This is a genomic window from Allomesorhizobium aridi (genome assembly GCF_043769475.1).
Classification (GTDB): domain Bacteria; phylum Pseudomonadota; class Alphaproteobacteria; order Rhizobiales; family Rhizobiaceae; genus Allomesorhizobium.
Map to the genome: position 1 here is coordinate 1,933,765 of NZ_CP171729.1, position 455,143 is coordinate 2,388,907.

The 455,143-nt window shown below is 62.9% G+C and carries 409 protein-coding genes, 4 tRNA genes and 40 pseudogenes (2 of these 453 running past the window's edge); 201 read left to right on the plus strand and 252 right to left on the minus strand.

Going from position 1 to position 455,143, the window contains the following annotated elements; all coding sequences use genetic code 11:
• From dnaE to ACG873_RS11535, 4 genes and pseudogenes are all read right to left on the minus strand, one after another.
• A pseudogene (dnaE, locus tag ACG873_RS11520) lies at positions 1 to 3,365 on the minus strand (DNA polymerase III subunit alpha); it reaches 135 nt to the left of the window's first position.
• Between the two features lie 153 nt (positions 3,366 to 3,518).
• Positions 3,519 to 4,187, minus strand: coding sequence for an HAD hydrolase-like protein (locus ACG873_RS11525; RefSeq protein ID WP_394891852.1), 669 nt, complete (start codon positions 4,185 to 4,187; stop codon positions 3,519 to 3,521).
• Between the two features lies 1 nt (position 4,188).
• Positions 4,189 to 6,201 (minus strand): acetyl-CoA carboxylase biotin carboxylase subunit, encoded by a 2,013-nt coding sequence (locus ACG873_RS11530; RefSeq protein ID WP_394891853.1) that lies wholly within the window; start codon positions 6,199 to 6,201, stop codon positions 4,189 to 4,191.
• Positions 6,202 to 6,289: 88 nt separating this feature from the next.
• A complete protein-coding gene (locus tag ACG873_RS11535) occupies positions 6,290 to 6,724 on the minus strand; it encodes an ion channel (RefSeq protein ID WP_394891854.1) in 435 nt (144 codons plus the stop codon).
• 120 nt (positions 6,725 to 6,844) lie between these two features.
• Between ACG873_RS11535 and ACG873_RS11540 the strand changes: the two genes are divergently transcribed.
• The 4 genes from ACG873_RS11540 (at position 6,845) to ACG873_RS11555 (ending at position 11,416) form a co-directional block, all read left to right on the plus strand.
• A complete protein-coding gene (locus ACG873_RS11540) occupies positions 6,845 to 7,972 on the plus strand; it encodes an S-(hydroxymethyl)glutathione dehydrogenase/class III alcohol dehydrogenase (protein ID WP_394891855.1) in 1,128 nt (375 codons plus the stop codon).
• Between the two features lie 45 nt (positions 7,973 to 8,017).
• Positions 8,018 to 8,776, plus strand: coding sequence for a hypothetical protein (locus tag ACG873_RS11545; RefSeq protein ID WP_394891856.1), 759 nt, complete (start codon positions 8,018 to 8,020; stop codon positions 8,774 to 8,776).
• A gap of 44 nt (positions 8,777 to 8,820) precedes the next feature.
• Positions 8,821 to 9,843 carry a methionine synthase gene (locus ACG873_RS11550; protein WP_394891858.1) on the plus strand — a complete coding sequence of 341 codons (1,023 nt, stop codon included), beginning with the start codon at positions 8,821 to 8,823 and terminating at the stop codon, positions 9,841 to 9,843.
• Between the two features lie 616 nt (positions 9,844 to 10,459).
• The gene (locus ACG873_RS11555) at positions 10,460 to 11,416 is read left to right on the plus strand and encodes a transglycosylase SLT domain-containing protein (RefSeq protein WP_394891860.1); all 957 of its coding nucleotides are present in this window, start codon (positions 10,460 to 10,462) and stop codon (positions 11,414 to 11,416) included.
• Between the two features lie 199 nt (positions 11,417 to 11,615).
• Here ACG873_RS11555 and ACG873_RS11560 read toward each other — a convergent pair whose 3' ends face one another.
• The 13 genes from ACG873_RS11560 to ACG873_RS11620 form a co-directional block, all read right to left on the minus strand.
• A complete protein-coding gene (locus ACG873_RS11560) occupies positions 11,616 to 11,888 on the minus strand; it encodes a hypothetical protein (RefSeq protein ID WP_394891861.1) in 273 nt (90 codons plus the stop codon).
• Positions 11,889 to 12,212: 324 nt separating this feature from the next.
• Positions 12,213 to 12,941, minus strand: coding sequence for a hypothetical protein (locus tag ACG873_RS11565; protein ID WP_394891862.1), 729 nt, complete (start codon positions 12,939 to 12,941; stop codon positions 12,213 to 12,215).
• Positions 12,942 to 13,239: 298 nt separating this feature from the next.
• Entirely contained in the window at positions 13,240 to 17,058 is a 3,819-nt protein-coding gene (locus tag ACG873_RS11570; RefSeq protein ID WP_394891863.1) for a vitamin B12-dependent ribonucleotide reductase, read from the minus strand.
• 615 nt (positions 17,059 to 17,673) lie between these two features.
• Positions 17,674 to 18,615: an alpha/beta fold hydrolase gene (locus ACG873_RS11575; RefSeq protein ID WP_394891864.1), complete on the minus strand. Its 942-nt coding sequence runs from the start codon at positions 18,613 to 18,615 to the stop codon at positions 17,674 to 17,676.
• 111 nt (positions 18,616 to 18,726) lie between these two features.
• Positions 18,727 to 20,178 (minus strand): PAS domain S-box protein, encoded by a 1,452-nt coding sequence (locus ACG873_RS11580; protein WP_394891866.1) that lies wholly within the window; start codon positions 20,176 to 20,178, stop codon positions 18,727 to 18,729.
• Positions 20,179 to 20,454: 276 nt separating this feature from the next.
• Positions 20,455 to 25,053 carry a translocation/assembly module TamB domain-containing protein gene (locus tag ACG873_RS11585; protein ID WP_394891868.1) on the minus strand — a complete coding sequence of 1,533 codons (4,599 nt, stop codon included), beginning with the start codon at positions 25,051 to 25,053 and terminating at the stop codon, positions 20,455 to 20,457.
• A complete protein-coding gene (locus ACG873_RS11590) occupies positions 25,050 to 27,032 on the minus strand; it encodes an autotransporter assembly complex protein TamA (protein WP_394891870.1) in 1,983 nt (660 codons plus the stop codon). The genes ACG873_RS11585 and ACG873_RS11590 overlap by 4 nt, the downstream gene beginning before the upstream one ends.
• Before the next feature lie 98 nt (positions 27,033 to 27,130).
• A complete protein-coding gene (locus ACG873_RS11595; protein ID WP_394891871.1) occupies positions 27,131 to 29,458 on the minus strand; it encodes a membrane-bound PQQ-dependent dehydrogenase, glucose/quinate/shikimate family in 2,328 nt (775 codons plus the stop codon).
• Between the two features lie 483 nt (positions 29,459 to 29,941).
• Positions 29,942 to 30,931: an SDR family oxidoreductase gene (locus tag ACG873_RS11600; protein ID WP_394891873.1), complete on the minus strand. Its 990-nt coding sequence runs from the start codon at positions 30,929 to 30,931 to the stop codon at positions 29,942 to 29,944.
• Positions 30,932 to 31,222: 291 nt separating this feature from the next.
• Positions 31,223 to 32,734, minus strand: coding sequence for an aldehyde dehydrogenase family protein (locus ACG873_RS11605; RefSeq protein ID WP_394891875.1), 1,512 nt, complete (start codon positions 32,732 to 32,734; stop codon positions 31,223 to 31,225).
• Between the two features lie 134 nt (positions 32,735 to 32,868).
• Positions 32,869 to 33,921 (minus strand): aldo/keto reductase, encoded by a 1,053-nt coding sequence (locus tag ACG873_RS11610; RefSeq protein WP_394891877.1) that lies wholly within the window; start codon positions 33,919 to 33,921, stop codon positions 32,869 to 32,871.
• 120 nt (positions 33,922 to 34,041) lie between these two features.
• Positions 34,042 to 34,491: a hypothetical protein gene (locus ACG873_RS11615; RefSeq protein ID WP_394891879.1), complete on the minus strand. Its 450-nt coding sequence runs from the start codon at positions 34,489 to 34,491 to the stop codon at positions 34,042 to 34,044.
• Positions 34,492 to 34,659: 168 nt separating this feature from the next.
• Entirely contained in the window at positions 34,660 to 35,166 is a 507-nt protein-coding gene (locus ACG873_RS11620; protein WP_394891881.1) for a DUF1993 domain-containing protein, read from the minus strand.
• 125 nt (positions 35,167 to 35,291) lie between these two features.
• Here ACG873_RS11620 and ACG873_RS11625 point away from each other — a divergent pair, with 125 nt between their 5' ends.
• Together ACG873_RS11625 and ACG873_RS11630 are read left to right on the plus strand one after the other, a co-directional pair.
• On the plus strand, positions 35,292 to 36,338 hold the full coding sequence (locus ACG873_RS11625) for a DUF1176 domain-containing protein (RefSeq protein ID WP_394891883.1): 1,047 nt from the start codon (positions 35,292 to 35,294) through the stop codon (positions 36,336 to 36,338).
• 52 nt (positions 36,339 to 36,390) lie between these two features.
• The gene (locus tag ACG873_RS11630; protein WP_394891885.1) at positions 36,391 to 36,738 is read left to right on the plus strand and encodes a GFA family protein; all 348 of its coding nucleotides are present in this window, start codon (positions 36,391 to 36,393) and stop codon (positions 36,736 to 36,738) included.
• 3 nt (positions 36,739 to 36,741) lie between these two features.
• Here the strand turns inward: ACG873_RS11630 and ACG873_RS11635 are convergent, their stop codons facing one another.
• The 8 genes from ACG873_RS11635 to ACG873_RS11670 form a co-directional block, all read right to left on the minus strand.
• Positions 36,742 to 37,623 (minus strand): alpha/beta hydrolase, encoded by an 882-nt coding sequence (locus ACG873_RS11635; protein WP_394891887.1) that lies wholly within the window; start codon positions 37,621 to 37,623, stop codon positions 36,742 to 36,744.
• Between the two features lie 82 nt (positions 37,624 to 37,705).
• A complete protein-coding gene (locus ACG873_RS11640) occupies positions 37,706 to 39,313 on the minus strand; it encodes an NTP transferase domain-containing protein (RefSeq protein WP_394891889.1) in 1,608 nt (535 codons plus the stop codon).
• Positions 39,310 to 40,017, minus strand: a complete 708-nt coding sequence (locus ACG873_RS11645; protein ID WP_394891891.1) for an XdhC family protein — start codon at positions 40,015 to 40,017, stop codon at positions 39,310 to 39,312. Before ACG873_RS11645 ends, ACG873_RS11640 begins: the two co-directional genes overlap by 4 nt.
• 4 nt (positions 40,018 to 40,021) lie before the next feature.
• Complete coding sequence (locus ACG873_RS11650; protein WP_394891892.1) at positions 40,022 to 40,360, minus strand: XdhC family protein; 339 nt, start codon at positions 40,358 to 40,360, stop codon at positions 40,022 to 40,024.
• Positions 40,357 to 41,637, minus strand: a complete 1,281-nt coding sequence (locus tag ACG873_RS11655; RefSeq protein WP_394891894.1) for a vWA domain-containing protein — start codon at positions 41,635 to 41,637, stop codon at positions 40,357 to 40,359. Before ACG873_RS11655 ends, ACG873_RS11650 begins: the two co-directional genes overlap by 4 nt.
• Complete coding sequence (locus ACG873_RS11660; RefSeq protein WP_394891896.1) at positions 41,638 to 42,567, minus strand: AAA family ATPase; 930 nt, start codon at positions 42,565 to 42,567, stop codon at positions 41,638 to 41,640.
• 41 nt (positions 42,568 to 42,608) lie between these two features.
• On the minus strand, positions 42,609 to 43,103 hold the full coding sequence (locus ACG873_RS11665) for a flavin reductase (protein WP_394891898.1): 495 nt from the start codon (positions 43,101 to 43,103) through the stop codon (positions 42,609 to 42,611).
• A gap of 76 nt (positions 43,104 to 43,179) precedes the next feature.
• Positions 43,180 to 43,518 carry an antibiotic biosynthesis monooxygenase family protein gene (locus tag ACG873_RS11670; RefSeq protein WP_394891899.1) on the minus strand — a complete coding sequence of 113 codons (339 nt, stop codon included), beginning with the start codon at positions 43,516 to 43,518 and terminating at the stop codon, positions 43,180 to 43,182.
• 184 nt (positions 43,519 to 43,702) lie between these two features.
• Between ACG873_RS11670 and ACG873_RS11675 the strand changes: the two genes are divergently transcribed.
• Together ACG873_RS11675 and ACG873_RS11680 are read left to right on the plus strand one after the other, a co-directional pair.
• Positions 43,703 to 44,770 carry a branched-chain amino acid ABC transporter substrate-binding protein gene (locus ACG873_RS11675; RefSeq protein WP_394891902.1) on the plus strand — a complete coding sequence of 356 codons (1,068 nt, stop codon included), beginning with the start codon at positions 43,703 to 43,705 and terminating at the stop codon, positions 44,768 to 44,770.
• Positions 44,770 to 45,773, plus strand: a pseudogene (locus ACG873_RS11680) (P1 family peptidase). Before ACG873_RS11675 ends, ACG873_RS11680 begins: the two are co-directional and overlap by 1 nt.
• Positions 45,774 to 45,782: 9 nt before the next feature.
• Here ACG873_RS11680 and ACG873_RS11685 read toward each other — a convergent pair.
• A complete protein-coding gene (locus ACG873_RS11685) occupies positions 45,783 to 46,034 on the minus strand; it encodes a DUF2171 domain-containing protein (RefSeq protein ID WP_394891903.1) in 252 nt (83 codons plus the stop codon).
• Positions 46,035 to 46,402: 368 nt separating this feature from the next.
• Positions 46,403 to 46,705, minus strand: a complete 303-nt coding sequence (locus ACG873_RS11690) for a hypothetical protein (RefSeq protein WP_394891905.1) — start codon at positions 46,703 to 46,705, stop codon at positions 46,403 to 46,405.
• Between the two features lie 174 nt (positions 46,706 to 46,879).
• Between ACG873_RS11690 and ACG873_RS11695 the strand changes: the two genes are divergently transcribed.
• From ACG873_RS11695 to ACG873_RS11710, 4 genes are all read left to right on the plus strand, one after another.
• On the plus strand, positions 46,880 to 47,596 hold the full coding sequence (locus tag ACG873_RS11695; RefSeq protein ID WP_394891907.1) for a DUF2259 domain-containing protein: 717 nt from the start codon (positions 46,880 to 46,882) through the stop codon (positions 47,594 to 47,596).
• Positions 47,593 to 48,132 carry a hypothetical protein gene (locus ACG873_RS11700; protein WP_394891909.1) on the plus strand — a complete coding sequence of 180 codons (540 nt, stop codon included), beginning with the start codon at positions 47,593 to 47,595 and terminating at the stop codon, positions 48,130 to 48,132. The genes ACG873_RS11695 and ACG873_RS11700 overlap by 4 nt, the downstream gene beginning before the upstream one ends.
• Before the next feature lie 61 nt (positions 48,133 to 48,193).
• Complete coding sequence (purB, locus tag ACG873_RS11705; RefSeq protein ID WP_394891910.1) at positions 48,194 to 49,501, plus strand: adenylosuccinate lyase; 1,308 nt, start codon at positions 48,194 to 48,196, stop codon at positions 49,499 to 49,501.
• A 66-nt stretch (positions 49,502 to 49,567) separates the two neighbouring features.
• Complete coding sequence (locus tag ACG873_RS11710; RefSeq protein ID WP_394891912.1) at positions 49,568 to 49,744, plus strand: hypothetical protein; 177 nt, start codon at positions 49,568 to 49,570, stop codon at positions 49,742 to 49,744.
• Positions 49,745 to 49,758: 14 nt separating this feature from the next.
• Here ACG873_RS11710 and ACG873_RS11715 read toward each other — a convergent pair whose 3' ends face one another.
• A complete protein-coding gene (locus tag ACG873_RS11715) occupies positions 49,759 to 50,571 on the minus strand; it encodes a VOC family protein (RefSeq protein WP_394891913.1) in 813 nt (270 codons plus the stop codon).
• A 164-nt stretch (positions 50,572 to 50,735) separates the two neighbouring features.
• Between ACG873_RS11715 and ACG873_RS11720 the strand changes: the two genes are divergently transcribed.
• Both ACG873_RS11720 and ACG873_RS11725 read left to right on the plus strand, forming a co-directional pair.
• Positions 50,736 to 51,284: an RBBP9/YdeN family alpha/beta hydrolase gene (locus ACG873_RS11720; protein WP_394893462.1), complete on the plus strand. Its 549-nt coding sequence runs from the start codon at positions 50,736 to 50,738 to the stop codon at positions 51,282 to 51,284.
• A gap of 274 nt (positions 51,285 to 51,558) precedes the next feature.
• The gene (locus ACG873_RS11725; protein ID WP_394893464.1) at positions 51,559 to 51,816 is read left to right on the plus strand and encodes a YjhX family toxin; all 258 of its coding nucleotides are present in this window, start codon (positions 51,559 to 51,561) and stop codon (positions 51,814 to 51,816) included.
• 42 nt (positions 51,817 to 51,858) lie between these two features.
• Here the strand turns inward: ACG873_RS11725 and ACG873_RS11730 are convergent, their stop codons facing one another.
• Positions 51,859 to 52,290 (minus strand): CBS domain-containing protein, encoded by a 432-nt coding sequence (locus tag ACG873_RS11730; protein ID WP_394891915.1) that lies wholly within the window; start codon positions 52,288 to 52,290, stop codon positions 51,859 to 51,861.
• A 120-nt stretch (positions 52,291 to 52,410) separates the two neighbouring features.
• On the minus strand, positions 52,411 to 53,142 hold the full coding sequence (locus tag ACG873_RS11735) for a rhomboid family intramembrane serine protease (protein ID WP_394891917.1): 732 nt from the start codon (positions 53,140 to 53,142) through the stop codon (positions 52,411 to 52,413).
• Positions 53,143 to 53,496: 354 nt separating this feature from the next.
• Here ACG873_RS11735 and ACG873_RS11740 point away from each other — a divergent pair, with 354 nt between their 5' ends.
• From ACG873_RS11740 to ACG873_RS11750, 3 genes are all read left to right on the plus strand, one after another.
• Entirely contained in the window at positions 53,497 to 54,135 is a 639-nt protein-coding gene (locus tag ACG873_RS11740) for a PAS domain-containing protein (protein WP_394891919.1), read from the plus strand.
• A gap of 114 nt (positions 54,136 to 54,249) precedes the next feature.
• A complete protein-coding gene (locus ACG873_RS11745; protein WP_394891920.1) occupies positions 54,250 to 54,864 on the plus strand; it encodes a PilZ domain-containing protein in 615 nt (204 codons plus the stop codon).
• A 272-nt stretch (positions 54,865 to 55,136) separates the two neighbouring features.
• A complete protein-coding gene (locus ACG873_RS11750; protein WP_394891921.1) occupies positions 55,137 to 55,742 on the plus strand; it encodes a transglutaminase-like cysteine peptidase in 606 nt (201 codons plus the stop codon).
• Between the two features lie 122 nt (positions 55,743 to 55,864).
• Here ACG873_RS11750 and ACG873_RS11755 read toward each other — a convergent pair whose 3' ends face one another.
• The 4 genes from ACG873_RS11755 to ACG873_RS11770 form a co-directional block, all read right to left on the minus strand.
• Positions 55,865 to 56,392, minus strand: a complete 528-nt coding sequence (locus tag ACG873_RS11755; protein WP_394891922.1) for a gamma carbonic anhydrase family protein — start codon at positions 56,390 to 56,392, stop codon at positions 55,865 to 55,867.
• Positions 56,393 to 56,500: 108 nt separating this feature from the next.
• Entirely contained in the window at positions 56,501 to 56,647 is a 147-nt protein-coding gene (locus ACG873_RS11760; RefSeq protein ID WP_394891923.1) for a hypothetical protein, read from the minus strand.
• Positions 56,648 to 56,650: 3 nt separating this feature from the next.
• Positions 56,651 to 58,528, minus strand: coding sequence for a beta strand repeat-containing protein (locus ACG873_RS11765; RefSeq protein WP_394891925.1), 1,878 nt, complete (start codon positions 58,526 to 58,528; stop codon positions 56,651 to 56,653).
• Positions 58,529 to 59,028: 500 nt separating this feature from the next.
• Positions 59,029 to 61,206 (minus strand): calcium-binding protein, encoded by a 2,178-nt coding sequence (locus ACG873_RS11770; RefSeq protein ID WP_394891926.1) that lies wholly within the window; start codon positions 61,204 to 61,206, stop codon positions 59,029 to 59,031.
• Between the two features lie 308 nt (positions 61,207 to 61,514).
• Here ACG873_RS11770 and ACG873_RS11775 point away from each other — a divergent pair, with 308 nt between their 5' ends.
• Positions 61,515 to 62,246, plus strand: coding sequence for a hypothetical protein (locus ACG873_RS11775; protein ID WP_394891928.1), 732 nt, complete (start codon positions 61,515 to 61,517; stop codon positions 62,244 to 62,246).
• A gap of 15 nt (positions 62,247 to 62,261) precedes the next feature.
• Here ACG873_RS11775 and ACG873_RS11780 read toward each other — a convergent pair whose 3' ends face one another.
• Both ACG873_RS11780 and cysE read right to left on the minus strand, forming a co-directional pair.
• Complete coding sequence (locus ACG873_RS11780; protein ID WP_394891930.1) at positions 62,262 to 62,465, minus strand: DUF3126 family protein; 204 nt, start codon at positions 62,463 to 62,465, stop codon at positions 62,262 to 62,264.
• Between the two features lie 135 nt (positions 62,466 to 62,600).
• Positions 62,601 to 63,449 (minus strand): serine O-acetyltransferase, encoded by an 849-nt coding sequence (gene cysE / locus ACG873_RS11785; protein ID WP_394891931.1) that lies wholly within the window; start codon positions 63,447 to 63,449, stop codon positions 62,601 to 62,603.
• 364 nt (positions 63,450 to 63,813) lie between these two features.
• Here cysE and ACG873_RS11790 point away from each other — a divergent pair, with 364 nt between their 5' ends.
• On the plus strand, positions 63,814 to 64,185 hold the full coding sequence (locus ACG873_RS11790; RefSeq protein ID WP_394891933.1) for an SPW repeat domain-containing protein: 372 nt from the start codon (positions 63,814 to 63,816) through the stop codon (positions 64,183 to 64,185).
• A gap of 152 nt (positions 64,186 to 64,337) precedes the next feature.
• On the opposite strand, the gene ACG873_RS11795 is transcribed toward ACG873_RS11790, so the two are convergent.
• From ACG873_RS11795 to ACG873_RS11805, 3 genes are read right to left on the minus strand one after another with little or no spacing between them, the layout of a single operon-like run.
• Entirely contained in the window at positions 64,338 to 65,102 is a 765-nt protein-coding gene (locus tag ACG873_RS11795) for an alpha/beta fold hydrolase (protein WP_394891935.1), read from the minus strand.
• A 36-nt stretch (positions 65,103 to 65,138) separates the two neighbouring features.
• Positions 65,139 to 65,642 carry a DUF192 domain-containing protein gene (locus ACG873_RS11800; protein WP_394891936.1) on the minus strand — a complete coding sequence of 168 codons (504 nt, stop codon included), beginning with the start codon at positions 65,640 to 65,642 and terminating at the stop codon, positions 65,139 to 65,141.
• 20 nt (positions 65,643 to 65,662) lie between these two features.
• Entirely contained in the window at positions 65,663 to 66,259 is a 597-nt protein-coding gene (locus ACG873_RS11805; protein ID WP_394891938.1) for a cold-shock protein, read from the minus strand.
• 227 nt (positions 66,260 to 66,486) lie between these two features.
• Between ACG873_RS11805 and ACG873_RS11810 the strand changes: the two genes are divergently transcribed.
• The 4 genes from ACG873_RS11810 to ACG873_RS11825 all read left to right on the plus strand — a co-directional run bounded on the left by ACG873_RS11810 (position 66,487) and on the right by ACG873_RS11825 (position 69,806).
• Complete coding sequence (locus tag ACG873_RS11810) at positions 66,487 to 66,927, plus strand: VOC family protein (RefSeq protein WP_394891939.1); 441 nt, start codon at positions 66,487 to 66,489, stop codon at positions 66,925 to 66,927.
• A gap of 150 nt (positions 66,928 to 67,077) precedes the next feature.
• Complete coding sequence (locus ACG873_RS11815; protein WP_394891941.1) at positions 67,078 to 68,610, plus strand: acyl-CoA carboxylase subunit beta; 1,533 nt, start codon at positions 67,078 to 67,080, stop codon at positions 68,608 to 68,610.
• 107 nt (positions 68,611 to 68,717) lie between these two features.
• The gene (locus ACG873_RS11820) at positions 68,718 to 69,209 is read left to right on the plus strand and encodes a Gmad2 immunoglobulin-like domain-containing protein (RefSeq protein WP_394891943.1); all 492 of its coding nucleotides are present in this window, start codon (positions 68,718 to 68,720) and stop codon (positions 69,207 to 69,209) included.
• A gap of 165 nt (positions 69,210 to 69,374) precedes the next feature.
• Positions 69,375 to 69,806, plus strand: a complete 432-nt coding sequence (locus ACG873_RS11825) for a hypothetical protein (protein ID WP_394891945.1) — start codon at positions 69,375 to 69,377, stop codon at positions 69,804 to 69,806.
• Positions 69,807 to 69,994: 188 nt separating this feature from the next.
• On the opposite strand, the gene ACG873_RS11830 is transcribed toward ACG873_RS11825, so the two are convergent.
• From ACG873_RS11830 to cckA, 5 genes are all read right to left on the minus strand, one after another.
• A complete protein-coding gene (locus tag ACG873_RS11830) occupies positions 69,995 to 70,171 on the minus strand; it encodes a hypothetical protein (protein WP_008838014.1) in 177 nt (58 codons plus the stop codon).
• Between the two features lie 213 nt (positions 70,172 to 70,384).
• Complete coding sequence (locus tag ACG873_RS11835; protein WP_394893466.1) at positions 70,385 to 70,633, minus strand: ParB N-terminal domain-containing protein; 249 nt, start codon at positions 70,631 to 70,633, stop codon at positions 70,385 to 70,387.
• Positions 70,634 to 70,765: 132 nt separating this feature from the next.
• Positions 70,766 to 71,176 (minus strand): nuclear transport factor 2 family protein, encoded by a 411-nt coding sequence (locus ACG873_RS11840; protein ID WP_394891947.1) that lies wholly within the window; start codon positions 71,174 to 71,176, stop codon positions 70,766 to 70,768.
• A 63-nt stretch (positions 71,177 to 71,239) separates the two neighbouring features.
• Positions 71,240 to 71,953: a DeoD-type purine-nucleoside phosphorylase gene (locus ACG873_RS11845; protein ID WP_394891949.1), complete on the minus strand. Its 714-nt coding sequence runs from the start codon at positions 71,951 to 71,953 to the stop codon at positions 71,240 to 71,242.
• Positions 71,954 to 71,991: 38 nt separating this feature from the next.
• Positions 71,992 to 74,601 carry a cell cycle histidine kinase CckA gene (cckA, locus tag ACG873_RS11850; RefSeq protein ID WP_394891951.1) on the minus strand — a complete coding sequence of 870 codons (2,610 nt, stop codon included), beginning with the start codon at positions 74,599 to 74,601 and terminating at the stop codon, positions 71,992 to 71,994.
• Positions 74,602 to 74,923: 322 nt separating this feature from the next.
• On the opposite strand from cckA, the gene ACG873_RS11855 reads away from it, so the two are divergent.
• Positions 74,924 to 75,697 (plus strand): hypothetical protein, encoded by a 774-nt coding sequence (locus tag ACG873_RS11855; protein ID WP_394891952.1) that lies wholly within the window; start codon positions 74,924 to 74,926, stop codon positions 75,695 to 75,697.
• Between the two features lie 105 nt (positions 75,698 to 75,802).
• Here ACG873_RS11855 and dksA read toward each other — a convergent pair whose 3' ends face one another.
• Positions 75,803 to 76,219, minus strand: a complete 417-nt coding sequence (gene dksA / locus ACG873_RS11860) for an RNA polymerase-binding protein DksA (RefSeq protein WP_008838010.1) — start codon at positions 76,217 to 76,219, stop codon at positions 75,803 to 75,805.
• Positions 76,220 to 76,493: 274 nt separating this feature from the next.
• Here dksA and ACG873_RS11865 point away from each other — a divergent pair, with 274 nt between their 5' ends.
• The 4 genes from ACG873_RS11865 to ACG873_RS11880 all read left to right on the plus strand — a co-directional run bounded on the left by ACG873_RS11865 (position 76,494) and on the right by ACG873_RS11880 (position 80,275).
• Positions 76,494 to 77,015: a SixA phosphatase family protein gene (locus ACG873_RS11865; RefSeq protein ID WP_394891953.1), complete on the plus strand. Its 522-nt coding sequence runs from the start codon at positions 76,494 to 76,496 to the stop codon at positions 77,013 to 77,015.
• Between the two features lie 73 nt (positions 77,016 to 77,088).
• The gene (locus tag ACG873_RS11870; RefSeq protein ID WP_394891955.1) at positions 77,089 to 78,546 is read left to right on the plus strand and encodes a YcjX family protein; all 1,458 of its coding nucleotides are present in this window, start codon (positions 77,089 to 77,091) and stop codon (positions 78,544 to 78,546) included.
• Complete coding sequence (locus ACG873_RS11875; protein ID WP_394891956.1) at positions 78,543 to 79,619, plus strand: YcjF family protein; 1,077 nt, start codon at positions 78,543 to 78,545, stop codon at positions 79,617 to 79,619. Before ACG873_RS11870 ends, ACG873_RS11875 begins: the two co-directional genes overlap by 4 nt.
• Before the next feature lie 125 nt (positions 79,620 to 79,744).
• Positions 79,745 to 80,275, plus strand: coding sequence for a hypothetical protein (locus ACG873_RS11880; protein ID WP_394893467.1), 531 nt, complete (start codon positions 79,745 to 79,747; stop codon positions 80,273 to 80,275).
• A gap of 87 nt (positions 80,276 to 80,362) precedes the next feature.
• Here ACG873_RS11880 and ACG873_RS11885 read toward each other — a convergent pair whose 3' ends face one another.
• Positions 80,363 to 80,794 (minus strand): HIT family protein, encoded by a 432-nt coding sequence (locus ACG873_RS11885; protein ID WP_394891957.1) that lies wholly within the window; start codon positions 80,792 to 80,794, stop codon positions 80,363 to 80,365.
• A gap of 219 nt (positions 80,795 to 81,013) precedes the next feature.
• Between ACG873_RS11885 and ACG873_RS11890 the strand changes: the two genes are divergently transcribed.
• The 5 genes and pseudogenes from ACG873_RS11890 to ACG873_RS11910 all read left to right on the plus strand — a co-directional run bounded on the left by ACG873_RS11890 (position 81,014) and on the right by ACG873_RS11910 (position 85,518).
• The gene (locus ACG873_RS11890) at positions 81,014 to 82,165 is read left to right on the plus strand and encodes a tetratricopeptide repeat protein (protein WP_394891959.1); all 1,152 of its coding nucleotides are present in this window, start codon (positions 81,014 to 81,016) and stop codon (positions 82,163 to 82,165) included.
• A 122-nt stretch (positions 82,166 to 82,287) separates the two neighbouring features.
• Positions 82,288 to 82,476: a hypothetical protein gene (locus ACG873_RS11895; RefSeq protein WP_394891961.1), complete on the plus strand. Its 189-nt coding sequence runs from the start codon at positions 82,288 to 82,290 to the stop codon at positions 82,474 to 82,476.
• Positions 82,477 to 82,642: 166 nt separating this feature from the next.
• Positions 82,643 to 82,912, plus strand: a complete 270-nt coding sequence (locus ACG873_RS11900) for a methyltransferase family protein (RefSeq protein ID WP_394891962.1) — start codon at positions 82,643 to 82,645, stop codon at positions 82,910 to 82,912.
• 221 nt (positions 82,913 to 83,133) lie between these two features.
• Positions 83,134 to 84,973 (plus strand): annotated as a pseudogene (locus ACG873_RS11905) (monovalent cation:proton antiporter-2 (CPA2) family protein).
• Complete coding sequence (locus tag ACG873_RS11910) at positions 84,970 to 85,518, plus strand: DUF924 family protein (protein WP_394891964.1); 549 nt, start codon at positions 84,970 to 84,972, stop codon at positions 85,516 to 85,518. The pseudogene ACG873_RS11905 and the gene ACG873_RS11910 overlap by 4 nt, the downstream one beginning before the upstream one ends.
• Here the strand turns inward: ACG873_RS11910 and folK are convergent.
• Positions 85,515 to 86,030: a 2-amino-4-hydroxy-6-hydroxymethyldihydropteridine diphosphokinase gene (folK, locus tag ACG873_RS11915; RefSeq protein ID WP_394891965.1), complete on the minus strand. Its 516-nt coding sequence runs from the start codon at positions 86,028 to 86,030 to the stop codon at positions 85,515 to 85,517. The genes ACG873_RS11910 and folK overlap by 4 nt on opposite strands.
• Before the next feature lie 112 nt (positions 86,031 to 86,142).
• Here folK and ACG873_RS11920 point away from each other — a divergent pair, with 112 nt between their 5' ends.
• Complete coding sequence (locus ACG873_RS11920) at positions 86,143 to 86,760, plus strand: DUF922 domain-containing Zn-dependent protease (protein ID WP_394891967.1); 618 nt, start codon at positions 86,143 to 86,145, stop codon at positions 86,758 to 86,760.
• Between the two features lie 121 nt (positions 86,761 to 86,881).
• Here ACG873_RS11920 and ACG873_RS11925 read toward each other — a convergent pair whose 3' ends face one another.
• The 3 genes and pseudogenes from ACG873_RS11925 to ACG873_RS11935 form a co-directional block, all read right to left on the minus strand.
• Complete coding sequence (locus tag ACG873_RS11925) at positions 86,882 to 87,910, minus strand: NAD(P)/FAD-dependent oxidoreductase (RefSeq protein ID WP_394891968.1); 1,029 nt, start codon at positions 87,908 to 87,910, stop codon at positions 86,882 to 86,884.
• A 33-nt stretch (positions 87,911 to 87,943) separates the two neighbouring features.
• Positions 87,944 to 88,264: a 2Fe-2S iron-sulfur cluster-binding protein gene (locus ACG873_RS11930; RefSeq protein WP_394891969.1), complete on the minus strand. Its 321-nt coding sequence runs from the start codon at positions 88,262 to 88,264 to the stop codon at positions 87,944 to 87,946.
• A gap of 117 nt (positions 88,265 to 88,381) precedes the next feature.
• Positions 88,382 to 88,749, minus strand: a pseudogene (locus ACG873_RS11935) (Hpt domain-containing protein).
• Positions 88,750 to 89,044: 295 nt separating this feature from the next.
• Here ACG873_RS11935 and ACG873_RS11940 point away from each other — a divergent pair.
• A pseudogene (locus ACG873_RS11940) lies at positions 89,045 to 95,336 on the plus strand (kinesin).
• Positions 95,337 to 95,400: 64 nt separating this feature from the next.
• On the opposite strand, the gene ACG873_RS11945 reads toward ACG873_RS11940, so the two are convergent.
• The 4 genes from ACG873_RS11945 to ACG873_RS11960 all read right to left on the minus strand — a co-directional run bounded on the left by ACG873_RS11945 (position 95,401) and on the right by ACG873_RS11960 (position 99,650).
• The gene (locus ACG873_RS11945; RefSeq protein ID WP_394893469.1) at positions 95,401 to 95,979 is read right to left on the minus strand and encodes an ABC-type transport auxiliary lipoprotein family protein; all 579 of its coding nucleotides are present in this window, start codon (positions 95,977 to 95,979) and stop codon (positions 95,401 to 95,403) included.
• Positions 95,980 to 96,259: 280 nt separating this feature from the next.
• Positions 96,260 to 97,633 carry an MlaD family protein gene (locus ACG873_RS11950; RefSeq protein WP_394891971.1) on the minus strand — a complete coding sequence of 458 codons (1,374 nt, stop codon included), beginning with the start codon at positions 97,631 to 97,633 and terminating at the stop codon, positions 96,260 to 96,262.
• A gap of 15 nt (positions 97,634 to 97,648) precedes the next feature.
• Positions 97,649 to 98,467 carry an ABC transporter ATP-binding protein gene (locus ACG873_RS11955; protein WP_394891972.1) on the minus strand — a complete coding sequence of 273 codons (819 nt, stop codon included), beginning with the start codon at positions 98,465 to 98,467 and terminating at the stop codon, positions 97,649 to 97,651.
• Position 98,468: 1 nt separating this feature from the next.
• Positions 98,469 to 99,650 (minus strand): ABC transporter permease, encoded by a 1,182-nt coding sequence (locus ACG873_RS11960; RefSeq protein ID WP_394891973.1) that lies wholly within the window; start codon positions 99,648 to 99,650, stop codon positions 98,469 to 98,471.
• Positions 99,651 to 99,726: 76 nt separating this feature from the next.
• Between ACG873_RS11960 and dgcA the strand changes: the two genes are divergently transcribed.
• Positions 99,727 to 100,710: an N-acetyl-D-Glu racemase DgcA gene (gene dgcA, locus ACG873_RS11965; RefSeq protein WP_394891974.1), complete on the plus strand. Its 984-nt coding sequence runs from the start codon at positions 99,727 to 99,729 to the stop codon at positions 100,708 to 100,710.
• Here dgcA and ACG873_RS11970 read toward each other — a convergent pair.
• From ACG873_RS11970 to ACG873_RS11990, 5 genes and pseudogenes are all read right to left on the minus strand, one after another.
• On the minus strand, positions 100,681 to 101,895 hold the full coding sequence (locus ACG873_RS11970) for an MFS transporter (protein ID WP_394891975.1): 1,215 nt from the start codon (positions 101,893 to 101,895) through the stop codon (positions 100,681 to 100,683). The two genes, dgcA and ACG873_RS11970, sit on opposite strands and share 30 nt — an antisense overlap.
• Positions 101,896 to 102,044: 149 nt before the next feature.
• Complete coding sequence (locus ACG873_RS11975) at positions 102,045 to 102,500, minus strand: carboxymuconolactone decarboxylase family protein (RefSeq protein ID WP_394891976.1); 456 nt, start codon at positions 102,498 to 102,500, stop codon at positions 102,045 to 102,047.
• A gap of 121 nt (positions 102,501 to 102,621) precedes the next feature.
• A complete protein-coding gene (locus ACG873_RS11980; RefSeq protein WP_394891978.1) occupies positions 102,622 to 103,068 on the minus strand; it encodes an SRPBCC family protein in 447 nt (148 codons plus the stop codon).
• A gap of 115 nt (positions 103,069 to 103,183) precedes the next feature.
• Positions 103,184 to 103,508: pseudogene (locus ACG873_RS11985) on the minus strand (ArsR/SmtB family transcription factor).
• 113 nt (positions 103,509 to 103,621) lie between these two features.
• Entirely contained in the window at positions 103,622 to 104,446 is an 825-nt protein-coding gene (locus tag ACG873_RS11990; RefSeq protein WP_394891980.1) for a UDP-2,3-diacylglucosamine diphosphatase, read from the minus strand.
• A gap of 124 nt (positions 104,447 to 104,570) precedes the next feature.
• Here ACG873_RS11990 and ACG873_RS11995 point away from each other — a divergent pair, with 124 nt between their 5' ends.
• The 3 genes from ACG873_RS11995 to ACG873_RS12005 all read left to right on the plus strand — a co-directional run bounded on the left by ACG873_RS11995 (position 104,571) and on the right by ACG873_RS12005 (position 109,019).
• The gene (locus tag ACG873_RS11995) at positions 104,571 to 105,350 is read left to right on the plus strand and encodes an SDR family oxidoreductase (RefSeq protein ID WP_394891981.1); all 780 of its coding nucleotides are present in this window, start codon (positions 104,571 to 104,573) and stop codon (positions 105,348 to 105,350) included.
• Between the two features lie 106 nt (positions 105,351 to 105,456).
• Positions 105,457 to 107,781, plus strand: coding sequence for an NADP-dependent malic enzyme (locus ACG873_RS12000; protein WP_394891983.1), 2,325 nt, complete (start codon positions 105,457 to 105,459; stop codon positions 107,779 to 107,781).
• Positions 107,782 to 107,879: 98 nt separating this feature from the next.
• Positions 107,880 to 109,019 carry a DUF2865 domain-containing protein gene (locus ACG873_RS12005; protein ID WP_394891985.1) on the plus strand — a complete coding sequence of 380 codons (1,140 nt, stop codon included), beginning with the start codon at positions 107,880 to 107,882 and terminating at the stop codon, positions 109,017 to 109,019.
• Here ACG873_RS12005 and gltX read toward each other — a convergent pair.
• Positions 108,937 to 110,311 (minus strand): annotated as a pseudogene (gene gltX / locus ACG873_RS12010) (glutamate--tRNA ligase). The gene ACG873_RS12005 and the pseudogene gltX overlap by 83 nt on opposite strands.
• A gap of 154 nt (positions 110,312 to 110,465) precedes the next feature.
• Between gltX and ACG873_RS12015 the strand changes: the two are divergent.
• A complete protein-coding gene (locus ACG873_RS12015) occupies positions 110,466 to 110,795 on the plus strand; it encodes a DUF6176 family protein (RefSeq protein ID WP_394891987.1) in 330 nt (109 codons plus the stop codon).
• A 62-nt stretch (positions 110,796 to 110,857) separates the two neighbouring features.
• On the opposite strand, the gene ACG873_RS12020 is transcribed toward ACG873_RS12015, so the two are convergent.
• Entirely contained in the window at positions 110,858 to 112,660 is a 1,803-nt protein-coding gene (locus ACG873_RS12020; RefSeq protein ID WP_394891989.1) for an ABC transporter ATP-binding protein, read from the minus strand.
• Between the two features lie 360 nt (positions 112,661 to 113,020).
• Positions 113,021 to 114,247: an MFS transporter gene (locus ACG873_RS12025; protein ID WP_394891991.1), complete on the minus strand. Its 1,227-nt coding sequence runs from the start codon at positions 114,245 to 114,247 to the stop codon at positions 113,021 to 113,023.
• A gap of 233 nt (positions 114,248 to 114,480) precedes the next feature.
• Between ACG873_RS12025 and ACG873_RS12030 the strand changes: the two genes are divergently transcribed.
• Positions 114,481 to 115,164 (plus strand): O-methyltransferase, encoded by a 684-nt coding sequence (locus ACG873_RS12030; RefSeq protein ID WP_394891992.1) that lies wholly within the window; start codon positions 114,481 to 114,483, stop codon positions 115,162 to 115,164.
• A 15-nt stretch (positions 115,165 to 115,179) separates the two neighbouring features.
• Complete coding sequence (locus ACG873_RS12035; RefSeq protein WP_394891993.1) at positions 115,180 to 115,395, plus strand: hypothetical protein; 216 nt, start codon at positions 115,180 to 115,182, stop codon at positions 115,393 to 115,395.
• A gap of 6 nt (positions 115,396 to 115,401) precedes the next feature.
• Here the strand turns inward: ACG873_RS12035 and ACG873_RS12040 are convergent, their stop codons facing one another.
• From ACG873_RS12040 to ACG873_RS12060, 5 genes are all read right to left on the minus strand, one after another.
• On the minus strand, positions 115,402 to 117,081 hold the full coding sequence (locus ACG873_RS12040) for an NAD+ synthase (RefSeq protein WP_394891994.1): 1,680 nt from the start codon (positions 117,079 to 117,081) through the stop codon (positions 115,402 to 115,404).
• 87 nt (positions 117,082 to 117,168) lie between these two features.
• Positions 117,169 to 117,882, minus strand: coding sequence for a DNA-3-methyladenine glycosylase I (locus tag ACG873_RS12045; protein ID WP_394891995.1), 714 nt, complete (start codon positions 117,880 to 117,882; stop codon positions 117,169 to 117,171).
• A 173-nt stretch (positions 117,883 to 118,055) separates the two neighbouring features.
• Positions 118,056 to 118,535, minus strand: a complete 480-nt coding sequence (locus ACG873_RS12050; protein WP_394891997.1) for a hemerythrin domain-containing protein — start codon at positions 118,533 to 118,535, stop codon at positions 118,056 to 118,058.
• Between the two features lie 43 nt (positions 118,536 to 118,578).
• Entirely contained in the window at positions 118,579 to 118,938 is a 360-nt protein-coding gene (locus ACG873_RS12055) for a diacylglycerol kinase (protein ID WP_394891998.1), read from the minus strand.
• Between the two features lie 113 nt (positions 118,939 to 119,051).
• Entirely contained in the window at positions 119,052 to 119,435 is a 384-nt protein-coding gene (locus ACG873_RS12060) for a GFA family protein (RefSeq protein WP_394892000.1), read from the minus strand.
• A 315-nt stretch (positions 119,436 to 119,750) separates the two neighbouring features.
• Here ACG873_RS12060 and ACG873_RS12065 point away from each other — a divergent pair, with 315 nt between their 5' ends.
• Positions 119,751 to 120,821: a GGDEF domain-containing protein gene (locus ACG873_RS12065; RefSeq protein ID WP_394892002.1), complete on the plus strand. Its 1,071-nt coding sequence runs from the start codon at positions 119,751 to 119,753 to the stop codon at positions 120,819 to 120,821.
• 38 nt (positions 120,822 to 120,859) lie between these two features.
• Here the strand turns inward: ACG873_RS12065 and ACG873_RS12070 are convergent, their stop codons facing one another.
• The 5 genes from ACG873_RS12070 to rpiA form a co-directional block, all read right to left on the minus strand.
• A complete protein-coding gene (locus tag ACG873_RS12070; protein ID WP_394892003.1) occupies positions 120,860 to 122,233 on the minus strand; it encodes a class II 3-deoxy-7-phosphoheptulonate synthase in 1,374 nt (457 codons plus the stop codon).
• A 254-nt stretch (positions 122,234 to 122,487) separates the two neighbouring features.
• Positions 122,488 to 122,913 (minus strand): YybH family protein, encoded by a 426-nt coding sequence (locus tag ACG873_RS12075; RefSeq protein ID WP_394892005.1) that lies wholly within the window; start codon positions 122,911 to 122,913, stop codon positions 122,488 to 122,490.
• Between the two features lie 382 nt (positions 122,914 to 123,295).
• On the minus strand, positions 123,296 to 124,687 hold the full coding sequence (gene gor, locus ACG873_RS12080; protein WP_394892006.1) for a glutathione-disulfide reductase: 1,392 nt from the start codon (positions 124,685 to 124,687) through the stop codon (positions 123,296 to 123,298).
• A 151-nt stretch (positions 124,688 to 124,838) separates the two neighbouring features.
• Positions 124,839 to 125,426: a DUF2059 domain-containing protein gene (locus tag ACG873_RS12085; protein WP_394892008.1), complete on the minus strand. Its 588-nt coding sequence runs from the start codon at positions 125,424 to 125,426 to the stop codon at positions 124,839 to 124,841.
• An 18-nt stretch (positions 125,427 to 125,444) separates the two neighbouring features.
• Positions 125,445 to 126,134, minus strand: a complete 690-nt coding sequence (gene rpiA / locus ACG873_RS12090; protein ID WP_394893470.1) for a ribose-5-phosphate isomerase RpiA — start codon at positions 126,132 to 126,134, stop codon at positions 125,445 to 125,447.
• Between the two features lie 147 nt (positions 126,135 to 126,281).
• On the opposite strand from rpiA, the gene ACG873_RS12095 reads away from it, so the two are divergent.
• The 6 genes from ACG873_RS12095 (at position 126,282) to ACG873_RS12120 (ending at position 131,168) form a co-directional block, all read left to right on the plus strand.
• Complete coding sequence (locus ACG873_RS12095) at positions 126,282 to 126,965, plus strand: phosphoglycolate phosphatase (protein ID WP_394892009.1); 684 nt, start codon at positions 126,282 to 126,284, stop codon at positions 126,963 to 126,965.
• 118 nt (positions 126,966 to 127,083) lie between these two features.
• A tRNA-Val gene (locus ACG873_RS12100) sits at positions 127,084 to 127,158 on the plus strand.
• Between the two features lie 235 nt (positions 127,159 to 127,393).
• Positions 127,394 to 127,852, plus strand: coding sequence for a (2Fe-2S)-binding protein (locus tag ACG873_RS12105; protein ID WP_394892011.1), 459 nt, complete (start codon positions 127,394 to 127,396; stop codon positions 127,850 to 127,852).
• Between the two features lie 2 nt (positions 127,853 to 127,854).
• A complete protein-coding gene (locus ACG873_RS12110; protein ID WP_394892012.1) occupies positions 127,855 to 130,053 on the plus strand; it encodes a xanthine dehydrogenase family protein molybdopterin-binding subunit in 2,199 nt (732 codons plus the stop codon).
• Between the two features lie 275 nt (positions 130,054 to 130,328).
• Positions 130,329 to 130,577 (plus strand): glycine zipper domain-containing protein, encoded by a 249-nt coding sequence (locus ACG873_RS12115; protein ID WP_394892013.1) that lies wholly within the window; start codon positions 130,329 to 130,331, stop codon positions 130,575 to 130,577.
• A gap of 351 nt (positions 130,578 to 130,928) precedes the next feature.
• Positions 130,929 to 131,168, plus strand: a complete 240-nt coding sequence (locus tag ACG873_RS12120) for a hypothetical protein (protein WP_394892014.1) — start codon at positions 130,929 to 130,931, stop codon at positions 131,166 to 131,168.
• 74 nt (positions 131,169 to 131,242) lie between these two features.
• On the opposite strand, the gene ACG873_RS12125 is transcribed toward ACG873_RS12120, so the two are convergent.
• Both ACG873_RS12125 and lon read right to left on the minus strand, forming a co-directional pair.
• Positions 131,243 to 131,515, minus strand: a complete 273-nt coding sequence (locus tag ACG873_RS12125; RefSeq protein ID WP_008836638.1) for an HU family DNA-binding protein — start codon at positions 131,513 to 131,515, stop codon at positions 131,243 to 131,245.
• Positions 131,516 to 131,713: 198 nt separating this feature from the next.
• Entirely contained in the window at positions 131,714 to 134,128 is a 2,415-nt protein-coding gene (gene lon, locus ACG873_RS12130) for an endopeptidase La (RefSeq protein ID WP_394892015.1), read from the minus strand.
• A gap of 282 nt (positions 134,129 to 134,410) precedes the next feature.
• Here lon and ACG873_RS12135 point away from each other — a divergent pair, with 282 nt between their 5' ends.
• On the plus strand, positions 134,411 to 135,721 hold the full coding sequence (locus ACG873_RS12135; RefSeq protein ID WP_394892017.1) for a DUF1513 domain-containing protein: 1,311 nt from the start codon (positions 134,411 to 134,413) through the stop codon (positions 135,719 to 135,721).
• Positions 135,722 to 135,942: 221 nt separating this feature from the next.
• Here the strand turns inward: ACG873_RS12135 and clpX are convergent, their stop codons facing one another.
• From clpX to ACG873_RS12150, 3 genes are all read right to left on the minus strand, one after another.
• A complete protein-coding gene (clpX, locus tag ACG873_RS12140; protein ID WP_165025388.1) occupies positions 135,943 to 137,211 on the minus strand; it encodes an ATP-dependent Clp protease ATP-binding subunit ClpX in 1,269 nt (422 codons plus the stop codon).
• A gap of 292 nt (positions 137,212 to 137,503) precedes the next feature.
• Positions 137,504 to 138,136, minus strand: coding sequence for an ATP-dependent Clp protease proteolytic subunit (locus tag ACG873_RS12145; protein WP_394892019.1), 633 nt, complete (start codon positions 138,134 to 138,136; stop codon positions 137,504 to 137,506).
• A 145-nt stretch (positions 138,137 to 138,281) separates the two neighbouring features.
• Positions 138,282 to 139,385: an NAD(P)/FAD-dependent oxidoreductase gene (locus tag ACG873_RS12150; protein WP_394892020.1), complete on the minus strand. Its 1,104-nt coding sequence runs from the start codon at positions 139,383 to 139,385 to the stop codon at positions 138,282 to 138,284.
• A 161-nt stretch (positions 139,386 to 139,546) separates the two neighbouring features.
• On the opposite strand from ACG873_RS12150, the gene ACG873_RS12155 reads away from it, so the two are divergent.
• Positions 139,547 to 139,954 (plus strand): GFA family protein, encoded by a 408-nt coding sequence (locus ACG873_RS12155; protein WP_394892022.1) that lies wholly within the window; start codon positions 139,547 to 139,549, stop codon positions 139,952 to 139,954.
• Positions 139,955 to 139,984: 30 nt separating this feature from the next.
• Here the strand turns inward: ACG873_RS12155 and ACG873_RS12160 are convergent, their stop codons facing one another.
• Complete coding sequence (locus ACG873_RS12160) at positions 139,985 to 140,731, minus strand: sulfite exporter TauE/SafE family protein (RefSeq protein ID WP_394892024.1); 747 nt, start codon at positions 140,729 to 140,731, stop codon at positions 139,985 to 139,987.
• Between the two features lie 105 nt (positions 140,732 to 140,836).
• Between ACG873_RS12160 and ACG873_RS12165 the strand changes: the two genes are divergently transcribed.
• A complete protein-coding gene (locus tag ACG873_RS12165) occupies positions 140,837 to 142,093 on the plus strand; it encodes a cytochrome P450 (RefSeq protein ID WP_394892025.1) in 1,257 nt (418 codons plus the stop codon).
• Positions 142,094 to 142,102: 9 nt separating this feature from the next.
• Here ACG873_RS12165 and ACG873_RS12170 read toward each other — a convergent pair whose 3' ends face one another.
• The 6 genes from ACG873_RS12170 to ACG873_RS12195 all read right to left on the minus strand — a co-directional run bounded on the left by ACG873_RS12170 (position 142,103) and on the right by ACG873_RS12195 (position 146,702).
• Positions 142,103 to 143,038 carry a DUF5996 family protein gene (locus ACG873_RS12170; RefSeq protein ID WP_394892026.1) on the minus strand — a complete coding sequence of 312 codons (936 nt, stop codon included), beginning with the start codon at positions 143,036 to 143,038 and terminating at the stop codon, positions 142,103 to 142,105.
• 16 nt (positions 143,039 to 143,054) lie between these two features.
• A complete protein-coding gene (locus ACG873_RS12175; protein WP_394892028.1) occupies positions 143,055 to 143,405 on the minus strand; it encodes a cupin domain-containing protein in 351 nt (116 codons plus the stop codon).
• 3 nt (positions 143,406 to 143,408) lie between these two features.
• Positions 143,409 to 144,695 carry an O-acetylhomoserine aminocarboxypropyltransferase gene (locus ACG873_RS12180; RefSeq protein WP_394892030.1) on the minus strand — a complete coding sequence of 429 codons (1,287 nt, stop codon included), beginning with the start codon at positions 144,693 to 144,695 and terminating at the stop codon, positions 143,409 to 143,411.
• A 250-nt stretch (positions 144,696 to 144,945) separates the two neighbouring features.
• Complete coding sequence (locus ACG873_RS12185; protein WP_394892032.1) at positions 144,946 to 145,467, minus strand: CoA-binding protein; 522 nt, start codon at positions 145,465 to 145,467, stop codon at positions 144,946 to 144,948.
• The gene (locus tag ACG873_RS12190) at positions 145,464 to 145,883 is read right to left on the minus strand and encodes a VOC family protein (RefSeq protein WP_394892034.1); all 420 of its coding nucleotides are present in this window, start codon (positions 145,881 to 145,883) and stop codon (positions 145,464 to 145,466) included. Before ACG873_RS12190 ends, ACG873_RS12185 begins: the two co-directional genes overlap by 4 nt.
• Entirely contained in the window at positions 145,884 to 146,702 is an 819-nt protein-coding gene (locus ACG873_RS12195; protein ID WP_394892036.1) for an enoyl-CoA hydratase, read from the minus strand.
• A gap of 163 nt (positions 146,703 to 146,865) precedes the next feature.
• On the opposite strand from ACG873_RS12195, the gene ACG873_RS12200 reads away from it, so the two are divergent.
• The 4 genes from ACG873_RS12200 (at position 146,866) to rpsI (ending at position 149,248) form a co-directional block, all read left to right on the plus strand.
• Entirely contained in the window at positions 146,866 to 147,315 is a 450-nt protein-coding gene (locus tag ACG873_RS12200; RefSeq protein WP_394892037.1) for a PaaI family thioesterase, read from the plus strand.
• Between the two features lie 81 nt (positions 147,316 to 147,396).
• Positions 147,397 to 148,053: a LysE family translocator gene (locus ACG873_RS12205; protein ID WP_394892039.1), complete on the plus strand. Its 657-nt coding sequence runs from the start codon at positions 147,397 to 147,399 to the stop codon at positions 148,051 to 148,053.
• A 252-nt stretch (positions 148,054 to 148,305) separates the two neighbouring features.
• Positions 148,306 to 148,770, plus strand: coding sequence for a 50S ribosomal protein L13 (gene rplM / locus ACG873_RS12210; protein WP_394892041.1), 465 nt, complete (start codon positions 148,306 to 148,308; stop codon positions 148,768 to 148,770).
• A gap of 1 nt (position 148,771) precedes the next feature.
• A complete protein-coding gene (gene rpsI / locus ACG873_RS12215; protein ID WP_394892043.1) occupies positions 148,772 to 149,248 on the plus strand; it encodes a 30S ribosomal protein S9 in 477 nt (158 codons plus the stop codon).
• A 79-nt stretch (positions 149,249 to 149,327) separates the two neighbouring features.
• Here rpsI and ACG873_RS12220 read toward each other — a convergent pair whose 3' ends face one another.
• The gene (locus tag ACG873_RS12220; RefSeq protein WP_394892044.1) at positions 149,328 to 150,365 is read right to left on the minus strand and encodes a glycerophosphodiester phosphodiesterase family protein; all 1,038 of its coding nucleotides are present in this window, start codon (positions 150,363 to 150,365) and stop codon (positions 149,328 to 149,330) included.
• 181 nt (positions 150,366 to 150,546) lie between these two features.
• On the opposite strand from ACG873_RS12220, the gene speB reads away from it, so the two are divergent.
• Together speB and argC are read left to right on the plus strand one after the other, a co-directional pair.
• Positions 150,547 to 151,548 (plus strand): agmatinase, encoded by a 1,002-nt coding sequence (speB, locus tag ACG873_RS12225; protein ID WP_394892045.1) that lies wholly within the window; start codon positions 150,547 to 150,549, stop codon positions 151,546 to 151,548.
• Between the two features lie 20 nt (positions 151,549 to 151,568).
• The gene (gene argC / locus ACG873_RS12230) at positions 151,569 to 152,507 is read left to right on the plus strand and encodes an N-acetyl-gamma-glutamyl-phosphate reductase (protein ID WP_394892047.1); all 939 of its coding nucleotides are present in this window, start codon (positions 151,569 to 151,571) and stop codon (positions 152,505 to 152,507) included.
• Between the two features lie 39 nt (positions 152,508 to 152,546).
• Here the strand turns inward: argC and ACG873_RS12235 are convergent, their stop codons facing one another.
• From ACG873_RS12235 to gcl, 3 genes are read right to left on the minus strand one after another with little or no spacing between them, the layout of a single operon-like run.
• On the minus strand, positions 152,547 to 153,431 hold the full coding sequence (locus ACG873_RS12235) for a 2-hydroxy-3-oxopropionate reductase (protein WP_394892048.1): 885 nt from the start codon (positions 153,429 to 153,431) through the stop codon (positions 152,547 to 152,549).
• Between the two features lie 19 nt (positions 153,432 to 153,450).
• Positions 153,451 to 154,251 carry a hydroxypyruvate isomerase gene (gene hyi / locus ACG873_RS12240; protein ID WP_394892050.1) on the minus strand — a complete coding sequence of 267 codons (801 nt, stop codon included), beginning with the start codon at positions 154,249 to 154,251 and terminating at the stop codon, positions 153,451 to 153,453.
• Between the two features lie 16 nt (positions 154,252 to 154,267).
• Positions 154,268 to 156,049, minus strand: a complete 1,782-nt coding sequence (gene gcl / locus ACG873_RS12245; RefSeq protein WP_394892052.1) for a glyoxylate carboligase — start codon at positions 156,047 to 156,049, stop codon at positions 154,268 to 154,270.
• Between the two features lie 184 nt (positions 156,050 to 156,233).
• Here gcl and bhcR point away from each other — a divergent pair, with 184 nt between their 5' ends.
• On the plus strand, positions 156,234 to 157,070 hold the full coding sequence (gene bhcR / locus ACG873_RS12250) for an HTH-type transcriptional regulator BhcR (protein WP_394892053.1): 837 nt from the start codon (positions 156,234 to 156,236) through the stop codon (positions 157,068 to 157,070).
• A 61-nt stretch (positions 157,071 to 157,131) separates the two neighbouring features.
• Here bhcR and ACG873_RS12255 read toward each other — a convergent pair whose 3' ends face one another.
• Together ACG873_RS12255 and ACG873_RS12260 are read right to left on the minus strand one after the other, a co-directional pair.
• Positions 157,132 to 157,452 (minus strand): BA14K family protein, encoded by a 321-nt coding sequence (locus ACG873_RS12255; protein ID WP_394892055.1) that lies wholly within the window; start codon positions 157,450 to 157,452, stop codon positions 157,132 to 157,134.
• Between the two features lie 93 nt (positions 157,453 to 157,545).
• Positions 157,546 to 157,728, minus strand: a complete 183-nt coding sequence (locus ACG873_RS12260) for a hypothetical protein (RefSeq protein ID WP_394892056.1) — start codon at positions 157,726 to 157,728, stop codon at positions 157,546 to 157,548.
• A 166-nt stretch (positions 157,729 to 157,894) separates the two neighbouring features.
• Here ACG873_RS12260 and ACG873_RS12265 point away from each other — a divergent pair.
• Positions 157,895 to 157,970: transfer RNA gene (locus tag ACG873_RS12265), tRNA-Thr, on the plus strand.
• A 136-nt stretch (positions 157,971 to 158,106) separates the two neighbouring features.
• Here the strand turns inward: ACG873_RS12265 and ACG873_RS12270 are convergent.
• The 6 genes and pseudogenes from ACG873_RS12270 to ACG873_RS12295 all read right to left on the minus strand — a co-directional run bounded on the left by ACG873_RS12270 (position 158,107) and on the right by ACG873_RS12295 (position 165,426).
• Complete coding sequence (locus ACG873_RS12270; RefSeq protein ID WP_394892057.1) at positions 158,107 to 158,370, minus strand: tyrosine-type recombinase/integrase; 264 nt, start codon at positions 158,368 to 158,370, stop codon at positions 158,107 to 158,109.
• A gap of 101 nt (positions 158,371 to 158,471) precedes the next feature.
• A pseudogene (locus tag ACG873_RS12275) lies at positions 158,472 to 159,449 on the minus strand (transposase); the annotation flags it as partial.
• Between the two features lie 369 nt (positions 159,450 to 159,818).
• The gene (locus ACG873_RS12280; protein WP_394892059.1) at positions 159,819 to 160,433 is read right to left on the minus strand and encodes a TetR/AcrR family transcriptional regulator; all 615 of its coding nucleotides are present in this window, start codon (positions 160,431 to 160,433) and stop codon (positions 159,819 to 159,821) included.
• Positions 160,434 to 160,578: 145 nt separating this feature from the next.
• Positions 160,579 to 163,698 (minus strand): efflux RND transporter permease subunit, encoded by a 3,120-nt coding sequence (locus tag ACG873_RS12285; protein WP_394892061.1) that lies wholly within the window; start codon positions 163,696 to 163,698, stop codon positions 160,579 to 160,581.
• 116 nt (positions 163,699 to 163,814) lie between these two features.
• Positions 163,815 to 164,273 carry a nuclear transport factor 2 family protein gene (locus ACG873_RS12290; protein ID WP_394892063.1) on the minus strand — a complete coding sequence of 153 codons (459 nt, stop codon included), beginning with the start codon at positions 164,271 to 164,273 and terminating at the stop codon, positions 163,815 to 163,817.
• A gap of 43 nt (positions 164,274 to 164,316) precedes the next feature.
• Positions 164,317 to 165,426, minus strand: a complete 1,110-nt coding sequence (locus tag ACG873_RS12295; RefSeq protein ID WP_394893472.1) for an efflux RND transporter periplasmic adaptor subunit — start codon at positions 165,424 to 165,426, stop codon at positions 164,317 to 164,319.
• 86 nt (positions 165,427 to 165,512) lie between these two features.
• On the opposite strand from ACG873_RS12295, the gene ACG873_RS12300 reads away from it, so the two are divergent.
• The 6 genes from ACG873_RS12300 to ACG873_RS12325 all read left to right on the plus strand — a co-directional run bounded on the left by ACG873_RS12300 (position 165,513) and on the right by ACG873_RS12325 (position 170,456).
• On the plus strand, positions 165,513 to 166,091 hold the full coding sequence (locus ACG873_RS12300) for a TetR/AcrR family transcriptional regulator (RefSeq protein WP_394892064.1): 579 nt from the start codon (positions 165,513 to 165,515) through the stop codon (positions 166,089 to 166,091).
• Between the two features lie 46 nt (positions 166,092 to 166,137).
• Positions 166,138 to 167,406 (plus strand): beta-ketoacyl-ACP synthase II, encoded by a 1,269-nt coding sequence (gene fabF, locus ACG873_RS12305; protein ID WP_394892066.1) that lies wholly within the window; start codon positions 166,138 to 166,140, stop codon positions 167,404 to 167,406.
• A 57-nt stretch (positions 167,407 to 167,463) separates the two neighbouring features.
• Positions 167,464 to 168,279 (plus strand): oxidoreductase, encoded by an 816-nt coding sequence (locus ACG873_RS12310; RefSeq protein WP_394892067.1) that lies wholly within the window; start codon positions 167,464 to 167,466, stop codon positions 168,277 to 168,279.
• A 443-nt stretch (positions 168,280 to 168,722) separates the two neighbouring features.
• Positions 168,723 to 169,502: a hypothetical protein gene (locus ACG873_RS12315; protein WP_394892068.1), complete on the plus strand. Its 780-nt coding sequence runs from the start codon at positions 168,723 to 168,725 to the stop codon at positions 169,500 to 169,502.
• 16 nt (positions 169,503 to 169,518) lie between these two features.
• Entirely contained in the window at positions 169,519 to 170,013 is a 495-nt protein-coding gene (locus ACG873_RS12320) for an adenylate/guanylate cyclase domain-containing protein (protein ID WP_394892070.1), read from the plus strand.
• Complete coding sequence (locus ACG873_RS12325) at positions 169,980 to 170,456, plus strand: adenylate/guanylate cyclase domain-containing protein (RefSeq protein ID WP_394892071.1); 477 nt, start codon at positions 169,980 to 169,982, stop codon at positions 170,454 to 170,456. The genes ACG873_RS12320 and ACG873_RS12325 overlap by 34 nt, the downstream gene beginning before the upstream one ends.
• Before the next feature lie 444 nt (positions 170,457 to 170,900).
• Here ACG873_RS12325 and ACG873_RS12330 read toward each other — a convergent pair.
• Positions 170,901 to 171,905 (minus strand): annotated as a pseudogene (locus ACG873_RS12330) (IS110 family transposase); the annotation flags it as partial.
• A 253-nt stretch (positions 171,906 to 172,158) separates the two neighbouring features.
• Positions 172,159 to 172,819: pseudogene (locus ACG873_RS12335) on the minus strand (TetR/AcrR family transcriptional regulator).
• A gap of 134 nt (positions 172,820 to 172,953) precedes the next feature.
• Here ACG873_RS12335 and ACG873_RS12340 point away from each other — a divergent pair.
• From ACG873_RS12340 to ACG873_RS12365, 6 genes and pseudogenes are all read left to right on the plus strand, one after another.
• The gene (locus tag ACG873_RS12340) at positions 172,954 to 173,865 is read left to right on the plus strand and encodes a shikimate dehydrogenase (protein WP_394892073.1); all 912 of its coding nucleotides are present in this window, start codon (positions 172,954 to 172,956) and stop codon (positions 173,863 to 173,865) included.
• Positions 173,866 to 174,005: 140 nt separating this feature from the next.
• Entirely contained in the window at positions 174,006 to 174,992 is a 987-nt protein-coding gene (locus tag ACG873_RS12345) for a substrate-binding domain-containing protein (protein WP_394892075.1), read from the plus strand.
• Positions 174,993 to 175,191: 199 nt separating this feature from the next.
• Positions 175,192 to 175,410 (plus strand): annotated as a pseudogene (locus ACG873_RS12350) (TRAP transporter small permease); the annotation flags it as partial.
• Positions 175,411 to 175,590: 180 nt separating this feature from the next.
• Complete coding sequence (locus tag ACG873_RS12355) at positions 175,591 to 176,892, plus strand: TRAP transporter large permease (protein WP_394893474.1); 1,302 nt, start codon at positions 175,591 to 175,593, stop codon at positions 176,890 to 176,892.
• Between the two features lies 1 nt (position 176,893).
• The gene (locus ACG873_RS12360; protein WP_394892076.1) at positions 176,894 to 177,328 is read left to right on the plus strand and encodes a type II 3-dehydroquinate dehydratase; all 435 of its coding nucleotides are present in this window, start codon (positions 176,894 to 176,896) and stop codon (positions 177,326 to 177,328) included.
• Positions 177,329 to 177,579: 251 nt separating this feature from the next.
• On the plus strand, positions 177,580 to 177,816 hold the full coding sequence (locus tag ACG873_RS12365) for a hypothetical protein (protein WP_394892077.1): 237 nt from the start codon (positions 177,580 to 177,582) through the stop codon (positions 177,814 to 177,816).
• Between the two features lie 192 nt (positions 177,817 to 178,008).
• On the opposite strand, the gene ACG873_RS12370 is transcribed toward ACG873_RS12365, so the two are convergent.
• A complete protein-coding gene (locus tag ACG873_RS12370) occupies positions 178,009 to 178,392 on the minus strand; it encodes a hypothetical protein (RefSeq protein ID WP_394892079.1) in 384 nt (127 codons plus the stop codon).
• 166 nt (positions 178,393 to 178,558) lie between these two features.
• Complete coding sequence (locus tag ACG873_RS12375) at positions 178,559 to 178,966, minus strand: GFA family protein (protein WP_394892081.1); 408 nt, start codon at positions 178,964 to 178,966, stop codon at positions 178,559 to 178,561.
• Between the two features lie 132 nt (positions 178,967 to 179,098).
• Between ACG873_RS12375 and ACG873_RS12380 the strand changes: the two genes are divergently transcribed.
• A complete protein-coding gene (locus tag ACG873_RS12380; protein WP_394892082.1) occupies positions 179,099 to 179,872 on the plus strand; it encodes an NAD kinase in 774 nt (257 codons plus the stop codon).
• 256 nt (positions 179,873 to 180,128) lie between these two features.
• Complete coding sequence (locus tag ACG873_RS12385) at positions 180,129 to 181,700, plus strand: DEAD/DEAH box helicase (RefSeq protein WP_394892084.1); 1,572 nt, start codon at positions 180,129 to 180,131, stop codon at positions 181,698 to 181,700.
• Between the two features lie 98 nt (positions 181,701 to 181,798).
• On the opposite strand, the gene ACG873_RS12390 is transcribed toward ACG873_RS12385, so the two are convergent.
• From ACG873_RS12390 to ACG873_RS12415, 6 genes and pseudogenes are all read right to left on the minus strand, one after another.
• A complete protein-coding gene (locus tag ACG873_RS12390; RefSeq protein ID WP_394892085.1) occupies positions 181,799 to 182,455 on the minus strand; it encodes an OmpA family protein in 657 nt (218 codons plus the stop codon).
• A 111-nt stretch (positions 182,456 to 182,566) separates the two neighbouring features.
• Positions 182,567 to 182,935 carry a GFA family protein gene (locus ACG873_RS12395; protein WP_394892086.1) on the minus strand — a complete coding sequence of 123 codons (369 nt, stop codon included), beginning with the start codon at positions 182,933 to 182,935 and terminating at the stop codon, positions 182,567 to 182,569.
• A gap of 86 nt (positions 182,936 to 183,021) precedes the next feature.
• Positions 183,022 to 183,369: a hypothetical protein gene (locus tag ACG873_RS12400; protein WP_394892087.1), complete on the minus strand. Its 348-nt coding sequence runs from the start codon at positions 183,367 to 183,369 to the stop codon at positions 183,022 to 183,024.
• A gap of 200 nt (positions 183,370 to 183,569) precedes the next feature.
• Positions 183,570 to 184,701 (minus strand): peptide chain release factor 2 gene (gene prfB, locus ACG873_RS12405; RefSeq protein WP_394892089.1). Its coding sequence is split into 2 segments (ribosomal slippage): positions 183,570 to 184,634 and positions 184,636 to 184,701, totalling 1,131 coding nucleotides; the frame shifts between segments, so codons are not numbered across the junction.
• Positions 184,702 to 184,824: 123 nt separating this feature from the next.
• A complete protein-coding gene (locus ACG873_RS12410; RefSeq protein ID WP_394892091.1) occupies positions 184,825 to 187,260 on the minus strand; it encodes a penicillin-binding protein 1A in 2,436 nt (811 codons plus the stop codon).
• A gap of 217 nt (positions 187,261 to 187,477) precedes the next feature.
• A pseudogene (locus ACG873_RS12415) lies at positions 187,478 to 188,660 on the minus strand (N-acetylmuramoyl-L-alanine amidase).
• Between the two features lie 715 nt (positions 188,661 to 189,375).
• On the opposite strand from ACG873_RS12415, the gene ACG873_RS12420 reads away from it, so the two are divergent.
• The gene (locus tag ACG873_RS12420; RefSeq protein ID WP_394892092.1) at positions 189,376 to 192,189 is read left to right on the plus strand and encodes a ribonuclease E/G; all 2,814 of its coding nucleotides are present in this window, start codon (positions 189,376 to 189,378) and stop codon (positions 192,187 to 192,189) included.
• Between the two features lie 74 nt (positions 192,190 to 192,263).
• Here ACG873_RS12420 and ACG873_RS12425 read toward each other — a convergent pair whose 3' ends face one another.
• Together ACG873_RS12425 and ACG873_RS12430 are read right to left on the minus strand one after the other, a co-directional pair.
• Positions 192,264 to 193,193 carry a glutaminase gene (locus ACG873_RS12425; RefSeq protein WP_394892094.1) on the minus strand — a complete coding sequence of 310 codons (930 nt, stop codon included), beginning with the start codon at positions 193,191 to 193,193 and terminating at the stop codon, positions 192,264 to 192,266.
• Positions 193,194 to 193,204: 11 nt separating this feature from the next.
• A pseudogene (locus tag ACG873_RS12430) lies at positions 193,205 to 194,352 on the minus strand (pyridoxal phosphate-dependent aminotransferase).
• 136 nt (positions 194,353 to 194,488) lie between these two features.
• Between ACG873_RS12430 and ACG873_RS12435 the strand changes: the two are divergent.
• The 6 genes from ACG873_RS12435 to aat all read left to right on the plus strand — a co-directional run bounded on the left by ACG873_RS12435 (position 194,489) and on the right by aat (position 199,808).
• Positions 194,489 to 195,889, plus strand: a complete 1,401-nt coding sequence (locus ACG873_RS12435; protein ID WP_394892095.1) for a M48 family metalloprotease — start codon at positions 194,489 to 194,491, stop codon at positions 195,887 to 195,889.
• A 53-nt stretch (positions 195,890 to 195,942) separates the two neighbouring features.
• Positions 195,943 to 196,761: a DsbA family protein gene (locus ACG873_RS12440; protein ID WP_394893475.1), complete on the plus strand. Its 819-nt coding sequence runs from the start codon at positions 195,943 to 195,945 to the stop codon at positions 196,759 to 196,761.
• A 130-nt stretch (positions 196,762 to 196,891) separates the two neighbouring features.
• On the plus strand, positions 196,892 to 197,326 hold the full coding sequence (gene aroQ / locus ACG873_RS12445; RefSeq protein WP_394892096.1) for a type II 3-dehydroquinate dehydratase: 435 nt from the start codon (positions 196,892 to 196,894) through the stop codon (positions 197,324 to 197,326).
• A 29-nt stretch (positions 197,327 to 197,355) separates the two neighbouring features.
• Entirely contained in the window at positions 197,356 to 197,820 is a 465-nt protein-coding gene (gene accB, locus ACG873_RS12450) for an acetyl-CoA carboxylase biotin carboxyl carrier protein (protein ID WP_394892098.1), read from the plus strand.
• A 17-nt stretch (positions 197,821 to 197,837) separates the two neighbouring features.
• Entirely contained in the window at positions 197,838 to 199,181 is a 1,344-nt protein-coding gene (gene accC / locus ACG873_RS12455; protein WP_394892100.1) for an acetyl-CoA carboxylase biotin carboxylase subunit, read from the plus strand.
• A gap of 9 nt (positions 199,182 to 199,190) precedes the next feature.
• A complete protein-coding gene (gene aat / locus ACG873_RS12460; protein ID WP_394892102.1) occupies positions 199,191 to 199,808 on the plus strand; it encodes a leucyl/phenylalanyl-tRNA--protein transferase in 618 nt (205 codons plus the stop codon).
• Between the two features lie 26 nt (positions 199,809 to 199,834).
• Here the strand turns inward: aat and ACG873_RS12465 are convergent, their stop codons facing one another.
• The 3 genes from ACG873_RS12465 to ACG873_RS12475 form a co-directional block, all read right to left on the minus strand.
• A complete protein-coding gene (locus tag ACG873_RS12465; protein ID WP_394892103.1) occupies positions 199,835 to 200,065 on the minus strand; it encodes a hypothetical protein in 231 nt (76 codons plus the stop codon).
• 202 nt (positions 200,066 to 200,267) lie between these two features.
• The gene (locus tag ACG873_RS12470; protein WP_394892105.1) at positions 200,268 to 200,711 is read right to left on the minus strand and encodes a DUF2155 domain-containing protein; all 444 of its coding nucleotides are present in this window, start codon (positions 200,709 to 200,711) and stop codon (positions 200,268 to 200,270) included.
• A 105-nt stretch (positions 200,712 to 200,816) separates the two neighbouring features.
• Entirely contained in the window at positions 200,817 to 201,215 is a 399-nt protein-coding gene (locus ACG873_RS12475; protein ID WP_394892106.1) for an NADH:ubiquinone oxidoreductase subunit NDUFA12, read from the minus strand.
• 159 nt (positions 201,216 to 201,374) lie between these two features.
• On the opposite strand from ACG873_RS12475, the gene ACG873_RS12480 reads away from it, so the two are divergent.
• Positions 201,375 to 201,860 carry a hypothetical protein gene (locus ACG873_RS12480; RefSeq protein ID WP_394892107.1) on the plus strand — a complete coding sequence of 162 codons (486 nt, stop codon included), beginning with the start codon at positions 201,375 to 201,377 and terminating at the stop codon, positions 201,858 to 201,860.
• A gap of 16 nt (positions 201,861 to 201,876) precedes the next feature.
• On the opposite strand, the gene ACG873_RS12485 is transcribed toward ACG873_RS12480, so the two are convergent.
• The 4 genes from ACG873_RS12485 to ACG873_RS12500 all read right to left on the minus strand — a co-directional run bounded on the left by ACG873_RS12485 (position 201,877) and on the right by ACG873_RS12500 (position 205,172).
• Positions 201,877 to 202,368 carry a GNAT family N-acetyltransferase gene (locus ACG873_RS12485; RefSeq protein ID WP_394892109.1) on the minus strand — a complete coding sequence of 164 codons (492 nt, stop codon included), beginning with the start codon at positions 202,366 to 202,368 and terminating at the stop codon, positions 201,877 to 201,879.
• A 2-nt stretch (positions 202,369 to 202,370) separates the two neighbouring features.
• The gene (gene gatB / locus ACG873_RS12490; RefSeq protein WP_394892110.1) at positions 202,371 to 203,873 is read right to left on the minus strand and encodes an Asp-tRNA(Asn)/Glu-tRNA(Gln) amidotransferase subunit GatB; all 1,503 of its coding nucleotides are present in this window, start codon (positions 203,871 to 203,873) and stop codon (positions 202,371 to 202,373) included.
• Positions 203,874 to 203,973: 100 nt separating this feature from the next.
• The gene (locus ACG873_RS12495) at positions 203,974 to 204,744 is read right to left on the minus strand and encodes an HpcH/HpaI aldolase family protein (RefSeq protein ID WP_394892112.1); all 771 of its coding nucleotides are present in this window, start codon (positions 204,742 to 204,744) and stop codon (positions 203,974 to 203,976) included.
• A 107-nt stretch (positions 204,745 to 204,851) separates the two neighbouring features.
• Positions 204,852 to 205,172, minus strand: a complete 321-nt coding sequence (locus ACG873_RS12500) for a DUF1476 domain-containing protein (protein ID WP_394892114.1) — start codon at positions 205,170 to 205,172, stop codon at positions 204,852 to 204,854.
• A 272-nt stretch (positions 205,173 to 205,444) separates the two neighbouring features.
• On the opposite strand from ACG873_RS12500, the gene purC reads away from it, so the two are divergent.
• The 9 genes from purC to ACG873_RS12545 all read left to right on the plus strand — a co-directional run bounded on the left by purC (position 205,445) and on the right by ACG873_RS12545 (position 212,226).
• Positions 205,445 to 206,239 (plus strand): phosphoribosylaminoimidazolesuccinocarboxamide synthase, encoded by a 795-nt coding sequence (gene purC / locus ACG873_RS12505; protein ID WP_394892115.1) that lies wholly within the window; start codon positions 205,445 to 205,447, stop codon positions 206,237 to 206,239.
• 37 nt (positions 206,240 to 206,276) lie between these two features.
• Positions 206,277 to 206,519, plus strand: coding sequence for a phosphoribosylformylglycinamidine synthase subunit PurS (purS, locus tag ACG873_RS12510; RefSeq protein WP_394893477.1), 243 nt, complete (start codon positions 206,277 to 206,279; stop codon positions 206,517 to 206,519).
• A 19-nt stretch (positions 206,520 to 206,538) separates the two neighbouring features.
• Complete coding sequence (locus ACG873_RS12515) at positions 206,539 to 206,796, plus strand: hypothetical protein (protein ID WP_394892117.1); 258 nt, start codon at positions 206,539 to 206,541, stop codon at positions 206,794 to 206,796.
• Positions 206,793 to 207,479, plus strand: coding sequence for a phosphoribosylformylglycinamidine synthase subunit PurQ (gene purQ, locus ACG873_RS12520; protein WP_394892119.1), 687 nt, complete (start codon positions 206,793 to 206,795; stop codon positions 207,477 to 207,479). The genes ACG873_RS12515 and purQ overlap by 4 nt, the downstream gene beginning before the upstream one ends.
• A gap of 38 nt (positions 207,480 to 207,517) precedes the next feature.
• Positions 207,518 to 207,922, plus strand: coding sequence for a hypothetical protein (locus ACG873_RS12525; RefSeq protein WP_394892121.1), 405 nt, complete (start codon positions 207,518 to 207,520; stop codon positions 207,920 to 207,922).
• Positions 207,923 to 207,990: 68 nt separating this feature from the next.
• Entirely contained in the window at positions 207,991 to 210,216 is a 2,226-nt protein-coding gene (gene purL, locus ACG873_RS12530) for a phosphoribosylformylglycinamidine synthase subunit PurL (RefSeq protein ID WP_394892123.1), read from the plus strand.
• A 15-nt stretch (positions 210,217 to 210,231) separates the two neighbouring features.
• Positions 210,232 to 210,465, plus strand: a complete 234-nt coding sequence (locus tag ACG873_RS12535; protein ID WP_008836596.1) for a BolA/IbaG family iron-sulfur metabolism protein — start codon at positions 210,232 to 210,234, stop codon at positions 210,463 to 210,465.
• Between the two features lie 63 nt (positions 210,466 to 210,528).
• Entirely contained in the window at positions 210,529 to 210,864 is a 336-nt protein-coding gene (grxD, locus tag ACG873_RS12540) for a Grx4 family monothiol glutaredoxin (RefSeq protein ID WP_394892124.1), read from the plus strand.
• A gap of 108 nt (positions 210,865 to 210,972) precedes the next feature.
• Positions 210,973 to 212,226 carry a multidrug effflux MFS transporter gene (locus tag ACG873_RS12545; RefSeq protein WP_394892125.1) on the plus strand — a complete coding sequence of 418 codons (1,254 nt, stop codon included), beginning with the start codon at positions 210,973 to 210,975 and terminating at the stop codon, positions 212,224 to 212,226.
• Positions 212,227 to 212,228: 2 nt separating this feature from the next.
• Here ACG873_RS12545 and ttcA read toward each other — a convergent pair whose 3' ends face one another.
• From ttcA to ACG873_RS12565, 4 genes are all read right to left on the minus strand, one after another.
• On the minus strand, positions 212,229 to 213,086 hold the full coding sequence (ttcA, locus tag ACG873_RS12550; protein ID WP_394892126.1) for a tRNA 2-thiocytidine(32) synthetase TtcA: 858 nt from the start codon (positions 213,084 to 213,086) through the stop codon (positions 212,229 to 212,231).
• A gap of 109 nt (positions 213,087 to 213,195) precedes the next feature.
• A complete protein-coding gene (rpsD, locus tag ACG873_RS12555) occupies positions 213,196 to 213,813 on the minus strand; it encodes a 30S ribosomal protein S4 (RefSeq protein WP_394892127.1) in 618 nt (205 codons plus the stop codon).
• A gap of 291 nt (positions 213,814 to 214,104) precedes the next feature.
• Positions 214,105 to 214,812 carry a 2OG-Fe(II) oxygenase gene (locus ACG873_RS12560; protein WP_394892129.1) on the minus strand — a complete coding sequence of 236 codons (708 nt, stop codon included), beginning with the start codon at positions 214,810 to 214,812 and terminating at the stop codon, positions 214,105 to 214,107.
• Positions 214,813 to 214,902: 90 nt separating this feature from the next.
• On the minus strand, positions 214,903 to 215,316 hold the full coding sequence (locus ACG873_RS12565) for a winged helix-turn-helix transcriptional regulator (RefSeq protein WP_394892131.1): 414 nt from the start codon (positions 215,314 to 215,316) through the stop codon (positions 214,903 to 214,905).
• Between the two features lie 146 nt (positions 215,317 to 215,462).
• Here ACG873_RS12565 and ACG873_RS12570 point away from each other — a divergent pair, with 146 nt between their 5' ends.
• Positions 215,463 to 216,101 (plus strand): NAD(P)-dependent oxidoreductase, encoded by a 639-nt coding sequence (locus tag ACG873_RS12570; protein WP_394892133.1) that lies wholly within the window; start codon positions 215,463 to 215,465, stop codon positions 216,099 to 216,101.
• 19 nt (positions 216,102 to 216,120) lie between these two features.
• Here ACG873_RS12570 and ACG873_RS12575 read toward each other — a convergent pair whose 3' ends face one another.
• The 3 genes from ACG873_RS12575 to ACG873_RS12585 all read right to left on the minus strand — a co-directional run bounded on the left by ACG873_RS12575 (position 216,121) and on the right by ACG873_RS12585 (position 218,031).
• Positions 216,121 to 216,312 (minus strand): DUF3008 family protein, encoded by a 192-nt coding sequence (locus tag ACG873_RS12575; RefSeq protein WP_394892134.1) that lies wholly within the window; start codon positions 216,310 to 216,312, stop codon positions 216,121 to 216,123.
• 68 nt (positions 216,313 to 216,380) lie between these two features.
• Positions 216,381 to 217,181: a glutamate racemase gene (murI, locus tag ACG873_RS12580; RefSeq protein WP_394892136.1), complete on the minus strand. Its 801-nt coding sequence runs from the start codon at positions 217,179 to 217,181 to the stop codon at positions 216,381 to 216,383.
• Positions 217,174 to 218,031 (minus strand): RNA methyltransferase, encoded by an 858-nt coding sequence (locus ACG873_RS12585; protein ID WP_394892137.1) that lies wholly within the window; start codon positions 218,029 to 218,031, stop codon positions 217,174 to 217,176. Before ACG873_RS12585 ends, murI begins: the two co-directional genes overlap by 8 nt.
• Positions 218,032 to 218,209: 178 nt before the next feature.
• Here ACG873_RS12585 and ACG873_RS12590 point away from each other — a divergent pair.
• Positions 218,210 to 218,344: pseudogene (locus ACG873_RS12590) on the plus strand (RNA methyltransferase); the annotation flags it as partial.
• 226 nt (positions 218,345 to 218,570) lie between these two features.
• Positions 218,571 to 219,782, plus strand: a complete 1,212-nt coding sequence (locus ACG873_RS12595; RefSeq protein WP_394892138.1) for an NADP-dependent isocitrate dehydrogenase — start codon at positions 218,571 to 218,573, stop codon at positions 219,780 to 219,782.
• Between the two features lie 149 nt (positions 219,783 to 219,931).
• On the opposite strand, the gene ACG873_RS12600 is transcribed toward ACG873_RS12595, so the two are convergent.
• Positions 219,932 to 220,849, minus strand: a complete 918-nt coding sequence (locus ACG873_RS12600) for a pseudouridine-5'-phosphate glycosidase (protein WP_394892139.1) — start codon at positions 220,847 to 220,849, stop codon at positions 219,932 to 219,934.
• Positions 220,839 to 221,804 (minus strand): carbohydrate kinase family protein, encoded by a 966-nt coding sequence (locus ACG873_RS12605; RefSeq protein WP_394892141.1) that lies wholly within the window; start codon positions 221,802 to 221,804, stop codon positions 220,839 to 220,841. Before ACG873_RS12605 ends, ACG873_RS12600 begins: the two co-directional genes overlap by 11 nt.
• A 279-nt stretch (positions 221,805 to 222,083) precedes the next feature.
• Between ACG873_RS12605 and recA the strand changes: the two genes are divergently transcribed.
• Positions 222,084 to 223,172 carry a recombinase RecA gene (gene recA, locus ACG873_RS12610; RefSeq protein ID WP_165025445.1) on the plus strand — a complete coding sequence of 363 codons (1,089 nt, stop codon included), beginning with the start codon at positions 222,084 to 222,086 and terminating at the stop codon, positions 223,170 to 223,172.
• Positions 223,173 to 223,356: 184 nt separating this feature from the next.
• Positions 223,357 to 226,023: an alanine--tRNA ligase gene (gene alaS / locus ACG873_RS12615; RefSeq protein WP_394892143.1), complete on the plus strand. Its 2,667-nt coding sequence runs from the start codon at positions 223,357 to 223,359 to the stop codon at positions 226,021 to 226,023.
• 20 nt (positions 226,024 to 226,043) lie between these two features.
• Here the strand turns inward: alaS and ACG873_RS12620 are convergent.
• A pseudogene (locus ACG873_RS12620) lies at positions 226,044 to 226,368 on the minus strand (TfoX/Sxy family protein).
• Between the two features lie 100 nt (positions 226,369 to 226,468).
• On the opposite strand from ACG873_RS12620, the gene ACG873_RS12625 reads away from it, so the two are divergent.
• A complete protein-coding gene (locus ACG873_RS12625; protein WP_394892145.1) occupies positions 226,469 to 226,966 on the plus strand; it encodes a GFA family protein in 498 nt (165 codons plus the stop codon).
• Positions 226,967 to 227,186: 220 nt separating this feature from the next.
• Here ACG873_RS12625 and sufA read toward each other — a convergent pair whose 3' ends face one another.
• The gene (gene sufA, locus ACG873_RS12630; RefSeq protein WP_394892146.1) at positions 227,187 to 227,567 is read right to left on the minus strand and encodes a Fe-S cluster assembly scaffold SufA; all 381 of its coding nucleotides are present in this window, start codon (positions 227,565 to 227,567) and stop codon (positions 227,187 to 227,189) included.
• Between the two features lie 171 nt (positions 227,568 to 227,738).
• Between sufA and ACG873_RS12635 the strand changes: the two genes are divergently transcribed.
• Positions 227,739 to 228,044: a DUF1236 domain-containing protein gene (locus tag ACG873_RS12635; protein ID WP_394892147.1), complete on the plus strand. Its 306-nt coding sequence runs from the start codon at positions 227,739 to 227,741 to the stop codon at positions 228,042 to 228,044.
• Positions 228,045 to 228,093: 49 nt separating this feature from the next.
• Here ACG873_RS12635 and ACG873_RS12640 read toward each other — a convergent pair whose 3' ends face one another.
• The 3 genes and pseudogenes from ACG873_RS12640 to sufD all read right to left on the minus strand — a co-directional run bounded on the left by ACG873_RS12640 (position 228,094) and on the right by sufD (position 230,922).
• A complete protein-coding gene (locus ACG873_RS12640) occupies positions 228,094 to 228,477 on the minus strand; it encodes an SUF system Fe-S cluster assembly protein (RefSeq protein WP_394892148.1) in 384 nt (127 codons plus the stop codon).
• Positions 228,477 to 229,715: a cysteine desulfurase gene (locus ACG873_RS12645; protein WP_394892149.1), complete on the minus strand. Its 1,239-nt coding sequence runs from the start codon at positions 229,713 to 229,715 to the stop codon at positions 228,477 to 228,479. The genes ACG873_RS12640 and ACG873_RS12645 overlap by 1 nt, the downstream gene beginning before the upstream one ends.
• A 36-nt stretch (positions 229,716 to 229,751) precedes the next feature.
• Positions 229,752 to 230,922: pseudogene (gene sufD, locus ACG873_RS12650) on the minus strand (Fe-S cluster assembly protein SufD).
• On the opposite strand from sufD, the gene ACG873_RS12655 reads away from it, so the two are divergent.
• Complete coding sequence (locus ACG873_RS12655; RefSeq protein WP_394893850.1) at positions 230,888 to 231,061, plus strand: hypothetical protein; 174 nt, start codon at positions 230,888 to 230,890, stop codon at positions 231,059 to 231,061. The pseudogene sufD and the gene ACG873_RS12655 sit on opposite strands and share 35 nt — an antisense overlap.
• Here the strand turns inward: ACG873_RS12655 and sufC are convergent.
• The 3 genes and pseudogenes from sufC to ACG873_RS12670 form a co-directional block, all read right to left on the minus strand.
• On the minus strand, positions 231,031 to 231,786 hold the full coding sequence (gene sufC / locus ACG873_RS12660) for a Fe-S cluster assembly ATPase SufC (protein WP_394892151.1): 756 nt from the start codon (positions 231,784 to 231,786) through the stop codon (positions 231,031 to 231,033). The two genes, ACG873_RS12655 and sufC, sit on opposite strands and share 31 nt — an antisense overlap.
• Positions 231,787 to 231,860: 74 nt before the next feature.
• Positions 231,861 to 233,379 (minus strand): annotated as a pseudogene (gene sufB, locus ACG873_RS12665) (Fe-S cluster assembly protein SufB).
• Positions 233,380 to 233,548: 169 nt separating this feature from the next.
• A complete protein-coding gene (locus ACG873_RS12670) occupies positions 233,549 to 234,712 on the minus strand; it encodes a cysteine desulfurase family protein (protein WP_394892153.1) in 1,164 nt (387 codons plus the stop codon).
• Positions 234,713 to 234,938: 226 nt separating this feature from the next.
• Between ACG873_RS12670 and ACG873_RS12675 the strand changes: the two genes are divergently transcribed.
• Positions 234,939 to 235,613, plus strand: a complete 675-nt coding sequence (locus ACG873_RS12675; protein WP_394892154.1) for an alpha/beta hydrolase — start codon at positions 234,939 to 234,941, stop codon at positions 235,611 to 235,613.
• Between the two features lie 154 nt (positions 235,614 to 235,767).
• Positions 235,768 to 235,953: pseudogene (locus tag ACG873_RS12680) on the plus strand (YegP family protein); the annotation flags it as partial.
• 204 nt (positions 235,954 to 236,157) lie between these two features.
• On the opposite strand, the gene ACG873_RS12685 reads toward ACG873_RS12680, so the two are convergent.
• Entirely contained in the window at positions 236,158 to 237,285 is a 1,128-nt protein-coding gene (locus ACG873_RS12685) for an anhydro-N-acetylmuramic acid kinase (protein ID WP_394893479.1), read from the minus strand.
• A 106-nt stretch (positions 237,286 to 237,391) separates the two neighbouring features.
• Here ACG873_RS12685 and tyrS point away from each other — a divergent pair, with 106 nt between their 5' ends.
• Complete coding sequence (gene tyrS, locus ACG873_RS12690) at positions 237,392 to 238,645, plus strand: tyrosine--tRNA ligase (RefSeq protein ID WP_394892156.1); 1,254 nt, start codon at positions 237,392 to 237,394, stop codon at positions 238,643 to 238,645.
• 156 nt (positions 238,646 to 238,801) lie between these two features.
• Here tyrS and ACG873_RS12695 read toward each other — a convergent pair whose 3' ends face one another.
• Positions 238,802 to 242,212 carry an AsmA-like C-terminal region-containing protein gene (locus ACG873_RS12695; RefSeq protein WP_394892157.1) on the minus strand — a complete coding sequence of 1,137 codons (3,411 nt, stop codon included), beginning with the start codon at positions 242,210 to 242,212 and terminating at the stop codon, positions 238,802 to 238,804.
• Positions 242,213 to 242,306: 94 nt separating this feature from the next.
• Here ACG873_RS12695 and ACG873_RS12700 point away from each other — a divergent pair, with 94 nt between their 5' ends.
• Both ACG873_RS12700 and ACG873_RS12705 read left to right on the plus strand, forming a co-directional pair.
• A complete protein-coding gene (locus ACG873_RS12700; RefSeq protein WP_394892159.1) occupies positions 242,307 to 242,774 on the plus strand; it encodes a peroxiredoxin in 468 nt (155 codons plus the stop codon).
• A gap of 285 nt (positions 242,775 to 243,059) precedes the next feature.
• Positions 243,060 to 244,373, plus strand: coding sequence for a M23 family metallopeptidase (locus ACG873_RS12705; RefSeq protein ID WP_394892160.1), 1,314 nt, complete (start codon positions 243,060 to 243,062; stop codon positions 244,371 to 244,373).
• A gap of 151 nt (positions 244,374 to 244,524) precedes the next feature.
• On the opposite strand, the gene ACG873_RS12710 is transcribed toward ACG873_RS12705, so the two are convergent.
• Positions 244,525 to 244,683, minus strand: a complete 159-nt coding sequence (locus ACG873_RS12710) for a hypothetical protein (RefSeq protein WP_394892161.1) — start codon at positions 244,681 to 244,683, stop codon at positions 244,525 to 244,527.
• Between the two features lie 481 nt (positions 244,684 to 245,164).
• Positions 245,165 to 245,241: transfer RNA gene (locus ACG873_RS12715), tRNA-Asp, on the minus strand.
• A gap of 202 nt (positions 245,242 to 245,443) precedes the next feature.
• Here ACG873_RS12715 and ACG873_RS12720 point away from each other — a divergent pair.
• Positions 245,444 to 245,519 (plus strand) — tRNA-Val (locus tag ACG873_RS12720).
• A gap of 255 nt (positions 245,520 to 245,774) precedes the next feature.
• On the opposite strand, the gene ACG873_RS12725 is transcribed toward ACG873_RS12720, so the two are convergent.
• The 4 genes from ACG873_RS12725 to ACG873_RS12740 all read right to left on the minus strand — a co-directional run bounded on the left by ACG873_RS12725 (position 245,775) and on the right by ACG873_RS12740 (position 249,622).
• Positions 245,775 to 245,978 (minus strand): hypothetical protein, encoded by a 204-nt coding sequence (locus ACG873_RS12725; protein ID WP_394892163.1) that lies wholly within the window; start codon positions 245,976 to 245,978, stop codon positions 245,775 to 245,777.
• Positions 245,979 to 246,273: 295 nt separating this feature from the next.
• Positions 246,274 to 248,136 carry a L,D-transpeptidase family protein gene (locus ACG873_RS12730; protein WP_394892165.1) on the minus strand — a complete coding sequence of 621 codons (1,863 nt, stop codon included), beginning with the start codon at positions 248,134 to 248,136 and terminating at the stop codon, positions 246,274 to 246,276.
• Between the two features lie 196 nt (positions 248,137 to 248,332).
• Positions 248,333 to 248,692, minus strand: coding sequence for a hypothetical protein (locus ACG873_RS12735; protein WP_394892167.1), 360 nt, complete (start codon positions 248,690 to 248,692; stop codon positions 248,333 to 248,335).
• A gap of 24 nt (positions 248,693 to 248,716) precedes the next feature.
• Positions 248,717 to 249,622 (minus strand): alpha/beta hydrolase, encoded by a 906-nt coding sequence (locus ACG873_RS12740; RefSeq protein WP_394892168.1) that lies wholly within the window; start codon positions 249,620 to 249,622, stop codon positions 248,717 to 248,719.
• Positions 249,623 to 249,669: 47 nt separating this feature from the next.
• Between ACG873_RS12740 and ACG873_RS12745 the strand changes: the two genes are divergently transcribed.
• Positions 249,670 to 250,122 carry a MarR family winged helix-turn-helix transcriptional regulator gene (locus tag ACG873_RS12745; RefSeq protein WP_394892170.1) on the plus strand — a complete coding sequence of 151 codons (453 nt, stop codon included), beginning with the start codon at positions 249,670 to 249,672 and terminating at the stop codon, positions 250,120 to 250,122.
• A gap of 10 nt (positions 250,123 to 250,132) precedes the next feature.
• Here ACG873_RS12745 and ACG873_RS12750 read toward each other — a convergent pair whose 3' ends face one another.
• Positions 250,133 to 250,744: a pyridoxamine 5'-phosphate oxidase family protein gene (locus ACG873_RS12750; RefSeq protein ID WP_394892172.1), complete on the minus strand. Its 612-nt coding sequence runs from the start codon at positions 250,742 to 250,744 to the stop codon at positions 250,133 to 250,135.
• 55 nt (positions 250,745 to 250,799) lie between these two features.
• Entirely contained in the window at positions 250,800 to 251,150 is a 351-nt protein-coding gene (locus ACG873_RS12755) for a gamma-butyrobetaine hydroxylase-like domain-containing protein (RefSeq protein ID WP_394893481.1), read from the minus strand.
• A 211-nt stretch (positions 251,151 to 251,361) separates the two neighbouring features.
• On the opposite strand from ACG873_RS12755, the gene moaA reads away from it, so the two are divergent.
• From moaA to ACG873_RS12810, 11 genes are all read left to right on the plus strand, one after another.
• Complete coding sequence (gene moaA, locus ACG873_RS12760) at positions 251,362 to 252,357, plus strand: GTP 3',8-cyclase MoaA (RefSeq protein WP_394892173.1); 996 nt, start codon at positions 251,362 to 251,364, stop codon at positions 252,355 to 252,357.
• A gap of 118 nt (positions 252,358 to 252,475) precedes the next feature.
• Positions 252,476 to 252,832, plus strand: a complete 357-nt coding sequence (locus ACG873_RS12765) for a hypothetical protein (RefSeq protein WP_394892175.1) — start codon at positions 252,476 to 252,478, stop codon at positions 252,830 to 252,832.
• A gap of 136 nt (positions 252,833 to 252,968) precedes the next feature.
• Entirely contained in the window at positions 252,969 to 253,889 is a 921-nt protein-coding gene (locus ACG873_RS12770; RefSeq protein WP_394892176.1) for a DMT family transporter, read from the plus strand.
• A gap of 2 nt (positions 253,890 to 253,891) precedes the next feature.
• Positions 253,892 to 255,097: a multidrug effflux MFS transporter gene (locus ACG873_RS12775; RefSeq protein ID WP_394892178.1), complete on the plus strand. Its 1,206-nt coding sequence runs from the start codon at positions 253,892 to 253,894 to the stop codon at positions 255,095 to 255,097.
• Positions 255,098 to 255,152: 55 nt separating this feature from the next.
• Positions 255,153 to 255,731: a molybdenum cofactor guanylyltransferase MobA gene (gene mobA, locus ACG873_RS12780; RefSeq protein ID WP_394893482.1), complete on the plus strand. Its 579-nt coding sequence runs from the start codon at positions 255,153 to 255,155 to the stop codon at positions 255,729 to 255,731.
• The gene (gene mobB, locus ACG873_RS12785; protein WP_394892179.1) at positions 255,728 to 256,240 is read left to right on the plus strand and encodes a molybdopterin-guanine dinucleotide biosynthesis protein B; all 513 of its coding nucleotides are present in this window, start codon (positions 255,728 to 255,730) and stop codon (positions 256,238 to 256,240) included. Before mobA ends, mobB begins: the two co-directional genes overlap by 4 nt.
• Positions 256,241 to 256,773: 533 nt before the next feature.
• The gene (locus ACG873_RS12790) at positions 256,774 to 257,469 is read left to right on the plus strand and encodes an ABC transporter substrate-binding protein (protein ID WP_394893483.1); all 696 of its coding nucleotides are present in this window, start codon (positions 256,774 to 256,776) and stop codon (positions 257,467 to 257,469) included.
• Between the two features lie 74 nt (positions 257,470 to 257,543).
• A complete protein-coding gene (locus ACG873_RS12795; protein ID WP_394892181.1) occupies positions 257,544 to 258,257 on the plus strand; it encodes an ABC transporter permease in 714 nt (237 codons plus the stop codon).
• 1 nt (position 258,258) lies between these two features.
• On the plus strand, positions 258,259 to 259,080 hold the full coding sequence (locus ACG873_RS12800) for an ABC transporter permease (RefSeq protein WP_394892182.1): 822 nt from the start codon (positions 258,259 to 258,261) through the stop codon (positions 259,078 to 259,080).
• 58 nt (positions 259,081 to 259,138) lie between these two features.
• A complete protein-coding gene (locus ACG873_RS12805) occupies positions 259,139 to 260,008 on the plus strand; it encodes an NAD(P)-dependent oxidoreductase (protein WP_394892183.1) in 870 nt (289 codons plus the stop codon).
• A 2-nt stretch (positions 260,009 to 260,010) separates the two neighbouring features.
• Positions 260,011 to 260,715 carry a DNA alkylation repair protein gene (locus ACG873_RS12810; protein ID WP_394892184.1) on the plus strand — a complete coding sequence of 235 codons (705 nt, stop codon included), beginning with the start codon at positions 260,011 to 260,013 and terminating at the stop codon, positions 260,713 to 260,715.
• Positions 260,716 to 260,724: 9 nt separating this feature from the next.
• Here the strand turns inward: ACG873_RS12810 and ACG873_RS12815 are convergent, their stop codons facing one another.
• From ACG873_RS12815 to ACG873_RS12830, 4 genes are all read right to left on the minus strand, one after another.
• On the minus strand, positions 260,725 to 261,225 hold the full coding sequence (locus ACG873_RS12815) for an Lrp/AsnC family transcriptional regulator (protein WP_394892185.1): 501 nt from the start codon (positions 261,223 to 261,225) through the stop codon (positions 260,725 to 260,727).
• 108 nt (positions 261,226 to 261,333) lie between these two features.
• Positions 261,334 to 262,014, minus strand: coding sequence for a uracil-DNA glycosylase family protein (locus ACG873_RS12820; RefSeq protein ID WP_394892187.1), 681 nt, complete (start codon positions 262,012 to 262,014; stop codon positions 261,334 to 261,336).
• Positions 261,954 to 262,565 (minus strand): glutathione S-transferase, encoded by a 612-nt coding sequence (locus tag ACG873_RS12825; protein WP_394892189.1) that lies wholly within the window; start codon positions 262,563 to 262,565, stop codon positions 261,954 to 261,956. Before ACG873_RS12825 ends, ACG873_RS12820 begins: the two co-directional genes overlap by 61 nt.
• Complete coding sequence (locus ACG873_RS12830) at positions 262,562 to 263,233, minus strand: thermonuclease family protein (RefSeq protein WP_394892191.1); 672 nt, start codon at positions 263,231 to 263,233, stop codon at positions 262,562 to 262,564. Before ACG873_RS12830 ends, ACG873_RS12825 begins: the two co-directional genes overlap by 4 nt.
• Positions 263,234 to 263,308: 75 nt before the next feature.
• Between ACG873_RS12830 and ACG873_RS12835 the strand changes: the two genes are divergently transcribed.
• Entirely contained in the window at positions 263,309 to 264,835 is a 1,527-nt protein-coding gene (locus tag ACG873_RS12835; protein ID WP_394892193.1) for a sensor histidine kinase, read from the plus strand.
• 17 nt (positions 264,836 to 264,852) lie between these two features.
• Here the strand turns inward: ACG873_RS12835 and ACG873_RS12840 are convergent, their stop codons facing one another.
• Entirely contained in the window at positions 264,853 to 265,839 is a 987-nt protein-coding gene (locus ACG873_RS12840; RefSeq protein WP_394892194.1) for a nicotinate-nucleotide--dimethylbenzimidazole phosphoribosyltransferase, read from the minus strand.
• Between the two features lie 125 nt (positions 265,840 to 265,964).
• On the opposite strand from ACG873_RS12840, the pseudogene ACG873_RS12845 reads away from it, so the two are divergent.
• Together ACG873_RS12845 and ACG873_RS12850 are read left to right on the plus strand one after the other, a co-directional pair.
• Positions 265,965 to 266,199: pseudogene (locus tag ACG873_RS12845) on the plus strand (DUF1289 domain-containing protein).
• 10 nt (positions 266,200 to 266,209) lie between these two features.
• A pseudogene (locus ACG873_RS12850) lies at positions 266,210 to 266,918 on the plus strand (TIGR02281 family clan AA aspartic protease).
• 41 nt (positions 266,919 to 266,959) lie between these two features.
• Here the strand turns inward: ACG873_RS12850 and ACG873_RS12855 are convergent.
• Together ACG873_RS12855 and dusA are read right to left on the minus strand one after the other, a co-directional pair.
• Positions 266,960 to 267,790, minus strand: a complete 831-nt coding sequence (locus ACG873_RS12855; protein ID WP_394892196.1) for a sulfite exporter TauE/SafE family protein — start codon at positions 267,788 to 267,790, stop codon at positions 266,960 to 266,962.
• A gap of 76 nt (positions 267,791 to 267,866) precedes the next feature.
• On the minus strand, positions 267,867 to 268,844 hold the full coding sequence (gene dusA / locus ACG873_RS12860; protein ID WP_394892197.1) for a tRNA dihydrouridine(20/20a) synthase DusA: 978 nt from the start codon (positions 268,842 to 268,844) through the stop codon (positions 267,867 to 267,869).
• 117 nt (positions 268,845 to 268,961) lie between these two features.
• Here dusA and ACG873_RS12865 point away from each other — a divergent pair, with 117 nt between their 5' ends.
• A complete protein-coding gene (locus tag ACG873_RS12865) occupies positions 268,962 to 269,243 on the plus strand; it encodes a pyocin activator PrtN family protein (RefSeq protein ID WP_394892199.1) in 282 nt (93 codons plus the stop codon).
• 116 nt (positions 269,244 to 269,359) lie between these two features.
• Here the strand turns inward: ACG873_RS12865 and ACG873_RS12870 are convergent, their stop codons facing one another.
• Positions 269,360 to 270,004 (minus strand): hypothetical protein, encoded by a 645-nt coding sequence (locus tag ACG873_RS12870; RefSeq protein WP_394892201.1) that lies wholly within the window; start codon positions 270,002 to 270,004, stop codon positions 269,360 to 269,362.
• Positions 270,005 to 270,119: 115 nt separating this feature from the next.
• On the opposite strand from ACG873_RS12870, the gene ACG873_RS12875 reads away from it, so the two are divergent.
• From ACG873_RS12875 to ACG873_RS12890, 4 genes are all read left to right on the plus strand, one after another.
• Positions 270,120 to 270,885 (plus strand): IS5 family transposase gene (locus ACG873_RS12875; RefSeq protein ID WP_394892203.1). Its coding sequence is split into 2 segments (ribosomal slippage): positions 270,120 to 270,460 and positions 270,459 to 270,885, totalling 768 coding nucleotides; the frame shifts between segments, so codons are not numbered across the junction.
• A 92-nt stretch (positions 270,886 to 270,977) separates the two neighbouring features.
• The gene (locus tag ACG873_RS12880) at positions 270,978 to 272,012 is read left to right on the plus strand and encodes an IS110 family transposase (RefSeq protein ID WP_394892204.1); all 1,035 of its coding nucleotides are present in this window, start codon (positions 270,978 to 270,980) and stop codon (positions 272,010 to 272,012) included.
• Between the two features lie 1,415 nt (positions 272,013 to 273,427).
• On the plus strand, positions 273,428 to 273,694 hold the full coding sequence (locus ACG873_RS12885; protein WP_394892205.1) for a hypothetical protein: 267 nt from the start codon (positions 273,428 to 273,430) through the stop codon (positions 273,692 to 273,694).
• Positions 273,695 to 274,741: 1,047 nt separating this feature from the next.
• On the plus strand, positions 274,742 to 275,194 hold the full coding sequence (locus ACG873_RS12890) for a DUF421 domain-containing protein (protein WP_394892207.1): 453 nt from the start codon (positions 274,742 to 274,744) through the stop codon (positions 275,192 to 275,194).
• 306 nt (positions 275,195 to 275,500) lie between these two features.
• On the opposite strand, the gene ACG873_RS12895 is transcribed toward ACG873_RS12890, so the two are convergent.
• From ACG873_RS12895 to ACG873_RS12920, 6 genes are all read right to left on the minus strand, one after another.
• A complete protein-coding gene (locus ACG873_RS12895) occupies positions 275,501 to 275,833 on the minus strand; it encodes a hypothetical protein (RefSeq protein WP_394892208.1) in 333 nt (110 codons plus the stop codon).
• A gap of 262 nt (positions 275,834 to 276,095) precedes the next feature.
• Positions 276,096 to 276,605 carry a ferritin-like domain-containing protein gene (locus ACG873_RS12900; protein WP_394892209.1) on the minus strand — a complete coding sequence of 170 codons (510 nt, stop codon included), beginning with the start codon at positions 276,603 to 276,605 and terminating at the stop codon, positions 276,096 to 276,098.
• Between the two features lie 143 nt (positions 276,606 to 276,748).
• Complete coding sequence (locus ACG873_RS12905; RefSeq protein ID WP_394892210.1) at positions 276,749 to 276,946, minus strand: hypothetical protein; 198 nt, start codon at positions 276,944 to 276,946, stop codon at positions 276,749 to 276,751.
• Positions 276,943 to 277,614: an SOS response-associated peptidase gene (locus ACG873_RS12910; protein WP_394892211.1), complete on the minus strand. Its 672-nt coding sequence runs from the start codon at positions 277,612 to 277,614 to the stop codon at positions 276,943 to 276,945. The genes ACG873_RS12905 and ACG873_RS12910 overlap by 4 nt, the downstream gene beginning before the upstream one ends.
• A gap of 362 nt (positions 277,615 to 277,976) precedes the next feature.
• Positions 277,977 to 278,198: a hypothetical protein gene (locus tag ACG873_RS12915; protein WP_394892212.1), complete on the minus strand. Its 222-nt coding sequence runs from the start codon at positions 278,196 to 278,198 to the stop codon at positions 277,977 to 277,979.
• Positions 278,199 to 278,206: 8 nt separating this feature from the next.
• A complete protein-coding gene (locus ACG873_RS12920) occupies positions 278,207 to 278,419 on the minus strand; it encodes a hypothetical protein (RefSeq protein ID WP_394892213.1) in 213 nt (70 codons plus the stop codon).
• 436 nt (positions 278,420 to 278,855) lie between these two features.
• Between ACG873_RS12920 and ACG873_RS12925 the strand changes: the two genes are divergently transcribed.
• From ACG873_RS12925 to ACG873_RS12940, 4 genes and pseudogenes are all read left to right on the plus strand, one after another.
• Positions 278,856 to 279,359: a deoxynucleoside kinase gene (locus tag ACG873_RS12925; protein WP_394892214.1), complete on the plus strand. Its 504-nt coding sequence runs from the start codon at positions 278,856 to 278,858 to the stop codon at positions 279,357 to 279,359.
• 252 nt (positions 279,360 to 279,611) lie between these two features.
• Positions 279,612 to 280,124 carry a hypothetical protein gene (locus ACG873_RS12930; RefSeq protein ID WP_394892215.1) on the plus strand — a complete coding sequence of 171 codons (513 nt, stop codon included), beginning with the start codon at positions 279,612 to 279,614 and terminating at the stop codon, positions 280,122 to 280,124.
• A complete protein-coding gene (locus tag ACG873_RS12935; RefSeq protein WP_394893485.1) occupies positions 280,067 to 280,321 on the plus strand; it encodes a hypothetical protein in 255 nt (84 codons plus the stop codon). Before ACG873_RS12930 ends, ACG873_RS12935 begins: the two co-directional genes overlap by 58 nt.
• Positions 280,322 to 280,450: 129 nt before the next feature.
• A pseudogene (locus tag ACG873_RS12940) lies at positions 280,451 to 281,531 on the plus strand (mechanosensitive ion channel family protein).
• A 6-nt stretch (positions 281,532 to 281,537) separates the two neighbouring features.
• Here the strand turns inward: ACG873_RS12940 and ACG873_RS12945 are convergent.
• The 3 genes and pseudogenes from ACG873_RS12945 to ACG873_RS12955 all read right to left on the minus strand — a co-directional run bounded on the left by ACG873_RS12945 (position 281,538) and on the right by ACG873_RS12955 (position 283,703).
• Positions 281,538 to 281,930 (minus strand): hypothetical protein, encoded by a 393-nt coding sequence (locus ACG873_RS12945; protein WP_394892217.1) that lies wholly within the window; start codon positions 281,928 to 281,930, stop codon positions 281,538 to 281,540.
• Positions 281,927 to 283,251 (minus strand): annotated as a pseudogene (locus ACG873_RS12950) (recombinase family protein). The gene ACG873_RS12945 and the pseudogene ACG873_RS12950 overlap by 4 nt, the downstream one beginning before the upstream one ends.
• Before the next feature lie 2 nt (positions 283,252 to 283,253).
• Complete coding sequence (locus ACG873_RS12955; RefSeq protein ID WP_394892218.1) at positions 283,254 to 283,703, minus strand: DUF2924 domain-containing protein; 450 nt, start codon at positions 283,701 to 283,703, stop codon at positions 283,254 to 283,256.
• 358 nt (positions 283,704 to 284,061) lie between these two features.
• On the opposite strand from ACG873_RS12955, the gene ACG873_RS12960 reads away from it, so the two are divergent.
• The 3 genes and pseudogenes from ACG873_RS12960 to ACG873_RS12970 all read left to right on the plus strand — a co-directional run bounded on the left by ACG873_RS12960 (position 284,062) and on the right by ACG873_RS12970 (position 287,207).
• Positions 284,062 to 284,304, plus strand: a complete 243-nt coding sequence (locus ACG873_RS12960; protein WP_394892220.1) for a helix-turn-helix transcriptional regulator — start codon at positions 284,062 to 284,064, stop codon at positions 284,302 to 284,304.
• Positions 284,305 to 284,335: 31 nt separating this feature from the next.
• A complete protein-coding gene (locus ACG873_RS12965; RefSeq protein WP_394892222.1) occupies positions 284,336 to 285,502 on the plus strand; it encodes a bifunctional DNA primase/polymerase in 1,167 nt (388 codons plus the stop codon).
• 249 nt (positions 285,503 to 285,751) lie between these two features.
• Positions 285,752 to 287,207: pseudogene (locus ACG873_RS12970) on the plus strand (TrkH family potassium uptake protein).
• A gap of 247 nt (positions 287,208 to 287,454) precedes the next feature.
• On the opposite strand, the gene ACG873_RS12975 reads toward ACG873_RS12970, so the two are convergent.
• From ACG873_RS12975 to ACG873_RS12985, 3 genes are all read right to left on the minus strand, one after another.
• Positions 287,455 to 287,922, minus strand: a complete 468-nt coding sequence (locus tag ACG873_RS12975; protein WP_394892224.1) for an EF-hand domain-containing protein — start codon at positions 287,920 to 287,922, stop codon at positions 287,455 to 287,457.
• A 147-nt stretch (positions 287,923 to 288,069) separates the two neighbouring features.
• On the minus strand, positions 288,070 to 289,194 hold the full coding sequence (locus ACG873_RS12980; RefSeq protein ID WP_394892226.1) for a phospholipase D-like domain-containing protein: 1,125 nt from the start codon (positions 289,192 to 289,194) through the stop codon (positions 288,070 to 288,072).
• Positions 289,195 to 289,206: 12 nt separating this feature from the next.
• Positions 289,207 to 289,347: a hypothetical protein gene (locus ACG873_RS12985; protein ID WP_394892227.1), complete on the minus strand. Its 141-nt coding sequence runs from the start codon at positions 289,345 to 289,347 to the stop codon at positions 289,207 to 289,209.
• A 473-nt stretch (positions 289,348 to 289,820) separates the two neighbouring features.
• Here ACG873_RS12985 and ACG873_RS12990 point away from each other — a divergent pair, with 473 nt between their 5' ends.
• The 4 genes from ACG873_RS12990 to ACG873_RS13005 all read left to right on the plus strand — a co-directional run bounded on the left by ACG873_RS12990 (position 289,821) and on the right by ACG873_RS13005 (position 292,492).
• Complete coding sequence (locus ACG873_RS12990; protein ID WP_394892228.1) at positions 289,821 to 290,975, plus strand: site-specific DNA-methyltransferase; 1,155 nt, start codon at positions 289,821 to 289,823, stop codon at positions 290,973 to 290,975.
• A 1-nt stretch (position 290,976) separates the two neighbouring features.
• The gene (locus ACG873_RS12995; RefSeq protein WP_394892229.1) at positions 290,977 to 291,420 is read left to right on the plus strand and encodes a hypothetical protein; all 444 of its coding nucleotides are present in this window, start codon (positions 290,977 to 290,979) and stop codon (positions 291,418 to 291,420) included.
• Positions 291,417 to 291,764: a hypothetical protein gene (locus tag ACG873_RS13000; RefSeq protein ID WP_394892231.1), complete on the plus strand. Its 348-nt coding sequence runs from the start codon at positions 291,417 to 291,419 to the stop codon at positions 291,762 to 291,764. The genes ACG873_RS12995 and ACG873_RS13000 overlap by 4 nt, the downstream gene beginning before the upstream one ends.
• 368 nt (positions 291,765 to 292,132) lie before the next feature.
• Positions 292,133 to 292,492, plus strand: a complete 360-nt coding sequence (locus ACG873_RS13005) for a phage terminase small subunit P27 family (RefSeq protein WP_394892233.1) — start codon at positions 292,133 to 292,135, stop codon at positions 292,490 to 292,492.
• An 81-nt stretch (positions 292,493 to 292,573) separates the two neighbouring features.
• On the opposite strand, the pseudogene ACG873_RS13010 reads toward ACG873_RS13005, so the two are convergent.
• Together ACG873_RS13010 and ACG873_RS13015 are read right to left on the minus strand one after the other, a co-directional pair.
• Positions 292,574 to 294,342, minus strand: a pseudogene (locus tag ACG873_RS13010) (adenylate/guanylate cyclase domain-containing protein).
• Between the two features lie 448 nt (positions 294,343 to 294,790).
• Positions 294,791 to 295,501, minus strand: a complete 711-nt coding sequence (locus ACG873_RS13015; protein WP_394892234.1) for a thermonuclease family protein — start codon at positions 295,499 to 295,501, stop codon at positions 294,791 to 294,793.
• A 296-nt stretch (positions 295,502 to 295,797) separates the two neighbouring features.
• Here ACG873_RS13015 and ACG873_RS13020 point away from each other — a divergent pair, with 296 nt between their 5' ends.
• Complete coding sequence (locus ACG873_RS13020; protein ID WP_394892235.1) at positions 295,798 to 296,484, plus strand: recombinase family protein; 687 nt, start codon at positions 295,798 to 295,800, stop codon at positions 296,482 to 296,484.
• 473 nt (positions 296,485 to 296,957) lie between these two features.
• Here ACG873_RS13020 and ACG873_RS13025 read toward each other — a convergent pair whose 3' ends face one another.
• From ACG873_RS13025 to ACG873_RS13045, 5 genes and pseudogenes are all read right to left on the minus strand, one after another.
• On the minus strand, positions 296,958 to 297,266 hold the full coding sequence (locus tag ACG873_RS13025) for a cyclic nucleotide-binding domain-containing protein (protein WP_394892237.1): 309 nt from the start codon (positions 297,264 to 297,266) through the stop codon (positions 296,958 to 296,960).
• Between the two features lie 82 nt (positions 297,267 to 297,348).
• Positions 297,349 to 299,565, minus strand: coding sequence for an EAL domain-containing protein (locus ACG873_RS13030; protein ID WP_394892238.1), 2,217 nt, complete (start codon positions 299,563 to 299,565; stop codon positions 297,349 to 297,351).
• 146 nt (positions 299,566 to 299,711) lie between these two features.
• Positions 299,712 to 299,894 (minus strand): annotated as a pseudogene (locus ACG873_RS13035) (transposase); the annotation flags it as partial.
• A gap of 124 nt (positions 299,895 to 300,018) precedes the next feature.
• On the minus strand, positions 300,019 to 300,843 hold the full coding sequence (locus tag ACG873_RS13040; RefSeq protein WP_394892240.1) for an IS5 family transposase: 825 nt from the start codon (positions 300,841 to 300,843) through the stop codon (positions 300,019 to 300,021).
• A 110-nt stretch (positions 300,844 to 300,953) separates the two neighbouring features.
• On the minus strand, positions 300,954 to 301,778 hold the full coding sequence (locus ACG873_RS13045; RefSeq protein ID WP_394885740.1) for an IS5 family transposase: 825 nt from the start codon (positions 301,776 to 301,778) through the stop codon (positions 300,954 to 300,956).
• Positions 301,779 to 302,625: 847 nt separating this feature from the next.
• On the opposite strand from ACG873_RS13045, the gene ACG873_RS13050 reads away from it, so the two are divergent.
• From ACG873_RS13050 to ACG873_RS13070, 5 genes and pseudogenes are all read left to right on the plus strand, one after another.
• Complete coding sequence (locus ACG873_RS13050; RefSeq protein WP_394892241.1) at positions 302,626 to 303,153, plus strand: DUF982 domain-containing protein; 528 nt, start codon at positions 302,626 to 302,628, stop codon at positions 303,151 to 303,153.
• 245 nt (positions 303,154 to 303,398) lie between these two features.
• Complete coding sequence (locus ACG873_RS13055) at positions 303,399 to 304,058, plus strand: DUF982 domain-containing protein (protein WP_394892242.1); 660 nt, start codon at positions 303,399 to 303,401, stop codon at positions 304,056 to 304,058.
• Positions 304,059 to 306,323: 2,265 nt separating this feature from the next.
• A pseudogene (locus ACG873_RS13060) lies at positions 306,324 to 306,686 on the plus strand (hypothetical protein); the annotation flags it as partial.
• Between the two features lie 195 nt (positions 306,687 to 306,881).
• Complete coding sequence (locus ACG873_RS13065; protein WP_394893486.1) at positions 306,882 to 308,111, plus strand: calcium-binding protein; 1,230 nt, start codon at positions 306,882 to 306,884, stop codon at positions 308,109 to 308,111.
• Positions 308,112 to 308,218: 107 nt separating this feature from the next.
• A pseudogene (locus ACG873_RS13070) lies at positions 308,219 to 308,453 on the plus strand (DUF6429 family protein).
• Here the strand turns inward: ACG873_RS13070 and tnpC (ACG873_RS13075) are convergent.
• From tnpC (ACG873_RS13075) to tnpA (ACG873_RS13085), 3 genes are all read right to left on the minus strand, one after another.
• On the minus strand, positions 308,434 to 310,023 hold the full coding sequence (gene tnpC, locus ACG873_RS13075; protein ID WP_394888994.1) for an IS66 family transposase: 1,590 nt from the start codon (positions 310,021 to 310,023) through the stop codon (positions 308,434 to 308,436). The pseudogene ACG873_RS13070 and the gene tnpC (ACG873_RS13075) sit on opposite strands and share 20 nt — an antisense overlap.
• Positions 310,024 to 310,120: 97 nt before the next feature.
• Complete coding sequence (gene tnpB, locus ACG873_RS13080) at positions 310,121 to 310,468, minus strand: IS66 family insertion sequence element accessory protein TnpB (RefSeq protein ID WP_394892243.1); 348 nt, start codon at positions 310,466 to 310,468, stop codon at positions 310,121 to 310,123.
• Positions 310,465 to 310,848 (minus strand): IS66-like element accessory protein TnpA, encoded by a 384-nt coding sequence (tnpA, locus tag ACG873_RS13085; protein ID WP_394893487.1) that lies wholly within the window; start codon positions 310,846 to 310,848, stop codon positions 310,465 to 310,467. The genes tnpB (ACG873_RS13080) and tnpA (ACG873_RS13085) overlap by 4 nt, the downstream gene beginning before the upstream one ends.
• 615 nt (positions 310,849 to 311,463) lie before the next feature.
• Between tnpA (ACG873_RS13085) and ACG873_RS13090 the strand changes: the two genes are divergently transcribed.
• From ACG873_RS13090 to ACG873_RS13130, 9 genes are all read left to right on the plus strand, one after another.
• On the plus strand, positions 311,464 to 311,757 hold the full coding sequence (locus tag ACG873_RS13090) for a hypothetical protein (RefSeq protein WP_394892245.1): 294 nt from the start codon (positions 311,464 to 311,466) through the stop codon (positions 311,755 to 311,757).
• 70 nt (positions 311,758 to 311,827) lie between these two features.
• Entirely contained in the window at positions 311,828 to 312,841 is a 1,014-nt protein-coding gene (locus ACG873_RS13095) for an N-acetylneuraminate synthase family protein (protein ID WP_394892246.1), read from the plus strand.
• Positions 312,838 to 313,995 (plus strand): UDP-N-acetylglucosamine 2-epimerase, encoded by a 1,158-nt coding sequence (gene neuC, locus ACG873_RS13100; protein ID WP_394892247.1) that lies wholly within the window; start codon positions 312,838 to 312,840, stop codon positions 313,993 to 313,995. Before ACG873_RS13095 ends, neuC begins: the two co-directional genes overlap by 4 nt.
• The gene (locus ACG873_RS13105; RefSeq protein WP_394892249.1) at positions 313,982 to 314,689 is read left to right on the plus strand and encodes a cytidylyltransferase domain-containing protein; all 708 of its coding nucleotides are present in this window, start codon (positions 313,982 to 313,984) and stop codon (positions 314,687 to 314,689) included. Before neuC ends, ACG873_RS13105 begins: the two co-directional genes overlap by 14 nt.
• A complete protein-coding gene (locus tag ACG873_RS13110) occupies positions 314,686 to 315,651 on the plus strand; it encodes an NAD(P)-dependent oxidoreductase (RefSeq protein ID WP_394892250.1) in 966 nt (321 codons plus the stop codon). The genes ACG873_RS13105 and ACG873_RS13110 overlap by 4 nt, the downstream gene beginning before the upstream one ends.
• Positions 315,648 to 316,499 (plus strand): class I SAM-dependent methyltransferase, encoded by an 852-nt coding sequence (locus tag ACG873_RS13115; protein WP_394892251.1) that lies wholly within the window; start codon positions 315,648 to 315,650, stop codon positions 316,497 to 316,499. The genes ACG873_RS13110 and ACG873_RS13115 overlap by 4 nt, the downstream gene beginning before the upstream one ends.
• A 7-nt stretch (positions 316,500 to 316,506) precedes the next feature.
• The gene (locus ACG873_RS13120) at positions 316,507 to 317,886 is read left to right on the plus strand and encodes a surface carbohydrate biosynthesis protein (protein ID WP_394892253.1); all 1,380 of its coding nucleotides are present in this window, start codon (positions 316,507 to 316,509) and stop codon (positions 317,884 to 317,886) included.
• Between the two features lie 110 nt (positions 317,887 to 317,996).
• Positions 317,997 to 318,149 carry a hypothetical protein gene (locus tag ACG873_RS13125; protein ID WP_394892254.1) on the plus strand — a complete coding sequence of 51 codons (153 nt, stop codon included), beginning with the start codon at positions 317,997 to 317,999 and terminating at the stop codon, positions 318,147 to 318,149.
• Between the two features lie 837 nt (positions 318,150 to 318,986).
• Positions 318,987 to 319,268: a hypothetical protein gene (locus ACG873_RS13130; RefSeq protein ID WP_394892256.1), complete on the plus strand. Its 282-nt coding sequence runs from the start codon at positions 318,987 to 318,989 to the stop codon at positions 319,266 to 319,268.
• 84 nt (positions 319,269 to 319,352) lie between these two features.
• Here the strand turns inward: ACG873_RS13130 and ACG873_RS13135 are convergent, their stop codons facing one another.
• The 4 genes from ACG873_RS13135 to ACG873_RS13150 all read right to left on the minus strand — a co-directional run bounded on the left by ACG873_RS13135 (position 319,353) and on the right by ACG873_RS13150 (position 322,409).
• A complete protein-coding gene (locus ACG873_RS13135) occupies positions 319,353 to 319,574 on the minus strand; it encodes a DUF982 domain-containing protein (RefSeq protein WP_394893488.1) in 222 nt (73 codons plus the stop codon).
• A gap of 541 nt (positions 319,575 to 320,115) precedes the next feature.
• Positions 320,116 to 320,385 (minus strand): YMGG-like glycine zipper-containing protein, encoded by a 270-nt coding sequence (locus ACG873_RS13140; protein WP_394892257.1) that lies wholly within the window; start codon positions 320,383 to 320,385, stop codon positions 320,116 to 320,118.
• A gap of 744 nt (positions 320,386 to 321,129) precedes the next feature.
• Positions 321,130 to 321,519, minus strand: a complete 390-nt coding sequence (locus ACG873_RS13145; RefSeq protein ID WP_394892258.1) for a hypothetical protein — start codon at positions 321,517 to 321,519, stop codon at positions 321,130 to 321,132.
• Positions 321,516 to 322,409: an FCD domain-containing protein gene (locus tag ACG873_RS13150; protein ID WP_394892259.1), complete on the minus strand. Its 894-nt coding sequence runs from the start codon at positions 322,407 to 322,409 to the stop codon at positions 321,516 to 321,518. Before ACG873_RS13150 ends, ACG873_RS13145 begins: the two co-directional genes overlap by 4 nt.
• 108 nt (positions 322,410 to 322,517) lie before the next feature.
• On the opposite strand from ACG873_RS13150, the gene ACG873_RS13155 reads away from it, so the two are divergent.
• Together ACG873_RS13155 and ACG873_RS13160 are read left to right on the plus strand one after the other, a co-directional pair.
• Complete coding sequence (locus ACG873_RS13155; protein WP_394892260.1) at positions 322,518 to 323,663, plus strand: C45 family autoproteolytic acyltransferase/hydolase; 1,146 nt, start codon at positions 322,518 to 322,520, stop codon at positions 323,661 to 323,663.
• A gap of 52 nt (positions 323,664 to 323,715) precedes the next feature.
• Positions 323,716 to 325,263 (plus strand): ABC transporter substrate-binding protein, encoded by a 1,548-nt coding sequence (locus ACG873_RS13160; RefSeq protein ID WP_394892262.1) that lies wholly within the window; start codon positions 323,716 to 323,718, stop codon positions 325,261 to 325,263.
• A 4-nt stretch (positions 325,264 to 325,267) separates the two neighbouring features.
• Here the strand turns inward: ACG873_RS13160 and ACG873_RS13165 are convergent, their stop codons facing one another.
• The gene (locus tag ACG873_RS13165; protein ID WP_394892263.1) at positions 325,268 to 325,939 is read right to left on the minus strand and encodes a GntR family transcriptional regulator; all 672 of its coding nucleotides are present in this window, start codon (positions 325,937 to 325,939) and stop codon (positions 325,268 to 325,270) included.
• A 197-nt stretch (positions 325,940 to 326,136) separates the two neighbouring features.
• On the opposite strand from ACG873_RS13165, the gene ACG873_RS13170 reads away from it, so the two are divergent.
• The 6 genes and pseudogenes from ACG873_RS13170 (at position 326,137) to ACG873_RS13195 (ending at position 332,777) form a co-directional block, all read left to right on the plus strand.
• On the plus strand, positions 326,137 to 327,006 hold the full coding sequence (locus tag ACG873_RS13170; RefSeq protein WP_394892265.1) for an alpha/beta hydrolase: 870 nt from the start codon (positions 326,137 to 326,139) through the stop codon (positions 327,004 to 327,006).
• 70 nt (positions 327,007 to 327,076) lie between these two features.
• Positions 327,077 to 328,627 carry an ABC transporter substrate-binding protein gene (locus tag ACG873_RS13175; protein WP_394892267.1) on the plus strand — a complete coding sequence of 517 codons (1,551 nt, stop codon included), beginning with the start codon at positions 327,077 to 327,079 and terminating at the stop codon, positions 328,625 to 328,627.
• Positions 328,628 to 328,660: 33 nt separating this feature from the next.
• A pseudogene (locus ACG873_RS13180) lies at positions 328,661 to 329,606 on the plus strand (ABC transporter permease).
• A complete protein-coding gene (locus ACG873_RS13185; protein WP_394892269.1) occupies positions 329,603 to 330,418 on the plus strand; it encodes an ABC transporter permease in 816 nt (271 codons plus the stop codon). Before ACG873_RS13180 ends, ACG873_RS13185 begins: the two are co-directional and overlap by 4 nt.
• Positions 330,418 to 332,145, plus strand: coding sequence for an ABC transporter ATP-binding protein (locus tag ACG873_RS13190; protein WP_394893490.1), 1,728 nt, complete (start codon positions 330,418 to 330,420; stop codon positions 332,143 to 332,145). The genes ACG873_RS13185 and ACG873_RS13190 overlap by 1 nt, the downstream gene beginning before the upstream one ends.
• 422 nt (positions 332,146 to 332,567) lie before the next feature.
• Positions 332,568 to 332,777 carry a hypothetical protein gene (locus ACG873_RS13195; protein ID WP_394892271.1) on the plus strand — a complete coding sequence of 70 codons (210 nt, stop codon included), beginning with the start codon at positions 332,568 to 332,570 and terminating at the stop codon, positions 332,775 to 332,777.
• A gap of 685 nt (positions 332,778 to 333,462) precedes the next feature.
• Here ACG873_RS13195 and ACG873_RS13200 read toward each other — a convergent pair.
• Positions 333,463 to 333,855 (minus strand): VOC family protein, encoded by a 393-nt coding sequence (locus ACG873_RS13200; RefSeq protein ID WP_394892273.1) that lies wholly within the window; start codon positions 333,853 to 333,855, stop codon positions 333,463 to 333,465.
• 598 nt (positions 333,856 to 334,453) lie between these two features.
• Complete coding sequence (locus ACG873_RS13205) at positions 334,454 to 334,654, minus strand: hypothetical protein (RefSeq protein WP_394892275.1); 201 nt, start codon at positions 334,652 to 334,654, stop codon at positions 334,454 to 334,456.
• Between the two features lie 16 nt (positions 334,655 to 334,670).
• Between ACG873_RS13205 and ACG873_RS13210 the strand changes: the two genes are divergently transcribed.
• Complete coding sequence (locus tag ACG873_RS13210; protein ID WP_394892277.1) at positions 334,671 to 335,243, plus strand: alpha/beta fold hydrolase; 573 nt, start codon at positions 334,671 to 334,673, stop codon at positions 335,241 to 335,243.
• A 157-nt stretch (positions 335,244 to 335,400) separates the two neighbouring features.
• The gene (locus tag ACG873_RS13215; protein ID WP_394892278.1) at positions 335,401 to 335,883 is read left to right on the plus strand and encodes a transposase; all 483 of its coding nucleotides are present in this window, start codon (positions 335,401 to 335,403) and stop codon (positions 335,881 to 335,883) included.
• 179 nt (positions 335,884 to 336,062) lie between these two features.
• On the opposite strand, the gene ACG873_RS13220 is transcribed toward ACG873_RS13215, so the two are convergent.
• The gene (locus tag ACG873_RS13220; RefSeq protein WP_394892279.1) at positions 336,063 to 336,296 is read right to left on the minus strand and encodes a hypothetical protein; all 234 of its coding nucleotides are present in this window, start codon (positions 336,294 to 336,296) and stop codon (positions 336,063 to 336,065) included.
• Positions 336,297 to 336,541: 245 nt separating this feature from the next.
• On the opposite strand from ACG873_RS13220, the gene ACG873_RS13225 reads away from it, so the two are divergent.
• Entirely contained in the window at positions 336,542 to 336,793 is a 252-nt protein-coding gene (locus ACG873_RS13225; RefSeq protein ID WP_394892280.1) for a hypothetical protein, read from the plus strand.
• A gap of 287 nt (positions 336,794 to 337,080) precedes the next feature.
• Here ACG873_RS13225 and ACG873_RS13230 read toward each other — a convergent pair whose 3' ends face one another.
• The 7 genes and pseudogenes from ACG873_RS13230 to ACG873_RS13260 all read right to left on the minus strand — a co-directional run bounded on the left by ACG873_RS13230 (position 337,081) and on the right by ACG873_RS13260 (position 343,778).
• Positions 337,081 to 337,665 (minus strand): peptidase S14, encoded by a 585-nt coding sequence (locus ACG873_RS13230; RefSeq protein WP_394892282.1) that lies wholly within the window; start codon positions 337,663 to 337,665, stop codon positions 337,081 to 337,083.
• A 423-nt stretch (positions 337,666 to 338,088) separates the two neighbouring features.
• A complete protein-coding gene (locus ACG873_RS13235) occupies positions 338,089 to 339,123 on the minus strand; it encodes an IS110 family transposase (protein WP_394892284.1) in 1,035 nt (344 codons plus the stop codon).
• A gap of 92 nt (positions 339,124 to 339,215) precedes the next feature.
• Positions 339,216 to 339,981 (minus strand): IS5 family transposase gene (locus ACG873_RS13240; RefSeq protein WP_394892203.1). Its coding sequence is split into 2 segments (ribosomal slippage): positions 339,216 to 339,642 and positions 339,641 to 339,981, totalling 768 coding nucleotides; the frame shifts between segments, so codons are not numbered across the junction.
• Between the two features lie 68 nt (positions 339,982 to 340,049).
• Positions 340,050 to 341,002, minus strand: a pseudogene (locus ACG873_RS13245) (IS481 family transposase).
• Positions 340,989 to 341,630: a DUF4334 domain-containing protein gene (locus ACG873_RS13250; RefSeq protein WP_394892285.1), complete on the minus strand. Its 642-nt coding sequence runs from the start codon at positions 341,628 to 341,630 to the stop codon at positions 340,989 to 340,991. Before ACG873_RS13250 ends, ACG873_RS13245 begins: the two are co-directional and overlap by 14 nt.
• Positions 341,631 to 341,697: 67 nt before the next feature.
• The gene (locus tag ACG873_RS13255) at positions 341,698 to 343,248 is read right to left on the minus strand and encodes an FAD-dependent oxidoreductase (RefSeq protein ID WP_394893491.1); all 1,551 of its coding nucleotides are present in this window, start codon (positions 343,246 to 343,248) and stop codon (positions 341,698 to 341,700) included.
• Positions 343,245 to 343,778: a hypothetical protein gene (locus tag ACG873_RS13260; RefSeq protein WP_394892286.1), complete on the minus strand. Its 534-nt coding sequence runs from the start codon at positions 343,776 to 343,778 to the stop codon at positions 343,245 to 343,247. The genes ACG873_RS13255 and ACG873_RS13260 overlap by 4 nt, the downstream gene beginning before the upstream one ends.
• A 571-nt stretch (positions 343,779 to 344,349) precedes the next feature.
• On the opposite strand from ACG873_RS13260, the gene ACG873_RS13265 reads away from it, so the two are divergent.
• A complete protein-coding gene (locus ACG873_RS13265; RefSeq protein WP_394892287.1) occupies positions 344,350 to 344,826 on the plus strand; it encodes a hypothetical protein in 477 nt (158 codons plus the stop codon).
• A gap of 120 nt (positions 344,827 to 344,946) precedes the next feature.
• On the opposite strand, the gene ACG873_RS13270 is transcribed toward ACG873_RS13265, so the two are convergent.
• Positions 344,947 to 345,768: an SIR2 family NAD-dependent protein deacylase gene (locus ACG873_RS13270; protein ID WP_394892289.1), complete on the minus strand. Its 822-nt coding sequence runs from the start codon at positions 345,766 to 345,768 to the stop codon at positions 344,947 to 344,949.
• Between the two features lie 566 nt (positions 345,769 to 346,334).
• Between ACG873_RS13270 and ACG873_RS13275 the strand changes: the two genes are divergently transcribed.
• On the plus strand, positions 346,335 to 346,808 hold the full coding sequence (locus tag ACG873_RS13275) for a hypothetical protein (RefSeq protein WP_394892290.1): 474 nt from the start codon (positions 346,335 to 346,337) through the stop codon (positions 346,806 to 346,808).
• A gap of 323 nt (positions 346,809 to 347,131) precedes the next feature.
• Positions 347,132 to 348,416, plus strand: a pseudogene (locus ACG873_RS13280) (cystathionine gamma-synthase family protein).
• Positions 348,417 to 348,508: 92 nt separating this feature from the next.
• On the opposite strand, the gene ACG873_RS13285 reads toward ACG873_RS13280, so the two are convergent.
• Positions 348,509 to 349,186, minus strand: a complete 678-nt coding sequence (locus ACG873_RS13285) for a Crp/Fnr family transcriptional regulator (protein ID WP_394892291.1) — start codon at positions 349,184 to 349,186, stop codon at positions 348,509 to 348,511.
• Between the two features lie 35 nt (positions 349,187 to 349,221).
• Here ACG873_RS13285 and ACG873_RS13290 point away from each other — a divergent pair.
• Positions 349,222 to 349,383, plus strand: a pseudogene (locus ACG873_RS13290) (SMP-30/gluconolactonase/LRE family protein); the annotation flags it as partial.
• A 104-nt stretch (positions 349,384 to 349,487) separates the two neighbouring features.
• Here the strand turns inward: ACG873_RS13290 and ACG873_RS13295 are convergent.
• From ACG873_RS13295 to ACG873_RS13325, 7 genes and pseudogenes are all read right to left on the minus strand, one after another.
• A pseudogene (locus ACG873_RS13295) lies at positions 349,488 to 350,212 on the minus strand (SDR family oxidoreductase).
• A gap of 325 nt (positions 350,213 to 350,537) precedes the next feature.
• On the minus strand, positions 350,538 to 351,545 hold the full coding sequence (locus ACG873_RS13300) for an ABC transporter ATP-binding protein (RefSeq protein ID WP_394893493.1): 1,008 nt from the start codon (positions 351,543 to 351,545) through the stop codon (positions 350,538 to 350,540).
• Positions 351,546 to 351,612: 67 nt separating this feature from the next.
• Positions 351,613 to 352,666: pseudogene (locus ACG873_RS13305) on the minus strand (NAD(P)-dependent alcohol dehydrogenase).
• A 4-nt stretch (positions 352,667 to 352,670) separates the two neighbouring features.
• Positions 352,671 to 352,922: a DUF2160 family membrane protein gene (locus tag ACG873_RS13310; RefSeq protein ID WP_394892293.1), complete on the minus strand. Its 252-nt coding sequence runs from the start codon at positions 352,920 to 352,922 to the stop codon at positions 352,671 to 352,673.
• 4 nt (positions 352,923 to 352,926) lie between these two features.
• Positions 352,927 to 353,763: a carbohydrate ABC transporter permease gene (locus ACG873_RS13315; RefSeq protein WP_394892295.1), complete on the minus strand. Its 837-nt coding sequence runs from the start codon at positions 353,761 to 353,763 to the stop codon at positions 352,927 to 352,929.
• Between the two features lie 4 nt (positions 353,764 to 353,767).
• The gene (locus ACG873_RS13320; protein ID WP_394893495.1) at positions 353,768 to 354,646 is read right to left on the minus strand and encodes a carbohydrate ABC transporter permease; all 879 of its coding nucleotides are present in this window, start codon (positions 354,644 to 354,646) and stop codon (positions 353,768 to 353,770) included.
• Between the two features lie 115 nt (positions 354,647 to 354,761).
• Positions 354,762 to 356,213: an extracellular solute-binding protein gene (locus tag ACG873_RS13325; protein WP_394892297.1), complete on the minus strand. Its 1,452-nt coding sequence runs from the start codon at positions 356,211 to 356,213 to the stop codon at positions 354,762 to 354,764.
• 205 nt (positions 356,214 to 356,418) lie between these two features.
• On the opposite strand from ACG873_RS13325, the gene ACG873_RS13330 reads away from it, so the two are divergent.
• The 7 genes from ACG873_RS13330 to ACG873_RS13360 all read left to right on the plus strand — a co-directional run bounded on the left by ACG873_RS13330 (position 356,419) and on the right by ACG873_RS13360 (position 363,686).
• The gene (locus ACG873_RS13330) at positions 356,419 to 357,384 is read left to right on the plus strand and encodes a sugar-binding transcriptional regulator (RefSeq protein WP_394892299.1); all 966 of its coding nucleotides are present in this window, start codon (positions 356,419 to 356,421) and stop codon (positions 357,382 to 357,384) included.
• A 292-nt stretch (positions 357,385 to 357,676) separates the two neighbouring features.
• Positions 357,677 to 358,561 carry a sugar phosphate isomerase/epimerase family protein gene (locus ACG873_RS13335; RefSeq protein ID WP_394892300.1) on the plus strand — a complete coding sequence of 295 codons (885 nt, stop codon included), beginning with the start codon at positions 357,677 to 357,679 and terminating at the stop codon, positions 358,559 to 358,561.
• 57 nt (positions 358,562 to 358,618) lie between these two features.
• On the plus strand, positions 358,619 to 359,833 hold the full coding sequence (locus tag ACG873_RS13340) for an ROK family transcriptional regulator (protein WP_394892302.1): 1,215 nt from the start codon (positions 358,619 to 358,621) through the stop codon (positions 359,831 to 359,833).
• Positions 359,834 to 359,885: 52 nt separating this feature from the next.
• Positions 359,886 to 360,869 (plus strand): sugar kinase, encoded by a 984-nt coding sequence (locus ACG873_RS13345; protein WP_394892304.1) that lies wholly within the window; start codon positions 359,886 to 359,888, stop codon positions 360,867 to 360,869.
• Positions 360,869 to 362,137, plus strand: a complete 1,269-nt coding sequence (locus ACG873_RS13350; RefSeq protein ID WP_394892306.1) for a D-tagatose-bisphosphate aldolase, class II, non-catalytic subunit — start codon at positions 360,869 to 360,871, stop codon at positions 362,135 to 362,137. Before ACG873_RS13345 ends, ACG873_RS13350 begins: the two co-directional genes overlap by 1 nt.
• Positions 362,138 to 362,172: 35 nt before the next feature.
• Positions 362,173 to 362,901 carry an SDR family oxidoreductase gene (locus ACG873_RS13355; RefSeq protein WP_394892307.1) on the plus strand — a complete coding sequence of 243 codons (729 nt, stop codon included), beginning with the start codon at positions 362,173 to 362,175 and terminating at the stop codon, positions 362,899 to 362,901.
• An 11-nt stretch (positions 362,902 to 362,912) separates the two neighbouring features.
• Positions 362,913 to 363,686, plus strand: a complete 774-nt coding sequence (locus ACG873_RS13360; protein ID WP_394892309.1) for an SDR family NAD(P)-dependent oxidoreductase — start codon at positions 362,913 to 362,915, stop codon at positions 363,684 to 363,686.
• Positions 363,687 to 363,778: 92 nt separating this feature from the next.
• Here the strand turns inward: ACG873_RS13360 and ACG873_RS13365 are convergent, their stop codons facing one another.
• From ACG873_RS13365 to ACG873_RS13395, 7 genes and pseudogenes are all read right to left on the minus strand, one after another.
• A complete protein-coding gene (locus tag ACG873_RS13365; RefSeq protein WP_394892310.1) occupies positions 363,779 to 364,867 on the minus strand; it encodes a GMC family oxidoreductase in 1,089 nt (362 codons plus the stop codon).
• A gap of 32 nt (positions 364,868 to 364,899) precedes the next feature.
• A pseudogene (locus tag ACG873_RS13370) lies at positions 364,900 to 365,544 on the minus strand (GMC family oxidoreductase N-terminal domain-containing protein); the annotation flags it as partial.
• 17 nt (positions 365,545 to 365,561) lie between these two features.
• Positions 365,562 to 366,293: pseudogene (locus ACG873_RS13375) on the minus strand (SDR family oxidoreductase).
• 137 nt (positions 366,294 to 366,430) lie between these two features.
• Positions 366,431 to 367,123 (minus strand): ribulose-phosphate 3-epimerase, encoded by a 693-nt coding sequence (locus ACG873_RS13380; RefSeq protein WP_394892311.1) that lies wholly within the window; start codon positions 367,121 to 367,123, stop codon positions 366,431 to 366,433.
• A complete protein-coding gene (locus tag ACG873_RS13385) occupies positions 367,120 to 367,935 on the minus strand; it encodes an alpha/beta fold hydrolase (RefSeq protein ID WP_394892313.1) in 816 nt (271 codons plus the stop codon). The genes ACG873_RS13380 and ACG873_RS13385 overlap by 4 nt, the downstream gene beginning before the upstream one ends.
• Entirely contained in the window at positions 367,932 to 368,753 is an 822-nt protein-coding gene (locus tag ACG873_RS13390) for a sugar phosphate isomerase/epimerase family protein (RefSeq protein ID WP_394892315.1), read from the minus strand. The genes ACG873_RS13385 and ACG873_RS13390 overlap by 4 nt, the downstream gene beginning before the upstream one ends.
• Entirely contained in the window at positions 368,753 to 369,829 is a 1,077-nt protein-coding gene (locus ACG873_RS13395) for a Gfo/Idh/MocA family protein (RefSeq protein WP_394892316.1), read from the minus strand. The genes ACG873_RS13390 and ACG873_RS13395 overlap by 1 nt, the downstream gene beginning before the upstream one ends.
• Positions 369,830 to 370,195: 366 nt before the next feature.
• Between ACG873_RS13395 and ACG873_RS13400 the strand changes: the two are divergent.
• A pseudogene (locus ACG873_RS13400) lies at positions 370,196 to 371,216 on the plus strand (LacI family DNA-binding transcriptional regulator).
• 7 nt (positions 371,217 to 371,223) lie between these two features.
• Here the strand turns inward: ACG873_RS13400 and ACG873_RS13405 are convergent.
• The 4 genes from ACG873_RS13405 to ACG873_RS13420 form a co-directional block, all read right to left on the minus strand.
• Positions 371,224 to 371,973, minus strand: coding sequence for an ATP-binding cassette domain-containing protein (locus ACG873_RS13405; protein ID WP_394892317.1), 750 nt, complete (start codon positions 371,971 to 371,973; stop codon positions 371,224 to 371,226).
• Positions 371,966 to 373,030 (minus strand): ABC transporter permease subunit, encoded by a 1,065-nt coding sequence (locus tag ACG873_RS13410; RefSeq protein WP_394892318.1) that lies wholly within the window; start codon positions 373,028 to 373,030, stop codon positions 371,966 to 371,968. Before ACG873_RS13410 ends, ACG873_RS13405 begins: the two co-directional genes overlap by 8 nt.
• Before the next feature lie 100 nt (positions 373,031 to 373,130).
• Complete coding sequence (locus ACG873_RS13415) at positions 373,131 to 374,123, minus strand: ABC transporter substrate-binding protein (protein ID WP_394892319.1); 993 nt, start codon at positions 374,121 to 374,123, stop codon at positions 373,131 to 373,133.
• Positions 374,124 to 374,449: 326 nt separating this feature from the next.
• A complete protein-coding gene (locus tag ACG873_RS13420) occupies positions 374,450 to 375,307 on the minus strand; it encodes a sugar-binding transcriptional regulator (protein WP_394893497.1) in 858 nt (285 codons plus the stop codon).
• A 197-nt stretch (positions 375,308 to 375,504) separates the two neighbouring features.
• Here ACG873_RS13420 and ACG873_RS13425 point away from each other — a divergent pair, with 197 nt between their 5' ends.
• Both ACG873_RS13425 and ACG873_RS13430 read left to right on the plus strand, forming a co-directional pair.
• Positions 375,505 to 376,419, plus strand: coding sequence for a tagatose-bisphosphate aldolase (locus ACG873_RS13425; RefSeq protein WP_394892321.1), 915 nt, complete (start codon positions 375,505 to 375,507; stop codon positions 376,417 to 376,419).
• Between the two features lie 10 nt (positions 376,420 to 376,429).
• A complete protein-coding gene (locus ACG873_RS13430; RefSeq protein ID WP_394892322.1) occupies positions 376,430 to 377,851 on the plus strand; it encodes an ROK family protein in 1,422 nt (473 codons plus the stop codon).
• Here the strand turns inward: ACG873_RS13430 and ACG873_RS13435 are convergent.
• Positions 377,834 to 379,141 (minus strand): AGE family epimerase/isomerase, encoded by a 1,308-nt coding sequence (locus tag ACG873_RS13435; protein WP_394892324.1) that lies wholly within the window; start codon positions 379,139 to 379,141, stop codon positions 377,834 to 377,836. The genes ACG873_RS13430 and ACG873_RS13435 overlap by 18 nt on opposite strands.
• 560 nt (positions 379,142 to 379,701) lie before the next feature.
• Between ACG873_RS13435 and ACG873_RS13440 the strand changes: the two are divergent.
• From ACG873_RS13440 to tnpC (ACG873_RS13485), 10 genes and pseudogenes are all read left to right on the plus strand, one after another.
• Positions 379,702 to 381,559: pseudogene (locus ACG873_RS13440) on the plus strand (TPR end-of-group domain-containing protein).
• Positions 381,560 to 382,927: 1,368 nt separating this feature from the next.
• Complete coding sequence (locus ACG873_RS13445; protein ID WP_394892326.1) at positions 382,928 to 384,010, plus strand: substrate-binding domain-containing protein; 1,083 nt, start codon at positions 382,928 to 382,930, stop codon at positions 384,008 to 384,010.
• An 83-nt stretch (positions 384,011 to 384,093) separates the two neighbouring features.
• Positions 384,094 to 386,349 carry an ABC transporter permease gene (locus tag ACG873_RS13450; RefSeq protein WP_394892327.1) on the plus strand — a complete coding sequence of 752 codons (2,256 nt, stop codon included), beginning with the start codon at positions 384,094 to 384,096 and terminating at the stop codon, positions 386,347 to 386,349.
• Positions 386,342 to 387,124 carry an ATP-binding cassette domain-containing protein gene (locus ACG873_RS13455; protein ID WP_394892329.1) on the plus strand — a complete coding sequence of 261 codons (783 nt, stop codon included), beginning with the start codon at positions 386,342 to 386,344 and terminating at the stop codon, positions 387,122 to 387,124. Before ACG873_RS13450 ends, ACG873_RS13455 begins: the two co-directional genes overlap by 8 nt.
• 2,057 nt (positions 387,125 to 389,181) lie before the next feature.
• Positions 389,182 to 389,298 (plus strand): annotated as a pseudogene (locus ACG873_RS13460) (MucR family transcriptional regulator); the annotation flags it as partial.
• Between the two features lie 286 nt (positions 389,299 to 389,584).
• A complete protein-coding gene (locus ACG873_RS13465) occupies positions 389,585 to 389,905 on the plus strand; it encodes a DUF1476 domain-containing protein (RefSeq protein WP_394892331.1) in 321 nt (106 codons plus the stop codon).
• Between the two features lie 99 nt (positions 389,906 to 390,004).
• Positions 390,005 to 390,310 (plus strand): hypothetical protein, encoded by a 306-nt coding sequence (locus ACG873_RS13470; protein ID WP_394892333.1) that lies wholly within the window; start codon positions 390,005 to 390,007, stop codon positions 390,308 to 390,310.
• Positions 390,311 to 390,562: 252 nt separating this feature from the next.
• Positions 390,563 to 390,946, plus strand: coding sequence for an IS66-like element accessory protein TnpA (gene tnpA, locus ACG873_RS13475; protein WP_394893487.1), 384 nt, complete (start codon positions 390,563 to 390,565; stop codon positions 390,944 to 390,946).
• Complete coding sequence (tnpB, locus tag ACG873_RS13480; RefSeq protein ID WP_394892243.1) at positions 390,943 to 391,290, plus strand: IS66 family insertion sequence element accessory protein TnpB; 348 nt, start codon at positions 390,943 to 390,945, stop codon at positions 391,288 to 391,290. Before tnpA (ACG873_RS13475) ends, tnpB (ACG873_RS13480) begins: the two co-directional genes overlap by 4 nt.
• A gap of 97 nt (positions 391,291 to 391,387) precedes the next feature.
• A complete protein-coding gene (gene tnpC / locus ACG873_RS13485; protein WP_394888994.1) occupies positions 391,388 to 392,977 on the plus strand; it encodes an IS66 family transposase in 1,590 nt (529 codons plus the stop codon).
• Here the strand turns inward: tnpC (ACG873_RS13485) and ACG873_RS13490 are convergent.
• Both ACG873_RS13490 and ACG873_RS13495 read right to left on the minus strand, forming a co-directional pair.
• The gene (locus ACG873_RS13490) at positions 392,958 to 393,191 is read right to left on the minus strand and encodes a DUF6429 family protein (RefSeq protein WP_292592689.1); all 234 of its coding nucleotides are present in this window, start codon (positions 393,189 to 393,191) and stop codon (positions 392,958 to 392,960) included. The two genes, tnpC (ACG873_RS13485) and ACG873_RS13490, sit on opposite strands and share 20 nt — an antisense overlap.
• Before the next feature lie 928 nt (positions 393,192 to 394,119).
• Positions 394,120 to 394,563 (minus strand): SRPBCC family protein, encoded by a 444-nt coding sequence (locus ACG873_RS13495; protein ID WP_394892334.1) that lies wholly within the window; start codon positions 394,561 to 394,563, stop codon positions 394,120 to 394,122.
• A gap of 153 nt (positions 394,564 to 394,716) precedes the next feature.
• Here ACG873_RS13495 and ACG873_RS13500 point away from each other — a divergent pair, with 153 nt between their 5' ends.
• Positions 394,717 to 395,829: an adenylate/guanylate cyclase domain-containing protein gene (locus ACG873_RS13500; protein ID WP_394892335.1), complete on the plus strand. Its 1,113-nt coding sequence runs from the start codon at positions 394,717 to 394,719 to the stop codon at positions 395,827 to 395,829.
• Here ACG873_RS13500 and ACG873_RS13505 read toward each other — a convergent pair.
• The 23 genes and pseudogenes from ACG873_RS13505 to ACG873_RS13615 form a co-directional block, all read right to left on the minus strand.
• Entirely contained in the window at positions 395,810 to 397,645 is a 1,836-nt protein-coding gene (locus ACG873_RS13505; protein ID WP_394892337.1) for a dipeptide ABC transporter ATP-binding protein, read from the minus strand. The two genes, ACG873_RS13500 and ACG873_RS13505, sit on opposite strands and share 20 nt — an antisense overlap.
• Positions 397,642 to 398,586 (minus strand): acetamidase/formamidase family protein, encoded by a 945-nt coding sequence (locus ACG873_RS13510; RefSeq protein WP_394892339.1) that lies wholly within the window; start codon positions 398,584 to 398,586, stop codon positions 397,642 to 397,644. Before ACG873_RS13510 ends, ACG873_RS13505 begins: the two co-directional genes overlap by 4 nt.
• Positions 398,587 to 398,597: 11 nt before the next feature.
• Complete coding sequence (locus tag ACG873_RS13515) at positions 398,598 to 400,220, minus strand: ABC transporter substrate-binding protein (protein ID WP_394892341.1); 1,623 nt, start codon at positions 400,218 to 400,220, stop codon at positions 398,598 to 398,600.
• Between the two features lie 36 nt (positions 400,221 to 400,256).
• Positions 400,257 to 401,177, minus strand: coding sequence for an ABC transporter permease (locus ACG873_RS13520; RefSeq protein ID WP_394892342.1), 921 nt, complete (start codon positions 401,175 to 401,177; stop codon positions 400,257 to 400,259).
• Complete coding sequence (locus tag ACG873_RS13525; RefSeq protein ID WP_394892343.1) at positions 401,177 to 402,079, minus strand: ABC transporter permease; 903 nt, start codon at positions 402,077 to 402,079, stop codon at positions 401,177 to 401,179. The genes ACG873_RS13520 and ACG873_RS13525 overlap by 1 nt, the downstream gene beginning before the upstream one ends.
• Positions 402,057 to 402,656 carry an ANTAR domain-containing response regulator gene (locus ACG873_RS13530; RefSeq protein WP_394892345.1) on the minus strand — a complete coding sequence of 200 codons (600 nt, stop codon included), beginning with the start codon at positions 402,654 to 402,656 and terminating at the stop codon, positions 402,057 to 402,059. Before ACG873_RS13530 ends, ACG873_RS13525 begins: the two co-directional genes overlap by 23 nt.
• Entirely contained in the window at positions 402,653 to 403,765 is a 1,113-nt protein-coding gene (locus ACG873_RS13535; RefSeq protein WP_394892347.1) for a transporter substrate-binding protein, read from the minus strand. Before ACG873_RS13535 ends, ACG873_RS13530 begins: the two co-directional genes overlap by 4 nt.
• A 245-nt stretch (positions 403,766 to 404,010) precedes the next feature.
• Positions 404,011 to 405,642 carry an FGGY-family carbohydrate kinase gene (locus ACG873_RS13540; protein WP_394892349.1) on the minus strand — a complete coding sequence of 544 codons (1,632 nt, stop codon included), beginning with the start codon at positions 405,640 to 405,642 and terminating at the stop codon, positions 404,011 to 404,013.
• Positions 405,643 to 405,705: 63 nt separating this feature from the next.
• The gene (locus ACG873_RS13545) at positions 405,706 to 406,434 is read right to left on the minus strand and encodes an SDR family oxidoreductase (RefSeq protein ID WP_394892351.1); all 729 of its coding nucleotides are present in this window, start codon (positions 406,432 to 406,434) and stop codon (positions 405,706 to 405,708) included.
• 24 nt (positions 406,435 to 406,458) lie between these two features.
• A complete protein-coding gene (locus tag ACG873_RS13550) occupies positions 406,459 to 407,718 on the minus strand; it encodes a sugar ABC transporter permease (RefSeq protein WP_394892352.1) in 1,260 nt (419 codons plus the stop codon).
• Positions 407,715 to 408,530: an ATP-binding cassette domain-containing protein gene (locus ACG873_RS13555; protein WP_394892354.1), complete on the minus strand. Its 816-nt coding sequence runs from the start codon at positions 408,528 to 408,530 to the stop codon at positions 407,715 to 407,717. The genes ACG873_RS13550 and ACG873_RS13555 overlap by 4 nt, the downstream gene beginning before the upstream one ends.
• A gap of 83 nt (positions 408,531 to 408,613) precedes the next feature.
• A pseudogene (locus tag ACG873_RS13560) lies at positions 408,614 to 409,683 on the minus strand (sugar ABC transporter substrate-binding protein).
• A gap of 216 nt (positions 409,684 to 409,899) precedes the next feature.
• The gene (locus ACG873_RS13565) at positions 409,900 to 410,784 is read right to left on the minus strand and encodes an AraC family transcriptional regulator (protein WP_394892355.1); all 885 of its coding nucleotides are present in this window, start codon (positions 410,782 to 410,784) and stop codon (positions 409,900 to 409,902) included.
• A gap of 215 nt (positions 410,785 to 410,999) precedes the next feature.
• Complete coding sequence (locus ACG873_RS13570) at positions 411,000 to 411,830, minus strand: SMP-30/gluconolactonase/LRE family protein (RefSeq protein WP_394892357.1); 831 nt, start codon at positions 411,828 to 411,830, stop codon at positions 411,000 to 411,002.
• A gap of 26 nt (positions 411,831 to 411,856) precedes the next feature.
• On the minus strand, positions 411,857 to 412,876 hold the full coding sequence (locus ACG873_RS13575) for a hypothetical protein (protein ID WP_394892359.1): 1,020 nt from the start codon (positions 412,874 to 412,876) through the stop codon (positions 411,857 to 411,859).
• On the minus strand, positions 412,873 to 413,010 hold the full coding sequence (locus ACG873_RS13580; RefSeq protein WP_394892360.1) for a hypothetical protein: 138 nt from the start codon (positions 413,008 to 413,010) through the stop codon (positions 412,873 to 412,875). The genes ACG873_RS13575 and ACG873_RS13580 overlap by 4 nt, the downstream gene beginning before the upstream one ends.
• Before the next feature lie 3 nt (positions 413,011 to 413,013).
• On the minus strand, positions 413,014 to 414,219 hold the full coding sequence (locus tag ACG873_RS13585; protein WP_394892362.1) for a CaiB/BaiF CoA transferase family protein: 1,206 nt from the start codon (positions 414,217 to 414,219) through the stop codon (positions 413,014 to 413,016).
• Positions 414,220 to 414,251: 32 nt separating this feature from the next.
• A complete protein-coding gene (locus ACG873_RS13590; protein WP_394892363.1) occupies positions 414,252 to 415,037 on the minus strand; it encodes an SDR family NAD(P)-dependent oxidoreductase in 786 nt (261 codons plus the stop codon).
• 16 nt (positions 415,038 to 415,053) lie between these two features.
• Positions 415,054 to 416,049: an ABC transporter permease gene (locus tag ACG873_RS13595; protein WP_394892365.1), complete on the minus strand. Its 996-nt coding sequence runs from the start codon at positions 416,047 to 416,049 to the stop codon at positions 415,054 to 415,056.
• Positions 416,033 to 416,653: an ATP-binding cassette domain-containing protein gene (locus tag ACG873_RS13600; protein ID WP_394892367.1), complete on the minus strand. Its 621-nt coding sequence runs from the start codon at positions 416,651 to 416,653 to the stop codon at positions 416,033 to 416,035. Before ACG873_RS13600 ends, ACG873_RS13595 begins: the two co-directional genes overlap by 17 nt.
• Positions 416,553 to 417,563: a sugar ABC transporter ATP-binding protein gene (locus ACG873_RS13605; RefSeq protein WP_394892369.1), complete on the minus strand. Its 1,011-nt coding sequence runs from the start codon at positions 417,561 to 417,563 to the stop codon at positions 416,553 to 416,555. The genes ACG873_RS13600 and ACG873_RS13605 overlap by 101 nt, the downstream gene beginning before the upstream one ends.
• Complete coding sequence (locus tag ACG873_RS13610) at positions 417,553 to 418,533, minus strand: ABC transporter permease (protein WP_394892371.1); 981 nt, start codon at positions 418,531 to 418,533, stop codon at positions 417,553 to 417,555. The genes ACG873_RS13605 and ACG873_RS13610 overlap by 11 nt, the downstream gene beginning before the upstream one ends.
• Positions 418,534 to 418,611: 78 nt before the next feature.
• The gene (locus tag ACG873_RS13615) at positions 418,612 to 419,637 is read right to left on the minus strand and encodes a sugar ABC transporter substrate-binding protein (RefSeq protein ID WP_394892373.1); all 1,026 of its coding nucleotides are present in this window, start codon (positions 419,635 to 419,637) and stop codon (positions 418,612 to 418,614) included.
• Positions 419,638 to 419,800: 163 nt separating this feature from the next.
• On the opposite strand from ACG873_RS13615, the gene ACG873_RS13620 reads away from it, so the two are divergent.
• The gene (locus tag ACG873_RS13620; protein ID WP_394892374.1) at positions 419,801 to 420,487 is read left to right on the plus strand and encodes a GntR family transcriptional regulator; all 687 of its coding nucleotides are present in this window, start codon (positions 419,801 to 419,803) and stop codon (positions 420,485 to 420,487) included.
• A gap of 22 nt (positions 420,488 to 420,509) precedes the next feature.
• Here the strand turns inward: ACG873_RS13620 and ACG873_RS13625 are convergent, their stop codons facing one another.
• The 3 genes from ACG873_RS13625 to ACG873_RS13635 are packed head-to-tail and all read right to left on the minus strand — an operon-like array spanning position 420,510 to position 424,288.
• Positions 420,510 to 422,270, minus strand: coding sequence for a CoA-transferase (locus ACG873_RS13625; protein WP_394892376.1), 1,761 nt, complete (start codon positions 422,268 to 422,270; stop codon positions 420,510 to 420,512).
• Between the two features lie 3 nt (positions 422,271 to 422,273).
• Positions 422,274 to 423,122 carry an IclR family transcriptional regulator gene (locus ACG873_RS13630; RefSeq protein ID WP_394892378.1) on the minus strand — a complete coding sequence of 283 codons (849 nt, stop codon included), beginning with the start codon at positions 423,120 to 423,122 and terminating at the stop codon, positions 422,274 to 422,276.
• 2 nt (positions 423,123 to 423,124) lie between these two features.
• Entirely contained in the window at positions 423,125 to 424,288 is a 1,164-nt protein-coding gene (locus tag ACG873_RS13635; protein ID WP_394892380.1) for an ABC transporter substrate-binding protein, read from the minus strand.
• Between the two features lie 125 nt (positions 424,289 to 424,413).
• Between ACG873_RS13635 and ACG873_RS13640 the strand changes: the two genes are divergently transcribed.
• The gene (locus ACG873_RS13640; protein ID WP_394892382.1) at positions 424,414 to 425,196 is read left to right on the plus strand and encodes an SDR family NAD(P)-dependent oxidoreductase; all 783 of its coding nucleotides are present in this window, start codon (positions 424,414 to 424,416) and stop codon (positions 425,194 to 425,196) included.
• Between the two features lie 97 nt (positions 425,197 to 425,293).
• On the opposite strand, the gene ACG873_RS13645 is transcribed toward ACG873_RS13640, so the two are convergent.
• From ACG873_RS13645 to ACG873_RS13665, 5 genes are all read right to left on the minus strand, one after another.
• Positions 425,294 to 426,067 carry an SDR family oxidoreductase gene (locus ACG873_RS13645; protein ID WP_394892384.1) on the minus strand — a complete coding sequence of 258 codons (774 nt, stop codon included), beginning with the start codon at positions 426,065 to 426,067 and terminating at the stop codon, positions 425,294 to 425,296.
• A complete protein-coding gene (locus tag ACG873_RS13650) occupies positions 426,064 to 427,059 on the minus strand; it encodes an ABC transporter permease (RefSeq protein ID WP_394892386.1) in 996 nt (331 codons plus the stop codon). The genes ACG873_RS13645 and ACG873_RS13650 overlap by 4 nt, the downstream gene beginning before the upstream one ends.
• 69 nt (positions 427,060 to 427,128) lie before the next feature.
• Positions 427,129 to 428,169: a sugar ABC transporter substrate-binding protein gene (locus tag ACG873_RS13655; protein WP_394892387.1), complete on the minus strand. Its 1,041-nt coding sequence runs from the start codon at positions 428,167 to 428,169 to the stop codon at positions 427,129 to 427,131.
• A gap of 28 nt (positions 428,170 to 428,197) precedes the next feature.
• A complete protein-coding gene (locus ACG873_RS13660) occupies positions 428,198 to 428,974 on the minus strand; it encodes an ATP-binding cassette domain-containing protein (protein WP_394892389.1) in 777 nt (258 codons plus the stop codon).
• Positions 428,971 to 430,131 (minus strand): ROK family transcriptional regulator, encoded by a 1,161-nt coding sequence (locus ACG873_RS13665; protein ID WP_394892390.1) that lies wholly within the window; start codon positions 430,129 to 430,131, stop codon positions 428,971 to 428,973. Before ACG873_RS13665 ends, ACG873_RS13660 begins: the two co-directional genes overlap by 4 nt.
• Before the next feature lie 260 nt (positions 430,132 to 430,391).
• On the opposite strand from ACG873_RS13665, the gene ACG873_RS13670 reads away from it, so the two are divergent.
• Positions 430,392 to 431,498: an alanine racemase gene (locus tag ACG873_RS13670; RefSeq protein ID WP_394892392.1), complete on the plus strand. Its 1,107-nt coding sequence runs from the start codon at positions 430,392 to 430,394 to the stop codon at positions 431,496 to 431,498.
• 85 nt (positions 431,499 to 431,583) lie between these two features.
• Positions 431,584 to 431,950, plus strand: a pseudogene (locus ACG873_RS13675) (RidA family protein).
• Here the strand turns inward: ACG873_RS13675 and ACG873_RS13680 are convergent.
• The 7 genes from ACG873_RS13680 to ehuB all read right to left on the minus strand — a co-directional run bounded on the left by ACG873_RS13680 (position 431,932) and on the right by ehuB (position 436,936).
• Positions 431,932 to 432,360, minus strand: a complete 429-nt coding sequence (locus tag ACG873_RS13680; protein ID WP_394892393.1) for a diacylglycerol kinase — start codon at positions 432,358 to 432,360, stop codon at positions 431,932 to 431,934. The pseudogene ACG873_RS13675 and the gene ACG873_RS13680 overlap by 19 nt on opposite strands.
• 52 nt (positions 432,361 to 432,412) lie before the next feature.
• On the minus strand, positions 432,413 to 432,844 hold the full coding sequence (locus ACG873_RS13685; RefSeq protein ID WP_394893499.1) for a nuclear transport factor 2 family protein: 432 nt from the start codon (positions 432,842 to 432,844) through the stop codon (positions 432,413 to 432,415).
• Positions 432,845 to 433,119: 275 nt separating this feature from the next.
• Positions 433,120 to 433,761, minus strand: a complete 642-nt coding sequence (locus ACG873_RS13690; RefSeq protein ID WP_394892394.1) for a GntR family transcriptional regulator — start codon at positions 433,759 to 433,761, stop codon at positions 433,120 to 433,122.
• A gap of 93 nt (positions 433,762 to 433,854) precedes the next feature.
• Positions 433,855 to 434,634: an ectoine/hydroxyectoine ABC transporter ATP-binding protein EhuA gene (ehuA, locus tag ACG873_RS13695; RefSeq protein ID WP_394892396.1), complete on the minus strand. Its 780-nt coding sequence runs from the start codon at positions 434,632 to 434,634 to the stop codon at positions 433,855 to 433,857.
• Positions 434,631 to 435,290, minus strand: coding sequence for an ectoine/hydroxyectoine ABC transporter permease subunit EhuD (gene ehuD, locus ACG873_RS13700; protein WP_394892398.1), 660 nt, complete (start codon positions 435,288 to 435,290; stop codon positions 434,631 to 434,633). Before ehuD ends, ehuA begins: the two co-directional genes overlap by 4 nt.
• Positions 435,287 to 436,015: an ectoine/hydroxyectoine ABC transporter permease subunit EhuC gene (gene ehuC, locus ACG873_RS13705; RefSeq protein WP_394892400.1), complete on the minus strand. Its 729-nt coding sequence runs from the start codon at positions 436,013 to 436,015 to the stop codon at positions 435,287 to 435,289. The genes ehuD and ehuC overlap by 4 nt, the downstream gene beginning before the upstream one ends.
• 51 nt (positions 436,016 to 436,066) lie before the next feature.
• Positions 436,067 to 436,936 carry an ectoine/hydroxyectoine ABC transporter substrate-binding protein EhuB gene (gene ehuB / locus ACG873_RS13710; RefSeq protein WP_394892401.1) on the minus strand — a complete coding sequence of 290 codons (870 nt, stop codon included), beginning with the start codon at positions 436,934 to 436,936 and terminating at the stop codon, positions 436,067 to 436,069.
• A 231-nt stretch (positions 436,937 to 437,167) separates the two neighbouring features.
• Here ehuB and ACG873_RS13715 point away from each other — a divergent pair, with 231 nt between their 5' ends.
• From ACG873_RS13715 to ACG873_RS13745, 7 genes are read left to right on the plus strand one after another with little or no spacing between them, the layout of a single operon-like run.
• Positions 437,168 to 438,349: a M24 family metallopeptidase gene (locus tag ACG873_RS13715; protein ID WP_394892403.1), complete on the plus strand. Its 1,182-nt coding sequence runs from the start codon at positions 437,168 to 437,170 to the stop codon at positions 438,347 to 438,349.
• A gap of 37 nt (positions 438,350 to 438,386) precedes the next feature.
• Entirely contained in the window at positions 438,387 to 439,370 is a 984-nt protein-coding gene (locus ACG873_RS13720) for a M24 family metallopeptidase (protein WP_394892405.1), read from the plus strand.
• On the plus strand, positions 439,367 to 439,534 hold the full coding sequence (locus ACG873_RS13725; protein ID WP_394892406.1) for a hypothetical protein: 168 nt from the start codon (positions 439,367 to 439,369) through the stop codon (positions 439,532 to 439,534). The genes ACG873_RS13720 and ACG873_RS13725 overlap by 4 nt, the downstream gene beginning before the upstream one ends.
• A 9-nt stretch (positions 439,535 to 439,543) precedes the next feature.
• Complete coding sequence (locus tag ACG873_RS13730; RefSeq protein ID WP_394892407.1) at positions 439,544 to 440,800, plus strand: sarcosine oxidase subunit beta family protein; 1,257 nt, start codon at positions 439,544 to 439,546, stop codon at positions 440,798 to 440,800.
• A 12-nt stretch (positions 440,801 to 440,812) separates the two neighbouring features.
• Complete coding sequence (locus tag ACG873_RS13735) at positions 440,813 to 441,079, plus strand: sarcosine oxidase subunit delta (protein WP_394892408.1); 267 nt, start codon at positions 440,813 to 440,815, stop codon at positions 441,077 to 441,079.
• Positions 441,076 to 444,015 (plus strand): sarcosine oxidase subunit alpha family protein, encoded by a 2,940-nt coding sequence (locus tag ACG873_RS13740; RefSeq protein WP_394892410.1) that lies wholly within the window; start codon positions 441,076 to 441,078, stop codon positions 444,013 to 444,015. Before ACG873_RS13735 ends, ACG873_RS13740 begins: the two co-directional genes overlap by 4 nt.
• A complete protein-coding gene (locus ACG873_RS13745; RefSeq protein WP_394892412.1) occupies positions 444,008 to 444,517 on the plus strand; it encodes a sarcosine oxidase subunit gamma in 510 nt (169 codons plus the stop codon). The genes ACG873_RS13740 and ACG873_RS13745 overlap by 8 nt, the downstream gene beginning before the upstream one ends.
• A 29-nt stretch (positions 444,518 to 444,546) precedes the next feature.
• Here the strand turns inward: ACG873_RS13745 and ACG873_RS13750 are convergent, their stop codons facing one another.
• Positions 444,547 to 448,158, minus strand: a complete 3,612-nt coding sequence (locus ACG873_RS13750; RefSeq protein ID WP_394892413.1) for a hydantoinase B/oxoprolinase family protein — start codon at positions 448,156 to 448,158, stop codon at positions 444,547 to 444,549.
• Positions 448,159 to 448,394: 236 nt separating this feature from the next.
• Here ACG873_RS13750 and ACG873_RS13755 point away from each other — a divergent pair, with 236 nt between their 5' ends.
• Positions 448,395 to 448,904: a winged helix DNA-binding protein gene (locus tag ACG873_RS13755; protein WP_394893500.1), complete on the plus strand. Its 510-nt coding sequence runs from the start codon at positions 448,395 to 448,397 to the stop codon at positions 448,902 to 448,904.
• 36 nt (positions 448,905 to 448,940) lie between these two features.
• Here ACG873_RS13755 and ACG873_RS13760 read toward each other — a convergent pair whose 3' ends face one another.
• The 3 genes from ACG873_RS13760 to ACG873_RS13770 all read right to left on the minus strand — a co-directional run bounded on the left by ACG873_RS13760 (position 448,941) and on the right by ACG873_RS13770 (position 452,840).
• Positions 448,941 to 449,738, minus strand: coding sequence for an FAD binding domain-containing protein (locus ACG873_RS13760; protein WP_394892414.1), 798 nt, complete (start codon positions 449,736 to 449,738; stop codon positions 448,941 to 448,943).
• A 121-nt stretch (positions 449,739 to 449,859) separates the two neighbouring features.
• The gene (locus tag ACG873_RS13765) at positions 449,860 to 452,214 is read right to left on the minus strand and encodes a xanthine dehydrogenase family protein molybdopterin-binding subunit (RefSeq protein WP_394892416.1); all 2,355 of its coding nucleotides are present in this window, start codon (positions 452,212 to 452,214) and stop codon (positions 449,860 to 449,862) included.
• A gap of 137 nt (positions 452,215 to 452,351) precedes the next feature.
• Complete coding sequence (locus tag ACG873_RS13770) at positions 452,352 to 452,840, minus strand: (2Fe-2S)-binding protein (RefSeq protein ID WP_394893502.1); 489 nt, start codon at positions 452,838 to 452,840, stop codon at positions 452,352 to 452,354.
• A 214-nt stretch (positions 452,841 to 453,054) separates the two neighbouring features.
• Here ACG873_RS13770 and ACG873_RS13775 point away from each other — a divergent pair, with 214 nt between their 5' ends.
• Both ACG873_RS13775 and ACG873_RS13780 read left to right on the plus strand, forming a co-directional pair.
• On the plus strand, positions 453,055 to 454,275 hold the full coding sequence (locus ACG873_RS13775; RefSeq protein WP_394892417.1) for an FIST N-terminal domain-containing protein: 1,221 nt from the start codon (positions 453,055 to 453,057) through the stop codon (positions 454,273 to 454,275).
• 5 nt (positions 454,276 to 454,280) lie between these two features.
• A protein-coding gene (locus tag ACG873_RS13780) for a hybrid sensor histidine kinase/response regulator (protein ID WP_394892419.1) crosses the window boundary here: on the plus strand, positions 454,281 to 455,143 show its 5' portion. It continues 478 nt past the right edge of the window; only the first 863 of its 1,341 coding nucleotides appear in the window; its start codon is at positions 454,281 to 454,283; its stop codon lies beyond the right edge, outside the window.

Below are 455,143 nucleotides of genomic sequence, written 5' to 3' on the forward strand. Positions count from 1 at the left end.
TTGGCCGTCGCCCTTGACCGTCAATTGCGACTGCAGCGCCGGCACCGGGCGGTCGTCGCGGACGAAAATGCGCAGCGCCTTCTGGACGCGGCTCGCCTCGTCCTCCAGCGAATGCACGGTCTGAATGCGCAGATTGATGCCTTCCGGGCGGTCCTCGGCGGCGACGGTGATGACCACCGAGCGGCCGGCCTCCAGCAGGTCGCGATATTGCGCCAGCCCCTCCGAAAACAACACCGCCTCGTATTGGCCGGTGGTGTCGGAGAGCGCCACCACGCCCATCTTGTTGCCGGTGCGGGTCTTTCGCTCCTGCCTGGAGGTGACGGTGCCGGCGAGCCGGCCGGCGGAGGCACCGCGCTTCACGGCCAGCGAGAAATCGGCGTAGTTCTGCACCCGCATCCGCTCCAGCACCGCCTTGTACTCGTCGAGCGGATGGGCCGAGAGGTAGAAGCCGACGACCTGGAATTCGCGGTGCAGGCGGTCGGCGGGGAGCCACGCGTCGGCCGCGGGCAGGATGAGCGTCTCCGACTGGCCGGCGAGCGAGACGCCGAAAATGTCGGCCTGGCCGGATGCGGCGTTTTCCTGGGCGCGGGCGGCGAGGCCCATCATGCGCTCGACGCCCGCCATCATGGCAGCGCGCTCATGGCCGAAGCAATCGAGCGCACCGGCGGTGATCAGGCTTTCGAAGACGCGCTTGCCGACAATCTTCGGGTCGATGCGCTCGCAGAAATCGGCGAGGCTGGCGAAGGGCTTTTCGCGGCGCTTTTCGACAATGTGCTCGACCGCCGCCTCGCCGACGCCCTTCAAGGCCGCCAGCGCATAGAAGATGCGGTTTTCCTCGACCTCGAAATCGCCGAACGAGGTCATCACCGAGGGCGGCACGACGTCTATGCCCATGCGCATCGCGTCCTGGCGGAAATCGGCCAGCTTGTCAGTGTTGCCCATGTCGAGCGTCATCGACGCGGCCAGGAACTCGACCGGATAATGCGCCTTCATGTAGGCGGTCTGATAGGAGACCACCGCATAGGCGGCGGCGTGCGACTTGTTGAAGCCGTAGTCGGCGAATTTTGCCAGGAGGTCGAAGATGAAGTCGGCCTGCGGCTTGGCCAGGCCTTTTTCCATCGCGCCTGAGACGAAGCGGGCGCGCTGCTGGTCCATCTCGGAGCGGATTTTTTTGCCCATGGCGCGGCGCAGCAGGTCGGCTTCGCCAAGCGAATATCCGGCAAGCTCCTGCGCGATCTGCATGACCTGTTCCTGGTAGACGATGACGCCCTGGGTTTCCTTGACCAGATGGTCGATCATCGGGTGGATGGAGGCGATCTCCTCCTCGCCATGCTTTCTGGCGTTGTAGGTCGGGATGTTCTCCATCGGGCCGGGGCGGTAGAGCGCCACCAGCGCGATGATGTCCTCGATGCGATCGGGCTTCATGCCGATCAGCGCCTTGCGCATGCCGGCCGATTCCACCTGGAAGATGCCGACCGTCTCGCCGCGCGACAGCATGGCGTAGGTCTTTTCGTCGTCGAGCGGGAGCTTTGCCAGGTCGATCTCGACGCCGCGGCGGCGCAGCATCTTCACCGTGGTTTCGAGCACGGTGAGCGTCTTCAGGCCCAAAAGTCGAACTTTACCAGGCCGGCATCCTCGACCAGCTTCATGTTGAACTGGGTGACCGGCATGTCGGAGCGCGGGTCGCGGTACATCGGCACCAGTTCCGACAGCGGCCGGTCACCGATGACGATGCCGGCGGCGTGGGTGGAGGCGTGGCGGTAGAGGCCTTCCAGCTTCTGCGCCATGTCGAGCAGGGTCTGGACGATCGGCTCCTTCTCCGCCTCCTCGGCGAAGCGCGGCTCGTTGGCGACCGCTTCGGCGAGTTTTACGGGATTGGCCGGGTTCTGCGGCACCATCTTGCAGAGGCGGTCGACCTGGCCGTAGGGCATTTGTAGTACGCGACCTACGTCGCGCAGGACTGCGCGCGCCTGCAGCGTGCCGAAGGTGATGATCTGGCCGACCTGATCGCGGCCGTATTTGCCCTGGACGTAGCGGATCACCTCCTCGCGGCGGTCCTGGCAGAAATCGATGTCGAAGTCGGGCATCGAGACGCGGTCGGGATTGAGGAACCGCTCGAACAGCAGCGAGAAGCGCAGCGGGTCGATGTCGGTGATGGTGAGCGCGTAGGCGACGAGCGAGCCGGCGCCCGAGCCGCGGCCTGGGCCGACGGGTATGCCTTGCGCCTTCGCCCATTTGATGAAGTCGGCGACGATGAGGAAGTAGCCGGGGAATTTCATGCGCTCGATGATGCCGAGCTCGAATTCCAGCCGCTCGCGGTACTGCTCCTCGGTGTAACCGGGCGTCAAACCCGCGGTCTCGAAGCGCATTGCAAGGCCCTCGCGGGCCTGGCGGCGCAGTTCGTCGGCCTCGGCCTTGAGTGCTGCGGTCGGGTCGGCTTCGTCGCCGCCGGTGAAGCGAGGCAGGATCGGCGCGCGCTTTTTCGGGTAGTAGGAGCAGCGCATGGCGATCTCGACCGTATTGTCGATCGCTTCAGGCAGATCGGCAAAAAGCTCCGCCATCTCCTTCTGGCTCTTCAAAAAATTGTCCGGCGATAGCCGCCGCCGCTCGTCCGATGCGATGACCGCACCCTCGGCGATGGCGATCAGCGCGTCATGCGCCTCATAGTCCTCGCGGGCGGGGAAAAACGCCTCGTTGGTGGCGACCAGCGGCAGAGCGAGACGGTAGGCGAGATCGACGGTCGCCGCCTCGAGTGCGCGGTCGTAGCCCGAGACGCGCTCGAGTTCGACATAGAGCCGGTCGGAAAACAGCGAGATCAGCGATTGCAGCCGGCTTTCGGCGAGATCGGCATGGCCGGCCTTGAGCGCCGAGCCGATCGGCCCGCGCGGGCCGCCGGTGAGGCAGATCAGCCCGTCCGACATGCCGGCCAGCCATTCGGTGGTGATCTGGACGGGCTCGCCGGGCGGCGTGTCGAGATAGGCGCGGCTGACCAGGCGCACCAGATTGCCGTAGCCGATCTCGGTCGCGGCGATGAGCACGACGGGATAGAGGTCCGGCCCCTGGCGGCGGTGGCCGTTGCCGCGCGAGGCTTCGCTGGTCTCGCCGACGAAAAGCAGGTCCGCCTGGCAGCCTATGATGGGCTGGATGCCTTCTTTGACAGTCTTCTGGGCGAATTCGAGCGCGCCGAACAGATTGTTGGTGTCGGTGATGGCGATGGCCGGTGCGCTGTCCTTGACGGCGTGGCCGACGATCTTGCCGATCGGCAGTGCGCCTTCGAGCAGCGAATAGGCGGAATGGACACGCAGATGAATGAACGCGCGGCTCGCCGGAGCCGGCGCTGCCGTCCTGGCCATCGCCTCCCGCATCAGCGGATCGCGTGGAAGTCTCTCATCCGCCATGGTTTTTTGCCGCTCGAAGGACTCAGGGAAAGGTGAGATGTATTGTCCGGGAACGCATCGCGCCAGTCCAGCCTGAATGGACGCCGGCCACAGGCTTTTGGATGGACCGGACATTTCAGATCACAACAGCGCGGCGATCGATCCCCGCAGCTCGGCCGGGCTGGCGATGATGCGGGCCGCGCCGGCGGTCTCGAGTTCCTGCCGGTCGCCATAGCCCCAGAGCACGCCGATGGCCAAGACGCCGTTGGCGTTGGCGCCGGCCACATCGTGCGAGCGGTCGCCGATCATCACGGTGCGGCGGGCGTCGAGAGCTTCGACGGCGAGTATATGGGAGATGAGTTCGGCCTTTACGGAGTTTTGGCCGTCCAGTTCGGAGCCGTGGACCACGCTGAAATAGCGGCGCAGATCGAAATGGTCGATGATTTCGCCGGCATAGGTCTTCAGCTTCGAGGTCGCGACCGCCAGGAAGAAGCTGTCGGCGACGAGTTCGGCCAACACATCCGGGATGCCTTCGATCAGCGTGTTCTCGAATTTGCCGATTGCCGAATAGCGCTCGCGGTAGAGCCGGACGGCTTCTCCGATCACCGCGGCGTCCTCGGTTTCGAGCAGCACGGCAAAGGAGGACTGGATCGGCGGGCCGATGCACCAGCGCAGATCATCCGCCGCAGGCGCGGTGCGGCCGAGCTTTTCCAGCGCATAGCCGAGCGACCGGGTGATGCCGACGAACGGGTCCGTCAGGGTTCCGTCGAGGTCGAAAAGAACGGCCTGGCGTCCCGGCGATGCGTCCATCCTATATAAACTCCATGATGACGGCGTCGACAGCCAGGCTGTCGCCTGGTTTTGCGTTTATCCTGGCGATGGTCAGGTCGCGCTCGGCGCGCAGCACGTTTTCCATCTTCATTGCCTCGACGACGGCCAGCATTTCGCCGGCCTTCACTTCCTGCGCCTCGGCGACGAGGATCGAGACGACCAGCCCGGGCATCGGACAGAGCAGCAGCTTCGATGTGTCCGGCGCAATCTTCGCCGGCATCAGCCGGTCGAGCTCGGCGGTGCGCGGGCGCATCACACGAGCCGTCGCCGCCATGCCCTTCCAGGCGATGCGGACACCGTTCTCGACCGGGCGTATCTGCGCCGTGACCTGCCGACCGCCGACCGTTCCGCGCCAGACCGGATCGCCTGGCCGCCAGTCCGACGCCACCGTCAGCGGAGCCCCCTCCTCCACCGAGATGTCGATCTCGATCGGGATCGACACCATGCCTTCTCCGAGCGCAATGCTCAGATATTCATTGCCGAGGCGGACCACCCAGTCGGGCTTCAGCGCCCCGGAATGCGGCGCCAGCCTGCCCGACAACCGATCGAGCCGGTCGCGGCGCAGAAGCTCGACGGCTGTCGCGACCGCCGCCAGCACCGCCTTCTCGCCGGTATCCGGAACGATCGCCGCAAAACCGTCCGGGTATTCCTCGGCGATGAATGCCGTCGAAATACGGCCCTCGCGCCAGCGCGGATGCCGCATCAGTGCGGCAAGGAACGGGATGTTGTGCTCGATGCCGTCGACGACGAATTCGTCGAGCGCCTCGGACATGGCATCGATGGCCTGCAGCCGGTCAGGCGCCCAGGTGCAGAGTTTTGCGATCATCGGATCGTAATGCATCGAAATCTCGGAGCCTTCGGTGACGCCGGTGTCGTTGCGAATGACGATTCCGCCGGTTCTCCCCTCCTCCGGCGGGCGGTAGCGCGTCAGGCGGCCGATGGACGGCAGGAAGTTGCGATAAGGGTCTTCGGCATAGAGCCGGCTTTCGACCGCCCAGCCGGTCATTTTCACGTCGCTTTGCCTGATCGCCAGCTTCTCGCCTGCTGCGATCCGGATCATCTGCTCGACCAGATCGACGCCGGTGACCAGCTCCGTCACCGGATGCTCGACCTGCAAACGCGTATTCATTTCAAGGAAATAGAAGTTTTTCTCCGCGTCGACGATGAACTCAACCGTGCCCGCGCTCTGATAGTCGACAGCCTTTGCCAGCGCGACCGACTGCTCGCCCATGGCCTTGCGCGTCCTCGCGTCGAGGAAGGGCGACGGCGCTTCCTCGACAACCTTCTGGTTGCGGCGCTGGATCGAGCATTCACGCTCGCCGAGATAGATGCAATTGCCGTGCGCATCGCCCAGAACCTGGATTTCGATGTGGCGCGGGTCGACGATGAACTTTTCTATGAAAACACGGTCGTCGCCGAACGAGCTCTTGGCTTCGTTTTTGGATGACTGGAAGCCGTCGCGCACCTCGCGCTTCGACCAGGCGATGCGCATGCCCTTGCCGCCGCCGCCGGCCGAGGCCTTGATCATGACGGGATAGCCGATCTCGCCAGCGATCTTTTCGGCATGGGCGGCGTCCTCGATGACGCCGAGAAAGCCCGGCACGGTGGAGACCTTGGCCCCGTTGGCAAACTTCTTCGATTCGATCTTGTCGCCCATGGCCCGGATCGCCTTGGGTTTCGGGCCGATGAAAACGATGCCCTCCGCTTCCAGCGCCTCGCAGAAGGACGCGCGCTCCGACAGGAAGCCATAGCCGGGGTGCACCGCTTCCGCGCCGGTCGTCTTGCAAGCTTCGATAATCTTCTCCGGCACAAGATAACTTTGCGATGCAGCCGCCGGCCCGATATGAACCGCCTCGTCGGCCATCTCGACATGGATCGCCTCGCGATCGGCGTCGGAATAGACGGCGACCGTGGCTATGCCCATTTTCTTCGCAGTCTTGATGACGCGGCAGGCGATCTCGCCGCGATTGGCGATCAGGATTTTCTTAAACATGCGAGCGGCGTCCCTCCCGGCGTAGCGCTCCGTTCTATGGGCTATCCGGGAATGTCTCAAGCGCCCGAAACGTCATGCTTCGCGCCGCTCAAAAATGCATGTCGCGCTCGAACGGGCCGAAGCGTATGCTGGAAGCGACCATATAGGCCGCCGACCAGCCGACTATGAGAAAGCCCGTGACGCCTTCCATTGCTGCGAGCAGGCGCCATTCCAGAGCCGGAGGGACATCGCCGAAGCCGATTGTCGCGAAGGAGGAAGTGGAGAAGTAGAACGCAGTTTCGAAATCGGGAAATGCGCCGATACCGATCATGCAGGCCGCCCAGACGGCGATCTCGACGCTCAGCAGCAGGAACAGGCCCATCGCCAGCAGGAACATCGCCATTAGCTTGGCCCAGCGCCGCTCTCGCACCGAACTGCGCTCGATGATCTTCGTCATCAGATGGGTGAGCCCGATGAGTCCTACCGCATGAACGAGGAAGGTAACCGCATTGAGTAGCGCCGCCATGAGGAGATTTGCCGCCATGCCGATGCATACTATGGCGACAGGGCCGCGGCTATGCCGAAAAGTAGGGGTTCGCGGCGCTTGATCGGCCGGTGAAAAGCTGAAAGTTTGCGGCCGAATTCGGGATGGAGGAACAAGACGATGAAAACACGCGCCGCTGTGGCCGTTGGGGCCGGAAAACCGCTGGAGATCATGGAAGTCGACCTGGAGGGGCCGCGCGACGGCGAGGTTCTGGTCGAGATCAAGGCGACCGGCATCTGCCACACCGATGAGTTCACGCTGTCGGGCGCGGACCCGGAAGGCATCTTTCCGGCGATTTTGGGCCATGAGGGCGCCGGCGTGGTGGTCGATGTCGGCCGCGGCGTGACAAGCCTGAAGAAGGGCGACCACGTCATCCCGCTCTACACGCCGGAATGCCGGCAATGCCCGTCCTGCCTGTCCAGGAAGACGAACCTCTGCACGGCCATCCGCGCGACCCAGGGCCAGGGCTTGATGCCGGACGGCACCAGCCGGTTTTCGGTCGGCGGCGAAAAGATCTTTCATTATATGGGCTGCTCGACCTTCTCCAACTTCACGGTCCTACCCGAAATCGCGCTTGCAAAAGTTAATCCCGACGCGCCCTTCGACAAGATCTGCTACATCGGCTGCGGCGTGACCACCGGCATCGGCGCGGTGATCAACACGGCCAAGGTCGAGATCGGCGCGACGGCGGTGGTGTTCGGGCTGGGCGGCATCGGGCTGAACGTCCTGCAGGGGCTGAAGCTCGCCGGCGCCGACATGATCATCGGCGTCGACATCAACAACGACCGCAAGGCATGGGGCGAACGCTTCGGCATGACGCATTTCGTCAATCCGAAGGAGATCGACGGCGATATCGTGCCTTACCTCGTCAACTTGACCAAGCGCGGCGCCGACCAGATCGGCGGGGCCGACTACACGTTCGACTGCACCGGCAACGTGAAGGTGATGCGCCAGGCGTTGGAGGCGAGCCATCGCGGCTGGGGCAAGTCCGTCGTCATCGGGGTCGCCGGCGCAGGCCAGGAGATCGCGACGCGGCCGTTCCAGCTTGTCACAGGGCGAACCTGGATGGGCACCGCATTCGGCGGCGCGCGCGGCCGCACCGACGTGCCGAAGATCGTCGACTGGTATATGGAAGGGAAGATCCAGATCGATCCGATGATCACCCACACAATGCCGCTCGACGACATCAACAAGGGTTTTGACTTGATGCACAAAGGCGAGAGCATCAGGAGCGTGGTCATCTACTGACGCCAGAACCCGGAGGCTTAGAGATGCGGATTTCCAGACTTTTTTTTGCCTGCCGTGCTGGCATCCGCGCTCCTGCTGGCGGCGTGCGGCGAGGAGCAGGCAGCCGATACCGCCCAGCAGACCGAGGAAGGCGCGCCCGAACAGCCTGAACCTGCACCCGGCACGGCCGAGGACGTTGGACGCGAACTGCGCGAAGCCGGCGAGGCGCTGCGCGAAGGGGCGGAGAATCTGGCCGAACAGGGCCGCGAAGCGTTGAAAGATGCCGGCCCGGCGCTGGAGCGCGCCGGCGAGATCGCCAGGGACATCGGCCAAAGCGTCGAGGAGATCATCAAGCAGGCGCAGGAGGACTTCGATAGCGCGGTCACTGAACTGGAGAAGCGGATCGACGAAGCAGCCGGTACGCCGGCCGCTCCGACCGGCGACCCCGGTGCCGTGCTGCCGCCGCCCGACCAGTTGAACGCCGACACCCGCGCCGCCGCGCGCGCACGCCCGGCCGGCATCGGCCCCGACTATGTCGGCGTGTGGGCGGCGGATGCCGCCTCCTGCGCGCGGATCGATGTCGAGCCGGTCCAGCTTTTCGCCGTTATCACGCCGACGACGATCCGCCGCTACGAAAGCGTCTGCAATTTCGCTGCCCAAGATATGAAGGACGGCGAAGCCACCGTGGATGCGTCCTGCATTGCCGAGGGCAATACCGAGGAGCGGCAGATCCGGTTCGCCATGCAGGACGAAAACGCCCTGCGCATTTCCACGCCTGGCGCCGACGGCGAGGTTCAGTTCGTTCGTTGCCACCTACGGCAATAGCCAGCTTCGCCACGCCGGACGGAGCGCATCGAGGGGAGAGAGCAATGTTGTTTCCACCGACGATCGCCGGCAGCCTGCCAAAACCGGGATGGCTGGCCGAGACCGAAAAACTGTGGCCGAAATGGAAGCTGGAGGGCGAAGAACTCGACAGCGCCAAGCGCGACGCGGCGCTGATCTGGATCAAGGAGCAGGAGGACGCGGGCATCGAGACCGTGTCGGATGGTGAGCAGTTCCGCACGCATTTCGTGCACGGCTTCCTCGAGACGGTGGAAGGCATAGACTGGACGCTGATGACCAAGATGGGCATCCGCAACAACCGCTACGAGGCGGATGTTCCGACGGTGACCGGCAAGCTGCGGCGTAGCGGCCCGGTGCATGGCGACCAGGCCGCGTTCTGCCGCGGGCACACGCAAAAGCGCCTGAAATTCACCCTGCCCGGCCCCATGACCATCTGCGATACGCTGGCCGACGCGCATTACGGCCGGCGGGCCGACATGGCGATGGCTTTTGCGGAAATTTTGAACGAGGAGGCGCTGGAACTCGAAGCGGCGGGCGTCGACGTGATCCAGTTCGACGAGCCGGCCTTCAATGTGTTTATGGCCGAGGTGAACGACTGGGGCATCGCCGCGCTGGAACGGGCTGCGCGAGGACTGCGCTGCGCGACGGCGGTGCATATCTGCTATGGCTACGGCATAGAGGCCAATCTGAAGTGGAAGGAGACGCTGGGCTCGGAATGGCGGCAATATGAGGCGATATTTCCCGCCATCAACGCGTCCTCAATCCGCCAGGTCTCGCTGGAATGCGCCAATTCGCGCGTGCCGATCTCGCTGATTTCGCTGCTGCCCGACAAGGAACTGCTGGTCGGCGTGATCGACGTGGCGTCGAACCTGGTCGAGACGCCCGAACAGGTGGCCGCGACCATCGGCGAAGCGCTGGGATATGCCGACGCCGAGCGCATCCAGCCCTGTACCAATTGCGGGATGGCGCCGCTGTCGCGCGATGTCGCTGCCGGAAAGCTGCGCGCGTTAGGCGCCGGCGCGGCGCTGGCCAGGAACCTTCAGCCGTAGAGCGTTACGGTTTCAGAACCGATGGCTATAGCAGGAGCACGCCAGGTGTTGGACGGAACGCAACGCCCGAATGGTCTTCCATGCCCCATAGTCCCATCCCCGCCGCAGAAAGCTTCGCCCGCTCGATGTGGCGCGAGCTAACCGAGGCGGGGACCGGCTGGGGTGCGGATATGGAATGAACCGAATCGCCGACGCCGAATGCGAATAGGCAGTGAACGTTCCGAGAAATGTTCTGCTCGCAACCGGGAATTTTCTCAAGCAATGCATCGATTATGCCGCGCCCGATAAATCATATTGTCGTAGATTGTAACCTGTTTCGCCGCACTGTGGCCATTGTACCGCCACGAACCATGACTACTTAGAGGGCGCACCGACCGTTCTTCTTGTCCTTTTCGACGTTGACGGCTCAACGTTGGAAATAGACCTGCTCCAAGGCAACTGGGCAGCGACAGGGAACGGGAGGGGGACCTTGGCGTCACTCCAAAAAACACGTGAATTCTTTGCTTGCGGGGGCGCTCTCCTTTCGGGGAGCGGACAGCCTCTGCCGAAAATGATCGCGGGGCTTTGCCTGGCGGCGACAGTGGCGATCTTACCACGACCACTCCATGCAGGGGCAATGCCCGCGGGAGTTACCGAGGCCGCGCTTTCCGCGGCCGTTCCATCTCCTTTGTTGGATTTCCCCTCTGCCGTTCCCGAGTTCGACATCATCGATCCGGACGCCACGGCTCCCCAACGCAAGGAAGTCAAGGGCACGCTGGCCGACGCCCTGAAGGGCACCGTCTCCATTCTTTCGGAAGGCGCGGAACAGATCGTCACCGGCCTGTCTGTGCATGAGTTCGGCGAGTACGAGGTGTCGCAGCACATCGCCAGCGAAATCCTGCGCGCCGCCACGGACACCCGATTTCCTGCCGACACCCTTTTCGCGATCGCCGAAAAGGAGTCGTCCTTCGACATCAACAACCGCCCGTCCAAGGGGTCGGCGCTCGGCCTCATGCAGTTCCTCGACCAGAGCTGGCTCGAGGCCGTGAAGAAGTACGGCGAGGAATTCGGCCTGGGCAAAGAAGCGGAGATGATCCTGACCCGCCCCGACGGCGAGCGCGAACACCATTACGTCGACGACGAGACCGAAGAGGACCGTATCCTTGAGCTCAGGCGCGATCCCTATTTGTCGGCGGTGCTTGCCGCCAAGAACCTGCTCGCGGCCAAGGAACGCATCGAAGCCCGCCTCGAGACGGCCATGGATGAGCGGGATCTTTACCTCCCCCATTTCCTTGGCACGAACGGCGCAGCAAAGCTCCTGTCGAGCGCCGAGGAGAAGCCCGATGCCAAGGCCAGCAAATTCTTCCCCAAGGCGGCGCGGTTCAACGGCTCGATGTTCAAGGCCAAGGGCAAGCAGCTCACCGTTGGCCAGTTTCACCAGCGCATGCGCTCCTTCATAGAAGCCCGCATCGGCAAATACAGCGATGTCGAAACCCGCGTGAAAGCGGCTGCCCTGGCGCCCTGGACGGCAGCCGACATCGAGAACCTCGTCTACGGTTTGGGCGAGCGGCTGGCGGGGGCGGTGCGGCGGTAAGAAAGCGCGCCGAAGAACGGCCGAAGTGCCGCACGAATTTACTCGGTCTGCGACACCGTCATCGCTGTGTTCGCGATGGTGATTTGCAGCCGTGGGGATGACGATCTCCCTTCTCCCCTTGAGGGAGAAGGTGGTGGCTTCTGCTGCCTAATGCCGAAATCCTGCGCTCAGAACTTCGCCCCAGCCGCCGTCGATCTTGCTACCCCCGCCCTAGCGATTTGCCATGAGCCTCAAACGTGCGATCGAGTGCGGATAGCTGTCGATAGAGTTCGTCCAGCATGTCATCCACGACATCCATCTTCTCGCTGGCCAGGGCAAAAATCTCCTGCGAGGCTCCCCGGACCTTGGGGTCCGAAACATCGCCCATGATCAGATCGATACCGTCATAACGATAGCGCGCGTGGGCGAGTGCATCTTTGATGTCGATCACCTGCTTGCGGAGTGGATCGAGCACATCTGCCAGATCGACCATTGCTGCATCTCCAAATGGCGGGCCTTTGCGTTAATTTATCACGGACCGCTCGTACAAGGGACCTCAGTCCTCACGATGCCATGGAAATGACCGCCTTGCTTCCTCCTTCGGCCCACCCATCCAATGTTTCGATCATCGCCGTCCGGAACATTCAGATGGAGCCACCTTCAGGCCGGCTTGCTTGATGATACTATTCAGCGTCCCCGGTGCAATTTCACGGCGGCCACTTTCGCCTCCAAGCACAGAAGGCGGAGAAAGACGTCCGCGCTAGGATGGCAATCGCGCGGACGACCTTTTCTTATATGAGACGGAGCGTCAGATTCCCTAGGAACGTCTTCTGCTAACTGCCTCCTCCACAATCAATCGCGCCCGAATAGCTTGCCAACGATCCGAAATTTCTTGACACGAAGCGGTTAAGAGCTTCCTGCGTTGGCGGAAACTGCTCGGCGCAGAAAACATCTTCTGCGCAAAAACGTCTACTACAAAACACAAATCTGAACGGGCCTCTCCCGAGCCTGGAAAGCTCACGTCCGCATACCAATGCAGAAGCGCTCCTTGCAGCGCAGCCGTTTCCGTAGTCAACGGCAGAGTTTTGGAGATGTAGGGTTTAATCAAACCAAACGCCATCTCCCTTTTTCCCGACTGAGGTAACTTGATTGAGTTTGTCGGTCTAATACTTACCGATACACCATTAAGAATAAGTTTTGGCTGACTGTCAGAAACGCAGATTAGTTTGCCGATGTCGGGCAATTTGGCGAAGCTCATTGTGCGACAGAGCTCGATTGCGTCATGGGCCGTAAGAAGTCTTTGTTCATCATGCGACGACGCTGGCTGACGAGACAGCAAGGCCGAATCGAGTTGTGACAATCGATTATCGTCCTTTCCTCGGCTCTCAATAAAATACATCATTGCCCGCTCGATCTCATTGTACCGAGTATCGATAAGGAAATTTTTGGGTTTAATAATATCCTCAATGATAGCTGTTCGCCGGGTGGAGCGGGCGAAGCAATATTCTACCAGTTTGTTAGCGCTAATTTGCGGTTCTGATTTCATGGAGGCTTAGCCTTTCGAGAGGCGTTTGAGTTGCACTAGACGCCACAGCCTTCTAGACTCCGATTGCCGAATCTCCCTATAGTTTCCCTTGTCAGAAGGAGGGGAGATCTAGGTCTCTTCGTCCCGCGTGGGCTTCGGCTCATTCGCGGTATCCAAAGCCGATCCGAGAGGGTCGGCTTTGGTGTTTAAGGGGCATCGCATAAAGATATCTTTATCTGTTTCTCTTTTGTTCCCTTTAGTATTTCGGCCCGATCTTGCGACCGGGCCGAATGTTTAAATCATTGATTTGTTTAGCTTCTCACGAGCACCCTGACGTCGCCCCGCATGTATCGCACTTCTCACAGGTCCCATTCCGCACCATCGTGAAGTTGTGGCACTCGGAGCATTCGTTGCCGGTGTAGCCCTGCATCAGCGATTGCTGGCGGCGCTGGGAGGCGAGTTTTTTCGCCTCGGCGGCGGCTTCGGCTGCCGTGTCGGTGAACAGCGCCGAGGCCGGCGAGGCTTCGTCCTCCACGGCTTCTTCCGTCAGTTCCCTCGCCCGTTCCTCATAGTCGCGCTTGAAGGCGGTCGCCCCTTCGCTGACCAGCGCGGGCTTGACCGCCAGGCCGGCATTGGCCGAGGCCGATGACAGCGCCCGCACATTGGAGCCGGAGAAGGCGACCGGGGCCGAACGCACCGGCTGGCCGGTTCCGCCCTGCCCGCCGGCAAAGCCCTTCGGGTCGGGGCCCGCAACGCCTTGGCCGGAGACGACCTTGAGCGGCGAGGCGCCGCGGGTCAGGCCCTTGGAAAAGGGCAAGGCCCGGCCTTCCGAAATGCCGCGGCCAAGTGCGGTCTTGTCGAAGTCGGACTGGTCGACATGGGCGAGGTCGTGGCGGTCGAGATAGGAGACGGCGAGCTCGCGGAACACGTAGTCGAGGATCGAGGTGGCGTTCTTGATCGCGTCGTTGCCCTGGACCATGCCGGCCGGCTCGAACTTGGTGAAGGTGAAGGCGTCGACATATTCGTCGAGCGGCACGCCGTATTGCAGGCCGATCGAGATGGCGATGGCGAAATTGTTCATCATCGCCCGGAAGGCCGCGCCCTCCTTGTGCATGTCGATGAATATCTCGCCGAGCCGGCCGTCGTCGAACTCGCCGGTCCTGAGATAGACCTTGTGGCCGCCGATCACCGCTTTCTGGGTGTAACCCTTGCGGCGGTTCGGTAGCTTTTCGCGGTCGCGCGAAACGCGCTCGATGATGCGCTCGACGATTTTCTCGGTGACGGTGACGGCGCGGGCGGCGGCCGGCGAGGTGATCAGTTCCTCGACGATGTCGTCCTCATCCTCCTCGTCGTCAGCGATCAGCGAGGCGTTGAGCGGCTGCGAAAGCTTCGAGCCGTCGCGGTAGAGCGCGTTGGCCTTGAGCGCCAGCTTCCACGATAGCATGTAGGCGCTCTTGCAATCCTCGACGGTCGCCTCGTTGGGCATGTTGATGGTTTTCGAGATCGCGCCCGAAATGAAGGGCTGGGCCGCCGCCATCATCTTGATGTGGCTCTCGACCGAGAGGTAGCGCTTGCCGATCTTGCCGCACGGATTGGCGCAGTCGAATACCGGCAGGTGCTCGTCCTTCAGGAAGGGCGCGCCCTCCAGCGTCATCGCTCCGCAGATGTGGATGTTGGCGGCCTCGATTTCTTTCCGGGAGAAGCCCAGTGCAGGCAGTATCTCGAAGGAGAAATCGTTGAGCTGCTCGTCGGTGAAGCCGAACGTCTCCTTCACCCAGTCGGCGCCGAGCGTCCACTGGTTGAAGACGAATTTGATGTCGAAGGCCTGGCCAAGCGCTGCATTGACCGCCGCGATCTTCTCGTCGGTAAAACCCTTGGCGCGCAGCGAGCCGGGATTGATGCCGGGAGCCTGGTTCAGATTGCCGTGGCCGACCGCGTAGGCCTCGATCTCGGCGATCTGCGCTTCGGTATAGCCGAGCGTGCGCAGGGCTTCCGGCACGGCGCGGTTGATGATCTTGAAATAGCCGCCGCCGGCGAGTTTTTTGAACTTCACCAATGCGAAGTCGGGCTCGATGCCGGTGGTGTCGCAGTCCATGACCAGGCCGATCGTGCCGGTCGGCGCGATCACGGTCGCCTGCGCATTGCGAAAACCGTGCTCCTCGCCGAGTTCGATGGCGCGGTCCCAGGCGGCGCGGGCGTGGCTGATCAGCTCGGCCTGCGGGCAATCGGAGGCGACCAGCGGCACCGGCGCGACGGAGAGCTTTTCGTAGCCGTCGCGGTCGCCATAGGCGGCGCGGCGGTGATTGCGCATGACGCGCAGCATGTTGTCGGCGTTGCGGTCGTAGTCGCGGAAGGCGCCGAGTTCGGACGCCATTTCGGCCGAGGTCGCATAGGCGACGCCGGTCATGATGGCGGTCAGCGCGCCGCCGATGGCGCGGCCCTCGGCCGAATCATAGGGGATGCCGGAGGTCATCAGGAGGCCGCCGATATTGGCGAAGCCGAGGCCGAGCGTCCGGTATTCATAGGAGAGCTTTGCGATCTCCTTGGACGGGAACTGCGCCATCATCACCGAGATTTCGAGCACGATGGTCCAGAGGCGCACGGTGTGCTCGTACGCCGCGATGTCGATGTTGCCGCCATGCTGGCGGTAGGGCAGAAGGTTGATGGAGGCCAGATTGCAGGCCGTATCGTCGAGGAACATGTATTCCGAGCACGGGTTCGACGCGCGGATCGCGCCGGCCGACGCGCAGGTGTGCCAGTCGTTCATCGTCGTGTTGAAGTGCAGGCCGGGATCGGCCGAGGCCCAGGCGGCGTGACCGATTTTTTCCCAGAGTTCCCGCGCGGGCAGCGTCTTCATGACCTTGCCGTCCTTGCGGGCAAGCAGGTTCCATTCGCCGTCATTCTCGACCGCGCGCAAAAAATCGTCCTTCAACGAGACCGAATTGTTGGAGTTCTGGCCCGAAACCGTGAGGTACGCCTCCGAATCCCAGTCGGTATCGTAGGTCTTGAAGTCTATTCGTGTGTAGCCCTGCTTGGCGAACTGGATGACGCGCTTGACGTAGTTCTCCGGCACCGAATTCCGCTTCGCCGCCTTGATCTCGCGCTTCAGCGCCGGGTTCTTCAGCGGATCGAAGCAATCGCCATTGTCGGCCTCGCAATTGATGCAGGCCTTCATGATGGCCGCGAGGTGCTGCTTGACGATTTTCGAGCCGGTGACGAGCGAGGCGACCTTCTGCTCCTCGTTGACCTTCCAGTCGATGTACGCCTCGATGTCGGGGTGGTCGACGTCGACGACCACCATCTTGGCGGCGCGGCGCGTGGTGCCGCCCGACTTGATCGCGCCCGCGGCGCGGTCGCCGATCTTCAGGAAGCTCATCAGGCCGGACGAGCGGCCGCCGCCGGAGAGCTTCTCGCCCTCGCCGCGCAGGTAGGAGAAATTGGAGCCGGTGCCGGAGCCGTATTTGAACAGGCGCGCCTCGCGCACCCACAGATCCATGATGCCGCCCTCGTTGACGAGGTCGTCGGCGACCGACTGGATGAAGCAGGCATGCGGCTGCGGGTGCTCGTAGGCCGATTTCGACTTGGTCAGCTTGCCGGTGAACGGATCGACGTAGAAATGCCCCTGGCCGGGGCCGTCGATGCCGTAGGCCCAGTGCAGGCCGGTGTTGAACCACTGCGGGGAGTTGGGCGCGACGCGCTGGGTGGCGAGCATGTAGGACAGTTCGTCCTTGAAGGCGCGGGCGTCGTCCTCGCTCTTGAAGTAGCCGCCCTTCCAGCCCCAGTAGGTCCAGGTGCCGGCGAGGCGGTCGAAAACCTGGCGGGCGTCGGTCTCGGAGCCGTAGCGATCCTTCTCCGGCAATTCGGCGAGTGCGGCCTCGTCTGGCACCGAGCGCCACAGGAAGGAGGGAACGTCGTTCTCCTCGACCTTCTTCAGGCGCGCCGGCACGCCGGCCTTGCGGAAATATTTTTGCGCCAGGATATCGGCGGCGACCTGCGAGAACTGCGCCGGCACGTCGATGTTGTCGAGGCGGAAGACGACGGAGCCGTCCGGATTCTTGATCTCCGAAAGCGCCTTGCGGAATTCGATGTCCGCGTAGGCCGATTGCCCGTCCCTGGTGAAACGCCGCTCGATGCGCATTGGTCCGTCCTCAGTCCCTATATATAGCACCTATCCACGGGAAACCCTCGCGGTTTCCGCATGAAGGCGCGTGTCCTTCAAATGCCGGCCTCTTGCGAGGCCGGAAGCTCGCGATCTCCGGCTTTCGCCGTGGCCGTCCCGGCCGAAAACTTTCGGCGTCGGGCGGCCCGGGCAAAGCCCGGAGCTTTCGCCCCGGCACCGGATGATGATTCTCTGGTGAGAGATCGCCACTCTATCTGGTGCCGAAGCGTCGCTGCAAACGCTAAATATAGTGTTAACAGCCTAATTAATCCAGTGCCGCACAAATGTCCCACGCAACAAAAATGCCGCGAAAATCCCATGCGTCAACCCGCCGACTGAACGGGCTGGTCCGCCAAAACGCAGGGGAAATCCGGGAAAAAGACCGGTGCTGTCACTCGCCGGCCGCGCCCTCAACAGGAGCGCTGATCCATAAAAGGCGACTCGTTTCCGTCCGTCAAGGATTCGTTTCTGTAACTTTTATGACCCCAACATCTTGTGTGCCGGCTATGTGGATATCGGGGATAGGAGACGCCAAAAAAGACGCGGCGCCGGGCAAGCCGGGCGCCGCGTCCTGATCCGGCGTCGATGGACTGGCTACTTCTCCGCCTCGACCTGCTGGGCCCAGCTCTTGACCGCCGTCTCGCCGTTCAGGAACGGAAGCACGGTCCCGGCCAGTTCGGGCGCAAAGAACATATCGTAATGGGTGCGGTTCGGGATGATCGCCAGCCGGTTCTGCGGCAGGTTCTCACGCATCCAGCCGGCATCCTTCAATCCGCCGCCGAGCAGCTGGTAGAATTTTATCACATGCTCGGGCCGGTACATGTCGCTGTCGCCGAACACCAGCATGACCGGCATCTTCAGCTTTTCGACGTCGGCAGACCAGTCGTAGGGCTTGCGCATCAGATTGCCCATCTGATCGAGCAGCTTCGGAAATTCATCGGGCTTCGGGGCGACGGCGACGTAGGACTGGTACATCGGCGTCTCCTTCATCATGTCGGCCATTGCCGCGCCGACCTGGACCTGCTGCGCCTTGATCTCGGGATAGAAGCCCTCGTCGGAGTAGCCGGCTGAAACGATCGCCAGCCGGCGGACCCTGTCGGGATGCTGGACCGCAAGGCGGAAAGCGGCCCCGCCACCGAACGAATAACCGAGCGCGTCGATCTTTTCGTAGCCGAGTTCGCTCAGCACCACCGCCAGATCGTCGCCGATGTCGACCAGGTCAATGTCTCGCCCGCCAAGGGCAGTGCGTCCATGGCCATGGAGATCGACCGCTATCACCTGCCGATGCTCGGAAAGCGCGGGCAGCATCGGCCCGAACATGTTGATGGAGCCCAGCCCGCCATGGAGCAGCAGCAGCGGCTCGCCCTCGCCGTGGATCTCGTAATAATAATCGACGCCATTGGCGGCGATACGGCCGCTCTTGACCGGCTCCGACGCGGCTTCGGCTTTCGTCGCCTCTTCCGCGCGGAGGATGGACGGCGCGGCGAGCAGGGCTGCCGCGGAGGCAAAAAGGGCAATCAGCGTGGACTTGATCATGTCGGTCTCCTCGGATTTGCAGGCCGGCTCGATCGTGGCTGCCTGTCTACATCCCAAGGACGAGCGGAATCAGCTCATTCCGACATGGATGGAGAAGAAAGTTTTGGAGCGTCAGACCTTCGCGAGCGCTTCGGCGGCCAGTTCCGGAACACGATCGTCCGCGTCGCCCGTCGCCTCGAGATAGGTCATCGGGGTTCGCAGCGTCCACAAAATGCCGTTGGGGAGACGGGTGAGCGCACCTTTGCCGCCAAGTGCCGCCGGCGTCACCTTTTCCAGCACGATCCTGCCAAATCCATGTTCCGAAACCTCGGGGACCGCAGGGCCGTCAACCTCGGTCCAGAGGAGGCAGAAGTTTTTCTTTCCGTCCGTGCCGGCTTCGATTTTCCATTCGACGGTAATACGCCCGCCCGGCGCGGAAAGGACGCCGTATTTGGACGAATTCGTCGCAAGTTCGTGGAATGCGATGCCGAGATACTGGACGGCGTTCGGCTGCAGCACGATCGATGGGCCCGACATCGTGATGCAGTCCTCGTTGCCGAACGGCTTCACTTGCGCCAGGAGCAGTTCGAACACGGTCGCGCCGCGCCATTCGGCCAGCACCAGAAGATCGTGCGAGCGGGCCAGCGCCATGATGCGATCCCGCACCTGATTCTCGAATTCGAACGAATCGCGGGAGCGCTTGCTGGTTTCCCGGATCATCGAGAGAATCACCGCATACTGGTTCTTCACCCGGTGGTTGACCTCGCGCATGAGCATCAGGATGCGGTGCTGGCTTTCCTTCCGCTCGGTGATGTCGCGCGCGATCTTGGAGGCGCCGACCACCCGTCCGGCATGATCCTTGACCGGCGAGACCGAGAGCGAGATGTGAACCAGGGATCCATCCTTGCGGACCCGGACGGTTTCATAATGGTCGACGCGGTCGCCCTTGCGGATGCGCTCGATTATGCTCGGCTCCTCATTGCACCGGTCCTCCGGGATCAGCATGGTGATACGGCGGCCGATCGCTTCCTGCTCCGTATAGCCGAAGAGCCGTTCGGCTCCCTTGTTCCAGCTCGCGATGACGCCGTCGAGATCCTTGCTGATGATGGCGTCCTCGGACGATTCGACGATCGCGGAAAGCCGCATCTCGATTTCTTCCCGCTGCTTCTGGCCGCTGATATCGACCAGCATGTTCAGCGCGCCTGTCATCTTCCCGTCTGCGTCGCGCAGTAGCGTGGGAAAGGGCAGGAAGGGAACGCGCGTCCCATCCGGCCGTTCGGCTATGGCCGAGCCACCCCTGACGTCGCGCCCTTCCCGCAACGACACCGCCATGGGGCAATCCTCGTGCTTCATCGGCCTGCCGTCCGGCCAGAAAAGCTTCCAGGAGCCGCACCATTCGTCCTTGCCGAGTTGCGGACGATGGCCCCACAGAGCTGCCGCGGCCTCATTGTAGAAAGTGATCTTTCCCGATGCGTCAGTGATGTAGACTGCCGCCGGCAATGCCTGCAGCACGTCATAGCCGTGAGGCTCCGGTATTTGCAGCGCCCCACGCGCGGCGACCGTGTCGGGTTGCAGGATGTTCAAAAAAATCCCCGTGAGCCGCGGCCATGGCGTAGGCAAGGCACTCGAAAAGTGGGGTGGATGGTCAGCAATTGGGTCCCCGATCAGCCCGGATTCCCAAACCGCATAGAAGACAAGTTCGGGCATCCGACGCGGCCTTTGAACGCGGCGAGCGGAGGATGGTTCCTTAGCCGGAGGGATTTTTTTCAGGGGCCGATAAATATTGGCGGCGTGATCTCGCCCGAACAGCCGATAGCTTTTCGATAGCCTGCCGTCGTTCGGAATGGGCCCGCAGCCAGTCTAGTAGTCCTTCTCGTAGAATATGCCGACGCCGGAATCGCCGCCGGCCCCGACGGAGCCGCGCGCCTTCAGATTGTCGGTGATGTCGAGGTTGATGGTGGCGCGTGTCGATCCGCGGGCGCCCGCTTCGACGCCGAGATAGATGTTGTCCTGAATGTAGCGACCCGCTCGCAAGGCGGGGTTGCCCTGGCTGTCGGTGACGATGTCGATATCGTCCAGGCCCGTGGCGGAACGCAGGCTGCCGAGCAGCGATGTGTTGCCGCCGCCGGCGAGTTCGGCGGCCGCAGCGGCAAGCTGCGCGATCTGGAAAGGCGACAATTCATTGATGCCGCGGTTGAAGATCAGCCGCGCCAGCACCTCGTCCTCGGGCAATTGCGGCTCCGAGGAAAAACTGATGTCGGGATCGGAGACACGGCCGCTGACCGTGACGAACACGGTGATGTCGTTGCCGCTAGAGCGCGCCACGAAGTTGATGAACGGATCGAGGTCGCCGACCAGCGTCACTGTGCCTTCGTCGAAGGTGATGCGCTGGCCGAGAATGGAAAGCCGGCCCCGGATCAGGTTGAAGCCGCCGACCGGCTGGATGTCGGTCGCCGGACCGGTCAGGCGCACCGTGCCGCCGAGTTCGGCGTCAAGCCCGCGCCCGCGCACGAAAATGCGGGTGGGCGCGCTGACAGCGATGTTCAGCCTGACCACACTCGGGCGCGCGGTGGGCGTCGGCGTGCCGTCGCCTGCCCTCGCCCGGCGCAGCGTCACAGCCACCGGTTTCGGTGGGTCGATGTGGGTGACGTCAATGGCAGCCGCTCCGCCGCCCAGGCTTTCCGGCACGGTGATCTCGGCGCGCTCGACCGCGATGTCGCCCGCAACGAGCGGATCGCGGGTCAGCGGACCGGTCAGCGCCAGGCTGCCGCTCAACGTCGCCACGACGAGGCTGCCGTCGGCATAACGCGCCTGGTTGAGATTGATCCTGATGTCGGCGGGGAAGCCGGCTTGCGCATTGGTGGAGACCGAACCCGAAGCCGTGATCGTGCCGCCGGCAGCGATCGCCGCCGACGCGTTGCGGATGGTCACCCGGTCGCCGTCGATCGCCGCCGACACCGCGATATTGCGCAGCCGGATGTTGGTTTGCGGGTCGATGAATTGCGCGCCCGAGGTCGAGACCGTGCCGCGGATGGCGGGCTGGCGCAGGCTTCCGGAAATGGTCGCGGCAAGCGACACCGTGCCCGAGGCCTGGGCGCCGCGCTCCGCCAGGAAGCGGTTGGCGAGCGACAGCGGCGCCTGGCCGTCGACGGAAACCGAGACGCCAGTTCCCGAAAGCGGCAGCCGCCCATTGGCGGTGAGCGAAAGCCCCTGCGGGCCGCTCACGCGCGCGGAGGACAGCGTCACCACATCGTTGGCGAAGCTGCCGGACGCGGTCGCTTCGAGCGGTGACAGTCCGGCGGCGTCGAGCGCGGAGGCGCGCAACCCGGCGCCGCGCAATTCGAACGATGCCGCGGGCCGGGCGAGCGGCCCCGTCACGCGTGCCGTACCCGACAGGCTGCCGCCGAGATTGCGGCCGGGAGCGGCGACGTTGAGAACAGCCAGCGGGAAGGCGTTGAGCGCAACGTCGAGCGCCAGCGCTCCTCCGGCCAGCGGCACGCCGCCCCTGACGGTGGCGCGAAGCCCTTCCGGGCTGGTGATCGCGGCATCGACATTGAGCCTTTCGGCGGTCGATGTGCCCGTAGCGTCCAGGCTGACCGTGCGCAGCCCGGCTTCGCGCAGCGCGGCGGCCGCGATCGACCTGCCCTGCACATTGAACCGGATGTCCGGTCTGGCGCGCGTGCCGCCAATCGTTGCCGTGCCGTCGATGGTGCCTCCCAGCGCCAGGTCGGGACGGATCGTGTTGGCGATCGCCAGCGGCAATGCGGCGATCGTGACGGAAAGATCGAGGCTTTGCGAGATCGTGCCTCGCGCGCTGACGCGCCCGCCTCCGACGTCGAAGGCGAGATTGCCGACGGTAATATCCTGTCCCCTGACCTCGAGCACAGCCGGCTCGACAAGCCGTGCCGCAAGCCCGCCTTGCGCCAGTTCGACTGTCTGGAGGCCGAGCCGCCAGCCGCCATCGACGGGCGACAGCGCGCCCGACGCCGCCGCGGTGGTGCCATTGTCGAGCGTCGCGTCGCCGGAGAAATTGGTGGTCGCGCCGCTGCTTTCGGCGGTAGCGGAAAGTCGCGCCACGTCTATGCCGGCCGCGGTGACGTCGGTTGCCTGCAGCGAGCCGTTGGCGACCGGCACGTTGAAGAGGTCGGCGATGCTCGCCTGAAGATCGGCCCGGCCGAGCCTGACCGTATCGGCGACGAGATTTTCGGCGTTCGCCTTTATCGTGGCGTTCTGCCGATCCTGGTCGGGCGTGAGTGTAACATCGGCGTTTACCGCGCCGGTCGCCTGCACCAGCAGCAGCGCGGCAGCAGTCGAAATATCGGCGGAGGCGAGTTTCAGCGCGCCATCGAACAGGCCCGCAGGGTTCTGGGTGACGTCGCCGGTAATCCGCGTGCCGCCGGCGGAAAAATCCAGCGCGCTCAGCCGGCGGCCGCTTTCGTTCAGCGCAACGCCGCTCGAAAGCTGCACGCGGGTTCCGTCGAGGAAAGCGTTGCCGGTCACCTGGCCGTCGACATCGCCTTCCCGCAGCGTGCCTTCGAAGCCGAGCACCGCCTCGCGCAAAGCCTTGCCGACCAGCGAGCCTTCGGCCACCTCAGCCCCGAAGGTGAGGCCGATCAGCCCGTCGGAGCCTGATGCGCGGCCCCTGGCCGTCAGGCGGCCGGTGGCGTCCTCGGACACAAGCGCCAGATCGGTCAGAGCCAGGTCGAAGTCGAAATCGGCCGCACCCGTGGCGAAACTGCCGTCCGCAGTCATCGAAACCTGATCGTTGAAGATGCGCAGCCCGTCGGCGACGAGCCCGGTTTCGCCGCGCGCGACGCGGCCAGTAATGCGCGTCTCACCCTGCAGCAGATTGTCGGCAGCGGGGCTGTCGATCGTCAGTCCGGTGGCGACGCCGTCCACGGTCAGGTCGAAACCGCCGGTGACCGGCTCCACGCTGCCGGAGGCGTCGAGATCGAGCCCGCCCGACACATCGCGTCCGGCAAGCTGCGAGAACGGCGCAATGCTCGTCGCTTCGACGCCAATGTTGCCGCGAAACGCCAGTTCGGCGATGTCGCCGGAGAGCGACACATTGAGGCCGTTGCCGGAAAGCAGCGCCCTGGCGAGTTTTACGGGGCCGCCTGCCCGCCAGTCGCCTTCGATGTCGAGGTTGAGCGTCTCGCCGAGCGCTTCGGCGATGTCTGCCCGCGTCGCGGTGATGCCGGTAACGTCGCCGTCGACTGCGAAAGTGATCCGGCGGTCCGCCGGCTGGCTGATGTTCTCGGCCACTCCGTTCGCTGTCAGCGCGATGTTTTGCGCGGCAAAGGTGTCGGTGGCCAGGTCGGCGACGGTCAGCGATCCGGTCCAGTTCTCGCTCGCGCCCTCGCCGAACGAGATCGTCAACGCGGCGCGATCGACCGTGGTCTGGCCGCCGGGAACGGGCAGAACGACGCGCTCGGCGGTTTGATTGTCGACCGAGGCATCGAGTGTCAGCCTCTGCAGGAAATTGTCGGTGGTGGTTTCGGCCGCCGCCGTAAGGCTCAGCGCGCCGCTGACCAGATCCAGGCTCTCGAGCGCGAGCCCGCCGCCGGTCTTGAACACGCCGTCGGCCACAAGCGTCGTCTCGGCACCGAAGAATTCGCGGAAGCGCGGCGGGATCAATCGCGCGATCGGCCCTTCGACATTGGCGGCGAAACCCAGCCCGCCCGATTGCTGGCGCAGCCTCGTCGTGCCGGTCAGAACGCGTTGGGCGTCCGCGTCGAGCGTCAGCGCGAGGTCGAGTTCCTCCAGCGGCCCCTCCCCCGCCAAAGTCAGCGCCATCGGCGGCCGGCCCTCGATGTTGAGCACATTGGCGACGATGCCGTTTGCAGGCTCGGTCAGGGAAAGGTCGAGGTCGAGCACCTGGGTGTCGTTGCGATAGACTGCGGTCAGCCCGAGTTGTCCGCCCGGTCCGTCCAGGCGTGTGATGTCAAGCGCGGTGTCGAGCGAGCCGCCGGCAAGCTGGAGCCGGCCGGTGACCGCCAGTTGCGAGGCGAGCCCGAAGACGTCCGCGCCGAATGTGACGCGCGGGACTTCGAGAGCGCCCAAAGTGACGGAAAGCGGCAGGTCCGGCACGCGGAAGGATCCCGCCTCGGGCGGGGGCAGGCCTTCTTCCGGCACGGGCCGGCGCAGCACGTCGATGCTGTCTGCCGCAAGCGTCTGGATGTTGAGGCGTCCGAGCAGCAGCGCCGAGCGGGTCCAGACGATGCGCGCATTGGCGATCCGCAGCCATATGCCCTGGCGGTCGGCGATGGTGATCTCGCTGATCGTCGCGTTTGACGACAGCACGCCCTGGATGCCTCTGATCCTGATTTGGCGGTTGGGCGTCGAAAGCTGATCCTCGACGAAGCCGATGAAATAGGAACGGTCTTCCTGCTCCGTGTCCTGCGCGAAAACCGGCAGCGCGAAGAGAAAGAATGCGATGGTCAGGATGATGCGGGTCAAAACGCTTGTCCTATTCCAACGTAGAAGGCCAGATCCGGGTCGTCCGGGCCAGGATCGAGCGGCATTGCGAGATCGAGCCTGATCGGGCCGAGCCCGGTGATATAGCGCAGGCCGGCGCCGACGCCGATCTTGAGATCCTCGGAAAACTCCGGAAACGAATCGGCATCGACATAACCGGCGTCGGCGAAAGCGACGACGCCGATGGTATCGGTGACGCGAGCGCGCAGTTCGGCCGAACCTTCGATCAGCGAGCGCCCGCCGGATACATCTCCATCCGGAGACGGAATGCCGATGCTGCGATAGGCATAACCGCGCACGGAACCGCCACCACCGGCGAAGAACAGCTTGTCCGGCGCGGTTTCTTCGACGGGCGGGCCGACGACCGAGCCGAGCTTCAGGCGTCCTGCGGCAACGATGCGGTTGTCTTCGCCGAAACCGTAATAGGCGCGCCCCTCGACTGTGGCGCGGAGCGCCGCGTTGCCGTATTCGAACTCGTAGAATGGGTCGGCCATCACTTCGAGGTAATAACCTTCGGTGGCGTTGGTCGCATTGTCGCGCCGGTCGAGTGTCAGGCCGCCGAGGAACCCTGCCATGGTGAAGGTGCGTTCTCCGAAATCGTCGTCGAATTTTGCATGCTCGCCATAGCCGAACAGGCTGGCCGAGAGGTGTTCGGAAAACAGGTGCTTGAACCCCGCCTGCGCGGTGACGGCGGTGCGCGTATAGGGATCCAGCACCTCGCGGTCGCCGATCAGCGAGGCGATGAAATCGGTGTCGGGCGTGTAGACGCCCGGCTTGGTGAAGGTTGCGGCAAGGCGATAGGTGAAGTCGGCTGGATCGAAACCGCCGCCCTCGCCTGCATCGTTGCCGATGCCGGCCACCCTGGCGTCGAAGCGCAGGCTTTCGGCCCGGCCGAACAGGTTGCGGTGCAGCCAGAAGGCTTCGAAACCTGCCCCGTCGAGCGTGGAATAACTTGCGCCGACGCCGAACCGTCTCGGCAATCTTTCCTGCACGATGACGCTGATCGGCAGCAGGCCGTCGTCGCGGATAGCGTCCGCCTCCTCTATGCGCTGGGCGCGAAACACGTCGAGCTTGGCGAGCCGCGTATTGGCCCGCTTGATATCGTCGGGATCGTATTCCTGGCCGAGCGGAAGATCGGTCATGTAGGCGACGAAAGCCGGGTCCATGCGCTCGGTGCCCTGGACCGATACCGGTCCGTAGGCAGCCCTGCGCCCGGGATCGACTTCGAGCGTCGCATCGACCAGATTGACGGCGTGCGCCGCTTCCACACGGCGTTCGACGGTTTTCGCCTTGGCGTGCCCCTGCTGCCGCCATGCCTCGATCGACAGGTTTTCGGCCTGCAGGATGACGCCGGAGAGCGCGACCTTGCCCGGCGAGAAGCCCCGCCTTTCCGGCGCCTCGACCTCGTCGTCCGGATCGACGGGCGGCGGCGCGCGATTGACGATGCTGGTCTGGCCGAAATGGAAAAGCGGTCCGGGATCGATTGCTACCCGTACTGCGGCGGGATCGGGCAATTCGGTGTCGGGCGGCAGATCGGCGGCTTCGCGCCCATCGACCAGGATGCTGATCGAACCGCCATAGCGGCCCAGCGCATAGAGTGCGGCGAGGATGCGGCGATAATCGCCGCGCGCCTTGGCCAGGAGACCGGCGGCGCCGGATGCCGGCTTCTCGCGATCCTGCCACAAAGTGGAAGCGCCCTTGAGCGCGGCTTCGACGTCGTCGTCTTCGGCAACTGGCGAGACGGCGAAATCAACCGAATAGCGCTGCGGCTCGCCGATTACGTCCTCGGCCTCGTCGGTCTTCGGCTCGAAAATCTTTATGCCAAACAGTTCGAACGCCGAAGCGGGTTCGGCAATCGCCACGGCGACAACGCAAACTGCCGCGATTGCCCGCAGGCGACTAGAACACAAACCCAGCACAGGCGTCCTCGATGCAGTCCCCACCGCCTCGCGCGGAACCATAACGGTATCGGCGCGGCTGCGCACCCATAAATATTGGCAAGGCAAAGCACTAGCGGCAGGCGTGACCAATCCGCATCAGCCGTATCGGTGCGAAAAGCTCAGCTCGCGGGCAGAGCATAGGCGATTATGGCGTCGCCGGCAGCAGTGCCGGTAGAGCCGTGGCCGCCGGCGACGACAACGACATACTGCCGGCCATCGGAGCCCTGAAAGGTCATCGGCGTCGCCTGGCCGCCGGCCGGCAGCCGCTCCCGCCACAGTTCCCGACCGTCGCTCACGTCGAAAGCGCGGACAAAGTAGTCGAGTGTGCCGCTGTGGAAACCGACGCCGCCCGCGGTGACGATCGGACCGCCGATGCCCGGAACGCCCATCTCGAAGGGCAGCGGCAATGGCGAAAGATCGCGCACGGTGCCGTTGCGGTGCTGCCAGATCACCTCGCCGGTGTTGAGGTCGGCGGCGGCGACGTAGCCCCATGGCGGCGCTTGGCACGGCAGGCCGATCGGCGACCAGAAGGGCCTCATCATTGCGGCGAACGGCGCGCCGAAATTCTCGTTGAAGCCGGGTTCGCTTTCCGAGACGTAGCTGGTGGTGTCGTCGGCTCGCGGGATCAGCTTGACGATGAAGGCCAGGTAGACCGGAGTGGCGAAGACGATCTGCCGGACCGGATCGACAGCCACGCCTCCCCAATTGAAAGTGCCGAAATTGCCGGGATAGACGATCGAACCTCTCGTCGAAGGCGGCGTGTAGCGGCCTTCATAGTTGAGGCTGCGGAAGCGGATACGGCAGTAGAGCTGGTCGACCGGCGTCGCGCCCCACATGTCCTTCTCGCGCAGGGGCTCGGGCTTGAAGCTGAGCGCCGATGTCGGCTGCGTCGGCGCGGTGAAGTCGCCTTCCACCGCACCCTGAGGCGCCGGTTCCTCGGTCACCGGCAGCAGCGGCTCGCCCGTGCGGCGGTCGAGCACGTAGATGTCGCCCTGTTTCGTGGCCTGGACCAGCGCCGGAACCGTCTCGCCATCCCTCGCGAGATCGACGAGTTGCGGCTGCGACGGCGTGTCCATGTCCCAAAGGTCGTGGTGCACGGCCTGGAATACCCAGCGGACCTGTCCGGTCCGCAGATCGAGCGCCGTTACCGAGGATGAGAACCGTTCGGTCTCGGGGGTCCGGTCGCCGCCATACTGGTCCGGTGGGGCGTTGCCCATCGGGGCATAGACCATGTCTAGCTGCTCGTCGACGCTGAGCAGCGACCAGGCATTGGGCGAGTTGCCCACATACGGCAGGCCGGCCGCGATCGGCGCTGTCTCGTCGGGATTGCCGCTGTCGAAATTCCAGACCAACGCGCCCGTGGCGACGTCGAAGGCGCGGATGACGCCGGAAGGCTCGGTGGTCGAGACGTTGTCGTTGACGGCCCCGCCGACGATGACGAGACCGCCGGCAACGACCGGCGGCGACGTCGAATAATACGAGCCGGGATAGAAGTTGGGCATGTTCAGGGCAAGGTTGACGGCGCCGTTGTCGCCGAAACCGGTACAGACGCTCCCCGTCTTCGCGTCGAGCGCGATCAGCCTTGCATCGGCCGTCGGCAGGAGGACGCGGCTGGCGCAAACGGAGCCGGCAGCTGCGCCTTCGACCGCAACATACGACAGACCGCGGCAGGTCTGGTGCTGGCGCTGCTTGTTGACGCCGACCTGCGGATCGTAGCGCCACACCTCGCTGCCGGTCAGCGGATCGAGCGCGATCGCGATCTGGTGCGGCGTGCAGACGTAGAGCAGGCCGTCGACCAGCGTCGGCGTGACTTCGTAGGTCGTCTCCTCGGGATCGTCTTCGACGCGCACGTCGCCCGTGTGATATTCCCACACCTTCTGCAAGCCCGCCACGTTGGCGGGCGTGATCGCGGTCAGCGGCGAATAATGGCTGCCGCCAGGCGTGCGGCCGTAGGCGTGCCACTCGGCCGGCACCACGGTCGCCTCGCTCGGCGGCAGGGTCGCAGCCTCCGCCTCGGGGACAGTGCCCGCGATCTGGTGCACGTCGATCGTCATGGAATAGACGGCGACGGCAACGGAGGCGAGGATCGCCGCAACGAGCGCGAGAGCCGATACGCCCCAGGCCTTGCCGCTCCGCCTTGCGAGAGGGCGCCTGACCCAGGGCGTGAGCATCAGCAGCCCCAGCACAATGAGAAGGCCGCCGCGCGGCGCAAGCTGCCACCAGTCGAAACCGACCTCGTAGATCGCCCAGCCGAGCGATCCGGCAATGACGAGGGCATAGACCAGAAGGCCTGTCGGCCTGCCAAGAAGGAGGAGCAGCCCCGCGACGAGCAGGCCGGCGGCGGCCATCACATAATATGGGGAACCGCCGAGGGCCAGGAGCCAGACCCCTCCAAAGCCGACGACGAGCCCGAGCAGCACAAGTATGACCGCCATAACGGTTTTCATGCGGGAAACCCCTGCTTTACGGCCAAACTTCCACAACGAGAGATTGTTCCGGCCGGGCACCGCGGAGCGATTCTCCCTTCTCCCGCCGCCCGCTGTCAGCATCTGTCAGGAATGTTTTCCCAAGCTTTGTCCACACCCTCGCCTGATGCCCGCATACTCCATCCCGGCAGCTTGCTGGTGGGAACGGGTGTGCACGACCGGCATCCAGGCAAGTGTGGCGCCGGAGATGATCCCCGCATGGTCGTGCGGGGCGCTCCGGCCCCGGGTCGAACCTGTGCGCCCGCGCCTTGTCCCAGAATACCGGGACAGGGCATGGGCCGGGAGCGGCAAGGGGAGAAAACGCCGGCGGCGCATGGCAGCGCGTCACTAAATTAAATTGATTAGGCGTCGCTGCCATGCGCCGCTTCCCACACCCCGGCTTCGAGAAGAAGCGCGGGAACGTATCCGCGCGCCCGCGACTAACTATCCAACAGGCAGAGTGTGTCAGTAGCCGCCGATGATCGGCAAAATCTCCCCGGTGATGTAGCTGGAGCAATGCGAGGAGGCGAGGAATACGTAGGCTGGCGCGATCTCCTCGGGTTGGGCCGGGCGCTTCATCGGCGTGTCTGCGCCGAATTTCGACACGTCCTCGGCTTCCTTTTCGGAAGGATTGAGCGGCGTCCACACCGGCCCGGGCGCGATCGCGTTGACGCGAATGCCTCGTGGCACCAGTTGCGCCGCCAGCGCCCGCGAAAACGCGTGGATGCCGCCCTTGGTCATCGAGTAGTCGAGCAGTTGCTTGCTGCCCGTTATGCCGACGACCGAACCCGTGTTGATAATGGCGGAGCCTGGCTTCATGTGCTCCACCGCGGCCTGAGCCATGTGGAAGTAGCTGTAGAGATTGGTCTTCACCGTCGTGTCGAAATGTTCGGGCGTCAGGTCCTCGAACTTCGCCGCATGGACCTGGAAGGCGGCGTTGTTGACCAGAATGTCGAGGCCGCCGAGTTCATTAACCGTCTGCCTGACTGCCGCCCGGCAGGCTTCCCGGGTCGAGATGTCGCCGGGGATCAGGATGCAGCGTTTGCCTTCGGCCTCGACTGCCTTTTTGGTGGCCTTGGCGTCTTCATGCTCGTCGAGATAGCTGATCGCGACGCTGGCGCCCTCGCGGGCGAACAGGACCGCCACCGAACGGCCAATGCCGCTGTCGCCGCCGGTGATCAGGGCGACTTTGCCGTCGAGCTTGCGCGAGCCGATGTAGTATGGCGCATCGTACATCGGCGCGGGATCAAGCCGCGCTTCAGAGCCCGGTTTGAGCTGATGCTGCTTGGGAAAGGGCGGCTCGGGATAACGCCGCGCGCCGGCCTGCATGGCGCCCTGCGACTCTCCACCGGAACGCTTCTTCGCCTCGTCGGCGGCGTCGATGCCGCCCTGGATTTCGCGCTGCTTTTCGGAGGCTTCCGCCGCCTTTGGCGGCGTCTTGGGGTTTTTGTCCATGGTTCCGCTCGCTGTGTGGGGTCAGTGTGCGTGCCTAACGCCCGAGCGGCGAAACTGTTCTCCGGAAAGAACGCAAAAGGCCCGACGCGTGGAAGCGCGCCGGGCCTGGGCATCAGGATAGGGGACGGTTGCTGAGATTCAGGTCAGGCCGAGTCGGAATCGAAGAGGGCGCGCAGCGACCAAAATGGTGGGTTTCGAGAACCGGAGCGCAGCGGACGTTCGGTCCGTGAGCACCGGAAGCGCAGAAAGCCGCCATTTGCAGGCCGGCATCACCTGAATCTCAGTAACCCGTCAATCGATGTCGAAGGAAACGCCTTGGGCGAGCGGCAGCGCCTTGGAATAGTTCACCGTGTTGGTGGCGCGGCGCATATAGGCTTTCCAAGCATCGGAACCGGATTCTCGGCCGCCGCCGGTTTCCTTCTCGCCGCCGAAAGCGCCGCCGATCTCGGCGCCCGAAGTGCCGATATTGACGTTGGCGATGCCGCAGTCCGAACCATCGGCGCTCAGGAAGCGTTCGGCCTCGCGCATGTCGAGCGTGAAGATCGACGAGGAAAGTCCTGCGCCGACTGCATTATGCTTGGCCAGCACCTCGTCGAAATCGGAATATTTCATCACGTAGAGGATCGGTGCGAAGGTCTCTTCCGTGACGGGGCCGGTCTGGTCCGGCATTTCGACAAGCGCCGGCCGGACATAGAAGGCCGCGGCATCGCCGGTGTCGATCCGGCTTCCGCCAGTGACTTTGCCGCCCTCGGCCCGGGCGCGTTCGATCGCCTTTTCCATGCCGCGGAAGGCAGCTTCGTCGATCAGCGGCCCAACCAGCGCGTTCGAGGTCAGCGGATTGCCGACCGACACGCTTTCGTAGGCCTTCTTCAGCCGCTGGACGAGCGCGTCGTAGATGCTCTCATGCACGAAAAGCCGGCGCAGCGTCGTGCAGCGCTGGCCGGCCGTGCCCATGGCGCCGAAGGCGATGGCGCGCAGCGCCATGTCGAGATCGGCCGAGGGGCAGACGATGCCGGCATTGTTGCCGCCGAGTTCGAGGATGGCGCGGGCGAAGCGCTTGGCCAGGCGCGGGCCGACATCGCGGCCCATGCGGGTCGAGCCCGTGGCAGAAACGAGCTGCACCTTCGGATGGTCGACCAGCACTTCGCCGGCGGCACGGTCGCCGATCAGAAGTTGGGCCAGGCCTTCCGGCGCATCGCCGAACCGCGCCATTGCGCGCTTCAGTATGGCGTCGCAGGCAAGTGCCGTCAGCGGCGTCTTCTCCGAGGGTTTCCAGACAACGGCATTGCCGCAGACCAGCGCAAGCGCCGAATTCCACGACCAGACGGCCACGGGGAAGTTGAACGCCGAAATCACGCCGACCACGCCGAGCGGATGCCATGTCTCCATCATGCGGTGGCCGGGGCGCTCGGTGGCGATCGTCAGACCGTAGAGCTGGCGCGAAAGGCCGACCGCGAAATCGCAGATGTCGATCATCTCCTGAACCTCGCCCAGGCCTTCGGACGGGATTTTGCCGGCCTCGATCGAGACCAGCCGGCCAAGCTCGGCCTTGTGGGCGCGCAATTCCTCGCCGAGCAGCCGCACCAGTTCGCCGCGACGCGGCGCCGGCACCAGCCGCCAAACGCGGAAGGCCGCATCGGCCTGTTCGATGATGCGGGCCGCCTCGGCAGGCGAAACCGACCGGACATCGGCGATCTTCTCGCCGGTGATCGGGCTTTTGGCTGGAAGGTCGCCGCCGGTGAAGCTCTCCTTCGAAACGCCGAGGCTGGTCAGCAGTTCGGCGGTCTCTTGTGCGATTGTCATCGTGAAATCTCTTCTTGCTGTCGCGATTTGGCTCGCGCGGGCTGGAATTCGCCCGCCGCGAGCGTCAGATGGCGCTTGTTAGTTCATTTGCGCGCCGCCGTGAACTCACCAGCGCGCGCAATCCGTCGCGCCAATCAGGGGCACGGATTGCCGGTGCGTTGGTGGATCGCGTCGACTGCCTGCTGCATCTCGCCGGTCCAGTGCACTTCCGCCGCATCGAGCGCCATGTTGAGCTGCGGGATGCTGGTCGCGCCGATGATATTCGAGGTCACGAAAGGCCGGCTGGTTACGAAAGCGTTGGCGAACAGCGCCGGCTCCAAGCCGAAGCTGCGGGCGAGTTCATTGTATTCGAGCTGTACTTCCGCCGCGTTGGGCGTCTCGTAGCGCTGGCCGCGGTTGAAAAGCTGCGAACGCGACCCCTCAGGCCGCGCGCCATGGTCGTATTTGCCGGTGAGATAGCCCTGCGCCAGCGGCGAATAGGGAAGCAGCGACACCTCCTCGCGGCCGCAGACCTCGGCCAGATTGACCTCGAAGGTGCGGTTGACGAGGTTGTAGGCGTTCTGCAGGCTCGCGACGCGTGGCCCCACGCCCCTGTCGCTTTCCGCGACGAACCGCATGACGCCCCACGAGCTTTCGTTGGACAGGCCGAAATGGCGGATTTTTCCCGCCGTCACCAATTCGGCGAATACAGCCAGCGTTTCGGCAACAGGCGTTTCGTCCTCGTCGCGCGGCGCCGGCCAGTTGCCGACCCGTGTCGGGTTCGATCCCCACGGGATCTGCCGCTCCGGGAAATGGATCTGGTAAAGGTCGATATAATCGGTCTGGAGCCTGGCGAGCGATTTTTCTACCGCGTCGAATATGTCGGTCCGCACCAGCTTCGACGGGCGGCCGCCGCGAAACCAATCATTGGCCGTGCGCCCGACCACCTTGGAAGCGACGATCACGTCCGCCCGGTTGCGGCGCGCTTTCATCCAGTTGCCGATAAAGGTTTCGGTCCGCCCCTGCGTCTCGGGTTTGGGCGGGATGGGGTAAAGCTCGGCGGTATCGAGGAAATTGACGCCGCGCTCGAAGGCGAGGTCCATCTGGGCGTGGCCTTCGGCCTCGGTGTTCTGCTGGCCCCAGGTCATCGTTCCGAGGCAAATTTTGGAAACATGAAGATCGGTGCGTCCAATACGGCGCTGTTGCATGGTTTGAAATCTCCGGCGGGAAAATGGTTTGGGCGGCAAAGCGCGGGTGAGGTCCGCATCATAACCACCACCTCGCAACCCGCCAAGGGCCGGCGATGCAACAGTTCTTCGTCCGGCGGATCAGCGCTTGGCTGCGGCTCGCCTTTTGGCGTCGTCGATCAGCATGTTGGCGACCTGCATGCGCACCATGGCGCGCTGGCGCAGATGCGGCGCGACGCGGTCGGGATGGTTCTTGAAGGCGAAGCTGCGGCGCAAACGGCTGAAATCGGCAGCCGCCTTGGCCGCGTCGAGGCCAAGCTCGACGGCGATGGCGGCAGGCTCGATCGACGGCAGGCTTTCGGCCGGCGCCGCGACTTCCGCCAGAAGCGGCTCGGCAGCGGCGAGAAGCGCCGCCAGTTCCGTCTCGAACTCCTGGTTCGTCCGGCGATATTCGGCGGCCGCTTCGTCGCTGGAAACCTTGATCCGGCCTGAATGCAGTTCGTCCGCGACCGACAGATAGTCGAACGGGATCGACGGCGGGCGCGCGGCCTCTTCGGCAGGCGGCTTGGCGACGAAGAGATCGTCCAGCACCGAGGCGAAATCCCGGTTTGCACCTGTTCCGATGACAGCCTCCCTCGCCTTTCGACAGATCGTCCCGCTTCACCGTTAGGGCAAGGCGGTTAAAAATCACCCCGAAACATGCGGAGGAATTTACCGGCTGAGCGGCGACCGGCGCAAACGCCGGCCGCGCTGCCCGGATCAGATCGCGCCGATGAAATCGGTCTTGCCCAGCGGCACGCCATTGTGGCGCAGGATGGCGTAAGCGGCGACGACATGAAAATAGAAGTTCGGCATGCCGAAGTTGAGAAGGTATTGCTGGCCGGTGAACGTCACCGGGCCACCCCGCAGCCGCATCTCGACGGGCCTTTCCTCGGATCCGTCTATGTCGGCGGGCGCGAAGCTTTCGAGATAGCGCACCGTTTTCGCGATCCGTTCCTGAAGTTCGGCGAAGGACGCTTCATTGTCCTCGTAGCTCGGAATCTCGCGGCCAGCCAGGCGAGAAGCGATGCCCTTGGCGTTGTCGCTGGCGATCTGGACCTGTTGCGTCAGCGTGAGCATGTCGGGCGCAAGCCGCGCGGAAAGGAATACCTTAGGGTCGATCTTGCGCGCGGTGGCGTTTTCCTCCGCCTTGGCAAGCACTTGCGACAGCGCGTTCAGCCGGTTCACAAGAACTGGAATCGAAGCCTGGTACATTGAAATCGTCATATGAGAATATCCCTCGGACGGCCGGAATGGCCCCGTCCGCAGATAGGGATCCGGCAGAGCATCTTTCAAGCGCCATCGGCTCGCCCAAATCCGTGATAGCCTGTATTTGTCGATGGAGATTCCCGATGAGGAAAACAATTCTTGCCGCAGCCATGTCCGTGTCGGTGGCTGGCGTCGTCTCCCCCTTGAATGCCCGCGCCGCCGAACCGGACTATCTCGACGACCGGTCCGACGCGGAAGCGGTCTTGAAATCCTTTTACAACGCCATCAACCGCCGCGAATTCTCCCGCGCCTGGTCCTATTTCGGCGAAACCAAGCCGTCGGCGAATTTCGAGAGCTTCGTCGCCGGCTTCGAGGACACGAAATCGGTGCGCGTCATGACGGGCGAACCGGGCGCCGAGGGCGCAGCCGGCAGCACTTACTTCAACGTTCCGGTTGCGATAGCAGCGACCGGCGCGGACGATACCGAGCGGGTCTTTGCCGGCTGCTACACGGCGCGTCTCGCAAATCCGCAGATTCAGGAGCCGCCTTTCACAGGGTTGCATCTCGAGCGCGGCGACCTGAAGCCAACCGATAAGCCTGTCGAAGAGGCGCTCCCTAAACAATGCGGCGAGGGACCGCCGCCTCCGGAACGCGACGCCGAACTCGAGCAGGCGAAGAGGGCTTTCGCTGCAAGCCATGGCGAGGAATGCACTTCACCGGGCAGCGATGCGCAACCCGCCGAGCCGGAGCGCTACGTCATCAAATTCCACAGCACCGCCGATCCCGACGAAGAGCAGGAGGCGCGGCTGTTCCGTTTCTTTTGCGAGTTGGGCGCCTACAACGAAGGCCACTTCTATTACCAGGCCGACGTCATCAGCGGCGTCAGGGAAATCCATTTTGCGACACCCGAACTCCAGATCCAGTACGTAAACGGCGACAGCGAAGGAAAAATCGAGGCCATAAACATCATCGGCTATCGAAGCGAAGGCGAACTCATCAATTCGTCCTACGAAGAATCGACGAAGACCATCACATCCAACGAAAAATGGCGCGGCGTGGGCGATGCCTCCTCGACCGGAACATGGCTGTTCCGGGACGGCGAGTTCAGTCTCGTCCAGTACGATGTCGATGCGACCTACGACGGCGAGATCAATCCGGAAACCATACTGGATTACAATACCGCGCCTTAGGTCCGCCCACGCGTCCCACTTGCCGGCCTCCATCGTTCCAGGGAGAAAACGCATGCTCTACAAAGGCAGTTGCCATTGCGGCGATATCGCATTCGAGGTCGAGGGCGAACTTTCGGCGGTTGTGGCGTGCAATTGCTCGATCTGCTCCCGCAAGGGAGCGCTGCTGTGGGCGGTGCCGCGCGACAAGCTGCGCCTGACCGGCTCCGGAAACGGCATGGGAACCTACGTGTTCAACAAGCATGCCATCGAGCACCGCTTTTGCCGGATTTGCGGCATCCATCCATTCGCCGAGGATGCGGCATCCGCGGGCGAGCCTACGGCCTACGTCAATATCCGCTGCCTCGAAGAGATCGATCTGGCCTCCGTACCGGTGATCGACTTCGACGGCCGGTCGATGTGAAGGTCAGCGCGCCGACAGCATCCAGTTCAGCGTTTCGCGCCAGTCGGTCATACGGATCGGCGTGCCGTGCGTGCCCGTCTCGAACCGCACGAAGCGGGCTGGATAGTTCGGCGACTTCGCCTTGATCGAGCGGAAGAAGGCTTCCTGCTTCTCGACGGGAAAGACGGTGTCGCGGCTGCCGTGGCCGAAGAACACCGGCACGTTTTTGCGAAAGGCGAGACTGGCCAGAAAGCCGTCGTACCCGTGCGAGCCGAGGAGCAGAAGGCCGGCGAGTTGCGGCCCGACCGCCTTGTCGCTCGCCAGGTTCCAGCACAGCGCGCCGCCCATCGAGCCGCAGGCGACGAAGACTTTCGCTCCGGGCGACTGCGCCTTGTAGTGGGCGATCAGGGCGGCGATTTCCGCCTGACCCTTCTCGCCAAAATCGGAAAAATCCGGCGACAGATAGAGCCCGCCATTTCGGACCATCAGGTTCTTGATGCGGTTGAAATTGCCGCCGAAGCTGAAGTCGTCGACGCCCTGCTTCCGGCTGCCGCCTTGCCCGTGCAGGTAGATGGTGATGAACTTCGCGCCCGCGCCCTTTCCGACCGCGACGTGGCGGATTTTGCCCGTATCGGTCCTCAGCACCAGATCCTGCTGCAGCTTGCGCACGCCGGTCGAGACATATTTGGCGCGCGCCTGCCGCTCAGGGACTTGGTCGCGGCCGTTGATGTCGCGCATCTCGTCATAGTCGACAACCGTGTATGGCCCTTTTTGCGACAGGATGCTCGGATAGGCGAACAGCTCGTCCTTGAACGGTTTCAGGGTTTCGGCTGAGGCTAGCGACGGAAGGGCGGACAGGAGGAGAACTAAGACAATGCGGCAAAACCGGATGTAGGATTTTTGCACGCCTGCTCCTCGATTCGGCGGTCCGATGGACCTCCTTGTCGTCAAACAATTTGTCAACAGCAAGATGGTTTTGACGGACAGCTCAGTCCTGCAGGACGCCGCCGGCGTTTTCAAGCGCATCCCTGGTGTCGACATCGATACCTGCGCCTTCACCGATTTCGACATCGACGACGTTCAAACCTTCCGCCTCGACCAGATGGCGCGCACCGGTATCGCCCTCAAGCAACGAGACCGCGTGGAACAGCGATCGCGGCAGGATCACTGGATTGCCCCGCTTGCCATTGTGCACGGCCCTGACAACCGCCGCGCCGCCTGATTTCTCGAACGCGCCGATTAGGTGATCGAAATCACCGGTCGAGACGCCCGGCATGTCGGCGAGCACGATCATGGCGCCGGCTACGTCCGCCGATAGGCTAGCCACGCCCCGCTTCAGCGAGCCGGAAAGCCCGGAGACGAAATCCGGATTGTGGACGATCTTCACCTCGAGGTCGGACAGCGCGGCGCTGATGCGGTCGGCCTGGTGGCCGGTGACGACGGTCACGCCTGCTCGCGACGCCAGCGCCCGCTCGGCCGAGCGGCGGACTAGCGGCTGGCCCTCAAACAGCGCCAGCAGCTTGTTCGGCCCGCCCATGCGGCTCGACCGGCCGGCGGCGAGCAGCACGATCTCGACCGTCGGCTTGACTGGTGCGGCTGGCGCTTCGCGCGGCTGCGGCCGGGTCGGGATCTCCATCAGGAGCCCGCCGACGCCCAGCCCGGCAATATCCGCCGCCGTCACGTCAAGGCCCGCGATCAGGCGGTCGAGCACCCAGTCGAAGCCGTTTTCCTTGGGGCTGCGAGCGCAACCCGGCGCGCCGAGCATCGGCTTTCCGCCGAGCCTGCCCAGAACCAGCAGATTTCCCGGATCGACCGGCATACCGGTGCGGACGACTTCGCCGCCGGCAGCGCGGATGGCCGCGGGAATGACATCGTCGAAATCGCTGACCGCCGATGCGCCGAAGACGACCACGAGGTCGCAATTCTCCGCCAGCTTGGCGATGGCCGACGCCACCGCGTCAGTGTCATGCGGCGTCCGCTGCTCCTCGACAACCCGGCTTTGCGAACGCGCCAGACGCGCCTCGGTGATGCGCGTGGTCTTGGCGAGCACGCTATCCTTGATGCCGGGCAGCACGGTCTGGACGATGCCGACCTTCTTTGGGGTGAAGGGATGGACGGCGAAGATCTCGCCCCGTCCGCAAAGCCCGGTCACAGCCTCGACCGTTTCGCGAGGGACCGCGAACGGGATAATCTTCACGGTCGCAACCATCTGGCCCTGCTCGACCGCCGCGAAGTTCGCCAGCGTGGCGATGGTGACGGCTGGATCGACGGCGTTGATCGCATCGATCATCGCTGCGTCGACGGTGAACACGCCGGCCTCGCGCGCGTGGAGATTGACACGGCCGGTGGATGGCGGCCTGGCCTCGACGCCGTGAAAAAGCATGCCGCCGGCGATCATCGCCGCCGCCTCGTCTTCGCCGAGATCGTTCGGCGCAAGCACCGCCGCGACCACTTCGGCTACGCCCGCCGCCTTGAGCGCCGCGACATCGTCCCCGGTCAGCACATGCGCCTTGCGCAGGCGCCGGCCGGCGAGCTGGATCGAATGCGCCAGCACCGCGCCTTCCGCGTTCTCGATCGGAACAGGACCGAACCTCACGCCGCTTCGCCCTTGGCGGCTGCCGCCCCGCGCGAGCGGAACGCCTGGATCACTTGCGCCAGCACGGCCACCGCGATCTCCGAAGGGCTGGCCGCGCCGATATCGATGCCGATCGGCGCGTGGATTCCTGCGATCTCGTCAGCCGTCGCGCCGGCCGCCAGCAGGCGCTCGACCCGCTTCGCATGGGTTTTGCGGCTGCCGAGAGCGCCGACATAGAAGCAGTTGGCGTCGAGCGCCGCCTTCAGCGCAAAATCGTCGATCTTGGGATCATGGGTGAGCGCGGCAAGCGCGGTGTAGCCGTCGAGGGGTCGCGCGGCGAGAACGTCCTGCGGCCATTCAGGATGAAGCGTTACGTCAGGAAACCGATCCTTCGTGGCGAAGGCGGTTCTTGGGTCGATGATCTCGAGCGGATAGCCGGCGACGCGCGCCATCGGCGCCAGCGCCTGACTGATATGCACGGCACCGATCACCACCAGGCGCGGCTGCGGCAGATGCGCGTTGAGGAAGAACGTCCGCCCGTCGACCTCGACCGAGCCGGAGCTTCCAGACCGGAATGCCCTGGCGACCGCCTCGCCGAGCCCGCCTGCAACAACATCGCCCTCACGTACGATCCGGTCGCTACCATCGCTAAGGTCGGTGACCAGGATGGCTGCGCGCCGCGCCCGGCGCTCCTCGTTCAATTTTTTCAGCGAAACAGGATTCATGCTCTCAGCCTAACCGCTCAACGTAGACCTTTATGCGCCCGCCGCATGACAGCCCGACCTGCCAAGCGGTTTCGTCGGCGACGCCGAACTCCAGCATCCTCGGCTTGCCAGTCTCGATTACGTCGGCGGCTTCCGCGACCACCGCGCCTTCGACGCAGCCGCCCGAAACCGAGCCGTGGAAGTTGCCGTCGGCGTCGATGACGAGATGGCTGCCGGCCGGACGCGGAGCGGAACCCCAGGTCTCGACGACGGTAGCGATTGCCACCTCCTTGCCGTCCTGCAACCAGCCCTCTGCGATCACCAGTGGGTCGCGGCTTTCGTCGAGATGAGCGAGATCGTTCATGGTCGATCCTCCGTGAGAAGAATATGTTGCGCCGCGCGCGGCCTGCCAATAGCCAGCCATCGGCGCGGGTCGACGTCACGGCTCGATGCCTTGTCGAGCGAGGCGCAAAGGTCGGCCAGCGCGTTCAGATTGTGGACCGCGCGAAACTCGTCGACATGCGGCAGCATGGCCCTGACGCCACGGGCGCGCGGCTCGAAGCCGTCGAAGCGCAACAGCGGGTTCAGCCAGATCAGCCGGCGGCAGGATTTTCTCAGCCGCTCCATTTCCTCGCTGAGGCCGGCGACGTCGTCGCGCTCGAGCCCGTCGGTGATAAGGAGCACGACCGCCCCCTGCCCCAGCACGCGGCGCGACCACAGCCGGTTGAACTCATGCAGCGTGTCGCCGATGCGGGTGCCGCCCGACCAGTCCTTCACCGCCGCCGAGGCCTCGGCGAGTGCCTCGTCGGGATCGCGATGGCGCATCTGGCGCGTCAGGTTGGTGAGGCGCGTGCCGAAGACGAATGTATGCACGCGCCGCCGCTTCTCGGTCAGCGCATGCAGGAAATGCAGGAATATCCGCGTATACTGGCTCATCGATCCGGAAATGTCGGCCAGCACAACCAGCGGCGGGTGGATTTCCCGCCGCGTGCGGAATTTCGGCAGGATCAGCGCGCCGCCGGTGCGGGCTGCGGAACGCATCATAGCGCGCGGATCTATGGTGCGGCCGCGCTGGTCGAGCTTGAAGCGCCGCGTCGCCACCATCTCGAAAGGCAGCGTGAGTGCGCCTATGGCGCGCTTGGCGTCGCCAATCTCGGCAGCGCTCATCTGGGCAAAATCCTTGCCGCGCAGCACCTCGTTGCCGGAGAAGGTGAAGCGCGCGTCGACTTCGATCTCGGGAATTTCGCGCGGCGGCTGGTTCTTCCGGTGGCCTTCGAACATCGCGTCATTGACACGGCTTTCGGCGGCCCGCGGTTTTTCCCGTTCGCGCTCTGCGGGAACGACCGGCAAAAACATCGCCAACATCTTTTCGATCAGTTCGCGCGATTTCCAGAACAGCCGGAACGCCTCGTCGAAGGTGGCGTGATCCTCATGCCGGGTGACCAGCACGGCATGCAGCGTCCAGTAGAAATCCTCGCGGGTTCCGATGCCCGCAGCCAGCACCGCCTCGATCGCGTCCTTCACCGAAGCCGGCCCGACCCGCATGCCGGCCTTGCGCAGCGTGCGGGCGAAATAGACGATATTGTCGGCGATGCGGCCTTCCGGCCTTGCCGATATCGGAACTGACTCGAAGCTTTCCATCTACTCCGCCGCCGAGAGTTCCGCCTTCACTTCATGGAGAAGGCGGCGGCCCTCGCCCTGTTCGATGCGGGCGATGTCGTCCTGATATTTCAACAGCACGCCGATCGTGTCGGAGACGGTCTCGGGATCGAGCGCTATCTTGTCGAGTTCGGTGAGCGCGCCGGCCCAGTCGATGGTCTCGGCGACACCCGGCACCTTGAAGAGATCGATCTCGCGCAGCTTCTGAATGAAGGCGACGACCTCCGCCGAAAGGCGCTGGTTGGCCTGCGGCACCTTGCGCCGCACGATCTCCAGTTCACGTGTCGCGTCGGGGTAGTCGACCCAATGATAGAGGCAGCGCCGCTTCAGCGCGTCGTGGATCTCGCGCGTCCGATTGGTGGTGATGATGACGATCGGCGGCTCCTCGGCCTTGATCGTGCCGAGTTCCGGCACGGTCACCTGGAAATCCGAAAGAATTTCCAGCAGGAACGCCTCGAAGGCCTCGTCGGTACGGTCGAGTTCGTCGATGAGGAACACCGGGGCAGCGCCCGCCTCGCCGGTCAGCGCTTCCAGCACCGGCCTGCGGATCAGGTATTTCTCGGAGAAGACGTTCCGCTCCATGTCGCTGCGCACCACCGAACCCGCCGCCTCCTCCATGCGGATTTCGATCATCTGGGCGGCGTAGTTCCACTCATAGACCGCTGAGGATACGTCGAGCCCCTCGTAGCACTGCAGGCGGATGAGCTTGCGGCCGAGCGCCTGGGCGAGAACCTTGGCGATCTCGGTCTTGCCGACGCCTGCCTCGCCCTCCAGGAAGAGCGGCCGCTTCATGCGCAAGGAGAGGAACAGGACGGTCGCCAGAGAACGGTCGGCGACATAATCCGCGCCCGCCAGCATGTCGAGCGTCTCGTCGATCGTCTGCGGCGCGGGACGCGGTTGCAACTCGCTCATTCGACCTCCGGAATGCAGGGCGGGCGCTCGGGACCAAACCCCTAAAGCGCGCGGTAGCCCCTGTTGAAATAGATCAGCGGTTCGAGCGTATCGCCGATGCGCAGACCTGTCACCTTGCCAAAAAGCACCCTATGGGTGGCATGATCCTTGGTGTCGACCAGTTCGCAGTCGAAGACGGCGAGCGCGTCCATCAGCGTCGGTGCGCCCGACGCGATCGTGTCCCAGCGCGCCAGGGCAAAGCGCTCCTGGGGCGGCAGACCGCTAAGGCCCGAAAACGCGACTGCCAGCGGCTGCTGCTCGGCGCGAAGCGTGTTCAGCGCGAAATTGCCATTCTTCAGGAAGGCATCGTTGTTGGGATTTTCGCGGTTGACGCAGACCAGGATCGTCGGCGGCGCATCGGAGACCGAGCAGGTGGCGATCACGGTCGCGCCGCGCTTGCCGGCCGGGCCGTCGGTGGTCACCACATGGACAGCGCCGGCGAAGTTAGCCATCGCGTCGCGATAGGCCTGCGGCCCGATGTCGTTTTTCTTCAGCACCGGCGATTTCCCGTGATTTGCATTGCCCGCTATATATGGGCATGAAGCGCGCGCCACAAGCGAGCCCGGCAAGCCGCTAAATGTCCAGCCGGGTGTAGTTGGCGATGTCGGTCTTGATACCTAGCCGCGAGAACATTTCCTGGCGATCGAAGCCGATATCCGCGTGCAGCTTCGCCACCGCCGCCGACACGCGGCCAATTGCATCCTGGCTCGACCATTCAACGAAGGTCACGATGTTGAACTCGCCCGGGCCGGATTGCTGCTCGAGGATGAAGTCTCGCACGAAGCCGTCCTGGCCCCGCAACAACGCATGGGTCGTCGCTACCCGGCCCAGGAACTCGTCCCGGCCGTGCTCCGGGACGACGAACTTGTCGACCCGATAGAGCGGCCCGCCATTCGGCTTTTCTTCTACCATCTCATTCTCCTTACCAACCCCGTTTTGCGCGGCATGACAAAACCAGTCTGCAACCTCAACTATGCTTTAGGTCAAGGGCCATTCTCGTCTTCAATCTCACGAGTTGCGCGGGAAGCGGCCACCCTTTACCAGTGGCGGCAACACAGGCGGCCCTGGAGCCGCCGGACGGAGGACGTCGAGCGACATGCGACTTGGCACAAGCTGCCTGGCGGGGATAGCCGGCCTGTTGCTGGCCGCACAGGCGCATGCCCAGGAGCCACAACTCGGCATTTCAGCACCGCTCAGCGGCCCGTCGGCAATTCTCGGCGCACAGGTCCTGGAAGGCGCATCCGCGGCTGCCGATGCAGCAGAACTGGAAATCGCCGACGATGCCTGCACCGGCGAAGGCGGCGCGAGCGCAGCACGCCAGTTCGTCGAGGCGAAGGTGCGGGTTGTCGTCGGCTTCCTGTGCACGGAAGCGATCGAGGCGGCGCTGCCCATCCTCAAGCAGGCGGGCATTCCTGTCATCACCGTGGGCATCAGAACCGACAGCCTGACGGACAACCGTGAAAAGACCGGTTGGCCGGTTTTCCGGCTGGGGCCGCGCGCCGGCGGCGAGAACACAGCCGCCGCCGCCATCCTGCCGAAGCTCTGGCGCGACAAGCTTTTCGCCATCATCGACGACGGCACGATCTATGGCCGCGAGCTTGCCGAAAGCGTCCGGGCAGCCGCCGAGCAATCCGCCCTCAAGCCGGTCTTCACCGACAATTTCCGGCCGCAGATGGACAACCAGGTCGGCCTGATCGGGCGTCTGCGCAAGGCTGGCGCGACACATGTCTTCGTCGGCGGCGACCGTGACGACATCGCGATCATGGCGCGCGACGCGGCCGCCACTGGCGCCGACATGATCTTTGCCGGCGGCGAGGCGCTGCGCGCAGCATCCGGCGAAGTGCCGCTTGCCGAAGGAACCCTCATGATCGGCCTGCCGGAATGGTCTGAAATCGCCGACAGGAGGGCGCTCGCGGTCTTCAGGGAGCGGCAAACAGCGCCCTACGGCTATGTCCTGCCATCATTCGCGGCGGTCGAAATCGCCCGCGCCGCCCTCGCATCTGCGGATGCTGCCGGCAAGCCCTTGCCGGAGATCCTGGCGGAGCGGGAATTCAAGACGGCGATCGGACCTATCCGCTTCGACGACAAGGGCGACCTCGCCGACAACCCTTATCGCGCCTTCCGCTATGACGGCACGCGCTTCATTCCATTGGGAGATGACTGATGTTCCGGTCTGGCCCGCGCAACCTGATCACCGATGTCGACGGCTTGCTGGTCGGCAATGCAGACGACGCGCGGCTGAAATCGGGCGTCACGGCAGTCATCTGCGAGGAACCGGCGGTTGCCAGCTACCAGATACTCGGCGGCGCACCGGGCACGCGCGAAACCGACCTGCTCGAGCCGCACAATTCCGTTCAAGCAATCAACGCGGTGGTTCTCTCCGGCGGCTCCGCCTTCGGGCTCGACGCAGCCTCGGGCGTCCAGGCGGCGTTGCGCGAACAGGAATCGGCTTTGAGGTGGGCGGATACCGCGTTCCGATCGTTCCGAGCGCAATCCTGTTCGACCTTCGCAACGGCGGCGACAAGAACTGGGGCCGCTACCCGCCCTATCGCGAACTCGGCTACGATGCCGTGCAGGCGGCAAGCCGCGATTTTTCGATCGGCACGGCCGGCGCCGGAACCGGAGCGCTGTCGGCCGGCCTGAAAGGCGGCCTCGGCTCGGCTTCGGTCGTGCTCGACAACGGCATCACCATCGGGGCGCTCGCAGCAGTCAATCCGATTGGCTCGGTGACGGTGGGGCGCAGCCGCCATTTCTGGGCTGCTCCTTTCGAGATCGGCAATGAGTTCGGCGGCCTCGGCTATCCCTCGCCGGTGCCGGAGAACGCCAGGAAAGTCCTGCTGAAATTTCGCGACATGAACGCGACCGGAAATACCACGATCGCCGTCATCGCAACCGACGCGATACTGACCAAGGCCGAGGCCAAGCGCCTCGCCATCGCCGCGCATGACGGCTTCGTCCGCGCCATCTGGCCGACGCACACGCCGGCGGACGGCGACCTTGTCTTCGCGCTGGCGACCGGGCGCAGCGGCAAAATGGTCGAACTGGACGACGCGATCGACCTCTATGCCGCCGCCGGCGCGACAATGGCGCGCGCCATCGCGCGGGCGGTTTATGCTGCAATGCCCGCCGAGGGCGATCTGTTTCCGGTATGGTCGTCCCGCCGCTGAGCAGGGCGGTTACATTGGGCGCGCTTCTCCCTCGAAGGTGACGGCCACGTCGGCATTGGCCGACAGGCGCACCTTGTTGCCCTCCACCTCCGCCACGAGGCTCCCCGGTATGAAGTGGTGATGCCCCTTGTGGGAGCCTTCGCCGCTGTCCTTGCGCGTCAGCTTGATACGCTGGCCTTCGACCTTGTCCACCGTGCCGATATGGACGCCATCGGCGCCGATCACTTCCATATGCTCGCGAATGCCGCTCATGTCAGCCATGGTCTGCCTCCTTCGTTTCTGGCCTGACGCCCTAACGGCCTGCGGCAGGATTGGATGCATTGCGTTCGTGAACGCGACGGTAGGGTTCGCCCATGACATTCCTGATATTGCGGCGACCCTGATCGGGCGCGCTTCTCCCTCGAAGGTGACCGCGACGTCGGCATTGGCGGACAAGCGCACCTTGTCGCCCCTCCAGTTCCGTGGCGTCCTTCATGGGAGCCCTCGCCGCCGTCCTTGCGGGTCAGCTTGATGCTGCAGCCACTCCGCCTGCTCGCCCCGCTCCGGCGTAGCGTCCAGTGGCACTGTCAACCTGGCCTCGAACGCCCCGCTCGCATGCCTCACCGACAGGATTACGTGATCGGGTGCCTTTACTCCACCAGCTCGGCCAGGCGGGGGCAAAGGTTCGGATCCCTGGTCTGGATGGCGGCGAGCAGGTCAGCTCGCCTCATCTTCAGCACGCAGTCGCATCTCTCCTCGTCCCGCTGGAAGGTCTGCGTCAGGAAGCGGGCGACCTCCCAGTGCGGCCTCTTGTCCCGCTCCCGGCTCTGCATATGGGACAGGTCGGCCACCAGCTTGGTGGCCTGCTCGCAGGACGTGAGCTCGAGCGGACCAGTGGCGTGCGCGTTGAAGGCGAAGCCCAGCATCATGCACAGTGTCAGCAGTCCTTTCATGTTACTCTCCCATGGTTGGTCCGCCGCTCGTAGAACTCCGGCCGCTCATATCGGCCATTGGCTGCCTCCTTCACCTGACCTTAACGGCCGGCGGCAGGAGTTGGATGCATCGCATTCATGAACGCGACGTTAGGGTTCACCAGTGATATTCTGGCGATGGCCCGCGGAGAAACCATGCGAACCGCCCTTGCCCTGCTTATTCTTCTGGCGGCCGCGCCGGCCTCGCTTGCGGGCGATGTCGCCGAACTCGAAATTTTGGGCTTCAGCGATGACGGCTCGGTCTTCGCCTTCGAGGAATATGGCGTCCTCGACGGCTCCGGCTTCCCCTATTCCAACCGTTACTACATCGATGTCGACAGCGATGAGTTCCTGCCGGCAACGCCGATCCGGGTGCGTCTCGATGACGAATACGCCACGATCGAGGAAGCGCGACGGCAATCGCGCCAGCGCGGCGAGAAGATCGTCGGCCAGTCGGCGCTCGCCGCCAACCGGGGCTTCACCGCCGGCTCCAACGCTGTGACCGAATTGTCGGCCGATCCCCACCGTATGCTGGTCAATCCGCGGCCGATCTTTTATCCGGTAGACGAGCCGCTGGAATTCCGGCTGGAACGCGTGCCGCTCAACGGCACGGAACGGTGCCAAAGCCACGGCGAGGTCAACGGCTTCCGCCTTCTGCGCATGGACGCCTCGGAAGGCGGGCGGACGCAGGTGCTGCACGAGGACAAGTCGATCCCGCAGAGTCGCGACTGCCCCTACGACTACGGCATAGGCGCGGTGCAGACCTTCTACCACGACGGCGGTCTGTCCGCTTACGCCGTGATCATATCGGTCAGCGGGTACGGTTTCGAAGGCCCGAATTTCCGCTGGCTTGCGGTTACGGGGCGGTGGTGACCCTGCCGGCCAACAGCGCTGCCCATGGTCGTGCCGGCAGCAGCGCGTTTTCGGCACGGCTGCGTCGCGCCGTGCCTTCTATCGGCACAGCTCTAGCCGGAGCGGTGATGTGGGGGCTGGCGATGGGCGCCAGCGCCTATGCAAACCTGCTTCTCGGAGCGTGGGAGACGCCGGCCAAGCTCCAGTTCGTCGCCGCGCTGTTTGCTGTGAGCGGCGCTGTGGCGTTTCCGCCGGGGCTGTTCCTCGCCCGGCTCTTCTCCCAAGGGCGGCGTGCCGAAGCGTCCTTCGCCGCCGCGTTCATTTCCTTCGCCGTCGCCACCATGGCGATGACCGCCGCGCTCTACGCATTGCAATACCGCCTCTACTATTCGGCATGGCACGCCGAGACCTTCTCGGTCACCTGGGCGTTCCAGCTTGTCTTCACGGCGCTCGCCGCGCTTTACCAGTTCGCGGTGCTTGGCGTGCGGCTGTTCTTTCCGCTCGGTTTCGCGGCGCTGTTTGCCGTCGCCATCTGGTTCACGCGCCGTCCACGTTGAGCATTGCGGCCGCCTCTGTTAGGACGCGGCAGGATTTGCCTCAAACTGAACTGGACCCGAGATGATCCCTCGCTATTCGCGGCCGGAAATGGTCGCCATCTGGTCGCCGGAAACCCGCTTCCGCATCTGGTTCGAGATCGAGGCGCATGCCTGCGACGCGCTCGCCGAACTCGGCGTGATCCCGAAGGAAGCCGCCAGGACGATCTGGGAAAAGGGCGGCGCCGCCAAATTCGACGTCGAGCGCATCGACGAGATCGAGCGCGTCACCAAGCACGACGTCATCGCGTTCCTCACTCACCTCGCCGAGTTCGTCGGACCCGATTCGCGCTTCATCCACCAAGGCATGACCTCGTCGGACGTGCTCGACACCTGCTTCAGCGTGCAGCTCGCCAGGGCGAGCGACATTCTGCTTGCCGACATCGACCAGCTTCTGGCCGCATTGAAGCGCCGCGCCTTCGAGCACAAGGACACGGTCACCATCGGGCGCAGCCACGGCATTCACGCCGAGCCGACGACGTTCGGCATCAAACTGGCGCTTGCCTATGCCGAGTTCTCGCGCTGCCGCGAGCGGCTGGTGCATGCGCGGGAAGAAATCGCCACCTGCGCGATCTCGGGCGCTGTCGGCACTTTCGCCAATATCGATCCGCGCGTGGAAGAGCATGTCGCGGCAAAGCTCGGGCTGAAGCCGGAGCCGGTGTCGACGCAGGTCATTCCCCGCGACCGGCACGCAATGTTTTTCGCTACGCTTGGCGTGATCGCCTCCTCGATCGAACGGCTGGCGACGGAAATCCGGCACCTCCAGCGCACCGAAGTGCTCGAAGCGGAGGAGTATTTCTCGCCGGGCCAGAAAGGCTCGTCGGCGATGCCGCACAAGCGAAATCCGGTGCTGACCGAAAACCTGACCGGACTGGCGCGGATGGTGCGGTCTTTCGCGATGCCGGCCATGGAGAACGTGGCGCTGTGGCACGAGCGCGACATTTCGCACTCCTCGGTCGAGCGCATGATCGGCCCCGACGCGACGATCACGCTCGATTTCGCGCTGGCGCGGCTCACCGGCGTCATCGACAAGCTGGTCGTCTATCCCGAAAACATGCTCAAGAACATGAACAAGTTCCGCGGCCTGGTGCATTCGCAGCGCGTGCTGCTGGCGCTGACGCAGGCCGGCGTCTCGCGCGAGGACGCCTACCGTCTGGTGCAGCGAAACGCCATGAAGGTTTGGGACCACGGCGCTGATTTCCTTGAGGAACTCCTGGCCGACAGCGAAGTGACCGCCGCCCTCCCGGAAAGCGAGATCCGCGAGAAATTCGACCTCGGCTACCACACCAAGCACGTCGACACGATCTTTAGGCGGGTGTTCGGGCAGGCCTGATCCGGAACCCGCCGCCATCGTCCAACGTTGTGCATCCGGTTCCAATCAGGATGGACGGCAGTGAGAATGGCCGATCGCAACATGACCACGGCAGACAGCAAGATGGTGTGGTTCGCCGCCGGCGCGCTGGCGATGGCCGCTCTGGTCGCTTTATTTCTCTACGCGGACGGGTATTTCGACCGATCCGACAGCATCGAACTGAAGATCCAGGTGCCCGAGAACGGGATCATCGAGGGTCAGTAGCGCTCGCTGCCCCATCATACCTCGTTCGGCGCCACCCGGATGACCGTACCCCAAGGATCCTCCAGCGACTTTTCCGTCGAAGTTTTCGACGAACGCATCTCGATCCACGCAAGCCCTGCACGGCCCGGATCGCGCTTGCCGGCTCCGGCGCTCTGCCAACGGTTCGCGCCGATATGGTGGTGGTAGCCCCCGGAAGACAGGAACACGGCATCTGCACCGTATCGCGCCACGGTATCGAAGCCGAATTCGTCATGCCACCACGCTTCGGCCGCGACCGGATCGCCGACGCGCAAGTGAACATGGCCGATCACGCTGTTTTCCGGCGCGCGCCGCCAGCCTGCGTCGCCCGCCGGAATCGCCGCGACAAGGCCTTCAATATCGAGCCTCACCGTTGCCATCTCGATGGACGAGCCGCGCCATTTCCAGGTGTCCTTCGGCCGGTCTGCATAGATCTCGATGCCGTTTCCTTCCGGGTCGTTCAGATACAGCGCCTCGCTGACAAGGTGATCCGATGCGCCGCTAATCGGAATGAGCTTTTCTATCGCGTGTCTTACCCAACGGCCGAGGTCGGCGCGGGTCGGCAGCAGGAAGGCCGTGTGGAAAAGTCCGGCGCTGCGCGGATCGTCGGGCTTCGCGGCCGGGTCGGCCTCGATGTCGAGCAATGGCCGGCCGCCGGCGCCGAGCGTGATCGCTCCGCCGTCGCGCGACAGTTCCTCGAGTCCGACGACGTCGCGGTAGTATTTGGACAGCTCCTCGGCGTCGCGCGCCTTGAGCCCGACCCGGGCAACGCTGACCGGGGTGGTGGCGGCAAACGGAATTTCTGACATGTCGGGCTCCTTGGCGGCCGAAAATCAACTTGCGCCGAACATCGGCATGCACGCGGCATCGCGCAAGCGCGGTGGGAGCGAACACGCTGTTCATCATAGCGATGCGATTGCTGCGCGTCCGCAAAAGGTTGCGCGCGCGGCGCAGCGTGGCTACATGGCGCGCCATGAAGGTCAAGGACACAGACATACTGATCGTTCCCGGCTACACCAATTCGGGGCCGGAACACTGGCAGAGCCGCTGGGAAGCGAAACTCTCGACGGCAAGGCGCGTGGAGCAGGCGGAATGGTCGAAGCCGGTTCGCGAGGACTGGACCGCACAGGTGGCAAAGGCCGTCAACGAGGCCGAGAAGCCGGTGGTCTTCATCGCCCACTCGCTCGGCGTCGCCACCGTCATCCAGGCCATGCCGCAGTTCAGGAAGCCCATCGCCGGTGCGTTTCTGGTGGCGCCGCCCGACGTCGCCAATCCGGCCATCAGGCCAAGGCACCTGATGACCTTCGGCCCCTACCCGCGCGAGCCGCTGCCCTTCCCGTCGATCGTGGTTTCGAGCAGCAACGATCCGTTCTGCCCGATCGAGGTCGCCGAGGATATCGCCTCAGCCTGGGGCTCGCAGTTCATCCACGCGGGTGAGGCCGAGCACATCAATGCCGAAGCCGGCTACGGGCCATGGCCCGAGGGCACGATGGCCTTCGCAAACTTCCTGACCAGGCTTTAGAGCCGCGCGTCCCTTCGAACGCGCAAAGGACGCGCTAGGACTTGAATCTACGCCGGTTCCCGGACCGCAGCGCGAGCCGCCCGTTGCTCGGGCGGGCGCGGTCCGCTATATGGCGAGCATCCCATGGAGTGTGGATGTCTACTTCCGCTCAGACCCGCTGAAGCCTTGAGCTTCTACTAGAAGCCAGGGCATGAAAACCGAAACCGCCGTGCCGCTCATTCGGCTGCGGCTTTTTGTGTTGGCCGCGAGGCCAGGTTTTCCGGAATTCCACAACATGGACATATCGCGCAGCGAACAGCGCATCCTGCACCTGCTTGCACAGGGCGGGCGCATCGAAATCGAAAAAGACGACAGGAAACGCATCGAGACGATCCACTGCCTGACCCGCGACGGCTGGCAATATCCCGGATTCGATCTCGACCTGTTCAGGAAACTGAAGCGGAAGAAGGCAATCGCCTCTTCCGAAGGCAGCCCCTACCGCATCACGCGGCGCGGGCTGCGGCTCGTCCGCTCCGAACTCGACAACAGATAGGCGCAGGCGCCGCCGGCTTCTCACAGGCCGGCGGCGCCTGGTTCAAGCCGTGGCGATATAGGCGCGTATCTCGGCGGCTTCGCGCTCGACGTCCTCGATGCGGCGCTTGACCACGTCGCCGATGGAAATGATGCCGTCCAGCATGCCGTTCTTTTCGACCGGCAGATGGCGGAAGCGGCCCTTGGTCATGATTTCCATGACCTCGTTCACCGTATGCTGTTCGTTGCAGATTTTCACTTTCGGCGTCATCACCGTACGCACCGCATGGTCGAGAGCATCGGCGCCCTCCTTGGCCAGGCAGCGAACGATGTCGCGCTCGGAGAGGATGCCGACGATCTTGCGGTCGCCATTGGTGATGACCAGGGCGCCGATGCGGTGCTCGGCAAGAAGCCTTATCGCATCCGACAATTTCTCGTTCGGCCCGAACGTGAACACGTCATGGCCTTTCTCTTCGAGAATAGCCTTCACAGTCATGGCGTTGCTCCTCCTCTTCGCAGGCGGCGACGGGGCGCCGGCCGCGCCCTCGCTCCGCCAGAGACGCATCGTGCCTCCCGGACATCGCCTTTTCAAGCGGGAAGCGCAGGCGGCCGTGCGTTACGGGTTACGCGGCGGCGCGCGGTCGAACAGGCGGATGCCGAAGAAGCCGGCGAGGAAGCCCCCTATGTGCGCTTCCCACGCGATGCGATCTTCGACGCCGGGCGCGAAGCCCACCAGTCCGGAAACCAGATTGACGGCCATCCAGATGACGAGGAAAGTCAGCACCCCGCGCATCCGCAACACGAGCGGTACGGGAAGGGGCTCACCGGCGAAGGCCGCCCGCCCTTCCGAGCGGTCGATGCGGAAACCGAACCGCGCTGCGGCGCCCATCATCCCCGAAATGGCGCCCGACGCGCCGACCAGCGGCGACGAATCGAGCGGGTGGAACATGTAGTGGAGCCCGGCCGCCGCCAATCCGGTGGCAGCCCAGAATGCCGCGAAGCGGGCGGCGCCCAGCCGATTGGCCAGCGGCGAGCCGAACGCGGCGAGCCAGATCATGTTGATCGCCAGATGCGCGAAGCCGCCATGCAGGAAGGCGTAGGTGAACGGGCTGGAGAACGCATAAAAATCGATGTCGAACTGCCCGGAATAGCGGATCGGAATGAAGGCCGTGCGCACCAGAAGCGCGAGATCCTGCTCGACATCGAGCGCATAGAGCCGGATCAGATGGACGCCAGCGCATATCCCGATCGCGGCAAGCACGACGCCGGGTAGATTGAACGCCGGCTCCCGGCGCTTCGGCGCGCCATCCTGATCGTCTTCGCTAGGCTCGGGCGGCGATTGGCTCATGCTGCGTTCCAGGGGAATCTGAACGTCACTTAGGACAAGGCCGACCGAATCACAAAAGAAAAGCCGCCCAGGGTTTCCCCTGGACGGCTGGTCGAGCCCCTGCTCTCCCCACAAAACTTTGACTGAAGTGCTGCCGGCCGCTGCGAAGCGACCGCTCCGGAGTGATTTCAATGTGTCACAGGGCGCCCGGCCGGACAATCTAAACCATTGGTTAACCTTAACGTCCCCGACCCGTTAACAACTGACAACCGGACTGGCACGCAACCTGCTCCACCCCGCATGTAAGACCATCAGACAACGCCCCTCTGTTCGCCGATGGGACACCGGACAGCAGATCGCGCGGAGCGGAGAAGCATGAAACAGAATGGATCGATCAACCTGTTCCAATACTGGAACCGATTGCGCAACGGACGCCCGGCGCCCAAACGGACCGAGATCGAACCGGCCGACATCAAGTCGCTCCTGGCCGATACCTTCATTCTCGAGAAGGACACGCGCGGGGAAGCCGTCTTCCGGCTGGCCGGCACCCGACTGTGCGCGGTTTACGGCCGCGAATTGAAGGGGTTCTCGTTTCCTTCGCTGTGGCGCGCCTCGGATCAGCGGCTGATCGCAAAGCTTGCGCACGGCGTGTTCCAGTCGAAAACGGTCGTAGTCATGTCCTATGACGGGCTCAGCCGGAACGGGCGATCCACGTCTTTCGAACTGCTGCTTCTGCCGCTCGACGGCGGCATCGAAAGCCCGCGTTCGCTAGGCGTCATTTCCCCGACAGACAAGCCGTTCTGGCTGGGCGCCGACCCTGTCGTCGATGCGGTTCTCGAATCGGTGCGCGTCGTCGATCCGGACCTCGAGCCCATGTACCTGAAGAATCGGCCCGCGGTCACCGTGCCTTCGCTGGAGCCGAGCTACGCCGCCCTGTCGGGATCGGATTCCCCGACCAGCTCGGCACGTCGCATCCGTCACCTCGTCCTGCTTCCGGGCGGCCGTGAGGGCTAGGGAATTTTACCGGGTACTGGTTGTAGCTTACCCGTTATTAACCTCTTTTGTTGTATTTTCACGCCATATTCCTGAATAAGCGCGAATGAAAATTCGAGCGGGATTGAGGCAGTGATGAGGTTAGCGGCCATAGACTATCCGCCAGCGAGGGCGGAGAGGCGCAATTTTCAGCGCGTCAAAGTCAAGATCTATGGCCGTTACATGCTTGAGGACCGCACCGAGCATCCATGCCTCGTTTTCGACATGTCGCCCGGCAACGTCTCCCTCCGCTGCGAACGCCTCGGCAGGCCGGGCGAGAAGATCATCGCCTATATCGACCATATCGGCCGTGTCGAGGGGGTTCTGACCCGAACGCTGCAGGACGGCTTCGCCATGACGGTGATCGCGTCCGACCGCAAGAAAGACAAGCTTGCAGCGCAGCTGACCTGGCTCGCCAACAAGCATGAACTCGACCTGCCCGAGGACCGCCGCCACGAACGCGTCGCTCCGCGCAATCCCCTGAGCTCGCTGCATCTCACCGACGGCCGCCAATATCCGTGCCGCATCATAGACCTGTCGCTGTCGGGCGCCGCGCTCGAAATCGACGTGAAGCCGGCGCTTGGCATCCAGGTCGTACTAGGCACGATGCGCGGCCAGGTCGTGCGGCATTTCGAAGACGGCATCGCCATCGAGTTCGCGGTCGTCCAGCGGCCCGAAACACTGGACTCCGAATTCAACGCTCCACGCTGATCCGCGCTGCAAAGCAAAATCGGAGCCGGCCATCAGGCCGGCTTTCGCTTTTCAGCCCTCAGGCGTCGCCTCGCCAAGCTGCTCTTGCGCGCTCAGGCGCAGCGTCGAGTGAGCGTTCGTTGCAATTTTAGTTTAATTTCTCTCTTGTTTTATTATTATTCGATTTAAACATAGATAGAATTACATCTTGATTTTACTCAACATGTACTTCGTCTTTTTGCGTGAAGTAAATCCACCTGTGGCAGTGTCTCCTCAAACGGGGACATACCACAATGACAAGAACGACGGGGACATCGTTGCTGTTTGCGGCTATCGCCGGGCTGGCCGCAATGACGGGAACGGCCAGTGCTGCGCAGCCCTTCATGCAGACAGCTGGCCGCACCACGCAGCCGGTGGGACACTATGAGCTCTGCCAGCGCCAGCCCGACGAATGCCGGCAGAAGTCGGCGAACAAGGCGCCGGTCGAACTCACCCGCAGCCTCTGGGCGGCGATGGTCGAGATCAACAATGTGGTCAATACGATGGTCATGCCGCGTACGGACATGGAGATGTGGGGCCGCGAGGAAGTCTGGTCCTATCCCGACGGCATCGGCGATTGCGAAGACTACGCGCTCGAAAAGCGCCGCCAGCTGATGGCGCTCGGCGTACCGGCGGGCGACCTGCTCTTGACGGTCGTGCGCCAGCCGAGCGGCGCCGGCCATGCCGTCCTCACTATGCGCACAAGCCGCGGCGAATTCGTCCTTGATAACCTTGAACCGCGCCTGCTGGCGTGGAGCGACACCGAATACACCTTCCTGAAGCGTCAGTCGGAGCGCAACTCTGGCCTCTGGGTGCAGATCGACGACGGCCGCGCCGACGCGGTCGCCAGCGTGCGCTAAAGGCAAGGTCAGCCAAAACCCGGTCGAGTCCCCACCCTCCCCGTCCCCACGACCGGGTCAGGAGCCGGCCCAGTCCCCGGGCCGGCTCCGCTTCTCTCGAGGCGGCTGCCCCGAGCGCCAAGTCAAACCGGCTTCAGCCCGGCCTTGAAGCGGCGGCCGTTGGCGACATAGTGCTCCGCCGAAGCGCGCAGCCGGCCTGCGGCCTCCGCGTCAAGCATCCGCACCGCCTTGGCCGGCGAGCCGACAATCAGCGAATTGTCGGGAAATTCCTTGCCTTCCGTCACCAGCGCGCCGGCGCCGATCAGGCAGTTCCTGCCGATGCGAGCGCCATTCAGCACGATGGCGCCCATGCCCACCAGGCTGTTTTCGCCTATGCTGCAACCATGCAGGATAGCCCGGTGGCCGATTGTGCAGCCCTCTCCGACCGTCAGCGGAAATCCCGGGTCGGTGTGCATGACGACGTGTTCCTGCACGTTTGAGCCGGCGCCGATAACGATCGGCTCGTTGTCGCCGCGGATCACGACGCCGAACCAGACGCCTGCGTCACGGCCAAGTCGGACATCGCCGATGACCGTCGCATCGGGCGCGATCCAGTTGCTGCTCTCGTCCTCGAACCGTGGGCTGATATTGTCGATGGCGTAAAGCGGCATTGTCTTTCCAGGCCGGTTGTTGAGACGATGGGAGCCGCTCCAGAGCGTTCCCATCGTTGTTCTGATTAATCCGCCTGGCGAGATTTTGCCAGCCGGACCTTTCGTCGGTCAAACGATGAAGAAATCGGCGTTGGTAAGCGCCAACCCGGAAGCGAGGTCGGCGAACAGGTAGTTGCCGCCAGCGGCGTTGCCGTTGCTGTCGTACCAAAGCCTGCCGATGTCGGTCTCGTAGATGATGCGACCGTCGGCGTCCAAATCTCAGACGACGAGAAAGTCAGCGTTGGTGACCCCCAGGCCGCTGTCGAGGTCCGCTACCAGGACGTTGCCGCCGGCGCCATTGCCGTTCGAGTCGTAGTAGATCTGGCCGTTGGCGCTGTTGTAGATGATGCGGTCGTCGGCATCCTGCGCCAGGCCCGTAGCATTCGAGCGGAACGCATTGGCCGAGAGCACGCCTGTGCCGAGAGACGTGAAGATCGCATCGTCCAGCTGGATCGTGTCGTCGACGGGCTTGAAGTCGGTGATCGTGTCAATGTTCGTTGCACCGAGCGCCGTGTTGAAGACGAAGGTGTCGTTGCCGTGGCCGCCCGTCAGGGTGTCGGCGCCTTGGCGGCCATTGATCCCGTTGTTGGCGCCGTTGCCGACGATGGTGTTGGCGAGGCTGTTGCCTGTCGTGTTGATGTTGCCCGAGCCGGAGAGCCGGATCACCTCGACGAACTGGTCGACAAAAGCCTTGGACACGGTGGTGTAGACGGTGTCGGTGCCTGCGCCGTTGGCTTCGATCGTTTTGTCGAGCATGTTGTCGACATAATAGGTGTCGTTGCCCAATCCACCTTCCATGACATCAATGCCGCCGCGCCCGTCAATGGCGTTGTTGCCGCTATTGCCGGTAATGGTGTTGTCAAGGTTGTTGCCGATGGCGCTGATCGAGCCTGTGCCCAAAAGCACAATGTTCTCGACGAACTGCGATGCGACCGAGAAGCCGACGCTGGTCCGCACGGTGTCCGTGCCGGTTCCCGCGCCGTTCGCCTCGACAACCTTGTCGCCGATGTTGTCGACGTAATAGGTGTCGTTGCCATTGCCGCCGATCATGGTGTCCGCGCCGACGCCGCCGTCAAGCGTGTCGTTGTCGTCGCCGCCGTCGAGCGTATTTTTGCCGGCGCCGCTGCGCAGCGTGTCGTTGCCCGCGTCACCCAGGATCGTGCCCGTGACCAGGCCGGCCACGCCGTTGTAGATGTCGTTGCCGGCGCCGAGATTGACCGCCGTTCCGAAGGTGCCGGTTATCGATCCGTTGTTGTTGACGGTCGTCGCGCCCCCGAAGTCATCGAGCCCGATGACGCCGGCGACTGCGCCGTTGACGGTGACGGTGGTGGTCCCGGTGCCATAGTTACCGACGAAGATGCCGGTGCTGTTAGCACTGCTGATGGTGCCATTGACAGTTGCAGCGAGATCGCCTCCGAGGTTGATTTGCGCGAAAATTCCGCGGGAGTTGGCGAAAATCGATCCGGTGACGTTGATAGTGACGTCGCCAGCGGAGCTAAAGGCTAACAAGCCGTCCAGGCCGGCAAAGGTCGTGCCGTTGAGGTTGGCGAGGATATTCCCCGAGCCGCTTTGAAGGACGATGGCCTCGTAGAGGCCGCCGAGGCTGTTGCTGATGGTGGTTCCGGCAGCCTGGGTCAACGTGAGGGGGCCGGTTTCGGCCCCGATTTGCACCGCCCGTCCGACGTTTGCCGTGATGTTGTTGTTGAGCGTCGCGCTGACGCTGCCTGCGCCGTTGTTGGCGATCTGCAGCGCAGAACCGCCGATGTTGGTGTGGTCGGTGATGAAGCCGGTTCCGCGATAAGTGACCGAGCCGCCATTGCCGACCAATTCCACCCCTGCGGCCCCCAGATTTACCTCAGTGACGGTCACGCCGCCGTTGTTGGTCATCGCGATGTCGCCATTCACCGCAATCGTCTGCAAGCGCAGGCCGAAGCCGCCGACCAGGACACCCGTGTTCACCACGCCGACGATATCGTCGGCGATCGCGTAGGTCCGGTCGTTGGTCGCGCTGCCGTTGAATGTCGTGTCGGTCGTCAATGTATTGGAGACGACGGTCACCCGGGTCGGGTTCGCTCCAGTCACCGCGATTGCCATCATGTACTCCCGTGGTTGAGGCCTAAGTCATAGAAATTCCAGCGCGGCAGAGCGCGTTCTCGTTTCCTGGAGATGTGAATGCGGCCACAGTATCCCCCACACTACCGCAATCCATATTCGTGGATCGCATGCATCCGGTCCGCCTGCAGGCAGAATACTGAAGACCGGCAAGTGCCGTCGCGTGTGCTAAATCTCCGCCGCGCGATAATATTGCAACGCGGAGCCCAGACTGGCCGCTTCTCGAGGCCCCCGTAGATCTGGGAGTACCCAGATTGCTCCATTCAACCTGCACGCGCAAGTGGGTGGACTTGCGGGGGGCCTGGTTGATCCCGGCGGCATGGGTTTAGCGGACAGGCGTATGGGTCGTGCACGAAAACGGGATGCGCGCCGGAAGTTCGCTCCGGCGCGCATCCCTGTTGTTTTCGGGCCGATCAACGGGCTCGCCGGATGTCGAAAATCCGAAACGAGTGTTTTCCCCGGCCTGCAGCCGGCGGCGATCCGCCTCAAACGATGAAGAAATCGGCGTTGGTAAGTGCCAGTCCGGAAGCGAGGTCGGCGAACAGGTAGTTGCCGCCAGCGGCGTTGCCGTTGCTGTCGTACCAAAGCTTGCCAGAGTCGCTTTCGTAGATGATACGGTCGTCGGCGTCCTGTGCGGCGCCTGTGTTATTGGTCCTGAACTGGCCGGCCAACAAGGTGCCGAGGCCGCCACCGCCGCCACCACCGGCTTGCGTGAAGATAAAATCTTCAAGCTGGATAATGTCATCCACAACGTTGAAGTCAGTGATGGTGTCGACGTTGGTCGTGCCGTTCAGCCCGGTCCGGAACAAGAAGGCATCTGCGCCGAGCGCCCCGGTAAGAACATTGTTTGCGGCATTGCCGGCGATCGTGTTGGCGAGATTGTTGCCCGTGGCATTGATCACTGCGGTTCCGGTCAGCGTGATGTTCTCCACGAATTGCGCGGCGGCCGAATAGGTCACGGACGAGTTCACCGTATCGGTGCCGGTGCCGGCTCCGTTCGCCTCGACCACCTTGTCGGCCGCATTGTCGACGTAATAGGTGTCGTTGCCCAATCCACCCGTCATGGTGTCGGCACCGCCGCGCCCGTCGATGGCGTTGTTGCCATCGTTGCCAGTGATGGTGTTGTTCAGATTGTTGCCGACGGCGTTGATCGAGCCGGTGCCAAGCAACACCATCTTCTCGACGAACTGCGCGACCACCGAATAGTTGACGGAGGTTCGGACGGTATCAATGCCCGTGCCGGCCCCATTCGCTTCGAAAACCTTGTCGCCGATGTTGTCGACGATGAACGTGTCGTTGCCGGTGCCGCCGTACATGGTGTCGATCTCTGTGCCACCGTTGAGCAGGTCGTTCCCGTTGCCGCCGATCAGCAGATCGTCTTCGCTGCCGCCATACAGTTCGTCATTGCCGCCGCCGCTGTGCAAGTCATCCTGGCCGCCGAGGCCGTGAACGATGTCGCGCAATTCATCGCCCCCGAAAAAGTCGCTCGCGCCATCTCCGGTCGTGGTGCGCACGATCTCCGTCACTTCGGCGGTAATCTGCCCGCCGTCGCCGTCGGTGGTGTTGTCCTGCCAGGCGGTGACGAATTGGCCGGACAGCAGCCCGGCGACAGCCGATTTCACATCCATGTCGGAGGAACCGGTGACCGAGAATTCCTCTGTCACCGCGACACCTTCCGGGGTGAAAACGCGTGCCTTGATATCAGAGTCGGTCGCGTTGAACTGCTTGGTCCAGCTGACCACGATGAAGCCGTTCTCCAGGACCGCAATGTCGGGTTCGATCTCAGGCTGCAAGGAAGGAGTGTTGACGCGGATGTAGGTATCCGGCGTGATGTTCTCGCCATCGCCGTTGAAAATCTGCAGCGTGATGCCCGAATTGCCGCTGTCGACGCCGCCCGAGCCCGTGTCGGTATAGACCACCGCCCATTTGCCGTTGGCCAGGCCAACCACCTTGGACTGGGTGTTGTCGCCGATTGAGCCAACGATGAAATCGTCCACCTGCGTCGAGCCGTCGGCATTGTAGATGCGGGCGCGGATGGTCTGATCGGCCGGATAGGTGTCGGTATAGGTGACGACATAGCCGCCGGTGCTCAGCGCCGCGACGGCGCTGTCAGCCTGGTCGCCGGGGAGCGCGGAGTTGACCTGAAAGGGGCCGCTGTCGACTCCTACGCCATCGTTGCCGTAGCGAGCCTGGTAGACATTGCCGAGCATAGTGTGCGTAACCACGAAGCCGCCATCTTCCAGGGCTGCAACCTGGATGTCTGCATCCACACCGTTCGCGCTGCCCCCCGTGATATGGATCTCACCGCCGATCGGCTCCCCGCCGGCAGTGAACAAATGACCTCTGACGCCGGCATCTGTGTACTCATCGCTCCTCCAGGCCACCAATATATTTCCATTGTCGAGTTCGACCACTTGCGGCTGGCCCAGCGCCTTGGAGTCCCCGTCATGAGGTATCTTGAACGTCCCGATGCGACTGTGGGCGGCATCGTAAAAGTCGACCAGCGCTTCGCCATCAGCGATGTCGCCATTGTTATAGGCGACGGCGAAGCCGCCATTCGACAGGCCGGTCACGTCCGGCAAAAGCTGGTCGCCGGGTTCGAAGCTGTTGGCCTGGAATTCGTTCTTGGTTGCGAGGTGGGAGTAGGTGCTGGTGACGGTCATCGGATCGCTTTCTTGGATAACGGGATCACCTCGGCGCGCCCAATGCGTGCCGTTGGCTTTTCCCGAATGAATTTGTGAGTTGCCGGCCTGCCCGCCCGACATCTGACGACCGGCTGTTTGGGCTGAATCTGTAACGGCCAGATGTCGCCGTCACAGAGCGCGGTTACACGCCTGAAACCTGCCTGGCCGAGCGGGGCTTCCGTTGGAGCCCTGGATCCGGCCAGAACGGTCGATCCGCACCAATCTTTACTCGGCGTTTACCATGAAAATGCAAGGTCGGGACGCGTCGCAAACCTGCGGGATTTCTGATGAAACAGTCGATGGCCGCGGACGGCCCCGAAATCAGGACGGTGGATTCGTCGCTGATGTTCAAGGTGTTCTGCGCGTTCGCGCTGCTGGCTCTCCTCTCCGCGGCGATCAGCGTAGGCGGCAAATGGTTCGGCCGCTCGATAGCGATGGCCGGCCATACCGACGACACCACCTTGCGCGAAATCGTTATCGGCAACGACGTCATCGCCGTGCCGGCAAACGCCATCCGCTTCGAACGGGCGCGGCGCGACGGCATCGCCTCGCGGCTCGATCTCTATCTGCGCTGGCCCGACATGAGCGGCTACAGCACCGCCGCGCGCGACGATTTCAACCACGCCGGCGAATCGCGGCGGATCATCTTCTTGTCGTTCGAGGAACGCATGATGTCGCGCGCCATGAGCGGCCGCCTCGCGCCGATCTACAGCTCGATGATCGTCAAGCCCGGCGTTTCGGCGCCGGGCGGCGTCGTGCTGTACGAGTTCAACGGCAAGTCGGGCTACCTGAACGAGGTGCTGGCGGTTGCCGAGCGGCCGGGCGACACGCCTTTCGTGGCGCGCTGCCTCAGCGGACCCAGCGCCGACGAATCGCTCGCGCCTTGCGAGCGCGATGTGCAGGTCGGCGAGAATCTCAGCCTGGCCTACCGTTTTCCGAAGGAATTGCTGGCCGAGTGGCGCGCACTGGACGCGGCCGTTCTCGCCGAAACGTCCCGTATACTGAAGACCGGCCGCTGAGCCGGCTGGAAGGCTTCAGCCGAGATCGATGTCGAGGATGGCCATCGAGAAATTGTAGTCGCCGTCCTCCTCGTCCTTGAAGACGAGGCCGAGAAACTCGTCGCCGACATAGACTTCGGCCGAATCTTCCTTGCGCGGACGCGCCTTCACCTGCATCTGCGGATTCTGGAATGTCCGTTTGAAGAAGGCGTCGAGTTTTCTGATCTCATCCGGGTTCAAGGCTGTTCTCCCCGTGGCGGGTGCGTTCGATTTGGAACGCGCTTCTGGCACGGCACGAAGGGCGATGTAAAGGCAAGGCGGGCGTTTTCAACCTGCGGCGGCGGCCGCCGGACGGACCGCCACCAGACCGAACGCTCAGATGTCGAAGCTTACCGTATGGTCCAGCGCCTGGGAGGGAAGGAACTGGTCCATCTGGCGGGACGGATGGTCGCAGCCGGTCTCGCCGACGACGCGGGCCGGCACGCCGGCGACCGTCTTGTTGTGCGGAACGGCCGACAGCACGACTGAACCGGCCGCGATCTTGGAGCAATGACCGACCTCGATATTGCCGAGGATCTTGGCGCCGGCGCCGATCAGCACGCCGTAGCGGATTTTCGGATGGCGGTCGCCACCGGCCTTGCCGGTGCCGCCGAGCGTGACGCCGTGCAGGATCGAGACGTCGTCCTCGATCACCGCGGTTTCGCCGACCACCAGCCCCGTCGCATGGTCGATGAACACGCCCATGCCCATTTTCGAGGCCGGGTGGATGTCGGTCTGGAACACGGAGGACGAACGGCTCTGCAGATAGAGCGCGAAATCCTTGCGGCCGTTGTTCCACAGCCAGTGGGCAAGCCTATGCGTCTGGATCGCATGAAAACCCTTGAAATAGAGGATCGGCATGAAGAACCGGTCGCAGGCGGGATCGCGGTCGTAATAGGCCTGGATGTCAACGCGAACGGTTGTCGACCAGTCCGGATTGTCACGCACCATGGTCTTGAAGGTCTGGCGGATCAGGTCGGCGCCGACGTCGCGGTGGTCGAGGCGCTCGGCGAGGCGGTGGATGACGGAATCTTCCAGGCTTTCCTGGTTGAGGATCGTCGAATAGAGGAATGCCGACAGCAGCGGATCGCGCGATACGGCCTCCGCGGCTTCGTCGCGCACCGTACTCCAGATCGGATCGACCGGCTTGAGGGTGGCCGGGCGCGGCGCGTTCATACTCGTCATCGACGGTCTCCGTTACCGGCGTCCATTCTCGTCAGCCGGACATATACTCCAGAGCCTGACAGGAATGAACTCAATTTTCCTTAGTGCTTGTTCAAATGGTTTTGGTTCAGCCGGAATCAAGCGGTCGTGGAAAACAATCCCTTGATCGGGGGACAGCGGCGTGTCCACCGGGCCTGAGCAGGCCCGCTTGGGCCGGACGAACCGACAGGCTACGGCGGTTCGGGACGACATCATTGATCTTGTTGGTGTTTTTTGAGATAATGACGATGTTCGTACGGACGCCCGGCTGAGGAGTTCGACAACGACGCACAAGTCCTCACGGGCGTTTGAGCTACGCTCAAAGTAGCCTGAGAGGAGTATCGTCATGGCAACATTTGACAGAACAGGCTGGGGCCTGATCGAGCACCGGCGCTGGGAGGACATCGTCACGATGATCCTCGGCGTCGCGATCCTCGTATCGCCGATGTTCGGCGATACCGCCGGCAACACCACAATGGTCGCGACCACCGCAATCGTCGGCGCAGCCATCGTCGTTCTGGGTGCTCTGGAGCAGATATTCCTGCGTCGGTGGGAAGAATTCCTGACGCTGCTTTGTGGCGTCTGGATGATGTCGTCGCCATTCGTCCTGGAATATGCTGGAACATTGCGCAATTGGCACATCGCGCTCGGCGCGGCCGTCGCAGTCCTTGCGCTTCTGGAAATCTGGCAAGACCGGAACCGCGACCTCGAAGCCTAGAGCATGATCCCGAAAAGTTGCAGACTTTTCGGACAAGATCATGCGGCTAAACAACAGTTAGAGCCCCCATTCCGATTCGATCGGAATGGGGGCTCTAACGGCGAGCTGAACGACTCTGCGCCGCCGGAACTTTGCGGCGGCGCAGCGCGACATTAGAGCGGGTTGTCCGCCAGGAACTCCAGGACCCGCTTCTTGAACGTGCGGTCGCCGACCGACAGCATGTGGTCGCGGCCTTCTATGTCGAAGCTTTGCGCATTCGGCATCAATCCGGCGAGTTCCGAGGCGGAGCCGGCAATATCGTCGGTGGTGCCGACGCCGATCAGCGTCGGAACCGCTATGCGGCTGACTTCCTCTTCCGACAGGAGCGTGCGCGACGCCGAAATGCAGGCGGCGAGCGCGCGCCGGTCGCTTTTGGTCTGGTCTGCGAAGGCGCGGAAAGTCTGCCCGCGCGGGTTCTGGATCTTTGACGGGTCGGGCGCGAGAAGCGCGTCGGCGATCGGATTCCAGTCGCCGACGCCTTCGACCATGCCTATTCCCAGCCCGCCGAAGACCAGCGTCGCCACCATCGCCGGTTCGGCGAGCGCCAGGAAAGCTGCAATGCGCGCGCCCATCGAATACCCCATGACATGCACGCGGGGGATGCCGAGATGGCCAAGCAGCGCCGCCGCGTCGCCTGCCATTTTCTGCGGCGTATAATCGGCGGGCTCATAGCTCTTCGAGGAGGCGCCGTGGCCGCGATTATCGAACGCGATCGCACGATACCCGGCGTCGCCCAGCGTCTTCATCCAGCCCGGCGAGACCCAGTTCACCTGCGCGCTGGAGGCGAAGCCGTGGATCAGCAGGATAGGCTCGCCGCCGCTCTCCGGCGGTCGGTCGATGAAGGCCAGGTCGAAACCGTCATGGGAGAAGGACTGCATGGCGCCTGCGATCCCTTTCAGAATTGAGACCATCGGTTAGTTGGCGCCGGCGGCCTGGCTGATAGCCGGATGGCGAATGAGGTCGCCATTCTCGATTCCTGCTTCGGCCGCGGTTCCGGCATTGAGTTCGAGCACGAACTGGACCGGTTCGCCCGGCGCGATCGGCGCCTCGGAAAACGGCTCGCCCTTCTCGATCGCACGCACCTTGCCGTCCTGCCCGATGAACAGCAGGTCGAGCGGCAGCGGCGTGTTCTTCATCCAGAAGCCTACAGGCTGGCTCTCTTCGAATACGAACAGCATGCCATGGTCATTGTCCATTTCCTGCCGGAACATGAGGCCGCGCGAGCGCTCGCCCGGTTCATCCGCGATTTCGACGTTGAACGCACGCTCGCCTGCGTCGGTCTCGGCGATCAGCGGTTCCGGATGAACCGGCAACTCCATCGCCTGCTCTTGCGCAGTAGCCGACGACTGCAGCGCAAGACAAACGAAAAGCGCGGCAGCCAGGCCGGCCTTCCCTGCCGCGGGGCGGAAAGGTTTCATCGAAAAATCCCTGTCAGGCCTCAATGCGAGACCGGCAAGGTACCGATATCCGGGTGAATTTCGGCAGCCATAAGGCCCTTTTCGCCGCGCCCGAAGCGAACCAGCACAACCTGGCCCGGACGGAGTTCGGTCAGGCCGTAGCGGCGCAGCGTCTCCATGTGGACAAAGATGTCTTCAGTGCCCTCGCCGCGCGTGAGGAATCCGAAACCCTTGGTGCGGTTGAACCATTTGACGAGCGCCCGCTCCAGCCCGCTTTCGGCAGTCACCGCGACATGGGTGCGCTGCTCCTGCATTTCGGCCGGATGAACCGCGGTCGAACTGTCCATGGAGATGACGCGGAAAGCCTGCATGCCGCGCTCGCCGCGCTTGACCAGGCAGACCACGCGCGCGCCTTCGAGGGCCGTGTGGAAGCCGTCGCGCCGCAGGCAGGTCACGTGGAGGAGGACATCGCCGGAAGCGCCGTCGTCGGGCAGGATGAACCCGTAGCCCTTGGCCACGTCGAACCACTTGATCACCCCGGAAATCTCGACCAGACCAGCCGCGTCGCCGCCCTCGTCACGGTCCAAGGCGCCGTCCGCTTCCAAGTCTTGCCCCATGAAAGAGGCCCTGTCCCCCATTCGAACGCACCCTTTCCAGAAACGCAGCCACTGATTCTTCGCGTAAGAATAGCACTGCGCCTTCCGGGCTGCGCAAGACCTGACGTGCCTTTTTTCAACGTTTCACCCCGGAAATGCGGAGGGAGGCCGTTCGCTTCCCGAACAAGCTGTTTTTGCGGGTTGCCGCGCGACATTGCCCCGCCCTATGTTCCGGCGCTTAACCCAGGGCTGCAGCCGGAGGACCACCCATGCGCTATCTCCACACAATGGTCCGCGTCTCCGACGTGGATGCATCGCTCGACTTCTACTGCAACAAGCTCGGCCTGGTCGAAGTGCGCCGCCACGAAAACAAGGAAGGCCGCTTCACGCTGATCTTCCTGGCCGCGCCCGATGACAAGCAGGCCGGCATCACCGCCAAGGCGCCGCTGATCGAACTGACCTACAACTGGGATCCCGAGGACTACAAGGGCGGGCGCAATTTCGGCCACCTCGCCTACGAGGTCGACAACATCTACGACACCTGCCAGCGGCTGATGGACAGTGGCGTGACGATCAACCGCCCACCGCGCGACGGCAATATGGCGTTCGTCAAATCGCCCGACGGCATTTCCATCGAGCTCTTGCAGAAAGGGCCGGCATTGGAAAAGGCAGAACCATGGGCTTCGATGGGCAACACCGGTACCTGGTAGGGGCCGCCCCCCTGCCGTCGCGCACCGTTGCAATAAAGGGATGGCTGAAAGGCTGGTGGAACGCTCCTGGCCGCCGCTTCCGGCCTGATTTGCACTGCCTCTCCGGCGTGGTAACACCCTTGGCGAACACCTGCCGAGGGGGGAACCGCCATGAAGGACGTATTGGTCGAACTCGAACGCCGGCGCGAGATCGCACGGGCCGGCGGCGGACAGGCGCGCATCGACGCCCAGCACAGGCGCGGCAAGCTGACGGCCCGCGAGCGCATCGACATCTTCCTCGACGAAGGCTCGTTCGAGGAGTTCGACATGTTCGTCGAGCACCGCTCGACTGATTTCGGCATGGAAAAGCAGAAGATCGCCGGCGATGGCGTCGTCACCGGCTGGGGAACCGTCAACGGCCGGCCTGTCTTCCTGTTCGCCAAGGATTTTACCGTCTTCGGCGGCTCACTTTCGGAAGCCCATGCCGAGAAGGTCATGAAGGTCCAGGACATGGCGCTGCGCAACCGCGCGCCGATCATCGGCCTCTACGATGCGGGCGGCGCGCGGATCCAGGAGGGTGTGGCCGCACTCGGCGGCTACGCCGAGATTTTCCAGCGCAACGTTCTCGCTTCCGGCGTCATCCCGCAGATTTCCGTCATCATGGGCCCCTGCGCCGGCGGCGATGTCTATTCGCCGGCGATGACCGACTTCATCTTCATGGTTCGCGACACCTCCTACATGTTCGTGACCGGTCCGGATGTGGTGAAGACCGTGACCAACGAAACGGTGACCGCCGAAAGCCTCGGCGGCGCGTCGATCCATACGACCAAATCCTCTATCGCCGATGGCGCCTATGACAACGACGTCGAGACGCTTTTGCAGATGCGCCGGCTGATCGATTTCCTGCCGGCCTCCAACACGGCAGAGCTTCCGGAGATCGAGTGCCACCAGTCGGTGACCGACCACGATCTTTCGCTGGACCGGCTTATCCCCGACAACGCCAACAAGCCTTACGATATCAAGGAACTGATCCTGAAGACGGCCGACGATGGCGATTTCTTCGAGATTCAGCCGAGTTTCGCAAAAAACATCGTCACCGGCTTCGGCCGCGTCGAAGGCCGCACGGTGGGCTTCGTCGCCAACCAGCCGATGGTGCTGGCCGGCGTGCTCGACTCCGACGCCAGCCGCAAGGCGGCGCGCTTCGTGCGCTTCTGCGACTGCTTCAACATCCCGATCGTCACCTTCGTCGATGTCCCCGGCTTCCTGCCCGGCACCGCGCAGGAATATGGCGGGTTGATCAAGCACGGCGCAAAGCTGCTGTTCGCCTATGCCGAGGCGACGGTCCCGAAGATCACGGTGATCACCCGCAAAGCCTATGGCGGCGCCTACGACGTTATGGCCTCGAAACATCTGCGCGGCGACATGAACTACGCCTGGCCGACGGCGCAGATCGCCGTGATGGGCGCCAAGGGTGCGGTCGAGATCATCTACCGCAAGGACATTTCCGATCCGGACAAGATCGCCGCCCACACCAAGGCCTATGAAGACCGCTTCCTGTCCCCCTTCGTCGCCGCCGAGCGCGGCTACGTCGACGAAGTCATCATGCCGCATTCGACCCGCCGGCGCGTTGCCCGCGCCCTGCGCATGCTCCGGAACAAGGATATGGAGAACCCCTGGAAGAAGCACGACAACATTCCGCTGTGAGCGCAGGGGGTCCCCTCGATAAAATCCGGCGAAATGTGAACCACCGCACAGACCTCCGAAACCGCGATCGTGCAGTCTGCTGCGTCAGCAGATTCGGAGGAGATCACATGCCCAACATCATCCAGCAGCCGCAGCCCTTCGACATCGTCGGCGATCCGGTCCTTGTCGCCGGCATAGGCCAGGGCTTCGAGGCGACGCTCAACTACCGCATCCACGACGGCCACGACGAGCGTACCGGCTTCTTCAACGTCGGCGGCGGCACCGGAGAGCATGGCCAGTTCCAGCTCGCGGTCGCAATCGGCAACGCCGCATTCCAGCTCGACCGGCTGTTCGTTGAGGTTTTCGAGGAAAGCGCCGAGGACGGCTCCGAGATCAACAAGGTGATCGTCCCTGTCATCTACGGGCCGCGCATCGTGCCTGGCTATATCGGCTTCAGGCTGCATACGGTCCGCGCCGGCGACACGCTCTCGAAGATCGCCCGCGACAATTACGGCGATCCCGGCCGGTTCACCGACATCCAGCGCGCCAATCCGCAGATCATCACCGACCCCAACCAGATCTTCGTCGGCCAGGTGCTGAAGGTTCCGATCGGCACCTGAGCGGTCGCAAACGGGCCAGCGGGTGCAAGACACGGGGCCGCCACTCACTAAACCTTTCGCTGAGCGGAACCAAAACCCTGGATCGTGATTGGACTCCGTGCCCCTGCGGAGTCAAGCTGAAGTCTGTCGCAGGAGGAGGCACTCAGTCCTTAACAGGAGCCCGTCATGCAGCACCAAACACTTGAACATCTCAAAGCCGTCGCCGAGGTCCATCCAGACCCGACCCGCCCCGTATTGACACGGAGCGAGCGCCTCGAGCGTTGGGCGGAACTTCTCGAAAGAAGGCCAGAGCGGCGGCTAGCGACGCTCCATGGCACGGAGTACCAGGGCGGTGGGGCCCGGGAGACGATGCGCGCCTCGGGCTCGCCGATCACTGTAGCCTTTGAGGACCCGGGCCTTCGCGCCGAGGGGTTGAAGGACGACAGCTACGGCGAGGCCAAGCGGTTCTTCGAACTGTCCGACTGGCAACTGCACGAAGTCGTCTGCTATTGCCATTTCGGCGAGACCGTCACCGGGGCGAGAGCCGCCCGGCATGTCCGCGCCGCGATGAAACCGCGGAGCGGAATACTGGCGAGGCTGCGCGCCATCATCGGCTGAGGCTGCGCAACGAGAGCTGCGTGACGCCTATGACAGAGCGGCCCGCCCGGAGGCGGGTCGCAGGTCGTGTTTGCGGCCATTGGGCGCGGGGCTGGTTCACCGCTCCGCGCTTCTGTTTTGCATTGCAATCCCCCGTGCCTGCGCCTTTGCGTCGGTCTTCGAGGTCGCCCTGCCCGCCCAAGATTGGCTCAGGAATGGCGGATGATCTCGTTGTACTCGTCGAGATCGACGTAGAAAATCTTGGTGATCTCGCTGACCAGCTGTTCTTCGTCGTAGCCGCGCGATTTCAGGATATTGATCGCGGTCAGTATGTCCACGCGCTCCGTCAATCGGCGCTTGGCGCAGTCGTCAATGGCATGCAACATCGGCTTCCCCTCGCCCCAATGTCAAAACTCAAACGACAAACTCGACACCCCATCAAGATGATTGCCGTTGCTTGCGCCGGCCTTGCCGCGCCGGCCGAAAAACTCCGCTGATATTTTTTTACGCCCAGGAACCGCCGACTCAACCGAGGCAACGGGAAGAATAGCACGCAAAACGCGCAATGCACGCAACCGCAAGTCTGCAGCGGCGGCGTCTCAATGCCGTTTCGCCTGCACGAGATAGCCGTCGATCATGGTCTCGCCCAGCCATTTGCTCGCCTCCAGCCGATGCAGCCCCTCGACCAGAATGTGGCGCTTGCCGTCGAAGCGGACCTGGATCGGCATTTTCTGGCCGTTCTCCAGAATATCCTCGGCCAGATGCCGCACCGTTTCGGGATGCAGCGTCTTTCGGCGCGCCGCCGGGACGTAGATGTCGTCGATCTTGAACTTCTGCACTCTCAGCATGAACGGCCCCGCGATTGACAAGCCTGGCATGATGAAAGCCTTCGGCGGCGATGTCCACCCGCGCCCAAGCCGCATGACAAAAGCTTCCGGCGGCGGGCAAGCGCCACCGGGCGGAATGCGCGGTGCTCGTTCTCAAGCCGCAACGGCGACAGGCTTGTCCATTTCGGCGATCATTGCAGTGTCGTAATATTCCACCATCTCGGTCACGACGCCGTTCCGGACGGTCCAGAAATCCGCGCACAGCATCTTGAACCGCTTGCCGTTGTCACGCCGGGTCAGCTCGATCTCTATCTGCGCCGCCACGCGCTCGCCCGCCCCGAAGACCTCGATCGGCCGGTAGGAATGATATTCATAGTCCTTGTGCAGCCCGGTGAGCCGCTCCATGAAATCGGCCTTGCAGTTGCAGCCGCCGCCATATGGCATCAGTTCCGGATCGGCGACCCATCTGAAACAGACATCGTCGGCGCAGTAGGAAAGCGCGCCCTCGATGTCTCCGGCGGCATAGGCCTTGTACAGATTCTCAACGATTTCGAGCGGGGTCATGTCAGATCCTCCCTTGCTGACCGCACCCAGCATGCGCTTCTTTCGAAAGTTCGGGAAGCTCGATCAGCAAGCGCCTCGGCTAGTCGCCTGCGCGGCGACATCGAGCGCCAGCTTCGCCATGTCAGCGAACAGCGCCTGCCGCTCCGACAGCGCCGTCGCCTCGCCGGTGGCGAGGCTGTCTACGACCGTGCAGACCGACAGGGCGCGGAAGCCGAGCCGTGCGGAAAGGGCGAACAGTTCGGCCGTTTCCATGTCCACGGCCCGGGCGCCCAGCGCCCGCGCGGCGTTAAAACGCCCGAGCGGATCGGGGTGATAAAAGACGTCGCTGGAGACTTGAGGGCCAATTTGGTGCGCCACGCCGGACTTTTCGGCTGCTCCCCTCGCAAGCCGAAGCAGCGCAGCATTCGGATGCAGCGGCGGGCGACCCGAGGCGATGTCGAAATCCATGATCGCGGTTTCGGCCAGATAGAGGCTGCGCAACCCGACCGCCTCATCCAGCGCGCCGCAGGTGCCGGTGCGGATCAGCGTTTTTGCGCCGTAGCTCTGGACCAGCTCGTGAATATAGATGGCGATCGAGGGGCGGCCGATGCCCGTCGCCTGGACGCTGACCGGCACGCCGCTATACGAGCCGGAATAGCCAAGGCAGCCGCGAACCCGGTTGACGCAGCGCGGGCGTTCGAAAAAGGTCTCGGCGATCCACCGCGCCCGGTCGGGATCGCCCGGCAGGAGCACGGTTTCAGCGTAATCGCCTTTTGAGGCTTCGATGTGCGGCGTCAAGGCTGCCCCTGTGTTCCCTAGTCCGGCCTCGCCCGACGTCAGCTCTCCAGCACTTCCTTCACCACCGTCGCCAACTGCTTGAGCGAGAAAGGTTTCGGCAGGAAGCCGAACTTGGCGTCGGCGGGCAGGTTCTTTGCGAAGGCGTCTTCGGCGTAACCGGAAACGAAGATGAATTTTATGTCCGGCCTGATCTTGCGCAATTCGCCGAGCAGCGTCGGCCCGTCCATTTCCGGCATGACCACGTCCGACACGACGATGTCCACCTGGCCGCCGAGTTCGTGATAGACCTCCAGCGCCTCGACGCCGGACGACGCCTCGTGCACGGTATAGCCGCGCGAAGTGAGCGCGCGCATGCCGCCCATGCGTACCGCATCCTCGTCCTCGACCAGAAGCACGGTGGCCGAACCCGAGAGGTCGCGCGCGGCGTCGGAAAGCTTGGCCGCGGCGGCCGCCACATCGGCGGCCTTCGCGTCGCTTTCCGCGGCCTGGAGTTCGGCCTCGGTCGCCGCAGGCCTGACGCCCGGAACATGGCGCGGCAGGAAGATGCGGAACACCGAGCCCTTGCCGACTTCCGAATCGCAGAAGATGAAGCCGCCGGTCTGCTTGATGATGCCGTAGACCATGGACAGGCCGAGGCCGGTGCCCTTGCCCACTTCCTTTGTGGTGAAGAACGGCTCGAATATCTTCTTGAGCACGTCGGGCGCGATGCCGCTGCCCGTATCCTCGACCTCGACCAGCACGTAGTCGGCGGCGGCGAGTTCCCGGTAGCCGAATTTCCGGCATTCGGCGGCGGCGACGTTCATCGTCCTGACGGTCAGATCGCCGCCGTCCGGCATGGCGTCGCGCGCATTGACGGCGAGATTGACCACGACCTGCTCGAACTGGCCGATGTCGACCTTGACCGGCCAAAGGTCGCGGCCGTGATCGACCTTGAGTTTGACGGTGTTGCCCACCAGCCGCGCCAGAAGCATGCGCAGGTCGGCCAGCACGTCGGTCAGGTTGAGCACTTCCGGGCGCAGCGTCTGCTTGCGCGAGAACGCCAGGAGCTGCCTCACCAGCGAGGCTGCGCGGTTGGCATTCTGCTTGATGTTCATGATGTCGGGGAAAGACGGGTCCGACGGCCGGTGATTGGTCAGAAGCAGGTCCGACGCCATGATGATGGCGGTGAGCACGTTGTTGAAGTCGTGCGCGATGCCGCCGGCAAGCTGGCCGACCGCCTGCATCTTCTGGCTCTGGGCCATCTGGCTTTCCATCGCCTTCTGCTCGGTGGTTTCGACGGCATAGACGATCGCCGCCTCCTCGGCGCCCTCGCCGCCCGTGCCATCCGCCACCGCATTGACGTAGAAGCGGATGTGGCGGTCCTCGTTGTTGGGCAGCACCGTGTCGATGGGCGCGATGTCGGCCTGCCGCTGACGGGCCTTCTCGAGGGCCGCGGCAAAGGCGGCCCGGTCGCGCTCATGGATCGCGGTGTCCAGGCGCACGCGGCGGTCGATCGCGTCGCGGTCGACGACGTTGGAAAACAGAGACAGGAACGGCGCGTTGGTGCGCACGATGCGGCCGGACTGATCGACGCCGGCGATCGCCATCGGGGTGGAGTTGAAGAAGCGCGTGAACCGAACCTCTGAAGCCCTGAGATCGGCGGAGGCATCCTCGCCTTGGGTGCGGTTGAGCACGATGGTGCGGGTCGGGCCGTTCACGCCTTCGCGGCTGGCCGAAACGCGGTGCATGAAGCGCACGGGCAAGACTTCGCCAGCGGCGGTCGCCAGATCAAGATCGATGACAGCGTTACGCGTCGTGCCCGGATCGGCCTTGACCGAGCGGACAAGCGCCATGCCGTCTCCGGCGACGATCTCGCGCAGGCTGGTGGCGCCGGGCGTGAAGCTCGCCAGGTCGATGCCCAGCCATTCGGCAAGCGTGGCGTTGATATAGGTGACACGGCCGTCCTGGTCGGCGGAGAAGAAGCCGGCGGGCGCATGGTCGAGATGGTCGATCGCCTGCTGCAGGTCGAGGAAGAACCGCTCCTGTTCGGCCCGTTCCTTCGAAATGTCGGCCAACTGCCAGGCAAACAGCGGCAGGCGCTGGCCCGGCACCTTGAAGCTGCGGGCTCGCACCCTGTACCAGCGCGCGCCCGGCTCCGAGCCCGGCCGGATGGCCTGGGCAAGGCGGAACTCGCCGTCGCCGGCTTGGCCGTCGCGCAGGCCGGACGCCAGGCGGTAGATCGTCGGCGAAGCCTCCTGTACATCCGAAAGCAGGCTCTCGACCGTTTTCAGATCGGCCGCGGCGGTGGCCCCGGTCATGTCCGCATAGGCGCGGTTGGCGTAGATCACCCTGCCCTTGGTGTCGGTGACAAGCAGGCCCTGCGACATCGAATCGACGAAGGCCTTTGACAATTCGTCCGTGGTCGAACGCGGCGCGATCTGGATGAAGCCTATCGCGGTGGCGAAGAGAAATCCGACGCCGATCATGGCGAGCACGCCGAGCATGCCGAGTAGGAAAGGGTCGCCCAGGCGTTCGCGGAACAGGCCGAAAACGATCGCCGCGCCCGTCAGGACAACGACGAAGACGACGAGGCGCGTTATGGCGCCGGGACGCGTGTTCTGGTCGACGATCGGCACCGGATAAAAATCGCCGCGCGTTTCCTTGGCCATCGGCCCCCTGCCTGTTTTCCCCGATGCTGCAGCGCGCTGCGTCTTCTGGACGCGCGACGACGCTGCAGGTCTTTACTCTGCGCATCGCGCTTTCCGAAAATCGATTCCGATTTTTGGGCCGATGCGTAGCGCTCTGCGCCAGACCGCTTGAATCACATTCTCCCCGACGCGCATAGACCTAGCCTGAAAATGCGCCGGGAAAAACCAGGGCATGCGCGGCTTTGCATATTTCAGTGCGTCACGATCCGTGAAACGCAACTTGCGAACGGCGGCTGCAACGGTCTAGTGTCGCCCGGGCGGCAAGAACAACGCGGGGAATGAGATGCAGGACTGGTTGGATGGACTGGCGGGTCCAGGATATACCCAGGCGATCCTCTGGACGTTCGCCGCGCTCCTCCTCCTTGTCATCGTGCTGGTCATCGTCAAGCTGGTCCGCAGCCTCACCTTCGGCACATTCGTGGCCGGCGGCCGCAACCGCAAGACCCGCCTTGCCGTGATGGACGCGACCGCGGTCGACAGCCATCGCAGGCTGGTGCTGGTGCGGCGCGACGATATCGAGCATCTGCTCCTGATCGGCGGGCCGACCGACGTGGTCGTGGAGCGCGACATAAGGCTTGCGCAGCCGCGCCGCCCTGCCCTGACTGGCGATGGCGGGCGCGAAGCGGTCGCACAGTCGCAGCAATTGCCGAAACGCGCACCGGAACCGGCATCTCCCGGTCGCCCGGCCACCTTGCCGCCGCGAGCGCCGGAACGGCCTGCGCCACAGCCGTTCCGCGGGTTGGCTCCATCGGCGCCGGCGCCGCAGCCACCTGCGAAACCGGAGCCGCCCAAAATGCCTCCCGTCGCTTCCGTCCCGCCTCTGCCGCAGGAAAATCGCTACGCACCCGCACCCAGGCCGCAGCAGCCGTCCTTCACGCCGGCGAGGCCACAGCCGCAACCACAGCCGCAGCAGGACGATCTCGACGACGCACTTTTGAAGGAACTGGAAGTGTCGCTGGACGAAAAACCGGAGCGGGGCGCGCCGCGGCAGAATTCTACATCGCTCGACGACGAAATGACGAAGCTCCTGGGCGAACTGTCGGCTCACAAGAGATAAGGGAGTAGGGAGTAGGGAGTAGGGAGTAGGGAGTAGGGAGTAAAATTGTCGGGGGAACCGGCAATGGCAAACGAATATGCCCTATTCGCTGCCTGCTATTTTCGCTCAGTCGTCGCGATAGACCTTTTCACGCCGCTCGTGGCGCTCCTGCGCTTCGATCGAAAGTGTCGCGATCGGGCGCGCGTCGAGTCGCTTGAGCGCGATCGGCTCGCCGGTTTCCTCGCAGAAGCCGTATGTTCCCTCGTCGATCCGCTGCAGCGCCGAATCGATCTTGGCGATCAGCTTGCGCTGGCGGTCGCGGGCGCGCAGTTCGATGGCGCGGTCCGTCTCGGACGAGGCGCGGTCGGCGAGGTCCGGATGATTGGCGTTTTCCTGCTGCAGGATTTCCAGCGTTTCGCGCGCTTCGCGCAAGATATCGTTCTTCCAGGTGACGAGCTTTGCGCGGAAATAGGATTTCTGCCGTTCGTTCATGAACGGCTCGTCTTCGGAGGGAACGTAATCGGCATCAGCAAGAGCGTTCATTCGACTCATCCCATTTCCCTTTTTTCGGGCCTATATATTCGCCGGCCCGAAGCCGCACAAGATCAATCGTAACGAAGGTCACGCAATTGTTAGTCGCAGACAAAGCCCGGTTTCGCCGCTCCTTCGGGCGACGATGATGGCCGAACCGGCCGGCTGCAGATAGCGGCGGGCGGCGGTGTGGCGGAATGCAGGCTCGAACTTTCGGCGTGTTGCGCGGAGCGGCGGGCATCGCTAAACCCCGAACGATCCGGCCACGCACGGCACGATATTCGCGATGATGGGGGGCATATTGGGCAGCAGGCTCTTTCTCCTGAGACATGCCAAGGCGGGCTGGGCCGCGCCCGGCATGCGCGATTTCGACCGCCCGCTCGACGCATCGGGCTTGGCCGACGCGGAGGCCACCGGCGTCGCCATGCGCGCCTGCGGCTATGTTCCCGACCTCACGCTCTGCTCCAATGCGCGGCGCGCCCGCGAGACGCTGGAGGGCATAGCCGGCCATGCGGACACGGGGCGCGTCCTGTTCTCCGACGCACTCTATTCCGAGGACGCCGCCGGATACCTGTCGATCATACGCGGCAACGGCGGCGCCGGATCGCTGCTGGTCATTGGCCACAATCCGATGATGGAGGATCTGGCGATGGCGATGGCCGGCACCGGCGAGGAAAGCGCGCGGGCGACGCTGAATTCCGGTTTCCCGACATCCGGCTTGGCGGTCATCCGTTTCGAGGGCAGCCTCGCCGACGCCGCCCCCGGCCGCGGCCACCTGGAAGGCTTCCTGACCCCGGCGGATCTTTGACCGGGCCGGCGCGCCATTTCAAAAGCCCGCCACGTCACCTATATCGGAACCATCGGCAGTCCGGGGAATTCGCTTGGCGTCTCTGACAAGTTTAACCGACGAGGCGCGGATTGCGCTCGACACGCTTTCCGGGCGCGCGACGGGGCTCTTCTCGCCGTCGCTGCGAGTCGGCGTGACAGGGCTTTCCCGCGCCGGCAAGACGGTGTTCATCGCGGCCTTCGTGCACAATCTGGTCCATGGCGGCCGGCTGCCGCTGTTCGAGGCGCAGAAGTCGGGCCGCATCGCGCGCGCCTTCCTGGAAGAGCAGCCCGACGACGCCGTGCCGCGTTTCCAGTACGAGGATCACATCGACGCGCTGGTGAAGGCACGGGTCTGGCCGGAATCCACGCGAGCGATTTCCGAATTGCGGCTGACCATCGAATACAGATCGGCGTCGGGCTGGGGCCGCCTGTTCTCGCGCGGCCGGCTGTCGGTCGACATCGTCGACTATCCCGGCGAGTGGCTGCTCGACCTGCCGCTTCTCGGCAAGAACTATGCCGAGTTTTCGCGCGAGGCGTTCGGACTGTCGGAATTGCCGGTGCGCGCCGACCTGTCGGAAGACTGGCACAGCCTGTCCGCGACAATCGATCCCGCCGCCGACGCCGACGAGATGGTGGCGCGCAGCCTCGCGGAAAGCTTTGCGGCCTACCTAAAGGCCTGCAAGCTCGACGAACGGGCGCTGTCGACGCTGCCGCCCGGCCGCTTCCTGATGCCGGGCGATCTCGACGGCTCGCCGGCGCTGACTTTCGCACCGCTGCCCGGACTAGCCGAAGGCCGCGCGCGCGGCGGCTCCCTCCACGCGATGATGGAGCGCCGCTACGAGGCCTACAAGACCCATGTCGTCAAACCGTTCTTTCGCGAACATATCGCGCGGCTCGACCGGCAGATCGTGCTGATCGACGCAATGCAGGCGCTGAACGCCGGCCCGGCCGCGATGGCCGACCTGGAACGCGCGGTGACGGAGATACTGGCCTGCTTCCGGCCGGGACGCGGCGGCTTTCTGACTGACTTCTTCTCGCGGCGCATCGACCGCATACTGGTGGCGGCGACCAAGGCCGACCATTTGCATCACGAGAGCCATGACCGGCTGCAGGCCATCGTCCGGCGGCTGACGGACCGGGCCGTGAAGCGCGCGAATTTTTCCGGCGCTAAAGTCGACGTGCTGGCGATGGCGGCCATACGCGCGACGCGCGAGGGCAGCGTCAAGCAGGGCCGGGAGACCCTGCCGGTCATCATAGGCACGCCCTTGGCGGGCGAAAAGATCGGCGGGGAGACATTCGACGGCAAGACCGAAACCGCCATATTTCCCGGCGACTTGCCGGCGAAAGCTGACATGGCTTTCGAACCGGGCAAGGCACAGGACGAGATGCTGCGCATCGTGCGTTTCCGTCCACCAAAACTCGAGACGACGGCCGAAGGCGTTACCCTGTCGCTGCCGCACATTCGGCTCGACCGCGCCCTGCAGTTCCTGATCGGAGATCATATGGCATGACGCCGCCCCGCAAACCGGCAGCATTCCGCATCGAGCCGGAACCCGCGCCCAGGGACGGCAGGCAGCCGGCTGAGGCGCCCCGCAAGCCCCGCGCCGTCAAATCCGACGTCGCCATCGTCACGCCGGCCGAGATCGACGTCTTTGCCGAACCGGATATTGCGGAAAGCCCGCCGCCGCCCGCTTTTCCGCCAAAGCGCCGTTCTAGGCTGGCGGCGATCTTCCTCGGCGCATTCGGCGTGCTGGTTTCGCTCGCCGTCGGCCTGTGGACCGACCAGCTCGTCCGCGAGCTTTTCCAACGGGCCGAGTGGCTGGGCTGGCTGGCGGCGGGCATGGCGCTGGTCGCGGCCGCCGCGTTGCTGATCATTCTGGTCCGCGAGATGCTGGCACTCTCGCGGCTCGCGTCGGTGGAAAAGCTGCGCTCACGCGCCCTTGACGCGATCGTCCGGGACGATTCCAAGGCTGCCCGCGCGGTGGTCGACGAACTGTCAGCACTCGTGGCGTCCAAGCCGGACACGGCGGCGGGACGCAGGGCGCTCGCCGATCTTCAGGGCGAAATCATCGACGGGGCAAATCTCGTCCGGATAGCCGAGGCCGAGATACTCGGGCCGCTCGACGCCCGCGCCAAGATCATGGTCCTCGATGCCGCCAAACGCGTTTCGCTGGTCACCGCAGTCAGTCCGCGCGCGCTGGTCGACATCGCTTACGTCGTGTTCGAATCGGGCCGGCTGATCCGGCGGCTGTCAGAGGTTTACGGCGGAAGGCCGGGAACGCTCGGCTTCTTCCGGCTGGCCCGAAGCGTGCTCGCGCATCTGGCCGTGACCGGCGCGATGGCCGCCGGCGACGACATCGTGCACCAGCTCGTCGGCCAGGGGCTTGCCGCACGGCTGTCGGCGAAGCTCGGCGAAGGCGTGGTCAACGGCATGATGACGGCGCGCATCGGAATTGCCGCCATGGAGGCCGCAAGGCCCCTGCCCTTCACGGCGCTGAAACGGCCGGGCATCGGCGATTTCCTCTCGGCGCTGACCTCGTTCGCTTCAAAAAAGCTGGCCGGTAAATCGCCGCCCGAGAGCTGATGCGGCAAGGAAAGAACGTTGTCGCAAGAAGGTCCAGGTGACGAAGCATTAACCATTCTTGTCCATGGTCATTGCATCCGATTTCCAGTTCCAGTCGCCGGGTGTTCCTGATGAAACGCGTCGCAATGTCCGCCATCCTTGCCGCCTGCGCGGCGACAGCCGGCCTCGCCGGACCCGCCAATGGCGGCGAGCGCGACCGGAAGTTCTTCGAAAGCGTTGAAGGCGACTGGAGCGGGCCTGGCGAGATCGTGGCCGGCAAGTACAAGGGCACCAAATTCAACTGCACGCTCAACGGCTCCACGCCGGCCGCAAAGCTGGGCATGACGCTCGACGGCACCTGCCGCGTCGGCGTCTTCACCCAAAAAATGTCGGCGACCATCGAGCACACGGCAGGCAAGGGCTACAGGGGCACGTTCATGGACGGCGCCGAAGGCAAGGGCCTCGACATCGTTTCGGGCAATGTCGTCGACGCGAGCAAGGTCGTCCTGGCGATCAACCGCAATCAGCTCAAGGGCATCATGCAGGCCCGCATCGCCGACAAGAACACCATGAACGTCACCGTGTCGGTCCGCGTCGAGAAGGAACTCGTGCCCGTCATCGGCATGAGCCTGAAGCGCGTCGACGCCACCGCCGTGGGCGCCATCGCCGCCGAGTAGGCGCGGCCTGATTTAAGGCAAGCCGGGTATATCAGCGCATCCGCCGTCTTGGAGGTGAAGTGGGCGGCGGGTGGAAAGAAGCCTCTGTTACCGCAGGTGTTGTCTGAGCTTTTCGGCAGTGTCGATCATTTCGGCATCCATCGGCCGAGGCGGATTGCGATAGGTGACGACCTCCTCGGCAATGTATCGTCTGGAGGTCAGGTCATCAGAACGAACGAGCGGAACAACGTGCGCGTGAACGTGCGGAATATCGCTTCCGGTAAATGCGAACCTCACCCTCTCCACCCCGTAAATCGCCTTCTGGGCCTGGGCGATCCGCTGAGCGAGTGACGCTATGTTCCCCAGAAGGTCCGCCTGCAGATCCTCGAAGTAAGGAAAGTGCTCCTTCGGTATGATCTGGATGTGGCCGGGCCGGATTGGGTTGATATCGAGAAAAGCCAGTAGTTTCCCATCCTCCCAAATAATGGTGGCGGGAACCTCATGGGTGGCGATGGAGCAGAACAGACATGGACGCATCATTGCCTATCGCTACCACACTTTTTGCCGATTACTCCAAAGACCGCAAAGAGTGTGGCGAAGCCGACGGAGCCTACTCCTAGGAATAGGCTTACCCGGACGATCAAGAGAGATGCCCCGCATCAGGGGCTCGGGCAGGGGCCGGAAATGCTGTCGTCAAAAGTTACTTCAACAATGGGGCCGCACGCGCAATAGTCGACCATACATGAATGAGGGCCATTCATGATGCGAACGGCAAGCCTCACGACGGTTGGTCTGGCGATATTCACTGCATCGGCGCAGGCACAAACGCAGGAATCGCTGCTGGCGTTGTGCACGGAAGCGCCTGTCACCGACCGGACAATCGAGGTCTGTTCGCAGCTTCTGGAAAACGACCAACAGATCACCCCGGAGCAGCGAACCGAGGCCTACCGGAAGCGGGGACACCTCCTTTTCCAACAGGGCGGCTTCGACCGCGCGATCTCCGACTTCGGCAAGGTAATCCAGAGCGATCCGGAAGATTCTGTTGCTTACGCTATCCGTGGCGCTGCCTATCTCGCGCAGGGCGACCTGGACCGGGCGATGTCGGATGTCAACGAGGCGATCCGCCTCGACCCCGCGAGCGCCACAGCCTACAACGTCCGCGGCCTCGCCTACGCCCAGGAAGGCAGGCCCAACATGGCAATCGCGGATTTCGACAGGGCGGTTTGGCATGACCCGAATGACGCCAGTGCCTATGCAAATCGCTGCTTCGCCTATCTCACGATCGGCCAAGCAGATCGAGCGATCGTGGAATGCAGCGCGGCGATCCGGAACGATCCGATCCACATCGGAGCCTACAATACCCGCGGCGTTGCCCATGTTCAAAAAGGCAATTGGGAAAAGGCAGCACGCGATTTCAGCGAGGCAATCCGTCTCGACCCGGAAGATTCCATGGCGTACAAAAACCGCAGCTTCGTCCATATCATGATGGGCGACGCCGAGCACGCAGTTGCCGACGCCGGCGAAGCGATCCGGCGCAACCCCTCCGAGCCGGGTGCCTATGCCAACCGTGGCCGGGCTTATCTCGAGTTGAAAGAATTCGACAGCGCCATTGCCGACCTGGACCAGGCCATCCGGCTCTATCGGGACGCCAGCGTCCAAGCGCCGCCTCGCGCACAGGACTCGAATTCCATATTCGAGAAGGATCTGTACTTTGATCCATCAGATCGAACATTCCGGTGCGATGACAATTTCGCGGACGCATTCTTTCACCGCGGCGTTGCCTATTGGAACAAGGGCGACCTCGAACGGGCGCTCTCCGACATCGACGAGGCTGTCAGGCTGGCTCCCGGCAATCAGGAGGCCCGCACCTGGCGTGACAAGCTGGTGAAAGCCAAGGCTGGCCAGAAATAGCACAAAACCTCACCCGGTTTGGCGATGCCAGCCTGGCAGGCATGTTGAACGATGACTGTAACCGAACCTGAACCGATGTCGCGAACGACCGCGATCGCCTATGCGGTTGGACGCCGCTGGGGTTGCTCGCGCTCGTCTTCCTTCCCGTCGGCCGTCTCGACTGGTTGCCCGGATGGTACTTCATCGTCTTCGTCGGAACCGCCTACGGCGCTTCGGCCTTGATCCTGGCGCGCGTCAATCCCGCCATCTATCCGGCGCGCAGCCGCTTCCAACCCGGCACCAAGCGGTGGGACCTGATCCTTCTTGGCTGATGCTCCCCGCCATGGTCGCAGAGGTTCCGCTGGCGACCTTCGACACCGGAAGAATGGCGTGGCCGGCCGTGCCGCTTTCGATCGTCATTCTGGGTTATGTCCTGCTGGGCGCAGGAATCGCTGTGAGCGCCTGGGCGCAGGCGGTTAACCGTTCTTTGAGCCAGGCGTGCAGATCCAGCGCGAGCGCGGCCAGAACGTCATCAGTTCGGGACCGTATGCGTTCGTGCGGCACCCTGGTTATGTCGGCGCGCTCATGATGTTCGCGGGCATCGCGCTGGCGCTGGCGTCATGGTGGGCGCTTGTTCCGGCGGCTTGGGCGGGTGCGGTTCTGATCCTCCGAACAAGTTGGGAAGACGCGCTGCTGCAGGCCGAACTCGACGGCTATGCGGACTATGCCCGGCGTGTCCGATTCCGGCTTGTGCCAGGCATTTGGTGAACGTCGCTCGCGCAGGCGGCGAATAAAAAAGCTGGAGCAGGGAAGGTCGAGCCAAAGAAAGTCAGAAATGGGTCGTGAGCCGAAATTCAAACCAAAACACAGCCCGCAAAACTCTCGTCGAAGGCTGTTCGATAGCAACATGAGTCCATATCCTGTCGGAGACATTTCCGCTCGCCTGCGATAAAGGCGAGCGGAACCAGGCATTCGACAGGGAAATCCGCATGGCGGCAGAGGCGGCAGACAGCAATCTCGTCAATGTAGTTGCCCTGCTTGCCGCGGGCGTGGTGGCGGTTCCGATCTTCAAACGCCTCGGGCTCGGCTCGATCCTGGGTTATCTCGCGGCAGGGCTGGTGATCGGACCGTTCGGGCTGGGCCTTTTCTCCGATCCCGAAGCGATACTTCACGTCGCCGAACTTGGCGTGGTGATGTTCCTGTTCATCATAGGGCTGGAGATGGAGCCATCGCGGCTCTGGAGCTTGCGCCGCGAGATCTTTGGACTCGGCGTGCTCCAGGTCGGTATTTGCGCCCTGCTTCTGACCGGCGTCGGGCTGGCCACCGGCTTTCCGGTCTCGGTTTCGTTCGTTGCCGGCGCCGGCTTCGTGCTGACCTCGACCGCGATCGTCATGCAGTTGCTGGAAGAGCGCGGCGACATCTCCACGCCCAGGGGCCAGCGCATGATCTCGATCCTGCTGCTCGAGGATCTGGCGATCGTGCCGCTGCTGGCGCTGGTGCATTTTCTTGCGCCCGGCGGCGCCGACGCCAGTTGGGCCGAGCGCCTGATCGATGTCGTCATCGGGCTGGGGTCAATCGCCGGGCTGGTGCTGGCGGGCCGCTACCTGCTCAACCCGCTGTTTCGCATATTGGCCGAATCCCGAGCCCGCGAGGTCATGACCGCGGCGGCCCTGCTCGTCGTGCTCGGTTCGGCGCTGGCGATGGAACTCGGCGGCCTGTCGATGGCGATGGGCGCGTTCCTCGCCGGCGTGCTGCTTTCGGAATCGACCTTCCGTCATCGAGCTCGAGGCAGACATCGAGCCGTTTCGCGGCGTCCTGCTCGGCCTGTTCTTTCTTGCCGTCGGCATGTCGCTCGACCTGACGGTGGTGTGGGCGAACTGGCAGACAGTCGCCGCCTATGTCGCCGCCTTCATGGTGATGAAGGGGCTCGGCATCTATCTCGTCGCGCGTTTCCTCAAATCGGACCACCGCGAAGCGCTCGAACGCGCCGTGGTGATGGCGCAGGGCGGCGAATTTGCCTTCATCCTCTATTCGTCGGCGCTCGCCGTCGGCATCATAGACGGCCAGGCCAACGCGATACTGTCCGCCATCATCATCATTTCCATGGTGCTGACGCCGCTCGCCATCTTCGTGCTGCGCCGGATCACGCCGCGGGACGAACTGACGCTGGAGGGTGTCGATATCGCCGACGGATTGACGGGAAGCGTGCTTGTCATCGGCTTCGGCCGCTTCGGCCAGATCGCATGCCAGCCGCTGCTCTTGCGCGGCATCGACGTGTCGATCATCGACAATGACGTGGAGATGATCAAGGCGGCGGCCGACTTCGGCTTCAAGGTCTATTACGGCGACGGCACCAGGCTCGACATCCTGCGGGCGGCAGGCGCCGGCAAGGCGCGCGCGGTCCTGATCTGCGTCGACAAGGCCGAGGTCTCGGTCAGGATCGCCGAGCAGATGAAGGCGGAGTTCCCACTGGTTCAGGTGCTGGCGCGCGCCTACGACCGCGGCAACGCCATCGCCCTGATCCGCGCCGGCGTCGACTACCAGATGCGCGAGACCTTCGAATCGGCGCTTTTGTTCGGCGAAAGCACGCTCCGGCATCTCGGCGAGGAAGAGGAGGAAGCCGCCGAGGTCATCGCGGATGTGCGCCGGCGCGATGCCGAGCGGCTTGAATTGCAGATCGCCGGCGGCATAAAAGCCGGCCGCGGCCTAATGAAAGGCAACATGCCGGTGCCGACACCGCTTACGCCGCCGAAGCGGCCGGGCCAGGCGCTCAACGAAGAGGCGGCCATCGTGGTCGGCAAAACGGCGACAGCGGAGAAAACATCATGAACGACACCGACGCCGGCCCGGCCGAAGTTATCGCGTTCTGGCGCGAAGCAGGTCCCGACCGCTGGTTCTTCAAGGACGAGGCGTTCGACGCCGAATTCCGCGGCCGCTTCCTCGACCGGCATATGGCCGCAGCGCGTAGGCAATGCGACCACTGGGCCGACAGCGCCGAAGGCGCACTTGCGCTTATGATCCTGCTCGACCAGTTGCCGCGCAACTGCTTCCGCGGCACCGGGCACATGTTTGCGACCGACCCGCTGGCCCGCTACTTCGCAAGGAAAGCGATCGATGCCGGGTTCGACATGGAGTTCGGTGAGGAGATGAGGGTCTTCTTCTACCTGCCCTTCGAACATTCGGAGAATCTCGAGGATCAGCAGCTCTCGGTCGACCTGACCAAGGCTCGCGCCGATCAATACCTGAAATATGCGCTGGATCACCACGCCATCATCGAGCGTTTCGGCCGCTTTCCGCATCGCAACCCGGCGCTTGGACGGCAGTCCACGCCCGAGGAGCAGGCGTTTCTCGACGGCGGCGGGTTCGCAGGCTAATCCTTCCACCAGTCGCCGCCGGAAGGCAGCTTCTCGATGCCGACCCGGTCTATATTGCCGAGATGCCCGGCGAGGCTGTCCCCCTCGACCATGAAATCGGGCGCGATCTCGGCCAGCGGCACCAGCACGAAGGCGCGTTCGAGCATGCGCGGGTGCGGTATGTCGAGCCCGGCTTCATTGATGCGCCGGTCGCCGAACACCAGAATGTCGATGTCGACGAGGCGCGGGCCCCAGCGCTCCTGGCGCACGCGCTTCAGCCGGCGCTCGGCCTCGAGGCACAGGTCGAGAAGTTCGCGTGGCGACAGGCCTGTCTCGATCTCGGCCGCGGCGTTGAGGAAATCGGGCTGGTCGGTCTTGCCCCACGGCGGCGTGCGGTAAAGCGAGGATACCCTCACGACCTCGGTGGACGGATCCTCATCCAGGATCCGCAGCGCAGCACCCATGGCCTTTGCCGGGTCGCCGAGATTTCCGCCGAGGCTGAGATAGACCCGTTCTCTATTGTTGCCGGACAACAGTCACCTCGACACTATCGAAACACCCGCAAATGGCCGGCGGCCACTTCCGGGCCGTCGATTTTCCGTTGCGTAACGACCGCCCGTAAAGCAAGGTGTGGCGTGAGGCAACATGAACAAGAAATCGCTTCTCATCCTTTCGGCGCTGTTCTGCGCGGTCCAGCCGGCGCAGAGCGCGAGCCTGACCAAGACGTACAACTATTTCTCCGTCGGCGGCAGCACCCTCGACGAGATCGAAGGGGAGCTTTCGAAACGCGGCCCGCAACTCAAGAGTTCGGGACGGCGTCATCCCGGCGCGACGCGCATGGAGTTCACCACCCGCGTCGGCTATGGCGAGGTCAAGGGCGCCTGCCAGGTGGTGCAGGCGAGCGTGACGGTGAAGGCCCGCGTGATACTGCCCAAATGGCGGCGCAGCCGAAAGGCCGAACAGGATGTGCGGTTGATCTGGGATACGCTTTCGTCCGACATCAAGCGGCACGAGGAAAGCCATGTCATCATCGCCAAGAACCACGCCCGGGAGATGGAGCAGGCGCTGAAAGGCCTGGGCCGGCAGGAGAACTGCCAGGTCGCCGCGGCCAAGGTCAAGGCGATAACGGCCAAGCTGCTCCAGAGGCATGACAGGGCCCAGGTGGAATTCGACCGGATCGAAGGCATGAACTTCGAAAGCCGCATCCTCAGGCTGCTGCGATACCGGATCGAGCGTATCGGGGATGGCCGCCTGCCCGGCTAGAGCATCGTGCCGAAAAGTGGATGCGGTTTTCGGCAAGACGATGCGAAAACAAAAAGCTAGAGCGAGATGCCCGATTCCGAAATCGGGCGGCTTGCTCTAGCGGGCGACACCGGTCCTTCCCTCACGCCACGCCGAGCTTCTTCTGCAGGCTGGTCGAGGATGTCGTGTACTGGAAGACGATGCGCTCGCCGGGGCTGACGATCCGCTTGGCGGCCTGCGCCATCAGCGCCGCCTCGTGAAAGCCCGACAGGATGAGCTTCAGCTTTCCCGGATACCAGTTGATATCGCCGATGGCGAAGATGCCCGGCTCCGATGTCTGGAATTTCTCCGTGTCGACCGGGATGAGGTTTTCGTGAAGGTTGAGGCCCCAGTCGGCGATCGGGCCGAGCTTCATCGTGAGGCCGAAGAACGGCAGCATGCGCGTGCAGGCGATCTCGACCTCGCCCTCCGGGCCCTTCACGGTTGCCGAAGTGAGCTGGCCGTCCGAACCGGCCAGGCCGGTGACCTGGCCGACCTGGAACTCGAGCTCTCTCATCTCCTGCATGGCGTACATCTTGTTGACGCTGTCGGGCGCGGCGCGGAACTCCGGCCGGCGATGCACCAGCGTCATGCTTTTCGCCACGGGCTGGAGATTGAGCGTCCAGTCTAGCGCTGAATCGCCGCCGCCGACGATAACCACGTCGTGGCCTCGGAATTCCTCCATCCGCCGCACTGAATAGAAGACGCTCTTGCCCTCATAGGCCTCGATGCCCGGTATGGGCGGGCGCTTGGGCTGGAATGAGCCGCCGCCCGCCGCGATGACCACGACCTTCGCCTCGATCGTCTCGTTCTCGTCGGTCGTGGCGCGAAAACCGCCCTCCTCCAGCCTTTCAAGGCTCGAAACCATGCGGTTGAAGCTGAAGGTCGGCTTGAAAGGCGCGATCTGCTCCATCAGCCGGTCGACCAGCCCCTGCGCCGAGACCGAGGGCAACGCCGGAATGTCGTAGATCGGCTTTTCCGGATAGAGCTCGGCGCACTGGCCGCCGGGGCGGTCGAGGATATCGACCAGGTGGCATTTCATGTCGAAGAGGCCGAGTTCGAACACGGCAAACAGCCCGATCGGCCCCGCCCCGATGATCAGCACGTCGGTTCGGGTCATCGTGGCGTTCATTCGTCTGCCCTTCTTGAGTGTGGTGGTGGTCGCCTATCCCTGGCGCTCGGGAACGCGCACGACGAGCCCGTCGAGTTCGTCGCGCACCTTGATCTGGCAGGAAAGCCGCGAATTGGGCTGAACCTCGTAGGCGAAATCGAGCATGTCTTCTTCCATGGCTTCGGGCTCGCCCACGATATCGGTCCACTCTTCGTCGACATAGACATGGCACGTCGCGCACGCGCACGCGCCGCCGCATTCGGCCTCGATGCCTGGCACGGCGTTGCGGATCGCGTTTTCCATGACGGTGGAGCCGTTTTCGGCATCCACGTCAAATCGGGTGCCGTCAAAGGCGACGAAGGAAAGCTTGGTCATCACGGTTCCTGGGAGGAATATCCTCCGCCGAGATAATCACTCCGCCGGCCAAGTCAACTGCGGCGCAAACGCGCCGCGCCGTGGCGCAATCCTTGCCAAGCCGTGGATTATCGGGCCTTAGCGGCCGATCGCGGCGATGAAATCGCGCATCTCGTCGATCAGGCCGGCCAGCCGCCCGATCACCTGCCGGTCGTCGGTTTTTTTTCGATCTCGACCGCGCAATCGGCGATTGCGAAGGCGCCGACGCCGCGCGCCGATCCTATCAGGCCGTGAGCCAGACGGAGCCTCCCGGCCGTATCCGCAGCGCCGATCTGGTCCCGAACCAGCATCGCCTGCTGGAGGAAAAGGGCCAGTACTTCCTGCTCCAGCGCCCGGTCGCCCATGGTCTGGCGGGCAAGATGGACGAGGTCGACCGGCCGCGACCGCGCTTGGCCGCAGCTTTCGCCGCCGGGCATCGAAAAAGCCAACGCATCGGCATCGGGCAGCGCCATTTCTGGATTCCTGGAATTCACGTTCGCGCGTCGGAAATATGACGGCTCACCCTATGCCGGCCATTGTGGATAACGCGTTAATGCGTGGAGCCCGCAATTCCGCCGCAAAGCCGCCAGATTCGTGGCATCGTTAACCCTATGTTTAAACTTTTACGTATCGGGGCTGATTCAAGCTTCCTTTACCGGGCTGTGCCAGTACGATACGGGATAACCATAAAAAGCCTCTTCAGCGGGCAAAAAAAGAGCCGAAATCCGGCGTTTCCGCGGCATTTGTACAGGGTAAGGCGGCATGGCGAAACAACCGACGACAACCAAGAATTTCGACAGCGAAGTCGCCAAGGAACTCGAGGAGGCTCTGGACTTCGATTTGAGCGCAGGCGCCGACGACCTCGACATTGCGGCCTCCATGGAAGACCTGGAAGCACAGATTTCGCAGGCGGCCGACGAGCTTGCGCGCGAGGGCCGGGCCGAAAGCAACCCCGATGCAGCCGCCGAGGGCGCGGCTTCGACATCCGCTCCAACGCCGGCAAATCAAGACGCCCCTGCTCCGACATGGTTTCGCCCGGCCGCCGAGCAGACAAACGGTTTTGCGCCCGCCAACGACGATCGCCAGAGGGACTATCGCAGCCTGCTGCAAGGCATGAACCGCCGTTCGTCCAGCACCATCTACTGGGTGGTTGCGGCGCTCTCGCTCTTGTGGATCGCCGGCGGCGTGCTGTTCGGGCACACCGTGTTGACGCCGAGCATCCTCACCATCCGCTCTGTCGAACAGCTCGTCGCGATGCCGAACGCCATCCTGCTCGCCGTCGCCACCGTCATTCCCGTCATCCTGTTCTGGGGCTTCGCGGTGATGGTCCGGCGCGCCCAGGACATGCGGCTTGCAGCGCAGTCCATGACGGAAATGGCATTCCGCCTCGCCGAGCCCGAGAATCTTGCCCAGGATCGCGTCATGACGGTCGGCCAGGCCGTGCGCCGGGAAGTGGCGGCGATGGGCGAAGGCATCGAGCGCACGCTTGCGCGCGCGGTCGAGCTGGAAACCCTCGTCCATTCCGAAGTTAACCAGATCGAGCGCTCCTACACGGAGAATGAGGTGCGCATCCGTTCGCTGGTCGACGGGCTCGGCAGCGAGCGCGAGGCCGTCGTTACGCATGCCGAGCGCGTCCGCGCCTCGATCGCCGGCGCGCATGAGACGCTGAAGGAACAGCTCGGCTCGGCCAGTGATTCCATACGCGACAGCATTCTCGGCGCATCGACGCAACTGTCGATGACGATCACGAATTCCGGCGACACGCTGATCGACCGCATCAATGACAGCGGCATGTCGATCTTCGATTCGCTCGACGGCCGCCTCCACACGATCAGCGAACGCATCTCGACATCCGGTGAAGCATTCGCCAGTCTGCTCGACACGCGCATCGCCAAGCTCACCCAGACGTCCGACGACGTGACGCGCTCGCTAAGCGACCTCCTGGACGAACGCACCTCCGGAATGGTCTCGCTGCTCGGCGGCGCGGCGAAATCGCTCAACGCCGACCTGGAAGCCAGCCTGCAGGGCATCGAACGGACCCTTGCCGAACGCGGTCAGGGTCTGATCAGCGAATTCAACACCCGGGCCGAAGCGCTTGACTTGGGTACGCAGAAACTCAACGCCGCGCTGGAGGCGCGCGCCCGTCAGATCAACGACACACTCGTCGAACGCGCCCGCGATATCGCAACCACCTTCAGCGACGGCAAGCAGACCCTGTCCGAACTGATCGAGCAGGGCCGCGAGCGGATCGGCGCCGAGATGGCCGACATCGTCACCTCGACGTCTTCCATGCTCGAAGCACGCGCCGGCGATTTCGCCGGGCGGCTGGAACAGGCGGGCCACATCGTGTCGCGCGCCTTCGACGCCGACATCGAAAGGCTGGGCGAAGCCCGCGCCGGCATCGAGCTGGCCGTCGAGGATAATGCGCGCAGGCTTGCCGACAGCCGCGAACGCATGGCCGAAGCGATCCATTCCGACCTCGCGAGATTCGTCGAGAGCCGCACGGCAATCGACGAAACCGTGGGCGCCCAGGTGCAGAGGCTGGCCGAAGGACGCGAGATGATTTCGCGGGCTCTGGAGGAGGATCTGCGCAAGATCAACGAGCAGCGCGCCACGATCGACGCCTCGCTCGGAAACCAGCTCGAAAGGCTGGCCGAAGGCCGCGACAGCCTTGCGCGCGCGCTCACCGAAGATGCGCAGAAACTGGCGCAAACGCGCGCCGGTATTGACGAAATGGTCACCAGCCATATCGGCAAGCTGGTCGAAGGCCGCAGCATACTGACGCGTGCCCTGGAATCCGATCTCGGCAAGCTGCAGGAAAGCCGGTCCGGCATAGACGGACTTGTCGCCGGCCAGGTCGAAAAGCTGGCCGAGGGCCGCGACATCCTTTCGCGCGCGCTCGAAAACGACATGGCCAACATCAACAGCCTCGTCGCCAGGCACATGGACAAGATCGTGGCGGAACGCGGCGGGCTGACCCGGGCTCTGGAAGACGACATCGCAGTTGTCGAAAGCCTTGTCGCCGCCCAGGCGAACAAGCTCGCCGAAGGCCGGGATATCCTCAAGCGGACGCTCGAAGACGACCTGAACAAGCTCGCCGAAAGCAGGACGAGCATAGACGGCCTGGTCGCCGGCCAGGTCGAGAAGCTCGCCGAGGGCCGCGACATTCTGCGGCGCGCGCTCGAAGCCGACCTGAACAGGCTTTCGGAAGCCCGTTCCAACATTGACGGGCTGGTCGCCAGCCAGGTTGAAAAGATTGCCGAAGGCAGGCAGATCCTGTCGCAGGCCCTCGAGGCCGACATGGCGAAGGTCGAGGGCATCGTCGCTGGCCAGGTCGAGAAGATCGCGGAAGGCCGCAACCTGCTTTCGCAGGCGCTCGAAGCAGACCTACAGAAGGTCGCCGAAACACGAGACGGCATCGACGAGATCATCGCCGGCCATATCGGCAAGCTGGCCGAAGGCCGCAACATTCTTTCGCGCGCGCTCGAAGCCGACCTCGACAGCATCGACGGGCTGGTCAAGGCGCAGATGGAAAAGATCGCGCAGGACCGGGGCGTGCTGTCGCGTGCGCTGGAGGACGATTTCGCCAGCATCGACGGTCTTGTCGCCGGACAGGTGGACAAGCTTGCCGAGGGGCGCGAGGCGCTGAAGCGGGCGATGGAAGAAGATCTCGCCGGCATCGACGAAATGCTGGCCGGCCACGCCCAGAAATTCGTCGAGGGCCGCGATATGCTTTCGCGCCGCCTCGAGGAAGACCTGAACAAGCTTGCCGAGAGCCGCGCCGGCATAGACGGCCTGGTCGCCGGACAGGTGGAGAAGCTCGCAGAGGGCCGCGACATCCTGCGGCGCGCGCTCCAGGCCGACCTGAACAAGCTGGCCGAAAGCCGGGCCGGCATAGACGGCCTGGTTGCCGGGCAGGTGGAAAAGCTCGCCGAAGGCCGCAATATACTGTCGCGAGCGCTCGAAGCCGATCTGCAGAAGGTCGCGCAGAGCCGGGCCGGCATCGACGAAGTCGTCGCCGGGCATGTCGGCAAGCTTGCCGAGGGCCGCGACGCGCTCGCACGCGCTCTGGACGAGGATCTCGAAAAGCTCGCAGCCGCGCGGCGCGAAATCGACGAGGCCATTTCGAGCCACATCGACACGATCGCTGGCAAGAGCAACGTCGTCACCGACGCGCTGGCCGCCGACATCGAGAAGATCGAGGAGGCCTTCCAGCGCCAGACCGGAATCATCGAGGAGCGCACCGGAACCATGGAGCGCGCGCTCTCGAACGGCGTCGACAATGTGCGCCTCGTCCTGGAAAAGAGCGCGGTGGTCGTTGCCGGCGCGCTGCGCGAAAAGGTGCTCGAAGTCACCGCCGCGCTGCATGAGGAAGCGGGCAAGGCCTTCACCGACGCCGACCGGCAGATCGCCGAACGCGCCGAGCAGACTTCCGCGGCGCTCCTGGCGCGCGCCAACGACATCAGCCATGTATTCGAGGAGGCCGACCGGCGCCTTGCGGCGCGCACCGGCGAGACGGCCGACAGCCTCTCGGCCCGCGCCGAGGACATCGCCCGCACCTTCGACCAGGCGGATCAGCGGCTTGTCGCCCGAGCTGTGGAAACGGCGGCCACGCTGGCTTCCCGCGCCGGCGACATCCTGCGCAACTTCGACGAGGCCGACCAGCGTCTCGGCGCCCGCATCGGCGAATCCGCCGAGGCGCTTGCCTCGCGCGCCGCCGAACTCGGACGCATCTTCGAAAGCGTCGACCAGCAATTGACGGCCCGCATCGCCGAGGGTTCAGAAGCGCTCGGCTCACGCGCCGCGGAGATCGGAACCGTGTTCGACGCGGCTGATCAGAAGCTCGCATCGCGGATTTCCGAGGGTTCGGACGCTATCGGATCGCGTGCGATCGAGATCGTCCGCACATTCGAGGACGCGGACCAGCGCCTAACCGCCCGCGTAGCGGAAACCGCCGAAACGCTGGCCGGGCGCGCGTTCGAGATCAGCCGCGTCTTCACCGATGCCGACCAGCAGCTTGCGATCAGGATCAACGACAGCTCGGCCACCATTGGCCAGCATGCTGCAGGCATCGCCGACGCCTTCGCGAACACCGAACAGCGCGTCATCGCTCGCGCGCTGCAGACCTCGAAGGAACTGGACGCGCGCGCCCGGGCTATCGAGGAAGCGCTCTCCGGCGCCGACGAGAAGCTGGCGCAGGGCGCCGAGGCGATCGCCGCCCGGGTGGGCCAGCACGTCGCGGATGCCGAAATCCGACTGTCTTCCAGCGCCGAAGCCGCCGCCGCGCGGGTCGGCACTCATATCGCCGATGTCGAGAACCGGCTCGCCTACAGCGCCGAGGCCATGGGTCAGAAGCTCAGCGAGCAGATCAACCAGGCGGAAACACAGCTCGTGTCGCGCGCCAACGTGATCGCCGAGACGTTCACCGCGGTCGGCCAGCATATCGGCCAGAGCACCAACGAGGCGGCGCGCACAATCGGCGCCAACACGCGTGAGCTGAACTCGATGCTGGCCGAGAGGTCGGCCGAAATCAGCCGCATTCTCGACGAAAGCGGACGGCCGCTGGCCGAACGTCTGGCGGAGGGCGGCGGCGAGCTGCAGAAGAGCCTGGAGCAGGCGACGCAGCAGGCTGCCGAGCGGCTGCGCGCGGAGAACGAAGCGCTGGTGAATGCGCTGGCGAACCGCACCGCCGAAACGCTGTCGGCGGTCGAAGGCGCGCGTTCCACGCTCGCCGAGGGCGTGAACGGCCTGATCGGGAAACTCGCCGATTCGAGCGCCCAGCTCGGCGCGCTGATCGACGCGGCGGCCAGCAACCTGACGGCTGTCGACGAGCGGCTGACCGGCAGCACGCAGAGCTTTGCCACGACGACGGAAAAGGCGGCGGCGACTTTCGCAAGTTCGGCGCGGCTGGTCGATTCCAACACGTCTCGCCTCACCGAGCTGTCGTCCAACACGCTGAAGGAAGTCGCCTCCATCGCCACCAAGTTCGACGAGCACAGCCGCCTTCTCGCCGGCGCGTCGGATCTTCTGGAGTTCGGCCCAGAGCAATCTCGAGCACACGCTGGAGCGCCAGTCCTCGCTCGAGGATCTCGCCGTCGGCCTGGTCAAGAAGTCGGAAGACCTGGAGCGGATCATGCGCTCCTTCGAAAATCTGGTCGGCAACGCGCTGGAAAAGGCCGAGGGACGCACCCTCGCCTCGACCGACAAGATCCGCACCGCCATCTCCGAGGTGGTGGAATCGGCCACGCAGCGCTTCGCCGATGCGACCGAGGACATGCGGCGCACCGCCAGTTCGATCAAGCAGGATCTGGACGCCACACGCGCCGAACTCAAGAAGGGCGTCCTCGACATGCCGGAGGAAGCCAAGCAGTCCACGACGGCGATCCGCCGCGCGGTCACCGAACAGATCAACGCGCTCAAGGAACTGTCGGATATCGTTGCCAAATCCGGCCGCACCGTCGACGTTCCCGAGGCCCGGCCGAACCCGCGTCCGGCTCCGCAGGCTGCGGCGCCCCGCGCGCCGGAACCGCAGCGCCGCCCCGCCCCGCCAGCCGAACCGCAAAAGCCGCGCGACAACAACAACAACAACGGCCGCGCCCCGCAGTCCGGCGGCTGGGTCCGCGACCTGCTCACCGGAGCCTCGCGCGACGAAGCCGAGACGCCGGTGATGGAGGCACCGCGCGGCGCCACAAATCCGCGCTCGCCGGCCCATGTCGTCGAATCGCTCAACTCGCTGTCGGTCGACATCGCCCGCGCGATCGACCACGAGGCGTCGATCGAGCTTTGGGACCGCTACAGGCGCGGCGAACGGGACGTGTTCACGCGCCGGCTCTACACGCTGAAGGGCCAGCAGACCTTCGACGAGATTCGCCGCAAGTACCAGTCGGAGACCGAGTTCCGTGCCGCGGTCGACCGCTACTGCGACGACTTCGAGAAGCTGCTCAAGGATGTTTCGCGCAATGACCGCGACAACGTCATCACGCGGACCTACCTGTCGTCCGATACCGGCAAGGTCTACACCATGCTTGCCCACGCGGGCGGCCGGCTGCGGTAACAGAACGAGCGCATCAAAAAAGGCGGGGAAACCCCGCCTTTTTATTTGTCCAGCGGCAGGCCGCTCAGATCTGCGAATCCGCCCATTCGACGATCTCGGCCGCTGCGGAGCCGAAGGCCTGGTCGAGGGCTGCAACGTAAGCGTCGTTGCCGTCGCCGGAAACCGGCGCGCTGGCCTCGAATTCACGAGAGGCGCGGACCGTGCCGTTGCGGTCGTTCAGCAGTTTCACGAACAGCTCGACATTGGCGCGGCCGCCGCCGTCGACGAGCACTTCGAAGGCGCGGATCTCGGCGATGATCTGATAGTCGATCGCCAGCCCCTCGCCCGGTTTACCGACGCCGGCGAAGCCGCCCGAGCGCTGGAACGTCTCGGCGAGCCGCGCCTGGACGACGCGCGGCAGCCGATCGGCCCATTGCGCGCCCTTGAGAAACTGGATGGAACCGGGAGACGGCTTGATGACGATGTTCTGCCCGTCGAGCGCCTTCAGCGCAGAAGGCTCTGCGACGAGAATCTGAATGCGGCTGCGCCTGGCTTTGGATTGCGTCTGCGGCGCCGACAATTCGAATGTATCCAGTGGCGCCGGCGCGCCGCCGGGAAAAAGCGCGCAACCCGACAGCAGGAAAGCCGCCGCCACCCCGACCATAAACTGATTTGGCTTCACCCTCGACCTGCCCGTCCCACCGTTTAGCTGCCGCATCACCCCGTTCCGAAAGTCTGCGCTTTTCCCCTGCGCGGACCTTCGGTTCGGGATCATGCGTTTGTCTGCCGCATGGCCTTGCCCGAAAACTCTGCAACTTTTCGGGGCCATACGTTTGTCTGCCGCATGGCCTTGCCCGAAAAGTCTGCAACTTTTCGGGGCCAAGCTGAATCCTGTCGCAACCCCCAGATAATAGATTCTTTCTTGCTGCGCGCCGTCTCCGAAGTCAACGCCGCGCCCTTCCGTCATACTGGCGGACAGTGCCCTCGCCGCCGGTGATGATGCGTTGCGGATTGCGCTCGAGGTCGGTGATCGCCTGCTCGATCCTGGTGATCGACCGGCGGCCGTCCTGCACCAGCGCCTCGACATCGCGCAGTCCCTGGCCCGAGAACCGCGCCAGCCCGTCGGTGATCGTCCCCAGCCTGGAATTCAGCGTGTCGGCGACCTGGCGGAACGCCTTCAGCGTCTCGCTCGCATCGACCATCAGGCCTTCGGCTTCGCCCGAGCCGAGGAGTTTGTCCACCTTGACCAGAATGCCATCCACGCGCACCGACGCATCATTGAGCCGCTCCGTCAGTTGCCCGGCGTCGCTGATCATCTGGTCGATGTCGTCGGAGCGGCGGCCAAATCTCTCGGTGACCTTGGCCACGTCGGCGGCCGCCGTCCTTGCGTCGCGGCTCGCCACGTCGATATTGGTCAGCGTGCTTCGGACCCTCGCCGGATCGACGGCCTCGAGGACGCTGTCGGCTCTTGCGAGTGCGTCGGCCCCTTTCTCGGCGAAATCGTTGATCGAACCGACCGCCGTATCCACCCGCTTCACGACCGCGTCGAATTCGGTGCTGGTTTCGCTGAGGTTCTTCGTGAAGTTTTCGACATTGGCGACGATTTCCTCCACCTTCTCGGGGTCGACCGATTTCAGGATATCTTCGGCTGCCTGAAGCGTGCCGTCGAGCTTGCCGGAAACGCCTGCCAGTTCCTCGGAAAGCTTGGATACGCTTTCCAGGAACCTGTCGACGCCGTCGGCATTCCTGGCCAGCGCATCGGAAAAGGTACGGGTATTCTCAACGGTCTGCGTCAGCGGTCCGCGGACATCGCTCGTGAAGCCTTCGAGTTCGGAGAGCACCGTGTCGGCGCGCTTGAAGATATCCTGCGCGGTCTGGAGCAGGTTGGTCACGGCCGAAGGATCGGCGGTGATCTCGGCCACGGTGCCGTTCGCCTCAGCCTCGTCCAGGAGGTTGGGCTCCTGCAGGTTGGCGCCCCTGATCTCGATATTGGCCTGTCCGGTGAGACCAGCGATGCCGATGTCGGCCCTGGTCGACCTTGTGATCGGCGTCAGCCGGTCGACCTCGGTGTCGGCGATGGCCACGTTGGGGTTGGTGACGTCGATATAGACCCGCCGCACATTGCCGACCCTGACACCGTTGAACAGGACCGCACTGCCGGTGCCCAGCCCGGAGGCGGAGCCCGGAATGCGCACGCGCAGTTCGGTCGTTTCGCCGCGATCGCGAACCGCCGCAGTCCAGTAGACGAAGGCGAACGCAGCGACGATGGCCGCGAGCGTGAAGATTCCGACGATGACGTAATTGGCTTTGGTTTCCATTCGGCGATCTTGCTTCTATTCCCTGGCGGCTAGGTCGAGCTGCCGCGCCCGCTTGCCGCGAAAGTAGGATTTCACCCACGGTTCCTCGCTGGCTAGCATATCTTCAATGGTTCCCTGGACCAGCACCTTCTTCTTGCCGAGAACAGCGACCCGGTCGCACACCGAGAACAGGCTGTCGAGATCGTGCGTGACCATGTAGACGGTAAGGCCCATCGTGTCGCGCAGCTTCACGACCAGTTCGTCGAACTCCGAGGCGCCGATCGGATCGAGGCCGGAAGTCGGCTCGTCGAGGAAGACGATGTCCGGGTCGAGCGCCAGCGCCCGCGCCAGCGCGGCGCGCTTGATCATGCCGCCTGAAAGCTCGGAGGGGAATTTCAGCGCCGCGTCGCGCGGGAGGCCGACCAGTTCGATCTTGAGGAGAGCCAGTTCGTCCATCAGCTTCTTGGGCAGATCGAGATATTCCCGCATCGGAACCTGTACGTTCTCCTGCACGGTGAGCGCCGAGAACAGCGCGCCGTGCTGGAACAGCACGCCGAGCCGCATGTCGATCTTGAGCCGCTCGGCTTCGTTCGCCTTATCTACATCGACGCCGAACAGATGGATCTTGCCCGAACGCTTCTTGGTGAGGCCGAGTATGGCCCGCAGCAGCACCGACTTACCCGAACCCGAAGCTCCGACAAACCCAAGTATTTCGCCGCGCCTGATGTCGAGCGAGAGTTTGTCGAGGACAATCTTGTCGCCGAAGCCGACGGTCACGTCGCGCGCCGAAAGGACGATGTCGTCCTCCCCGCCGGCGGGGGCTTTGGGTTCGGCGAGTTCGGCTTGTTCGCTCATGCTAGAAATCGATCGCTGCGAAAAATATTGCGAACATGCCGTCGAGGATGACGACGACGAAGATCGACTTCACCACGGAAGCGGTGACGTGCAGGCCGAGCGACTCGGCGCTGCCCCCGACCTTGAGGCCCTCGACCGAAGCTATTACGCCGATGACCATCGCCATAAACGGTGCCTTGATAAACCCTACGGCGATTGTGCTGACGTCGATGGCGCTACGCAGGCGGTCGATGAAGGCTGCCGGAGCGATGTCGGAATAGAACCAGGAGACCAGGATGGCGCCGCCGAGAGACGCGAAATTGGCCGCGACCGTCAGGCAGGGCAGCGCTATGACCAGGGCGACCAGCCGTGGAAAAACCAGCACGCCGACCGGGTTCAGGCCGATGACCGTCAGGGCGTCGACCTCCTCGCGCATTTTCATCGAACCGATCTCGGCCGTGATGGCGCTGCCCGAGCGGCCGGCGATCATGATCGCCGTCATCAGTACGCCGAGCTCACGCAGCACCAGTATGCCCACCAGGTCGACGACGAAGATGTCGGCGCCGAAATAGCGCAGTTGCAGCGCGCCCTGCTGCGCAACGATCGCGCCGACGATGGCCGACATCAGGACGACGACGGGAATGGCGCCGACGCCCATGCGGTCGATCTGGTTGAAGATGGCGGCAGGATTGACGCTGTGCCCACGTCCGAGCTTCATCTGGCCGCCGCGGATGGTGGCGCCGAGAATGCCCATCGAGGCTAGAAAGTCGTCACGTCCGGCATATACGGCGCGGCCAAGCAGTTCCAGCGCGCGGATGATAATGTTCGGCTGTCGCGGCGGCTGCAACTCGTGGTCCTGGCGGGAAGCCTCGCCCACCGCCTCGAGCAGCACGGAGGCGGCCTCGTTCTGGCCGCGAATGCTCGTCTCGACGCCATTTTGGGCGAGCGAGGTCATCAGCCGGTCGATCAGCCATGCGCCGGCGGTGTCCAGCTTCTCGATCTTCGACAGATCGAGAACCATGGCGCGGCCCCGCGCTTTCCGCTCGATCTTGCGCATTTCGGCATCGACGAGCGCCACGGTGCGGGTCGTCCATACGCCCGACAGGGCACAATGAAGCACGCCGCCCTCTTCCGTCTCCGCGATCCGGGGACGGGAATTGTCGGCTGGCGCGCCGCTTGATTCCCTGGTGGCGTTGGTCAACATGCGCCCTGTATTAGCCCGCCAAGCGGGACCTGTCATTTGTCGTCAGATACTTAGCCCCGAACCGGAGCAGAAATATATGCAGCGTGACCTTTTAGTCGAGTCGCAGCGTTTCCCGATCGCGGGCACGTTCACCATCTCGCGTGGGTCAAAGACGGAAGCGGAAGTGATCTGCTGCACGATCAGCGAGGGCCGTTTTGCCGGGCGCGGTGAATGCGTGCCCTACCAGCGGTATGGCGAGGCCATGGAGAGCGTGACCGCAGCGATCGAGGCTGTCCGCGGCGATATCGCCAACGGGATGGACCGCGCCGGGCTGCTCCAGGCCATGCAGGCGGGTGCTGCCCGCAACGCGCTCGATTGCGCGCTGTGGGATCTCGAAGCGAAGATGTCGGGCAAACCGGCGCATGCCGGCGTCTGCGCCGCGCCGCCGCGCCCGATCGTTACGGCATACACGCTGTCGCTCGGCACGCCGGAGGCCATGGCGGACCAAGCGGCCCTCAACGCGGCGCGGCCGCTGCTCAAGGTCAAGATCGGCGGCGAAAACGACATCGAGCGCATCCGCGCAGTGGTGGCCGCCGCTCCCCGCAGCAAGATCATTCTCGACGCCAACGAAGGCTGGACCGACGAGAACATCGAAGCCAACCTTGCCGCCGCCGCCGAGCTTGGAGTCGCCCTGATCGAGCAGCCGCTGCCTGCCGGCCGCGACGAGATCCTGCGCCGTATCGACCACGCCGTCCCCATCTGCGCCGACGAGAGCGTCCACGAGGCCCGCGACCTGGAAAAGCTCGCCGGCCTCTACGACGCGGTCAACATCAAGCTCGACAAGGCGGGCGGCCTGACCGCCGCCATGCTGCTGCGCGACCGGGCCAGGGAACTCGGCCTGTCCATCATGGTCGGCTGCATGGTCGGCACGTCGCTGGCCATGGCACCGGCCGTGCTTCTGGCGCAGGACGCCGATTTCGCCGATCTCGACGGGCCGCTGCTCCTGGCGCAAGACCGCGCGCCCGGGCTCGTCTACCGGGGATCGGTGGTTTCACCGCCCGAGCCGACGCTCTGGGGCTGAGCGAGCCGCAAGCGCGATCAGGCAAATGCCCGCCAGCGCGAAACCCGCCATCACATAGAAGCCGCCGACGCCGAAGGCCACGTAGAGCGGGCCCGACAACAGCGTCGCCGCCGCCATGGAAAATCCGTTGGCGAAGAAGGCGATGCCCTGGGCTGCGCCCGTGCGTTCCTCGGCCACCGTCTCGGCGATCAGCTTCTGTACGCCGAGCAGGATGAGCCCGGTGGAAACCGCATGCAGCACCTGCACGGCGAAGAATCCTGGGACTCCCAGGCCGAACGGCCAGACCAGCGGGTAGAGAACCCAGCGCACGATCGCCGCAAGCCCGGCAGCGACGAGCAGCGCCGGAACGGAAACCTTGCCAAAAACACGGGTAAACACCAGGAACATGCAGACCTCGGCGACCACCGCCCAGGCCCACAGGAACCCGACGAGAGTTTCGCTAAGGCCGATCGATTTCCAGTAGATCGACACGAAGGTGAAGAGAAAGCCGTGGCTGGCATTGATGACGCCGGCCCCTGCCACGAACAGCAGGAAATAGCGGTTAAGCAGCTTGGGCGCGGAATCCTGCAGGTCGGCGGCCGATAGCGGCGAGGCGCGGCGCGGCCGGCCAAGGCGCGGCGCAAGCAGCGCCGCCAGCAACGTCCCGACGAGTCCGATCGAGATCATCGCCGGGACGGCGTCGGCGCTGGTCCAGGCGAGCACGACGCCGCCGCCCAGATTAGCGCAGAGGAAGGCGGCGGATCCCCAGATGCGCATGCTGGGATAGCTGGAGCGGAAGCGCCGGACGCCGGACAGCGCCAGCGAATCGGCAAGCGGCGAATGAGGCGTCCAGACCACCGTCAGCGCCAGGGACACGCCGAGCACGACGACGTAGGTCGGTTCGAGGAAATAGCCGGCCGAAAGCGCCAGCGCCGAGGCGACCAGCACTATCAGGACATTGGCCCGGTCCTTGGCCTCATCCGCCAGCGCTGTGATGAAGGGCGTGGTGACGACGCGCAGGAACATCGGCGCCGCGAGGATGATGGCGATCTGCCCGGCGTCGAAGCCTTTTGCCTCCAGCCAGAGCGGAAAATAGGGAAGATGGACACCGACCGGGACGAACAGCGCCGCGAAGATCAGGCTGATGCGCAGTTCGAAATGGCGCGGCTTGACCAGTTGTTCGGGAGACAGCGGCGGGAGGGACATGGGCGGGAAATCCGGGCGGGCGCGACTCGACGAAGGAGCCCCGCCGCATCGCGCGTGCCTTAGCATGGCCGCCCATGCCGGAAAACTGTCTGGCCCAATCGATTAAACGGTCGGAATATCAGCCCCCTGCCCGCCGCATGGCCTGTGATTCACCAGGCCGCGCCCGCCACCTGCCTGGTGGAGACGTTGAGCCGGTTGAACACGTTCGTCGTTGCGATCCAGAGGATCAGCGCCGCGAGCGCCCGCTCGTCATAGTGCCGGGCGGCTTCGTCCCAGACATCGTCGGGCACCGGGTCCGCGCGGTCGCTGAGCCGAGTGATGGCCTCGGTGAGAGCCAGCGCTGCACGCTCGGCGTCGGTGAAGTACGGCGTGTCCCGCCAGGCCGAAACCGCGAAGAGCCGTTCGTCCGTTTCGCCCGACTTCCTGGCCGTGCGCGCGCCGGCGTCGACGCAAGCGCCGCAGCCGTTAATCTGGCTCGCCCGCAGGTGCGCCAATTCGAGCGTCAGCGGCGGCACGCCGCCTTTTTCGCTGGAGGCCCTGAGGGCCAGTATGGCCTGCATGGCGTTGGGAACGATCGCAGCTGGGTTCTTCATTCGTGGTTGCATCGGTTTTCTCCTTTGGGTTTCCAAGTCGATCAACGAACCGCCCGCCGGCGGACATGCCAGGAGGCGCACTTTCCCCTAGCCGCGGTGAGGCGGCTGGAAGCTCGTCGCCGTTTTGAGAGTGCTATCGGTCCAGCCGCGCCGTTACCTGCTCCAGCGCATCGATGAACCGCTGCCAGCCGTAGCCTGCGCCCTGGTAGTTGGCCTCGTCCTGCGGCCGGAAGCCGGACTGCTCCATGCGCAGATGCGTGCCGCCGCCCTTTGCCGGCGTCAGCGTCCAAGTGACGATTGTCTTCAGCCCTCCCGCCGCCTCCTCGCCCGAAGCGTTCCAGCTGTAGGACAGCCGCTCATTGGGTTCGACGGCAAGCACCTCACAATCGGTCACGCCGTTCCAGTGCGGCATGGGGGCGGCGCGGAAATTGAACCTGTGGCCGACGACCGGCTGGAAATCGTTCGCCATCAGCCATTCCTCGATCAGCGGACCCTGCGTGAGGGCGCGCCAGAGCTTTTGCGGCGGATGTGGCATTTCCCGTTCGACGACGAGGGAACGTGTAGCGGCGGTTTCAGTCATGGTCATTGCCTTGGAATTGGTTACGGATATTTCTTCACAATCTTGTCGGAGAACGCCGTGGCAGATTCGACGCAACGTTTGGAATAGCTGCCGACCCTGAGCATCGGTTTCGTCCTTACTGGTCCATCCTGTCGAGAACATCCTCGAGCTCGATCGAACCGGTCGCGCCAGAACGCTCCGTAGAGGCTCATCCAGTCGATCAGCGGCGCCAGCCCCTTCGGCTGGGCGCTGTAGTGGGTTTCGCGCCCCGCGCGCCGGTCGCGCACCAGGCCGGCATGCTTCAGGACGCCGAGGTGTTTTGACACTGCGGGCTGGGAGACGCCGGAATGGCTGGTCAGCGCATGTACGGTCTGCTCGCCGTCGCGCGCCAGCCGCTCGAAGATCGCCCGGCGGGTCGGGTCGGCCAAGGTCCTGAAGAGGGTATCGGGTGCGGTGTCCATGACAAACCATAACTCGTGAGCTATGGATAATCCATAACTCACCAGCTATGGGTTAGTCAAGAGGCAATTGGTGAGGAACACGCGGCAAGGCAGGAGCGAACGAAATTCCGCGGTCAGGCCGCCTTGACCGTCTTGCTGTCGACGACGACCGGCACGAAGGGCTGGTCGAGCGCCATGGGCGCAAGCGCGCGGACATGCGGCCAGTGCAGGATTTCCATTGCGCCGTCGAAATGCTCGACCACCGCCGTGCAGCTTTCCACCCAGTCGCCGGTGTTGATGTACTGCACGTCGTCGAACCGCTCGATGACGGCGTGGTGGATGTGGCCGCAGATGACGCCGTCGACCTCGGAGCGGCGCGCCTCCTCGGTCAGCACCTCCTGGAACGCGCCGATGAAGTTGACCGCCTTCTTGACCTTGGCCTTGGCCCAGGACGAGAATGACCAATAGGGCATGCCGAACAGCCGCCTGAAGCGGGCGATGATCCGGTTGACCATGATCGCGGCGTCGTAGGCCTTGTCGCCGAGATAGGCGAGCCAGCGCATATTGTGCACCACCGTGTCGAACTGGTCGCCATGGATAACGAGATACTTCTTGCCGTCCGCGCTCTCGTGGATGGCGCGGTCGGCGACGACGATGCCGCCGAAATGCACGCCCTGGAACATGCGCAGGAACTCGTCGTGGTTGCCGGCGATATAGGTGATCTGCACGCCCTTGCGGGCCTGCCGCAAAAGCTTCTGGACCACGTCGTTGTGGGTCTGCGGCCAGTGCCAGGACCGGCGCAGCCGCCAGCCGTCGACGATATCGCCGACCAGGTAGATGGTCTCGGCCTCGTGATGGCGCAGGAAATCGATCAGGAACTCGGCCTTGGCCGACTTTGACCCGAGATGGACGTCGGAGATGAAGAGCGTTCGGAAGCTGCGGGGTTTGTCGCCGGGCATCGGATTTCTGACCGTTTATCTCTGCCTGGCTATGCCGCGATTCATGCAACAGGCGTATGACGGTTGCCGTCGGTCCGCCCTGCGCGATAGGTTGCCCGCCGGTTCACAACAAGGAGTCGTCCCCATGGATCTCGGCATTCGCGGAAAAAAGGCCATCGTCTGCGCTTCGAGCCGCGGCCTCGGCAAGGGCTGCGCGATGGCGCTGGCCGAGGCGGGCTGCGACCTCGTCGTCAACGGACGCGACGCTGGGACGCTGGCCAGGACCGCCGTCGAACTGCGCCAGCGCTTCGGCGTTCAAGTGATTGAAATCGCCGGTGACGTCGCCGATCCGGCCGTCCAGAAGGCGCTGCTGGCCGCCTGCCCCGAGCCGGACATCCTGGTCAACAACAATGGCGGCCCGCCCTTCCGCGATTTTCGTGAGCTCGACCGCGAAGCGATCGTCAAGGGCGTGACCAACAACATGATCGCGCCGATCGAACTCATCCAGGCTGTGCTCGACGGTATGGCGGCGCGCGGCTTCGGCCGCATCGTCAACATCACCTCGCTTTCGGTCTATGTGCCGATCCCGGGCCTCGACCTGTCGTCGGGCGCCCGCGCCGGGCTGACCTCGTTCCTTGCCGGCGTCGCGCGAACGGTGGCGGACAAGAACGTCACCATAAACAACATGTTGCCGGGAAAACTTGACACCGACCGGCTGCGCCCTGCGCATGAAATCGGCACCGTGGAGGAGCCTGCAGCCGCCGCCGCGCGCAAGGCCCAGGCCTCTGCCGCCATTCCGGCCAAACGCCTCGGCACACCGGAGGAATTCGGCCAGATCTGCGCCTTCCTATGCTCGGTGCATGCCGGCTACCTGACCGGCCAGAACATACCCGTCGACGGCGGGCTCTACGTCAGCGCGTTCTAGCGCAACGAAGACATCCGCCTGATCCCGTAAACGCCGATTGGAGACCTCGAAATTCCGCCGGCACGTGTTAAGGGAGGACGACGACGAACAAGCGGGGGTGCGCCGAATGGAGACCAACAAGACCGAAGCCGGGCACTCCGACCTCGACGAAGCGGCGCTCTACTTCCATAAGCATCCGACGCCGGGCAAGCTGGAAATCCAGGCTACCAAGCCGCTGGGAAACCAGCGCGACCTGGCGCTCGCCTACTCGCCGGGCGTCGCCGCCCCCTGCCTTGCGATCCGGGACGATCCAGCCACCGCCGCCGACTACACGGCGCGCGCCAACCTGGTTGCGGTGATCTCCAACGGCTCGGCCGTGCTCGGCCTCGGCAATATCGGACCGCTCGCCTCCAAGCCGGTGATGGAGGGCAAGGCCGTCCTGTTCAAGAAATTCGCCGGCATCGACGTCTTCGACATCGAGATCGACGCGCCGGAAATCGGGCGCATGGTCGAGACGGTTGCCGCACTCGAGCCGACCTTCGGCGGCATCAATCTAGAGGACATTAAGGCGCCGGAATGCTTCGAGGTCGAGGAGCAGCTCAAGGCGCGGATGAAGATCCCGGTCTTCCACGACGACCAGCACGGCACGGCGATAATCGTCGCGGCAGCGGTGCTCAACGGGCTGGAATTCGCCGGCAAGAAGATCGAGGACATCAAGATCGTCACCTCGGGCGCGGGCGCGGCAGCGCTTGCCTGCCTCAATCTGCTCGTCTCGCTCGGCGCGAAGCTCGAAAACATCTGGGTCACGGACCGTTTTGGCGTCGCTTACAAGGGCCGGCTGGACGAGATGGATCGCTGGAAAGACCCTTACGTCAAGGACACCGAGGCGCGCGCGCTGGCCGACGTCATTACCGGCGCCGATGTGTTCCTCGGCCTGTCGGCCGCCGGTGTGCTGAAGCCCGAATTGTTGAAGCACATGGCGGAAAAGCCGCTGATCCTGGCCCTGGCCAACCCGACCCCGGAAATCATGCCGGAAACGGCTCGCGCCGCTCGGCCGGACGCCATGATCTGCACCGGACGTTCCGATTTTCCAAACCAGGTCAATAACGTACTCTGCTTTCCTTACATTTTTCGCGGGGCGCTGGATTGCGGCGCGAGCGCCATCAACGAGGCGATGAAAATGGCGGCGGTGAAGGCCATCGCCGCCTTGGCGCGCGAGGAGCCGTCCGATGTCGCCGCCCGCGCCTATTCGGGCGAGACGCCGACCTTCGGCCCGGATTTCCTCATCCCCTCGCCTTTCGACCCCCGGCTGATCCTGAGGATCGCGCCGGCGGTTGCCAAGGCCGCGTGCGAGACCGGCGTCGCCACACGGCCGATCAACGATTTCCCTGCCTATATCGACCGGCTGAACCGCTTTGTCTTCCGCTCCGGCCTGGTCATGAAGCCGGTTTTCTCGACGGCCAAGACGGCGGCATCGAAGCGGGTGATCTATGCCGACGGCGAGGACGAGCGGGTTCTTCGCGCCGCCCAGGTGGTGATCGAGGAAGGCATCGCCGAGCCGATCCTGATCGGGCGGCCGCATGTCGTCGACGTGCGGCTGAAACGCTACGGGCTGCGCATCAGGCCGGGCACGGATTTCGAGCTGGTCAACCCCGAGGACGACCCGCGCTACCGCCACTATGTCGACCTCCTGATCGAATTGGGCGGCCGCCGCGGGGTGACGCAGGAAGCCGCACGCACCTTGGTGCGCACGAATACAACCGTGATCGCAGCGCTCGCGCTGAAGCGGGGCGACGCGCATGCGATGATCTGCGGGCTGGAAGGCCGCTTCGAGCGCCATCTGCGCAACGTCACATTGATCATCGGACCGCGCGAAGGCGTCCGCGACCGCGACCTCTCCGCGCTTTCGATGCTGATCTCGACACGCGGCGCCACCTTCTTCACCGACACCTATGTAAGCGTGGATCCAACGGCGGAAGAGATTGCCGAAATGACCGTGCTTGCGGCCGAGGAAATCAGCCGCTTCGGCATCGAGCCGAAGGCGGCGCTGCTGTCGCACTCGAATTTCGGCTCGCGCGATTCGCCGAGCGCGCTGAAGATGCGGGAGGCGGCGGCCATCCTGAAGACGATCGCGCCCGACCTGCAGAGCGACGGCGAGATGCACGCCGATTCGGCGCTGTCGGAGTTGCTGCGCCAACGCGTCTATCCGCATTCGGCGCTAAAGGGCGAAGCAAATCTGCTGGTGTTCCCGAACCTCGATTCGGCCAATATCGCGCTCACCACGGTCAAGCAGATGATGGACGCGCTGCATGTCGGGCCGATCCTGCTCGGAACCGACAAACCGGCGCACATCCTGACGCCGTCGGTGACCTCGCGTGGCATCGTCAACATGACCGCCCTGGCTGTGGTGGAGGCCTCGCAGAAAGCTGTCGCGACGCTAAGGGCAGGTTAATTCCGGCGGGCGCGTTGGCCAGACGCCGAAGAAGCAGCTAATCTTCCACATCGGATTCGCGTGATTGGCGAACCAGCAATGCGGAGGGATCGGCACCGGTGGCGGGCAGGCGGACGCTGAGACTAGCCATTTCGCTGGCAGCCGTCGCCCTCAACGTGGCGGCCGCCGCGCCAGCACTGGCAGACGCCCGCCTTTGCCGCCAACTTGAGGCCCAACTTGCCGCGACCGGCGACCCCGACGGATCGGCGGCACTCTACAAATATGAGGATGCTATTGCCCGCCAGCGCGACGAACTGATCAAGGCGCGGCGCCAGGCGCGCGGCCAGAGATGCGGCTTCTCGCTGCTCGGCAACGGCGTCAGGCAATGCGCCACGCTGAACGCGACCATCGAGAAAATGGCGATCAATCTTGAGGCGCTGCAGCGCAAGCGCGGTCAACTGGCCGGGGGCGACGGGGAGAAATCGCGGGCGCGCCTGCTTGCTTCGCTCGACGCCAATGGTTGCCGCGACGGCGCACTCGCAGGACGGCCGCTGCCGCCGCCGCTTGACGACGAGGCGGCGGAACCGTCAGACCGGTTGACTGGTTTTGGCGACGCCGTGCCGCCGCTCGACGAGGATCTCGAAGTGCGCATCCGCCGCGTGATCAATGGCGGCGACGGGCAGCAGTTGCAGGAACTGGGCAGAAGCTACCGCACTACCTGCGTGCGCACCTGCGACGGCTATTTTTTTCCGATGTCCTATGCGGCCTCGCTCGCCGATTTCGAGCGCGACCAGAAGGAATGCGACGCCCGCTGCCCCGGAACCGAGATGCAGGTCTTCTTCCACGAAGCAGACCCGAACCGGGTTCTTGCGCCCGGGGCCGACGAATCGGCGACGATGATCTCGACCGTGACCGGAAGCCGTTATTCGGAGCTGCCCTCGGCCTATCTCTACAAGAGCATGGATGCGCCGCGCCCGAAAAGCTGCGGCTGCAACCCAACCAGGGACTTTGAAACGCTCGCCGGCGCGCCGCCGGCCGGCAGGCAAACCTCGACCGAGAGCGGATCGTTCGTCACGACGCCCGAACCGAAACCGAAAGCCCCTGCCCCGACAGCTGCTATAGCCGGCGAAGCTAAGCCGGAAGCCGTGGCCGTCGAACCCGACGGAGACCGCAAGGTCAGGGTCGTCGGGCCAAGGTTCCTTCCCGACCCAGAAGCGGCAATAGATCTGCGAGCTCCGGACCAGCCGCAAGCCCGGTGAGCGCCAGCCTGAGCGGCATGAACAGCGCCTTGCCCTTGCGGCCGCTTTCCTTCCTCACCGCTTCGGTCCACGTCTTCCAGGTCGAACCGTCCCACGGTTCTTCAGGCAGGACGTCGAGCGCGTCGCGGACGTAGTCCCGATCCTCGTCGGAGAGTTCGGCCGGCTCCTGCGGCCCGGCCCTGACTATTTTCCACCAGGACACGGCATCGGGGAGCCTGTCCAGATTGCCGCGCACAGCGAGCCAGAACGGCTCGGCCTTTTCACCGGAAATGCCGAGTGCGGAAAGCCGGTCCTGCACTTCCGAAAACGGCGTTTCGTGAAGCAGCGCCCGGTTGAGCACGATCAGCTCGTCCGGGTCGAATTTGGATGCCGACTTCGACGTTGTCGCCGGATCGAAGCGCTCGGCGAGTTCCGTCATGCTGGTGACGGCCGAAACATTCTCCGACGTGCCGATCAGCACAGCGAGCGAGACCACCGCCATCGGCTCCAAGCCGGATTCGCGCAAGCCAGCGATCGATAGCGCGCCGCTGCGCTTCGACAGCCCCCTCGCCCGAACTGGTGGTCAGGAGGTTATGGTGACCGAAGGACGGCGGCGCGGCGCCCAGCGCGCGGAAAAGCGCGATCTGCACGCCGGTATTGGTGACATGGTCGTCGCCGCGGATGACATGGGTGACCTCCATATCGATGTCGTCGACCACCGAGGGCAGCGTGTAGAGATAGGTGCCGTCCTCGCGGACCAGCACCGGGTCCGATAGCGAGGCGAGATCGACGGTTTCCTCGCCGCGCACCACGTCGGTCCACACAATATCGGTACGCTGCGGCTCGAACGGATCGGCGTCGAAATTGGGCAGCAGGAAGCGCCAGTGCGGCCGGCGGCCGTCCGCCTCGAAAGCTGCCTTCTCGTCAGCGGTAAGTTTCAGCGCTTCGCGGCCATAGACCGGCGGCAGGCCGCGCGTGCGCCTGACCTTGCGGCGAAGGTCGAGTTCTTCCGGCGTCTCGTAGCAGGCATAAAGCACGCCCGCTTCCTTCAGCCTCTCGACCGCTGCGTCGTAGTTTTCGATGCGCCGCGATTGATAGTGAGTGGCATCGGGAAAGATGCCCAGCCAGTGCAGGTCGTAGAGGATCGCGTCGGCATATTCCTGCCTGGAGCGCGCGAAATCCGTGTCGTCGAAGCGCTGGATGAAGCGCCCGCCATGCTTCATGGCGAAGAGCCAGTTGAACAGCGCGGTGCGGGCATTGCCGATATGGATGTGACCCGTCGGCGACGGGGCGAAACGAACTGTGACAGTCATGGTTTGCGGGGTTAGCCGAAGGATATGGCCTTGGCAAGACTGACGGGCAGCGGGCGGGCGCTCGATGTTATGCTACATTGATCCAAAATAATTAAACGGCGATTTGGCACGGAGCTGAAGTGAGTGCCCTCTCCGGAAGATCGAAGGTTTCATCATGCGGACGCGTTGCGTCAAAATAAAACTCAAGGATGGAACGCTGACGCAGGTGGACGATTGGGCCGCCGAGATAAACAAGCGCACCAACGAAGCCCTCGAAACGATGCAACGGGAGGGCGTCTCCTTGGAGGCAGCTTTCCTGGATTATCAGGCAGACGGGGTCTATTTGATTTCGGTCATGCGGGCCGATGATTTTGAAAAAGCCAGGGCCATGGCTCGATCGTCCACCGCGGACATCGATGCCTATCATCGTCGCTTCAAGGAGGCCTGCTGGGAAGAGCGCACAGAGCTATCTGCGCTTGTCGACCTCTCTATCGAAGATCAGTGAGAGAGCGGCAGCCTCGAATCATGAACGGCGGGCGAGACAGCTATCGCCGCCTCGCCCGCTTCTCAGATCATGCCCTTGGTCAGTTCCAGCGCCTGGCGCTCGAAGAGCCGGCGGTAGATGCCGCCGGAAAGCCGGATCAGTTGGTCGTGATCGCCCTCTTCGGCGATGCGGCCGCGATCGAAGACGAGCAGCCGATCGAGCGCGCGCACGGTGGACAGCCGGTGCGCGATGACCAGCGTCGTTCGCCCGACCATCAGCCGCTCCATCGCCTGCTGGATCAGCACTTCCGATTCCGAATCGAGGCTCGACGTCGCCTCGTCGAGGATGAGGACCGGCGCATCGGCGAGGAAGGCCCGCGCGATCGCGACCCGCTGGCGTTCGCCGCCAGACAGTTTTACGCCGCGCTCGCCGACAAGCGTGCCGTAGCCCTTTGGCAGGCTCACGATGAAATCGTGGGCGCTGGCGAGCCTCGCCGCTTCCTCGATCTCGGCCTGCGAGGCGCCGGGCCGCGCATAGTCGATGTTCTCGGCCAGCGACCGGTGAAACAGGACCGGCTCCTGCTGCACGATGGCGATCTGTTGGCGCAGCGACGCCTGGGTGACTTCGGCGATATCCTGGCCGTCGATCAGGATGCGGCCGGCGCTGAGGTCGTAAAGCCGCTGGATGAGCTTGACGAATGTCGTCTTGCCCGAGCCCGAATGTCCGACCAGCCCAACTCGCTCGCCGGCCTCGATCGTGACCGAGAAATCCTTGTAGAGCGGCAGGCGATGGCTGCCGTAGTGGAACGTCACCTTGTCGAACTCGATGCGCCCGCGCTCGATCGCGATCGGTTTCGCGCCCGGCCGATCCTCGATGCCGAGCGGCTGGCGCTGGATGTCGACCAGTTCCTCCATGTCGTTAACCGAGCGCTGCACGTTGCGGACATGCATGCCGACATCGCGTAGATAGCCCTGCAGCACGAAGAACGAGGTGAGCACGAAGGTGATGTCGCCGGCGCTCGCCTCGCCGCGCGACCACAGGACCAGCGCGAAGCCGATCACCGCCACGCGCAGGACGAGCAGCGTCGAGCCCTGCGTCGTGCCGTTGATGGTTCCGCGCACCCAGGTCCGCCGCGTGCGGTCGCGCCATTTGCCGGTGATGGAGGCGAGCCGGCGATCTTCCCGGTGCTCGGCCCCGAAAGCCTTGACCACGGCGTTGCAGCTGACCGCATCGGCCAGCGCGCCGCCGAGTTTCGTATCCCAGCGGTTGGCGAGGCTCGCCGCCGGCGCGACAAAGCCGAGCGACAGCGCGATGGTCAGCGCCACATAGACGAGCGAGCCGACCGCGATGATGACGCCCATCGTCGGCCAGTACCAGCCGAGCAGCAGCGTCGAGCCGACAAGCATGACGAGCGACGGAAACAGCGCCACCAGGATTGTGTCGTTCAGGAGGTCGAGCGCCCACATGCCACGCGTCACCTTGCGCACGGTCGAGCCCGCGAAGCTGTTGGCGTGCCAGTCGGTGGAAAATCGCTGGACGCGGTGGAATGCATCGGCGGCGATGTCCGCCATCATGATCAGCGTCAGGTCGATAATGCCCATGAAGGCAACGTGGCGCATCACGATGGCCCCGAGCGCGAGCGCGATCAGCATGAAGAAGGCCGCGGTCGCTGCGTTCCAGGCGACGATGTCGGTCGCGGCGCCGCTGGCGACGGCGTCGACCAGCCGGCCCGAATAGAGCGGCGTCAACACATCGGCCAGCGTTGAGACGAGCACCGCCGCCATGATCACGGCGAGGCGGATCGGCTGATGCCGCCAATGGCTGGCGGTGAAACCCAAAACGCTGCGGAACGCGCCGCCGCGCAGATTGAAACGAAGACGAGTCATGGTTTTTTTCGGGCGCAAAACTGCCCGATCCCGGAAAAAGTGGAAATGAAACACCGCGGAGCACGAAAACGTCGCTCTGTGCGGGGCCGAATGATTTGGCAGCCGGGCTCAACGATGAGGCGGCGGCCGGGGCAGGCGAAAAACGGTTCTGGATGCCCGAAAAAGCTTTCGGGTGGCGCTTGGAACCTAGGCTTCGCGGCCCGGCATCAACATGTCAAATCGTACCATTCGTACCCTCCCAAACGGGATCAGCGGGAGACACGGTTATAATGAAGCCGGGCCGCTTCGCCAACCCGCCGCATCGTAAAAAGCGGATGTGGCGCAATGGGCGAGGCATTCCTGCAACAGTGGGTTGCGCCGTCAGGCCGCCACGGGTTCCAGCGCACGCGCCCTGACACGGCGCGAGACCTGCAGCATCACCAGTGAAATCGCGAAGCAGTAGATGCCCATGGCGATGATCTGGCCGGGATAGCTGACGCCGCGATCGATCAGCAGCCCCGTGAGGCCCGGGCCCATGGCGCTGGCGAAGACCATGACTGCCACGGCCAGCGCGCGGATCGAGCCCAGATGCCTGGTGCCGTAGATTTCCGGCCACAGCGCCCCGAACAGCGTCGACGAGAAGCCCCACGACACACCGAGCAGCGCCATGAAGGCGAAGGCGCTCCACTGACCGTCGAAAAAGCCGAGGATCAGGCAGGCGGCTCCCAGCGGAATGAGGAATGCCGGCAGCAGAGCCACCGCCGAAAAGCGGTCGATGAGTTGGCCGGAGATCAGCGCGAACGTGGCGGTCATGATTGCCATCAGGATGAAGGTGCCGGCGAAGAGTTCGAGCGACCAGCCGCGCAGCTCGACGAGATAGACCTGGTGGAAGAAGATGACGGTCCCTATGAATGACGGCGCCATGACGCCGAGGAACAGCAGATAAAACACCGGATCGCGCAATGCTTCGGCCCGGGTCCAGTCCCGGGCGTCGGAAACACGCGCGACCGGGTCCGAGGCGCGCGGCGCGCGCTCGACCGCGATTAGGGAGACGATTACCGGCAGCGCTACCAGAACAAGCGCCGCAGCAGCCATCAGCCAGGTATTGCGCCAGCCGACCGTAACAGCGACCGCCACGAAGATCAGCGGAAAAATCGCCTCGCCGGTATTGTGGCCGAGGGTTACGACGGAAACCGCGCGGCCGCGCTGCGCGGAAAACCACCGGCCCATTGCAGTGAAGGAGGTATGGGTCAACATGCCCTGCCCGAACAGGCGCAGGAGATAGATGGTGAAGGCGAGCAGGATAACGTTGGTGGAAAACGCCATCGACACCGCGGCCAAGGCCAGCATCGGGATGATGAACAGCGCGACGTGCTTGACGCTGTAGCGGTCGACGATCTGGCCGAGGCGCGGCAGGGTAAGCGCGCTGCCCAGCGTAGCGACCATGTAGAGCGTTCCGAAGCCGCCATGCGAAAGCCCGTATTCCTCGCGAATGCTGCCCGCCGAAAGCGAGATGAAGAAGGTCTGGCCGAAGGACGAAAACAGGGTCAGCAGGAAGCCGCCGGCGAGCCAGCGCGCATTGTCGCGAAGAAAGGCAAGGAAGGTCATTTCGGACTTTCAAAAGATAGGCCATCTGGCAAGCCGGCTGAGTTACCGCCCAACCGGCCGGATATGGAGCCGCGTTTGGCCGAGACGCGCCGTCGGCCTTGCAGCGGTCTTAATCTCCCGAGCCACTGTCGACAATGCCGTCCTTGTCCGAACCCGTTGATCCACCGCAGCCATGGCCGGCCTTGCCACCGCCAATTCAAAGCGGCAGTCTCGCCCGCGGAGAGCGAACCAGAATGAGGAAGGAACGGATCATCGTAAACAAGACCATCGCTCTCGACAGCGAGCTGTATCGCTACTTCCGCGAAGTAGGATTCCGCGAGCCTGAAATCCTCGCTGAACTGCGCCAGGCCACGGCCGCGTTCGGCGAAGACGCATCCATGCAGATCGCACCCGAGCAAGGTGCGTTCATGGCGATGCTGGTGCGGCTGACCGGGCCCCGGCGCATACTGGAGATCGGCACCTTCACCGGCTATTCGACATTGGCCATGGCTTTGGCCATGCCGCCCGACGGCCGTATCGTGGCGAGCGACGTAAGCCGCGAGTGGACCAATGTAGGACGGGAGCACTGGCTGCGCGCCGGCGTGGCCGACCGCATCGAGCTTCGCCTGGCGAAGGGGCGCGACACGATCGCGGACCTCCTGGCCGCCGGCCGGGAAGGCGCCTTCGACATGATCTTCGTCGACGCCGACAAGAAATCTTACGATATCTACTACGAAGGCGGACTGAAGCTGCTGCGCCCCGGCGGCCTGATGCTGCTCGACAATGTCCTGTGGGGCGGCAAGGTCGCCACCCTGGAGGCCGACGATCTCGCCACATCGGTGTTGAGGACGCTGAACGCCAAGATCCATGCCGACCCACGCGTCAGCCTCGCAATGGTTCCGATCGCCGACGGCGTGACGATGGTGCGGAAGAACTAGACCGGAGGAATCGCCATGCGGCCTGACAGCTTCGAAAAGTTCTATTTCGAAAAGGTCGCGCTCGGCGAGGGCTGCGGCTGCGCCGAGCATGTCACGCGAACAAGGGAACTCGATACGCTTTCCGCGCGCCTGGCGTCGGGGCGTGTCTCGACGGACGAGAGCCATCGCCCCCTGCTCCGGCTGAGGCGGCTGGCCCGGCGGCTTTTCGCCGGGTTCGCAGTGAAAGCCTGAGCCGCCCTACCCCCGATCCCTGAACCGGTTGGTGATCGGGTAGCGGCGGTCGCGGCCGAAATTCTTCCTGGTGATCTTCACGCCCGGCGCTGCCTGCCGGCGCTTGTATTCCGCGATATAGAGCAGATGCTCGATGCGGTGCACCGTCTCGCGGGAATGGCCGCGCGCCACGATCGCGTCGACGCCCATCTCGCCCTCGACCAGGCATTCGAGGATATCATCGAGCACCGGATAGGGCGGCAGCGAATCCTGGTCGGTCTGGTTCTCGCGCAGCTCGGCCGAAGGCGCCTTGTCGATGATGTTTCTCGGGATCACCTCGCCCGACGGTCCAAGTGCGCCGGGCGGCACATGGCCGTTGCGCCAGCGCGACAGCGCGTAGACCTGCATCTTGTAGAGATCCTTGATCGGATTGAAGCCGCCGTTCATGTCGCCGTAGAGCGTGGCATAGCCGACCGACATTTCGGACTTGTTGCCGGTCGTCACCACCATCGAGCCGAACTTGTTGGAGATCGCCATCAAAATGGTGCCGCGCGCGCGGCTCTGCAGGTTCTCCTCAGTGATGCCCTCCTTGGTGCCCTCGAAGAGCTGGGTGAGCGCATGGGAAAAGCCTTCGACCGGCTCGAAGATCGGCACGATGTCATAGCGGCAGCCGAGCGCTCGGGCGCAGTCCTCGGCGTCCTTCAGCGAATCCGCCGAAGTATAGCGATAGGGCATCATCACCGCCCTAACCCGCTCTTCGCCCAGGGCGTCGACCGCCAGCGCGGCGCAGATCGCCGAATCGATGCCGCCGGACAGGCCGAGAACGACGTTCCTGAAGCCGTTCTTGTTGACGTAGTCGCGCAGGCCCAGCATGCAGGCGCGATAGTCGGCCTCCTCGTTTTCCGGGATTTTCGACATCGGCCCGTCGGCGCAAATCCATCCCGTTTCGCCTCTCCGCCATTTCGTTACAACGACGGTCTCCTCGAACTGGCTCATCTGGAAGGCCAGTGTCCTGTCGGCGTTGATTGCGAAGCTCGCCCCGTCGAAAATCAGCTCGTCCTGTCCGCCGACCTGGTTGGCGTAGAGTACCGGCAGTCCGCTTTCGATGACCTGGCGGATGACGACTTGCTCGCGCGCGTCCATCTTGCTGCGGTAGTAGGGCGAGCCGTTTGGCACGAGGAGGATTTCCGCTCCGCTCTCGGCCAGCGTCTCGCAGACACCGAGATCGCCCCATATGTCCTCGCAGATCGGGATGCCGAGGCGCACGCCGCGGAAATTGACCGGCCCGGGCATGTCCGGACCCGCCTGGAACACGCGCTTCTCGTCGAACTCGCCGTAATTCGGCAGGTCGAGCTTATAGCGTTCGGCAAGAATTTTGCCGCCATCGGCGAAAATGACCGAATTGTGCGTACCGCTCTTGCGCTTCAGCGGCGTGCCGATGATGGCGCCCGGACCGCCATCGGCCGTGTCGGCCGCGAAATCATTCGCCGCCCGCTCGCAGGCGGCGAGAAACGCCGGCTTCAGCACCAGGTCTTCCGGCGGGTAGCCGGCGATGAACAGTTCCGTGAAGAGCACCAGGTCTGCGCCGTGGCGGGCAGCGTCCGCCCTCGCCTCACGCGCCTTGGCGAGGTTGCCGGCGACATCGCCGACGATCGGATTGAGCTGGGCTACCGCGATGCGGAGGATGTCTGGCGCTGTCTGGGTCATGATGACCGGTTTAGCGTGGCGGCAATTTCGCGGCAATGCCGTTCGATTGCGCCAACACGCCGCCGGGCGCCATTCAAGCGCGCAAGCCTATTCTTCGGTATATTCGCGGATCGTCTCAGGCGAACGGTTTTCGCCGATCGACATGGCCAGAATCCGCGAAATATGGGCATAGGGCAGCCCGGACTGGCGCGCCCAGGCATTCATCTGCATCTGCACCCGGGCAAGATCGCGCTTGGAGGTCGGGCTTTCGGCGATATCCAGCCCGGCGTCGCGGAGTGCTGCGGCCATATCCTGCGAGATGATGAAAGTATCCCAGCCGACCCAGCGCAGGAAATACTGGCCGGTATTGCCGCCCAGCCGGTTGCCGTGCTTGGCCAGGAACGCCATCAGGCCGATCTGGTCATCCTTCGGCCATTGCGCCAGGAATTTGCCAAACCCGCCATGCTCCTTCGACATGTGCTCGACGAATGCGGCGTTGTCGCGCACCGACTTGATCTTCTGTGGATTGCGCACGATGCGCTTGTCCGACGCCAGCTCGTGCCAGAAGTCTTCCGGCTGAAACAGCAGGCGCTTCGGCTCAAACTCCAGGAACGCCTCCTCGAAACCGGGCCATTTCTGCTCGATCACCCGCCAGACGAAACCGGCGGCGAAGACGCGCTCGGCCATGGTCGACAGAATCCGATCGTCGGTGACCTTGGCCAGTGCGGCATTGTCGGGCGCCGGGCCGAGCAGCGACGCCAGCACCGCATCGCCGCCCTTGCGGCTGGCGGCGCGAGCGCGGATCTTCTGGAAGGGCAGCATGGCTCACAGTCTCCGTCGGGCGGTGGAGCTTACGACAGCCGGCCGGCAACGCCAATCTCCCGCCCAATCAGCCGATGCCGAGCGCCGCGTCGCCCCGGTCGAGCATCAGCGGAATGATCAGGTCCTCCTCGTCAGCCAGATGCCGGGTCAGCATCGCGACGAGACGAGTATTCTCATCGGCATAGGCGTCGGCGGCGAAGCGTTGCCTGTCTTCGTTCTCGGAAAGCGCGCGCAGGAAGGCGTTTGCAGCCTCCGCGTTGCGCTCGGTTCCCTTCGTGGATCGTGTGATGATCGGCGTCGAGAATGTCGAAGCCGCGCTTCAGCCGGCTTTCGGCCCTGGCAAACACCGGAAAATAGTGTTGGTCCTCGACATTGTGGTGGCCGTCGAGTTCGCCGAGGAAGAAGTTCAGGCGCGGCGCGAACTGCCGTGCGAACTCCGGTGCGGTGCGCCGGCCTTCGCGATAGTCGCCGATGATCGTGGTCAGGAGGCCGCCAAGCTCGCGGAACATGTCGTGGCGCTGCAGCCAGAACGAAGCCATGCCGGCAAGATTGGGGTGCGCCTGCCAGTTTTCCCGAGGATATTTTTCGACAAGCCAGCGCAGATCCTGCGGCAGGCCGGTCCGGCGTTCAAGTTCGTCGATAATTTCGGCCATGGTGTCTGCGGCTTTCGGTTGCACCGCATATAGGCAGCCCGCATCAAAGCGGAACCCCGCCGAGCCGCTCGATGATGGCGATGCCCCAGACGCCGCTGGCGAGCACGATCGAGATCAGCACCGCCAGCGATCCGCAATCCTTGGCGAGCTGAATGTCGATGTTGAACTCGCGCGACACCGCATCGCAGGCCGCCTCGATGCCGGTGTTGAGCACCTCGACCATGATTAGCAGCAGGACCGCGCCCAGAAGCAGCGCGTAGCCGCGCCACGAGGTCGCGACGAACCAGGCGAGCGGGATGGCGAGCGCCAGAAGCATCATTTCCTGCTGGAAGGCCGTCTCGTGGCGGATCAGCCGGCGAAAGGCCCGCACCGAATTCCGAAAGGCGCTGATCAGGCGTTGCATTGCGAAGGATCCCCTCTCCGATTTGCGGGAGCGGACCATTTAGCCAAGTTCGGCCGACTGGAACAGATGGCAATCGCCTTGCGGGAAATCAGGCGCTGTGCGGCGCAATGTTTTCAATCCTGCGGCAGTCCGTCGTCGATCGAGTAGTAGTCACCCTTGTCGGCCACGAATATATGGCCCACCGCCGAAAGTCCGGTCGGCTTGTCGAAGGCGCCCGCCAGGATAGAGGTCTCGTCGAGGTCGCTGCGCTTCCAGAACAGGGCCGAGCCGCATGTCCGGCAGAATCCGCGTTTCGCCTCGGACGATGCGGCATACCAGGTGATCTCCTCTCCGCCCTCGACGACAAGGTCGGCGTCGGCGGCCTTGGCCGCGGCGTAGAAATGCCCGCTCTGCTTGCGGCATTGCAAACAGTGGCAATAGAGGACGCCGCGCAAGAGCCTTTTCGCCGTGAAGCGAACTGCCCCGCAAAGACAGGAACCGCTATGCAGGTCGGTCATCCAGGTTTCCCTCGAAGCTTTCATTCGACGCAGGATGCCGGTATGCGCCGCGCCACGCTCCCGCGATTGCGACATCCGGCTAAGATGCAGCGCCACCGCGATTTGCAACCCCGCCGGGCAGCTCGCCGCCGTTTGCTTCACAATTAAGGAAACTTTAGCGCAAATGCATGTAAGTAGTTCGCGGCAGAAGCGCTGATCGGGGGCGCGTTTTTTGCCGGCACCGAAGACTGAGCGACCCCGAACGGTAACGATCTGCGTCGGCGCGCCTTTTGGCGACGCCGGTTTTGGTGGTCGCAAGGGGTAAGTGAAGCCGACATGCAGCCTGCCGCCGCCCCGACCCTGGATGCCCACAACGACATCGTCACCGGCGTCGTCACGACGATGCGGCAGATGGGCGTCGTTGGCCTGCCTCGCAACTACGAGATCTTCTACGAGGCGCTGACAGGGTCCAACCACAATCTCAGCCTCGAAGTGGTCGGCCTCGGCAACCGGCCGTCACAGGATGAGCTCGACCGCATCGGCCGCAAATATTTCGCCCAGAACCACGATCAGGACATCGTCGCACAGGCGCGTAAAGTGATCGCCAAGGAACTGGAAGACATAGCCGGCATCCTGCGCAACGAGCGCAGCCATATCGAAAAGTACGGACAGATTCTCGGCGAGACGTCCGACGGCCTGAGCAACCGCTCCATGGTCACACGGGAACTCCTGCAGAAAGTGGTCGGCGCCATGTCGGTGGCGACGAATTCGACGATCGACCATGGCAGGCAGGTGGCAAGCGCGCTGCGTGAAAAATCGGCCGAGCTGGAAAGCGTGAAGTCGAAGCTCGAGGAATACAAGAAGCTCGCCGACACCGATCCGCTGACCCATATCTGGAACCGCCGCGCCTTCGACACGCGCATCGCCCGGATCTACAGCAGCAGCAAGGGAATATTGTTCAACGCGCTCATCCTTGCCGACATAGACCGCTTCAAGGAGATCAACGACCGCTACGGCCATCCGGTCGGCGACAAGATCATCCAGATGATCGCCGACATATTGAAGACCAGCATCAGGCAGGACATGTTCGTCGCCCGCACCGGCGGCGAGGAGTTCGCGCTGATCGTCGACGGCGCGAGCGAGCAGGCGACATTCGAGATAGCCGAGCGCATTCGCCTCCTGATCGAGCAGACGCGATTTTCAGGCGAAACCGGCCTCGACTACGGCCCGATCACCATCTCGATGGGCATCTGCATGGCGTCGGACGCCGAGAGCGCCGACGACCTCTACGCCAAGGCCGACAGGGCGCTCTACCGGTCAAAGGTCAACGGCCGCAACCGCATCACCAAGTTTTCCGCGACGCCCGATCGTCCCTTGAAGAGCTGGCTGCTCTACCGGAAGGACTGAGGGCAGCGCAGCCGGCTCCAGCGCGTGCGTGTCCGAATTTATCCGTTGACGACCTTCTTCTGGGTCGCGCCGGCGCTCTTCTTGAGCAGTTCCGAGACCAGGAACGCCAGTTCGATCGCCTGGTCGGCATTGAGCCGCGGATCGCAATGGGTGTGGTAGCGATCCTGCAACTCCTCCGCCGTGATGGCGCGCGCGCCGCCCGTGCATTCGGTAACGTTGTTGCCGGTCATCTCGACGTGGATGCCGCCCGGATGCGTACCTTCGGCGCGGTGCACCTCGAAGAAACTCTGCACCTCGCGCAGGATGCGGTCGAACGGCCGCGTCTTGTAGCCGGCGGCCGTGATCGTGTTGCCGTGCATGGGATCGCACGACCATACGACGTTGCGGCCTTCCTTCTTCACCGCGCGGATGAGTCTCGGCAGATGCTCGCCCACCTTGTCCGCCCCGAAGCGCGCAATCAGCGTCAGCCGACCCGGCTCGTTCTCGGGATTGAGAAGGTCGATGAGCTCAAGCAAGCCGTCTGCGGTCAGCGACGGGCCGCATTTCAGGCCGAGCGGGTTCTTGATGCCGCGGCAGTACTCGATATGCGCATGGTCCGGCTGGCGAGTGCGGTCGCCGATCCAGATCATGTGGCCCGAAGTCGCGTACCAGTCGCCGGAGGTGGAATCGACGCGGGTCAGCGCCTCCTCGTAGCCGAGCAGCAGCGCCTCGTGGCTGGTGTAGAAATCGGTCTCGCGCAGCGCGTAATTGGTCTCCGAGGTGATGCCGACCGCGCTCATGAAATCCATCGTCTCGGTGATGCGGTTGGCCAGCGCCTCGTAGCGTTCGCCCTGCGGGCTGTCGGCGACGAAGCCCAGCATCCAGCGGTGGACGTTTTCGAGGCTGGCGTAGCCGCCCTGCGCGAAAGCGCGCAGAAGGTTCAGCGTCGCCGCCGACTGACGGTACGCCATTTCCTGGCGGGCCGGGTCGGGCGCGCGCGACTTCTCGTCGAACGCGGTGCCGTTGACGATGTCGCCGCGATAGGTGAGCAGCGAGACGCCGTCCTTGGTCTCGAATTCCGACGAACGCGGCTTGGCGAACTGGCCGGCGATGCGCCCGACCTTCACCACCGGCTGCGAGCCGGCGAAGGTCAGCACCACCGACATCTGCAGGAACACGCGGAAGAAGTCGCGGATGTTGTCGGCGCCGTGCTCGGCGAAGCTCTCGGCGCAGTCTCCGCCCTGGAGAAGGAATGCGTCACCGGCAGCGACGGATGCAAGCTGCTTCTTCAGCTTGCGCGCCTCACCTGCAAAAACCAGCGGCGGAAAGGTGGCGAGACGGGCCTCGGTTTCGGCAAGCGCAGCCTGATCCGGATAGGCCGGAACCTGCTGAATCGGTTTCGCTCTCCAGGAATTCGGGGACCATTTCGTCATTGCCGTGTCCAAACGCTCGTTTCGGCGAAGGCGTCCTCGCCCTCGCAATTGCCCCGCTTTTCGGGAACGCGGCTCTATACAGGAAGCCGGACTCTATTCTACCCCGTAATCAGGCGGAAATCGAAGCGGCATTTCGGCATCGCGCAATGTCGCCCGCCTAGCGGCCACGGCAGGTGATGATTGCGGCGGAGCGGAGCAGGATTTACTGTTCGCGGCTTCGGCGCAGCCGTCACGCCAAACCCAAAGCGCTGCTGCTACTCCGTCACCGGCGGCGCTCTGACCGCCCAGTCGGGATCGGCGCCGAAGGGATGGTCGATGAAGAACACCCAGCTGCCGTCCGCCAGTTTCCGGTGCACTTCCATGCCGTGATGGTGCACCTCCGTCGGATTGCCGTCGCTGTCCTCGCCCTTGATGAGCCACTGCGAGCGGGTCATCGCGAAGTCGCCGGCGACGGTCGTGTGATGGGTGACCACATCCATATGCGGCTTCATCCCGATATAGGCCGCCATCGTCTCGCGGATGGCGTCGGCGCCGCGGGCTGTCCTGCTGCCGCCATGCACCTTGTCGACCTGAACGATCGATGCGTCCGGGTGGTACATGGCTGCGGCGGCTTCGACGTCCTGCGCGTTGAAGGCGCGCGCAAGCCACAGATTGCAAAGTTCCGGTGAGGGAGCGCCCATTTCAATCTCCTGCGGTTCTGGTGTCTGTGCGTCCTTCACATATGCCGCGTCGGCAGGGATCGCCGATAGTTCCGGCGCCGCAACGCCGACATTTCCCCGCCGCGGATTCCGGTCGCTCCGGCAACGAAGACCCGCTCGAATTCAGTGATCCAAGGCGCGGCCCGTCGCGGACGGCCGGCTTGGTGGCGGGTTCTTGAGTTCAGTTTCGGCGCATTCATTGCATCCTCCTCGGCCGGACGCCCGGCGCGTTCGGTGTCATCGAGGTGCGAATGTCCCGCCGCGCCGTTGCGCGATGATTTCAGAGGGGAGAAATCCGGTTACATCTGAAACTTGCGGGTGAACGCCGAATTGCGCTCGTCCAGGCCATGCGGCGGTGCGCCGCCTACCCTACGCGCTCGCCGTTCTTCACCAGATAGCTCGGCTTGTACATCGTCACCAGTTCCTCGGCGGCAGTCGGATGCACCGCCATAGTGCGGTCGAAATCGTCCTTGGTCAGGCCGGCCTTGAGCGAGATGCCGAGAAGCTGCGCCATTTCGCCGGCGTCCGGGCCGAGGATATGAGCGCCCAGCACCAGCCGTGTCTGCGCGTCGACGATCAGCTTCATCAGCATTCTTTCGTCACGGCCCGACATGGTGTGCCGCAACGGCCGGAAGGTCGCGCGATAGACCTCGATACTGTGGAACCGCCTCGCCGCCTCGTCCTCCGACAGGCCGACGGTGCCGATCTCGGGCTGCGAGAAAACCGCCGTGGCGACGCAGTCATGGTCGGGCGCGACCGGGTTGTTCCTGAACGCCGTCTCCACGAAGCACATCGCCTCGTGGATCGCCACCGGCGTCAGCTGCACGCGGTTGGTGACGTCGCCGATCGCCCAGATGTTGCCGACATTCGTGCGCGAATAGTCGTCGACCAGTATCGAGCCGACCTTGCCCCTTTCGACGCCGGCATTCTCCAGGCCGAGATCCTCGGTGTTGGGGATGCGGCCGAGCGCCAGCATCACCTGGTCGGCGACGATCACCTCGCCGCCCTGCAGATAAGCATCGAGCCGCCCGTCGGCGCGCCTCTCGATCGCGCTGAATATCTCGTGGCAGATGATGCGGATGCCTTTCTTCTCCATGGTTTCATGCAGCATGCGCCGCAAATCCATGTCGAAGCGGCCGAGTATTTCCTTGCCGCGATAGATCAGCGTGGTGTGAACGCCGAGGCCGTGGAAGATGTTGGCGAACTCTACCGCGATGTAGCCGCCGCCGGCGATCACGATCGCCTTCGGCAGTTCGGGCAGGTCGAACGCCTCGTTGGAGAAGATGCAATGCTCGTGGCCGGGCAGCGCCAGATGCGGATTCGGCCTGCCGCCTGTCGCGATCAGGATCTGGTCGGCGGTCACCGTCCGGTTCTCGCTTTCAAGCAATATCGTATGCCTGTCGACCAGCACCGCCCTGGTCTGGAACGTCTGTCCGCCGGCATTCTCGACGCCCAGGCGGTAGAGGCCTTCGAGCCGCGCTATTTCGCGGTCCTTGTTGGCGACGAGCTTGCGCCAGTCGAAGGTGGCCGGCTGGACGGTCCAGCCGTAGCCGGCGGCATCCTCGAAATGCTCGGGAAATTGCGAGGCGTAAACGAACAGCTTCTTCGGCACGCAGCCGCGAATGACGCAGGTTCCGCCGAAGCGGTATTCCTCGGCGATCCCGACGCGCTTGCCTAACCCGGCCGAAACGCGCGCCGCGCGCACGCCGCCTGAGCCGCCGCCGATGACGAAAAGATCGTAGTCGTATTGGGCCATTCGATCGTCCCCTTCGCCTCTCTGTTAGACCATGATCTTCCCATCTGGAAACAGTTCTGTTCGATGGGGCGCTAGGCGGTCCACGCGGAGGGCAGCCGGGCAAAAGAAAAGCCCGGCATCAGCCGGGCTTTTCTTTCGTCGCCGGATGCGCTCAGTTCGCCGCGGGCGCTTCGCCTTCGGGCGCTGGCGCTTCGCCTTCGGGCGCGGCGCCTTCCACCGGGGCCGGCGCGGCCTTCGCGCGGCTGTCCATCGTTTCCTTGAGCGACACACCGACCACCTGGGCGAGATCGCGGACGATGCCGCGCTGCCAGATATCGGCGGCCTTGGTCACCTCGCGGGTGACGATCGGGCCGTCGGCCAGAAGCTTCTTACCTGTCGGCGAATTGTAGAAGGTGGCGATGTTATTCAGATCCTCCGCCGAAAACACCCGCGCATAGGCAAGTGCGGCCTCCTTTTCGAGGTCGGCGCGCCGGCTCGCCATTTCCAGCGCCTTCTGGTCGGTCGTCGAGGTGATGAGGTCCTGCAGGTCCGGGTTCTTCTCGATCAGGGACTGCTTGAGCGCCCTGGCCGCGGCCGGAAGGATGCCGTCGAACATGTCGGTGGCGTTGATCGCATCGACGGCCTCGCGGGCCGCCTTGAGATGAGCCTCGGAAATGTCCTGCGCGAAGGCCGGAGAGGCGGTGAATGCAATGACCGCCAGTGCTGCGGAAAGACGACGAACGCGGTTGACCAGCGTCATGATAGATAAAACTCCTGTTTAGCGAACCGTCCTGATGCCGTCGGCGCCGGCAATGATCGCGGCGTCCGCCAGGCCCAGGAACAGGCCATGCTCGACGACGCCAGGAACGGCATGAAGACCATTTGATAGCGCTCTTGGATCGGGAATGCGGCCAAAAGATGCGTCGAGGATAAAATGCCCGCCGTCTGTAACAAACGGCGCGCCGTTCGTCATCCTCAATGTCAGCGGCCCGGAAAGCCCGGCCCTTTCGGCCGCGCGGGCGATCGCCAGCCGGGTCGCGCCGAGGCCGAATCTGTTCACCTCGATCGGCAGCGGAAACCGCCCCAGCGTCTCCACCAGCTTCGATTCGTCAGCGATCACGATCATGCGCGCGGAGGCCGCGGCCACGATCTTCTCGCGCAAAAGCGCCCCGCCCCCGCCCTTGATCAGCGAAAGCTCGAAGTCTACCTCGTCGGCGCCGTCGATGGTCAGGTCGAGTTCGGGCGTCTCGTCGAGCGTCGACAGCGGAACGCCGAGTTCGCGGCAGAGCGCCGCCGTGCGTTCTGACGTCGGCACGCCGACGATCCTCATGCCGGCCGCGACTTTCTCGGCGAGCAGGCGCACGAATTCCTCGGCGGTCGAGCCGGTGCCGATGCCGAGCCGCATCCCGTCCGTCACGTGGCCGAGAGCCTCGCGCGCGGCCTCGATCTTCAACGCCCTTGCATCCATGCCGGTTTCGCCGCCTCGTTTTGCGTCGGGCGCTCCTATCATCTTTGCCCTGCAGGGCAAAGCTTTTGTGCCAGGGCCGGCGGCGGGTTGCGCCGCGGCGGCGCGCAAGCTAGGCCTTCATCCATATACTTGATTCCCGGGGCATTCATGAACAGACCCATCATCGTGTTCGACCTCGACGGGACACTGGTCGACACGGCGCCCGATCTGCTCGACAGCCTCAATCATTGCCTGGGCGCCGGCGGCGTCGCCCACACAGACACCGCCGGCTTCACCCAATATGTCGGCCATGGCGGCCGCGTCATGATCGAACGCGCCTATGCCGCGCAGCGAAAGGCGCTGACGATCGACGAGCACGACCGCCTGTTCGCGCTGTTCCTCGAGCACTACGGCGCCGGCATCCCTGGAAAATCGCGCCCCTACCCCGGCGTGCTTACAGCGCTCGACCGTCTCGAAAGCGCCGGATACATGTTCGCCATCTGCACCAACAAGACCGAAGCGTTCTCGCGCAAGCTGATCGGCGCGCTCGGCATGTCGCACCGTTTCGCGGCGATCTGCGGGGCCGACACATTCGCGTTCCGCAAGCCCGACCCGCGCCATCTCTTCGAAACCATCGCCAAGGCAACCGGCGACCGCGGCCGGGCGGTAATGGTCGGCGATTCGCGAACCGACATCGACACGGCAAAGGCCGCCGGCATCCCGGTGGTGGCCGTCGATTTCGGCTATACCGACCGCCATGTCCGGGAATTCGAGCCGTCCATCATCATCTCGCATTTCGACGAGCTGACCGACGAACTCGCCGCGCGCCTGATCGAGACGGCCAGCGCCTGACCTGTTTGCCGGCTCGGCCGGGCAATCGCGCCGCTCCGACAATTCCGTTACGGCGGCGATTGACTTCCGCCTTGCCCCTCCCTTATATCGCCGCCTGTTCCGGGGTTTTGTCCCCGGCGGGCGATTAGCTCAGCGGGAGAGCACACCCTTCACACGGGTGGGGTCGCAGGTTCAATCCCTGCATCGCCCACCATCCCTTCCCCGGGTTTGTTCGCGACCCCTCTTGTGATCTCGGCCGCCGCATCACGATGTCGCGAGCCGGCCGTTTGCAGTCTTGCTGCACTGCACCCGCGGTTCTAGGCTGACCTTGTCCATGGCGATGCGCCCCCCGCCGCCGAGGCAAACTTCACTCCTCCCCAACATCACTCTTCCCCAACGACATTGCCCTCCCCCAAAATTACCCTTCCCCAGCAAAGGAGACCATGACGATGGTTGCTTTTACTCTCAACGGCGAGGCGCGGACGCTCGACGCCGATCCCGAAATGCCACTGCTCTGGGCGATCCGGGACATCGCCGGGCTGACCGGCACAAAATTCGGCTGTGGCATGGCGCAATGCGGCGCCTGCACGGTCCACATCGACGGCGCGCCGACGCGCTCTTGCCAGACCAGCCTCGGCGACGTGGAAGGCGCTGCCGTCATCACCATCGAAGGCCTGTCGGGCAAGGTCGGCGAGACGCTCCAGACGGTCTGGGCCGAGTTTGACGTGCCGCAATGCGGCTACTGCCAGTCCGGGCAGATCATGTCGGCCGCAGCACTCCTGTCGGAGACGCCGAAACCCACCGACGACGACATCAACTCGGCGATGAGCGGCAATCTATGCCGCTGCGCGACCTACCACCGCATCCGCACGGCTATCCACGAAGCCGCCAACCGACTGGAGGCATGATCATGCTGCCGCATCGCATCGAATTGACAACGGCGCGGCCCTCCCGCCGCCAGTTCCTCATGGGCGTCGCATCGGCCGCCGGCCTGGTGGTCGGCTACCGGCTGGTCGTGGCAGGCCAGGCCTCCGCACAGTCAGCCCCGGCCCAGGCTCCGGCCAACCCGTTCCAGGCCTATGTCGAGATCACGCCGGAAAACCGCATCCTCATCCACTCCTCGCAGTTCGAGATGGGGCAAGGCTCCTATTTCGGCATCGCAACGCTTGTCATGGAGGAACTCGACGGCGACTGGGGTCAGGTCCAGGTGATCGGCGCCTCGGGCAACCCGGCCCTCTACGGCAATCTCGCCTGGGGCGGGGCCGCGCAGGGAACCGGCGGCTCGACGTCGATGACCTCCTCCTGGGAGCGTTACCGCAAGGCCGGCGCGATGGGCCGCGCAATGATCGTGGCGGCTGCTGCCAAGGCCTGGAACGTGCCGGCCGGCGAGATCGCAGTCGCCTCGGGCATGGTCTCCCATCCGTCCGGCGCAAAGGCCAGTTTCGGCGAGCTTGCGGCGGCCGCCGCAACGATGCCGATGCCGGAAGACGTGCCGCTGAAGCCGCGCGAGAAGTGGACGCAGATCGGATCCGAGGGGCTCAAGCGCTACGATTCCGCCGGCAAGGCCAACGGCAGCGAAACCTACACGATCGACGTCAAGCTCGACGGCCTGCTGACGGCCGTCATGATCCACCCGCCCAAATTCGGCGCGGCGGTGAAAAGCTTCGACGCGGCCAAGGCGAAGGCGCTGGACGGCGTCGTCGATGTCGTCCAGATGCCGCGCGGCGTTGCCGTCGTCGGCCAGAACATGTGGGCGGCGCTGAAGGGCCGCGACCTGGTTACGGTCGAGTGGGACGAGGCCAGGGCCGAGCAGCGCGGCTCCGCCGAGATCATGGCGGAATACAACAAGCTCGCCGACGGCCCCGCCAAGGCCACGGCGCGCAATGACGGCGACGCGGCCGCAGCGCTTTCGAGCGCCGGCCAGGTCGTCGAAGGCCGCTACGAGTTCCCCTATCTCGCCCACGCCTCGCTTGAGCCGCTCAACGCCATCGCGCTGATCGGCGAGGACGGGACGGTCGAGGTATGGGGCGGCCACCAGATTCCCGACCTCTACCAGGCAATCGCTGCGGAGGTCGGCGGGACCACGCCAGACAAGGTCAAGCTGCATGTCATGAAGACCGGCGGCAGTTTCGGCCGCCGCGCGGTGTCCGACGGCGACCTCGTCGTCGAGGCGGTCGCCGTGGCCAAGGCGCTCGGCCCCGGCAAGCCGGTCAAGGTGCAGTGGACGCGCGAGAACGACATGCGCGGCGGCCGTTACCGGCCGGCCTACGTCCACGTGGTCAAGGCCGGTCTCGACAAGGACGGCAAGGTCGTCGCGCTCTCCGACCACATCGTCGGTCAGTCCATAGCGGCCGGCTCGCCCTTCGCCGCTATGATCAAGGACGGCGTCGACCCCACATCGGTCGAGGGCGCCTCCAACCTGCCCTACGCCGTGCCTAACCTGAAGATCGACCTCACCACCACCGAGGTCGGTGTTCCGGTCCTCTGGTGGCGTTCGGTCGGCTCCACCCACACGGCCTATGTGATGGAGACCTTCATCGACGAACTCGCCGCGGCTGCAAAGCGCGACCCGGTCGAGTTCCGCCTGTCCATGCTCGAAAACCACCCGCGGCACGCCGCTGTGCTTCGGCTCGCGGCGGAGAAGGCCGAGTGGGAAAAACCGCTGCCGGAAGGCCGCTTCCGCGGCGTGGCGCTGCACGAGAGCTTCCACACCTTCGTGGCGGAAGTGGTCGAGATCACCTTCAGGGGCGGCAGCGATTTCACCGTCGACCGCGTCGTCTGCGCGGTCGATTGCGGCATCGCGATCAATCCCGACCAGATCCGCGCCCAGATGGAAGGCGGCATCGGCTTCGGCCTCGGCGCTATCCTTCAGGAGGAATTGACGCTGACCGCAGGCGTGGTCGACCAGGAGAACTACGACACCTACACACCGCTCCGCATCGACCAGATGCCTAAGGTCGAGGTCCATATCGTGCCCTCCGACGAGCCGCCGACGGGCGTTGGCGAACCCGGCGTGCCGCCGATCGGACCGGCCGTCGCCAACGCCTTGCGCGCCGCGACCGGCAAGACGATCCGCAAGCTGCCGATCGCCAAGAGCTTGTCGGCATAGGTTCCGCCATCCGGCAGGCGGTCCGCCGCCTGCCGGATGCATTTCCCCCAAAGATCGGCGCAACTGCGACTGCCCAGCGATTGCATCAGGCCATGGGCAGTCGCCGTGTTCCGAAGCCGACTCTGGAGAGGACGTTAGCGTCGATCCAACTCCGGCTCGCATCCCGCCACGGCTCCTTTCGCGAGTATCCGGCGCACCCGTCCTCAACCCGCCGGAACAATCGGCCTTCTACGATGTTGTTAGATGTCGCCGACCTTCAGAGTGGGAGCACCGATATGCGTAGAATGTTGATTGCCGTGGCCGCCATGGCCGCGCTGAGCGCCTGCAGCCAGACCGAAAAGGGCGCCGTGCTGGGCGGAGCGACCGGAGCAATAATCGGCGGCGCCGCGAGCGGCGATGCCGGCGGAGCGATTGTCGGCGGCGGCGTCGGCGCGGTTGCCGGCGCGCTGATCGGCAACGCCACCGAGCCCGGCAAATGCTATTACCGCGACCGCTACGGCCGCCGCTTCATAGCCGACTGCTGACCCTCACATCGGCTCGGTAGTCAGCCTGGAACGGACGACTGCTCCGTTCCCTGGCAGCGCCCGCCGGGCACGCGGGCGGCCGCGAGGCTTAGCCCGGTCAGCCCGCACTATTCCGCGGATCAGGACCGTCTTTGGCCGGGCCTCTTGAAGCGACGAACTCCGCTGAATGCAGCACGCGACGTCGTCGTCCACCCTTACCGTCGGCGTGAGTTGGAAAAAGGCAGCAGGATGGAAAACGTCTCCGGCGCCCGGGAATAAAAACGTCGCCATGCCGTTTATCTGAGGCGGGCCGGCCTTCGGCATATCCTGATGGGCTGGTCTTGCACTCGCAACCCTGCAGGGAGAATTAAGATGCTACGTTCCATTTCGCTTGCTCTTCTGCTGGCGAGCGCGCCGGCGAGCGCGTTCGCCAATTCCTGTCCGACGCAAATGGCCGCAATCGACGCGGCCTTGTCGACTGCCTCTCTTTCGGAAGCGGACATGACCAAGGTCAAGGAATTGCGCAAGCAGGGCGAAGACCTGCACAATTCCGGCGACCATGCCGGTTCGGAGGCAGCGCTCGGCGAAGCAAAGAAGATGCTCGGAATCTAGCTGGCGACGCTAGGGCCAAAAAAGAAAAGCCGGGCGGACCCGGCTTTTCGGACTGCAACTTGATCGCAATGATATCAGTTGACGGCGTCCTTGAGGCCCTTGCCGGCCGAGAATTTCGGCACGGTGCGGGCGGGAATCTTCACTTCGGCGCCGGTCTGCGGATTGCGACCGGTCGAAGCGGCGCGTTGTGACACGGTGAAATTTCCGAAGCCGACGAGGCGGACATCGCCGCCCTTCTTGAGTTCGCCGGTGATCACGGAAAACACCGCTTCAACGGCGGACTGCGCGTCGCCCTTGGAAAGATTTGCCGACTCGGCGACCGCAGACACTAATTCGTTCTTGTTCATAAAAATTTCCTTCCATGAGAAAACCGGGACAAACGACTCGACCGGCAGGAAACGGACTTTAGAAAGAACCGTTCCTCCAACCAAGCCGGAATATCGCCCCAAAGCAAGAAAAAGCGCGGAATTCCGCGCTTTTTCACATCAAAAAGCCGGGCGCGAGGCCCGGCTCCTTGGTTGCATTGCACAATCGACGGTTTCAGGTCAATGCGCGAGCGTCTTTCCTGCCTCGTCGACAGCTTCCGGCGGCGTCGCCACCGGGCCGGTAGGCTCGGTCCATTCGATCGGCTCCGGCATCCTGACCAGCGCGTGGCGCAGCACTTCGCCGACCCGCGAGACTGGAATGATTTCCATTCCGCTCTTCACATTGTCGGGTATCTCGGCCAGGTCCTTGGCGTTGTCCTCGGGGATCAGCACCTTCTTGATGCCGCCCCTGAGAGCGGCGAGAAGCTTTTCCTTGAGGCCGCCGATCGGCAGCACTCGGCCGCGCAGCGTGATCTCGCCGGTCATCGCCACATCGGCCCGGACCGGAATACCGGTCAGGATCGAGACGATCGAAGTCGCCATGGCGACGCCCGCCGACGGACCATCCTTGGGCGTGGCGCCTTCCGGCACATGCACATGAATGTCGCGCTTGTCGAACAGAGGCGGCTCGACGCCGAAGTCGATCGCTCTCGAGCGGACGTAGGACGCCGCCGCGGAGATCGATTCCTTCATCACCTCCTTCAGGTTGCCGGTGACCGTCATCTTGCCCTTGCCGGGCATCATGACGCCTTCGATGGTCAGCAACTCGCCGCCCACTTCCGTCCAGGCAAGCCCGGTGACCACGCCGACCTGATCGTCGGCCTCGACCTGGCCGAAGCGGAAGCGCGGTACGCCGAGATAGTCGGAGAGGTTGTCGGCGGTGATCTTCACTGATTCCTTCTTCGTCTTGATGATCTCGGTCACCGCCTTGCGCCCGAGCTTCATCAGCTCGCGCTCCAGGCTGCGCACGCCCGCCTCGCGGGTGTAGGTCTGGATAATGCCGCGGATGGCGTCGTCGCCGACGGAGAACTCCTTCGGCTGCAGTGCATGGTCGCGCACCACCTTGGGCATCAAATGCCGCTTGGCGATCTCGACTTTCTCGTCCTCGGTGTAGCCGGCGATACGGATGATCTCCATGCGGTCCATCAGGGGCGCAGGGATGTTCAGCGTATTGGCCGTCGTCACGAACATCACGCTCGACAGGTCGTACTCGACCTCGAGGTAGTGGTCCATGAACGTCGAGTTCTGTTCCGGATCGAGCACTTCGAGCAGGGCCGAAGACGGATCACCGCGGAAATCCTGGCCCATCTTGTCGATCTCGTCGAGCAGGAAGAGCGGATTAGATTTCTTCGCCTTCTTCATCGACTGGATGACCTTGCCGGGCATCGAGCCGATATAGGTGCGGCGGTGTCCGCGGATTTCGGCCTCGTCACGCACGCCGCCGAGCGCCATGCGGATGAACTCGCGGCCGGTCGCCTTCGCGATCGACTTGCCGAGCGAGGTCTTGCCGACGCCGGGAGGGCCGACGAGGCACAGGATTGGGCCTTTCAGCTTCTTCTGGCGGCTCTGCACGGCGAGATATTCGACGATGCGGTCCTTGACCTTGTCGAGCCCGAAATGATCGGTGTCGAGCACTTCCTGGGCAAAGCCGAGGTCCTGCTTGACCTTGGAGTGCTTGCTCCACGGCAGCGACAGGATCCAGTCGAGATAGTTGCGCACGACCGTCGATTCCGCCGACATCGGCGACATCGACTTGAGCTTCTTCAGTTCGGCTTCCGCCTTCTCGCGGGCTTCCTTGGAGAGCTTGGTCTTCTTGATGCGCGCCTCGATCTCGGCGGCCTCGTCGCGGCCGTCCTCGCCCTCACCGAGTTCCTTCTGGATCGCCTTCATCTGCTCGTTGAGGTAATACTCGCGCTGCGTCTTCTCCATCTGGCGCTTGACGCGCGAGCGGATGCGCTTTTCCACCTGCAGCACGGAGATCTCGGCTTCCATGAAGCCCATGGCCTTCTCGAGCCGTTCGCGGACCGAGAGCGTGCCGAGCATTTCCTGCTTTTCGGTGATCTTGATCGCAAGGTGGGAGGCGACCGTATCGGCGAGCTTGGAATAGTCGTCGATCTGGCTGGCGGCGCCAACCACCTCGGGCGAGATCTTCTTGTTCAGCTTGACGTAGTTCTCGAAGTCGGAAACCACTGAGCGGGCAAGCGCCTCTACCTCGACCTCTTCCTCGTCAGGTTCGGCAAGCACGACGGCTTTCGCCTCATGGAAATCGACGCGCTCAGTGAACGACGCGATCTGCGCGCGCGCGGTGCCCTCGACCAGCACCTTCACGGTGCCGTCCGGCAGCTTCAGAAGCTGCAGCACGTTGGCGAGCGTGCCGATGTCGTAGATCGCATCGGATTCGGGATCGTCATCGGCGGCGTTCATCTGGGTCGCGAGAAGAATCTGCTTCTCGCCGCCCATCACATCTTCCAGCGCCTTGATCGATTTTTCGCGGCCCACGAAGAGCGGCACGATCATGTGCGGAAACACGACGATGTCGCGCAGCGGGAGGACCGCGTAGACACCGTTGCCGGAAGACCGGAGTAATTTGGCCATTGTCCAACCTTTCATGTCGCGGCCGCGCTTTGGCCCACCGCAGATCTCATATTAACGGCCGCGAACCGATCCGCCTATACGCCGAATGGCTACGGAAAGTTCAGCACGGAATTCAGCCCCGGCCCAACAATTGGTTAGTTGGCGTCCGGCTGGCCAAAGATCAAGGGTGAACAAGAATCCGTGCATCAGCCTTGCAATTTTGGCGCCCTTGTTTTCATGCTAACCACACGCTCTATGTGTGGGAATTAGGGCGAGTTCATTCGCGTATTCGGGAAAAACGCCATGGCAGTTGACCGTCGCAGCATTCTGACCGGCGGCGCCCTGCTTGCGCTGGCCGGCGTGGCGACAGCCTCGGGAACCACGAGAGCCGCCAGTGCTGACGTCAAGGCGGTACCGAAGGAGTTGAAGAAAACCGCTGTCTACGTGCCCGGCTATTTCCCGGATCACGCTTTCGCCAACGGCAAGCCGCTTGCCAGCAATCGGCGCTTCAACCGCGCCATCACGGGCCAGGCGATCTACAAGGTGCTGACGCGGGTCGGATTCGACGGCTCGATAAGACAGACGCTGCTGCCAGTCGCCGCACACGATGTCGAGGTCGCGCCGGACCGTTCGATCGGCGTTCTCTGCTCGATGGATGGCGAGCAGCACACCGCCTTCGACCCGGAGACGCTGGAGCTTGCGGCCATCGGCCCTTCGCTTGGCGACGGCTGGCGTGGCGGCGGGCACGCGGTCTATCTCGACGGCGGCAAGACGGTGATCCTCTCCGAGCGCGCGCCTTCGGTGCCCTACCAGGGCAAACTCGAAAGACACTACGGACGGCTTACGGTGCGCGATCCCAAGACGTTGCAAATCACCGAGACCTATTCGACACACGGCATCGATCCGCACGACATCCGGCTGACGGCCGACGGCAAATACATCGTCGCGGCGAATTATGGCTCGACGATCTCCGCCAAGACCGGAAAGTTCACCCTCCCGCGCGGCGTCGTGCAGGCATCGATAACGGTGGTGGAAGTGTCGAGCGGCAAGCTGGTTGACAAGCGCATCACCGGCCGGGACGAGACAGAGCTGCGACACCTTGCGGCCGGACGGCTGGACCGCATCTTCGCCATCCAGGCGCGCTACGGCAGCGACCACGACGACGCACGCCAGCTCAGGGACGAAGACATCGCCTACGAGAGCGACATCACGACGGATCCTGGCTACAACTACATGTCGGCAGCCACGCTGAAATACGACGCCTCCCGCAACAGGCTCACCAAGATGGGCGATGCCGGCTCGACGAAGCTCATGCGGCACGGACTGTCGATCCGCTATGACGAACGCCACGACGAGGCGATCGCCACATACCCGACCACGCATCGCGTCATGGTTTTCGACGGCGCGACCGGAGCCGTGTCGAACAGCCTCGACACACGCACGGTCGGCCTGCGCTACCCCGCCGGCGCCACCTTTCTGCCGGATGGCAAGCACTATGCCATCACCGGCCATTGGGAAAACATGTTCGTGTTCGAGCGCGGCACCCACCGTCTCGTGCGCGAACTCTGCCTCTATCCCGTGTTCTTCGGCCACAGCCACATAACGGCGGCTTAGAACGTCTAGCCGCTCCTGCGCGGGCTGGGAGGTGTTGTGCGCAAATTCCAGCGCCGACTCTCTCCTTTTTTCGTCAAGCTGCTGAAAAGGCTGATGAATTTCCGTGTTGTCCGGCGTCGGCGGCCGCATTTTATCCACCGGGCGTGACGGCGCTTCCCTGATGCCCGACAGCAAAACGGCGCCCGAAGGCGCCGCTGCAAACTATTGCTTGTGCAGGAAAATCAGGCGCTTACGCCCTTCTTTTCCTTCTCGGAGTAAATGTACAGCGGCCGGGCGCTACCGGTTACCACTTCTTCCGAGATCACGACTTCCTGCACGCCTTCCAGCGCCGGAAGTTCGAACATCGTATCCAGCAAAATCGCTTCCATAATCGAACGAAGCCCACGCGCGCCGGTCTTGCGCTCAATGGCGCGCTTGGCGATCGCCGAAAGCGCGTTCTCGTGGAAGGTCAGGTCGACATTCTCCATCTCGAACAGCCGCTGATACTGCTTGACCAGCGCGTTCTTCGGTTCGGTCAGGATCTGGATCAGCGCCGGCTCGTCGAGATCTTCCAGCGTCGCCAGGACCGGCAGACGGCCGACGAATTCAGGGATCAGGCCGAATTTCAAGAGATCCTCGGGTTCGACCAGGCGGAAAACCTCACCGCTGCGTCTGTCTTCAGGAGAGGCGACCGTGGCGGAGAATCCAATCGAGGTTTTGCGCCCGCGATCCGAGATGATCTTGTCCAGGCCGGCAAAGGCGCCGCCGCAGATGAACAGGATGTTGGCGGTGTCGACCTGCAGGAATTCCTGCTGCGGGTGCTTCCTGCCGCCCTGCGGCGGCACGGAGGCGACAGTGCCTTCCATGATCTTCAGGAGCGCCTGCTGCACGCCCTCGCCAGACACGTCACGGGTGATCGACGGATTATCGGACTTGCGCGAGATCTTGTCGATCTCGTCGATATAGACGATGCCGCGCTGCGCCCGCTCGACATTGTAGTCGGCCGACTGCAGCAGCTTCAGGATGATGTTCTCGACATCCTCGCCGACGTAGCCGGCTTCGGTCAGCGTCGTCGCGTCGGCCATGGTGAAGGGCACGTCGATGATGCGGGCGAGCGTCTGGGCAAGCAGCGTCTTGCCGCAGCCGGTCGGGCCGATCAGAAGGATGTTGGACTTCGCCAGTTCGACATCGTTGTTCTTCGAGGCGTGCGCCAGCCGCTTGTAGTGATTGTGAACGGCCACCGACAGCACGCGCTTGGCGTATGGCTGGCCTATCACATAATCGTCAAGGACTTTCAGTATCTCCTGCGGTGTGGGCACGCCCTCGCGCGACTTCACCATCGAGGTCTTGTTCTCCTCGCGGATGATGTCCATGCACAGTTCGACGCATTCGTCGCAGATGAATACGGTCGGGCCGGCGATAAGCTTGCGCACTTCGTGCTGGCTCTTGCCGCAGAATGAGCAGTAGAGCGTATTCTTGGAGTCGCCGCCCCCGTTGCTGACCTTGCTCATCTTTTCCAAGTCCTTTCAGTGCAACCCGGCCGGTCCTCTGGCTGAGCGTCTCCATACCCTAATTATCGCGGGAATGCGCCGCTGCCAACCTCTGGCGTCCCGCAACGCACCCTATACGGACACAATTCAGAAAACGTGATGATGATTCGCGGCACCCCAGCCTGGAAGCTAAGCCGCCGAAACTCAACATCGCCTTAACGTAGGTGGCCGTCTCCGCCGAGGGAACAACAAATTGTGTCCGAATTGCCGCAGGGCAATCAAAAACACGCCATGATTCCCATCGCTGGCACGGTCAGAGGACAGGCGCGCCCTCGATCACCTCGCGCGACGAGATCACCTTGTCGATCAGCCCGAAGTCCCTGGCCTCATCGGCGGTCAGGAAATGATCGCGGTCGAGCGTCCGCTCGATCGTATCGTAGTCCTTGCCTGTGTGCTTGACATAGACCTCGTTCAAGCGGCGCTTCAGCTTGATGATGTCCTGCGCGTGGCGTTCGATGTCGGATGCCTGGCCCGAGAAGCCGCCGGACGGTTGGTGCACCATGATGCGGGCATTCGGCGTGGCGAAGCGCATGTCCTTGTGGCCGGCGCAAAGCAGCAGCGACCCCATCGAGGCTGCCTGGCCGATGCACAAGGTCGACACCGCAGGCCTGATGAACTGCATGGTATCGTAGATCGCCATGCCGCTGGTCACCACGCCGCCCGGCGAGTTGATGTAGAGCGAGATTTCCTTCTTCGGGTTCTCGGCTTCGAGGAACAGAAGCTGCGCGCAGACCAGAGTCGCCATGCCGTCTTCGACCGGACCGGTGATAAAGATGATGCGCTCCTTGAGGAGGCGCGAGAAAATGTCGTAGGCGCGCTCGCCGCGGTTCGTCTGCTCGACCACCATCGGCACGAGATTCATGGCGGTTTCGACTGGGTGCCTCATGGATTAGCCTTCTTTGTAGGGATGTCCGCGCCTGCAAGCCGGAATCGATCTGAATTGTCCCCTGTTAAATAGGATGCCCGCTCGGCCTTGTGCAAGGGCGGCTTCCAAGGTCCGGCCGTTAAGGTGCCACTTAAGGTCAATGCTCTCAGGCCGCTTCGGCCCGCAGCCAACGCTTCAACCCGTCTGTGTCGTCATCGCCGACCGCCTGCGCCACCCGTCGCCCGACCGCCGCGCCGAATTTATAACCGTGACCGGAGCAGGCGGAAACGACGATGCATTTACCGCGCTCGGCCACCAGAAATTTCTCGTCGGCGGTGAAAGTGTAGGCGCAGGTCACCACCTCGGTCACCTTATATTCCTCGATGCGCGCGATCGGCGGCGCGAAGAGATTGCGGATCGCCTCGCCCTCGCCTTCGACCGGAAAACGGTTCCAGTCGGCGTCGCTGGTCGGAACCTTGTGGAGGCCGGAGCCAAATTTCATGCCGGCGCCGCCCGACGGCGGCACGATGTAGCCGTCGCTCTTGCCGCCGACATCCAGGATGACGGGCGCGGCTTCCCAGGCCGCTTTCAGGTCCGCCGGCGGCTCGACATAGGCGAGCGCCGTTCTGTAGATTGTGAGATCGGAGCCGAGGCGCGGGAAGAGCTTCAGCACCCAGGCGCCGGCTGCGACGGCGATCCTGTCGGCCCGCATCGTCCCGCCGGATTCGAACGTGATCTCGCCCAGATCCTCGTCGACAGCTACGACCTTGCTGTTCTCGTAGACATTGACGCCGTTTTTCCGCAGCCAGTCAGCCAGTCCCGCAGCTATCTTGCGGCAGTGCAGCGTGCCGCCTTCCGGCGAGAAGAAAGCATAACGAAATGTCTCCGGCTCGAGAAACGGCCAGCGCGCCGCGGCTTCGTCCGCGCCAAACATCCGGAGCGGGTAGCCGCCCGCGACCAGCCCGTCGCGAAACTGCTCGGCCTCGTCGCCCACTTCGCGCGAAACGCAGACGAAGCCGCGCGGATCGAAATGGCTTTCGCCGAGATCCGCCCAAAGCTCGCCCCAGGCTTCATAGGCCTCGGTGATCAGCCGGCCGTAGCCCGCTGCGGCGCCATAGGCGCGACGGATGATGCGGTGATGATCGCCGGAAGCGGCGAGCGGGTTGGGGATCGCGCCCTGTTCGAGCAGCGTCACCTCGTGTCCGCGCTTAGCCAGCGCCCAAGCGGAGGAAAGGCCGGCAATGCCAGCGCCGACGATTGCAACCTTCACGCGGTCTCCTGCCCGTTCGAGCACGCATCAATTCAAATCGAGGCCGCAACATAACGGCTGGCCTCATCTTGGCAATCGGTCAGAAGTGATTCACGCCATTGACGATGACATGTCTTGGCGGTGAACATACAGGCCCGGGCCTGTGCTGCTGGAGAAACATCGTGACCCTGAGAACCTATAGAGGGAGTTGCCACTGCGGCTCGATTTCGTACGAGGCGGATATCGACCTGTCGCAGGGCACCGGCAAATGCAACTGCACGTTCTGCATGAAAACGCGGGCGTGGAAAGCCTTCGTGAAGCCCGCCGCCTTCCGGCTACTGACAGGCCCTGATGCAGCCAAATCCTACCACAAGCATCCTCAGGCGCCCTTGAAGCACTTCTGCGCGGAATGTGGCGTCATGACCCATGAGACCGGCAGCGCCGACTACATGGGCGGAGACTTCGTCGGCGTGTTTATCGCCACGCTTGATGATGCCGAGCCCTCGGAACTTGCCGCTGCCCCCGTCCGCTATTCAGACGGACGGCACGACAACTGGCAGAATCCGCCGGCCGAGACGAGATATCTGTGACTTAACTTAAAAGCGTTTCGATCGTAGGCTTCAGAAAAAGCCAACAATCGTATCGCGTTGTCCCCATATCATCACCGCGCCGCTGAGTGCCATGAAGCCGACAACGATGGCGCGGAAATCGCGTGCATGCATACGACTGAGAAACCTTCTGGCCAGCCAGTTTGACGCCAGCGCGCCCACACCCGCCGCCGATCCAAACAGAAAGAGCTTGCCGTTCATAGAGCCGAGGGCCGAATAGGTGCCTAGCTGAACCATGTGCATCGGCAGCGACACCGCGGTCTTGGTGCCGACCATGCGCTCCTTCACGATCCCGGCGTTGAGATACAGATTGTTCATGACCGGCCCCATGGTTCCGATCAGGCCGGACAGAAAGCCAACCAGCAGTTCGGCTGGAAAGAACCACCAGAGAGAGATGTCGAAGGTCCGCTTCCTGGCGCCCAGCCGATATTGAAAGACGGTGGAAATCAGGAACAGCCCGATGACGATCTGAAGCCATTCGGCCGGGGTCGACGAGAATGCGGTTGCGCCGAGCAAGCCGCCAATGGCGCCACCGGGAAGCGCCCAGCCGACCACGCGCCATTCGATGTCACGCCTGAATACGAAGGCGCGCCCGCTGCCAGCAATCAGCGTCGCGAGCGTCGTCACGGGCGCAACCGCCTGCGCCCCCGCGACGAAGCCGACCAGCGGCACCAGAAGCATCGCCCCGCCTCCTCCACCGATGGTGGAGACTATCCAGGCGACAAAGCCGGAGGCTGCGAGGAGGAGATAAATGGTCATGCAGCGCCCCAATGCGGTTTCAGCGGAAGTAGCGCGCTCACTCGGCATGTCTATTTCGTGCAAGGCATCTGGTGTGCTGACCGACGGTATTGATAGAAGTCCTGCATGACCCCGAGTTCTGCTGCTCCGCCCTATCTCGACTTCGTCCCCGCCACGCGCCGCCTGCGGCTCGATCCGCACGAGCCGGATTTCGTCCAGAATCCCTACGAGACCTACGCCTGGCTGCACAAAATCTCGCACACCTTCTTCTGGGAGGATTACGGCTTCTGGTGTTTCGGCGGCTATGACGATGTCAGCCGATTATTGCGCGACCGCCGCTTCGGCCGCGAATTCCCGGGCGGCTACATGGCCGGCGCCAATGCATCCGGCGACCGTAGCCATCTCGCCACATTCGATGCGGTCGAGGCCAATTCCCTGCTGGAACTCGAGCCGCCGGTCCACACACGGCTCCGGACGCTGGTCAACCGAGCATTCGTTTCGCGCCAGGTCGAGCGGCTGCGGCCGCAGATCGAGAGCCTTGCAAACGAACTGGTTGACCGGTTTGAAAGGGATGGCCAGGTCGACCTGCTGCCGGCCTATGCCGCGCCGCTGCCCATCACCATCATTGCCGAAATGCTAGGCGTGCCTGTCGATATGGGACCGCAGCTTCTCGGCTGGTCGCACGACATGGTGGCCATGTACATGCACGGCCGGACCCGCGAGACCGAGGAGAAGGCGAATGCCGCCGCCGGCGCGTTCGCTGAGTTCCTGCGCTCCTATGCCGCCGAGCGCCGCAAGAACCCGGGCGACGATCTTTTGAGCCTGCTGATCTCGGCGCACGAAGACGGCCAGAAACTCAGCGAAGACGAGCTGGTTTCGTCGGCAATCCTGCTTTTGAACGCCGGCCACGAGGCGACGGTCCACCAGACCGGAAATGCCGTCAACGCGATCCTTGCGCAGGGCGGCGATCCGCGCCGCTTCTTCGCCACGCCCGAAGCGACCGCGGCGACGGTAGAGGAATGCCTGCGCTTCGATGCGCCGCTGCACATGTTCACGCGCTACGCCTATGGCGAGCTAGATGCGGGCGACGGCGTGACGGTGCAGCCGGGCGACCAGGTCGGCCTGCTGCTCGCCTGCGCCAATCGCGATCCCCTCGCCTTCGCCGAACCGGCGCGTTTCGATCCCGAACGGCCGGACCAGAAGAACGCGTCCTTCGGCGCCGGCATTCATTTTTGCATCGGCGCGCCACTGGCCAGGCTGGAACTCCAGGCGTCGCTGAAAGTGCTGTTCGACCGCCTGCCGGGGATCAGGCTGGCGGCAGAACCACGCTTCCGCGACACCTATCATTTCCACGGGCTGGAAAAACTGAAAGTGACGTTCTGACGTCCGGCGCTACAACGGACGCGGCCGGCGGGGCTCTCCCAGCGCGCATTCCAGCGCCTTGCGGTCCCAGCCGCCAAGATCGGCAGCCGCACGGAATGTCGAATCCAGGAAGGCCATGAGCGTTGCTTCGGGATCGTCCGCGCGCCGCACAGCGTCATAGGGAAGCAGAAACTCACCGAGGCTCGTTTCGAAATAGGCTGCCTCCGGCGAGACATGCGCATCGGCAAATCCGTCCGGAGCGGGATAGGCATAAGAATAAAACGCCGGGAAGTCGATCGGCCCTCCGCCCGGCCAGAAGCCTGCTGAGGAGACCTCGTGGCTATAGGCCTCCCGCGTTACATCGTTCGGCAATGCGGGGACTCCACCGGGGTGCGACGGAGCCGTGCGGCCTGAAAAGCGGGTCACCGCAAGATCGAAACTCCCCCAGAACAAATGCACCGGACTGACTTTTCCGAGAAACGCAGTCCGAAACCGCTTCAAAACCCGATCCACGGCGACGCTCGCCTGGAAGAAGCGCTTCACCGCGTCAGCATCATAGGGACGTTCCGCGCGATCCTCCTCGAACGGCACCGGGTCGGGGATCTCGTTCGGGCAGCCGTCAAAATCGGCCACACCACCCAGTTGTCGAACGATGTCTATGAACCGGGCGTGAAAGGACGCGACCGACATCGAACCGAGTGCGAACCGCGCGGTCCGGCCATCGGTCGCGGTTCCGACGACCGCATGCTCGATCAGGTCGAAGGCGATGTCGATACCGCCCGGCCCGTCAGGAATGATCGATGTCGTGAAGCCGCGCGCATCGACGTAGAAAGTCGCATGCCAGGAATGGTTGACCCATGGCGTGCGGGCAAGCCGGTATTTTCCGACGATCTGCGTATAGAGATGCAGCGCCGAGCAGGTTTCGCGCCAGGGCTGGTACGGAATGTCGGGCCACGGAACTTTCAAGCTCTCCCCTCCTGTCCTACACCCTCACCACGTATTCCTTGCGCGTCGTCTCGATCACTTCCCAGGTTCCCTTGAACCCAGGCCGCAGGACGAAGCTGTCGCCTGCCCTGACCGTGCGCGCCTCGCCGCCATCCTCGGAGATGACCGAGACGCCGGACAGAATGTGGCAGAACTCCCACTCGTCATATTCGATCCGCCATTTGCCAGGCGTCGCTTCCCAGACGCCGGCATAGAGGCCGCCTTCGGCCTCCTCGACGTTCCAGGTCCTGAACTTCGGATTGCCGGAAATCAGCCTTCCCTCGGCCGGTGCGCCGGCTTCCGGCTCGGTGCCGGCGATTGCGATTGCGCGGAAATGCGAGACATACATGGCTCACCCCAACTTCGAAAATACCTGCTCCAGATCGGCGATGATGTCCTCGACGTCTTCAATGCCGACCGAAAGCCGGATGACGTCCGGCCCGGCGCCCGCGGCGATCTTCTGCTCGTCCGAAAGCTGGCGATGGGTGGTCGAGGCCGGATGGATGACCAGCGATTTGGTGTCGCCGATATTGGCAAGATGCGAGAACAGCTCCAGCCCCTCGACCAGCTTGATGCCGGCGGGATAGCCGCCCTTGAGGCCGAAGGTGAACACGGCGCCGGCGCCGAGCGGCGAATATTTCTGCTGCAACGCATGGTTCTTGTCTCCCTCAAGTCCGGGATATGAGACCCAGGCGACCTGCGGCTGCTTCGACAGCCACTCCGCGACCTTCTGCGCATTGTCGCAATGGCGCTGCATCCTGAGCGGCAGGGTTTCGAGCCCGGTCAGGATCAGGAAGGCGTTGAGCGGCGCAATCGCCGGGCCGAAATCGCGCAGGCCGAGCACACGGCAGGCGATGGCGAAGGCGAAATTGCCGAAAGTCTCGTGCAGCACCACGCCGCCATATTCGGGACGCGGCTCCGACAGCATCGGATAATTGCCGGATTTCGACCAGTCGAAGGTGCCGCCGTCGACGATCGCCCCGCCCATCGAATTACCATGGCCGCCGATAAACTTGGTGAGCGAGTGGACGACGATGTCGGCGCCGTGCTCGATCGGGCGAAGCAGATAAGGGGTGGCCATGGTGTTGTCGACGATCAGCGGCAGGCCATGCCTGCGGGCGATCTCGCCGATGGCCTCGATGTCCACGAACTCGCCGCCCGGATTGGCGAGGCTCTCGACGAAGATGCCGCGCGTCTTGCCGTCGATCTGGTTTTCGAAAGTCGATATGTCGTTGGTGTCGGCCCAGCGCACCTCCCAGTCGAAATTCTTGAAGGCATGGCCGAACTGGTTGATCGAGCCGCCATAGAGCTTACGCGCCGCGATGAAATTCTCACCGGGCTTGAGGATCGTGTGGAAAACGAGGAACTGCGCGGCATGGCCGGAAGCCGTCGCCAGCGCCGCGGTGCCGCCTTCGAGGGCGGCGACGCGCTCCTCCAGCACCGCCTGGGTCGGGTTCATGATGCGCGTATAGATGTTGCCGAATGCCTTCAGGCCGAACAGCGAGGCCGCGTGATCGACATCGTCAAAAACATAAGCTGTCGTCTGGTAGATCGGCGTGGCACGCGCGCCGGTCGCCGGATCCGGCTTTGCGCCGGCATGGACGGCAAGCGTGTTGAACCCCGGTATGCGCTGAGACATTCTCTTCCTCTCCCAAAGCCCAACGCACGACCTCGAAAACCGCAATCGGTTTTCCTGAATGTCATGCGCAGATCCAAATTTTTAGAGCGTCCTTTGCGCATCGGAAAGGACGCGCGGCGCTCTAGACAAACGCCGGGCTATTCTTGGCGAAGCCCGGCTGCGAATGCAAAGGACAAATATCCGGCATAGCCGCCCCCGCGAGCCGCCCGTGCGCAAAAGCGCGCGATCAGGGAAATGGATTTGCGCGGATCTATCGCTGGCGGACGCCAAAGCTCTGGAAACCCGAACGCATGATCGGCTTCTTCGACGACAGCACGCCGGAATTCACGCCGTTCCAGCCGATCTCGCCTGCAAGCCTCGCATATTCGATCTTCGGGCAGCGGTTCATCACCACCTTGACGCCTGCCGCCTCCGCTTTGGCTGCCGCTTCGTCGTTGCGAACGGTCAATTGCATCCAGATCACCTTCGGCAGCGGGTCGAGAGCCATCGCCTCATCGACGATCGGCGGCACGGCGCTGGACGCCCGGAAGATGTCGACCATGTCGATCTTCATCGGAATGTCGGCAAGCCGTGCATAGACCACGCGGCCAAGTATCTGCTTGCCGGCCTGCCCCGGATTGACCGGGTAAACGTCGAACCCTTTGGCAAGAAGGTATTTCAGGACGAAAAAGCTCGGCCGGACATCATTGGCCGACGCGCCGACGATGGCGATCGTCTTCACCGAGTTCAGGATGCCGGAGATGTAGGAGTTGTCGTAGGAATCGTGATTCATGCAGGGAGCGAAATACGCCCTTCCGCGTCGATCGGGAAGTCCGGATTGTGGGCCACCTCCCACAAATTGCCTTCTGTATCGGCGAAATAGCCGTACCAGCCGCCCCAGAAGGCGCGCTGCGCCGGCTTTACCACCTGTCCGCCGGCCATTTGCGCAGCCGCCAGAACCTCGTCGACTTCCGCGTCCGAGCGCGTGTTGTAGGCGAGGTAGACGCGCGAGGGCCCATCGCCGAAGCCGACGCCGGAATCCGCCTCGGCGCTTTCGCGCGGGAACAGCGACAGAATAGCGCCGCCCATCTGGAAAAAGGCCACGCCGTCCGTAATGCGGTGGCGCTTCAGGCCCATGGCTTCATAGAACCGGGTCGCGCGGTCAAGATCGTCGACGGCGATCGTGATGATCGAGATGCGCGGCTCCATCTATTCCCCCGTCCATTTCGGGTCGCGCTTGCCGATGAAGGCGCCGATGCCCTCCTCGGCGTCGCGGGCCAGCATGTTCTCGACCATCACCCGCGAGGCGTATTCATAGGCTTCCGCCAGGCCCATCTCCGCCTGAGCGTAGAATGCTTCCTTCCCGATCTTCAGGGTCAAAGGCGATTTGGACGCAATGGTTTGAGCGTATTTCGTCACAATCTGCGTCAGGTACTCGCGCGGCACCACGCGGTTGATGAGCCCGAAATCCTTCGCCGTAGACGCGTCGAACATTTCGCCGGTGAGCAACATTTCCATGGCATGCTTTGGCTTTACGCCTCGCACCAGGGCGACGCCCGGCGTCGTGCAAAATAGCCCGACATTGATGCCGTTGACGCCGAATGTGGCCTGATCGGAGGCAATGGCGAGGTCGCAGGACGCGACGAGTTGGCAGCCTGCCGCGGTGGCGATGCCGTCGACTTCGGCGACTACCGGCTTCGGATGCCGGACGATCGACTGCATCAGACGCGAGCACATGGCGAAGGTTTCCTCGAAGAACGCCTTGCCGTTGTCGGCGTCCGTTCGGCGCGTATTCATCTCCTTCAAATCATGGCCGGCGCAGAAAACCTTGCCCGAGGCGGCAAGCACGATGACGCGCACCGCCTTGTCATCGCGTGCCCGGTCGAGTTCCGCCTGCAGCGATTCCATGGCTGCGATCGAGAGCGCATTGGCCGGTGGGCGCGCCAGTGTGACGTGCAGGATGCCGTTCTCCAGCACCGAGAAAACCGGCCCTTCCGGGGCGCGCTTGATCGCGAGAATTTCCGCCATGTCGATCCTCTAATGTTTCTCTGGAGCAACGGAAACCGCTCCTCAGGCTCGAATAAATATCATCCGCCGGGTTGATGAACAGGGGCAGCGTGTGTTTTCTGGCTTCCGTTTACGCGAACGGAAGCGGCGCTACCGCCCGCATCGATGCCGACGGAGACGGAAAATGCCGGTTCAAGCAGGCCTGATGCCGATAATGACGGCCGGCGAGGTCAACGAGCTCCTGAAATCGGTCTATCCACAACTGAACGACAAGTTTCCCTTTTACGAGACGGTCGATGTCTTCCCCGGCGGCTGCACGGTGCGGCTCAATGCCGACGAGCGGCACCTGCGCCCCGGCGGCACGGTTTCGGGCCCGTCGCTGTTCACGCTTGCCGACATAGGCGGCTATGTTTGCGTGCTCTCGCATGCCGGACCCGACGCGTTGTCGGTGACGACCAACCTCAACATCAACTTCGTGCGCAAGGCTGAGGCCGGACCGATCGACGGCCATTGCCGCATCCTGAAGCTCGGCAAGAGCCTGATGGTGTTCGAAATAGAGATCGTCGCGGGTCCGGACGGCCAGACGGTGGCGCACGCAACGGGAACCTACTCGATCCCACCGAAGCGCGGTTGAATCGCAGGCAGTCGCTGTCGGCTTAGGAGGAACGATAAGCGGGGAGCACCGTTGGGTCGGCGAGCCATCCGGTCCCAGCAGATGCCTGATCCAGTAACCTACGCAGCGTTCCTCGGAGCCGTCCTTGCCTATCAGCTTTCCGGGATAGGTCCCGACATGATGCTGGTCATTGGCCGGGGGGTCGCTCAGGGTTGGCGGGTCGCTCTGGCGACCGCGGTCGGATGCGTCGCCGCGGGGTTCATTCAGATACCGCTGCTTGCGCTGGGACTTGTCTCGCTTATCAGTTCCTCGCCGGCGCTTTATGCTTTGCTCCAACTTCTGGGCGCCGGGTATCTCATCTATGTCGGGCTGAAATTTCTGTTTGCCGGGAAAAAATATTTCGGCTTCGCCGGGACGGGCGAGGCGTCGAAGCCGAGCCTCACGGGCGCGTTTCGACAAGGCGTTATCTGCAATTTGACGAACCCGACCGTGCTGGCGTTCATGCTCGCCATTCTCCCGCAATTCGTCCACCTTTCGTCCGGTCCTGCGGCGATGCAGTTCCTGATACTGGGCGCGACGATGAAACTAAGCGGCCTCGTGATGCTCGGCTCCGTGGCGCTCGCATCGGGCGCCGTTGGAGGCTGGCTTATGCGCAACCGGTCATTCCAGCTGTGGCAACAACGCTTTGCCGGCGCGGTAATGATCGGCCTGGGACTTCAATTGTTGCTGTCAGGCAATCCTCGGGCCGACATGCGCTGAACCGCATCCCGGCCTCGATTTTGTATGTGGTATTGAAATACCATTGATCTATGGCGCTGTTTTAGCTAGATTATTCCAGCGCACACACCTTGGCTTTGTCTTGACGCAACTCTCGCCCTCCCTTATAAGCCACTCTAAAGCAGCGGCCATACCGGCCGCCGTTTTATTTTTGGCGGACCGGAAAGCTGGCCTGCCAATCCAAGCAACAAGAAACGCCTTCCCCCGGGAAGGTCCTGAAGAAAGCAAATCTCCATGAAAACCTTTTCGCAGAAGCCTGCGGACGTGGTGAAGAAGTGGGTGCTGATCGACGCCGAGGGTCTCGTCGTCGGCCGTCTCGCCACCGTCGTCGCCAACCGTCTCCGCGGCAAGCACAAGCCCTCCTTCACGCCCCATGTCGATGACGGCGACAACGTCATCATCATCAACGCAGACAAGGTCGTGTTTACCGGTAAGAAATTCACCGACAAGGTGTACTACTGGCATACCGGCCACCCCGGCGGCATCAAGGAGCGCACCGCGCGCCAGCTGCTCGAGGGCCGCTTCCCCGAGCGCGTGCTTGAAAAGGCCGTGGAACGCATGATCCCGCGTGGCCCGCTCGGCCGTCGCCAGATGAAGAATCTCCGCGTCTATGCCGGCGCCGACCATCCTCACGTCGCCCAGCAGCCCGAGACGCTCGACGTCGCCGCGCTGAACGGCAAGAACAAGAAGGTTTCCTGATATGGCCGATTTGAACTCGCTCGCCGATCTCGGCACGGTGGCCCCGACCGCGCAGCCCGCTGCACCTGTCTATGTCCAGAAGCTGGACAAGCAGGGCCGCGCCTACGCCACCGGAAAGCGCAAGGACGCCATCGCCCGCGTCTGGGTCAAGCCCGGCTCCGGCAAGATCGTCGTCAACGACAAGGAATTCGCCGCCTATTTCGCGCGTCCGGTGCTGCAGATGATCCTGAAGCAGCCGATCGTCGCCGCCAGCCGCGAAGGCCAGTTCGACATCATAGCAACCGTTGTCGGCGGCGGCCTGTCGGGCCAGGCCGGCGCAGTGCGTCACGGCATCTCCAAGGCGCTGACCTATTACGAGCCCGGCCTGCGCGGCGTGCTCAAGAAGGGCGGCTTCCTGACCCGCGACAGCCGCACCGTCGAGCGCAAGAAGTACGGCAAGGCAAAGGCCCGCCGCAGCTTCCAGTTCTCGAAGCGCTGATTTCAGGACGTTTGGCCCGATTGCACCACCGAAAAGCCGCCTCCGGGCGGCTTTTTCCTTATGCACCAAACATCTGCAATCAATTGATGCTGGCGGTGCCGGCTGGCTCGGGCTGCTCGGCATAGGGAACACGGTAGCCGTTCTTCTCCAGCCATTCGATGGCGGCTTTGGGTTCATCGGTCTGGATGATCGTCGCTCCCTGCTCGGCCCAGAAGCCGAACGTCTCCTGCGGATAGTTCGCCTGCACCAGTTCGTCGCCGCGACCGCCGGCAAGATACCCGCCGGGCTTGTTGACGATGGTGAAGGTGTTGACCCACAAATGCCAGTCACCGCGCGCCGAAACGGCCCGGCTGCGGGCGCCGAATAGCGCGCCGCCATTCAAGGTCATGCCCCGGCTCTCGTCGCGCCAGGCGATCATTTCGACCACATCGGCCGAAAATGTCCGGCCCACCTTTTCGATGAAACGCACATCGTCGACCGCATCGTCGGCGATGATCGGCATGAAGCGGACGCCGGGGCCGATCGCGGCCATGGCCTCCGTCATCGCGCCGAGCTTTTCGGAATTCCAGAGGTTCTGCTTGATGATGACCTGGTCGGCCATGTCCATCTCGCGGGCAATTGCCGCGACGCCGGCAAGATCCTCGACCTCCATCTTGTTGTCGATGTTGACCATCACGCGGTCGCGGGTGACGGCGAACATGTCGCGCAGCGCCGGCACGCTTTCGGCCGTGACCTCGCCGGTTCCTTCCACCACCAGCCGGCAGTCCTTCAACTCGGCCAAGGTCCTTTCGACCGCCCTGCCCTTGCAGGTCGTGGTCCGGTCGAGCCAGCTGTCGTGCAGGACGATGTATTCGCCGTCCTTCGATTTTTGGACATCGAGTTCAACGATCTCGAAGCCGAGTTCGATCGAGCGCCTGACGCCGGCCATCGAGTTTTCGGCGTTGCGGATTCTGCCGCCTTCCTTCCAGCCGCCTCGGTGGGCGACGATCATCACATGGTCGCGCCACTGGTTGGCGTTTTCGAGCCGGTCCAAAATCTGCCGCATCCGCGAATCTTGCGCGGCGGCAGGAACAGCGAGTAGCCCGATAATGATCGCGCTCAGGGAAATGATGCGCATGCAAATCGCTCCGTGGCCGAGTAGCTGCGCGACGCATTAACGGCCGGTCATGACAGGCAAATGAATTTGGAAAAACCCCGCCGAACCGGACGGTCCGGCGGCGCCGGCCGCTTTTTTGTTGCACCTGCGTCGTATCCGGCCAATACCTTGCCCTCCGCAAAACAGAGGGGAACCCCGCACGATGCCAGCCAGCTCCATCGATCACGCCTTCACCGCGCGCAGCAATACAGGCGCAGCCGGCGATCCGACCTATGCCGGCGCGCTGTCCTTCATGCGCCGCCGTTATACGAAAAACGTGAAGGGCGCGGACGTCGTGATTTGGGGCATTCCTTTCGACGCCGCGGTGACCAACAGGCCCGGCGCGCGCTTCGGTCCGCAGGCTATCCGCCGCGCTTCGGCGATCTTCGACAACGATCCGCAATATCCCTTCCACCTCGACCTGTTCGACAAGCTCGGCGTCGTCGACTACGGCGATTGCCTGCTGGATAACGGCAACCACCAGAAGACGCCGAAGACGATCGAGCGCGAGGCCGCAAGACTGATCTCTTCGGGCGCCTTCCTGCTGACGCTTGGTGGCGATCATTTCGTCACCTGGCCGCTGCTCAAGGCGCATGCGGCGGTGCACGGACCGCTGGCGCTGGTGCAGTTCGACGCCCATCAGGATACCTGGTTCGACGACGGCAAGCGTATCGACCACGGCTCGTTCGTCGCCCGCGCGGTTCGCGAAGGCATCGTCGATCCCGACCGCTCGATCCAGATCGGCGTGCGCACCCATGCGCCCGATGCGTTCGGGATAAAGATCCTGCACGGCTACGAGGTCGAGGAAATGCGCGCGGCCGACATCGCCTACGCCATCGCCGAACGCACCGGCGGCCGGAAGACCTATGTGACCTTCGACATAGACTGTCTCGACCCTGCCTATGCGCCCGGCACCGGCACGCCCGTCGCCGGCGGCCCATCCTCGGCCAAGATACTTTCGGTGCTTCGGCAGATGACGCAGATCGACATTGTCGGCGCCGATATCGTAGAGGTTGCGCCCGCCTACGACCATGCCGATATTACGGCGATCGCCGGGGCATCGGTGGCGCTGCACTATATCGGGCTGCTGGCGGAGCGTAAGGCGAGGCTCGAGGCGCTGAACAACAACGGTATTACTGCGCTGAACCAGGGCAGCGGTATATAGATTCGGACGGGACGGCAGGCATGAAACCAAAGATATTCATCGACGGCGAGCACGGCACGACCGGGCTGCAGATCCGCACCCGCCTCGCCCGGCGCGCCGACCTGGACGTTCTGTCGATTCCCGAGGCCGAGCGGCGCAACATGGACATGCGCGCCGATTTCCTGAAATCGGCCGACGTCGCCATCCTCTGTCTGCCGGACGATGCTTCGAGGGAGGCGGTCGGCATCCTTGAGGGAAAAAATTCAACCCGCATCATTGACACATCGACGGCATTCCGCGTCCATCCCGACTGGGCCTACGGCTTTGCCGAACTGGATTCCGAACAGCGCGACAAGATCGCCGAGGCGCGGCTGGTCGCCAATCCCGGCTGCTATCCGACCGGCGCGATCGCACTGATCCGCCCGCTGGTGGCTGCAGGCATCCTGTCCGCCGATCATCCGGTCACGGTCAACGCCGTCTCCGGCTATACGGGCGGCGGCAAGCAGATGATTGCGCAGATGGAGGACGCCGCGCGCGAGGACCATATCTCCGCGCCGCATTTCCTCTACGGTCTCACTCTGCAGCACAAGCACGTGCCCGAAATGCAGAAGCACGGGTTGCTCGAACGCCGGCCGATCTTTTCGCCGAGCGTCGGCCGCTTCGCACAGGGCATGATCGTGCAGGTTCCGCTGCATTTGTCGGACCTCAACGGCACGTCCTCGCTGGGCGAGATCCACGCGACGCTGGAGGCGCACTACGCCGGCCAGGACGTTGTTCAGGTCGTGCCTCTGGCGGAAAGCGCAAAGCTCGCCCGCCTCGATCCGACTGAGCTCAACGACACCGACCTGATGAAGCTCTATGTCTTCGGCACCGAGGGCCAGGGGCAGGTCAATCTGGTCGCGCTGCTCGACAATCTCGGCAAGGGCGCGTCAGGCGCCGCGGTCCAGAACATGGATATCATGCTGGGATTGAAGCACTAGGCGGGCGTCCTTCGAGGCTCGCTACAACTGCGCCAGTAATCATGCCACAGCATGGCCGGCCAGCAACTCCAGCGCCTTGACCAGGCCGGAGTGATCGTCCTTCGCCCCGCCATTCGCGGCGCAGGCGGAAAAGAGCTGCTGCGTGTTCGAGGTGTTGGGCAGTGCAACGCCCAGTGATTTCGCGCCCTCCAGTGCGAGATTGAGATCCTTCTGGTGCAGTTCGATGCGGAATCCGGGCGCGAAGGTGCGCTTGATCATGCGCTCGCCATGCACTTCCAGGATGCGGGAATTTGCCAGCCCGCCCATCAGCGCCTGCCGCACTTTTGCCGGATCGGCGCCTGCTTTCGACGCGAACACCAGCGCCTCGGCCACCGCCTCGATGGTCAGCGCCACAACGATCTGGTTGGCGACCTTGGTGGTCTGGCCGACGCCGTTTGCCCCGACCAGCGTGATATTCTTGCCCATCTTCTCGAAGACTGGCCTCGCCCGCTCGAATGCCCGCTCCTCGCCGCCGACCATGATGGTCAGCGACGCGGCCTTGGCGCCGACCTCGCCGCCCGATACCGGCGCATCGAGGTAGTCGCAGCCGAGCGCGTTGATTTTCTTGGCGAATTCCTTCGTCTCGATCGGCGAAATCGAGCTCATATCGATGACCAGCTTGTTCCGTGACAGGCCGTCGGCGACACCCTTCTCGCCGAACAGAACCTCGGCGACCTGCGGCGTGTCCGGCACCATCGTGATGACGATGTCGACCACGCGCGCCACCGCATCATGACCGGAAACGGCCTTCAGCCCCTTAGCAATCAAGTCCGCCGGCGGTTTTCTGCGATGGTCGCTTGCGACCACCTCATAACCCGCGTCCAGCAGATGCCCCGCCATCGGAGCGCCCATAATGCCAAGGCCGATGAAGCCGATCTTTTCCATTATTCTCGTCCTAAGCCTTTCACGCGGCTGCGTTTTCAGCGGTTTTGATGGCTTCCCGAAGCCATCCCAGCCCCGCCTCGGTGCTGGCCTTCGGCGTGTATTCCGCGCCCACCCAGCCGGCATAGCCGATGCGGTCGAGATGCTCGTAAAGGAACGGATAGTTGATCTCGCCCGTCCCCGGCTCGTGACGGCCGGGATTGTCCGCAAGCTGGATATGCGCGATGCGGCCGAGGTTTGCCTCGATGGTAGGGGCGAGATCCCCCTCCATGATTTGCATGTGGTAGATATCGTATTGCAGGAAAATATTCCCTGAGCCGACGCGGTCCATGACTGCCAATGCCTGGCTCGAACTGTTCAGGAAAAATCCCGGAATGTCGCGCGTGTTGATCGGCTCGATTAGCAGCTTTATGCCTTCCTTTTCAAGCTTCTCCGCTGCAAATTTCAGGTTTTCAACGAAGGTGCTTTCAAGCGCGTCGCGTCCTACGCCTTCCGGGGCTATCCCAGCCAGGCAATTGACCTGTCCGCAGCCGAGCGCCTTGGCGTAGGCGATCGCCGTGTCCACGCCCCTGCGGAACTCGTCGGTGCGGTCGGGGAAGATGGCGATGCCGCGCTCGCCTTTGCCCCAATCGCCGGGCGGAAGGTTGAACAGCACTTGGCTAAGCCCGTTCTTCTTCAGCCGTGCGGCAATCACTTCCCGCTCGTGATCGTATGGCCCGACATATTCGACGCCCTTGAAGCCTGCGCGTGCGGCAGCATCGAAGCGTTCGAGGAAATCATGCTCGCCAAAGAGCATTGAGAGGTTGGCTGAAAATCGCGGCATTCTTCTTCCCCTGAAATCAGTCGAGCAGCGCGATGGCTGTCGGCGCGTCTTCATTGCGCTCGGCAAGCTCTTCGAATTCAACGATATTGTCGATTTCCATGCCCATGGAAATGTTGGTGATGCGTTCGAGGATGAACTCGACCACCACCGGAACCTGGTGCTCCTTCACCAACCTTTCAGCCTCCGCAAATGCTGCCGCGCAATCTTCCGGCCGCTTCACGCGGATCGCCTTGCAGCCCATGGCTTCGGCGACGGCGACATGGTCGACGCCGTAGCCGGCCTCGGGGTCGCCCGCCCGGTTGATGTTTTCGAAGGCCAGGCTGACCTCGAAATCCATCGAGAACCCGCGCTGCGCCTGGCGGATCAGCCCGAGATAGGCATTGTTCACGACGACGTGGATGTAAGGCAGCCTGTGCTGCGCGCCGACGGCCAACTCCTCGATCATGAACTGGAAATCGTAATCGCCCGACAGCGCGACGATCATGCGGTCGGGATCCGCGGCGCGCACGCCGAGCGCCGCCGGCAGCGTCCAACCCAGCGGGCCGGCCTGGCCGCAATTGATCCAGTTGCGCGGCTTGAACACATGCAGGAACTGCGCCCCGGCGATCTGGCTAAGGCCGATCGTGGTGACGTAGCAGGTGTCGCGTCCGAAAGCCCTCGTCATCTCCTCATAGACGCGCTGCGGTTTCAGCGGCGTCTGGTCGAAATGCGTCTTGCGCTTCATGGTCTTCTTGCGCTGCTGGCACTCTCTCGCCCAGTCGCTCCAGTCGCGCAGCTTGCCCGCGGTTTTCCACTCGGTGGCGACGTCGAGCAGCATCTTCAGCGCTGCCCCGGCATCGGAGACGACGCCGAGATCCGGCGCGAAGACGCGGCCGATCTGCGTCGGTTCGATGTCGATGTGCACGAATTTGCGGCCGGCCGTGTAGGTCGCGACCGAGCCGGTGTGACGGTTGGCCCAGCGATTGCCGATGCCGAGCACGAAGTCTGAGGCGAGCATGGTGGCGTTGCCGTAGCGGTGTGATGTCTGCAAACCGCACATGCCAGCCATCAGGCGGTGGTCGTCGGGGATCGCGCCCCACCCCATCAGCGTCGGAATGACCGGCACGCCGGTGATTTCCGCGAATTCAATCAGCAGATCGGATGCGTCGGCATTGATGACACCGCCGCCGGCGACGATCAGCGGCTTCTCCGCCGCGTTCAGCATGGCAAGCGTCTTTTCCGCCTGGAGCCGCGACATTGCAGGCTTGTGGACGGCCAGCGGCTCGTATGCGTCGATGTCGAACTCGATCTCGGCAAGCTGGACGTCGACCGGCAGGTCGATCAGCACCGGCCCCGGCCGCCCGGAGCGCATCAGGAAGAACGCCTTCTGCAGCGCCATTGGCACCAGGTATGGCTCCATGACCGTCACCGCCCATTTGACGACGGGCGCAGCGATCGCGGCAATGTCGACGGCCTGGAAATCCTCCTTGTTCAGCCGGGCACGCGGCGCCTGGCCGGTGACGCACAGGATCGGAATGGAATCGGCGGCGGCCGAATAAAGCCCGGTGATCATGTCGGTGCCGGCCGGCCCGGAGGTGCCGACACACAGGCCGATATTGCCGGCCTTGGCGCGGGTAAAGCCTTCGGCCATATGAGAAGCGCCCTCGACATGGCGCGCCAGGATGTGGCGGACCGTGCCGCGCGCCTTCATCGCCGAATAGAACGGGTTGATCGCTGCACCCGGGACGCCGAACGCGCAGGAAATTCCTTCCTTTTCGAGAACGAGAACCGCCGCATCGACGGCGCGCATCCTGGCCATTTTCGTGGCTCCTCACCTGAAATCCGGTCCTGCCCAGAATGCCCGCAACGGGCTAGGAATTCAATTTTTTCAGAATATTTTTTCATTTTCAAGATAAGGCGCTTTGACGCTGATTTTTCAGCGTTTTCGGTTTTTCAAATTTTCCACTATTCCAAACTGTGAAATATTTTTTTATGTTCCACCTATGGACGCTACCGAAAAACGCCAGCGCGGTCGGCCCCGCGCCTTCGGCCCTTCTCTGGACGCCGGCCCGGTCCAGTCGCTCGACCGCGCGCTGCGTATATTGGCCATCGTCGCCGAAGGCAGCGGCCTATCGCTGAGCGAGATCGCGGCCAGATCCGCCCTCGCCGCCTCGACCGCCTATCGCATGCTGACCACGCTGGAGGCGCATGGCATGGTCGAGTTCGATCGCACCGATCAGCTCTGGTCGATCGGGGTGGAGACCTACCGCATGGGCTCGGCCTTCCTGCGCCGGCGCAAGCTGGTCGACCGCGCACGGGTGGTGATGCAGGATCTGATGGAAAAGACCGGCGAAACCGCCAATCTCGGCGTCGCCGAGGATGACTGCGTGGTGTTTGTCAGCCAGGTCGAGACGCATCAGGCGATCCGCGCCTTCTTCCGGCCGGGCACGCGCAGCTCGTTCCACGCTTCTGGGATCGGCAAGGCGGTTCTGGCGCATCTGCCGCAGGACCGGGTCGCCGCGATCATTCGAAAGACCGGCCTCGAAGGTTTTACCCAAAAGACTCTTTCCAGTCCGGCGGCGCTGGCGCGCGATCTTGCCGAAATCAGGGAGCGCGGCTGGTCGGTCGACGACGAGGAGCGGCACCCCGGCATGCGATGCGTCGCCGCCGCGATCTTCAACGAGTTCGGTGAGCCGATCGGTGGCGTGTCGGTATCGGGACCGACGGTGCAGATCACGGCTGAGCGCCTCGCCGCGGTCGGTCCGCTGGTGCGCGACGCGGCGGCCGAAATCACCGGCATGATCGGCGGCTTCGCACTGAAGGATTCACCTTCCCCCTGAATGCCGAGAAGGGCGGCTGACGCCGCCCCTTCGGCTTGTCTGGTTCGATCGTGTCCTCCTCTTACAGTCGACAATAGTGATAGTGGCCATCGAACCCGCGATAGGTGTCGGTGCGGTGGTCATAACTGCGAAACCGGGCGTAGCAGCGGGCGACATGGGCCTCCCAGGAACTGGCCGGCTGATATCCGCCGAAATAATGTCCATGATAAGCCGGCTGCGAACCGGCGATGGTAGCGCCGACGATGAAGCCGCCTATGCCAGCGATCGCCGCCGCCTCGCCGGGCGAAAGGCTTCCGGCCGATGACTGCTGGGTGGCTCCAAGAACGGCGCTGATAGCGATGACGGCGGCGGCACCGGAAACGAGAATGCGCTTGAACGACATGACGGTCTCCTTGATCCAATGGCCGAGGCGTCCATCCGCCTCACGCCAGTCAGTCGGGTCGACCGGGAAAAAGGTTCAGTCGTTCTTTCATTTTTAGGAGAGCAATTCGGCGAGGCTGCCCATGCCGGTCACGTGGCGCAGGTAGAACGCCAGCGCGATGAAACCGATGGCGAAGACGATGCCGTTCCAGTCAAGCGGGCGCTTCCTGTCGAAAAGCTTCAGGAGCAGAAACCAGACCAAAGCCACGAACAGAGCGACGACGACCAATCTCAGCATTGGCTGCCTCCTGGGAACCGGTGTTCACTCGCATTTGATATGGTGGCCATCGGGCGGATTTGTAGTCGGCACAGCCGCTTTCAACGGCCAAACGGCAGTCCGCACCGGATTCCGGTCGCGACTTTGGTCTTTACTGGCGCGGCAGATATGATAACCGAAGCCCCGCGCCCTTGTAGCTCAGCTGGTAGAGCAGCGGTTTTGTAAACCGAAGGTCGGCGGTTCGATTCCGTCCGGGGGCACCAAAACGCTCCAGACAAACCATTGAAAACGCTGCGCAAATCGCTGCGTTTCGCGTAAGTTGCAGCGTTTCTCTTCAATCGCTCCAGTTGAAACCCGTGGCCAAATTGCAGTTCCCGTGGCCACGCCGTGGCCACGGATTCACGAATCGTTCCGCCGGGAAAAGATGTCGCCGAGCAAGTTTCCGGCTTCCACATCCCTGACTTCGTCGCCGTGCAGATAAATATCCGCCGTGGTCGAAACCCTGCTATGACCCATCCGCCTCGACACGGTGACGATGTCAGTGCTGCGCACCAGATGGCTTCCCATCGTGTGACGGAAAACATGTGTCCCTCGCCGAACGCCCTGAACCCCTGCCCTGTCCAGTAGCAGCCTTATCCGCGACGTTGCCGTGTCCGGCTTCATCGGCAGGCCGCTTGGCTCCGGCAAGTAAAGCAGCGGCGAGCGGGTTTAACCGGCTCCGAAGGCAACCGCCTGCTCAAGGACGAAAAGCTTGTGCCGTGCGAACGTTTGCCACCCGGGCAGGTGTATTCGTTCACGTCCGGGTCGAACATGAAGTCGGCGCGCGAGAAAGTGCCGTCCGTGCGGTTGGACTTATCGAACACCGGGATATGCGGCGCGATCTCCCGTTCCTTGACCAACCAGGCGAGGTTCGCTGCCGATCCGTAGGCGCTGTCGGCGGCCAGGTACGCTGGCTTCAGGCCGAAGCGGTCCTCGGTCCTGTCAATCATGGTGCGCGCCGCTCCCACTTCTGCCTGCCGGATAGCGCGGGTGGCTTCTACGTCCAGGATGACGCCATGGTCGGTATCGATCAGATAGTTGGTCGCGTAGGCAAAGAAGGCATGACCCTTGTGCGCTCCGGTCCACTGTGCCGCTGGATCGGAAGGTGAGATGAACTTCGGCGTGACCTCACTTGCCGCCCCGAAAGCGGCATCATCCAGGGTTACGAGATACTCGCGCACCGCTCGACCGGCACCAAGATTGTCGCTGCGCCACTCGTTGCCCGGGATGGAGCGCTGTTTGTTGGCATCGGCCGCGATGAGGCTGGCGTCCACCGCGAACCCTTCGCCGCCGACCAAGCCTTCGCTCAAGCAGCGTTCCACGACTGTTTCGAAGAGGTGCCGCAGGATGTCGCTCTGTCGGAACCGGCCATGACGGTTGCGCGAGAAGGTCGAGTGGTCAGCGACCTTGCCGTCCAGCCCCAAACGGCAGAACCATCGATAGGCGAGGTTGAGGTGAACCTCCTCGCAGAGCCGTCGCTCGGACCGAATGCCCATACAATATCCGATGAGCAGCATCCGCATCATCAGTTCGGGGTCGATCGAGGGACGGCCGATGGTGCTGTAGAACGGCTTCAGCTCCGTGCGGACGCTTTCCAGATCAACGAACTGGTCGATCCTTCGAAGGAGGTGGTCATCAGGGACATGATCGTCGAGACAAAAATCGTAGAACAGCTGCGCCGGTGCCACCTGCCATCCCATCATCGTCCCGTTCCCTCCCGAATCAACAGGTGGATGGAATCACGGCACCGCCAGCCGATCAACGCCGACTAAATCAACACAATCCGCCAATTGCGGTCATTCGTAGCCCTCCTCCAAACCTGACGTTCGCGCGGCTGCTGGCGAACCTGACCCGACTATCGGAGGGTATGGCCGCCCGGATCCGCCTGGTCAGAGCATATGAACGAGGTAGGGTTTTGCCATCTCTTCCTGCACATAGGTTATCCCTGTTCGGCCAGCGCCGTGTGCAACGTTTTCGCCGCGATTTTGAAGATGAGTTGGCCTTCGACGCAAAACCTTGTGTTCGCGCGCCCTTCCCCGGAACCACAGTGCCTGCATAAGGCACGCTGCGCCTTAGGCCGACTTGCCGAGAGCTTTCAGGATAAAGCAGATCTGCTCGCGCAGGGCCGCTTCGGTGTCTTCGCCGTGTTGAACGCAGTGCTCGATCAGAATCGGGTGGAAGAACAACGTGAACGCGGTGTTGACCGCACGCGCCGCCCCCGCGGGATCTTCGACCTTGAATTCGCCCGCTTCGATGCCCTCGCGGATGATCGCCTCGAAGATCGTCACCATCCGCTCGAGATGCGCCTTGATGATCGCCCAGTTCTCCTGCAAGGCGGCGACAATCATGTCGTGCATGCGCTTTTCCTTGACCAGTGTCATTTTGTTGTGGTCGTGAACGGCGGTCAGGAGCCGGTCGAGTTTCTCCGAGGCCGGCGCGTTCGTGCGAGCGATCGCAAAGGCGATCTCAGCGACCTCATTCACGACCCGCCCGCATATGGCCTCGTTGATCGCGTCCCTGGAGAGGAAGAAGCGGTAGACGTTCGCCGGGCTCATGCCCAGTTCGGAGGCGATGTCGGCCACCGACGTCTTATGGTAGCCGATGCGGCGAAAGTGCTCCTCCGCCACCTCCAGGATGCGCGCGCGCACCTTGTCGGGATCAGTTCGCGTTCGAACCGGACGATTCATGGATATCTCCAGAACTGATGAATCGCATCTGCCAGGCTCGCCCTGAACGATCATCTGCAGGCGGCAAGTCGTGCGGCTGGCCCTCCGTATGTTCAGGCAAAGCCAGCAGGCGAAATCTTGACCCGTCTCCTCCGACAACAGGGCCCTATTCGGCAGCAATTGCTGTGGGCATTTCCAGTTCATCCGTCGAGTTGGATGGCTCCTCATGGACGTCGTCTGCTGTTGGCTTGATCCGGAACCACGCGGCATAGAGCGCCGGAAGGAAGAGCAGGATCAGCACCGTGCCGACCGCCGTGCCGCCGATCAGCGTGTAGGCCATCGATCCCCAGAAGACGGAGTGCGTGAGGGGGATGAAGGCGAGCACGGCGGCGAGTGCCGTCAGGATCACAGGCCTCGTGCGTTGCACTGTGGCCTCGATGACGGCGTGATAGCCGTCGAGGCCGGCAGCACGGTTTTCCTTGATCTGTTCGGTCAGGATCAGCGTGTTGCGCATCAGGATGCCGGCCAGTCCTATCATGCCCAGAATGGCGTTGAATCCGAAGGGCTGGTTGAAGGTGAGCAGCATCGGCACGACCCCGACAAGGCCAAGCGGTGCCGTCAGCATGACCATGGACATCGTCGAGAAGGATCGCACCTGCAGCATGATGATGATCAGCATGGCGGCGATCATGGCAGGGAAGACTTTGCCCAGCGCGGTGTTGGCCTTTTCAGCCTCCTCGATCGATCCGCCCAGTTCGATGCGATAGCCGGCCGGAAGGGATGCGATCAGCGGCTGAAGGGCCTTCATGATCTCCTTGGAAACCTCAGGCGGCTGGGTCGCCTCGTTGATATCCGAGCGGATCGTGATGACGGGCGTGCGATCGCGGCGCTTCAGGATCGGCTCTTCCAGACGAACTTCCGAATGGCCGATCTGGTCGAGCGGAATCTGCCGGCCGTCCCTGCTCATCAGTGAGAAATCGGCCAGACGCGCCGGATCCAGCCGCTCGTCGCCGGCGCTGCGGGCGACGATGGGGACATTGCGAATGTCCTCGCGGACCTGCGTGACGGGGATACCGGTGAGGAGGAATTGGAGCTGCTGGCCCACTTCCGCCGGCGAGAGCCCGATGAGATTCAGCCGATCCTGATCCGGGATGAAGCGGAGCACTGGCGTGCGATTGCCCCAATCGCGATTGGCCTGCCGCACGTCCGGGACGCCCCGCATGATGTCGAGGGCCTTCTCAGAGATGCTGTAGAGTTGCGCGGGATCAGGTCCCACGACCCGGAACTCGACCGGGAACGGCGTGTAGGGGCCGAAGACAAGCTGCGTGACGCGAATATAGGCCTCAGGCGCAAGCCCCTGAGACACTGCATCCCGGAGCCGGTGCTTCAACGCCTCACGCGCCTCGGCGTCCGGTGTCAACACGACGATCTTGGCGAAGGCGGGATCAGGCAGTTCCGGCGCCATCGCGAAGAAGAAGCGCGGAGCGCCCTGACCGACATAGCTCGTAACGATCTTGGCCTCGGGCTGGCTGTCCAGCCAATGTTCGAGCTTCTCGACCGTGGCGGTCGTCGTCTCGATGCTGGTGCCTTCCGGCAGGCGAACCTCCACCAGCACTTCGGGGCGGTCGGATGTCGGGAAGAACTGCTGTTTGAGGGAGCCCATGCCGACCACGGAAAGCGCGAAGGCGATGCCAACGATACCGCAGGTTACGAACTTGTGGCGCACGGCAAAGGTGATGAGCCGTCGCAGACGCCGATAATTCGGTGTGTCGTAAATCGCGTGGTGACCGCCTTCGACCGGTTTGATGTCGGGCAGCATCTTCACGCCAAGATAAGGCGTGAAGACCACCGCGACGATCCAGGAGACGATGAGGGCGAACCCCACGACCCAGAAGATGTTGCCGGCGTATTCGCCGGCCGTCGAGCGCGCAAAGCCCACCGGCAGGAAGCCGGCGATCGTCACGAGCGTTCCCGACAGCATCGGCGCCGCGGTGTGGCTCCACGCATAGGCCGCCGCCTTGATGCGGTCCATGCCCTCTTCCATTTTCACCACCATCACTTCGATGGCGATGATGGCGTCGTCAACGAGAAGACCGAGCGCCAGGATGAGAGCGCCGAGCGTGATGCGGTCGAAGAACCGGCCGGTTTCCAGCATGATGAGGAACACGACGGCAAGCGTCAGAGGGACGGCAGCCGCCACGACGATGCCGACGCGCCAGCCCAGGCTGGCAAGGCTCACCAGCAGCACGACGCCGAGTGCCATCGCGAACTTCATCATGAATTCGTCGACCGCCGAGGTGATGTTGACGGCCTGATCGGTCACCTTGTCGAGCGTCATTCCGAGCGGCAGTGTCTGTGCGATGGCCGCAGTCCTATCCTCCAGCGCCTTGCCGAGCGCGAGACCATCCCAGCCCTCCTGCATCACCGGCGCGAGCATGATGGTGGGCTCGCCCTGGCGCCGGATGAGATAGGTGGGAGGATCTTCGTAGCCGCGGCGGACTTCGGCGATGTCGGAGAGCTTCAGCGTCCGCCCCGAAGCGACAATCGGCGTCTCGGCGATCGCCTGAACGCTGTCATAAGCGCCGTCGACCCGGATGAAGACCCGAGGCCCCTGGGTGTCGATCGAGCCCGCCGGCGTGACGGTGTTCTGCCGCTGCAAGGCGGCGACGATGTCCTGTGCCGATACGCCGAGGGTAGCCAGCTTGGCGTATGAAAACTCGACGAATATCTGTTCGGGCCGCTCCCCGAGGATGTTGATCTTCTTGACGCCGGGCACGTGCAGGAGGTTCTGGCGGATCACCTCGGCCTGCCTCGCCAACTCACGCATCGGCATGCCCTTGGCCTTCAGCGCATAGAGGGCGAAGCTCACATCCGAATATTCGTCGTTGACGAAGGGGCCGAAGGCGCCGGATGGCAGGTTGCGGGCTTCATCGCCGAGCTTCTTACGAGCCTGGTAGAACTCCTCCTGCACGACTGACGGCGGTGTGCTGTCCTTCAGCGTGACCGTCATATACGCGTAGCCTGGCCGCGTGGTCGTCTCCACCCGATCGTACCAGGTCAGCTCCTGAAGCCGCTTCTCCAACGGTTCGGCGACAAGGTCCTGCATCTCGCGCGCCGTCGCGCCCGGCCATGCCGTCGTGACCGTCAGGGTTTTGATCGTGAAGTTGGGGTCCTCCGCCCGCCCGAGCATGACGAAAGCGTAGGCGCCGGCGGCGACCAGCAGGAGGATGAAGAACAGGGTGACGGCCCGTTCGCGAACGGCGATCGCGGAAAGATTGAAGCTCATCAGTTGGCCACTCCTATTTCCTCCACGTTCGTCCTGACGCTCGCGCTGTCCCGCAGTAGGTGAGCGCCAAGAGGACTGCGCTTGCCTAAGAAACGGGGCCTCTGACTGCGCTTCTGCTAGCTTGCAATTTGTTCGGCGACAGCTTCTTCGAGGCCAGCTTCCGCTTGGGCGGCAAGAGCATGGGCCGCTGCTTGTGAATCTTGGAATTCCTCGAGTGCATAGACCCGGCCCCACCGCAGGGTGAACACGTGGAGACCACGGTTGACGTACGGCGCGTCGCCGTTGAGCAGCGTTGCGGTGCCATCCCACTGCGCAAATACCGTGGTATGCCACGGCCAGCCCGTCACCCAGATGTTGTTGACCGTGATATGGAGAGTGGGCAGGACGCGGCCGAGGCGCTCAAACCATCGGCGCAGGGCTTCTTTGTCGTGGCGCTCACCACCAAGCGCGTGGGCGCCGGAAACGCGGTGATGGACATTCGACGCGACTGCCTTCACCGCCTCATCCCAGCGATGGTTATTGACATGGTCGAACGTCATTCGGATCTCTTTCTTGACAATGTAACTGTATATCATCGAACCCCTCCAACGGCGATCGCGGAAAGATTGAGGTTCATCGTCAGGTGCCCCCGCTTTCGGACGCAGTTCTGACGCGAGCGCCCTCCTGCAGAAGATGAGCCCCGAGCGAAACAATCGGATCGCCAGAGTTCATTCCGGAGATCACAGCGGTTTCGCTGGTCACACGAACAAGCTTGACAGGGCGAAAGTGGACGGTCGAGGAGGCGCTGTTCAGGATCCAAACGCCGGTCTTCTCGCCGTCATCAAGCACGGCTCCCAGCGGCACCTGGACTTCCGGATGCTTCGCCTGGCTTGCAAGCCGAATGGTTACGGTCGCGCCAAGCGGTGCTGCCGCGGCCTCACCGTCGAGCACATAACGGGCCTCATAGGTACGGGTCTGGGCATCGGCCGAGTTCGATAATTGCCGGAGATGTGCCGTATAACGACGCCCATCGCCACCATACACGCTGGCCTCGGCTGCCGAGCCGATCGCCGGCCGGATCGTTTCGGGAAGCGCGACCACCGCTTCGCGGGCACCAGCCTGGGCGGTCCGGACCACTGTCTGGCCGGCGGAGACGACCTGCCCCGGCTCGCCAAGCGTTTCAACCACCGTTCCATCCGCGTCCGCCAACAGGATCGCGTAGGTCGCCTCGTTCTCAGCGACCCGTGCTTCGGCGTCGGCGGCGGCAAGTTGTGCCTCGGCCGTGTCCGACGCTGCCTTCGCCTGCTCGTAGCGCTGACGTGGAACCCATCCATCTTTGAGCAAACTGGCGTACCGCCGTTCATCCGGTTTCGCCTGAACGACCATTGCACGCGCTGCGGCAACGGCGTTGCGCTTCGCCGTGAGCGCAAGACGAAGGTCGGTTTCGTCGATCCGCATCAGCGGCTGACCGGCTTTGACCTCCTGACCGACGTCCACGAGCCGTTCCACGATCTTGCCGGGCACGCGAAAGCCGAGATTGCTCTGCACCTTCGCCCCGATGATGCCGGTGAAGCCGTGTTCGGATCCGGTAACCGGCGCTGCCGTCACCAATCTGACGATCGGCGGTTCCTGCCGCGGGTCGCTCACGGCAGAGGCTTCCTGCGTGGGAATGGCAAGTGTGGCGAATGCCGCCGCCCCCGACGCTGCGACCAGGACACCGGCTAACACCACAAGATTCCTCTTTTTCATGCCCATCGCCTCGTGTCAAAATAGATTGCGTTCGCACTCTATAACTGATATAGATTTCGAATGCAATCTAAAAAAGGAGACTGACGATGCGCGTAAGTCGCACTCAGGCTGCGGAAAACCGCGAAACCGTGATCAATGTGGCAAGCCGCCTTTTTCGGGAGCGCGGCTTTGACGGTATCGGCCTTAAGGATCTGATGAAGGGTGCCGGGCTGACCCAAGGCGCCTTTTACAAGCAATTCGCTTCAAAGGAGGACCTGGCGGCGCAGGCGTCCAGACGGGCAATGGAGAGCGCCGCCCTCCGATGGTCGGCCGCGACTGCAGCAAAACCCGAGGATCCGCTTGGCGCGGTGATCGCGTTCTATCTCAGCATGGATCATCGCGGAGAAAGGATGGACGGCTGCCCGGTCGTTGCGCTCGGCTCGGATGTCGCCAGACAGGGCGCCGACGTGAAAGCGTCATTCGAAGCCGGGATCAGGGATTACCTCGAACTGCTCGGTAGCTGGGTTGGCGAGGCCGACGGCGATGAGCCCAGCGGCAAGGCCATGGCCATTCTCTCGACCATGGTCGGTGCGGTGGTCCTCTCGCGGGCCGTCAACGACCCCGACCTCGCGCAGGCCTTTCTGGAAGCGGCGACCGATCAGGTTCGCGAAGCAGTCGCCGCCTGAAGGGCGCGGGCAGCGCTGGCGGCACACCCAATTGAGAGGAGAATAGATGCGACGGATTGTTGTTACAGGCATGGGAGCGGTCACGCCGCTTGCTGCTGATGTCGACGCGTCCTGGTCGCGCCTCCTGGCCGGTCGCTCGGGGATCCGGAGACTTCCGGACGATGTCGTGGGAGACCTGCCGGCGAAGATCGGAGGAGTGGTTCCCCGCCTGGAAGAAGACCCCGAAGCCGGGTTCGATCCGGACGCCGTCCTGCCGCCGAAAGACCAGCGCAAGGTCGATCGGTTCATCCTCTTCGGGCTCGCGGCGGCGGAAGAGGCGCTTGCGCAGGCGAACTGGAAGCCTGCTTTGGAAAAGGATCGCCTGCGCACGGCCACGATCATCGCTTCAGGGATAGGCGGGTTCCCTGCTATCACCGAGGCGGTGCGCACAGTCGACCAGCGCGGTGTGCGCCGCTTGTCGCCGTTTACGATACCGTCCTTCCTGGTGAACCTCGCGGCAGGCCACATCTCGATCCGCTACGGCTTCAAAGGTCCGCTCGGCGCACCGGTGACGGCGTGCGCGGCCGGCATTCAGGCGATCGGCGATGCGGCTCGCCTTATCCGCGCCAATGAAGCCGATATCGCCGTATGCGGCGGTACGGAAGCATGCATGAACGTCGTCAGCCTCGGTGGGTTTGCCGCAGCACGCTCTCTTTCGACCTCCTTTAATCACCGCCCTGATGAGGCCTCCCGACCGTTCGACAAGTCGCGGGACGGCTTCGTCATGGGCGAAGGAGCCGGCATGCTGGTTATCGAGGAGTTGAACCACGCGCTTGCGCGCGGTGCAAAGCCGCTCGCCGAACTCGTTGGCTACGGCACGACGGCGGATGCTCATCACGTCACCTCCGGCCCCGAGGACGGCGACGGTGCGCGCCGAGCCATGGAGATCGCGATTGCCCAAGCCGGCATTTCGGCGCGTGACGTTCACCACCTCAATGCGCACGCGACCTCCACGCCGGTCGGCGATCTGGGGGAAATCGCGGCGATCAAAACACTCTTCGGCACAGATTTCGCGATAGCTGTCAGCGCAACGAAATCGGCAACCGGACATCTGCTCGGAGCCGCCGGTGGGCTTGGAGCCATCTTCGCGATCCTGGCGCTCAGGGATCAGCTGGCGCCGCCAACCCTCAATTTGAGCGCTCCGGATCCAGCCGGCGACGGGATCGACTTCGTCGCAAACCAAGCCCGCCCGATGGGAATGGATTACGCGATCTCCAATGGCTTCGGCTTCGGAGGCGTCAATGCCAGCGCGCTATTTCGACGCTGGACGAACTGACTGGCGCGAGCACCGGATGGGCCGGTGATTGAAACCACAGAGAAGGAAACTACTTCCATGAACAAGACCAATCCTGGCGTCGCCCTGGTGACGGGGGCGTCCACCGGCATCGGGCACGCGACGGCCAAAGCCCTGCAGAACGCGGGTTTTCGTGTGTTTGGAACCAGCCGTCGCGCGGTCGCCGAACGATCCGATGGCGTGACCATGCTGACCTGCGACGTCACCGATGACACGTCCGTGGCGAAACTGGTCGAGGACGTGCTGGCCGAGGCCGGGCGCATCGACCTGCTCGTCAATAATGCCGGCATGGGTCTGCTTGGTGGCGCGGAGGAGTCCTCGACCGCCCAGGCTCAGGCACTGTTCGACGTGAACGTCTTCGGCGTTCTGCGCGTGACCAACGCGGTCCTGCCGACAATGCGCCGCCAAGGCAAGGGCAGAATCGTTAATTTGAGCTCGGTGCAAGGGTTCATCCCAGCTCCCTATTTCGCGCTTTATTCGTCGACCAAACATGCCGTTGAAGGCTATTCCGAATCGCTCGACCATGAACTGCGCCCGTTCGGAATTCGCGTTGTATTGGTCGAGCCCGCCTACACCCGAACGTCATTCGAAGATAATCTCGCCAAGCCGGATCAGTTGCTTGAGATCTATGACGCCGCGCGCGCTGGCATGAATGTAGCCGTGCGGAAAGCGATGGAAAAAGGCGATGCGCCCGAAGTGGTAGTCAAGACCGTTTTGGCGGCTGCGACCGATCCGGCTCCGAAGAGGCGCTATGCGGCGGGCAAAATGGCGCGCCAGGTCAGTTTCCTGCGCCGTTTCGTCCCCGCATCGGCATTCGACAAGAGCCTGCGAAAGCAGCTCGGGCTGCCGGTCTGACGTCGACATCAGCGACATCCTGTTTTCGGTCGAACCGGCAGGGGCTGTGGGCGGGTTCCGGTAGTTGACACTCTCGACACTGTGCGAGGAGGGTGTGCATCTCTCGGGCGTCCTATCCGCGATTGAGACGGCCAATCTTCCCACATTCGCGCAGGGACACCCCCATGAGGATCGGAATCATCGGCGCTGGAACCATCGGCGCCACATTGGTACGAATGCTTCGGGCGCGTCCTCTCCCTAAAGCCGTCACTCCGCCCCGAAAAGAAACGGCGTCGAATACCCGTGGCCGTCATCATGGCGTTGAGTTTCGGGGCGCTGGTCTTGCTGTCGGTCGGCGGCGTGCTGGCGTTGTCGGTTGGCGCGAATGTTCGCAACACCTTCGACCTGCTCGGCGCCCAGTCGACGCTGCTGATCGATGCAAGGAGGATTCGCTGCGCGCCGAGATGGGACGCGCCGAGAGCGCGGTGGACGGCGTCGCGAAACTCTACGCCCAGGGCGAATTCCAGATCGACGGCGAGGAGATGTCGGCAGCACTTGCCGGTGCGCTCGCGGCAGCGCCGGGGGTGAACGCAATGTTGGTCTGCACGCCCGATGTTATCTGCAGGAGGGCGGCGGTCACCGGGAAGGGCAACGACAAGTTTCCCGCCGGAACGATCCGGGAGCTCCCCGCCGAGATCGAGAAATCGCCGCAGGTCCGCGCCGTTCTTGAAGAGCGCCAGCAGGTCGGCGGACGCCGGTGGCGCGCCTTCGTCGCCAACGAATACGGCCTGTTCGCCAATGTCTCGGCGCCGCTCGCGCGCGATGGCGCCACGAAGGCTTGGGTGATCGCCGCCGTCGAATTGCAGAATTTGTCCAAGATCACGCAGGAACTGTCGTCGCGCTTCGGCACGCATGCCTTCATTCTGGATGGCGACGGATCCATCCTGGCGGACCAGCGGCTGGCCGACCCGGATGCGCTGAAGAACGGCATCCTGCCGCTGACGCCGCTCGCCAGTTTCGGCGATCCGGTTCTCGCCGGATATGAGGCGCGCAAACCGGAAGCGGAATTCAGCATGGAGCGTACCCGCGATATCGAAATTGCCGAAATCCAGGTCGAGGACAAGGACGGTTCGGCATCCATGGGACGGAGAGAACACTTACATCGCCATCACCCGCAAGATCACCGGCTACGGCGACCGGCCGTGGACGCTCGGCGCGTATTTCAAGGCCAGTCAGATCAGTGACGGGATCGAGCGGGTCATGGGATCGGCCCTGCTCGGTCTTGGGGTGATGGCGGTGGCGGTCATCGTAGCGATCCTGCTTGGCAGGCGACTATCGCGCCCGATCCAGGCGATCGCCGGCCAGGCTATGCGCGTTGCCGATTTCGATCTCGACGGCGTGAGCCCCCTGCCGCGCAGCAGGGTGCTGGAGTTGGACAACCAGGCTTCGGCGTTCAATGCCATGCTGATCGGTCTGCGTGCATTCTCGACCTATATTCCGCGCTCGCTGGTGGCCAAGCTGGTGCGCACCGGGGAGGTCGGCATCGCCGAACCGCGCGAAGCGGTCGTCACCGTTATGTTCACCGATATCGCCGGCTTCACCACGCTGTCGGAGCAGATGGACGCCGCCGCCGCGGCGAGGCTGCTGAACCATCACTCGCGATCCTGTGCGGCGCGGTCGATGCACATGGCGGTACTGTCGACAAGTTCCTGGGCGATGGCATGCTGGCGTTCTTCGGCGCGCCGGACCGTCTGAAGGGCCATGCCGCCGCGGCCGTCCGCGCCGCCGCGGCGATCCGCGAGGAGCTGGAGAAGGACAATCTGGAAGGGATCGGCGAAGGCCGGCCTCCGCTTCATGTCCGCATCGGCATCCACACGGGCTCCGTTATTGTCGGCAATATCGGCGCATCCGACCGCGTCAACTATACGATCGTCGGCGACACCGTGAATGTCAGCCAACGGCTGCAGGACCTCGGCAAGCAGCTCGAACCGGGCGCCACCGCAGCAATCGCCATTTCCGGCGAGACCGCGTCGCGGCTCGACGAAAGGTTCGAAACGATCCCGGCGGGCAAGCACCGGCTGCGCGGACGCGGCGAGGCGACGGAGGTCTTCAAGCTTGGCAAAGTCGCGACGTCAGCCCCCTGTGGACGTTCACCGCGCCCAAGCGGGCTAAGTAAAATGCCACTTCCATACCGCTGATCGGCGACTTGAAGAAACCGACGACTTTGGGAATGGCTGCAGCCGGGTCACCTAGCGCCGTAGCTGATTTCAATTGGAACGGCAGGAACGGTGCAAAGTCGCTGGTTCCGGTCAACGTCCGCTTACGAGCCGCCAAATCGACCCAGCAAGGCCGGTTTGGGGCCGTGTATGGACGGCTCTCCGTTGGCAAGGGGTTCTTTGAGCGTTTGCAGTTGCTGGTTGGTGCGGCCATGTATCCGACCTGTAGGTGCGGCCTGTCATATGCCGCTGGCCATAATGCCATTCGCGCGGCTCAGGTCCCGATCGTAAGCTCGCACTCGAAGTGCACGGCCCCAGTGGGTTCTCCTGATCCGGCGGTTTCAACCGGCTTTGTGCATCAGCTCCTGTCCGCCCTTTCCAACCTCGTCGGCGCTCGCCCTGTCTCGTTCTATGCGATGACCGCTCCCTGTAGCGCTCGCCGCCTGTCATCAATGCCCAGACCATGCGGGCTGTCTTGTTAGCCAGTGCAACCGCCGCAACCTTGGTCGTTCGCCGTGCCATCAGTTGCACGAGCCATGGCCGCCTGGTTCCGTTCCGCTCGGCATAGCGGATGACCGCCATTGCGCCGACGACGAGCAACTGGCGCAGGTAGCGATTCCCGGCTTTGGAGATGCTGCCGAGCTTCTCCTTGCCCCCGCTCGAGTTCTGCTTGGGGACGAGCCCGATCCAAGCCGAGAGGCACCGCCCGGACTTGAATGCGTGCGGATCGGCGACGGTCGCGACGAACGCACTCGCCAGCAGCGGGCCCACGCCCGGAATCTCCATCAACCTGCGACCGAGCTCGGTCTCTCGCGCACTCGCCCGGACCCGGCGATCGTTTTCGAGGATCTGTTCCTTCACGACCTTGAGCTGCGCCTCGAGCATGCGCAGGCATAGCCGTGCGTCAGCGGGTATCCTGGCGTCGGTTTCGTCGTTGATAACGACAAGCAGTTGTTCGATCCCATTCCGCCCGATCGGCGCCACGACGCCGAACTCGGACATATGGGCTCGCAAGGCGTTCGATATCTGTGTGCGCTGGCGGTTGAGCATCAATCTAACCCGGTGCAGCATCATCACACTCTGTTGCTCGGGCGACTTCACCGGCACGAAGCGCATCGTCGGCCGCGTCACCGCCTCGCAGATCGCCTCTGCGTCTGCAGCATCGTTCTTCTGCCGCTTCAAGTAGGGCTTCACATACTGTGCCGGCAGCAGCCGCACATCGTGGCCAAGTGCGATGAGCTCACGAGCCCAATAATGCGACGAACTGCACGCCTCGATCCCGACCAGGCATCGCGGCAAGCTCTCGAAGAATGCCAGCACGCGCCCACGTGTAAGCTTCCTGCGAACGGCAACCTCACCAGCCGCATCCACGCCGTGGACTTGAAACACGGACTTTGCGATATCCAGACCGATCGTCGTAACGTTGCTCATCATAGCGCTCCTCCAGCTCTAATCCCGCGATCATACCGCAGGGAGGGAGGAGAGCCGTCCACCGCATCATGAGCGGACCAACGGCTTTCGGCGTCTAAGTGCGGGAAGCGGACGCTGCGCTCAACGGGTGGTCTGGATGGCGACCCACTCGGGCCTTCACCGACCTATATCCGTGGTGCACGATAGCAGACTTTCGCGGCTACCAGCGCTGGTGGCCCGAACTCGACTTCCCGAGGTATTTCCGACAGGCTTATCAGGTTGCGACAAATCGGAGTATCATTTCCACGGCGTTCTCACGCAGCTTCTCCTGCTCATCCGGCGCCCCAATGTCACGACCGAAGATCTTGGAAAACGTCGCGCGGTTGGAGACGTTGAAGAAGCACAGTGCGCTGACCTGCCAGTGCAATTCCAGTGGATCAAGGCCCGGCCTGAAATCCCCGGCTTCCACGCCACGCAGGTAGATTGAGGCGATGTGATCAATTGCGGTAACGTTCAGACCGCTGATGACTTCCGATCGTTCCAGATATTGCCCGTGATGAATGTTCTCAATCATCACCATGCGTATGAACTCTTCATGCTCGTGGTGGTGGTCGAACGTGAACTCGACGAGACGGCGCAGCGCCTCGCGAGGGGGAAGGCCATCGGTGTCGAGCTGATCCTCCCCCTTCGCGCACCGTCCGGTAGGCGTTTTCAAGGGCGCGGAGGTATAGTCCCTCCTTGTCCCCGAAGTAGTAGTAGATCATGCGTTTGGACGACTTGGTCCGGGCAGCAATCTCATCGATCCGCGCACCGGAAAGCCCGTTTAGAGCAAACTCTCTCGAAGCAGTTTCCAGAATGTCCCGCCGCGTGCCATCTGGATCCTGCGGGCGTTTGGGCGGCTCACGGCCCTTCCGGACCGGCGTTACGTGCGACATCGAAACCTCACTCCCGCTCTGCGGCGTTGACAAACTAACCAGTTCGTACATCATGCGCCCCAAGGGTCATTCTTTTACAGGGGGCGGCTCGACAAAGACAAGCGCTGCCGATGGCGATGCGGTTGGGAGGTTGAATGCCGGACAGAGTTGTGGCGATCGCGCAGGCGATCGAAACGTCGCTGCACACTCGGTCTGAGGAACTGGGCGGACATCCCGACGTGCTCGTCGGCCTTATCGGTCGCGGAATCCAGCTGTCCCGCACTCCCGCCATGCATGAACGTGAAGCAGAGCGGCTCGGCCTTTCGTGCGCATACGTTCTCGTTGATTTCGACGCCTTGGGACTTGGTGACGTTGACCTCGATGCCGCTCTTCGAGCTACCGCAGGCCTCGGCTTCAACGGAGTGAATGTAACCTATCCGTTCAAGCAGTCGGTGATGCCGCTGCTTGATGAACTCGCGCCGGAGGCCGAGGCGATCGGGGCGGTGAACACAGTCGTATTCGGCGAGCGGACGATCGGCCACAACACCGACCACTGGGGCTTCGCCGAGAGCTTTAGGTCGCAAATGAACGGCGTCTCGCTCGCTCACGTCACCGTTTTCGGCGCCGGCGGAGCGGGGTCCGCAGTCAGTGCTGCCCTAATCGGACTTGGCGCGACCCAGATCACCATCATCGATCCTGAGGGGGCGCGGGCGAACCACCTGGCGCGACGGCTTGCGCGGACAGGTGCAGCGGAGCTTGTTCATTCTAAAGACGCACACGTCGCAGTGACAGCGGCGGACGGCATCGTCAATACCACCCCGATCGGCATGGCGAAGCATCCTGGCACGCCGTTTCCTTCCGAATGGCTGCGGCCGGAGCAGTGGGTCGCCGACATCATCTATTTCCCGCGCGAAACGGAACTTCTTCTGCGGGCAAGCGAGATTGGCTGCCGCACACTTCCCGGCATTGGCATGGCGATCGGCCAGGCTGTTCGCGCGTTCGAGCATTTTACTGGGCGCGCGGCCGATATGGCGGCCATGGCGGGACATTTCGAGGCCGCTGCATGAACGCGCACGCTGCCCCGCTTTCGATCGATGCCGTCGTGCAGGGGGCCGATCATACCAGGAATCGCCGATATCCAAGCCTTGGCCAGCCGACGCCCTGGACAAGATCCGCGCACGTTTAGTTCCAACAGGGAGGAAACCTCATGAACATGCATTCGACGCGCCGCCAGTTTCTGGCGGGAACCGCTGTGGCCGGGGCACTCGTCGCATTCCCCGCTCTGGCCCAGGACAAGCCGAAGCTGCGGTTTTCGGCAGTGTTCTCGGAGCAGGACATCCGCGCCGAGATGATGAAGATGTTCGCCGATGCCATCAAGGACGACTTCGCCTTTGAAGGATATTACGGCGGCAACCTGTTCAAACAGGGTACCGAACTCGTCGCGATCCAGCGCGGCAATCTCGAGATGGGCAACATCGCACCGCAGGACATTTCCAAGCAGATCCCTGCCTGGTCGATCGTGACGGCCGGCTACCTGTTCCGTGACGCAGCTCACGTGAAGGCCTTCTTCGCCAGCGAGGCCGGCACCGAGTTGAAGAAGATGACCGAGGACGAGCTCGGGGTGAAGGTGCTCGGCCCGACATATTTTGGCGTCCGCCAGGTCGGTCTAAAGCCCGACAAGGAGATCAAGACGCCCGCCGACATGGTCGGCATCAAGCTGCGCATGCCCGGCGGCGACGCCTGGCAATTCCTCGGCGAGGCGCTGGGCGCCAACCCGACGCCGATGGCCTATGCCGAAGTCTACACCGGCCTTCAGACGGGCGCGATCGACGGTCAGGACAATCCGCTGCCCAACGTAGAGAACATGAAGTTCTATGAGGTGATGTCGCAGATCGTGCTCACCTCGCACCTTGTCGGCTTCGATCTGCTCGCCGTGTCGAAGAAGGCGTGGGACGAGATGGGCGCTGAGAAGCAGGCCAAATTCCAGGCCGCGGCCGACGCGGCGATCGACTTCTCGACGGACAAGCACCTGACGCGCGAAAAGGAACTGGTCGAAACGTTCAAGGGTAACGGACTGAAGATCTACGAGCCCGACGTCGCGGCCTTCCGTAAGCACGTGCAGGAGAAGTACCTTGCTTCCGACCTCGCCAAGGATTGGCCGGCCGGCATGGTGGACAAGATCAACGCGCTCTGAAGTCCATCGAACACGAACCGCCGGCTTTCATGGCCGGCGGTTTCGTCTGTTTGGTGCACAGCTGCCCCCGGGAGACCCACCGATGCTTGAACGCGCGCGACCCATCGCCGGCTGGCTCTACCGGCGAGGTGAAAACCTCATCGCCATCATGATCGGGGTGATGTTCTGCGCCTTTCTTCTGCAGGTTCTGTTCCGCTACATGCTGAACTGGCCGACCGGTTGGAGCAACGAACTTACCGTCGTCTTGTGGATCTGGGTCGTGCTCTTCGGGGCCGCCTTCGTGGTGCGCGAGGAAGAGGAAATCAGGTTCGACCTGGTCTATGGCGCCGTCGGCCAACGCGCGCGGCGCGTCATGACCGTTGTTTCCGCCGTAGCTCTCATCACCATCTACGGCTACTCCTTTCCGGCCGTCTTCGACTACGTCACGTTTATGAAGGTCGAAAGCACGGCCTATCTGAAGATCTCGCTTCGACTGGTTGTTCTCGATCTACATCGTCTTTGTCGTCGCGACTATCGCTCGCTACCTATGGCTGGCTTGGCAAGCGCTAAAGGGGCCTGCTCCCGAGGACTTCGACCCGACCAAGGCGAGTTCCGGCGTATGATGTTGCTTGACCCGTTTGCCCTGTCGCTGATTTCCATTGTCGCGCTCGCGCTGCTGGGGCTGCCGATCGGCCACGCGATGATTGCCTCGTCGATCCTTTATCTTTGGCTGGCCGGGCTCGACATGGGTACAGCCGCGGAGCAGATCCTCAACAGCCTCTATACCGGCTATCTCCTCCTCGCGGTTCCCATGTTCATTCTCGCGGCCGAGATCATGAATGCCGGCACAATGACCGAGCGGCTCCTGCATTTCTGCAATGCCGTCGTGGGACGCTTCCGCGGTGGTCTCGCCCAGGTCAACGTACTGCAATCCCTTATATTCGCTGGCATGTCCGGCTCGGCGATCGCCGATGCCGCGGGCACGGGGCGGATGATGCAGAAGCTGATGACCAAGGATGACAAATACCCGGCGAGCTATGCGGCGGCGCTGACCGCCGCAACGGCCGTGATCGGTCCGATCATCCCGCCATCGATCCCGCTCGTCATCTATGCCCTTGTGTCAGATGCCTCTATCGGCTTCCTGTTTATTGCCGGTATCGTTCCCGGCCTGCTCCTGGCTTTCGGGCAGATGTCGATCGTCGCAATAGACGCTCGGCGCAAAAACTTCCCGATCGAGAAGCCGATCCCGCTGCGCAAGCTTCCCGGTCTGACGCTGCGTGCGCTGCCGGCTCTTATGCTGCCGGTGGTTCTGCTGGTCGGCATCCGAGGCGGCGTGATGACACCGACGGAAGCGGCAGGAGTCGCCGCCGGTTACGCGCTCCTAATTTCGATCATCATCTATCGCAGCGTCACGGCATCTCAGCTCTATAGCGCCCTGCTGAACAGCGGCCGCACCACCGCCTCGATCGGCATGCTGCTCGCCGGCGCGATGGTGTTCAACTATGTCGTGACGGTAGAGAATATACCCCATTCCCTGTCGGCGCTGCTGATATCATGGGACCTGACGCCGACGCAGTTCCTGGTCATCGTTAACCTGCTCTTGCTTCTCCTTGGGTGCGTTCTCGAAGGAACAACGATCCTGCTAGTGATCGTGCCGGTTCTCATACCGACCGCCAAGGCGCTCGGAATTGATATGGTGCATTTCGGTGTGATGGTCGTGCTCAACATCATGCTTGGGCTGATCACGCCGCCTTACGGCCTGCTCCTTTTTATCATGACGCGCATAGCAGAAGTGCCGCTGCGCGACATTGTCCGCGACGTGATGCCTTTCCTCTTCGTCATGCTCATAGCGCTGGCAATCGTCACGTTCGCACCTGACACGGTGCTCTTCCTTCCCCGCCTTCTCGGATACCAAGGTTAACATGAAACCGATCTTTATCCTCAACGGCCCCAACCTGAATCGCCTCGGCAAGCGCGAGCCGGAGATCTACGGCACGACGACGCTGGCCGAAGTCGAAGCGATTTGTTTTGATGCTGCCGGCGACCGCCCGGTCCGCTTCCATCAGACCAATGCCGAGCATCAGCTCGTCGACTGGGTCCATGAGGCAATCGACGACGGCGCGGGCATCCTGATAAATCCCGCCGGCCTCAGCTTCCGTTCGATCCCGCTGCTCGATTCTCTGAAGATGTTCCCTGGCCCAATCCTGGAGTTCCACATCTCGAACATCCATCGCCGCGAGGAAATCTATCAGCACTCGCTTGTGTCCAAGATCGCCACGGCGGTGATGGCCGGACTTGGTCCACGCGGCTATGCGCACGGGGTGCGAGCGTTGATTGATTTGATTGACCAGAATTGACGATGACCTTGATCGCGATGGTCTCGACCAGCCGTCGTCGGCGAGAAACTGGCGATTATCGCGGCGGCCGGTTTCGACGGTGTAAGCGCAAAGACGATCTCGCGTATGGCTGATGCCAGGTGCATGGGCGGATGCCGCCGCGATTGGGAGGAGTTTCATGACACGCGCAGTCGGACTAATGCCGAGGGCAGTTTTATCGATTTCGTCTGCTCGCGAAGGCGTGGCGCTGGGCAAAGACGGGTAAGTCGACCATGGCACTTTTAGGAGATGCAGCAGTCGCCATGTGGTGGAACGTGACGCAAGACCACCAGACCGAATTCCACGAATGGCACTCCAAGGAGCATCTCCCGGAACGCCTCAGCATTCCCGGTTTCAATCGCGGCTCGCGGTGGCAACGGGAGAATGGCGGGGACTTCTTCGTTATCTATGAGCTCGCGGCGTACGAGACGCTGGTATCGGAGATCGTGAAAAAGGTGGCAACGCCATAGGTCGAGCGCGGGGAGTTTTGAAAGCATCCCAGCGGCTATGGCCAAAGGCTGCCGGGATGCCATTCAGGGGGCAAAACGCTGAGTTCAATCTGTCCCTTAGAATGCCGTTAGAATGCCGTTAGAATGCCGTTAGAATGCCGTTAGAATGCCGTTAGAATGCCGTTAGAATGCCGTTAGAATGCCAAAAGATGGTTAACGATTTACTGCGGAGCGTGACCGTCCGTCGCCTTCAAACCCGGCATAGGGAACGAGCGGCGGTTTCGGCTGGGGAACTTCCCCATTTGTGTTGGGGAAGTCGGCTTCGCAATTTTTCTTCTGGCCGGTCGGCAGGGTGGCCGGTTTCGCCAAGGCGACCAGACCGGCATTAAGCAGGCACAGCAAGGCCTGCTGTCGGCTTTCATGCTGGGCTGTGTGCCGGAACTCGCTGATCTTCTGATACGTCGTCAACGAAACCGAGATACGCAGGCTGATCTTCGGCGACTTGGCCTTACGCTGGTCGGGATGACGGGCGGCTTGCGGCATCGGGCGATTATGCCACGAGGAGCGAGGGCGGAAAAGCCGCAGCACCGTGGCCACGGCCCGCCTACGGCGCAGTTCCCCGTGGCCACGCCGTGGCCACGTTAGGCGGATTTGCGAAACAACCCTTTGAAATTGCTACTCGCGAGCGCGACTTCCCGCGGTTTTGTAAACCGAAGGTCGGCGGTTCGATTCCGTCCGGGGGCACCAGCACCCCGCCCGCGCGTCACCCATCCTTCTCGACAGCCTCAATCTCATTCAGGCCGGGCAGCCAGTGCAGCGCCGACCTGTGCCAGACCTGGCGCGACGGTACCAGTTGGTCGCGTTGCTTGGCCGTACCAACACGCACGCCATAAACCTTCGGCCCTTCGCCAACCGACGTCGCATAGATCGGCGTGCCGCATTCGGGACAAAATGCCTGGGCGCGCTTTGCGCCGCTTTCGGCCGTCTTTATATAGCTTTTAGGCTCCGCGGCAGTCAGCCTGAACTGGCTTTCAGGTACGGGAACGGTGACGCGGAACGCTGTTCCGGTGAGCACCTGGCAATCCGTGCAATGGCAGATGGTGACCTTTTCCGGGTCGACGGTCGCCTCGTAGCGCACGTGACCGCAATGACATGAACCGTCTATCCTCATGCGCAGTATCTCCTCTCGAGGCACTTCCCGGATGTTAACCGCGAATGCCACTTCGAAGAAAGGGCTCCCTTTGCAGATGGCGGGCCGCATGCTACCCCGCTTGCGGCGTAGCGGGGGCATGGGCCGGGAACGATGAACAAGGCCAGAAACACATTTGCTTTCACCTCCTCGGACGCGGCTGACGCCGAGCAGGCGGCGACGCGCCTTTCCGCCCGCTACGGGCACGTTCCCGTCGACAAGGCCGATGTCATCGTGGCGCTGGGCGGCGATGGATTTCTGCTTCAGACGCTGCGCGAGACGATGGGCACGGGCAAGCAGGTCTACGGCATGAACCGCGGCACGATCGGCTTCCTGATGAACGAATACCATGAAGACGAACTGCCCGAGCGCATTGCCGCCGCAGCCGCAGAGACAATCCGGCCGCTGGAAATGGATACGATCGGCGCCGACGGCTCGACCGCACATGCGCTCGCCATCAACGAGGTGTCGCTGTTTCGCCAATCCTATCAGGCAGCCAAGGTGCGCATCACCATCGACGGCAACATCCGCCTGGAGGAGTTGGTCTGCGACGGTGTGATGGTGGCGACGCCGGCGGGTTCGACGGCATACAACCTCTCCGCCCACGGCCCGATCCTGCCGCTCGATGCGCCGCTGCTCGCGCTGACGCCGGTCAGCCCGTTTCGCCCGCGCCGCTGGCGCGGCGCGCTTGTGTCGAAGAACTCCGTCGTGCGCTTCGACCTGCTGGAGCACAGCAAGCGTCCGGTGAATGCGGTTGCCGACCATACCGAGGTGAAGTCCGTTGTCACTGTCACCGTGCGGGAATCGCGGGATGCAACCGCCACGCTGCTCTTCGACGCCGGCCACTCCTGGAACGAGCGCATCCTGACGGAGCAATTCCGCTACTGAGCGGCGGGCATCCCGATACCGGAAGGCAGAAAGAAAACGGGTGACGCGGCGGAACCATGCCATCCATGTCGCATTAAGCGCTCGAAGGGATAAAACGTGGGCGATTAAGCATAGGAACGCGGCCAATGCTCCAGCAAAGCCGAGTTCGGTTGACAAATCGTGGACTTAGGCATATCGCGATGCAATATCGCAGTCGGCCTCCGTCTGCCGCGGACAATCCCGCCGCGCCCCTAACCAGCCAAAGCAGCCAAGAAACTTGTCCTCAGACAACCAGATCGCTCAAGAAGCGTTGACTTTCGCGGACCTCGGCCTGTCGGCCAAGGTCCTTTCCGCAGTCACCGACGCGGGTTACACCGTGCCGACCCCGATCCAGCTCGGCGCGATTCCGCACGCCTTGCAGGGCAAGGATGTGCTCGGCATCGCCCAGACCGGAACCGGCAAGACGGCCTCCTTCGTCCTGCCGATGCTGACACGGCTCGAAAAGGGTCGCGCCCGCGCCCGGATGCCGCGCACCCTGATCCTCGAGCCGACGCGCGAACTCGCCGCGCAGGTCGAGGAAAATTTCATAAAATATGGCAAGAACAACCGCCTCACCGTCGCCCTTCTGATCGGCGGCGTATCGTTCGAAGACCAGTTGAAGAAATTGGAGCGGGGCGTCGACGTGCTGATAGCGACGCCGGGCCGCCTGCTCGACCATTTCGAACGCGGTAAGCTGCTGCTCACCGGCGTCGAAATTCTCGTCATCGACGAAGCGGACCGGATGCTCGACATGGGCTTCATTCCAGATATCGAGCGCATTGCAAAGTTGATCCCGTTCACGCGTCAGACGCTGTTCTTCTCGGCGACGATGCCGCCGGAAATCACCAAGCTCACCGAGCAGTTCCTGCATGCGCCGGTGCGCGTCGAAGTCTCCAAGGCTGCTTCGAGCAGCACCAACATCACCCAGCGCCTCGTCAAGTCCGGCTCAAAGCCGTGGGACAAGCGCGAGACGCTGCGAAACCTCATCAATGCCGAGGCCGACGGCCTGAAGAACGCAATCATCTTCTGCAACCGCAAGGTCGAGGTCGCCGAACTGTTCCGTTCGCTGGTCAAGTACGATTTTGACGCCGGCGCGCTGCATGGCGACATGGACCAGCGCGCGCGCATGCAGATGCTTTCCAATTTCCGAGACGGCAAGCTGAAGCTGCTTGTTGCATCCGACGTGGCGGCGCGCGGACTGGACATTCCCGAGGTCAGCCACGTCTTCAACTACGACGTGCCGATCCACGCCGAGGATTATGTCCACCGCATCGGCCGCACCGGCCGCGCCGGCCGACTCGGCAAGGCCTTCACCATCGTCACCAAGTCCGACACGAAATATGTCGATGCAATCGAAAGGCTGACCGGCCTGAAGATCGAATGGCATGACGGCGACCTTTCGACCGTGGTGGCGTCGGAAGGCGAGGACGAGGCGCCGCGCCGCGGGCGCGGAGCCGGCGCGCCCCGCCGAAGCGGACGCAAGGACGACGCCGAGCGCAGACCACGCGGCGAACGCAGCCCGCGCTCCGCGGAGCCGAAGCCTGCCGAGGAAAAGGCGCAGCACCACCCGGAATTGCGTGCGGAGCCGGTAACCGCGGCCAATGACGAGCGCCCTGCTCGCCGGGACGCGATCAAGACGGAAAACGCCGAGCGCAAGGCGCGGCCGGAACGCGCGGAGCAGCCACGCGGCGATCGCCAGGAACGTCCGCGCCGCGAGGATCGCAACCGCCGGCCCCAGGAAGATAATGATGGAACGGTCGGATTCGGCGACGACATGCCGGCCTTCATGCGGGTCGCCGGCAAGGTCTGATTTATCCCTGGCGTCAATCCGCCGATCATGAATGCAAAAGACCCGCTGCGATCGCAGCGGGTCTTTTTTCAGGCGAAATTTCGTCGCGGAGCGCGAAATCAGGTCAACGGGGAAAGCTGGATTTCCACGCGGCGATTCTGCGCCCTTCCCTCGGTCGTGGCGTTCGAGGCGATCGGCCTCGTCTTGCCGAAACCGGTCACCGCGAAGCGTCGCGAATCGACGCCCTGGGCGCTCAGATAATTGGCGACCGACAGCGCGCGGCGCTGCGACAGGTCGAGATTGTGCTCGGCGCTGCCGGTGGAATCGGTGTGCCCAAACACGTCGACAATCGTCTGCTGATACCTGTTGAGGACCAGGGCGACCGAGTTCAGGGTCTGGTAGAAACCCGGCTTGATCGCATCCTGATCGATGCCGAAGGTGATGTCGGACGGCATGTTGAGGATGATCTGGTCGCCGGCGCGTGTGACGCTGACGCCGGTACCCTGGAGTTGCGCCCTGAGGTCAGCTTCGTTGCGGTCCATCGTCGCGCCGATCGCGCCGCCTGCCAGCGCACCGACGCCGGCCCCGATCAGGACCGCATTGCGCTGAGCCGTCCTGCTGCCGCCGACCGCCATGCCAGCCAGCGCGCCGAGGCCCGCGCCCAAGGCTGCACCGCCCGCGGTGTTGGAAACCTTCTGCTCGCCCGTATAGGGGTCTGTCGTGCACGCACCAAGAAACGCCGTCGCGACCAGCGCGGCAATCCATTTTCTGCTCATTCGGTAGTCCCTCTCCTGATCGTTCCCACAGGCTCGCGAGTCGCGCCTTCGGATTGCTTGTAGCAGGAAATGCGGCAAAAAGCGGTCGGGACAGGGTCGGCAAAAAGTCGGCTACCACAGATTCTTGCCGTCGATGACAACCACTTCGACGGCATCCAAATCGAAATCGTCGAACAGGCGCGAATTGACGCTGATCCTGGGATTGTCGAAATCGGGTTCGCCCGTACTGAAATCCGGCGTTTCAGTAAAGGTGCCGCAGCCGCACACCGCGCAAAAGCCGTGCTTCACGGTCCTGGAGCCCCATTGATAGATCGAAACGTTTTCCGGCGGCGTCAGCAGCTTGAACTGGCTGGGCACATAGTAGGCCCACAGCGAACCTCGTTTCGAGCAGAACGAACAGGTGCAGAAAGTGACGGTCCGCGGCGCTTCGCTGACCTCAAACATCGTCGCCTTGCAATGGCAGCTTCCGGTGAGCGCCATGTCGCCTCCTTCCGATCGATCGGCCAGCGGCTTCAGCCGACCATAATCGGCCCGTCCTGACAAGCTTCCACCAGGAGGAAAGGCGATCAGAAGGAGCGAGGCGGAACGAACAGACAGATGGTCCTGCCGTCACTGGCGCCGGCGACCGAACACCAGTGGAACTGGCCGTCGGGCGAATTTTTCAGCCGTCCATCGGAGTATCTGACCACCTCGCCGGTGCCTTCTATGACATAGCCTTCGGGCCGCTCGCTGATCGCCTTTCCAGGTACTTCGCGGCAATCGTAGCCGGAGCAGCAGGAGAAGGGATAGCTCCAGCCTTGCGGCCGGGCAGCCGTAGGAATCGCGTCATGCGCGAAGGACGGCACCGAGGTGAGAACGAGAAACGCCACGCCAGCGAAGCCGGCATGCAGGGAGGAAGGGGTCGAGCGAAACATGGCTGTTTTCCACAGTTGCCTCCTCCCAGAAGCTTGCACTGCATGAACCACCAGAGCTTGCGCCTGTGTGGTTACCGACAGCTTAACGCCGTTCCGGCGATCCGGTTCCATCGGCCGGCAGCCAAGCGTCGATCAGGCGGTTTCGGCCATGAAAGCAGGCGCATCCAGAGCCGCCGACGGCGGACGCTGGACGGAAGAGATCAATCGATGTCCGCCACGGGCTGCCCTGCCCCGCCCTCAATCCGTTGCGACAACGACGCTTCCATGAAGTCATCCAGGTCGCCGTCGAGGACGGCGGAGGGGCTGGTGCTTTCCACTCCGGTGCGCAAATCCTTCACCAACTGATATGGCTGCAGGACATAGGAGCGGATCTGATGGCCCCAGCCGATTTCAGTCTTGGCGGCCTCGGTCGCGTTTGCCGCGGCCTCGCGTTTCTTCAGCTCTTCCTCGTAAAGCCTCGAACGCAGCATCTCCCACGCCTTGGCCTTGTTCTTGTGCTGCGAGCGCTCGGCCTGACACGCGACCGCGATGCCGGTCGCGAGATGCGTGATGCGCACAGCGGAGTCGGTGGTGTTGATATGCTGGCCACCCGAGCCCGACGCTCGGTAGGTGTCGATACGCACATCGGATTCGCTGACGTCGATGTCGATGGAATCGTCGATGACCGGATAGACCCAGACGCTTGCGAACGAAGTGTGCCGGCGGGCGTTCGAGTCATAGGGTGAAATGCGCACCAGCCGGTGGACGCCGGATTCGGTCTTCAGCCAGCCATAGGCGTTGTGGCCCTTGATCAGCAGGGTGGCGGACTTGATGCCCGCCTCCTCGCCGTCGTGGACTTCAAGCACCTCGACCTTGAAGCGCCGCCGTTCCGCCCAGCGCGTGTACATGCGCAGCAACATCGACGCCCAGTCCTGGCTCTCGGTGCCGCCTGCGCCGGCGTGGACTTCGAGATAGGTGTCGTTGGCGTCGGCCTCTCCCGAAAGCAGCGTCTCGATCTGGCGGGCCTTGATCTCGCCGGATAGCGATCGGATCGCAGCTTCCGCCTCGGCGACGATACCGGCGTCGCCCTCTTCCTCGCCCATTTCAATGAGATCGACATTGTCGGCGAGCGCCTGCGACAGCCTTTTTACCGACGCGATCCCGTCATCGAGGCCTTGGCGTTCGCGCATCAGCTTCTGCGCTTCCTGGGGGTCGTTCCAGAGGCTCGAATCCTCCGCGCGCATGTTGAGGTATTCGAGACGTTTCAGGGCCTCGTCCCAGTCAAAGATGCCTCCTCAGCAGGCTTATGGCCTGCTTGATTTCGTCGACGAGCTTTTCCGTTTCTGCGCGCATGGCAGGCTTTTGTCCTGATGTGATGGTGGTTCCGGGTCGGCGCGGACCATAGGGAGACGGCCTCGGCCTGTAAAGCAAAATGGACCCGCGAAGGCGGGTCCATTTTCTCGATGGCGGGCGCGGTCAGTAGAGGCCGCCGCCGCCGGTCTGGATGGCCTTGTTGGCCTGCGGCGAGAGCGCTTCGGCTGAGATCGAACCTTCGCCCATGCCGATAACCCAGTAGCTGTCGGCGGGACCTGTGCCAGGCTTGAAGGCCTCCATGATGGTCCCCGGCTCGCCTTCGCCCGCCTGCATGCCGGTCTTGCGGTTGATGGCGATGAGTTTCATGCCCTCCGGCACCTGGAATTTGGCCGGCGGCACATCCTTGAGCACTTCGGCCATGAATTCCTTAAAGATCGGCGCCGCAAGACCGCCGCCGGTCGAGCCTTTGCCCAAGGTTTTCGGCTGATCGAATCCCATATATAGGCCTACCACCAGATTGGGCGTGTAGCCCATGAACCAGGTGTCTTTCTCGTCATTGGTCGTGCCGGTTTTGCCGGCGATCGGACGGCCGAGTTCCGAGATTGTCACGGCGGTGCCGCGGGTGACGACGCCCTCCATCATCGACGTGATCTGGTAAGCGGTCATCGGATCGAGCACCTGCTCGGCATTGTCGATCAGCTCTGGCTCGGCCTGTTCGGCCCATTCATCCGCCACGCAGCTTTCGCAGCCGCGTTCGTCATGCTTGAACACCGTCTTGCCGTAGCGGTCCTGGATCCGGTCGATGAGCGACGGCTTGATCTGCCGGCCACCATTGGCCATTACGGAATAGGCCGAGACCATGCGCATGACCGTGGTCTCACCAGAGCCGAGCGACATCGCTATGTGGGGCGGCAGCTTATCGTAGACGCCGAACCGCTCTGCGTATTCGGATACAATTTTCATGCCCATGTCGTTTGCGAGCCGCACGGTCATCAGGTTTCGCGACCTCTCGATGCCGGCGCGCAACGTTGACGGGCCGGCGGGCTTGCCATCGTAATTCTTCGGCGACCAGACCTCGTTGCCGATCCTGATGGTGATTGGACCGTCCATGATCACGGAGGCAGGCGTGTAGCCATTGTCGAGCGCGGCGGCATAAACGAACGGCTTGAAGGCCGAGCCCGGCTGGCGCATCGCCTGGGTCGCGCGATTGAATTCCGATTGCGAATAGGAGAAGCCGCCGACCATCGCGAGTACGCGGCCGGTATGCGGATCCATGGCCACCATGCCGCCCGACACTTCCGGCGGCTGGCGCAGCATGTAGCCCGCCTCGCCTTCCTTCTTTTCCACAAAGACCACGTCTCCGGGCTTCAGCACCTCGGCCGGTGAGTCGGCCTTGACGCGCTTGCCATCGATGACGTGGCGCATGGCGAAGCTCATGTCCTCCTTGGTCACCGTGGCCTGCTCGCGCTCGTCCTCCAGCGCGCCAGAGGCCTTACGCTTGGGCTGGAGGCCGACGGTCAGGCCGGCATCGGAGCTTTCCAGCACCACGGCGAGCCGCCATTCGGGCACGTCGTCGAGGCGCTTGACCTCGCCGAGCGGCACGGCCCAGTCGCCGGAGATGTCGATCGTCGTGACCGGCCCGCGATAGCCGCGCAGCATGTCGTATTTCATCAGCCCGGCCTGCATGGTCTTGCGCGCGACGAGTTGCATCTTGGGATCTAGCGTGGTGCGGACCGAAAGGCCGCCTTCGTAAAGCGCATCCTCGCCGTAACGAGCGATGATCTCGCGGCGCACTTCCTCGGTAAAATACTCGCCGGCAAACAGGTAGCCTCCGCGCCTGCGGGGGGTGACACCGAGCGGTTCGGCCTTGGATTTTTCGCCTTCCTCGCGGCTGACGTAGCCGTTGGCGACCATCTGGTCGACCACCCAGTTGCGGCGTTCGACCGCGCGGTCGGTATATTTGAACGGATGGTAGTTGGACGGCCCCTTGGGCAAAGCGGCCATGTAGGCGGCTTCCGCGACCGTCAGTTCGCTGACCGCCTTGTCGAAATAAGTGAGCGCGGCCCCGGCGATGCCGTACGAACCCAAGCCGAAGAAAATCTCGTTGAGGTAGAGTTCGAGAATACGATCCTTGGAGTAAGCCTGCTCTATGCGGAAGGACAGGATCGCCTCTTTGACCTTGCGCTCCAGCGACCGCTCGTTGGTCAGGAGGAAGTTTTTTGCGACCTGCTGCGTGATCGTCGAGCCGCCCGTCATCGGCCCGCCTCTCAGATAGACGACCGCGGCGCGGATGATGCCTTCAAGGTCGATGCCGGGATGCGAATAGAAATTCTTGTCTTCCGCAGAAAGGAAGGCAGCCTTGACCCGGTCCGGGATCGCCTGGATGGGCAGGAACAGTCGCCGTTCGCGGGCGAACTCGCCCATCAGCGCGCCGTCCGATGCATGGACCCGCGTCGTGACCGGCGGCTCGTAGCTGGCCAGCACCTCGTAGTTGGGCAGGCCCTTGGTCAGATTGCCGACATAGACTGCCGCGCCACCCGCCACCAAAAGCGCCAGCATCGAGCCGATGCCGAAGAAATAACCGATTAGCCGAATCATGCCCGCTCCAGTCCGAGATCGGGATTTCTCTCCGCAAAAACAGAGACAACCGCAAGTCGCGGAACCATGCCCGATCCGATAGCGTTCAGCCTTGTCGCGCCGATGTGGATAAAATGCGGCAGCATGACGAGGGTCGTGGAAATCTTCGCGATTAAACCACGCGGTGTGGCGTGGACGCAACGCCCGGCGCAACAACCCGTGACGGAAAGCCCGGGAATCATCCGCCCGCCGAGCGGGCCGCGGCAAAGACCGCGATGGCGTTGGAAATGCTTGTCGCCGCCTTGCCGCGCCAGTCGGGATCGCGCAGTTGCGCTTCGTCCTTCGGGTTCGATAGATAGCCGAGTTCGACGAGAACCGACGGCACGTCCGGCGCCTTCAGCACCCTGAAGCCGGCGAGATCGGTGGGGATTGTTGATCAGTCCGACTGTGCTCGACAGTTCGCCGACGAGCGACCGGGCGAAGCGCATGGAGAAGCTGTGCGTTTCCCTGCGGATCAGGTCGACCAGTATGTCGGCAACCTCCTGGTCCTCTCCCTCGATTTCCATACCGGCGAACTGGTCGGACAGGTTTTCGCGGATCGCCAGCGCCTCGGCCTCGGCATCCGACGCCTTGTCGGAGACGGTATAGACCGTCGCTCCCCGAATGCCCTTTACACGGATCGTATCGGCGTGGATCGAGATGAACAGGTCAGCCTGGTGTTGGCGCGCGATTCGCACGCGGTCGTCGAGGCGCAGGAACTCATCCTTCTCCCGGGTCAGATGCACTTCATATTTGCCGCCGGCGGCAAGCTTCGCCTTCAGTTCCAGCGCGAAAGCGAGCGTGATCGCCTTCTCGACCGTGCCGTTGCGGCCTTCGGCGCCACCGTCTATGCCGCCATGGCCGGGGTCGATGACGATGGTGAAGGGGCGCGGCTCGGCGGGGGCCGCCGCCTGGCCGATCCGGTCGCCTTTCGGCGTGGCCACGGTCGAGCCGGTGGTTTCGGATTGCAGGGCGAGCGCGGCGTCGAACTCCCTGTCGGACGCCGCCGCAATGTCGATCACCAGCCGGTATCCGGGCGCATCCTCGTTCTGGAGGACGTCCAGTCTTTCCACGGTGAACGGCCCCTTCGAAGTCAGGATCAGCCGCGACTTGCCTTCTTCGAGATGCCCGTAGCGAACGTCCCTGACCAGGCCGGCCGCCTTCAAATCCTTGGGCTGCAGGGCGAATTTCGTTTCGGAAAGATCGATGACGAGGCGGTGCGGAGCCCTCAGCAGGAACCACGCAGGGTCAGGCTCGCTGTCGAAATTCAGCACAATGCGCATTTGCGAGGCGTCGCCGGCCATCTTGAAGTCGCGCGCCTCCAGCGGCGCGGCCGCCGCACAGGAAATCGTCGCCTGGAACATGATGGCGAGAGCCAGCATCAGGGCGCCGACGGGGCCGCGCAACAGCATATTGCGGCTGGCCTGCTTTGCCCTGACGCCTGCGAAACGCATTCCAGCCACCCTGCTCCTGATTGCCGACGTAAGCGACCGCCCCGGACGCGCGCCCGGTTAGGCCTCAATGACGCTTAACGATTGGTATCCAGATAAGGTTAACCAAGCGTTTTTGTGCTGTGTTTCCGCCGCGGCAGCGCTTTTGCCGGCATCCGAAAACGGGGTTGCTATAAATGCCGTCAAATCATAAAAGCGACATTGGATCACTGCAATGCCCCGAGGCTCGTCGCCTCCGCTTTTCAACCACAGCCAAGGCGACGGAGACGGCTTCAATCGCGAGACGCGATAAGGGCCGAAGGTGATCGCGACGGATTTCGTCGTGGAGTTTGCGGCAACGTGGACCGCGACGTCGAGGAAACGGCCGGAACGACAAACCCGCGCCGGCTCTGTACGAGCAAAAAGCTGGTCCGGTTTTCCGGGCTTTGGTTCAAATGGTTCCGCAAGGTTACGCGATGGCTTCAGGCGCAATCATGGAAAGGTCCGCAGGTTACCGCGCCGGTTCGGCAGCGGGCGGCACCGCCATGGCGTCTCGGCAGCGGCCGGCGGACGTTAATATGTCCGGAATGCGGCGTTTGGCCGGTCAAGGGAGGCTTGTCTCGCCGCCCGTGGGCCCGCTGACCGCATCCGGCGGGAAAAAGAAATAATGCCCAACAAGATGCTAATAGACGCCTCCCACCCGGAGGAAACACGGGTTGTCGTTGTTCACGGTAACCGTATCGAAGAATTCGATTTTGAATCCCAGGACAAAAAGCAGCTCAAAGGAAACATCTATCTCGCCCGCGTCACGCGGGTAGAACCCTCCCTTCAGGCAGCCTTTGTCGAATATGGCGGAAACCGGCACGGTTTCCTGGCCTTCAGCGAAATTCACCCCGACTACTACCAGATTCCGGTCGCGGACCGTCAGGCGCTGCTGCGCGCCGAAGCCGAGGCGGCCGAGGAAGAGAACGACGAGGACGCCGAAGGCGAAGACCGCCACGACCGGAATCGCGGCCGCCGCCGCAGGCGCGGCGGCAAGAACCGAGACCGCGGCGGCGAAGCGCGGGCGGCCGCCGAAAGCGCCGATGACGGCTTCGGCGCAGGCGACGACAACAGCGATGACGACGAAAGCGCGGCCGCCGGCCAGGATGCAGGCGGAGCGGAGACGGAAGTGTCCGAAATTTCGCCGGACGCCGTTCTCGACGACGCAACCAATATTTCAATGGCGGCCACGGCGGACGCTCACGTTGTGTCCGAAGAGATTTCCAAGTCGAGCCTGACCGAAAACGACCGCGGCGGCGTGCTGGAGGATGTGTCCACCTCCAACGGTGACGAGCATGAGGTCGAATCGGTCGGCGCCGAGGATGCGCTCGAGGAAGTCCGCAACCGCCGCAAGCCGGTGCGCCGCCACTACAAGATCCAGGAAGTCATCAAGCGCCGGCAGATCCTTCTGGTGCAGGTGGTCAAGGAAGAGCGCGGCAACAAGGGCGCAGCCCTGACCACATACCTGTCGCTCGCCGGACGCTATTCGGTGCTGATGCCGAACACCGCCCGCGGCGGCGGCATTTCGCGCAAGATCACCAATGTGCAGGATCGCAAGCGCCTGAAGGAAGTGGTGCAGGATCTCGACGTGCCGCAGGGCATGGGCGTCATTCTGCGCACCGCCGGCGAAAGCCGGACCAAGGCCGAGATCAAGCGCGATTACGAATATCTGATGCGTCTCTGGGAAACAGTCAGGACGCTGACGTTGCAGTCAACCGCGCCCGCCCTGGTCTACGAGGAAGGCAGCCTGATCAAGCGCTCGGTGCGCGATCTCTACAACAAGGACATCGACGAGGTCCTGGTCTCGGGCGAGGACGGCTACCGTGAAGCCAAGGACTTCATGCGCATGCTGATGCCGAGCCATGCAAAGGTGGTGCAGCCCTACCGCGACACGACGCCGATCTTCGTGCGCAACGGCATCGAGGCGCAACTCGACCGCATGCTGCAGCCGCAGGTGACGCTGAAGTCAGGCGGCTACATCATCATCAACCAGACCGAGGCGCTGGTTGCGATCGACGTGAACTCCGGGCGCTCCACCAAGGAGCATTCGATCGAGGAAACCGCGCTCCACACCAATCTCGAAGCCGCCGAGGAAGTCGCTCGGCAGCTCCGGCTGCGCGATCTCGCGGGCCTGATCGTCATCGACTTCATCGACATGGAAGAGAACCGCAACAACCGCGCGGTCGAGAAGCGCCTGAAGGATTGCCTCAAGAACGATCGCGCGCGCATCCAGGTCGGCCGCATCTCGCATTTCGGCCTGATGGAGATGTCGCGCCAGCGCATCCGGGCCAGCGTGCTGGAATCGACGATGAAGCCCTGCCCGCATTGTGGTGGAACGGGGCATGTGCGTTCGGAATCGTCCGTGGCGCTGCTGGTGGTCCGGGCCATCGAGGAATTCCTGATCAAGGATCCGCGCAACCACATCTCGGTGCGCACCCCGACCTCGACCGCGCTCTACGTGCTCAACCACAAGCGCAGCACGCTCGCCGAACTGGAGGCCCGGTTCGGCCTGACGATCACGATCGAGATGGACGACACGGTCGGCGCGCAGCATTACGCGATCTTCCGCGGCGCCGTCGCGGAGAAGCCCGTCGGCGGTCCTATTCCCCTGCTCGCCCCGACCTATGACGAGCCGGAAGACGAGATCGTCGAGGAGGAGGAAGAAGAAGTCGCCGAGACTGCGGCCGAGGAACGGCCAGCACAGCCGGCCCAAAGGGCCGAAACCGGCGAGCAGCGCGACCGCAAGCGCCGCAAGCGCCGCAGACGGCGCGGCGGCAAGGATCGCGATCGCGATGCAGCGATGCCCGCCGAAGGTGGACCGACGGAGGGTGTCGCGGCAGCCGACGCCGATGACCAGCATCGCGCGGACGAGGGTGAGGTCGCCGAGCCCGCCGCGGCAACCGATGAAAGCGGCGAAGATGTCGACCGCAAGAAGCGCCGCCGCGGCAAGCGGGGCGGCAAGCGCAACCGGCGCGACGAGGAGGGCATGGAGTCGCCGGAATCGGCCACGCCCGCGGAAGCCGCTCCTGCCGAAGCTTTGGCGGCTCAGGTTGTCGAAGACGCGCCAGTCGTGGCAGCGCCGCTAGGCGAAGAGACGGCGCCTGCCGGGGAAGAGCCGAAGAAAGCACCGCGTCGCGCCGCCAGGCCGAAGAAGGTCAAGGCGGAAGAAATCGCGGAACAGGTGGAGCAACCGGCTGTCGAGCCGGAGCCAGTCGCGGTCCAGCCCGAGGAAAAGCCCAAGAAGCCCCGCGCCTCGCGGCGCAAGGTCGCGGAACCGGCATTGGAAACGCCCGCAGCCGAAGCACCCCAATCCCCGGCTCGAACTCCCAAAGCTCCGGCCGTCAAGCTGGTGTCTTCAACGCCCGAAGGCGAAACCACCGAATCCACCGAGGAAAAGCCGAAGAAGGCCGGCTGGTGGCAGCGAAAGAGCTTTTTCTGACAGGCAGTTAGGCTGATAGCTTAAGGAAAGCCCGCACCGCCAGCCGATGCGGGCTTTCCTTTGCGTAACCCGGGTCAGGGCGAGAACACTGACCAGTTCATCGCCCTTGCGAGTTTTTCCAGCGCCATGGACCCAAGCCTGGAATTGCCGTTGGGGTTGAGGCCGGGTGACCACACCGCCATCGACGCGACGCCCGGCACAACGCCCAAAATGCCGCCGCCGACGCCGCTTTTGCCGGGAAAGCCGACGCGAAAGGCGAAGTCGCCGGAACCGTCGTAATGGCCGCATGTCAGCATCAGCGCGTTGATGCGCCGCGCCCGCTCGGCCGAGACGACGGAATGGCTCGTCGCCGGATTGCGCCCGTCGCAGGCGAGAAACCGGCCGGCCAGAGCCAGTTGGCGGCACGTCATGGCGATGGCGCAGTGGTGGAAATAGACGCCGAGCGCGAGTTCGGGCGCATGGTCTAGATTGCCGAACGAGCGCATGTAGTTGGCCAGCGCGAAGTTGCGGAAGCCCGTGGCGCGCTCCGATGCCGCGACTTCGCTGTCGATGAACACGGTTTCGTCGTCTGTCAGGAATTGCACGAAGCGCAGGATTTCGCCGATCGCCTCGCGCGGCTGATGCCCGGCCAGCAGCACGTCCGACACCACGATTGCGCCGGGATTGATGAAAGGATTGCGCGGTATGCCGTGCTCTTGCTCAAGCTGGACGATCGAATTGAACGGATTTCCCGAAGGCTCGCGGCCGACCCGCCGCCAGAGCGCGTCGCCGACCTTGCCGAGCGCGAGCGTCAGGGTGAACACCTTCGAAATGCTCTGAATGGAAAACGCCTCGTCGGCGTCGCCGGCACAGAACACACGGCCGTCGGCCATGGCGACAGCCAGGCCGAACTTGCGCGGATCGATCCGGCCCAGTTGCGGAATATAGGTGGCGACATCGCCGCGGTCGGTCCGGGAAGCCATCTCCGCGGCGATCTCCGACAATACGGCTTCAATCTCAGGCATCGGCGCGTCCGTCATGCGAGCCAGCGGCCGATGCGATCCAGCGCCTCTGCCATGTCGTCATGGCTGCCGGCATAGGAAAAGCGCATGAAGCGCTGGCCGGCAAGTGGATCGAAATCGTGGCCGGGCGTCGCAGCGACGTAAGCTTCGGCCAGCATCGCGCGGGCAAACTCCATGCTGTCATTGGTCAGCCGGGAAACGTCGCAGTAGGCGTAGAACGCGCCGTCCATTGGCGCGGCGAGTGAAAAGCCGAGTTTCGGCAGCCGCTGCATCAGGAGATCGCGGTTCCTGGCGTAGCGGGCCTTGACCGCCTCGAGTTCCGCCGTCGCCCGGAAGGCTTCCGCCGCGGCGATCTGCGAGAGTTCAGGTGCCGAGATATAGAGGCTCTGCTGTATCCGCTCGACGGGCCGGACAAGCTTTTCCGGCAGCACCATCCAGCCGATCCGCCAGCCGGTCATGCAATAATATTTCGAGAACGAATTGATGACCGTCACATCATCGCTGAAGGAGAGCGCCGAGGTGTCGGGCGCAGAATAGGCCAGCCGGTGATAGATCTCGTCGGAGATCAGCGCGATGCCCAGTTCCCCGGCCGTCCGGACAAGCGCCTCGAGGTCGCCGGCTGGGATCACCGCCCCCGTCGGATTGGCGGGGCTGGCGAAAAGCGCACCTTTCAGCGGCCTATCGGCGTGCGCCGCCCGAAGGTGTTCGGTGTGGAGATAGGCCGCGCCTTCGAGCTCGATCTCAACGACCTCCAGCCCGAGCGCTTTCATGATGTTGCGGTAGGCCGGATACCCGGGCGCGGCGATCGCCACCCGGTCGCCGGTGTCGAACATTGCCAGGAATGCCAGGTTGAACGCCGCGGACGACCCGGTCGTCACCGCTATCCGCGCCGCCGGCACGTCGAGCCCGTAATGTTCCATATAATGGGCCGCTATGGCGTTGCGCAGCCCGGCGATGCCCAGCGCGTCTGTGTAGCCGATGCGCCCGTCGGCCAGCGCCCTTGCCGCGGCCTCGCGCACCAGGGCGGGCGCCGGATCGAAGGCTGCCCGACCGCCATGGAGATCACCGGTTTGCCGAGCGCCTTCAGCCGGTTGGCCTCGGCCAGCACATCCATCGCATGGAAGGGCACGACATCGCCGCGCCGGGAGAGTGAAACCGCCATATCGTGTACCAGCCCCGAACCTGTATCAGCACGCCACGCCGCACAAATGCCCGAATGATGTGGGGATCACAAGTTCATGAAATGCGGCGCTTCGACTTTTCATCGCACCATGGCTCGTTTACCAGTGGTTCCCGTTATGCACGCACGATTTCCGATCATCTCGACATTCGCCAAAGCAGCGCGCGCGTTGCCGGCTGCGGCGCTTGCGATTGCGGTGGGCGTGGCCGCTCCGGGCAGCGCCCTGGCCCAGGCTAACCTGCCTGTCGTGCGCGATGCCGAGATCGAGGCGCTGATCCGCGACTATGCGAGGCCGATCCTCAAGGTCTCCGGTCTGTCGAAGTCCGGCATCGACATCATCCTGGTCAACGATACCCGCTTCAACGCCTTCGTGGCGGGCCGGCGCATGTTCATCAATACCGGCGCGCTGCTGCAGTCGGACAGTCCCAATGAAATCATCGGGGTTATAGCGCACGAGGCCGGCCACATAGCCGGCGGCCATCAGGAGCGCCTGCGCGAACAACTGGCGCGCGCGCAGACCATGGCGGTCGTGACCGGCCTGCTCGGAATAGGCGCCGTGGTGGCCGGAGCCGCGGCCAATTCGAGCGAGCTTGCGCAGGCCGGCGGCGGCCTTGCCGCGGGCGGCGGCGAACTGGCAAGACGTGGCCTGCTCGGCTACCAGCGCACCGAGGAAACGACCGCCGATCGCTCGGCGATCACATACCTCGAAGCCACCGGACAGTCGGCCAAGGGCATGCTGAAGACCTTCCAGCGCTTCCAGAACGCGCTTGCGCTTTCCGGCGCGCGCGTCGATCCCTATCAGGTCAGCCACCCGATGCCGCGCGATCGTATCGCCAATCTCGAGCAACTGGCGACGAACAGTCCCTATTACGACCACGCGGATTCGCCGACGCTTCAGCAGCGCCACGACATGATGCGCGCCAAGATAGCGGTCTACACGCAGGGCCAATCGGCGGCGGCGCGGCTGTTCCGCAAGGACCCGCAAGGGCTGCCCGCCCAGTATGGCGACGCCATGGCGACCTACATGTTCGGCAATCCGCGCTCGGCGTTGGGCAAGGCCGACGCACTGATCAAGGCACAGCCGAAGAACCCATATTTCCACGAATTGCGCGGCGACATACTGATGAAGGCGAACCGACCGGCGGAAGCAGTCGACGCTTATACCACGGCTGTGCGCCTCGACCCCGTCAAATCCGGAATATTGCCTATCTCGCTCGGCCAGGCGCTGCTAGCGGTCGGGGATCCCGCATCGCTCAAGCAGGCTGTCGCGGAGATCAAGAAGGGGCTTCAGCGGGACCGCGAAAACAGTTCGGGCTACCGCTATCTGGCACAGGCCTATGGACAGCTCGGCGAAATTCCGGAGGCGGAGCTTGCGACGGCCGAAGGCCATTTCTATCGCGGCGCATACCAGGATGCGAAGATATTCGCGACCCGTGCCCAGCTGAGATTCAAGCGCGGAGCCCCGGGCTGGGTCCGCGCCCAGGACATCATCAACTACAAGATACAGAAAAAGAAATGAACCTTCCGCTCCGGTCGGACGACCGAGTGGAAACGGGAAGAACGGGAATGGACATGAATAAGGCACTATTGTTGGGAACAGCTGGCGTCGCCGTGGCTTTCGGTTTGCTGGCGGCGGGCTACCTTGCCGGCCTGCAAACCGCCGAGGCCGAAGGCACCCCGCAAGTGGTGACGATCGCCGCGGCTGAAACGCCGCTCGATCGCAAGGGCGTCGAGGCCGTCGTGCGCGAATATCTCCTGTCCAATCCCGAGTTGATCCTCGAAGTACAGCAGGCGCTCGAGACGAAGCAGCAGGAAGAGCAGCGCGTCACCCACCTCAACGTGATCAAGGAAGCTAAGGCCGAGATCTTCAACGCTGCCTACGACGGCGTGGTCGGCAACCCCGACGGCAAGGTCACGATCGTCGAGTTCTACGATTACAATTGCAGCTACTGCAAGCGCGCTCAGGAGGACATGCAGGCGCTGACCGCGGCCGATCCCGAACTGCGCTTCGTGCTCAAGGAGTTCCCGATCCTCGGTCCGGACTCGCAGAAGGCCCATGTCGTTTCGATGGCGTTCCGCGCGCTGGCTCCCGAAAAATACGGCGAGTTCCACAATGCGCTGCTCGGCGGCGCGGGCCGCGCCGGTGAGGACAGCGCCATCAAGATCGCGCTGTCGCTCGGCGTCGACGAAGCAAAGCTTCGCGAGGAGATGAAGAACCCCGAGATCACCAAGGCGTTCACCGCGACCTACGACCTGGCTAACCGGCTGGCGATCACCGGAACCCCCTCCTATGTGGTCGGCAACGAGGTGGTGTTCGGCGCGCTCGGCAAGGAAGTTCTGGGCGAGAAGATCGCGGCTGCAAAATCTTGCATTGAGGCCGCCACCTGCTGATTTCGGCGTTCCCGCCATCTGTCGCTGTGGACAGAGAAAGAAGCTGCTTGCGCTCTTTTCGCGGCGCTCTATGCCCATTATAGAGGTCCCGGCGCGCCAGATGCCATCTGGCGCGGAAAAGGTGCATATATTGAAAACGATTTTCATCCTGAACGGCCCCAACCTCAACGCGCTCGGCAAGCGGGAACCCGGCATCTATGGCGGGACGACGCTGGCCGACATCGAGGAGGACTGCAGAAAGGCTGGGGCGGCGCTGGGGCTGGAGATAGACTTCCGCCAGTCCAACCACGAAGGCCATCTGGTCGACTGGATCCAGGAAGCCCGCGACAAGGCTGTCGGCATCGTTATCAACGCAGGCGCCTATACCCACACCTCCATCGCGATACACGACGCGATCCGCTCGGTCTCGCCGCTTCCGGTCGTGGAGGTGCATCTGTCGAACATTCACGCCCGCGAAGCGTTCAGGCATACATCCATGGTTGCTCCCGTTGCGGTCGGCATGATCTGCGGCTTCGGACCGCTGGGCTATACACTGGCGCTGCAGGCGATCGCCGCGCGGCTCTGACCGCCAGGAACGAAGGAAAAGGTATCGACATGTCGATAAAGAAGACCGGTGTTGACCAACAGCTGATCCGCGATCTCGCCGGGATCCTTGACGATACCAATCTCACTGAGATCGAGGTCGAACTGGGCGATCTGAAGGTGCGCGTCTCGCGCCTTTCGCAGGCAGTGCATGCGGTTCATGCGTCAGCGCCTGTCCAGCATCATGCGCCCGCCCCCGCTCCGACGCAGGGTCCGGCTCCGGCTCCCGTCGTCGACCTGTCGAAGAACGCCGTCCCGTCGCCGATGGTCGGAACTGCATATCTCGGACCCTCGCCCGACGCCAAGCCGTTCATCGAGGTCGGCCAGCAAGTCAAGGAAGGTCAGACGCTGCTGATCATCGAGGCGATGAAGACGATGAACCAGATCCCTTCGTCGCGTTCGGGAACCGTGACCGCCATTCTCGTCGAAGACGGCCAGCCGGTCGAATTCGGCATGCCGCTCGTTGTGATCGAGTGACCGGGAAGCCGCCTCCCATGTTTCAGAAAATCCTGATCGCCAATCGCGGTGAGATCGCGCTTCGGGTCCTGCGCGCGGCGAAGGAACTCGGCATAAAGACGGTCGTCGTCCACTCGACCGCCGACGCCGACGCGATGCATGTGCGCCTCGCCGACGAAAGCGTCTGCATCGGCCCGCCGCCGTCGCGTGACAGCTACCTCAACATTCACCAGATCGTCGCCGCCTGCGAGATCACGGGCGCCGACGCCGTTCATCCGGGCTACGGCTTCCTTTCGGAAAACGCCAGGTTCGCCGACATACTGGCGGCCCACAACATCACCTTCATTGGTCCCTCGGGCGACCATATCCGCATCATGGGCGACAAGATCGAGGCAAAGCGCACCGCCAAGCGCCTTGGCATTCCGGTCGTCCCGGGCTCCGAGGGCGCAGTGTCCGACGAAGGCGAGGCCAAGCGCATCGCCGGGGAAATCGGCTATCCGGTGATCATCAAGGCCACGGCCGGCGGCGGCGGCCGCGGCATGAAGGTCGCGCGCACGGAACAGGATCTGATCCAGGCGCTGCAGACGGCAAGCAGCGAGGCGGGCGCGGCTTTCGGCAACAGCGAGGTTTACATCGAGAAATTCCTCGAGAAGCCGCGCCACATCGAGATCCAGGTCTTCGGCGACGGCGCCGGCAAGGGCATTCATCTCGGCGAGCGCGATTGTTCGCTGCAGCGCCGGCACCAGAAGGTCTGGGAGGAAGCGAATTCGCCCGCACTCAACGAGGAGCAGCGCGCGCAGATCGGGGAAATCTGCGCCAGGGCGATCGCCGATCTCGGCTATTCGGGCGCGGGAACCATCGAATTCCTTTACGAGGACGGCGAGTTCTACTTCATCGAGATGAATACCAGGCTGCAGGTCGAGCATCCGGTGACGGAAGCGATCACCGGCATCGACTTGGTCCATGAGCAGATCCGGGTCGCTTCGGGCGGCGGGCTTTCGGTGCGCCAGGACGAGATCCGTTTCCAGGGCCACGCCATCGAATGCCGGATCAATGCCGAGGATCCGCGCACGTTCACGCCCTCGCCCGGCACCATCACGCATTTCCATACGCCGGGCGGCCTCGGCATCCGCGTCGATTCGGGCGTCTATTCCGGCTACCGCATCCCGCCTTACTACGACAGCCTGATCGGCAAGCTGATCGTGCATGGCCGCAACCGCGTCGAATGCATGATGCGGCTGCGCCGCGCGCTCGACGAGTTCGTCGTCGACGGCATCAAGACGACCCTACCGCTGTTTCGCGATCTGGTCGGCAATGCCGACATCGCGAATGGCGACTACGATATCCACTGGCTGGAAAAGCACCTGGCGGAGACTGTATAGTCAGGGTCGATGACCCGACCATACGCACCCGGCTACCGCATACCGACCGACCTGCTCCTGAAGGCCTATGCGTCGGGCGTATTCCCGATGGCCGAAAGCGCGAGCGACCCGGAGGTCTTCTGGGTAAGGCCCGAAACGCGCGGCATCATTCCCCTGGACACGTTCCACGTCCCCCGCAGCTTGCGCAAGACCATGCGCCAAGGCCGTTTCGAGATACGCTTCGACAGCGACTTCGCCGGCGTCATCGATGCCTGCGCAGAAGCCCGGGAGGAACGTCGAACGACCTGGATAAATCAGCCGATCCGCGAAGCCTATATTGGGCTTTTCGGGCGCGGCCACTGCCATTCAGTCGAGGCTTGGCATGAAGGGGAGCAAGTGGGCGGGCTCTACGGAGTTACGCTCGGCCGCGTGTTCTTCGGCGAAAGCATGTTCTCAAGGGAAGCCGACGCCTCCAAGGCTTGTCTCGTGCGTCTTGTGGAGCGCCTGCGCGAACGCGGTTTCGTGCTCCTCGACACGCAGTTCACGACCCCTCACCTGAAGCGTTTCGGCGCGATCGACGTGCCGCGCGGCAAATACGAGAGAATGCTGGAAGAAGCCCTGAAGGGCGACGCGGTTTTCTTCCCATAACGCTCCGACCACCGTGCCGACGCTGCTCAAGCCTGCGGCGTCTGCTGATGGAAGACCATCTTCCAGCGGCCGTCGCGCTTCGCGTAGCCAGTACTGACCAGAGCGGCGTAAGGCTCGCCGTTCTGGCGTTTCGCGCGAGCTTCGTAGCTGAGGATGGCGGTGTCGTACGACGGCGTGACCAGTCCCTTGAGCTCGATTTCCAGATCCTGCCAGCGAGCGCCGTCCTTGACGGTGGCTGCAATCTCTTTGTTGCTCATCACGCCGGCCGGCCATGTCACGGTTGAACGCGACCAGGCAAGATTCGTCCACGTTCCGTTCGTAGAACGCGGCATCACCGGTCCAGAACTGCCTTTCGAGGGCAAGCAAGTCTTTTTCGACTGCGGTCACGGCACGTTGCTCCCGTTGTTCGACACGCGAGAAAACGGCTACCTCTAATGAAATGTTCCGGGTTGGATCGGCCTAGTTGGTCTTGGCCGCTTCCGGCGCAGGCACGTCCGACTTCTGCTTGCAGCCGTTCAGCCAGACATCATAGACGGCATGTTCGACAGCGTTCAGGCCGGGGCTTTCCGCGAACATCCAGCCCGTGAATATCCGCCTGATCTTGCGGTCCAGCGTGATCTCATCGACTTCCACGAACGAATCGGTCTTGGGCTCTTCCGTGTCGGGCCGCGAATAGCAGACGCGCGGCGTCACCTGTAGCGCCCCGAACTGCACGGTCTCGTCGATATACACGTCGAACGTGATGATTCGGCCGGTGATCTTGTCGACGCCGGTGAACTCGGCGACCGGATTGTTGATGCGATCGGCTTTCGCGGGCGAAAGCCCGGCAATGGCTATCAGCACAGACGCGGCAAGCGCATATGCGGCGCGTTTTCCAAGCAGGATCAGGCTGGATTTCATCATTCGGAAGTACCGGAATTTACTGCCATGATTCTGTCGCGCGCCGAGGCCCGTGACGACCAAGCGAGTAGCCGCCAATTGTGGCGAGAAAACACCGCGGCTCCGTCCCTAGCCGCCGGGCGTCCAGGCGTCGTAGTCGCCGGTAACCTGCGGACGGTGGCCGCCCGACAAGAGCGAGCCCTTCGGCCGGTACGCGGCGGCGCTGCCGGTCAGGTTGGGCAGATGTGGCTTCTGCCATTCGCGGGCGGCATAGTCCTCCTGCGAAGGCGCGACGTCGACCCGGTGATGAATCCAGCCGTGCCAACCGGGCGGGATCATGGATGCTTCGGCCTGATCAGCGTAGATGACCCAGCGACGCGTGCGGCCCTCCGAATCGATGCCGCCTTGATAGTAGATGTTGCCGGATTCATCGCGCCCCACCTCGGCGCCGTGCCGCCAGGTGTGGAAACGCGTTCCGAGCGTCTGGCCGTTCCACCAGGTGAAAAACTGCAGAAGGAAATTCTTCATCCGATTCCTCGCGGCAAGGCGCGTCCATAGTCCGACCGCCTTATGGCTTTCGCGCGGCCCAATGGCAAGGGTTTAGCAGGCTTTGCGTGGAATTGGCAAAGTCGCAGCCGGAGCCTAATCTGACCGGAAATCTCTGCCGCACGGACGCGAAGCCGATCTATGGCCCTCAAGGAAATTCTGGATCTGACCAGCCTGGTCGTCATCATTGCCGGCCTTCCGCTGGCTCTCTTCACCTTCCTCTACGAGCAGCGTAAGGCACGTGCCAACGAGGAAGAGGAAATCCGGCAGATGCTGGCCGACGGCTACACCGACTTCCTGAAGCTCAGCCTCCAGCATCCCGATCTTAAGCTGCAGTCTCGGTATGCAACTCGTGACCTCGATGAGGAGCAGCAGGAGCGGATGCAGACCCTGTTCGCCATCCTGATCTCGTTGTTCGAAAGGGCCTATGTGGTCGCCTATGAAGACAATCTGTCGCCGCCCAAGCGGCGGCACTGGGCCTCGTGGGACGATTTCATGCGCGAGTGGTGTCGGCGCGAGGATTTCCGTCGCGCGCTGCCAAGGCTGCTGCCCGGCGAGGATCCGGATTTCGCCGCATACATCAGGCGGCTTGCCGAAGAGGAAGAACGCGCCATGTCCGCGACCTAGGCGCGATGGCTGATTTTCAGCCGATCACCTTCTCGAGGACCAGCGCAGGGATGCCTGACTGATCGGAACCGCAATTTGCGGTCTCGCCTGCTTGGACGAAGCCGTTGGCCCGGTAAAACGCCAGCGCAGAAGCGTTTGCCGCCTCCACTTCGAGGCGCAGCATGCGTGCATCCGGAAAACTGTCCGTGATCTCATCCAGGAGCATCTTTCCGATGCCCTCCCCCTGAAAAGACGGATGCACGTAAAGCTGGTGCAGCATCACCAGCTTGGGATCTGTCGTAGCAGCCGCATAGGCCATGCCGCCGATCGTCTTGCCGTCGTCCGCGACCAGAAATTCCGAATTGGGCCGTCCCATTCGCGCCTTCAATGAAGCTATTGAGTGCCAGTCGTTGGTGATTTCCGTGACCCGCTCGACGCCGTAGATCGCGTCGTAGGTGGCGTGCCAGGTCTCGACCAGCAACGCCCGCACCGCGGCGAGATCACGCTCGCTGGCGGTGCGCACGAACATTCTTATTCCTCGATCCCGAGTTTGGCCTTGACTAGGCCGTTCACCGCCTGAGGGTTGGCCTTGCCGCCTGTCGCCTTCATCACTTGCCCAACAAACCAGCCGGCCATGCTCGGCTTGGCTCGCGCCTGTTCGACCTTGTCCGGATTGGCGGCGATCACCTCGTCGACGGCCTTCTCGATCGCGCCGGTGTCGGTGACCTGCTTCATGCCACGGCTTTCGACCAGCTCGCGCGGGTCGCCGCCCTCGTTCCAGACGATCTCGAAAATGTCTTTGGCGATCTTTCCCGAAATCGTGCCCTCTTTGATCAGGTCGATGACAGCGCCGAGCTGGTCGGGAGAAACCGGTGCGTCTTCAATGCCTTTGCCAGCCTTGTTCAACTGACCGAGCAGATCGTTGATGACCCAGTTGGCGGCGAGCTTGCCGTCGCGCCCGACCGCCACCTTCTCGAAATAGTCGGCGATAGCCTTCTCGGAGATCAGGATGGAAGCGTCGTAGACCGAGAGGCCAAGAGTGGATACCAGCCGCGCCCGCTTGTCGTCCGGCAGTTCAGGCAATTCTGAGGCCAAGGCATCGACATAGGCCTGGTCGAATTCCAGCGGCAGAAGATCGGGGTCCGGGAAATAGCGATAGTCATGCGCTTCTTCCTTGGAACGCATCGACCGTGTCTCGCCCCTGCCCGGATCGAACAGCCGCGTCTCCTGGACGATTTTGCCGCCGTCTTCAAGGATGGCAATCTGACGGCGCGCTTCAGATTCGATCGCCTGGCCGACGAAGCGGATCGAGTTGACGTTCTTGATCTCGCAGCGCGTGCCGAAATCGCCAGCCGGCCGGCGCACCGAGACGTTGACGTCGGCACGCATCGCGCCCTCGTCCATATTGCCGTCGCAGGTGCCGAGATAACGCACGATCATGCGCAGCTTGGTGAGAAACGCCTTCGCCTCGTCGGCGGAGCGCATGTCGGGTTTCGACACGATCTCCATCAGGGCGACGCCGGAGCGGTTGAGATCGACATAGGACATGGTCGGATGCTGGTCGTGCATCGACTTGCCGGCATCCTGCTCGAGATGCAGCCGCTCGATACCAACCTCGATATCCTCGAAATTGCCTTCTCGATCGGGCCCGACGGAAACCGTGACGATGCCCTCCCCGACGATCGGCTGCTTGTACTGCGAAATCTGGTATCCCTGTGGCAGGTCCGGATAAAAATAGTTCTTCCGGTCGAATATCGAGCGATGGTTGATCTGCGCCTTCAGGCCCAACCCGGTCCGGATCGCCTGCTTCACGCATTCCTCGTTGATGACTGGCAGCATGCCCGGCATAGCCGCGTCGACCAGGCTGACATTAGCGTTGGGCGCGGCGCCGAACGCAGTCGACGCGCCGGAAAAGAGCTTCGCTTCGGACGTCACCTGCGCATGCACTTCCAGCCCGATAATGATCTCCCAATCGCCCGTGGCGCCGGAAAGGAAGCGTTTGGCGTCGGGAATGCGGGTGTCGATGATGGTCATGGAAGCCTGCGTCGATGCATGGAAGAACATGCGAAACAACATATTTCGCGCTGGCCTTCGCTAGTGCAAATGGCCGGGTGAGGCAAGAGTCGTATGGGCGTCAGCCCATCGAGCCGCGTGCGGCTTTGAGCAGCGCCTCCGCGCCCAGCGCGATGTATCTCGGCTCCGAGCCCAGCGCCATGAACCGGTATCCCATGGAGACGAAGCGGCCCGCCATGTTCGGGTCGACCACGTAGATCGCGGCGTGCTTGCCGGCTTCCCTGGCGCGTTTCGCGATAGATGCGACCGTCCCCATCATATCTTCGAGGCTTCCGTCCACAGCCGCGCCGCTGCTCCACGCGATCGAGAAATCGGCCGGGCCGACGAAGATGCCGTCGATGCCTGGCGTTTCGAGGATGCCGTCGAGCGCATCGAGTGCGGGGCGGGTCTCGATCATCGCGAAAGAGACGGTGCTCGCATTCATGCCGCCCAGCCAGGCGTTGTAGTCGCTGCCGTTGTGCCGCGGAAATGCGTATGTCGGACCCCAGGAACGCTCCCCGACCGGCGGATATTTCATCGCCGCGGCAAACTGCCGGGCGTCCGCGGCCGAATTGACCATCGGCGCGATCACCGCTTCCGCGCCGAAATCAAGCGCTCGGCTCGCCATGTCGAAGCGGCCGACGGGAATGCGGACTACCGGGTGCTTCTTTGCATGCATGACCGGCAGTATGCCGCGCACGACGCTGTCCTCATGATGCCCGCCATGCTGCATGTCGAGGGTGATCGCGTCGAAAGGCTGAGCCGCGACGATTTCGACGGTCAACGCGTCCGGAACGCCCGACCAGGCAGTGAACAGGGTTTCGCCGGCTTCCAGTCGTGACGCCAATTGCATGGGCAGCATTCCTCGGTAGGGGCCACATCTTCACCCGGAAATTGTCCTTAGCGCAAAGAAAAACCGCCCGGCAAGCGGGCGGCTTGTTGGTCCACGGCGCAAGCCGCTTAGCTGTTCTTGACCTGCTCGATGGCCTGCGCGAGCAATTCGTCCATGGTGCGGCGGATCTGGTGGTCGGACTGCTCCACGCCCGCCGCGTCGAAGTCCTTGCGCACCTTGCGGAACACGTCGTGGTCGCCCGCTTCCTCGATATCCGAGATGATGACTTCCTTGGCGTAGGCCTCAGCCTCATCGCCGGTCTTGCCAAGCTTTTCGGCTGCCCAGAGGCCGAGCATCTTGTTGCGCCGGGCTGTCGCCTTGAAACGCAGCTCCTCGTCGAAGGCGAACTTGCGCTCGAAACCTTGTTCGCGATCTTTCATGGTGCTCATGGCTGTTCCTCCCGGAGGTCGCTGCGATTCGTTACTGACGGTCAATATGGGCTTCCTCAGCACAAACCAAAAGGCCGCGCCCCGGTCAATACGCCCTGTCTTCTGCTGCAGTGCGGCATTTCGCTCGGGAAAGCGGTTGATTGGCCTGATTTGCCGATTGAGGAATTGGCGGGATTGGGATAGAGACCGCGTTGAAACCCGTCATTGCCGCGCGTAAGCGCTGACGCAAGGGTCGGTTGCCAGGCGCCTGCCCCAATCCAGAGAAAAACCAGATGAAAAATCGCCGCCGCATCTACGAAGGCAAGGCCAAGATCCTTTATGAGGGCCCTGAGCCGGGAACGCTTGTCCAGTTCTTCAAGGACGACGCCACCGCCTTCAACAAGAAGAAGCACGAGGTCATCGATGGCAAGGGCGTCATCAACAACCGCATCTCGGAGCACATCTTCAACCATCTGAACCGGATGGGCATCCCGACCCACTTCATTCGCCGCCTCAACATGCGCGAGCAGTTGATCAAGGAAGTCGAGATCATCCCGCTCGAAGTGGTGGTTCGGAACATCGCCGCCGGCTCGCTGGCCAAGCGCCTCGGCATCGACGAGGGCACCGTTCTGCCGCGCTCGATCATCGAATTCTACTACAAGGCCGACGCCCTCGACGATCCAATGGTCTCGGAAGAGCACATCACCGCCTTCGGCTGGGCGAGCCCGCAGGAGATCGACGACATCATGGCGCTTGCCATTCGCGTCAACGATTTCCTCTCCGGCCTGTTCATGGGCATCGGCATCCAGCTTGTCGATTTCAAGATCGAATGCGGCCGTCTGTTCGAGGGCGACATGATGCGCATCGTGGTCGCCGACGAGATTTCGCCGGATTCCTGCCGTCTGTGGGACGTGAATACCCAGGAAAAGATGGACAAGGACCGGTTCCGCCGCGACATGGGCGGCCTCGTAGAGGCCTACCAGGAAGTGGCGCGCCGCCTCGGCATCATGAACGAAAACGAGCCGCCCCGCCCGAGCGGCCCGGTTCTGGTTGCTTCGGCGGATGGTCCGAAAGGCAAGCCGCACTGAACCGGCTCACTCAAAACCAGGCAGGAGCATGACAGGTGTGATCAAGGCCCGCGTAACCGTAACCCTCAAGAACGGCGTCCTCGACCCGCAAGGCAAGGCGATCGAGCATGCGCTCGACGGCCTCGGCTTCTCCGGCGTCGGATCGGTGCGCCAGGGCAAGGTGTTCGACATCGAGATCGACAGCGCCGACCGCGCCAGAACCGAAGCCGACCTGAAGGCAATGTGCGACCGATTGCTGGCGAACACGGTGATCGAGAACTATACTGTGGCTATAACCTGAGGTTGAACCGGAGGGTTGGATGGCGGAAGCCACGAATGAGCTGATCTTTGAACTCATGAAGCGAATGCATCATGAGATGACTGAGCTTCGGCAAGACGTGGCTGAGGTCAAGAAAGAACTAAACGTCATTCGAGGCCATATGATCGCCATTCAAAGCGACATTCACAACATCTACGGCGTTCTCGGACGCCACGACGAACGTCTAGACCGCATAGAACGCCGCCTCGAATTGCGCGAACTCGCCGAACCTCAAAGACCATTTGATCACACCACATGAAATCAGCCGTCGTCGTTCTTCCTGGCCTCAACCGCGACCGCGACATGATCGCGGCGCTGACGAAAATCTCCGGCACGGCCCCGGTCACGGTCTGGCAGACCGATACGGAAATCCCGGATGTCGACCTCGTCGTCATCCCCGGCGGCTTTTCATATGGCGACTACCTGCGCTGCGGAGCCATCGCGGCGCGCATGCCGGTGATGCGGGCGGTGGCTGAGAAGGCCGAAAAAGGCGTCCAGGTGATCGGCGTCTGCAACGGGTTCCAGATACTGGTCGAGGCCGGCATGCTGCCCGGCGCGCTGATGCGCAACGAGTCGCTGAAATTCGTCTGCCGCGAAGTGAAGCTGCGGGTCGAGAACACCAATACCAGTTTTACCCGCAACTATGCGCCGGGCCAGGTCATCCGCACGCCGGTTGCGCATCATGACGGCAATTATTTCGCCGATCCCGAAACGCTGGCCCGCATCGAAGGCGAAGGCCGGGTTCTGTTCCGCTATGCCGAAAACACCAATCCAAACGGCTCGATCAACGACATAGCCGGGATCGTCAACGATCGGGGCAACGTGCTTGGCCTGATGCCGCATCCCGAAAACCTGATCGAAGCCGCGCATGGCGGCAGCGACGGCCGCCCTTTGTTTGAAAGTGCGCTCGGCATCGCCGCCCCGCAACCAGAACCGGCCTGATACCCGGACAATCTCTCCAGACAGGCGGATCTTTGCGGATGAAGAAATTTGCGATCGTCGCTGGTGCGGCTTCATTGCTTCTCGCGCTGGCGGCCTGCCAGTCCAAAACGCCCACGCCTGCGGCATCAGGGAAAAGCGCTTCGCTGCGGGCCATGGAAACGGTGACCATCGCCGCATACAAATGTTGGTTCGCCGCCAAGGATCCGGCCTTCAAGGCATACCGCATGGCAAACGAACTGAACTCGTTCAGCGGCACGCCACGCTTCCTGCTGGTCCCGGCCAAGAATTACGGCGGCAAACCGCTGCTGGTGGTCCAGGCGACGGGAAATTCGTCCCGGGTCGACGTATTCGGGCCATTGATGGGCGAGCCGCTCGGCGCGCGCATCGGCACCGACATCGGCCGCTGGGCGGCAGGCAATAACGATTGTGGCGGGGCCGCGTGATCGATCGCGACGCGGCAACCCGCCGACCGCATTAGACAGACTTCCAGCCCGAGCAACCGGACAGGACCATGACCATTTCAAACACCGTGAAGATCACAGGCGAACTGATTGCCGCGCATGGGCTGAAGCCCGACGAGTATCAGCGCATACTCGACCTCGTCGGCCGCGAGCCGACCTTCACCGAACTCGGCATTTTTTCGGCCATGTGGAACGAGCACTGCTCGTATAAATCGTCGAAGAAATGGCTGCGCACCCTGCCGACCACCGGTCCGCAGGTCATCCAGGGACCGGGAGAAAACGCCGGCGTCGTGGATATCGGCGACGGCGACTGCGTTGTCTTCAAGATGGAGAGCCACAATCACCCTTCCTATATCGAGCCCTACCAGGGTGCGGCGACCGGCGTCGGTGGTATTCTGCGCGACGTCTTCACCATGGGCGCGCGTCCGATCGCGGCGATGAACGCGCTGCGCTTCGGCGCGCCGGACCATCCCAAGACAAGGCATCTTGTGTCGGGCGTGGTGTCCGGCATCGGCGGCTACGGCAATGCCTTCGGCGTTCCGACGGTCGGCGGCGAGGTCAATTTCGACACGCGCTATAACGGCAATTGCCTGGTCAACGCCTTCGCAGCAGGTCTCGCCAAGACCGATGCCATCTTCCTGTCGGAGGCCAAGGGCGTCGGCCTGCCGGTCGTCTATCTCGGCGCCAAAACCGGCCGCGATGGCGTCGGCGGCGCGACAATGGCGTCGGCCGAATTCGACGACAAGATCGACGAAAAACGTCCGACCGTGCAGGTCGGCGATCCGTTCACCGAAAAATGCCTGCTCGAAGCCTGCCTCGAGCTGATGGCGTCGGGCGCGGTCATCGCCATCCAGGACATGGGCGCCGCCGGACTGACCTGCTCAGCCGTGGAAATGGGCGCAAAAGGCGACCTTGGTATCGAACTCGACCTGGACAAGGTGCCGGTTCGCGAAGAGCACATGTCGGCCTACGAGATGATGCTCTCCGAAAGCCAGGAGCGCATGCTGATGGTGCTCCGCCCGGAAAAGGAGAAGGAAGCCGAGGCGATCTTCCGCAAATGGGGGCTGGATTTCGCCATCGTCGGGCACACGACCGACGATCTGCGCTTCCGTATTCTCCACCAGGGCGAGGAAGTAGCCAACCTGCCGATCAAGGATCTCGGCGACCAGGCGCCGGAATATGACCGGCCTTGGGTCGAGCCGGCGCCGCGCCAGCCGCTCGCCAGGGGCGACATTCCCCAAGCCGATATCGCCGACGCCCTCTTGAAAATGCTCGGCGGACCGGACCTCTCCAGCCGCCGCTGGGTTTGGGAGCAATACGACACGCTGATCCAGGGCAATTCGCTGCAGATTCCGGGCGGCGACGCCGGCGTCGTGCGCGTCGAGGGCCATGCCACCAAGGCGCTGGCCTTCTCGTCCGACGTGACGCCGCGCTACTGCGAGGCCGATCCTTACGAAGGCGGTAAGCAGGCGGTGGCGGAATGCTGGCGCAATCTGACTGCGACAGGCGCCATGCCGCTGGCAGCGACCGACAATTTGAATTTCGGCAATCCGGAACGCCCCGAAATCATGGGCCAACTGGTCAAGGCGGTGCAGGGCATAGGCGATGCCTGCCGCGCGCTCGGCTTCCCGATCGTGTCCGGCAACGTCTCGCTCTACAACGAAACCAACGGCCAGGGCATTTTGCCGACGCCGACCATCGGCGGTGTCGGCCTCATCGACGACTGGTCGAGGATGGCCCGGATCGGCTTTGCCCGCGAAGGCGAGATGATCCTGTTGTTCGGCGCGCCCGACTGGTGGGGCACACATCTCGGCCAGTCGGCCTATATGCGCGACATCCACGGCCGCGCCGACGGCCCACCGCCGCCGGTCGACCTCGCTCACGAGAAAAAGGTCGGCGACTACGTCCGCAAACTGATCCGCTCGGGTATTGCGACCGCGGTGCACGACCTCTCCGATGGCGGGCTGGCCGTCGGGCTGGCTGAAATGTCGATGGCCTCTGGCATCGGCGCGACCGTGTCGCAGCTTGGCCAGGGCGATCCGATCCCGCAGTTTTTCGGCGAGGATCAGGGCCGCTACCTGGTAACGGTCAATTTTTCTGCGCAAAGCGACGAATTCGAAGCGATGCTCGCCGAGCTGAAACAACTCGGCATTTTCGCTCCGTGGATCGGCACGACGGGCGGCGGCGAATTGAAACTCGGGCATGCCCGTGCCATATCAGTTGCGGATCTGAAGGCCGCTCATGAAGGCTGGTTTCCCCGATTCATGGGGAACTGAACGGGAAAAAAACCAATGGCGATGGATGCTCACGAGATCGAAAAACTGATCCGGGACGGTATACCTGACGCAAAAGTGACCATCCGCGATCTGGCCGGCGACGGCGACCACTATGCGGCCGAAGTGGTGGCCGAAAGCTTCCGCGGCAAGACCCGCGTGCAGCAGCACCAGATGGTCTATGACGCGCTGAAGGGCAATATGGGCGGCGTTCTTCACGCCCTTGCCCTTCAAACCAGCGCTCCGGAGTGATACATAGGCGGTAGCATGATTTGATTGCCGGTTCCTCCCAGCCGGCAAAAACGGGAAAACGAGATGAGCGGAATTAGCGAATACATAGACAATGAGGTGAAGAGCAACGACGTGGTCGTCTTCATGAAGGGCACACCCGGATTTCCGCAGTGCGGATTTTCGGGCCAGGTAGTCCAGATCCTCGACTATATCGGCATTGACTACAAAGGCGTCGATGTTCTGACCTCGAACGACCTGCGCCAGGGCATCAAGGACTATTCCAACTGGCCAACGATCCCGCAGCTCTATGTGAAAGGCGAGTTCGTCGGCGGCTGCGATATCATCCGCGAAATGTTCCAGGCCGGCGAATTGCAGAGCTACCTCGCCGAAAAGGGCATCAGCGCCAAGGGCGCCGCCTGATCAGGGAACCAGATTGATAGATTCCGGTTTTCTCCGGAATCTTTTTTGCAGGATGCGCCGGGCTCTCCGGCGCATTTCCTTTTTTGAGCCTAGCATTAGGAAACTCTCATGGACCAGCAGGCTACACCGACTACCGTGGCGACCGGCCTGTCGATCCCGCGCTGGGAGTTCATCGCACTTGCCGCCGCACTCATGGCGCTCAACGCGCTCGCTATCGATATCATGCTTCCGGGGCTGCAGCAGATCGGCGCCAGCCTCGGCGTCGCCGACGAGAATGCGCGGCAATATGTCATCTCGGCCTATTTCGGCGGGCTGGCCTTCGCCCTCCTCGCTTATGGCCCGGCCTCCGACAGGTTCGGACGCCGCGGGCCGCTGCTGTTCGGCCTTTCGATCTATGTCATCGCGGCCTTCGCTGCTGCCTTCGCGCCCAATTTCGAGACGCTTCTGGCGCTGCGCTTTATCCAGGGCGTGGGCGCGGCGTCCACCCGCGTCATCGCCGTCTCCATGGTCCGTGACCGCTTCGGCGGCAGGGCGATGGCCGAGATCATGTCGCTGATCTTCATGGTTTTCATGATCATACCGGTGGTCGCGCCAAGCATTGGCCAACTCGTGATGTTGTTTGCCGAATGGCACATGATCTTCGTCTGCATGGGCGCTATCGCCCTCGTCATCGTGATTTGGGCGGCCGTACGGCTGCCCGAAACGCTCCATCCCGAGGATCGGAGGCCCTTCACCATTGCGTCGATCTGGAAGGCCTTCCGCATCGTGCTGACCAACCGCGTCTCGCTCTGGTATACGCTGGCCTCGACCACGATCTTCGGCGCGCTGTTCGGCTTCATCAATTCCGCGCAGCAGGTCTATGTCGGCATCTACGGGGTCGGTGTCTGGTTCCCGGTGCTGTTCGCCGCCATCGCCGGCATGATGGCGGTCTCGTCATTCCTCAACTCGCGCCTCGTCGGCCGCTTCGGCATGCGCCGGCTGTCGCATGGCGCGGTCGTAGGCTTTCTAGCGGTCAGCACGATCTGGTTCGTCTGGTCGCTTAACGGCCAGGTACCACTGGTCGGCTTCGTTTTGCTGTTCGCCGCCGCTATGTTCCAGTTCGGCTGGATCGGCTCGAATTTCAACGCGCTTGCCATGGAGCCGCTAGGCCACATCGCCGGCTCTGCCTCGTCCGTCCAAGGCTTTCTCCAGACTCTCGGCGGTGGTGTGATCGGCGCCGCGGTCGGTCAGTCCTTCGACGGGACAACCACGCCTCTGGCCGCCGGCTTCTGCGGAGTGGGCGTAATCGCCCTGCTGATGGTGCTGATCGCGGAAAAGGGAAAGCTCTTTCGCGCCCAGCACGACCCGCATCCGCAGGCGTAAGTTCAGGCGCCCTGCCCGGCCGCAAGTCCGGCGAAATCGAACAGCTTGCGGTCGAGGAGATGCGACGGCCTGACATTGCCTAGCGCCCGGATCATCGTGTCCTTGCGGCCGGGCATGCGCCTTTCCATGTCATCAAGCATCTGCTTCATGAGATTGCGCTGCAGCCCCTCCTGGCTGCCGCACAGGTCGCACGGGATGATCGGAAACCTCATCGCGTCGGCAAATTTCTGCAGGTCGGCCTCGGCGCAATAGGCGAGCGGGCGCAGCACCGCCACGTCGCCGTCGTCATTGAGGAGTTTCGGCGGCATCGCCGCCAGCCTGCCGCCATGGAAAAGGTTCATGAAAAAGGTTTCGAGAATATCCTCGCGGTGATGCCCGAGCACCAGCGACGAGCAGCCCTCCTCGCGCGCGATGCGGTAGAGATGGCCGCGCCTGAGCCGCGAGCATAGCGAACAGTAGGTGTTGCCCTCGCCGATCTTGTCGGTGACGATCGAATAGGTATCGCGATACTCGATCCGGTGGTGGATGCCGTGGCTTTCGAGGAAATCCGGCAGGATATGCTTCGGGAAATTCGGCTGGCCCTGGTCGAGATTGCAGGCGATGAGGTCGACAGGCAGCAGGCCTCGCCATTTCATGTCGAGGAGCAGCGCCAGCAGCCCATAGGAATCCTTGCCGCCCGAAAGCGCCACCAGCCAGCGCTCGCCCGGCCGCGCCATGGCGAATTCGTCGATAGCCTGCCGCGTCTGGCGCAGCAGCCGCTTGCGCAGCTTGTTGAACTCGACCGAGGACGGCACGTCCCGGAACATCGGGTGGCAGCTCGCATCATCGGTTTCGACGACCAGATCGGGCATGATGTTCATGATTGCGTCCAGCCTGCTTGGCTCATCGTTAGACCGGCTTACCGGACCGTGCCGACAAAGAAAAGGCCGCCCGAAGGCGGCCTTGATGGCTTGGAACGGATCGTTCCGATTAGCGTGAGTAAAACTCGACGACCAGGTTCGGCTCCATCTGGACGGCGTAAGGGACGTCCGACAAGCCGGGAACGCGGGCGAAGGTGGCGACCATCTTGTTGTGGTCGACTTCGATGTAGTCCGGCACGTCGCGCTCGGCGAGCTGCACCGATTCCAGAACGATGACCAACTGCTTCGACTTCTCGCGAACCTCGATCACGTCGCCGGCCTTGCAGCGGTACGAGCCGATATTGGTGCGCTTGCCGTTCACGTTGACATGGCCGTGATTGACGAACTGGCGGGCCGCGAAAATGGTCGGCACGAACTTGGCGCGATAGACCACCGCGTCGAGCCGCGATTCGAGCAGGCCGATCAGGTTTTCAGGCGTATCGCCCTTGCGGCGGTTGGCTTCCTCGTAGGTCTTCCGGAACTGCTTTTCCGAAATGTCGCCATAGTGGCCCTTCAGCTTCTGCTTGGCGCGAAGCTGCAGGCCGAAGTCGGAAAGCTTGCCCTTGCGGCGCTGGCCGTGCTGGCCGGGACCGTATTCACGCTTGTTGACCGGGGATTTCGGGCGGCCCCAGATGTTTTCGCCGAGACGGCGGTCGATCTTGTACTTTGCTGATTCGCGTTTGCTCATCGCATTCCCTTTCAAAAAGATACACCCGCAACCTCATGTCACGAGTGAAGGAAACGCGCCCTCCTCTGGCCTCCGTTTTCGAGACCTGACAGGATTTCCCACGCACGCTTTGCGAAGAAACCCACGGGACACGTCATTCAAGCAAGGCCGGGGAAAGTATAAGCGGTTTTCCGTCGGTCTTGCGGCATTACAATAGAAACACCGGACCTCTCGGCCCGGCGTTGGCGTGGCTCTAAAGGAGAGCCTCACTGTTGTCAAGGAAATCGGGCCGCATCAGCGCTTCCGGCCAGCTTACGCCGCATCGTGGAAGATGATCCCGGCGGTGAACCGCTCGCCGGAGTGGATGCGGCTGACGCCGTGGCGCATCTTGACGCGGTAATCGCCCCGCGTCCCCGCTTTCGGCCTGTCGTTCACGGCAAACAGCGCGCCATGCCCCTGCTTCAAAGGAACGACTTCGGTGCGCGACTGCATGCGCGGCCGCTGCTCGGTAAGCACGAGTTCGCCGCCTTCGAATTCTTCGCCGGGCGCGCTGAGCAGGATCACCAGTTGGATCGGGAAGAGGTGCTTTCCATAGACGTCCTGATGCAGGCAATTGTAGTCGCCCGGCCCGTATTTGAGGAGCAGCGGCGTGGGCCGCGTCTGCCCGTCGGCATGACACTCTGCCAGGAACTCGTCATGAGCGGGGGGAAAGACCCGGTCGATGCTCATACGGGCATTCCAGTTATTGGCCAGCGGCACGAGCCGCTCATAAAAATGCCGGCGCAGTCCAGCGATCGGTTCCGGCAGCGGATTGGCGAAGTATTTGTACTCCCCGGCTCCAAATCCATGCTGCTGCATGACGATGCGGCTGCGGAACGCCCCATCGCTGTCGTAAAGACCCCGCAGCGCGCGGCATTCATCCACGTTCAGCAGCGGTCCCGTCCGTGCGACCCCGAATTCGTCGAGATCGCGGCTGATCGTGTCCCAGTCGAGTTCCGCCACGACATTGCGCAGGTTCATCGCCCTTCTCCTTCGCTGTCCTTGGCGCCGCGACAGAGACTATTCGGCCTGAAGCAGGAGGGCATTCCGTTTCTTGCGCGGTTGCCGGTGCTACCGGTGGGCAGCGTCAAAATCCTCCCGCGCCGCCTTCAGCGCATCACGGTTGTGCGCCGCCCATATGCCGAGGGCGCCAACCGGCACGGCGATCGAATGGCCAAACTCCGTCAGCGCATATTCCACTTCCGGCGGTGTCGTCGGCTTTACCGTGCGCCGGACCAGCCCGTCGCGTTCGAGCGAGCGCAGCGTCACCGTCAGCATGCGTTGCGAGATGCCCTCAATCGATCGCTTGAGCGCGTTGAAGCGCTTTGGCGCCGCCTGCAGATTGATGATGACCAGTAGGCTCCATGTGTCGCCGACGCGATCCAGCACCTCGCGGATCGGGCAGTTGCCCTCTTCGTCGGGCTCGAAGCCCGGATGGCTGTCCAGCATCGGCGCTGCAGCGGAAGCGTTGGTCCGAGCGTTCATGCGGTTCCCTCCGGGTAACCTGGGCAGAAAATCATGCGTACTTACGTGCCGCCGCTTTCGCGGCTAGTGGTGACTTCCGGTAACTTGATTACCGCAAATACCTCCTTCGCCGCAACGGCGAAAGAGCCAGACACGGAGTATTTCGCATGAAAATCGCACTCATCGGCGCGTCGGGCTTCGTCGGCAGCGCAATCCTCAAGGAAGCTGTCAGCCGCGGCCATGCCGTCACCGCCATCGTGCGCGACGCCGGCAAGGTCGAGAAGCTTGACGGCGTGACGCCAAAGTCGGTCGACGCCACGGATGTTGCCGGACTGACTAGCGCCATCTCCGGAAATGACGCCGTGATTTCCGCCTTCAATGGCGGCTGGGGCGATCCGGACATTTACCGCAAGCACCTGGACGGGTCGAACGCGATCGCAACCGCCGCCAAGGCCGCAAAGACACGATTGATCGTGGTGGGCGGCGCTGGCAGCCTCTATGCGCCCGACGGCAGCCAGTTCGTCGATTCGCCCGAGTTTCCCGCCGAGTGGAAGCAAGGCGCGTTGGCCGCCCGCGATGCGCTCGCCCAACTGCGGAACGAAACGGAACTGGACTGGAGCTTCCTGTCGCCGCCTTTCATGCTGAAGCCCGGCGAACGCACCGGAAAATACCGTACCGGCGGCGACCAGCCGGTGGTCGATGAAGCCGGCCAGAGCATCATCTCGACCGCCGATCTCGCCGTCGCCCTGGTCGACGAAGCGGAGCGTTCAGAACACACACGCAAGCGTTTCACCGTCGCATATTGACGAACGGTCCTGCCGGCGATCAGCCCTTCGATTTCTTCTTCTCCGGCAGGCCCTTGCGCTTGGTTTCGGCCAACTCCTCGAGTTGCTTCTCGCTCATGGATTCGACCATGCCCTTGGACGGACCCTTGAGTTCGCTCTTCTTGGTTTCGCCGCGCTTGGCCGACAAAGCCGCGCCGGCCGCCTTCTGCTGAGCCTTGGATTTAGCAGGCATCTGTTTGTCTCCCGTGATTGCGCTCCGGGAAGAACTCGGCAAGGCAGGCGAGGTTCCTGCCGGTCGTTTTATGCGACCGTCAGCCCAAACCCCTGCATCAGCCGGCGGATTGCGAAATCCGGCTTGCCGGAGGTGAAGACGGCGAGATCCAGACCTTGTGCCGCGTCGGCATGTCCTTCGACGGGCGCACGCTCACAAAGCAGCGACAGCGCGCGCCGTGCGATCGCTTCGGCCGGATCCAGCCAATCCACCGGCCAGGGCGCGGTCTTGCGCATCCGGTTGACGAGGAACGGATAGTGCGTGCAGGCGAGCACGACGATGTCGGTCCGGCCGCCATCGCGCTCGATGAAGCACGGCGCGATCTCCGCCCGCACCGCCTCCTCGTCGACGAAGCCGTGGCGCATGTAGGCCTCGGCGAGCGCAGCCAGATGCGTGCTGCCGACCAGCCAGACATTGCATTTCGAAGCCCATTTGGCGATCAGGTCGCGGGTATATTGCCGCTTCACCGTGCCTGGGGTGGCCAGCACCGACACCAGGCCCGAGCGCGTCCGCTCGGCGGCCGGCTTGATCGCCGGAACAGTGCCCACGAATGGCGTGTCGGGATAGGCCGCGCGCAGATCTGCAAGCACCAGCGTCGAGGCCGTGTTGCAGGGAATGACAAAAATTTCGGGGTCGTGCCTGGCTATCAGGCTCCCGCAAAGTTCCACGATGCGCGCGGAGAGCGCCGCCTCTTCCCAATCGCCATACGGAAAGGCTGCATCATCCGCGACATAGACGAAGCGGCGGTCGGGCATCAGCACGCGCGCTTCGCGTAGCACGGTCAGCCCGCCAATGCCCGAATCGAACATCAGTATCGGCCGGTCAGTCATTCCCGGGCGCCTCCCCGCCTGGCTTGCGCCTGCCGCTTCCGGCGCTGGCGTCAGCCTCGGCCTTGCGCGCCGGATAGCCCGAGCCGCGCGGTTCCTTCGGCGAAAAATAGTCGAGCGAAGCGACCACGCCGCGCAGCACTTCGAGTTCCTTCTCCGAAAAGCCGGCGCGGGTCAGTACCGCGCGCACCTTGTGGACCATTTTCGGCTTCTTGGCCGGCGTGCGGAAATAACCGCGCGCGTCAAGCGCGGCTTCGAGATGCTCGAACAGGCCATGCAGGTGCTCCTTGGCGGCGGGCTTGACCACCGGCCCCAAAAACGCCGTGTCGGTTTCCCGCTCAAGGCCGGACTTCATCCACTCATACGCCATAAGAAGTGTCGCCTGCGCGATGTTCAGCGATGCGTATTCTGGATTGACCGGAAAGGTGACGATCTCGTCGGCCAGGCTGATCTCGTCGTTGGCGAGGCCGAATTTTTCGCGCCCGAACATGATGCCGGTGCGCTGCCCGGCGCGATGCCGGGCCCGAAGCGCCCTGCCCGCCTCGACCGGCCCGCGCACCGGCTTGAACCCGTCGCGCTCGCGCGCCGTTGTGGCGAAGACGAATTGCAGGTCGGCGAGCGCGGAGGTCAGGTCGTCGAACACGGCGGTGTTCTCGATAACATGCGTGGCCCGGCTTGCCGCTGCCGTCGCCTTCTCGTTCGGCCAGCCGTCACGCGGCTTGACCAGCCGCAGTTCCGACAGGCCGAAATTGGCCATGGCGCGCGCCACCATGCCGATATTTTCGCCCATCTGCGGCTCGACCAGTATGATCACCGGCCCTCCGGTGATCGGCCCGCTTTCCGTGTCTGTCATGAATGCGCTGATCCTTCATTTGCGCGTCTGGGCCGTCCCTGCCATATTCCGCGTCGAAGATGAAGGCCGCACCATGGCAAGCCAAATCACCGACCGTTTGCGGGCGCAGACGAGGCACTACGCCAACTGCGGCGAAATTCGCATGTTCGGCGGCATCTGCTTCACCCTGAACGGCAATATGCATTGCGGCACGATGAAGGATGGCGACGTGCTGTTTCGTGTCGGCCCCGACCAGGAGGCGCAGGCGCTTGCCCGGCCGGGAACGAGACTCATGGAACAAGCCGGGCGCACGATGAAGGGTTTCATCATCGTCTCGGCCGACCATCTTGGCGAAGAGCAGGCGCTGAAGCACTGGGTCGCGCTCGCCGCCAATTTTGTCGAAACGCTTCCGCCGAAAAAAAATAGCGCCGCAAATCGCGTCTCGCTACACCGCGTTTCAACAGCGTTTGCGCACGCATTCCCGCTTTGCTATAGGGGCCGCACTCCCTGTCGCGAAGCCCGGAAATCCGGCGCTCCCATCCGAAAACGAGGTACTTTTCATGGCGAAGATCAAGGTGGCCAATCCCGTCGTCGAACTCGACGGCGACGAGATGACCCGCATCATCTGGCAGTTCATCAAGGACAAGCTGATCCACCCTTATCTCGACATCGACCTCGAATATTACGATCTGGGCGTCGAGCACCGCGACGCGACCAGCGACCAGGTGACGATCGACGCAGCCAACGCCATCAAGAAGCACGGCGTCGGCGTGAAGTGCGCCACGATCACGCCCGACGAGCAGCGCGTCGAGGAATTCAACCTCAAGAAGATGTGGAAATCGCCGAACGGCACGATCCGCAACATCCTGGGCGGCGTCATCTTCCGCGAACCGATCATCATGAAGAACGTGCCGCGCCTGGTGCCCGGCTGGACCAAGCCGATCATTGTCGGCCGCCACGCTTTCGGCGACCAGTACAAGGCCACCGATTTCCGCTACCCCGGCAAGGGCAAGCTGTCGATCAAGTTCGTCGGCGACGACGGCCAGGTGATCGAGCATGAGGTCTATGACGCCCCCTCCTCCGGCGTAGCCATGGCCATGTACAATCTGGACGAATCGATCCGCGAATTCGCTCGCGCTTCTCTGAATTACGGCCTGCTGCGCGGCTATCCGGTTTATCTCTCGACCAAGAACACCATCCTCAAGGCCTATGACGGGCGCTTCAAGGACATCTTCCAGGAAGTCTACGAGGTCGAGTTCGAAGAGGAATTCAAGGCGAAGAAGATCTGGTACGAGCACCGCCTGATCGACGACATGGTGGCGTCGAGCCTGAAATGGTCCGGCGGCTATATCTGGGCCTGCAAGAACTATGACGGCGACGTGCAGTCCGACACCGTGGCGCAAGGGTTCGGCTCGCTCGGCCTGATGACCTCGGTGCTGATGACGCCGGACGGCAAGACCGTCGAGGCCGAGGCCGCGCACGGCACCGTCACCCGCCACTACCGCCAGCACCAGAAGGGCGAGGAAACCTCGACCAACTCCATCGCCTCGATCTTCGCCTGGACCCGCGGCCTCGCCCACCGCGCCAAGCTCGACAACAATGCGGAACTCAAAAAATTCGCCGATACCCTGGAAAAGGTCTGCGTGCAGACGGTTGAATCCGGCTACATGACCAAGGACCTGTCGCTGCTCATCGGCCCCGACCAGCCCTGGCTCTCGACCACTGGCTTTTTGGACAAGATTGACGAGAATCTGCAGAAGGCAATGGCGTAACTTTACGCCCAGGATAGCGCGAAGCCGGCGACCAACGTCGTCCTGACTGTTGGGCGCCGGCTTCGCGATTTTGCCGGTGACGGCCGAGCGCCTTTCGAAGCGCTTGGTTGAATGCCTGAAACGCCTTGCTCGCGGCTCGGTGCTCTGCGTCAGAGCGCCCGTGCGATTCGCGCCGCCAGCCTGGCGTTGTTTTCCACCAGAGCGATGTTGGTGCGAAGGCTGGCGCCGCCGGTCAGTTCAAGAATTTTCGCGAGCAGGAACGGCGTCACCGCCTTGCCCGAGACGCGCTGCGCCTCGGCGGCCTGCTGCGCCGCTTCGATATGCGCGGCCATCACCTCCGCGGCGATCTCGTCGGCTTCCGGCACGGGGTTCGCGATCAGCATGCCGCCATCGGTCCCAAAAACGCGCCGAACCTTGAAGAAATCCGCGATCGCCTCGGCCGTATCGAGCCGCAGCGGCGCGGCGAATGGCGATTGCCGCGACCAGAAGGCGGGCATGACGTCCGATCCGAACGCCACCACCGGTACCCCGCGCGTCTCCAGCACTTCCAGCGTCTTTTCGATGTCCAGTATGGCCTTGGCTCCGGCCGACACCACGATCACCGGCGTGCGCGCCAGTTCGTCGAGGTCGGCCGAGATGTCAAAACTCTTTTCCGCGCCCTTGTGCACGCCGCCTATGCCGCCGGTGGCGAAGACCGAGATGCCGGCGAGGTGCGCGGCGATCATCGTCGCCGCCACCGTGGTGCCGCCGGTGCGGCCCTGCACCAGCGCAAAACCAAGATCGGCCCGCGACAGCTTCATCGCGCCCGTGGTCTTGGCCAGCGCCTCGCGCTCGGCGTCGGAAAGCCCGATCTTCAGCCTGCCGCCGATAACGGCGATGGTGGCAGGCGTCGCGCCCTCGTCGCGGATGATCTTCTCGACATTGGCGGCCATCGCGCTGTTATCGGGATAGGGCATGCCGTGGGTGATGATGGTGCTCTCCAGCGCCACCACCGGCCGCCCAGCGGTCAGCGCGTCTGCGACGGTTGGATGGACATCGATAAAGGGCCGCGCTTTCTCAGGCATCATTTGTCTCTCCGATCCTGCCGCCCTGATGCAACGCCTCGGCCTTCGGCACAAGGGCAAGGGCAGCAGTGAAGGCGCCGGCGGAAAATTCCGGCACGGAAGCCTGGCTCTCGACCGCCAGCATCGCCGCCGCCATGCCCTCGCGCAACGCCTCGCCGAGAGGCAGGCCGCGCAGCAAGGCGACCGTGGTCACTCCGGCCAGCGCATCGCCGGCGCCGGTCACATCGGCGATTTTTCGCGGGGGCGGCGGCATCATGGAAAAGATGTTGGAGCGGTCGAACGCGACGGTCGGCGCACCGCCATGGCTGATGACTGCGCTTGAAAGTCCCATGCTGCGCAGGCGGGCAACGATTTCGTCGACGGATGCATCGTCCGACAATCCGCCAAGGCAAGCCGCCTCGCGAAAGTTCATGAACAGGCACGAAAGCGTTTCCAGGGTTTCGGAGAGCCGCAGGACTTTGGCCGGCGAGATGGCGATCGCGAAAAGAGGCTTGCCGGCGGCCAGCCGCGCAAGCGCGTCGGCCGGCAGATTGGCGTCGCACAAAAGGGCGTCGGCGTCCGCCGCGGCGGCGCGAAAGCTGGCGCGGCGCAGCTGCTTGGCGAACGCCGTCTCGTAGAGCGCCATGTCGGCAAGTGCTGCGATCACGTCGCCCTCGCGGTCGAGGAGCGCGGTATAGCTCGGCGTGGTGCGGTCGAGGAATATCGCCGACAAGTCGGCGATCCCCGCCCGGACTATGGCGCGCGAGACGGTCTCGCCGGCCGCATCGCCGCCGCGAACCGACATCAGCGAGCCCCGGGCACCGCGCCGTATGGCGTTGCGCAGCGCATTGAACGCGCCGCCGCCGACGTCCTCAGCCATCACGCCCGGATTGGACGCGCCGGGCACATAGGCGCCTGTGATCCGCCCCCGGCGGTCGATATGGGCACCGCCGACAGCCAGTATTTTCGGAAAAGACATTAAATCGCCTGCGGAGCGTTGTTTCTTCTAGGTCGGGCGCGACATTAGTGTCAGCATCCCTGGCGAGCAACCTGCCGCGCCGAATCGTCACTTGGCGGTATGGCCGGGCCAGTGGATCGGCTTATCCGGAATGTTCGGATGTACAAAACTGGAACAAAATTGGAAAATGCAATGGAATCATGCCCTTGAGCCCTCTTGCCAAATGAGAACAAAAGAGGTACGAATTTGCAGGGATACCGGATTGTCGGGCCTTCATTGACGACCAAGGGGTAATGTATCATGGCTCAGAATTCATTGCGGCTGGTAGAGGACAAATCGGTGGACAAATCAAAGGCTCTGGACGCCGCGCTGTCGCAGATCGAGCGCGCCTTCGGCAAGGGCTCGATCATGCGGCTGGGGGCGAACGAGAAGATCGTCGAGATCGAGACGGTGCCCACCGGCTCGCTAGGGCTCGACATCGCGCTCGGCGTCGGTGGTCTGCCGCGCGGGCGCATCATCGAAATCTACGGGCCGGAAAGCTCGGGCAAGACGACGCTGGCGCTGCACACGGTCGCCGAAGCGCAGAAGAAGGGCGGCATCTGCGCCTTCGTCGATGCCGAACACGCGCTCGACCCGGTCTATGCCCGCAAGCTTGGCGTGGATCTTGAAAACCTTCTGATTTCGCAGCCCGACACCGGCGAGCAGGCGCTCGAGATCTGCGACACTCTGGTTCGCTCCGGCGCGGTGGACGTGCTGGTCGTCGATTCGGTGGCGGCGCTTACCCCGCGAGCGGAAATCGAGGGCGAGATGGGCGATTCGCTGCCCGGCCTGCAGGCGCGGCTGATGAGCCAGGCGCTGCGGAAGCTCACCGCTTCCATCTCGCGCTCCAACACCATGGTCATCTTCATCAACCAGATCCGCATGAAGATCGGCGTCATGTTCGGTTCGCCCGAAACCACGACTGGCGGCAACGCGCTGAAATTCTATGCATCCGTGCGGCTCGACATCCGCCGTATCGGCGCGGTCAAGGACCGCGACGAAGTGGTCGGCAATCAGACCCGGGTCAAGGTGGTCAAGAACAAGCTGGCGCCGCCCTTCAAACAGGTCGAGTTCGACATCATGTATGGCGAGGGCGTCTCCAAGACCGGTGAACTCGTCGATCTCGGCGTCAAGGCCGGCGTAGTCGAAAAGTCGGGCGCCTGGTTCTCCTACAACTCGCAGCGCCTCGGCCAAGGCCGCGAGAACGCGAAGCTTTTCCTGCGCGACAATCCCGACACGGCGCGCGAGATTGAGCTGGCGCTGCGGCAGAATGCCGGGCTGATCGCCGAAAAATTCCTCGAGGGCGGTGGCCCGAGTGACGGCTTCGAGGACGAAGCCGGCGAGATGTAATCTGTCAGGCCTGATCTTTGCGATGCCGCCGGCCCTCGGGCCGGCGGTTTTGTTTTGAGGGAGCCCCGCCCGAGCGCCCGTGAAGCTGCTGTTTTTCGCGGTTTTGAGCTTGTGGACAGGTCCAGGTGCGCCCGCTAAAAGGCCATGTCCCAATTTCGCCGAGAGGCGCAACAAAGGCTTTGATATGAGTGGCGTGAACGAGATCCGGTCGGCATTTCTCGACTATTTCCGCAAGAACGGGCATGAGGTCGTCGCCTCCAGCCCGCTCGTGCCGCGCAATGATCCGACGCTGATGTTCGTTAATGCCGGCATGGTGCAGTTCAAGAACGTGTTCACCGGCATCGAGAGCCGCGCCTATTCGCGCGCCGCGACCTCGCAGAAATGCGTGCGCGCCGGCGGCAAGCACAACGACCTCGACAATGTCGGCTACACCGCGCGCCATCACACCTTCTTCGAGATGCTCGGCAATTTCTCCTTCGGCGATTATTTCAAGGAGCGCGCAATCGAGCTCGCGTGGAACCTGATCACGAAGGAATTCGGCCTCGACGCGAAGCGGCTCCTGGTCACTGTCTATCATACCGATGACGAGGCTGCCGGGTTCTGGCGCAAGATCGCCGGCCTGCCCGAGGACAGGATCATCCGCATTGCCACCAGTGATAATTTCTGGGCGATGGGCGACACCGGTCCGTGCGGGCCGTGCTCGGAAATCTTCTACGACCATGGCGACCAGATTCCGGGCGGCCCTCCCGGCAGCGCCGACGAGGACGGCGACCGCTTCATCGAGATATGGAACCTCGTCTTCATGCAGTTCGAGCAGGTGACGAAGGAGCAGCGCGTCGCGCTGCCGCGTCCGTCAATCGACACCGGCATGGGGCTGGAGCGCATCGCCGCCGTCATGCAGGGCGTGCACGATAATTACGACATCGATCTGTTCAAGGGGCTGATCCGCGCCTCCGAGGAGGCGACCGGGGTCAAGGCGGAAGGCAAGAACCGGGCGAGCCACCGCGTCATCGCCGACCATCTGCGCGCGTCGAGTTTCCTGATCGCCGACGGCGTGCTGCCGTCGAATGAGGGCCGCGGCTATGTGCTGCGCCGCATCATGCGCCGCGCCATGCGCCATGCGCAGCTGCTCGGCGCGGCCGACCCGTTGATGTGGCGGCTGGTTCCGGCGCTGGTGCGTGAAATGGGCCTCGCCTATCCCGAACTCGCGCGCGGCGAGGCGCTGATTTCCGAAACGCTGAAGCTCGAGGAAACCCGTTTCCGCAAGACGCTGGCGCGGGGCCTCGGCCTGTTGTCGGAGGCAACCGAGAAACTGGGCGCCGGCGATCGCCTCGACGGCGAAACCGCGTTCAAACTCTACGACACCTATGGCTTCCCGCTCGACCTGACGCAGGACGCGCTGCGCCAGCGCGGCGTTTCGGTCGATCTCGACGGGTTCGACGCCGCCATGCAGCGCCAGAAGGCCGAGGCCCGCGCCAGTTGGGCGGGTTCCGGCGACGCGGCGACCGAGACTGTCTGGTTCGCGGTCAAGGAAAGGACCGGCGCGACGGAATTTCTCGGCTACGACACCGAGGAGGCCGAGGGCATCGTGCTGGCGCTGGTCAGGGACGGCGCCGTCGTCGAGAGCGCGGCGGCAGGAGAAACGGTTGGCATAGTCGTCAACCAGACCCCGTTCTACGCCGAATCCGGTGGCCAGGTGGGCGATACCGGCGCGATGACGGGCGACGGCTTCTCGATCGACATCAACGACACGCAGAAGAAGGGCGACGGCCTCATCGTGCATTTCGGCCGGGTTGCCGAGGGTGCGCTGAAGCCCGGCGCGGCCGTCGGCATGAAGGTCGATCACGCCCGCCGCACCCGGCTGCGTTCCAACCATTCGGCAACGCACCTCGTGCATGAGGCGCTGCGCGAGGTTCTGGGCAGCCATGTGGCGCAGAAAGGCTCGCTGGTTGCGCCGGAGCGGCTGCGCTTCGACTTTTCGCACCCGAAGCCGATTTCGGCCGCCGAACTGGAGCGCGTCGAGGCGATGGCCAACGAGATCGTCGTGCAGAACAGCCCCGTCGCGACGCGGCTGATGAGCGTCGAGGACGCCATCGCCGAGGGAGCCATGGCGCTGTTCGGCGAGAAATACGGCGACGAGGTGCGGGTGGTCTCGATGGGAACGGCCACGCGTGTCGGCAAGGCCGGCAAGCCGTACTCCGTCGAACTCTGCGGCGGCACGCATGTTACCGCCACCGGCGATATCGGGCTGATCCGCCTGGTTTCGGAGGCGGCGGTGGCCTCCGGCGTGCGCCGCATTGAGGCGCTGACCGGCGAAGCGGCGCGCCGCCATCTCGACGAGCAGGACCGCCGCCTCAAGGCGGTCGCGGCTGCCCTGAAAGTGTCACCCGCCGATGCGGTCTCGCGCGTCGAGGCCGTCCTGGAGGAGCGGCGCAGGCTGGAAAGGGAACTCGCCGAGGCGCGCAAGAAGCTCGCGCTGGGCGGCGGATCATCGGCCGATGCGGGCGGTGATGGCGAAACGGTCGCAGGCGTCGGCTTTCTCGGCAAGGCGGTTTCGGGCGTGTCGCCCAAGGATCTGAAGCCGCTCGCCGACGCCGGCAAGCAATCGTTGGGTTCGGGCGTCGTGGTGTTCGTGGGCGCCGGCGAGGATGGCAAGGCGAGCGTGGTGGTGGCCGTCACCGATGATCTCATAGGCCGTTTCAGCGCCGTGGATCTGGTGCGTGCGGCCTCCGCCGCGCTCGGCGGACAGGGCGGCGGCGGCCGCCCCGACATGGCGCAGGCCGGCGGACCGGACGCAGCGAAATCGGGCGACGCAATCGCCGCGGTCCGGGCGGCTATGGAGGCGGCTTAAGGGTGGGCACTTTTGCCCTGCTATTTCCCTGCCCGCAGCGCCGCCTCATAGGCTTTTTTTCGCCCAGACTGCCATTTCTTCCGGATCGTCGAAAGCGCTGTCGGGAACGCTCCAGTAAGGCATCGAAACCGTCTTGCCGTGGCGCGAGCCGACATAGGTCCATTGCTCGCAGCCGGCCGCCTCGAACGCGGGCGCGCTTTCGGCGTCGGCCTTCAGCCTGAATTCGCCGCGAATTTCTACCGCGATGATGACGCCGTCGAAATAGATGCCCTTGCCGCCGAACATGCGCCTGATCGATACTGGACCGAGGCTTTCGAAAAGTTCCGCTATGCGTTCGTCATCCATGCTGCAATCATGGCACGCAAACTGGTGCCTGTCATTGCTCGCGGGGTTTCGCGACCGAAAGGATGCTGACCAGGTCTGATTGAATGTATTGGGGCCGTTCATGCCGATGCTGCTCAAGGGTTCCTGCCGCTGCGGCGCAGTCCGCTTCCAGGTAGAGAGCCACACGCCCGTTCCTTTCATGCTGTGCTACTGCTCGATCTGCCGCAAACAGCAGGGTGGCGGCGGATACGCGATCAACCTCGGCGGCGATTCGTCCACGCTAAAGGTCGAGGGCGAAGAACATCTCGGCCTCTACCGGGCGGAAATCGAGGATGAAGAGCGCACACATTGCGAGGTTTCGACCGGCGAACGCCGCTTCTGCCGGGAATGCGGGTCGGCGCTGTGGCTCTACGATCCGACCTGGCCGGAACTGGTGCACCCGTTCGCCTCGGCCATCGACAGCGAACTGCCCAAGGCGCCGGAGCGCGTGCATCTTATGCTGAAATACAAGGCTTCGTGGGTGGAGCCGAACATCCGCGACGGCGACCGGACATTCGACATCTATCCGGAGGAATCGATCGCCGACTGGCACAAGAAGCGCGGGCTCTGGGTGGATTGAAATCTTGCCGTGTGCGTCCTTCGAGGCTCGCTTCGCTCGCACCTCAGGATGAGGGACGCTGGCGCACAGCTTGCCGAGATAGGGAGCTTCGATCCCAATCCCGGAACTAAACGCTTGCTACGCCGTATGCCTCATCTGAGGGGATGGGGCCGGCGCAGACCTTCCTCATCCTGAGAGGTGCGAAGCCCGCAGGGCGAGCCTCGAAGAACGCACCGTCTGGCTACGCGCTCGCACGCGCCTCGGCGAGCTGCTTCAAATCGGCAGGCTTGAGCTCGACCGATTCGCCGCAGCCGCAGGCCGAACTCTGGTTGGGATTGGTGAAGGTGAAGCCGGTGCGCAGTGTCGTCGCCTCGAAATCCATCACCGTGCCGAACAGGAAGAGTGCGGCTTCCGGCGCAACATAGACATGCGCGCCGTCGCGCTCGATGTGGTCGTCCTTGGGATTCGGCTCGGTCACCAGATCGACCGTATATTCCATGCCGGCGCAGCCGCCCTTCTTGATGCCCAGGCGAACGCCCTTGGCGTTTTCGCGCGTCGCCATGATCTCGTTCACGCGAGCGGCGGCCTTCTCGGTCATGCTGATGACGGCGAAGCGTCCCATATTCCTGTCTCCATTCCATGCAGGTTCAAGGCCTGCCGGATGCTTTCTCTTAGCCTAAGATGGTGAAGATTCCCATCCCATGCAAGCTCGTGATCGGCCGTAACAAATTTCACATCTGCGGAACCGTTCCGACTGATGGCGGTTATGACACATCGAACTCAGGAGGTTGAAATGACTTTCCGAAGCACAATCGCCGCTGCCATCCTGCTCGCCGGAACCGCCTTTGCGACCGCCCAGACCGTGGTGGTCACGCCCGAACAGGAGACCGTGGTCCGAGAGTACGTGAAGACCAATCCGGTCGTGGTCGATCGTCCGTCCAACTTTGAACTGGTGGTCGGCGCCATCATTCCGGATATCTTGAAGCCGGGCGAACTTGCCGAAAACACGTTGCCGACCAAGTATCAGTATGTCGTCATGGACGGCCGCACTGTGCTGATCGAACCGGAAACCCGCAGGGTCGTTCATATAATCGACTGACGCCGCAAGGGTCCCGGCTTCTGGAGCGAGGGCTCGAGGACGGAGTGTCCTAATACCAACCCACCGCGACCTGCGCCTCTTCCGACATGCGGTCGGGAGTCCAGGGCGGGTCGAAGGTCATGTTGACCTCCACATCGGAAACGCCTTCGACGGCGCTGACCGCGTTCTGCACCCAGCCCGGCATTTCGCCGGCGACCGGGCAGCCTGGCGCCGTCAGCGTCATGTCGATCTTGACCGATCGGTCGTCCTCGATGTCGATCTTGTAGACCAGGCCGAGCTCATAGATATCGGCGGGGATTTCGGGGTCGTAGACGGTCTTCAGCGCCGAGACGATGTCGTCGGTCAGCCGCGCCAGTTCTTCGGCGGGAATGGCCGAAGCGGGCGTGGCCGCTGCCGGCGAAGTCTGTTCTGTGGTTGCATCTTCCATGCTCATCACCCGAAAAATTTCCGCGCCTTTTCGAGCGCTTCGGCCAGGACGTCGATTTCGGCCTTCGTATTGTACATGCCGAATGATGCCCTGCATGTGGAGGTCACGCCAAAGCGTTTCAACAGCGGCTGGGCGCAATGGGTTCCGGCCCGCACCGCAACGCCCTGCCGGTCGATCACCATCGCAACGTCGTGCGAATGGATGCCCTGCAGCTCGAAGGAGACGATCGCGCCCTTGCCCGGCGCGTCGCCGAATATGCGAAGCGAATTGATCGAGCGCAGCCGCTCATGGGCGTATTTCTTAAGCTCGGCCTCGTGCGCGACGATCCGCTCGCGGCCGATCTTCTCCATATATTCGAGCGCGGCGCCCAGCCCGATCGCCTGAACGATCGGCGGTGTCCCTGCCTCGAAGCGGTGCGGCGGGTCGTTGTAGGTGACTTCGTCTTCGGTCACCTCAAAGATCATCTCGCCGCCGCCCTGGAACGGCCGCATCCGTTCCAGCATATCGCGCTTGCCGTAAAGTACGCCGATGCCGGACGGGCCATAGACCTTGTGGCCGGTGAACACATAAAAATCGCAGTCGAGGTCCTGCACGTCCACCGGCATGTGCACCGCCGCCTGGCTGCCGTCGACCAGCACCGGAATGCCTCTCGCGTGCGCGATCCGCACGATTTCCTTGATCGGCGTCACCGTGCCCAGCGCATTCGACATATGGGTGATCGCGACCAGCTTGGTGCGGTCGGTCAGGCGTTTCTCGAATTCCTCGATGTGGAACACGCCGAGATCGTCGACCGGGACCCATACCAGCTTTGCGCCTTGGCGTTCGCGGATGAAATGCCACGGCACGATGTTGGAGTGGTGCTCCATGATCGACAGCACGATCTCGTCGCCCTCGCCAATATTCGGCATGCCGAAACCGTAGGCGACCGTATTGATCGCCTCGGTGGTCGACTTGGTGAAGACGATCTCTTCCGTGCTGCCCGCGTTCAGGAAGCGGCGCACGCTTTCGCGAGCCTTTTCATAGGCATCCGTGGCTGCGTTCGACAGAAAATGCAGGCCGCGGTGAACGTTGGCGTATTCCTTGGTGTAGGCGTGGTTGATCGCGTCGAGCACGGCCTGCGGCTTCTGCGCCGACGCGCCATTGTCGAGATAGACCAGCGGCTTGCCATAGACCTCGCGCGCAAGGATCGGAAAGTCGCGGCGGATCGCCTCGACGTCGTAGGGGGTTTCGACTTTCTGGTCCATTATGCGTTCCAAGCTTGCACCGCGCTTCGTCCGCTTTCACCCATGCGTCGCAAACCAGCCGTCCAGCAGCGCCTCCAGCGCCTCCACGGTAGGCTCGTCTTCCAGTTCCTCGATCACCTCAGCCAGGAACGCCTTCACCAGCAGCCCGCGCGCCGTCTTCTCGTCGATGCCGCGCGCCATCAGGTAGAACAGATGGTTGCGGTCAATTTCGGTGACGGTCGCGCCGTGCCCGCACACCACGTCATCGGCGAAGATTTCCAGCTCCGGCTTGGTCGAAAACTCGCCGTCGTCCGACAAAAGCAGCGTGTTGCAGGCCATCTTCGCGTCGGTCTTCTGCGCATACTGGGCAACGTTGATGCGCCCCTGGAATACGCCCTTCGCCCGTCCGGTGACGACATTGCGGACCACTTCCGTCGAACTGGTATGCGGCACCGAATGGTCGAGCACCATGGTCACGTCGGTGTGGCTGTCGCCAGCCAGAAGGTTGACGCCGCGAAGCTTGAACTCCGCGCCCTCGCCCTTGGCGTCGACCACAACCTCCTGCCGCACGAGCTTGCCGCCGGCATTCATGATGAACAGCGTCAGCTTCGAATTCTTGCCGAGCTCCGCCTTGAACTGCGCGAAATACGTCGCCGTCTCCGGCTGGTCCTGCACGATGATCCACAGGATCTCGGCGTCCTCGCCAAGCAGCAACTGGCTGACCGAGGAAGCGAGCGCCGCTCCGCTGCCGGTCTGGCGCTCCACGATCGTCGCCTTGGCGCCGTTGCCGACCCGCACCGGCAGCCGCACATGCGTCTGGCCGCCGGCCTGCACGTTCTGCAATTCCAGCGGCGCTTCCAGCCGGCTGCCTTCCGCGATGTCGACGAAATAGCCGTCGCCGACGAAGGCGACGTTCAGCGCACCGATGGCGTCGTCCGAACCGTAGGTCTCCAGCGCCGGCGCGAAGCTGCCGTCGGCGAGCTTTTTCGGCAAGCGGCGTAACCGTTACGCCGTCGATTGCAGCGGGGTTTGCCGACGCAACGCCGTTCAGGACAGACAGCACCGTCGAGCCTTCGATGAGGGGCGCAACCGCCTTGGCGTTCGCCGTCTCGTCATGCGGCGGCACGCTGGTCAGAAGCCGGCGCAGATCGGTGTAGTGCCAGGATTCGACGCGCTTGGTCGGCAGGCCGGCCTTGACCGCTTCGATCGCATTGTCGCGCCGGACCATCACCGCGCCGTCGCCCGGCAGCAGCGAAAGCCGCTCGCCGAACGCATCGATGAGCGCCGTTTCGGCGAGCGTGCGCTGGGGCGTGATTTGGAGGTTCATAACCGTCACCTATGCCGCCTCTTCGATGATCCCGGCGTAGCCGTTCTCTTCCAGTTCGACCGCCAGCGACTTGTCGCCCGACTTGATCACCTGGCCGCGGTAGAGAACGTGCACCGAGTCCGGCACGATGTATTCGAGCAGGCGCTGGTAGTGGGTGATGACCACGATAGCGCGGTCGGGCGAGCGCAACGCATTGACGCCGTCGGCCACGATCTTCAGGGCATCGATGTCGAGGCCGGAATCGGTCTCGTCCAGCACGCAGAGCTTCGGCTCGAGCAGCTTCATCTGCAGGATTTCGGCGCGCTTCTTCTCGCCGCCGGAGAAGCCGACATTCAGCGGCCGCTTCAGCATCGCCATATCCATATTGAGCGAGCCGGCCGCTTCCTTCACGCGCTTCAAGAGCTCGGGAATCTTCAGCGGTTCCTCGTCGCGCGCCTTGCGCTGCGCGTTGATCGCGACCTTCAAAAACTCCATCGTCGCCACGCCCGGTATCTCCATCGGATACTGGAAGGCGAGAAAGATGCCCGCCGCGGCGCGCTCGGCCGGATCCATTTCGAGGATGGAGTGGCCGTTGTAGAGGATGTCGCCCTCGGTGACCTCATAGTCCTCGCGGCCCGCGAGAATATAGGACAGCGTCGACTTGCCCGATCCATTCGGGCCCATGATGGCGGCCACTTCGCCGGCCTTCACCGTCAGGTTCAGCCCGCGGATGATTTCGGTGCCGTCTTCGACGATGCGGGCGTGGAGGTTCTTGATTTCAAGCATTTTTTCTTCCGTTCAACTGTCGCGCCCTGCGGCGCCGGAGCGTCGTTCTGTCAATTCGAGGCGATTTTCGATGGTTACCCCACGCTCCCCTCAAGGCTTATGCCGATCAGCTTCTGCGCCTCGACCGCGAATTCCATCGGCAGTTCCTGGATGACTTCCTTGACGAAGCCGTTGACGATCAGCGCGATCGCCTCCTCCTGCGGAATGCCGCGCTGCATGACGTAGAACAGTTGGTCCTCGGAAATCTTCGAAGTCGTCGCCTCGTGCTCGAACTGCGCCGTCGAGTTCTTCGCCTCGATGTAGGGCACGGTGTGCGCGCCGCAGTCCTCGCCGATCAAGAGCGAGTCGCACTGCGTGAAGTTGCGCGCGTTGGACGCCTTGCGGTGTGCCGAAACCTGGCCGCGATAGGTGTTCTGGCTGAAGCCGGCGGCGATGCCCTTGGAAATGATGCGGCTCGACGTGTTCTTGCCGAGATGAATCATCTTGGTGCCGCTATCGACCTGCTGGTAGCCGTTCGAGACCGCGATCGAGTAGAATTCGCCGCGAGAATCGTCGCCGCGCAGGATGCAGCTCGGATATTTCCAGGTGATCGCCGATCCGGTCTCGACCTGCGTCCACGAGATTTTCGACCGGTCGCCGCGGCAGTCGCCGCGCTTGGTGACGAAGTTATAGATGCCGCCCTTGCCCTGCGCGTCGCCCGGATACCAGTTCTGCACGGTCGAATATTTGATCTCGGCGTCGTCCAGCGCGATCAGTTCGACGACCGCGGCGTGGAGCTGGTTCTCGTCGCGCTGCGGCGCAGTGCAGCCTTCGAGGTAGGACACGTAGGCGCCCTCCTCCGCGATGATCAGCGTGCGCTCGAACTGGCCGGTGTTCTTCTCGTTGATGCGGAAATAGGTTGACAGCTCCATCGGGCAGCGAACGCCCTTCGGCACAAACACGAACGATCCGTCCGTAAAGACGGCCGAGTTCAGCGTCGCGTAATAATTGTCGGAGGTCGGCACGACCGAACCGAGATATTTCTTCACCAGTTCCGGGTGCTCGCGGATAGCCTCGCTGATCGAGCAGAAGATGACGCCGGCCTGGGCCAGTTCCTTCTTGAAGGTGGTGACGACTGATACGGAATCGAACACCGCGTCGACCGCAACTCGGCCGGACTTGTAGATATTGTCGTTGGCTTCATCGAGCTCCGGGTCCGCCGGCTTCTGCACGCCGGCCAGAATCTCCTGCTCGCGCAGCGGGATGCCGAGCTTTTCGTAGACCTTAAGCAGTTCGGGATCGACTTCCTCGAGCCGAGGTTGGCCCCGGCGTGCTCTTCGGCGCGGCGTAATAGTGGATGTCCTGGAAATCGATCTTCGGATAGTTGACGCGCGCCCAGGTCGGCTCCTGGAGCGTCACCCAACGGCGATACGCTTCGAGACGCCAATCCAGCATCCACTGGGGCTCATTCTTCTTCGCGGAGATGAAACGAATCGTGTCATCAGACAGGCCCTTGGGCGCCTTGTCCATCTCGATCTCTGTCTCAAAGCCGTATTTGTATTGATCGACGTCGATCTTTCGGACCCGATCGATCGTGTCCTGCACAGCAGGCATCGGCGTTCTCCATCCACGCCGGGTTCAAGGCCCGGCAGTTTTCAACTATGGCGCCGCTGGGACGGCGTAAGTTCAATATAGTGCGTCCTTCCGGGCATTTCACCCGCCGGGATCGCAAACCAGCGTCCCGAAAACACACCGCTCGTGGCCTTGCGGCCGTTTCCGCCGTTCAGGCGGCCCTGGTCCTGCCGGCGCGCCGCGCCAAAAGGTCGCTCAGCGCCGCTCCGAACCGCTCTATCTCGGCTGCCGTGGTCGTCTGCCCGATCGAAACGCGCAGCGCGCCTTCCGTATCGGCGTAGCCCATCGCTTTCAAGACATGGCTTGGCCCGACCCGTCCCGAAGAACATGCGGACCCGGCCGAAAGTGCCACCCCGGCGAGGTCGAAGGCGATCTGCGCCGTTTCGGCCTTGATGCCGGGAATGGCGAAGAACACCGTATTGGCCAGGCGCTCGGTGGTGCGCCCGAATATCTGCGCGTCGGGAGCGGCGGCCAGAACCAGATCCTCGATGCCGTCACGCATGGCGCGGACGGTATCGATGCGCCCGAGATTTTCCGCAGCATGCCGCGCCGCCGCGCCGAAGCCGACAATTCCCGGCAGGTTCTCGGTGCCGGCGCGGTGGCCCTTTTCTTGGCCGCCGCCGGCGATCAGAGGCTTAGGCATCATCAGGTCCGACGAGCCGATGATCGCGCCAACGCCTTTCGGCCCGCCGATCTTGTGCGATGAAAGTATGAGGAAATCGGCGCAACCAGCCGTAATATCGAGCGGAATCCGTCCCGCCGCCTGCACGGCATCGAGCACCAGGACACCGCCCGCTGCGTTCACCAGCGCCGCGATCCGGCCAAAAGGCTGCACCACGCCGGTCTCGTTGTTTGCGGCATGGACAGCGACCAGCGCCAGGCCTTCATTTCTGTCGTGGCCATGGAGCGCTGCCTCCAAGGCTGCCAGATCCATCACGCCCTGCGCGTCTACGCCGATCCGCGTCACGCGATCCGGGGCGAAGCTGCCGCCTGCCAGCAGGCAGGGATGGTCGGCTTCGCAGACATAGAGCCGCGACATGCGGATCGCGCCGCGTCCCATCCGCCAGTCGGGCGAAAGCAGCGTCGCCGCCGCTTCCGTTGCGCCGGAGGTGAAGACGACATGTTCGGCCTTGGCATTAACCAGCGCCGCAATGTCGCGCCGCGCCTCCTCGACAATCCTACGGGCAGCACGTCCCTCACTGTGGACCGATGACGGATTGGCCGCGACGTCGAGCGCGGCAAGCATCGCCGCGCGCGCCTCTGGCAGCAGCGGAGCGCTTGCATTGTAGTCGAGATAGGCGCGTGGTGCGGCCATTCCGCTCAATCTGTCCTATCAGCCTGCATTCGGCCGCGGCCGGACGTTATTTCCTTGAAATTCCAAGGCAAGCCGTCCTATTTACCCGCTTTGCCAAACGGGCGGCACCCGCCACCCAGTTTTGAACAATTCTAAACTAGCTTCTAGAAAGACGCCTGTCACGCGTCAAGGCCAGAGGAAGAATTGTTCCAGCCGGCATGCGTTTTTGTAGGAACTGGAGTCATTCATGCCTGAGGTCATTTTTACCGGTCCGGCGGGTCGCCTGGAAGGCCGTTATCAGCCGTCGACCGAGAAAAACGCGCCGATCGCGATAGTGCTCCACCCGCACCCGCAATTTGGCGGGACGATGAACAACAAGATCGTCTACGACCTCTTCTACATGTTCCAGAAGCGCAATTTCACGACATTGCGCTTCAATTTCCGCAGTATCGGTCGAAGCCAGGGCGAGTTCGACCACGGCACCGGCGAATTGTCGGATGCCGCGGCCGCTCTCGACTGGATCCAGTCGCTGCATCCGGATTCAAAGAGCTGCTGGGTTGCCGGCTATTCCTTCGGCGCCTGGATAGGCATGCAGCTCCTGATGCGCCGGCCGGAGATCGAGGGTTTTATTTCGGTCGCCCCGCAGCCCAACACCTATGACTTCTCCTTCCTGGCGCCCTGCCCCTCCTCCGGGCTGATCATCCATGGCGACGCCGACAAGGTCGCGCCGCCGAAAGATGTCCAGGCGCTGGTCGACAAGTTGCACACGCAAAAGGGCATCACGATCACCCAGAAGACGCTGCCCGGCGCCAACCATTTCTTCACCAACCAGACGGAGTTGCTGATCGAGGAATGCGCCGACTATCTCGACCGGCGTCTGGCGGGCGAATTGTCGGACCCGCGCCCGAAAAGACTGCGGTGATCTATAAGTTACTGCTAACAAAATCCCCTCATAAACTGTTCGATCTGCGCGCATCGCTTCGGTGGAAAGTCTAGCCTGTCACTCGACAGCCGACTTACTGCGTGGCAGCTTTTGGTTGTGACCGAATCACAATCTCACATGAGGGGATCAGCCCGTGAGCAAATTCGAAATCTACAAAGACAAAAAGGGTGAGACACGCTTCCGCTATCGCGCCGCCAATGGCGAGATCGTATTCAGTTCGGAAGGCTACAAGGCGAAAGCTTCGGCAACGAAGGCGATAGAATCGATCAAGAAGAACGCACCGACGGCAGTGGTCGAAGAAGCCGTTCCTGCCGCCAAGAAGGCGCCTGCCAAGGCTGCTAAGCCTGCGGCAAAAGCCAAGGCCGCTCCAGCCAAGGCGGCGAAGCCCGCCGCGAAAAAGGCTCCGGTTAAGGTTGTCGCCGCCAAGGCCCCGGCAGCGAAGGCAAAGCCGGCATCGAAGGCGAAGCCTGCCGCCAAATCAAAGGCTATGGCCGCCACCAAATAAGCGCTCCGGTCAGGCGGTTCAATCGGGCGTCGCGATCACACCGCCCGTCACAGCCTCGGTGCAGCCCGTCGTCGTCGGAAAGGTCAGCGGCAGGCCTTTCAGCGAGCGCACCGCGAGATAGGCCCAGGCTTCGGCCTCGGTCGCGTCGCCGTCGAGTCTCGCCTCCTCGGCGACGATCACTTGAGCTCCGTCCTTCTCCGCGCCCGAGCGGAGATCGCCAACGATGTGCGGGTTTTTTCGCCCGCCGCCGCAGACGATCCATAGTTTGGGTTTTGCCGGCAGATGCGCCACGGATTTCAGGATCGCCTCGGCCGAGACGGCGGCAAGCGTCCTGGCGCCGTCCGAAAGTTCCAGCCCGCGCGCAAGGTCGAGTGAAAAATCGTTGCGGTCGAGCGATTTAGGACCCGATTTCTCGAAGAACGGGTTTTCCAGGTAGCGTTCGACGATGGAGCGCACCACGCCGCCCTCGCTTGCGATTGTTCCGCCGGCGTCGAACGGCACGCCGCCCTCCCGGCTGACCCACTGGTCGATCAGCGTGTTGCCGGGACCGGTGTCGAAGGCCACCGGCGCGCCGGCCGCTGGAACATAAGTGATGTTTGAGATCCCGCCGATGTTGACGAACACGATCGGATACCTCCCGGCAAATGGTTCCGGCAGCGATCGCGCCAGCGCCGCGTGATAGGCGGGCACCAGCGGCGCGCCCTGCCCGCCATGCGCCGTGTCGTTGGCGCGCATGTCGTAGACCACGGGAATTCCGGTTTCGCGGGCAAGCAGCGCGCCGTCGCCAAGCTGCACCGTCAGGCCGGCCAGCGGCCGATGCAGCACTGTCTGGCCGTGAAAGGCGACAATGTCCGGCCTGCCCCAATGGCCAGCCTCAGTCTTCAAAAACGCTTCGACCGCTTGTGCGTGTCGCCGGCTGATCTCGGTTTCCAGTTCGTCGAGGCCGCCCGGCCGGTCCAGTCGGTCGACGATTGCCTTGGCTGTCTCCAGCCCGGCCTCGATGCGGCGGCGGAACGCTGCATCGTATGGCACCGACATCGACGGCCCGGTCTCGATAGCGTTTTCGCCGTCTGTCTTCATGATCGCCACGTCTATCCCATCCATGGACGTGCCGCTCATCAGGCCGATCGCGCAGAGGGGTGCCATCATTTTCGCCGCTGTTCTTGTGATTCCTCGGGCGTAGATGCTAAACGCGCGCCATCACTTTTGCCATGGCGGCGCGACCCGCCGCGATGTTCCCCGGGATAGAAAAATGTCCGCCTTCAAGTCCGACTTCCTGCGCACCATGTCCGAGCGCGGCTTCATCCACCAGACCTCGGACGATGCCAGTCTCGACAAGCTCTTCGCGACGGAAACGGTGACGGCCTATATCGGGTTCGATGCGACGGCCAAAAGCCTGCATGCAGGCTCGCTGATCCAGATCATGATGCTGCACTGGCTCCAGCAGACCGGCCACCGGCCGATCGCGCTGATGGGCGGCGGCACTTCGATGATCGGCGACCCTTCCTTCAAGGACGAGGCTCGCAAGCTGCTCACGCCTGCCGACATCGAGGACAATCTGGCCGGCATCCGCAGGAATTTCATGCCCTACCTGAATTTCGGCGACGGCCCCGGGGGCGCGCTGATGGTCAACAATGCCGACTGGCTGATGGAGATCAACTACGTCAATTTCCTGCGCGACGTCGGCCGGCATTTCTCGGTCAACCGCATGCTGGCCTTCGATTCGGTCAAGATGCGGCTCGACCGCGAGCAGTCGCTGTCCTTCCTCGAATTCAACTACATGATTTTGCAGGCTTACGACTTCGTCGAGCTCTACAAGCGCTTCGGCTGCCGCCTGCAGATGGGCGGCTCCGACCAGTGGGGCAACATCGTGAACGGCATCGACCTCGGTCGGCGTATGGAGGATGCGTCCCTCTTTGCGCTGACGTCGCCGCTTTTGACGACCTCGTCAGGGGCCAAGATGGGCAAGTCGGCGTCAGGCGCCGTCTGGCTCGATCCGGAGATGATGAGCGTCTATGACTTCTGGCAATACTGGCGCAACACCGAGGACGCCGATGTCGGCCGCTTCCTGAAGCTCTACACGACGCTGCCGATGGCCGAGATCGCGCGGCTTGAAGCGCTCGGCGGCTCCGAAATCAACGACGCCAAGAAGATTCTGGCGACTGAGATCACCGCGCTGCTGCATGGCCGTGCAGCGGCCGAGCAGGCAGGCGAAACCGCGCGCAAGACCTTCGAGGAAGGTGTCACCGCCGATACGCTGCCGACGGTCGAGATCGGCAGGCATACGCTGGAGGCGGGCGTCGGAATCCTGTCGCTGTTCGTGATGGCTGGGCTCGCCGCCTCGAACGGCGAAGCGCGCCGCCACATCCAGGGCGGCGCGGTGCGCCTCAACGACCAGCCCGTCGCCGACGAGCGGCGCATGGTGTCGCTTTCCGACGTCTCTTCCGACGGCGCGGTCAAGCTGTCACTCGGCAAGAAGAAGCATATCCTGGTGCGGCCGGTGTGAAGCGTTCGGTGCCTTGAGATCGGGTGATAACTCGCCCTGCCGAGTCATATGAAGTGGTTTTCGAGAACCGGAGCGGAGCGGACATTCAAGTCCGTGAGCACCGGAAGCGCAGAAAACTGCTTCAGATGGCCGGCAGGGTAGAGTTAGCGGGCGGTCTCACTGATACTCGAAGATCGAGCGAAAAATCCCCGGCGCGATGACCGATAGCGGGTTGATCTGGAGTTGCGGCGACTTGACCGGGCCTTCCAGCTTGTAGGTCACGCCGATCAGGCCGCGGTCGCGGCCATTACCCAAAATCACGCCGAACAGCGGAATCTCGCCGAAGATGCGGTTCAGGCCGTAGGCCGGCATGAACGTGCCGGTCATGTCCATGCGGTCGTTCTTGTCGTAGAGCGTTCCCTGGAAGGTCGTGCCGATCATCGGACCGCGCAGCACACCATTGTCTAGCCTGAGATAGCCGTTGCCCTTGTCGATTTGTGTGGCGCCACGCTCGAACTGCACCCGCGACGTGTCGATGTCCTTGCGCACGGCCTGGTTCAGGCTGCGGTCGCCGCCCGCCGGCGCGGTCGAGACGATCGAGGCAAGCTTGGGTTCGTTGACCACCCAGAAATTGGTCGCGTCGACGCGGCCCCGCATCGGCCCGGCGCCCTCGCCCGCAAGCGCGAGCCTGATCGCGCCGCCTTCCATGTGTTCATAGATGTTGAGGAAGCGCAGGATTGCGCCGGCGTCGGACGACTGCATCTTGAGAGAGCGCCGGCCGCCTTCCGACGCGTTCTCCACCGTCATCTTGCCGCCCGATCCCAACGCGGCGGCCACTGACAGGCCGTTCACCCTGGCGCCGGCTCCATTGTAGTCGAGCTTCACGTTAGACAGCCTCTCGCCATGAAAGCCTCCAAGGCTCGACACGTCGAGCTTCAGCGAAACCTGTCCCGACCCGCTCGATTTCATTGCCGTGGAGGCGTCCGAGGTGAATTGCTTGATCAGCGAACGCGCGTCGAACGATGCGCCCTCAACGGCAACGGAATAGCCCTTGCCGGTTCGCTGCACGCTGACGTCGACATCGTCGCCTCGATTGAGCTGGACCTTGTCGAACCTCGCGGAAGTCAGGCTGCCCTTCGCCAGCGTCACGTCGCCCTCTATCGCGAACGATTTGCCCGTGAGCTCGAAATCCGAGAGCTTCACGGTGTCTCCCGTCTTGTCGAGCGCGAAGCTTGCTTGCGCCGCCACCCCCGGCCCCTTGCTCCAGCCGGCCCAGGGAATGTCGAGCCTGGCATTCGTCAGGTCGGCCTTGACCTGCTGCGTTGTTCCCCGCGCTTCCAGTTCCACGCGCATAGGTCCCGAAACCAGCAGCGACAGCCCTGGCGCGAGCGCGTTGCGCGCTTTGTCGTCGAGAGTGAGCGTCACCTTGCGCTGGCGCTCGGGAGCGCCGGGCCGCAGCGGTTCGAGCAGCGCGATTTCCGCCTCCGCCCCATTGAGCCTGGCCTTGGCCGAAATGACCGCCTTGAACGGATCGACCGTGATCGTGCCGTCGGCATCGCTGACGGTCTGGCCGTTGAACGGCTTGGCAAGCGCGAGATCGGTATAGTCGAGCGCCACCAGCCAGCCGAGCTTGCTGCGGTCTATGCCCTTGTTCAGCGGTATGTCTGCCTTCACGTTGCCGGTGACCGTTCCGCTGAAATCGCCCGGCGCCAGTCCGACGAAGCGCATCGCATTTATTGGATCGTAGCTTGCCAGTTCGGTCATCGCGGCGGCGTCTCCGGCGACGTTTATATCGAGCGCGCCGATCACCGGCGGCCGGTTCGCCGCCTTGATCGTGAGCGTCCCACTGCTGGCCGCCACGCTTCGGCCGCTCGGCATGTAGACGGTGCCTGACGACAGCGAGATGTCGACATCGTTGCCGGCAAATTCGATCACGCCGTTGGCGTCGCGGACCGGCGGGATGAGCCCGGCCGTGTCGAACCGCGCGCCCTCGACGGCGAACCGGCCCGATACCTCTTCCGGCGACAGCGGAACGCCGTTGCCGAGCCGGCCGGGCAGCACGCGGAACTGTACCCGGCCTTCCGGAACCCTGCCGCCGAACACGTGCTGAAGCACCCAGAGCCGGGCCTTCCCAGCAGCGAGCCACGGCCACAATTGCTTCACATGCGATACCTGCATGTCGTTCACCGTGAAGGCCACCGCGAAACCTGGCGCCTTGCCAGCGGCAAACTCGACCGCAGCGGAGCCGAGCGCCTCGCCCTGCCCGCTGCTGATCGCTACCTTTTCGGCGACGAGCCGGTTGCTGCCAACGGCATAGATCCCGCTTATTTGCGCTATGATGTCGAGCGCCGGCTCCGGCGAATCGCCTGGCGCCAGCGTGGCCCTGTTGGTGCTGACAAGTTCGTAGCGATAGGCCGGCTCGTCGCCGGCTTCGTCGCTCGGCGGCTTCGGTCCGACCGCGCCGTTGAAGTCGAAATTGTTGCGTCCGCTGGCTAGGTGGAGCCGATTGATCTCGATCTTGCCGGAACCGGCGACAAGCATCGCGTCGACCGACGCACTGCCGGTGAAGACGCCGCGCGCGCCGAGATCGAGCGCTGATTCGTGCAGCGTCATGGCCGCGGCCAGCCGCGCCGGCTCGGCGCCTATTCCCTCTTGTCCGGAAAGTTTCAAGTCGATCGCGCCGAGGTGGTTCGCCCCTTGGCTCGCCTGGTCGCCAGGCGCAGCCGGCTCCGGAGTCGCGGCGGCCAGTTCGAGGTCGAGCACGCTGATGCGCCGCGATATCGGGTCGCGCACCGCCGAACCGTCTAGCGTTACGGAGCGGCCGTCGACCTCGGTCGCCGCGGAAAACGTCAGCTTTCCAGGGCCGGAGGCCGCGAGCGTCGCGTTGACGATCCGGACGACCCTGACCCGGCCGTCCTCGGGCAGGACCACTTCCACATTCTCCAGGTGGATGCGGTCGGTCGATCCCGGCCGAACAGCATCGAGCGCGCGATGGACGCGGTCGAATACCACCTCGACGACCCGGTTTGGATCGAGCAGGCCCTCGCCATTGCGCAGCACGTTCGTCCAGTCGACGCCGTCGGAATCGGGCATCGAAGCGGCCATGATGCGGGCATCGGAAATCGATGCGCTCCCGAGTCTCACATTGCCGGAAAGCAGCGGCAGGAAGCGAACGCCGAACCGTATGGCGCCGGCGTCGATCATCGGCGCGCCGTCTTCTCTCTTCTTCAGGCTGACGTCGCGCACTTCGAGCGCCACGAGGCTGGAGCCGTCGAGCGACAAATGGGCCGGGCCGATCGCCGCGTCGATATCGATGCCGGCTACGGCGCTGATCGCCTTTTCGGCTTCCGCGCGCAGCCTCTCCGATCCGAAGCCCGACACGCCCGCCACGTAAAGCAAGCCTGCAACAAGCCCGAGAAAAGTGACGGCGACCGCGAAGCTGACAACAACAACATTGGCCGCGCGCCACATCAGCCGCGGACGCGCCGGCCCGAGATCCTGCCCTTCAGCCGATGGGAAAGCGCCGAGATCGACGATCTCGTCGCGCCTGAAGCGAATCTTCTCGTGCGTCTGTAACTCGTGATCCACCCGATATCCTGCGTTGAATTTCCCTCGTGGACGAATCCGCCAAGGATACTATAACCCTGCCTGCTCGCATGTTGTAGAAAACAAGGGCTTCGAGATGACTGAACTTGCGCCGGGACAGGACGCACCACAGTTCGAATTGCCCCGCGATGGCGGCGGAGCGCTGACGCTTTCGGCCCTTCGGGGCAAAGCCGTCGTCCTCTATTTCTACCCCAAGGACGATACCAGCGGCTGCACGGCCGAAGCGATCGATTTTTCCGCCCTGAAGTCCGATTTCGAAAAGGCCGGCGCGATCATCATCGGCATTTCACCGGATAACGCGAAGAAACATGACAAATTCAAGGCCAAGTACGGCCTGACGATCGACCTCGCCGCCGATGAGGAGCGCCAAGCGATCGACGCCTACGGCGTCTGGGCCGAGAAAAGCATGTATGGCCGCAAATATATGGGCGTCGAGCGCACGACCTTCCTCATCGATCGTGACGGCAAGATCGCCCGCGTCTGGCGCAAGGTGAAGGTGCCCGGCCATGCCGCGGAAGTACTTGAAGCGGTGCAGGCGCTCTAACCCTCTCGGAACCGTTTCCTCCCTGGCAGCGTTTGCATCCCGAACGATCAGCGCGGGAGAAATGCATGTTGCGCGGCGTATTGCTCTGGATGCTCGGCATCCCGATACCGATCATCATTCTGCTCTTGCTCTTCGTGGACTAAGGGACGCCGCCGCACAATTTGCGGATGAATACCGTCTCACGGCAGCAACAGAGCCCTGCCACTTAGTGGCGGGCATTTTTTGCGCCGACGGTCCCTCGCCTCCGCGCATCCCGTGTCAGGCAAAGCTTTGTTAACCCTAATAATGTGTAATCGCCGCATTGTGGGCTGGGGTTGGGAAGTCGTGGCAAAATCCGGTCAGGCGGCGGTTTTCGGCAGGCGTAAGGAACCGCATACGATCATCATCGCGCGCGGCGACGAGATCAGGCACTTCACCATACGTCCCTGGGTCGCCGCCTTTCTCGGCTCGGCTCTGGCCGCGATCGCCGTCGGCTACCTGCTCGCAACCTCCTACCTCGTGCTGCGCGACGATCTGATCGGGGCGGCCACCGCCCGTCAGGCGCGCGTGCAGCAGGCCTATGAGGACCGGATCTCGGCGCTACGCGCGCAGGTCGACCGCATCACCAGCCGCCAGCTGCTCGATCAGCAACTGATGGAAACCAAGGTCAGCGAACTTCTCCACCGCCAGTCGCAACTGACCCAGCGCCACGGCCGGCTGGAACCCATTCTCGACCGCGCCACCGCCGCTCCGCAGCTGCCTGCAACAGTTCCGGCGCCCGCCGCCAAGCCCGAGATCCGCGCCGGCCTGACAGCAGCTGAGAGCCCCTTCGATCTCGCCGGTATGGCCCCGGCCGCCGCGAAGCCCTTCTCTTTCTGGTCCACCCGCAACGCCTCGCGGCGGCCTGACGAAACGTCCGCCGACCAGGCCGACCGGCTGTTCATCGCCATCAACCAGTCGCTGCGTTCGATCGAGACCGAGCAACTCGCCCGCATCACCACGCTCGCCGACAGCGCCTACCAGACGGCGGATGCGATCTCGGACGCGCTGGAATCGGCAGGGCTTCCGGTCGATGGCGATTTCGGCAAAGACGGCGTCGGCGGGCCGCTGGTCGCGGTCGGTAATCCGATCGGCTTTGAGACCAAGGTTCAGGAGCTCGACGAAGCGCTCGATCTGCTTGACCGCATGAAGAAGGAAGCGCTGCGGCTGCCGATCGCCAATCCCGCGCCGGGCCGTTCGATTTCCAGCACGTTCGGTGTGCGCAAGGATCCTCTGCTCGGCATGCCTGCGCATCATTCGGGCATGGATTTCCGCGCACCCGTTGGAGCGCCCGCCAGGGCGAGTGCGGCCGGCAAGGTCGTCAAGGCCGGCTGGAACGGCGGCTACGGCCGCATGGTCGAGATCGAGCACACCGGCGGCTTCACCACGCGCTACGCGCATCTGAGCAAGATCGGCGTCAAGGAAGGCCAGGCAGTCAGCCGCGGCGAGGAGATCGGCAAGGTTGGCAGCAGCGGCCGCTCGACCGGCCCACATCTCCATTACGAGATCCGCCGCAATGGCGATGCGATCGATCCGTTGCGTTTCCTGAAAGCCGGCAAGAAGGTCAGCAACTACCTTTAGAGCCCAGCGCGTCCCTTAGGACACTCTAGACTTTGAACCGACGCAAACCGATTCTGGTTTTCGGGGTCAGCGCGAGATCGCGATTGCGGCTCCCCACGAACTGTAATCAGCCATATGTACCGCCGTCCGCGCCGTAACGGAGCCGTCCGGCTCAGCGTCCGGGCAGCGGAGGAAGCGCGATGCCGTAGCAATAGCCGGCGTCGTCCATTCTCGGATTGCACGGCCTGCCCGCCACCTGCGTCGTTGGCGACTGGCAACCGGAAATGGCGACCACGGCGGTCAATAGCGTCAGGACAAGCACGCGTGGCATGTTGTGGCTCCCTCGAACTGCCCGCCATTCCTAGCATGGCCGGCGCGTTCGTTACAGCCCTGGCCTAAACCGGGGATTGAGCAAAAAATGCGCTTGCGGCGAAGACCCGGCGATCTTCCGCATCTGCCGGCGACGCCTGTACGTCTCCCGGCGGCGGCACACGCCAAATTTATGTGAGCTATCCAAGGTGATTGGACAGGGCCGCGCCTCTGGTGTCTGCTGTCAAAGAGGGAGGAGACCCCATGTCGATCAGTTTCACCGAGATCATTCTTGCCGCATCGCTTTTGGGGCTCGCGGTCGGATTCGCTGTTTTATGACGCAAGCGAGCGAATAGCCCTCTCGCCGTCGCGACGAGGCCCGCAAGGTCTGGTGCCAGCGTCTGAAGGCGAAGAAATGAGGTCCGAAAAAGCAAAAAAGACTTTGACAGCCGGTCTGGCGTTCAAAGTCTTTCAGCAGTCAGTACAGCTAAGTACCTGATAAATGGCGCGAGTGACGGGGCTCGAACCCGCGACCTCCGGCGTGACAGGCCGGCACTCTAACCGACTGAGCTACACCCGCGCACTGGCGCCGCGAGAACTGCGCGGCGTCGTTGGGCGTGGGATTAAGGGGTTCGGGAAGGCCTGTCAAGCGCTGCGACGGCTCATTACCGGCATTCGGCGCAGGCTTTTGCAAAGCCCGCCGAAACGCCGCCTTCGCCGCCGAAAACGCAGCGATTTGTCCTTGCAGAGAACAGGCGAACCGCTTAAACGTCCGCCGCATCGGGCGATTAGCTCAGTTGGTAGAGCGCTTCGTTTACACCGAAGATGTCGGCGGTTCGAGCCCGTCATCGCCCACCATTTCTCCCGGCGCCAACGGTTCGCACCGGCCCTTGCCTTGCGGGGAACCGCCCCTTGCGTCGCAAGACATGGCGTCGCGACAGATCGGCTGACGAGCGCGCTGCGAGTTCCGCCTGGCGGCTCGTTCCGGTCTTGTCGAAGATGTCCTTAAGCCTGGTGTGTGCGGTTTCGAAGGAAATGCTCTCGGCGGCGGCGGCGGCTCGCGAAGCGCCTCGCCCGTGCCAATCCGCGCGCCGGGCCGCGCCTCCGACAGGATCAGCCCGAAAACCGTGCACAGCATCTCCGCGCCCGCCTGCTTGCCCTGGGCTGATCGACATCGTCGATCGCAAGCACGACACGCGCAAGCCCGAGAAAAATCGTGCGCCGCGCCCGCGACCGGGAGGCCGGATTGACGGCATGAAGGCCGCCATTGCGGACGTCGAGGCGGTCGCCCAGCAAGCGCATGAACGCCGCGTTCATGTGGAGCACCTGCCGGAAGGCGTCAAAAGCGCGGGCGCTTCGCCATGGCTGAAAGTTTCGCGACTAGGCGGTTCATGAAGTCCAGTTCGCCGTCCGAATAGGGGGCCTGCCCACGGCGCGGCACCGGCCGGCTGATCTACGACAGCAACGGCAATGTCGCCGGCGGCGACGTTCATTTCGCAACGCTCGACGCCGGGCTTGCCATGACCAACGCCGATTTCTTCATCGTCTGAGGTGGGGCGGGCGAACTCCCGTTCTCGGCGCGGCAAGCAAGCCGCGGCGGGAACGGGAGATCTCAGCTGCTCGGAGCGCGCAATTCTTCGGTCTTTTCAAGCGCGGTCTTCAGCCTTGCGTCGCGATCATAGATGTCGCCGAAATATTCGACTTTGCCGTTGATGTCAGGCCATGCGGTGAAATAGGCGACATAGACCGGGATCTTGCGCGTCACCTTCTCCGAGGAATGACCCTCTTTCAGCTTCCCCTCGACATGCTCGACGGTCGTGCCGAGCACGGCCGCGGCCATGCCGCGCGGGTCCTTCAGGCGCACGCAGCCATGGCTGAAGGCGCGTAAATCGCGATCGAACAGCGCCTTTTGCGGTGTGTCGTGCATGTAGATGGCATGCTTGTTGGGGAATAAAATCTTCAGTTCGCCGAGCGCGTTTGCCTCACTCGGCGTCTGGCGCACGTTGAATGGAACCTTTGAGCCGTACGCGCCCCAATTGATCGCCGAGGACGGAATCCGCCTGCCCCTGGAATCCGTGACCTCGTAGCCGGAACGGTCGAGATAGCCGGGATCGCGGCGCAGCCTGGGCAGCATTTCGTTGACGATGATCGACTGCGGCACGCCCCAATAGGGATTGTAGTCGACCTGCTCGATTTCGTCGAAGAAGAAACTGGTCTGGTTGGAGGGCTTGCCGATGACCACTCGCATGTTCAGCTTTTCCTGGCCGCCCTCGATGTAGCTCGCCGTATAGGCCGGCTGGTTGATGAACACGCGCGGGCTGCCGAGATCCGATGGAAGCCAGCGCAACTGTTCCAGCGCGAAGGTCACTTTGTCGAGGCGGTCGGCCTTGGAGGTGCCCGCGAGCGTGGCGACGGTGCGCGGGCCGATCACCCCGTCGGGCTTCAGGCCGTGCTTCTCCTGGACGGCCTTGATCACGGGAACGAGTTCCTCGGAATAGCGCTCGCTGCGGCCGAGCCGCCACAGCGTCTCGCCATGTTCGCCGCCGAATTCGTCATCGACGTCGCGGGCGACGAGTTGCAGGAGCTTGGGCAGCTCCGGGCTGGTTTCGCCGGGCTTCAAAAGCAGCTTGGCATCCACGACGATCTCGTTTTCCGAACTCGCCCGCAACGCCTCCAGTTCGACCCTCAGCGCCTGGTACTCGGGGTTCTGCGGATAGCGCGATTCGAGGAAGGTCCGCACCTCCTGCGTATGCGCGAGCGTCTTCAGGACGGCGGCCAGGTTTATTGGTTTGGCCGGGAAGTCATGATAGCCCGAGAGCCGGTTCGGATCGATGCGGCCGCCCTGAGCGTCGCGAACATAGCGCAGGACACGCGCCGAGAGCGCCATCTCGAAGCGGATCATCTCGCGCTGACGCGCCGCGGCGGCATCGAGCGAATAAGCGGCGCCTGGTATGGTGATCGCGTAATCGGCAGGCGAAAGCCCATGGCTGTCGGCTTCGCTCAATACCCGCACGGCTTCGATAGCACGGCCATTGGCGGTCGAGCCGGTCACCCAAATAAACTGGGGGTTGGCCGAATAATGCTCGGCCAGGGCCTTGGCTATGTCTTTTTCCGCGTAGAGCTCGAAATCGGCGAGGCCGGCGGTCGCCTCCCGAAACGCCGACCCCGTCAGCGACGGTTCGAAGGAGACCGTGTGGCTGGCGGTGGACAGGACCGCGAAATCGACCCGAACCAAGGGATCCACTTTGTAGGTATAGTAGGATGGCCCGGTAATCTTCGGCGCCGGAGAGGCGCTTCTATGTTGCCTCTGCACTCGCGGGCGCTGCGGAGATTCAACCCGGCGGCTGTTGTTGAGACCGCCGCCGAACAGTATCTCGAACAGGTTTTGCGCATGGCTCGGTGGCGCGCCGAGACCCAGCGTGATTGCGACCACCGCCAGCGGAAGTGATACGATCGTCTTTGCCACGAAACCCATCAGAATACCTGCTCCGGCCGGGCAAAGCCGGCCGGCTCCTCTTCGTTCGCCGCGAATTGATCGGATCGCCGGATGGCGGCAACGCGTCGCGACTATACCGATTCATACTGATTTCGTTAAGAGTCTATAAATTTTCTGACCACCTCCTGTCGCCTTGACGTGAGGCCTTTTTCAGGCATGGAGCACATTTGCGCGGCTAATCGTTGCGTTCCGACTGCGGTCCGCTCCGTTCCTCGATTTCTCGCTCCATCTCGCTCTGCCAACCACCCTGCTGACGCGGCGGGATGTCTTCGGACTGGCTCTGACCGCGGCCGGGCTGGCTTCGCTGGCGGCCCCGGTCCGCACGGCTTTCGTCATTTTCGCGCGGATCGCCGCTCTGCTGGCGCGCGCGCTCTCGCTGGACCTCTTCCTGCTGGAGCCCGCGTTTTTGATCCTGGTCCTGTCCGGTCTCTCGATACCGCTTGTTCATGGTCGCGCTCTTCGGTTCTGGTTTGCGATATGTATGACCGAAACTCCCGACCGCGGGATTTTGTTCACGGGAATCGACGACCGGCAACCGCCGCGCGGGAGCGGCGGGCGCTCAATGGACGAGGGCGGGCTCTTGCCGCTCGGTCACGAACCCGACCGACCGTTCCACCACCGCCGGGTCGGACAGAATGCGGCGGTGGCCGAGCCCCTCGACCCAGTGGAGCCGAACGTGATCGCCGGCTGCTGCAAGCATCATGGCGTCGCCAGCAGGCACTTCACGATCGTCCGGCGCATGGATGACAAGTGCTGGAACCGGCACGCTGGCCAGTTGCCGCGATCCGTTGAAATCGGCGAGCGCGCGGCCGGAAATGCGCCGGACCTGTCCGGCCATGGAAGAATAGGTCCGCCGGCCGAGGTTGACGGAGCGGCCGAACCCCTCGAACACGTCCGACATTGCGTTGGGCGCAGCAATCAGCACCAGCCGCTCGGCGGCCAGCGGCGCAATGCCCGGGACGGAGCCAACGGCCGCATTGACCGCGACCGCGCCGCCGAAGGAATGGCCGACGACCGCCGCGAACGGCCCGAACCACTCGCCGGCTGTCTGAGCGGCATCGACTGCGGTCACCATGTTCAGCCGCCGACCGGATGAGTGGCCGTGGCCTGGAAGGTCGAGCGACATGACGCGAAACCCTGCGCCGCGAAAACCGTCGATCATCGAGCGCATGTACTCCGTGCGCGACCGCCAGCCATGGATGACCAGCACGGTGCCGATCGCCTTTCGCGCTGGCCGGAACTCATGCACCATGACGCAACCGGAGCGGGTTCGAAGACAGTGATGACGCGCCTCCTGCATGAACGTCCGGGCCTGCTCGATGGCGCGGCGCTCGCCGGCGGTCAGCGAACGCCTGCCTGGGGTCCGGCAAAACAGATTGAATGCCGCGCGTCCGGCCAGTGCCGGCGCGACGTGTTCCGCTGCGCCGAACAGACCACGGATGACCTTCATCCCAAATGATGCCATAGTTGCGATCCATCAGTTAGTTCAAGTGTGAACATACTAGTTCAAAGATGAACAATAAGCAAGACCTGCCCTGGGACAATCCGCGCTTTCGCAACTGGATCGCGCTCGTGCGCGCCGAAAAGGCGGTTGTGAACGCGCTGACCAAGGCGCTGCAGCCGCTCGACCTGAAGCTGGCGCAGCTCGACATGCTGATGAACCTCTACCGCCATCCCGGCATGTCGCAGCACGACCTCGCCCGCAAGCTTCTGGTCGGCCGCTCCAACATCACCATGCTCCTGCCCCAGCTCGAACATCGCGGCGTGGTGCGCCGGGAGAGCGACGCCAAGGACAAGCGCATCATGCGGCTTTCGCTGACCGCCGAAGGCGAAGCGCTGCTGATGCGGGCGCTGAAAGTCTACTCGTCGCTGATCGAGCGGGTGATGGCGCAGTCGAGCCACAGGGAATGCGATATGATGGGCGAACAGATGCGGCGGATCGAGGACATGCTGAAGGAAGGCTGATCGCCGCCGCTCACCACATCGTCTGCTTCGCCCGCTCCGGCCATTCCTTGTCGTAGACGGCCCCGTCGATCCTGTTCCTGCTTGTCGCCGCCAGGATATCGCCCGGCGTCGGCAGCGATCTCGGGTCGATATGCCTTTCCGGATTCCAGAGTTCCGAGCGATGGATGGCGCGAGCGCACTGGAAATAGACGGCTTCGACCGCGACCACGATGACCGAACGCGCCGCTTTGCCTTCCACAGCAAAGCTAGCGCACAGCGCGGCATCGGTGGTGATCTCCGCACGGCCGTTCACCCGCAGGGTCGTGCCCGAGCCTGGAACCAGGAAAAGGAGCCCTACCCTGCCGTCGCGAACGATGTTCTTCAGCGAATCAGCCCGGTTGTTGCCACGCCGGTCGGGCATCATCAGCGTCGTGGCGTCGTGGATGCGCACGAACCCCGGCACGTCGCCGCGCGGCGAGCAGTCCAGTCCCTCCGGCCCGCTGGTCGCAAGCGCCACGAACGGAGACGCCTCGATGAAAGCCGCATACTCCGGGATGATCTGGTCGAGTTCCTTCACCAGCGACGCTTCGCCGGGACGGCCGTAAAGCGCTTCGAGTTCTTCGACCGTGGTTATGACCGGCATTGCAGCATCTCCAATCCCTGCGCCTATCCTGCCGGCATGACGCCTTTGCGAAAAACTAATCGCGGCTCAGGCCCTTTTCGGCAAGCTCGGCGAGATAGGCGTTCCAGCGCTCGTCCCTTTCATGGCCGAGCGTATGAAGGTAGGTCCAGGTGAAGATGCCGGTGTCGTGCATGTCGTCGAAGGTGATGCGCACGGCGTAGTTCCCGACCGGCTCGATCTTCAGGATGGCAACGCTCCGTTTTCCCGGCACCGTCACGCGCTGCTCGGGCGAATGGCCCTGCACTTCGGCCGAAGGCGACACGACGCGCAGGAACTCGGCGGGGAGGTCGAACGCTTCGTGGTCGGGGAACGTGACCGTCAGCGTCTTGCGATCCTTGGAGACCCGCAGTTCCTTTGGCGCCGTCATCATGTCTGCCTCATCCTCTTTGGCCAATCCCTACGCCGCTTTCGACCGTGCGAAAAGCCGCAAATCGCTGGGCGACGGAAGCGGCGTCTGCGTGTCGCATTCGAACTTGTTACCATTTGACGAGACGGAATAGCTTGATCGCGGCGTCGGATCGTACGACATAGACGAATACAACGACCGCCGCGATGACCGGACAAAGGAAGCGCCTGGCATGGACATGATCGACCCCTTCGGCCGAACGATCAGTTACCTGCGCGTGTCGGTGACCGACCGCTGCGACTTCCGCTGCACCTACTGCATGGCCGAGGACATGGCCTTCCTGCCGAAGAAGGATCTCCTGTCGCTCGAGGAACTCGACCGGCTGACCACGGTCTTCATTGAAAAGGGCGTCAGGAAGCTCAGGCTGACCGGCGGCGAGCCGCTGGTGCGCAAGAACGTCATGCACCTCGTGCGTCAGATTTCGCGGCATCTGGAAAGCGGCGCGCTCGATGAGCTGACGCTGACCACCAACGGCTCGCAGCTTTCGCGCTTTGCCGCTGAACTCGCCGATTGCGGCGTCAAACGCATAAACGTCTCGCTCGACACGCTGGATCCGCAGAAATTCCGCACCATCACCCGCTGGGGCAATCTCGACCGCGTCATGTCGGGCATCGACGCTGCGCAGGCCGCCGGACTTAAGGTCAAGATCAACGCGGTGGCGCTAAAAGGCTTCAACGACGCCGAGCTGCCCGAACTGATGCGCTGGGCGCATGGCCGCGGCATGGACTTGACGGTCATCGAAACCATGCCGATGGGCGAGATCGACGAGGACCGCACCGATCAATACCTGCCGCTATCGCTGGTGCGTGCCGGCCTCGAGCGGCAGTTCACGCTGACCGACATCCCCTACAAGACCGGCGGCCCCGCCCGCTATGTCGAGGTCGCCGAAACCGGCGGCCGGCTCGGCTTCATCACGCCGATGACACACAATTTCTGCGAAAGCTGCAACCGCGTGCGGCTGACCTGCACCGGCACGCTCTATATGTGCCTCGGCCAAGACGATGCCGCCGATTTGCGTGCCCCGCTGCGCGCCTCCGAAGGCAACGAGCTCCTGTCTAACGCCATAGACGAGGCGATCGGCCGCAAGCCGAAGGGCCACGACTTCATCATCGACCGTACGACCCGCCGCCCGGCCGTCTCCCGCCACATGAGCGTCACCGGCGGCTGAGCGGACGCACTCCGGGTCTGCGCCAAGGTATATTTTGCGAGGGCGGCCGCGCCCCCATTTACCGCATCCCGTTTCAGGCATAGCGTCGCCCTCGCGGTACTAGGCTTGGGGGATTCTAATGCGTAGACTTCTTCTATCGGCATGTGTGGCGGCTTTCGCGATTTTTCCGGCGGCGGCGCAATCGATCGGTGGCTCCTATTCGGTCGCCGGCACCAATCTCGACGGCTCGAACTACGCGGGCACGGCCGAGATCACGCTGATCAGCGACACCACCTGCGAGATCGTGTGGGAGACCGGCGGCACCGGCTCGAACGGCATCTGCTCGCGGAACGACGATTCGTTCGCGGCCGCCTATGTCATGGGCGAAGCGGTCGGCCTCGTCATCTATAAGGTGCAGGACGACGGAACCCTGGACGGTCTTTGGACCATTGCCGGCAAGGAAGGCACCGGCACGGAAGTGCTGACGCCGGAATAAAGGCAGCTGCCGAACATCGAAGCCGCCAAATCCCGAGCGTTAGGCCGCGCCGCCGCGTGGCCCATCGCTTTGCCATTGCGGTTTAGTTCCCGGATGCTACATCCGGAGGCGAATAGCCCGGGAATCGGAAAACCCCTTGCCTCTTTCCCCCAATCTTCGCGGCGCCGTGTTCATGTCGGTGTCGATGGCCGGCTTCACCATGAACGACACGCTGGTCAAGCTCGCCTCGGCCGAGATGAACATGGGCCAGGTGATGCTGGTGCGCGGGCTGTTCGCGACGGTACTGATCGGATTGCTCGCCTGGCGCCGGGGTGCACTGAAAACGCCGCGCTTCGCATTCCATCCCAAGGTGGCGGTGCGAGCCGTAGGTGAGCTCGGCGGCACCTTCTTCTTCCTGATCGCGCTGGCGAATCTGCCGATCGCGAATGTCTCGGCCGTGCTTCAGGCGCTGCCTTTGGCCGTGACCATGGGCGCGGCGCTGGTGTTTGGCGAAGGCGTCGGCTGGCGCCGCTGGCTGGCGATCGCGGCCGGCTTTGCCGGCGTCATGATCATCGTCCGCCCCGGCCTCGAGGGCTTCAACATCTACGCCCTGTCGGTGCTGCTCTGCGTCGGCTTCTGCGCCGTGCGCGACCTTGCCACAAGGCGCATCCCCGAAAGCGTGCCGACGTTGCTGATCTCGACTGTAACCGCAGGCGTCGTGACCATATGCGGCGCCTTCCTGGTCGCGCCGCTCGGCGGATGGGCGCCGATGCGCCCGGCGTCGGTCGGTCTCCTGGCCTTTGCCGCCGTGCTTTTGCTCTTCGGCTACCACTTCATCATCATGGCGATGCGCGGCGGCGACATCTCCTTCGTCGCGCCTTTCCGCTACACGGCGCTGCTCTGGGCGATACTGCTCGGCTTCCTGGTGTTCGGCGACGTTCCCGACACGGCGATGATCGCGGGCGCGACCATCATAGTCGGTTCGGGCCTCTACACGCTCTATCGCGAGCGCGTCGTCGGCAGCCGACTGCCCGCCGCCCGAAGCACCACGCCGGCAATGGCGCCGGACGGCATGTAGCCATGGCGAATGGCTCCTTCGGCAACACGACGCCGCCCAGCCTTGCCACGCTGGTCATGGCTGCTGCCGTCGGACCGCTCGCCATGAACGTCTTCCTGCCGTCGCTGCCCGGCATGGCGCGTTATTTTTCCGCCGACTACGCCGTGGTGCAGCTCGCCGTCTCGCTCTATCTTGCCGCCACAGCCCTGCTCCAGCTGCTGATCGGCCCCGCTTCCGACCGGTTCGGGCGAAGGCCGGTGCTGCTTGCCTGCTTCGGCATATTTCTCCTCGCCACGCTGGCGGCGATCTACGCGCCGACGATCGAGGCATTTCTCGTCTGCCGGATTTTCCAGGCCTTCTCTGCCGCCGGAATGGTGCTGTCGCGCGCCGTCGTGCGAGACACGGTCGAAACCGCGGAAGCGGCAAGCAAGATCGGCTACATCACCATGGGCATGAGCGTCGTGCCGATGGTCGGGCCGCTCATCGGTGGCGTGCTCGACGAGCTTTACGGCTGGCAGGCGGGTTTCGTGCTGACGCTGGCTTTCGGACTGATCGCCATCGCCATCGTCCATATCGACCTCGGCGAGACCAATCATGACAGGACGGCGAGCTTCGCCCAGCAGTTCCGGTCTTATCCCGAACTGCTCGGCTCGCGCCGGTTCTGGGGCTATACGCTGACCGCCACCTTCGCCTCCGGCGCGTTTTTCGCCTTCCTCGGCGGAGGGCCCTATGTGGCGACGGAGATGCTGAAGCTGTCGCCCTCGCAATACGGCTTCTATTTCGGCATCATCTCCGTCGGATACATGCTCGGCAATTTCATTTCCGGGCGCTATTCGAGGCGGATTGGACTGAACCGCATGATGCTGGCCGGCAGTATCATAGCCTGCTCCGGGCTCGCCCTGGCGATCCTCCTGCTCTATGCGGGCCATCTCTATGCGCTGGCCCTGTTCGGGCCGGTGTTCTTTGTCGGGGCCGGCAACGGCATGACGCTGCCCAATGCCAATGCTGGCATCGTAAGCGTCAAGCCGCACCTGGCCGGCTCCGCCTCGGGTCTCGGCGGCGCGCTGACCATCGGCGGCGGGGCCGCTCTTTCGGTGCTGGCCGGAGCGCTGCTGACGCCGGAGAGCGGGCCGATGCCGCTGCTCGTGGTCATGATAACCCCCCTGGCGGCCGCCGCGCTCACCACGATCTACGTTATCCATGTCACCCGACTCGCGGGCGAGATTTGAGGTCACGGTGAGCGTGGTTTGCGGACTTATCCTTTCGGGCGGACGATCGTCGCGCATGGGCGGCGGCGACAAGACGCTGCGGCCGCTCGGCGCAGGAACGGTCCTGTCTCATGTCGTCGACCGGCTACGCCCTCAGGCGCACCAGATAGCGATCAGCGCCAACAGTGATGCAGCGCGTTTCGCGGTCTTCGGCCTTCCGGTGCTGGCGGACCGCGACGACAGCTATGCCGGGCCGCTGGCCGGCATCCTTGCCGGCATGGAATGGGCGGCTTCGGCGGCCGGCACGCATATCGCCTCGGTCGCGGGCGACACGCCGTTTTTCCCCCACGATCTCGTGGAACGCCTATCGGCAGCCATGGAAGGAAAGCCCGGCCGGATTGTCGTCGCGTCCAGCGGCGGCAGGCGGCATCCGGTTTTCGCGGTCTGGCCGCTGCGGCTCGCCGGCGATCTGCGGCGCTTTCTTGAGGAAGGCAAGACCCTCAAGGTACAAGCCTTCATCGAGGATCATGAATTCATCGAGGTGGAATTTCCGATGATGTTGTCGCCCGGAGGGTCCATCGACCCGTTCTTCAACATCAACACGCCGGACGACCTCGCTCGAGCGGAAACCCTGTTGCGGGAGATGACGGCGTGACCCTGCGCGTGTTCGGCATAACCGGCTGGAAGAACTCCGGCAAAACCACGCTGACCGAAAAGCTCGTCGGCGCGTTGACCCGGCGCGGTTGGACAGTCTCGACCGTGAAGCACGCGCACCACGACTTCGACATTGACAAGGAAGGCGCCGACAGCTTTCGCCACCGCCAGGCCGGCGCAACGGAGGTGGCGGTGGTTTCGGACCGGCGGTGGGCGCTGATGCACGAACTGCGCGGTGAGGCCGAACCGTCGCTCGACGTGATACTCGCCAGGCTGGCGCCATGCGATCTCGTACTTGTAGAGGGCTACAAGCGCGAGCCGCACAGCAAGATCGAAACCCGGCGGCTCGGGGCGAAAGACACCGCGCCGCTCTCCGCCTCTGATCCCAACATCGTCGCCATCGCGGCGGATCATGCCGTCTCCGGCGAGACCGTCCCCGCCTTCGCCATCGACGACGTCGAGGCCATCGCCGACTTCATCGAAGCTGCCGCCGGCCTTTCACGAAGCTGACGCTGATGCGGCGCATCGCAACTGGCGGCGCATCACGCAAAAACCGCCCGCAAATGCTCGTCCTAGTTGGGATTTGTTTGCCGGGCGTCTCCGTTAGCGATTGCTTTTTTGCTGAAAACAATGGGAATATCGCTTGCCGACGCGACATGGGTCGCGCCCGCTATGCTCCGGCGTCGTGCCGGAATGCAAAGACCAAGAGGGATTAAATGCGTACCATGAAACGCTTGACGCTCGCGGCCTCGGCAGCAGCAATTGCGCTGATGCTGGCCGCCTGCTCGCAGGAAGAGACCAAGACGGCCGAAACCGCCCCGGCCGCTCCTGCCGAAACGACGGCGCCTGCCACGCCTGCGCCCGCGCCGGCCGACACCGCCACAGCCCCTGCTCCCGCCGCAGAGCCTGCGCCTGCGCCCGCCGCGGAGCCTGCACCTGCTCCCGCCGAAACGGCAGCCGCTCCTGCCCCAGCCGAATCCGCGCCGGCGCCGGCGCCCGCACCTGCCGCCGCCCCCGCCGCGGCTTCGGGAACAACGCTCAAGATCGGCACCGAAGGCGCCTATCCGCCCTTCAACAACCTGACGGCCGACGGCAAGCTGGAAGGCTTCGACATCGACATCGCCAACGCGCTCTGCGAAGAGATGAAGGTGAAGTGCGAATTCGTCACCCAGGATTGGGACGGCATCATTCCGGCGCTGCAGGCGGGCAAGTTCGACGCTATCATCGCCTCCATGTCGATCACCGACGAGCGCAAGCAGAAGGTCGACTTCACCAACAAATACTACAACACGCCGCCGGCGATCGCCGCGGCGAAGGACACCGATATCAAGGGCGTGACCAAGGAAGATCTGGCGGGCAAGACGCTCGGCGCCGCTACCGCGACCACGCACTACAACTATGCTGAAAAGACCTACACCGACACGACGCTCAAGGGCTATCCATCCAGCCAGGAATTCCTGCTCGACATGGCCAACGGCCGCGTCGACGCTGTCACCGACGACATAAGCGTGCTTGAGGGATGGCTGAAGACCCCGGACGGCGCATGTTGCAAGATCGTCGGCACGATCACGCCCGTGCCGGAAATTCACGGCGAAGGGGCGGGCATTGCGGTGCGAAAGGGCGAGACGGACCTCGCCAACAAGTTCAACGCGGCCATCAAGGCAATCCGTACCAGCGGCAAATACAAAGAAATCAACGACAAATATTTCAGCTACGACGTCTACGGCGGCGAGTCCTGAGATAGGCTGGCGCGGGCGGCGGCGTTTGCCGCCGCCCGTGCGACTGCGCTGAGCAAGGGGAGCGGAATGACCTGATGCCGAGCTACTGGACTCTGCTCAGCTGGGGGTCGGAGGGGTGGCTCGACGATATCGCCTACGGTGTCTTCATCACCGTTTCGCTTGCCGTCGCAACGCTCCCGCTCGGTCTCGTCATCGGATTCTTTGTCGCGCTCGCCAAGCAGGCGTCGGAGCCGTCGCTCAGGCTTGCGGGCAATATCTACACCACCATCTTCCGCGGCCTTCCCGAACTCCTCACCCTCTTCCTCGTCTACTACGGCGTCCAGATCGGCCTGCAGAATATCGTGCGGCTGGTGCAGCCCGACGCAACCGTTGAGGTCAACAGTTTCGTCTCGGGCATGGTGGCGCTCGGCGTGGTGTTCTCGTCCTATGCCAGCGAGGTCTTCCTGTCGGCCTTCCGCGCGATTCCGCGCGGCCAGTATGAGGGTGGATATTCGATCGGTCTGACCAGCGGCCAGACCATGCGCCTGGTGGTGCTGCCGCAACTGGTCCGCATCGCGCTTCCGGGACTTGCCAATCTCTGGCTGATTTTGCTCAAGGACACCGCGCTGGTTTCGGCGATCGGGCTCTCCGACATCTTGCGCCAGACCGGCATAGCCGCGCGCGTGACCCGCGAAGCCTTCCTGTTCTTCGGCCTAGCCATCCTCATCTACCTCGTCCTGGCGATCATCTCGTCGTTCGGGATAGGAGCCGTCGAACGCGCTGTCAGTCAGCACGAAGGCGGTCGATAACATGGGCGCCGAATCCATCGCCATCGCGGCGCCTCCGCCGCCGGCGCGCGGCTGGCCACGGGAGCGCATTGCCGGATACGCGCTGGTCGGCCTATGGATTATCGCCGGGATAGCGCTGGTGGCCTATCTGATCGGCGCGTGGAACAGGGAACTGGTCGAGAGATGGGCGCCGGCCTACTTCTCCGGCCTTGGCGTTACCCTGGCGCTTGTCGTCATCTCCATCGTGCTCGGCGCCATTTTGTCGGTGCCGGTCGCCTATGCGCGGATGTCGAAGAACAGGATCCTTTCGTCGCTCGCTTACGCCTACGTCTATTTCTTCCGCGGCACGCCGCTGCTCGCCCAGACCTTTCTCATTTACTACGGGCTCGGCGCGCAACGCCCGCTGCTGGAATCCATGGGTCTGTGGTGGCTGTTTCGCGACGCCTGGTATTGCGCCGTCTTCGCCTTCTCACTCAACACCGCGGCCTATCAGGCTGAAATCCTTCGCGGCGCGATCGAAAGCGTTCCGAAGGGTCAGTGGGAGGGTGCGGCTTCGCTCGGCCTCCACAATCTGCAGACGCTTCGCAAGGTGGTCCTGCCGCAGGCGCTCATCGTCGCGCTGCGTCCCTACGGCAACGAGATCGTCCTGATGATCAAGGGCTCAGCCGTGGTCGCGCTGGTCACAGTCCCGGATCTGATGGGCCAGACCCGTCTCGCCTTCTCCCGCAGCTTCGATTACCAGGCCTATCTCTGGGCCGCCATTTTCTACCTCGTCCTCGTCGAGACTTTGCGTCACGGCGTCGAATGGATAGAACGTCGCATCACGCGGCATCTCGTGCGCTGACTGCATAGCTGCCGCGACGCATTAAAAAACCGGAATATCGTACTGAAAGGACGGCACCATGGCATCTGTCGCGTTTCTGGGTCTCGGCGTGATGGGCTACCCGATGGCGGGTCACCTGAGGAAAAAAGGCGGGCATGACGTGACCGTCTACAACCGCACCGCCGTCAAGGCCGAAAAATGGGTGGCGGAGTTCGGCGGCGCGGCCGCGGGCACGCCGCGCGAAGCTGCGGCAGGCAAGGATTTCGTCTTCTCCTGCGTCGGCAACGACGACGACCTGCGCCAGATCACCATCGGCCCCCACGGCGCGTTCCAGGCGATGAAGAAGGGCGCGATCTTCATCGACAACACCACCGCTTCGGCCGAAGTCGCGCGCGAACTCGCGGAAAAGGCGGCGGCGGGCGGCTTCGGCTTCCTTGACGCGCCCGTTTCGGGCGGCCAGGCTGGCGCGGAAAACGGCGTGCTTACCGTGATGGTCGGCGGCGAGCAGGCAGCTTTCGACAGGGCAAAGCCCGCGATCGACGCATACGCCAAAATGGTAGGGCTGATGGGCCCGGCGGGCTCCGGCCAAATCACCAAGATGATCAACCAGATCTGCATCGCCGGCCTCGTCCAGGGCCTGGCCGAAGGCATCCATTTCGGCAAGAGGGCCGGGCTCGACATCGAGAAGGTCATCGACGTCATCTCCAAGGGTGCCGCCGGCTCCTGGCAGATGGAAAACCGCCACAAGACCATGAACGCCGGCAAATACGATTTCGGTTTCGCTGTCGACTGGATGCGTAAGGATCTCGGCATCTGCCTCGCTGAGGCGGACCGCAACAGCGCGAAACTGCCGGTCACTGCATTGGTTGATCAGTTCTACAAAGACGTCCAGGCAATGGGCGGCAGGCGCTGGGACACGTCCTCGCTGCTGGCGCGACTCGAACGCTGACGATGGAACTGACGCCGGCCTCAACCGCCGCCGAGATCATCGCGCATCTGCGCACGCTCGGCTCGGAGGAGAACCGTCGCGGCATGCTGCGCTACGGCATCAGGATCGATCGCGCGCTCGGCATCCCGCATGGGGTGCAGCGCGACATCGCGAAAAAGATCAAGCGCAATCACGAACGCGCTTTCGAGCTGTGGGCGACCGGCATCATGGAGGCGCAATTTATCGCTTCCGTCACTGCCGACCCGAAGCGGTTTACTGCAGACAATGCAAGAGCTTGGGCAGCCGAGTTCGATTCCTGGGACATCGTGGACGGAGTGTCGGACCTCTTCGTCGACACCGACCACTGGCGCGAGTTGATCGACGAGTTCGCCGCCGACGAGCGCGAGTTCGTGCGCCGAACCGCTTTCGCCATGCTTTGCTGGGCAACCGTTCATCGCAAGAAAGAGCCGGACTTGACCTTTGCCGGCTACCTTCAGCTGATCGAGAAACATTCGGACGACAGCCGGAACTTCGTCAAGAAAGCTGTCAACTGGGCTCTTCGCACCATCGGCAAGCGCTCGATGGCGTTGCACGCCCCTGCCCTTGCGCTGGCCGAGAAGCTTGCGGCTTCGACGAACAGGACGGCGCGCTGGATCGGCCGGGACGCGGCGCGCGAACTCAGCAACCCGAAGACCCTCGAACGGCTGGCGAAGAAGTCGATGTCTTAGGACACGACGTCAGATGCCTGCGCCTGACGAGTAGCCGCCATCCTTGTCGAGCGTCATGTAGTCCAGCGGCATTTCCGTCGTGTACTTGATCTGCTCCATGGCGAAGGCTGAAGACACGTCGCGAATCTCGATCTTGGCGATCAGCCGCTTGTAGAAGGCATCGTAGGCGGCGATGTCGGGCACCACTACCCGCAGCAGGTAGTCGACGTCGCCGCTCATCCGGTAGAATTCGATCACCTCGGGGAATTCCTGGATGACCTCGGAAAAGCGCCGCAGCCATTCATGGCTGTGCGAATTGGTGCGGATCGACACGAATACCGTCACCCGGGCGTTGATCTTCGCCGGATCGAGTAAAGCGACGCGCCGCTTGATGACGCCCTCCTCCTCGAGCTTCTGGATTCGCCGCCAGCAGGGCGTCGTCGACAGGCCGACCTTTTTCGCTACATCAGCTACGGCGAGCGTGGAGTCCTCCTGCAGTAGGCGAAGAATTTTCCGATCGAGGCGATCCATGACGGCTCCATTAGAATTTCATTCCGGCATAATCGGCCCGGCGGCGCATTTCCACAAGAAAGGAATTCTCCGCACCCCGGCGCAGGACGAAAAGCGGTTGCGCAAAAATCAGGAAAGGCGGCCCCGGATTTCCATTCTCAGGAAAGGCAGCAATTCTGTTTCGAACCAGGGATTCTTCCGTATCCAGCCGCTGTTGCGCCAGGACGGGTGCGGCAATGGCAGCACCTTCGGCGCGGAAGCAGCATCATGGATCTCGCGCCAGTCCATCACCGTTTGCGTGAGCGAGGCGCGGCCGAGCGTCCCGAGATGCCAGGACTGCGCATAAAGGCCGATGGCCAGCACCAGTTCGATCTGCGGCATCAGCGCAAGAAGCCGCGCCCGCCAGGCAGGCGCGCATTCGCGCCGCGGAGGCAAGTCGCCGCCCTTGGCGTCCTGGCCCGGAAAGCAGAAGCCCACCGGCACAATCGCGAACTTGTCCGGATCGTAGAACTCGTCGCGCGAAACGCCAAGCCAGTCGCGCAGGCGGTCGCCGGACGCGTCGTTGAACGGCAGGCCGGTGGCGTGGACCTTGGTGCCGGGCGCCTGACCCGCGACCAGGATGCGCGCCGTCGCGGAGGACACGACCACTGGCCGCGGCTCGTGCGGCAGGAGCCGCCTGGACGGGCTTTCGCGGCAGATCCGGCAGGCGCCGATCTCCACCCTGAGACTGGCCAGGCTGTCGCCCACGATCAGGCGGCGGCGCTCGGCCGGGCCGACATCGCCGCATGCCAGCGGCGGACGTTGATGCAATCCTCCGGCACCTGGATGCGCGCGGGCTTCATGAAGTCGACGGCGATGAGGCCGGTAATATCGGCAATCGTGAATTCGTCGCCGGCGACGAATTCACGATGCGCCAGCTCGCTTTCGAGGATGCGCAGGAATGCTATCGCCTTCGGTTTGTTGGCTTCGCCCCACTCGGGAATTTGCGGCGCCTCCCATTCCTTCATCGCCGGGTGGATATGGCGAAAAGCCTGCGCCACCGGGGCAAGCAGATTGAACTCCATGCGGCGCTGCCACATTTCCACCAGCGCCTTGCCGAGCGCGCCGCGCCCGAACAGCGCCGGCTCCGGGTGAAGCTCCTCGAAGTAGCGGCAGATGGCCACGGATTCGCAGATCACTGTTCCGTCATCGAGTTCAAGTACCGGCAAGCGCCGCAGCGGGTTGCGCGAGGCGACCTCCTCGCCCTTGTGCTCCATCGCGCCCATGTCGACAGGCGCCAGCGGCACCTCGATACCCTTTTCGGCCAGGAATACGCGAACACGCCGCGGGTTAGGTGCGCGGCCACCGTCATAGAGCTTCATCGTTTCATATCGCCAGGAATTCTTGCCCCTGAACTATAGGAGCTCGCTTCAGGAAATCGAAGAATTCGTTTTATCCATTCGAGAATGGAGCCTGCGTGGTCCCGATCGCTCTCCACCATGCCGCCATGCGCGTCGCGCCAGACCCGCGGTTCATCGAACGAACCTGCCCACAGCCCCGCGCCGCGTTTGCGCGCCCTCTCCTGCTCGGACTCGAAATCGCCGTATGCGATCGCCCACCCGGCCTCGACCTGGGCTCCATTGAGATCGACGCCCGCGGCGGTGCAATCGGCGAGAAGCCGGCCGTAGCGGTCGTGCTGTCGGCCCTTGCATGTCACGGAACCCCTCCCCGCGAGCCTGGCCAAGGCATCGCGCGAGGCGCGGCCGCAGGCATAGTCGGACCCCGCCTTCCGGCAGATCTGCGAATATTCAGGCGCATCGATGCCGCGCAACCTGATGCGTTCGCCGCCAAGCGTGATCGTGTCGCCGTCGTTGACAGTGGCCGATCCGCTGGCAAGCCTGGTCTCGGCGCGGTCGAGCCGGGCCGCGAGCAGGATCAGCAGGCCGAGAATCGCGATCGCCAGGAACCAGTCGAAAACCCTGCGCGACAGGCTGCGCGTGCGGTGCAAGCCCGCTGCACGCCGGTACGGTCCGCGCCACGACCGGCTCATATGGCAAACAGTCTCTTAATCATTCGGAACTAGCCTGCGAGATTGAACCCGGCACTCGTATAAATTGAACCGTAAATGCCGTTGATACGCTCGCACACGGCGGACAAATTCATTGTGGACCGCAGGAAACCGCACCGCAACAGCGATGTGGCGCGCGCGGTGCGCAAGACGCGCGACCGTCTTTCGCAGCAGCCCGGCAATCTGGCCTTCGACCGCGAATTGCTGAAGCTGCACGCCCGCGCCATGGTTTCGAGCGCGACTGCCATCCCGCTTCTGGTTCTGGTAATCGCGGCGGCGGGGCTCTTCGCGGGCATGCAGGGCTCGATCCTGATCTGGGCGCTCATCACGGTGACCTGCTACGCGGGGCTGACGTTGGTGGCGCAGCGGGCGGACAGGATCGATTCCGCCGAACCCAATATCGCGCGCATCAGGACCGGTTTCCTCTTCAGCCATTTCATCAGCGGTCTCGGTTGGGCCTATTTCGCGGCGCTGGATTGTGCGGGATGCCAGGTCGAGCAGTTCCCCGTGATAAAGGCGGTGGTGCTGCTGCTGGCGATGGCGGCGACCGCGCTGATCGCCTCGTCGCTGCGCGGCGCCCTGGTTGTCACTTTCGCGCTTCCGGTCGCGGTCTATACCTTGATCGGCGTCAGCGCCTGGACGGCGGTCGAAGCCGTCATGGTCGGACTGCTGGTGCTGGCGCTTCCGTTTTTCTCCTATATCGCCGGACATCTAAACCGATCCTCGCTGATGCTGCTCTCCTTCCGGTCTGAAAAGGACGGGCTTATCGCCGAACTCGAGACCGCGAAGTCGATGTCGGACGAGGCGCGCCGCCGCGCCGAAGAAGCAAATCTTGCAAAATCGCGCTTTCTCGCCTCGATGAGCCATGAGCTTCGCACTCCGCTCAACGCCATCCTCGGCTTCTCCGAGGTGATGGGCAACGAGGTGCTCGGACCGATGAACAACGGTACCTATCGGGACTACGCCAAGGATATCCATGAATCAGGCCAGCACCTGCTCGATCTGATCAACGAGATTCTCGACCTGTCGCGCATCGAGGCCGGCCGCTATCAGTTGAACGAAGAGCCGTTGAACATCCTGCAGATAGTCGAGGAATGTTGCCATCTCATGGAGTTGAAGGCACGCCACAAGGATATCCGCGTTGTCCAGCAGTTTGAAAGCGTGCTGCCGCGCCTGTTTGGGGACGAGCGCGCGGTGCGCCAGATCACGCTCAACCTCCTGTCGAATGCCGTGAAATTCACATCGACCGGCGGCGAGATCCTTGTGCGCGTCGGCTGGACAGCCGGCGGCGGGCAGTACATCTCGATCAAGGACAATGGGCCGGGCATCCCCGCCGAGGAAATTCCGGTGGTGCTGTCCGCTTTCGGCCAAGGCTCAATCGCCATCAAGAGCGCCGAACAGGGAACCGGCCTTGGCCTACCGATCGTGCAGGGGCTGCTGGCCATGCACGGCGGCGAGTTCGAGCTACATTCCAAGATGCGCGAAGGCACCGAGGCCATCGCCATTTTCCCGGCAACGCGTGTGATGGAAGAGCTGCCCGCGATCCCGACCGCCAAGCTGGCGGCGGGAATCCGCAGACGCTGACCGGTTAGGTCGTGGAGCTAGAGCGCCGCAGCCATGCCCGTGCTGCAGAGCGCGGCGGCCCTGACTAGACCGGCGGCGAGCGCCGCCCCTGCCCCTTCGCCATGCGCCAGCCCCAGGTCGAGCAGCGGCTCGAGGCCGAGCCGCTGGACCGCCCTGCGATGCCCCGGCTCGACCGACATGTGCGCGACGACGCAATGATCAAGCGCGGCCGGATTTGCCGTATGAAGCACCGCGGCCGCAGCCGTCGCGCCATGACCGTCGAGGATAACCGGGATGCGCTCCATCCGTGCGGCGAGGATTGCGCCGGCGATCGCCGCGAATTCACGCCCGCCGACCCGGCGCAGCACTTCGAGCGGATCGGAAAGATGCCCGGCATGTCGGGCGAGGGCCGCGTCGACGATTTTCGCCTTGCGCGCGATCATTGCCGCGTTGGCGCCCGAGCCAGCCCCGACCCAGTCTGTGCCTGCGCCGCCGAACAATGCGGCGAAGATCGCCGCCGCGACCGTGGAGTTGCCGACACTGAGATCGCCGATGCAGACGAGGTCGGTTCCGCCGGCGATCGCCTCCATGCCGAACGCCATGGTGGCCGCGCAGCCGCGCTCGTCGAGCGCCGCCTCCTCGGTGAAATCGGCTGTCGGCAGGTGGAGAGCGAGGTCGAATACCTTGAGGCTGAGATCGTGCGCCAGGCAAAGCTGGTTTATGGCCGCGCCTCCCGCGGCGCAGAGTTCGACGGCGCGCGCAGTCGCTTCGATCGGGCGCGGCGAAATTTCGTGACGGGCGACGCCATGGTTGCCTGCGAAGATCGCGACCAGCGGCTTGTTCACGGCCGGCGGGCGGCCGGTCCAGGCAGCGAGCCAGGCGGCGATGTCTTCCAGCCGGCCGAGCGACCCGTGCGGCTTGTCGGCACGCGCGAACTGCGCCCGGACGCGCTCGCCGGCAGCCGTATCGGCGGGCGGCAATCCGGCCAGCAATTTGCGGAAGTCGTCGAAAGGAGCGCTCGTCATGTCGTCCGTGTCCCTCTTGCCGTCGTTTGGCAGGGGCATAGCCGCGATGATGATATGGCACAATGGGGGCTGTCTTGCATTAAGAGCCGGCCTGTCCCATGTGGAGGGAGCGAACGGAACCCGCAATGAGCGCCATCGAGATCTCCATGCATCCTCGTCTGCGCCATGGACGACAACACCGGCTACTGCTTCGGTTGCGGGCGCACGCGCGGTGAGATCGAGGCGTGGATCGATATGACCCCTGAACACCGCCGCGAGGTGATGGCCGAATTGCCCGCCCGCCTCGAAACCGTCGAGCGCCGCCCTCGCCGCGAAACGCGTCGCTCGCGGATGGCGCGCGAACGCGGCACCACCGCTTAGGTTTGGCGCGATGAGCAGATTGATGATGTGGATAGCGCTGGCGGTACTGGGCGGCGGGCTTATCCTGCTGATAGTCAACGATTCCAGCGGCGAGACGCTCGGCCTCGCCAATGACGATTTCAGCAGGGTGCTCTATCTCGGCGTCCTCGGCGCCGTCATCGCGCTCGGCATCTGGCGCTCGCGCCACATGTTCGGCGATACGCTCCGCAATCTCGCGGTGTGGCTGCTGGTCGTGCTGGTGCTGGTCGCCGGCTACCAGTATCGCTATGAATTGCAGGATATCGCCAGCCGCGTCACGGTGGGCCTTGTGCCAGGCAGTCCGCTGTCGATCACCGATTCGGACGGGCGGACGACGGTCACGCTCGACAAGCTCCAGGACGGGCATTTCGATGCGGAGATCGTCGTCGACGGGGTGCCGATAATGGCAATGGTCGACACGGGCGCGAGCGCCACCGTGCTTACCTCGGCCGACGCCAGGCTGGCCGGTTTCGATCCCGACAAGCTAAACTTCTCGATCCCGGTGTCGACCGCCAACGGCGTCGCGCAGGCGGCGAGAGTAACAGCCGGCGAGATCCGCGTCGGAGCGATCTCTCGGAAAAACCTGCCCGTGCTGGTGGCTGCCGACGGGACGCTTGCTGAAAGCCTGCTCGGAATGAATTTCATCGGCACGCTGTCGGGATCTCGACGTTCGCGGCGACCGTATGATCCTGCGGGATTAAAACATCATCCTGCGGCAACGACTTGAAACTGCAGGCCTTTTCTAAGCCAGGCTGACGAAGAAGCGCGCCGACACGAACAGGCAGAACAACCCGAAACCGATCTCCAGATGGCGCTTCTTCAGCCAATGGGCGAGCTGGACGCCATAGGGCGTGACGATCAGCGCGATCGGGATGACCAGCGCCACCGCTATCCAGTTGATGTAGCCGGTGGACGCGATCGGCAGGTCCGGATTGCCCCACCCAGCCCAGATATAGCCGACAGTGCCCGGAATGGCGATCAGCAGGCCGACGCCGGACGACGTCGCCACCGCCTGGTGAATCGACCGGCCGTAGAGCGTCATGAAAGTGTTGTTCATGATGCCGCCGCCGATGCCCATCAGTGTCGAGAAGAAGCCGATCACAACCCCGGTCAGCGCGCGCCAGGGGTTGCCGGGAAGTTTAGCGCCGAGCCGCCAGCTTTCCCGGTTGAACAGGAGGCGGATGCCGAAGAGGAGCGCCAGCACCGCGAATATCATGCGCAGCCCCTCGCTGGAGATAGACGCGGCGGCGAGCGAGGCGAGCACGACCCCGACCGGCACCGGGATCAGGAATGATTTCAGGAGGTCCATGTCGACCGCGCCGCGCGCTTTGTGCGCCATGAAGGACCGGACCGCCGTGGGAACGATAATGGCGAGCGAAGACCCGACCGAAACATGCATGCGCACGCTTTCGTCGACCTCGAGCAGGCCGAACACCTGATAGAAAACCGGTACGAGCACCGCGCCGCCGCCAATGCCGAACAAGCCAGCCAGCAGGCCCGAAACCACACCCGCCGCAGCGATCGCGGCGGCGAAACCGGCGATCTCGCCCCAACCCATATCCAGCGCCGGCATTCGTCATCCCCCCGCGAAAATCCGGACCGTCGCTAACCCGCGCCGCCGGCATTGTAAACCAGATGGAGAGTTGAGCTCAGGCGGCCTGGCGGATGCCCTTGAGGTCGACCACGGCAAATGCCTCGCGCAGCACTTCCGGTCCGGCGCCCGGCCGATTGGCATCGGTGGAGAGAATCTGGCGGAAGCGGCGCGCTCCAGGCAGTCCATGGAACAGACCGACCATGTGGCGCGTGATATGGCCGAGACGCCCGCCAGCGGCGATATGGCCGCCGGCATAATCCGCCATCGTCTCGATCAGCGCTTCGAAATCGAACTCCGCCTGCGGCTCGCCCAAAACCAGCGCATCCGCTCCGGCGAGAATTCCCGGACTGTGGTAGGCCGCGCGGCCAAGCATGGTGCCATCCACATGCGCGAGATGGCCGCAAGCCTCGTCCAGCGACTGGATGCCGCCATTGATGCCTATGAAGCGGTCCGGATGCTTCTGCTTCAGCCGGTAGACGCGGCCATAGTCGAGCGGCGGGATGTCACGATTCTCCTTCGGCGACAGCCCTTCGAGCCAGGCTTTTCGCGCGTGCACCCACAATGCATCCGCGCCGGCGGCAAAGACCGCGCTGGCGATCATGTCGAGCGCCTCTTCCGGGTCCTGGTCATCAACGCCGATCCGGCATTTCACCGTCACCGGAATCTTCACCGCCGCCTTCATGGCCGCGACGCCTTCAGCGACGAGAAGCGGCGTCTTCATCAGGCAGGCGCCGAACGTACCCGACTGGACCCGGTCGGACGGGCAGCCGACATTGAGGTTGATCTCGTCATATCCAAACGCCTCGCCGATGGCGGCCGCCTCGGCGAGCTTTGCCGGTTCGGACCCGCCAAGCTGCAGCGCAACCGGGTGCTCGTCGGGATGAAAGCCGAGCAGGCGCTCGCGCGCGCCCTTGATGACCGCGTCGGCGACGACCATCTCGGTGTAGAGCAACGCCCGCCGCGTCAACTGGCGATGGAAGAACCGACAATGCCGATCCGTCCAATCCATCATCGGCGCGATGGCGAATTTCATATATTTTTCAATCATTTATCTACAGTTTCTAAACCACACTGAGATTGGACGGACTGACATTGCCGGCCTCTATGATATGTGACCCATTTCTTTCTATTTTTCAAAGCGTAACCATCAATGTCACTCAACACCGCTTTTCTGCTCATGGCACAATACAATGGCAAGGCCATCATTCCGCTCGATGAGGTCCGTCGCGATTTCTTTTCGCACCTGACGCTCCCGAAATTTCTTCGCAAGCTCAGTTCAGGCGACATCGCCCTGCCGCTCATGCGAATAGAAACAAGTCAGAAATGTGCCAAGGGTGTGCATTTGCAGGATTTGGCAGACTACATTGATAGATGCAGAAAGGTGGCTCAGAGGGAGTTTTCCCAGATGAGCGGTTGGAAAATGCAGATGTAGTGCTGACGAGGCGTCCGCTTCGCGCCCCATCGCGGTCATTCCAGCGCCGCCGCTGATCCACCAAAAGCGGTCGGTAGATGTACGCCGTGTCTTGGCTGGCAGCTGGCACGGCTAAGTTAAGGCGATGAGTTGACGGCAGGCATCGCACGGCCTGCACCTGATGTACGTCCGATGATATGTTCAGCGAGGCGTGGAGCCTCTTCGGCGATCGCCAGTATTGTTCCTGATTTGCGAGTCGAGCCAAAGTCCACTCCGGCGAAATATATGCCGGGCAAGACCGTGACGCCGTCCTCCTGCAAAGGTTGTCCCTCCGCGTCGAGCAACCCAGGCAGCCGCAGCCAACCGAAGTCTCCTCGAAAGCCGGCGCACCAAATCACCGCCGTAATGCCGCTCGCGGCGGGATCAAGTGTTCGTATCGGTGGGTTCGGCAGGCCTGGAGCGACGATTTCCGCAGGATCGGGCTCAGCCGCAGGAGCCTCGAAACCGGCCCGGGCAATAAACTCGTCGATTTGTCGTTTAACGTTCGCGGGCGCGTCGTCCGCGAAGCGGAGATGATCCTCCATATCGTCGGCGAAAGTGAGTTGGAGCCCCTTTTCGACGCCCGTCATACGACCAAGGAGAACGATGCCTTGAGCGCTGAGGGACTGAAGACTTATGGTACAAGTCGAGCCAAGCACACCCCTGGCCGGAATGCGGCCCGCCATCTGAATGATCTGCTCCCGCCGCACATCGAGAAATCCGCTCTTGACGAGCCAGATCATGATGTCTCGCCCGCGATAACGCCTCGGGAGGCGGCCGGTTCGGCTAGGGTCAGGACCCATTAATTTGTTGAATTGAAGGAGCGGCAGTGATTCAAGGTGGCTGGAGGTGGCCACCATGGGTGATTTGTTGCTCCTGTCTCCGGCGCAGATGCGGCGGATCGAGCCGTTCTTTCCACGGTCGCACGGGGTGCCTCGGGTCGATGACCGACGGGTGCTGAGCGGCATCCTGTTCGTGATCCGTAACGGTCTGCGCTGGCGAGATGTGCCGGCCGCCTATGGCCCGCACAAGACGATCTACAACCGGTTCATCCGCTGGAGCCGGCTGGGCGTGTTCAACCGCATCCTGGCCGAGTTGGCTGCACGTGGCGGCGGCACCGACAGGCTGATGATCGACGCCACCCACCTCAAGGCACATCGCACGGCAGCCAGCCTGCTCAAAAAGGGGCTCTACCCCGATGTACGGACGCACCAGAGGCGGTCTGACCACCAAGCTACAGGTGGTCTGCGACGACCGTGGACGCCCGTTGCTGTTACACCTGAGCGAAGGCCAGGCCAACGATCACAGAACCGCTGCCGCCGTGCTCGAGGAACTCCCTCCCGCCCGCCATCTGCTGGCCGATCGGGCCTACAGTTCCACTGGCTTCCGCGAGGCGCTCATCGGCAAGGGCATCACGCCCTGCATCCCGCCTCATGCCAAGCACCGTGTCCAGCACAGCTATGATCCGCTGCTCTATAGGCAGCGCCACAGGATCGAGAACATGTTCGCCCGCCTCAAGGACTGGCGACGCATCCACACCCGATACGACCGATGCGCTCACACCTTCCTGTCCGCAATCGCCTTCGCTGCTGCCTTCATCTTCTGGATCAATGAGATGCTGTAACGGGCCTGCGTCGTGCGCTGCCCGTTACCGATTGCATGCTGACCGGTCGCCGCCGACGCTCCCGTATCTGATTCTGACAGGAGGATTACGGGATGAAACTGTTCATTGGGTTGGATGTCTCACTCGCCAAGACTGCGGTCTGCGTTGTCAGCGAGCACGGCAAGATCGTGAAGGAGGCTGAGGTCGGCAGCGATCCCGCGGCGCTGACGCAATTCGCGCTGGAGCAACAGGGCGAAATTGCGATGATCGGGATGGAAGCCGGGCCGTTGTCGCAATGGCTGCACCGTGGGCTGACCGAAGCCGGCCTGGAAGTGGTTCTGATGGAAACCCGGCAAGTGAAGGGTGCTCTGAAAGCCATGCCGATCAAGACAGACCGGCGCGATGCTGAAGGTATTGCCCGGCTGCTACATTTGGGCTGGTTCCGGCCGGTCCATTGCAAGTCGGTGTCTGCCCAGGAGATCCGCGCACTCCTCGGGGCGCGCAAATCCATCCAGCAGGGCGTGATCGCTCTGGAAATGTCCTTGCGCGGGTTATTGCGGAACTTCGGCTTGAAAATCGGCGCAATCTCCAAAGGACGGTTTGATGCTCGCATTCAGGAACTGGTTGCCAGCAACACTACGCTTGTGGCGGCAACCGAGCCGATGCTTCGCGCCCGTGCCACCCTCCGCCATGAACTGGCGCGACTGGAGCGGCATGTGCGCAGCCTAGCACAGGACGACCCGACCTGCCGCTTGCTGATGACCATGCCGGCCGTCGGCGCGGTGGTCGCATTGACCTTCAAGTCGGCCGTGGATGATCCGGCTCGGTTCTCGTCGTCGAAGAAAGTCGGCCCGTGGGTCGGCCTCACCCCTTCACGGCAGCAGTCCGGCGAGCGCGACGTGACAGGCGGTATCACCAAAGCCGGTGACGCCCATTTACGCCGCGCCTTATGCCAGGCCGCAACCGTCATGATGAACCGGGGCCGTGGGTCGTGGTTGCGGACATGGGCCTCGCGGGTCGCGAAACGGCGCGGCACCAAGCGGGCCATGGTGGCCTTGGCGCGTCGGATCGGTGTGATCCTGCATCGGATGTGGCTGGACGGAAGAAACTTCTGCTGGGAAGGAGCGCCAGAGCCGATCCATGCATGAGCTAATCTCCGTGTTGATGTCTGCCTGAGCGCAGACCTGCGAGGTCCCCGACCCGGGACTGGTCCCGATGACGCCGTGGTCTGGACTGATGCCGCCCCGCCGGGCGAGCACGCCAATGAGATGGGCGCATCGGAACCATATTGGACAAGCATCATGTTGGCGGCCGCCGCGCCGACCACGGACCGAAGCATGAACCCGGGCAGAACCTCATACGGCAGGAAAGCAGGCGATATAGCACAACCAAAATGCAATCACGCTCTCCGCACACCCGGATGGGCGATCCCTTCTTGCATCAAATTTGCCTTGACGAGGACGGCCCCGTTACCGAAGTCTCAATCACACGTCTCTGGTTGCGATCCCCTTAGACGCGGCACGACGTCGTGCTGACTTGGGTTTTCGATCCAGCATGACCGGAAGATGTCGAGCCGCAGCCATTTCGACTGCCAGCATCTCCAAGGCGTTGGTCGACATCGAAGATACCATCCTCTGGCGGACTTCGTCGATCAGCCAGATGATGGACACGGGCCGTGTTTTGGAGTGCCCGTCAAGAAGGCGGTCGAACGCGACTACAACTTCGGCGTCTATGTCACTTGGGAGGGGTTGCATCAGGCCACGTTTAACTCAGCGTAGCTCCAGCGACCGCCACGACAATCCACAGGCCGACAATCGGTGCGAGCAACCAACGTGCTTCATAAATGCTTTTGTCCATTAGAGCCTCCCAAATTCGAGGCGTCAACGACGGGTTGTCGGAAGCGTTCCTTGACGGTTCGTAACAGACTGCAACGAAAGGCTGCCCGTGGCTAAGCCGCCGGCAGCGCGCCACACGCCCGCCTGAGCCGCCCCAGATCGATCCCGTCGAGCCGATCGAAGAGATCGGCGCCGATCTCTACCATGCCCGACTGCAGGATGATCGAAATCGCCGAGATGGTCCCGGCGTGGAGTTCTCCACGTTGTTGGTCAAGACAATCAGCCGGAGGCAGAGCGCCAGGTGCGCCTCCCCATACCGATCGGAGACCTGGCCGAGCCAAGGTTCAATTCTGGTTTGCAAGTGGTGTTCGAATTTTAAGCGGCCGGAAACTGGTTGCCGCCACCACTAGCTCCTCCTCGACCAGCCCAGCGTCATGCAGAGCGAGCAATCTTAGCGCAATCTCCCTTGCGTCATCTGAATCGGGCTCGGCCACGCAATTCCGGCAGGCCTCGTCGAAGATCCGCTGAAGCTTGGCGAGGTCAACTGGCTTCTACACTCCCCGATCGCTACCCCAACGGCCCGCATCTCTCCGGAGCCGCGGGCCTTGTGTACAAGGATTGCTGAGGGCGAACCGAGGCGGGCGATGTTCTGTTAGTCTCTACAATGGAACGCTTTCGGCAAGCATGGATTGAGACGGTCGAAGGGGCTCGACTGACGGAGAGCCGTCGTGGACAACAAACATTACGATGGAACCGATCTGATTTCGGTCGTGAAGGCCTGTTCTCATAGCAGGTGTGCAGGATCGCTATTGTCGACCTCCAAGGCCATTGAAGAGCTTCGGACAATCTCAGGGGATTTTGTGACCCCTGACGAGGAGATGGCAGATGCAATATCGGAAGTTGCCATCGCTTTAGGCTGTACGGTCGTGTTCGATGAACGAGCGGGCGCCGACACCTTAAACATGGCGCCACGACACATTGACGGCCGCGCCTAGCGAGCCATTTGCCGGAAGCGAGAAAAACGCCGGTCGATCGAGCGCATATTTATGTGGACATCTAGGAGGACCGCCTCGCCGGCTTCGGCCCATATAGCCGGTCAAAACGTTGGTTCACACCGTCGACGCGGTCGCCAACGCTGTCGATCGTCTTCGTGATTTGCGCGGTCTGGTCCTGCATCCCGGCTTTGGGCACATAGTGCTCGGCAACGTGCAACTTGTGCGCGGCAAGACCATCGCGGGCCCGCCGATTAGCCCGTCCCAGCGCCAGTAGATGCCTCCTGCCGCGCTTAGAACGGCAAGAACGAGATAGAACCACTCGGCTGTAAGCGTCATTTTCGCCCTTCCGAGAGATCTTAGACCGGAGGTAGTCGGCCGGCGCGACCAGCAGTCCTATTTGCTCCCTCGTCGGCCGATGCCTATTTCTTCGGGCCGCGCTCATGTTGACACCATTCTATTGGAGAATGTTGGATCCCGGTTCCCTTCCCTCCGCCAGTCCCGCCGCGAAACTGTTCTCCAACCTCGCCGCAGACGCTCAAATGGCGGTGTTCCGCTGGGGTCCAACAGAAAAGCTGTGAACTGCACGCAATGCTAACGGCGCTGATGCGTTCTCTCTGGGCGATCTTCTCTGAAGCTGTGAACCATCGCGTTTTAGTTCACAGCTTTTGTAGCGAATAATTCCAAGGAGTTAGTCGAAATCAGGCTGTGAACCAGTTTGCCTAGCAATCGGTCAGGCGTTTGGAACTGTTGTCGAACTCTCGCCAAAGGTCTTGAGATGTTCATTCGATCTACGTCAGCCGTGATATGGATGGCCGCTTCCCGCCGCCACTCTATCGTCCTGAGCCGTCGCGCGTATTCGAATAGCTGCCGTAGTTCACTGAGTGTGGGCAACGTCCCCAAACATCTAATTGGCCACACGCACCTAGTGACCGCCATAATACCCATCGCTGAACACGGGTTTCGACGACCTTAACTCGCGGCATGTCAACCGACGAGACCGGATGACCGGTTTGCTGCACTGGAAAAGCAGCACCTCACCGTCCCCGCATGGAAGCGATCATCCGCGGCGTCGCGATCTATAGTATTCTGCTGGTCATAATCCGGCTTTCCGGCCGGCGAACGTTGGCGCAAATGACCGCCTTCGATTTCGTGCTTTTGCTGATCGTGGCCGAAACGACGCAACAGGCATTGCTTGGCGACGATTTTTCGATCGCGAATGCTGTGCTGCTGATTTTGACCTTGTTCATCACCGACATCCTGCTCTCTTATGTCAAGAAATGGATGCCGACCGCAGCGAAATGGATCGACGGCACACCTACCGTGCTGATCAGCCTTGGCGCGCCCGACTACCGCGCCATGAGGCGCGCGCGGGTCGCACTGGAAGATATTTTGTGCGCAGCCCGCGAACAACATGGCCTGGAGCGGCTGCATCAGATCAAGTTTGCTGTTTTTGAGATTGGGCGCCACATCAGCATCATCCCCGCCGAAGAGCGAGAGTAGGGCTGCAATTGGCGCCAATCCTGCGACGCTGGCGCTGCCGTTTCGCAGTATCGCTATCGGCCTCAGCCCTGTTCAAAAACTTCGTTGTGGTCGGCCCGAAGCGACGTCGCGGCCCGACGCTGCGCCACGCGATTGAACTGACCTTTCGATAACGGGCGGGCTGGCGCTAAGGGACGGTTACCTAACAGCGCCAGCCCCCGCGTAGCCGAGGGGTTTGGAGGGAAGGCCACGCTAGACCGATAATATCATGCTACCGCCTCGCATGGCGGGATGGTTCGCTTTTTACATAGGGCCGAACCAGCGTGATCAATCCGCCCTGCAGATCACTTCACTGAAGATCGTACCGCTCCGGTTGAATTCCCGGAGATGATCGAGCGTGGCCGTGTCATCCATGGTGTCGCCCCAACTGCCGACGATTGCGAGGAGTTCGTCGGGAGCGCGGAGCTTCGCCAGGGCGAAATAGATTTCTTCGACAATCGCCCGCCGGGTTGGGTCGTCGGCGTTCGTCGCGTTGATATCGATCATGGTCGTCATCTGTCCCCTTACATTCTGCTGCGATCCTGTTTCCTGAACAGAGCCGCGCTCGATTTGTTCCGGGAAGGTTTTAGCGGCCAGCTTGAGCTGGTAGGCCTGGGCCATCGATTAGAAAAGCCGGCGGAATCGCTCCCGCCGGTAATTCGTGCTTCAGCAGGCCAGGCGGGGGGGCATGGATGCCTGCCAACGCACTGCAATTCAACAAACTTAGTCCATTTCTTCAAACTTGTAACGAAAAATCTCACGCTGAAATGAACCGTTAAATCGACGCGATCAAAGCCGACCTACGGTGCAACTGATCCAGAGCTGGCCTGCCACCACAAGGCACAGCTGTGGCACGTTCTCAGTGCATCCGGGCCAAAATACGCTAGCGTTTCGCACTATCGCTATCGGCCTCAGCCCTGTTCAAAAACTTCGTTGTGGTGGGCCCGAGATGCGTCTTCAGCCAATCCGCCATCGCGATTTCTTCACGGAGATTTTGCTCGCAGACCTGAACGACGTCCTTCTCGCCGACTGCTTCCGCAGCGGCTATGAGAATTGTGTATGAGGCGATTTCCATGTGCTCAAACGTATAGCTGGCAAGCGAGCCCTTCATGACCTCGTCGGCGGCAAAGACGCCACTGGCCGATTGAGCAAAGGCCATCAGCTTCCCGCCGGTATCTTTCAACGTGGATGTGCCTTCACCAATCCGGTCGAGGCAGGCTTTCAGCCGAGATGCCTGCGCCTTGGTTTCTTCGAGGTGCTCTCGAATTCTCTTGCTTAGGTCGGGATAGTGTTCCAGCCGGCTCAGCTGTCCGGCCAGTATTGTTTCTGCCTGTTCTTCCATGGCGTGGGCATCCCGCAGCCATTGGATAAGCCATTCGCGTGCCTCAGACATCGGACTCTCCTGCATTCCATTCACTGTTTGAACCGCAAGTTTCGGCGAAGGTTCCGAGCTGAATTGGCGAGATCTCCGAAATGCCCTTTTCGAGCCAAGCCCAGGAGCCGAGCGGTGCCGCGGCATACGGTGAGGCCCACAATTTAGCGTTTGAACTGCGCTTCGCCTTCACTCCTGTGCTCTCCGCAATACCAGGTCGTGCCGTAGCGGCCGTTGAAGCCGAAGCACCCCCATTGCCGGCAGTCGGTATGAAAGCACCAATGGTCTTCGAGCTTTTTAGGCACCGCCGGTTCCGTGGCTTCAGGGTCCACGATGATGGCGTCGGGATCGTCGCCCGTCATAGCGGGTTAACCGGCTCGATGCAGTCGGCCTCCTCGTATTTCGACGAATTTACCTGTCGCCCGACGCGGCAGAATTCGAGCTTGCCGTTGATGTTCTGCGAAAGCACCGGCTTCGGAGCTGTTGTGGATGGATCAAGCCAGGCATCATAGGCCGTCTGGTCGAGAATGATCGGCATGCGATCGTGGATCTGGCTCACCGGTCCGACTGCTGGCGCAGTGATGATCGTGCAGCTGGTAATGCCGAGCTTTTTGTTGTTCGCCCAGAGGCCAGCAAACGAGAACGGCTGATGGTCGGGAAGGTGGATATGCCACGGATCCTTGCCGCCGTCGGCCGGCGATATCGTCCATTCATAGAAGCCGTCGGCCGGAATCAGGCAGCGTGTCGACTGGAATGCATCCTTGAAAGCGCCCGATGTGTCGACGCTCTCGATGCGGGCGTTGAACATCGCCGATTTCGGCATTTCTTTCGCCCACCACGGAACAAGCCACCAGCGGCCTTCGCGGAGCTCGTGGTTGCCGTCCTCACTGGCGGTAACGAAAACAACTTCCTCAGTGGGCGCGATATTGTAGGCCGGCGCGTCGTTGCGCTGCCGCTCCCAGTCCGTGGTGAGCCGGTAAAGCCGGCTAATTTCGGACCAGGACAGATATCGAGTGTAACGACCGCACATGATCTAGCCCCGTAAGATTTCCGGCACTCTTAATGGGCCGCTTTCCAAAATCCTCTTGTATTCATCCTTCCGGTGCCATGCACCTCGTGCCCGACCATTCTCGCGATCGCGCTTCGGATCGAACATCACACCGCCGAAATGATCCTTGAAGGGCTGCCGCGGATGCTAGATCGGCAAAGCAGTGGAGGCGATAGTGCTCCTGCTTGGCGTTTGGCCAAATTGCCGTGACGTGTCGCGTCAGATGGATGACACCACGTTTCCTGCAAAACTCCATGATCAGAGCCAGGTTGTGCATGCAGCAAATGTCGTCTGGCAGCGCCACCTGATATGGGTAGGCGCGGTCGATCGCTGAGTAAGAGAGCTCACCCATCCTCCGACCCGGCATCAGTCTCGACCTCCCATCTCTTATGATGCCACTGCCGGCCGAAGCCTGAGGAGACCGCGACCCGAAAACATTGAATCTCGCGCTCCAGGTAGGCAACCTGCCCGATCAGGGCGCGAACCGCCGCTCTCGCGTCGCCGTCGCACGAGACGATGACAGCGTCCAGATCGTCATCCTGGTCGGATAATTTCTCGGCATGCATCAGGCCGCCTAGTTCGAAGCCATGGGGCCGTCGTAGTGGATCTTGATGAGCCCCGGAACTGCTTCGGAGATCTGTTCGATCTGGCCTTCGAGATAGCCGTTGTGGAGCATCGCAGCCTTGAGAGCCTTCAGCATGTCGCCGCCGTGGAGTGCAATCAGCTTTTCGGCCGCATGCTGCAGTGCGACTTCCTCAGCCACTGTCAGGGGAGTTTCATTGTACATTGGGCACCTCTCTTTCGTGCGTATGCCACAGTGAACAAAATAAGAACGAAAGAGTCAATACGAGCTTGACGGCGGAAGAATTCCGCCGTCGCAAACATGGCATTGAGGAAAGTCACAAGTTAGGTCGTGCGCACCTTGGCTCGACGCCTCTCTCGTGCAATTGCCTTCAATCCGACATTGATGGCCGGCAGGTGCGGTCGACAGCCGAACGATAGCTTTCCGCTCGACCCTGCGCAAAACGGACGGTCGGCAATCGGCCCCACTCAAGACGTTTGACGCGTCGTTCCCAAGACTCGCCTGCTTGAAAGAGGTCCGCTAAAGATTCATTGCCGTGAGATTGAATGCCGTCGGCGGCGCAGCGGGGGCGGAGGAATGCCCAGTGATAATTTGGATTTCGGGTCCCACTGGCTCGGGAAAGAGCACTCTGGCCGGGCTAATGGGCGAAACAGGCTATCGAGTCATTCGGGAAGAACTCCCCCGTGATCTGTTCCAAGCCTTTCGCCGTGATCCGGCACTGCACTGCGCCTCCCTGCAAGAGGCCATCATTCTATCCCGAGCGATGCAATGGCGGATCGCCGCCGGGCGCAAAAACGTAGTGTTCGACCGCAGCGTAGACGAGGACATAGCCATCTTCTGCCGGATGCACCACGAGCGCGGCCTTCTGGATTACAGCGCCTATGCACGCCTTCGCTTCCTGGCCGAAAACATCACTGCGGACTTGCCGAAGCCGGATTTGGTAATTTACCTGTCGCCGCGCCTGGAAGTGCTTACCACCCGCGTCATCGACGTTGGACACCCTCAATTCATCATAGACAACCTCCAGCGCCAGGTCGCCCTGTATGAGGAATGGTTTCGTGGACGAAACGGGGCAGCGATTAGAATCGACAATTCGGCTTGCGTCCAGAGAACGGCTCGAGAGCCTCTTCAGACTGGCGGTTGAGCATCACTCCTAACGGAGACAATCGCCTGATTGACCGGCGCAGGACACCATCATGATGGGATCCTGGCTAGCGAGCTCCACACGCATAAAGCAAACAAGACGGACGCTGATGAAAAGGCAGAGAACTGAACGACCGTTGCTCGTCATAGACGGCGACTCGTTCGCCCATCGCGCCAACCACGGCCTGCCGAAGTCAATCCGGCGGCCGGTGACAAGGGCGCTGGCGCTATCGTTGGCTTCGCAAATTACCTAATGCGTCTCTACGAGGCTGAGCGGCCAAGGTCAGTTGTTGTCGGGTGGGACACTCTTGAGGCGCCGAATTGGCGCATCCTGCAATTCCCCGCGTATCAGGGCGGGCGCCATTTTGATGATGAACTTCTCGAACAACTCGACGTCTTACCGGTATTCGCTCACGCGTGCGGTTTCGCGGTCGGCAAGGCACCCGGCTACGAGGCCGATGATTTTCTTGCTGCCGCGGTTGCGGTCGGGGAAGAGCGAGGCTGGACCACTCTGGTCGCGAGCGGCGATCGGGACACCTTCCAGCTCGCTTCGGAGCTAACGACGATCCTCTACCCTGTGAAAGCAGGTGAGATCGCACGGATCGGACCTGAACAGGTGCGCGAACGGTACGGAGTCGAACCCCACCAGTTCCCGACTTCATTGCGCTCCGCGGCGATCCCTCTGACAAAATTCCAGGTGCGCCAGGGATCGGAGCGCAGACTGCGGCAAAACTATTGCGACGCTACGCAAACCTCGAAGAGATGATCGCCAGCGGCCGCTTCCAGAGCCAGGCCGAAGAGCTGCGGTTATACCGCCGAATAGCCTCGATGGATGCGACTGCGCCACTCCCAAAGATCATCGATCGCAAGCCAACGTGGGATGTCGCCGCAGCACTCGCGAGGGAATGGGAGCTGAATGACTTGGCCGAGCGACTGGCGCGGATGGCTGAATCAAGCGCCTGACCGGCAGCATGCATGCCCAATCTGCTGCGATTCTCTTGAACTGCTGTTGGGTCGCGATGCTAAAAATGCCGCGTCGAGGAACAAAAAGTCACTTGCTAGGCGTTGAGGCTGCATCGGGGAGGTGAACCCTTGGAACCCCGCGACAAAGAACAGGAGAACCTTTCCCGACTCGAACGGGCTGGGCAACAGACTGCTGATCCAAAAACCATGCGACGCAAGGCGAAAGAGCCCGAGGCGAAATTCCGCTTCAGCTTCCGCAAGCAGGACCTCTGGTGGACGGCTGGTTTCGCTGCCGCCGCCTTGCTGCTTTTCGGCGTCCAGGTCCTGATCAATTGGCACCTGGAATGAGCTCGAGCCGTCTTTGCGCTTTCGCGTGCTGAATTATGTCAGGGGCGGACTTCTCATTTTCGTTATGCTGACCGCGGCCAATCTTGTCGAGGTCTTTCTCATTGGCCGAATTCCCAATCGTGTTTCGCGTTTCAACCTGAAACGAATTTTTCGATTGATCGTCGTCGTCGTCATCGTCTTCGTGGCCATTTCAGTCCTGTTTGTGAACTGGTACGCCGCGGTTGTTTCGCTCGGCCTGATTTCACTGATTCTCGGCTTTGCGCTGCAAATGCCGATCTCCAGTTTCATCGCGTGGATCTATATTCTGGCCAGGGCGCCTTATCGCGTTGGCGACCGCATTCGCATCGGCGATGCCCATGGCGATGTCATCGATGTCAGCTATCTCGACACGACGTTGTGGGAATTCGGCGGCGAACATCTTTGGACCGATCATCCGAGCGGACGCGTCATCAAGTTTCCGAACTCGACGGTGTTCGACACGCCGGTCTTCAACTATTCCTGGCCGCTGTTTCCCTATGTCTGGAACGAGATCAAGTTCCAGCTCGCGTATGACAGCGATCTGGAATTCGTGGCGACGACCATGAGAGAGGTCGTGGACGAGCAGCTCGGCGACATCATGAGCCAGAAGGTGAAGGTCTATAAGCACATCCTGTCGAAAACGCCGGTCGACGAACTCGAAGTGAAGGAGCATCCCGTGGTTCATTTTCGCGTCAGCGAAAACACCTGGCTCGAGGCCATCGTGCGTTACCTCGTGCCGCCGAAGGAAGCGGGGCGCACCAAAACACGCTTGATCAAGGCAATGCTGGCGCGCATGAATGCAAAACCCGATCGCGTGCTGTTTCCGAAGAGCAATTTGAGGTGAACTTCCTCACTGCCTCTGCAAATGCCACTCGTCTGAGATCGGGTGAAGCAACAGGTATTGGGTAGGAACGACTATCTCGTGCCCATCGAGCACCGCCTCGACGATTGCTGGCGCTAACAGCGTCAACCGAAGCAACCGAGAGACATACGTTGGGCTGATCTTCTCTGCCGCAGCCAGATCGCGCATTGAGGCATAAGCTCCCTCCTCCAGCAGGCGCTGCCAGCGGTATGCCCGAGCGATTGCCTTGACCAGCGTGCTGTCGACCCGCGGTTGTGGCGGGTTGATAGCAGTGCCCTGCGGTGCCACGATCGCCTTCCTGCCGCCTCGTCTGCGGATGGCCAGCGGCAAGCGAACTGTCAGCCTGCTCCCGTCTGTGCTGATTGTCGCTGCTCCGGTCATGCTGCCCTCCCAAGCGCCTCTGGCCGACGGAGGTCTTGCACGATGCTGGCCAGTCCATCTGTCCTGAGGGAGATCGGATTCCATCGACGCCCACCTCCACCCGCTCGACCAGAAGCTGCACGATGCGGGCCTGCTCTGCGGGGAAAAGCTCATCCCACAGAGGGTCGAGTTCCAGCAGGGCTTCCCTGACCTCGCCTTCGGCGATTCCGCCGCCCTGCTCCCGCGCCGCCTTCCAGGTGGCGACGATGATCTCCGGCGTGCGAAGGAGGTGGCGCAGCTGGTCGATCACCGCCGTCTCGATCTCGGCTGCCGGAAGCCGTCCCACCGGGCATGCATCCCTGCCCTGCTTCAGAACCGTCTGGCTGACATAGTAGCGGTAGAGCTTTCCACCCTTCCTGGTGTGGGTCGGCGACATGGCTGAGCCCGTCGGCCCGAAGATCAGGCCCTTGAGCAGCGCCGGCGTCTGCCTGCGGCTCTGAGCCGCCCGTTTGCGCGGGCTCTCGGCCAGGATGCTGTGCACCTTGTCCCAGATGTCTTTTGAGATGATGGCGGCATGCTCGCCGGGATAGGCAGTCCCCTTGTGAACGGCATCACCGACATAGATGCGGTTGTTGAGGAGCTTGTAGAGGTAGCCCTTGTCGATCCGCCTGCCGTTGCGCATCGTGACGCCCTCGGCATGGAGGGACTTGGCGAGAGTGGTGGCAGAGCCGACGGTCAGGAACCGCTGGAAGATCATGCGGACTGTCGCAGCCTCGCTTTCCTCGACCAGCAGCTTGCGGTTCTCGAGCCGGTAGCCGAGCGGGACATAGCCGCCCATCCACATGCCCTTCCGGCGCGAGGCCGCAAACTTGTCCCTGATGCGCTCGCCTATCACCTCGCGCTCGAACTGCGCGAAGGACAGAAGGATGTTGAGCGTCAGCCTGCCCATCGAGGTGGTGGTGCTGAACGACTGCGTCACCGAGACGAAGGTGACGTTGTTGGCGTCGAACACATCGACCAGCTTGGAGAAATCCATCAGCGAGCGCGACAGCCGGTCGATCTTGTAGACCACCACAACATCGACCAGCCCGGCTTCGATGTCCCGCAGCAGACGCTTCAATGTCGGCCGCTCCAGGGTGGCGCCCGAGATGCCGCCATCGTCGTAGCGGTCGGGCACCAGTATCCATCCTTCGGGGCGCTGGCTGGCGACATAGGCCTCGCAGGCCTCACGCTGGGCATCGAGGGAGTTGAACTCCATGTCGAGCCCCTCCTCGGAGGACTTGCGGGTGTAGACCGCGCAGCGGAGTTTTCGCACAACCGGTTTGTTTGCTGGGGCAGACATGTTCATTGCGCCCTGCCCCGCTGGTTCTTCAGCCCGAAAAAGACCCAGCCGTTCCACCTTGTGCCGGTGATGGCGCGCGCCACGGACGACAGGGACTGATATGGCCGTCCCTGCCATTCATATCCGTCCGCCAGTACCGTGACAGTCTGCTCGATGCCCTGCCATTCCCGGATCAGCCGTGTGCCGGCGATGGGGCGGTCGTCGCCGCGTATCCGTCTCACGGCAATGTTGCCGCCGTCGAGTTGCTCGCCGAGCGCCTTCGGCCGCTCGATGGTCTGCGGCTTCAGGCCGCCATAGGCGAGTTCCTGGATGCGGTAGGCGAGACGACTTTCCAGGAAGCGCCGGTTGTAGGGTGGCGGCTCGGTGGCAAACAAATTTCGCCAGGAGGTCTTCAGGTCAGGCACCGCCATGGTCTTGAGCTCGGCCAGACGGGCAAGGACGGTCTCGGTCATTCTGCGTTCTCCATCGAGTTGACGACGGAGACACCACCGCTCTGGTTGGCGGTGAAGTCCACGAAACTATTCTCCCGGTGGGCAGATAGTCTGCTTGACTGTCGCGCCCGAAGCCGAACCAGGCCGGCAGCCAAAATCGAAGCAATTTCCGAGAGGCGTTCGTGGGAGGAGAGCCGGTCGGGAGAGAGGGCATTCGCGCTGAAAGAGACAGTATTTGTCGATAACATGCACAGCGGATTACGCCGGCTTCAAACTGCTCTCCAGCCGACCGCGAAGCTGAGCGTAATATTGCGTTAAGTTGAGGATAACTTTGATAAAACTGGCTTCACCGCCCGAGTTCCTGTAATGTTTCTCCATAGTGATTTTGTCGAACTATGGAGCAACCGATTTGACTCGACTCTACCTTCAGCAGCACGAGCTCGCCGACCGCTGGCGACTTAGCCCGAGAACCCTGGAGCGCTGGAGGTGGAGAAAGACCGGACCGAGTTACACCAAGCTCGGCGGCAAAGTAGTCTACTCCCTGGACGATGTGGAAGCTTACGAGCGTCGGCGGCGAGCCGAAACACACTCATCGATCCTGGGGGCGTGGCGGAATGCGTGAGGCTCATCTGGCAATTGGAGTTCTCCCAGAGTTGAGCGCCGAAAACACAAACAGCAACATTCCCGACAGTGACGCAGTTCATCCACGTTTGCCCGCAGTTCTCACTTCGGAGATTTCGCGGCTGTATTCGGCCGGCTTTTCCCTCCTTCCGCTTGGCGGGCCCGACGGCAAGAAGCCCATCGTGCAGTACAGGGGTCGGAAGCGCCTGACGCTGTCGTTGCTCGTAGACCGCATGGCCAATGCGGGAAGTCGAACCTTCGGCATACGTCTCAAGGGCTTGCTGGTGGTAGATGTCGACACCGATACCCCAGAGGCCCGCGAATATGTCGAGCGCCGGTTCGGCGCGTCGCCCGTACGGGTCCGCACTGGCCGGGGCTTTCATCTCTATTTCCGCTTTTCGGGATCTAAACCCAAGCAGATCCGGCTGCCCGGCATCGCGATAGATTTCAAGTCGGGCGAGAACGAGTTTGTCGTCGGCCCGGAATCGAAGCGACCGGACGAGATCGTTTACCTGTCAGAAGGCCGCCTGCTGTCGCCCGAAAGTCTGCCATGGTTCGATGACCTCGATGAGTGCAGCGCGAGCGAACCAGAGCCGGCAAAGCGCAACGGACGCTATCCGCAGGGTGTCCGCCACACCATGCTGAAACGATGCGCGCACCAGTTTGCCCGTGGTGCCGCGAGCTTCGCAGACTTGCTCACGAACCTGCGCGCGTTCCGCGACAGCGAAATAGAACGGCCGGAGGATTTCTCTGACACTCGGCTCGAAAGCCTGGCGCTCTGGTTCTGGAACAAGCGAGAGGAGGGCAATCTCTGGGGCGGCACAAATTCGGCCGTCCAGATCCACCGAAGCATTATCGACGAACTCGCCCGCCGCGGCGACGGCGTTGCTTTCCTGCTTTACGGAATCGTCTGCTCCGCGCACGGCCATAAACCTGACGCACAGTTTGCAATTGTGCCGGATGGCCTGCGCGCCAGTGGTCGGCTCAACGCCGGCCGCCGTCAAATATACGCTGCGATTGACCTGTTGGTGGAGCTTTCGCTGCTTCACCGCCACGTGCGTATGTCTGGGAGACGCAACCACAACCTCTATCGGTTTGGAAACGCCTATGTGGGGAAGGAGGGAGAAGGGTCTACTCTTATATTAGTGTCCGGAAAGGACACATGCCGCAACCAAGACAATCAGGAGCTTGCAGCATGAAGCCTGTTCAAGTCGATCTCATTACCGGGGCAAAGCGCCGAGCGTCCTCAGCCGTCGTTCTCGACTGGCATAAACCATTCGCGGCCAAAGTCATGTCGCGCATCTACGAATATGATGACGACTGGCCCAAGCCTTTCAACACGAACACGGTCACTCCCTTCCCTATCCCCGGCAAATTTCGAGCCGGCAGGCTGCAGGCTAAGCTACTACGCCGGCCGATTCCTTCCTGCGCTCGGACCGCGGTACCTCGTGAATAGAGCAGCCATTCGCGCGGCAGTCCATGTCGCAGCCGTCTTCGCCCTCTATCTCTCGGTGGCGATGCTCATTCCCGCTGCGGTCGACCTTCATTTCGGCCACGAGGATTGGCCGGTTTTCGCCTTCTCGGCGCTTTTCACCGGCGGGCTGTCACTGGCCGTGGCGCTGGCTACACATGGCACCCCGCCGCCGGTAACCACCCGGTTCGGATTTCTTTTGGTCAACCTTCTCTGGCTGACCATGGCGGTCGCAGGCACCGTGCCGTTTCTATTCTCCTCGCTTGACCTCAGCCTGACGGATGCTGTTTTCGAGTCGGTCTCCGGCATTACCACCACCGGCTCGACCATCATCAACGGGTTGGATTCAGCACCGCCGGGATTGCTGATGTGGCGTTCGTTACTGAGCTTCATGGGCGGCATCGGAGTGATCGCGCTCGGCCTGTTTCTCCTCCCGTTCCTGAAATCGGTGGTGTTTCCTATTTCAAGATCGAGTCCTCAGATATCGAGGACCGGCCCTTCGAGCGCTTTCAGACCTTCACGCTCGGCATCATCGGCATCTATACGGTGCTCGTCGTAGCCTGTGGCTTCTGTTACGCGGCGGCCGGAATGGAGTCGTTTCATGCGATCAATCACGCAATGTCGACTGTCGCCACAGGTGGCTTTTCGACCCATGACACGTCCTTCATCCGCTATTCGGGGTCGCCGGGCATCCTGTGGACCGGGACCGTCTTCATGTTCATCGGCTCGCTGCCCTTCTCGATCATTATCCTGTTTGCCTTTCGCGGCCGCTTCGACGCATTGCACGACCCGCAGATACGGGTTTTCGCCGGTTACACGGTCGTCTTTGCGCTCGCAGTGGCGATCTATCTGCGGGTCAAGCTGGACATGCCTCTCCTCGATGCGCTGACTCACTCCAGCTTCAATTTCGTCTCGATCATCTCGACCGGGGGCTTTGCCAGCGACGATTATACGCGCTGGGGGCCATTTGCGGTGGCGTGCATCTTCGTGGCGACATTTCTGGGGGCTGCTCGGGTTCGACGACAGGTGGCATCAAGGCCTACCGGTTCCTGATCCTGTTCGAACTGATGGCCAATGGTCTGCGCCGCCTGGTCTATCCGCATACGGTCCTACCGGTACGCTATGGCGAGCGCACGGTCGGCGACGACATGCAGCGCGCTGTGGTGCTGTTCATCGCCTCGTTTTTCGTCCTTTGGGCAATCATCACCGTGCTTCTGGGCGCGACTGGTCTTGATCTCATCACCGCGGTGACGGGATCGCTATCGTCGCTCACCAATGTCGGTCCAGGCCTCGGGCCGGTGATCGGGCCGCTTGGCAATTTTTCGACACTGCCCGACGCGGCGAAATGGATCTGTTCAGCGACTATGTTGCTGGGCCGCCTTGAAATTCTCGCTGTCATCGTTGTCTTTTCGCCCACCTTTTGGCGCGGCTGAAGGTTGTGCGCGCCTGCGGGCCTTCCGGTGCGAAAGACGACAATGAGCCGAAACCCAAGCGCCAGCAGTCTATTGCAATTTCCCTAAAAAAGCTGCCGATCGATGACTACCCAATCATATGCGGGAAGGCCTTTCCAACAGTTACGAACGCAGCAATTCTCTGACCCTCATCTTGACATGACCGCGCTGGCGACCAGTCCCGATCAGAGGTAAGGTCGGCAGATGTCGCCGGGTTTCCAGTGGATGACTATTCTGGAGCCTCGCGGCTCGCCCCATGGAAAAAGGACTCGATCTCTTCCATCTCCACACCACCGTCGCCGTTCTCATCGACCGCGTTGAAGATTCGGCCGTGGAAGTCTTGGACCTCTGCCAGCGACAATGCTCCGTCGCCGTCGGCATCGACAATCGCAAACATCATACGCATGCCCGCGACATGCATCCGCCCGGACCTCATGCCGCCTGGACCCATTCCATAGCCGCCATGATGGCCGGGGCGATCTCTTCTGCCATGGTGGCCCCAACGGTCCCCGCCGCGGCGATCTGCCCGATCTCGCCTGCCGTCCGCTCGCGGCCCTTCCCGCATCATTTCCTGCATCATCTCCCGCATCATCTCGCGCATCGCATCGGAACTCATGTCCGGTTGGGCGCCCGGTGCGGGTGGTGGCGTGGTAGGCGCAGGCGTCGTGTTGGTCTGGGCAAGTGCCGGCGAAATCATGAAAGTGATCGCCGCCGTGGCGGCTGTGAGCCTGCTCCGCGATATCATGGTCTTCTCCCGTGCTGGATTGGCCGATGAGTGAACATCAAGCTGTCTTCCAACACGCCGCCGCCTTCTTGGTTCCGCTGTTGCCGGACGTGCACCGTTTTAGAGTTGAGCTCTCAACCAGCTCGCGAGCCAGTCGGCGAGTTTTTCATTTAGCGGTCGACCTTCCCATTCCTCCAGACTGATCTGCCGCGATTGTTTCAGGTCGTCCTGAAAAATCGCGATCTGCTCGGCGGCGAAATCCTCGCCGTAGATGTTGAGGTTTGCCTCGTTGTTAAGCCGGAGCGAACGCTCGTCGAGATTGGCCGATCCGATTGTAGCCCAGCGATCGTCCACGATCAGCAGCTTTGGGTGGTACATCGTAGGCTGGTATTCATGGATTCGAATGCCTGCGCGCAGCAGCTCGCCCCAGAAATGGCGTGAGCCATTCCGAACAATAGGCACGTCGGTCTTCCCGCTGGGGACAATGATGTCTATCTCGACCCCGCGGGCGCGGGCGGCAAGCAATTGCGCTAAGGCAACGTCGTCGGGCACGAAATAGGCCATGCCAATCCGAATACGGCGTTCGGCAGCCGCCAAGGCCATGAGCATCATCTGATGCATTGATACCGAGCCTTCAGGCTGCGAAGAAATGACCACCTGAGCGCCTAGGGGGCCGCTCTCGTCCTGGGCCGGGTAGAACCGGCTCCCCTGCAATACCTCGCCAGTGCCCTCCAGCCAGTTGTCGGCGAAGGCCGCCTGCATTGCAGATACTGCCGGGCCGGTGACGCGGTAGTGGGTATCGCGCCATTCGTCGACGTTGCGGGCATCGCCCAGCCACTCGTCACCAACTCCCACCCCGCCGGTGAAACCGACCAGCCCATCGACGATAAGAAGCTTGCGATGCGTGCGATTGCTCACCCGGTCGAGCGTGTACCAGTGGAGCGGGCGAAAGCGGTGAAACGAGACTCCAGCCTGCTGCATGATATCGATGAGGCGTTGGTCGAAAGGAATGCTGCCCACCCAGTCGACGAGAACGCGAACCGGTACGCCCTCCCGCGCCTTGTCGGCGAGAGTGTTGGCGAACCGCAAGGCGGTCTCGCCGGACCAATAGATGTAGGTTTCAAAGTTGACAGAAGACCGCGCTTCCCGAATTGCGCCAAGCATAGCGGGGAATATCTCATCGCCGTTGACGAGAGTCTCGACGTGGTGTCCCCGCCGTACTTCACCGCCGTAGACGGCTTCCATCGTCTCCAGAAACTAAGGGTCGGAGATACCATAGGTGTGTGGAACGGGCTGGCGTACCGCATGCTGCTCGGGAATGAGGTTGAGTGTAACGACCAGCAACAGGAAACCCAGCACAACCCCCATGGCGAGGCGAATGTCGAGCAGCCGTTTCACCTATCCCCCTGAGCTTGAATGACAGCCGGACAGCCCTTGGTCGACCTCCCGGTCCAGCACAGTTGCACCCGCTCCCAGCAACAAACGACGCCGTGTGAGAATGGAGAAGCGGCGACTTCGTTCCGCGCCCTTCAATTCCCCAGACGCAGCACCTTCAATAGGCTACCAGCGAAGCGCGTCGCAAACAAACGTACCCAAGCGAAGAACAGCAGCGATTACAGATACATAGCTGCCATGCTATTCTCAGCACTTGAAGCAGGCCGGACATTCACAGACTCACTCCACCTGCGCGGAAAGGACCTCCGATGCGGGTGGAGCAGGACGATGAAGCGGTTCTCGGTTGCGCTACTGCGACTATCGTGGGTCAGAACGGCAGCATCAAAAATGCTCCTCCTCGCCTCGCAGTGGAGTACCGTCCTGCCGCGGCTCTGATCCCGTACGCCAGAAATGCCCGCACCCACTCGGATGCCCAGGTGGCGCAGATCGCCGCCTCGATCGGGGAGTTCGGCTGGACGAATCCGGTCCTGGTGGATGGCGAGAACGGCATCATCGCCGGCCACGGCCGGCTGCTGGCGGCCCGCAAGCTCGGCATGAGCACCGTGCCGGTGATCGAGCTTGCCGGGCTCTCCGAAGCCCAGAAGCGGGCCTACATCATCGCCGACAACAAGATGGCGCTGAACGCCGGCTGGGACAACGAGCTGCTCGGTCTCGAACTCGGGGGTCTTGCCTCGCTCGGCTTCGATCTGTCGCTGACCGGCTTCGACGATCTGGAAATCGCCACGCTCACCAGCCTCGGCCCAGCAGGCCTGACCGATCCGGACGACATTCCGGACACGCCTGAGCAGCCGACCACCCTCCCCGGCGATGTCTGGCTGCTTGGCAAACACCGGCTGATCTGCGGCGACAGCACAAAGGCCGAAGATGTCGAGCGGGTGCTGAATGGGGTGAAGCCGCATCTGCTTGTTTCTGATCCTCCATATGGCGTCGGCTACGATCCTGAATGGCGCGTCACACGAGGTATCGCAGGCTCAGGGACGGCCAGCGGCAGGGTACTCAACGACGACCGCGCCGATTGGCGGGAAGCCTGGGCGCTGTTTCCCGGCGACGTGGCATACGTTTGGCACGCCAGCCTCTTCGCGCCCGTCGTGGCTGACAGCCTGGAAGCGGCGGGCTTCAGCCTTCGCTACCACATCATCTGGGACAAGACCCGGCTAGTCATCGGCCGCGGCGACTATCATTGGCAGCACGAGCCGGCCTGGTATGCCGTGAGGAAGGGCAGGACAGGCCACTGGGCGGGAGATCGCAAGCAGACCACCGTCTGGGCCATTCCGCACCGGAAGTCGGTCTCCGGCCACGGCACCGAAAAGCCTGTCGAATGCATGAAGCGGCCGATCGAAAACAACTCCTCGCCGGGACAGGCCGTATATGAACCGTTCAGCGGCTCGGGTACGACGATCATCGCCGCCGAGATGACCGGCCGCTGCTGCCATGCCATTGAGCTCAATCCGGCCTATGTCGATGTCGCCGTGAAGCGCTGGCAGGAGTTCACCGGCCAGGCGGCAAAGCTTGAGGGCGATGGCCGCACCTTCGCTGAACTCGGCGCCGAGCGGCTGGCGGAGGCTGCCTGAGATGGCGCGGCCCTCGCATCAGCCCGAACCCGACAAACGCCGGCAGGTCGAGGCTCTGGCCGGCTTCGGCATTCCCGAGGCAGAAATTGCCGGCCTGATCGGCATTGATCCCAAAACCCTGCGCAAGCACTATCGGCATGAACTGGACTTTGGCCACACCAAGGCCAATGCCAAGGTGGCCGAGAACCTGTTCAGGAAAGCAACCGGCGACGGCAGGGAATCCGTTACCGCCGCGATCTTCTGGCTGAAGGCGCGAGCCCGCTGGAAGGAGATCAATATCAATGAGCATAGCGGGATCGACGGCAGGCCGATCGAGCAGGTCACAGAGATCAAGCGGATCATCGTCTCGGCCCCAGAACGCGCAATAGCCCATCCGGGCAATCCTGTCCTGCCCTCTCCCGACGGTGTCCAGAGCTCGGTGATCTGGGAAGCGCCGTACCGATGAGCACCGGCATTGAAGACCTTGGGCACGAGAAGCCGTTTGCCGCAAAAGTCGAGGCGCTGGCCGGCTATGGCCTGGCCGCGGCCGATATCGCCTGCGTGATCGCGATGGACGTGGATGAGCTTAAGGCCACCTATGCGCACGAACTGGAAAGCAGCGCCCTGAAGGCAAACGCCCGCGTGACTGAGAGCCTCTACCGCAAGGCAATCGGCGAAGGCCGGGAGTCGGTGACGGCCGCAATCTTCTGGCTGAAGACCAGAGCACGCTGGAAGGAGACCTCGGTGCATGAACATGCTGGCAAGGCGCCGATGAATGTCGTGATCTCCTGGGAGGCCAGCGACCTGTGAACGATGCGCTGGTGCCAAGGGGGCGGGGGGCGGTCAAATCTCTACAGCTATTTCACTCTGCGACCGGTGCATCCCCTTTCTTTGAAGAACCGCGAAATTGGCAGGGGGGTAGCAGTGCAATGGGTCAATCAGGGAATGGCTGAATTCCGGGTCTCCTGACCAGCCAACAGCATGATTGCCGCCGCAAAATGGTCGACAAACTCCGGAGCCCATCACGTCGATGCAACGAGCTAAAAGGGGCAATGATGCGAGGACGTAAGCCGACCCCGACGGCACTGAAGATTGCGCTCGGCAATCCAGGCAAGCGGCCCCTCAACATGCGCGAGCCATAGCCGGTGACGGCGATCCCGACCTGCCCGGCGCATCTGATGCCCACCGCCAAGACGGAGTGGAAGCGTCTTGCCCACCACCTCCACGGCCTCGGCATCATAAGCGAACTTGATCGGGCAGCACTCGCGGCCTACTGCCAAGCCTATGGCCGCTGGGTGGAAGCCGAGAGGAAGCTGAAGGAAACCCCTGCCCTGCTCCGCACACCGGCGGGCTACGTGCAGCCTTCCCCCTGGCTCGCGATCTCCAACAAAAATGTCGAGCTGATGCACAAGTTCATGAGCGAGCTTGGCCTGTCACCGGTGTCACGAAGCCGAGTGGCTACGACACACCACACGGGCCAAAGCCCTGGGAGTTCACCGGCGAGGACGAGGACGAGTTCTTCACGTGAGAAATTGTGAAAGGTCGGGATGGCGGCAACACTGGCCATTGCTCCGCCAAAGGATGACTGCAGAGGTTCCGAATCAAGACATTTCCCTAGATTACACCAAGCCAGCCTTGCGAAGCCCGTCCACCACCAACTCGAAATCCTCGGGGTTCTTGTAGGGCAGTACTTTGCGACGGTATTCCAGGGAGTAGTTGGGATTGACCCGTAACATCTCCTGCCAAGCCGCCCGGGCCTCGTCGAAACGGCCCAGATGGCCATAACTGGCAGCCAGCAGCGCGCGCGAGACATCGGTAACGGGATTGCGGGTCAGCCGCTCTTTCAGCAAGCCAACCGCCTGTTCGTATCTTCCCAGTTGAAACGACGCCAAGGCTTGGAAGTGCAATAGCACGTCCGGAAAGTAAGGGTTCAAGACCTTCGCCCAATCGAAATACTTGAGTGCCTCATCGGCCCTGGCCGAGTAATACAGCGCCTGGCCGAGGCTGACGTGCCCTTCAGCGAAGTTCGGATTGAGGATTATCGCACGCTGGGCCTCGCTGATGGCCACGTCGTGCCGTCGCGAATACAATTCAACGATGCTCAGCGCCCAGTGCGCCCTAGGATCGCGATCATCCAGCGCTACCGCCCGCGTCGCAAGCTCTTCCGCTTGCTCGCGCGAATTCGGCGGTGACGGGCTCCATCCGTTCAAGTAGTCGAGTACGTGGGTAAGGGCCAGGAACGCATGGGCCGAGGCGAAATTCGGGTCCAGTTTGATTGCACGTTGCAAAGGTCCCGGGCGGCGACGTTCGTCTCCTTCGTCAGCCGGTGCCACAGCTCTCGGCCGCGCAGGAAATAGTCATACGCCTCAATATTGCCGGTGTGCTCGGGTGCCAGCCGCTGCCGGTCGCCCTCCGTCAGGTTGAGCGCGAGCGCATCCACGATCTGCTGAGTGACATCGTCCTGCACCGCGAATATGTCGGTCAGGTCGCGATCGAAGCGCTCCGCCCACAGATGTCCGCCCGTCGTTGCGTCGATAAGCTGCGCGGTGATCCGTACCCTGTTGCCGGATCTACGGACGCTGCCTTCCAGCACGTAGCGTACGCCGAGGGTTCTGCCGACCTCTTGCACGTGGACGTTCTTGCCCTTGAAGGTGAACGACGAATTGCGAGCAATGACGAAGAGCTGCGGCAGCTTTGAGAGAGCCGTGATGATGTCTTCCGAGATTCCATCGGCGAAATACTCCTGCTCAACATCACCGCTCATGTTGGCGAACGGCAGCACGGCGATCGACAGCTTCGGCGGCAGTTCCGTCGTCGGCCGGCTTGTCACGGGCTGTGAGGTCGCGGTTGCCTTTGCCTCGGTGGTACCGACACGCAACGAATACACCCGGATCGGCTCGGCGATGTTCTTGAGCTGCGTGTTGCCGAGATCGCTGACTGAGAGGTCAAGCCGCGTCTTGACCTGGCGATAGGCATCCTCGGACAGGCAGATGGCGCCGGGCGCCGCAACACCCTCCAAACGCGAGGCGATGTTGACGCCGTCGCCCATCAGATCACCGTCGCTTTCCACGACTACGTCGCCGAGATGAATTCCGATCCGGAACTCGATGCGGCGGTCCTGCGGCACGCCGGCATTGCGCTCGACCATGCCATTCTGCACTTCCATGGCACAGCGCACGGCGTCTACCACACTGCGGAACTCGACCAGTGCGCCGTCCCCTGTGCGCTTGATCACGCGTCCGTTGTGGACAGCGATGGTCGGGTCGATCAGGTCGCTGCGCAATGCCCGCAACCTCGCTAAAGTGCGGTCTTCGTCTGCGCCAGCCAGCCGGCTGTACCCGACGACGTCGGCGGCAAGGATCGCGGCTAGCTTCCGGTTCTCGCTCATCGAGCCATCTCCCATCACCATAATACCACGAAGACACAGGGAATGATGACGTTTAGCTCGTCTCACAGGGACGGCGGTGAGACGGAGGCTCGGCATCTGTTCGCCGTTAATCCCGATCGGCTGTTGACCGCGTGTCGGCTTGACGATCCGCCCAGGCGGGCCTCTCTCGCAAGAGCCACCACGCCCAGCCAGCGAAAGTGACGACCAGGAAGGGATAAGCGAAGAACGGCAGCGGCGACGCGGTGGGCAGGACTGGCTCGCCCCAGAAAATCCTTGCGGCGGTGATCAAGAACAAGACTGAAGCAAAGATGCCGAATGCGCGGACCCAAATCGGGAATTGCTTCGGTAGGCTAATGAGTAGAAGCGCTGTCGCGCTTAGCGCGACGCCAGCGCCGAACGAAGGAATACTCGCGATCGCCCCGACGCTCGGCTTACAATCAGTCGAGATTCATCTGCGCGACTTTCGCCAGCCGGCCTGCCTTGCCTCCTGCTCCGAGCAGAACCAGCGCTCGCCCTTGCCGGCCGAGATGCGGGTCCTGTTGTAAAATTCCTGACCGGGAAGGTGATAGATCCGCTCACCCTTGTTGCTCAAGTTGCCCTTGATGCTGCATTCCCCGCTCAAGGTTCCGAAGAGCGGAACAATTCCTGATTTCCCCTCGTCATCGTTCTCGGATCGCCACTCCCATGGCTCCTGAAACGATCCCGACCAAAGCGCGCGCTTCGCCTGCCGCGCGGACGCCTGCTCTCCTGCGTAGGCTCCCCCGCTGTATTTTGGCCAGTCGAGCGCATGTCCGCTCTCGACCAACCACGCTGCTACGCTCTCTCCGTCAGCCCTGAAGCAGTTTCCGACGTACCGTCCATATCTGTCCCACTCGACGAACTCGCACCTTATCGGCCGGGATTTGGCCAGGAACTCATCCAGCGCCTCAGCGGCTGCCGCGCCGCATTGATAACGGAACCCCTGTGCATCCTCGCACTGTTGCGATGATTCCGGCGCATCGATCCCATTGAAGCGGACACGCTGGCCGGCAACTTCGATAGTATCGCCATCGACGACGGAAGCCCGGCCCTGAATTGTTTCGGCTGGTGGGGCAAAGACATTCAGGTTGAAGTCCGCCGCCGTGCCGACATAGACCACGCCAGAGAAGGTCACCAGCATTGCCAGCGGTAGCCAAACAGGCGTGCCGCGACCGCGGCGAGGGTTCCCTCCACTCCGCCGTCTTTGTGCCGGCCTCCTGCCGAATTCGGCAATCTTGCCCACCCGCAATGCCCCCCTGGCACGCTCCCATGCAAGAGAAGCACAGATGTTCATTGTAGTCGAATCAAGGCGCGGGCGCGCTCGCCGCGGTGCACCAAGAAGGAGCAGCCAAATATCTGATAATGCTTGCCTATCATCGGCTGGCGAGCAAACTGCAAACGGTGGTTTGCAGTTTGCACACCCGCAGGATGAGCACGATGAGCAGCGCGATTGCCTACTTCAGGGTTTCGACACAACGACAGGGCCGATCCGGCTTGGGCATCGAAGCTCAACGCGCTGCGGTCGCGCGCTTCGCCGAAGCGGCTGGCATCGTCCTTCTTCAGGAGTTCACCGAGGTTGAAACCGGCAAAGGAGCCGATGCGCTTGACCGTCGGTCTCAGCTTGCAGCCGCCCTCGCCGCAGCCCGCCAGGCAAAATGCCCGGTGTTGGTTGCCAAGCTCGATCGACTCTCGCGCGATGTCGCATTCATTGCCGGACTGATGGCGCAGCGCGTGCCGTTCATTGTAGCCGAACTCGGTGCTGACGCAGACCCCTTCATGTTGCACCTCTATGCGGCACTCGCCGAAAAGGAGCGGCGCATGATCTCGGAGCGGACAAGGTCCGCCCTCGCCTCGCGGAAAGCCTACGGCACGAAGCTGGGCAACCCGAGCAATAGTGCCATGGCGGCGGCCAAGGGTCGCGCGGTCTCAATCCAGGAAGCTGACCGGTTCGCCGGAGCCGTTCTGCCGATCATGCAGGAAATTCAGAAAGCTGGCGTTACCAGCCTCCGTGGACTGGCCATTGCTTTGAATAACCGTGGCGTCCGAACGGCACGCGGTGGCCAATGGCAAGTCTCGAACGTTAGGAACCTGCTAGCCCGTCTTCCCGCCAGTCCGCTTTTATAATCGGGAATATCCTTTATTCGGCAGCAACCAGAAGAAGAATTGGTGTTTACCCAGCAGAGCCAACACTATTCCACCAGGTCAACAACTCTGTCACACTACTTCTGCGGCGACGATTCGCTGTTGGCCGGTGCTGAATTGGGTTACTCCCGCCCGTAGTACCGGCCACTTTGCCGCTCCTAAGGGTGGACATTTCTTGCCCGACGCAGCGACACTTTTTTCGCTGTCAACCAACGGTAAGGCGGCGGCGCATGACCGGAGGGATAGTGGAAAAAAGGCCGGCGCATCGCTGAGGAGCGAGGTGGGGGGCACGCCGGCCTTCGCCATATGGGGATATGGGCAGGGTCGATTTTACGCCAGCGCAACCCTGATTCATGCTTGGCCAATCGTATAGGCCATCACTCCTTTGGTGGCGGACTTCGACCGGCCCGCTATGCCAGCGATGGCGGGTTCACGGTTCCGGAAGCGGCGTCCCGCTATCGGCCCTCGTTCGCATCACGCAATCGAGCTATCAAGGCTCGGATGAAGGCAATTGCCTCATCTGGTTTGTTGCGGATTTCATCGAGAAGTTCGGCCTCTGAATAGGCGGCGCAAACCGTGTATTCTGCGGAGACGATCGTTGCGGAGCGTGGTCTGCTATCTATAAGGCCCATTTCACCAAATATCTCGCCGGGCCCAATGCGTTTCGTTCGACCGTTCGGCAAGTGAGTGTCTACACTACCGACCACGATCAGATATGCGCGTTCGAACCGCACGCGGTGGCCATGGGCAAACTCGTTGAACAAGTGAGTAGGCCAACCCCATTGTCGTCGCAGCCGCGTTCAAAGACGGCGCGTTGAAAAACCAGCTGCGTGGTCTCTGCTGGGGTTATGCCGCGGTGTTCTTAATCACGCGCAATTCGCCTTTGCCCAGCCATCGGGGAGCGGCCGTCCTGCTTTCGCCGTTTGTATGCTGAGTGAACTCGGATATCGGGCACGGCCGGCCCAGAAGATAGCCCTGCATCGCGTCGCAGGCTTCCGCACGCAGAAAGCCCAGTTCCGCATCTGTTTCGACACCTTCCGCCAGAACCGGGAGCTTTAAACCGCGAGCGAGGCCAAAGACTGCGCGCATGACGGCGGCTGCCTCGTCGCTGGTATCCACCGCCCGGACAAGGGACTGGTCGACTTTGATTTTATCAAACGGGAAGGCCCGCAGGTTGGACAGCGACGAATAACCCGTACCGAAATCATCCATGGCGATCTGAACGCCAAGGCTTTTGAGCTGCCGCAGGGCGGCGAGCGCCCGCGCGATATCCTTGATCATGCAGGATTCGGTAATTTCCAGTTCAAGACGGATCGGATCTAGACCGGTTTCTTTCAGCACTTCCCGGACCAACTCGGGCAAATTTCCCCCATGGAGTTGCATAGCCGAGACGTTGACGCTGATTGCGAGCGGTTGTTGCCAGGTTGCCGCTTCGGCGCAGGCGGTCCGCAGCACCCATTCGCCGATCTTCAGAATGGCGCCACATTCCTCCGCGATCGGGATAAACACCGCCGGCGGAATGGCGCCGCGATCCGGATGATCCCACCGGAGCAGCGCTTCGAAACCAAAAACCTTGTTGGATAGGAGTTCCGCCTGCGGTTGATAGACAAGGCGGAGCTCCTTGCGCGAGATCGCATGACGGATGTCGTGCTCAAATTGGCGACGATCGCGCAAATGCTCGCCCATGGAAGGTTCGAAAACGCAATAAAGGCCGCGCCCCTGCATCTTGGCCTCATAAAGCGCCGCGTCGGCATGGCTCAGAAGCGTCTCCCGATCGGCTGCATCGTTGGGGAATACAGCGATGCCTATGCTGGTCCCGATGGTAACGCCGGCGGGCAGGTTGGCCCCGGTGTCATTGAATGCATTCAGGATGGCTTCAGCGGTGCGCGTTGCATAGGCGGGGCTCGGCAGACCGGGGACGATCACGGCGAACTCGTCGCCGCCCAAACGCGCGACCATCTGCTCTGGCTTAAGGATGCTCCTGATCTTCTCGGCCACACACTGCAGCACGGCGTCTCCGACGAGATGACCGAAGAGGTCGTTGATCTCCTTGAAGCGGTCAAGATCGAGGAAGAGCACGGCAAGGCACTGGTCGGCGCCACGAGACTTCGTGAACTCGGCCTCCAGCTTCTCGTTGAAGCTCGTGCGGTTCGGAAGCTTGGTCAGGGGATCGTGATGGGCAAGGAAATGAATTTCCTCCTCCGCCCGCTTGCGCCCGCGGATATCGCGTACGGCAAGAACCTGATGCGGCTTGCCGGCATAGAGGATGCTGTGCTGGATCAGCTCCACCGGGACCGTGCTGCCGTCGGTCGCGCATAGCGCCACTTCCAGCGGGTGTTGTGGGGAGCCCGTGAGCTCGCGTTGGCAAACCGTGGGAAAGAAGGACGCGATCAAGCGGCCGACAGGCTGAGCGCCGTCGACGCAGGCGAGCGCGGCAAAACTGCGATTGGCTGCAACGATCTCGGTTTCGTCGCACACGATCAGCCCCTCGACGGCCGCGTCGGCCAGCTCCTGCATACGCGCTGCTTCGCCGGCTCGCCGGAGGTCGCGCAGATCGAGGGCAAGGCCAATAACGGCCAAAAGGATGATGAAGATGGAAACGAGAGCTACGCCAACTGCCATCCATTCCGCGGGCAACGCCATGGCGGAAATGCCAATGCGCGGATCTGGAATGATTGCGACCGCGCCCATCGCCGTGAAATGGTGGCTGCAAATCGCTACCGTCAGCACGACGGCGCCGAGCGCCTTCCATTTGATCGTGTTGGCGCGAAGAGCAACCGGCAATGCGGCTGCGCCGAACAGCCCACCAAAAATGATTGAGGCGGCGACGAGCGGTACATCCCAGACGAGGCGGCCAGCGATCTCGAAGGCGGCCATGCCAGTGTAGTGCATCACTGCGATGCCGCCGCCCACGATCGCACCGCCGATCCAGCGTCCATTTGGAACGCGCGGCGAGATGCCGATCGCAAGACCCGTTCCGGTCAAAGCGATCGCGGCCACCAACGAGACAATCGTCAGGGCGATGTTGTAGCCGCTAGGCACGGCGGGCTGGAAGGCCAACATGGCGATGAAATGCGTCGCCCAGATGCCGAAGCCGGTGGCGACCGCGGCGACTGCCAGCCAGATCCGTCGCATTTCGCGCTCGCTGCGTCCGACATGGTGGAGGAGGTTGACGGCCGTGAAGGAGGCCATGGCGCAGATCAATGCACGCCGCTGTCGCGCTCGGCCTTCTTCACCCACTCATGCAGCGTCTGCGCCGTGCAGCCGATCTTGGCGGCGATTGACGAAACCGCCGCCCACCGCGAGGCATGCTCGCCTTCGTGATCCAGAACCAGCCGAACCGCGCGGGTTCGGACCTTGGGAGAGAACTTGTTGGTCGTCTTGCTTGTCATGGCTCCACCTTCTCAGGAGGAGTTGAAGCCTCCGATCAACCCGGCGCGGTTCAATTATGCGTAGCGCGTCAGGCCCTATTCCAGCAAAAAGCTTAGAGCCTGAATCAAAAAGGATGTTTTGATATCAAGCTCTTGCGAGCCTGCGTGTGAGCAGGCGAATGTGGGCGACGTATAACCAGGCTTCTGCGGAGGCGATGGATTTCTCCCAGTCCTTAGCCAGCCTGCGGCATCGCCCCAGCCATGCGAATGTGCGCTCCACGACCCAGCGGCGCGGCAGGACCTCGAAGCCTTTGGCTTTGTCCGTCCGCTTGACGATCTCCAGGGTGAACGTGCCGATCTTTTGCATCGCGCCCTTAAGCTTCGGCCCGGCATAGCCGCCGTCGGCGAAGACGTGTCGCAGCCACGGCCAGCGTTCGAGAATGGTCTTGAGGGCAGCCGGTGCGCCGTCCCGGTCCTGGATATCGGCGGCATGGACGACGAGACCGACCATCAGCCCGATGGTGTCGACAACGATGTGACGCTTGCGCCCGTTGATCTTCTTTCCTGCGTCGAAGCCCCGAATTCCGCCGCTTTCCGTGGTCTTGACCGATTGGCTGTCGATCACGCCCGCCGTCGGACTCGCTTCCCGACCCTCGGCCTCGCGCGCCGCCATGACGAGGCTGTTGCTGATGGTCCGCAACAGGCCCTCCTCACGCCAGCGATAGAAGTACTTCTGCACCGTTGAAAAGGGTGGGAAGTCTTTCGGCAGCAATCGCCACGCGCCGCCCGACGAGGCGAGGTAAAGAAGTGCGTTCATGACCTCGCGCAGGTCCGTCTTGCGCGGCCGGCCGATGCGGTTCGCCGACGGCATCATCGGCGCAATCAGCGCCCACTCCGCATCGGTCAGATCGCTTGCGTAACGGGCGCAACGCCGCTCATAATGCGCACGGGTGATTTCAGTCCAGGCCATCGTGATCTCCATCGAATCTCGCAAATCCGACGGAATCACAACCTGCTGAAATCACTCAACTCTTTTTGGAACGGACACTTAGAGCCTGAATCAAAAAGGATGTTTTGATATCAAGCTCTTGCGAGCCTGCGTGTGAGCAGGCGAATGTGGGCGACGTATAACCAGGCTTCTGCGGAGGCGATGGATTTCTCCCAGTCCTTAGCCAGCCTGCGGCATCGCCCCAGCCATGCGAATGTGCGCTCCACGACCCAGCGGCGCGGCAGGACCTCGAAGCCTTTGGCTTTGTCCGTCCGCTTGACGATCTCCAGGGTGAACGTGCCGATCTTTTGCATCGCGCCCTTAAGCTTCGGCCCGGCATAGCCGCCGTCGGCGAAGACGTGTCGCAGCCACGGCCAGCGTTCGAGAATGGTCTTGAGGGCAGCCGGTGCGCCGTCCCGGTCCTGGATATCGGCGGCATGGACGACGAGACCGACCATCAGCCCGATGGTGTCGACAACGATGTGACGCTTGCGCCCGTTGATCTTCTTTCCTGCGTCGAAGCCCCGAATTCCGCCGCTTTCCGTGGTCTTGACCGATTGGCTGTCGATCACGCCCGCCGTCGGACTCGCTTCCCGACCCTCGGCCTCGCGCGCCGCCATGACGAGGCTGTTGCTGATGGTCCGCAACAGGCCCTCCTCACGCCAGCGATAGAAGTACTTCTGCACCGTTGAAAAGGGTGGGAAGTCTTTCGGCAGCAATCGCCACGCGCCGCCCGACGAGGCGAGGTAAAGAAGTGCGTTCACGACCTCGCGCAGGTCCGTCTTGCGCGGCCGGCCGATGCGGTTCGCCGACGGCATCATCGGCGCAATCAGCGCCCACTCCGCATCGGTCAGATCGCTTGCGTAACGGGCGCAACGCCGCTCATAATGCGCACGGGTGATTTCAGTCCAGGCCATCGTGATCTCCATCGAGATCTCGCAAATCCGACGGAATCACAACCTGCTGAAATCACTCAACTCTTTTTGGAACGGACACTTAGACGACAGTTCCTTCCATGACCTCGGCCGCGACGATCAAAGAAGAACCATCCCTATAAGGCTTTGTTCAAGTTTTGATCATACATTTTTCAGGAAGATGGGCGCGCTTTCCGATCGGGCTAGAGCATGTTGAAAGTCTACTCCTGCATTGCGACGCAGCATGATTTGCGTTTGGTCGCGCTGGCGGCGTGCCGGTGTGCCTAAGGATGTGGCGACGAAGCTGAAGGCTTTGGAACGCGAGAACCGCGAGCTTCGGCAGGCCAACGAGATCCTTCATTGAAGCGGCGCGGGAAGCCGATATCCTGATCGATAGCTGACGTGGCAGCCTGTCTACTTGCAGTCGACGTTTCGTGGCGAGGGCGTCTTGGGAGGAACTGTCCGGGACGCTGCTGTGGATTTTGCACGCGGGAGAAAAGCGAGAGGCGGTACTGTCGATTTCAACGGAACGGCTTCAATTGGGCAAAGCCGCTCAACCGTGCCTACGCCTATCATGCCAACGCGCACCCTTCCTTAACGCTCTGCGTCTGGCAGGCTCGCGGCAAGCGAGAGGCACAACCGCTATGCCGTTCCGCAATGTCATCTAATCTGCCATATTGAAATTCGCAGCCCCCCTCGGGCGAAAGGTCGAATAGGGGAATAGGCTGCTGTGGGCTACATTTTCCCGCAAGAGCGCGAAGTCCTGTGGGCTCAGACCGCGCAAGTCGGAGACTGGAAGTCGCTGCGCTGAGCGCCCGGCGTATCCTGGATCGGCGCGACCGCATCTCGTTTGCATGCCAATGTTTCAGCTTTGAAACCAAAAGGCTTTTTCGCTGAAATCGTCCTGAAACATCGGGAGCGCATTGATCCGCCGCCTCATGCGGAAGACTCCGTGTCGGTGAGTATTCGAGGAAGAATTGCCATGCCCATATTCGATGAAATCGGACGTTTCGGCGCGGCGCTCAGGAAAGCGCGCCGCAACAGCCAGGCGATCCGCGTGCTGACGCCGGAACTGCAGAAGATGAAGCTGCCCGACGACAAGTCTTTCGGCCAGGCGGTTGCGGTATATGGAGATCGAGCCGGTGATGTCTTCAATATCGGCAGCGCGCGTGAGGCCTCGGATTGGTTGCTCTACGAATGGCCGGACGGCACGATTGACAGCCTTAAGGCGCGCGCGGCGCGGCAGGCCTGCGCCGCGGCCCTGGACGGCGGCGATGCGGAGATTGCTCGCCTGGCGTTCCGCCTGGCCGTTGAGGAAGCGGGCAACCTCATCGGCGACGTCGACCGCGTCCACAAAGGCGCTGATCCATCATCCTGAGCCTGTCGAAGCGTCACTCCGCCGCCTCCATGCCCCGCGCCCGCGCGGCATGCTCAGACATGATGATGCCGCAGAACACCCTGCGGTCATCGACGCGCGCCCCGAGTGCCGGTGGGCAGGTGCATCAGGCCGCCTTCTCATCTTGAACCGTCATAAGGCCGACAACACATTTTGCCATGGTCGCCGACGATCACTTACGGCGGCTTCTTCACACGCCCGAACCGTTCAACAATTTGGAGGAACGCATGAACGTTGCGGCATTCAGCAGCCCCGTCTTCGTCAAGCATGGAGCTTACCTGGTACAGGAGATTGTCGATCTCCCAGGCGCTATAGACTTTCTGGAGGAATGGCCGGGGGATCGTCGCAGCCTGATCCATGAAACAGCCCTTCGCGCATGCTACCAAGCACACGATGGATTAAAGCCGATGGGCGTGGCGCGCGAGGCCTTTGTGGGGTTCGCGAAGCGAGCTGGAATCTTGGAAGACCCGGAGGCCGTAATGCCGTGGATCGCTGCTTCCAGTTCGGGCGGTGGACAGGTGCAGGTTCAGGTTCATTTTGCGCCGATCTGGGTTCAGCCCAAAAACGCAAAAAAGCCCGCGCCTCCTAAGAGACGCGGGCTTTCGCGGCAGCAATTACAGCCAGACATAGGATCAGCATTTGCAGGATTGTTGCTCGTGGCCAACCGTTGGCAGGAACTTTTCGGCCGATTGCGAGTAAATCCTTGCCGCAGATCGACGAGCGGATTGCTCCACTCCTCAAAAATGCAGCAAGAATTGTCAAGTCACGAGGCAACATATAATGCTAGGTTCTCGCAGTTTAACCCACATGATTTCTCGATCGTCGCTCCGATAAGAATAGCGAAGCATCGACGATCTAACTCCATTGCCGAGTCACTGCCCGGCTGATAGATATCCCCACGGGCAAAGAATCGCGTTGCGCCGAGAGCCAGCGCACTAATGGGCAGGGGGGACGAATGGCGGCGACGCTGTTTACCGCGACCAATGACGCGGGGAACATGGAACTGTGGATCACCGACGGATCAGGCGGTCGGGCCACGCTGGTGACGGAAATCGCCCCCGGTACACTCGGATCAGGTCCAAGCAACTACGAAGTCGGAACGGGCACTCCCCTTCCCTTTGCGGTGCTCAACGGTTTCGCGTACTTCAGCGCGAACGACGGGGTGAACGGCACCGAGCTTTGGCGGACCGACGGAACGGCTGGCGGGACAACAAGGATAACCGACTTTGCCGGCGAAACCATGGGAATGCCAAACGGGTTCAATCCCTCCAATATTGTCGTTGCCAATAACCAACTCTTCTTTCTGGGCACCGGCCCGGGCGGTCAGAACGGTGTTTTCAGGAGCGATGGCACAGCTGCCGGTACGACCTTTGTCTCCGCCACCGATTTCCCATCCCAGTTCATGGCCAGTGGCAACCGGGTCTACTGGACCAACGAGCCTGGCAACTTCTCCCAACTTGTTACCTCCGACGGAACGACCACTACGGTCATCGCGAGCGGAAATCCGGGCGCGAACCTGATCAGCCTCGATGGGGGCCTCGGCTACTATGCGACGAGCAATTCGCTGAGCTTCATAAACGGCACCACCGTCACTGCGGTGACAGGGGGCGCGGTTCTAGGCACTGCCAACCACATCAACGTTAACGGAACCCTGTTCTACACGACTCAGGGTGGCAACGCCCTCTACAAAGCCAACGGCGCGACGGGGGCCTTGGTGAACAATATAGGCCTGGACTTTGCTTCGTCCGTGCCGAGTTTTGTCGCGTTTGGCGATAAACTCATCTTCAGCAACACCAACTTGGCGACCGGCACGGAGCTCTGGATCTCCGACGGAACGAACGCCGGTACGGTACTGTTGAAGGACCTGGTCACCGGAACCACCAACGGCCTTCAGGACAGCGGCAATCCGCAGTCCCTGGTCAAGGTCGGCGATGTCGTGTTTTTCCAGGCCAGCGACGGCAGTGGCGGCGTCGATCTGTGGAAAACCGACGGAACCACCGCGGGCACCGTGGTCGTCAAGCACATTCTGTCGGGGAATCCGGGGCCGAACGGGACCCAGCCGGCGCCGCTCCTCGTCAACATGACGGAATCGAATGGTCTCCTGATGTTCGGGGCCGAAGACGGCGTGAGCGGTTCCGAGCTCTGGCGCAGCGACGGTACGGCCACCGGAACTTTCATGGTGAGCGAGATTAATCCTACGACGGGAGCGTTCGGCAGCTTCGACAGCTCCCTTCCGTTCAGTTCGGCGACACTTGCGGGGACCACGTTCTTTACTGGAGCCAGCCTGACCGGAGGCTATGAAATCTGGTCCACGAACGGCAATGAAGGCGCCACGCAGCAGTTTATGGACATCAACCCCGGGCACCTAAATTCGCTCGCAGGAAACTTTACGCTCGCCGGCTCGCAGATATTTTTTTCGGCTGACAATGGCGTCAACGGCAAGGAGCTTTGGGTCACCAACGGGACGGCGGCCGGGACGCACCTGGTCCTGGACATCAATACGGGCTCCGACAGCGGCCTGGCTACCTTCTTCAATTCCGCCTTCATTACCGCGTTCGGCAACAGCGTGCTGTTTTCTGCCGACGACGGCACAAACGGGCAGGAACTGTGGATCAGTGACGGCACTATGGGCGGCACCTCCATGCTCGCCGACATGAATCCCGGCAGCAGCGGCGGAATTCCCAACGGCTCCTTCCCGGCTGGCTTCGTGACCGCCGGCGGCAAGGCCTATTTCTTCGCCAACACCGCCGCCAACGGCTATGAGCTCTGGGTAACCGACGGGACGGCAAGCGGTACCCATATCGCCAAAGACATCATGTCCGGTGCAAACAGTTCCAACGCCTCGAATCTTGTGGCCTTTGGGAACAAGATCGCATTCACCGCCGACGACGGTGTCCGCGGCACCGAAATCTGGCTGAGTGACGGCGCAGCCTCGGGCACCGATATCCTCAGGGACGTCAACCCCGGCGCAGGCTTGTCTTCTAACCCGAACAGCTTGGTCGTTGCCAGCAACAAGCTATTCTTCACGGCCAACGACGGCGGCGCGAACGGACAGCAGGTATGGGTGAGCGACGGCACGCTTGCCGGGACTGCGCCGCTGACGAACGTAAGCAATTTCCAGCTGTCGAGATCTCGTCGCGGCCGGCAGCAACGTGTTTTTCACCGGCTTCACGGCGGCGGCCGGCCAGGAACTTTACGTCACCAATGGCGGCGCGCCGACGCTTCTCAATCTCGCCGCTGGAAATATCGGCTCCAATCCCTTCAATCTCACGGCAGTTGGAAACCGGGTTTTCTTTCAGGCAACCGGTCTGGCCAGCGATGGCGCCGAACTCTGGGTCAGCGACGGGACCGGCCTTGGCACCCATCTAGTAAAGAATATCAACACGACGGCCAACCAAGGCTCCAACCCAACAAACTTCGTTGCCATTGGAAACAAGCTGTTCTTCGTTGCAGACGATGGAGTCAATGGCCAGGAACTCTGGGTCAGCGACGGCACCAATGGCGGCACGCACCTCGTGAAGAACATCAACGAAACGGCGGGTCAGGGCTCGAGCGTCTTCAACCTGAAGGCCGTCGCCGGCGGTCGTGTGCTGTTCCTCGCGAACGACGGCGTGAACGGGCAGGAGGAATGGATCAGCGACGGGACAAGTGCCGGCACTTTCCGGGTAACCGATCTCATCCAGCCAAATAGCTCGGGGGTCGGCGGTTTCGTGACGCTTCCGACAATTCTTGGCGACGGCTCCGAAACCCTAAACGGGACCATTCACGACGATCAGATTAATGGCCTCGGCGGCGCGGACACGATCAATGGTCTGGCCGGCAATGACATCCTGAATGGAGGGACCGGCATCGACACCATGACCGGCGGCGACGGCAACGATATATATTTCGTTGACGCCATTGGCGATGAGGTATTCGAGGCTAATGGGGCGGGTACCGGCATTGACACGGTGCGCACTTATGTAAGCTACTCCGTTGTGTCGCAATTCGTCGAGAATGTCGTGCTGCTCGGCAACGGCAGCATCAATGCCGTGGCTAACAACCTCAACAACACCATCACTGGCAACTCCGGCAACAATACCATTAACGGGCGCAGCGGCGTCGACAGCATGACTGGTGGGAATGGAAACGACACCTACTTCGTTGACGCCATCGGCGACCAGGTCTTCGAGGCCAACGGGGTGGGCACGGGCATCGACACGGTGCGCACCTATGTAGGCTATTCCGTGGTCTCGCAGTTCGTCGAAAACGTCGAGCTTTTGGGCAGCGGCTCGATCAACGCCATCGGCAACAATCTTGCCAACACCATCACCGGCAATGCCGGCAACAACGCCATCGACGGCCGGGGCGGCATTGATGTCATGGAAGGTGGCTTGGGCAACGACACCTACTATGTCGACAATGTGCTCGACAAAACGATCGAAGCCAATGTCGCCGGCACCGACACCGTCTACACCACCGTGTCCAAGGCTTTTGTCGACCAGTTCGTCGAGGTGATCCGGCTCTCCGGCTCGGGCAACATCAACACGACAGGCAACAGCCTCGCCAACACCATCGTCGGCAACGGCGCCAACAACGGGATGAATGGCCGGGAAGGCGCCGACACCCTGACGGGCGGCTACGGCAATGACACCTTCGTCTTCAACACGGCGCTCGGTGCAACGAACATCGACACGATCACCGACTTCAAGCCCGTCGACGACACGATCCAGCTCGACAACGCCATATTCACGACGCTTGGACTGGGCGTGCTGGCGGCCGGCGCTTTCCGCACCAATGTCACCGGCGCCGCGCAGGACGCCGACGACCGCATCATCTATGAAAGCGATTCGGGGAGAGTCTGGTATGACAGCAACGGCAACGCTGCTGGCGGAAACTTCCTGTTTGCTGACCTCGCCGGGGGCCTCGCGCTTACCAACAACGATTTCCTCGTCACCTGATCAAGCGGGCAATCACGCGGGCAGGAGCGGTATGCCGCTCCTGCTTTTGCGTTGTAAGCATCCGGTCTGGACCGCGGCAGATGCGCGATCCGTGCTAGACTGGGCGGATGGAGATCGACACGGACAAGATCGATGATGCGGTCTTGGCGCTGCTTTGGCTGACGCTGCACAATGAACGATGCGCCTGGAAGAGCTTCGATTGGAATGTGACGGATCGTCTGCATCGGAAGGGGCTGATTTGCAGACCCTGTGAACAAGGCTAAGTCCTTGGTCTTGACGGACGAAGGTCTTCAGCGTTCGGAGGAACTGTTCCGCGCGCTGTTCACGCGGCCGAGGCCATAAGCATCTGGCGGGGCTGCCAATGCCACGGAAGCAGTTCATGAAGCCGGTTCTGCGGCGTATCGGCGATGCGGGCGAGGACGTCGGCCAGCCAGGCCTGCGGATCGACGTCGTTGAGTTTCGCCGTCACGATCAGCGTCGCCATGGCCGCCGCCCGGGCAGCGCCGCGTTCGGAGCCGGCGAACAGCCAGGATTTGCGGCCCAGGGCAAAACCGCGCAGCGCCCGTTCGGCGGCATTGTTCGTAAGACAAATCCGGCCGTCCTCGATGAAGCGGGCAAAGCGGTCCCACCGCCGGAGCATATAGTCGATCGGCTTGGCGACAGAGGCCGAGCGCGACAGGCGGGAGCGCTCGTCCCGCAGCCATTCTTCGAGCTTCATTAACAGTGGGACACTTCTTTCCTTGCGTGCCGCCAGCCGCTGTTGAGCATGCAGGCCGTTGATGTCGCGCTCGATGTCGAACAGCGCGTCGATGCGCTTCACCGCCTCCAACGCCACCGGAGAGATCGCCGGCGCCTTCTTTCCGCGCCCCGTATTGGCGGCAATGTCGGCGAGCTCGAAGAACTGGCGTCGCGCATGGGCCCAGCACAGCGCCGGTGTGATTGGTCCCTGAGCCCGCGACGGATCGTAAAGCGTGTTGTACCCGCTATAGGCGTCGGCCTGCAGGATGCCGGTGAAGTCTTGCAGATGGCGCTCGGGGTGATCCTGTCGTCGATCACGCGAAGCGTAGTAGAGCGCGGCCGGCGGCGAGGTTCCGCCAAACGGCCGGTCGTCACGGACATAAGTCCAGATGTGGCCGGTGGCCGTCTTGCCCTTGGCCAGGATGGGCACGGTGGTGTCGTCGCCATGCAGCCGCTCGGCGGCAAGCACATGGGTCTCGATCAGCGCATGCAGCGGCTGCAGCACCAACGTGCAGGCGCCGACCTGGTCGGCCAGCGTCGACACGCTCAGATCGATGCCTTCGCGGGCGTATCGTTCGCTCTGCCGGTTCAGCGGCTGATGCTGACCGAACTTCTCGAACAGGATCATCGCCAAAAGGTTCGGGCCGGCGAAGCCCCGCGGGGTTACGTGGAAGGGCGCCGGTGGCTGCGCGATCTTCTCGCATTCCCGGCACGAGAACTTTTCGCGCACCGTCTGGATCACCTTCCACTGGCGCGGGATCACTTCCAGCGTCTCCGTCACGTCCTCGCCCAGCTTCGACAGTTTCGCCGATCCGCAGCAGGGACAGCTTTCGGGCGCGGCGATGACGACGCGCTCGCGCGGCAGGTGCTCTGGGAACGGCTTGCGCGACGGCCGCTTGCGCTCGAACGATTTGACCGACTGCGTCTGCGCCGCCGCTTTCTCGGCGGCCAGCTCGTCCTCGGTGGCTGACGCCTCCAAATCCTCCAGCTGCAGCTCCATCTGCGCCAGGAGCCGCTCCTTGCGCTCCGAGCGGCTGCCGTAGAGTTCGCGCCGCAGCTTCTCGATCTCCAGCTTGAGGTATGCGATCAACGCTTCTGTCGAGGAGCTCACCGCTTGAGCACGCGCCGCAACGGCCTCCGCCTCCATGCGCGCGGCCCGCTCGGCGAGGATCATCGCATGGGCGCTAGCAAGGTCGGACGGAAGCGAATCAGGGGCGGATTTCACAGGCCCGAGCGAATCACATCCTCCCCCGATCGCAAAGACAAAACCGCTACCCCATCGACGTCGGGCGCCAGGTTTCCTGCGGATTTCGCCAGTCGATCCCGGAGAGCAGATAAGCGAGTTGGGCAGTCGAGATCGTCACCACGCCGTCGGCCGGCGATGGCCACAAAAAGCGTCCCCGCTCCAGTCGTTTGGTGAACAGGCACGCCCCCTGGCCGTCGTGCCAGATGACCTTCAAAAGATCACCCCTGCGGCCGCGGAAGCAGAATAAATGGCCACCCAGCGGGTCACGCTTCAGCACCTCCTGGACCTGCAGAGCCAGCGACGGAAAGCCCTTCCTCATGTCGGTGTGACCAGTGGCCAGCCACACCCGAACGCCAGTCGGGACCGGAATCATCCTTGGCGCGCCAGAACCCGCAGAACACGGGCAAGAGCGTTGTCATCGACCTGATTGTCGACCCGCACGAGATAGCCATCAGAGAACTCGATCTCGATCCGCCCCGCGCCCGGCGCAGGAGCACTGGTCATCCTTGGCGGCGAAGATTCTGTCGCTGCCACGGCGTCGTCGACGACTTCAACCGGCAGAAAGGCGCCGGCCGCACGAACGCGTCTCACCCCAAAGGCGCGACGCCAGCGATAAATCAGCGACCGATCGAGATCATGGCGGCGCGCCACCTCGGTCACCGTGACCCCGGGCTCCAGCGTTTCTGAGACAAGCTGCTCCTTCAGCGCCGTCGACCAGCTCCGACGCCGACCTGTCCCACTCACAATCTCCATCCGATGAATGGACACGTGGCTATCCTCGCTGCTTGCATCGTGGTCATGAAATCAACCACGACAACAGCGCTTCACCTCCTCACAAACAAGGCGGTCCTCACCGGGTGCTAACTTTGCGTTCGACTTTGGACATCGTTGACTGCCGCTCTGCGCCCAAGCGCGTCGGCTCTAGCATGAGGTGACCGGCGGTCGTAACCCATTCCGCGAAGTAGTTTGCGCATTCGGCGGGTAGCGCGGTTGAGGATGTGAGCAATCGCGTCGGAGACGGTTTCGACGTTGTGAACCGCACCGGGTCTGCCGGAGCCGTTTCGTTTGAGTCACGCGGCCATGGCTGGCTCTTCCAGCATGGCGTAAAAGCAGCCCGTTAAGAGTGCCGGAAATCTTACGGGATTAGATCATGTGCGGTCGTTACACTCGATATCTGAGGCGATCACCGGCGGGAAAGCGCCTTGGATGCAGACGCCGAGATCTGACCACCATCCGGGCGTTCCAAGCGTCGGTTTGACAAAGACATAATCGCCACACTTTGATAACGCCATACAGTTTTGATAGTACTACAGAACACACGCAACGAATCGTGTGCCAAGTGGCACCGGGCGCCATCGGCGAGGTACGATGATGGTCGATAATGTGATCCGATTTGGCCGGAAAGTCCGATCGCTTCAACCGGGCGAGGTCAATTGGCATGATCCTGAGGTGAACGGACACTCCGGTGCGACCCTGCAAGTCGATACCACAACGCAATTGTGGATCGGCGGGCTCGGCGAACCGGACATGCCTTGGACAATGATCCTGGAGACGCTAGGCCAATCGCAGATAGTTGGGCCGTGTGAGAGTCAGGAAGCTGCATGGGATCTGGTCCGAGTGCTGTCGGCCGCCATCCAGCGAACAGCACGCGCGAACAAATGACTGAAAAGACCGACATACCTAAAACCGGATATGGAGCCATTTCAGTAAGCATGGGCTTGGAATCAGAACAATGAATTCGGGACGGTGCTTTGTCATTGCCGAAGTTGCACAGGCTCACGATGGGAGCCTCGGACAAGCTCATGCCTTCATCGATGCAGTCGCTCGCACCGGCGCATCGGCAGTCAAGTTTCAGACACACATAGCTGATTGCGAAAGTTCGCCTGACGAGCCCTTTCGCGTCCGGTTCAGTCTGCAGGACAAGAGCCGGTATGACTATTGGAAACGCATCGAGTTCTCGCCAGAAGAATGGGCAGGATTAAAAATCCACGCCGAGGAGCGCGGCCTGGTGTTCATGAGTTCACCATTTTCTATCGAGGCGGTGAACTTGCTCCTGAAGCTGAATGTGGTCGCATGGAAAGTTGGCTCGGGCGAATTGGAATCGATCGAGATGCTGGAGGCTATGGCGTCATCGAGGCGACCCATCTACCTGTCTACCGGCATGAATTCTTACCCGGAACTGGATGGCCTCGTGACGTGGCTTCGCGAACGTCACGCCGCTTTCACCCTTATGCAATGTACGACACAGTACCCGAGCAGCTTGGCGCAGGTCGGGCTCAATGTGATTGCTGAATATAGGCGCCGATACAATTGCCCCGTGGGACTTTCAGACCACTCCGCTAGTATCTTTCCATCCTTGGCTGCCGTCACTCTCGGCGCTTCCGCTCTCGAAGTTCATGTAGTACTGAGCAGGGAGATGTTTGGGCCTGACACGAAGGCGTCGGTGACTATCGACGAATTGAAAACCTTGGTGGACGGCGTCCGAGAAATAGAAACCATGCTGGATAAGCCTGTGGATAAGGATGCGCTTGCAAAGGAGTTGGCACCGTTGAAAACGATGTTCGGCAAAAGCGCGTATTCCCGCACGCAACTGACTGCGGGATACCGTTTGCGCCGTGACGACGTTGTGATGCTGAAGCCGGGCGGCGGTATTGCAGAGCGGCACATAGGAGAGTGGATCGGCAGACCGCTGGCGCGCGCGGTCCCATCGCGGCATCGGCTTTCTTGCGAAGACTTCGCCGAATGAGGCGCAAGATATGCGTTGTCATAGGCAGCCGGGCAAACTACGCGCGCATCAAATCGGCCATGACGGCGCTTCGAGAGAACCCGGCGGTCCAGCTGCAACTGGTCGTGACAGCGTCTGCGCTGCTTTATCGCTTCGGTAACGCTGTCGAAACGATCAGAGCCGATGGATTTGTACCCGACGCCACACTCTATTGCAGCATCGATGGAGAGAATCCGGCCACAATGGCCAAGTCAACCGGGCTGGCTATCATAGAGCTCTCCACGACCTTTCTCACGTTGGCTCCCGACATCGTTCTGACTGTCGCAGACCGCTACGAAACACTCGCAAACGCAATTGCGGCCAGCTACATGAATATCGCCGTGGCCCACACTCAGGGCGGCGAGGTTTCGGGCTCGATCGACGAAAGCGTGCGTCATGCGATAACGAAGCTTTCGCATATTCACTTCCCGGCGACAGCCCGTGCTGAGCAGGTGCTGCTTAGGCTAGGAGAGGATCCTGATCGCGTTTTCAGGACGGGTTGCCCATCGCTCGATCTCGTCTCGGAGATTGACCTCACCCTCACGCTCGAGGCGATTGGCCGGTATGGAGGCACTGGTGCGGCGCTGGACTTTTTGAGGCCCTTCTGCCTCGTCGTCCAGCATCCCGTAACCACTGAATATGGGCGGGGCGGTGAACAGATAATTGAGACGATTGCAGCCATCGACAGACTTGGTATGCAAGCGGTATGGCTCTGGCCGAACGTCGATGCCGGCTCGGACGATGTCTCCAAGCGCATCCGTGCCTATCGCGAGACCCGCGATCCGCCTTTCGTCCATTTTTACAGGAATTTCTCGCCTGAGGATTATTTGCGCTTCTTGGCGGCGTCTTCCTGCATCGTCGGCAATTCGTCGAGTGGACTTAGGGAGGCGGCGCTCTTGGGCACTCCTGCGGTCAACATAGGATCACGGCAGGATCGACGCGAGCGGGGCGTCAATGTCGTGGACGTACCCCATTCCGCCGAAGCCATCGCCGCAGCTGTGACAAGGCAGGTTGACCACGGTAGATATCCGTCCGATCCGCTATACGGCGACGGGCAGGCCGGCGTTCGAATTGCGAACGTTCTGGCAACGGTGCCGCTGAATATCGGAAAACGGCTACACTATGATATCATCTAGCGGCGGCACGAAGGTCCTGGCAATAATACCGGCCCGCGGCGGATCGAAAGGCATTCCGCGAAAGAACGTCCGAATCCTCGCCGGCAAGCCTCTCTTGGTGTATTCTGTTGAGGCGGCATTGCATGCGAGGCGCGTCGACCGCGTGATCGTGACCACCGACGATGACGAGATCGCTCAGGTGGCTGAGCGGGTGGGCGTCCACGTTCTCAGACGGCCTACTTACCTAGCGGACGATGCTGCGGCCATGCTGCCGGTGGTCACCCACGCGCTTGACTGCTGTGAACAGCGGGAGGGACCTTTTGACATCATCACATTGCTACAGCCGACCTGCCCCTTTAGGCGGGCGGAGGACGTCGACCGGTCAATCTCCATGCTCGACGACGTGGCGCTCGACGGCGTCATCGGCGTCTCCAGATTAACGCACCAGCACCCGGCCAGAATGTATCGGATCGTCGACGGCCTGCTTGTGTCGGCGGATGAAGCAGGCGCGTCCGCAAATCGGCAGGATTTGGCGGAGGTCTACCAGCGGAATGGAGCGATCTACACGGCTCGCTGCGCTGCGGTTCGGACCGAGCAAAGCCTGTTCGTAGCCCGCTCAGCGCCGCTCGTGATGACTGCCATCCAGAGCATTAATATCGACGAGCCATTCGACTGGACCGTTGCCGAAGCGTTTGCGCGCGAACATCTTCGATGAGGGCGATCAACCTCGACCCCGATCGGTATTCGCCGAGGGCGCGTGCGATACTTGAAGCAGCGGGCGTCGTCGTGGACGACGGTCCGCTGTCGCACACCGACTTGGAGGCATGTATCGCAAACTATGACGTGCTTATTCTGCGCTTCTCACATCGCCTGGATGCGCATCTCCTCGCTAGGGCAAAACGTCTCAAAGTCATTGCTACGAATGCGACCGGCGTCGACCACATCAATATCCAGCATGCCGAAGCGAACAGAATAAGAATCGTATCACTTCGTGACGACCAGGAATTTCTCAGAACTGTCCATGCCACCGCGGAGCTTACCTGGGCATTGATCCTGGCTCTGGAGCGGTCATTGCACGCGGCAATCGCATCGGTCCAAAAGGGGGAATGGAACCGGGACCGCTATGTAGGGAAGGAACTTGCCGGGCGGTCACTCGGCATCCTCGGCTTTGGCCGGATCGGCGAAAAGATCGCTAGATATGCCTCCGCCTTCGGCATGGCTGTCGGAGCATACGATATCGCGTCGAGGAGTGCCGCGACGCCGGTCATCTGGCATGATACGGCCGCGAGCCTGTTCTCGGCGTCGGAAATTGTCACCGTTCATGTGCCTTACAACCCAGACACGCAAGGGTTGGTTGACGCAAGCTTGATTGCTCGGATGCCACGCGGCGGACGATTGATCAACACCGCCCGCGGCGCGGTCGTTGATGAGGCCGCAGTGGTCGCTGCGCTGCGATCTGGACATCTCGGTGGGGTCGCCGTAGACGTACTAGCCGGTGAGCATGAGCCCGGCTGCCCGCAGGCCTCTGCGCTTTGGCAACTGGGGCAGTCGGACGAACGTGTGATCATCACGCCCCATATTGGCGGCGCAGCGTTGGAGGCCTGGGAGAAGACGGAAATCCGCATCGCCGAAAGGACGGTAGCGGTTCTCCGAGATATGGCGGCGGGGCAAGAATGAGCGGCACGCAAGAATTCGGCGACGCTTGGAACAACCGGATCAGTGCGGAGACAAGCTACCTACACTGGACTCGAGGGGAGCCACAGACCCAGATTCAGCTGGCCTTCCGCCAGCACTGGCTGCTCTTCAGCGAGATCATGAAGAGCACCCCACCGAAAGGAAAACGATGCGTCGAACTCGGTGCCGGCCGCGGCACGATGTCGATGTATTTCGCTGACGCCGGGTGGGAGTGCACCCTTGTCGACACATCGGCTACGGTCCTGCAAGTGGCCTCGTCCGCCTTCCGCGAGCATGGTCTTAGCGCAGAGACGGTAATCGCCGACGCGACGCGCACGGACCTGCCGGAGCGTTCATTCGACGTCTGCGTATCCATAGGCCTATTGGAACACCTTTTGGATCTAAAAGCCGCTCTGGCGGAGCAGGTCCGTCTGCTAGCGTCGGGCGGCCTGCTACTCGCCTATGTCGTGCCCGAAAAAGCCTGCATCGTTCAGGAGGGCTGGGGCTGGCTGAACGATGTATTGCGCAGCTATTACGAACTTACGCATACGCCGAAGTCCGGAGGCATGAAACCGGCAGTATATCGCGACAATGCTGATATCGAATCGTACCGTACAATCCTCGCCGATTTGCCCGTGTTCGATGTCCAAGCGTCGGGCGTCTATCCGCTGCCGATGCTATCCCCGTCGATCTCGTTTCCTTTCACGCTCAATCCGCCAGCGATCGAGCGGCGCTTGGTCGAGCACTTTTCAGGGATTCTCGCTGAGCGCGAGCGTCAATATGGCTCTAATCCATGGCTATGCGACGAGGACTACGGCCAAGCATTTCTTGTCTGGGCGCGCAAGCGATGAGGCAATTGTGACGAAAATTGCGGTTTCCGACCGGCGTTGGGCCCGCTTGCCCGTGGAGCTTTCCGTCCGGGAGCTTGACGCCAAGCTTCTCCTTGCCGGCGTTTTAGCGGACAGCGGATGGGGTGTCTTGATCGGCCAGGAGGCTCAGGTGCGAAGCGCGCGTTTGCCGGGTCCCTCCGTCCACTACGACAAAAGCATTGCGCCGGGGATGACAAAGGCGCTCACCACCGCACTTGGCGACGGCAGCATCTTCACGGCGAACTGCGAGGAAGGGTTGGTCTACCTCGATGCTCCCACCTATGTGCGACGAAAAATCAGCGCAGACAATCTTGCCGCCTGCTCTACCTTTTTCTGCTGGGGAGAGCATCAGGCGGACGATCTGGTAGCTACCTTTGGTCTGGATCACGCCCGCCTCATTTTGTCGGGCAATCCACGGGTGGACTTGCTCCGCCCAGAAATGCGTTCCTTCTACGAGCCCAGCGCCAAGTCCATCCGAGAGCGGCATGGACAGTTCATCCTCTTCAACACCAAATTCGGCAGGTTCAATCCCTTCATTGGACGCGAAAAATTCTATGAGATGGCAAAAGGGTCCTGGGGGCTAATTAGGACGGAGGAGGAGGACGCAAAGTTCAGGAATTCGGTCCGGCATCAGGAAGAGACGTTTGAGCACACGATCCGCTTAATCGACACTGTTGCTGCGAGCCGACCCGACATCGCTGTCATTGTGCGTCCACATCCTTCGGAAAACTGGTCGACCTATCTCCATCGCTTCGGATCATCCAGAGGGATAAGCGTCGCAACGGCGGGCAGCGCAGTCGAGTGGATCGCTGCTGCCTCTGCAATGGTCCATAGCGACTGCACGACCGGCGTCGAGGCATTCGTGCTCGACCGGCCGTCAATCTGCTACGAACCCCTGAACGAGGCGGACTATGACATCGAACTGCCGAGGATGCTGAGTTTAAGGTGCGGAACGGACGACGCCGTGCTTGGCGCGATCGACGCTGCGCTGGCGGGTAGGACTCTTCTTGATCCGGCTGCGGCAGTTGCGATGGCCCAGACGGCTCAACACCATATGGCGAATATATTCGGTCAGCCGGCCGTAAATGTTATTGCGGAACGATTTGAGCCCTTCGATCTTGCCCGCGTCTCTTTGCATCGCGAGGTCGCCCAGCAGTGCTTTGTAAATGCGGTCGAAGTAGGAGATGCGTTAGTGGTTGACCATCACATAGATCCCAGCCAGCAGAACTACCGCGCTCAAAAATTTCCGCTCCGTCACGCCGACGAAATCGCATCGACCCTGGGCCGCCTTGGGCGAGCCACAGGCCAGTTCACCGCTCTTCATGTAGCCGAACTTACCGAGAATCTGTTTTGCGTCTATCGGCCCTGATCCGGCGACGACGGCGGCCCGCCAAGCCGGCTGCTTTCCCAGAACCTCGGCGCACAACTGCAATTCTACCGCGTCCGCCGGGCGCAACTGCTGGAGCCTATCAATACGCTATGAGCGACGAGCCTCCACGCGTCATCATGATCGCGGAAATCGTCGAACCCGTTGAGCTGCGCAAGATCGAGGATCATTGGTGCGAGCACCCCGCCTGCAAGAAGTGGGGCAGCTTCGGATTTGCCGACCGATATCGCACCGACTGGTTGTGAATAAGCACCGAAGGTTGACCCCGTGCAAAGACTCGGTAACGCCTTGATTTGCTGACATGAAATGGAGATCGGGCGGGGTCACGATCGGCGCGCTGATGATGACCCTACAGCGTCGCGAATTTGCTAGCAAAGTCACGCACTTATTACCTTTTGAGAAGGGGGCAACTTTCGGTGCTGATTCACACCTGCGAGAGAATGTTGGATTCCAGTTCCCTTCCCTCCGCCAGTCCAGTTGCGAAACTGTTCACCTATCCGACAGCAGGCACGAAAAATGCCTGCGGTCTGATCGGCAGCTCGTAGTTCGCAGTTTCGTTCAGCCCGGGGAGCCAAGCCACGTTGATTTCAACCGATCTTTCCCGATTTTAGAGATTTTTCCCGCTTTCCGTCCCCGCTTTTCGCAGGCATGAAACTGAAAGCGGCTCGGCCGGCGGCTCAGCGCAAAAGACGATCCAATTGATTTCTTGGGTACCAGAATCAATGAAGCCCGCTGCATGAGGAATACCAGCGGCGCCTGCAGCGGGTTTCGCGGCGACACTCATGAGGGTCGCCTACTAGCATCTTCAATTGATGGCGAAGGGATTGGTTCCACCACAAGCGGGGCACCTTTGACGGAACCCATGATCCAAATAAATTTGTCGAAATGAACTCCGTTTATTGTTGGGAACAGGCAGAGCCGGCAGATCGCCGGATGCAACGAGCCATCCGTCCGGCGACTTACCTAGCCAAGCGGCTGATGTTCCATGCTGCTCAACCCATCCAGACGAAGAATTACGGTTTTGGAACAAAAGATTGATGACGTCCGTTTGTCTTTCACCTGAACCGCATAGGAGAGAGACGATGTCTTACCCTGAAGATCGAAATACCACAGTCGTCCAAAGTGGTAGCGGCGGCGTTGTAGCGGCGGTCGCTATAATCGCCGCAGCCGTGATCTTACTGTTCCTGTTCTTTGGAACAGACATATTCACAGGCGCTCGGGACACCAATGTCAATATTGAAGCGCCAAATGTCGAAGCACCAGCAACGCCGAACGTCGAGGCACCGGCAACGCCGGATGCGCCCACAACAGCGACGCCAGATGCACAGGCACCGGCAGCACCCGCACCGGCACCGGCTCAGTAACAGAATGGTCGCTTAGACTGGCCCCGAACCTGAACATCAAATCCGCCGCGCATTGGTAACAGCGCGGCGGGTTTTGTGTGGGGCCTATCTTTTCCGTTTCATGCTGTTGGGCGACGGCGGGGAAGCGCCACCGATCAGGATGCCGGCCTCCTGGGCGGCTTCGCGAAAGGCCTTGCGAGCGGACGCAGCCTCGCGCTGGCGCTCCAGCGTCGAGGCAAGCTTTGCGCGCCGCGCGTTCCTGGCCGCGTCGATCTCGTTCGGCCATCTGAAGAGCAGCCATTCGGCGGCCTGACGGGCACTGGATATATTTTTGGCGCTGGCCGCGGGGCGCCTTCACCGTCACAAACTCGTTGAAGGCCTGTCTTCAAGCCTGGCCATACTCAACACCCTGATGGCGCTACGAGCCTCAACGCTATCGCAGCAGGCCGGGTCTCGGCAAGTGAGGGCGGCGAATCGCTATGTCATTCCGCTACGTCATCGACTCTGCCACACTCAGCGTTGCGGCGGCGATTCGCTGCTGGTCGGTGCTAACCTGGGCCACTCCCTCCCACGGCACCGGCCACTCTTGCCCGTTGGATGACAATGTACCCATCGCCGTACGATTGGAATGGTGAGGCGACCCGCCGCCGAAAGCGAGCCCGACGCCTGCTTAAGTACTTCACCGCAACTGGAGCGGCCAGCCTAGTGTGGAGATGTGGGGGCATCGGCCACGCCGAATGTAGAGGCGCCAGCACATGATGTTGCGGCGGATGGTCAAAATCGGACGGGACGTTTTCGACTTTTCCGTACGCGCGGGATGCGACTTTCCCGCTAAACGCTAGGAGCAGCAACCCGTCAGATCACGCGCTCAATATCCCGCAGGGCAGCGTGCGATATAGCGGCGGCCATTGCGATCCCGGTAAATGCAATCGCCCGGTTCGTTCGCGCGGCCAATTAGCGCCCCGGCAAGCGCGCCAACTGCTCCGCCGATCAGGGCGCCTTCGGCTTCAACTCCCGGCGAAGCCACAGCAGCTCCGACCGCGGCGCCGCCAAGCCCGCCAATGGCAGCGCCCCGTTCGGTTTGAGAGCACGCGGTGAGTGGCGCCAGCACCGCCAGCACAATAAGCGCGTTCTTCATGGCTGATCCTCCCGGAGTTGATCTCCATAATAAGAAATGCGCGAGTTCGGGAATCGCTCCAAATCGCTGGCAGCCTGCAAGCGACGCTTCGTGGACTTACCCCTCGCTGCGCCCAGTCCGCTCCCGAGGACACTGCACGCTTATCCGATTCCGGATGTCGGCACGGCAAGAAACCGCCCGCTTTCGCCTCGGCCCGGTTGACATCGATGCCCATCGAACCCGCACGACTTCAGTGCGTTTCCAACCGAGCGTCACGACGACGATGATCGGCATCCGGCCCGCTATCGGGGCGCACGAAAAACCTATCCTCATCCAGTTCCTGGTCAAAGCGACGGCTGCTGTCGCTGTTGGGTGGGCTGCCGGCATCGCGCCGGGCCTGGCGCGAGCGGCAGCCTACAGCCTGTCGATCCCGTTTCGCCAAACATCGCCATCATCATTTTGGCGGTTTGCTTTTCGGTGTTGATCGACATGGTGTTCGCTACGCGGTGCCCGCATCAACCCGATCGATGCGCTAAGGCACGAATGACAAAGTTGCTTAGTTCTCACTTCGTTTACGAATTCCGGACACGCACTACTTATCTGCCGGCGTAGGCCCTCGAGTCGTGAACGGCCTCTCCATGCTTTTCACGAACGAGAGACTACCGCGCGATCTCCACGAGAACCGGGATTGGCAGAATGTCGGCAGCGATGGCACGGCGGGCCATCCGCGATGGCTTCACCCCGCTTTCCCGCTCTTTCGCCGGATCAGTTCGAATATGCCTGAGATATCCTCGTCCCCGAAACCGGCGCCCGCCCGTTCGCGAAACAATTCCAGCATGGGGCGAGCAGATCGGTGGCGACGCCCTGGTCGCGGCTAGCGGTAAGGATGTTGTCCAGCGAGGCGGCCTGCATGCCGAGGTTCGACACCACATTCACGCCGTGCTTGCCGCTGTCGATCTTCTCCGCATACCCCGGCAGCTCGCCCATCATCGCGGTCATCCATGGGCCAAGGAGCTTGAGAAACGCGCCGGCGCGGACGCCTTCGGAATCGATGAGCGCGCTGGCATGAATAACGAGTAGTCGAAGCCCGAAGGTGGCCCGTGGGAATGATCCAGTCGCGTTCCAGTGCCTGGCGAAGGGGGCGCGAGAAATCAATCCTCCTGCGCCGGGTCGCGGCCTGCGCGCTCGATGTGCCGGCGCAGCAGTGCCTCGGCATAGCCGAGATCGCCCTCGGCGAGAGCGTCGAGTATGGCGATGTGCTCGCCGCAGGCACGTTGGATGCGCGCCTCGCTCAACTCGTCGAAATCGGCGTACTCGGTCATTCGCCTCAGATTGTTCTGCTGGCGGATAGCCTGCAGCAGGAACCGGTTCCCCGACCATGCGACGAGCGTCTCGTGGAACGCCGCGTTCACACGGAACCACCGCTCGCGCTTGATAGAAGCAGCCGGAGAGTTGAGTATCTCCTTCTGGGCGGAATGGAGCGCGGCGAGCGCAGCCTGGTCGACGCGGAATCCGGGTTGGCGCATCGCTCCGCATTCGATCACCAGCCGGAAATGATAACTCTCGGCCACCGCTTCCGGCGTGTCGAGGCTCTCGGTGAAGGCCCATCCGTGGCCACGCAGGCGGCGCGCCAGCCCGTCGGCTGCAAATCGCAGCAGTACCTTGCGCACCTGTCCGCGCGGCGCGCCATAACGCTCTGATAGCTCCGCCTCCGATACTTCTGCCGGCAGGGAGCCAGCGGCGCGATCTGTCATGAAACGCCCGGCAAGCGCCTCGATCTCGGACGGCGGCGCCACGCCGTCGATCTGGTCGGCGTCGGACGGCAGCCGCGCCAGGACGAAACCGCGTCTCGGCTCGTAGCGCACGAGACCGTGGCCGGCGAGGGCGTTGAGCGCCGCACGAACCGGCGAGCGCGACACGCCGAGTTGATTGGCGAGCGCGAGTTCGGAGAGCCGCTGGCCGCGATCCCACCCGTGATCGACGGCGAGGGAGACGATCTGGCGGGCGAGTTCGGTCTGGAGGCTGCTGGCGAGTGGAACGGTCATCGATTTCTCTTCTTGCAGGGTCATCGACGGATTAGCACAAGAGATATTGACAGGCCATGCGCCGGCCGTATGCTGCGTTTTATTCTAACAAAGCGCAATTGGAACGCAATGTCTTCAATCACTCCGATCCCCTTCCCTTTCGTGTCAGTGGCGGGCGCTCCCTTCGAACGCGGCCGCCAGTATGGCGCGGCCGCGGCCGCCCGCGTGCGGCGCAGCGCCTCGATCTATGGCACGACTCTCGACGAACTCGGCTACGACGCAGGCGCCAGGTCGCGCCTCATCAAGGAGTTCGCGGCCGAGATCGGCGGGTTCGGCGCGCATTATCTCGAGGAGATGGAAGGCATCGCCAGCGGCGCCGATGTCCCCTTCGAGGACATCGTCATGATCAACGCACGCACCGAAGTGGTCGCGAAGGCCCGCCAGGAGACGGGAAAACCAGAGGAAGAGCCCGAGGACGGCTGCACGGGCGTGGCGGTGCTGCCCGAGCGCAGCGCGACGGCGTCGGTCCTGCACGCGCAGAACTGGGACTGGCGCGCCGAATGCGCCGAGACGGCCATCGTGCTCAGGGTCGAGCAGGAGGACGGCCCGGATTTTTTGACGTTCGTCGAGGCGGGCGGGCTCGCCCGCTGCGGCATGAACGCCGCCGGTATTGCTATCACCGCCAATTATCTCGAGTGCGAACGCGACTTCCGCACCTCCGGCGTGCCGCTCGCCCTCATCCGCCGCAGGGTGCTCGAACAGACACATTTCGCGCTCGCCATGAAGGCGGTGGCCGCGACGGCGAAGGCCTGTTCCAACAACATGATGCTGAGCACGGTGGAGGGTTTCGCCATCGACTTCGAGTGCGCGCCAGACGAGGCCTTTCCGCTCTATCCGAAGAACGGGCTCATCGTCCACGCCAACCACTGGGTGAGCGCGACGGCGCTTTCGAAGCTCGTCAACACCGGCGTGCCGAGCGTGCCGGAAAGCTTCTACCGCGATTGGCGAGTGCGCCGGCTGCTCGACGCCGCGGGCGAACGGTTGACCATGGACGACCTCAAAAACGCACTCTTCGACGATTTCGGAGCGCCCTATTCCGTCTGCAGGCCGCCCCGGCCCGGCGGTCGCGGCAATCTCTCGGCCACCGTGGCGATGGTCGTCATGGAGCCGGCGGCCGGCATCATGGACGTGGCTCCGCTGCCCGCGCTTTGCCGCACTTTCACCCGCTACGACCTGAAAGGCGACCCGGTGACGCTTCCTGTCGCGGCGGAGTGAGGATCGCCGCGGCCCGGCCCGGAATTGAACGAAGAAACAGGGGAACGAACCAATGTCACGCTTGCTATTCTCCATGATCACCGCCGCGGCGATGCTGACTGCCATACCCGCCTCCGCCTCCACAATCCGCGTCCAGCTCAACGCCGACATCCGCAGCACGACGCCGGGCATCAATCGCGACGACAATACGGACGCGGTCGTCCTGCATACCGTAGAGGGGCTTGTCGCCTATAGCGAGGACGCCACTGTCAAGCCGCTTCTGGCCAAGAGCGTCGATGTCTCGGAAGATGGCAAGACCTACACTTTCACGCTGCGCGACGGCGTTACCTTCCACAATGGTGCGCCGCTGACATCCGCCGACGTCGCCTGGTCGTGGCAGTTCTATATGGACCCGGCGCGCGAATGGCGCTGCCTCTCCGAGTTCGACGGCAGCGGCCGCGTCAAGGTGGAGGCAGTCGACACGCCAGACGAGAAAACCATCGTGTTCCGCCTCAGCGGGCCGAACGCGCTGTTCCTTGCGAGCCTCGCGCGCACCGACTGCGGAATGACAGGCGTCATGCACAAGGATCTGCTGAAGGCGGACGGAAGCTGGGACAAGCCGCTCGGCACCGGGCCGTTCAAATTCGCAGAATGGAAGCAGGGAGAATTTATCCGCCTCGAACGCTTCGAGGGATATCAGAGCCTTCCCGACGAGCGTGACGGCCTTACCGGCGGCAAACGGCCGCTCGTCGACGAAGTCCGCTTCATGATCATCCCCGACAGCGCGGCCGCGAAAGCCGCCCTGCAGGCCGGCGATATCGACGTCGTGCCCGATCTCGCCAATGCGGACGTGAAGGAGATAGAGCCCAATCCCGATCTCGGCCTGTCGGTGTCATCCAACATGGGCACCAGCACCATCTTGTTCCAGACGCGCGACCCGCTGCTCTCCAACGTGAAGCTGCGGCAGGCGATCGCCGCCGCCGTCGATACAGAGCAGCTCGTCGAAGCGGTGACCCAAGGACTGACGAAACGCAACAACTCGCTGGTGCCCTCCCTGTCGGCCTACCACACCGCCGCGCACGACGTCGGCTACACCTACGATCCCGAAGCGGCGAAGGCGCTGCTCGCGGAGGCCGGCTACAAGGGCGAGCCGATTACTCTCCTGACCAACCAGCGCTATCCCCAGACCTACGCATCCTCCGTCATTGCCCAGGCGATGATGCAGGCGGCGGGCATTAACGTCACGCTCGAGGTACTCGAATGGGCAGCCCAGCTCGATCGCTATTCATCGGGCAACTACCAGATGATGGCGTTCCCCTATTCGGCGCGTCTTGACCCGGCGCTGAGCTATGACTCGGTCATGGGCTCCAAGCACAAGCAGCCGCGCAAGGCCTGGGACAGCCCCGAGGCACAGGAATTGTTAAACAAGGCGATGGTCGTCTCGGACAAGGCCGAGCGCCAGGCGATCTTCGACGAGTTGCACAAGCGCTTCCTCGCCGAGGCTCCGTTCCTGATGCTCTACAACGGCATCGACGCTTCGGCCTTCTCCAAGCGGGTCGGCAACTACAAGGCCTCGATCTTTTCCAAGCCGCGGCTGTGGGAGGTCACGCTCGCCGAATAGCGTTTCAGGCGGGCGAAAACCGGCCGGCTTGCGAAGAAGCCTCGGTTTCGCTCGCCTCCACCTGGCGGATATGCGCCGCGACCACCAGCTTCAGCCGCGGCAGGTCGCGCGCGGCGAGCGCCTCCACTATTTCCATGTGCTCGCGCGCTGACTTCTCGATGCGCGCCCGCGTGCTCCACTGCGTGAGCGGCGCGGAGGCCCCGCGTCCGCGATACTCCATAACGAGATCCGCGAGCTCGCGATTGGGGCAGAGCTGCGCCATGCGGTGGTGGAAGGCGAGGTTGGCTTCGTATTGCTGAAGGAGGGTTCCCGTCATGAGAAGATCGGCAAAGCGCCGGGCGAGGTTGCGCAGTTCCTCTATCGCGGCCGCATCGACGGTTTCAAGGATGCGCTCCGCAGCCGCGGTCTCCAAGACGACACGCACATCACGGATCTGGTCGGTATGGTTCTCGTCCGGAGCATAGACCCGGTAGCCCTTGTTGTGCTCGTGCTGGACAAGGCGGCGCAGCACCAGCCGGTCGAGCGCGCGGCGGATCTCGATGCGGGTGGCGCTGTAACCTTTCTGCAGATCGATCTGCTTCAGCCAGGCGCCGCGTCCGTGGAGGCCGGCCTGGATGTCCCGGGCGATGAGATCGGCAACATCGTCGCGCCCCGCTCTCCTGGTTGGCCTCTGCATGTTTCGCCGCCCTCCTCTGTCTCGCCCGCATCTCCTACCGCATTTCGCGGCAAAAATGACGAGCGTGTCCGGCGCTCGCCGGCCCGAGAACTAAAACTGCATTTTACCTAACTGAAGGACATTTCGGCTTGCCAGTGCTATTTTGCCATGTAAGGATTGGCGCCAATTTAATCAACCAAAAACGAGGAACCAGGCTCATGAACGTTCGCGCGGCCGATCTTGCCGATGGTGGCGGCGCTCGTGGCCGGCAGATGTACGATCTCGGCGAGACCACCATTTTCGCGAGCCGCGCCGATCCGCGCTTCAGCTACGCCCTCTATGTCCCGCCGGGCTTCGGCGAAGGCCCGCATCCGGCCGAACTCGTCGTTGCCATGCACGGCACCGGCCGCAGTTTCATCGCCTATCGCGATGCCTTTGCGGAATTCGGCCGCTGGAACAACTGCATCGTCTTATGCGCGCTGTTTCCCGCCGGCGTTCGCGGCGATGGCAACCGCGACGGCTTCAAATACATTCTCGAGGCCGACATCCGTTACGATCTCGTCCTTACCGACATGGTCGAGGAAGTTGCCGAGCGCTATGGCCTCGCCTTCGATCGCTTCGCGCTGTTCGGCTATTCCGGCGGCGGCCATTTCGCCCATCGGTTTCTCATCCTGCACCCGCGCCGGTTGTGGGCGGCCTCGATCGGCGCTCCCGGCTCGGTGACGCTTCTCGACTCCAACCGCGACTGGTGGATAGGCGTGCGCGACCTCGAACAGCGCTTCGGCGTTTCGGTGGATCTCGACAGCATGCGCGAGGTGCCGGTCCACATGGTGGTCGGCGCCGCCGACCTCGAAACCTGGGAGATAACCCACCGCGAAGGCGGACGCTACTTCATGCCGCACGCCAACGATGCTGGGCGCACGCGTCCAGAGCGCCTCGAAAGCCTGCGCCGTTCCTTCGAGGCAGCCGGGATCGGCGTTCGCTTCGATCTCATGCCGGGAGTGTCGCACGACGGGCTGCGCTGCGTCGAGCCGGTCAAGACTTTCTTCGCCGATTGCCTGACCGCGCGCCGTGCCGGGCGGGCATGAAATCGCTCTCGACGTTCATCCGGAACAGGCCCAGCGCCGGCCGGAGCCATTCATGAGAAGGAGGACCACAATGACCGGATGTCTCTTAACTGCCCTGCCGCTCGGCATTGCCGCCTTGCTTGCCACGCCCGCGATGGCGGAGACCATGACCGTGGCGATCACCGCCGATATCCGTAGTTCTGAGCCGGGCGTCAATCGCGACGACAATACGGACGGCGTCATCCTCAACGTCGTCGAAGGCCTCGTCGCTTATGCCGAGGATGCGCGCGTCAAACCGCTCCTGGCGAAATCGGTGGACGTGTCGGAAGACGGGCTCACCTACACGTTTTCGCTGCGGGAGGGGATCAAGTTCCACAACGGCGCCGAGATGACCTCGGCGGACGTGCTGTGGAGCTGGCAGCGCTACATGGATCCCGCGACGGAATGGCGTTGCTTGCCCGAATTCGACGGGAGCAGCGGGCTCAAGGTCGTGTCCGCCGAAACCCCCGACCCCGGCACCTTCGTCATGAAGCTCGACAAACCGAGCGCGCTGTTCCTCGCCACTTTAGCGCGCACCGACTGCGCCATGACCGCGATCCTGCACAAGGACTCGCTCAAGGCCGACGGCAGCTGGGACAAGCCCGTCGCCACCGGTCCGTTCAAGCTCGGTGAATGGAAGCGCGGCGAATACGTCACCCTGACCCGCTTTGACGGCTACCAGTCCCCGCCCGGCGACAAACCGGACGGCTATGTCGGCTCGAAGCGGCCGCTCATCGAGGATGCCAGGTTCCTGATCGTGCCCGATGCGGCGACGGTGAAGGCGGCGCTCCTCGGCGGCAGCCTTGACGCCTCGCAGGTGGTGGATTCCGACGTCCCCGAACTGAAGCAGAATGCGGCTCTGACCGTCTCGGCCCCGCAGGTCGCCTCCAAGCACGCGCTCCTGTTCCAGACGCGCGATCGGCTGCTTTCAAACGTCAAGCTGCGTCAGGCCATCGCCGCCTCGCTCGATATGGAGCAACTCGTCGCCGCCGCCTCCAACGGTCTCGGCGTCCCCAACAATTCAGCCGTGCCGGTAAACTCCGCCTACTATGACGAAGTCCACAAGCGCGGCTACAAGCACGATGTCGAGCGCGCGAAAGCGCTTCTCGCCGAAGCCGGCTACAAGGGCGAGACCGTCACGATCCTCGCCAACCAGCGTGTCCACGTGCCGAGCTACGCGGTGGCTGTGATGGCGCAGGCGATGATGCAGGCTGCCGGGATAAAGGCCGAGATCGAGGTCCTCGAATGGGCGACCCAACTCGACCGCTACCAGACCGGCAAATATCAAATGCAGTCCTTCTCCTACTCTTCTCGCCTCGATCCGGCGCTGAGCTACGAGCAGTTCGCAGGACCGAAGGACGAGCAGCCGCGCAAGATATGGGAGAACCCGAAGGCGCTCGCCCTCCTCGACCAGGCCTACGTTGTGGCCGACGAGAACAAGCGCGCCGGGATTTTCCATGAGATGCACGAGCTGATGATGGAGGACACTCCGCTGATCGTGCTCTACAACGGCGTCGGCTCCTGGGCATATTCGAGCAGGCTCGAAGGCTTCTCCACCTGGGAGAGCAAGCCGCGTCTCTGGGAAGTCAGCGTCGTCGACTGACGGACCCCTCGCCTCTTCCAGTTGGAGGTTTGCATGCTTCGCTTCGCGATCACGCGCATCCTGATGGCAGTGCCAACGCTGCTGATCGTCGCCGTCGCCGTTTTCGGGCTGATCCGGCTGGTGCCGGGCGATCCGGCGTCGCTGATGCTTGGCGACCTCGCCGACGAGGCGAGCCTCGCCAATCTGAGGCGCAATCTGGGGCTCGACCAGCCGCTGCCGGTGCAGTTCGCCATCTGGTTCCAGAACGCGCTTTCAGGCGATCTCGGCCGCTCCATCACCTCCGACCAGGCGGTGCTGCCACTCGTGCTCGAGCCGCTTCTGGGTCAGTGCCAAGGTGGTCCTGGCCGCGGTCCTCTTCGCGAGCCTTGCGGCGGTGCCCGCCGGCATGATCGCGGCGTGGCGGCAGAACAGCGCGCTCGACGTCGCCCTCGTCGCCGTGTCAACCCTGCTTCTCTCGGTCCCGACCTTCTGGCTCGGTCTCCTCCTGCTCCTCTTCTTTGGCCTCAAGCTAGGCTGGCTGCCGGTTGTCGGCTACGTCTCCTTCACCGACGATCCGTGGCGGGCTTTCCTCTATCTGGTCATGCCGGTGATGACCCTGTTCCTGCACGAGATCGGCGTGCTCATGCGCATGGCGCGGGCGAGTGCGCTGGAGGTGCTGCGCCTCGACTACATCACGCACGCCCGCGCCAAGGGGCTTTCGGAAAGAGCGGTGCTATGGCGGCATGCCTTCAAGAACGCCTTCGCCCCGACCTGGACGCTGATCGGCCTGATGCTTGGCAACCTGCTTGGCGGCATAGCCGTGGTCGAGACCGTCTTCACGATCCCCGGCCTGGGGCGGCTCCTGGTCGATTCCATCTTCGCGCGCGACTATCCCGTCATCCAGGGATGCATGCTGTTCATCGCCGTCGTCTACGTGCTGGTCAACCTCGTCGTCGACGTTCTCTATCCCATGTTCGATCCGCGGGTGACGGCAGAATGAACTATTCAGCGCCCAACGCCCTCATCGGCGGCACGCTCATCGGCGTGGTGGCCATCGCCGCCTTAATCGGCGCGGTGTGGACGCCCTACGACCCGCTCGCGATCGACTTCATGGCCCGGCTTGCGCCGCCGAACCCTGCGCACTGGCTCGGCACCGACGAGTTCGGCCGCGACGTTCTCAGCCGGTTGATGGCAGGGGCTTCGACGAGCGCCTGGATCAGCCTGCTGACCGTCATTCTCGCCGTTGGGGCCGGCACCGCACTTGGCGTCTTCACCGGCTTCGTTCGCGGCTGGATCGACCGTATTCTCATGGCCTTCAACGACGCACTGCTCGCCTTCCCCGGAATCCTTCTGGCGCTCGGCCTGCTCGCCGTGTTCGGCGCCAACAAATACGGCATCATCTTCGCGCTCGGTGTGGCCTACACGCCCTCCGTCGCCCGTGTCGTGCGCGGCACGGTCCTGTCGCTGCGCGAGAGGGAGTTCGTCGAGGCCTCCCGCGTCATAGGCAATTCGGAAGCCTACACCATGTGGCGGCACATCCTGCCGAACTGCATCGCGCCGCTCACTGTGCTCGCCACTTCTCTGTTTGGCTGGGTTCTGCTCGCCGAAAGCGCGCTCAGCTTCCTCGGACTGGGTGTGCCACCGCCGGCGCCGACCTGGGGCAACATGCTGGCCGCCAGCCGCGCCTTCATCGCCCAGGCGGCGTGGCTCGGCATCTTCCCCGGCCTCTGCATTTCGCTGACGCTGCTCGGCATCAACCTCCTGGGCGACGCGGTGCGCGACAGGCTCGACCCGCGCATGAGGGGGATATGATGGCTAACGATACGCTCCTTGCAGTCGAGGGGCTGACGCTGGAGGTGGCGCGCACCGGGATGCAGATCGTGAAAGGCATCAGCTTCACGGTGGCGCCGGGCGAACGGCTCGGCATCGTCGGCGAATCCGGCAGCGGCAAGACGATGGCCGCACGCGCCGCCATGCGGCTGGAGCCGCCGGCGGTCCGCCGTGTCGGCGGCAGCATCCGCTTCGAAGGCCGCGAGATCACAACCATGCCGCTTGCCGAACTGCGCCGCCTGCGCGGCGCCCGTATTGGCATGGTCTTCCAGGAACCTATGACTTCGCTCAACCCGTCGATGACGATCGGTCGGCAACTCGAGGAGGGGCTTGCCCTGCATCGCCGCGACCTCACGGCCGATGCGCGGCGCACGCTCGTGCTCGATATGCTGGAACGCGTCAGCATTGCCGAGCCGGTCGCGGCGCTCTCCGCCTATCCGCACCAGTTCTCGGGCGGCATGCGCCAGCGCATCATGCTCGCTTCGGTGATGCTCCTGCGCCCGGCGCTCCTCGTCGCCGACGAGCCGACCACGGCGCTTGACGCGGTGATCCAGCGCGAGGTGCTGGAGCTCATGGTCGATCTCACCCGCGATAGCGGCACGGCGGTGCTGATGATCAGCCACGACCTGTCGATGGTCGCCCGCTACACGGACCGTGTCATAGTGATGCAGGAGGGCGCGATCGTCGAGGAAGGACCGACCCGCGACCTGCTGCAGCATCCGCGCCAACCCTACACCCGCAAGCTGCTGGCCGCGATGCCGCGACGTGGGCCTGAACGCGGAGCGGGCCGGGCGAGCGTTCCGATCGTGGAAGTCCGCGATCTCGTCGTCCAATATGCCGGCCGCCAGGGTTTCCTGCGCCGGTCCGCGCCCAAGCGAGCGCTCCACGGCATCGACCTGCGCGTCGATCCCGGCGAGGTGGTTGCCGTGGTCGGCGGCTCGGGCTCGGGCAAGACGACGCTCGGGCGCGCCATCGCCGGCATGATCCGGCCCACCGGCGGCGACATCCTCTTTTGCGGCCGTCCGATCAACGGCCCACGCACAGGCCACTGGACCGATTACCGGCTCAACTGCCAGGTGGTGTTCCAGCATCCCTACTCCTCTCTCGATCCGCGCATGAAGACCAGCGCGCTGGTGGGCGAGGCCCTGCGGCTGATGCCTGGCATGAAAGGGCCCGAAAGGCGGGCGCGTGTCGCTGAAGTCCTCGACGAGGTCGGGCTCGGCGGCGACTTCGCGGAACGGTATCCGCACGAACTCTCCGGCGGTCAGCGGCAGCGCGTGGCGATCGCCCGGGCCATCGTGCGCCGGCCTGCCTTCGTCATCGCCGACGAGCCGGTTTCGGCCCTCGACACGACCGTGCGGGCGCAGGTGCTCGACCTCTTCGCCCGGCTGCAGCAGCGCCACGGCTTTGCCTGTCTCTTCATCAGCCACGACCTCGGAGTGGTGGAGCAGGTCGCCGATCGCGTCGTCGTCATGCAGCATGGCCGCGTCGTGGAGGAGGGCAGCCGCAACGCGATCTTCGACGCACCACGCCACGCCTATACCCGCCAGCTCCTATCCGCTGTGCCGGCGCTGCAAGCCACTCCCGACGGCGGCGTGCAGCTCAAATGGCGCTTCGCGGATGAGCCGCTCGAGATCGGCGAGAACGGCGGAGAAGAAAGTACGGGCGGCAAGCCATCTCTGGACGCCTTGCAGGCCCGGCCCGGATGAGCGGAAACGTCGGGCGGCTCTGGTCGGGTGGCGCGGAAGCGGTCGTCTGCGTCACTATCCATGTCGACTGTCAATCAGCACCGAAGGTTGACCCCCGTGCAAGAATCCGTAACGTCTTGATGTGCTGAATGAAATGGAGATGGGTGGGGTCACGATCGGCGCCGATGATGACCCACCTGCGTCGCGAATTTGTAAGCAACAGTCACGTACTTATTAGGTTTGGGAAGGGGTCAACCTTCGGTGCTGATTGACAGCTTGGGCGCCTTCCTCGTTGACACATCTGGCGGCCCGGGGTTCTACGGCTAAACCAAGTCGTCCAGATGAAATCCGGCCGCGGGAAAGGCTGGCGCGCTTCTGTCCCCGATATACCCGATGCAGCGCCAGCCTCCACATAGCCCCACGACTCGAGGGGGCAGGAGGCCATGCTGGAGGATGTTATCATGGATGCCAGCTACCAAAACACGATCTCAGGGTTGCTTCGCAAACGCGGTGAAATGCTAGCGAGAATGGCCGATCTGCACGAACAGATCAGGCTGCTGTCGGCCCTCGGCACGCCTGCAAAGGGAGGTCGCGCATTCCGCGCAATCCCCATTCTTCGGGACCTTCGAACGTCGGTTGCTGCGCGGGCCTGAACCCATAGAGGAGCCGCGATGAACATTCGTTGCGATCGTTGTGGGCTTGAACCGGATGAAGTGGCGCCGATGCTAAAGGATGTTATCTGGCGACAAATAGCGCGGAAGAACGAAACGCTGTGCAAGGCGTGTGCGCATGAAAGGATCCGGAGACGCTTCGGCCGGGAGCTGCGATTCGCCGATCTCCTCCCGTGTGCATTCAACATCACCTGGTGCTCGGCGTTTGAGGAGCTAATGCCGTGGGACGAGCCCTTGCCGCCGGGCGAGCTGGAACGATGGCAGCGCGCTTTTGCCACCGCCGAGCGGCTGATCGGTAACAGGAAGGCCATGGAGGAAGCGCCGCAACAACGACCGCGTTGCAGGAGGAAATGGGAGCGTTTTTCGTCGAGACCTTGCGCGGCCCCACGAATTCGACGGTCCACCGGCTGAAGCCTTTGCCGCCAGGGCGCAAACCTGGTTTCTTTTAAAGCCTTGAGCGGAGGTTTGGACGGGCGTCAACTTTGTGACGCATGAAAACACGGTACAGGCCTCGGCTGTTGAGTTCCAGACTGCACTGTTTTGCAACTTCGACCCGATACTCCCGCCGAATAACGCAATGAAAAGGCGCAAGATGCGATCTTGGCGCCGCCAGCCCGTACCGCATCAAGCTACAGCAGAGCGTCCGCCTGGCTACGTCACCGAGCGATCACGGGTTCCATCCGCCGCTGCCGTATTGACGGGTAATGATCTCGAGAAGATGACCGTTCGGGTCCTCGAAATAAACGCCGCGGCCGCCGTCGTGGTGATTGATCTCGCCCAACTGTGTCCGGCCAGGGTCAGCCCAGTACCGGAGATTCCGCTCACGAATCCTACCGAAGATCGCGTCGAACTCGGCTTCGCTGACGAGGAACGCATAATGCTGCGGCGTGATTTCGCCGCCGGTCTCCATGTAGTCGAGGTTGGCACCGTTTTCGGTCGTGACCATCTGGAAGGGGCCCCAGCGCCTCGGGGCTGGAAGGCCAAGCATTTCCGCCAAGAATTTTGCCGACGCCTCACTGTCGCGGGCCGACAGGATCGTGTGGTTGAAATCGATAGCCATGCCATCACTCCTTGTGATCTCTCGTCGGAGAGCCCGTGCTTATCTTCACGGCCGACCCCGTTCTGCGGTGATGCGAATAATGTAGTCCCGGTTCTCCAACAGCGAAGTCGCCCCGTGCACAGGCGGTCGTTCTGCGTGCCATATCAGATCTCGGGCGCTACGAACGCGCCGCCGATTACGGGTCGCTCGCGTTAACTGACGGGTGGCCTGTGACGGCAGGACCCAAGCGCGTCGGAATGCACCGGGAGGCTCACACTCGAGACTCCCACAGTCAACCGATCGTTATCTGTATGCCCACATGGTGATTGGGCATGTCACAAGCCACTCGTATTGATGGCGATAATCCTCGCCGAAAATCACAGAGAGGACTTCCATGCGTATTTCAGCCAGCGTCGCCATCATCTTCACCATAACTACATCGGCTCTCGCCCAGGATCCCGGCGCGACCGCCTCCGGTGCCGTTTATGGCCCTCGGCTGGAGGGTTTCAGTTATGCCCATCCGGTCAAGATCCACAGCTTCACTTCGCAGCGTCAGCCCACCGAAATGGCATATCTCGATGTTCCGGCGCGCGGGGAGGCGAACGGCAAGACCGTCGTGCTATTGCACGGTAAAAACTTCTGCGCCGGGACCTGGGAGGTGACCATCGACGTGCTGACGATGGCGGGCTACCGCGTCATTGCGCCCGATCAGATCGGCTTTTGCAAGTCCACCAAGCCGCAGAACTATCAATTCTCTTTTCAGCAACTGGCCACCAACACCGCTGAACTCATCGAGATCCCTGGATGTGTCAAGCGTCATCCTCGTCGGCCATTCCATGGGCGGCATGCTCGCAGCGCGCTACACTTTGCTGTTTCCTCAAACCGTCGAGCGCCTGGTGCTGGTCAATCCGATCGGTCTCGAGGACTGGCAGGCGAAAGGTGTTCCCTATGCCACCCTCGACGCGGCGTATGCAAGCGAACTGAAAACCAGTTTCGCCAGCCTCAAGGCCTACCAGCAGCGCTTCTATTACAATGGCGACTGGAAACCAGAGTACGACCGTTGGGTGAGCATGCTGGCTGGCATGTACGCCGGCGAGGGCAAGGAAATAGTGGCGTGGAACCAGGCCCAAACCTCGGACATGGTCTTCACCCAACCTGTGATCCATGAATTCGGCAAGATCTCCGTACCGACAACGCTGATCATCGGGGGCAAGGATCGTACGGCCCCTGGCGGCAATCGCGCCGGCGCGGAGGTCGCCAAGACACTGGGCCAATATCCAACACTCGGACGCGCCGCGGCCGCAGCCATTCCAAACGCGACGCTCGTTGAATTCCCGGAGCTTGGACATTCACCGCAGGTAGAGGCACCCGGCGAGTTCCATCCAGCACTTCTGGAAGCGATAAAGTAGCGGCATCACACCGATATGGAAGCCGACTGCACCGGAGCCTCTGCTTTTGTCCTGTGTTGACTACAATGAAGAGCAGGGTTTTCGGCCGTGTTGACAAAGCCCATAAGTTCTTGATGCTGCGTGGGAGAACAGATGTTGACAACGTTAGGAGGGTCTCATGGCCGATCTCAAGGAAACCGAGACAAACCAGATACCAGCCGACGTGCCCGTGAAGGAACAGACACCTGGTATCAAGCAAAGGGCGCCGAAGCCGAGGAAGCGAACCGGGCAGCAGAAAGGTGCTGGACGAACCAGCGCCGCCAAGTCAGGCCAACAGGCGTCTTCATCTGAAGCGGTCGCATCCCCTACAGCCGGGACTGCGCGGAAAACATATTCTGAGAAAGAGCGGGCCCAAAAGCTCGGCGAGATCAAAAAGCAGATCGGACGGGGAGAGAGCGTCAAGGCCGCGGTCCAGAAAGCCGGAATATCGGAACAGACCTACTCTCGGTGGAAGAAGGTTGCCGGGCAGACGACGACACCGAGCGATGAGCTCAAGGATCTGGTGAAGCTTGAAGAAGAGAACGCCCGTCTGAAGAAGCTTCTCGCCGACCGCCTCCGGAAAGAAAATGCCGAACTCAGGAAGAAGCTGGGGCTTGCTTGAGCCTGTCCGGGGGCCAAAGCTGAGCCGTTTGCATCGGGCCGAGTGCTCCTATATCCATGCTACGCCATCAGGCGCCTTCGATGGCTAGATCGTGGTCCGCGGCGACCTTCTGGCAGGCCTCGAGCATGCGGATTTGGATTTCTTCGCATGCCGCTGGCGTCAGGCGGGTTATACCCGAATTAGACATCGACCCTGCTCCGCCGTCTGCGCGGTTTCCATTTCCTGGTCGCTTCCACCAACCACGCGATGGCGCCGGGCGAAGCCTGCCAAGGCTTCCCGTTTTCCTCAACGTATTCGGCTGCCTCGTCCTCGCCGCCCACAGTGACATAGCCATCCATCGAGGCAACCAGAGGCTGCTTGCCGGATAACACGCCAGGCACATGGTTATTGGCCAGCCAGGCTTCCTCAGCCAATTTGTCGGCGCCCGGATCGTTTTCTCGGAAGGCGAGAAGAGCCTGCGTGTAGAGCGTTCCACAACTTGGCCAAAATCCCAGCTTTGGGCCGATTTGGCCTATTACGTCAAAGACAACCAGGTTTTCACACCGAATGGCAGGCCCGCTCTCCATTATGTATGAACATCGCCGGCTTTACGACGGAACGCTTTCCGCAGGCATGGGTTGAGCATTCAGCGAAGGGGCTCGACTGACGGAGAGCCGTCATGGACAACAGCAGATTCGATCGAGCCGATCTGCTTTCGGTCGTGAGTTCCTGTGCTCGTAGGGGCGACGCTGGATCGCTACTGTCGACCGCCAAGGCGATCGGCGAGTTCCGGATGATGTCGGGAGACTTTGTGACCTCTGACGAAGAGCTTGCAAATGCAATATCAGAAGCGGCCATAGCCTTAGGCTGTACGGTGGTGTTCGATGAGCGGCCGGGTGCCGATGCCTTAAACTCACGCAACGGCAATTAGCCACGCCTAGCAAAAAAAGCCCGTTAGGTGAATCCTGGTGGTCAACTTGCCGGGCGCCGCCACGCTTTTCCAGGCTCTTGTCAGCAGCCTTCCCCGAAAGCCGGACGATGATAAGCAGGATCACATAAACCGCGACGCCGCGCAGAACTGATTCCATCTCTGTCTCCCATGGCTCGAACAGCCGTTCACCGTCGAGGTTCCGCAAATTGTGCAGGACAAAGAGCGAGTGTCCGCGAGACGTGAGGGACCGTGAAGCAACCAGTGACTCGGGATGTGCATGGATGCAGTTACAGAACTCCCAGTATCAACCGGCGGCTGAGCGCCTCTTCGGACTTCAAATACCAGTTCGTTCTGGCCCTTTCGATGCACTCGTCGCAATCGACTCCCGTTCCTTCGCACAGCATGGCGAAGCCTGTCCGCTCCACCTCTATGCCGATCTTTAATTGGGCTTCCAGTGCCTTAACCCTCTGCAAACTCACCTGCAGGGGGCCTGAAAGCTGCAGTGACTGATCCATCCTGCGCTCGTGAATCAGAAGCAGGCAATCACGGGTGAGGTAACGCCGCTTTCTCGGGAACGATGCCATGATGGTGACGCCCGCCGAATAGACGATGGTCTTGCCAATGAACAATATTTCGCGTCCGGAGTGCTCGGATGCGATCTGGATATCCATCCCGATGCGTCGCGCTAGATCGGCGTCACCTCCAGGCGTCGTCAGTTCGACCGCGAGCTGTCCTTCGGACTTGAGGGCGTTGTCCAACTGAGACTGGAAATCGATGAACTTATTGTCGTCGATCAACCCGGATAACCGGATCTGGGGACTGAACAGGCACTTGGGAATCACTCCGGCTTCGTCGGAGGTTTGTGCGTCCATTGTAATGCGCTCTCCTGGTCGATTGCTGCCATCAAGCCTATCGCTGCAACAAACTCAGGCCTGCATCGTTCCGTTCCCACAATGAAGCAGGACTTCGGTAACGGGGCCGTCCTCGTCAAGGCAAATTTGATGCAAGAAGGGATCGCCCATCCGGGTGTGCGGAGAGCGTGATTGCATTTTGGTTGTGCTATATCGCCTGCTTTCCTGCCGTATGAGGTTCTGCCCGGGTTCATGCTTCGGTCCGTGGTCGGCGCGGCGGCCGCCAACATGATGCTTGTCCAATATGGTTCCGATGCGCCCATCTCATTGGCGTGCTCGCCCGGCGGGGCGGCATCAGTCCAGACCACGGCGTCATCGGGACCACGTCCCGGGTCGGGGACCTCGCAGGTCTGCGCTCAGGCAGACATCAACACGGAGATTAGCTCATGCATGGATCGGCTCTGGCGCTCCTTCCCAGCAGAAGTTTCTTCCGTCCAGCCACATCCGATGCAGGATCACACCGATCCGACGCGCCAAGGCCACCATGGCCCGCTTGGTGCCGCGCCGTTTCGCGACCCGCGAGGCCCATGTCCGCAACCACGACCCACGGCCCCGGTTCATCATGACGGTTGCGGCCTGGCATAAGGCGCGGCGTAAATGGGCGTCACCGGCTTTGGTGATACCGCCTGTCACGTCGCGCTCGCCGGACTGCTGCCGTGAAGGGGTGAGGCCGACCCACGGGCCGACTTTCTTCGACGACGAGAACCGAGCCGGATCATCCACGGCCGACTTGAAGGTCAATGCGACCACCGCGCCGACGGCCGGCATGGTCATCAGCAAGCGGCAGGTCGGGTCGTCCTGTGCTAGGCTGCGCACATGCCGCTCCAGTCGCGCCAGTTCATGGCGGAGGGTGGCACGGGCGCGAAGCATCGGCTCGGTTGCCGCCACAAGCGTAGTGTTGCTGGCAACCAGTTCCTGAATGCGAGCATCAAACCGTCCTTTGGAGATTGCGCCGACTTTCAAGCCGAAGTTCCGCAATAACCCGCGCAAGGACATTTCCAGAGCGATCACGCCCTGCTGGATGGATTTGCGCGCCCCGAGGAGTGCGCGGATCTCCTGGGCAGACACCGACTTGCAATGGACCGGCCGGAACCAGCCCAAATGTAGCAGCCGGGCAATACCTTCAGCATCGCGCCGGTCTGTCTTGATCGGCATGGCTTTCAGAGCACCCTTCACTTGCCGGGTTTCCATCAGAACCACTTCCAGGCCGGCTTCGGTCAGCCCACGGTGCAGCCATTGCGACAACGGCCCGGCTTCCATCCCGATCATCGCAATTTCGCCCTGTTGCTCCAGCGCGAATTGCGTCAGCGCCGCGGGATCGCTGCCGACCTCAGCCTCCTTCACGATCTTGCCGTGCTCGCTGACAACGCAGACCGCAGTCTTGGCGAGTGAGACATCCAACCCAATGAACAGTTTCATCCCGTAATCCTCCTGTCAGAATCAGATACGGGAGCGTCGGCGGCGACCGGTCAGCATGCAATCGGTAACGGGCAGCGCACGACGCAGGCCCGTTACAGCATCTCATTGATCCAGAAGATGAAGGCAGCAGCGAAGGCGATTGCGGACAGGAAGGTGTGAGCGCATCGGTCGTATCGGGTGTGGATGCGTCGCCAGTCCTTGAGGCGGGCGAACATGTTCTCGATCCTGTGGCGCTGCCTATAGAGCAGCGGATCATAGCTGTGCTGGACACGGTGCTTGGCATGAGGCGGGATGCAGGGCGTGATGCCCTTGCCGATGAGCGCCTCGCGGAAGCCAGTGGAACTGTAGGCCCGATCGGCCAGCAGATGGCGGGCGGGAGGGAGTTCCTCGAGCACGGCGGCAGCGGTTCTGTGATCGTTGGCCTGGCCTTCGCTCAGGTGTAACAGCAACGGGCGTCCACGGTCGTCGCAGACCACCTGTAGCTTGGTGGTCAGACCGCCTCTGGTGCGTCCGTACATCGGGGTAGAGCCCCTTTTTGAGCAGGCTGGCTGCCGTGCGATGTGCCTTGAGGTGGGTGGCGTCGATCATCAGCCTGTCGGTGCCGCCGCCACGTGCAGCCAACTCGGCCAGGATGCGGTTGAACACGCCCAGCCGGCTCCAGCGGATGAACCGGTTGTAGATCGTCTTGTGCGGGCCATAGGCGGCCGGCACATCTCGCCAGCGCAGACCGTTACGGATCACGAACAGGATGCCGCTCAGCACCCGTCGGTCATCGACCCGAGGCACCCCGTGCGACCGTGGAAAGAACGGCTCGATCCGCCGCATCTGCGCCGGAGACAGGAGCAACAAATCACCCATGGTGGCCACCTCCAGCCACCTTGAATCACTGCCGCTCCTTCAATTCAACAAATTAATGGGTCCTGACCCTAGCTGTGGAGTCTCAATAGGTTGTTTCCGATCAGACCGAGTCGGCTGATGGGCGGTTTTGAGCCGATACTGCCATGAGGTCTATGCCAATTGTAGCGGTGAAGCCATCGCGGCAACTCGGCGGTGCGTTCGTCTGAAGTGTTGTAGGCGCGGGCATAGGCCCATTCGCGCAAGCTGGTCTGAATGAAGCGCTCGGCTTTCCCGTTGGTCCTGGGAGTATAAGGCTTGGTGAAGATCTGGCGCAGGCCGAGACGTTTGCAGGCTGCCCGGAAAGTCCTTGAGCGGTAGCAGGAACCGTTGTCGGTCATCACGCGCTGCACTTTGATGCCGAGGCTGGCGTAATAAGCAACGGCGGCCTCAAGGAAGGCGACAGCGCGCTCCTTGCGCTGATCGGACATAACCTGGACGAAAGCGACACGCGAGGCATCGTCGATGCAGACATGGACGAACTCCCAGCCGATGCCCAGATGGCGGTTGACTGCGCCCGGATATGGCCCGGTGATGCGATGTCCCACGGAGCCGATCCGACCAAGCTTTTTGATGTCGAGGTGGATCAGCTCGCCGGGATGCTCTCGCTCATAGCGGCGCACAGGTCCCGGCTCCAAGGCGCTGAGCTTGTTCAAGCCCAAACGGTGTAGAACACGGCTGACAGTCGCGGGCGAGACGCCGGCCTCGACGGCGATCTGCTTGCCTGTCCAGCGCTGGCGACGCAGCCGTTCGATCGTCTCGATAACCGCCTGAGGCGTCGGCCGGCGCAATCGATGCGGCCGGGAAGAGCGGTCCTGTAAGCCTGCCCATCCTTCGCGCCGATAGCGGTCAACCCACTTTCGAACCGTCCGCGGGCAGACGCCTGCGGCTTGTGCGGCGGCCTGCGGCGTCTGTCCGCTCTCGACCTGCATTACAATTCGCTCTGACCGTGCGGCGTCAGACGGGCATTCTTATGGATGTTCATCCGGTCCCCCTGGAATCACTGAAGCTTCGACAACCTCAGCTTCCCGGTCCGGACCGGATGGACAACCTACTGAAAGCTCACAGCAGCAGCCGGCTCGTTCAAACCCGTCGCGAGCAAGCAGAAAGAAGAATGGCTGCGGCATCGATCGCATATCCATGAGGCCAACAACACGATCGTCGTCGATCCTGCGAAGGTAATCGATAATAGGCTGACGATCGTAGACAATGGCGGCGCTGGCTACCCCCCGATGCTCGATTTTTCGCAGCCGCGCAGTGGCACCGCTTGATCGCAGAAGATAGCGCGACACCGCGAAAAGTTTTCGCGCGGCGCGGCTGCGGGCGAGCATTGGTCTACACAGTGCCCAATGGAGCGGAAGTCGTGCCAGATCGATAGACAATATGTCGCCGTTCCTGCGGAGAAAGAGCAGCGGGTGGACTATCTCGGGCGATTCAAAGGACTTGCCGTACCAATTCAACCATTCCAGCAAGCCGTCGAGCGGATGTCTGGTGTGGAGGCCTGATCCGCGCCATCTGCCGGTCATCTGGTCAGGATCGACAGAAGCAAGGTCGTCAAAACGGAGCAGGCCCCGATCGGTCGACAACGGCGATTCCGCCAACGAGACAGCCATTCCGGTTCCTGAAGGGAAGCGCCAATGGCTGCGACATTCATCACGGCCGCGTCTCGAACCAGCGGCTTCACCGGCGGTCATCTACGGCTTTGGACAGAGCCGCGCGAATTTCCCGTGCTTCGAGCGGTGAAACTGCCGGGCCGCTGATAACATGTCCTTGGCTATCAAAGCGCGAGCCGTGACAGGGGCAATCCCAAGTCCGGTCCACCTCATTCCAGCCGACGATGCAACCGAGGTGGGTGCACACGGCTGACAGCGCGCTGACGACGCCTTGATCATTCTTGATGACGGCAAGTTGTTCGCCGTCGATTTCGACAATACCGCCCTGCCCGGCCGCTATGCTCTCGATCTTTTGCACCCGCTGCTTGAGCATGCGGTCCCCGACCAGCCTTATGCCGGTCTTGACGTTCTCCGAGACGAATGTCGGCCCGCCGCTTATCGGTCGCAAGCGGGTGGCATCGAAAATTTCGGCGGCTTCGTGCGCCCGTTCGAGTATGAGGTCGGCGATGATTCTGGCCGCCACGGTGCTCTGCGTGATGCCCCAGGCGTCGAACCCGACCGCCACGAACAGATGCGGCTTTGAGGAACTCGCGCGCCCGACGAACGGAAGATCATCCATCGGTCTGAAATCCTCGTTGATCCAGGAATGGGAGAGGCTCTCTATTCCAAACGTCGTCCTGAGAAAGGCCTGCAGGTCATTGACCATCGCGGTCTCGTCCTCGGTCACGCCGGTCTTGAACTCGCCGCCCGCGGCGATCAAGTAGGTCTGCCCGTCCGTCTCGGCGCTTCTCAAGGAATGCGTCGGCGACCCCGCATTGATGAACATTCCATCGAGGACATGGCCAACTGGCATCGGCGCCGCTACGAGCGGGTGCGCGAATGGGAACGCCTTGGTGTAAAACAGCCCATCGTGAACGATCGGCATCTGCGTTGCGACGATCGCATGATCGGCTGTGACCGATCCGCCGTCCGTCTTTACAAGGCATGGTTCGCCGTGCTCGACATCCGTCACTCGGGTGTTCTCGAACAGGTTTCCTTCGTGGGACACCACCTCCGCCAAGGCCAGCAGGTACCGATAGGGATCGAATTGCGCCTGGCCGTCGAAGCGCACGGCGCCCGTGACCGGGAACGGCAGGTCGACTTCCGTCACGAACGAAGCCGGCAGGCCGAGGCTGGAAGCCGCTTCGGCTTCTTTCCTCAGCGACGAGGCCTCATCTTCCGTCTGGCCGTAAACGAATGCCGCCGTCTGCTTCAGCCCGCAATCGAGTTGCAGGGTTTCCACCAGCGAGCGGATCTGCCCAACCGCATTCTCATTGGCTTGCGCATAAAGGCGAGCGCCGTCGCGGCCGATGTCCCGGATCAGCCGATAGTAGCGCTGGCCATGCTGCGAGGTGACCTTGGCGGTCGATCTGCCTGTCGCCTGTCGTCCGATCTGGCGCGCTTCGAGCACCGCAACGCTCTTGCCGGTTTCAGCCAGCAGATGCGCCGCAGTCAGCCCGACAATCCCGCCGCCGACAATCGCGACATCGACGGAGATGCTGTCCGCGAGCTGTGGATATATCTTGGCATTCTGGTCTGATGGAAACCAGAACGGTCGGCTGTTGTCGCGACGTTTTATTCGTCTGCTCCTGTTCGAGGCATGCCTCGCACCAAGCGCCGTGGGCGCCGAGCATCTAAAACAGGTCCCCGGCCGAAGATGTCACCAGTGGATTGCCGGAGTTCGTGCAGGCTCGCAGCGAGGCTCGCGCCCCACACGAGATGCGCCCCGAGCATCAGGAGATTGCGCGTCGCTGGGTGCTCGGTGGCGGGCGAGAGTATCCGTGCAAGAGGTATCCAGCCGAGATAGCTCAGCGCCCAGACCAGGACGCCATAGCTTCCACCGCTGATCATCCGCCGTGGCAGCAGAGCGTAGACGATCCCTGCGAGAGCGCCGTAACCGAAATGGGCCGTGACGGTTGCTGTGCGCAACCCGGCTTCGCCAGTTCCGGCAGCATCAACCCGCTGAACGATTTCGCGCGGCGGCAAAGGGTAATCGCTGCCATCGGGAAGCATCCGGAACAGCCGGCGCATGGCTGCCGTCATTGCCAACGTGGCCGATACGCCCGCCAAAGCTCCAAATATGATCGCGCGCACCCGTTCCGCCTTCACCACCCCCGCCACTTACCAGACCGTAATGACGGCCGCGGCCGAATGTTCCCGCAACACAGCTGTTCCAGATCACCAGCGACCGCGAACACATCGAAGCCCAGTGATTCCGACATGCATATTTCCCCCAGCCAAGCAGCCCTCCGACCTTCCGTGCTTGCAATCGAGGCCCCACGCCATCGATGACAGGGCTTCACCGGCACTGATTCCTGGCGCGGTCATGATGAAGGGACGGTCGCTGTCTTCGGCAGAGGCATTGTCGCTGGCGGCCGTCGAATCGGTTCCGGAGCCAGACCGCCCCGCGCCCGTCCCCGTTGCAACTCCCCTCCAGGCCGCTCAGCGATAAAAAGCCGTGTCGCGCCAGCGCCCAAATCGGGGGAATGCAAAATGATACGGCGGCGGTTGCGTAGCACGGCGCGCCATCGTGCTGATCACGGCGCCGACAGCAGTGTCGATCGTCGTGCTGATGACGCTACAGATCGAATAAATGCCACCCCAGCTAGCGCTGGCCATCCGGAACTGAGGTTCGGTTTGGCGGTCGAAGGAGGGCGAACAGGTTTTGCGGAGGTTTGAGATGAACGGGTTGCTGAAGACCGGACTGTCGACAGGAGTAACCGGCACGGTCGCAAGTGTCGTGACGGCGGCCGTCCTCGCTCTTCTGGCCAAAGCCGAAGGAAAGTCCGCGCTGCAGCCGACCAACGCCACCAGCCATTGGCTGCACGGTGACGAGGCTGGTGGCATCAGGGAGGCCGACCTCGCACACACGGCGGTAGGGTTCGGCACCCACCATGCTTCGGCCATTTTCTGGGCCGCTCCCTTCGAGGCTTGGCTTGCCAGGAACCCTCCGCGATCGCCATTACTGATGCTGCGCGATGCCTCGGCAGTGGCCATGATCGCTGCGGCCGTGGACTATCTCGTTGTACCGAAGCGACTGACCCCGGGCTGGGAGACAGTGCTTTCTAAGCGCTCCATTGCGGTCGCGTATGTAGCGCTCGCTCTGGGTTTGGCTGCCGGTGGACTGGTCGCGCAGGGGATGCGAAAAGGGAAATAGGATTAGCATCGGGCCGCCTCTTTAGCGTCGGGCCGGGCTGTCTTTCGAGACATTTTGGCCTCGCGCGACAAAATTCCCGTGGCAAGGCTCGGCAACGCGCCGCTGACGCTGCGTTGCGCCCTACAGTTGATCGAGATGATGCTTGAGTTTGGAAAGGAATGTGTACAAGGCCTCTTCGGGGTCATCAGCTTGCTCACTGAGAACGGTGATGCCCCAACGGCCCAGCACAGCTTCCTGCACGGGATTGGGATCGGGCATGAAGACGAAGGATCTTGGACGGTCCTTTTCATAGCCGGACCGTCTCCAGGTCTGCCAGAGCCGGTGCAGCAATAGCCTGATGTTCATGTCGGACATGCTGTAGCCGACAAACAGCACAGTGCGGCCGAGCGCGTCGGAACGAAATTTTACGTCGAGCGGAGAATCGAAGGAGAGCCTGTCGAAGTAGTCAGTCTCGGCAAGCACAAGCGATGCGTCGTCATCGAAGTCGCCGTGATATTTCACGATTTGCGTAACGTCTTGACTGGCTTTCGCCAAGTCCTTGGCATTGGCGATTTTCACGAAATCCCGGCGATATATTTCAAAGGCAACTTCGAGGTTGCGGTCGTAGTTCGTCGTATAGATGATGGGAAAGTCGATCGAGACGATGAGACGGTGCAGGCGGGAGGCCTTGACCTTCTGAGGCGAGACACTCCAGTTTCGATCCAGCCAGTCCCGCAGGGGGCCCAGGCTGCCCTTCCTCAACCGGTAATACTCGGCCAACATCTGATAGCTGGCATCCGGTGCGCCAATCATGTCCTTATCGAGGTCGAGTTCCTCGGCCATATGCTCGATCAGCTTTTGCCAGGAGGGAAGCCCAACACTCATCGAGACGCCGGCGCCGACGAACAGGATGACACGGCGCTGCTTTATCGAACTCGCCAATTTCTCTGCGGCGGACAACATGGCTCCAGCATTTACCGCTCCGGTGCCGGAGCGAGGACCAGCTAACCCGCGAAATTACCTTCTGTTCCACCCGTGGGCGCGGTCGAATGTCGGCTTTCCGTAGAGACGGCTCAAGAAGGTTCGCCTTAGGTCAAAGTGGGTGAATTCGACAGGCCCAAGCGAATTTCCGCAAATGGTAGACGCGAGCCGTTGGCGAAGGACAGCTTGCGAGAAGGGCCATGAATGCCGAGAAATGGCAACCCTCCTGTTGCCACTGCCTCCGTCGCTCCCCTTTCGCACCCTCTCCGCGGTAAGGGAGTCTCGAGCTCCTGCCCGTATTTGGAGAGCAGATCGACGGAAGAACGGACGGTTACACCGGCATTCTGCCCGCACTGCCTGTTCCCCAACAACAACGGAGCTCATGTCAAACTCATTTCAGAGATGATAGTTCCAAGGGTGTGAATCCGGCGATCGTCGCATCTCCGGCGAGCAGCCTGAAGAGACGGTTTTAAGCGGAACCTCCCCATATTTTTGCAGTTATCGTCGTGATGGATTGGCAGCGTAGGCCAAGCAATTAGGCACGGGCCATGGACCGAGTTTTGTTGGGTTTCTCAGCGCTCATAATCTCCTTTGCTCAGGCAGGAGCACAGGAATGGCAGCAATTCGGCATCGAAAAGTTCGGCTTTATTTTTGACGTGCCGCCCGAGTTCGAACTGTTACATCGTTCAGAGGACGGCGATGGCGCGGCGTTCCAGTCCCCCGACGGAGCCCTCCTCGCCGTCTGGGGCACCAGCGTCGCCGAAGGCGACTTCCTGCCTCAGGTCAAGAAACAGATCAGTCGGGACGAAAAGGAGGGCTGGAAATTCACCTATCGGCGTCTGACGCGCGAATGGGCAAGTTACTCGGGGATCAAGGACGACCAGATCCGATATGTCAGAGGCATAACCGTGTGTGGCGATCGTGCCGCCATGTTCCTGATGGACTACAGCAAAGATCAGAAAATCGCTTACGATCCGGTCGTCACCCGGATGGTTCGCTCGCTCAAGCCTGAAGACTGCTGACGGCTAGTCCGCAAAGGTGTTTTCCTTGGAACGTCAAAGGCACGGCCCCGTTCTCCCGCGTTGTCCTGCACCAGCAGAACGGCTCCGAGGAGCGCTTCGCGGCCTGCTTGCGAATTTGACCGCATGATTCCCGGCGCCACCATCGCCTGGGCAAATGCGGCAGGCTCGTCCTCACGGTTCGTGCGATCCGGTCCAAGCGCATGGCCGCCATCATTAGGGACCGTCATCTGCGAGCGCGACAAGGATCAACCGTGGATTGGCAAGAGACAGGCGTTGGTTCTGGCTCTAATTTTGGGGCCTGAAAACCTGACCGGAGGATCGTCATGACTGCCCCACGCCCGTCCAAGACCCATATCGGAAATCACCGGCTGCATCCGGAAACGCTGATGCTGAGCTACGGCTTCGACCCTCAGCTGTCGGAAGGTGCGGTGAAGCCGCCGGTGTTCCTCACCTCGACCTTCGTCTTCCGATCTGCCGAAGAGGGGCGCGACTTCTTCGATTTCGTCTCGGGTCGCAAGGAACCACCGAGCGGAACTGGAGCCGGGCTGGTCTATTCCCGCTTCAATCATCCCAACAGCGAAATCGTCGAGGATCGCCTTGCCGTCTATGAAGGGGCCGAGGCCTGCGCCGTCTTTTCATCGGGGATGTCGGCGATCGCCACCACCTTGCTAGCCTTCGCTTGTCCTGGTGACGCTATAGTACATTCGCAGCCGCTTTACGGTGGCACCGAAACCTTGTTTGCCAAGACTTTGGCCAATTTGGGCATCAGCGCCGTCGGGTTCCATGACGGTGTTGATGAGGCAGCCATCCGCGCGGCCGCCGACAAAAGCTGCGAGAAAGGCCGGGTCTCGATTATTTTCATCGAGACCCCCTTCGAATCCGACCAACACGCTGGTCGATTTCCAGGCGGTCGGCCGCATCGCGGACGAGATCGCAGCCAGGCAGGGTCATCGTCCGATGATCGTGTGTGACAACACATTGCTCGGGCCGGTGTTTCAACGTCCGCTTGACCACGGCATCGACATTTCCGTCTACTCCCTGACCAAATATGTTGGCGGCCATTCCGATCTGATCGCCGGCGCGGCACTTGGAAGCAAGGCCGTCACCAAATCGATCAAGGCGCTCAGAGGATCGATCGGTACGCAGCTTGATCCGCACTCGTGCTGGATGCTCGGCCGCTCGCTGGAAACGCTAAGTATTCGGATGGAGAAAGCCAACACCAATGCCCGCATCGTCGCTGAATTCCTGGCCGAGCATCCGAAAGTGGAGCGGGTGGCCTATCTGCCGTTCCTCGGCGACGACACTCCTGCAGCGACAGTCTACAGGAGGCAATGCACCGGTGCCGGATCGACGTTCTCGTTCGACATCCGCGGCGGTCAGGCCGCGGCGTTCGCGTTCCTCAACGCGCTTCAGATATTGAAACTTGCCGTCAGCCTTGGCAGCACGGAGTCGCTGGCTAGCCATCCTGCCGCCATGACCCATTCGGGTGTGCCCAAAGACGTTCGGGAACGGATCGGAGTTCTTGAAACGACAATAAGGCTGTCGATTGGCGTCGAGCATCCCGACGATCTTGTCGCTGATCTCACCCAGGCCCTGGCCGTCGCCTGAAAACACCATGGCATCTGGCGGGCCGACTGGCGTCCTCGTCGACATTGCCGCGTCCAGGGTCACCCCGACCCTGCGGCTAAACTCCTACGGACTCACTGCTTCGAGGTTCCCAAAGCTTTCAATCGGACAGGACTGCTGCCGATCAGCCGTTCGTACTCGGCTTCCGGCGCGCCATAGCTGCCATCGACCAGTTCGATCAGCGCTTCCCGATTGCGGATGACGATTTTGCCGCGCGTGGCACGGATCAAGCCATTGCCCTCCAGCACCTGGATGCCGACCGTTACGCCCGGCCGCCTCACCCCGAGCATGATCGACAGGAATTCGTGCGTGATGTTCAGCTCGGCGCCGGCGCGGTCCTCACACATCAGGAGCCAGCGGGCGAGACGGCTTTCGAGTTGCTGGCGGGCGTTCGCGAGAGCGGTGTAGCTGGTCTGCATCATCAGGCATTGGACGAAGCGCAAAAGAAACCGCTGCAGGGTGGGACTTTGCTCGAGCGCGTCACGAAACGGGGCTATCGGAATGCGCATCGCCGCTCCGGCGAGCTGGACGAAGCAATCATGCGGCGCCAGATCGTCGCCGAGGACGGCAACCGTCCCTGTCATGCCTTCATGGCCCAGAATGCCCACTTCAGCATCCCGGTCGGGCGCCATTTTGGCGACGATCGAGCCGATGCCTTGCTCGAAGAAGTATACGAACTTGATCGGCCTGCCATGCTGTTCGAGGGGATCGCGCAGTCCAAGCTCGACGCGCTCCAGATGGGGCGAGAGCAATGCGGAATCCTGCGGTTGAGGCGGTTGAGTAGCCGCCGACCATGCCATGCTTCGGCGGTCGCGATCTCAAGACGCTATACGCAACTCCACTCACAACCGACCGGACCGGCACGACCGTCGCGGGCACGCTCATCGCCTTTCCGGTTGACCTCCCAGGTGCGCCCATTGCGCGTTTCGGCGAGCCGCTGGTGCTGTAGATCCGGGTTACTGCAAACTAGAAAGGGGGAACTCAAGCTTTTTGCCCGTATGAGAGGCGGCTTCATCGACACGGAAGGTGACGGTCCCCTTGAAGCGGCGCTCGTCAAGCCGCCAGGAAACCGCCGTCAACGGGCAGAACCGCGCCGGTGATCATTGCCGCTTCCGCAGACAACAGCAGCATGATGGCGTGTGCGACGTCCTCGACTTCGGCGAAGCGACCGACCGGATGACGGACCAGCATAGGCTGGCCGTTGGCGGGATCGCTCCAGGCTTCTGCAGCGAGTTCGGTCATGGTGACCGTCGGAGCGAGCGCGTTGACGCGGATGCCGTGCGGCCCAAGTTCCTTGGCCATCACGCGAGTCGCCCCTTCAAGGCCGGCTTTCGAAGCCGCGTAACAGAGGTGGTCCTGAAAGCCACGGTGCCCTGCGATGCTCGTGACATTCACGATCGCGCCGTCGCCGCCGGCTGCCACGCGTGCGCGCGCAAATTCCTGAGCGCAGATCAGCGCAGCCCGCAAATTGATGCCAAGAACCGCCTCATAACCCTCATCGGTCATGTCGAGCACGCTTTCCAGCCGGTTGATGCCCGCGCAATTGATCAGGTAGTCGCAGGTTCCGGCCTCGGCCATCGCCGCACGCGCCGCCGCAGGATCGGCAAGGTCCACCGCGATGGTGCGGCAGCCGGTTTCCTCTTTCAGCCGATCCAGATCGGACTGCGTCCGGCTCAGCGCCACGACCTCGGCGCCTCGTTTGGCCATCATGAGCGCGGTGGCGCGGCCGATCCCTTGCCAGCACCGGTGATGATGACGGTAGTGTTCGAGAAGTTCATGTCGGTCCTCACAGTATGCTTTGATCGGTGGCGCCCAGTCAGCGGTGAACTTGGCGAGGCCAGCGTCGTCAGCGGATGCTTGACCAGTCCTTTGATAACATCGGCCGGGACCGTCGCGACATCGGCCCTCCTCGTTGAAGGCGCGCCCCGCTTTGGCGATGAGCGACGGATCGGTCGTGACGCCATCCAGCAGGCCGTACTCGTTCAACTCCCGGATCTCCTCGATGATGGCCGTATCAACGAAGAGCTTCATGGTTGATTCCTTCTGGACCGGAGGATTGCGGTCTGGCCCGATTGTAGTGACACCCGGTCCCTTTCAGCGGCGTTAGATGCGCTGCCCAGTCTTGCGGTCGAACAGATGAACACAGGCCGGATCGATGATGAAACCGATCTCATCGCCTGGATTAGGGCGAATGCGTTGCTTCACGATGGCGTCGATCAGGTCCTTACCCGTCTTGGCAAAAACCTGCGTTTCCGACCCGGTCGGTTCCACCACCACGACATTGACTGGAATACCGCCCGCTCCGATCTCGATATGCTCCGGGCGAATACCGTATGTCGCCTCCTGGCCGTCGCTCAAATTCCTGGGCGGAAGCGGGAGTTTGAGGCCGCTTTCAGAGACGAACGACATCTGCCCGCCATTCGCCGCGATCCGCCCGTGAATGAAATTCATCGACGGGGAACCGATGAAACCGGCGACGAAAACATTGGTGGGATTGTCGTAGAGATCCAACGGCGCGCCGATCTGCTCGACCCGGCCATCGCGCATGACCACGATCTTATCGGCCATTGTCATGGCTTCGATCTGGTCGTGCGTCACATAAACAATCGTTGTCTTCAACCGCTGGTGCAGTTCCTTGATTTCGACACGCATCGTCACGCGCAATTTGGCATCAAGGTTCGAAAGCGGTTCGTCGAAGAGGAAGACCTGCGGGTCGCGCACGATCGCGCGGCCCATGGCCACGCGCTGGCGCTGGCCACCTGACAGTTGTTTCGGATACCGGTTGAGAAGATGTGCCAGATCGAGGATTTCGGCTGCCTTCTGCACCTTTTTCCTGATCTCCGCCTCCGGCCGTTTGGCCATCTTCAACGGAAACCCGATATTGTTGAAGACGGTCTTGTGCGGATAGAGCGCGTAGGACTGGAACACCATAGCAATGTCGCGCTCCTTGGGCAGGACATCATTGACGACCCTGCCGCCGATGGAGATCGTGCCGTCGCTGATTACCTCAAGCCCGGCAAGCATCCGCAGCAGCGTGGACTTGCCGCATCCCGAGGGGCCGACAAGCACGACGAATTCGCCGTCCTTGATGTCGACGCTCACGCCATGCATGACCTTAACGCTGCCGTAGCTTTTGGTTATATTTTTGATCTGGACATCAGCCACGGTTCTGTCTCCCCTACTGCGGCAACTCGATTTGCATTTTCACGTCGGCAGGCGGAGCCGCGGCAGCGATCTCGAATGCACGCACACTTTCGTCGAAGTCGAATGTCCTCGTGATGAGTGGCTTCACGTTGATCGCGCCCGAACTGAGCATCGCGACGCAACGCGGAAAGACATGGGTGTAGCGAAAAATGTTCTCCACCCGTGCCTCGCGGATCATCGCTGCACCCGCATCGTATGAAATCGGATCGGGCTGGCCGCCGATCATCACGACACAACCGCCGGGCGCGAGCGGCTCGAACACCTGGGCCGCCGCCTTGGGTGAGCCGGTCGCCTCGAAGACGATGTCGGCACCCCAGCCGTCGGTCTCGCGCTTCACAAGGGCCACTATATCATCGCTGGACACGTTCACGCCGGTGACGGCGGGGCTGAGGCTTTCTGCGATCGCCAGCTTCTTTTTCGGCAAGGTCGGTCACGTAGACTCGCGCACAGCCGGCAGCAAGCGCAGAGAGCGCCGTCACGAGGCCGATGGGTCCTGCGCCAAAGACGACCGCGATGTCGCCGGGCTTGACCCGCGCCTTGGTCGCCGCGTGCACGCCGACGGCAAGAGGTTCGACCATCGCAGCCTCCGCGAAGGACACATTATCGGGCAACTTGAAGGTGAAGGCTTCGGGATGCACACAGGTTGGCCGCAGAATACCGTGAACCGGAGGCGTCGCCCAGAAACGCACCGCCGGGTCGACATTGTACATGCCGAGCCGCGTCGCTTTGGAGTTCGGGTCCGGGATGCCCGGCTCCATGCAGACCCGGTCGCCAACCGCGAGCGTCGTCACCTCTGGGCCGATCTCAATGACCGTGCCGGAGGCCTCGTGACCGAGGATCATCGGCTCGTTGACCACGAAAGACCCGATGCGGCCATGCGTGTAGTAATGCACGTCCGAGCCGCATATGCCAACGGTGTGCAGCTTGATGCGTACATCGTGCGGGCCGAGCCTTTCTTCTTCGCGGTCGATTGCCGCGAAATCCCGCAGCGACAGTTCGTCTTTCTTTTCTAGGACGAGAGACTTCATCCTTTCAGCCTTTCGTGATGATGACGGCGGCGACAGCCAGTGCGATAGCGTTCGAGATCCAGATCGACAGCCCCAGTGGCTCTATCAAACGGAACCAGAAGAGCGAGAGTGCAACCCAGATCACGACCGAGATGAAGAGTCTGTCGAACCAATTGGTCTCGATCGGCAGGAACCCTGAACGCTCCCCCGACGGGGCAGCATTGTCCGGTTCGATGATGTCGATTGGCGCGTCAATGCCTTCGAGTTTGTCGTTCATGTCGTTATCCCTTCACGGCACCGAAGGTGAGACCGGCGACGATATGGCGCTGCACGAGGCCGAAGACGATCAGCGCCGGGATCAGGGTGAAGACCGAGATCGCCGCCATGATGCCCCATGCGGTGCCCGTGGTGGTCACGTATTCGGACAGGCCCGTAGTCAGGGTGCGGGCATTGAAGTTCGTCAGCGTCGCTGCGAGCAGGTATTCGTTCCACGCGAAGACCCAAGTGAGGATCAACGTCACCGCGAGGCCCGGGCGGCAGAGCGGAAAAATCACTTCAGTGATTACCTTCCAGGCGCTGGCGCCGTCGACAAAGGCCGCCTCGTCCAGTTCTTTCGGGATGCCGTCAACAGTCGGCCGCAAGGTCCAGATCGCGAACGGCAGGTTGAAGGTGCAGTAAACCAGGATCATGCCGAGGCGCGTGTCAAGCAGCGTGAAATCCCCGATCCGGTAGACCTGCGTCATCAAAAGGAAGAGCGGCAGAAGAAAGACCGCAGGCGGCGCCATCCGGTTGGTGATCGTCCAGAAGAAGATGCTTTCCTTCCCGCTCATGTTGAAGCGTGAGAGCGCATAACAGGCAAAGAAGCCGAGCGTCGTGCAGAGCACAGCGTTGCCCGTCGAAATGATCAACGAGTTCGCCATGTAGCTTCGCAGTGTGCGGTCGTTCAGAACGTCTAGGTAGTTCTGCCAGTAGATGCCGCGCAGGATCACCTCGGGCGTCGTGAAGAGGTCCACCGCCGGCTTCACCGAAATGACGAAGAGCCAGTAGATCGGAAACAGCGTGGCGAAGCTGATTGAGATCCAGAAGAGGATGTAAAGCCAGGAACGTTGCCGCTTCATTGGCTTAATCCTTCTTCGTATTGCGCGGCGCGAGCATGCTGACGTAGAGCAGCCAGCAGACCACGATAGTAAGGTAGAGCACGATGACAGACACGGCCGAGCCGTAGCCGTAGTTCGTGCGCGGAAAGACCTCCTTGAAGATGTGCACACCGACGTAGCGGGTGGCCGAGCCTGGCCCGCCGCCGGTAAGCATCAACACTTCGTCGACGGTGCGCAGCGCGTCCATCAGGCGGATAAATACGGTGGCGACCACGGCCGGGGCGATCATCGGAAGGGTGATATGCCAGAAAATCTGCCGCTTTCCGGCCCCATCGATTTGGGCTTGCTCGAACGGGTCAGGCGGAAGCGAAACAAGCGCCGCGATCATTGTCAGTGTAACGAGCGGCGTCCAGTGCCAGACATCCATGATCACGGTCACGATGAACGCGGCGACAGCGCTTTGACCGATGTTCAGGTCATAGCCGAACCAGCTGTCGAGCAGGTGAGGGATAATGCCGATCGAGGGCGTCGTCATCAGCTTCCACACCGAGCCCACGATAATCGGCGCCATGATGAGCGGCAGGGTATGAATGGTGCGAAAGAACGCCTTGCCCGGAAAGTCCTTCATGAAGGCTTGAGCCAAAAAGTAGCCAAGGATCAGCTCGGACAGCACAGCAAAGAACACGAAGGCGGCGGTGACGCCGAGCGAAGCGAGGAAACCTGCGTCGAACACCAGCCGACGGAAGTTTTCGGCTCCGTTAAAGATCATCTCGGGATTGGCGGCGAAGGGATTCCACTGATGGAAAGAGACCCAGATCACGTACACGAACGGAACCACCCCGAACAAACCGAGGATGGCCAGCGTGGGCGCGAGCAGTATCCAGCCCAACCTGTTCGATTGCATCAACTTACCCCTCCCGCGCCACGATGCTAATTAGGAAGCGTCCATAATGGCGGACCTTCGGAGAAAAAGAGCGGGCCACCACCAGCGGCGGCGGCCCGCAGGCTGGGGAGGAATCTTACTTCCGGTAGTCGAGATTGGTGAGCTCTTCTTCGGCCTTCGCGGCCATCTGGTCGAGCCCCTCATCGACGGCGAGTTCGCCGGTCAGGATTTGATAGAAGATCGGAGCCGTCGCTTCACGCACCTGAGCGTGGAACGGGTACTCGGGGGCGCCTTTGAAGAGCTTGCCCTGATCGCGCAGCATCGCGTAGTAGCCGCCGAGCTCCTTGTCGAGAGCCTGGACCTTTGGAGCGTCATAGGTGGAGGTCAGCGTGATCCGCGGCGCTGCCACGGCCCATTCCTCCTGCACCTCGGGCAACGCCATAAACTGCAGGAACAGCAGCGCGGCATCCTGGTTCTTGGAAGTCACCGGCAGGCCGAAGGCGCCGCCATCATAGTAGCCGATGTAGCCCTCGCCCTTTTCGGCGGCCTCCATGACGCCCTCGGCGAGCGGCGGCAGAGCGACCCCTACATTGCCCACCACCTTGGACTTCGATTCGTCCGACGCGATCCATGCCGCGTTCTCGCCGTAGACAAGGCCCTGCGCAGCGCGGCCGGCGGCAAATGTGGTGCCCACTTCGGTCCAGGTAGACTGCACCGATTCCGGTGGCGCGATGTCGCGCATCGAGAGCCACCAGGTCAACGCCTCCTTAGCTTCTGCGGAATTCATAGCCCCGCCGTTCTCTACGGACGCGCCGTAGTTCTTGTCTGGATTGATGCCCCAGTTGTAAACGCCGAAGGTCGGCGCAACTGACTCGAAGAACTCGTACCACGAAGCCGGATGGCCGGTATGGGCCTGGGCGGTAGTGCCCCAAACGTCCTTGCCCTTCTCCTGCATGTATTTGGTGAAAAACTGCGCTATCTCGGCGTAGTCGGCGTGGGTTTTGGCGGGAACGAGTTCGCGGCCGGCCTGTTGCTTGAACGCTGCCTTGATCTCCTCGTCGTTGAAGAGGTCTGTGCGGTACAGGTAGACCTTGATGAAGGCTTCCATCGGAACGCCGAAAAGAGCCCCGTCCTTGCCGCGGAAGTTGTCTGCGAAGGTGGTGAAGTTGGCCTCATCGTAATTCGGGGCCTTGAGCTCGGGCTTGGCCTTGAGCGCATCGGTGATGTTCACCAGGAAGTTACGCGAAAGGTAGGCGTAAACAATGTCCTGCTCGATATAGACCATATCATAGATGCCGGTGCCGGCCTCCATGTCCTTGATGGCCTTGTCATACATCTGATCCCACGATGTCGTCTCGACGTCGACGCGGATGCCGGTCAATTCTTCGAACTTCGGAGCTAGAACGTCGGAGATGAAGTTCGATGGAGGTGTGGACTCAGTCACGCCGCGGACCGTCACTCCCTCGAACTGCTTACCTGCGTTCTGCCACCAGTCGGCGTTTTCGATCTGAAGGTCCTGTGCGAAGGCGGCGCTCGCCGCAAGAGTGATCGCCAGCGCTGACGCGCCGACTTTGAATGCAAAGGTCATGAGCTTCCTCCCAAGGTTGCGATTCGGAGGGGCGGCGCCAGCACGACCTGGTTGTTCCTCCACCCCTCCACATTTCATACAAATGTATGAAAGCCTATGCAAGTGTTTTTGCATTTGTGTGAGTTGCGATACAAATGTAAAATATGCAATGTGGCAAGCGGGTCGCCTGTCGGCCGCAGTTCCGGTGATGTTGAAGGATTGATGAATGCCTCAGGACGGGCGCGATGAAAGCGAAGCTCTCGCAAGTGAGGTGTGCTGGCATTACTACATCAACGAAATGACGCAGGCCGAAGTAGCGAAGGCCCTCGGCATAACCCGACTTCGAGTCAACCAGGCGATCCAGAAGGCGAAGTCGCTTGGAATGGTGAAGGTGCAGATTGAATCGCCCTTCCTGGCCCGGATCGAGCTGCAAGAGGAGCTCAAGAACAAGCTCCGTCTCAAAAAGGCTCTGGTGGCACCCGCCAATCGAGACGCCTACGACTACCATGTACCCGTCGGAGCAGCGCTGGCCAGCTATCTGACCGAAAACCTGAGCACCAACCAATGGAAATCGATAGGTGTTTCCTGGGGGATGACGCTGCAGAGCGCTATCCGGAGGCTGCCGCAGCAATCGCGACCCGACATCGAAATCGTGTCTATGATCGGAGGCACCACCACCGGCGCCTCTTTCAATTCATTCGGAATTGCGTCCGGGTTTGCGGAGCGATTTGGCGCGAATTATTCCATTCTCGCTGCGCCGATCTATCTGTCTCAAAATGTCGATCGCGATCTGTTCCTGGCCCCGGACATTTTCGGAGATCATTTCAAAAAGTGCGAAACACTTGATGCTGCCGTCCTCGTCGCCGGGGATGTTTCTCAGCGCTCCTATCTGGTTTCGACCGGCCTGCCGAAGGAGGTTTCACCCGAGGAACTTGCCGCCTGCGGGGCGGTTGGCGACATACTGGGGCGCTTTCTCGATATCAATGGCGACGACATCCCGCATCCGCTGAACCAACGAACGATCGGCATAGAACTCGATACCTTAAAATCGATTCCCGAAACGATTCTCGCTGCCGCAGGTCGCCACAAGGTCGGCATAATACACGCCGCGATGAAACGGGGGCTCGTGAATACGCTGATCACCGACGATGTCACCGCAGAACTGCTTCTCGAGAACAGCAGATATCCATGAGCGGGAAAAAGGCTGTCACCTGAAATGGCGGCCCAAAAGGAGTTCCAGAAGGCGATAGCCCGCTCTGGCCCGGGCCTATTTGTTGACATCTACCGCAAATAATCTCCGTTATCGCTGCAGCAAGCGACCGAGGAAAGAAAGGAGCGCGAGGGACGCTGTGGGTTGAGCCGGAATATCCGCACCACTGGTCGGTTTTTGCAGACACAGTTGCGGCCGCTTTAAGTTTGTTGTCTTACAATGCAAATTGAGGTAATCAGCAGTAGAAACACCGCTTAGATAGGGAAGATCAGTTATGCGGCGCTTGGGCATTCATTCATTCGTTTGGACCGGCGGCCAAACGCAGGAAGGCTTGGAGATGGCACTGGAGAAGTCGGCGGAGCACGGCTACCGGATGATCGAGTTTGCCTATCTGCAGCCTGAAAAATTCGACCTCAACCGTCTTTCGAAAAAAGCCAAGGACCTGGACATCGAGATCGTGGTGACCATGGGGCTTCCCGCAGGGGCCGATGTCTCAAGCGAGGACAAATCATCGGTGGCGAAAGGCAAAGCGCTGCTGTCAGACGCCGTCAAAGCTGTTCGTGACATCGGCGGAATCCGCCTTGGCGGCATACTCTATTCCATGCACGGCAAGTACGATCGTATGCCAACAGAAAAGGGTTGGCTGAACAGCGCCGAGGCAATTGCCGAGACCGCTGACGTGGCAAAGGAGTGCGGTGTCCAGATCGTGCTTGAGGTCGTCAATCGTTTCGAGTCGAACCTGCTCAACACCACGGCCCAGGGGTTGAAATTCCTGAAAGACACCGGTCGTGACGATGTGTATTTGCACCTCGATTCCTTCCATATGAATATCGAGGAAGCTGATCCGGCCGGCGCAATCCGTCTGGCCGGCGACAAGATTGCCTACTACCACATCGGAGAGAACTACCGAGGATATCTGGGAACCGGGACGGTCGACTTCGACCAGGTTTTCTCGGCCCTTGCAGACATCGACTACGATCGCGACATCGTCTTCGAGAGCTTCTCCAGCGCAATCGTCGATGAGGGACTGTCTCTTGCCTGCGGTATATGGCGCGACACCTGGACGGACAACGACTCGCTGGCGGCGCATGCGAAAACATTCATCGAATTGAAGTGGGACGAGGCACGGCGGCGGCATAGCACCAATGCACACCCTTGAACGCATGCCCGCGGAGAGACCGGCAGGCTCATTTGCATGGGTAGAGCACCAACAGAAATGAGTGACTTCACTTCCATATCCAGTTCACCCCGGCGCATTCGACAGGCCAACGCTGTCGCCGCGCTTCAGGCGATCTTTGCAAATGAGCGCCTGAGCCGCGCGGATCTTGCCCGCCAACTGGGCCTGAACCGCTCCTCTTCGGGAAATATCATTGCCGAACTCACGGCCAACGGATTGGTTCGGGAGGTAACAGGAGAAATGCCAAAGCGATCTCAGCCGACTCGTGCGGGTCGTCCGGGCATTCTGCTCGAACTCGTGCCCGAATCCGCCCTGTTTGTCGGCGCCGAGATCGGCGTGGAACACATTACGGCGCTTCGGATCGACCTGACGGCCCAAATCGTTCATTGTCGGATGGAACCGTACAACGGCCGATCAGCAAGCGTTGCGCAAGCGGTCGACCATGCCGTGGAATTGGCTTTTGACGGCCTCACCTCCGAAGAACTCGACCGTTGCGAAGGCTTTGGCTTGTCCGCTCCCGCGCAGATGGACCGAAACGGAAAGGTCAGGGTCGCGCCGCTGCTGGGTTGGCAGGACCTGGACCTCGCCGCGCTTGTTCGCAACGCCCTGCCCGTTCAGATGGCGGCATTTGTCGAGAATGACGCCAACGCGTTTGCAATCGGCGAGGCATATACGCGCCGCGACGGGCGCGATGGCGTGACGCTGTTCCTGGTTATCGAAAGCGGCGTGGGCGGAGGCATAGTCATAGACGGTCAACTCTTTCGCGGCGGGCACGGCCTGGCAGGCGAAATCGGCCACATTCACACGTCGGATGCTGATGGTGCGGAACTAGAAGAATTGATCGGTCTCGAACGCCTTTTGGCGCAATATCGGCAGCTTACGGGCATCCAGGCTGTCGCGCTCCCGAAATTCCTTGCTGACGTCCGCGACCGCGCTCCGAATGCGGTACTGATCGCCGAGGATTGGGCACGCCATCTGGCCTTTGCGCTTGTGCAGGGATGCCGGTTGATCGATCCCGATCGGATCGTTCTTGGAGGGTCGCTGGCCGCTCTCTATGAACTGGTCGCTGCCCGCGTCAGCGTCCACATGGAAGCGCTTCAGGCCGAGAGCTTTCCTCTTCCGGAAATCGTCGTCCACGAAGCCGCAGAATCCGGTGCCGCCTATGGCGCGGCATGCATGCTGCACCAGCGATTCCTATCGCTGGACAACGACTTGTTCGCCGACGAGCCCGGCGGCGCCAATGAGGCGAAATGATCGTGAGAACAGAGGCATCGACTGAAGCCGAAACGAGCGGGGACGAACTGACGTGACAAACGTACAACCGCTTGCACCCGACGATCTCGGGCCGACCGTTTGCGTTGGTGAAATCCTCGTCGAAATCGTGGCAACCAGCGTTGGAGAGGGGTTTCTCGAGCCGATCGATCTTATCGGCCCGTACCCCAGCGGAGCGCCGGCCATTTTTATCGATCAGTGCGCCCGAATGGGTGGATCCGCAGCGATGGTAGCGACGGTCGGCAACGACGACTTCGGCCGCCTCAACACCCTGCGGCTTGAGGGGGATGGCGCCGATGTCTCCGCCATTTCGCTCGACCCGGAACTTCCCACCGGAAGCGCCTTCGTTCGCTACCGTTCCGACGGGTCGCGTGACTTCGTCTACAATATGTGGACCTCGGCAGCGGGACAGCTCCGATGGACCGATGCAGTCGATGCGCTGGTTAACCGCTCGGGACACTTGCACATCATGGGCACACTGCTCTCCAGGCCGGCCATATGGGAGATTATCGATCGGGCGGCTGGCATCATCAAGAGCCGCGGAGGCAGCCTTTCGCTCGACCCCAATCTCCGCAAGGAGCTCAAGAATGACGACGAGACCGAACTGCGCTTCGCCAAGGTTGTGGAGATGTCGGATCTGCTCCTTCCCTCGGGCGAGGAACTTGAGCGCGCTGCCGGCGTAAGTGGCGAGGACGCTGCGCTTTGCAAACTTTTTGGCCTCGGCGTGGGCGAAGTGGTGCTGAAACGTGGCGCAGGCGGCGCAACCTTTTTCGGCAAAGACGGCTGCCGCATAGACAGTCCCGCTTTCCTGGTCGACGAACTCGACCCGACGGGAGCCGGCGACTGTTTCGGCGGCGCCTACGTTGCATGCCGGCGGCTCGGCATGACAATCGACGATGCACTCACCTACGCCAATGCGGCAGGTGCCCGAAACGTAACCGTCCGAGGCCCCATGGAGGGTGCGGGCACACGCACCCAACTCGATCAATTCATCACTGACACCATGAGGCGCGCGTGATGCGTGTGACGTTAGACCAACTTGCAAGGCTTCGTGGAGAAGGAACGCCGCGCGGCATCACCTCAGTATGCTCCGCACATCCGGTCGTGTTGCGCGCCGCTCTTCGGCATGGTCGCAAAACCGGAGCAACCGTGCTGATCGAGGCGACCTGCAATCAGGTCAATCACCTGGGCGGTTACACCGGTATGCAACCTCGGGATTTCTCCGCCCTCGTCGAAAGCATCGCAGGAGAGGAAGGCTGCCCCGCCGATCAGATCGTGCTCGGCGGCGACCACCTTGGCCCAAATCCCTGGCGTGATCGCCCCGCCGACGAAGCCATGGCCGAGGCGGAGAAGATGATGGAGGCCTATGTGGCTGCAGGCTTCCGGAAGATCCATTTGGACACCTCGATGGGCTGCGCGGGCGAGCCGCCCGCACTGGACGACGAGACGACCGCCAAGCGCGCCGTGCGTCTTGCCACAATCGCCGAGATGACTGCACGCGACACCGGCGGGGAGATGCCTCTCTACATAATCGGGACCGAGGTCCCTCCTCCGGGCGGCGCGGATCACGTACTTGATGCGATCGAGCCAACGGCACCCGCCGCCGCCCGGCAGACCCTGGCCATACACCGCGAAATGTTCGCGAAGGCGCAGCTTTCGGACGCTTTCCAGCGCGTAATTGGGATCGTCGTCCAGCCTGGCGTCGAATTCGGCAACCGCAATGTCATCACATATCAACGCGACAAAGCAGATGCTCTCGTCCGCATACTCAACGACGAACCAGGGTTGGTTTTCGAAGCGCATTCGACGGACTACCAGGGCGAGCCGCCTTTGACCGAACTTGTCGAAGACGGGTTCGCCATCCTCAAGGTCGGACCGGAATTAACCTTCGTGCTGCGCGAGGCGCTTTACGCGCTCGACCTCATCGCCTCCGATTTGTTTCTCGACTATGGCGACCGCCCGCTCTTCAACGCGATGGAAGCCGTCATGGTCGACCGGCCAGAGAACTGGAAACAGCACTACGACGGGAACGACGCGGAGAAACGCGTACTGCGCCATTATTCGTTGTCCGACCGCATCCGCTACTACTGGACCGTTCCCGAGGCGCGGGCCGCCGTCAAGAGGCTGACAGCCGCCCTGGCCGGTAAACGGGTACCGCTGCCCCTGCTCTGGCAGCACCTTCCGGGTGCGGACCAATTCGCCGATATCCCGCTCGACCCACAAGAGCTTCTTATCTGGCGGATCGGAAAGAGCCTTTCCACCTATGATCGCGCTTGCCGGGTGTGAGCAGCACGCCGTCACAACAAGAGAGGAGAGATAAAATGGCTGAAAGTATGGAAGGCAAAGTCGCCGTCATCACTGGCGCAGCATCCGGAATCGGTTTGGCAACGGCCGAGGCAATGATTGCGGCAGGAGCGAAGGTTGTGTTTGCCGACCGGAACGAAAGGGCACTGGAAGAGATTCGCTCCAAGCACGGGGATGCAGCGATTCCGCTCGTCGTCGATCTACTTGACGCCGAGAGTTGCGCTTCGATGATCCCCGGCGCGCTGGAAAAAGCCGGCCAGATCGACATCCTCCACTGCAACGCGGGCACTTATATCGGCGGCGACCTGATCGATACCGACGCTGCCACTATCGACCGCATGCTCAATCTGAACGTCAACGCGGTGATGAAGAACGTGCGCGATGTGATCCCGCACATGATGGAGCGCGGGATCGGGGATATCATCGTTACCTGCTCCGTCGCCGGCCATATGCCGATCCAATGGGAGCCGGTCTATTCGGGCTCGAAATGGGCGATCACCTGCTTCGTCCAGACCATGCGCCGGCAGTTGAACAGACACGGCATTCGCGTCAGCCAGGTATCGCCCGGCCCGGTCGTGAGCGCACTTCTCGCGGACTGGCCGGAGGAAAACCTACGCAAAGCCAAGGAGTCCGGCAGCCTGATCGAGCCAACCGAGGTCGCCGACGCGATCATGTTCATGCTGACGCGGCCGCGAAACGTCACGATTCGTGACATGATCGTACTGCCGACCAATTTCGACATCTGAGGACTGCCTGGATGGTCTATCAGGAGCGTTTCCGCCTCGAGGGCGAGCAGGCCGTCGTTACCGGCGGCGGGCGCGGCATCGGCCTTGCTTGTGCCGAGGCGCTGGCGGAGGCCGGCGCGCGGCTTATTGTTATCGAGCGGTCCGAAGAAGACGCGACCGAAGCGGTAGCTCTTCGGGAGAAGGGTTATGACGTGGTGATCGCCATCGGCGATGTGACGGATGCGGCTCGCATGGAAGCCATTGCCGCTGAACTAGCAAACAGCGGCTCACCTGCGACCATACTCATCAACAATGCCGGCGCAGGGCACAGTGGCATCGCCTGTCAGGATGTGACCGATGAGGACTGGCTGCGTGTCATGGACGTCAACGTAAACGGTGTCTTCTGGTGCTCACGCGCCTTCGGGCGGCACATGATCAGGACCGGCCGGGGCGTGATCGTCAATCTCGGTTCCATGTCGGGCACGATCTGCAACCGCCCGCAGCCGCAGACGCCGTACAACGTCTCCAAGGCTGCCGTGCACCATATGACGCGTTCTCTTGCCGCTGAATGGGCTCAGTACGGCGTGCGGGTAAATGCGGTCGCGCCAACTTACATCGAAACACCCATGGTGCATGCGGTGCCGGCCAACAAGGACCGTATCCCGCAATGGCTGGCCGATACGCCAATGGGGCGGATGGGGCGGCCCGAAGAAGTAGCGAGTGCCGTCCTGTTCCTCGCCTCCAATGCGTCTAGTTTGATGACAGGAGCGATCGTCGAGATCGATGGCGGCTTCACCTGCTGGTAAGAAAGGCAGGAGCGAGGCAATGGATCTGGGTTCGAGCCGGAGAAGATCGACTGGAGTTCTATCGAGCGGCCGGCCCGCGCCGTGCGCGTGTCTCAAGTCGCTCGACAGTCCCGCTTGATCAGATCGGCGCCCTTTTCGGCGAGGCAATAGGTGGCGGCAACAGTGTTGGCCGATACGATCGTCGGCATTATCGAAGCATCGACCACACGCAGGCCGGAAGTGCCGTGGACACGCAGCGTTTGCGGGTCAACCACCGCTTCCGGCCCCTGCCCCATGGCGCATGTGCCGACCGGATGGAACAGTGTGCCGGCACACTGCCGGATGAAGGCGTCGAGGGCGCCGTCGCTCACCACATCGGGACCGGGATCAATCTCGGCATCGAGATGCGGCTCAAGGGGTTTCTGTGCCATGATCCGACGGGCCAGCCGGATCGACGGCCGCTCATCGGGATCGGCGCTTTTCAGCGCGACACAGCCGATGCTGCCGGGCCTGAGCTGACAGATATGCATGAGAAAGCCGTGGCCGGTGAAACCGGATGCGGCTTGCGTGTTGGCGCGGCCGGTGCAGAAGAAAAGCTGGATATCAGGCCTGTCGCTTGCCGGATCGGTGGAGATGAAGCCGCCGCCCTCACCCGTTGTGGAGGAAAACAGCCCGCGCTTGCGGAAAATCCAGTCAAGGACGTGCAGCACGTTGCGCGGAAGCGCCTTCCACGAGAGGCCGTAAGGTGCGGTGGATTTGGCGCGGTATTCCAGCGTGACGTCGAGATGATCCTGCAAATTCTCGCCGACGCCGGGCAGATCCTGCACCAGCGGAATGCCATGTTTGGCAAGCTCGCGCGCCTTGCCGACGCCCGACAGCATCAGAAGCTGCGGAGAAACGAAGGCACCGGCTGCAAGAATAATCTCCCGCCCAGCGATGACACCGGTCTCGGCACCGCGCTTCCAAGCGACTCCGGTCGCCGTACTGCCCTCGAACATGATTTTGGTGACCTGCGTATCAGGGATCACGTTGAGGTTCGGCCGTTGGCGCACGGGATCGAGATAGGCGCCCTCGGCGGTGACGCGCTGCCCGTCCTTTTGCGTGAAGTTGTAGAGCCCGACGCCATTCTGCCGGGCGCCGTTAAAGTCCGGATTGAGTTCGTAGCCGGCAAGCTGCGCCGCCTCAAGATATGCATAGGCCATCCTGTTGACACTGCGCAGCGGCGCGATGTTGAGAGGGCCGTCAGTGCCATGGAAGGCCGGGCGATCTGCTCGGCAAGCGGGAGCTTGCCAAACCTGATGTGATTGCCCGAGCGGAGTTCGGCCAGCAGCTCGAAGCGCTCCAGCTTGCGAAAATAGGGGAGGAGGTCGTTAAAACCCCAGCCGGGGCAGCCGCCATCGCGCCAGCCGTCGAAATCGTCGCGCTGACCGCGCATAAAAATCTGGCCGTTGACGTTGGTGCTACCACCTGTGCCCTTGCCGCGCGGCAGGGCAATGGAGCGCCCCTGCAACCCCGGCTCCGGTTCCGTCTCGAACCATGACATGAATCTCGGCCCGCCGAGAAAGGCCAGCGCCGGCGCCATGAACGTGACCATGGCAAGCGGAATACGAACGATCGCCTTGCGCGTGTTTCGATCCGGCCCGGCCTCAATCAGCGCGACGCGGACGGCTGGATCTTCCGTCAGCCGGTTGGCGAGCACACAGCCGGCCGGGCCTGCCCCGACGATGACGTAGTCGAACGGCCCCAAGGTTTCAGAGCCCTTCGGAAAATTTGTCAGGGCGCGGCGAAAATGGTGGATTTCGAGAACCGGAGCGCAGCGTACATTTTTGTACGGGAGCACCGGAAGCGCAGAAAGCCACCATTTGCAGCCCGCGATCACGCATTTTCATAGGGCTCTCAGATGTCCTGATTTTGCGGCAGGATGACCAGATCGCGGATGGTGACGTTGGCCGGCCGCGTCAACATGTAGAGGACAGCATCGGCGACGTCTTCCGAGCGCAGGCCCTCGCGGCTTTCCACCTTGGCCTCGATCGCCGCCGGATCGGTGTAGCCCCACAAATCGTTGAGCACGACGCCGGGCGCAACGGCGCCGACGCGGATATTGTGTGGTGCCACCTGGCGACGCAGGCCATGCACGAAGGACTGGATGGCGTGCTTGGAGGCCGAATAAACGGGCTCCCAATGCAGCGCTTGATGGCCGGAGATCGACGAGGTGACGAGGATGTGGCCGGCTTTACGCTCGATCATGCCCGGGAGCACGGCATGGACCAGCCGGAAGACGCTGTTGACGTTGATCGATAGCAGTTCGTCCTAGGCGTCGGGCTTACCGTCGACGACGTCGCCCGGAATGTAGAGGCCGGCATTGGGCAAAAGGATGTCGATCCGGCCGAACCGACGAAGCGTCTCCTTGACGACCCGGTCGACTTCGCCGGCTTTTGTCAAATCGGCAGCCAGCGCCAGCGCGTTGCCTCCGCCGATCTGCACGACCACCGCATCAAGGCGCTCTGCGGAGCGCCCGACCAGGGCCAGCTTCATGCCTTCTGTGGCGAGCGTCTTGGCCATCGCCCGCCCAATGCCGGAACTCGCGCCGGTGACGAGTACCACCTTGCCGGATAAATCCTGTCCCATGCTCCATCTCCTCCCTGACCATGCCTGGCGCATCCTTCGTTACCCGAACGCTATGGCCGACCATTTAGTTCGTCAATAATAAAATTTCCTCGCGTAAAAATTACCGCATCGGGTGGATACGGCATCCGCGGCCTCGATCAAAGTGCGTGCAGCCACCGTATGCGTGCCGCCAGGTCCTCGGCTCCGAAAGCCAGCGAGCCCATGACGACGGTCTCCGCGCCCGCACTGCGCAGCAGCGGCACAGTGTTTTCGCGGATGCCTCCGTCGGCAGCTAGAACGACGCGCCTGCCGGTTTCCGATATGTATCGGCCAGCCTCCCGCAAGCGATCGGCGGCTGAAGGATCGAGACCCTGCCCCTTGACGCCAATCGCGGTGCCGAGAAGCGTCAGGAAATCGATACGGTCGAGAAAAGGACGGCTGGCGGCGACCGGCGTCTCGACGCGCAGCACCACCCCGGAGGCAAGCCCATGGTCCTTGATGCGCGTCAGCGCCTCGCCAGCGTTTCCGTTCTCGGCATGGACGCTGATCAGGTCGGCGCCCGCTTCGGCGAACTGGTCGACTTGGTCGTGGAGAACTGCGTCGGCGACCATCAGGTGGACATGGATCGGCAGAGTGGACGCCTTGCGCAGGCGCGCGGCAAGGTCCGGAAAGAACAAAAGCGCCGGCGCGAAATGACCGTCCGCCACGTCGATGTGAAGCACGTCGGCGTGGCTCTCAATGCGCTTCAGGTCGTCGGCAAGATGGATAAGATCGGCCGACCACATGGAAAATTCGGCAAGCAGGCGACTGTGTGGCAGGTCGGCGAGCCAGGTCGGGCTGGGCATGGTCATAGGTCCTTGAGAAAAGCGATGAGCGCCGAATGGAAATCGCTGAGATAGGCCGGCTTGTCGAAACCCTTGGGCGTCAAGGTTTTCAGGACCGCGCCCGGGATGAGCCGCGCCAGGCGCTTGGCATGGTCCATCGGGTGTATGAAATCCTGTTCGGTGGCGAGGATGAGCGTGGGCACGGAAAGATTTGCCAGATCGGATTCCGTGATGCCCGGCCCGCCTGCGGAAATTCTTGTCAGCAGCGCCGACGTGACCGCGACCGGCTCTCGATCAAAGAAACCGAGCAGCGAGGCCAGATTGTCCGGCGCTTCGCCGGCCAGCAGCGCGCGGGTGCGACCTGAGACAAACGCCGCGCGCGCTTCGTTCAGCGGCAACCGATCGAGCAACTCGCCGACTTCGAGATTTGGCTGCATGTTGTCGGGCGCCGGTTCGACCACCCAGGCAGGCCGCGCAAGGACCAGTCCGCGCACCAGTTCGGGGCGCCGGACGGCGATGCGACTGGCGATTGTCGCACCCATCGAAATACCGCCGATGGCGACTGGCGGCAGGCCGAGATATTCGATCAGCGCGGCGACATCCGCGGCGAAAGTCGCGATCGAGAAGAGTTCCCCCGCCTGCGAGGCGCCATGGCCGCGGCACTCCAGCGTGATCAGCCGAAATGCCGGATCGACCGGAAAGGCTTCCGCCGTCTGCCGCGCATCGCCGCAAAGACCGTGCTGGAAAACAACCGGCAGGCCGTCGCCGCCGGAATCGTAAGCGGCGAGCGTCAGCCCATCGCAGATAAAATCGAAGCCTCGCAGCCATTCGAACTTCATCGGATCAGATCGCCGAGAAATGCGGCAACCCTCGGCGCCTCATGCGCGGCGAGGCCGTGGGTCACCAGATCGCCGTTGAAGTCTACAGCGCGCAGGCGCGCTATATAGTGGGGATAGTCGAGTACGCCCTGCCCGGCCGTCGCGAACGCGCCAGTCGCCGTGCGGTCCTTCGCGTGACCCATAACGATGCGGTCGGCCAGCAGGTCGATCGCCTCGGCGACGATGCGGCGCTGGTTGGAAAGCGACGCTTGCTCGAAGAGGTTTGCCGGATCGAGGACGATGGCGAGACACGGGCTGCCGATTTCGTCGAGAAGGCGGCGGGCCTTTGTCGCGGAATCGACGATGTTGGCAAGTTCCGGCTCGATTCCGAGCTGAAGTTCAAAGCTTTCGGCGATCGATACCGCCTTCTCCATCTCGGTCCGCATGTCGCGCCAGGCTTCGGACGAGGCGTTGGCGGGGTGGCCGCGCCACTGGTCGTCCGGATCGCGAGTGCCGGTACAGAGCGTAATGAGTTTCGTTCCCATCGCTGCGCAGGCTGCGGCGATCACCTCCAACCGGCGCAGTCCGTCGGCGCGCACCGCCGGATCGGGATGCGCCATGTTGTAGGTGCCCGAAACGGCGCAGAGTGAAATGTCGTTTTCTTTCGCAGCGTTGGCGACTGCGGTAGCAACCCTCGGCGGAATTTCGTCCGGCATGGATGGCAGGCCGGAACACGCTATGTTGTATTGCGCCGTCGCGAAGCCGGCCGCCTTGACTTGCGCGAAAACGGCATGCGGGTCGGTTTCCGAAAACGTCTTGGCGAAGATGCCGAGGCGCATCAGACCTCTCCCGACACTTCGTCGAGGTGTACCGGCTTGCCGCTGCGCACCGACTCTGCGATCGCCACCATGGCGCGTACCGAGGCGATGCCGTCATCGATGTCGGCACCACGCATCGGCGCACCGTCGAGGATGACGTCGGCAAAGCCCTCCAACTGGCGGCGATAGAAATGGCCGTCAGCGCCGAGTACGCGGCGCGACCCGCCCTCGGATTCATGGAAAATGTCGACTTCGCTGGACTTGTAGTACCAGGGATTGAAGGTCTTTCCGAGGATCGAGCCGTTCTCGCCGTAGATCTGGAAACCTTCGTGCCAGTCCATGCGGACGGCGACCGTCAGGTCGAGATGGCCGAGCACGCTGTTGGCGAATTCGACGTCGACGAACCAGCAGCGCATGCCGCCGCGCTGGCTTTGGCGGGCGTCGACCGCGACCAGGTCGCCCCCGAAATAACGCGCGGTATCAACGAGATGGCTGCCATGGGCGAGCATGTAGTAGCGATCGAGATTGCTCTTGGGGTCGACGGAGGGCTTTTTTGCCGCCTTGCTCGTGACCATCAGCGGCTGGACCGCGTCGGTCATCGGATAGCGATGGGTCGAGTCGCAATACCAGGCTTTCAGCGCCACCAAGGCGCCCATGCCGTCGTCGATGAAGTCGCGTGCCGCCTGCAGGCCGGGGTCGAAACGCTTCATGTGACCGACCTGAAGCACAAGCCCGCTCTTCACCACCGCCGCCTTCAGTTCCTCGACCGCCTCAACGCTGGTGGCAACGGGTTTTTCACAGAGCACATGCTTTCCGGCGCCGAGCGCCCGGATCGCCGCCGGAACATGAAACGGGTCCGAGGTAGCGATGATCACCGCCTCGAGGTCGGGATCAGCCAGCATGGCATCATAGTCGGCAAAGCTTTTCTGCGGCGCGTACGTCGCCGCCATGCGCGCCCGCAGATCGTCGGCGACGTCACAGATGGCGTAGAGGTCGGCGTTATGCGCCTTGGTGCAGCTTTCGAAATGCGCCGCCTGGGCAATCGGGCCGCAGCCGAGCACGCCGACTCTGAGCCGCCGGTCCTGTTTCATTGGCACGAAGATCTCCTATGGATTCCCATTCGATCAATCCGCGGCCGCGCAGCATTTGAACACAACATCGTCGACCGCGGGGTCGATGATGCGGCGCTGCAGATTGGCCGGCTCGCCCGCGCCTCGATCAAGCGGCGGCGGCGATTGTGGCCGTCCTTCTCGGTGCAAACGAACTCGACGAGCAGTTCGCCCAACGAGCCGATTCCGCCACTTCCTGATTGTTCTCCACTCATTGCCGGCACTTCCAAATTTTGTTGAAGCATGTAAACATACAGATTGTCGCGCGCTAACCAGATAAAAAGTTTGCCGCTCGGCAAAATTGTGCGTCTCAGACTGACCGAGAGAGAGATGAAGGAAAAACCCGTCCGGACGATGGAAGCCTTCGCGGAAAGCGTCGGCCTGTCGCGCCCGACGGTGTCGAAGTATTTTCAGAATCCCGCGTCGGTCCGTCCCAAAGTGCGCGAAAAAGATCGAGACGGGGCTGAAGGCAACCGGCTTTCGTCCCAACCTTTTCGCCGTCAACCTCAACCGCCGCCGTTCGAAAATTCTCGGCGTGATCTTCCCGACCTCGCTCGATCCGTTCTACATGGGGCTTCGACGCCGCATAGAGACGGAAGCCACGGCTAACGGCTACCTGCCGTTCGTCTTCTCTTCCGACGGCAGGGCCGAGTTGGAGGCCGAGGCACTGGAGACACTGACCTCGCTCAACGCGGCGGGTGTCATCATGGTGCCGGTCGGCGGCGACGCAGCGCATCGCAGCAAGGTCAAGGCGCTGGCGCGGAACATCCCGGTCGTCTTCATCGACGCGCCTTTCGACGACGAGGAAGCCTTCGTCGGCACCAACAACGTACAGTCGATGGCACTGATCACCGACTATCTGACCCGGCTCGGCGACCGCCCCTGCTATTTCGACATGCCTTGGGTCAATTCCAACGCGCGGCGACGGCGCGAAAGCTACATCGCGACGATGCGGCGGCGCGGAATGGAGCCGGAGGTGATTCCGGTGCAGCATTCGACGACATGGGATTTTGAGCGCTACGCCTACGACGAGGCCAGTCGCCTTTTGCGCGAGCGCGGCTTTCCGACCAGCATCGTGCTGTGCGGCAACGACCGCGTCGCCTTTGGCGTGCTCGCCGCCGTTAACCAGGCGGGTAAAAAGGTCGGCATCACGCCAGATTGCGATCTTAGGGTGGCTGGGCACGACAATCAGCCCCTCTCCGAATATATCTGGCCGCCCCTTACCACTGTGCAGCAGAACACGGCCGAGATGGGCAGGCGGGCGATCAATCTTCTACTTTCGCGCATCGACAGCTCGCGGGTTTTGGACGAGCCGCGGACACGCGGCGAACACATTCTGGTCAATGCCGATCTGGTCCTGCGCTCCTCGGCGTGATCGCGCGTCAGCCGCCCACCATCAGCTTGACCACCTCGTCATGGGTCGTCTCGGAAATCTTGCGCTCGCCGGCGGTGACGCCGCGGCGCAGCACGATGATCCGGTCGGATACGGCAAAAATGTCCTGCAGATTATGCGAAATGAAGATCACGCCGCGCCCTTGCGCCTTGAGCTGATGGATGAGCGAGATGACCTTGCGCTGCTCGGGCACGCCGAGTGCGGCGGTCGGCTCGTCCATGATCAGGATCTGGGCGTCCCAGTAGACAGCGCGGCCGATCGCAACCGCCTGGCGCTGGCCGCCGGAAAAATTACTGACCGGTGCCTCCATGCGCGAGACGTGGAAATCGAGCAGCGCCATGGTGTCGCGCGCGGCGTCGGCCATTCTCTTGCGGTCGAGCACCGGCAGGAAACCGAAGGCTTTCCGCATCGGCTCACGGCCAAGGAAGATGTTGGCGCCGATCGACAGATTGTCGGCAAGCGCTAGATCTTGGTAGATCGTCTCGATGCCCCTGTCCCGTGCTTCCTGCGGCGTCGAGAAACTCACGGGCTCGCCCTTCAGCCGTATCTCGCCGGATGACGGCCTGTAGACGCCGGAGATCGCCTTGATCAGCGTCGTCTTGCCGGCGCCGTTGTCGCCGGCGAGCGCCACGACCTCGCCGGGGCGCACGACCATCGAAAAGTCCCTTAGCGCCTGCACCGCGCCGAAATGTTTCGAGAGGTCATTGATCTCGAGAAGAGGTTGGGCCGCGTTATTCATCCACCCGACCTCCACTGAAACGACGCTGCGCCTGATCGATGAGCACCGAAATGATGATGACGACGCCGACGCTGATGAACTGCCAGAACGGCTCGACGTTGACGAAGACCAGGCCGTACTGGATGACTGCGATGACGAAGGCACCGGCGACCGTGCCGAGAATGGTCCCGGAACCGCCGAACAGGCTGGCGCCGCCGATGACCACCGCGGCCACGCAGTCGAGCAGAAGCGGTTCGCCCGCTTGGGCGGCGCCGGCATTGAAGCGTGCCGAATAAAGCACCCCGGCCAAGCCCGCGCAGCCGGCGGACAGGATGTAGAGCCTGAGCAGGTGCGCTTTGATGTCTATGCCAGCCCGGCGAGCCGCCTGCACATTCGCGCCGATGGCGTAGTTGTGCTGGCCGAACCGCGTCTGGCTCAGCACGTAATGCATGATCAGTACGAACACAGCCGTGATGAGCACGATGTAGGGCACACCGAGGAAGCGGCCGTTGCCGATCAGCGCGAAGAATGAGTTGTTGACCGGCACCGTCGTGCCGCCGGCGAGCAGGAACGCCACGCCGCGCGCCACCCCGAACATGCCGAGCGTGCCGATGAAGGGCGGCACGCGCAGCCGCGAGACCAGCAGGCCGTTGATGACGCCCGGAACGCCGGCGACCAGAACGGCGACCATGAAGCCGACCAGAACGGCGAGCGGCATCCCCAGCGACGGCGTCACGGCATTGATCACGTGGGCGGCGACCACGGCGGCAAGGCCCATGATGAAGCCCAGCGAAAGATCGATGCCACCGGAAATGATGACGAAGGTCTGTCCCATCGCCAGCAGCAGCGGCGCGACGGCAAAGATGGCAATCGACTGCACGTTGAACGGGTTCAAGATGAACGTGCCGCCGAAATCGAACCGGGCCCAGGCTTCGAAGACCAGGATAAGCGCGGCAAGGAAGAGCCAGGCGCGCAAATCGGCGATGTGCTGGACCACAGTCTTGGCGCGGTCGGCGTGGTCGGCCTGCGGCTTGGGATGCGTGTCAGCGACCAACGGGTCGGCCTTTGTTGTCGTCATGGCTGTACCTGCTCGGCGGCAGCCCTGAGGCTGGCTCGCAAGAATGGGTCACGCGAAAAAGACCGGCTCCCCGGGTGCGCCCAGGGGAGCCGGCTCGCGCTCAATCGGAGTAGACGTATTTCGCGACGTTCGGATCGGCGACATTGGTCTTGTCTATCACGGTGAAACCCGTGCCGATCGAGACCGGAATGGACTGGCCGCTCAAATGCGCGAAGGCCGAAACCACGCCGTAATAGCCGATCTCGGCCGGATGCTGGGCAATCGCCACATCGACGAGGCCGCTATTGATGTTGTCGACGATCGAGGTCGGCGCGTCGAAGGCGACGACCCGGATGTTGCCGGACTGGCCGGCCTGCTGCACGCCGTTGCCGGCGCCGAGCGCCGAGAACAGGTTTGCGCCGAACACGCCTTTCAGATCGGAATTGCGGGCGAACACGGCCTGGAGCTGGCTCGCCGCCTTGTTGGCGTCGTTGTCGTTGAACTGGGTTTCGAGCACGGTGACCTTCGGGAATTCCGCAGCCATCGCAGCCTTGAAGCCTTCCTCGCGCTGGTCGGTCGTCGAGATGCCAGGCTTGACGTTGGACACGTAGACCTTGCCTTCGCCGCCGATCGCTGCGGCCAGCGCGCGGGCAGCCATCTTGCCGCCAAGCACATTGTCGGAAGCGATGTAGGAGAGCGGGAAGTCGGCGTCGCCCGCGCCGGTCTGATACATGCCGGTGCCGATGAAGGTGTCGACGGTGATCACCGGAATGCCGGCATCGTGCGCTTTGCGTAGCGGCTCAATCAACTGGGTCTTATCGGTCGGCGCGATCAGGATGGCCGACGGTTTGGCAATCACCGCGTCGAGCACCGGAACCTGGGTGACGGGGTTGAAGTCTGGCGCGCCCTGGAACACCAATTCGACGCCGAGCGCGTCGGCGGCGGCCTGGGCGCCCTTGCGCATGGTGATGTAGAAGGCATCCGTGGTCAGGCCCGGAATGAGGGCAATGCTGTATTTCTTGGCGTCCTGCGCCTGCGCCGAGACTGTTCCCAGTCCGATCGCGGCGGCTACGCTCGCCAATGCGGTGGCCTTCAGAATTGAACGACGCTCCATGGTTTCCTCCCTGATGAGCGGTGCTGTTGGACGTTCACTGAGCCTTAGAATTCGTGCGCTCAATCAACGTATGATTGGGTTCGACTTGGTCTGACGTCAAGTGCAATTTTTTGCTGAAAGCAATTTCACGATACGATCTGCGCGATATCACCGTTGAAAACAAGCCCGCTTCCGCCATCGCCCGTGCTGCTTCCCCCTTTGCGCGCTCCGGCATGCGCACAAAAAATCCCTCATTCTCGCTTCTCGTCCGAATACAAGCCGGCGCCATTCGGCTGTCAATAGTTTAGTGCGTGGAAATCTGAAATTTTCCGCGATGAAAAATTCGTCTAAGCTCGATCGAGGATTGCCTCCGCCGTGCGCGTATCTGTGACCAGAGCCGAGATCAGGCCGGCGCGGGCCGCGCCGACGATCGCTTCTGCCTTGTTCTCGCCGACCGCGACGCCTATCACCAGGGGGGCGTTGCGCAGTTGCGATGGCGACGCTGCGATCATGCGGCCCTCGCCCTCCCAGTCGATCAGCCGGCCCGCGGCATCGAAATAGTGGCGGATGACGTCGCCCGCCGCGTCGACCAGCGCCTGCTCGCTCGGCGTCGCGGCGCTGGCATCCGGAGTATTCGCGGCATGCGGCAGGCCGACGCCGACGACCGCCGCATCGATGCGATCCCACAGGGCAACGCTACCGGCGATGACCGGATCGGCGAGGAAAGCGTCACGCGAGACTGACGAGGGAAGGTAGGGCGCGTGGACGAAATGCGGCACGCCTCCGGCCTGTTCCGCCGCCAGCCGCACGAACTCGTTGACCTGAAAATGCGGCTGGTGCTGCTGCATGCCGCCGGTGGCCGGCACCACAAATACACCTGGGATAGGCGGCAGCCCTGCCTCGACGACTGCGCGCACCGCCCTCCCCCAACCGATCGCCAGCACGGAGCCGGAATGCAGCCCGGCCTGCGCGAGCATCGCTCCCAACGGCTCCGCCAGCGCCGGGAGAATGCCGGCGCTCGGCGCCTCCACCACGGCGGCCCGCTTGAGCCCGAGTTTGCCGATCAGATCGCTCGTCAGCGCATCGGGAGCGGCGAGGTCTCGTATCTCGATGCGCACGATGCCTTCGGCGCGAGCCCGCCGCAGTATGCGCGAGATGGTCGCCGTCGAAACGCCGAGGCGCTTGGCGATGTCGACCTGGCTCATGTCGCCCTCGTAATGCAGCTTGGCGACCGCGTGCAGCGTGGCGCGCGAATTTATGTCGGACACGAGTTGCGGAGGCAGCTTGCAATTCCTTTCAGCAATATGTTACATATTAGGCGTTAGGACATCGGCACGCAATAACCAATCCGCTGGCGGCATGCCAGGGAATCGCATTGCGAGCAGCAGTGAATGGAACCATCATGGCACGCATGACCACAGCCGAATTGCGCGGCTACCACCAGATCTGCGGCAGCGACGGCGCCATGATGGTGATCGCCTGCGACCAGCGCGGCAGCATGCGCAGCCTGCTCACTCCAGACAAGGATGAGCAAGCGAAGATCGACAATGACATGCTCGGGGACGTCAAGGCCGACATTACCCGGTATTTGGCGAGCAAGGCGTCCTGCGTGCTCGTCGATCCGATCTGCGCGGTGCCGAACCTGGTTGACAAAGGTCTGATCGATCGCGGCACGGCGCTTTTGATCGGCCTCGACGCCTCGGGCTGGGACACTACGCCGGAAGGTTACCGGCTGTCGAAGCTGGTTGACGGCATCACAGCGCGGCGCGTCCGCGAACTTGGGGGCACCGGCGGTAAGATCATGGTCTACCTGCGCTCCGACACGCCCGCAGCGAATACCCACAACATCGCCATTCTGGATCAGGTGATTGCGGACTTCGTCAAAGAGGACCTGCTACTGGTGGTCGAGTTCCTGACTTATGCGCTGGAGAGCGAGACCCCGGAAGCCTATGCGGCGAAAATTCCCGAACTGATCCAGGGCGGCTCGAAAATCTGCCTCGATCGCGGCTCGAAGGTGCTGAAGATCCCCTATCCCGGTTCGGCGGAGTCCTGCGCGGCGGTGACGAAGCTGGCCGGCGACGTGCCGTGGGCGGTGCTGTCGGCCGGCGTCAATCACGAGACATTCTTGAGCCAGGTCGACATCGCCATGGAGAGCGGTGCGTCGGGTGTGATTGCCGGCCGCTCGCTGTGGAAGGACTGCATCTCGCTCGACCGCGCCGTCACGAGGCAGCGGCTGGAGACAATCGCCGTACCACGCCTGCGTGAGATTCAGGCGGTGATTGCCCGGCATCGCGCGCCGGCCGTTAAAGTCGCCTGACCTCGACGCCATGAGCAGAACCGCGATCGGCGTCGACATCGGCGGCACGCATCTGCGCGCCGCTGAGATTTCGGCCCACGGCGGGATCCTGCAACGGGCTAGGGCCGCCAGTTCGCCCGATCCGGAAATCGTACTGGCACGGATCATCGAACTGATCGCAGGACTCGATGCCGCCTCGGCTTGCGCCATTGGCATCGGTGTGCCCGGCCGCGTCGATTTCCAGAATCGCAGCGTGTTCTCGGGCGGTTTCGTCGATCTTTCCAAGGTGGCGCTTTTCGACCGCATCGAGCAACGCTTCGGACTTCGGGTGACCGTCGACAACGACTGCACCATGGCGCTGGTTGCCGAGGCTGCCCACGGTTCCGCCAAAGGTCGCCGCGATATCGTGATGCTCACCATTGGCACCGGCATCGGCGGTGCGGCGCTTGAAGGCGGGCGCGTGCTGCGCGGCCGCGCCACGGCGGGGCAACTCGGCCATATCGGGATCGATCCGCACGGGCTGACCTGCGTCTGTGGCAAACGCGGCTGCGTCGAGACTACGAGTTCCGGCACTGCGCTCGGCCGGCATATCGCCGAGGCTGGACTTGCCGCCGGGACCACGGCGGCCGAACTCTTGGAGCGGCGCGAACAGGGCGACAAGGTCGCCATCCACGTCCTGCACGCCTGGGCCGCACCGCTGCGGCGGGCGATCGACATCCTTGTGACCACACTTGACCCGGAAATCGTTGTGCTCGGCGGCGGTCTGGGCGGGGCCGCCTGCGCGGCGCTTTCCGCCGTTCCGGAAGCGAAATCCTGGTTCGAAAGCCATGTCGTGCCGGCCGCCCTTGGCGACGATGCCGGCGTCATCGGCGCCGGTCTCGCGGCGCTGCGGTCGGCGGCTCCTGCTGGCAAGAGGCTCGTCATGGTCAATGGGGTGCCAGCCAGCGGCAAGAGCAACGTCGCTCGGGAACTGTCGCAGGCGACTGGCTGGCCGGCTCTTTCGCTCGACACAGTCAAGGATCCCTTTCTCGAAGAAATCGAAAGCGTCGACAGATCCTTTAACCGCAAACTCGGCCGCGCCAGTCTCAGGGCGATGTTTTCAGTCCTCGCCGAAGCGCCGGCAGGTACGACCGTCATCATGGACGCCTGGTTCGGATTCCAGCCGCGCGAGTTTTTGGAGGGCCTGATCGCCAAGTCGGGTGTCGATGCGATCGCCGAAATCTGGTGCGCCGCGCCGCCGCAGGTGATCGGAGCGCGCTACCATGCACGCACCGGCAAACGCCCGCCCGGCCATCCCGGCGCAGACTATGTGCCCGAGCTGATCGAGCTCGCCGGCCGCGCCGAGCCGATGCGGGTTGGCCCGGTGATCGACGTCGACACCACCATACCGATCGATGCCGGGGCACTGCAGAGGTGGGTCAATGAGGCGCTGACCTTAGACCGCCACCCGTAATCTGCCATCGAGCAATGTCGCCGACCCGTCGCCCTGCAAACCACGCGTGATACTGCCATTGGCTGGCAAGAGCGGGATGAGGCAAGCCTGGAACGCGTGATAGAGGTCGGGTTTGCCGACGAATACGCGATTGACCGGTTTCAGCCCGGGGCCGAGTTCAGGATACCAGCCGCCCCGTTCATGGTCGATGAAATGGTCGGTTACAAACCCCCAGATGCGTCGATACCACTCCTCGAAGCGTGGATCTGGATCGACCGATGCCAGCACGGCCGCCGCTGCTATGCCTTCCGCGCAAGGCCACCAGAAGCGGTCGGACTGGTCCGGCCGGTCTTCCCAGTCGAGCGTGTAATAGAAACCGCCGGTCTCGCGATCCCAGCCGATTTCCGTCGTGTTGTGGAAAAGTTGCTTCGCTGCGTCCTTCATCCAGCCATGCTTGCGTCCGCCGAGTTCCCAGAGATGGACCAGCAGGCGGCTCCATTCCAGCGCATGCCCGGGCGTTGTGCCTTGTGGCCGGAACATCGGATCGCCGGCGTAGTTTCGATCGACCTGCCAGTTGCTGTCGAAATGCTCGGCTACGCGCCAGCCCTGCTCGCGCGCATGGCGATCGATGATTAGTGAAGCGATGCTCTCTGCCATGCCCAGATATGTCCGGTCGCCCGTCGCCTCGAAGGCGGCCATCGTCGCCTCGGTCAGGTGCATGTTGGAATTCTGGCCGCGATAGTTGCCCAGCAGCTGCCAGTCGGCCGCATATTCCTCGGTCGTCGCGCCGACACTTTTGTCCCAGAAGCGGGTGTGCAGAACGTCAGTGATATCGGCAATCAGCCGGTTCGCATCCGGATGACCGACGACCTTCGCAGATGAAGCGGCCAGCAGCACGAAGCCGTGGCCATAGGCCTGCTTGGTGGCATCGGTCGGCTGCTCGTCGTCGACGGCCCAGAAATACCCGCCCGCCTGTTGATCGCGGTGGCGCCTCCAAAGGAAGGTCATCCCGTGGTCGACGACACGATCTGCGCCAGGAACCCCCAGCATGTGGGCGATGGCGTAGCAGTGCACCATGCGTGCGGTGTCGTGGATCTGCCGCTCCGCGCCAGCATGGCCGGGCTTGACCGGAAGCGGCATGCCGTCATCGTCGAGCGAGAAAAAGCCGCCAGACGGATTGAAGACGTTTCTTCCGAAGAAATCGAACAAGGCCTGCGCTTGCCCAAGCAGCCAGTGCCGGTGCGCCGCGCGCTCGACAAATCTCGGGCCGGTGGTTCCAACCCAACTCACCGCATGTTCCGTCTCCGGCATCGCCATCCCTCCGTTCCGGCCGCTCGGCAAGCGCGCCTTATGACGCTCTCTAGACGATGGCGGAGCCGTCTGGAAGCGGGGGGCTCGAGTCCATATTGTGGGGCCCTTACGAAAAACTCAATAAACTCAGTTAGTTATAAGACTGTTCTGGTGGGCCGGAGGATGAGACAGGAACTTTGATTTCATTGGCTTCTTCGTGGGCCAAAACCAAAAACCTTCCCGTATCGTTCCGTATGATTGCGCGAGAGCGATACAGGCGAATCTGGTGACCCTATGCCTCCTTCGCGCGCCAAGACCGGACCTTCCGGAACGTGCCTGTCGACTTCGGATAGGTGCAGTAAGCGGACACTCCGTGATCACCGTAAAAAATCCATGAGGCCGCGGTGACGCTTTTGAAGCACGGGCTTTCATCGCTTCCGCTATCAGTTCCGCGACTCGCCTCGTCTGCACCTAAGTTGAATGCCTTCTCCTTCCGAATGTGACGAGGACCGGATTTAGTGTGATGCCGCTGCTGTGGGAACCTGCTACCCTCACTCGCAGTAAAGACAGGCTAGCCGCACATGGAACGAAGACTTAGCGCAATACTTGCCGCCGATGTGGTCGGTTACAGCCGGCTCATGGGTCTCGACGAGGGCGGCACACTTTCTGCGCTCAAGACGCATAGGCGAGAGTTGGTCGATGGCAAGATCGCCGAACACCAGGGCCGGATCGTGAAACTCACAGGCGACGGCATGCTGGTCGAGTTCCAGAGCGTGGTGAACGCGGTCGCCTGCGCGACTGACATCCAACGCAGGATGCTCGAACGCAACGCCGACGTGCAAGAGGAGCGCCGCATCGAGTTTCGCATCGGCGTCAATCTTGGCGATATTATCTTCGATGACAACGACATCTATGGCGACGGCGTCAACGTTGCGGCGCGAATTGAAAGCATCGCCCGGCCCGGAGGCATCGCAATCTCCGGTACGGTTCGCGACCATCTAGGCAAGAATCTTGACCTCGACTTCGAGGACACCGGGGAACATGAACTCAAGAACATCGACCGGCCGGTCAGAGATCTACCACGTCGCACTCGCCGCGCCGTTCAGCTTCGAGGACAGCGCGGTGACCGCAACGCCTGAAATGCGCTTGAAGGAAAAACCTTCAATAGCCGTCCTGCCGTTCACAAATATGAGCGGCGACCCCGAGCAGGAGTATTTCTCCGACGGAATTACCGAAGATATCATCACCGACCTGTCGAAAATCTCTGGCCTCCACGTGCTCGCCCGCAATACGGTATTCACCTACAAGGGCAAGCCGGTGAAGGTGCAGCAAGTTGCGCGGGAACTCGGCGTCAAATTCGTGCTCGAGGGAAGTGTACGCAAGGCCGGTCAGCGCGTTCGCATCACGGGACAGCTTATCGACGGGGCGGATGGCGGCCACGTCTGGGCCGACCGATACGACCGTGAACTCACCGACATCTTCGCCATCCAGGACGAGATCACCCACACCATCGTGGATCAGCTCAAGGTCAAGCTCCTGCCGGCCGAAAAAAAGGCGATCAAGGCGGCTCCCACTCAGAACGTCGAGGCCTATACCTACTATCTGAGGGGGAGAGAATTTTTCCACCGGACGTCCAAGACCTACTATGTCCTGGCGAAGCGGATGTTCGGCAAGGCAATCGAGCTTGATCCCCTTTATGCGCGCGCCTACGCGGGCATCGCTGACTGCGACTCCTTTCTATTCCTCTATTACGACGAGAAGGTCTCCCCCGAGAGCATTCTCGCCAACAGCGGCAAGGCGCTCGATATCGAAAGTGGGCTGGCCGAAGCACACGCGTCGCGTGGTCTCGCTTTCTCGGTTAGCCAAAAATATGAGGAGGCCGAAAAGGAGTTCGAACAGGCTATCGCAAGTGATCCCAATCTGTTCGAAGCGCACTATTTCTACGCGCGCGCCTGCTATGCGCAAGGCAAGCTCAAGCAGGCTGCCCACCATTACGAACGGGCCGCCGAGATCAAGCCCGATGACTACCAGTCTGTTCTTCTGCTTATGCAGGTTTATCATTCTCTAGGGCGGCCGGAAGACGAAAGGGATGCGGCCCGCAAAGGCGTCGAACGCGCCGAGCGCGAATTGGCAAAGTATCCTGAGAACCCCCGGCCAGCCTATCTTGGCGCATCTGCCCTCGCCGTTCTTGGAGAAATCGAGCGTGCGAAGGAATGGTCCGCACGTGCTCTGGCCATCGATCCAGACGATATCCTGACCCAATACAACGTCGCCTGCTTCTACTGCGTTTCAGGCGAACTTGATCGTGCGCTCGATCTGCTGGAACGCCTGCTACCTGACGCCAACCATGAGACCAAAGCGTGGGTGAAGCAGGATTCTGACTTCGCGCCGCTGCACGAGCATCCGCGCTGGCAGCGCGTATTGGAGTTGGCAGCTTAGCGCCATTGAGCCGTGCCACTACCACATGCCTGATCTTGGCGGCACAATCGTGTCTCTCAGGGAAGGATGAATAGCCGCAAAGTATACCATTGGCGACGTTTGTGCCATTCGCGGTCAGGGACCGCTCAGGGTCAGATCAGGACAGTGCCCGTGCCAAGCTGAATGTCCGCTTGCGTAGATCTGAAACCAGGATCGGTGCTCCGATTGAAGGGCTCTACCGACCGCCTCGCCCTACATTTGCGATACGTTGTGCCTCTCGATTGCTGCTGCATGACTGGCGAGAAGGCTCATCGCAACAAATATAGCTACCCGGCCCATCGATGCTCTTTCCTTTCCGGTCGATCCGGTCGCGCATTGTATTGCTCAATTCGATCGGAGCTTGCCACTAATGCGTGCTTCGTCGCCGCAGCGACGCGCGAGTCGCCAACGCGCGGCACGCTTCTCGTCTCCGCATGGTCCTCAGGCGGGCTGGTTTCTCGTGGAGCGGACCCTGGGCTTTCGCCCCGCAACGTTGCGCGGCCGTTTTAGTCGCACGACCGTGCGGGTCGAGCAGGCCGAGAAGTCTGTTCTTGTATTGGGGTTTTGTGGAGTGCAACATTGGCTCTCCCCTTCGTCTGGGGCAAGAGCTCGTGTATCTCCCGGCCGGCTGCGCCCGTAACATCGTGCAACCGATAAATGAGTATATAGCATAATGGGTGCGTCGTCGATCGGTGGGCTTCTGTACGGAACCGGCATTGAACGCTTTGGAGCGGCCGTTGAAGCCGAAGCATCCGCATTGCATTCGCGATCGACCATTGGCGCGACCAAGCCGCTCCAGCTAGGTTATACGAAGGACAAACAACCACCCAACCGCGACGCTCCGCGGCTGTACGGCGGAACCGAATCCTTCGGCCGGCTCGATCGCGCCACTTACCGACCTTCCTAGTTACGACAGCTAAGGTGAATCGCTGTCCAATTGCAGTCTTTTCTCATTGGCCAATTCTGCCGAACGATTGTGCTGCATCAATCCGCGCTTGCGAGCGGCGAATTCGGCCGTCCACTGAATGGAGTCACCGTTTCATCGCTTCCACATCATCGCTGCCCCGGGTCGATCTCCTTCTTGAACACCGTTTGTCGACCTGATTCCGTTCGGGATCGAGCTCGGCTGGTGCGCTTGTCCGCCCAAAAGCCTTCCGAGTCCTTGACTGGGGACCCTCGTCGGCACGGATAACTTCGCGCCCCGAAATAAATTGGTCCAAGGAAGTTGGAAGGTATTTACCTGGACAGGCTTTAGGCGGAATATCGCATAGTGGGAGGAAGCAATCGGAATCCCCTGAATAAAAAAGCGCCCGAACGGCTTCCGACCGTTGGATGCAAGGGAGGATAATCATGAAACGCACTTTCCCGCTCGCGGCATGCGCCGCGGCGTTGTTGCTCGGCGTTCCGTCCGCATTTGCGCAGTCCGGTAGCGTCGAGAAAGCGGTTGGCGGCTACAGTTTCGAAGAAGCGGCCAAGGAGGCCGCCGGCACCAAGGACTTCCATTCGGCCGACGGGAAGCTCACTTTCGCCATCGTGACTCACACGGCCGGCAACGGTTTCTTCGATCCGGTGTATGTCGGGGCGAAGGTCGCCGGCGATCTGATCGGCGCCAACATCCTGCTGCTCGGCTCGGAATCGCCGACCGACGACCCGGCTCGCGAGATCGAGATCCTGAACCAGATCGTGCAGGATCCGACGATCGACGGCCTGATCATGACGACGCCGCAGGTCGGCGCATATAATGACATCGTCAAGGCCGCCGAGGCGAAGGGAATCCCTGTCGCGACGACCAATTCCTTTGACGGCACGATCCTTAACCGCAGCGGCATCAGCCATACCGGCCAGGACGCGTCCGCCGCCGCGATCGCCGGAGAGGCGCTGGTGCAATGCCTGGCGGACAAGGGCATCGAGAAGGGCACCATCGTGCTTCCGTCCTCGACCGCGATGGGCAACGTCGAGGTGAACAATCGCGTGACGGCCGCTTTCAACGCGATCGTCAAAGGCCTGAACGACGCCGGGAAGCTCGAGAACTTCAAGGTCGACGCCGGTCCGGAGAACACCGGCATCGACACCAATCCGAACGATCCGGTGAATGGCATTGTCACGCTGTTTGAATCGCGCGGCGACGTCGTTGGCGCCTTCGCCGGTAACAACGTGTTCACGCCGGCCCTTGCCAAGGCCGTCGCCCAGACCGGGAACACCGGCAAGATCTGTGCTTACGGCTTCGACCTCGGCCCGGCTCAGCAGGATGCGTTGAAGAGCGGCGACCTGACCGGCGCGCTCGGGCAGCAACCCTTCCTGCAAGGCTTCTGGCCGGTCATGCAGCTCTATCTGCAGATCGACCGCGGCATCGCGGCGGCCAACCTCGACACGCGCGCCCAGCTCGTGACGCAGGAGACCGTCGAGCAGGTCGGCAAGCGCTTCGAGAACTGAGTCCGCTCGAAACGTCTGAAATCGCTGCGGGAGGGCGCAGCTCCCCCGCAGCGCGACAGCAGGAAACCGACCAGAAGAGACCCATGGCGCTTACCGCGACCACATCGCTCGGCCGAGCGCCGTCCCAGATTGTCGGCGGCTGGGAGGCGGGGCTCCTCGCCTTGCTTTTGCTGCTCTATCTCGGCGGCGCTTTCGTCAATCCCGCATTCTTCGGGTCGACGGGGGCGTTTCACTCGCTGCTCCGCGACACCTCGCGGGTCGCCATCATCGCGGTCGGAGTGACTTTCGTCATCGTCAACAAGGATCTCGATCTTTCGGTCGGTTCCACTTACGGCCTGGTCGCCGTCGTCTTCGCCAGGCTGTTCGCGCCGAACTTTCTCGATCTCGACGTCGTCACGTCGGTGATCCTCTGCGCCCTTCTCGGCGTGTTGATCGGTCTCGTCAACGGCGTGCTCGTCACCATCCTGAAGGTGCCTGCGTTCATCGCCACGCTGACGATGCTCTTCATCGGCCGCGGCTTCGTGCTGGCGCTCACCCACGGCCAGGCCATCTACTACCCCGCCAAGGCGAGAGATTATCCGCTGTTCTTCCACCTCGGCGAGACCAATGTCTTGGGCTTCAACAACCAGATCGTGATTTTCGCCATTGTCGCCGTGATCGGCGCCTATGTGCTCGCCAAGACGCGCTGGGGCTACGAGACCTTCGCCACCGGGGGCAACGAACAGGCGGCCGTCTATGCCGGCATACCGACAAACTGGGTGCGCATCAGGGCCTACCTGATCTCTTCGCTCTGCGCGGCCTTCGCCGGCCTACTATCGGCGACCCAGGACAAGGGCGTGACGCCGCTCTACGGCGTCAGCGGCGAGCTGACAGTCATTGCCGCCGTGATCATCGGCGGCGCCTCGATTCTCGGCGGCCGCGGCCGGGTCGCCGGCTCATGCCTTGGCGCCCTCTTGGTGGTGCTGCTCGACAAGGTGTTGCGCGAGGGCTGGCCAATCACGCGCATCATCAAGATCGGCGAGGAGGAAGTAACCGTCAACGCGGTGTACTCCCTGCCGGTCGGCGCGGTGCCGGTCTTTCTCGGGCTGCTCCTCGTGATCGCCGTGCTTATCGAGCCCTATCTCATCCGCCGTCAGGTCGCGGCGCGTCTTTGGGCATGGCTCCGCGGCAGGCCGCCGCCCCCCGCCTACGAGATCGGCGGGGTCGCGATCGAGGGCGTCCAGACCAAGGGGGCAATGGCGACCGACATGGCGCTGTCGGCGGTCGGGCTCGGCAAGTTTCTGGCCCGGCGCGACGCGCTCGCCATCATCCTGACGGTGGTGCTGTGGCTGACAGGCTTCGCTCTCAGGCCCGATTACTGGTGGAACCTGTCCAACAGCTTCGCGATCCTGCTCAACTACACCGAATTGGCGCTGATCACGATCGGGCTCACCTATGTCATTGCCGCCGGCGATATCGATCTTTCCGTCGGGGCGGTGCTCGCGCTCGCCGGCAGCACTGCGGCTTATTTCTTGAAAGTCCTCGGCGCGGACCCCCTCACCGCGGTCACGATGGGCCTGCTCGCGGGAATGGCCGCCGGCCTCGTCAACGCCGTTGTCACAGTCGGGTTCAAGCTGCCGGCCTTCATCGTCACGCTCGGCATGTTCTACATCGCCCGCGGCCTGGCCGCCTGGTTCGTCGCCGGCCAGCAGCTTACCGGCTGGCCCGAGGGCTACAATCTGCTGGGCCGCAAGGTAAACGACATTCTGCTGCACTATCACATCGCGCTACCTGACGGACTGCTGCGCACGGTCGCCCAGGTGGTCAGTGTCCAGACCATCTGGATGCTGCTCGTCGCGCTCCTCGCCGGCATCGTACTCGCCTATACGCCGTTCGGGCAGAAGGTGTACGCGACGGGCGGCAATGTCCGCGCCGCCGCATACGCCGGCATCAACACCGACCGGGTGCGCTTGGTCGCGCTCATGCTGGCCGCGCTCTGCGCGACCATGGCCGGCATCATCAATGTCGCCTATTTCCGCAGCTTCAATCCGGTCGCCGGCCAGTTCCGCGAGCTCGACGCCATCGCCTCCGTGATCATCGGCGGCGGGTCGATTTTCGGCGGCCACGGCACCATCATCGGCGCGCTCGCGGGCGCAGCGGTGATCACGCTGGTCCGGGCGCTCCTGCAGCTAAATGTTCAGGGCTTCAGCATGCCGCAGCACTGGATCAATGTCTTCATTGGCGGCATCCTCATCGTCGCGGTGCTGACCGACATCTGGGTGCGCCAGGCCAATATTTTCGGACGCCTACGAACGCGCCTGGCAAGAGGCGCACAAACACCGGAAACCACGCATGCCTGACGGGACACCATCCGAGCCAATTGTGCAGATGCGAGGCATCGAAAAAGCCTTCGGCGCGGTGCAGGCGCTCCGCAATGTCGATCTCGTGCTTTATCCCGGCGAGATTCTTGGCCTCGTCGGCGACAATTCTGCCGGCAAGTCGACGCTCATGAAGATCCTGACCGGCGCCTATCAGCGCGACGCTGGGGAAATTTTCGTTGCCGGCCAGCCGGTTTACTTCAAGAGCCCGCATGAGAGCCGCGATGCCGGCATCGAGATGATCTACCAGGATTTCGCACTCTGCGGGAACATGGATGTCGGCCAGAACATCTTTCTTGGCCGCTGGCCGCTCAGGGGCCTCTTCGTCGACCGGAAGAAGATGTACGCGCAAGCCGACACAGTACTGAAGCGGCTCAAGGTCGACGTCAACTCCGTTTACCAGAAGGTCGAGAGTCTATCGGGCGGGCGCCAGCAATCCGTGGCGATCGCCCGCGCGATCTCGTTCGAGCCGCGCGTGGTGATCCTCGACGAGCCGACAGCCAATCTCTCGGTGATGGCGACCGAACGCCTGCTCGAAACCATGCTGGAGTTGAAGAAACAGGGCGTCGCCCAGATTATAATCTCGCACCGCCTGGTCGACATCTTCGCCGTGGGCGACCGCGTCATGGTACTCAAGCGCGGCGAAAACGTCGGCGACCGCTACGTCAGGGACACTGACGAGCATGAGGTCCTGGAGATCATCGTCTCCGGTACGCGAGAGCACGCACTTACGGCCGATGAGGCAAGGGCCACTTGACTGATCGTGGACCAATCTTCCTCGGCGCGGCTATCAACGGCCTTTCATTGCGGACGAGCTAGTTCCCCTCAAGAAGCACAAGCGGACACAACCGAATGGCGCCTTTCATCCTCCGTTGCAGACCTTGCAATGTGACCTTAGGCAGGTCGTCAACGGGTCACGAGCGCTGGTTGGGCCCAATGTCCGGTTTCTGGAAGGAAAATGGGGCCCGGAAGGTCAGGATTGGGTCAGTTCACGTCGATACGCAGTCCGCCTGAAGATCCGCTTCTGACATCCCGAGCCTCTAAGCCGCAAGTCCGCTAACGGGTCCAATTCAAGTCGTTTGACGCGTCGTTCCCAAGACTCGCCTGCTTGAAAGAGGTCCGCTAACGGTCCAGCCATTGCTGTGAAATTGAATCGAGCCTCAGGATGGCCGCGTCTATGAAGCCCCTTGTGACGATCGCTACTACAACGGCAATTATTGATGATGGCTGCCCGGCGGGGTTGCCGCCTCGCCGGGCAGATACCAGCCAGCTCTCGTCCTGACGCAGTACAGATCAGGATAGAATGCCCGCCAGGCACCGTGAGAACTGCCGCTCCCAAGTTTCGTGAGGCTTGAGTGCCTAACGCTAGGGGCTAACGCCCGAAAACGAGGATAGGCCTACGCCGCAAATCCCAGAAATCCGCGGCTTTTCCCCGATTCTCAGTGCGACTTTATCCACGTCCTCTAGGCATATGGGAAAATCCTCCTAGTCAATAGGAGGCCCACATGGAATCACAGCTTGCTCTCATTTCGATCGCAGCAGTTACGGTGCTTAGCGGTGGAGCGGCAGCTATAATCACACTCACGGTCGACGTTCGTAGCAGGCCAGGCATACAGAGCCTGGTCGAAGGTTTGATGCGTATCGCGGTACTCGGCGCAGGGGCGCTTGTTGCCCTGACGGATGGGGGAAGCCAATTGTGGGTATAGCGTCGCTCGTTGCCTTTGCGCTGGCCGCCTACGCTATCTGGCGGCCTTCGATGACGCTCAAATATGAAGCACACGACATCGGTTCTGCTGACCACCAGCGGGCGACCGAGTTGGAACGGGCAATCGCCTTGCTCGATGAACATAGAGCGAAGTTGCAAACGGAGATAGATGAAGCGTCGAGCGCTAGCTCTCGATTTGATCCTACCGGCCAATCATCGATGACACGTACCAATGCCCCGTATGCTGGATTAAACGATCCGAACAATCGCCATTGGAGCCAAGGGACAGTAGCACCGAGGACATCAATACCGGTGCAAGGTATGCAGCCACCAAGCAACCCACGAAATATAAGAAAGCCCGCCAGGACGAACCGTGGCGGGCACTCTGCGAGCAACCTTCACGGAATAACGGTTGGATCGGAGACGTTGTCGATAGAGAACGCCCGCCAAAGGGAGGTCATCGATATGCGCGTTTTTTTCACTGCCTGCACGACTGGGCCACGCAGTGAGGCTCCTTCTGTACCGTCAACCTCTCCACGGCGAACGGAAATGGCATGGGTATTGGCAGCAGCGGTGGCGGCTATTAAGGCATCGGATCTCACCATGAAAAGGGCCCGCCACCGTTTCCAGTGTCGGCGCGCCCAGCTCATCATTGAGCCGGGGCTGGGTCGGTAGTTGCAGGCGGCGCTGTGATTTCCGTGGGCGCCTCAGCGCCGGGCTGGAAAAAGAGGGAGTAGATGGCGATTAAAGCCAGAACAACAACGACTATGATTATCCAGTTTCGCGTATTCATGGTGGCGCGCCCCTCCTTCGTGACATCGAGGCCCCGCGTATGAGGATGTCATTCCCTTTTTCCAGGAGAGGCAAGCTGAATTTCTCTGCTTTACAGTTGTCGGGCAGAGAAAAGCTCGCCAGGGCGAACCGTCGCGGGCCTTGTCGAAAGCCGGAGACCTAATTCGTGATGGTCTTGCCGATGGTCGCGAAGGTCTCGTTTGTCCGCGAATTCCTTCGACTTCCCTTCCCAGACGACTTCGTTGACGATGAGGTCGGCGATCCTGGTTGCGGCGGACGCGTCCTTTGCGTTCAAATAGAGAACGAGTTGCCCGCTATTGAGATGGGCAGACGTCGTGTCCGCCTACGTGAGCAACAACTCAGTGCCCGTGGGCGAACTGTCCAAACTGATTGCCGACGTCTATACAGCGCTTGGCCAAATCAAATCAATGGCGCGCCCGCTTGGGCCATTCAGATCACGTGAGGCCCAGGTTACTGCAAACGAGCAGCGTGACCGGCTGAGGGACGAAGGCAAATACTGCAAATACTGATTGGCGTGACGCGGCCTTTCCCTTCTTGGCGCGAGCCGGCGTCGAAATGCGAGTAGCAACAAATGCTAGCAGATGGAAACGAGGCCAGCCTTGTTAATGACATCCAGTTGCATCATTCTCGGCCGCGACTAACCGGTCATCTGATGGATGTCGGATGAAGGTCGGAAACACCTGAACCGGAGATCAGGCCATGAGCAGCATGAGAGACCGTCAGCAAGGCTCCGAAAAAAAGTATGCGATGGACGAGGAATCGAAGTTCAAAGCCATGGTACGGCGCAACAAGTTGCTCGGCCTGTGGGCCGCCGAAAAGCTCGGCAAAACTGGCACAGAAGCCGATGCCTATGCGAAAGAGGTGGTGAGCGCGGACTTCGAGGAAGCAGGGGACGACGATGTGTTCCGCAAGGTGCGCGCCGATTTCGACGCGGCCGGCGTCGCCCAGTCCGATCGTGAGATTCGCGGCGTCATGGACGAACTGCTGGCGACCGCCGTCGACCAGATCAAGAACGCCTGAGTAGGGCCGATCTCACGGGAACCAGGAGCAGTCGACCCTCCCGTCCGGATCAGTTCAGACGTTCGCGCGTTTGGAGCTTACCGAACGGGAGGAAGAGCAATGAACGTCGCCAATCTGCAACTCGAAGGCCTACTTATGGCCATCGCATCGATCAATCATATCCTTGTTCGCAAAGGAGTGCTCTCGGCTGAGGAGGTAGACATAGCCTTGCGGAGAGCTGAAGCCAGCGAGATTGGCGAAGAACGGTCGGACGGTATGTCACCGTCAAGTCGAGATGCTGTCAACTTCCCGATCAGACTGCTGGAACTGGCCAATCAGTGTCAGCCCGAGGCGGATATACCGTCGTTTTCGAAATTGGCTCGGATGGTTGGCCAAATGAAAGAACCTTACAACGACCAGATGTGATGCCATCGGTTCCATGGATGGTTCGGATCGAACGGCCGGCCTTTCGAGATCGAAGAACAGTGCCGGGTCGCCCTTGTGCGGTCCTTATGGTTGACGACACCGCCCGAGGATGATGGCAATTGCGGTGACCAGGCTGCAAAGTTAGCACCCGGTGAGGACCGCCTTGTTTGTGAGGAGGTGAAGCGCTGTTGTCGTGGTTGATTTCATGACCACGATGCAAGCAGCGAGGATAGCCACGTGTCCATTCATCGGATGGAGATTGTGAGTGGGACAGGTCGGCGTCGGAGCTGGTCGACGGCGCTGAAGGAGCAGCTTGTCTCAGAAACGCTGGAGCCCGGGGTCACGGTGACCGAGGTGGCGCGCCGCCATGATCTCGATCGGTCGCTGATTTATCGCTGGCGTCGCGCCTTTGGGGTGAGACGCGTTCGTGCGGCCGGCGCCTTTCTGCCGGTTGAAGTCGTCGACGACGCCGTGGCAGCGACAGAATCTTCGCCGCCAAGGATGACCAGTGCTCCTGCGCCGGGCGCGGGGCGGATCGAGATCGAGTTCTCTGATGGCTATCTCGTGCGGGTCGACAATCAGGTCGATGACAACGCTCTTGCCCGTGTTCTGCGGGTTCTGGCGCGCCAAGGATGATTCCGGTCCCGACTGGCGTTCGGGTGTGGCTGGCCACTGGTCACACCGACATGAGGAAGGGCTTTCCGTCGCTGGCTCTGCAGGTCCAGGAGGTGCTGAAGCGTGACCCGCTGGGTGGCCATTTATTCTGCTTCCGCGGCCGCAGGGGTGATCTTTTGAAGGTCATCTGGCACGACGGCCAGGGGGCGTGCCTGTTCACCAAACGACTGGAGCGGGGACGCTTTTTGTGGCCATCGCCGGCCGACGGCGTGGTGACGATCTCGACTGCCCAACTCGCTTATCTGCTCTCCGGGATCGACTGGCGAAATCCGCAGGAAACCTGGCGCCCGACGTCGATGGGGTAGCGGTTTTGTCTTTGCGATCGGGGGAGGATGTGATTCGCTCGGGCCTGTGAAATCCGCCCCTGATTCGCTTCCGTCCGACCTTGCTAGCGCCCATGCGATGATCCTCGCCGAGCGGGCCGCGCGCATGGAGGCGGAGGCCGTTGCGGCGCGTGCTCAAGCGGTGAGCTCCTCGACAGAAGCGTTGATCGCATACCTCAAGCTGGAGATCGAGAAGCTGCGGCGCGAACTCTACGGCAGCCGCTCGGAGCGCAAGGAGCGGCTCCTGGCGCAGATGGAGCTGCAGCTGGAGGATTTGGAGGCGTCAGCCACCGAGGACGAGCTGGCCGCCGAGAAAGCGGCGGCGCAGACGCAGTCGGTCAAATCGTTCGAGCGCAAGCGGCCGTCGCGCAAGCCGTTCCCAGAGCACCTGCCGCGCGAGCGCGTCGTCATCGCCGCGCCCGAAAGCTGTCCCTGCTGCGGATCGGCGAAACTGTCGAAGCTGGGCGAGGACGTGACGGAGACGCTGGAAGTGATCCCGCGCCAGTGGAAGGTGATCCAGACGGTGCGCGAAAAGTTCTCGTGCCGGGAATGCGAGAAGATCGCGCAGCCACCGGCGCCCTTCCACGTAACCCCGCGGGGCTTCGCCGGCCCGAACCTTTTGGCGATGATCCTGTTCGAGAAGTTCGGTCAGCATCAGCCGCTGAACCGGCAGAGCGAACGATACGCCCGCGAAGGCATCGATCTGAGCGTGTCGACGCTGGCCGACCAGGTCGGCGCCTGCACGTTGGTGCTGCAGCCGCTGCATGCGCTGATCGAGACCCATGTGCTTGCCGCCGAGCGGCTGCATGGCGACGACACCACCGTGCCCATCCTGGCCAAGGGCAAGACGGCCACCGGCCACATCTGGACTTATGTCCGTGACGACCGGCCGTTTGGCGGAACCTCGCCGCCGGCCGCGCTCTACTACGCTTCGCGTGATCGACGACAGGATCACCCCGAGCGCCATCTGCAAGACTTCACCGGCATCCTGCAGGCCGACGCCTATAGCGGGTACAACACGCTTTACGATCCGTCGCGGGCTCAGGGACCAATCACACCGGCGCTGTGCTGGGCCCATGCGCGACGCCAGTTCTTCGAGCTCGCCGACATTGCCGCCAATACGGGGCGCGGAAAGAAGGCGCCGGCGATCTCTCCGGTGGCGTTGGAGGCGGTGAAGCGCATCGACGCGCTGTTCGACATCGAGCGCGACATCAACGGCCTGCATGCTCAACAGCGGCTGGCGGCACGCAAGGAAAGAAGTGTCCCACTGTTAATGAAGCTCGAAGAATGGCTGCGGGACGAGCGCTCCCGCCTGTCGCGCTCGGCCTCTGTCGCCAAGCCGATCGACTATATGCTCCGGCGGTGGGACCGCTTTGCCCGCTTCATCGAGGACGGCCGGATTTGTCTTACGAACAATGCCGCCGAACGGGCGCTGCGCGGTTTTGCCCTGGGCCGCAAATCCTGGCTGTTCGCCGGCTCCGAACGCGGCGCTGCCCGGGCGGCGGCCATGGCGACGCTGATCGTGACGGCGAAACTCAACGACGTCGATCCGCAGGCCTGGCTGGCCGACGTCCTCGCCCGCATCGCCGATACGCCGCAGAACCGGCTTCATGAACTGCTTCCGTGGCATTGGCAGCCCCGCCAGATGCTTATGGCCTCGGCCGCGTGAACAGCGCGCGGAACAGTTCCTCCGAACGCTGAAGACCTTCGTCCGTCAAGACCAAGGACTTAGCCTTGTTCACAGGGTCTGCAATCAGCCCCTTCCGATGCAGACGATCCGTCACATTCCAATCGAAGCTCTTCCAGGCGCATCGTTCATTGTGCAGCGTCAGCCAAAGCAGCGCCAAGACCGCATCATCGATCTTGTCCGTGTCGATCTCCATCCGCCCAGTCTAGCACGGATCGCGCGTCTGCCGCGGTCCAGACCGGATGCTTACGCTGCAATCGCATCGCTGGCGCGTGAACCGATCGCGTATCAGCGCCTCCTGACGGATGCCGTGGGGCCGCGCCGGTGAAGGCAGGTTGGGCTATTCGAACGCCGATCGATTGCTTCTGACTTGGACTAGGTAGCCACGCTTAATCCGATAGACCTTGATCACCGATCGAATGCGGCCGTTTCCAAGATCCCGCATCTAGTCGCGCAACTCTGAAACGCGACCCATTTTGTGCCCAAGCGCTGCTGACGAGTACGACGGCAGTACAACTTCGAGGAGGTGATACCCATTAAGTTGTTGAATATACGTTGCTTTTCGCGACGTCCGTCCAATCCATCATCGGCGCTACGGCCAGCTTCGGCCCGTAATAAGGTGGAAAATTCATTCCCGAAATCCCGGCATTCGCAAAGCCCTGGGATCAAAGCCCACCCTGGTAGGCGACAGTCTCACAATCGTCAGCCGGAGCGGTGGCAACAGCGCGACCGCTCACATGGCGCGGATAATCATTAAGCGCAAGGGCAAAGTCATTTTCAGCGAGAATAGGACCTTTGACCGCAAGTAGGGGCATACGCTGGGGTGGCTGCGACAATCCGCACATAGATCAGGCAAGCTGTCCTATTGCCGAATTCGTAAGCAAATCCTAGATTCGATTCGTCGGTCATCTACTCCTCCCAGATGCGATGCCGGCGCACAGCGAACTCACCTCCTCCCGAGTTCGCCCAAATAGAGAGCCCGCTGCACCTCCTCCCGCAGCGGGCTTTTTTTCTTCCGCCGGAACGCGCCGCAGAGATTGAAGCCGCAAACCAGGCGATTGCCCTTCTTCTGCGCTGCATCGACGGCTCGACCGTCGCCCTGCGGCGGCACTCCAGCGTCGCCGTCACGAACTCGTCTGCGGGTCCGGTCCCGGATCGCCGCCGATGGCGGCAATGGCCAGCCTCGCGAGGTAGTGGCCCCACCCCTTCTCGTGGCTGGCGCGTTCCTCCTCATCGGGGAGACCGCTATGGGTCATGCGCAACAGCGTCCCGTCCCCCTCTTCGATCAGGTCGATCTCGATCAGGCCCGATCCGGGCGGAACCGTTTCGCGAGCGTCCCAGCCGAAGGTATAGGCGAGGCGATGGACCGGAATGACCTCGGTGAACCGCCCGCGCGCCGTGTGCTGGCCGCCGACATTGACGAGGTAGAGGCCGCCGGGATGAGGCTCCATGGTCGCATCCGTGCCGAGCCAGCGCATAATCTTCTCCGGATCCGTGAGGAATGCGAAAACGGTCGAGGGCGGTGCCGCGATCTGGACCTCGCGCCGAAGTATCAGCGGTTCATTCATTAAAGCCTCCAAGGCAAAGCTATGTCTATCCGGGCGAAAGATAGGAGAGGCGCCCTCCATTTCCCAAGTGAAATCGGCTCCAGGGCAAGAAATCCGTTTTTTTGTAGCGATGCGGGGATGACAGGTGCTGGCCGCAGTCTCATGATCGTTTGCATGCGGCTACCCTCTGCCCTCGCCTGGCTGCTCGACGTGGCGAGCACCGTGCCTCGCCCCGACCACTTCCTGGCGGCGCTCGGCGCGCAGTTGATCGCCGATGGTTTGCCGCTGGCCGGCGGTGCGCTGACGCTTTCCGCGCCGCACCCGATCATCGCCCGCCGCACCTGGTTGTGGCGAGCGGAAACCGGAGCAGTGATCGAGGCGCTCGGCTTCGGGTTCCTGGGCCAGGCCCAGCCTAAGCAGGGCAATGTCGGCCACGACTGGCTCGTCGGCCTCGGCACGGGGTTGGTGCTGGAGCATGTCGCCGGCCCGGCACGAGACGGTCTGACCTCTGAGGGCCCACCGTCAAACAGCCCGGTGCTCGGCTGGGCTCTGTCGCGGCCCCGCACCGAGACCGAATCCGAGCTGTTGCATCAGGCCGCACGTTTCGCTGCCGCCCCGCTCGCCGTCCTTGCTGCGCAATCGACGCTTTCGGCGCTGCTCGAGGCCTATCTCGGCCGGCGCAGTGCGGCTCAGGTGCTGGCAGGGCGATCGCGGCGCGAGACCGGCGAGATCATCCACGCGGTCCTGCTTTATGGCGATCTGCGCGGTTTCACCGAGCTGTCGGAGGCGATGCCGCCACAGGCGGTGGTCGCCTCGCTCGACGCCTGGTTCGACCGCGTCGCAGGCGCCGTTCACGCGTTCGGCGGCGAAGTGCTGAAATTCATCGGCGATGGCGTGCTGGCGATCTTTCCGATCGGCGAGCGGTCACGTTCTGCCGCCTGCGATGCCGCGCTCAGCGCCGTCGGCGCTGCCCGGGCCGGCATGATCCACCTCGACCAGGTAGGCGGCCGGCAAGGCCTGGCTCCTCTCCCCTTCGGCATGGCTCTGCATGTCGGCGATATGCTGTGGGGTAATATCGGCACCGCCGACCGGCTGGACTTCACCGCTATCGGCCCCGCCGTCAACCTGGTCAGCCGGCTCGAAGGGCTGTGCAAGCCTCTTAGCCGCAGCGTGCTCGTCTCGGGCGCGGTCGCCGCGGAGACGACAACGGCTTTAATCCCTTTGGGCGAGCACGTGTTGCGCGGCATAGCCGAGCCCTGCGCAGTCTTCACTCTGCCGGACGTTTAGCCTCTGTGGTCGGCTCGACCCAGTGGCCGGGTTCGACCTCGCGCAAGGGCGCGGCCGCCGGCGCATATCCCACCGGATGGGTATTCGACGGCAGGTCGCCCTCGATGCGCGGCAGCATCCTGCGGCGGGTCGGGTCCGGCACCGGCACGGCATCGATCAGCCGCTGCGTATAGGGATGGCGCGGGTTGGAGAACAGCTGGTCGCGTGTCGCCGTCTCGACAATGCGGCCGGCATACATCACCGCCACTCGGTCGGAGATGTTCTCCACCACCGCCATGTCATGGCTGATGAAGAGATAGGCGATGCCGAACTCCGCCTGCAGTTCGCGCAGCAGTTCCAACACCTTCGCCTGGATGGAGACGTCGAGGGCCGAGACGCTTTCGTCTGCAACGATGACGCTCGGCCGTAGCGCCAGCGCGCGGGCGATGGAAATGCGCTGCCGCTGGCCGCCCGAGAACTCGTGAGGATAGCGCGCGATCGCATCCGCCGGCAGCCCAACCCGGTCGAACAGTTGCGCCACCGCGTCCCGCCTCTCCGCCGGGGTGCCAACATCATGGATGTCGAGTGGCTCGCGCACGAGGTCGCCGACCGCCATGCGTGGGTCGAGCGAGGCGTATGGGTCCTGGAAGACCATCTGCACGGCGCGCCGCACGGCCTTCGCACCGGCTCTGTCCAGCCCGCCGATGTTCCGGCCGCCGACGACGATGTCGCCGCGATAGGGCAACAGTCCCGCCAGCGCCTTGGCCGTGGTCGATTTGCCGCAGCCGGATTCGCCGACCAGCGACAGTGTCTCGCCCGGCCTGATCTGGAACGACGCGCCCTCGACGGCGTGGACGTTGGCCTTGACGCGGCCGAAGAAGCCGCCGCGTACGGGAAAGCGCACGACGAGGTTTTCGACCTCCAGCGCAGCCGGCCTGGACGCGGCCATGTCGCGGGACGCGGCCCGGCCCGGGCCGCTGCCGATCCTCGGCACCGCGGCGAGCAGCGCGCGGGCATAGTCGCTCTGCGGCGCGGCAAACAGCGGCGCCGTCTCGCCCTCTTCCACTTTCAGTCCGCTGCGCATCACGATCACCCGGTCCGCCATCTCGGCCACCACGCCCATGTCGTGCGTGATCAGCATCACGGCGGTGCCCAGGTCGCGCTGCAGGTCCTTGAGCAGCCCGAGCACCTGCGCCTGCACCGTCACATCGAGCGCGGTGGTCGGCTCGTCGGCGAGCAGCACGTCGGGCTTCAGCGCCAGCGCCATGGCAATCATCACGCGCTGCCGCTGTCCGCCCGACAGCTCGTGCGGATGCTGGCCCATGCGGGCGCGGGCATCGGGGATGCGCACGGCGTCCAGCGCCTCGATCGCCATGCGGTCCGCTTCCCCTGCCCCCACCGGCCGGTGCGCCCGGATCGCCTCGGTCAATTGCCGACCGATGGTCAGCACCGGGTTGAGCGAGGTCATCGGCTCCTGGAAGATCATGGCGATGCGGTCGCCGCGGATTTCCCGCATCGGGCGCTCGCCCAGCCCAGCAATCTCCATGTCGCCGAGCCGTATGGAGCCGCCCGCAAGCCGCGCGCCCGGCTTCGGCAGCAATCCCATCAGCGCCAGCGCCGTCATCGACTTGCCGGACCCGGATTCGCCGGCGAGGCAAAGCGTCTCGCCGCGCCTGAGATCGAAGGAGAGGTCCGACACCACGGCGCGCCGGCCCCTGGCCGAACCTGCTTCGACGGTCAGGCCGCGCACCGACAGGATCGTCTCCGCGGCGGCCCGGCCGACCGGACCGCCGGCATTCTCGATGTCCGGCCAACCGGCCGCTGCCGTTGAGCTCATTCGAAGACGCAGCGCGGGAAATAGAACGACACCACCCAGTTGGGCATATCGACGATTTCCGAGATGCGCAGGTCGCCGCAGGTCGAGACCAGCATGTAGGCGTCGACAGGCGCGATGTTGTAACGCGCGGCCAGGAGTTCGATCATGTCGGCCACCGCTGCCCGCGCTCCCTCCATCAGGTCGGCGCCGATGCCCGTCGTCACCTCGTAACCCTTGGCGTCGAGATGGCGCGTCACCGGACCGGGCGTCGTGAAGCGCGGCGTCTTCAGTCGCGCATCCTTTACCAGGTCGAGCTTCAGCACGACGTTCATTGGGCTTTCGATCGCCGTTCCGCAGACCTCGCCATCGCCCTGCGCGGCATGGGTATCGCCAACCGAGAACAGGCCGCCCGCCACCTCGACCGGCAGGTACAGCACTGTCCCCGCCGACAGGTCGCGGATGTCGAGATTGCCGCCGACGCGCCGCGGCGGCACGATCGAATGCTGCCCCGGCTCGGCCGGCGCGCAGCCGATCGTGCCGGCGAAGGGTTTCAGCGGCACCTTGCCGTGGCTGCCGAAGGCCGCGGGCTGCATGGTCGCCGGGTCGTAGGTCCACAGCTGCAGCGCCGGTTCCTTGAACTGGTCGGCGAGCAGCCCGAAGCCAGGGATGTTCGCCGTCCAGCCGAAGCCGGACGGTTTGAACTCCTCAATCGTGACCTTCAGCGCGTCCCCAGGCTTGGCGCCCTCGACGAAAATCGGCCCGGTGACGGGATTGATCTTGCCGAAATCGAGCGACGAGACGTCTGCCAAGGTCGAACCGGCGGTCAGCTGGCCACCAGACGAGTCGTGGCATTCGAAGAACACCGTCGAGCTGGGCGCCACCCGTTCTGCCGGCGGGTTGTCCCGGTTCCAGCCGTAATGGAAGTGGCGCCCGTGGATGGTGTAGTCGCAGTTACTGCACATCCCAATTCTCGCTAATCGTTGACCGACACGTGATCGTAGTTGATCGGAATATGGACCGGGTCGACGAACAGATTGTCGGCCCCGACCATGCGCGGCGACTTCATTGTGAAGCGCTGCTCGTTGAACACCGGCATCCAGGGCGCATCCTTCATCACGTCGGCATAGATCGCGCCCCAGGCTGCGTAGCGCTCCTCGGCCTTGGTGGGATCGACCATAGCGTCCGCTTCCGCAGCGCGCTTGTCGAGGTCCTCGTTGCAGTACCACGACCAGTTCCAGCCACCCTTGACCGCGCCGGCGCAGCCGAGGATCGGCCCGTAGAAGTTCGATGGATCCGGGAAGTCCGCGATCCAGGCCATGCCGCCCGACCAGATCATCGCCGCGCCGTTCTCGGTGCCGCCCGCCTCGATGACGTTGGCCTGCGCCAGCGACTGGATCGAGGCCTTGATGCCGATTGCCGCAAGGTCCTGCTGGATTGCCTGGGCGATGCGCGGCTGCGGGTCGGTGTTCATGACGAACAGCTCGGTTTCGAAGCCGTCCGGATGCCCGGCCTCGGCGAGCAGTTTCTTCGCCCCGTCCGGATCGTACTTGTAGCCCTCGAAGTTCTTGATATAGCCCGGCATCGAGGGCGGTAGCGGCTGGTTTGCCGGCACAGCGCGTCCGTTGATGATCTGGACGATGCGGTCCTTGTTGATCGCCATGTTGACAGCCTGGCGCACCTTGACGTCGTCGAATGGCTCCATCTTGACGTTCATGGTGATGTAGCCGGTATGTAGTTGCCCACCTTCGACGACGCGCGCCTTCTGCTCCGGGTCGGCCATCACCTCGGTGAACTTGGCCGGCGGGATGCCGTCGCCGGGGATGTCGACCTCGCCCTTCTGCAGGCGCAGCAGCGCTACGATCGGCTCCTGGCCGATCTCGAAGGTGATCTGGTCGAGAAGGGGCAAGCCCTTGTTCCAGTAGTCCGGGTTCTTTGCGAACACCAGGCGCTGGCCGGTCGTCCATTCCGCCAGGCTGAAGGCGCCGGTGCCGACCGGATGCTTGCCGAAGTCCGCGCCGAACTCATCCACCGCCTCCTTGGGCACGATCGAGGCGAAGTTCAGGCCCATCACATGCAGGAAGGTGGCGTCCGGTCGCGACAGCTCGATGCGCACCGTCTTCTCGTCGGGCGTGGTTACGCCCGAGAGGCTCTTGGCCGTGCCCGCCGCCATTTCCTCATAGCCCATGATGGCGCCGAAGAAGCCGGCGCCCGGGCTCTGGGTCTCCGGGTTGGTGACCCGGTCGAGCGAATACTTCACGTCCTCGGCGGTCATTGCCCGGCCGTTGTGGAATTTCACGCCGTCGCGCAGCTTGAAGGTGAACACCTTGCCATCCGGCGAAATTTCGTAGCTCTCGGCGAGATCCGGCTTGAGCGTCGTCGTGCCAGGCTCGTAGTCCATCAGGCTGTCGAACAGGCTCTTGATCATCGACCAGTTCTGCCAATCATAGCCGATCGCCGGATCGAGCGTGGCGACATCGTCCTTATAAGTGACGGTAATCGCGCCGCCTGGCTTGCCTTCTTGGCTGTGGGCCGGCGACAGTGACAGGCAGAGCGCGAGCGCACTGGCCGCGACGGTGCTTCGGAGCAGGTTTTTCATGTCGAATGTTCCTCTCTGTTTGTGGTTGTTGTTGCTTCAGCGGAGTTTGATGCGCGGGTCGATGAAGGGTGCGAACAGGTCGGCGAGAAGGTTGCCGAGCACGATCGCCAGCGCCGACACCAGCGTCACGCCCATGATGATCGGGATGTCGACGCGCTGGATCGCCTGCCAGGCCAATTGCCCGATACCCGGCCAGCCGAACACGCTCTCCACCACGACGATGCCGCTCATGAAGATGCCGATGTCGATCCCGATCATGGCGACGATCGGCAGGATGGCGTTGGGAAGCGCATGGCGGAACAGAACGGTCGCGCGCGGCAGGCCCTTGGCGCGAGCCGTGCGGATGTAGTCCTGGCGCAGGACGTCAATCATCGACGAGCGCATCATGCGCGAATACCAGCCGGCGCCGAGTATGCCGAGCGTCAGCGCCGGCAGCACGACATGCTGCCAGGTGCCGTAGCCCGAGATCGGCAGCCATGACAGCTTGACCCCGAATACATAGAGCAGGATCAGCCCGACCACGAACTGCGGCGCCGAGACTCCCACGAAGGAGCCCACCATCAGCGCCTGGTCGATCGCCGTGCCGCGCTTGACCGCCGCCAGCAGCCCCATCGTCAGCCCGATGACCAACTCGCAGGCGATCCCCGCCGCCATCAGCAGCAGCGTCGCCGGCAACCGCGCCCAGATCAGTTCCGCGACCTCCGAGCGCTGCAGGTAGGAGCGGCCGAGGTCGCCCTGCACCAGATTGGCGAGGTAGCGCCAGTACTGGACGATGAAGGGCTGGTCGAGGCCAAGCTGGCGGCGGATGTTCTCCACCGTCTGCGGCGTCGCCGAGCGGCCGGCGATCTGCCGCACCGGGTCGGCCGGAAGCAGGTAAAGCAGCGCGAAGGTGATGATCGAGACGCCGAGCAGGATGAGCACAGCCTGGACGATGCGGCGGGTGAGATAGACGGTCATCAGTCCCTGCCCCGTTCGGTCGGATCGAGTTCGTCGCGCAGCGCATCGCCGACCAGATTGAACGCCAGCGCCAGCGTCAGGATGGCGATGCCGGGAAAGAACACCAGCCAGGGCGCCGCCTGGAAGTAGGTCTGGTTCTCGAAGATGATGTTGCCCCAGGAGGGCGTTGGCGGCTGCACGCCGACGCCGAGGTAGGACAGCGTCGCCTCGAGCAGCACCGTGGTCGAAATGCCGAGCGTGCCCCAGACGATGATCGTCGAGTAGAGGTGCGGCAGGATGTGCCTGACGAGGATACGCACCGGTCCGGCGCCCAGTGAGCGCTCCGCCGCGATGAAATCGCGTTCGGTCAGGGCGCGGGTTTCGGTGTAGACGACGCGGGCGATCTGCACCCAATAAACCAGCGCGATCACCATGGCGACGATCCACAGGCTGGGCTGCAGGATAGCGGCCAGGCAGATGGCGAGCAGCAGCGCCGGGAACGCCATCATCAGGTCGGTGAAGCGCATCAGGGCGGAACCGAGCAAGCCGCCGAAATAGCCGGCGACGATACCGACGGTGGAGCCGATCAGCAGCGCCACGCCGTTCGCGGCGACGCCGATGACCAGCGACGTTCGCGCCCCGTAGAGAATGCGGGTGAGCAGGTCGCGGCCGAGCAGGTCGGTGCCAAGCCAATACTGCGCCGACGGCCCGAGCGGCGCACCTTCCAGCGACAGGCCGTCGAAGAACTGCTCGCTCGGGTCGTAGGGCGTGAGCAAGGGGGCGAAAACCGCTCCGACGACGACGGCCGCGACGAGCACCAGCCCGAACAGCGCCAGCGGCCGCTGCACCAGACGGCGCAGAGCGCCGGGCGCGGGCGGGGTCGCCACAGGCAGCGTCAGGTCAAGGGCGGCGGGATCGCTCACCTGCGCCTCCGTCGCTGTCGCCGAGCAGCCGAGCGGCGGCCGCCTCCAGCGTCGTCTGTCCGTCCATAGCGAGCCGGCGCAGCAGCGCGAAGGCTTCGGCCTCGGTCTGGCCGCGCTCGGTCAGGCGCAGCACGGCCCGCACCACGGTCCGCCGCTCCGCCACCTGGCCGCGCAGGCTGTCGATCTCGCGGTAGAGCGCCTTCCTTTCCTCGAACTTCTGCCGTGCGATCAGCAGCGCGCTGTAGATGCCGGCATTGCCCACCGGCTTGACCAGATGTGCGTCGGCGCGCTGCCGCAGCGCCCATTCCACCCGCCCGGGAGCCTCGGTGCCGATCAGCGCGATCAGCGGCATCGGCGCCTCGCCCGGCGCCCACGGCATCTGCTCGTCGCAGGCCATGTCGGCGTCGAAGAACACGAAATCGGCGAGCATCGCATCCGCCGGCAGGTCCGGCCATGCGGCCTCCGCCGAAAGCCCGATCGCCGCGAGCTGGCGCAGCACGGCGGCGCCGTCGGCATGAGCGCGGTGCAGCACCAAGGCGCGCGCGCCGCCGAGATGGGGGATGCCGGGTCGCTTCATGACACCACCTTCAGCGGCGGCCGTGCCTGCGACAGCCGCGCGTCGTGACGCGACAGATAAGGGTCGGGCGCCAGGGCCGCGTCGCTTTTCCAGACCGGCCGGAACCGGTCGCCCTCGATACGGCCGATCAGCACCGGCATGTGCGCGTGCTGGTTCTGCGGATCGATCAGGATCGGCCCCAGCGGTGTCCGGAAGCTCCGGCTGCCGAGCAGCTTGGCAAGGCTCGCCGGGTCATCGGTGCCCGCCTGCTCGATGAGTTCAGCCAGCACCAGCACCGAGGCATGGGCCGCCGCCTCCATCGACGAGGCCGGACTATCGCTGCCGGGATCGGCGAAGTACGGGCCGATGACGAGGTTTCCCTCGCCGCAGCCGTCGAGCGCCGCCAGTTCCGGCTCCATCAGGTCGCAGCTCAGCACCGGGCAGTTTTCGGGTAGGAAAGCCCGATCCTCGCTGCCGAGTGCGGCATAGGCCTTCAGGAAAGCATAGGACGACTGGCCGATCAGGTTGTTGAGCACGAAGGAGGGCCGCGTCGCCCGGATCTCGGCGATGATGCGTGAGACATCGGCGTCGCCGAGCGGCAGATAGCGCTCTCCGAGTACGCGGCCGCTCCACTCGCCGACGATATCGCGCGCGACGCGGTTCAGCTCCCAGCCCCAGACATAGTTCGAGCCGAGCAGGAAGGCATCGGCGCCCCAACGCGGAAAGACATAGTTCAGCAAGGGGACGATGTGCTGGTTGGGGCAGGCATGAAGATAGACGACGTGCTCGCTCGCCTCGAAACCTTCGTAGGGTGCGGCGTACCATAGCATGCCGCCGTGCCGCTCCAGCGCGGGAATCACCTCCTTGCGGCTCCACGAGGTGGTGCAGCCGACGACATGGCGTGCGCTGCCGGTGCACAGGATTTCGGCGCAGAGCGCGCCATAGGATTCGGCGCGTCCGGCGGGATTGCGCTCGACCGGCGCAAAAGCGATCTGCCGTGCCGGATCGGCGTTGACGGCGGCAATGCCTTTCAAGGCGCCCTCACGCGACGCCTGGGAGAGCAGGTCGTAGTCGCTTCCCTGCGAGAACAGGATCCCGATCTCGATGCGCTTGCGCAGATGCTCGCTCAAATAAAAACGCCCCGCACCGCGTGGACGCGGACAGCGAGGCGAGACTGCCATTCGGCGTGGCCGATATACGATCATGATAAGTCAGAGACGAAAGCGGTCAAGCCTATTGTCTAGGCACGATCGGCTTAAGCCCAAAAATGTGCCTTTGGCACGGCTCGCGAGCGATAACGCCAATCAGGTCTCCGCCAGCGTTGGCTAAGCGGAATCCCGTATGCACGGGTGAAACTCCGACCCCTGAGAATATCCTACTGCTCTGCGGCACTGGAGAGCTGGGTCGTCCTGATAGCTTGGCCGGCGCGTTGCAACAATTCGAAGGCAGCGAAACGCCTCGCCTGCCAATCGACGGATGCAGCCGAGGGGCGATAGAGCTCGCCCAGTTCCGACATTGCCGCCATGGCGGCAACCGCATCTTTGTAGTGCCCCGTTGCAACAGCTCCGAGCATTGCCGATCCCAGTAACACCGGCTCCTGTGAGGTGGAAGCAGCGACAATGATTCCGGTTGCATCGGCAAGCAACTGCCGAACAAGGGGGCTCTGGCCCGCACCGCCGCTGACAACGATCGAATCGATCGGCACGTTTTTCTCATGCAAGGACCGCACGATCTGACGGACTCCGTAGCCAAGCCCGTAGACGCCCGCAAGATAGAGGCTAATGAGACTGTCGAAGTCGGTTTCCATACCGAGTCCAGCAATCAACCCGCGCGCATCCGGGTCGGCAAACGGGGCGCGATTGCCAAGGAATTCCGGGACGACGTGGACCCCGCCGACGAGCTTTTCTGCAGCTGCCGCACCGCCGCGTTCTTCTACTTTTAGGGATAGCCAGTGGCTGAGGCTGACGCCGTGTTCCTGCGCGGCCCTCGCGGCCTGTTCGGCGGCGGGGTGCAGCCTGACGAGATGGTCGATAGCCGCACCGGCGGCCGATTGACCGCCCTCGTTCAGCCACAGGCCGGGGACCATGGCAGAAAAATACGGTCCCCATACGCCTTCTACGAATGTAGCTTGCGGGGTCGAGGACATGGTGCAGGCGGATGTGCCAAAAACATAGGCCATCCTGGAATGGATGCTGCCGACGCCGCCGCGCGCGCCAACCGTGCCGATGCCGCCCGCATGAGCATCGATGAGGCCCGCGGCGACTGGCGTACCTGGCGTCAGCCCGAGCTCGGCCGCCGCCGTCGCCGTCAAGCCGCCGCCGACAGGAGTGCCCGCGGGAACGACCTCCGTGCCGATACGACGGAACGATTCGTCGACAAGTGCGCCCAGTCCGACTTCTCTAAAGTAGCGCTCGTCCCAGCGATTTTCATGCGCCAGATAGGTCCATTTGCACGTTACCGTGCAAACAGATCGGGCAAGACTGCCTGTTGCTCGCCAGGTCAGGAAATCCGTCAGATCGAAGAACTGCCAGGCTTTGCCAAAAGTGTCTGGCATGTGCTCGGCCAGCCAAAGCAGCTTCGGCGTTTCCATCTCCGGAGAAATCGAGCCGCCGACATAGTTCAGGACATCGTGGCCCGTCCGATTGATCCTGCGCGCCTGCTCGGTAGCGCGATGATCCATCCAGACAATAATGTTGCGCTCGTCATTTGCCGAGTTGCTGACTGGCAAGGGTTGTCCTTCCTGGCCGATGGCAACGAGCGAACAGGTGGCGTCGAAGCCTATGCCGGCAATGGATCCGGCAGCGATCCCTGATTTGGCGACGGCCTCGCGAACGCTTGCGCATACCGCCCGCCAGATATCATTGCTTGATTGCTCCACGATGTCGCCGGCCTCGTGCCAGACAGCGATGTCGTGCTTGGCTGACGCCAGCAATGTTCCCGACTGGTCGAAGACGCCGGCGCGGGCGCTGCCCGTACCGACATCGATACCGAGGTAGTGTTTGGTCATGACGGTTGATCTGCCCTGTCGTGGACGGTAGCCGCGCGCATATGGAGCGGACGCGTTCGCCGGTTAAAGATCGTTGCTCTGCGGCAGGATCACCAGATCCCGGATCGTGACGTTCCGGGGTCGGGTCAGCATGAACAGGACGGCTTCCGCCACCTCCTCCGGCTGCATCAAATCTCCGGCCGCCAGCGCGGCATCCAGCTTGTCCTTGGGCCAGTCGCTGATAAGTGCGGTGACGACCGGGCCGGGCGCCACCGCCCCGACGCGCAGCCCATGCTTGGCGACCTGCCGCCGTACGGTGTGCACAAACGCCTGCACCGCGTGCTTGGAGGCCGTATAGATCGGCTCCCAGACAACCGGAACGAGACCGGCAATTGAACTGGTGACAATAATGTCGCCGGTTTTGCGGCCGACCATGTGTGGCAAAACCGCGTGCACCGAGCGGAATGCAGCGTTGATGTTCAGGTTCAGCATGCGATCCCAGGCGTCGGGATCTCCGTCGACCACCTCGCCGCCAACGTACGAACCGGCATTGGCATGGAAGATGTCGAGCTTGCCGGCCTTTTCGAGGATTTGCGGCATCATTCCGGCGACGGACTTGGGGTCGGTCAGGTCGATCACCAGGGGGATGGCCTGGGGACCAAGCTCAGAACAGACGGCCTTCAAACTCTCCTCGGCGCGGTCGACGAACACGACACGGGCGCCTTCGTTCAAGAGACTCCTGGCGCATGCGAGGCCGATCCCCGACGCGGCTCCGGTTATTGCAGCAACCTTTCCGGTCAAATCCTGGCCCATTTGCTCTCTTTCCTTTCGATTGGTTCAGGCGCGGCCATGGGACAACCGTGAGCGGCGCGCCAGCGAGTCGACGATGACGGCGATGGCAAGCACGGCGCCGGTGATCATGTAGCGAAGCGACGATGACAGATCGAGCAGCGTCAGGCCGCTGGCGATCGACTGGATGACAATGATGCCGAGCAACGCGGAATAGGCGCTGCCGCGACCGCCGAACAGGCTGGTTCCACCAATAACCGCGGCCGCTATTGCGTTGAGGTTGACGTCGCCGGTCCCAGCCTGCTGGCTAGCGGAAGCCAGGCGTGCGGCGGCTAGCACTCCGCCGGTCGCGGCCAACACCGAACATAGGATGAAGGCGCTGGTGTATATGAGCCGGACGTTGATGCCGGCGCGGCGAGCCGCCTCCCTGTTGCCGCCCACCGCATGCATCGAGCGGCCCCACTTGGTCCGGGTCAAGGCATAGTTCATCGCCGCGCAAAGGCCCACGAACAAGCCGAACATCCATGGAATGCCGCGATCCTGGTTCAGATAGAAGGCGATCGCTTCAAGCACGACGGTAACCGCGACCGCGCGCAGGATGAGACCGCCGAGCGACTGCGAAGACAGCCCCGCTTCCCGGCGGCGGACGGCCGTACGGTAGCCGGTAATGAACAAGGCAATGCCTGGCAGCGCGGCCAAAACATACGCCACAGGATCCGGCATCACCAGCATCTGGCCGAAGTTCACCAGCCACGACCCGTAAGGCAGGTTGATCGAACCGGTCGAGCCGAGGAAATAGAGCTGCAGGCCGAGCACCGCGAGCAGGCCCGCCAGCGTCGAGACGAAGCTCGGCATTCCGAACCGGTTGTACAGCAACGCGTAGAGCGAACCGATCAACGCCCCGACGGCCATTGCGGTGAGAATTGCAACGCCTACGGGCCAGCCTTGATTGACCCAGAGCACGCCGACCAGCGCCGAGGCGAAGCCGCTGACGGAGCCCACTGAGAGATCAATCTCGCCGACCATCAATATGCAGACGATGCCTAGTGAGATGACGCCAACCGTCGAGCAATCAAACAAAAGATTGACGAGATTGTTGGGCGCCAGGAAAACCGGATTGAGGCTTTGGAAGACCGTCCAGATGATCGCCAGTCCAACGATCACGGGCAGCGAGCCGAGGTCGCCTGATCTCACCCGATCGAGGAAGGCGCGGATCGCGCCGCCAATGCCCTGCGCGTGCCTAACCCGCTCGTCGCTCCGGTCCAGGAGCGGCGCGTCTGGTGCTCCCTTTTTTCCAGCGACATTCATGGTCTGGTCTCCTGCTGCCGCTGGGCCTGGCGCCGACTGGCCCTGCGCGAAACCGAGTTGTTCGCGGCGCCGGTTATCGCGTTCACCAGTTCCTGACTGGACGCATCCGGATCGAAAACGCCGTTGTTGCGTCCAAGCCGGAGAACGACGACGCGGTCGGCAACGGCGCGGACGTCCTCCATGTTGTGGCTGATCATGATCACGCCGAGTCCGCGATCGCGCACCCTTTCGATCAGGTCGAGCACTTCCGCGGTCTGGGCGACGCCGAGTGCGGCGGTCGGCTCGTCAAGCATGATCAGCTTCGGATCGAGCAGCAGGGATCGCGCGATCGCCACGGTCTGGCGTTGGCCTCCCGAGAGCGAGGCAACCGGCTCACGAACACTCGGGATGCGGGCCGACAGCTCGTTTAGAAGTTTCCAGGCCCGGATCTCCATGGAAACCTCGTCGAGCCGCAGCGGATCGAGTTCCTTGCCGAGGAAGATGTTGGCCACCACGTCCAGGTTCTCGCACAGCGCCAGATCCTGAAACACGGTCGCAATCCCCAGGCGCAGCGCGGCGCTGGGATCACTGAGCGTGACAGGATTCCCGCGGAAGGTGACCATTCCCGAGCTCGGCTGATGCACGCCGGCGAGGATCTTGATCAGCGTGGACTTGCCGGCGCCGTTGTCTCCGACAAGCGCGACGACCTCGCCCGCGTGGACATCGAGGTCGATATCGGTCAGCGCCGAGACGGCGCCAAAATGCTTGGAGATGCCGCGCAGGCTTAGCACCACCTCACTCACCGAAGCAGTTCCATCCGCTGTGTCTGTCATGACGGTATGTCCCGCGCTATCTGGTTATAAAATCATGCCGATTGTCCGGCCACCTGAGCGGCGGCCGGACAACCGTATCGCCATCAGTTGATGATGCCGAGCTTTTTGCAGCCTTCGATGTAGCGGTCGACGCAAAGCTCTTCCGCGGTATTGATCTTCTTGTCGATTATCTCGGCCTTCAGGTTCTCGGCCGTGACAACCGCCGGGGTGAAGAGCTGGGATGGCGTGTCATACAATGTCATCTCCGCCTTCGGCGTTTCGCCGGCGAGAAGCTGCATGGCGACGTTCGCCGCCGCGGCCGCGACGATCTCGCTTGGCTTCGAGATGGTGTTGTACTGATCACCGGCGATGATAAGCTGCAGCGCAGCAATTGTCGCGTCGTTGCCGGTGACGGGCGGAACCGGGTCCACGCCGGCCGCCTTGAAGGCTGCGATTGCCCCACCGGCAGTGCCGTCATTTGCTGCCACCACGCCGAGAATGTTCTTGCCGAAACGCGTAACCTGACCGCTTGCCCACTGCTGCGCCTTCGGCGGCGCCCAGTCCGGCGTGTCGAATTCCGCGAGGATCGGATAGCCGCTGTTGTCGAGGCCGGCGTGGATTCCTTTTTGATCAGGCCGGCGGCAGCATCGGTCGGCGAACCGTTGATCTGAAGTACTCCCGTACCCTCGGCGGCGGTCACGTTCATCGCCTTCAAGTGCTGAACGAGCGAATCGGCAATCGCCTTGCCGATGCCTTCATTGTTGAACGACACGTAGAAATCGGCCTTGGCGTCCGGAATCGGCCGGTCGTAGGCGATGACCTTGATGCCTTGGGCCTGCGCCTGCTTGACCAGAGAAGCGGCCGCGGTCGAGTCGACCGGGTCCAGAACGATCACCTTCGCGCCCTGCGAGATGACCGAGTTGAACTGCTGCTGCTGCCGCGACACATCGGCATCGGCATTCTGGTAAAGGACTTTGCAGTCCGGGCAGAGCTTGGCCATTTCCGCCTGGAAGCCGGGATAGTCATGCTCTTCATAACGCGTGGAAGCCTGGTCGGGCATGAGGAAGGCCACCGTGGCGTCGGTAACGGCGGTCTGGGCAAATGCCGATGCGCTGCTGAGCAGAGATAGGGCCAGCACAGCGATGCCGGTCGACTTCAAAGGAAATCTTGTCATTCCATCTTCTCCCTAGAGGTTATGATTGCAGGAAAGTCGTTTCGCTTTCTGGAACAGTCCCGCCGCTGTGATCTTGCGGGCGGGGCTGGTTATGGTGGTTTACCGGGGCGAAGGCCTGCCTAAACAAATTTCGGGACAAGCGCTCTCCATCGCGGACAGCGTCACGCCATCCGCGCCGTTCTGCCGATCGATGTTTCTCCTCCCTAACTCCTCCGTTTATGCGGCTCTCGCCGTGTTGATGTTGTCGGCCAGAAGTTTGCGAAACTTGGACGGCGGCATGCCCTTCTCCGCCAGGAACTGCCGGTTGAAATTCGAAAGATTGTTGAAGCCGACTTGAAAGCAGATGTCCGTGATCGATGCCGCTTCCTCGCTCATCAGGATCTGGCAGGCGAGATTGATGCGCAGTCGTTTCACATATTGCACCAGCGACATGCCGGTGTGGCGACGGAAGGCCCGCGAGAAAGCCGCGGTCGATTGGCCGGCAATGGCCGCCAGATCCGATTCGTCGAAAGGCTGCGTGAGGTTCTGGCGGACATAGGCGAGGGCCTTGTTGATGCCGGCCGACATGTAGCCCGGCGGATCGGGCAAATAGCTGGCGCTGGCGAGCATCCTTGTGTCTTGCGCGCGGCTCAGCGCGCCGGCGATCATCATGAAGAGCTCGATGCGGCGAACACCCTGCGCCTGCATCAACTCTTCCATCAGCGGCGCTACGCTTTTGCTGGTCTTGTTGGTGAACAGCACGCCGCGCCTCGAAGCTTCCAGAACTGCGCCGAGCCCACCAAGTTCTGGCAGGACTTTCATGGCGTCGCCGATGAAACTCTCGCTGAACTGGATGATGCGGCCGCGAAGCGGGATGCTTGAGCCTTTGGGGATGTCGCTCACCCAATTGTGCGGAAGGTTGGGTCCGGTCACAACCAGATTGCCGGGCTCGAACTCGCCTATGAAGTCACCGACGAAGTAACGGCCGCTGGTGGCGACAACCTGATGGATTTCATATTCCGGGTGAAAGTGCCAGCGCACAGTGCGGAAGGGATAGCCGTGAGACCAGGCCGTGAAGGATTCGCCACGCCGTATCTGAACGACTTCCAGGTCCGGTTCCAATACCGTTTCCTCCGGGCCGCCTTGCGTTTGTCGCCGCAACCGGCCTGCGTTTCCCAATCGGCCGGATGCTTCCGGCTCTCAATGTGGAGGCAATGCTAGCCAAGCGGCAAATCAGGCGCCACCACGAAACAGGCAAGCTGATGATACTTTTTTGACCTCGCTGAGGGTATAAATTGCCGTTAGGCGAAAGCCAACATGCCTCGCGGTCCATGCGGTCACAGCCCGGAAAGGTCGATCTCGGTGATGTGCCAGCGTCCTAGATTGGCCGAGTAGAGCTTGTTTCCCTTGAGCGCGACATTGGTCGGGTGGGCGATCGTCGTCGCGTGCGGATCCTCGATCAGCACTTCGAGCTTCCTGCCCGGTTTCATGCGATAGATTCGGCTCGGCTCATAGCAGGAAATGTATAGCGTTCCGTCCGGCGCGACCGCCACACCGTCCGGCACGTTGTTCACGTCGCGCGCGATCACCTGCGGCGCCCCGGCCGATCCATCGGCTTCAATGGGCACAAAGCTCACCTGCATGGCATCGCTTTCGACAACAAAAAGCCCACTGCCGTCCAGCGCCATCGCCATGCCGTTGGCGAAGTCCATCGGCGCCCTGCTCCAGATGCCTCCCTCCCCGGTGCGGAGGTTGAAGCGGAAGATGCCTGGGCCGATGTTGTTGTTGCCACGGCTGTCTGACACGTAGAGCCAATTGCGCGCCTCATCGACCACCGGATAATTCGGAACCAGGATGCCGGACGAAGCGAAGCGCTCGACCCGGCCGGTCCCGGCGTCATAGCGGAAGATTGCCGCGTGCTTGAGGTCGCATATGAAGCAGTTTCCCTTGGAATCGAAAGTGATTCCCAGCGCAAAGCCGCCCGTGCCGCCCATGCGCTCGACACTGGAGCCGTCCGGCGCGATGCGCAGCAATTCGCCCAGTTCGTTGCCGCACCAGATCGAGCCGTCGGCGTGGATCGCGACACACTCCGGATGCGCGACGCGCGGATCGGTGAATATCCCGTCGAAGAAGACACGCGCGGCGCTCATATCCAGCAAGGCGGTCATTGCAAGGTCTCTCCCAGCGAGCGACGTCAGAGCGCCTCGGCTTCGATGCGGTAGCGGGTGGTGAAAATTTCGCCGGCGGCGAAGGCGCGCGCGGTCGGCGTGCCCGACCTGGCCACCGGATTGTCGGCGAGCGCGGTTGCCGGCCCCAAGCCGAATGGCGAGCAGATCGGCTCCATGCCGAGCGCCAGGTGCCGGCCGTTCCACGGCGCCATCCTGCGCCCGCGATTGGATATCCAGAGCAGTAGGCTCGGAAAGTGCTCCTTCTGCCAGGAGAGCCTGACGCGGTAGTCTTCGGCCTGATTGGCCAGCGCCACCGATCCGTCAATGCCGTTGAGTTGCAGGAGCTCTTCGATAGCCGCCGCGAACGGCAGCCGGCTGGCGTCGATCGTAGCGCCATAGAGGCCGGGAACGGCCGTCAGGCTGGTAAAGACCTGGTCGACCGCAAAGAGCGCCGCGTCGGGCTCGACGACGCCGGGATTGGTACGACCGTGATCGAACCGCGCCGGCTCGATCATGGCCTGCCTTGGCTCTGGCGGCAGCTTGAACGTCGGGTGCAGGCCGATCGGCAGGCGGCAGGCTTCGCGAGCTTCGATCCTCAGTTCGATGTCGACCGCCGGTCCATCGGGGTCCGGCATGACCGTACGTTCGAGCCGCCGCACCGGACTGGTCTGGGGATAGTCGATCGACAGCCGAAGACTGCAGCCATCGCTTGCTTCCCAACGCCAGCAATGGTTGGAACCATGGCCATGCACCTCCTCGTCCGGGGCCGCGGGGTGCATCAGCGCCACCCATTCGGCGGGCGCTCCATCGCCCGGCACCGAATAGCCGAACGGCACACACGGCCATTCGCCGCGCAACCGCCGCAGGATGCCGGGAAGCTCATCGGCTCCCGCCTCTTCGGCCCACGGCGCGATATGCATCGGGCTCACCTGCCGGCCGTTCGGCAAAAGCAGAGTGAGTGGCGCCAGCATCGCGCCGAGCCGCTGCACAACCAGTGCGCCATGCTTCCAGCCAAGGCCGCGATAGGCGTCGTCCGGCCGGCTCATCCAGCCCCTCCGGCGACGGCGACGATTTCGCCCTGCATCTGCCGGTTCATGGCATTGAGCTGGTCGCCGCGCCGGAAGGTGACAATCGCCACCCTCCCCAACCGCTCTATAGTGAGGATCGAAAACCCAGCCATGGCTCAGGCGTCAACGACAGTCATGTCGCCTTCCTTTTCCAGAGCCGCTATGGCGTCGGCCGAAAGCCCGAACTCGGCCAGGATCTCGCGGCCGTGCTGGCCGACCAACGGCGCCGGCCTGTCGATGGTGGCAGGCGTCTCGCTCATCTTCACAGCCGGCGCGATGACCCGCACCGTCCCGGCGCGGGGATGCTCGTAGGTAGTGATCATGCCCATGTGCTTCACCTGCGGGTCTTCCGAAGCCTGGCGGATGTCGTTGACCGCCGCGCACCAGATATCCGCGCCCAGTAGCTTGGCCAGCAGCTCGTCCCGGCCGAACTTGCGCGTCTCGGCATTGACCTTCTCCCAGACCTCGTCGCGCTTGGCAAACAGCGTTTCGAGATCGTCGTAGACCGCCAGTTGCGGCGCTTCGAAGATTTCGCAGAGGGTCTTGAACGGGCTCATCGCGATCGAGATGTAGCCGCCATCCCTGGTCTCGTAGATGCCGAACGGCGCCTGCATGCCGGGATGCCCGATGCCGGAATTCGGCCGGACGAAATCCTCGCCGAGGTTCAGGACGCCGACATATTCCTGCGCGAGATGGGCCAGCATGCCGGCCAAAAGGTTGACCTCGACCTTCTGCCCCTTCCCGGTCTTCTCGCGGTAATAGAGCGCCGAGAGGATGCCGTAGACCATGTTCATCGCACCGATCTGGTCGGCCAGCCCGGCGCCCGCCGGCACCGGCGCCGCGTCGCCGCGTCCGGTATTGGCGATCAACCCCGCAAGCCCCTGGATCAGCATGTCTTGCCCCGGCCGGTCGAGATAGGGACCCTCCTCGCCGTAACCCGAGCCCGAGCAGTAGATGATGGCCGGGTTGACCGCCTTGAAGTCGTCATAGCCGTAGCCGAGCTTGGCGAGCACGCCGGGGCGGAAGTTCTGGACCACCACGTCGGCCTTCTTCGCCATATCCATGATGATCCCGTGCACCTTGCGGCTCTTGAGATTGAGCGCGATCGAGCGCTTGTTGCGGTTCCAAGCGAGGAAATTCGGGCTTTCGGAGCCGCCGACCCATTTGGCGAAAAAGGTCATCGAGCGGAACATGTCGCCCGATCCGGCGCGTTCGATCTTGATGACATTGGCGCCCATGTCGGCCAGCAGCTGGGTCGCGAACGGCCCCTGCAGCAGATGGCCGAAATCTAGGATGGTGACCCCTTCGAGAGCTTTGTTCATTATTGTTTGCTCCATTGACTGCTTGACGCGTACTAGACGAGGTCGGGTACGAAACGCGGCGTGACGCAGAGCCCGCCGTCGACGCGGAGGTCCACGCCGGTGGTGAAGCTGGCCGCGTCGCTCGCGAGATAGACCGCCGCTTCGGCGACCTCCTCGGGATTGCCGATGCGGCCGAGGGGATGCATCTTCACCCAGGCGCGGGCGACGTTCTCGCCGAGGTCGGCGATCACCTTCTCGTTCATCGGCGTGTTGATGGTTCCCGGCGAGATCGAGTTGACTCGCACATTGTGCGGTCCGAACTCGACCGCCATCTGCCGCGTCATGGCCATCACCGCGCCCTTGGCGCCGGCATAGGCTGTCCAGCCGTCGAGCCCGATATGGCCTTGCGCCGACGCCATGTTGACGATCGCGCCGCTCCGCTGCCGGATCATGTGCGGCAGGGCATATTTGCAGCCGCGAAAGACGCTGGTGAGATTGACCGCGATCAGCCGGTGCCACTGTTCGTCGGTCATTTCGTGGACCGGCATTCCGCCTATGGCGATCGCGGCGTTGTTGACAAGGATGTCGAACCGCCCGGTTTGGTCGACAGTCCTGGCGATCAGATCGGCGATATCCTTATCTTCGGCGACGTCGCAATGAACGTAGTCCGCCTTGAGCCCGGCCCGGCGTAACGTGTCCACAAAGGCGGAGCCCTTCGCATCGTCGATGTCGGAGACGAAGACATGAGCGCCTTCGCGCGCCATCGCATCGCTGATGGCGTGGCCGATTCCGTCGGCACCGCCGGTAATTATTGCGATCTTGTTTTCCAGGCGTCCCATCGTTGCACCCTTCATGTCAGCGCCGGCGCTTCATTTCATCAAAGGCGACCGCCGCGATGATGATGATGCCGGTGACCACCAGTTGCCATTCGGTCGCCAGGTTGAGCATGCCCAGGCCATTGGCGAGAAAGGAGAGGATGAGCACGCCGAGTGCCACGCCGAAAAGGCTGCCGACGCCGCCCGAAAGACTGACCCCGCCCAGCACCACTGCCGCCACCACCTGGAATTCGAAACCGAGTCCGGCCACATGCACGGCCGAACCGAGCCGCGAGGACAGCAGTATTCCCGCTACCGCAGCAAGGAGCGCGCTGATGATAAAGCAGATGAACTTGACCCAACGGACGTCGTAGCCGGCAAGCCGTGCCACTTCCTGGTTGCCGCCCACGGCATAGATCTGCCGCCCGAATGGCCGGTGGCGCATCACGTAGATGAAGGCGGCGAGCAGCACGGCGGCCATCACCGCGGGATAGGGGACGACGCCGAAAAGCCGGCCATTGCCGATCTGGTAGAAGCTTTCGAGCATCAGATCGTCCGGAATGGCCTTCTGGCCGGTGTAGAGATAGACGCCTCCGCGGATGACGAAGAGGCTGCCTAGCGTCACGATCAGCGAGTTAATGCCGACATAGGCTGCGAGATAGCCGTTGACCGCGCCCACGATGAGCGCGAGCAGCAGCGCCGCCGCGATGCCCAACTCGAGTGAACCGGTCGAATTCATGACGACGACCAATGGGATCGCCACCGCGCCGGCGAGCGAGCCGATCGAGACGTCGATCTCGCCCGAGATGACAACGACGGCCAGACCGATCCCGGCAACCATGGCAAGCGAAGCCTGCCCCAGGACATTGGTGATGTTGCGCGTGGTGAGGAAGTTGTCCGACGCCAGCGAAAAGAAGGCGACGAGCAGCACAAAGCAGATGAGCAACGCCACTTCGTTGCGGCGCGACAATGCCACTGCGAATTCCGAGACGCTGCGCGGCCCGGCAGCCGCGGACAGGCTAGGCGATTGCGGCATTTAGGATCTTCTCCTGGGTAGCTTCATCGCGCGACATGGTGGCGGTGATCCGCCCGTTCGCCATTACCGCGATGCGGTCGCTGAGGCCGAGCAGTTCGGGCATTTCGGAGGTCATCATGATGACCGCCAGCCCTTCGCCGGCCAACCGGTCGATCAGCGCGAAGATTTCGGATTTGGCGCCGACGTCGATGCCGCGGGTTGGCTCGTCGACGACGATGACCTTGAGCCCGCGCATCAGCCAGCGGGCCAGCAGAACTTTCTGCTGGTTGCCGCCCGAAAGGTATTTGATCTGCTGGTCGAGGTTGGGGGTCTTGATGCGAAACCGGTCGACGAACGCCTGCACGGCGCTCCGCTCCCGGGTTTCGTCGACAAAACCGCCGCGGGCAAAGCTTTGCAGCGAAGCTAGGCTGGTATTCTGCAGAACCGGCAAGTCGAGCATCAGCCCTTCGGACTTGCGATCTTCCGTCAAAAGACCGATCCCGAGCGACACGCCCGTCCTCGTGTCATGGGGATGCAGGGCCTTGCCGTCGATCGTGATACGGCCGGTGCGGATCGGGTCGAAGCCGACGATCGCCTTGGCAAGTTCGGTGCGTCCCGCCCCCATCAACCCGAAGAAGCCGAGTACCTCGCCGGCCTTGGATTCTGAACGAGATGTCCTTGAGTTTTGCGTCTGTCGAAAGGTCTTCCACCGAGACTATCACCTGGTCGCGGGCGGGGCCGCGCGAGCGCGGGAAGAGGTTTTCGATGCGCCGCCCGATCATGTCCTGGATCAGGCTGTCATTGGTGTGCTCGCCGATTGGCTTCGTCGAAATATGTCGCCCGTCGCGCAGCACGGTCACGGTATCGGCAATCTCGAACACTTCGTCGAGCTTGTGGGTGACGTAGACGACGGCAATGCCGAGACTGGTCAGCCGCCGGATCACGCCGAACAGCAGCGCCACTTCGTTGGGGGTGAGCGACGAGGTCGGCTCATCCATGACAACGATCCGTGCCTCATGGGCAAGCGCGCGCGCAATCTCGACCATCTGCTGCTGGCTGAGCGGCAGGCTGCCGACCTTGGCGGCGGGGTCGACATTGAAGCCGATGCGCGCGAACAGCGCGGCGGCTTCCTTGCGTATCGCGCTCCAGCGGATGGAGCCGGCCTTGTTGACCGGATATTCCTCAAGAAAGATGTTCTCGGCCACGGTGAATTCGGAGATCAGGGCTATCTCCTGGAACACCACCTTGATGCCTTCCTTCAAGGCGTCGCGGGGTGTGTGAAGCTGAGCCTCGACGCCGCCGATCCGGATCGTGCCGGCATCCTTCTGATAAACGCCCGCCAGGATCTTGATCAATGTCGACTTGCCGGCACCGTTCTCGCCCATCAGGGCGTGGACCTTGCCGGGCTCGAGGCGAAGGTCGACGTTTTCCAGGGCCAGCACCCCGGGAAAACGTTTGCCTATTCCGGCCATTTCCAGCGCCGGGATACCGGGCGTTATCTGCGGCGGCTTTTCGATTGCGAAGTCAGCGTGCATCGGACGTCCTCCGCACCAGATCGAGATAGGTTGCAACGACGATGACTATCCCAGGAACGACCATCTGCAGGTTCTGGTCCCAGCGCAGGATGATGATGCCGTTGTCGATCACCTTGAGCACCAGAACGCCCAGCAGCGTGCCGATCAGTGTGCCGCGGCCGCCCGTCAGGCTGGTGCCGCCCAGGATGACCGCAGCGACCACGGTCAGCTCGAACCCGCGACCGGCCGTCGGCTGGCCTGTGTTCATCAGCGACGACAGGATGAGACCGGCAAGACCGGTAAGGAGCCCGGTGACGACGAAGACCAGAAGCCTCAGCCGCTCGGGGCGCAGGCCGGAAAGCCGAGCCGCTTTCTCATTGGCGCCGACGGCGTATATGTAACGGCCAAGGGTCGTATGGCGCAGCACCACATAGGCGAGAATAATTATGGCGGCGGCGATTATCACCGGGATCGGGATCGGCCCGATATAACCGGTGCTGATCTCCGTGAACCCGCGCTGCAGGTGCCGGTTCTGCACTGCTTCGCGTGTGAAGAGGAACACGCCGCCCTGCAGGATCATCATGGTCGCGATCGTGGCGATCAGCGAATTGACCTTCAGCCGGGTGACCACGATGCCGTTGAAGAGGCCGACGGCCCCGCCGAAGAGGATGCCCGCCAGCGCCCCCATCGCGACGTTCCCGGTCTTGTTGGTGACGTCCATCGCCACGCATCCGGAAAAAGCCAGAGAGGCGCCAACCGAAAGGTCGACCTCGGCGGCGATCAGCAGCATGGTCATGCCCGCGGCAACGATCAGCACCAGCGAACATTGCCGCAGGATGGCGATGACGTTTTCGACCGAATAGAATTGCGGGGCGCCTATCGAGATGGCCAGGCACAAAAGCACCAGCAGGCCGATCAGGACGATCTGACTGTTGCCGGCGAGCCTGCCGACTACCGGATCCGCTTTTGCGGGTTGGATGAGATCGCTCATGGGTGGCTGCGCCGACGGTAAACGGAGGTGAAGCGGGACCGCCCGAGGGCGGGTCCCATCGGAGGCGAAGCGAAGCGGTTACAGGTCCGCCGCGGTCTTCATGCACTTGTCGGCGGGCTTCAGCGCGTTGACTGCTTCCCAGTTGATCGTGCGCGTGGTTCCTTCCACCGAGTAGAATTTTTTCCACGCGTCGCCCACCATTGGAGTGGTCGGCGAGACGATGTGCTCGGGCACCTCTTCCTTGTTGTACAGCTTGACAGCGGCGTCGATCGTGGTGAACCCCACCTTCTCGGGGAACATGGCGGCTTCGATCTTGTAGGATGGCTCTGTGCTCATCATGTTGATGAAGCCGAGGCCTTCGCCGCCGGTGCCGACGACGAGAAGTTTGTCCTGCGGACGCCCGGAAGCTTTCCAGGCCTGCAGCCCGCCTTGCGACGAAGAGTCGTTGATGCCGTAGATGATGTTGACGTCGCTGTTCTGGGCGAGCGCGGCCGCCGAGACTTCGAGCGCGCGGTCCGGGTTGCCGCCGCCGTCGAGGTCGTGGACCATGGCGGCGTCCGGAATCTCGGTCTTCAGGCCATCCATGAAGCCCTGCGAGCGCAGCACGGTGGCCGAAAGCAGCGGCAGGCCGACATTCATCACCCTGGCGACGCCGTCCAGATGCTCCTTGGCGTATTTGCCGGCTTCGACGCCTGCGTAATAGCCGGTGTCGTAGTCGCAGATGGCGACCATGGTGGTCATGCCCCTGACCGGATTGCCTTCCAGCACGAGCGGTAGGCCCTCTTCCTTGGCGCGGCGAACCAGCGGCACCACGCCTTCCTCGTTCACCGGCGTGATGATCAGGACGTCGACGCCCTGGGACATGAAGTCTTCGGCCGCGGAGACTTCCTTGGCGACGTCCAGGTTGGCGTCGCGGACTTCGAACTCGATGCCGAGCTGCTTGGCGCGATCCTCCATGCCCTTGATGACGTTCTGGTACCACTCATGCGTGGCGTAGTTCGTAACATAGCCGATCTTCTTGGGCATATCGGCGGCCATGGCATGCGCCGACATGACCGCGAGCACGGCGGATGTGGCGAGCAATTTGATTGACGACTTGATCACGGTTTTCCTCCCGGTGGGTTTTGTTTTCGCGGCGCGGGAACCGAAGAAGCTGCTTTGCTTCCTGGTCGAAACCCTTGGCCGCATCGCCGGCCATTGACCGGATTTGGCTATTAATATATTAGTACACAGAAGTTGTCTAGAGCGTCCTTTCATAGAAGCTGAGATGTCCGCCACCACACCACCACCTGCGATGAAGCCGCGCTCTACCGCGCAGAACGTGTTTGAGCTGCTGCGGCGCGACATTGTGTTCGGCGTGCTGCGGCCGCTGGAGCCGATCCGCGAAAACGAACTCGCCGAACGGCTGGGCGTGTCTCGAACGCCGGTGCGGGAGGCGCTGTTGCGCCTCGCCAATCTCGGGCTTGTCGAAATCTTTCCGCAGAGCGGTACGCGCGTCTCGCCGATCCGGCTGGAAAAGGTGCGCGCCGCGCAGTTCATCCGCGAGGCCGTCGAGGTCGAGGTGGTCCGCCGCGCTTGCCGGACCGCCACCGATGCGCACTTCGCCGAGATACGAAACCTCATCGAAGACCAGGTCGTCGCCGCCGGCCGCAACGATCTGCGCCGGCTGTTCGAACTCGACGAGGAGTTTCACCGTTCGATCCACAAAGCCGCGGACCTGCTTGCCGTGGCCGATGAGCTTGACGACCTGAAGGTGCATCAGAACCGCCTGCGCTATGTCTCGGTCCACTGGCCGCGCAGCGCCGATAGCATTATCGCCGAGCACCGCTTGATCCTCGAGGCGCTGCGCCGACGCGACGAGGAACAGGCCGCGGCTGCGATGACGACGCATTTGCGTGCCGTGCTTCCGGTGCTCGACCAGGTAGCCGGCGACGCCGATGGATCGGTCAGCTAGCCGCACCGCATTTGTCCAACTCTCATGCAGCCGCCACCACGCGCGCCGTACCCTGCCGGTCCCGTTCGAGAATTTCGTCGAGCAGCGCACCGCGGTCGCGGGCGCCGACGAATTCTAGCCGCCTGATGCCGAGCGGGTCGATGTCCTCGCGCAGCACCTTGAGTTCTTGTGCGGTGGGCAGCTCCATCGGCTTGCAGTCGACGGCGAAGATCACCTTGAAGCCGGTCTCGGCAAGTATCGTCTCGCGGCTCACTTCCGGCATGGTCTCGACCACCACCAACTGGCCATGCGCCTCGTCGAAGCGGAACACGCACAGATTGGTGACGAGCCAGACGTCCCCCGGCTGGTAGCCGGCGCGCCGGCGGTCGTCCGCGGAGATGATGCCGCGGGCCGAACTCACAGTCTCGACGCTCTCGACAAGTGCGGCCCGGCCATGGCGAGGCGCATAGACCACGTAGTTCCGGTGCATGTTGGCGACATCCGACATCCCGCCCTGCCCCGGCAGCCGCAGCCTGCCGCCCGACGGCTTGGTGAGTTCGAGATTGTTGGTTCGCCCGCGCGCATCGACCTGCGCCGCCCCGATGATCTCGTGCGTCACGAACCCGGCCTGGTAATAGGTCGAATAAGTGTCATCGCCGCCGCAATGAGCGACCGCCGTTTGCGCGTCCATGGTTTCGAGAAGGCTGAGCGTCATCGTGCCGGGGGCAATGTCGACATGCCCGCAACTGAACGTGCTGATGAAGAGATCCGGCGCATAGGTGGCCTTGGCCAGCCGGTAGGCGACATTGCCGAGCGGCGACACCGCGCCCGCGCTCGCGAAGGACTCGTTGTCGAGCATCCGCGCGATCCGCGCCACCATCAGCTCGTCGATGCTCGCGGGCGCATCCCTGTCTACCGCGTCGCTGCGGAAAGCCATGGCCGAGATCGCCTCTGCCGGAACTTTCGCGGCGCGCCGCAGCAAGTCCGACGGCGCCTGCCGCGGGCGCTCCAGCGCCTCGACCAGGCTGCCATGCCGACCGTCGAGCACGTCCCTTATCCGGCCGTAGTCGGTCGCATAGAACGGCAGGCAGGATGCGGGATAGGCGCCGCCCGGAACCTGAGCGATCGCCGTCACCAGATTGCGCGTAAGTATCGTCTGCCGCCCGCCTTGCGCCAGGGTTCCGGCCGGCACGATCTCCTCGACCGTCACCAGCACCTGCCGCGCCGCGCCGGCCATCGCCAGGTCCAGCGCCCGCGCGCCAGGGATCTCGACATTGCCGGCGCTGTCGGCCCGCGGCGCATGCAGGAGCAGGGTGTCGATGGTCTGGGCCTCGACGAGCCCAACCACCCGCCCGGTACGCTCGTCGCGATGGAACCGCACCGCCGGGCACTGCTCGAGCATGGTCGAGCCTTCCGGAAGCTGCACCGGCATGAACGGCAGGTTCTGCTGCGCCGCCCGCAATCCCTGGATCATGCTGAGAGCCGGCCAGTCGTTGACCGGGATGCTGCGAGCCTCCGCAACTTCGCGGAACTTCGGAGCGAGCCCGAATATGTCGAGGCTTGAAAAGCAGATATCGATGCTGGCGACCGCCCCGGCTTCGAGCAGCAGTTCGAGCGGCAGCCCGCCGGCCCAGGCGAAGTAGTTGAGCTTATCGACGCCGCGTCTGGCGATCTCGCGCAGGAGCGCGACCGGCAGCCGGGCGAAATGGTGACCACCCACCGACAGCCGCGTGCCCGACGCGACGCGACCTGCCAGGGCCTCGAGCGTTTCGATCGTGGGACGGTTGGATTTTACGAGGGACATGGTTCAAGCCTTCTTGCGGCCGGTGGGTTCTGGATTGAGCGCGAGGTTGCGCGCGCCGAGCTCGCTCGAAATCGCGCGGCTGGCCTCCAAGGCGAGGTCGCGTACCTGTTCGAGCGGCACGGTCGCCGCGCGCTGGGGCATGTAGGGCACAGTGAGGGCGGCGACGACATGGCCGAGATAGTCGAAGATCGGCACCGAGATATTGGTCACGCCGGTAACCGCCAGCGACTTCTTGACCTCGCAGCCCGCCTTCAAGGTCGCTTCCGCACGCGCCGCCACCTGTCCGATTTCACTCTCGGCGTGCTCGCCCCGGCGCAGCCAGGCGTCAAGTTGCTCACGCACCCGAGGCGAGGAGTAGGCATAGATGACGACGCCCGAACTCGTCTCCTCGAAAGGGAACTTTGCGCCCAGCATCACCGAATAGCGCATCGGCAGGGGTGACTCGATCTGCAGCACGATCAGCGCCTCATGGCCGCTCAGCACCGCCAGATGGCAGGATTGCAGCGCGGCCGGCGCCAGTCCCTGCATGATCGGCAGCGCGGAATCCGTGAGTTGGCGCACCGAAGGCGTCTGGTGCGCCAGTTCGAACAGCTTGAGCGAGATGCGGTACCTGTCTGAATTGGCGCGCCGATATAGATAGCCCCGTGCCTCCAGCACCAAAATCACTCGGTAGAGTTCATGCACGCTCCGCCCCAGCGCACCGGCGAGCTCGGTCAGCGTCATGCCGTCGGGTTGGCCGGCCATGAACTCTATGATGTCCAGGGCCTTCTCGGCTGCCGGCACGGAATAGCTCCGCTTGGAGCCGCCAGCGGCTTCCAGGGTTTCGATTTCGCTCTCGATTTCCTGCGTCATTGTCAGCTCGCTGCGGCCGCCGTTTCGGGGCGGATTTGCTCATAATGACCATTGAGCCAGTCGATGAACGGCCGCAGCGGCGCATCTTCGAACACGACCGCGGCGAGCCGCAGGGTCGCGTCGTGAAAGAAAGGCACAAAACCCGGATGGGTGGGACGCAGATAGGCCTGGTCCAGCACCGGCAGCGTGTTGCGGAAGAACCCGCCGGAAATCCGGTTGCATTCGTCCGATTGCCAGGCTGAGCGGCTCCCCGGCTGACCGCCGGCGCTCACATATTCGGTCGACTGGTAACGGGGCGAACACAGATGCATCGCATAGTCGAACGCTGCCTTCGGGTTCGCCGACCGGGCGCTGACTCCGATACCGGCGCCGCCGAGAATGGTGCTCGCCGGCAGATCTATAGCGATAGTCGGCGCCGCCCCGAAGGTGATGCAGCGCGGCGCGTCGACCGTCGAATAGTTCACGTAATTGAAGAGATAAGGCACGTAGGCGACATCGTCATTGGCCGCCATATGGTCGAGGCAGCGGATCGGGTTCCAATGCTTCGAATTCGGGTGCGCCGCCTTGGACAGGGCCTTGAGATAGCCCACCACGGTGCAGGCGTCGGCAAACGACAGGAAATCTCCGTGGCCGTGACCGGGCTTCAGCCCGATGCTTGCCGCTACCGAAAGCATCGTGCACATCAGGTCCGTCGGCACCGACGGCCAGCCGATCGACAACCCGTGGGCCGAGGCGCGTCCAGAGAGCGCCAGCACTTCGTCAAGCGATCTCGGCGCCGCCAGATCATGCCTCTCCAGGAGGTCGACGCGCCAGGCTGCCGTCTGCGCCGCGGTGTCGATCGGCAGCGCCCATATGCCACCATTATAGGAATAGGATCGCCACGAGGCGCCGACCGCATTTTCGCCAAACATCTGCCGGTCATGCGCATCTAGGAATTGGCTGAGATCGAGCAGCCAGTGTTTGCTGCACGCATCGCCGACGAAGGGATGGTCGAAGATCACCAGATCGTACCTGTCGGCGAAGGTGGAAAGATCCCCTTCCCCGAAGCTGTAGAGGTCGCGGCGATCCCAGCGGACTGCCTGCCCGGTGAGCGTGCGATAGGGCTCGACACTCGCCTCCAGCGGACCCCAGCAACGTTTGTGGTCCCAGGCAACCCCTGTGATCAAATCTCGTCCTCCCCTGCATCGCGACCACGACTATGCGTCAGCATTTTTGCTTGCGCAAATAGTTTTTATAAGCGAAAAATTGTGTCGAGCGACGACAGGTTGTTGTGCGAGCGGTGGAGGATGGGATGAAGCGAGTACTGGTGACCGGAGCCGCCAAGGGGATCGGGCGTGCCGTTGCCGAACAATTCGCCGGCGATGGGGCGGCGCAGGTGCTTCTCGACGTGGACGCGGCCGGGCTCGAAATCGCGGCTGCAGCGCTTCGACGCGCCGGCGCAAAGGTCGAGGCCGTGGTTGGGTCGGTGGCTCTGACTTCCGATTGCGAGGCGGCGGCCGAGCGCGCCCGCAGCGCCTTCGGCGGACTTGACGTGCTCTCGCACAATGCCGGCATCCAGCGCTACGGCACGGTCGAAACCACCAGCGACGAACTTTGGGCCGAAGTAATCGGGGTCAATCTCACCGGCGCGTTCCGGATCTCGAAGGCGGTCATGCCGATGTTGCGTGAAAGCAAGGGCAGTATCGTCCATATGGGTTCGGTTCAGGGCTTGGCCAGCCAGACGGGGGTCGTCGCCTATTCGGTGGCCAAGCACGGGCTTGTCGGGCTCGTCCACGCCATGGCGGTCGACAGCGCCCCGCATGGAGTTCGCGTCAACGGTGTCGCTCCCGGATCGGTGGATACCCCGATGCTGCGCGACGCGGTGGCGCAGGCCGATGATCCGGCCGCCCTCTGGCAGACCATCAACGATATGCACCCGCTTGGCCGCAGCGCCCGGCCAGAGGAGGTGGCGGAACTCGTCAGCTTCCTCGCATCCGAGAAGGCCTCATTCATCACTGGCGAAATCATCCGCATCGATGGCGGCATGCTCGCCCGGATCGGCGGCTCCCCAAGAAGGAATGAGTTTGTGAGATGATCATGGCCGGACTTGGCGCGGGTGGCCCCATCCGGACCTGATCCGGTTCGTGCAGCCGTCGCGCGCTATGTTGAAACACGACGCGCCGATTGAATGCTCAGGCCGGCGGCAAAATGCGGAAGTCGGCCCCTTCGGGCAAAAGCTGTCCGCCATCGACCACTATCGTCGTACCCGTGATGTAGCTCGCCTCGTCCGAGGCGAGGAAAAGGAACGCGTTTGCAACATCTCGCGGACTGCCCAGACGCCCCAGCGGGATCGCGTTTTCCATGTTCTCGATGAAGGCAGCGCCGCGGTGCTCCTGGATGGCCTCGGTGAGGATATTGCCCGGCTCGACGCCATTCACCGTGATCCCGTAGCCGGAGAATTCCAGCGCGGCAGCACGAATGAATCCGTTGATGCCGGCCTTCGTTGCCGAGTAGTGGCCGTGCCCCGGGCTGGTCACGTGCGGTCCTGTTATGGACGAGGTGAACAGCATGCGCCCCGAACCCTGGGCTTTCATCGGAACGAGTGCCGTCAGTGCGGCGTTGAAGGTGCCGCGCAGGTTTACGGCCATGACGCGGTCCCAGTCCTCCGGACTTGTGTTTTCGATCAGCTGCCAGGGGTAGATGCCGGCGTTCTGGACAACGATGTCGAGCCTGCCGAAGGTCGCGAGCGCCAGGGCGACAGCTGCTTCCGCGTCACCCATTTTCGAAATATCGGTGCGGATGAAAGGCACGCCCAGTTCATCGGCAGTCGCTTGTCCGGCGGCAGTTTCGATGTCGGCGAGCACAAGGTTGGCGCCCTCCTCCTTGAACCGCAGCGCAATGCCTTTACCGATGCCTCGCGCGGCACCGACAACCAGGGCCACCTTGCCTTCCAATCGATCGGTCATGCGAGCCTCTGGCGCAATGTCTGCTTGAACGTGTCGAGAAGCACTGCCGCAAGCACCAGCAACCCGTGGATGACCTGGGTAAAATTGGAAGGCAGGCCCATCAGATTGATTGCCGTGTTGATCGACGAGAGCAGCAGGACGCCTGCGTAGACGCCCGGCAGCGACCCGACGCCGCCCTTGAGGCTGACGCCGCCGATCACCACGGCCGCAAAGGCGTTGAACAGCAGTCCGACGCCGAGATTGGCCGTCGCGCCGGAGGTGCGGATAGCAAGCAGCCAGCCTGCGAGGCCGGCTATCGCGCCGGCCAGAACGAAAGCGATGATCAGGTTGCGCTTGACGCGAATGCCGGCGCGAAACGTTGCCGTTTCGTTGCCGCCGATCATGATCAGGTGGCGGCCGAACGGCGTCTTGGCCATGACCAGCGAGAAGCCGACGAAGCAGAGGATCGCGATCCACGCCGTGAGCGGAAGGCCGATGAACCGCTGGATGCCGAACCAGCGGATCGCTGGCGCGAGGTCCTGCGCGGAACGTCCGCCCGAAACCGCGACCACCAGCCCACGCACCCAGATGTAGGATGCCAGCGTGATGATGAAGGCGTTCATGCCGGCCTTGACGATCAGGAAGCCGTTGAGCGCTCCGACCGACCCGCCGACGGCAAGTGCCACCAGCAGCGACACCGGCACCATCAGCCATTCGGGACTCAGCCTTATGCCCATGCCGATGCCGGCCGAGCAAAACAGGGTGCCGACCGCCATCGCGCCAAGTGCGGCGACGGATTCCACGGAGAGATCCATGTGTCCGGAGATGATAACCAGCGCCAGGCCGATCGACATGACGCCGAGCACGCTCGACGCCTCGATGATGTTGGCGAAAATGCCAATCTGAAAATAGTTAGGCACAAAGGCCGAAAAGATCGCCAGCACGAATAGCAGCATGAACCAGACGAGATGGTCCAGGATAAACTCGAGGGTGCTTCGCGTCCGTGCGTGCATGAGGCCTTCCGGCTGGAACGGTCCGCCTGCGGGTTGAAAGGTTCGGCCCGCGGGCGACCGAGGTTGGATCTACTCGACCGGCTTCACGGTGTCCGAAGGCGGCTTCAAATTGCCCCAGAAGGCCGGGTTATCGACGTTGCTCTTGTCTATTGCAGCGCCCGGGATCTTGATGTTCGGTCCCCATGCTTCCTTGGTCACGGTCGACTTCAGTCCCAGCACATCGTATTCGCCAGGCTTGATCTCCTGCTTGCCGACGATCTTGTCCATGAACATCGCGACGGCCGCAGCCTGAGCGTAGAGCGGTTGCTCGACCTCGACGTTAAGCCAACCCTTGCGGATCAGATCGAGACCGACCGGCGCCCCGTTCGAACTCATCATCAACACGTCGCCTGGCTTCTTGCCCGCCGCCTCGAGCGATGCCACGGCGGCCACCGAAAGATGCGCCGCGTGGTTGAAGATCAAGTCGATGTCGGGATTGGCGAGCAGTTGGTCGGCGACGATGGTGCCGGCGTTGCTCGCTTCCCACTGCATGGCAGGATGCGAGATGATTGTGACTTCGGGAAAGGCCTTCATCTTCTCCTCGAAACCCTTTTGAATATCGAGCGTGTAAGGATCTCCGGGGTCGCCAAGCACCTGGAGGATCTTGCCTTTCACCGAGCCGTTTTTGGCCGTCAGCAGCTTTTGCGCCTGTTCGGCTGCGACATAGCCGATCTCGACCGTACCGGCCACCGACGTGAAGTCCGAAGGCGTCGAGGTTATCTGACGGTCGAATTCGACCACGGGAATACCGGCGGCGCGGGCCGCTTCGATGGATGGTTTCAGCGCGTTGAAATCGACGGCCGCGAGGATGACCGCTGCAGGCTTCAGCGTGATCACGTCGTTCATCTGGCTCTGCTGTGCGTCCGTCTTGTTGTCGGCATTGAGCGTCTTCATCTCGTAGCCGACCTGCTTCAGGAACATTTCGAGCGCACTGACCGAACCGGTCTGGAACTCGTCGAGCAGTGTCGGCACCAGGTAGTACACAGTTCCCTTCGACTGCGCGAAGGCCGGCATCAGCATGGCAAGCGCCAATGCCAGAAAGCCGAAGGCGGACAGAACTATTCGTTTCATGTTCTTGCTCCTCTTGTGCCGGACCCCTTCATTGTGCCCGTCCGCCTGCCGGTCCGGTCCCGGCAAGAGTTTCCCCGGTGATCATTTTGACCACCGCGTCGGGACTTGTGTTCGACCGTGGCATATCCCCCGCCACGACGCCCTGGCGGATCACCACGATCCGGTCGGCAACCTGGAATGCCTGCTGCATGATATGCGTGATGATGATGACGCCGATCCCCTGCGAAGCGACCTGGCGAATCATCTCGAGGCCGCGCCTCGTCTGCTCCACGCCCAGCGCTGCGAACGGTTCGTCGAGCAGCACCAGCTTGCCGCCCCAGTGCACGAAGCGGTTCAGTTCGATCGCCTGGCGCTGGCCGCCCGAGAGATGTTCGACATTGGTGCGAAGCGACGGGATGCGCGTCCCGGCATTGGCCAGCGCCTTCGCCACCTCGGCCTCCATGGTGCGTTCGTCGAGGACGGGAATGCCGAGGAATTTGCGGGTGATCTCCCGCCCCATGAAGAAGTTCGCGACCACATCGACATTCGTGCAGAGCGACAGGTCCTGGTACACGGTCTCGATGCCGGCTGCCTTGGCCGCCGCGGGAGACTTGGCTTGAAACTCCTCCCCCTCGAAAAGCATCCGGCCCGATGTCGGCTCGAGACCGCCGGAGATGATCTTCACCAGCGTGGACTTGCCTGCGCCGTTGTCGCCGAGCAGCGCGACGACCTCGCCCTTCCCGATGGAAAAACTGATGCCTTTCAGCGCTTCGATTGCGCCGTAGTTCTTGCGGATATCCTCCAACACGAGCAGCGGCGCCGTCATGCAGCGATCCCCCGGCCGTCGAGAATGTCGCGCTCGCGTTCGCCCGTGAACATCTGGCCGAAACGCGGCGAAAGCACGCCCGACACGGCAAGTGCTGCCGCCCCGCGCAACACCGAGTGCTCGCCGCCGCGCGCGACGACGACGCGCGGCGTTTTGCGATCCCGTCGTGCGGCAATCGAGTTCGGCAGATCCGCCCCCAGTTCTGCCATGCGATCAAGCAGACCGGCCGATGCCAGGCCGCCAAGCACCACTGTCTCCGGATCGAACAGGTTCTCGATCGTCGTGATCGCATTGCGGAAGATCGGCGCCACGGTTTTGAGCCAAGCTGCCTCGCTCGTCTTTGCACGGCGATAGGCGTCAAGCGAAACATAGCGCTCGAGGCAGCCGCGATTGCCGCACGGACAAGGCTCGCCGTTGGGCACGACCGGGATGTGACCGATTTCGCCGGCGTTGCCCCACGCGCCGCGCATCACCCGGCCTTCATGCACCAGGGCGCCGCCAAGCCCGACACCCAGGTAGAGGTAATAGTATTCCGAAAAATGTTTGCCGAGGCCGTAGAGTTGCTCGCCGAGTGCCGCGGCTGCCATGTCCGTTTCCAGGAATGCCGGCAGGCCCGTCAGCTCGGCCAGGCGCTCCCTGATGGCGACGTTTTCCCAGCCGGTCATCGTCGTTGGGCCGACGAAACTCATGGACTCGACGCCGAACGGACCGGGCAACGCCATGCCAATGCCTAGCATGCGGCCCTTCGGCTTGTGCTGGATCAGTTTGGGCGTCATTGCCGCGACGATCTCGAAAGCATCTACGGGCGATGCGTTCGTCACCGCTTGATGCAGGCTGGCGACGACGTCTCCACTCAGGTCGATCAGCGCCGCATTGACCCCAATCGGCGTAATATGGACGCCAATCGCGAACCCGCCATCCGGGTTGATCCGGAGCATTGTGGGCGGCAGCCCCCGTCCCTTCGGGTTGTCGCGAAAGGAAACAAGATACTTCTGCTCTTCCAGTTCCCGGACGATCGTCGAAACAGTCTGGACCGTCAGCCCCACCCGCCGGGCAATTTCGCCGCGTGTCGTCGGACCGTGCAGGCGGACCGACTCGAGCACGATCCGTCGGTTGTACGGCCGGCCAAACTCCTGGTTGGTCCCTCTGAGCGCCACGTGCAACCCCTTCCGTAGGGTGACGTTACACCGAGCGATTATTTAGTCAAATGGATTTCAGAAATGATGTTTCATCGCTATCAATCCTCTAAGTAGGCGTGTTGAGATTCAGGCAGGCCGAGCGTCGGCGATTTCCTAGAAGTGGTATTCGCGCGCAAGCATGGCATGATCTTCGGGTATATGCGCTGCCTGAAGGACGGCTGGTTCGGGAAGTGACGAAGCGGAGCGGCCTCCGCGTTTGTGATGGAGGAATGCCTGACATGACAGAACTGCCCGAACCGTTGCGTTCCCGGCTGCAGCCGCTCGACCGCACGCTCGCCACGCTGGAGACCCCCGCTGTCCTCATCGACGCGGACGTCGCCGATGCCAATCTCGTGCACTGGCAGCAGCGCTGCGATCGCGCCGGCCTCGCCAACAGGCCGCACATCAAGACGCACCGCAGCGTCGCCTGGGCGCTGCGGCAGCTGGAACTCGGTGCGAGCGGCATCACCGTGCAGACGGTGGGCGAGGCCGAGATCATGGCCGATGCCGGCATCTCAAACATCTTCCTCACTACCAACGTGCTGGGCGAGGCGAAGCTTATGCGGCTCGGCGCCGTCGCAGCGCGCTGCAATCTCGCCGTCGTCGCCGACAGCGCCGAGGTCGTCGAGGCGGTCGCTGCCGCCGCGCGGACGGCCGGGGCGACGATCACCGTGCTGGTCGAATGCGACACGGGCGGCGGACGGTGCGGCCTCGCCGACCCGGTCGCCATCGGAGCGCTGGCTCTGCGCATCGCCGCCGCCAAAGGGGCGAAATTCGGCGGGCTGATGACCTATCCCGCCGCGGGCAAGCGGCTGCAGACGGAACAGGCGTTGCAGGCGGCAATCGCAGCGTGCCGAGCCGCCGGCCTCGCCGTCCCGACGGTGTCTTCGGGCGGCAGCCCGGACATGTGGAAGGACGACGGGCTCGAACTGCTGACCGAATACCGCGCCGGCACCTATATCTACAACGACCGTTCGCTGCTCGCCTGCGGCGCGGCGACGCTTGATCAGTGCGCGATGACGGTGCTGGCCACCGTGGTCAGCCGGCCGACGGCCGGGCGCGCCATCATTGACGCCGGCTCCAAGGCGCTCACCTCCGACCTGCTCGGGCTCGACGGCTACGGGCTTGTGCTCGAACATCCGGACTCAGTTATCTATAAGTTGAACGAGGAGCACGGCCTGCTCGACGTTTCGCGCTGCGCAGCGCCTCCCGCCGTCGGCGACCGTGTCCACGTCCTGCCCAACCACACCTGCGTCGTCACCAACCTGTTCGATCGCCTCTTCATCGTCAGCGGCGGACAGCTAAAGGGCGCGCTGCGGGTCGAGGCGCGCGGCAAGTCGATCTGAGCGGTTGAGGGTTCGGCCACGTGAGCGCCGCCGGCAGCTATTTATCGGCGGTGCCTTCCGCTGCAACAACACAACAGGGATGATCATGACCAAGCAACATTTCGGTACTTCGCATGTCCCGCTCTCCCCGGCGGTGAGGGCGGGCGACTTCGTCTTCATCTCCGGCCAGGTGCCGGTCGTCGACGGCCGTATTGTCGAGGGCGGCGTCGGCGCGCAGACGACGAAGGTGCTGGAGAACATCGCCGCCGCCCTGGCGCTGGCCGGCTGCGAGCTGTCGGATGTGGTCAAGACCACGGTATGGCTGAAGCGGGCCGAGGACTTTGCCGAGTTCAACGCTGCCTACGCACCCTTTTTTCCCGACCAACCCGCCGGCGCGCTCCACCGCTGAATCGCGGCTGATGATCGACATCCTGGTCGAGATCGAGGCCATCGCCTACAAGCCGCTCACGTAATCGCGACGACCAACCTCTGTAAGCCAACCGGGATTGAACCAGCGATCCGCCGGCCCGTCATAGGGTAGCCGCGTAACATCCCAGTGGCTGACGAAGCGGGCATAGGCGTCCCAGACTGGCGGCCCGCCACCGATGAAGACGATGCGGCCGGCAAAGCGCTTGAGCGTGTCCTCGGGATCCATGCTGGAGCGCACCACGAAGAGTTCCCGATCGCCGCGAGCGAATTCAGGAATGCTCGCGATCGTCTTTGGCCCGGCGAGCAAGACGTGTCCCCTAGTGATGTCGAAAAACCGCGCAACGTCGGCGATGAACTCCGGCGATCGGTTGCCTTCCCACGGCAAGCCGCCGTCGAGGCCGAGTTGCCCCGATTGGCCGATGGCACAGACTACCCTGACCATTGTCAGCTGCATGGGACCTCCACGGGACGGCACGTTTGAATTTTGACAATGTAGGACGCGAACTTCAGATGATGCCATGCTTCCCAAGAAGCGCCCGCTCATCGCCTGACACCCAGCCGAAAACCTTCGGCTCCCCGTCCAACATCTGAACGAAGTAGTGAACATCGAAATCTATCGCTACGTCCGGTTGATTCTTGCGGCCATAGGTTGCCGTCCAGGCGACATGAGCCACGCAATGATGTTCGTCTATCGGTGAGAGGCGGACGTTGCGTATCCGCATTTCCTTTGTGCCTATCGCCCGATAGTGTGCATAGCCTTGCACCATGACTTGCTTGAGCTGATCGTCGTTTTTTCCGGTCATGACCCCGGCAGGCGTCGCCGCTATGAAGTCGGAGGCATACAGAGATGCGACCTCATCCATGTCTATGTCGCCGCCAAGGGACTGCTTGAAAAAGCGCTCATATCGCTCGAATAGCTTCCTTATGCTGGTCTCCATCATTTCCGCTCCAAGCGCAGCCATGTTCTGCCTAGGTTCAATGGGACCGCCATCGTTCAGTCTGCGGACGGCGGCAACGGCTCACGAGGCGCGACGTCTCTAGTAAATTAGTGCAACAAGCCCAAGGACAAGACTGCCCGAGCAGCCGCAATCGGACACCGGTCAGCCTCGCTGCGGACCTGATGAGTGGACCATCCGGTGGCGATGGCCGGGCGATGAGTGTTCGGATCAACTCCACCTTCGAATGGGCGGAGGTTCTGCCGCTGCGGTGAAAACTACGCCCGAGAATCGTTTTTATCGATCTTCAGGCTGGCCGCATGCCGCATCATGCGGCGGAAGCTCATTGAGATATGGGCGCGTCTTATATGTCCGATCGATTCCCAATCGCCGATCTCTGCTGCGGCAAGCACCTCCTCCATTTCGCGGCGGAACGCGGTGAACTCTTCCACAAGACCGAGCCGCGGCATCATTTTCAGGACCACGCGTGCAACCTGAAAATACAGGCGCTCGCTGATCTCGCGCAGCGGCTGGTTGCCGGTCATGGCGGTCAACTCGTAGAAAAAATCCATGTTGAGGCGCAGGAACGCGCGCTGATCGGGATTGAGGACGTCGGAATCGCAACGCGCAATGAGCGCCCGAATCCGGTCGAGATCGGCCGCCGTGCGCGGGATCGGCGAGAGCCTGCCGATCAGCAGCGCCAGTTCCAGGCGCAGATGATAGACCTGCTGCAATTCCTCGATGTCGACGTCGGTAACAAGCGTGCCGACGCCATGGACGGACTGGACCAGACCTTCGGATTCAAGCCGCGCCAGGACACGGCGAACCGGCGTGCGGCTGATCTCGAACTCCTGCGCCAACTCCTCCTCGGAGAGTCGGCTTCCGGGCGGGTAGTCGAGCAGACAGATGCGGTCGCGCAAAATGCGATAGATTCTGCTCGAACCGTTTCCGCGCCGAAAGCGGGCGCGGCGCGGAAGCAGTCTCCGTCACGGTCGCTGCGCCCGTTTCAAGCGTCATCCGGCCTCCAGGACAGCGTGCAGGAATTGCCGTGTCCGCTCGTTCTTGGGTGCACCGAAGAGCTCACTCGGCGGACCCTGCTCGCAGATCTTGCCCGCATGGAAGAAGCAGACGCGATCAGAAAATTCCTTGGCGAAGCCCATCTGATGGGTAACCATCAGCATGGTCAGGTCGTGTTCCCTGCCGAGTTTCCGGATGACCTCCAGCACTTCGCCGACAAGTTCGGGATCGAGCGCCGAGGTCACCTCGTCGAACAGCATGATTTTGGGCCGCATGGCAAGCGCCCTGGCGATCGCAACGCGCTGCTGCTGGCCGCCGGAGAGCTGCGAGGGGTAGTGACCCTTCTTCTGCGACAGTCCGACCATGTCCAGAAGCTCGGCGGCGCGTTCTTCCGCTTTGGCCCGTTTCATTCCGAGCACCGTTATCGGCGCCTCGATGCAATTCTGCATCGCCGTCATGTGCGGGAACAGGTTGAACGACTGGAACACCATGCCGATCTTGGCTCGGATCTTGCGGATATGGGCGAGATCGGCGGGCACCAGCTTGCCGTTCCTCTCCATGTGCGTGAGCGGCTCGCCTTCGACCCAGATGACGCCGTCGTTGATCGTTTCCAGCGTCATCAGCATGCGCAGCACCGTGGTCTTGCCCGAGCCGGACGGGCCGATGACGGAAACTTTCTCGCCCCGGGCCACATCGAGATTGAGCCCGTCGAGAACGGTCAGCGCACCGTAGCGTTTCGAGACGTTCTCGAAGCGGACCATTGGTTGTTCGGTCATCGCATGGTCCTCCGGTTGAGCACGCCTTCAAGGGAGCGGATAAGCGCGGCCGAAACCAGGCTCATCAAAAGAAAGAACAGGCCGACCAGCGTGATCGGCTCGGTGTAGCGGAACGTCTCGGAGCCGATGATCTTGGCGGTTTGCATAAGTTCCAGGACCGCGATCGCGGAAAGCAGCGGCGTCTCCTTGAACAGCGCTACGAGATAGTTGCCGAGCGCCGGCACGATCGGCGGGATGACCTGCGGGATGATGATGTCGCGGAAGGTCGTCCATTGCGAAAGGTTGAGCGCGATCGAGGCTTCCCACTGGCCGCGATGGATATTGTCGAACCCGGCGCGGTAGACCTCCGAGCAGTACGCGGCGTAATGGATGCCGATGGCGAGCACGCCGGCCGTGAAGGCGTCGAGCACGACGCCGAATTTCGGGAAGACGAAATAGATAAAGAATATCTGGATGAGCAGGGGCGTCGAGCGGATCAGCTCGACGAGCACCGAGATCGTCCAGCCGGTCCACGGCACGGCGATGCGGACCACGGCCAGCACGAGACCCAGCGATGCGGCGATCGCAAAGCCAAGCACCGTCGCCTCAATCGTGACGATGGCCGCGCTGGCGAGGACCGGAATGATTTCGAAGGCGAAGGCCCAATCCCAGATCATGCTGCCCTCCCCCGCGCCAGCCCGAGCGATGCGCGCTTCTCGAGAAATCTCATGCCTATGGTCAGCACCAGCGACATGGCGAGGTACATCAGCAGGACGAGGGTGAAGATCGGAATGGTCTTGAACGTGTTCTGGTTCATCTGCTGCGCCTTGAAGGCGAGATCCGAAAGCGTGATCAGCGAGACCAGCGCGGTCGATTTCAACAGCTCGATGAACAGATTGCCCCAAGGCGGGATCATCGCGACGAAAGCCTGCGGCAGGATGATCCGGCGCAGCATCTGGGGGCGGCTCATGTTTAGAGCGGTCGCCGCCTCCCACTGGCCGCGCGCGACGGCCTGGATCGCCCCGCGCACGCATTCCGATCCATATGCTCCGACGTTCAGGCCCAGCGCCAAGACGGCCACTGGAAACGCATCGAGCGAAAGGCCGAACTGCGGCAGCACGAAAAACAGCCAGAACAGTTGCACCAGCGCCGAGGTGCCGCGGAATATCTCGACATAGACCGTTGCCAGCCATCGGAGCGGCGCCGGACCGTACATCCGCGCCAGCGCGGCGAGCACGCCCATGACGACGGCGAGCAGGCTGCCGAGCACGGCGATCTCGATTGTCAGGACCGCGCCCTGCAAAAGTCCCGGCAGGAACAGGCTATATTCTTCCTGCGTCGCCAGCATGCCGATCACGGCAAGTGCTGCGACAAGCATGCCAACCAGTGTACCGATTCCCATCTGCGCCTCCAAAAAAGGGGCGGCGCTCTCGCGCCGCCAGCAGTTGGGAACTTATTGGCCGGCGCAAAGCTCGGCTGTGGTCTTGTTCGGCAGATAGTCCTTGCCGAAGCCGAGCGGTTCGACCAGCGCGATATGCTCCGACGAGCCGAGGAACGTCTTCAGCTCGGCGTTGAACGCCTCGAGCAGATCCGTGTCCTCCTTGCGGAAACCGAAGCCGCCATGGCCTTTCACCGACTTGCCGGCAACCTCGCCGAACGGCGTGGTCGATTCGACGCCGTCGGCCTTCTTGGCCATGTCGGCGATCGACAAGGCGGTCAGCGCGGCGGCATCCGCGCGGCCCGACTGGACGGCCGCGACAAGGCTGGACTGATCGGGCAAGGAAACAACCTGCTCGGCTGCAATGCCCGCGTCCTTCGCATAACCGCCCTCGACGGCGCCCGCCATCACGGCCAGCTTGAGGTCGGCATTGTCCTTGATGCTGGAATAGTCCTTCACCCCTTTCGGGTTGCCCTTCGCCACCAGCATGGCCTGGCCGATGCCGTAAGACGGTTCGGAGAAATTGATCTCGGCGCAGCGCTTCGGGTTGATGAACATGCCGGCTGCGATGATGTCGAAGCGGCCGGCCTTGAGACCCGGAATGAGCGAGCCGAATTCGGTCAGCACGCCGTCCACCTGCGCAATGCCCATCTTGGCGAGCACTGCCTTGGCGACTTCCGGCGCCTCGCCGGTCAGCTTGCCGTCAGGCGTGGCGAAGCCGAACGGCGCCTCGTTGGCGAAGCCGACGCGGATAAAACCCTCCGCCTTGGCCTTCTCGAGCGTCGACTGCGCCTGAGCCGGCAGCGATGTGAATGCCGCTCCGGCGAGAGCCAGAACAGCGGCCGCCTTGACGACCGAACGGCAGGATATTGATGACTTGAACATGAGTTCCCCTTTTTTGATTTGCGCGGTTACCTGGATCGGCCTTTCTCGCGAAGCCGTCCCCAAGCTCATCTGACGTATACAACTCCGCTAGACATCTGACAAGCGAAGATGTTACATCGACCAGAAATCTGGACATTAGTCGATTTTGCGAGCCAGATTGTCGAATAGTTGTGCACAATTGAACTCAGCGCGAGAACCTTGTGCCTGGAACATGGCGGCGCGGGGAGGATCATGAGCGGCTTCGGGATATTCACGGATACGGAATACGCACGGCGCCTGGCCGACGTGAAGGCGCGCATGGAAAAGGCCGGCTTCGACCTGATCATATGCCAGGATCCCGCCAATATGTGCTGGCTGACCGGCTATGACGGCTGGTCATTCTACGTCCCGCAATGCGTACTCGTCCATCTCGAAGAGGAGCGGCCGATCTGGTTCGGCAGGGCTCAGGACGCAAAGAGCGCGCGCATGACCACCGGCCTGCCCGAACGCAACGTCGTTCCGTTCTCCGAGCGCCTGGTCCAGCAGCCGGTCGAGCATCCCTATGACGAACTCGCCGAACTGATCCGGGCGCGCGGCTGGGCAAACGCGCGCATCGGCGTCGAAATGGACGCTCACTATTACACGGCGCGCTGCCACGCTCATCTCACCCGGGGTCTGCCCGATGCCCGCTTCGCCAACAACCACGACCTCGTCAACTGGGCGCGATTGGTGAAGTCGGACGCGGAACTGGCGCTGATCCGCGAGGCGGGCGCCATTTGCAGCAACGCGATGAGGCGCGGCATCGAAAAGATGCGGCCGGGCGTGCCCCAGAACCATGTCATCGCCGAGATTTATCACGCGCAGATCATGGGCCTGCCGGGCGTCGGCGGCGACTATGCCGCGATCTGCCCGTTGGTGCCGGTCGGCGAAGGAACAAGCACGCCGCATTTGACCTGGTCAGACGCGCCGTTGCCGGACAATGGCCTCGCCATCATCGAGATCGCCGGTGTGCGGCATCGCTACCATGCGGCGCTGACGCGGACCGTGCATTTCGGCAAGCCGCCGCAGGCCATGATCGATATGGCCAAGACGATAGTCGCAGGCGTCGACGCAGGCCTGGAGCTGACCAGGCCCGGCAAGACCGCTGAGGAGGTCGAGGCTGCGTGGCAGGCCGTGCTGCGCAAGAACGGCCTGAAGAAGGAAAGCCGCGTCGGCTATCCGGTCGGACTCGCCTACCCGCCCGATTGGGGCGAGCGCACAGCGAGCCTCCGGCCCGGCGACACCACCGAGATGCAGCCCGGCATGTGTTTCCACTTCATGGCCGGCGTCTGGCTCGAGGATTTCGGCATCTCGATCTCGGAATCCTTCGTGGTCACCGAACGCGGCGGCGAACGCCTCTGCGACGTGCCGCGCGAACTCATCGTCATCGACTGACCACGCCTGCGAGAACCGTGCATTTCAAGGATATCTTATGGACCGCAATCCCTTTTCCGAAGCCGAGATCGCCGGCCGCCTCGCCAGGGTCCGCGATGCGCTGGCTGAGCGCGAGCTCGACGCGGCGATCTTCGCCTCACCGGAAAACGTCTTTTATCTCACTGGGCTCGATCACTGGGGTTACTTCGCGCCCCACCTGCTGATCGTTCCGCTCGACGGAAAACCTGTTCTCGTCACCCGCTCGATGGAAAGGGTCACGGTCGAGAACCAGGTGACGGCAGCGGACTTCCGCGGCCATTCCGACAGCGAGACGGCGGCCGACCTCGCCGCCCGCGTGCTTTTTGAGCTTGGCCTGCCGGGAAAGCAGATCGGGCTCGAATACTGGACATCCGGGTTGAGCCACGGTCTCGCCGAAAAACTCGAGGCGCAGGCCGATGCCAGATGGAGCGATATCTCCGGGCTGGTCGACAGGATGCGGCGGGTGAAGAGCGCCGAGGAACAGGTGCTGATGCGCCAGGCAGCAGGGGTGACGGACGCCGCCGCGAGCGCTGCCATCACGGCGATTTCCGACCAAGCCTCCGAGCAGGAGGTCGCCGCGCAGTGCGTGGCGGCGATGATCCGCGCCGGCGGCCATGCGCCGGGCTTCGGACCCTTCATCCGACCGGCCGCGCGCCTTGGCGAGGAGCATACGACCTGGGGCTCGGGCGTCTACCGCAAGGACGAGCCGGTCTTCGTCGAGCTCTCCGGCTGCGTTTCGCGCTATCACGCGCCGCTCGGGCGGCTCGTCCGCATCGGCCATATCAAGGACGAAGACGCTGCGATGGCCGAGGTGACCGCCAGGGCGTTCGACGCCGTCGTGAATGCGCTACGGCCGGGCGTGAAGGCCCGTGACGTCTATGCCGCCTGGCAGGGGTCGCCGACGAGGCGGGTCTTTCGCATTACCGCCGCCATCACTGCGGCTATCTGGTCGGCGCCGGCCAGCCGCCGTCCTGGACCGGCGGCAACTCGGTCACCGGCTTGAGGCACGATTCCGATCTCGAGATCGAGACCGGCATGAGCTTCCACATCCTGTCCTGGCTGATGCATACCGGGCGCGGCGACGACTTCATCTCCAACACGGTCCTCCTGACCAACGCCGGCGCGGAAGTGCTGACGCGCACGCCGACCGGCCCGATCGTCCGCTGAAGCCGCGTCATGGCCCGCTACTCGGCATTTTCCATTTTCCACAATGCGCTGTCGGGCCAGAAGCACTGGCAGCGCGCATGGCGCGCGGCGGAGCCAAAGCCGTCCTACGACGTCGTCATCATAGGCGGCGGCGGACACGGCCTCGCAACCGCCTTTTACCTCGCCGAGAACCACGGCATCCGCAACGTCGCCGTGCTGGAGAAGGGCTATGTCGGCGGCGGCAATGTCGGCCGCAACACCACCGTCATCCGCTCCAACTACCTACTCGACGGCAACACCCAGTTCTACGAATTCTCGATGAAGCTCTGGGAAGCCATGTCCCAGACGCTGAACTTCAATGTAATGTTCTCGCAGCGCGGACAACTCGTCACCGCTCACTCCGCCGATCAACTGGATAGCTTCAGCCACCGCGCCAATGTCATGCGGCTGAACGGCATCGACGCCGACATTCTCGATCGTGACGAGGTTCGCCGGCTTACGCCCTATCTCGACTTTTCCGACACGGCGCGCTTTCCCATACACGGCGCGATTTTTCAAGGCCGCGCTGGCACCGCACGCCACGATGCCGTCGCCTGGGGCTATGCGCGCGCCGCCGATGCCCACGGCGTTGAAGTCGTCCAGAACTGCGAGGTCGCCGGCTTCGTCCGCGACGGTGAAAAAATCGTCGGCGTCGAGACGACAAAAGGCCGGATCGGCGCGGGCAAGGTCGGCCTCGCGGTTGCCGGCCATACCTCGGTCCTCGGCCAGAAAGCGGGCCTCGAACTGCCGATCGAAAGCCACGTCCTGCAGGCCTTCGTCACCGAACCGCTGAAGCCGATGGTCGACCACGTCGTCGCCTACGGCGCCGACCACTTTTATGTCAGCCAGTCCGACAAGGGTGGGCTGGTGTTCGGAGGCAACCTGGACGGCTACAATTCCTACGCCCAGCGCGGCAATCTTGGCGTCGTGCGCGAAGTTGCGGAAGCGGCGATCGCGTTGATGCCCTCTATCTCGCGCGTCAGGTTGCTGCGCCACTGGGGCGGCGTCATGGACATGACGCCCGATGCCAGCCCGATCATCTGCCCAACCCCGATCGACGGCCTCTATCTCAACGGCGGCTGGTGCTATGGCGGCTTCAAGGCGACGCCCGCTTCCGGCTGGTGCTTTGCGCACACCATCGCGACCGGCAAGCCGCATCCGCTGATCGCCGCCTTCGGCCTCGATCGTTTCCGCACCGGCCACACGCTCGATGAGGCCGGCGCCGGCCCCTCTGCCTGGCTGCAATAGGGACGAAAAACAATGCTGCGCATCGAATGCCCCTGCTGCGGTCCGCGCGACCACGACGAGTTCCGCTACGGCGGCAACGCGTCGGTCGTCCGACCGGGCCACGACGATCCGGATCCGGAAGCCTGGTATCGCTACGTCTATGTCCGCGAGAATCCGGCGGGCCTGCATCCCGAATTCTGGCAGCACGTTATGGGCTGCCGGCAATGGCTGGTCGTCGAACGCGACACGCGCAACCACGCCATCGCATCGGTCAGCTTCGCCAGGAAGTCATCACGATGAACTCCAATCGCAACCGGCTGCTCGCGGGAGGCCGCATCGACCGCTCGCAACCGGTCAATTTCATCTTCGACGGTCGGGAACTGACCGGGTTCCGGGGCGACACCCTCGCCTCCGCGCTTCTCGCCAACGGCGTTAACCTTGTTGGGCGCAGCTTCAAATACCACCGCCCGCGCGGCATCTTCTCGGCCGGCGCGGAAGAGCCGAATGCGCTGGTCACGCTTGGAATCGGCGGTCGGCGCGAGCCGAACATGCCGGCCACCACGCTGGAACTCGCCGACGGGATGATCGCGGAAAGCCAGAACCGCTGGCCGTCGCTCGCCTTCGACGTCCAGAGCGTCAACAGCCTCTTCGCGCCGTTCCTGTCGGCCGGCTTCTATTACAAGACCTTCATGGGTCCGACCCGCCGCGCCTGGATGTTTTACGAGCATTTCATCCGCAAGGCTGCCGGGCTGGGCCGGGCCGGGACCGAACCGGACCCCGACCGCCACGAGGTTCGCCATGCCTTCTGCGATGTCGCCATCGTCGGCGGCGGTCCAGCCGGATTGTCGGCCGCGCGGGCTGCCGCCGTGGCGGGTGCACGGGTCACGCTGATCGAGCAGGATTTCCTGCTCGGCGGCCAGTTTCTCGCCGAACGCCCCGATGGCACGGCAGCATCTTGGCTGAGTGAAACCGAAGCCGCGTTGCAAACCTTGGAGAACGTCACGCTGATGCCGCGCACAGTGGCTTTCGGCGTCTATGACGGCAATGTTCTCGGGCTGGTCGAACGGGATCAAACGGGCGGCGGCGCGCAGCAGATCCTCACAATGCTTCGGGCGCGCGCCATCGTCTTCGCCACCGGGGCGATCGAGCGGCCGCTGGTGTTTTCCAACAACGACCGGCCCGGCGTCATGCTTGCCTCCGCTGCTCGCATCTATCTCAATCGCTTCGCGGTCCTGCCGGGGCGGCGTGCGATCGTCGCCACTACCAACGACAGCGCCTGGCGCACAGCCTTCGATCTCACCGTCGCGGGCGCGGAGGTGACCGTGGCGGATCTGCGCCCGGCGCCTGCCCCCTACCTACTCGCCGAGGCCGCGCGCCTCGGCATCGCCGTGCACACCGGCGCACGTATTGCCGGCCTGCGCGGCTCCCACCGAGTCAGGTCCGTCAGGATAGCCACGGCGGGACGGCGACCCGAAATCGCATGCGATCTCGTCTGCGTGTCGGGTGGCTGGTCGCCGACGGTACACCTCACTTCGCATCTAGGCGTCAGGCCCACCTACCGCGACAACATTGACTGCTTCGTCCCGGGCGCATTGCCGGCGGGTCAATTCGCGGCCGGCGCGATTACGGGACAGTACGCGACGGCGGAGGCGATCGAGGCCGGCCAGCGGGCCGGCATCGAAGCCGCAGCGTTCTGCGGCAAATCGGGGCGGGCGCCGTCGCCCGCCAAGCTCGATCTCCGCGACATGGTCTCCAGCCCGCTTCGCGACCCAGCCCCTGCCGGACACGGAAAAGCCTTCGTCGATCTCCAGATGGACGTGACCGCCGCCGACATCGCGCTAGCCCATCGCGAAGGCTACGAATCGGTCGAGCACTTGAAGCGCTACACTACGCTCGGCATGGGCACGGACCAGGGCAAGACCAGCAATTTTGCAGCACTTGCCGCCATGGCTGGGCTGCGCAACGCAACCATTCCCGACACAGGCACGACGACCTTCCGCCCGCCCTACACGCCGATCGCGATCGGCGCGTTTGCCGGCCGCGCAACCGGCCATCATTTCAAGCCCTTCCGCCGCACGCCGATGCACGGCTGGCACATGGCGAACGGCGCAGAGATGCTGGAGGTCGGGCTCTGGATGCGGCCTTGGTTTTATCGCGCGTCGGGCCGCGACGTGAACGATGCCTATGTCTCCGAAATGCGGAGTGTGCGCGAAGCGGCCGGCCTGATGGACATCTCCACCCTCGGCAAGATCGACGTCCAAGGCCCCGACGCAGCGACCTTCCTCGACCGTGTCTACGCCAACGGCTTTGCCAAACTTCCCGTTGGCCGCGCCCGCTACGGCGTCATGCTGCGCGACGACGGCATTGTCTTCGACGACGGCACCACCACGCGGCTGACCGAAAACCGCTTCTTCATGACCACCTCGACCGCCAAGGCCGCCGATGTGCTGTCGCGCATCGAATTCCTGCTCGACACGGCCTGGCCGGATCTGCGCGTCGCGGTCACGTCGGTCAGCGACGAATGGGCGGCCATGTCCGTCGCCGGGCCGAAGAGCCGCGACATCCTCGCCGCCGCCTTTCCGGGCCTCGACATCTCCAACGAGGCGCTGCCGCATATGGGCTGCCTCGAAGCAACATTCGAAGGTCGGGCGCTACGCATCATCCGCCTCAGCTACTCCGGCGAGCGCGCCTACGAAGTCTATGTCGGCGCAACCGCCGGCGAAAAGACCTGGACCTGCCTTCTCGAAGCCGGCGCGCCGTTTGGTGCAAAGCCATATGGCGTCGAAGCGCTCGGCGCGCTGCGCGTCGAAAAGGGCCATGTCGCCGGACCGGAGATCGACGGCCGCACCACGCTCGACGATCTCGGGCTCGGCCGCATGGTCGGAAAACGCACCGGCTTCGTCGGCGATGTGCTGCGCCGCCGGCCGGCTTTCTTGGCGCCGGACCGGCAGCGCCTCGTTGGGCTGGAATGCGCCGAGACGGGAAAACGCCTGCGCGGCGGCGCGATCCTGTTCCTGCCGGGCGACAAGATCGAAGGTCATGGCCGCGGCCGCGTGACGTCGATCACCTTCAGCCCGGAACTCGACCGCTATGTTGGACTGGCCCTCCTTGCCGGCGATGCCGCGCTCGAAGGTAGCGAAGTCGTCGCCGTCTATCCGATGAAGGCCGAAACCGTGCGCGCCCGCATCGTCTCGCCGGTATTCCTCGACCTGAAGGGAGAGCGGCTGCATGGCTGACCTGGCGACGCCAACGGATTTCAGCCTGTCAGCGAGTGATTGCCCGCTCGTCCAGATCGAAGGCTGGGACGGCACGTTGGAAAAATTCGAGGCGAGCCTGTCGCAGGCGCTGGGCACGCCATTGCCTGCGCTGGTCGGCGAGACGGTGTGCCATGCGGACAGCCTCATCGTGCGGGTCGCGCCGCGCCGGTTCTGGCTGATTTCCACCGGAGCATCGCAAGCCCCCTCACCCGCCGTCGATCCCGAACTGGGCTGCCTGGTTCCCCTCGGCGAGGGCCGCGTGCGGTTCACGATGACCGGCGCGCGCGTCCCAAAAGTGCTCTCGGCATGCATCGTGGTCGACTGGCATTCGCCCGCCGCTGCTCCCGGCCGCGCCCTGCACACCTCCTTGCACCACGTGCCGGTGCTTTTCGTCCGCACAGGCATGATCGACTGCGAACTCATCGTGCCGCGAAGCTTTGCGACGAGCCTTTCGGACTGGATAATCGAAATCGCCGGTTAGCTGGCGGTGGTGGCGGCCGCGTGCCGCGATTATCCTTGGCCGAATGCTCCCGAGGTCGGCGTCGAGACAATGATGGCTTCGCCGGCCGCAAGCCTTGTCTGGGCGCACCCGGCCAGGCTCTCGACCCGGCCGTCGAGCCGCCGGACACCGTTTTTGCCGATCTCGCCGTCTCCGCCTCCGCGCAGGCCATGCGGCCGGATGGTTCTGTGAGAAGAAAGGATCGCGCAGTCCATCTCCTCCAGGAACCGGATCGTGCGGATCGTGCCGTTGCCAGCGGGGAAGGCGCCCTTGCCGCCGGACTCCGGCCTTATGTGGAAATCCTCCAGCAGGACGGGATAGCGGGTTTCCAGGATTTCCGGGTCGGTCAGCCGCGAGTTCGTCATGTGGACGTGGACCGCGTCGGTGCCGGCAAATCCGGTTCCATCGTTGAAGCGGCCGGCCGGCGAACCAGAGCAGATCGTCTCGTAATACTGGTGGGCCGCGTTGCCGAAAGTGAGGTTGTTCATCGTCCCCTGGCTCGCGGCGAGCGCGCCCAGCGCGCCGAAAAGCGCGTTGGTGACATGCTGGCTGGTCTCGACATTGCCGGCGACGACGGCGGCAGGATAGGCCGGCCTCAGCATCGACCCTTCGGGAACGATGATGCGGATCGGCCTGAGGCACCCGGCATTCATCGGAATGGCGCTTTCGACCATCACGCGAAAAACGTAGAGGACGGCCGCCCTCGTCACCGGCTCGGGCGCGTTGAAATTGTTCTTTTGTTGCGGGCTGGTTCCGGTGAAGTCGACCGTCGCCTCCCGCATCTCGCGGTCGACCATCACCTTGACCTTGATAATTGTGCCCTGGTCGGTCGGATATTCGAATTCGGAATCGGATAGTTTGGCGATCACCCGCCGGACGCTCTCCTCGGCATTGTCCTGCACATGGCTCATATAGGCGGTCACGACATCGAGGCCGAACTGCGCGATCATCTTGCGCATCTCGTGCACGCCCTTCTCGTTGGCGGCGATCTGCGCCCGGAGATCGGCGATGTTCTGCGCGACGTTGCGTGCGGGATAGGCATGGTTGGAAAGGAGGCCGGCGATCTTCTCTTCGTCGAACCTGCCGCGGTCGACGAGGAGCACATTGTCCAGAAGCACGCCCTCCTCCTCGACGCTGGTCGCAAGCGGCGTCATCGATCCGGGCGCCGTCCCGCCGACATCGGCGTGGTGGCCGCGCGAGGCGACGTAGAAAAGGATGTGCTCGCCCGCCTTGTCGAAGACCGGCGTGACGACGGTGATGTCCGGGAGATGGGTTCCGCCATTGTAGGGCGCGTTCAGCGCAAACACGTCGCCCGGCCGGATGCGGCCGCGATTGGCGGAAATGATTGTTTCGACCGAACGGTCCATCGAGCCGAGGTGGACCGGCATGTGCGGCGCGTTGGCGACGAGCGCGCCGTCGGGGTCGAACACGGCGCAGGAAAAGTCGAGCCTCTCCTTGATGTTGACGGAGGATGCCGTGTTCTGGAGCGTCAGCCCCATCTGCTCTGCGATCGACATGAACAGATTGTTGAAGACCTCGAGCAGCACCGGGTCGGCTTCGGTTCCGATCGCCTTGGCGCGCTGGAACGCGCGCACTCGCCTCAGGACGATATGATCGAGCGCGGTAATCTCGAAGGCCCACCCGTCCTCGACAATGATCGTCTGGTGCGGCTCGACCACCAGCGCCGGACCGGCAGCCCTGGCGCCGGCGTGTAGATCGCCACGCAGGAACACGGGCGCATCGTGCCACTTGCCGCCGGAAAAGAACCGGGCCGACCGGGAAGGCTCTGGCTCGGACATGTCGAGCGGTAGGTTCGGCTCGGCCGGATCGGCGCCGCCGCCGATCGCCTCGACCTCAGAGGCTTCGAATATGATCTCCCGGCCGTCGAACACGAAGCCGAACTGCTTACGATGCGCCGTTTCGAAATCCCGCGACATCGCGGCGGCGTCGGAGACGAGGATCGGGATCGTCGTATCCGTTCCGGCATAGCGGAGGTGGCCGCGATGGATCACCTCGATCCCCCGCTCCGGGACGCCTTGAGCACGCAATTCGCCGAAGACTTCGCCTCTCAGTTCGTCCGCCAGCGGAGGAAGCGTTTCGAGCGCCGGCGCAAGCGGTTCGGAAATGGTACGCTGGCGCGTTGCGCGTATGTCCGCCAGCCCCATGCCATAAGCCGACAGCACCCCCGAAAAGGGATGGATGAGCACTGTCGACATGCCGAGCGCATCGGCAGTCAGGCAGGCGTGCTGCCCGCCCGCGCCGCCGAACGAGGTCAGCACGTAATCCGTCACATCGTAGCCGCGCTGGATGCTGATCTTCTTGACAGCGTTCGCCATGTTCTCGACGGCGATGGCGACAAAGCCGTCGGCGACTTCTTCCGCCGTCCGCCCGTCGCCGATTTCCTGCGCCAGTCCCTCGAAGGCGAGGCGCACCGAACGGGCATCGAGCGGCTCGTTGCGAGCCGGGCCGAAAATCGAGGGGAAGAGCGCCGGGTCGAGTTTGCCGAGCATCACGTTTGCGTCCGTGACCGTCAGCGGTCCGCCGCGGCGATAGGCCTTGGGGCCAGGGTTTGCGCCGGCCGAGTCCGGCCCGACACTGAAGCGGCCGCTTTCGAAATGAAGGATCGATCCGCCGCCGGCGGCCACGGTGTGGATCGACATCATCGGCGCGCGCATGCGAACGCCGGCAACCTCCGTCTCGAAGGATCGCTCCAGTTCGCCGTCGAAATGAGAGACGTCGGTGGAGGTCCCGCCCATGTCGAAGCCGATCACCCTGCCGAATCCGGCGAGCCTGGAGGTCTCGACAGCGCCGACGACCCCGCCCGCCGGCCCGGAAAGGATCGCGTCCTTGCCCTGGAAGAGGTTCGCCGCCGTCAGGCCGCCCGAGGACTGCATGAACATCAGTTTCGCGCCGTCCTCGCCGCTTGCGCCGAGCGCGCCCGCAACCTGTTCGACATAGCGGCGCAGGATCGGCGAGAGGTAGGCGTCGACAACGGTCGTATCGCCGCGCCCGACGAGTTTGATCAGCGGCGACACCCGGTGGCTGACCGAGACCTGTGTGAAACCGGCCTCCCGCGCCAGTTCGGCCGCGACCTGTTCATGCTCCGGATAGCGATAGGCATGCATGAACACGATGGCGACGGAGCGGAAGCCTTCGGCGAAGTGCCGTTCGAGCGCGGCGCGGATGGCGCCCGGATCGGCGGCTATTTCCACCGTGCCGTCGGCGCGGACGCGCTCGTCTATTTCCGAAACCGCGCCGTAGAGCAGTTCAGGCTTCACGATCTTCTTCGCAAATATGTCGGGGCGCGCCTGGTATCCGATTTCTAGCGCATCGCGGAAGCCGCGCGTGATCAGGAGCAGCGTCCGCTCGCCCTTGCGTTCGAGCAGCGCGTTGGTCGCGACCGTGGTTCCCATCTTCACGGCGTCGATGGAGCCGGGCGGAATAGCTTGCTGCGGTGACAGGCCCATCAACTCGCGAATGCCCTGGACGGCGGCGTCGCGGTAGGCTTCCGGATTCTCCGACAGAAGCTTGTGCGCCACGAGCGAGCCGTCCGGCCGCCGTGCGACCACATCGGTGAACGTGCCGCCGCGATCGACCCAGAAATCCCACTTGCCGTTTGCCATCGCCGTGTCCACCGTTGGAAATCGCAGCATATCACGGCGGCCATCAAAAACATTTCGTCGATAAAACGTCAATGTCTAGTTGACAAGAAAATGCCGGCTAACGCATCATTATTGGCGAACGGGCAAAAGGTGCCGAGAGCGTGGCTCGAGACCGGCAACCGAGGGAAACGCCGCCGGGTCTCTCCGGCAGCGTTCGCTTCCGGGTTTCTGAGGAAGGACAGGTAGTGGCGAACGACATGGAAAACCTGGGACCAATCGTCTCGTCGGACCACCTTGCAACGGGCGCCCTGCCCGCGCTTTCCGAGATCGAGTTCGGCGTCATCATGCTGAGCCACGCCTTCAGCCGCTGGATAGTGCGCTGCATGGCGGCAGCCGGCGTCCCCGATCTCTCGCCCACCGACGTGCTCGTCCTCCACAACATCAATAGCCGCGGCAAACCCAAGACGCTGGCCGACATCTGCCTGGTTCTCAACATCGAGGACACGCATGTGGTCAACTATGCGCTCAAGAAGCTGGAGCGGCTGAAGCTGATCAAGGCTGGCAAGCGCGGCAAGGAAAAACTGGTGATGGCAACCAGCGCCGGAGAGGAGGCCTGCGCACGCTACGCCGCGATCCGCGAGGCCCTTCTGGTCAAATCGGTGTTGGCCACCGAGGTTTCTGGCGAAACCCTGTCGGCGATGGCGGCGCGCATTCGCGCGCTTTCCGGCCACTACGACCAGGCATGTCGGGCGGCCGCGTCGATGTAACGGCAATCATGGGCGGCCGTAGAAACAGCCGCTGCTTTAGGCGTTCGCCCGCGCAACCGCCCGATTGGCCATGACGACGATGAGATTTGCGCGATACTCCGCAGAGGCGTGGATGTCGGTCATCAGGCTGTCCGAGGGTACGGTGAGGCCGTCGAACGCCGATGCGTCGAAATTGCTTGCGAGCGCGGACTCGATCTCGCTCGACCGGAACACGCCGTCATCGCCCGCTCCGGTGACCGCCGCCCTCACTCCGCCTGCGCCCTTGGCCACGAACACACCGACGATCGCGTAGCGCGAGGCCGGGTTGGGGAACTTCTCGTAAGCCGCCTTGTCCGGCGCGGTGAACCGCACCGCGGTGATGATCTCACCATCCTCCAGCGCGGTTTCGAACTGACCGGCGAAGAACTCGTCGGCCGGAATTTCGCGCTGGTCGGTCACAATGGTAGCGGCAAGCGCCAGGAGCGCCGCCGGATAGTCGGCGGCCGGGTCGTTGTTGGCGATGGAACCGCCGATCGTGCCCATGTGGCGCACGTGCGGATCACCGATCCTGTCTGCGAGCCTGGAGAGCGCCGGACACGCGGCCTTCAGCGCCGCGTCGGTCGCGACCTCGGCATGGGTCGTTCCCGCGCCGATGGTGATGGTCGAGCCGGAAACCGTAACGCCTTTCAGCTCCGCTATGCGGCCTATATCGACCAGGTCGGAGGGGGCGGCGAGCCGCGTCTTCATCGCCGGAATGAGCGTCATGCCGCCCGCAAGGAGCTTGGCGTCGCCCTGCTTGATGAGCTGTGCCGCCTCGGCAATGGAGGCAGCGCGGTGGTAGGTGGTGGAATACATGTGGTTTTCTCCCTGCGGGAGAAAGCGAATAGGGGGTAGCGAAATAGCGAATAGGACCGATCCTATTTTGCGCCGCGCTGTTCTTCCCTATTCGCTACTCCCTATTCGCTATTCGCTCTGTTCAATGTCTCGTCGCCGATCGAATCGCCGCCCAGACCTTCTGCGGCGTCGCCGGCATGGTCAGTTCGTCGGTTCCGATCGCGTCGGTGATGGCGTTGATGACAGCGGGCGGCGAGCCGATCGCGCCCGCCTCGCCGCAACCCTTCATACCGAGCGGGTTGCCCGGACACGGCGTGTTGGAAGTCGAGACCTGGAAGGACGGCAGATCGTCGGCGCGCGGCATGGCGTAATCCATGTAGCTCGCCGTCAGGAGTTGGCCGCTGCCGGGATCGTAGTGCGCGCCTTCGAGCATTGCCTGGCCGACGCCTTGCGCGATGCCGCCATGCACTTGGCCTTCAACAATCATCGGGTTGATGATGTTGCCGAAATCGTCGGCGGCCACGAACTGGACGATCTTGGTGACGCCGGTGTCCGGGTCGACCTCCACCTCGCAGATGTAGCAGCCCGCCGGGAACGTGAAGTTGGACGGATCGTAGAATGCCGTCTCTTTCAGGCCCGGCTCCATGCCACCCGGCAGATTGTGCGCCGTATAGGCGGCAAGAGCCAGTTGGAACCACGGCACCGATTTGTCGGTGCCCGCAACCTTGCAGGCGCCGTCCTCGATGACGATGTCGCTTTCGTCCGCCTCGAGCAGGTGCGCGGCGATCTTCTTCGCCTTGGCCTCGACCTTGTCGAGCGCCTTGACGATGGCGCTCATCCCGACCGCCCCCGAGCGTGAGCCATAGGTGCCCATGCCCATCTGCACCTTGTCGGTGTCGCCATGGACGATCGAAACGGAATCGATCGGTACGCCGAAGCGTTCTGTGACCAACTGGGCGAATGAGGTTTCGTGGCCCTGTCCGTGACTGTGCGATCCGGTGAGAACCTCGATCGTGCCTACGGCATTGACGCGCACCTCGGCGCTTTCCCAAAGACCGACGCCAGCGCCGAGCGAGCCAACGGCCGCACTCGGCGCGATGCCGCAGGCCTCGATGTAGCAGGACATGCCGATGCCGCGCAGCTTGCCGTGCCGCTTCGCCTCGTCCCGGCGCTGTGGGAACCCCTGATAGTCCGCCGCCTTCATGGCGGCATCGAGCGACGCGGCATAGTCGCCGGCGTCATAGCACATGATGACCGGCGTCTGGTGCGGGAACTGGGTGATAAAGTTCTTGCGGCGCAGTTCCGCCGGTGAGACGCCGAACTGGCGCGCCGCCGTCTCCATCAGCCGCTCCATGACGAAGGTCGCCTCCGGCCGCCCTGCCCCGCGATAGGCATCGACCGGAGCCGTGTTGGTGTAGATGGCCTTCACATTGGCGTGGATGGCGGGGATGTCGTACTGGCCCGACAACAGCGTCGCATAGAGGTAGGTCGGCACCGAACTCGAAAACAGCGACATGTAGGCGCCGAAATTCGCCTTGGTTTCGACCTTGAGTCCGATCACCTTGTGATCCCCGTCGAACGCCATTTCGGCGTGGGTGACATGGTCGCGGCCATGCGCGTCGGTCAAGAAGCTCTCGGTGCGGTCGCCGACCCACTTGACCGGCACGCCGGTTTTCTTCGAGGCCCAAAGACAAACAATTTCCTCAGGATAGATGAAGATTTTCGAGCCGAAGCCGCCGCCGACGTCGGGCGCGATGACGCGCAGCTTGTTCTCCGGAGCGATGTTGTAGAAAGCGCTCATCACCAGGCGCGCGACATGCGGGTTCTGGCTCGTCGTCCAGCAGGTGTAGTGGTCCTCGGCCTTGTCGTAATAGCCGAGAGCCGCCCGCGGCTCCATCGCGTTCGGAACCAGCCGGTTGTTCACGATGTCGAGCTTGACGAAATGGGCTGCCCTGCCGAAGGCGGCGGCGGTTTCGTCGGCGTTGCCGATGTCCCAGTCGAAGATCAGATTGTTGTCGGCCTCGGGATGAAGCTGCGGCGCTCCGGGTTGCAGCGCCTTGGTCGCATCGGTTACCGCCGGCCGCTCATTGTAAGTGACCTCCACGGCTTCCGCCGCGTCGCGCGCCTGGCCCTTGGTTTCGGCGACCACGATCGCAACCGCATCGCCGACATAACGCACCCGGTCGACCGCCAGCGGCGACCATGCGCCCATCTTCATCGGCGTGCCGTCCTTCGAGTGGATCATCCAGCCGCAGATCAGATTGCCGATGCCATCGGCCTTGATCTCGCGGCCAGTCAGCACGCCGATCACGCCGGGCATCGCCTTCGCCGCCTTGACGTCGATGCCTGTGATGTCGGCATGGGCGTGAGGGCTGCGGACGAACGCCGCATGCTTCATGCCGGGCACGACCATGTCGTCGACATAGCGTCCCGCGCCGGTGATGAACCGCCTGTCTTCCTTGCGCGCTACACGTGCGCCGATCCCTTCCAAACCCATCAGATTTCTCCTCCCAAACCTCAAGGTGAACAAAAACGGACTGACTGCAGCGGGCGCGTAGCGGCAAGCCCTTGAACGCCAACGATTTATTCGCGCCGCAGATCTCCGGCCATCACCCTTTTATCCACAGCCGGCCCTCAAGCCGCTTTCCTGCCGCCCGCCGACATCGCTGCCGACGCCGCCAGTATCGCTTTGACAATGTTATGATATCCGGTGCAGCGGCAGATATTGCCCTCCAGTTCCGCCCGCACCGTCGCCTCGTCCAGGCCGCCCGGATGGCGGGCGATCATGTCCGTCGCCGCCATGATCATGCCCGGAGTGCAGAACCCGCACTGCAGACCGTGGTGTTCCTTGAACGCCGCCTGGACCGGGTGCAGCTCGGCGCCGTTCGCAAGTCCTTCAATTGTAATGATATTCGAGCCGGACGCCTGGGCGGCAAGCATGGTGCACGATTTGACCGCCTTTCCGTCGACATGAACGACGCACGCGCCGCATTGCGAGGTATCGCAGCCAACATGCGTGCCCGTCAGGCCGACATGCTCGCGCAGGAAATGGACGAGCAGCGTACGGTCCTCGACCGTTCCGTCGACCCGCCGGCCGTTCACCACCAACGATACTTCCGACATGTTCCCTCCCTCGGCATCTTTTCGGCCGTCTGCACATGCGGCCACATCGAGATCATACACGGCAATCGAGGCGGAAGAAGCCTGCATCCTCCAAGCCGTGAGAGAAAGAATGCAGCCCGCTCCCGGAGCCGCATATTGTACTTTCGCATACAGCTTCCCGACGGGCGGCATTGCCAAGACGCGCCGGGCAAGCAAATATAGCCGCGGCGCAAGCGTGCCCGGCACGCGGGAGGATGCGCTTGAGGCAGTCTCGGGAGGAGCTCCGCTGACCTGTTTGCGGACAAGCTATTCTTGCGGCCTGTCGGTCCTGACGACCGGCGATGGCGATGCTGAAGCATTTGCGCTGGCCGTGGCCGAGGAGGCCTCGGCCATTCGTGCGAGCTTTGCGCTCATCTTTTTCTCGCAAGCCCTGCTGGCGGCGGAGCAATTGTCGGATGCGCTGAACCGGCATGCGCCGGACCTCGCCTATGCCGGCTGTTCGACCGCGGGCGAAATCACGCCGGCCGGGCTCGAGGAAGGTCATGTCGTTGCAATGCTGTTTCCGGCGGAGAGCTTCACCGCTGTCAGCACCATGATGACCGGGCTGTCCTCCGCGGGCATGGACGACATCGCCGGTAAGGTCGAGGCGCTGAAACTATCGCTTCGAAGCCGGAACGGCGCGGCGCTCGCCGACAACATATTCGCGCTCTGCTTCATCGACGGGCTTTCCTATGCGGAGGAAGCGGTCACCTCGGCGATCCACTGGGGGCTGGACGACATTCCGCTGATCGGCGGCTCGGCCGGCGACGATCTCAAGTTCGAGACCACCACGCTCATCTCGAATGCCGGAATTGGCAGCGACTGCGCGATCGTCGTCCTGATCGCAACCGACATTCCTTTCCATGTCTTCAAGACGGAGAATTTCGTACCGACCGAGGACAAGCTCGTGGTCACCGCGTCCGACCCCGAGCGGCGAATTGTGTATGAATTCAACGCTGGCGCAGCTGCCCAGGAATTCGCCAACGCCGTCGGCATCGCGCATGGCGCGATGACGCCGCTCAGCTTCGCGTCGCATCCGGTCGTGGTCAGGGTCGGTGGCGAATATTATTGCCGCTCCATCCAGAAGATGAACGCCGACGGCTCGCTGTCGTTCTTCTGTGCTATCGACGACGGCATCGTGCTCTCGATCGCAAAACCCACCGGTATGGTCGAATCGACGCGCACGGCGCTGAAGAATGTGAGCGAGCGCCTCGGTGGCATCGACATCGTCCTGGGCTTCGACTGCGTTCTGCGGCGTCTCGATGCGCGCAATCGGCAAGTGTTCCGCGATATTTCGGAGCTCTATCGTGCCAATAACGTGATCGGCTTCGGCACCTACGGCGAGCAATACCGGTCCATGCATCTCAACCAGACCTTCATCGGCATCGCCTTCGGCCACCGCCAGGCGGCGGAATAGCAGCCATGCCAATCCGCAATATCGACGACATCACACGGCTGAAGAAGATCAACGCCGCCCTCATCTCGCGCGTCGAGCGCTCCATGGATCAGCAGGGCAACGCCTTCTCTCTTTTTCAGACCGCGATCAACCTGGAAAGCCGGGTGCGGACACGGACCGAGGAACTGCGCTCCACGCTTCGGCGTCTTGAAGAATCCAATATCGATCTCGTTGCCGCCAAGGAAAATGCCGAACGGGCGAACCTGTCGAAGACACGCTTCCTGGCCGCTGCCAGCCACGACATTCTGCAGCCGCTGAATGCGGCCCACCTCTCCGTTTCCGCGCTTTCTGAAGTCCAGGCCAACGAGGAAGGCCGCAAGCTGGTCCGCCAGGTCGAGCGCTCGCTGGAGACGATGGAGGATCTGCTTCACACGCTGCTCGACATTTCCAAACTGGATGCGGGCGTCATCGAGCCGGAGATCACCGACGTTGCACTGGAGCCCCTGTTCTTCTCGCTCAAATCGGATTTCCAGCCGCTGGCCGAGCAGAAAGGCCTGAAGCTCAAATTCCTTCCCGGCAATGCGGTGGTGCGGTCGGATCGCACGCTGCTTCGGCGCATCCTTCAGAATATCGTTTCCAACGCCATCCGCTACACACGCGCCGGCGGCGTGCTTGTCGGCGTGCGCCACCGCGGCAATATCGTCAGGGTCGACGTGGTGGACACGGGCTGCGGCATACCCGAGAGCCAGCGTGAGGCGGTGTTCGAGGAGTTCCATCGCGGAACCGCTTCGGCGGACACCGACTTCGCAGGCGGCGGCCTCGGGCTCGGCCTATCGATCGTACGGCGCATGACGAACGCGCTTGGCCACCCGATCGCCTTTTCATCGGT

Bases quoted from the DNA above. Each gene is read 5' to 3' on its own strand.
- ACG873_RS12805 (WP_394892183.1), top strand. From the start codon at position 259,139: ATGGCATCTGTCGCGTTTCTGGGTCTCGGCGTGATGGGCTACCCGATG.
- ACG873_RS11800 (WP_394891936.1), bottom strand. From the start codon at position 65,642: ATGAAACCTTTCCGCCCCGCGGCAGGGAAGGCCGGCCTGGCTGCCGCG.
- ACG873_RS12015 (WP_394891987.1), top strand. From the start codon at position 110,466: ATGCGGACGCGTTGCGTCAAAATAAAACTCAAGGATGGAACGCTGACG.
- ACG873_RS12945 (WP_394892217.1), bottom strand. From the start codon at position 281,930: ATGACCGGAGCAGCGACAATCAGCACAGACGGGAGCAGGCTGACAGTT.
- ACG873_RS13455 (WP_394892329.1), top strand. From the start codon at position 386,342: ATGCCTGACGGGACACCATCCGAGCCAATTGTGCAGATGCGAGGCATC.
- ACG873_RS12410 (WP_394892091.1), bottom strand. From the start codon at position 187,260: ATGATTCGGCTAATCGGTTATTTCTTCGGCATCGGCTCGATGCTGGCG.
- rplM (WP_394892041.1), top strand. From the start codon at position 148,306: ATGAAAACCTTTTCGCAGAAGCCTGCGGACGTGGTGAAGAAGTGGGTG.
- tyrS (WP_394892156.1), top strand. From the start codon at position 237,392: ATGTCCGCCTTCAAGTCCGACTTCCTGCGCACCATGTCCGAGCGCGGC.
- ACG873_RS11990 (WP_394891980.1), bottom strand. From the start codon at position 104,446: ATGCCCGGCGACAAACCCCGCAGCTTCCGAACGCTCTTCATCTCCGAC.
- ACG873_RS13360 (WP_394892309.1), top strand. From the start codon at position 362,913: ATGGTCTATCAGGAGCGTTTCCGCCTCGAGGGCGAGCAGGCCGTCGTT.
- ACG873_RS13420 (WP_394893497.1), bottom strand. From the start codon at position 375,307: ATGAGCCAGGTCGACATCGCCAAGCGCCTCGGCGTTTCGACGGCGACC.
- ACG873_RS12480 (WP_394892107.1), top strand. From the start codon at position 201,375: ATGGCCCTCAAGGAAATTCTGGATCTGACCAGCCTGGTCGTCATCATT.
- ACG873_RS13380 (WP_394892311.1), bottom strand. From the start codon at position 367,123: ATGACCATGCCCAGCCCGACCTGGCTCGCCGACCTGCCACACAGTCGC.
- ACG873_RS11745 (WP_394891920.1), top strand. From the start codon at position 54,250: ATGAGGTTAGCGGCCATAGACTATCCGCCAGCGAGGGCGGAGAGGCGC.
- ACG873_RS12420 (WP_394892092.1), top strand. From the start codon at position 189,376: ATGCCCAACAAGATGCTAATAGACGCCTCCCACCCGGAGGAAACACGG.
- ACG873_RS13655 (WP_394892387.1), bottom strand. From the start codon at position 428,169: ATGAAACGAATAGTTCTGTCCGCCTTCGGCTTTCTGGCATTGGCGCTT.
- ACG873_RS12395 (WP_394892086.1), bottom strand. From the start codon at position 182,935: ATGGCGCTCACCGGAAGCTGCCATTGCAAGGCGACGATGTTTGAGGTC.
- ACG873_RS13315 (WP_394892295.1), bottom strand. From the start codon at position 353,763: ATGAAGCGGCAACGTTCCTGGCTTTACATCCTCTTCTGGATCTCAATC.
- ACG873_RS11555 (WP_394891860.1), top strand. From the start codon at position 10,460: ATGCCCGCGGGAGTTACCGAGGCCGCGCTTTCCGCGGCCGTTCCATCT.
- ACG873_RS12050 (WP_394891997.1), bottom strand. From the start codon at position 118,535: ATGGCCGAAATTATCGACGAACTTGAACGCCGGACCGGCCTGCCGCAG.
- ACG873_RS13595 (WP_394892365.1), bottom strand. From the start codon at position 416,049: ATGCCGCAATCGCCTAGCCTGTCCGCGGCTGCCGGGCCGCGCAGCGTC.
- purQ (WP_394892119.1), top strand. From the start codon at position 206,793: ATGAAATCAGCCGTCGTCGTTCTTCCTGGCCTCAACCGCGACCGCGAC.
- ACG873_RS12740 (WP_394892168.1), bottom strand. From the start codon at position 249,622: ATGGCATCATTTGGGATGAAGGTCATCCGTGGTCTGTTCGGCGCAGCG.
- recA (WP_165025445.1), top strand. From the start codon at position 222,084: ATGGCTCAGAATTCATTGCGGCTGGTAGAGGACAAATCGGTGGACAAA.
- ACG873_RS12675 (WP_394892154.1), top strand. From the start codon at position 234,939: ATGCCTGAGGTCATTTTTACCGGTCCGGCGGGTCGCCTGGAAGGCCGT.
- ACG873_RS12380 (WP_394892082.1), top strand. From the start codon at position 179,099: ATGAACAAGGCCAGAAACACATTTGCTTTCACCTCCTCGGACGCGGCT.
- ACG873_RS11755 (WP_394891922.1), bottom strand. From the start codon at position 56,392: ATGCCGCTTTACGCCATCGACAATATCAGCCCACGGTTCGAGGACGAG.
- ACG873_RS12815 (WP_394892185.1), bottom strand. From the start codon at position 261,225: ATGGATCGCCTCGATCGGAAAATTCTTCGCCTACTGCAGGAGGACTCC.
- ACG873_RS13625 (WP_394892376.1), bottom strand. From the start codon at position 422,270: ATGTCCCTCGTAAAATCCAACCGTCCCACGATCGAAACGCTCGAGGCC.
- ACG873_RS13185 (WP_394892269.1), top strand. From the start codon at position 329,603: ATGAACTATTCAGCGCCCAACGCCCTCATCGGCGGCACGCTCATCGGC.
- ACG873_RS12390 (WP_394892085.1), bottom strand. From the start codon at position 182,455: ATGAGCAGAAAATGGATTGCCGCGCTGGTCGCGACGGCGTTTCTTGGT.
- ACG873_RS12280 (WP_394892059.1), bottom strand. From the start codon at position 160,433: ATGAATCGTCCGGTTCGAACGCGAACTGATCCCGACAAGGTGCGCGCG.
- ACG873_RS12825 (WP_394892189.1), bottom strand. From the start codon at position 262,565: ATGAAGCTCTATGACGGTGGCCGCGCACCTAACCCGCGGCGTGTTCGC.
- ACG873_RS12190 (WP_394892034.1), bottom strand. From the start codon at position 145,883: ATGGAGCCGCGCATCTCGATCATCACGATCGCCGTCGACGATCTTGAC.
- ACG873_RS11595 (WP_394891871.1), bottom strand. From the start codon at position 29,458: ATGAAAACCGTTATGGCGGTCATACTTGTGCTGCTCGGGCTCGTCGTC.
- murI (WP_394892136.1), bottom strand. From the start codon at position 217,181: ATGACTGACCGGCCGATACTGATGTTCGATTCGGGCATTGGCGGGCTG.
- ACG873_RS13205 (WP_394892275.1), bottom strand. From the start codon at position 334,654: ATGACGCTTGACACATCCAGGGATCTCGATGAGTTCAGCGGTGTTGGT.
- ACG873_RS11625 (WP_394891883.1), top strand. From the start codon at position 35,292: ATGAGGAAAACAATTCTTGCCGCAGCCATGTCCGTGTCGGTGGCTGGC.
- ACG873_RS12870 (WP_394892201.1), bottom strand. From the start codon at position 270,004: ATGATCTGGCTCGTCAAGAGCGGATTTCTCGATGTGCGGCGGGAGCAG.
- ACG873_RS13265 (WP_394892287.1), top strand. From the start codon at position 344,350: ATGAACGGGTTGCTGAAGACCGGACTGTCGACAGGAGTAACCGGCACG.
- ACG873_RS11865 (WP_394891953.1), top strand. From the start codon at position 76,494: ATGATGGGGGGCATATTGGGCAGCAGGCTCTTTCTCCTGAGACATGCC.
- tnpA (WP_394893487.1), bottom strand. From the start codon at position 310,848: ATGGAGATTGTGAGTGGGACAGGTCGGCGTCGGAGCTGGTCGACGGCG.
- ACG873_RS11975 (WP_394891976.1), bottom strand. From the start codon at position 102,500: ATGCAACCACGAATGAAGAACCCAGCTGCGATCGTTCCCAACGCCATG.
- ACG873_RS11535 (WP_394891854.1), bottom strand. From the start codon at position 6,724: ATGGCGGCAAATCTCCTCATGGCGGCGCTACTCAATGCGGTTACCTTC.
- ACG873_RS12365 (WP_394892077.1), top strand. From the start codon at position 177,580: ATGGCACTTTTAGGAGATGCAGCAGTCGCCATGTGGTGGAACGTGACG.
- ACG873_RS11970 (WP_394891975.1), bottom strand. From the start codon at position 101,895: ATGTCCCTCCCGCCGCTGTCTCCCGAACAACTGGTCAAGCCGCGCCAT.
- ACG873_RS13110 (WP_394892250.1), top strand. From the start codon at position 314,686: ATGAGGGCGATCAACCTCGACCCCGATCGGTATTCGCCGAGGGCGCGT.
- ACG873_RS13040 (WP_394892240.1), bottom strand. From the start codon at position 300,843: ATGGCCTGGACTGAAATCACCCGTGCGCATTATGAGCGGCGTTGCGCC.
- ACG873_RS13355 (WP_394892307.1), top strand. From the start codon at position 362,173: ATGGCTGAAAGTATGGAAGGCAAAGTCGCCGTCATCACTGGCGCAGCA.
- ACG873_RS11610 (WP_394891877.1), bottom strand. From the start codon at position 33,921: ATGCAACAGCGCCGTATTGGACGCACCGATCTTCATGTTTCCAAAATT.
- ACG873_RS12710 (WP_394892161.1), bottom strand. From the start codon at position 244,683: ATGCCACGCGTGCTTGTCCTGACGCTATTGACCGCCGTGGTCGCCATT.
- ACG873_RS12745 (WP_394892170.1), top strand. From the start codon at position 249,670: ATGAACAATAAGCAAGACCTGCCCTGGGACAATCCGCGCTTTCGCAAC.
- ACG873_RS11955 (WP_394891972.1), bottom strand. From the start codon at position 98,467: ATGAGCGAACAAGCCGAACTCGCCGAACCCAAAGCCCCCGCCGGCGGG.
- ACG873_RS12320 (WP_394892070.1), top strand. From the start codon at position 169,519: ATGGGATCGGCCCTGCTCGGTCTTGGGGTGATGGCGGTGGCGGTCATC.
- ACG873_RS12920 (WP_394892213.1), bottom strand. From the start codon at position 278,419: ATGTACAATGAAACTCCCCTGACAGTGGCTGAGGAAGTCGCACTGCAG.
- ACG873_RS11765 (WP_394891925.1), bottom strand. From the start codon at position 58,528: ATGATGGCAATCGCGGTGACTGGAGCGAACCCGACCCGGGTGACCGTC.
- ACG873_RS12115 (WP_394892013.1), top strand. From the start codon at position 130,329: ATGCGTAGAATGTTGATTGCCGTGGCCGCCATGGCCGCGCTGAGCGCC.
- ACG873_RS12310 (WP_394892067.1), top strand. From the start codon at position 167,464: ATGAACAAGACCAATCCTGGCGTCGCCCTGGTGACGGGGGCGTCCACC.
- ACG873_RS11730 (WP_394891915.1), bottom strand. From the start codon at position 52,290: ATGACTGTGAAGGCTATTCTCGAAGAGAAAGGCCATGACGTGTTCACG.
- ACG873_RS13715 (WP_394892403.1), top strand. From the start codon at position 437,168: ATGAGCGGCTTCGGGATATTCACGGATACGGAATACGCACGGCGCCTG.
- ACG873_RS11695 (WP_394891907.1), top strand. From the start codon at position 46,880: ATGCGAACCGCCCTTGCCCTGCTTATTCTTCTGGCGGCCGCGCCGGCC.
- ACG873_RS12425 (WP_394892094.1), bottom strand. From the start codon at position 193,193: ATGCCTGAGATTGAAGCCGTATTGTCGGAGATCGCCGCGGAGATGGCT.
- dusA (WP_394892197.1), bottom strand. From the start codon at position 268,844: ATGAAATTCGCCATCGCGCCGATGATGGATTGGACGGATCGGCATTGT.
- ACG873_RS12485 (WP_394892109.1), bottom strand. From the start codon at position 202,368: ATGTTCGTGCGCACCGCCAGCGAGCGTGATCTCGCCGCGGTGCGGGCG.
- grxD (WP_394892124.1), top strand. From the start codon at position 210,529: ATGAGCGGAATTAGCGAATACATAGACAATGAGGTGAAGAGCAACGAC.
- ACG873_RS12775 (WP_394892178.1), top strand. From the start codon at position 253,892: ATGGCGAATGGCTCCTTCGGCAACACGACGCCGCCCAGCCTTGCCACG.
- ACG873_RS11775 (WP_394891928.1), top strand. From the start codon at position 61,515: ATGAAACAGTCGATGGCCGCGGACGGCCCCGAAATCAGGACGGTGGAT.
- ACG873_RS13165 (WP_394892263.1), bottom strand. From the start codon at position 325,939: ATGCAGAGGCCAACCAGGAGAGCGGGGCGCGACGATGTTGCCGATCTC.
- ACG873_RS13605 (WP_394892369.1), bottom strand. From the start codon at position 417,563: ATGCACGCTGACTTCGCAATCGAAAAGCCGCCGCAGATAACGCCCGGT.
- ACG873_RS12575 (WP_394892134.1), bottom strand. From the start codon at position 216,312: ATGCCTGCTAAATCCAAGGCTCAGCAGAAGGCGGCCGGCGCGGCTTTG.
- ACG873_RS12360 (WP_394892076.1), top strand. From the start codon at position 176,894: ATGAAACCGATCTTTATCCTCAACGGCCCCAACCTGAATCGCCTCGGC.
- ACG873_RS12160 (WP_394892024.1), bottom strand. From the start codon at position 140,731: ATGACCATTTATCTCCTCCTCGCAGCCTCCGGCTTTGTCGCCTGGATA.
- ACG873_RS12905 (WP_394892210.1), bottom strand. From the start codon at position 276,946: ATGACGGGCGACGATCCCGACGCCATCATCGTGGACCCTGAAGCCACG.
- ACG873_RS11530 (WP_394891853.1), bottom strand. From the start codon at position 6,201: ATGTTTAAGAAAATCCTGATCGCCAATCGCGGCGAGATCGCCTGCCGC.
- ACG873_RS12435 (WP_394892095.1), top strand. From the start codon at position 194,489: ATGCACGCACGATTTCCGATCATCTCGACATTCGCCAAAGCAGCGCGC.
- ACG873_RS13640 (WP_394892382.1), top strand. From the start codon at position 424,414: ATGAAGCGAGTACTGGTGACCGGAGCCGCCAAGGGGATCGGGCGTGCC.
- ACG873_RS12795 (WP_394892181.1), top strand. From the start codon at position 257,544: ATGCCGAGCTACTGGACTCTGCTCAGCTGGGGGTCGGAGGGGTGGCTC.
- lon (WP_394892015.1), bottom strand. From the start codon at position 134,128: ATGGCCAAATTACTCCGGTCTTCCGGCAACGGTGTCTACGCGGTCCTC.
- ACG873_RS11660 (WP_394891896.1), bottom strand. From the start codon at position 42,567: ATGAGCGAGTTGCAACCGCGTCCCGCGCCGCAGACGATCGACGAGACG.
- ACG873_RS13470 (WP_394892333.1), top strand. From the start codon at position 390,005: ATGAACGTCGCCAATCTGCAACTCGAAGGCCTACTTATGGCCATCGCA.
- ACG873_RS11875 (WP_394891956.1), top strand. From the start codon at position 78,543: ATGACGCCGCCCCGCAAACCGGCAGCATTCCGCATCGAGCCGGAACCC.
- ACG873_RS11600 (WP_394891873.1), bottom strand. From the start codon at position 30,931: ATGGACAAAAACCCCAAGACGCCGCCAAAGGCGGCGGAAGCCTCCGAA.
- ACG873_RS13335 (WP_394892300.1), top strand. From the start codon at position 357,677: ATGCGGCGCTTGGGCATTCATTCATTCGTTTGGACCGGCGGCCAAACG.
- ACG873_RS13750 (WP_394892413.1), bottom strand. From the start codon at position 448,158: ATGGCAAACGGCAAGTGGGATTTCTGGGTCGATCGCGGCGGCACGTTC.
- ACG873_RS13235 (WP_394892284.1), bottom strand. From the start codon at position 339,123: ATGAAACTGTTCATTGGGTTGGATGTCTCACTCGCCAAGACTGCGGTC.
- ACG873_RS12270 (WP_394892057.1), bottom strand. From the start codon at position 158,370: ATGAAGCCGGACACGGCAACGTCGCGGATAAGGCTGCTACTGGACAGG.
- ACG873_RS13015 (WP_394892234.1), bottom strand. From the start codon at position 295,501: ATGCTGGTGACCTTCTCTGGCGTGGTCTATGTCGGCACGGCGGCGGAC.
- ACG873_RS12500 (WP_394892114.1), bottom strand. From the start codon at position 205,172: ATGAGCACCATGAAAGATCGCGAACAAGGTTTCGAGCGCAAGTTCGCC.
- ACG873_RS13660 (WP_394892389.1), bottom strand. From the start codon at position 428,974: ATGACGGCGCCGCTGCTCGTGTTGGAGGATATCCGCAAGAACTACGGC.
- ACG873_RS13490 (WP_292592689.1), bottom strand. From the start codon at position 393,191: ATGGAGATCGACACGGACAAGATCGATGATGCGGTCTTGGCGCTGCTT.
- ACG873_RS12300 (WP_394892064.1), top strand. From the start codon at position 165,513: ATGCGCGTAAGTCGCACTCAGGCTGCGGAAAACCGCGAAACCGTGATC.
- ACG873_RS12705 (WP_394892160.1), top strand. From the start codon at position 243,060: ATGTGTAATCGCCGCATTGTGGGCTGGGGTTGGGAAGTCGTGGCAAAA.
- ACG873_RS13670 (WP_394892392.1), top strand. From the start codon at position 430,392: ATGACAGAACTGCCCGAACCGTTGCGTTCCCGGCTGCAGCCGCTCGAC.
- ACG873_RS12635 (WP_394892147.1), top strand. From the start codon at position 227,739: ATGACTTTCCGAAGCACAATCGCCGCTGCCATCCTGCTCGCCGGAACC.
- ACG873_RS11950 (WP_394891971.1), bottom strand. From the start codon at position 97,633: ATGGAAACCAAAGCCAATTACGTCATCGTCGGAATCTTCACGCTCGCG.
- ACG873_RS13250 (WP_394892285.1), bottom strand. From the start codon at position 341,630: ATGGCTGTCTCGTTGGCGGAATCGCCGTTGTCGACCGATCGGGGCCTG.
- ACG873_RS12110 (WP_394892012.1), top strand. From the start codon at position 127,855: ATGCTGCCGCATCGCATCGAATTGACAACGGCGCGGCCCTCCCGCCGC.
- ACG873_RS13030 (WP_394892238.1), bottom strand. From the start codon at position 299,565: ATGTTGGCCTTCCAGCCCGCCGTGCCTAGCGGCTACAACATCGCCCTG.
- ACG873_RS12755 (WP_394893481.1), bottom strand. From the start codon at position 251,150: ATGACGGCGCCAAAGGAACTGCGGGTCTCCAAGGATCGCAAGACGCTG.
- ACG873_RS11720 (WP_394893462.1), top strand. From the start codon at position 50,736: ATGAAGGTCAAGGACACAGACATACTGATCGTTCCCGGCTACACCAAT.
- ACG873_RS13350 (WP_394892306.1), top strand. From the start codon at position 360,869: ATGCGTGTGACGTTAGACCAACTTGCAAGGCTTCGTGGAGAAGGAACG.
- ACG873_RS13320 (WP_394893495.1), bottom strand. From the start codon at position 354,646: ATGCAATCGAACAGGTTGGGCTGGATACTGCTCGCGCCCACGCTGGCC.
- ACG873_RS12195 (WP_394892036.1), bottom strand. From the start codon at position 146,702: ATGGCGGAAATTCTCGCGATCAAGCGCGCCCCGGAAGGGCCGGTTTTC.
- cckA (WP_394891951.1), bottom strand. From the start codon at position 74,601: ATGGCCAAGGAAACGCGCGGCGATTTTTATCCGGTGCCGATCGTCGAC.
- ACG873_RS12255 (WP_394892055.1), bottom strand. From the start codon at position 157,452: ATGTCGTTCAAGCGCATTCTCGTTTCCGGTGCCGCCGCCGTCATCGCT.
- ACG873_RS12085 (WP_394892008.1), bottom strand. From the start codon at position 125,426: ATGACGCTGGTCAACCGCGTTCGTCGTCTTTCCGCAGCACTGGCGGTC.
- ACG873_RS13530 (WP_394892345.1), bottom strand. From the start codon at position 402,656: ATGAAGCGACCCGGCATCCCCCATCTCGGCGGCGCGCGCGCCTTGGTG.
- ACG873_RS12830 (WP_394892191.1), bottom strand. From the start codon at position 263,233: ATGAGCCGGTCGTGGCGCGGACCGTACCGGCGTGCAGCGGGCTTGCAC.
- ehuA (WP_394892396.1), bottom strand. From the start codon at position 434,634: ATGACCGAACAACCAATGGTCCGCTTCGAGAACGTCTCGAAACGCTAC.
- ACG873_RS13045 (WP_394885740.1), bottom strand. From the start codon at position 301,778: ATGGCCTGGACTGAAATCACCCGTGCGCATTATGAGCGGCGTTGCGCC.
- argC (WP_394892047.1), top strand. From the start codon at position 151,569: ATGAAACCAAAGATATTCATCGACGGCGAGCACGGCACGACCGGGCTG.
- ACG873_RS11650 (WP_394891892.1), bottom strand. From the start codon at position 40,360: ATGAACGATCTCGCTCATCTCGACGAAAGCCGCGACCCACTGGTGATC.
- ACG873_RS13415 (WP_394892319.1), bottom strand. From the start codon at position 374,123: ATGGAGCGTCGTTCAATTCTGAAGGCCACCGCATTGGCGAGCGTAGCC.
- ACG873_RS12125 (WP_008836638.1), bottom strand. From the start codon at position 131,515: ATGAACAAGAACGAATTAGTGTCTGCGGTCGCCGAGTCGGCAAATCTT.
- accB (WP_394892098.1), top strand. From the start codon at position 197,356: ATGTCGATAAAGAAGACCGGTGTTGACCAACAGCTGATCCGCGATCTC.
- ACG873_RS12355 (WP_394893474.1), top strand. From the start codon at position 175,591: ATGATGTTGCTTGACCCGTTTGCCCTGTCGCTGATTTCCATTGTCGCG.
- ACG873_RS12930 (WP_394892215.1), top strand. From the start codon at position 279,612: ATGCGTCTCTACGAGGCTGAGCGGCCAAGGTCAGTTGTTGTCGGGTGG.
- ACG873_RS11575 (WP_394891864.1), bottom strand. From the start codon at position 18,615: ATGATCAAGTCCACGCTGATTGCCCTTTTTGCCTCCGCGGCAGCCCTG.
- ACG873_RS11570 (WP_394891863.1), bottom strand. From the start codon at position 17,058: ATGCGCATCGAGCGGCGTTTCACCAGGGACGGGCAATCGGCCTACGCG.
- ACG873_RS11805 (WP_394891938.1), bottom strand. From the start codon at position 66,259: ATGGGGGACAGGGCCTCTTTCATGGGGCAAGACTTGGAAGCGGACGGC.
- ACG873_RS13600 (WP_394892367.1), bottom strand. From the start codon at position 416,653: ATGGGGGCGGGACGCACCGAACTTGCCAAGGCGATCGTCGGCTTCGAC.
- ACG873_RS12600 (WP_394892139.1), bottom strand. From the start codon at position 220,849: ATGATGCCTGAGAAAGCGCGGCCCTTTATCGATGTCCATCCAACCGTC.
- ACG873_RS13125 (WP_394892254.1), top strand. From the start codon at position 317,997: ATGAGCGACGAGCCTCCACGCGTCATCATGATCGCGGAAATCGTCGAA.
- ACG873_RS13130 (WP_394892256.1), top strand. From the start codon at position 318,987: ATGTCTTACCCTGAAGATCGAAATACCACAGTCGTCCAAAGTGGTAGC.
- ACG873_RS12175 (WP_394892028.1), bottom strand. From the start codon at position 143,405: ATGTATGTCTCGCATTTCCGCGCAATCGCAATCGCCGGCACCGAGCCG.
- tnpB (WP_394892243.1), top strand. From the start codon at position 390,943: ATGATTCCGGTCCCGACTGGCGTTCGGGTGTGGCTGGCCACTGGTCAC.
- ACG873_RS13765 (WP_394892416.1), bottom strand. From the start codon at position 452,214: ATGGGTTTGGAAGGGATCGGCGCACGTGTAGCGCGCAAGGAAGACAGG.
- ACG873_RS12000 (WP_394891983.1), top strand. From the start codon at position 105,457: ATGGAGACCAACAAGACCGAAGCCGGGCACTCCGACCTCGACGAAGCG.
- ACG873_RS13170 (WP_394892265.1), top strand. From the start codon at position 326,137: ATGAACGTTCGCGCGGCCGATCTTGCCGATGGTGGCGGCGCTCGTGGC.
- ACG873_RS13550 (WP_394892352.1), bottom strand. From the start codon at position 407,718: ATGAATGTCGCTGGAAAAAAGGGAGCACCAGACGCGCCGCTCCTGGAC.
- ACG873_RS13760 (WP_394892414.1), bottom strand. From the start codon at position 449,738: ATGTATTCCACCACCTACCACCGCGCTGCCTCCATTGCCGAGGCGGCA.
- ACG873_RS11590 (WP_394891870.1), bottom strand. From the start codon at position 27,032: ATGGTTCCGCGCGAGGCGGTGGGGACTGCATCGAGGACGCCTGTGCTG.
- ACG873_RS13610 (WP_394892371.1), bottom strand. From the start codon at position 418,533: ATGAGCGATCTCATCCAACCCGCAAAAGCGGATCCGGTAGTCGGCAGG.
- ACG873_RS11960 (WP_394891973.1), bottom strand. From the start codon at position 99,650: ATGTTGACCAACGCCACCAGGGAATCAAGCGGCGCGCCAGCCGACAAT.
- ACG873_RS11565 (WP_394891862.1), bottom strand. From the start codon at position 12,941: ATGAAATCAGAACCGCAAATTAGCGCTAACAAACTGGTAGAATATTGC.
- ACG873_RS11550 (WP_394891858.1), top strand. From the start codon at position 8,821: ATGTTGTTTCCACCGACGATCGCCGGCAGCCTGCCAAAACCGGGATGG.
- ACG873_RS13210 (WP_394892277.1), top strand. From the start codon at position 334,671: ATGGGCGGCATGCTCGCAGCGCGCTACACTTTGCTGTTTCCTCAAACC.
- ACG873_RS13585 (WP_394892362.1), bottom strand. From the start codon at position 414,219: ATGAACAAAGCTCTCGAAGGGGTCACCATCCTAGATTTCGGCCATCTG.
- ACG873_RS12285 (WP_394892061.1), bottom strand. From the start codon at position 163,698: ATGAGCTTCAATCTTTCCGCGATCGCCGTTCGCGAACGGGCCGTCACC.
- ACG873_RS12185 (WP_394892032.1), bottom strand. From the start codon at position 145,467: ATGAATCACGATTCCTACGACAACTCCTACATCTCCGGCATCCTGAAC.
- ACG873_RS12045 (WP_394891995.1), bottom strand. From the start codon at position 117,882: ATGCTGCCCTTCCAGAAGATCCGCGCTCGCGCCGCCAGCCGCAAGGGC.
- ACG873_RS12685 (WP_394893479.1), bottom strand. From the start codon at position 237,285: ATGGCACCCCTCTGCGCGATCGGCCTGATGAGCGGCACGTCCATGGAT.
- sufA (WP_394892146.1), bottom strand. From the start codon at position 227,567: ATGGGACGCTTCGCCGTCATCAGCATGACCGAGAAGGCCGCCGCTCGC.
- ACG873_RS12105 (WP_394892011.1), top strand. From the start codon at position 127,394: ATGGTTGCTTTTACTCTCAACGGCGAGGCGCGGACGCTCGACGCCGAT.
- ehuB (WP_394892401.1), bottom strand. From the start codon at position 436,936: ATGTTCAAGTCATCAATATCCTGCCGTTCGGTCGTCAAGGCGGCCGCT.
- ACG873_RS12065 (WP_394892002.1), top strand. From the start codon at position 119,751: ATGCAGCCTGCCGCCGCCCCGACCCTGGATGCCCACAACGACATCGTC.
- ACG873_RS12975 (WP_394892224.1), bottom strand. From the start codon at position 287,922: ATGATTTCGCCGGCACTTGCCCAGACCAACACGACGCCTGCGCCTACC.
- ACG873_RS12260 (WP_394892056.1), bottom strand. From the start codon at position 157,728: ATGCTGAGATTGGTCGTCGTCGCTCTGTTCGTGGCTTTGGTCTGGTTT.
- ACG873_RS12670 (WP_394892153.1), bottom strand. From the start codon at position 234,712: ATGGCCGCACCACGCGCCTATCTCGACTACAATGCAAGCGCTCCGCTG.
- ACG873_RS11790 (WP_394891933.1), top strand. From the start codon at position 63,814: ATGGCAACATTTGACAGAACAGGCTGGGGCCTGATCGAGCACCGGCGC.
- ACG873_RS11560 (WP_394891861.1), bottom strand. From the start codon at position 11,888: ATGGTCGATCTGGCAGATGTGCTCGATCCACTCCGCAAGCAGGTGATC.
- ACG873_RS13630 (WP_394892378.1), bottom strand. From the start codon at position 423,122: ATGACGCAGGAAATCGAGAGCGAAATCGAAACCCTGGAAGCCGCTGGC.
- ACG873_RS13650 (WP_394892386.1), bottom strand. From the start codon at position 427,059: ATGCACGCACGGACGCGAAGCACCCTCGAGTTTATCCTGGACCATCTC.
- ACG873_RS13500 (WP_394892335.1), top strand. From the start codon at position 394,717: ATGCGGCTACCCTCTGCCCTCGCCTGGCTGCTCGACGTGGCGAGCACC.
- ACG873_RS12725 (WP_394892163.1), bottom strand. From the start codon at position 245,978: ATGAACGCGGCGTTCATGCGCTTGCTGGGCGACCGCCTCGACGTCCGC.
- ACG873_RS13310 (WP_394892293.1), bottom strand. From the start codon at position 352,922: ATGAACGACAAACTCGAAGGCATTGACGCGCCAATCGACATCATCGAA.
- sufC (WP_394892151.1), bottom strand. From the start codon at position 231,786: ATGCTTGAAATCAAGAACCTCCACGCCCGCATCGTCGAAGACGGCACC.
- ACG873_RS13680 (WP_394892393.1), bottom strand. From the start codon at position 432,360: ATGCAGCTGACAATGGTCAGGGTAGTCTGTGCCATCGGCCAATCGGGG.
- ACG873_RS11930 (WP_394891969.1), bottom strand. From the start codon at position 88,264: ATGACCAAGCTTTCCTTCGTCGCCTTTGACGGCACCCGATTTGACGTG.
- ACG873_RS11630 (WP_394891885.1), top strand. From the start codon at position 36,391: ATGCTCTACAAAGGCAGTTGCCATTGCGGCGATATCGCATTCGAGGTC.
- ACG873_RS12910 (WP_394892211.1), bottom strand. From the start codon at position 277,614: ATGTGCGGTCGTTACACTCGATATCTGTCCTGGTCCGAAATTAGCCGG.
- ACG873_RS11890 (WP_394891959.1), top strand. From the start codon at position 81,014: ATGATGCGAACGGCAAGCCTCACGACGGTTGGTCTGGCGATATTCACT.
- ACG873_RS12565 (WP_394892131.1), bottom strand. From the start codon at position 215,316: ATGAACGCTCGGACCAACGCTTCCGCTGCAGCGCCGATGCTGGACAGC.
- ACG873_RS12465 (WP_394892103.1), bottom strand. From the start codon at position 200,065: ATGAGCAACAAAGAGATTGCAGCCACCGTCAAGGACGGCGCTCGCTGG.
- ACG873_RS11795 (WP_394891935.1), bottom strand. From the start codon at position 65,102: ATGCAGTCCTTCTCCCATGACGGTTTCGACCTGGCCTTCATCGACCGA.
- ACG873_RS11880 (WP_394893467.1), top strand. From the start codon at position 79,745: ATGTCCGCCATCCTTGCCGCCTGCGCGGCGACAGCCGGCCTCGCCGGA.
- ACG873_RS12025 (WP_394891991.1), bottom strand. From the start codon at position 114,247: ATGACCTTCCTTGCCTTTCTTCGCGACAATGCGCGCTGGCTCGCCGGC.
- ACG873_RS12515 (WP_394892117.1), top strand. From the start codon at position 206,539: ATGGCGGAAGCCACGAATGAGCTGATCTTTGAACTCATGAAGCGAATG.
- tnpC (WP_394888994.1), bottom strand. From the start codon at position 310,023: ATGATCCTCGCCGAGCGGGCCGCGCGCATGGAGGCGGAGGCCGTTGCG.
- ACG873_RS11820 (WP_394891943.1), top strand. From the start codon at position 68,718: ATGCCCAACATCATCCAGCAGCCGCAGCCCTTCGACATCGTCGGCGAT.
- ACG873_RS13225 (WP_394892280.1), top strand. From the start codon at position 336,542: ATGGACAACAGCAGATTCGATCGAGCCGATCTGCTTTCGGTCGTGAGT.
- ACG873_RS11685 (WP_394891903.1), bottom strand. From the start codon at position 46,034: ATGGCTGACATGAGCGGCATTCGCGAGCATATGGAAGTGATCGGCGCC.
- neuC (WP_394892247.1), top strand. From the start codon at position 312,838: ATGAGGCGCAAGATATGCGTTGTCATAGGCAGCCGGGCAAACTACGCG.
- ACG873_RS13740 (WP_394892410.1), top strand. From the start codon at position 441,076: ATGAACTCCAATCGCAACCGGCTGCTCGCGGGAGGCCGCATCGACCGC.
- ACG873_RS13200 (WP_394892273.1), bottom strand. From the start codon at position 333,855: ATGGCTATCGATTTCAACCACACGATCCTGTCGGCCCGCGACAGTGAG.
- ACG873_RS12800 (WP_394892182.1), top strand. From the start codon at position 258,259: ATGGGCGCCGAATCCATCGCCATCGCGGCGCCTCCGCCGCCGGCGCGC.
- ACG873_RS11675 (WP_394891902.1), top strand. From the start codon at position 43,703: ATGCGACTTGGCACAAGCTGCCTGGCGGGGATAGCCGGCCTGTTGCTG.
- dgcA (WP_394891974.1), top strand. From the start codon at position 99,727: ATGCAGCGTGACCTTTTAGTCGAGTCGCAGCGTTTCCCGATCGCGGGC.
- ACG873_RS13445 (WP_394892326.1), top strand. From the start codon at position 382,928: ATGAAACGCACTTTCCCGCTCGCGGCATGCGCCGCGGCGTTGTTGCTC.
- ACG873_RS11770 (WP_394891926.1), bottom strand. From the start codon at position 61,206: ATGACCGTCACCAGCACCTACTCCCACCTCGCAACCAAGAACGAATTC.
- ACG873_RS12315 (WP_394892068.1), top strand. From the start codon at position 168,723: ATGGGACGCGCCGAGAGCGCGGTGGACGGCGTCGCGAAACTCTACGCC.
- ACG873_RS13020 (WP_394892235.1), top strand. From the start codon at position 295,798: ATGAGCAGCGCGATTGCCTACTTCAGGGTTTCGACACAACGACAGGGC.
- ACG873_RS11830 (WP_008838014.1), bottom strand. From the start codon at position 70,171: ATGTTGCATGCCATTGACGACTGCGCCAAGCGCCGATTGACGGAGCGC.
- purL (WP_394892123.1), top strand. From the start codon at position 207,991: ATGACCATTTCAAACACCGTGAAGATCACAGGCGAACTGATTGCCGCG.
- ACG873_RS12835 (WP_394892193.1), top strand. From the start codon at position 263,309: ATGCCGTTGATACGCTCGCACACGGCGGACAAATTCATTGTGGACCGC.
- ACG873_RS13720 (WP_394892405.1), top strand. From the start codon at position 438,387: ATGGACCGCAATCCCTTTTCCGAAGCCGAGATCGCCGGCCGCCTCGCC.
- ACG873_RS13505 (WP_394892337.1), bottom strand. From the start codon at position 397,645: ATGAGCTCAACGGCAGCGGCCGGTTGGCCGGACATCGAGAATGCCGGC.
- ACG873_RS12220 (WP_394892044.1), bottom strand. From the start codon at position 150,365: ATGCGCATCATTTCCCTGAGCGCGATCATTATCGGGCTACTCGCTGTT.
- ehuC (WP_394892400.1), bottom strand. From the start codon at position 436,015: ATGGGAATCGGTACACTGGTTGGCATGCTTGTCGCAGCACTTGCCGTG.
- ACG873_RS13405 (WP_394892317.1), bottom strand. From the start codon at position 371,973: ATGAATAACGCGGCCCAACCTCTTCTCGAGATCAATGACCTCTCGAAA.
- ACG873_RS12495 (WP_394892112.1), bottom strand. From the start codon at position 204,744: ATGCAATTGGCGTCACGACTGGAAGCCGGCGAAACCCTGTTCACTGCC.
- ACG873_RS13430 (WP_394892322.1), top strand. From the start codon at position 376,430: ATGAGCAGAACCGCGATCGGCGTCGACATCGGCGGCACGCATCTGCGC.
- ACG873_RS12980 (WP_394892226.1), bottom strand. From the start codon at position 289,194: ATGGAAGCCGTCTACGGCGGTGAAGTACGGCGGGGACACCACGTCGAG.
- ACG873_RS12060 (WP_394892000.1), bottom strand. From the start codon at position 119,435: ATGACCGACCTGCATAGCGGTTCCTGTCTTTGCGGGGCAGTTCGCTTC.
- ACG873_RS12865 (WP_394892199.1), top strand. From the start codon at position 268,962: ATGTCACTCAACACCGCTTTTCTGCTCATGGCACAATACAATGGCAAG.
- ACG873_RS12400 (WP_394892087.1), bottom strand. From the start codon at position 183,369: ATGTTTCGCTCGACCCCTTCCTCCCTGCATGCCGGCTTCGCTGGCGTG.
- ACG873_RS12235 (WP_394892048.1), bottom strand. From the start codon at position 153,431: ATGGAAAAGATCGGCTTCATCGGCCTTGGCATTATGGGCGCTCCGATG.
- ACG873_RS11855 (WP_394891952.1), top strand. From the start codon at position 74,924: ATGCAGGACTGGTTGGATGGACTGGCGGGTCCAGGATATACCCAGGCG.
- ACG873_RS13735 (WP_394892408.1), top strand. From the start codon at position 440,813: ATGCTGCGCATCGAATGCCCCTGCTGCGGTCCGCGCGACCACGACGAG.
- ACG873_RS13115 (WP_394892251.1), top strand. From the start codon at position 315,648: ATGAGCGGCACGCAAGAATTCGGCGACGCTTGGAACAACCGGATCAGT.
- ACG873_RS13410 (WP_394892318.1), bottom strand. From the start codon at position 373,030: ATGACGACAACAAAGGCCGACCCGTTGGTCGCTGACACGCATCCCAAG.
- ACG873_RS13300 (WP_394893493.1), bottom strand. From the start codon at position 351,545: ATGCATGGCGTGAGCGTCGACATCAAGGACGGCGAATTCGTCGTGCTT.
- cysE (WP_394891931.1), bottom strand. From the start codon at position 63,449: ATGACGAGTATGAACGCGCCGCGCCCGGCCACCCTCAAGCCGGTCGAT.
- ACG873_RS13510 (WP_394892339.1), bottom strand. From the start codon at position 398,586: ATGTGCAGTAACTGCGACTACACCATCCACGGGCGCCACTTCCATTAC.
- alaS (WP_394892143.1), top strand. From the start codon at position 223,357: ATGAGTGGCGTGAACGAGATCCGGTCGGCATTTCTCGACTATTTCCGC.
- ACG873_RS11810 (WP_394891939.1), top strand. From the start codon at position 66,487: ATGCGCTATCTCCACACAATGGTCCGCGTCTCCGACGTGGATGCATCG.
- ACG873_RS13570 (WP_394892357.1), bottom strand. From the start codon at position 411,830: ATGACCGCCTTGCTGGATATGAGCGCCGCGCGTGTCTTCTTCGACGGG.
- ACG873_RS13215 (WP_394892278.1), top strand. From the start codon at position 335,401: ATGGCCGATCTCAAGGAAACCGAGACAAACCAGATACCAGCCGACGTG.
- ACG873_RS11690 (WP_394891905.1), bottom strand. From the start codon at position 46,705: ATGAAAGGACTGCTGACACTGTGCATGATGCTGGGCTTCGCCTTCAAC.
- ACG873_RS13140 (WP_394892257.1), bottom strand. From the start codon at position 320,385: ATGAAGAACGCGCTTATTGTGCTGGCGGTGCTGGCGCCACTCACCGCG.
- ACG873_RS11885 (WP_394891957.1), bottom strand. From the start codon at position 80,794: ATGATGCGTCCATGTCTGTTCTGCTCCATCGCCACCCATGAGGTTCCC.
- ACG873_RS13385 (WP_394892313.1), bottom strand. From the start codon at position 367,935: ATGAAGTTCGAATGGCTGCGAGGCTTCGATTTTATCTGCGATGGGCTG.
- ACG873_RS12470 (WP_394892105.1), bottom strand. From the start codon at position 200,711: ATGATGAAATCCAGCCTGATCCTGCTTGGAAAACGCGCCGCATATGCG.
- ACG873_RS12095 (WP_394892009.1), top strand. From the start codon at position 126,282: ATGAACAGACCCATCATCGTGTTCGACCTCGACGGGACACTGGTCGAC.
- ACG873_RS11620 (WP_394891881.1), bottom strand. From the start codon at position 35,166: ATGACGATTTCAATGTACCAGGCTTCGATTCCAGTTCTTGTGAACCGG.
- ACG873_RS13755 (WP_394893500.1), top strand. From the start codon at position 448,395: ATGGAAAACCTGGGACCAATCGTCTCGTCGGACCACCTTGCAACGGGC.
- ACG873_RS12640 (WP_394892148.1), bottom strand. From the start codon at position 228,477: ATGAGCATGGAAGATGCAACCACAGAACAGACTTCGCCGGCAGCGGCC.
- aat (WP_394892102.1), top strand. From the start codon at position 199,191: ATGACCCGACCATACGCACCCGGCTACCGCATACCGACCGACCTGCTC.
- rpsD (WP_394892127.1), bottom strand. From the start codon at position 213,813: ATGAGCAAACGCGAATCAGCAAAGTACAAGATCGACCGCCGTCTCGGC.
- ACG873_RS12730 (WP_394892165.1), bottom strand. From the start codon at position 248,136: ATGGGTTTCGTGGCAAAGACGATCGTATCACTTCCGCTGGCGGTGGTC.
- ACG873_RS13000 (WP_394892231.1), top strand. From the start codon at position 291,417: ATGAGCACCGGCATTGAAGACCTTGGGCACGAGAAGCCGTTTGCCGCA.
- ACG873_RS12290 (WP_394892063.1), bottom strand. From the start codon at position 164,273: ATGATATACAGTTACATTGTCAAGAAAGAGATCCGAATGACGTTCGAC.
- speB (WP_394892045.1), top strand. From the start codon at position 150,547: ATGCCAGCCAGCTCCATCGATCACGCCTTCACCGCGCGCAGCAATACA.
- ACG873_RS13745 (WP_394892412.1), top strand. From the start codon at position 444,008: ATGGCTGACCTGGCGACGCCAACGGATTTCAGCCTGTCAGCGAGTGAT.
- ttcA (WP_394892126.1), bottom strand. From the start codon at position 213,086: ATGAACATCATGCCCGATCTGGTCGTCGAAACCGATGATGCGAGCTGC.
- ACG873_RS11980 (WP_394891978.1), bottom strand. From the start codon at position 103,068: ATGACTGAAACCGCCGCTACACGTTCCCTCGTCGTCGAACGGGAAATG.
- ACG873_RS12020 (WP_394891989.1), bottom strand. From the start codon at position 112,660: ATGACTCGTCTTCGTTTCAATCTGCGCGGCGGCGCGTTCCGCAGCGTT.
- ACG873_RS13450 (WP_394892327.1), top strand. From the start codon at position 384,094: ATGGCGCTTACCGCGACCACATCGCTCGGCCGAGCGCCGTCCCAGATT.
- ACG873_RS13770 (WP_394893502.1), bottom strand. From the start codon at position 452,840: ATGTCGGAAGTATCGTTGGTGGTGAACGGCCGGCGGGTCGACGGAACG.
- mobA (WP_394893482.1), top strand. From the start codon at position 255,153: ATGGGCGGCGGCGACAAGACGCTGCGGCCGCTCGGCGCAGGAACGGTC.
- ACG873_RS13150 (WP_394892259.1), bottom strand. From the start codon at position 322,409: ATGACCGTTCCACTCGCCAGCAGCCTCCAGACCGAACTCGCCCGCCAG.
- ehuD (WP_394892398.1), bottom strand. From the start codon at position 435,290: ATGATCTGGGATTGGGCCTTCGCCTTCGAAATCATTCCGGTCCTCGCC.
- ACG873_RS13425 (WP_394892321.1), top strand. From the start codon at position 375,505: ATGGCACGCATGACCACAGCCGAATTGCGCGGCTACCACCAGATCTGC.
- ACG873_RS13190 (WP_394893490.1), top strand. From the start codon at position 330,418: ATGGCTAACGATACGCTCCTTGCAGTCGAGGGGCTGACGCTGGAGGTG.
- ACG873_RS13390 (WP_394892315.1), bottom strand. From the start codon at position 368,753: ATGCGCCTCGGCATCTTCGCCAAGACGTTTTCGGAAACCGACCCGCAT.
- ACG873_RS12295 (WP_394893472.1), bottom strand. From the start codon at position 165,426: ATGAAAAAGAGGAATCTTGTGGTGTTAGCCGGTGTCCTGGTCGCAGCG.
- ACG873_RS12075 (WP_394892005.1), bottom strand. From the start codon at position 122,913: ATGGGCGCTCCCTCACCGGAACTTTGCAATCTGTGGCTTGCGCGCGCC.
- ACG873_RS11605 (WP_394891875.1), bottom strand. From the start codon at position 32,734: ATGACAATCGCACAAGAGACCGCCGAACTGCTGACCAGCCTCGGCGTT.
- moaA (WP_394892173.1), top strand. From the start codon at position 251,362: ATGGACATGATCGACCCCTTCGGCCGAACGATCAGTTACCTGCGCGTG.
- ACG873_RS12700 (WP_394892159.1), top strand. From the start codon at position 242,307: ATGACTGAACTTGCGCCGGGACAGGACGCACCACAGTTCGAATTGCCC.
- hyi (WP_394892050.1), bottom strand. From the start codon at position 154,251: ATGCCGCGATTTTCAGCCAACCTCTCAATGCTCTTTGGCGAGCATGAT.
- ACG873_RS12570 (WP_394892133.1), top strand. From the start codon at position 215,463: ATGAAAATCGCACTCATCGGCGCGTCGGGCTTCGTCGGCAGCGCAATC.
- ACG873_RS12855 (WP_394892196.1), bottom strand. From the start codon at position 267,790: ATGCCGGCGCTGGATATGGGTTGGGGCGAGATCGCCGGTTTCGCCGCC.
- ACG873_RS12030 (WP_394891992.1), top strand. From the start codon at position 114,481: ATGAGGAAGGAACGGATCATCGTAAACAAGACCATCGCTCTCGACAGC.
- dksA (WP_008838010.1), bottom strand. From the start codon at position 76,219: ATGAACGCTCTTGCTGATGCCGATTACGTTCCCTCCGAAGACGAGCCG.
- ACG873_RS12890 (WP_394892207.1), top strand. From the start codon at position 274,742: ATGGAAGCGATCATCCGCGGCGTCGCGATCTATAGTATTCTGCTGGTC.
- ACG873_RS12340 (WP_394892073.1), top strand. From the start codon at position 172,954: ATGCCGGACAGAGTTGTGGCGATCGCGCAGGCGATCGAAACGTCGCTG.
- ACG873_RS11645 (WP_394891891.1), bottom strand. From the start codon at position 40,017: ATGAATCCTGTTTCGCTGAAAAAATTGAACGAGGAGCGCCGGGCGCGG.
- gor (WP_394892006.1), bottom strand. From the start codon at position 124,687: ATGGCCCAATACGACTACGATCTTTTCGTCATCGGCGGCGGCTCAGGC.
- ACG873_RS13495 (WP_394892334.1), bottom strand. From the start codon at position 394,563: ATGAATGAACCGCTGATACTTCGGCGCGAGGTCCAGATCGCGGCACCG.
- ACG873_RS13270 (WP_394892289.1), bottom strand. From the start codon at position 345,768: ATGTTGTCCGCCGCAGAGAAATTGGCGAGTTCGATAAAGCAGCGCCGT.
- ACG873_RS13580 (WP_394892360.1), bottom strand. From the start codon at position 413,010: ATGGCTGGGTTTTCGATCCTCACTATAGAGCGGTTGGGGAGGGTGGCG.
- ACG873_RS12925 (WP_394892214.1), top strand. From the start codon at position 278,856: ATGGGCGAAACAGGCTATCGAGTCATTCGGGAAGAACTCCCCCGTGAT.
- purB (WP_394891910.1), top strand. From the start codon at position 48,194: ATGATCCCTCGCTATTCGCGGCCGGAAATGGTCGCCATCTGGTCGCCG.
- ACG873_RS13155 (WP_394892260.1), top strand. From the start codon at position 322,518: ATGTCTTCAATCACTCCGATCCCCTTCCCTTTCGTGTCAGTGGCGGGC.
- ACG873_RS12145 (WP_394892019.1), bottom strand. From the start codon at position 138,136: ATGAGGCACCCAGTCGAAACCGCCATGAATCTCGTGCCGATGGTGGTC.
- ACG873_RS13540 (WP_394892349.1), bottom strand. From the start codon at position 405,642: ATGACCAAACACTACCTCGGTATCGATGTCGGTACGGGCAGCGCCCGC.
- ACG873_RS13365 (WP_394892310.1), bottom strand. From the start codon at position 364,867: ATGGCCTATGCATATCTTGAGGCGGCGCAGCTTGCCGGCTACGAACTC.
- ACG873_RS12120 (WP_394892014.1), top strand. From the start codon at position 130,929: ATGCTACGTTCCATTTCGCTTGCTCTTCTGCTGGCGAGCGCGCCGGCG.
- ACG873_RS12055 (WP_394891998.1), bottom strand. From the start codon at position 118,938: ATGCAACGCCTGATCAGCGCCTTTCGGAATTCGGTGCGGGCCTTTCGC.
- ACG873_RS11525 (WP_394891852.1), bottom strand. From the start codon at position 4,187: ATGGACGCATCGCCGGGACGCCAGGCCGTTCTTTTCGACCTCGACGGA.
- tnpA (WP_394893487.1), top strand. From the start codon at position 390,563: ATGGAGATTGTGAGTGGGACAGGTCGGCGTCGGAGCTGGTCGACGGCG.
- ACG873_RS12895 (WP_394892208.1), bottom strand. From the start codon at position 275,833: ATGGCCCAGGCCTACCAGCTCAAGCTGGCCGCTAAAACCTTCCCGGAA.
- ACG873_RS12645 (WP_394892149.1), bottom strand. From the start codon at position 229,715: ATGGACCAGAAAGTCGAAACCCCCTACGACGTCGAGGCGATCCGCCGC.
- ACG873_RS12605 (WP_394892141.1), bottom strand. From the start codon at position 221,804: ATGTCTTTTCCGAAAATACTGGCTGTCGGCGGTGCCCATATCGACCGC.
- ACG873_RS13230 (WP_394892282.1), bottom strand. From the start codon at position 337,665: ATGGACGCACAAACCTCCGACGAAGCCGGAGTGATTCCCAAGTGCCTG.
- ACG873_RS12205 (WP_394892039.1), top strand. From the start codon at position 147,397: ATGCCTGATCCAGTAACCTACGCAGCGTTCCTCGGAGCCGTCCTTGCC.
- ACG873_RS11715 (WP_394891913.1), bottom strand. From the start codon at position 50,571: ATGTCAGAAATTCCGTTTGCCGCCACCACCCCGGTCAGCGTTGCCCGG.
- ACG873_RS13555 (WP_394892354.1), bottom strand. From the start codon at position 408,530: ATGACAGACACAGCGGATGGAACTGCTTCGGTGAGTGAGGTGGTGCTA.
- accC (WP_394892100.1), top strand. From the start codon at position 197,838: ATGTTTCAGAAAATCCTGATCGCCAATCGCGGTGAGATCGCGCTTCGG.
- ACG873_RS11750 (WP_394891921.1), top strand. From the start codon at position 55,137: ATGACAAGAACGACGGGGACATCGTTGCTGTTTGCGGCTATCGCCGGG.
- ACG873_RS13005 (WP_394892233.1), top strand. From the start codon at position 292,133: ATGCCCACCGCCAAGACGGAGTGGAAGCGTCTTGCCCACCACCTCCAC.
- ACG873_RS12545 (WP_394892125.1), top strand. From the start codon at position 210,973: ATGGACCAGCAGGCTACACCGACTACCGTGGCGACCGGCCTGTCGATC.
- ACG873_RS12810 (WP_394892184.1), top strand. From the start codon at position 260,011: ATGGAACTGACGCCGGCCTCAACCGCCGCCGAGATCATCGCGCATCTG.
- ACG873_RS11740 (WP_394891919.1), top strand. From the start codon at position 53,497: ATGAAACAGAATGGATCGATCAACCTGTTCCAATACTGGAACCGATTG.
- ACG873_RS13340 (WP_394892302.1), top strand. From the start codon at position 358,619: ATGAGTGACTTCACTTCCATATCCAGTTCACCCCGGCGCATTCGACAG.
- ACG873_RS12585 (WP_394892137.1), bottom strand. From the start codon at position 218,031: ATGACAGACACGGAAAGCGGGCCGATCACCGGAGGGCCGGTGATCATA.
- ACG873_RS11910 (WP_394891964.1), top strand. From the start codon at position 84,970: ATGAACGACACCGACGCCGGCCCGGCCGAAGTTATCGCGTTCTGGCGC.
- ACG873_RS12180 (WP_394892030.1), bottom strand. From the start codon at position 144,695: ATGTCTCAGCGCATACCGGGGTTCAACACGCTTGCCGTCCATGCCGGC.
- ACG873_RS12035 (WP_394891993.1), top strand. From the start codon at position 115,180: ATGCGGCCTGACAGCTTCGAAAAGTTCTATTTCGAAAAGGTCGCGCTC.
- ACG873_RS13515 (WP_394892341.1), bottom strand. From the start codon at position 400,220: ATGAAAAACCTGCTCCGAAGCACCGTCGCGGCCAGTGCGCTCGCGCTC.
- ACG873_RS12070 (WP_394892003.1), bottom strand. From the start codon at position 122,233: ATGACGAAATGGTCCCCGAATTCCTGGAGAGCGAAACCGATTCAGCAG.
- bhcR (WP_394892053.1), top strand. From the start codon at position 156,234: ATGGACGCTACCGAAAAACGCCAGCGCGGTCGGCCCCGCGCCTTCGGC.
- ACG873_RS13620 (WP_394892374.1), top strand. From the start codon at position 419,801: ATGTCCGCCACCACACCACCACCTGCGATGAAGCCGCGCTCTACCGCG.
- ACG873_RS13590 (WP_394892363.1), bottom strand. From the start codon at position 415,037: ATGGGACGCCTGGAAAACAAGATCGCAATAATTACCGGCGGTGCCGAC.
- ACG873_RS13545 (WP_394892351.1), bottom strand. From the start codon at position 406,434: ATGGGCCAGGATTTGACCGGAAAGGTTGCTGCAATAACCGGAGCCGCG.
- tnpB (WP_394892243.1), bottom strand. From the start codon at position 310,468: ATGATTCCGGTCCCGACTGGCGTTCGGGTGTGGCTGGCCACTGGTCAC.
- ACG873_RS12915 (WP_394892212.1), bottom strand. From the start codon at position 278,198: ATGCATGCCGAGAAATTATCCGACCAGGATGACGATCTGGACGCTGTC.
- ACG873_RS13275 (WP_394892290.1), top strand. From the start codon at position 346,335: ATGGACCGAGTTTTGTTGGGTTTCTCAGCGCTCATAATCTCCTTTGCT.
- ACG873_RS11825 (WP_394891945.1), top strand. From the start codon at position 69,375: ATGCAGCACCAAACACTTGAACATCTCAAAGCCGTCGCCGAGGTCCAT.
- ACG873_RS11840 (WP_394891947.1), bottom strand. From the start codon at position 71,176: ATGACCCCGCTCGAAATCGTTGAGAATCTGTACAAGGCCTATGCCGCC.
- gatB (WP_394892110.1), bottom strand. From the start codon at position 203,873: ATGACCATCATCGACACCCGCATTCCCGACGCCAAACGCTTCCTTTCC.
- ACG873_RS12200 (WP_394892037.1), top strand. From the start codon at position 146,866: ATGCCGGTTCAAGCAGGCCTGATGCCGATAATGACGGCCGGCGAGGTC.
- tnpC (WP_394888994.1), top strand. From the start codon at position 391,388: ATGATCCTCGCCGAGCGGGCCGCGCGCATGGAGGCGGAGGCCGTTGCG.
- ACG873_RS11655 (WP_394891894.1), bottom strand. From the start codon at position 41,637: ATGGAAAGCTTCGAGTCAGTTCCGATATCGGCAAGGCCGGAAGGCCGC.
- gcl (WP_394892052.1), bottom strand. From the start codon at position 156,049: ATGGCCAGGATGCGCGCCGTCGATGCGGCGGTTCTCGTTCTCGAAAAG.
- ACG873_RS12625 (WP_394892145.1), top strand. From the start codon at position 226,469: ATGCCGATGCTGCTCAAGGGTTCCTGCCGCTGCGGCGCAGTCCGCTTC.
- rpiA (WP_394893470.1), bottom strand. From the start codon at position 126,134: ATGGATGCAAGGGCGTTGAAGATCGAGGCCGCGCGCGAGGCTCTCGGC.
- ACG873_RS12475 (WP_394892106.1), bottom strand. From the start codon at position 201,215: ATGAAGAATTTCCTTCTGCAGTTTTTCACCTGGTGGAACGGCCAGACG.
- ACG873_RS11815 (WP_394891941.1), top strand. From the start codon at position 67,078: ATGAAGGACGTATTGGTCGAACTCGAACGCCGGCGCGAGATCGCACGG.
- ACG873_RS12560 (WP_394892129.1), bottom strand. From the start codon at position 214,812: ATGAACCTGCGCAATGTCGTGGCGGAACTCGACTGGGACACGATCAGC.
- ACG873_RS13325 (WP_394892297.1), bottom strand. From the start codon at position 356,213: ATGACCTTTGCATTCAAAGTCGGCGCGTCAGCGCTGGCGATCACTCTT.
- ACG873_RS13465 (WP_394892331.1), top strand. From the start codon at position 389,585: ATGAGCAGCATGAGAGACCGTCAGCAAGGCTCCGAAAAAAAGTATGCG.
- ACG873_RS11670 (WP_394891899.1), bottom strand. From the start codon at position 43,518: ATGGTAGAAGAAAAGCCGAATGGCGGGCCGCTCTATCGGGTCGACAAG.
- ACG873_RS12995 (WP_394892229.1), top strand. From the start codon at position 290,977: ATGGCGCGGCCCTCGCATCAGCCCGAACCCGACAAACGCCGGCAGGTC.
- ACG873_RS13175 (WP_394892267.1), top strand. From the start codon at position 327,077: ATGACCGGATGTCTCTTAACTGCCCTGCCGCTCGGCATTGCCGCCTTG.
- clpX (WP_165025388.1), bottom strand. From the start codon at position 137,211: ATGAGCAAGGTCAGCAACGGGGGCGGCGACTCCAAGAATACGCTCTAC.
- rpsI (WP_394892043.1), top strand. From the start codon at position 148,772: ATGGCCGATTTGAACTCGCTCGCCGATCTCGGCACGGTGGCCCCGACC.
- ACG873_RS11835 (WP_394893466.1), bottom strand. From the start codon at position 70,633: ATGCTGAGAGTGCAGAAGTTCAAGATCGACGACATCTACGTCCCGGCG.
- ACG873_RS12040 (WP_394891994.1), bottom strand. From the start codon at position 117,081: ATGACCCAGACAGCGCCAGACATCCTCCGCATCGCGGTAGCCCAGCTC.
- ACG873_RS11995 (WP_394891981.1), top strand. From the start codon at position 104,571: ATGGATCTCGGCATTCGCGGAAAAAAGGCCATCGTCTGCGCTTCGAGC.
- ACG873_RS11920 (WP_394891967.1), top strand. From the start codon at position 86,143: ATGAACAAGAAATCGCTTCTCATCCTTTCGGCGCTGTTCTGCGCGGTC.
- ACG873_RS12750 (WP_394892172.1), bottom strand. From the start codon at position 250,744: ATGCCGGTCATAACCACGGTCGAAGAACTCGAAGCGCTTTACGGCCGT.
- ACG873_RS12375 (WP_394892081.1), bottom strand. From the start codon at position 178,966: ATGAGGATAGACGGTTCATGTCATTGCGGTCACGTGCGCTACGAGGCG.
- ACG873_RS11725 (WP_394893464.1), top strand. From the start codon at position 51,559: ATGGACATATCGCGCAGCGAACAGCGCATCCTGCACCTGCTTGCACAG.
- ACG873_RS12765 (WP_394892175.1), top strand. From the start codon at position 252,476: ATGCGTAGACTTCTTCTATCGGCATGTGTGGCGGCTTTCGCGATTTTT.
- ACG873_RS13575 (WP_394892359.1), bottom strand. From the start codon at position 412,876: ATGAGCCGGCCGGACGACGCCTATCGCGGCCTTGGCTGGAAGCATGGC.
- ACG873_RS12955 (WP_394892218.1), bottom strand. From the start codon at position 283,703: ATGACCGAGACCGTCCTTGCCCGTCTGGCCGAGCTCAAGACCATGGCG.
- ACG873_RS12525 (WP_394892121.1), top strand. From the start codon at position 207,518: ATGAAGAAATTTGCGATCGTCGCTGGTGCGGCTTCATTGCTTCTCGCG.
- ACG873_RS11925 (WP_394891968.1), bottom strand. From the start codon at position 87,910: ATGAACGCCACGATGACCCGAACCGACGTGCTGATCATCGGGGCGGGG.
- fabF (WP_394892066.1), top strand. From the start codon at position 166,138: ATGCGACGGATTGTTGTTACAGGCATGGGAGCGGTCACGCCGCTTGCT.
- ACG873_RS11735 (WP_394891917.1), bottom strand. From the start codon at position 53,142: ATGAGCCAATCGCCGCCCGAGCCTAGCGAAGACGATCAGGATGGCGCG.
- ACG873_RS13055 (WP_394892242.1), top strand. From the start codon at position 303,399: ATGAACGTTGCGGCATTCAGCAGCCCCGTCTTCGTCAAGCATGGAGCT.
- ACG873_RS12535 (WP_008836596.1), top strand. From the start codon at position 210,232: ATGGCGATGGATGCTCACGAGATCGAAAAACTGATCCGGGACGGTATA.
- ACG873_RS12165 (WP_394892025.1), top strand. From the start codon at position 140,837: ATGACCCCGAGTTCTGCTGCTCCGCCCTATCTCGACTTCGTCCCCGCC.
- ACG873_RS12880 (WP_394892204.1), top strand. From the start codon at position 270,978: ATGAAACTGTTCATTGGGTTGGATGTCTCACTCGCCAAGACTGCGGTC.
- ACG873_RS11945 (WP_394893469.1), bottom strand. From the start codon at position 95,979: ATGGTCGGGGTGGCGGCGGCTTTCCTGCTGTCGGGTTGCGCGCTTTTT.
- ACG873_RS12440 (WP_394893475.1), top strand. From the start codon at position 195,943: ATGAATAAGGCACTATTGTTGGGAACAGCTGGCGTCGCCGTGGCTTTC.
- ACG873_RS13685 (WP_394893499.1), bottom strand. From the start codon at position 432,844: ATGGAGACCAGCATAAGGAAGCTATTCGAGCGATATGAGCGCTTTTTC.
- ACG873_RS13645 (WP_394892384.1), bottom strand. From the start codon at position 426,067: ATGACCGATCGATTGGAAGGCAAGGTGGCCCTGGTTGTCGGTGCCGCG.
- ACG873_RS13105 (WP_394892249.1), top strand. From the start codon at position 313,982: ATGATATCATCTAGCGGCGGCACGAAGGTCCTGGCAATAATACCGGCC.
- ACG873_RS11710 (WP_394891912.1), top strand. From the start codon at position 49,568: ATGGCCGATCGCAACATGACCACGGCAGACAGCAAGATGGTGTGGTTC.
- ACG873_RS13520 (WP_394892342.1), bottom strand. From the start codon at position 401,177: ATGACCGTCTATCTCACCCGCCGCATCGTCCAGGCTGTGCTCATCCTG.
- ACG873_RS12595 (WP_394892138.1), top strand. From the start codon at position 218,571: ATGGCGAAGATCAAGGTGGCCAATCCCGTCGTCGAACTCGACGGCGAC.
- ACG873_RS13435 (WP_394892324.1), bottom strand. From the start codon at position 379,141: ATGCCGGAGACGGAACATGCGGTGAGTTGGGTTGGAACCACCGGCCCG.
- purC (WP_394892115.1), top strand. From the start codon at position 205,445: ATGAAAAATCGCCGCCGCATCTACGAAGGCAAGGCCAAGATCCTTTAT.
- ACG873_RS12840 (WP_394892194.1), bottom strand. From the start codon at position 265,839: ATGACGAGCGCTCCTTTCGACGACTTCCGCAAATTGCTGGCCGGATTG.
- ACG873_RS13095 (WP_394892246.1), top strand. From the start codon at position 311,828: ATGAATTCGGGACGGTGCTTTGTCATTGCCGAAGTTGCACAGGCTCAC.
- ACG873_RS12345 (WP_394892075.1), top strand. From the start codon at position 174,006: ATGAACATGCATTCGACGCGCCGCCAGTTTCTGGCGGGAACCGCTGTG.
- ACG873_RS13090 (WP_394892245.1), top strand. From the start codon at position 311,464: ATGATGGTCGATAATGTGATCCGATTTGGCCGGAAAGTCCGATCGCTT.
- ACG873_RS11540 (WP_394891855.1), top strand. From the start codon at position 6,845: ATGAAAACACGCGCCGCTGTGGCCGTTGGGGCCGGAAAACCGCTGGAG.
- ACG873_RS13730 (WP_394892407.1), top strand. From the start codon at position 439,544: ATGGCCCGCTACTCGGCATTTTCCATTTTCCACAATGCGCTGTCGGGC.
- ACG873_RS13330 (WP_394892299.1), top strand. From the start codon at position 356,419: ATGCCTCAGGACGGGCGCGATGAAAGCGAAGCTCTCGCAAGTGAGGTG.
- ACG873_RS13160 (WP_394892262.1), top strand. From the start codon at position 323,716: ATGTCACGCTTGCTATTCTCCATGATCACCGCCGCGGCGATGCTGACT.
- ACG873_RS12900 (WP_394892209.1), bottom strand. From the start codon at position 276,605: ATGTCTGAGGCACGCGAATGGCTTATCCAATGGCTGCGGGATGCCCAC.
- ACG873_RS12135 (WP_394892017.1), top strand. From the start codon at position 134,411: ATGGCAGTTGACCGTCGCAGCATTCTGACCGGCGGCGCCCTGCTTGCG.
- ACG873_RS12325 (WP_394892071.1), top strand. From the start codon at position 169,980: ATGCTGGCGTTCTTCGGCGCGCCGGACCGTCTGAAGGGCCATGCCGCC.
- ACG873_RS13195 (WP_394892271.1), top strand. From the start codon at position 332,568: ATGCTGGAGGATGTTATCATGGATGCCAGCTACCAAAACACGATCTCA.